This window comes from Pseudomonas sp. ADPe, from assembly GCF_014843515.1.
GTDB classification, from domain to species: domain Bacteria; phylum Pseudomonadota; class Gammaproteobacteria; order Pseudomonadales; family Pseudomonadaceae; genus Pseudomonas; species Pseudomonas citronellolis.
On record NZ_CP062122.1, the window covers coordinates 1356795 to 1814262 of the forward strand.

Here is a 457468-nt window from a genome sequence, read left to right on the forward strand (position 1 = left end):
GAGATGAGCGAAACCGCCAACATCCTGCACAACGCCACCGACCGCAGCCTGGTACTGATGGACGAAGTGGGCCGCGGCACCAGCACCTTCGACGGCCTGTCGCTGGCCTGGTCCGCCGCCGAGCACCTGGCGCACCTGCGCGCCTTCACCCTGTTCGCCACCCACTACTTCGAGCTGACCGTGCTGCCGGAAAGCGAACCGGTGGTGGCCAACGTGCACCTGAACGCCACCGAGCACAACGAGCGCATCGTCTTCCTGCACCACGTGCTGCCCGGCCCGGCGAGCCAGAGCTACGGCTTGGCGGTGGCGCAACTGGCCGGCGTGCCCGGCCCGGTGATCCTGCGCGCCCGCGAGCACCTGGCGCGCCTGGAAACCACCAGCCTGCCCCACGAGGCGCCGCGCCAGGAGGCCGGCCAGCCCGCCGCGCCGATGCAGAGCGACCTGTTCGCCAGCCTGCCGCACCCGCTGATCGACGAGCTTGCACGCCTCAAACCCGATGACCTGACACCGCGCCAGGCGCTCGATTTGTTATATGCATGGAAGACGCGAATCTGACGGACAGCGGAACAAGCTGCTAGAATCGCGCGCGCTTAGCCGCCCGCCTGAGGAGAGAATTAGAAAATGACCTTCGTCGTCACCGACAACTGCATCAAGTGCAAATACACCGACTGCGTGGAAGTCTGCCCGGTGGACTGCTTCTACGAAGGCCCGAACTTCCTGGTGATTCACCCGGATGAGTGCATCGACTGCGCCCTGTGCGAACCGGAATGCCCGGCACAGGCGATCTTCTCCGAGGACGAGGTCCCGGAGAACATGCAGGAGTTCATCGAGCTGAACAAGGATCTGGCCGAGGTCTGGCCGAACATCACCGAGAAGAAGGACCCGTTGCCGGATGCGGAAGAGTGGGACGGCGTCGCCGACAAGCTCAAGCACCTGGAGCGCTGATCGCTTCCTCCAAGCTCCAAGGCCCGCCTCGCGCGGGCCTTGTGCCATCTGTGACGGCACTTTTTCGCGGGCAAAAAAAGGGGCGGGATGGCCCGCCCTTTTTTCCCTACCCCATCATCCTGATGAATCGCATCCCGCGACATCCTGACCGGCATCCCTGTCGGCCTGCGTCATTCCCTGTACGCAAGAGTGATATTAGCTTTCCGTACAAAAGCGGCAAGCGGCTGCGGGTCGCACCCCGGTAGGGCCAGGATTAGCGCAGTCGAAAATAAAGCCCTTTAAATTCAATTGGTTATTTATAAAGACTGAAGAAAAGGGCCCCTTGCCGGCAAGCCGAATCGTCAAAGGCTCACAGCACGTGTAAGCGATGGCTTACAAAACCAAACTCAAAAACTGCTGTCTCGCCTGGTTCGAGCGGCCGGGGAGTCCGCTCCTACCGCACGAGCGAGCATGGCTTTTCGTAGTGCGTAGGATGGGCTGAGCTTGCGAAACCCATCGGGCCATGGTGATGGGTATCGCTTCGCTCAACCCATCCTACGGGGCTTTCCTGGAACTGTAGGAGCGGATCTCATCCGCGAATCGCGCCGATACGTCCGGCCATCGCGGACAAGGTCCGCTCCTACGGGGGAGGAATGCCGTGCTTCCCGGCTACCTGTATGTCCGCGATTGGATACACCGGCCACGCTGGACGCACCGGTGGCACGAACGGCCCCCTCTCCCTCTTGCGGGAGAGGGTTGGGGAGAGGGCGCTCTTGGAACCCGGCACAACAACCATCGGCAAACCCCATTCGCGGCAAGACCCGCTCCCACAATTGGCACAGGCGAAAAAAAGCCCGGCAACCAACGCTCCGGGCTCTTTCGTTGCGGGCGGCGCCTTACTGGAACAGCGCGTCGCTCGACAGGCCGTTCTTCTCGAGGATCTCCCGCAGACGCTTGAGCGCCTCGACCTGGATCTGCCGCACCCGCTCGCGGGTCAGGCCGATTTCCTGGCCGACCTCTTCCAGGGTGCTGCTTTCGTGGCCGCGCAGGCCGAAGCGGCGGATCACCACCTCGCGCTGCTTGTCGGTCAACTCGGACAGCCACTGGTCGATGCTCTGGCTCAGATCGTCATCCTGCAGCAGTTCGCAGGGGTCGGTGGGACGATCGTCGGTCAGGGTGTCGAGCAGCGTCTTGTCCGAATCCGGGCCGAGGGACACGTCCACCGAAGTCACCCGCTCGTTGAGGCCGAGCATGCGCTTGACCTCGTCGACCGGCTTCTCCAGCAGGTTGGCGATTTCCTCGGGGGACGGCTCGTGGTCCAGCTTGTGCGTCAGCTCGCGGGCCGCGCGCAGGTAGACGTTGAGTTCCTTGACCACGTGGATCGGCAGGCGGATGGTGCGGGTCTGGTTCATGATGGCCCGTTCGATGGTCTGGCGAATCCACCACGTCGCGTAGGTGGAGAAGCGGAAACCCCGTTCCGGATCGAACTTCTCCACCGCCCGGATCAACCCCAGGTTGCCTTCCTCGATCAAATCGAGCAGGGACAGGCCGCGGTTGACGTAGCGCCGGGCGATCTTCACCACCAGGCGCAGGTTGCTTTCGATCATGCGCCGACGCCCGGCGGGATCGCCCCTTTGCGCGAGCCGCGCGAAGTGGACCTCCTCCTCGGGAGTCAGCAGTGGGGAAAAACCGATTTCGTTGAGGTAGAGCTGCGTGGCATCCAGCGCCCGGCTGTAATCGATGTGCTTGTGCTGCTTCGATGACAGCGAACTGGCCTTGCCGGTGACCTGAAGTGAGACCTGCTCTTCGGCAAGTGACTCGTCGAATGTGATGGCGGGCTCCAGCAACAGCAGCTCGTCATCCACGTCAAACTCCGGCCCTTCTTTTTTGAGTGCCATGTCGTTATCCCTTGCTGAGTTCGACAACAAGCCCGGACGAATCCATATCCTTGGGACGTCCAAGCCCGCTCACCCACGCGGGATGCGGCGGTCGATCAACGAGGAGGCAGGTATTGCAAGGGGTCCACGGGTTTGCCCTGACGGCGAATCTCGAAGTGCAGCTTCACCCGGTCCGTGCCCGTGGAGCCCATCTCGGCAATGCTCTGCCCGACCTTGACCTGTTGCCCTTCCCGAACGAGCAGCCTGCGGTTGTGGCCGTAGGCACTCACGTAGGTATCGCTGTGCTTGATGATCACGAGTTCGCCGTAGCCCCGCAAACCACTACCGGCGTACACAACCGTGCCATTCGACGCAGCCAGGACAGGCTGGCCCAATTGCCCGGCTATATCAATCCCTTTATTCAAACTCCCGTTTGATGCAAAGCGGCCTATCAAAGTGCCACTGGTCGGCCACATCCAGCCCTCCACGCCCTTGCCGGAAGCCTGCGAAGGGGCAGTGCTGGCGGGGGGTGTCGAATTGCTGACGGTAGCCGCGGGAGCGGGCTTGGCCGGTGCCGGAGAACCGGCGGCGGGCTTGCCGACCACCACCGGCGCGACGGACGGTGTGATTTTGGCGACGACGGGCTGTGCCGACGCGCTGGAGCCGGCGCCGCCGAAACGAATGGCCTGCCCCGGGCGGATGGTGTAGGGCGGCGGGATGTTGTTGTGCGCGGCCAGGGCCTTCCAGTCCCAGCCGTAGCGGAAGGCGATCGAGTACAGGGTGTCGCCGCGGCGCACCACGTACTGCCCGCTGGTGGTCGCCGGCGTGCGATCGGCCTGGTTGCGGTCGACCACCTTGACCTTGCCCCCGGAGGAGGATGCGCAGGCCGCGAGCAGGGAACAGAATGCTGCCGCCAGCAGCATGCGCACGCCGCTCCGAATCCAGATCCATTGTTTCTGGGCCGCGATAGGGCTCACCCCTTCCCCCTTATCCATCGAATATGTGCCCGGCATCTCGCCGTTATGCTCCCCCTGGCTGCGCGACGGCGCTCCCGCCGCCGCTCAGCCCAGGGGGCCGTTGAGCAGGGGAACGAAGCGCACCGAATCCAGCACGCGCCGGTCGAATCCGTCGCCGGTGCGCTCGATCAGCATCAGTTGCTGCACTTCGCCGCTGCCCACCGGGATCACCAGGCGCCCGCCCGGCGCCAGCTGGTCGAGCAGCGCCTGCGGGACCTCGGCGGCTGCCGCGGTGACGATGATACCGTTGTACGGTGCCAGCGCCGACCAGCCTTCCCAGCCATCCCCCCAGCGAAAGACAACATTTCTCAGGTTTAGCTCCGCAAGGCGCTCCTTGGCGCGGTCCTGCAGGGCCTGAATCCGCTCGACGGAGAACACCCGCTCGACCAGTTGCGCCAGCACCGCGGTCTGGTAGCCGGAGCCGGTGCCGATCTCCAGCACCTTGTCCAGGGGGCCGGCGGCCAGCAGCAGCTCGGTCATCCGCGCCACCATGAAGGGTTGCGAGATGGTCTGATTGTGGCCGATGGGCAGCGCGGTGTCCTCGTAGGCGCGGTGCGACAGCGCCTCGTCGACGAACAGGTGGCGCGGCGTGCGGCGGATCACCTCGAGCACCCGGGCGTTGGACAGGCCTTCCTCGTACAGGCGCTGGATCAGCCGTTCGCGGGTGCGCTGGGAGGTCATGCCGATACCGCGGCGACTCAGTTCATCGGCCATGGTCCAGCCCTCCGATCCAGTCCTGCAGTCCATTGAACGCCTCGCGGAAGGTTCGGTCCAGTTGCAGCGGCGTGACCGAGACATAGCCCTGCATCACCGCATGGAAGTCAGTGCCCTCGCCGCCATCCTCGACATCGCCCGCCGCCGCGATCCAGTAGCCTTCGCGCCCGCGCGGGTTGACCACCTTGACCGGCGCCGCGGCGCGCTTGCGGTGGCCCAGGCGGGTCAGCTGCACGCCGCGGATGCGCTCCAGCGGCAGGTTCGGGATGTTGACGTTGAGCACCGTGCGCGGCGGCAGGTCGAGCTGCTCGTGCGCCAGCACCAGCAGGCGCGCGAAGTGCATCGCGGTATAGAGGTTGTCCGGCTGCCGCGAGAGCAGCGAGAAGGCGAACGCCGGCCGCTCCAGGAAGCGGCCCTCGATGGCGGCGGCCACGGTGCCGGAATAGAGCACGTCGTCGCCCAGGTTGGCGCCCAGGTTGATACCCGAGACGACCATGTCCGGCAAGGTGTCCAGCAGGCCGTTGAGGCCCAGGTGCACGCAGTCGGTCGGCGTACCGTCGACGCCGATGAATCCATTGCTCAGGCGCTGCGCGTGCAGCGGCCGGTCCAGGGTCAGCGAGCTGCTGGCGCCGCTGCGGTCCTGTTCGGGAGCGATCACCACGCATTCGGCATGTTCGCTCAGCGCGTCGTAAAGCGCGGCGATACCGGGTGCGTTCACCCCGTCGTCGTTGGCAATCAGTATGCGCATGGGTTTTCCGTCTGCCCTGCCGGTACCAGCTCGACCAGCTCGCGCACGACGACGGTGGCGAAGCAGCCTGCCGGCAGGACGAATTCCAGTTGCAGAATGTCAGGGGCCGGATAATGCCATGCCAGGGCCTGGATGGGGAGGCGCAGGATGCGCCGTTCGTGCGCCAGGTCAGCATTGCCCAGCCACTGGCAAAGCGCCACTTCGGCGTCGCCCACGGCATTTTCCAGCTCGCCGCTGGCGCCGCCGGCCGGCGAGGCGCCCTTGCCCCAGAGCGGCCCGGTGGGGTGCAGGTCGAGTTCGGCCAGGCGCGGATCGGCGCATTCCGCCTCGCCTGCCGGGAAGAAACTGCGGCTGTCGGTGAAGGCCAGCAGGTCGCCGACCTGGGCGCGGTTCCAGCTACCGTCCGTCACCCGCCGCGCCAGCACCTGGTTGAACAGGTAGCTGCGCCCGGCCGAGAGCAGGCGCGAGCGCAGGTTGCGCTGCTCCGGCAGGATGCCACGCTCGGCACAGCTGCGGGCGTCCACGACGTTACCGCCGTCGAAGCCGAAGCGCTGGCTGCCGAAATAGTTGGGCACGCCCGCGGCGGCGATACGTCGCAGCCGCTCGTCGAGCGTCTGGTGCTCGCCTTGCAGTTGCGTCAGGCGCAGGGTGAAGCCGTTGGCCGCATGGGCGCCACGCTGCAGCTTGCGCTGGTGGCGGGTGCGCTTGAGGATGCGCAGGCTGTCGTCCTCGGCCGCGGCCAGGTCGGGGTCGGCCTTGCCCGGCAGGTGCAGACTGAACCACTGGCGCGTCAGGGCCTGGCGATCCTTGAGCCCGGCATAGCTGATCAGCCGTTGCGACACCCCGGCCGCGCGGGCCAGGCGGCGCGCGGCCTCCTCGGTGTTCAGCCCGCGCTTCTCCACCCACAGCCAGAGGTGTTCGCCTTCGCCGGACAGCGGGATGTCCAGCACCTCGTCGACCTGGAAGTCCTCGGCCACCGCCTTGAGCACCGCCTGCCCGCAGGGTTCGCCATGGGCGCGCGGGCCCAGCAGTTCCAGCTCGGTCATGGGCGGGCCAGCAGGGCGACGGCGTGCACCGCAATGCCTTCCTCGCGCCCGGTGAAGCCGAGCTTCTCGGTGGTGGTGGCCTTGACGTTGACCTGGTCGAGGTCGACCTGCAGGTCCTCGGCGATGCTGCCGCGCATGGCCTCGATGTGCGGCGCCATCTTCGGCGCCTGGGCGATGATGGTGGCGTCGACGTTGCCGATCACGTAGCCCTTCCCGTGCACCAGGGCCACCACGTGGCGCAGCAGCGCGCGGCTGTCGGCGCCCTTGAAACGCGGATCGGTATCGGGGAAGTGCTTGCCGATGTCCCCCAGGGCGCAGGCGCCGAGCAGCGCGTCGCTCAGCGCGTGCAGCAGCACGTCGCCGTCGGAGTGGGCGATGAGCCCGAACTTGTGGGGGATGCGCACGCCGCCGAGGGTGATGAAGTCGCCCTCGCCGAAGCGGTGTACGTCGTAGCCATGGCCGATACGCATAGAAAAACGCCCTGAGTCAGTCAGGGCGTCGATTCTACCGGAAAGCCGCGACGCCTTCAGGACAGCGCCCGCGCGTGGTGGCGCAGGTGGTCGTCGATGAAGCTGGCGATGAAGTAGTAGCTGTGGTCGTAGCCCGGGTGCAGGCGCAGCTCCAGCGGGTGCCCCGCCGCTTCCGCCGCCTGGCGCAGGGCCTCGGGCTTGAGCTGGGTGGCGAGGAAGTCGTCGCGCTCGCCCTGGTCGACCAGGATCGGCAGGCGCTCGCTCGCGCCGGCCAGCAGTTCGCAGGCATCCCACTCGGCCCAGGCGCTGCGGTCTTCGCCCAGGTAGCGGCCGAAGGCCTTCTGCCCCCAGGGGCAGTCGCTGGGATGAGCGATGGGCGCGAAGGCCGACAGCGACTGGTAGCGCCCCGGATTGCGCAGCGCGCAGACCAGCGCGCCGTGGCCGCCCATGGAGTGCCCGGCGATGCCGCGGCGGCTGGAGACCGGGAAGTTGTCCTCGATCAGCGCCGGCAGCTCATGCACCACGTAGTCATGCATGCGGTAGTTGCGCGCCCAGGGCTCCTGGGTGGCGTTGAGGTAGAAGCCGGCGCCCAGGCCGAAATCCCAGGCGCCTTGCGGGTCGCCCGGCACGTCCGGGCCGCGCGGGCTGGTGTCCGGCGCCACTATCACCAGGCCCAGTTCGGCGGCCAGGCGCTGGGCGCCGGCCTTCTGCATGAAGTTCTCGTCGGTGCAGGTCAGCCCCGACAGCCAGTAGAGCACCGGCAGGCCGGCCTCGGGCTCGGCCTGGGGCGGCAGGTAGATGGCGAACACCATGTCGCAGCCGAGCGCCTGGGAACGGTGGCGGTAGCGCTGGTGCCAGCCGCCGAAGCTCTTGGTGCTGGAGACGATTTCCATAAAAAGCTCCGTGTAAAGACGAGGAAAGCGCTGGAGGCTGGACGAAAAAGCGCTGCGTATAGCCTTCAGCCTCCAGCGCTCCCATCGGATTTTCAGTAATGGATGACCAAGTGGATGCTCTTGCCTTCGTGCATCAGGTCGAAGGCCTCGACGATTTCCATAAAAAGCTCCGTGTAAGGACGAGGAAAGCGCTGGAGGCTGGACGAAAAAGCGCTACGTCTAGCCTTCAGCCTCCAGCGCTCTCGTCGGCTTTTCAGTAATGGATGACCGAGCGGATGCTCTTGCCTTCGTGCATCAGGTCGAAGGCCTCGTTGATCTTGTCCAGGCCCATGGTGTGGGTGATGAAGGTGTCCAGCGGGATCTCGCCCTTCTGCGCCTTCTCCACGTAGCTGGGCAGCTCGGTGCGGCCGCGCACGCCGCCGAACGCCGAACCGCGCCAGACGCGCCCGGTGACCAGCTGGAACGGCCGGGTGCTGATCTCCTGGCCGGCGCCGGCGACGCCGATGATGGTCGACTCGCCCCAGCCCTTGTGGCAGCACTCCAGCGCCGCGCGCATCAGTTGCACGTTGCCGACGCACTCGAAGGAGTAGTCCACGCCGCCGTCGGTCATCTCGACGATGACGTCCTGGATCGGCTTCTGGTGGTCCTTCGGATTGACGAAGTCGGTGGCGCCCAGCTCCTTGGCGATGTCGAACTTGGCCGGGTTGATGTCGACGGCGATGATCCGCGAGGCCTTGGCCATCTTGGCGCCGATGATCGCCGCAAGGCCAATGCCGCCCAGGCCGAAGATCGCCACGGTGGCGCCCTCTTCCACCTTGGCGGTGTTGAGCACGGCGCCGATGCCGGTGGTGACGCCGCAGCCGAGCAGGCAGACCTTCTCCAGCGGGGCGTCCTTGGGAATCTTGGCCAGGGAGATTTCCGGCAGCACGGTGTACTCGGAGAAGGTCGAGCAGCCCATGTAGTGGTAGATCGGCTGGCCGTTGTAGGAGAAGCGGCTGGTGCCGTCGGGCATCAGGCCCTTGCCCTGGGTGGCGCGCACGGCCTGGCAGAGATTGGTCTTGCCGGATTTGCAGAACTTGCACTCGCGGCATTCGGCGGTGTACAGCGGGATCACGTGGTCGCCGACCTGCAGCGAGGTCACGCCCTCGCCCACCGCTTCGACGATGCCGCCACCCTCGTGGCCGAGGATGCACGGGAAGACGCCTTCGGAATCCTCGCCGGACAGGGTGTAGGCGTCGGTGTGGCAGACCCCGGTGGCGACGATGCGTACCAGCACCTCGCCCTTCTTCGGCGGCGCCACGTCCACCTCGACCACCTGCAGCGGCTGGTTGGGGGCGAAGGCGACGGCGGCACGGGACTTGATCATCTCGGAACTCCTGGCGGGTTGATGCATGGGCCTCCGCCTTCTGGGCGAAAGCGGCCGGCGATGGATGCCGGCGGAAACCGGGTGGCCCGGCGAAAAACGCAGGGCACAGCCTTGGAAGTGTAGAAAAGTGCCTGGAAAGAAATAATCAGGCAATAATCAAAACTTTATTGCCATACAGGGACAATCCAGATGAATCGCTGGGAAGGCCTCGACGAATTCGTCGCGGTGGCGGAAACCGGGCAGTTCACCGCCGCCGCCGAACGCCTGGGCGTGTCCTCCTCCCACGTCAGCCGGCAGATCGCCCGCCTGGAGGAACGCCTGCAGACCCGTCTGCTCTACCGCAGCACCCGCCGCGTGTCGCTGAGCGAAGCCGGGCAGACCTTCCTGCAGCACTGCCAGCGCCTGCAGGACGCCCGCGACGAGGCGCTGCGCGCGGTCAGCGACCTCTCCGCCGAGCCCAAGGGCCTGCTGCGCATGACCTGCGCGGTGGCCTACGGCGAGCGCTTCGTGGTGCCGCTGGTGAACGCCTTCATGGCCGACTACCCGCAGCTGCGGGTGGACATCGAGCTGTCCAACCGCCAGCTCGACCTGCTCCACGAGGGTTTCGACCTGGCCATCCGCCTCGGCCGCCTGAGCGACTCGCGCCTGGTGGCCACGCGCCTGGCGCCGCGGCTGATGTACCTGTGCGCCACGCCCGGCTACCTGGAGCGCCGCGGCGCGCCGCGCTCGCCGGCGGAACTGGCGCAGCACAACTGCCTGGTGGGCAGCAGCGACATCTGGACCTTCCTCGAGGACAGCCGCGAGACGCAGCACCGCGTGCAGGGCAACTGGCGCTGCAACAGCGGCCAGGCGGTGCTCGACGCCGCGCTGCGCGGCTTCGGCCTGTGCCAGTTGCCGGACTACTACGTGCTGGAGCACCTGCGCAGCGGGCGGCTGGTTTCCCTGCTGGAGGAACACCAGCCGCCGAACACCGCGGTCTGGGCGCTGTACCCGCAGCAGCGGCACCTGTCGCCGAAGGTGCGGCAACTGGTGGACTTCCTCAAGGACGGCCTGCAGCGGACGCATCCGGGGTTGTCCTGAAACAGGGTGGTTTCCGGCAATTCGGTTAGAATTACCGGTTTACCACGCTACCCTGCCAAGGATGCCGCCATGTCCGCTCTTTCTGCCTTCCGCGAGCGCTACCTGCTGCGCTTCTGGTCACCGCTGCCGACCCTGGTCGCGCTCGGCGTCGCCTCTGCCTACTACTTCGCCCTGACCGGGACCTTCTGGGCCGTCACCGGGGAGTTCACCCGCTGGGGCGGCCACGTGCTGTCCTGGTTCGGCGTGCCGGTGCGGGACTGGAGCTACTTCAAGATCATCGGCCTGCAGGGCACGCCGCTGGACCGCATCGACGGCGTGATGATCATCGGCATGTTCCTCGGCGCGCTGTGCTGCGCGCTCTGGGCCGGCAACGTCAGCCTGCGCTGGCCGACCAGCCGGCGGCGCCTGCTGCAGGGCCTGGTGGGCGGCATCATCGCCGGCTTCGGCGCGCGCCTGGCCATGGGCTGCAACCTGGCGGCGTTCTTCACCGGCATCCCGATGTTCTCGGTGCATGCCTGGGCCTTCATGCTTTCCACCGTGATCGGCGCCTGGTTCGGCGTGAAGCTGAGCCTGCTGCCGTTCCTGCGCACGCCGCTGAAGGTCACCGGCAAGGCCGCCAGCCTGCCCGACGCGGCCAGCCTCGCCCGCCGCGCCAAGGTGCAGTGGCGCCTGGGCCTGGCGGTGCTGGTCGTGGCCGCGCTGTTCGCCGCCTGGCGCTTCGAGGTGTCGCTGGTGCTGGGCCTGGCCACCCTGTTCGGCCTGCTGTTCGGCGGCCTGATCGAACGCGCGCAGATCTGCTTCACCAGCGCCGCCCGCGACCTCTGGACCACCGGCCGGACCAAGGCCGCCTTCGGCATCCTGCTGGGCATGGCCGCGGCCTGCGTCGGCACCTTCGCGGCGATCCACCTGGGCGTGGCGCCGAAGACCTTCTGGATGGGCCCCAACGCGGTGATCGGCGGCGTGCTGTTCGGCATCGGCATCGTCCTCGCCGGCGGCTGCGAGACCGGCTGGATGTACCGCTCGATGGAAGGCCAGGTGCATTTCTGGGTGGTCGGCGTCGGCAACGTCATCGGCGGCACCCTGGTGGCGGTGTACTGGGATGCGCTGGGCAGTTCCCTGGCCCTGCCCTATCCCAAGCTCAACCTGCTGCAGATGTTCGGCCCCGGCGGCGGCCTGCTGCTGACCTTCGCCGGCCTTGCGCTGTGCATGCTGCTGGTGCAGCTGAACGCCAACCGTTTCACCCGTTCGAGGAAAACCGCCAATGAGCGCGAACAAGACGCCGACGCTGTCGCTTGACCTGCGCGGCGAGCACTGCCCGTACAACGCCATCGCCACCCTGGAAACCCTGGAGACGCTGAAGCCGGGCGACCTGCTGGAGGTGGTCACCGACTGCTCGCAGTCGGTGCACGGCATCCCCGAGGATACCAAGCGCCACGGCTACAACTGCCTGGCGGTGGAGCAGCATGGGGCGCTGTTCCGCTTCCTCATCGAGGTGCCGTTGCTGGGGTGAGCCCTGGCGATACCCATGCGGGCGGGGTTTCTCGTAGGAGCGAGCTTGCTCGCGAATGAGCCCGCAGCGGAGTCCGTTCGCGAGCAAGCTCGCTCCTACGAAAAGCGCCCACACCGCTCCTACGTTGTTTATTGGGTTCCCGCGTTCGCGGGAACCCAATAAACAATTGCTCCTACGCACAACCCCACCTTGTAGGAGCGCGCCCTGCGCGCGAAATCGCGGGCAAGGCCCGCCTAGGCCGAATCGCCACGGCCGGTATTGCGGCCGTGGCGGTGCAGGAAATCGTGGATGTGCCCGGGGAAGCGCGAACCGACCCAGGCGAACGCCAGGTACTTGAGCAGTTTGCCGGTGAAGATCGCCAGCAGCACGCCGGGATAGTGCAGCGGCACGTTGGACAGCACCACCAACGCCGGCGTCTGCGGCAGCGGCGAGATGGACACCAGGAACAGCGCCAGCAGGCCGTAGCGGCGGGTCCAGTCCATCACCTGCGCCCAGCTTGGGTCCTGCAGCAATTGCGGGAAATGGGCGTACAGGCTGGCCCAGCCCATGTGGTGCAGGACGATCACCAGCAGCAGCGCCCCCAGCGCGCTGCCCAGGGCGGCGCTCAGTGCTATGCCGCCCCAGCGCCGTGGCGCCACCAGGACCGCCGGCACCACCACGGAGGTGATCGGGTAGGCGGCGGTGCAGGTACCCAGCAGCGCCAGGCCCAGGCACAGCCAGGGCATGCGCCAGCCGTCGCCGGCCCAGCGCAGGATTCGGTGCAAATCGCCTTCGAGCCTGGGCAGGAACCTCGCAAGGCGCTTCATGGTTTCAGCGTTTTCCGAAAGTCCGTTGCAACCGCTGCAGGTCTTCCGGGGTGGTGACCTTGATGTTGTCGGCACGGCCCTCGACCATCTTCGGGGCGTTGCCGGCCCATTCCATCGCCGAGGCCTCGTCGGTGATCGCCGCGCCCGCCACCAGGGCATCGGCCAGGGCGCGGTGCAGGGCGCCCAGGTGGAACATCTGCGGCGTGTAGGCCTGCCAGACCACGCTGCGGTCGACGGTTTCCAGCACCCGGCCATCGGCGCCGACGCGCTTGAGCGTGTCCCGCGCCGGCACGCCGAGCAGACCGCCCACCGGGTCGTTGTCCAGTTCTCCGAGCAGCCGGTCGAGGTCGCCGCGGCTCAGGTTCGGTCGCGCCGCGTCGTGCACCAGCACCCAGTCGTCGCTGCCAGCGCCCTGTTCGTTGAGCAGCAGCAGGCCGTTGAGTACGGAGTCCGCGCGCTCGCGGCCGCCTTCGGCACGCAGGATGCGCGGGTCGGCGGCACAGGGCAGGTTCGGCCACCAGGGATCGTCAGGCGCCAGGCAGACCACCAGGCCCTTGAGCATGGGGTGGCCGAGGAAGCAGTCGAGGGTGTGTTCGAGAATGCTGCGGCCGGCGAGGTCGAGGTATTGCTTGGGGCGGTCGGCGCGCATCCGCGAACCGATGCCCGCGGCGGGGATCACGGCCCAGAAGGCCGGCAGGGAGATGTCGCGGAATTTCATTGCGCCAGCTGATAGAGGGTTTCCTTGTCCTTGACCATGCCGAGTTCGTGGCGGGCACGCTCCTCGACCGTCTCGGTGCCTTTCTTCAGTTCCGCCACCTCGGCCTCGAGGATGCGGTTGCGCTCGAGCAGACGCTGGTTCTCGCCCTGCTGGTCGGCGATCTGCTTCTCCAGCTCGCGCACTTGCGCCAGGCTGCCGTCCCCTACCCACAGGCGATACTGCAGGCCGGCGAGGCCCAGGAGCAGGACGAGGAACAGCCAGTAGGGGCTGCGCAGCTTACTCAGACGCAATTGTGGACTCCATGTGCGAAGGGGTGGCTCGCGCCACCCCTTCACCGTACCAGACTAGCCTCAGCCGCGGAATTCCGCGCGGCCACGGTACGGCGCCTTGGCGCCCAGCTGCTCTTCGATGCGCAGCAGCTGGTTGTACTTGGACACGCGGTCGGAGCGGCACAGCGAACCGGTCTTGATCTGGCCGGCGGCGGTGCCCACGGCCAGGTCGGCGATGGTGCTGTCCTCGGTTTCGCCGCTGCGGTGCGAGATCACCGCAGTGTAGCCGGCGGCCTTGGCCATCTGGATGGCTTCGAGGGTCTCGGTCAGCGAGCCGATCTGGTTGAACTTGATCAGGATGGAGTTGCCGATGCCCTTCTCGATGCCTTCCTTGAGGATCCTGGTGTTGGTCACGAACAGGTCGTCGCCGACCAGTTGCACCTTGCCGCCGATCTTGTCGGTGAGGACTTTCCAGCCGGCCCAGTCGGACTCGTCCATGCCGTCTTCGATGGAGATGATCGGGAAGCGCTCGGCCAGGCCGGCCAGGTAATCGGCGAAGCCGGCGGCGTCGAACACCTTGCCTTCGCCTTCGAGGTCGTACTTGCCGTCCTTGAAGAATTCGCTGGAAGCGCAGTCCAGGGCCAGGGTCACGTCGTCACCCAGCTTGTAGCCGGCGTTGGCCACAGCTTCGGCGATGGCGGCCAGGGCGTCTTCGTTGGAAGCCAGGTTCGGTGCGAAACCGCCTTCGTCGCCCACCGAGGTGCTCAGGCCACGGGCCTTCAGCACGGCCTTGAGGTGGTGGAAGATCTCGGCGCCCATGCGCAGCGCGTCGGCGAAGGTCTTGGCGCCTACCGGCTGGACCATGAACTCCTGGATGTCGACGTTGTTGTCGGCATGCTCGCCGCCGTTGATGATGTTCATCATCGGCACCGGCATGGAGTACACGCCCGGGGTGCCGTTCAGGTCGGCGATGTGCGCGTACAGCGGCACGCCCTTGGCCTGCGCGGCGGCCTTGGCGGCGGCCAGGGACACGGCCAGGATGGCGTTGGCGCCCAGCTTGGCCTTGTTGTCGGTGCCGTCGAGTTCGATCATCGCCTGGTCCAGCGCCCGCTGCTCGACCGGGTCCTTGCCCAGCAGCAGGTCGCGGATCGGGCCGTTGATGTTGGCCACGGCCTTCAGCACGCCCTTGCCCAGGTAACGGCTCTTGTCGCCATCGCGCAGTTCGAGTGCCTCGCGGGAACCGGTGGAAGCACCGGACGGGGCGCAGGCGCTGCCGACGATGCCGTTGTCCAGGATCACGTCCGCTTCAACGGTCGGGTTGCCGCGGGAGTCCAGGACCTCACGGCCCTTGATGTCGACGATCTTTGCCATTCTTGATAACACTCCGAAGATAGATAAACGGGGCGGCTGGTGAGACTTTAGAACCTGTTCAAGGTCTCGCCGAGCGCAGCTCAGGCAAGGCGGAAGCAAGCGAAAAAGCGCAGTTTACATAGAGTAAATGAGCATCTTTTCGATTGTTTCCAACGCAGCATGGGCAAGCGCAGGCAGACATTGTCAGGTTCTCAGGCGGTCTCGATGGTGGGGAAACTTTTCACCAGGTCGTCCAGCTGCTTGAGCTGGGACAGGAAAGGCTCGAGCTTGTTCAAGCGCAGGGCGCACGGGCCGTCGCACTTGGCATGCTCGGGGTCCGGGTGGGCCTCCAGGAACAGGCCGGCCAGGCCCTGGCTCATGCCGGCCTTGGCCAGGTCGGTGACCTGGGCGCGGCGGCCGCCGGCGGAATCGGCGCGGCCGCCCGGCATCTGCAGGGCGTGGGTCACGTCGAAGAACACCGGGTACTGGAACTGCTTCATGATGCCGAAGCCGAGCATGTCCACCACCAGGTTGTTGTAACCGAAGGAGGAGCCACGCTCGCAGAGGATCAGTTGGTCGTTACCGGCTTCCTCGCACTTGGTCAGGATGTGTTTCATCTCCTGGGGCGCGAGGAACTGGGCCTTCTTGATGTTGATCACCGCGCCGGTCCTGGCCATGGCCACGACCAGGTCGGTCTGCCGGGAGAGGAACGCCGGCAGTTGGATGATGTCGCAGACCTCGGCCACCGGGGCGGCCTGGAAGGGCTCGTGGACGTCGGTGATGACCGGCACCTTGAAGGTCTTCTTGATCTCTTCGAAGATCTTCAGCCCCTCTTCCATGCCCGGACCGCGGTACGAGTGCATGGACGAGCGGTTGGCCTTGTCGAAGCTGGCCTTGAACACGTAGGGGATGCCGAGCTTCTCGGTGACCCGCACGTATTCCTCGCAGACCTGCATGGCCAGGTCGCGCGACTCCAGCACGTTCATGCCGCCGAACAGCACGAAGGGCAGGTCGTTGCCGATCTGGATGTCGCCGACGCGGATGATCTTCTGGCTCATGCTCAGGCCTTCCCGGCTTGCTTCAGGGCGGCGTTGACGAAGCCGCTGAACAGCGGGTGTCCATCACGCGGGGTGGAGGTGAACTCCGGGTGGAACTGGCAGGCGACGAACCACGGATGGTCCGGGGACTCGACCACTTCCACCAGCGCGCCGTCGCCGGAGCGGCCGGAAATCTTCAGGCCGGCTTCCTGCAGTTGCGGCAGCAGGTTGTTGTTCACTTCGTAGCGGTGGCGGTGACGCTCGACGATCACGTCCTTGCCGTAGCAGTCGTGCACCAGGGTGCCGGCTTCGAGCTGGCATTCCTGGGCACCCAGGCGCATGGTGCCGCCCAGGTCGGAGGCCTCGGTGCGCACTTCGGTGGCGCCGGTGGAGTCCTGCCATTCGGTGATCAGGCCGACCACCGGGTGGCCGCTGGACTTGTCGAACTCGGTGGAGTTGGCGTCCTTCCAGCCCAGCACGTTGCGGGCGTATTCGATGACCGCCACCTGCATGCCCAGGCAGATGCCCAGGTAGGGGACCTTGTTCTCGCGGGCGTACTGCACGGCGGTGATCTTGCCTTCCACGCCGCGCAGGCCGAAGCCGCCCGGGACCAGGATGGCGTCGGCGCCGTCGAGCAGGCCGGTGCCCTGCTGCTCGATGTCCTCGGAGTCGATGTAGCGCAGGTTGACCTTGGTGCGGCTCTGGATGCCGGCGTGGGTCATGGCCTCGATCAGCGACTTGTAGGCGTCGAGCAGTTCCATGTACTTGCCGACCATGGCGATGGTGACTTCACGCTCGGGGTTGAGCTTGGCGTCGACCACGCGGTCCCACTCGGACAGGTCGGCCGGGCCGCACTCCAGGCCGAAGCGCTCGACGACGATGTCGTCCAGACCCTGGGCGTGCAGCACCGACGGGATGCGGTAGATGGTGTCGACGTCTTCCAGGGAGATGACCGCGCGCTCTTCGACGTTGGTGAACAGGGCGATCTTGCGGCGCGAGGAGACGTCCACCGGATGGTCGGAGCGGCAGACCAGCACGTCCGGCTGCAGGCCGATGGAGCGCAGCTCCTTGACCGAGTGCTGGGTCGGCTTGGTCTTGGTCTCGCCGGCGGTGGCGATGTACGGAACCAGGGTCAGGTGCATCAGCATGGCGCGGCGCGAGCCGATTTCCACGCGCAGCTGGCGGATCGCCTCGAGGAACGGCTGCGACTCGATGTCGCCGACGGTGCCGCCGACTTCCACCAGGGCCACGTCGGCATCGCCGGCGCCCTTGATGATGCGCCGCTTGATCTCGTCGGTGATGTGCGGGATCACCTGCACGGTGGCGCCCAGGTAGTCGCCGCGGCGCTCCTTGCGCAGCACGTCCATGTAGACGCGGCCGGTGGTGAAGTTGTTGTTCTGGGTCATGGTGGTGCGCACGAAGCGCTCGTAATGGCCCAGGTCGAGATCGGTCTCGGCGCCATCGTGGGTGACGAACACCTCACCGTGCTGGAACGGGCTCATGGTGCCCGGATCGACGTTGATGTAGGGGTCCAGCTTGAGCATCGTGATCTTCAAGCCACGCGCTTCCAGAATGGCAGCCAAGGAAGCCGAGGCGATGCCTTTCCCCAATGAAGAAACAACACCACCCGTGACGAAGATGTAGCGCGTCATGAAAAGCCCTGAATGTCAGCGTTTAGGCGGCTGGGCCGCCGGGGAAGCGAATGAATGGGCCGCGGCCCAAACCGCGGCGCATGCCGCGCTCAATAGCGAACTCCCGCCGATTCCGTGGGAATCGACGGGAGCGGTATAAGACGGGAGCGTAGTCTACCGGAAAGGCCCTTTCAGCTCAAACCCGGGTCATTCGTCGGGGCTGTCCAGCGCAGGCGCCAGCCCGTCTCGCCGGCCTGGCGCAGTGCCGGCAGGTTGGCCACGCCGAGCAGTTGCCCGCCGCGCCAGAGCAGCGGCAGCCGCGGCCGGACGAAGGCCGGCACGGCGCTTTCGTTGAGCAGCCGCTTGAGGTCGCGGTGGCCGCGCCGGGCCAGTTCCAGCTGCTCGCCGCCGCGCCGGCAGGTCACCCGCAGCGGCCCGACGGGCGGTGCACCTTCCAGGTGCAGAAGGCCATTGCCGGGCAGCGCCAGGGGCTGCGACGGGTCGTCCCAGGGCAGCTCGCACGCCGGCGCCTGCAACCAGGCGCCCGACAGCCACCAGAGCCGCCCGCCGCTGCGCTGCAGCTCGCCGCCGCCCAGGCGCCAGACCGGCGCGGCATCCCCGGCGGCATCGCGCAGGGCCTGCCAGCCGGCCCAGTGGGCGCTGTCCGGCATCGGCGTGAAGGGCGCCAGCCAGTGACGCAGGGCGTTGCGCTGGCGGCTTTCGCCAAGCGCCAGCAGCGGCGCCAGGGCCAGCGAGGGTACGTGCAGCCAGTCGAAGTCATTGCCGGGCCGCGCCGCCGCCAGGTCCTGCTGCGCCAGCTCGGCCAGCAGCGCCTCGGCCTCGGCCAGGTGCGCGGCGCTGCGGGCGATGTTATCCACAGCCCGCGGCCAGCGCTCGGCGAGCAGCGGCAGCACGCGCTGGCGCAGGTAGTTGCGGGCGAAAGCGGTGTCGGTGTTGGACGGGTCTTCGATCCAGCGCAGGCCATGCTCGCGGGCGTAGCTTTCGAGTTCGGCGCGGGGCACGTCCAGCAGCGGCCGCAGCAGCATGCCGGCCCCCAGCGGCCGGGCGGCGGGAATGCCAGCCAGGCCACGCACGCCGGCGCCGCGCAGCAGGCGGAACAGCAGGGTCTCGGCCTGGTCGTCGCGGTGCTGGGCGGCCAGCAGGCAGTCGTCCGTTTTCAGGTGTTTCGCAAAAGCCTCATAGCGTGCGCGGCGCGCGGCCTGCTCCAGGCTCGCGCCCGTCGGTACCGTTACCCGTTCGACCAGCAGAGGGACGCCCAACTCGCGGCAGAACGCCTCACAGTGCGCCGGCCAAGCGTCGGCCGCGGCCTGCAGGCCATGGTGGACATGGATGGCGGACAGAGGCGGCAGGGATTCGGTCCTGGCCAGCTGCGCCAGCAGGTGCAACAGCACGGAGGAATCCAACCCACCGGAGAAGCCTACCCGCCACGCCGGTGCCTGGCGCCAGGGGGCCAGGGCGGAGAGCAGGCGGGATGGTAGGGGCATAGAGGGGGCTGGAAGCTGGAAGCTGGAAGCTGGAAGCCGAAGAGCGTGAGGGAGGCGGGCTTTTCGCTCTTGCCTTCAGCTTCCAGCTTCCAGCCTCCCGCCGCCCTCAAGCGATCCCGTAGCTCATCAGCCGCTCGTAGCGGCGCGCCAGCAGTTCCTGGGTGCTCAGGCCCTTGAGCATGGCCAGTTGCGACTTCAGCGCGTTGCGGATGCTTTCCGCGGCAGCGGCCGGGTCGCGGTGGGCGCTGCCCAGCGGTTCGGGGATCACGGTGTCGACGATGCCCAGGTCCTTCAGGCGCGCCGCGGTGATGCCCATGGCTTCGGCGGCTTCCGGGGCCTTTTCGGCGGTGCGCCAGAGGATCGAGGCGCAGCCTTCCGGGGAGATCACCGCGTAGGTGGAGTACTGCAGCATGTTCAGGTTGTCGCAGACGCCGATGGCCAGGGCGCCGCCGGAGCCGCCCTCGCCGATGACGGTGGCGATGATCGGCGTCTTCAGGCGCGCCATCACGCGCAGGTTCCAGGCGATGGCCTCGCTCTGGCCACGCTCTTCGGCGTCGATGCCCGGGTAGGCGCCGGGGGTGTCGATGAAGGTCAGGATCGGCATCTTGAAGCGTTCGGCCATTTCCATCAGGCGGCAGGCCTTGCGGTAGCCTTCCGGACGCGGCATGCCGAAGTTGCGGCGCACCTTCTCGCGCACTTCGCGGCCCTTCTGGTGGCCGATGACCATCACCGGCTGCTCGTCCAGGCGGGCGACGCCGCCAACGATGGCGGCGTCGTCGGCGAAGTGGCGGTCGCCGTGCAGTTCTTCGAACTCGGTGAAGATGTGCTCGATGTAGTCCAGGGTGTAGGGCCGGCGCGGGTGGCGCGCGAGCTGGGCGATCTGCCAGCTGCTCAGGTTGCCGAAGATGTTCTCGGTCAGCGCGCGGCTCTTGTCTTCCAGGCGGGCGATTTCATCGCTGATGTTGATGGAGTTGTCGTTGCCGACCAGACGCAGCTCTTCGATCTTGGCTTGCATGTCGGCGATCGGCTGTTCGAAATCGAGGAAGTTCGGGTTCATGGGCTATCCGTCGTGCTGAATGGCGGCAGGGCCTGGTCCGTATGGCGCCCTACCTTACGGTATCGGGCGCCCAGGGTCGAGACTGGCGGGCGGGCGGCGTTCGGCCACCGGCCACGCTAGCGGTAGTTGAGGAAGACGTTGTCGCGTCCGAACTGGTCACGCAATGCCTGAATCAGCGCATCGGCCGGGTCGATGCGCCAGTCGTCGCCGAACTGCAGCAGGGCGCGGGCGTCGCTGGAACTGTAGTCGACGGTGACCGGGCAGTTGCCGCGATGGCGGCCGCACAGCTCGGCCAGCCAGCGCAGGCGGTCGCCCTTGAGCGCATCCGCGGCGACCTTCAGCCGCAGGCTCTCGGCCAGCGCGGTGCGCGCCTCCTCCAGGCCCATGACGCGCTTGGCGCGCAGGCGCAGGCCGCCGGAGAAGTCGTCCTGGCTGACCTCGCCCTCGATCACCACCATGGCGTCGGTCTGCAGCAGGCCCTGGTTGGCGGCGAAGGCCTCGGCGAACAGCGAGGCCTCGATGCGCCCGGAGCGGTCGTCGAGGGTGACGAAGCCCATCTTGTCGCCGCGCTTGTTCTTCATCACCCGCAGGTTGACGATTAGCCCGGCCACGGTCTGGGTATCGCGCGCCGGCTTGAGCTCGACGATGCGCTGGCGGGCGAAGCGGCGCACCTCGCCTTCGTACTCGTCGATCGGGTGGCCGGTGAGGTACAGGCCAAGGGTATCCTTCTCGCCTTTCAGGCGTTCCTTGAGGGTCAGCTCCTTGGCCTTGCGGTGGTTGGCGTAGACGTCGGCTTCCGGCTCGGCGAACAGCCCGCCGAACAGGTCCATGTGGCCGCTGTCGTGGCTGCGCGAGGTCTGCTCGGCGGCCTTGATGGCTTCCTCCATGGACGCCAGCAGCACCGCGCGGTTGCGGTCGATATCGGCCAGGTAGGCCTTGGGCTCTTCGTGGAAATACGGGCCCAGGCGGTCCAGCGCGCCGGCGCGGATCAGCGCATCGAGGGTGCGCTTGTTGATGCGCTTGAGGTCGATGCGGTCGCAGAAATCGAACAGGTCCTTGAACGGCCCGCCCTCGGCGCGGCATTCGGTGATGGCTTCCACCGGGCCTTCGCCGACACCCTTGATCGCGCCCAGGCCGTAGACGATCTGGTTGTCGTCGTCGACGGTGAAGCGGAACTCGGAGTTGTTCACGTCCGGGGCGACGATGCGCAGCTTCATGTGCCGGCATTCTTCGATCAGCGTCACCACCTTGTCGGTGTTCTGCATATCCGCGGTGAGTACCGCGGCCATGAAGGGCGCGGCCCAGTGCGTCTTCAGCCAGGCGGTCTGGTAGGACACCAGGCCGTAGGCGGCCGAGTGCGACTTGTTGAAGCCGTAGCCGGCGAACTTTTCCACCAGGTCGAAGATGTTGCCCGCCAGGTCCTTGTCGATGCCGTTGTTGGCGCAGCCTTCGATGAAGCCGCCGCGCTGCTTGGCCATCTCCTCGGGCTTCTTCTTGCCCATGGCGCGGCGCAGCATGTCCGCGCCGCCGAGGGTGTAGCCGGCCATCACCTGGGCGATCTGCATCACCTGTTCCTGGTACAGGATGATGCCGTAGGTGGGCTTGAGCACCGGCTCCAGGCCCGCATACTGGTAGTCCGGGTGCGGGTAGGAGATTTCCTCGCGGCCGTGCTTACGGTTGATGAAGTCGTCCACCATGCCCGACTGCAGCGGGCCGGGGCGGAACAGCGCCACCAGTGCGATCAGGTCTTCCAGACAGTCCGGCTTGAGCTTCTTGATCAGCTCCTTCATGCCGCGCGATTCCAGCTGGAACACCGCGGTGGTCTCGGCCTTCTGCAGCAGGTCGTAGGTCTTTTTGTCGTCCAGCGGGATGCGGTCGATGTCGACCAGGTTCTCGTCGCCGGCCTTGCGCTGGATGCGATGGATGATTTCCATCGCCCACTTGATGATGGTCAGGGTGCGCAGGCCGAGGAAGTCGAACTTCACCAGGCCGGCGGCTTCCACGTCGTCCTTGTCGAACTGGGTCACCAGGCCGCCGCCTTCTTCGTCGCAGGCGATGGGCGAGAAGTCGGTGAGCTTGGTCGGCGCGATCACCACGCCGCCGGCGTGCTTGCCGGTGCCGCGGGTGACGCCTTCCAGCTTCAGGGCCATGTCCCAGATTTCCTGGGCTTCCTCGTCGGACTTGAGGAAGTCGCGGAGCATTTCCTCCTGCTCGAAGGCCTTGTCCAGGGTCATGCCGACTTCGAAGGGGATCATCTTCGACAGCTTGTCGGCCAGGCCGTAGGACTTGCCCTGCACCCGCGCCACGTCGCGCACCACCGCCTTGGCGGCCATGGAGCCGAAGGTGATGATCTGGCTCACCGCGTTGCGCCCGTAGGCGTCGGCCACGTAGTCGATCACCCGGTCGCGGCCTTCCATGCAGAAGTCCACGTCGAAGTCGGGCATGGAGATACGTTCGGGGTTGAGGAAGCGTTCGAACAGCAGGTCGTAGGCCAGCGGGTCGAGGTCGGTGATCTTCAGCACGTAGGCAACCAGGCTGCCTGCGCCCGAGCCCCGGCCTGGCCCCACCGGCACGCCGTTGTTCTTGGCCCACTTGATGAAGTCCATCACGATCAGGAAGTAGCCGGGGAAGCCCATCTGGATGATGGTGCCCAACTCGAACTCCAGGCGGTCGACGTAGACCTGGCGCTTTTCCTCGTAGTTCGGCGTGTCCTTGGGCAGCAGCACCGCCAGGCGCTCCTCCAGCCCTTCGTAGGAGACATGGCGCAGGTAGTCGTTGATGTCCATGCCTTCGATGGGAATCGGGAAGTTGGGCAGGAAGTACTTGCCCAGCTGCACTTCGATGTTGCAGCGCTTGGCGATCTCGACGGTGTTTTCCAGGGCCTCGGGCAGGTCGCTGAACAGCTCGGCCATTTCCGCCGGCGATTTCAGGTACTGCTGGTCGGAGTAGTTGCGCGAGCGGCGCGGGTCGTCCAGGGCGCGGCCTTCGCCGATGCACACGCGGGTCTCGTGGGCCTCGAAGTCTTCCTGCTTGATGAAGCGCACGTCATTGGTGGCCACCAGCGGCGCGCCGCTGCGCTCGGCCAGCGCCACGGCGGCGTGCAGGTGCTCCTCGTCGTTGACCCGCGCGGTGCGCTGCACTTCCAGGTAGAAACGGTCGGGAAAGACTTCCATCCACTCGGCCAGCAGCGAATCGGCCAGCGCGTCCTCGCCGTCGAGCAGGGCATGGCCGATCTCCCCTTCCTTGGCCGCGGATAGCGCGATCAGGCCCTCGGCGGCCTCTTTCACCCAGTCGCGCTCGATGATGATCTCGCCGTTGCGCTGGCCTTCCTGCCAGCCGCGGGAGATCAGCTCGGTGAGGTTGCGGTAGCCCTTGGCGTTCATCACCAGCAGGCTCAGGCGGCTGAGCGGGCCGTCCTCGTCGCGGCTGGCCAGCCAGATGTCGGCGCCGCAGATCGGCTTGATGCCGGCGCCCATGGCGGTCTTGTAGAACTTCACCAGCGAGCACATGTTGCTCTGGTCGGTGATCGCCACCGCCGGCATGCCGGCGCCGGCCACTGCCTTGCACAACGGCTTGACCCTGACCAGGCCGTCGACCAGGGAGTACTCGGAGTGCAGACGCAGGTGGACGAAGGAGGCGGTCATGGTGGTCCTATGCAACGCGGAAACGATAAGCGGCCGATTGTACCGGCCCGCTCCGCAAAGCTACAGGCTTCAGATCGCCACTGCCGCCCTGCGGCGCTCAGAGGATGCCGGACGGGCTTTCCAGCAGCGCGCGCACCGGGGCGAAGGAGCGCCGGTGGATGGGCGTCGGGCCCAGGCGCTTGAGGGCGTCCAGGTGCACCGGGGTCGGGTAGCCCTTGTGCCCGCCGATGCCGTAGCCCGGGTAGAGGGCTTCCATTTCCTGCATCTCGCGGTCGCGGGAGACCTTGGCCAGGATGGAGGCGGCGGCGATGGCCGGCACCTTGGCATCGCCCTGCACCACCGGGGCCGCCGGCACCCCGAGTTTCGGGCAGCGGTTGCCGTCGATCAGCGCCAGTTTCGGGGTGACGCTCAGGCCCTCCACCGCGCGCTGCATAGCCAGCATGGTGGCGTGGAGGATGTTCAACTGGTCGATCTCCTCGACCTCGGCGCGGGCGATGAACCAGGCCAGGGCCTTCTCGCGGATCTCGTCGAACAGCGCCTCGCGGCGCGCCTCGCTGAGCTTCTTCGAGTCGTTCAGGCCGATGATCGGCCGCGCCGGGTCGAGGATCACCGCGGCGGTGACCACCGGGCCGCAGAGCGGGCCGCGGCCCACTTCGTCGACCCCGGCCACCAGTTCCTCGACCAAGTCGAAATCCAGGCCCATCTGCATCAGCGTTTCTCCACCAGGGCGAGCACCGCCTCGGCGGCCTGCGCGGACGCATCCTGGCGCAGGGCGCGGTGGATGGCGTCGAAGGATTCGGTCTGCGCGCTGCCGTCGTCCAGCAGCGGCAACAGGTGTTGCGCCAGGGCCTCGGGGGTCGCCGCGTCCTGGATCAGCTCGGGGGCCAGCAGGCGTCCGGCGAGCAGGTTCGGCAGCGAGATGTAGGGGCTCTTCACCAGGCGCTTGAGGATGGCATAGGTCAGCGGCGCGACCTTGTAGGCCACGACCATTGGCCGCTTGTACAGCAGCGCTTCGAGGGTCGCGGTGCCGGAGGCGATCAGTACCGCGTCACAGGCGGCCAGGGCCTCGTGGGACTGGCCGTCGAGCAGTTGCAGCGGCAGTTGGCGGCCCTGCAGCATCTGCTCCAGCTGCGCGCGCCGCTCGGGGCTGGCGCAGGGCAGCACGAAGCGCAGGCCCGGGCGCTGCTGCAGCAGGCGTTCGGCGGTATCCAGGAACAGCGCGCCGAGCTTGCCCACCTCGCCGCCGCGGCTGCCCGGCAGCAGCGCCACCACCTGGGCGTCGGCCGGCAGGCCGAGCTGCTCGCGCGCGGCGGCGCGGTCGGCTTCCAGGGGGATGGTGTTGGCCAGCGGATGGCCGACGAAGCGCACCGGCACGCCGTGCTCTTCGTAGAACTTCGCCTCGAAGGGGAACAGCGCCAGCATCAGGTCGCAGGCCTGCTTGATCTTCAGCACGCGCTTCTGCCGCCAGGCCCAGACCGAGGGGCTGACGTAGTGCACGGTGCGGATGCCGGCGCGGCGCAGTTGCAGCTCCAGCCCGAGGTTGAAGTCCGGCGCGTCGATGCCGATGAAGACGTCGGGGCGCGCGAGTATCAGGTTGCGGACCAGGTCCTTGCGCCGGCGCAGCAGCTCGCGCAGGCGGCCGAGGACCTCGACCAGGCCCATGACCGCCAGGCGCTCCATGGGGAATTCGGAAACCAGGCCCTGGGCCTGCATGCGCGCACCGCCCACGCCGATGAACTCGACCTCGGGGTGGCGTTCGCGCAGCGCCTGCATCAGGCCGGCGCCAAGGATGTCCCCCGAGGCCTCGCCCGCCACCAGGGCGACGCGCAGCTTGCCGGTGCCCGCAGCCATGGTCAGCGGGTGATGCCGCGGGTGGCGCTCTGGATGGAGTCGCAGAACACCGCGACTTCCGGGAACTGCGCGGCGGATTCGGCCAGCTCGGCGAGCGCCTCTTCCACTGTCAGGCCCTGGCGGTACACCACCTTGTAGGCCCGGCGCAGGGCGTGGATGGCCTCGGCGCTGAAGCCGCGGCGGCGCATGCCCTCGAAGTTCATGCTGCGCGCCTCGGCTGGGTTGCCGAAGACGGTCACGTAGGCCGGCACGTCCTTGCCGATGGCGGTGCCCATGCCGGAGAAGCTGTGGGCGCCGATGCGGCAGAACTGGTGCACCAGGGTGTAGCCGGAGAGGATCGCCCAGTCGTCCACGTGCACGTGGCCAGCCAGCGCGGTGTTGTTGACCAGGATGCAGTGGTTGCCGATCACGCTGTCATGGCCGACGTGGACGTAGGCCATGAACAGGTTGTGGTCGCCGATGGTGGTTTCCGAGCGGTCCTGGATGGTGCCGCGGTGGATGGTCACACCCTCGCGGATCACGTTGTGGTCGCCGATCACCAGGCGAGTCGGCTCGCCCTTGTACTTCAGGTCGGGAGTGTCCTCACCGACGCTGGAGAACTGGAAAATCCGGTTGTGTCTGCCGATCTTCGTGGGGCCCTTGAGCACCACGTGCGGACCGATCACCGTACCTTCGCCGATTTCCACATCCGGCCCGACGATGGACCAGGGGCCCACCTCTACGTCGTCGGCCAGCTTTGCCCGCGGATCGATGATGGCGCGAGGATCGATCAAACTCATAGTTTGCGTTCCGCACAGATGATTTCGGCCGAGCACACCGGCTTGTCATCGACGGTGGCGTGGCAGTCGAACTTCCAGATGCCGCGCTTCACGCTGATGAACTGGGCATGCAGGTTCAGCTGGTCGCCCGGCAGCACCGGCTGGCGGAAGCGCAGCTTGTCGGAGCCGACGAAGTAGTACAGGGTGCCGTCGGCCGGCTTCACATCGAGCATCTTGAAGCCGAGGATGCCGGCCGCCTGGGCCATGGCCTCGATGATCAGCACGCCGGGCATGATCGGGTGCTGCGGGAAGTGGCCATTGAAGAACGGCTCGTTGATGCTGACATTCTTGTAGGCGCGAATGCGCTTGCCTTCGATGTCCAGCTCTACCACCCGGTCCACCAGCAGGAAGGGGTAGCGATGAGGCAGGTATTCGCGAATCTCGTTGATGTCCATCATGTTCAGGGGAGCCTGTTCAGAAAAGGGAAACGCCAAAAAATGCGTGACTCACGCATCAGATGGAGTGTCTCCGCTCGGGGTCACGGCGGCCAGGCGCTTTTCCAGCTGTTGCAGACGACGGGCCATGTCGTCCAACTGGCGAATACGGGCAGCGCTCTTCTTCCATTCAGCGGCGGGCTGCATGGCCGTGCCGGATGAGTAGGCGCCCGGCTCGGTGATCGAGCGGGTGACCATGGTCATGCCGGTGACGAAGACGTTGTCGCAGATCTCGATGTGCCCGACCAGGCCGACGCCGCCGGCGAGCATGCAATGCCTGCCGATCTTGGCGCTGCCGGAAATCCCGCAGCAGCCGGCCATGGCGGTGTGATCGCCGATCTGCACGTTGTGCGCGATCATGATCTGGTTGTCCAGCTTGACGCCGTTGCCAACCAGGGTATCGGACAGCGCACCACGGTCGATGGTGGTGTTGGCGCCGATTTCGACGTCGTCGCCGATGGTGACGCCGCCGATCTGCGCGATCTTCTGCCAGGCGCCCTGCTGCTTGGCGAAGCCGAAGCCTTCGCCGCCGAGCACGGCGCCGGACTGGATGACCACGCGCTTGCCGATGCGCACGTCGTGGTAGAGGGTCACGCGCGGGGCCAGCCAGCCGCCGTCACCGATCACGCTGCGCGCACCGACGAAGCAGTGGGCGCCGAGGGTGACGCCGGCGCCGATCTGCGCGCCGGCCTCGATCACCACGTAGGGGCCGATGCTGGCCGTGGGATCGACGCTGGCGCTGGCATCGACCACCGCGGTGGGATGGATGCCGGCGGGCGCCCTGGGCTTGGGATCGAACTGGTGCGACAGCCCGGCGTAGGCCAGGTAGGGGTCGGGCACCACCAGCGCGTTGCCGGTGAAGCCTTCGGCGTCGGCGGCGGTGAGCAGCACCGCGCCGGCCCGGCTGTCGGCCAGGAACTTGCGGTACTGCGGGTTGGCCAGGAAGCTCAGTTGCTCCGGGCCGGCATCCTGCAGGGTAGCCAGGCCGTGGATGACCACGGCCGGGTCGCCACGCAGCTCCGCCTGGAGCTGAGCGGCCAGTTCGGCGAGGGTATGGGACCGCGGGCTCATCATCAGCGCAGCTGGTTCATCCGCTCGATGACCTGGCGGGTGATGTCGTACTGGGGTTTGACGTCGACCACCGCGCCGCGCTCGACCACCAGGTCGTAGCCGCCCTTCTTGATGGTTTCCTCGACGGCCTGGTCCAGCTTCGGCTTGAGCTTCTTGAGCATTTCGCGGTCGGCGGAGGCCTTGGCTTCGTTCAGCTCCTTGGACTGGAACTGGAAGTCGCGGGCCTTCTGCTTGAAGTCGTCCTCGGCCTTGTCGCGCTCGGACTTGGACAACTTGCTGCCGCCATTGACCAGCTTGTCCTGCAGGGCCTTGGCGTCGCTTTCCAGGGCGCGCAGCTTGCTCAGCTGCGGGCCGAATTTCTTCTCGGCATCGACGGCGTACTGCTTGGCCGCATCGGACTCGAGGAGCGCCATCTGGTAGTTGAGCACCGCGATCTTCATGTCGGCGAACGCGGGGCTCGCCATCAGGGCGGCGGTGATCAGGACGAACTGGGTCAACTTACGCACATTGCACTCCTGCACAAAGCTAGGTTGTCTATACAACAAGATGGCGAATCAGAAGGTCTGCCCCAGGGAGAACTGGAAGATCTGGGTTTCCGCGTTGTCCGGCTTCTTGATCGGGGTACCGAGGCTGAAGCTCAGCGGGCCAAGCGCGGTGATCCAGGTCAGACCGACACCCACGGACATGGCCATGTCGTTCAGCTTGATACCGTCGCAGCCCTGGGTGGTGGACAGCGGGCAGTCGGAATCGAACACGTTGCCCACGTCCCAGAACAGCACGGTACGCAGCTGGCTCTGGTCCTTGACGAAGGGCAGCGGGAACAGCAGTTCGGCGCCGCCGGTGATCATCACGTTACCACCGAAGGCCTGCGGATCCTGGTCCGGGTCGGTGTAGCGGCCCTTGGCATCCGGCCCAGCCGTCTCCTGCCCAGTGGAGGGGTCGATGACGCGGCTCGGAGTACTGCGCGGGCCGAGGGAGCTGTCCTTGAAGCCGCGCACCGAGTTGAAGCCGCCGGCGTAGTAGTTCTCGTAGAACGGCAGGCGCTCGGTGGAGCCGTAGCCGTCGCCGTAGCCCAGCTCGGTGTGGAAGCGCATGGTGTAGGTGTCGGACAGCGGCGCGAAGATCTGGCCGCGATAGTCCAGCTTGTAGAACGACAGGTCGCTGCCGGGGATGGTCGATTCCAGCACCAGGCTTTGCGAGTGGCCGCGGGTGGCCAGCACGCCCTTGTTCAGGGTGGACTCGGACCAGCCGATGGAGGCCTTGAAGTTGGTGAAGTTGTCGCCTTCCTTCTCGAGGAAGTCGAAGATCTCGTCGACGGTGTAGGCACCGGTGTCGATGGTGTCGCGCTGCACGGTCAGGCCGTAGGTCAGGCGCGAGGTCTCGCTGATCGGGTAGCCGATGCTGACGCCGGCGCCGAGGCTGTTCACCGAGTAGTCGGAGACGTCGACGTCGAGCTTGTCGTAGTCGGTCTTGCGGTAGAAGGCGTTGTAGCCCAGGCTCACGCCGTCGACGGTCCAGTAGGGGTCGACGAAGCCGAAGTTGTAGCGGGTCTGGTAGTCGGACTTGGTCAGGCCGATGCTGACCTTGTTGCCGGTACCCAGGAAGTTGTTCTGGCTGATCGAGCCGCCGAGGATCAGGCCGGCATCCTGGGCGAAGCCGATGCTGGCGGTAATGGAGCCGGAGGGCTGCTCTTCCACGCTGTAGTTGACGTCCACCTGGTCGTCGGTGCCCGGAACGGCCGGGGTCTCGACGTTGACCGTCTTGAAGTAGCCCAGGCGCTCCAGGCGCTGCTTGGACTGGTCGATCAGGTAGGTGCTGGCCCAGCCGCCTTCCATCTGGCGCATCTCGCGGCGCAGCACCTGGTCTTCGGTCTTGGTGTTGCCGCGGAAGTTGATGCGGTTGACGTAGGCGCGCTTGCCCGGGTCGACCACGTAGGTGATGGACACGGTCTTGTCGTCGTCATGGGCTTCCGGCACGCCGTTGACGTTGGCGAAGGTGTAGCCCTCGTTACCCAGGCGGCGGGTGATCAGGTCGGAGGTGGAGGTCATCACCTTGCGCGAGAACACCTGGCCCGGCTCGACCAGCATCAGCTTCTTGATTTCCTCTTCCGGCACCTTGAGGTCGCCGGTCAGCTTCACGTCGCGGACCTTGTACTTCTCGCCCTCGTTGATGTTGACGGTGATGTAGACGTGTTTCTTGTCCGGCGTGATGGACACCTGGGTGGAGGCGATGTCCATGTGGATGTAGCCGCGGTCCAGGTAGTAGGAGCGCAGGCGTTCCAGGTCGCCGGAGAGCTTCTCGCGGGAATACTTGTCGTCGTTCTTGAAGAAGGACAGCCAGTTGGTTTCCTTCAGCTCGAAGAGGCCGGTCAGGTCCTCGTCGGAGAACACGGTGTTGCCGACCACGTTGACGTGGGCGATGGCTGCGACCGTGCCTTCGTTGACGGTGATCTTCAGCGCCACGCGGTTGCGCGGCTGCGGAGTGACCTGGGTCTCGATGTTGGCCGAGTAGCGGCCCTGGGCCACGTACTGGCGCTGCAGCTCGTTGCGCACGCCTTCGAGAGTGGCGCGCTGGAAGATTTCGCCTTCGGCCAGGCCGGACTGCTTGAGGCCCTTCATCAGGTCTTCGGTGCTGATGGCCTTGTTGCCTTCGATCTCGATGCTGGAGATGGACGGGCGCTCGACCACGTCGATGACCAGTACGTTGCCATCGCGGCCGAGGTGGATATCCTGGAAGAAGCCGGTCTTGAACAGCGAGCGGGTCGCCTCGACCAGACGGCGGTCATCGATCTGGTCACCGACGTTCAGCGGCAGGGCGGCGAACACGCTACCCGCGGATACGCGCTGCAGGCCGTTGACGCGGATGTCGGAAACTGTGAAGGACTCTGCGTGAACCTGGGCGATCATCAACGCGGAAAGAGCCGCGGGTAACAGAAAGCGTTTCATGGAGTCCTTTTTTTTCCAACTGACAAATAAAGAATCTGCCGCGTGAGGCGGCAGATCCGAAACCCAATGGCAGCTACAGTCGACTCAGATCGTTGACCAGGGCCAGCAACATGACCCCAACGACCAGGCTGATGCCGATCTGCATCCCCCAAGCCTGGACCCGCTCTGACAATGGGCGGCCACGCACCCACTCGACCAGGTAGAACAACAGATGCCCGCCATCGAGGACGGGTATCGGCAACAGGTTGAGAACCCCCAAACTTATGCTCAGATAGGCGAGGAAATGCAGAAAATCCCCTACGCCGGACTGGGCCGAAGCGCCCGCCACTTTAGCAATGGTTATCGGCCCGCTCAAGTTTTTTACCGAGAGCTGGCCCAGCACCATTTTCTTTAGAGAATCCAGGGTTAGCAGACTCATCGACCAGGTTCGGGAGAGCGCTTCGCCCACCGCGGCGACCGGGCCGAAGCTGACTTCGCGGAGCATTTCCGCCGGCCACTGGCCACCGGCCACACCGGCCCCCAGGTAACCGGCACGGGCCTTGCCCTCACCTTTCGCCGCCAGTTTCAGGGTCAGCTCGCGCTCCTGGCCGTCGCGCAGCAGGGCGATGCTCACGGACTGCTCCGGACGGGCGCGCACCTTGTCGACCACCTGCTGCCAGTCGTCCACCGCCTGGCCGTCCACCCGCAGCAGCCGGTCGCCGATGGCCAGGCCCGCGGCCTTGCCGGGGCCCTGCGGGTCCAGTTCGGCGATCACCGGCGGCATGGCCGGGCGCCACGGCTGGATGCCCAGGCCGCCGATGGGATCGGGGTTGTCCGCGCTCTTCAGCCAGGCCTTGATCGGCAACTGGTGCAGGCTCTGCGCCGAGGAGCCCGGCTCGCGCACGCTGACGCTCAGCTCGCCGGTCTCGCCCAGGCGCCGCACCAGGCGCAGGTTGACCGCCGCCCAGCCGTCCACCGGCTCGCCATCCACCGCCAGCACTTCCTGGCCGGCGGCCAGGCCGCCCAGCGCCGCCGGGCTGTCGGGCACGATGGAGCCGATGACCGGGCGCACCTGCTGGGTGCCCAGCATGGCGAGGATCCAGAAGAACAGGATGGCCAGCAGGAAGTTGGCCACAGGGCCCGCCGCGACTATGGCGATGCGCTGGAATACCGTCTTGCGGTTGAAGGCCTGGTCGAGCTGGTCGAGGGGCACCTCGCCCTCGCGCTCGTCGAGCATCTTCACGTAGCCGCCCAGGGGAATGGCGGCCACCACGAATTCGGTGCCGTGGCGGTCGTGCCAGCGCACCAGGGGCGTGCCGAAGCCCACCGAGAAGCGCAGCACCCTGACCCCACAGCGGCGCGCCACCCAGAAGTGACCGAACTCGTGGAATGTCACCAGGACGCCAAGGGCGATGATCAGCCCGACGACCATGTAAAGTGCGCTCATCTCTACCTCCAGGGCTCAGGGCCTAGCGACCACGCCCATGCAACCAGGCCTGCGCGGCCTCGCGCGCACGGCGGTCGGCCTCCAGCACCACGTCGAGGCTTTCGACCGGCGTGGCGGCCTCGCGGTTCAGCACCTCGTCGATGATAACCGCGATCTCGGTGAAACGGATGCGCCGTTCGAGGAATACGGCCACCGCCACCTCGTTGGCGGCATTGAGCATCGCCGGCGCGCTGCCGCCCGCCTCGGCCGCCTGGCGCGCCAGGCGCAGGCAGGGGAAGCGCTGCTCGTCGGGGGCCTGGAAGTCCAGGCGGGCGATGCCGAACAGGTCCAGCGGCGACACCCCGGAGTCGATGCGCTCGGGCCAGGCCAGGGCGTGGGCGATGGGTGTGCGCATGTCGGGGTTGCCCAACTGGGCCAGCACCGAGCCATCCACGTAGTCGACCAGGGAATGGATCACGCTCTGCGGGTGGATCACCACCTCCACCTTCGACGGCGGGGCATCGAACAGCCAGCAGGCCTCGATCAGCTCCAGGCCCTTGTTCATCATGCTCGCCGAGTCGACGGAAATCTTCCGCCCCATGGACCAGTTAGGGTGGGCACAGGCCTGCTCCGGGGAAACTGCCGACAGTTGATCCAGCGGCGTCTCGCGGAACGGGCCGCCGGAGGCGGTCAGCAGGATGCGTCGCACGCCGACCTGGCCCAGGCCCCGGGCGTAGTCGCCAGGCATGCACTGGAAGATCGCATTGTGCTCGCTGTCGATCGGCAGCAGCACCGCGCCATGGGCCTGCACTTCGTGCATGAACAGGGCGCCGGACATCACCAGCGCCTCCTTGTTGGCCAGCAGCACGCGCTTGCCGGCCTGCACCGCCGCCAGGGTCGGCTTGAGGCCGGCGGCGCCGACGATGGCCGCCATGACCACATCCACGTCCGGATGGCCGGCGACTTCGCACAGCCCCGGCTCGCCCACCAGTACGCGAGTGGCCAGGCCTTCGGCCCGCAGGGCGCCCTGCAGATGGCGGGCCTGCTCGTCGCTGGCGACCACCGCGAAACGCGGCCGATGAACCAGGCACAGGGCCTCCAGCTCGGCGAGACGGGAATGCCCGGTGATGGCGAAGACGCTGTAGCGCTGCGGATGCCGCGCGAGGACGTCCAGGGTGCTCAGGCCGATGGAGCCGGTGGCCCCCAGCACGCAGACCTGCTGCGGCGCGCTCATGGCGTGCCCCAGCCGGTGGCCCAGAGCAGCACGGTGAAGACCGGGATGGCCGCGGTCAGGCTGTCGATGCGGTCGAGGACGCCGCCGTGGCCCGGCAGCAGGTTGCTGCTGTCCTTCAGGCCCGATTCGCGTTTGAACATGCTCTCGGTCAGGTCGCCGACCACCGACAGCGCCACCACCACGGCCGCGCAGGGCAGCGCCAGCAGCAGTTCGCGCACCGACCAGTCACGGTAGATGGCCACCGCGAAGGTGATCGCCAGGCTCAGCGCCAGGCCGCCGTAGAAGCCTTCCCAGCTCTTGCCGGGGCTGACCCGCGGCGCCAGCTTGCGCTTGCCGAAGGCCTTGCCGGAGAAATAGGCGCCGATGTCGGCGGCCCAGACCAGCACCATGACCGCGACTATCAGCCAGTTGGCCAGCGGCCACTGCTTGAGCATCACCAACCCCTGCCAGGCCGGCAGCAGGATCAGCAGGCCGATCAGCAGGCGGCGCCAGCGGCCGCCCCAGCTGGAGGCACTGTCCGGGTAGGTGAGCACCATCACGGTAGCCAGCAGCCACCAGAGCACCGCCAGCAACAGCACGGCCCCGGCCAGCTGCGGCAGCCAGTACAGCAGCAGCATCAGCAGCGCGACCACACCGGCATAGCCGACGCGGGCCGGCTGCTCGTTGTAGCCGGCCAGGCGCGCCCATTCCCAGGCGCCGAGGGTCACCACCAGGCCGATGAACAGCGCGAAGGCGAGGCCATCGAGGAGGAAGAAACCACCCAGCGCGATGGGCAGCAGCACCAGCGCCGTGATGATCCGTTGTTTCAGCATGACGGGGGGGCCTCGGCCTGCACCTGCTCGCTGGTCTTGCCGAAGCGACGCTGGCGGGTGGCATAGTCGGCCAGCGCTTCGCGCATCGCCGCGCTCTTGAAGTCCGGCCAGTAGAGATCGGAGAAGTACAGCTCGGCGTAGGCCAGCTGCCACAACAGGAAGTTGCTGATGCGGTGCTCGCCGCCGGTGCGGATGCACAGGTCCGGCAAGGGCTGGTCGCCGGTGGTCAGGCAACCCTGGATCAGCTCGGGGGTGATGTCGTCCGGCGCCAGGTGCCCGGCCTGCACTTCGCGGGCCAGGCGCTGGGCGGCCTGGGTGATGTCCCACTGGCCGCCGTAGTTGGCCGCCACCTGCAGCAGCAGCCCCTTGTTGCCGGCGGTGAGGTTCTCCGCTTCGCGCATGGCGGCCTGCAGCTCCGCGTGGAAGCGGCTGCGATCACCGATGATGCGCAGGCGGATGCCGTTCTCGTCGAGCTTGCGCACCTCGCGGCGCAGGGCCATGAGGAACAGCTCCATGAGCGCACCGACCTCGTCGACCGGGCGCTGCCAGTTCTCGCTGGAGAAGGCGAACAGCGTCAGGACCTCGACACCGGCCTCGGCGCAGGTCTTGACCACTGCACGCACCGCGCTGACGCCGGCCTTGTGCCCGGCAACGCCGGGCAGCAGGCGCTTCTTCGCCCAGCGGTTGTTGCCGTCCATGATGATGGCCACGTGACGTGGCACCGCGGCCACCTGCTTGGTCTTGTCCATGACTGCAACCTGGCCGTCAGACGGCCATCAGATCCGCTTCCTTGGCCTCGAGGGCCTTGTCGATCTCGGCGACGAACCTGTCGGTGAGCTTCTGCACCTCGTCCCCGGCGCGACGCTCTTCGTCCTCGCTGATTTCCTTTTCCTTCTGCAGGTCCTTGAGCTGGGCCAGGGCGTCGCGGCGGATGTTGCGCACGGAGACGCGGGCCTGCTCGGCCTCGGCGCGGGCCTGCTTGGTGAAGCCCTTGCGGGTTTCCTCGGTCAGGGCCGGCATGGGGACGCGGATGGTGGTGCCGGCGGTGGCCGGGTTCAGGCCCAGGTCGGAGGTCATGATGGCCTTCTCGACCGCCTGGATCATGCTCTTGTCGAACACGTTCAGGGCCAGGGTGCGGGAATCCTCGACGGTGACGTTGGCGACCTGGCGCAACGGGGTGTCGGAGCCGTAGTAGGACACCATGACGCTGTCCAGGATGCTCGGGTGCGCACGGCCGGTGCGGATCTTGGCGAAGGCGTGCCCCAGGGCCTCCAGGGTCTTGCCCATGCGCTCCTGCGCTTCCTTCTTGATCTCGTTGATCATGTCAATCCTCCTCGATCAGGGTGCCCTCGGCACCACCAACAACAATATTCAGCAGCGCGCCCGGCTTGTTCATGTTGAACACCCGCAGCGGCATTTTCTGGTCGCGGCACAGGCAGATGGCAGTCAGGTCCATCACGCCCAGCTTGCGGTCGAGCACTTCATCGTAGGTCAGGCGCTCGAACTTCTCGGCGTTCGGGTCCTTGAACGGATCGGCAGTGTACACACCATCGACCTTGGTCGCCTTCAGCACCACGTCGGCATCGATTTCGATGGCGCGCAGGCAGGCGGCCGAGTCGGTGGTGAAGAAGGGGTTGCCGGTACCGGCGGAGAAGATCACCACTTCGCCGCTGGCGAGGTGGCGCATGGCCTTGCGGCGGTCGTAGTGGTCGGTGACGCCGACCATGCTGATGGCCGACATGACGATGGCGGTGATGTTCGAGCGCTCCAGGGCGTCGCGCATGGCCAGGCCGTTCATCACGGTGGCCAGCATGCCCATGTGGTCGCCGGTGACGCGGTCCATGCCGGCCGCCGACAGGGCCGCGCCACGGAACAGGTTGCCGCCGCCGATGACCAGGCCGACCTGCACGCCGATGCCGACCAGTTGGCCGATCTCCAGGGCCATGCGGTCCAGGACCTTGGGGTCGATACCGAACTCTTCGCTGCCCATCAGGGCTTCGCCGCTCAGTTTTAGAAGAATGCGTTTATAGCGAGGTTGACGTGCGCTCAGCTGCTGAGCCATGACCTTTTTCTCCTGCGGCGATGTGGAATGCGTAGCGCCTGACCGGGCGCCTGTCGGGGAAGCCTGGCCCTACCAGGCTAGCAGCGCCGCGAACCGACGAACGGTGCGAAGCCGCGGAGACCGCCCCGAATGGTCTCCCCACTTTGACGAAGAGGCCGCACGCGCGAGCGGGCAGCCTCTTCCGGGGCGACGGTGGAAACCGTCTTATTGCTTGGATGCAGCTACTTGAGCAGCAACCTCGGCAGCGAAGTCGGCCTCGGCCTTCTCGATGCCCTCGCCCACTTCGAAGCGAACGAAGGAGACGATCTCGGCGCCGGCTTTCTTGGCCAGTTCACCGACCTTGACTTCCGGATCCTTGACGAACGGCTGCTCGACCAGGCTGGCTTCGGCGAGGAACTTGTTGATGCGGCCCTTGACCATGTTCTCGACGATGTTTTCCGGCTTGCCGGCGATCTTGTCGGCGTTCAGCGCCAGGAAGATTTCCTTTTCCTTGGCCACGGCTTCTTCGGAAACCTGCGACGGATCCAGGAACTGCGGGTTGCTGGCGGCGACGTGCATGGCGATGTCACGGGCCAGTTCGGCGTTGCCGCCTTTCAGGGTGACCAGTACGCCGATGCGGTGACCGTGCAGGTAGGCGCCGACCACGTCGCCTTCGGCGCGGGCCAGACGACGGATGTTGACGTTCTCGCCGCACTTGGCGACCAGAGCCTCACGGGCGGACTCCTGCTCGGCGATCAGCGGAGCGGCATCGCTCAGTTTCTGGGCGAAAGCCTTGTCCAGGCTGGCAGCGACGAAGTTCTTGAAGTCGTCCTGCAGGGCCAGGAAGTCGGTCTGCGAGTTGACTTCGATGATGGTGGCGGCCTTGGCGTCGTCGGCCACTTTCACCGCGATGGAGCCTTCGGCGGCGATGTTGCCGGCCTTCTTGGCAGCCTTGATGGCGCCCGAAGCGCGCATGTCGTCGATGGCCTTCTCGATGTCGCCTTCGGCGGCAACCAGGGCCTTCTTGCACTCCATCATGCCCTGGCCGGTGCGCTCGCGCAGTTCTTTAACCAGTGCTGCAGTGATCTCTGCCATTTGCAAATCCTCTTGAGTTGGTTCTCAAAACCAGATCGCCCGGCGGGCCGGGCGGAATTCGGGAGTGGCAAAAAGGGGGCCAGGCCCCCTTTTTGCGCACCGCTGGACGTCTGGACGTCCCGGAATCAGCCTTCGGCGGATTCGGCCGGCGCTTCTTCGACGAACTCGTCAGCACCGCCCTGGGCGTTCTGACGGCCGCGCAGTACGGCTTCGGCCATCGAACCCAGGTACAGCTGAACGGCGCGGATGGCGTCGTCGTTACCGGGGATGACGTAGTCGACGCCGTCCGGGCTGCTGTTGGTATCGACGATGCCGATGACCGGGATGCCCAGCTTGTTGGCTTCGGTGATGGCGATGCGCTCGTGGTCGACGTCGATCACGAACAGCGCGTCCGGCAGGCCGCCCATGTCCTTGATGCCGCCCAGGCTGCGATCCAGTTTTTCCAGATCACGGGTGCGCATCAGGGCTTCTTTCTTGGTCAGCTTGTCGAAGGTGCCGTCCTGCTGCTGGGTTTCCAGCTCGCGCAGGCGCTTGATCGACTGACGGATGGTCTTGTAGTTGGTGAGCATGCCGCCCAGCCAACGGTGGTCGACGTAAGGCATGCCGCAACGGGCGGCTTCTTCGCGAACGATCTTGCCGGCGGAACGCTTGGTGCCAACGAACAGGATCTTGTTCTTGCCCTGGGCCAGGCGCTCAACGAAGGTCAGGGCCTCGTTGAACAGCGGCAGGGTCTTTTCCAGGTTGATGATGTGGATCTTGTTGCGCGCGCCGAAAATGAACTTGCCCATTTTCGGGTTCCAGTAACGGGTCTGGTGGCCGAAGTGCACACCGGCCTTCAGCATATCGCGCATGTTGACTTGGGACATGATAGTTCCTCGATAAGTCGGGTTGGGCCTCCATGCATCCCAATGACCAACCCCCGAACGCGTCGCAGGGCACCCAGGTCATCGTGTCGATGCATGTGTGGGTTAGGCTTGAACAGGCCATAGCCTGCAAAAGCGGGGCGCTTTATATCACACAAAGCCGCTGGAGGCTAGAAGCTGGAAGCCGGACGACAGGCGATCGACGCACCGCCGCTCCAGCCTCCAGCCTCCAGCCTCCAGCCTCCAGCCTCCAGCCTCCAGCCTCCAGCCTCCAGCCTCCAGCCTCCATGGCAGCCTGCCGCCTGCGAAACTGTTACCATTACCTTTTTCCGCCCGCGTCCGAGAATTCTATGACCGTCACCATCAAGACGCCCGAAGACATCGAGAAAATGCGCATCGCCGGCCGCCTGGCCGCCGAGGTGCTGGAAATGATCGGCGAGCACGTCAAGCCCGGGGTCACCACCGACGAACTGGACCGCATCTGCCACGACTATATAGTCAACGTCCAGCAGGCCATCCCCGCGCCCCTGAACTACAAGGGCTTCCCCAAGTCCATCTGCACCTCGATCAACCACGTCGTCTGCCACGGCATCCCCAACGAGAAGCCGCTCAAGGAAGGCGACATCGTCAACATCGACATCACCGTCATCAAGGACGGCTACCACGGCGACACCAGCAAGATGTTCCTGGTGGGCAAGACCCCGGAGTGGGCCGACCGTCTGTGCCAGATCACCCAGGAATGCATGTACAAGGGCATTTCCGTGGTCAAGCCCGGCGCGCGCCTGGGCGATATCGGCGAGGTGATCCAGAAGTACGCCGAGAAGAACGGCTTCTCGGTGGTCCGCGAGTACTGCGGCCACGGCATCGGCAAGGTGTTCCACGAAGAGCCCCAGGTGCTGCACTACGGCCGCGCCGGCACCGGCCTGGAACTCAAGGAAGGGATGATCTTCACCATCGAGCCGATGATCAACCAGGGCCGCCCGGAAACCCGCCTGCTGGGCGACGGCTGGACCGCCATCACCAAGGACCGCAAGCTCTCCGCCCAGTGGGAGCACACCGTGCTGGTGACCGCCGACGGCTACGAGATCCTCACCCTGCGCAACGACGAGAGCTTCCCGCGCACCGGCGCGTAAGCGGCGTTTGCAATCTCGCCGACGGCTGGGTAGAACATGGAAATCCCGGCCCGGCACCCTCGCCGGGCCTGGCGCCACGTGCCCCAGGCCCGGACGATGACTTGCCCCTGCCCTCCCCCATCCCAGAATCAGGAAGGCCGCCATGCCGCAGGTGGATCCCGAGTTGTTCGACCCTGGGCAGTTCCAGGCGGAACTGGCCCTCAAATCCAGCCCCATCCCCGCCTTCAAGAAGGCCATCCGCCAGGCCAACGAGGTGCTGGACGCGCGCTTCAACGGCGGCCGTGACATCCGCCGGCTGATCGAGGACCGCGCCTGGTTCGTCGACCAGATCCTGCAGCAGGCCTGGCAGCGCTTCGCCTGGTGCGAGGACGCCGACATCGCCCTGGTGGCGGTGGGCGGCTACGGCCGCGGCGAGCTGCACCCGCACTCGGACATCGACATCCTGGTGCTGCTCGACAGCGAGGACCAGGAAGTCTTCCGCGAGCCCATCGAGGGCTTCCTCACCCTGCTCTGGGACATCGGCCTGGAAGTCGGCCAGAGCGTGCGCTCGGTGGCCGAATGCGCCGAGGAAGCGCGCGCCGACCTGACGGTGGTGACCAACCTGATGGAGTGCCGGACCATCTCCGGCCCCGACCACCTGCGCCAGCGCATGCTCGAAGCCACGGCCAGCAGCCAGATGTGGCCCAGCGGCCAGTTCTTCCTGGCCAAGCGCAAGGAACAGATTCACCGCCACACCAAATACAACGACACCGAATACAACCTGGAGCCCAACGTGAAGGGCTCGCCCGGCGGGCTGCGCGACATCCAGACCATCCTCTGGGTCGCCCGCCGCCACTTCGGCAGCCTCAACCTGCACGCGCTGGTCAAGGAAGGCTTTCTGGTGGAAAGCGAGTCCAGCGTGCTGGCCTCCTGCCAGGAATTCCTCTGGAAGGTCCGCTACGCCCTGCACATGCTCGCCGGGCGCGCCGAGGACCGCCTGCTGTTCGACCACCAGCGGCGCATCGCCGGGATGCTCGGCTACCAGGACAACGACGCCAAGCTGGCCGTCGAGCGCTTCATGCAGAAGTACTACCGGGTGGTGATGGCGGTCTCCGAGCTGAACGACCTGATCATGCAGCACTTCGAGGAAGTCATCCTGCGCGCCGGCGAAGGCGGCCAGGTGACGCCGCTGAACAGCCGCTTCCAGGTCCGCGACGGCTACCTGGAAGTGACCAACGCCAACGTCTTCAGGCGCACCCCCTTCGCCCTCCTGGAAATCTTCGTGCTGATGGCCCAGCATCCGGAGATCAAGGGCGTGCGCGCCGACACTATCCGCCTGCTGCGCGACAGCCGGCACCTGATCGACGACGACTTCCGCCACGACATCCGCAACACCAGCCTGTTCATCGAGCTGTTCAAGTGCCGCGAAGGCATCCATCGCAACCTGCGGCGGATGAACCGCTACGGCATCCTCGGCCGCTACCTGCCGGAGTTCGGCCTGATCATCGGGCAGATGCAGCACGACCTGTTCCACATCTATACGGTGGACGCCCACACCCTCAACCTGATCAAGCACCTGCGCAAGCTGCAGCGCCCGGACATGGCCGAGAAGTACCCGCTGGCCAGCAAGATCATGGAGCGCCTGCCCAAGCCCGAGCTGATCTACCTCGCCGGGCTCTACCACGACATCGCCAAGGGCCGTGGCGGCGACCATTCCGAGCTGGGCGCGGTGGACGCCGAGCTGTTCTGCCAGCGCCACCAGTTGCCGCAGTGGGACACCCAACTGGTCAGCTGGCTGGTGCAGAACCACCTGGTGATGTCTACCACCGCGCAGCGCAAGGACCTCTCCGACCCGCAGGTGATCTTCGACTTCGCCCAGTTGATGGGCGACCAGACGCGCCTGGACTACCTCTACGTACTCACCGTGGCCGACATCAACGCCACCAACCCGAGCCTGTGGAACTCCTGGCGCGCCAGCCTGCTGCGCCAGCTCTACACCGAGACCAAGCGCGCCCTGCGCCGTGGCCTGGAGAACCCGCTGGACCGCGAGGAGCAGATCCGCCAGACGCAGAGCGCGGCCATCGACATCCTGGTGCGCGACGGCATCGACCAGGACGACGCCGAGCAGCTCTGGAGCCAGCTGGGCGACGACTACTTCCTGCGCCACAGCGCCGCCGACGTGGCCTGGCATACCGAGGCCATCCTCCAGCACCCGGACGACGGCACGCCGCTGGTGCTGATCAAGGAAACCACCCAGCGCGAGTTCGAGGGCGGCACGCAGATCTTCATCTACGCCGCCGACCAGCACGACTTCTTCGCCGTGACCGTGGCGGCGATGGACCAGCTCAACCTGAACATCCAGGATGCGCGGATCATCACCTCCACCAGCCTGTTCACCCTCGACACCTACATAGTGCTCGACGCCGATGGCGGCTCGATCGGCGACAATCCCCAGCGCATCGCCGAAATCCGCCAGGGCCTGGTGGACGCGCTGAAGAACCCCGACGACTACCCGAACATCATCCAGCGCCGCGTGCCCCGGCAGCTCAAGCACTTCGCCTTCGCGCCGCTGGTGACCATTTCCACCGACGCCTCGCGCCAGGTCAGCGTGCTCGAGGTCATCGCCCCCGACCGCCCGGGCCTGCTGGCGCGCATCGGCGGGCTGTTCCTGGACTTCGACCTGTCGGTGCGCAACGCCAAGATCGCCACCCTCGGCGAGCGCGTGGAGGACGTGTTCTACGTCACCGACGCGCACAACCAGCCACTCTCTGACCCGGACCTGTGCAAGCGACTGCAGGCGGCCCTGGTCGAGCAGCTTTCACAGGCCAACGGCCAGGAAACCGTTCCGGTCCGCATCAGCATCTGACGAGCGATTCACATGAACCCAGACCTCGACCTGCTCCAGCCCTACCCCTTCGAGAAGCTCCGCGCCCTGCTCGCCGGCGCCCAGCCGCCGGCCGGGCTTGCGCACATCGCGCTGTCCATCGGCGAGCCCAAGCACCGCTCGCCGGAATTCGTCGCCAAGGCCCTGGCCGACAGCCTCGACCAACTGGCGGTGTACCCGACCACCCTGGGCCTGCCGGCGCTGCGCGAAACCATCGCCGCCTGGTGCGAGCGCCGCTTCGGCGTCCCCGCAGGCTGGCTGGACGCCGCCCGCCACGTGCTGCCGGTGAACGGCACTCGCGAGGCGCTGTTCGCCTTCACCCAGGCGGTGGTCGACCGCAGCAAGAACGGCCTGGTGATCAGCCCCAACCCCTTCTACCAGATCTACGAAGGCGCGGCCCTGCTGGCCGGCGCGCAGCCGCACTACCTGGCCTGCCGCGCCGGGAACGGCTTCAATCCGGACTTCGACGCGGTGCCGGCGGACGTCTGGCAGCGCTGCCAGATTCTTTTCCTCTGCTCCCCGGGCAACCCCACCGGCGCGCTTGTCCCCCTCGCCGAATTGAAGAAGCTGATCGCCCTGGCCGACGAGCACGACTTCCTGATCGCCGCCGACGAGTGCTACAGCGAGCTGTACTTCGACGAGCAGAACCCGCCGCCCGGCCTGCTCAGCGCCTGCGCCGAACTGGGCCGCTCGGACTTCAGGCGTTGCGTGGTGTTCCACAGCCTGTCCAAGCGCTCCAACCTGCCGGGCCTGCGCTCGGGCTTCGTCGCCGGCGACGCCGAGGTGCTGAAGAAATTCCTCCTGTACCGCACCTACCACGGCTGCGCCATGCCGGTGCAGACCCAACTGGCCAGCATCGCCGCCTGGCAGGACGAGGACCACGTGCGCGCCAACCGCGACCTGTACCGCGAGAAGTTCGCCGCGGTGCTGGACATCCTCGCCGGCGTGCTCGACGTGCAGCGCCCGGACGGCAGCTTCTACCTGTGGGCGAAGACGCCCATCGCCGACACCGAGTTCTGCCGCGGCCTGTTCGACCAGCAGCACGTCACCGTGGTGCCGGGCTCCTACCTGTCCCGCGAAGTGAACGGCGAGAACCCCGGCGCCAACCGCGTGCGCATGGCCCTGGTCGCCCCGCTGGCCGAATGCGTGGAAGCGGCCGAACGCATCAAGCGCTTCGTCCAGGCCAGCCCAGATCAAACCCGGAGCCGCCCGTAGCCAAGGCCAAACGGCGGATAACGCCGTAGGCGTTATCCGCCCTACGCCAAGCCCGCCGGCGACGTAGGGCGAATAACCGTTCGCGGTTATCCGCCGCTTCACCCAGACCAAAGCCCGCGCCCAGATCAACCTCGGAGCCGCCTGCAGCCAAGGCCAAACGGCGGATAACGCCGAACGTTATCCGCCCTACACCAGCCCCACCCACGACGTAGGGCGAATAACCGTTCGCGGTTATCCGCCGTTTCACCTGGGCCTCAGCCCGCGCCGCGGCCAACCTCGAAGCCGCCTGCAACCTGCCGCCGCCCTACACCCACCGCCCCGCCTTGCTGGTCAGCCAGGCCTCCTGGGAATCCAGGTCGCCGAGCACCTTGCGCATGGTCTCGTCGTCCACCAGGTTCTCCCGGCGCAGCTGGTACAGCTCCAGGCGCTGGGTGCGCAGCGCCTTGATGCGCAGGGCCTGGTCGGCCAGCTCCAGGCTGCGCGCCCGCTCCCGCGCCTCGGCGCTGTCCGGCGCCGGGTCGAGCTGCTGGCGGTACTCGGCCATCAGCCGCGCCTTCACCTCCGCCAGCCGCGCGGCCTCCTCGGCATCCACCTTCTCGCCGGCCGGCATCTCCTCCTTCTCCAGCATGCGGATGGCCGCCACCGCGGTGCGCCGCCATACCGAGCGGTACTCCAGTTCGGACTGGTCGTTGCTGGCCACCGGCAGGCCCCTGAGCAGGGCTGGCAGGCCCAGGGTGGCCGCCAGCAGCGACACCAGGATCACCCCGGCGGCGATGAAGATGATCAGGTCGCGCTGCGGGAAGGCCTCGCCGCTGCCCAGCAGCAGCGGCACCGACAGCACGCCGGCCAGGGTCACCGCCCCGCGCACCCCGCCCAGCGCCGAGATCGCCGACAGCCGCAGCACCGGCTCGCCGGGCTTGCCGCCCAGCTCGATGCCCCACCAGCGCTCGAAGCGCAGCGACAGCTTCCAGTAGCACCAGACCCAGGCGAAGCGCAGCAGGATCAGCACGGCATACACCGCCAGCACGTAGAACAGCAGCTGCGAGGAACGCCACAGGCTGTCGCCGGCGTGGTGCGTCACCGACTTGAGGATGTCCGGCAGTTGCAGGCCCAGCAGCAGGAACACCACGCCGTTGAAGGCGAACTCCAGCATCGACCAGACGCTGCGGTTGAGCACGCGGGTATGGGTCTGTCGCGGCAGCAGGTCGGTCCAGCTCTGCATCATGCCCGCCGCCACCGCCGCGAGAATGCCGGAGACGCCCAGCTCCTCGGCGACCATGTAGACGGCGAAGGGCAGCAACAGCATGAGCACCACGTGGGTGGCCGGGTCGTCCCAGCCGCGGCGGATCATCCAGGCGCGGATGCGCCCCAGCAGCCAGCTCAGCACCACGCCGCAGGCCAGGCCGCCAATCGCCACCAGGAGGAAGCTCAGGCTGGCGTCGAGCAGCGAGAAAGCGCCGGTCATGGCCGCGGCCACGGCGAACTTGAAGGCCACCAGGCCCGAGGCGTCGTTCATCAGCGCCTCGCCCTGCAGCACGTGCATCAGCCGCCGCGGCAGGCGGTTCTGGGCGATCGCCGATACCGCCAGGGCGTCGGTGGGCGACAGCACCGCGGCCAGGGCGAAGGCGGCGGCCCAGGGAATCTCGGGAATCAGCAGGTGGATGAAGGCGCCGCCACCGGCCACGGTGAACAGCACCAGGGCGAAGGCCATGGTCAGGATCGGCCAGCGCATCTGCCAGAACTCGCCCTTGGGCATGCGCCAGCCATCGGCGAACAACAGCGGCGGAATGAACAGGAACATGAACAGCTCCGGGTCCAGCGCCACGTGCAACCCCAGGCTGGGCCAGGCCAGGACCGCCCCCGAGGCGATCTGGATCAGCGGCAGCGGCAAGGGCAGCAGTTGCGCCAGCAGGCGCGTGCCCCCGACCACCAGCAGCAGGATGAGCACGGTATACACGGTTTGCATCGACGATCTCCCAGTCGCCAGTTCGCGGCGCCCCATTGGAACATCCAGAGACGCTCTCCATCAGCCCCCGGGCGAGCAATAGACTATTGCAATCGCAAAAGAATCGTCCCGCCCTCCCCGCCCCCGCAAGTTCACGGGAAAATGGCATAATCCCGCGCTTGCCAAAGGAACGACGAGGAGCGCCGCCCATGACCCAGCGGACCATCTACGGAATCAAGGCCTGCGACACCATGAAGAAAGCCCGCACCTGGCTTGAGGAACACGGCGTCGACTATGCCTTCCACGACTACAAGACTAGCGGAATAGACCGCGCGCACCTTGAGCAATGGTGTGCCGAGCATGGCTGGCAGACGGTCCTGAACCGCGCCGGCACCACCTTCCGCAAGCTCGACGAGGCGCAGAAAGCCGACCTCGACGAGTCCCGCGCGATCGAGCTGATGCTCGCCCAGCCGTCGATGATCAAGCGTCCGGTGCTGGACCTTGGCGACCGCACCCTGGTCGGCTTCAAGCCCGACGCCTACGCCGCCGCGCTGGCCTGACACTTTTTCACCGTTTTTTCGAGGAACCGCACATGTCCCAATCCCTGTTCAGCCTGGCCTTCGGCGTCGGCACCCAGAACCGCCAGGACGCCTGGCTGGAAGTCTTCTACGCGCAACCGCTGCTGAACCCGGCCGCCGAGCTGGTCGCCGCCGTCGCACCGATCCTCGGCTACGAGAACGGCAACCAGGCCATCGCCTTCAGCAACCAGCAGGCCTACCAGTTGGCCGACGCGCTGAAGACCATCGCCCCGGCCCAGGCCGCCCTGCTCAACCGCCTGGCCGAAAGCCAGAAGCCGCTGGTCGCCACCCTGCTGGCCGAAGACGCCGCCCCCGCCTCCACCCCCGAGGCCTACCTGAAGCTGCACCTGCTCTCGCACCGCCTGGTCAAGCCCCATGGCGTCAACCTGTCGGGCATCTTCCCGCTGCTGCCGAACGTGGCCTGGACCAACATCGGCGCCGTCGACCTGGCCGAGCTGGCCGAGCTGCAACTCGAAGCGCGCCTGAAGGGCAAGCTGCTGGAAGTCTTCTCGGTGGACAAGTTCCCGAAAATGACCGACTACGTGGTCCCGGCCGGCGTGCGCATCGCCGACACCGCCCGCGTGCGCCTGGGCGCCTACATCGGCGAAGGCACCACCGTGATGCACGAAGGCTTCGTCAACTTCAACGCCGGCACCGCCGGCCCGGGCATGATCGAAGGCCGCGTCTCCGCCGGCGTGTTCGTCGGCAAGGGTTCGGACCTGGGCGGCGGCTGCTCGACCATGGGCACCCTGTCCGGCGGCGGCAACATCGTCATCAGCGTCGGCGAAGGCTGCCTGATCGGCGCCAACGCCGGCATCGGCATCCCGCTGGGCGACCGCAACATCGTCGAAGCCGGCCTGTACGTCACCGCCGGCACCAAGGTGGCGCTGCTGGACGACCAGAACAACCTGGTCAAGGTGGTCAAGGGCCGCGACCTGGCCGGCCAGCCGGACCTGCTGTTCCGTCGCAACTCGCAGACCGGCGCGGTGGAATGCAAGACCAACAAGACCGCCATCGAGCTGAACGAAGCGCTGCACGCGCATAACTAAGTCAGAGCTGGAAGCTGGAAGCCAAAAGCCGGAAGCGGGCTGCACAAGGCACTTCCAGCTTCCAGCTTCCAGCTTCAGGCTTACAGCCATGCTTCTTTCCCCCTGGCGCTCCGCGTTCCCCGCCCTCGCCGCGCTGGCAGCCGAGGAGCAGACCTACCTCGACAGCGCCGCCACCGCGCAGAAGCCCCAGGCCATGCTCGACGCCCTGGCCGGCTACTACGCCAGCGGAGCGGCCAACGTCCATCGCGCCCAGCACCTGCCCGGCGAGCGCGCCACCCGCGCCTTCGAGGCGACGCGCACACGCCTGGCGCAATGGCTGGACGCCGGCAGCCCGGAACAGCTGGTGTTCACCCATGGCGCCACCGAGGCCCTGAACCTGCTGGCCTACGGCCTGGAGCCGCTGTTCGGCGAAGGCGACGAGATCGCCGTCAGCGCCCTGGAGCACCACGCCAACCTGCTGCCCTGGCAGCAACTGGCGCTGCGCCGCGGAGCGAAGCTGGTGGTGCTGCCGCTGGACGACCGCGGGGTCATCGACCTGGAGGCCGCCAGGCAGCTGATCGGCCCGCGCACCCGCCTGCTCGCCGTGAGCCAGTTGTCCAACGTGCTCGGCACCTGGCAGCCACTGCCGGAGCTGCTGGCCCTGGCCCGCGCGCAAGGCGCGCTGAGCGTGGTGGACGGCGCCCAGGGCGTGGTCCATGGCCGGCACAGCCTGTCCGCCCTGGGCTGCGACTTCTACGTGTTCTCCAGCCACAAGCTCTACGGCCCCGAGGGCCTGGGCCTGCTCTGGGGCCGCGCGGACGCGCTGGCGCGCCTGCGCCACTGGCAGTTCGGCGGCGAGATGGTGCAGAACGCCGATTACCAGAGCGCGCACTTCCGCCCGGCGCCGCTGGGCTTCGAAGCCGGCACCCCGGCCATAGGCGCGGTGATCGGCCTGGGCGCCAGCCTCGACTGGCTGGCTCGCCAGGACGCCGCGGAAATGGCCGCCCACGAGGCCCTGCTGCACGCACAGTTGCTGGCCGGGCTGCGCGCCCGCGACGGCGTGCGCCTGCTGGGCGAACCCCAGGCGGCGCTGGCCAGCTTCGTGGTGCGGGACGTGCACAGCGCCGACCTCGCCCACCTGCTCACCGAACAGGGCGTGGCGGTGCGCGCCGGACACCATTGCGCCATGCCGCTGCTCAAGCGCCTGGGCCTGCCCGGCGCCATCCGCGTATCCCTCGCCCTGTATAACGACGGCGCCGATCTGGAGCGCTTCTTCCGAGCCCTCGACGGCGCCCTGGAACTGCTACGATGAGCCTGCCCGAAGCCGCCCGCCAGGCACTGGAAGCCTTCGCCGGGCAAGCCTCCTGGGAACAGCGCGCGCGCCTGCTGATGCAATGGGGCGACAGGCTGGAGCCGCTGGACGAGTCGGAACGCAGCGAGGCCAACCGCATCCATGGCTGCGAAAGCCTGGTCTGGCTGGTGGCCGAACAGCGCGATGGCGCCTGGCACTTCCGCGCCACCAGCGACGCACGCCTGCTGCGCGGGCTGATCGCGCTGCTGCTGGTGCGAGTGCAGGGGTTGCCGGGGGAGGAACTGGCGCAACTGGACCTGAGGCAGTGGTTCAACGAACTGGGCCTGGGTCGTCAACTGTCCCCGTCACGCAGCAATGGCCTGAATGCGGTGCTCCAACGCATGCGCGAACTCATTTCGTAGGAGCGAGCTTGCTCGCGAACAACCGAGTCAAGCTCAACTCCGGAGCGATATCGAAGTCCGCCCCCCTCTCCCCAGCCCTCTCCCTGAAGGGAGAGGGAGCCGTATGGTGTGAAGCGCACTAACGGCGCTCACTGCTACTCCAATGTTGCCGGCAAACGCCGAGATATCCGCTGGCACGGACAGTCCCCTCTCCCTTCAGGGAGAGGGTTAGGGAGAGGGAGCGGAGTAACAGCAAACACCTCGATAACAGGTGAGCGCCGTTCGCGTTAAGAGGGATTTCCAGCCGCGCTACGCTCCGAAGGCCGCCGCGCCCCCGCCACCAACTTATCCACAGCCCTCGCCGCCGCAGCCATGCCAAAGGTGGCCGTAACCATCATCACCGCCCCGAATCCACCCGCGCAGTCCAGCTTCACCCCTTCCCCGACGAAGCCCTTGGCCTGGCACACGCTGCCGTCCGGCTTGGGGTAGCGCAGTTGCTCGGTGGAGAACACACAGGGCACGCTGTAATGCCGCCCCGGCGTGCGCGAGAAGTTGTAGTCGCGGCGCAGCAGCGAGCGCACCTTGGCCGCCAGCGGGTCGTTGAAGGTCTTGTTCAGGTCGGCCACCTGCACCTGCGTCGGGTCGACCTGGCCACCGGCGCCGCCGGTGGTGACGATCTGGATCTTGCGCCGCTTGCACCAGGCGATCAGCGCCGCCTTGGCCGGCACGCTGTCGATGCAGTCGATGACGAAGTCCATCTCCGTGGTGATGCAGTCGGCCATGCTCTCGCGGGTGACGAAGTCCGCCACCGCGTGGACCTTGCACGCCGGGTTGATGGCGCGGATGCGCTCGGCCATCACCGCCACCTTGGGCTTGCCCACGGCGCCTTCCAGGGCGTGGACCTGGCGGTTGGTGTTGGTCACGCAGACGTCGTCCAGGTCGAACAGGGAAATCTCGCCGACGCCGCTGCGCGCCAGCGCCTCGGCCGCCCAGGAGCCGACGCCGCCGATGCCGACCACCGCCACGTGGGCCGCGGCCAGGCGCTCCAGGCCCTGGGTGCCGTACAGGCGGGCGATGCCACCGAAACGCTGATCGTCCACTACCATCACAGTGTCTCCGCAAAAAACGCCCGGCATTCTATAGGAAGGCGGGCGCCAGGGCCGGCCGAATTGACGCCCGGCAAGGCCATAACCGGCCACCAGGGACATTCTATGCCGCCCCCGCGGCGCCGGACGGGAGCTATACACCCAAGGGGGTGCGGGGTAGGATGCGCGCCGACCCGTTCCCGGCCCCGAAACACCGACAGGAACCCGATCGCTCCATGCCATCACGCAAATTCGGCCTCAACCTGGTCGTGCTGGTCGCCCTGGCCGCCCTGCTCACCGGCGTCTGGGCCCTGTACAACCGCCCGGTGAGCGCGCCGGACTGGCCGGAAAGCATCTCCGGCTTCTCCTTCTCGCCCTTCCGCCTGGACCAGAGCCCGCAGAGCGGCCGCTTCCCCAGCGACGAGCAGATCCGCTCGGACCTGGAACTGGTCTCGCGGATGACCGAGAACATCCGCACCTACTCGACCAAGGGCAGCCTTTCCGACATCCCCTTCCTCGCCGAGGAGTACGGGATGCGCGTCAGCCTGGGCATCTGGATCAGCGCCGACGAGGCCGAGAACGAGGCGGAGATCGCCCGCGGCATCGAGATCGCCAACCGCTCGCGCAGCGTGGTGCGGGTGATAGTCGGCAACGAGGCGCTGTTCCGCCGCGAGGTCACCAAGGACCAGTTGATCGGCTACCTCGACCGCGTCCGCGCCGCGGTGAAGGTGCCGGTGACCACCGCCGAGCAGTGGCACATCTACGAGAAATACCCGGAGCTGGCCAAGCACGTCGACCTGATCGCCGCCCACGTGCTGCCCTACTGGGAGTTCGTGCCCATGCAGGACTCGGTGCAGTTCGTCCTCGACCGCGCCCGCGACCTGCGCCTGAAGTTTCCGAAAAAGCCGCTGTTGCTGGCCGAGGTCGGCTGGCCCAGCAACGGCCGCATGCGCGGCGGCGCCACCGCCACCCAGGCGGACCAGGCCATCTACCTGCGCGAACTGACCAACGCGCTGAACAAGAAGGGCTACAACTACTTCGTGGTCGAGGCCTTCGACCAGCCGTGGAAGTACACCGACGAAGGTTCGGTGGGCGCCTACTGGGGCGTGTTCAACGCCGCGCGCCAGCCCAAGTTCAACTTCCAGGGCCCGGTGGTGGCCATTCCCAAGTGGCGCGTGCTGGCCATCGCCTCGGTGGTGCTGGCGCTGCTCACCTTCACCCTGCTGCTGATCGACAGCAGCGCCCTGCGCCAGCGCGGGCGGACCTTCCTCGCCGTGGTCTCGTTCGTCTGCGCGTCCATCCTGGTGTGGATCGGCTACGACTACAGCCAGCAGTACAGCACCTGGTTCAGCATCACCGTCGGCGTGCTGCTGGGCATAGGCGCGCTGGGCGTGGTGATAGTGCTGTTCACCGAGGCCCACGAGCTGGCCGAGGCGGTATGGACGCGCAAGCGCCGCCGCCTGTTCCTGCCGGTCACCGAGGCCGACGCCTACCGGCCCAAGGTCTCCATCCACGTGCCCTGCTACAACGAGCCGCCGGAGATGCTCAAGGAGACGCTGAACGCCCTGGCCAGGCTCGACTACCCGGACTTCGAGGTCCTGGTGATCGACAACAACACCAAGGACCCGGCCGTGTGGGAGCCGGTGCAGGCCCACTGCGAACTGCTCGGCCCGCGCTTCCGCTTCTTCCACGTGGCGCCCCTGGCCGGCTTCAAGGGCGGCGCGCTGAACTACGCGCTGCAGTTCGTCGCGCCCGACGCCGAAGTCATCGCGGTGATCGACTCCGACTACTGCGTCGAGCCGGACTGGCTCAAGCACATGGTGCCGCATTTCGCCGACGCGCAGATCGCCGTGGTGCAGTCGCCGCAGGACTACCGCGACCAGCACGAGAGCGCCTTCAAGCGCCTGTGCTACGCCGAGTACAAGGGCTTCTTCCACATCGGCATGGTCACCCGCAACGACCGCGACGCGATCATCGAGCACGGCACCATGACCATGGTCCGTCGCCAGGTGCTGGACGAGCTGAAGTGGGCCGAATGGTGCATCACCGAAGACGCCGAGCTGGGCCTGCGGGTGTTCGAGCGCGGCCTCTCGGCGGCCTACTTCGAGCGCAGCTACGGCAAGGGCCTGATGCCCGACACCTTCATCGACTTCAAGAAGCAGCGCTTCCGCTGGGCCTACGGCGCCATCCAGATCATGAAGCGCCACACCGACGCCCTGCTGCGCGGCCGCGGCCCGGACGGCAGCAAGCTGACCGGCGGCCAGCGCTACCACTTCGTCGCCGGCTGGCTGCCGTGGATCGCCGACGGCATGAACATCTTCTTCACCCTCGGCGCGCTGCTCTGGTCGGCGGCGATGATCATCGTGCCCAAGCGCGTCGACCCGCCGCTGCTGATCTTCGCGATCCTGCCGCTGACGCTGTTCGCCTTCAAGGTCGGCAAGATCCTCTTCCTCTACCGGCGCACCGTGGGCGTGAACCTGCGCGACGCGCTGTTCGCCGCGCTGGCCGGGCTGTCGCTGTCGCACACCATCGCCAAGGCGGTGCTGTACGGCTTCGTCACCCGCTCCATCCCGTTCTTCCGCACGCCGAAGATGCGCTCCAGCCACGGCCTGCTGGTGGCCCTGGCGGAGGCCCGCGAGGAAGTCTTCATCATGCTCCTGCTGTGGGGCGCCGCCCTGGGCATCGTGCTGGTGCAGGGCGTGCCCAGCCCGGACCTGATGTTCTGGGTGGTGATGCTGCTGGTGCAGTCGCTGCCGTACCTGGCGGCGCTGATCATGGCCCTGCTCTCCTCGCTGCCGCGCCCGCGTGAGGAAGAAGCGCTGAGCGGGTCCGAGCAGGTGGGCTGAACGGCCAGGCTTTCGTAGGATGGGTTGAGCCTTGGCGATACCCATGCGGTCATGGCGATGGGTATCGCTTCGCTCAACGCCATCCTACGAAAAGCCATGCTCGCTCCTACGCCATCCCACGCACCGTGCTCCTTGTAGGAGCGCGCCCTGCGCGCGATATCGCGGGCAGGGCCCGCTCCTACAGTTGAGCTCGGAATGGCCCTGCTCTCCTCGCTGCCGCGCCCGCGCGAGGAAGACGCGCTGAGCGGGTCCGAGCAGGTGGGCTGAACGGCCAGGCGCTTTTCGTAGGATGGGTTGAGCCTTGGCGATACCCATGCGGTCATAGCGATGGGTATCGCTTCGCTCAACACCATCCTACGAAAAGCCATGCTCGCTCCTACGCCATCCCACGCACCGCGCGCCTTGTAGGAGCGCGCCCTGCGCGCGAAATCGCGGGCAGGGCCCGCTACAGTTGAGCTCGGAATGGCCCTGCTCTCCTCGCTGCCGCGCCCGCGCGAGGAAGAAGCGCTGAGCGGTTCCGAGCAGGTGGGCTGAACGGCCAGACGCTTTTCGTAGGATGGGTTGAGCCTTGGCGATACCCATGCGGTCATGGCGATGGGTATCGCTTCGCTCAACGCCATCCTACGAAAAGCCATGCTCGCTCCTATGCCATCCCACGCACCGCGCTCCTTGTAGGAGCGCGCCCTGCGCGCGAAATCGCGGGCAGGGCCCGCTACAGTTGAGCTCGGAATGGCCCTGCTCTCTTCGCTGCCGCGCCCGCGCGAGGAAGAGGCGCTGAGCGGCTCCGAGCAGGTGGGTTGAACGGCCAGGCTTTCGTAGGATGGGTTGAGCCTTGGCGATACCCATGCGGTCATGGCGATGGGTATCGCTTCGCTCAACGCCATCCTACGAAAAGCCATGCTCGCTCCTACGCCATCCCACGCACCGTGCTCCTTGTAGGAGCGCGCCCTGCGCGCGATATCGCGGGCAGGGCCCGCTCCTACAGTTGAGCTCGGAATGGCCCTGCTCTCCTCGCTGCCGCGCCCGCGCGAGGAAGACGCGCTGAGCGGGTCCGAGCAGGTGGGTTGAACGGCCAGGCTTTCGTAGGATGGGTTGAGCCTTGGCGATACCCATGCGGTCATGGCGATGGGTATCGCTTCGCTCAACACCATCCTACGAAAAGCCATGCTCGCTCCTACGCCATCCCACGCACCGCGCGCCTTGTAGGAGCGCGCCCTGCGCGCGAAATCGCGGGCAGGGCCCGCTACAGTTGAGCTCGGAATGGCCCTGCTCTCCTCGCTGCCGCGCCCGCGCGAGGAAGAAGCGCTGAGCGGTTCCGAGCAGGTGGGCTGAACGGCCAGACGCTTTTCGTAGGATGGGTTGAGCCTTGGCGATACCCATGCGGTCATGGCGATGGGTATCGCTTCGCTCAACGCCATCCTACGAAAAGCCATGCTCGCTCCTATGCCATCCCACGCACCGCGCTCCTTGTAGGAGCGCGCCCTGCGCGCGAAATCGCGGGCAGGGCCCGCTACAGTTGAGCTCGGAATGGCCCTGCTCTCTTCGCTGCCGCGCCCGCGCGAGGAAGAGGCGCTGAGCGGCTCCGAGCAGGTGGGTTGAACGGCCAGGCTTTCGTAGGATGGGTTGAGCCTTGGCGATACCCATGCGGTCATGGCGATGGGTATCGCTTCGCTCAACGCCATCCTACGAAAAGCCATGCTCGCTCCTACGCCATCCCACGCACCGCGCTCCTTGTAGGAGCGCGCCCTGCGCGCGAAATCGCGGGCAGGGCCCGCTCCTACAGTTGAGCTCGGAATGGCCCTGCTCTCTTCGCTGCCGCGCCCGCGTGAGGACGAAGCGCTGAGCGGGTCCGAGCAGGTGGGCTGAACGGCCAGGCGCTTTTCGTAGGATGGGTTGAGCCTTGGCGATACCCATGCGGTCATAGCGATGGGTATCGCTTCGCTCAACGCCATCCTACGAAAAGCCATGCTCACTCCTACGCCATCCCACGCACCGCGCTCCTTGTAGGAGCGCGCCCTGCGCGCGAAATCGCGGGCAGGGCCCGCTCCTACAGTTGAGCTCGGAGTCGGAGAGATCGTAGGAGCGAGCTTGCTCGCGAACGGACTCTTCGCCCCTACGCGCATCCTGCCAGGGAAACCGCTGCGACCAGACGACGCGCTGTCCCCGCGCTTTTGCTTTAAGATGTGCGCCTTTTCCGTTTCACCCTGGATGCCTTGCCCATGTCCCTGTCGCCGACCCTGGCCCTCGCCTGCGAGCTGATCCGCCGGCCCTCCGTCACCCCCGTCGATGCCGACTGCCAGCAGCTGATGATGCAGCGCCTGGCCGCCTGCGGCTTCGACCTGGAGCCGATGCGCATCGAAGAAGTGGACAACTTCTGGGCCCGCCGCGCCGGCCGTGATGGCGGCGCAGGCCCGGTGCTGTGCTTCGCTGGGCACACCGACGTGGTCCCCACCGGCCCCGCGCAGGCCTGGCAGCACCAGCCGTTCGACGCCCTGATCGACGCCAACGGCATGCTCTGCGGGCGCGGCGCGGCGGACATGAAGGGCAGCCTGGCGGCCATGATCATCGCCACCGAGCGCTTCGTCGCCGAGCACCCGGACCACCGCGGCAGCATCGCCTATCTGATCACCAGCGACGAGGAAGGCCCGGCGCAGCACGGCACCAAGGCCGTGGTCGAGCGCCTGCGCGCGCGCAACGAGCGCCTGGACTGGTGCATCGTCGGCGAGCCGTCGAGCACCGCCCTGGTCGGCGACGTGGTCAAGAACGGCCGCCGCGGCTCCCTCGGCGCCACCCTCAAGGTACGCGGCGTGCAGGGCCACGTGGCCTACCCGCACCTGGCGAAGAACCCCATCCACCTGGCCGCCCCGGCCCTGGCCGAGCTGGCCGCCGAGCACTGGGACGACGGCAACGCCTTCTTCCCGCCGACCAGCTTCCAGATCTCCAACATCAACGGCGGCACCGGCGCCACCAACGTCATCCCCGGCGAGCTGGTGGTGGTGTTCAACTTCCGCTTCTCCACCGAATCCACCCCGGAGGGGCTGCAGCAGCGCGTCGCCGCCATCCTCGACAAGCACGGCCTGGACTGGCACATCGACTGGGCGCTGTCCGGCCTGCCGTTCCTCACCGAGCCGGGCGAACTGCTCGACGCCGTGGCCGCCAGCATCCAGGCGGTGACCGGCCGGCAGACCACCCCCTCGACCTCCGGCGGCACCTCGGACGGGCGCTTCATCGCCACCCTGGGCACCCAGGTGGTCGAGCTGGGCCCGGTCAACGCCACCATCCACCAGGTCAACGAGCGGGTGCTGGCCAGCGACCTCGACCTGCTGAGCGAAATCTACTACCAGACCCTGGTGCGGCTGCTGGCATGAAAGACGTGAAGAAAGGCTTCTGCCTGGCCGCCACCCAACCCGACATCCCACCGCCGGCCCCCGCCGCCGAGCGGCGCTACGCCCTGCGCAGCTACCAGCTCAACCTGCGCCAGCGCAGCCTGCCGCTGCTCACCGTGCTGAGCCCGCTGCGCACGGAGCGCAAGGACTGATGCTCACCTGCCCGATCTGCCAGGCGCCGCTGGAACACCTCGACAACAGCGTGAAGTGCCCCGCCGGACACAGCTTCGACCGCGCGCGCCAGGGCTACCTGAACCTGCTGCCGGTGCAGCACAAGAAAAGCCGTGACCCGGGCGACAACGCCGCCATGGTCGAGGCTCGCCGCCAGTTCCTCGGCGCCGGCCACTATGCCCCGCTGGCCCGGCGCCTGGCGGAGCTTGCCGCCGAACGCGCACCGGCGCGCTGGCTCGACATCGGCTGCGGCGAGGGCTACTACACCGCCCAGCTCGCCGAGGCCCTGCCCGCCAGCGACGGCTACGCCCTGGACATCTCCCGCGAGGCGGTGAAAGCCGCCTGCCGCCGCGCCCCGCAGCTGACCTGGATGGTCGCCAGCATGGCCCGGGTGCCGCTGGCCGACGCCAGCTGCCAGTTGCTGGCCAGCGTGTTCAGCCCCATCGACTGGAACGAGGCGGCGCGCCTGCTGGCCCCCGGCGGCGGCGTGCTGCGCCTGGGCCCGGGCCGCGACCACCTGCTGGAACTGCGCCAGCGCCTGTACGACGAGGTGCGCGAGTACGTCGACGACAAGCACCTGGCCGACCTGCCGCCGAGCCTGGCCCTGGCCCATACGGAAAGCCTGAATTTCCGCCTGGCTTTGGACAGCCGCGAAGCCCGCGAAACCCTGCTGGCGATGACGCCCCACGGCTGGCGGGTCAACCCGCAGCGCCGCGAGCGCATCCTCGCCGAGCCCTTCGAGGTCACTGTGGCGGTGCGCTACGATTGGCTGGAACGCCAAAAACCCTGACGAGGACGCCCATGCGCCAACCGGATATCGAGATCTACCTGAAGGACGCCGACCAGGCCGCCGTCGGCGCCTGGCTGGCCGAGGCGCTGGGCCCCTGCAGCGAATGGCGGCGCCAGGGCGAGACCTTCAAGTGCCTGGCCGACAGCCCCAGCGGGATGATCCCGCTGACCTGGCTGCCGCAGGCGGTGGGCAAGTGGCACAGCCTGTTCATCGACAGCGACGCCACGCCCTGGGACGACGACCTGGCCTGCGCCAGGGCGGCCAATGCCGCGCTGGGCGTGGAGGTGCGCTGCGCACCGGGCAGCTGGAGCGAAGAACAGGGCGAGGAAGACGCCGACCGCTGGCTGAAGGTGACCGCCGAGGGCGTCGCCGAGATCACCTGGCGAACCGCCTGAAGCACGAAAACGACGCTGGCGCGATGCGCGGCGTCGTTGCTGAAGAGCCGGGCGCCAGGCGCCGGCTGGAAAACGAAGGCCCGTCTCGCGACGGGCCTTTGTCTTCGGGGGCTCAGAGCCTGTTTACGATCTCGCGAGCTAGAGCAGAACAAGGCGCAACGACCAACGGGAGTAACAGCCGAAGGCTGGCCCGAAGGGCGAGCGCAGCGAGTCAAACAGGCGAGGAAGCGCAGTTTAGCTAGCTAAATGAGCATTACTCGCCTGTTTTCAACGCAGTTATGCCGACGCGCAGCAGATCGTAAACGGGTTCTCAGACCTTGGAGACGTCTTCCGCCTGCAGGCCTTTCTGACCCTGGATCACCGAGAACTCCACTTTCTGGCCTTCGACCAGGGAGCGGTGACCTTCGCCACGAATGGCGCGGTAGTGGACGAAAACGTCCGGACCGCTGTCGCGTTGAATGAATCCATAACCCTTGGCGTCATTGAACCACTTGACGGTTCCGACCTCACGATCAGCCATTACCACACTCTCCAACTCGCTATTATTTTTGGGTGGCCCCCGGGAATGAGGACTGCAACGGCTCGACAGGCGGAGGGTTGTCCGCATTGACCGTCCAGGGCCTTAGCCGCTGGATGGGCAATTCGAATAACGCCCCAATGACGACCGCGCTCCCGAGTATATAAATCAAAAGTTACAGCTGGAAAGCACTTTTTCGCCTCAGTGCCAGCACCGTGGCCGATGCGGCCAAAGTGCCATTTTACGGGGCTTCCAGGGCCATTCTGGTGCACTTGGACGATGTAACGGAGTTGTAAGTTTTGTCATTGTCGGCGTGCTGTAGCGCACATTTCCGAACGCCCGTGGCGAAAGTTGCCGACCGGAACTTCGCCCGGCCGGCCTTTGAAATACCTCAAGGTTTCTTCGCGGTGAAATCCGCCAGGTACCTGGCCAGCGCCTCGTACTGGTTGGCTTCGATGCGGTAGGCCCAGCCCTGGCGCGCCTGGATCTGCCCGTCGGCGAACCCCTCGACGCGGTCCAGCAGCAGCCAGTTCTGCCCGCCCTGCTCCAGCACGCGCCCGCTCAGGCTGGCGCCATCGAGGGTCTTGAGCGCCAGGTCCAGCCGCGCCGGCCCCTTGAACTGCACCTGGTCCAGCGGCGCCGTTTCGCTGAAGGTCAGGGCGCCGAAGGGCGTGGCCATGCCGTTGGCGATGGACTCGTAGGCCAGCTTGGCGTCCCTGGGCAGCTGGCGTACCCGCAGGTTGGGCTCGCCGGCCTTGTCGCGGAACACCGTCAGGGTTTCCCCGCCGGGGTAGCTCACCGACACCTCGGCGATCTTCTCGAAAGGAATGCTGGTGATGCGCCGGTCCAGCCAGTCCAGTTCGTCGGGCGGCAGGCGCAGGTCCTTGTCGATCAGCCAGACCTGCTCGTCGCCGGGCTGGCGCACCAGGCGCCCGCCCTGCTGCGCGGCCTTGCCCACCAGCAGCTCCAGCGGCGCTCCGCCGCTGCGCTCCAGGCTCAGGCGCACGCCGGCGCCCTCGCCCTGGTCGGCGACGCCGAGCTGGGCGAAGTTGCCCGGCTCGCGGGTCTTGGCCTCGACCTTGCGCGCCTGCGCCAGGTCGTGCAGCAGGTCGCCGACCAGGCGCCCGGCCGCCGGGTAGCCGGCCTTGGCCGGCATCACCCAGCGACCGTCCTGGCGCGCCACGCGGATGTCCGGCTGGCCGGGGCGGCGCACTGTCACCGCGCTCACCTGCTGCGCGTCCAGGCCCGGGAAATAGCGCACCTCCGCCGGCGGCGCCAGGCGGGCCGGCTCGCGCTGCAGCCAGGCGAAGAGGCCGCCGAGCGCCACCACCAGGACCACCAGCAGGATCAGACTCTTGCGTTGCATGGCCGCCTCCTCAGGCCTGGCGCCGGCGGCGCCACCACCACAGGGCGAGCACGCCCAGGGTCAGCAGCAGCGGCACGGCGGCGATGTTGACGATCTTCAGGGTGCGGCCGAGGGACTCGATATCCGCGTTGAGCTGGAACTGCACGTCGCGCAGCTCCTTGCGGATGCGCACGCGCTCCTGGATGAACTGCTGCATCGCGCTCTGCTGCTCCGGCGTCAGCTCCAGGGCCTTGCCCGGGTCGGGATTCTGCAGCGCGGCGAGCTTCTGCTCGGTGTCGGCCAGGCGCTGCTTGAGCGCGTCGGCCTTCTCGCGGAAGCGCGTCTCGGCCTGGCGCTGCAGCTCGTCCACCACGGTGAACGGGCGGCTGAAGCGGCCGCGCGAGCGCACGCTGATCAGCGCGTCGGAGCCGGCCAGGTTGTCCAGCGCGTTGATCACGAAGCTGGCATTGTCGGCCCAGGGCTGCGGCACGCGCTGGCCGAAGAAGTCCTGCACCTGCACCCACATGCGGTCGGTGAGCAGGTCGGTGTCGGCCACGGCGATGACGTTGATGCTGTCAGCGCTCTTCAGGCCGTCCTTGCGGCCCTCGATGCCATTGGGGAAGGCGCTCTGCGCCGGGCCCTGGATGCGCGCGGCCATGACGTAGCGCTGGCCGGTGGGCTTGAGCTGGGCCATCAGCTCGCCTGGGTCGCGCAGGGTGGCGAAGCGCTGGGCGTCGAAGGGCATCGCCTGCGCCGAACTCTGGATCAGCGGGGTGAAGCGGGTCTTCGCGTCCTTGAGCGGTTCGAGGATGCCAGCGGTGGCCAGGGTCAGGTTCTCCAGCCCGGCGGTGGCCACGTCGTTGGCGTCCAGCGCCTTGGCGTCGAGGTTCAGCCAGGCCGGGTGGTGCGCCGCGCGCTGGCCCTGGCCCATGCTCACCGACATGGCGTAGCTGGCGTCGCCGAGCACCTTGCCCGGCAGCAGTTGCACGCCCCAGGCCTTGAACAGCGGTTCGAGGTCGGAGGCCTGGTCGCCGGGGCCATCCAGCGCGGCCATGGGCGAGGATTTGTCGGCCTCGCTGAAGGGATCGACGAAGGCCAGCAGCTTGCCGCCGCGCAGCACGAACTGGTCGATGGCGTAGAGCGTCTGCTGCGGCAGGTGCTTGGGGTGCACCAGCAGCAGCACGCTGACGTCGTCCGGGATGGCGTCGACGTCGGGCTTGAGGCTCTTCAGGTCGAACTGCTGGCGCACCTCGTCGAGCAGCATCCAGGGCGAGCTGGGTTGCTGCGTCTGCATGTCGAAGCCGCCGGTCATCTGCAGGGTGCTGAGCACGCCCACCACCGGCCGCTTGGGGTGCGCCAGGGCGTTGACCAGGCGGCTGAGGTCGTACTCCAGGAATTCCTCGTGGTCCGGCTGGAAGAACGGGATCACCTGGATGTTGTCCAGGGCGTCGGTGCCGGCCAGGCCGAAGTACAGGGTGTCGCCGCCCTGGTTCAGCGGCACCGCCTGCAGGCCGAACTCGGCGGCCTTGTCCTCCTCCTCGGAGAACGGCTGCGGGTCGATGATGTGCAGGCGGATCTTGCCGTCGGCCTCGCGCTCGTAGGCCTTGAGCAGTTCCTCCACGCGCTTGGCGTAGTTGCGCAGCGGGACCAGGTCCTTGCTGCCCTTGTCGGAGAAGAAGAAGTACAGGTTGATCGGCTCGCCGATGGAGCCCAGCACCTTCTTCGTGCCGTCGGAGATGGTGTAGAGCTTCTGCTGCGTCAGGTCCAGGCGCGCGCCGGTGAAGGCCAGCCCGGACACCAGGTTGAAAGCCAGGAACAGCAAGGCGATGACCAGCAGCCCGGCGGCGGAATACATCAATTTCTTCATGCGGGCTTCCTCAATCGGCTTTCTTCAGGTCGACCACCACCGCCGTGGCGGCGAGCCAGGCGACGATCAGGCTGGCGAAGAACAGCAGGTCGCGCAGGTCGATGACGCCCTTGCTAATCGCATCGAAGCGCGTCAGGAAGCTCATCGAGGCCACCGCATCCAGCAGCCACTGCGGCGCCCAGGCGTTGAAGGCGTCGAGCACCAGGGGGAAGCCGCTGACGATGAACACGAAGCACATCACCACGGCGAGGATGAAGGCGATCACCTGGTTCTTCGCCAGCGCCGACATGCACGAGCCGATGGCCAGGTAGCCGCCGGCCAGCAGCCAGCTGCCGAGGTAGCCGGCGAGGATGGCGCCGTTGTCCGGCTCGCCCAGGTAGTTGACCGTGAGCACCATGGGGAAAGTCAGCAGCAGCGCGATGCCGGCGAACACCCAGGCGGCGAGGAACTTGCCGGTAACCGCCTCGAAGCGGGTGATCGGCAGGGTCATCAGCAGCTCGATGGAGCCGGACTTGCGCTCCTCGGCCCACAGGCGCATGGCCAGCGCCGGAATGAGGAACAGGTAGAGCCAGGGATGGAAGTTGAAGAAGGCCGTCAGATCCGCCTGGTTACGCTCGTAGAAATTGCCCAGGTAGAAGGTGAAGACCCCGGACAGCACCAGGAAGATGACGATGAACACGTAGGCCAGCGGGGTGGCGAAGTAGCTCGCCAGCTCGCGCTTGAAGACCACCGGCAACTGCTTCATGCCGCCTCCCCCCTGGTCAGGCTGCGGAACACCTCGTCGAGGCGGCCGCGCTCCACGTCCAGCTCGCGGATGCGCCAGCCGCGCTCGGCGATCAGCGCATTCACCTGCGGGAAGATCACCTCGCCGGGCTTGGCCAGCAGTGTCAGGCTGTGCTCCAGCGGGTTCTCTTCCAGCGCCGCCACGCCCGGCAATGCGGCCAGGGCCGCGCGGTCCAGCTCGCCGTCGGCGACCAGGGTCACCGCCTGGTGGTAGCGCGAGCGGCTTTCCAGCTCGAAGGGCGTGCCGTCGGCCAGCAGGCGGCCGTTGGCGATCACCACGGCGCGGGTGCAGACCGCGGTGACCTCTTCGAGGATGTGGGTGGAGATGATGACGATGCGCTCGCGGGCCAGGCCGCGGATCAGCTCGCGGACCTGATGCTTCTGGTTCGGGTCCAAGCCGTCGGTGGGCTCGTCGAGGATCAGCACCCGCGGGTCGTGGAGGATCGCCTGGGCCACGCCGACGCGGCGCTTGAAGCCCTTGGAGAGGGTCTCGATGGACTGCTCGCGGACACTCTCCAGCTCCAGTTGCTCGACCACCCGCGCCACCCGCTCGCGCTTCTGCGCGCCGCGGTAGCCGCGGACCTCGGCGATGAACTCGAGGAAGCCGCGCACGCGCATGTCGCCGTAGCAGGGCGCGCCCTCGGGCAGGTAGCCGATCAGGCGCTGGGCCTGGAGGGTCTGCGTCTGGATGTCGAAGCCGTGGATGCTCGCGGTGCCCGAGGTGGGCGCGAGGAACCCGGTGAGCATCTTCATGGTGGTGGACTTGCCGGCGCCGTTGGGGCCGAGAAAGCCCAGGACTTCCCCCGGTTGCACACTGAACGACAGGTCGTCCACCGCGGTGTGCTGCGCGAATCGCTTCGTGAGTCTGCTTATTTCGATCATTTCTCTCACCGTTGCGCCAAGAGCCCGCCGCGAACTCGGAACACACGGGGCAGACGAGCTCCCACAAAATGCCGCCGGGAATATATGAACCGACGGACGGCAGTGCAAGGTGGAGACTGTGACGAAAAAGTACACTGCCGTGCATGAAAATTTATTTAGGAATGCGGTCCTATTCCTACATCGAAAGCAGCCGAGCGGAGGTCATAGCATGCTTCCAGGCTGCCGTCCCACCCTTTTGCCTGCCGTAGCGTTGCGGCACACTAGCGTCCGCTTGGTCGCCGCCGAGCCCCGTTCAACTGCCTGCGAGCCCGTATGCCCCGTTACCCGTTCCGCCGCTTCGGCTTTGGCGTCCTGCGCCGCCTGCTCTACCTCTGGGTGCGCTCGGAAACCATCAACCAGTCGTCCCTGAGCCTGAAGATCGACCGCAGCAAACCGGTGCTCTACGTGCTGCAGCAGCCTTCGGTGAGCGACCTGGCGGTAGTCGACACGGAGTGCCGCAAGGCCGGCTTGCCGCGCCCGGTGATGCCGGTGGCGGTGGGCAGCAGCGTCGAGCCGGCGGCCTTCTTCTACCTGACGCCGGAGCCCGACTGGCTCGGCCGCCAGGACAAGCGCGGCGCGCCGCCGGCGCTGATGCGCATGCTCGCGGCCATCGGCCAGAACGGCGTGGACGATGCGCAGATCGTCCCGGTCAGCGTGTTCTGGGGCCAGTCGCCGGACAGCGAGAAAAGCGCCTGGAAGCTGCTGTTCGCCGACAACTGGGCGGTGACCGGGCGCCTGCGCAAGCTGGCGCGCATCCTCATCCTCGGGCGCAAGACGCGGGTGCAGTTCTCCGCGCCCATCCACCTGCGCGAGCTGGTCGACCAGGGCAAGGGCCAGGAGCGCACCCAGCGCATGGTCCAGCGCATCCTGCGGGTGCACTTCCGCAACCAGAAGACCGCGGTCATCGGCCCGGACCTCTCGCACCGCCGCACCCTGGTCAAGGGCCTGTTGCGCGCGCCCCTGGTGCGTCAGGCCATCCAGGAAGAGGTCGAAACGCAGCACCTCTCCACGGAAAAGGCCGAGGCCCTGGCCCTGCGCTACGCCAACGAGATCGCCGCGGACGTGTCCTACCCGGTGATCCGCTTCCTCGAAGTCACCCTCACCTGGTTCTGGAACAAGCTCTACGAAGGCGTGCGGGTCAACCACATCGAGCGCGTGCAGGACGTCGCCCAGGGCCACGAGATCGTCTACGTGCCCTGCCACCGCAGCCACATAGACTACCTGCTGCTGTCCTACCTGCTGTTCCGCAACGGCCTGACGCCGCCGCACATCGCCGCCGGCATCAACCTCAACATGCCGGTGGTCGGCTCCATCCTGCGCCGCGGCGGGGCCTTCTTCATGCGCCGCAGCTTCAAGGGCAACCAGCTGTACACCGCAGTGTTCAACGAATACCTGCACACCCTGTTCAGCCGCGGCTTCTCCACCGAATACTTCGTTGAGGGCGGGCGCTCGCGCACCGGGCGCATGCTCCACCCGCGCACCGGCATGCTCGCCATCACCCTGCGCAGCTTCCTGCGCGACTCGCGCCGGCCGATCGTCTTCGTGCCGGTGTACATCGGCTACGAACGCGTTCTGGAAGGCCGCACCTACCTGGGCGAGCTGCGCGGCGCGGCGAAGAAGAAGGAATCCATCTTCGACCTGTTCAAGGTGGTGGGCGCGCTGCGCCAGCGCTTCGGCCAGGTGTGGGTGAACTTCGGCGAGCCGATCCACCTGGACAGCTTCCTCGAACAGCACGAGCCCGGCTGGCGCAAGCAGGAACTCGGCCCGGAATACCGCCCGGCCTGGCTGCCGGAAGCCACCAACCAACTGGCCCGCGAAGTGGCCCGTCACCTCAACGACGCGGCGGCGATCAACCCGGTCAACCTGGTGGCCCTGGCGCTGCTCTCCACCAGCCGCCTGGCCCTGGACGAACGCGCCCTGGAACGCGTGCTGGACCTGTACCTGGCGCTGCTGCGCAAGGTGCCCTACTCGCCCAGCGCCACCCTGCCCGACGGCGACGGCAAGGCGCTGATCGAATACGTGAAGAGCATGAACCTGCTCGCCGAACAGAAGGACGCCCTGGGCCGCATCCTCTACCTGGACGAGCAGAACGCCGTCCTCATGACCTACTACCGCAACAACGTCCTGCATGTATTCGCCCTGCCGGCGCTGATCGCCAGCTTCTTCCAGAGCAACGCGCGGATCAGCCGCGAACAGCTGCTCAACTACACCCGCGCGCTCTACCCCTTCCTGCAACAGGAACTGTTCATCCGCTGGGACCTGGAGCAGCTCGACGCCGTGGTCGACCAATGGCTGGCCGCGCTGGTGGAACAAAACCTGCTGAAACAGGACGGCGACGCCTACGTGCGCCCGGCGCCCAGCTCGCGCGAATACGTGCTGCTGACCCTGCTCGCCCGCGCCATCACCCAGACCCTGCAGCGCTTCTACATGGCCATCGCCCTGCTGCTCAACGCCGGGCAACGCCAGCTCAGCGCCGAGGAGCTGGAGAACCTGTGCACCGTCATGGCCCAGCGCCTGTCCATCCTCCACGGCCTGAACGCCCCGGAATTCTTCGACAAGACACTGTTCCGCAACTTCATCCAGGCCCTGCTCGACCAGCGCGTGCTGCGCAAGGATGAAGAAGGCAAGCTGAGCTACCACGAGAAACTGGGCGAAGTGGTCGAAGGCGCGGCCAAGCGTGTGCTGCCGGCGGAGATCCGGTTGTCGATTCGGCAGGTGGCGCTCGAACGCCCGTCCCAGGAAGAAACCCCAGCCTCCGCCCCCTGATCCCGCACGTATCCCTGGGGCCGGCAGACGACAAGCGGTCGGCCCCGTCAAACCCGCGTACTCATGGCAATTCGCCATTTTCAAAAGTTCGAAGCCCGTCACAGAAGGGCTGTGAGCCTTGACTCAGGGTGCCGTGGCTCTTACATTTCCCAGCTTTCATACATACACATCTGTAGGATCAAGGAACGTCCCCGTGTTCAAAAGGATATTGGTCGTCTGCGTCGGTAACATTTGCCGTAGTCCTACCGCAGAACATCTGCTGCGCCAGCGCCTGGCCGGCAGCGATATCCAGGTGAGCTCCGCCGGCCTCGGCGCCCTGGTCGACAAGCCCATCGAAAGCCACGCTCTCGCCATCCTCCAGCAACACGGCGAGCAGCCGCACGAACACCGTGCCCGCCAACTGACCTCCAGCCTGCTGCGCGAATCCGACCTCGTCCTGGTCATGGAAAAGCGCCACCTGCAAGGCGTCAGTCAGATCGCCCCGGAATCCCGCGGCAAGACCTTCCTGCTCGGCAAGTGGCAGGACGATCGAGAAATCCCCGACCCCTACCGCCAGAGCACAGCCGTGTTCGAACACGCCTACGCGCTGATCGAACAAGGCGTCGACGCCTGGGCCAAACGCATTCGCCCGACCCGCTAAGCCTCACTGACAAAGAAGTAAAAGAAGCCCCCATGCAACAGCAACCTGCGGTAGCCATTCACGACAAAGACGATGACGAGATCGACCTGCTCGGTCTGCTCGGCACCCTGATCGACCACAAATGGCTGATCGCCGGCATCACCGCGGGCTTCATGGCCGTGGGCGTTGCCTATGCGCTGCTGGCTACGCCGATCTACCGGTCGGATGCGATCGTGCAGGTGGAGCCGAAGAAGCCCAGCATTCCAGGTCTGTCGGATATGGGGGACTTGCTGGGGGCACAGTCGGAGGCTATTACCGAGATTCAACTGCTGACTTCGCGTTCGGTCATCGGCAAGGCAGTGGATAACCTCAAGCTGAATATCGTGGTGGAGCCGTCGCGCTTCCCGCTGATTGGTGGCTTCCTGGCTCGACATTTCCGGCCGGAAACTCCTGATGAAGTCGCGGCGCCTGTGTTCGGCCTGAGCCGTTTTGGTTGGGGCGGCGAAGAACTGAAGGTCTTCCAGCTCGATGTACCGACTGCTCTGCTGGAAAAGAATCTCACGCTGATCGCAGGAGAGAACGGTTCCTACACCCTGCTGGACGATGATGACAATGTTCTGGTCGAAGGCAAGGTGGGTGAAGCCTATGACCAGCACGGCGTGAAAATCCAGGTCGAATCCCTGCACGCCAATCCGGGCACCCATTTCGACGTAGTGCGTGAGCGCCGGCTGACCACCATCCTGCGCTACCAGGACAACCTGAACGTAGCCGAGACCGGCAAGGAATCCGGCATCATCAGCCTGTCGCTGGAAAACGATGAGCCGGCGCGCGCCCTGCAGGTACTGGACGAGATCAGCAAGCTCTATGTCCGCCAGAACGTTGAGCGCGCTTCTGCCGAGGCAGCTTCCAGCCTGGAATTCCTGCGTGGCCAATTGCCCGACGTACGTCGCGAACTGGAAAAGGCCGAAGACGCCCTGAGCGCGTACCAGACCAAGTCCAAATCTGCAGATATCAGCCTGGAAACCAAGGCCCTGCTCGACCAGATCGTGGCACTGGACACCAACATCTCCGAACTAAAGCTGCAGCAAGCGGAGATGGATCGCAAATTCACCCGCCAGCATCCGGCCTACCAAGCCCTGCAGACGCAGATCGGTGAATTGACTTCGAAGCAGAACGGCCTTACCCACAAGGTGGAAGGCCTGCCGGAAACCCAGCAGGAGCTGCTACGTCTGACTCGCGACGTTGAAGTCAGCACCGCCATTTACACCCAGTTGCTGAACAAGGCCCAAGAACTGGACGTGATGCGTGCAGGTGCAGTGGGTAACGTGCGCATCATTGACTCCGCGGATGTGGATATCACCAAACCGGTCAAGCCCAAGAAGGCCATGATTGTCCTGGTAGCCACGCTGCTAGGCCTGTTCTTTGCCGTTGGGCTGGTCCTGCTGCGCAAAGCACTGAACCGCGGCATCGAAACACCGGACGCCATTGAGCAACTCGGCCTGCCGGTATACGCCTCGATTCCCTATAGCGTTCTGCAGAAAGCAGAGGAAGATAAACGAGACAAGGGGCGTGGTCGCTCTGCCAAAGCTGCACCGCTGCTTGCCATCAGTCATCCCACAGACCTGGCCATCGAGTCCCTGCGCAGCCTGCGCACCAGCCTGCATTTCGCCATGCTGGAAGCCGGCAACAATCGCCTGATGATTTCCGGTCCCAGCCCGGCAGTGGGCAAGACCTTCGTTTCCTCCAACCTGGCAGCCGTCATCGCGCAAACCGGCCAGCGTGTACTGCTGGTAGACGTGGACATGCGCAAGGGCTATCTGCACAAGGTGCTCAATAGCGGGGAAGAGAATGGCCTGTCCGACATTCTGGTCAAGCGTTGCGACTTCAACACAGCCGTACGCGCCACCGAGATCGAGGGTTTCCACTTCATTCCGCGTGGCCAGATCCCGCCGAACCCTTCCGAACTGCTGATGCACCCCAACTTCACGGCCTTCCTAGAGGAAGCTAGCCGGCAGTTCGACCTGATAATCCTGGATACCCCACCGTTGCTGGCAGTGACCGACGCCGCCATCGTTGGCCGCCAATCCGGCACCAATCTGATCGTCACCCGCTTCGGCCTGAACCCGGCGCGGGAGATCGAATTGACCATCCGCCGCTTCGCGCAGAACGGCATCGAGCTGAAAGGCGCGATCTTCAACGGTGTGGAAAAACGCGCCTCGGCCTACTACGGCTATGGCGGCTACGGCTACTACCACTACGAATACAAATCGGACAAAGCCTGATCGAGGAGAGGCCAGAGAAGGCCTTATCCACATACCCGTCCGCATAAAGGACATTGGAACGCCGCAGGAGCAGTCAGTCCTGCAACGAGGGAATCATGCCGGACGCAACCGGAAAACGCTGGTATTTAATCCAATGTAAACCGCGCCAAGCTTCGCGTGCTCTAGAACATCTAGAGCGACAGGGATATGAATGCCTACTCCCATTATACTTCGTCGAGCGTCCACAAAAGGGAAAGCTTTGTCGTATTGAAGAGCCGTTATTTCCTGGATATTTATTTATTTTCCTAGATAAAGTTGAAGACAACTGGCTCCCTATTCGTTCAACTCGAGGAGTAAACCAGATTGTTTCTTTTGGTGGGATTCCAGCCCCTATACCAGAATATATCATTGAAGAACTTATTGCACTCCCACGCCCGACACTACCAGCATTAATAGAAGGCGACAGAGTCAAAATAGATATCCCTAATTTTAGAAGTTTAGATGCTATATTTATTTCAAAAGATGGCAATGAGAGAGCCCTCCTTCTATTGAGCATCTTAAATAGAGAGTTAGTAATTAGCATTTCAAGCAATTCACTTAAAAAATTAGACTCATAGCACTCAAGAAAATAAACTTCTCGCAACGACTAAGCTCTTTATTCAAAAAGGCAACTCTTCCGATACACAAGAGCCCCTGAAAGACCAAGCATAATCTACCTATTACACATTATTTTTCTGCCTGCGTCCTCAGGAGTTTGACCATAAATTCTGGGGCGGTAGCATTCTTTCAGAGCTGAGATTCTGATCATGATTGAAAATTTTTGGCAACTAATCTTGGCCAGTCTTTTTCCTGGGGCATGTCTTCTACTCCTCATACTCATAACCATTAGAATAAAAGATACATCGCTAAAAATAATTGCCCTTATATATACATACCCTGCAATTCATCTACTTTATCTAATGAATGGAGGGGAAGGAGTACGAATAGAAACAACAGGACTGAACTACTATTCCGACTATGTAGAAGAAGCCTTCTGGACATATATAGCCTCGAACGTTGTCTTTCTCTTCCCCCTTAGAACTTGCTTCAACAAAATCTACTATCCACGTTATAGAATAAAAGTAAGAGAATCCAGCTTCTGGATAATATTTTCTCTATATGCCATTTCAGCAGCAATAGCACACCCTTGGGTGATCCAAGCATCCGCAAGAAGAGAGCAATTTCTTTTAAGCAATGCCTTTGTAGCGCTTTACATTGCAACCTTTATAATACTTTGCATTAGCAGCTCAACCAAGAACAGCCCAACAAAAAAAACTCTCGTTGCTATCATCCCTCTTGTTCTAATACTTGCTGGCGAGCGCGTGAACAATATATTGATGCTAGCTGCTCTCTTTCTGATGCAAGGCCACATGCCTAAAGCAGCCATGTCCAATAAGCAAAAACTCGCCGCAACCATGGCTATTTTAGTAGCTATATCAGGGAGCATTATTGCAGGAGAGATTCGAGATGGAGCAGCCTCAGAATCGTATATCCTGAGTGCAGCCAAACTTTTAAACTATACCACCAGCATTGAATCCCTCCATGTTTATCTTTCAGGCTTTTGGTATATCAAGAACGAAGGAACAACACCCCTACCAATACTTAACATATTGTATTCCTTGATTCCTCTTCATCCCTTGGGGGGGGGCTGGCTCTCCTTATTTTTACGACAAGATAATCTCTGGAAAAATCAGTACTGTCGGTGGCGGGATGTTTATCACTGAAGGTCTATTAATCTTAGGACCTCTAGGCTGCATCATATGGGCCTTTATTCTTGGCAGTTTATTGAAAGCACTGTTTGAAGCAAAAAACAAAACACTCAACACTTTCTACCCGTTATTCTTCATACTTTCTTTCAGAATATTATGGTATGGCTGGATATATATTATACCTCCAGCATATATTCTGGCAGCACTAATTGGACTTATAAAACTCTCGAGCACATTAAAAAATTCCAAAAATGAAAATATTACATATAACTGAAGCATGGAAGGGTGGCATTTCAACCTACGTAAAAATGCTAATTGAACATCAAGTTCAATCCGGCCATAATGTTTATCTTGCTGTAAGCAGGGATGCTGAAGAACTTCCGAACTGCAATGTAATAAAATATACATCATCTAGAAGCGTTATAGGTGTTATTCGAGCCTCGCATGAAATATCTAGGATTTACAACTCATTAACTCCCGACATAATTCATGCGCATAGTACATTTTCCGGCATCTACGCAAGATTTAAAAAGAGTTCATTCAAGTTAATCTACACACCGCATGCTTGGAGTTTTTTAAAGAAAGACTCACCTTATATTAGCAGAAAAATCTACTCCTTAATCGAAAGAACATTAAGCCGTAGAACCTCAATAATAACTTGCATGTCCTTAGAGGAAATTGAGGAAGCTATAATCAGGGGTATACCTAAAGAAAAGTTAAGGCTGATATACACAGGAGTCCCTAAACTAGATATCACCTTAAATCCAGTCAGAACATCAGGAGCTATAAAAATTGGATTCTTTGGGAGGTTAGACTATCAAAAAGGATTTGATATACTTCTTTCTGCAGCAAAAAATCTAGCTCCACATATTCAGATTCATATATTTGGAGAAGCCGTTAGAGGAGGGGTGCCTTCTTCCCCTCATGACCGGTTTCAATATCATGGCTGGATTGAGCAAAAACAAGTATCTTCTGCCATGCAAGAGATGGATATAATTTTAATACCATCTAGATGGGAAGGATTTGCCCTCACGCCTCTTGAAGCAATGCGTGCAGGTCGTGGAGTAATAATATCAAAGAGCTCATCGTTACCCGAGACGGTAATCAGCGGTTTTAATGGAATCATTTTAGAGGACTTATCTCCACACACACTATCAAGCGTTTTAAACTCCTTAACGCGAGAAACCTGCCATAAGCTTTCTATAAATGCTAAAAAAGTCTTTGACGAAACGTTCACGGCCACTAAATTTCTTGAACAACTAGATGAAGCCTACAAATTCTAAAGTATATTTATTACATGCTTACAGCTCCAAAAACTCGGGAGATGGGCTTCTCGTTAAGCTCAGCTTAAAACAAATTAGAAATCTGGGGGTTACTGAGAAAATAAATATTGTATGCTTAGATCCAGAAAGCTTTAAAGGCTATATCAATACTCCAGGAGTAAGAATTCTCTCTCTTTTCCAATACATATCTGAGTCTATAGTCGACATTATAACTCGAAAAAACTCTATATCTTTCGGCGTAGGTGGTGGCTATTTGCGCTCTAGTGATGCCAAAGAGGGACTCAAAAGCCTTATAGCACACGGCACTCAAATATTCTTAGCTAATTTAAAGAATGGGAAGAGTTATTATCTACCACAAAGCGTAGGCCCCCTTAAAGGGATCCCGGGAAAACTAATAAGTCATCTAACAAAAAAAATAGACTTAATATTCTCACGCGATGACAAAACCATCACTGAACTATCTAGCCATAGGAATATAATTCGCTGCCCTGACTTGGTCGCCATAGAAATACTAGAAAACATAAATACAATTAAACCAAGACATCCAAATTGCACAGGGCTCATATTTAGAGACCTGCCCAGTTACAAGAAAAGTAAAACATACGAGAAGAGCCTAAAGGAAATTCTAAATAGAACAATCTCGCCGATTCTGCTTCTACAGTCTCATAGCCGAGGGAATAACGATGACAAATACTATAAAAGGACATTACCTGATTACACCGCTATCCCAGTCGTAAAACTAGCGGAAGACTTTTCTCCTTCAGTGATATCCGTAAGATTGCATGGCAGTTTAGAGTCAATACTTAGAGGAAGCCCCAGCATTCATCTTTCTTATGAACGCAAAGGCTTTTCTGCATATAAGGATCTAGGATTGGAAGAATATGTATTTGATTCAAAAAGCTTTTCAGCTCTAGAAGTTATCAAACTAAATAATTCCATACATGACAATAGTGAATTTTTTTGGCAGAAGATTAAATACAAAGCAACCTCATTTGAGAGCCCACTTAGGGTAATTAAGGTTAACTAGAATGGAAATTAGAAACCGTCAACTTACTATGATCATGGATGGAAATTTTTGTGAATACGACGGAAATATATTTTCTCCACATATGCACTATGATGCATTTGCAAAACGTTTTAGCGGTCATTTTGAGAAAGTTACCATTGTTGCTAGAGCGTTTCCTCATTCACAGCAGAATGGGCAGCTTGTAGCAAAGAAGAATGTCCAGTTTGAGAAACTACCTACTTTCCGCGGAGTTATCAAACTCCTGACTAAGCTACCAGTATTAGCCTTTAGCATTTGGAATGCAGCGAAGAATTCAGATATATTACTTTTAAGACTACCAGGCAATACGTCTATAATCGCGCTAATCTTTTGCATAATAATGGGAAAGAGATTTTCTATCGAAATTGTAGCTGAGCCACGTGATATCTATCTTCCTTCTCCCATTAGACAACCAATCAGATTCATCGCTAAATTTGTACATACCTATTTTACTAGATTAGCAGTTAAAAAAGCACAAACCGTAAGATATGTAACTTCTACGTTTTTACAGACATGCTATCCTGCGGATATTACAAAGTCCTTTGGCTTTAGTGATGTATATCTTCCAAGCCGCCCAGTTGTTAGCCTAGAACACAAGAATTGCGACGAATTAATCATCATTAATGTCGCAATGATGCACAATATTAGTAAGGGGCATCACACGCTTTTAGATGCACTTGAAATTATAAAAAATCGGAATATAAAATTCACATGCCATTTAGTCGGCGATGGGGTTCTTCGTACTAAGCTTAAAGCAGATGCGGAGGAACGTGGTATATCTGAAAATATACAATTCCATGGTTTTTCTACCTCTGTCTGGAAAATTCTCTCCACTGGAAACGTATTTGTTTTACCATCATATCAGGAAGGTCTTCCGCGCTCGATATTAGAAGCAATGCAATTGGGGCTCCCTTGCCTATCTACATATGTCGGCGGAATCCCTGAGATATTACCAAAAGAAGCACTTTTCAAAGCGGGTGACTCTTACCAGTTAGCTGACAAGCTGACTCGTATCTTTCAAGACAAGGACTTCTATTTAAAATTATCTAGTTTTTCGCTAGAAAAATCTCTCGAGTTCACTCCCTCCAGTATACAAAAAAAATATGATAGTTATCTCTATATTCTAAAAGAAACATCATGAGAAAAGTACAATTCTTATGGGCTATATTAGGAACCTTCATTCCGGCTGTTCTTAATTTTTCAAGTATCCTTATAGCGGCCGGAACGCCAGATAAGAACTTCGTTGGCATGGCGTTCACACTACTTGCCGGACTCTATATAGCAATTGATATAGGTAATTTTGGTACAACCCGCATGGTACTAATACCTGGGGTGAGGGAGAACATACCAATAATCAGGCGTTTAGATTTACTAAGCGCACTCATATCAGCCATAGCGTTTTCTTTGATATATATATTATTGAATATCACAAAAATAATTGATATGGAGATAAATTTAATATTAATTCTTCTTCCCCCTATATTTTATTCTTTGTCTCATTCATCAATTGGTATATTGCGAGTCACTGAGAAAAACCTAATAACCGCTACTATTCAGGTTACCTGCGCTTTATTACGTATTACCATCTCAATTCTACTTTTTTTACATGAAATTTCTTCAAAGAATTTCATAATAGGCCTTCTAATAATAGAGGGAATTTATGGAATTCTATTTTACTTTGCCTCATATAGAAAGCTACCTAAAGTCAATGAACCTCCGTCTTTAGAATTTTTACCACTAATAACAAGCTCTTGGGGGTCAAATATCCTCCAAACAATTACAAAACACATAGATCTAGTATTAATTTCGGCGATCGCGGGGCCTGCTACTTCCGCTCTTTACCGGCCACTCAAAAGTGTGGCTAACATAGCCCATAATTTATCTTACACACTTTCTTTAGTATTCTTCTCTAGCGAGAAAAAGGCTGCCGATAAACTCCTGACCAAGAAGAATATTTTTCTAACGCTTACTGCAGTCCCTTTAATATCTATAACTAGCTACCTGATAGCTACTTACGCTACAAAAATACTCCCTAGATTATTGAACAGCGAAACGCTAACAGGATTGGTCTTCTTTGGCACCTTAACCTGTTCACTAACATTTATAAACAGATTCCTACAAACCTATCTTTTTAGAAGACAAAAACTTCGATTTTTCACAACAACATCAGCGCTTGAATCAGGACTAACACTCTCTCTGCTAGCCATTTTAACTGGAAAATATCTTATTTATGGTGCAGCTATTTCACTTTCCCTCGCATCTCTCATGACGTCTATATTTTTATTTATCTTAGTGAAAAATATTGAAAAGGAAGGAGGTCTCTGATGCCAACAGTACTAGTTACAGGTGGTTCGGGGTACATTGGGAGCCATACGATAGTTGAGCTTTTAAATAACAACTATAATGTCATCACAATAGATAATCTGTGTAACAGCTCCTACCAATCCATTGAAAGAATAGAGAAAATATGTGGAAAGAAACCATATTTTGTCAAGGGTGACATTCTAGACGAGATGCTTCTAGATAATATTTTTAAAAGCCATGAAATATCGGCCGTAATTCATTTTGCTGGATTAAAATCAGTTAGCGAAAGCACAGAAAAACCATCTAATTACTACTTAAACAACGTATCAGGAACCATAGCACTTTGTCGTTCGATGGCTAAAGCAAATATCTACAGCCTTGTTTTCAGTTCCTCAGCAACCGTATATGGCCACCCAAAAATAGTTCCTGTGACAGAGAGCCACAGCGCAGACTCGCCAATTAATCCATACGGGCGAACTAAACTTATAGCCGAACTTTATCTAAAGGATCTAGCAAGCTCAGATGCAAGATGGCGTATTGCTAATCTTCGCTATTTCAACCCCGTTGGAGCCCACACAAGCGGACTAATAGGTGAAGATCCTTGTGGAGTTCCTAACAACCTTGTTCCATACATAAGTCAAGTTTGCATTGGAAAACTAGAAAAGCTTTCAATCTATGGGAATGATTATCCTACTCCTGATGGGACTGGCATACGAGACTATATTCATATAATGGACTTGGCAGACGGCCATCTGAAAGCATTAAACTTCATAGGCAACACCAATGGCTTTCATGTTTGGAATTTAGGAACAGGGAATGGATACTCTGTCCTTGATGTAGTAAAAGCATTTGAAATAGTGTCTGGATATAGAATTCCATTCACTATAAAGGATCGACGCCCCGGGGATATTGCTGAATGCTGGGCCGACACTTCAAAAGCTGCTAACGAATTAAAATGGAAAGCAAAGTATGATATTGAATGCATGATGCGTGACACTTGGAATTGGCAGCTAAAAAATCCTAAAGGCTATAGGCCATAGGCCGATTCTTAATAAAGAGCAGATTGTTATCAATGGAGCATGATAGCAAGGAAAACAAATGAACAATATTGATCGCGGAATTCTTCGTCCACATCAAGCTAGTATTTCCATACTACAAAGACTACTGGATATTTTTGTTATCCTTTCGGGCATGAGCTTTATTTCCGGCCGACATGGAGAAAAACTCAACAACGAGCAGATCATAACGTCACTATTGGTCATAATAATTTTCTACTTACTGAGTGATCTGGGACAGCTTTATGCTTCTTGGAGGGGAGAAAGAGTACATGAAGAAATTCGAAAAGTTAGCGGAACATGGACGATAAGTTTTTTATTTTATTTCCTATGCGAATATTTTTTCAAAGGAATTTCGTCATTAGATGATGAAGCACTGCTTAAATGGTTTGCTCTGGTTTTAGCTAGCCTTTGCGGATACCGATTAATTCTCCGAGCCATTCTTCATGCCCTACGTCGCAAAGGCTTTAATACAAGATCAGTTGCTATTGCGGGAGCCGGCTATCTTGGCCAGAGGCTAGCTGAAAATATAGCTGGTTCATCATGGATGGGATTGGACTTGCTAGGTTTTTTTGATGATAAACTTCGCGACCCAGTTCGATTGGTAAATAGCAAAGTCCGCGTATCAATTTCCGGCACTCTTGAGCAACTAGTTGAGCAAGCCCGCGCAGGCCAAATTGATCGTATATATATAACTCTACCAATGCGCAGTGAAGCACGAATCAAGTGGCTTGTAAACCAACTAAGCGATACTACTGTCTCCGTTTATATCGTACCAGACGTCTTCGTATTTGAGCTTTTGCATGCTCGCAGTCAAAATATAAACGGCATACCTACCATAAGCATATTCGACAGCCCAATGATAGGAGTTAATAGTATTATCAAGCGAGTGGAAGATATTCTACTATCCACCATAATTCTTAGCTTGATAGCAGCCCCAATGCTATTAATCTCTATAGCAGTAAAGTTCACATCACCAGGACCTATTTTCTTTCGACAAAAAAGATACGGTATTGATGGTCGCCCGATTGAAGTATGGAAGTTCCGTAGTATGCGGGTAATGGAAAATGGCACAGAGGTGATACAAGCAACTCGTGATGATTGCCGAATTACCTCCATTGGTGCATTTTTACGTCGCACCTCTCTTGATGAACTCCCCCAGTTTATTAATGTACTACTTGGCGATATGTCCATCGTGGGTCCCCGTCCTCATGCCGTGGCTCACAATGAACAATACCGCGGCCAGATCAACAGCTACATGCTGCGCCACAAGGTCAAGCCGGGGATCACCGGCTGGGCGCAGATCAATGGCTGGCGTGGCGAGACAGATACGCTGGACAAGATGCAGAAGCGCGTCGAGCACGACCTTGCCTATATCCACAATTGGTCCCTCTGGTGGGACCTGAAAATCGTTTTTCTCACGGTGTTTAAGGGATTCATCCACAAGAACGCCTATTGAGAGAACAGAAGGCTGAAGAGCTCTGGAGCTCGCCATCAACCAAACCGTGATTCTGACAAGCCAAAGGCTTGGCTGGATTTAACGTCTGCAATGGCACCGGGGCTTTTCTGCTTGCACTGGCCTCGTGCCAGCCTTAACCTTCCTTCTTTCTGAAGGAACGACCCCACAAGGAGTCTTAACGTGAAAAAACTGCTGACGTTCGCCGCGCTGGCGACCCTGAGCACGTCGCTGCTGGCGGCGGAAGCACCGGCCGACGCGCCGGCTTCTTCCGAGCCGCTGACCCTGTCCACCCCGGTTGCCGGTGGTGTCACCGTAGGTGGCGCCATCGGTATCGGTGCTGCCGTAGTGGCAGCTGGCGTCGCTGCTTCCAACAGCGGTGGCGGCGGTGGCCATGACGGCACTCCGGGTACTACCGGTACCACTGGCACCACTGGTACCACCGGCACTAACTGATATCAGTCTGTAGCCGCTGAACCCTGCCTCCACGTCATAGTGGCGGCAGGGTTCACCTCATTCCGTTTCCTATCAATTCCGTTCACGGCTCCCGGTCTTCAGGGTGTTGCCGTATCGGCTTGCTGCGTAGTTCCTTCCCATGATTCGCTCTTTATCCGTTGCCGTTGTCGCCGCTCTTTCGCTCCAGGGCTGCATGTTCGCCCCTGGCCAGAATATGGACACCAGCCGCATCGTTCGCGATGACTCCGCCGAGAGCAGCCGCGTCGAGCTGGTGCAGATCACCCCCAAGCTGCTGGCGGTGAACGCCGCGACGGAAACTGGGAGTCAGGTGCCGGCCGAGTTGTTGGCCTACCATCCACAGGACTACCGCATCGGGCCGACCGATGTCCTCTACATCACCGTCTGGGACCATCCGGAACTGACTGCGCCCTCCGGCCAGCAGCAGCAGATCGATGCCAACGGCCGTCTGGTTCGTCCTGACGGCACCCTGTTCTATCCCTATATCGGCACCGTCAAGGTCGCAGGCCGGACCATCGAGGAGGTGCGCTCGGAGATATCCAGCCGCCTGTCCCTGTATGTGGAAAGCCCACAAGTCGACCTGGCGATCATGCGTTTCTCCAGCCAGAAGGTGATCCTCAGCGGCGCCTTCGGCAAAGCCGGCCCGCAGGCCATTACCGCTACCCCGCTCAGCCTGATGGAAGCGGTCAGCACCGCAGGCGTGAACACCGGCTCCGCCGACCTCTCCAACATGGTCCTCAAGCGCGATGGCCGCGAGTACAAACTCAACCTGGACGCACTCAACGACCAGCAGCAGAGCCAGCTCTACAGCCTCTACCTGAAGGATGGCGACCAGATCTACTTGCCCTACAACGACCGCAAGAAGGTCTACCTGATGGGCGAGGTGAACAGCCCGCGCGCTATTACCTACAAGACCAAGTACCTGAACCTGGCCGATGCACTGGGCAGCGTCGGCGGCTTGAACCAGGCCAGTTCCAACGGCAAGGCCGTCTACGTGATTCGCGGCGTTGAAGACCTGGAGCGCGAACCTGCCAAGGTATTCCAACTGGACGCACAATCGCCCACAGCCTTCATCCTCGCCCAGCGCTTCAACCTTGAGCCGCAGGACGTGGTCTATGTCGGCCCTGCAGGCGTGACTCGTTGGAACCGCTTCATCAGTCAGTTGGTGCCGTCCACCACCATCCTTGGTACGGGTGCCAATATCAAAAGCGACCTGAACGACGACAACTAATCCGAGCTCAGGTCAACCGACGTGAAACTCCTCCAATTCGCCGCCCTGGCCGGGGCGGCCTTGTCGCTATCCGCCTGCAACCCTCTGATGCAGGCGTCGTGGGACACCTTGCGCGCCGCCACCCAGGGCCCGAAGCCGCTTGAGCTGACCCAGGCCCAGGTGGATGCGGTGCCCTATTACCAGATCAAGCTGCAAACCCAAGGTGGCGAAGCCGTAATGGCGCTGGTACGCCAGCAGGGCGACCTGCAGTTCTGGCTCGCCTCTACCCGTCAGGTACTGATGATGCGGGATGGCCTGGTGGTGCGCACCACCGGCTTCGGTGACAACCTCGCCGGCACGCGCCTTGGGGCCGACTCGCCCTTCCACACCGGCCTGCACAAGTTGGCGGATGGGCAGCGCAGCGAGCGCTGGATCGACCTGGCGAGCGGCTATCGCCTGGCGATTCCCGTACAGAGCAGTTTCCACAAGGTCGGCCTGGAGCGCGTGAGCATCCTCGAGCGCGACTACGACCTGCTTCGCGTCGATGAAGACATCCGCGCTCCCCTGCTGGGCTTCAGCGCCACGAACAAATACTGGGTCGACCCCAAGGACGGCTTCGTGATGCAGAGCCTGCAACAGGTCACGCCCGACCTGCAGGTTGCGATCACCCAGTTGCGTCCGTATCGGGGGGCAGGCAAATGAGCATTCGCCTTCTCGTCCTGGCCGCTCTGCTGCTGACCGGTCCGGCCATGGCCGGCGATTCCGTCGAAGTTCGCGGCGACGCTGCCAAGCCCGGCCCCGTGGGCATCACCGCGACGACTCGCCTTGGCGAGGTTTTCCGTACCGCCCAGGTCGATGCCGAGGGTTATTGGCTGGGCGCCGCGTGGCTGCAATCGAAGCTTGTGCCGGAGCAGAAACGCCTGAAGGCCGGCATCCTGTTCGATCTGTCCATGCTGCAACAGAAAGCCCTGCTGGACGACCAGCCAGCGCTTTCCACCCTCGCCAAGCGCCTCTATGACCAGGTGGCCAGCCTGCCGGTCAGCGGCCGACGCCAGCACCTGCTGGACCCTGTCGAGGTTGAAGTCACCCCGGCGCAGAACAGCCTGGTGTCGCCTGGCGACATTTTCATTTTCCCGGCCCGGCCGAGCGCGGTACGCGTGCTGGGCGCCGTGGCAGCCGACTGCTATTTCGCCCACGTGCCGATGCAGCAGGCACGCGACTATTCCGCGGCGTGTCCGTCGCTGCCGGAAGCCGATCCCGACTATGTCTATCTGATCCAGCCGGACGGCCAGGTCACTCGCCTCGGCATCGCCCTGTGGAATCTCCAGGAGGGCCTGCCCGCCGCCCCGGGTGCAACCATCCTGGTGCCGATCAAGGCGGCCGGGCCGGATAGCCCCGTCCCGCAGTTGAATGAAGAAATGGCCAGGTTCATCGCCACCCAACCGTTGTCCGAGGTGGCGCAATGAAGCTCCGCTATTCCCTCTGCCTGCTGCTGCCATGGACTATGGCCCATGCGGAGCCTTACCACAGCCGCAACGACTTCGGCGTGATGGGCTTGTTGCAGACACCGACCGCACGCATGGCCAAAGCTGGAGAGGTCGCCATCACGGCCAACCGCGTCGATCCCTATTCGCGCTACAGCTTCTCGCTGCAGCCCTTCGACTGGCTGGAAACCTCGTTCCGCTATACCTCCATCAGCAACCGCGACTACGGCCCGGAAAGCCTCAGCGGCGACCAGAGCTACAAGGACAAGGCGGTCGACGCCAAGCTCCGCCTGCTCCAGGAAAGCCGCTGGTTGCCGGAAGTGGCCCTGGGTGCGCAGGACATCGGTGGTACCGGCCTGTTCTCCAGCGAATACTTCGTTGGCAACAAACGCTTCGGCAACTTCGACCTCAGCCTGGGCGTAGCCTGGGGCTACCTGGGCAACCGGGGCGACTTCGACAACCCGCTGGGCTGGATCGACGACAAGTACGACACCCGCCCGGAAGCCACCGGCACCGGTGACTTCAGTACCAGCTCCTACTTCCGCGGTTCTCCGTCGCTGTTCGGTGGCGTGCTCTGGCAAACGCCCTGGGATCGCCTGTCGGTGAAACTGGAATACGACGGCAACGACTACAAGAGCGAGCCCCAGGACAACAACCAGGACCAAAGCTCCCCGATCAACCTCGGCTTCGTCTTCAAAGCCAGCGACTCGGTAGACCTGACCGCCGGCTGGGAACGTGGCAACACAGCCATGTTCGGCATCACCCTGCACACCAACTTCGCCACCCGCTCGGCGCCGGCCAAGACTTTCGACCCGCCGGCCGAACCACTGCCGGCCAAGGCGCCGGACCTGCATCCGGACCAGGTGGATTGGGCGAACGTGTCCAGGCGCCTGCAGAACAACGCCGGCTACAAAGTCGAGCGCATCGCCCAGCGCGACAAGGAAATCGTCGTCTACGGCGAGCAGACCCGCTACCTCTACCCGCCCAAGGCGGTGGGGCGCGCGGCGCGCATCCTCGACAACAGCGTGGATGACGACATCAAGTACTTCACCGTGGTGGACAAGCGCTACGACATGCCGGTCACCGAGACCAGCGTGCCGCGTGAGACCTTCCGCGAGGTGGTGAACAACGACCGCCCGCTGGACGACCTGCGCCGTGGCACCGAAAGCAACTGGCCGCTGCCGCACCAGGAGAAGGTGCTTTACACACAGAAGCCGGATCCGTTCAGCTACGGCCTCGGCCTGGGCTACAAGCAGAACGTCGGCGGCCCCGACGGCTTCCTGCTCTACCAGTTCACCGCGGATCTGAACGGCGAGTACCGCTTCACCCCGGACACCTGGTGGAGCGGTTCGCTCAGCGCCAACCTGCTGAACAACTTCGACAAGTTCAAGTACGACGCGCCGTCCAACCTGCCGCGCGTGCGCACCTACCTGCGCGAGTACTGGACCACCTCGGACGTGACCATGCCGACCTTCCAGTTGAACAAGGTCAAGCGCCTGGACGAGGACATGTACGGCATGGTCTACGGCGGCTACCTGGAGTCGATGTTCGCCGGCGTCGGTGGCGAGCTGCTGTATCGCCCGCTGGGCGAGCGCTGGGCCATCGGTGGCGACCTCAACTACGTACGCCAGCGCGATTTCGAGCAGGACTTCGGCCTGCGCGACTACAAGGTGCTCACCGGCCACGTCACCGGCTACCTGAAGACCGACTTCCAGGACGTACTGGCCGCGGTCAGCGTGGGCCGCTACCTGGCCCGCGACTGGGGCACCACCATCGACCTGTCGCGCGAGTTCAGCAACGGCGTGCGCTTCGGCGGCTGGGTGACGCTCACCACCGCCTCCAAGGAAGAGTACGGCGAAGGTAGCTTCGACAAGGGCATCTACGTGTCCATCCCCTTCGACGAGATCATGAGCAGCTCGACCATGCGCCGCGCCAACCTGGCCTGGGCCCCGCTGACCCGTGACGGTGGCGCCCGCCTGGGCCGCAGCTACTCGCTGTACACCCTCACCGACGGACGCAACGTCGATATGTTCGACGGCAGCTTCAGCAAGATCACCGAGTAAGCCCCCAGCCCCGCCGCAACGGCGGGGCTGCTTGCTGCAGATCAGCGAAACCTCCGCTTACAACCCCTCTCGCAACCTTTGCGCCTAAGCTGTGTCGGATGACGCCCGTTCTATCCGGAAGGAATCCGTCGATGAAGCTCACCGCCCTCCCCCTCCTGTTCATGACCGGCGTGCTTGCCGCCTGCGCTTCGAATTCGCCTTCGCAGAGCGCTTCGCTCAGTGGCGAGGTGTTCTACCTGCAGCGCATTGCGTTGCCGCCGGGAGCGCAGGTTTCGGTGAGCCTGCAGGATGTTTCCCTGGCCGATGCGCCGGCCGTGGAGCTGGCTTCGCAGACGCTGTCCGGCGGGCAGTAGGTGCCGGTGGCCTTCAAGCTCGATTACGACCCGCAGCGGGTCCAGCCCGGCCACAGCTATGCGGTCAGCGCGCGTATCGAGAATGCCGGCAAGCTACTGTTCATCAGCACCGAGCGCCACAGCGTCAAGCTCGACGGCAGCGATCCGCAGCCGCTGCGCATCCGCGTCGACGCGGTGCGCTGATCCGTCCTCCTGCGACCGGGTTCCGTTGCCGGCGCGGCCTCGCTAAGCTTGCCCCTTCTTCCTTCGCCGAAGCCCTCGGCGAAGGTTTCGCCCTGCCCCACAAGGAATCCCGATGCTGCGTTTCACCGCCCTGCTGGCCGGCGCCCTGCTGTCCGCCAATGCCTTCGCCCTGTCCCTCGCCAACCTCAGCCAGACCGACGCCAGTGGCGGCCTCAAGGATGCCCTGAGCCAGGGCGCGCAGATCGCGGTCAAGCAACTGGGCAAGCCTGGAGGCTTCACTAACGATCCGGCCGTGCGCATCGAGCTGCCGGGCAAGCTAGGCAAGGCCGCCAAGGTGATGAAGCAATTCGGCATGGGCGCCCAGGTCGACCAGTTGGAAGCCAGCATGAACCAGGCCGCCGAGGCCGCCGTGCCGCAGGCCCAGACGCTGCTGGTGGATGCGGTGAAGAAGATGACCGTGCAGGACGCCAAGGGCATCCTCGCCGGCGGCGACGATTCCGCCACCCAGTACCTGGAACGCAGCAGCCGCGAGCAGTTGCGCCAGCGCTTCCTGCCGATCGTCAAGCAGGCCACCGACAAGGTCGGCCTGGCTAAGCAGTACAACGCCTTCGCCAGCCAGGCCGCGGCTTTTGGCGTGGTCGATGCCAAGGATGCGAATGTCGAGGGCTATGTTACCGAGCAGGCGCTGGATGGGCTGTTCAAGGTGATCGCCCAGCAGGAGAAGGGGATTCGGGAGAATCCGGCGGGGGCGGCTACCAGTTTGGCCAAGAAGGTTTTTGGGGCGCTTTGAGGCCCACGGAACTCGTAGGAGCGAGCTTGCTCGCGAAGGGTGTTTTTCCGGTTACATCGTCGTATCAGGTGACTCCGCTCCCTCTCCCCAACCCTCTCCCTGAAGGGAGAGGGAGCTGTCCTGAGTAGCCTGGAAGGTAGGCGCCATCCTGCGGTGTTGTGGCTGCAAGTACCGTTCGCGAGCAAGCTCGCTCCTACAGGGTGGTCCCGGACCCTAGGGCGTATGACCGCGAACGGTCATACGCCCTACGCAGGTTCCTTCTTCACCCTGAACCAGGCCGCATACAGCGCCGGCAGGAACAGCAGCGTCAGCGCCGTGGCGACGATCAGCCCGCCCATGATGGCCACTGCCATGGGCCCGAAGAACGCGCTGCGCGACAGCGGGATCATCGCCAGCACCGCCGCCAGCGCGGTCAGCACTATGGGGCGGAAGCGCCGCACCGTGGCCTCGATGATGGCGTGCCAGCGGTCCAGGCCGTGGGCGATGTCCTGCTCGATCTGGTCCACCAGGATCACCGAGTTGCGCATGATCATCCCGGCCAGGGCGATGGTGCCGAGCATGGCGACGAAGCCGAAGGGCTTGTGGAACACCAGCAGGAACAGGGTCACGCCGATCAGCCCCAGGGGCGCGGTGAGGAACACCATGGCCATGCGCGAGAAGCTGCGCAGCTGGATCATCAGCAGCGTCATCACCACCACCAGGAACAGCGGGATGCCGGCGTTCACCGAGTTCTGCCCCTTGGCCGAATCCTCCACCGTGCCGCCCACTTCCAGCAGGTAGCCGTCCGGCAGCTCGGCGCGGATCGGCTCGAGGGTCGGGGAAATCTGCTTGACCAGGGTGGCCGGCAGCGAGTCGTCGTAGATGTCCGCGCGCACGGTCACCGTCGGCAGGCGGTTGCGCCGCCAGATGATGCCTTCCTCGAAGCCGTACTCCAGGGTCGCCACCTGCGACAGCGCCACGCTGCGGCCGTTGTTGGTGGGGATGGCCAGGCTCGGCAGCTGCGACAGGTCCTGGCGCTCGCGGGCGTCGCCGCGCAGGAGGATCTCGATCAGCTCGTTGTCCTCGCGGTAGTAGCTGACGGTGGAGCCGGTCAGCGAACTCTGCAGGAACTGCGAGACGTCCTGGGTGCTCACGCCCAGGGCGCGGGCGCGGTCCTGGTCGAGGTTGAGGCGGATGACCTTGCTCGGCTCCTCCCAGTCCAGGTGCACGTTCACCACATGGGGGTTCTCGCGCATCTTCGCCGCGACCTTGCGCGCCAGCTCACGCACTTGCTGGATGTGCTCGCCGGACACCCGGAACTGCACCGGGTAGCCCACCGGCGGACCGTTCTCCAGGCGGCTGATGCGGCTGCGCAGCGTGGGGAAGTCCTCGGCCATGCGCTGGATCAGCCACTGGCGCACCTCCTCGCGGCCCTTCAGGTCCTTGGCCAGCACCACGAACTGGGCGAAGCTCGCCGCCGGCAGCTGCTGGTCCAGCGGCAGGTAGAAGCGCGGCGAGCCGGTGCCGACGTAGGCCACGTAGTTCTCGATGCCCGGATGCTCGGCGAGCAGCTTCTCCAGGCGCTTGACCTGCTCGGCGGTGGCGGCCAGCGAGTCGCCCTCGGCCAGCTTCAGGTCCACCAGCAGCTCCAGGCGCACCGACGGCGGGAAGAACTGCTGCGGTATCAGGCGGAAGGCGGCGATGGAGCCGACGAAGGCCAGCAGGGTCAGGACGATCACCGTCTTGTTGTGGCGCACACACCACTCCACCAGGCGCCGGAAGTGCTGGTAGAAGCCCGTCGAGTAAGGGTCGTGGCCCTTGTCGCTGCCGCCGTGCTTCTCCGCATGGCGCTTGGCCAGGTCCGGCAGCAGCTTGGCGCCCAGGTAGGGCACGAACATCACCGCGGCCACCCAGGACACCAGCAGCGCGATGGTCACCACCTGGAACAGCGAGCGGGTGTATTCGCCGGTGCCCGACTGCGCGGTGGCGATCGGCAGGAAGCCGGCGGCGGTCACCAGGGTGCCGGTGAGCATCGGGAAGGCGGTGCTGGTCCAGGCGAAGCTGGCCGCCTTGAGGCGGTCGTAGCCCTGCTCCATCTTCACCGCCATCATCTCCACGGCGATGATGGCGTCGTCCACCAGCAAGCCCAGCGCCAGCACCAGCGCGCCGAGGGAAATCTTGTGCAGGCCGATGTCGAAGTAGCGCATGCAGACGAAGGTCATCGCCAGCACCAGCGGGATCGACAGCGCCACCACCAGGCCGGTGCGCAGGCCCAGGGAGAAGAAGCTCACCAGCAGCACGATGACCAGCGCCTCGGCCAGCACCCGGACGAACTCGCCCACGCCCTCACGCACGGCGGCCGGCTGGTCCGACACCTTGCGCAGCTCCATGCCCGCCGGCAGGTTCTGCTGCAGGCGGTGGAACTCGTTTTCCAGCGCCTTGCCCAGCACCAGGATGTCGCCGCCGTCCTTCATCGCCACGGCGATGCCGATGGCGTCCTCGCCCATGAAGCGCATGCGCGGCGCCGGCGGGTCGTTGAAGCCGCGGTGCACTTCGGCCACGTCGCCGATGCGGAAGGTGCGGTCGCCCACGCGGATGGGGAACTGGCGGATGTCTTCCACCGAATCGAAGCGCCCGGACACGCGCAGCTGCACACGGTCGGTGGCGGTCTCGAAGAAGCCGGTGGCGCTCACCGCGTTCTGCTCCTCCAGGGCCTTCTGCACCGCCGCCAGGGGCAGGCCGAGGGTGGCCAGCTTGGTGTTCGACAGGTCGATCCAGATCTTCTCGTCCTGCAGGCCGACCAGCTCGACCTTGCCGACGTCCTTGATGCGCTGCAGCTGCAGCTGGATGCGGTCGGCGTAGTCCTTCAGCACCGCGTAGTCGAAGCCCTTGCCGGACAGCGCGTAGATGTTGCCGAAGGTGGTGCCGAACTCATCGTTGAAGAACGGCCCCTGGATGCCCTGCGGCAGGGTGTAGCGGATGTCGCCGACCTTCTTGCGGATCTGGTACCACAGCTCGGGGATGTCCCTGGACTTGAAGTCCTCGCGGGCGACGAAGGTCACCTGCGACTCGCCCGGCCGCGAGAAGGAGATGATGCGGTCGTAGTCGCCGGTCTCCATCAGCTTCTTCTCGATGCGCTCGGTGACCTGGCGCGAAACCTCCTCGGCGGTGGCGCCGGGCCAGTTGGTCTTGACCACCATGGCCTTGAAGGTGAAGGGCGGGTCCTCGCTCTGGCCGAGCTTGGTGTAGGACAGCGCCCCGGCGATGCCCAGCAGCAGCATCAGGAAGAGTACGACCGCTCGGTTCTGCAGGGCCCAGGCAGAAAGGTTGAAGCGCATCCCGCGTCACTCCTTCGCCAGCAGTTTGACCGAACGGTTCTCGCGATCGACCGGGCGCACCTGCTGGCCTTCGCGCAAGACCTGGACGCCCGCGGCGACCACCCAGTCGTCGGGCTTCAGCCCTTCGAGCACCGGCACCCGGTCCTCGGTGTAGGGCCCGATGCGCACCGGCCGGCGGTGCAGGCTGGCATCCTTCGGGTCGACCACCCAGACGAACGGCTGGCCACCCTCGGCGCTCACCGCCGCCAGCGGCACGGCCAGGGGCACGGCGCCCTCGCTGTGGATGTACACGCGGGCGCTCTGGCCCAGTTCGGCCGGCACCTTGTCGTCGTCGAAGGCGACCCGCGCGGCGAAGGTGCGCGACTGCGGGTCGGCGGCCGGCGACAGCTCGCGGATATGCCCGCTGAAGCGCTTGTCCGGCTGCGACCAGAGCTCGACGCTGACGCCCTCGCCGATGCGGAAGCGCTCGATGGCGTGCTCGGGGAAGCTGATCAGCACTTCGCGGTCACCATCGGCAGCCAGGGTGAAGACCGTCTGCCCGGCGGCCACCACCTGCCCCACTTCGACGCGCCGCGCCGAGATCACCCCGTCCTGCGGAGCGCGCAACACGGCGTAGTCGGCCTGGTTGCGCGCCACGTCGTACTCGGCGCGCACCTGCTTCATGCGCGCCTCGCCGGCGCGGTAGGTGTTCTCGATGTTGTCGAACTGCGACTGGCTGACCAGCTTGCGCTCCAGCAGCACCTTGTAGCGCTGGTATTCCGAACGCACGGTCTGCAGGTTGGCCTCGGCGGCGGCGACCTGGGCGCGGTTGGCCTCCAGCTGCAGGCGCACGTCCTCGGGGTCCAGTTCGGCCAGCGGCTGGTCGCGGCGCACGCGCTCGCCGGTCTCCACCAGGCGCCTGGCCACCTTGCCGCCGATGCGGAACGCCAGCTCCGGCTCGTGGCGGGCGCGCACCTCGCCCGGATAGGCCTCGGTGACCGAACGCGCCAGCTGCGGCTGCACGACCATGGCCGGGCGCAGCGCCGGCTTGGCCGGCTCGCCGTTGCCGCAGGCGGCAAGGCTCAGGGAGAAGGCGAGAGGGACAGCGACGGACAAGGCATGGCGGAACATGATGTATGACCTTTCGCAAAACGCAGTTGAATTCTTATACTCGGCGGTATAGTAAGAATACAAAACCGACCAGTCCAGTATTTGAAGCGAAAATAAAATGTCCCAGCCTCCCATCCCCAACGGCCCCGGCCGCCCCAAGGACCCGGCCAAGCGCCAGGCGATCCTCGAAGCCGCCAAGGAGCTGTTCGTCCGCAACGGCTACGACGGCAGCAGCATGGAAGCCATCGCCGCCGAGGCCGGGGTTTCCAAGCTCACCGTGTACAGCCATTTCACCGACAAGGAGACGCTGTTCTGCGAGGCGGTGCAGGCCAAGTGCGCCGAGCAGGTGCCGGAGCTGTTCCACGAACCGCCGGCCGACGCGCCCACGCGCGAGCTGCTGCTGAACATCGCGCGCGGCTTCAACCGCCTGATCAACAGCCCCGAGGCCATCGCCCTGAGCCGCCTGATGATCGCCCAGGGCGGGCAGAACCCGGCGCTGTCGCAGATGTTCTTCGACGCTGGCCCGCAACGGGTGCTGGACCAGATGCAACGGCTGATCGCCCAGGCCCAGCGCAAGGGCGAACTGCGCGAGGGCGACGCGCGCAACGCCGCCGAGCACTTCCTGATGCTGGTGCAGGGCTGCCTGCACTTCCGCCTGCTGATCGGCTGCGTCGAGCGGCCGCCGGTGGAGGAGAGCGAAAGGCATGTGCAGGAGGTGGTGGAGTTGTTTTTGCGGGCTTATCGGCCGTGAGGCGTATGCCGTAGGCGCTTCTCCTGTAGGAGCGAGCTTGCTCGCGAAGGGGGTTCCCCGGTGGCTACGGTGTCTTGGCTCGGCTCCGCCCCTCTCCCTAACCCTCTCCCTGAAGGGAGAGGGGACCGTTCGGCATGCGCTGATGTTTCCGCGTTAGCCGGCTTGCAGTGAGTGGCCGGCTGACACCAAATCCTTTCTCGGCACGGACAAGCCCCCTCTCCCTTCAGGGCGGGGCGCGCAGCCGAGGGCTGGGGAGAGGGGACGGCGTTCATCTCGAACACTGCTGCTACCGGCTGGCACCGTTCGCGAGCAAGAGCTAGGCGCCCCCCTCGCTCCTACGAAAAGCCCTCCGCTCAGGGCTTGAGGGACTTCAACGGATAGATGTCATACCGGCTCGACTTCCCTTCCAGGCTGTAGCTCGGCTTGGCGCCCTCGATGATCGGCGCCTTGCGCGGGCGCTTGACCACCACGCGGTGGCTGGCCAGGGCCAGGGCCGCCTGGAGCAGCGCCGGGGCGTCCATGTCGTCGCCCACCAGGGGGCGGAACAGGCGCATTTCCTTTTTCACCAGGGCGCTCTTGTCGCGGTGCGGGAACATGGGGTCGAGGTAGATCACCTGGGGCGCCTCGCCCTGCCAGGCGCCCATCAGGTCGATGGCGTTGCCCTGGTGCAGTTGCATGCGCGCCACTATCGGCGCCACTTCCAGGTCGCGCACCGCGCGGGCCAGGCCGTCTTCCAGCAGGGCCGCGATCAGCGGTTGGCGCTCGATCAGTTGCATCTCGCAGCCCAGGGTGGCGAGGACGAAGGCGTCGCGGCCCAGGCCGGCGGTGGCGTCTAGCACATGTGGCCGCACACCCGGCTGCACACCCACCGCCTTGGCGATCATCTGTCCGCTGCCGCCGCCGAACTGGCGGCGGTGGGCGGCGGCGCCTTCGAGGAAGTCCACGCGCACCGGGCCCGGCGAATCCGGCCCCAACTGCAGCAGTTGCAGGCCCTGCTCACCCAGTTGCAGGGCGAAGTCCGCCGCGCCCTCCTCCGCCAGTTCCAGGCCCAGGCGCCGGGCCCATTGTCCGGCGGCTTCACGGTAGTGGGACTCCAGGGCCTGGACGATGATGCGGGGAGTGTCTGCGCTGGCGCTCATGCGGGTCGATCCGGTGCAAAAGCACCGATTCTACCGCAGGCCCCGGCTCAGCGCCGGAACAGCGCGTTGAGGCGGGCGAAGGGCATGCCTTCCTGGGTCGCCTCCAGGCGCCCGCCGGCCAGTTCGCTGGCGGCGTGGAAGAAGGCGCCGTAGGCTACCCGCGCCAGCGACGAGCCCAGGCTGACGCGCTTCACGCCCAGCCCGGCCAGGTCGCTCAGCGACAGTTGCAGGGCCGGCGAGCCGACCAGCACGTTCACCGGCCGCGGCGCCACCGCGCGAACCACCGCGTCGATCTGCTCGCGGGTGGTCAGGCCCGGCGCGTAGAGCACGTCGGCGCCGGCCTCGGCGAAGGCCACCAGGCGGCGGATGGTGTCGTCCAGGTCATCGCGGCCGTGCAGCAGGTTCTCCGCGCGGGCCGCCAGGGTGAAGGGGAATTCCAGCGAGTGCGCGGCCTGCACTGCCGCGCGCACGCGTTCCACCGCCAGTTCGAAGGGGTAGATGGGATCGTCCGGGCGGCCGGTCGCGTCCTCGATGGAGCCGCCGACCAGGCCGATGCTGGCGGCCAGGCGGATGGTCGCCACGCAGTCCTCGGGCGCGTCGCCGTAGCCGTTCTCCAGGTCGGCGGCCACCGGCAGCGGCGTCGCCTCGACGATGGCGCGGGCGTTGGCCAGGGCTTCCTCGCGGCTCACCTCGCCTTCGGCGTCGCAGCGGCCGAGGGCGAAGGCCAGGCCGGCGCTGGTGGTGGCCAGGGCCTCGAAGCCCAGGCCAGCGAGCATTTTCGCCGAGCCGGCGTCCCAGGGGTTGGGCAGGACGAACAGGCCGTCGCGCCGGTGCAGGGCCTGGAAGGCCAGGCCGCGTTCGTGTTGGGTGGTCATGGGGGCGCTCTCCGTGCGAATGGGAGCTTGCAGGTTAGCGCAACCGCGGCCTCAGAGCAGGCCCAGTTGCTCCACTTCCGGCTGCGGCAGCTGCAGCGCCGGCAGGCCCGGCAGACGCTCGGCCAGCAGGGCGTGGAAGCGCTGTGCCTGCTCGGCGGCGCGGTGGTTGTCCGGGGTGTGGAGGAACACGTGAGGCGTCAGGCCGTCCTCGATCCAGCCGGCCACCTTGTCCACCCAGGGCGTCAGGTAGGTCTGGTTGACGTCCAGGTCCGGCCCGCCGATGAAGCGCACCTGCGGGCTGTCGCTGAAGGCCGCCGGGCGCACCGGAATCCTCGGTTTCTTCGACTGCGCATGGCGCACCGCCGGGTCGTCGGACCGGCAGGCGAACAGCGCCCGCGAATCCAGGCAGATGCGCTCCACGCCGCGCTCGTGGAGCAGACGGTTGAGCAGCCGCTCCTCCTCGCCTTTGTCGAAGAACGCCGGGTGGCGCACTTCCACGGCGATGCGCCGGGCGCCGAACTCGTCCAGCCAGGCGGCCAGCTCGCCCAGGCGCTGCGGGCCGAAGCCGGCGGAAAGCTGCAGCCACAGCGGGCTCACCCGGCTGCCCAGCGGCGCCAGCAGGTCGAGGAAGTCGCGTGTGGCGCCGAACTGCTCGCGCAAATCGCCCTCGTGGCTGATGTCGCGGGGCAGCTTGGCGCAGAAGTGGAAGTCCGCCGGCATGGTCTGCGCCCAGCGCTGCAACGTGTCAGCGCTGGGCCGGGCGTAGAAGGTGGTGTTGCCCTCCACCGCGTTGAACACCTGGCTGTAGAAGCCCAGGGTGTCGGCCGGGCGCAGGTCGGCGGGGTAGAAGCTGCCGCGCCAGGCGGGCTCGTTCCACGACGGGCAGCCCAGGTAGTACGGCAGGCCCATCAGGCGTAGAGGTCGATGCCCAGCACTTCCGGGGCGTCGTAGCCGCCCAGCGGCAGGTTGGCCGTGCTGCTGTAGCTGGCCAGGGCCTGGGCCGCGCGGTTGCTGACCGGACGCTGGTAGGCCAAGACATCGCTGAGGACGATGGGCAGGCTGCCGCTGCCAGCGTTGCCTGGCTCCACGTAGCGCGTCTGCGCCTGCTGCTCCAGGCCCTGGCTGGCGGCCACCGAGGCCGGCTGCTCGCGACGCGCCTCGGCCTCGCGCATGACCTCGCGATAGGGCGTGACCGCGGTGCCGGGGCGGCTGCCGGAGTCGGGCGTGATGGAGTAGCTGGACAGGCCGTCGATGCGCATGTTCAGGGCTCAGCGGGTAAGGATTTCACTCTAGCGAGCGTCCAGGGGCTTGGCAATCGCCGGTCAGCCGGCCTTGGGCGTGGCCACGTTGTCGCGCAGGTAGACCGGCTGCGCCTGGTCCGCCGGCACGGCATCGCCGCGCTCCCAGGCGAACAGCGCCAGGTCCAGCAGGTCTCCGGCGTTAGGCAGCAGGCTGGCGTCCTCGGCCTGCACCTTCACCGCCAGGCGCTCGCGGTAGCCCCAGCCGGTGCCGGCGCCGAACCAGTCGCCCTCGGCATCGCGCGGCAGCGCCACCTTTTCCGGCGGCAGCACCGCCTCGGCGCCGGCCAGGCGCATCTCGCCCTGCTCCAGGCGGTAGCAACCCCAATAGACCTCGTCCATGCGCGCGTCGATGGCGGCCGCTACCTGGCTGGCGCCATGCTCGCGGTGGGCGCGCTGGGCCAGCACGGCGAGGTCGGAGATCGGCAGCACCGGCTTGTCCAGGGCGAAGGCCAGGCCCTGCACCACGCCGATGGCGATGCGCACGCCGGTGAAGGCGCCGGGGCCGCGGCCGAAGGCAATGGCGTCCACCGCGGCCAGGGCGATGCCGGCCTCGTCGAGCAGCTCCTGCACCATGGGCAGCAGGCGCTTGGCATGCAGCCGCGGGATCACCTCGTGGCGGCTGAAACGCCGGCCGTCGTGCAGCAGGGCGACGGAGCAGGCTTCGGTGGAGGTGTCCAGGGCCAGCAGGGTGGGCATCGGGGTTTTCCGGCAAGCTGAAAAAGGGCGGGCATTATAAACGCCAAAGGCCCGCAAGCGGGCCTCTGGTGCAGGTCGGGCGGCGACTCAGCTGAGCGCGGCCAGGACCTTGGCGGTAATCTGGTCCACCGAGCCGACGCCTTCGACGCGGCTGTACTTCGGGGTGCCTTCGACGGCGGCCAGCTTCTGGTAGAAGTCGACCAGCGGCTTGGTCTGGGTGTGGTAGACCGACAGGCGGTGGCGCACGGTCTCTTCGCGGTCGTCTTCACGCTGGATCAGGTCTTCGCCGGTGACGTCGTCCTTGCCGGCGACCTTCGGCGGGTTGTGCTCGACGTGGTACACGCGGCCGGAGGCCGGGTGCACGCGGCGGCCGGCCATGCGGCTGACGATCTCTTCGTCGTCAACGGCGATCTCGATCACGTGGTCGATGCTCACGCCGGCTTCCTTCATGGCCTCGGCCTGGGGAATGGTGCGCGGGAAACCGTCGAACAGGAAGCCGTTGGCGCAATCGGGCTGGGCGATGCGCTCCTTGACCAGGTTGATGATCAGGTCATCCGAAACCAGGCCGCCGGCATCCATCACGCTCTTGGCCTGCAGGCCCAGCTCGGTGCCGGCCTTGACCGCTGCGCGCAGCATGTCCCCGGTGGAGATCTGCGGAATGCTGAACTTCTCGGTGATGAAGCGGGCCTGAGTACCTTTGCCGGCACCGGGCGCCCCGAGCAGAATCACACGCATCGATATGCTCCTTAGTCTTGTTGAAAGCGAAATCCCGGATCTGCCTTATGGGGCCTATCTGAACATGCTTGAAATGGCGCAGGAATACGCCGAAAGGCTGATCAAGATACACAGCGCACCCTGAGCGCACAAGCCACCGGAAAGTCGTGGCCGGGGCCGCTCAACCGGTGTTGCGCAGCCCCGCGGCGATGCCCGCCACCGTCACCAGCAGGGCCTGTTCCAGACCGCCGCAGGCGTCGCCTTCGCAGCGTCTGGAACGGGCCAGCAGCTCCGCCTGGAGCAGGTGCAGCGGGTCCAGGTAGATGTTGCGCACGGCGATCGATTCGCGGGTTTCGGTGGCCTGCGCCAGCAGGCGCTGCTGGCCGGTCAGGCCGAGCACCACGCGCAGCGCCTGCGACAATAGGTCGCGTAAATGCACACCTAATGGTCGCAGTTCCGATTGCACCAGACGTTCGTCGTAGAGTTGGGCGATTTCGCCGTCGGCCTTGGCCAGGACCATCTCCAGCATGTCGATGCGCGCGCGGAAGAACGGCCACTGCTCGCGCATGCGCTGCAGCAGGGCGCCCTCGCCGCGGTCGATGGCGTTGAACAGCGCGGTCTCCCAGCCCAGCCAGGCCGGCAGCATCAGCCGCGTCTGCGTCCAGGCGAAGATCCACGGGATCGCCCGCAGGCTCTCGATGCCGCCCTGGCGGCGCTTGGCCGGGCGGCTGCCCAGGGGCAGGCGGCCGAGTTCCTGTTCCGGGGTGGCCTCGCGGAAGTAGTCGACGAACTGCGGCGTCTCGCGCACCACCTGGCGGTAGGCGGCCAGGGAATCGGCGGCCAGGCGCTGCATTTCCTCGCGCCAGGCCGGCTCCGGCGCCGGTGGCGGCAGCAGCGTGGCCTCCAGCACCGCGGCCAGGTAGAGGTCGAGGTTCTGCCGGGCGATGCCGGGCAGGCCGAACTTGAAGCGGATCATCTCGCCCTGTTCGGTGGTGCGGAAGCGCCCCGCCACCGAGCCCGGCGGCTGCGAGAGGATGGCCGCGTGGGCCGGGCCGCCGCCGCGCCCGACGGTGCCGCCGCGGCCGTGGAACAGCAGCAGCTCGACGCCGTGGGCGCGGCAGATGTCCACCAGCGCTTCCTGGGCGCGGTACTGCGCCCAGGCCGCGGCCAGGGTGCCGGCGTCCTTGGCCGAGTCGGAGTAGCCGATCATCACTTCCTGCGGCCCGGCCAGGGCTTCGCGGTAGGCGTCCAGGCCGAGCAGGCGGTCGATGCAGGGGCCGGCGTTGTCGAGGTCGTCGAGGGTTTCGAAGAGTGGCACCACGCGCAGCGGCCGGCGCAACCCGCATTCCTTGAGCAGCAGTTGCACCGCCAGCACGTCGGACGGCTGGCCGGCCATGGAGATGACGTAGGAACCCAGCGAGGCCGCCGGCGCGGCAGCCGCCACGCGGCAGGTGGCCAGGACTTCGGCGGTGTCGGCGCTGGCCTGGTAGTCCGCCGGCAGCAGCGGGCGATGGTTGCCCAGTTCCTCCAGGAGGAATTCCTGGCGCACCGCCTCGTCCCACTCCTGGTAGCGGCCCAGGCCCAGGTACTCGGTGATTTCGCTCAGGGCGGCGGCGTGGCGGCCGGAGTCCTGGCGGATGTCCAGGCGCGTCAGGAACAGGCCGAAGGTGGCGGCGCGGCGCAGGCTGTCGAGTAGCGCGCCGTCGGCGATCACGCCCATGCCGCAGGCGTGCAGCGAGCGGTGGCACAGCTCCAGCGGCGCCAGCAGCTCGCGGTTGTCCTGCAGCACCGCCTCGGGTGCAACCTCGTCTTCGCTCAGCGCGCGTTCGGCCCAGGCCCGCGTGGCGCGCAGGCGTTCGCGCAACTGCTTGAGCAGGGCGCGATAGGGTTCGGCCACCTCGCCGGTTTCCGCCAGCAGTTCCTCGCTGGCCTGCTGCATGGAGAGGTCGGCGGCCAGGCTGTCGACGTCGCGCAGGTAGAGGTCGGCGGCCATCCAGCGCGCCAGCAGCAGCACCTCGCGGGTGATGACGGCGGTGACGTTGGGGTTGCCGTCGCGGTCGCCGCCCATCCAGGAGGCGAAGCGGATGGGCGCGGCCTGCAGCGGCAGGCGCTGGCCGGTGCAGCTTTGCAGGGTCTCGTCGACGTGGCGGAGGAAGTCGGGCACGGCGTGCCAGAGGGAATGCTCGATCACCGCGAAGCCCCACTTGGCCTCGTCCACCGGCGTTGGCCGGGTGCGGCGGATCTCGTCGGTGTGCCAGGCCTCGGCCACCAGCCGGCGCAGGCGCGTGTCCACCTGCTCGCGCTCTTCGGGGAGCAGGTCGGTGTGGTCCTTGGCCGCCAGTTGCGCGGCCATGGCGTCGTATTTCTGGATCAGGGTGCGCCGCGCCACTTCGGTAGGGTGCGCGGTGAGCACCAGTTCGATGTCCAGCTGCGCCACCTGGCGCGCCAGCTCCGCCGGCTCCACGCCGGCCTTGCGCAGGCGCCCCAGCAGCTCGCCGAGCACGCGCTGCTCGAAGGGCTGCGGCTCCTTCGGCCCGCGGCGGCGGATGCGGTGGTACTGCTCGGCGATGTTGGCCAGGTTGAGGAACTGGTTGAAGGCCCGCGCCACCGGCAGCAGCTCGTCCTCGCCCAGGCCGTCGAGGGCCGCCGCCAGCTGCCGCGCGCCTTCGGCCGAACCACGCCGCGCCGCCTTGGCGCCCTGGCGGATCAGCTCGATCTTGTCGAGGAAGGCCTGGCCGTACTGGCTGCGGATGGTCTGCCCGAGCAGTTCGCCCAGCAGGTGCACGTCCTCGCGCAGGCGCGCGTCGATATCCGCCATGGGGGTTCTCCGTGTCTGGATTCTCTTACAGTGCCGCCTGGCGACACTCACTGACAAGCGTGCGACGAACGCCCGCGATCCTGCTCCGACAGCGTCTAGGCTAGATGTGATCCCGAAGGATTCGGGAAATTCTTCCCGGCGGCTCCAAAAGGGCCGTCTTCCCCGCCGGCCACGAGCCGGCCCATGAGGTGAACATGAAGATCCGCGATCTGGTACGCCATTGGGAACAGAACGCCAGGGGGCGCATGACCAGCCACAGCTACAGCATCCCGCTGGACGTGGAAACCGCCGCGCGCCTGGCCGCGCTGCACGACATGTACCCCAAGCGCAGCGTCGAAGAACTGCTCGGCGAACTGGTCGGCTCGGCCCTGGAAGAACTGGAGGCGAGCTTCCCCTACGTGAAGGGGCAGAAGGTGGTGGCGCTGGACGAACAGGGCGACCCGCTCTACGAGGACGTCGGCCCTACCCCGCGCTTCCTGCAGCTGTCGCGCAAGTACCTGCATGAGCTGACGGGGCACAAGGAAGAGCCGAGCCACAGCTGAGCGTAGGGCGCATAACGCCTATGGCGTTATCCGCCGTTTGGCCTTGGTCCCCGGCGCGCTTCGGGTTCGGTCACGGAGCGCCTGTTTCCGGGCACTCCGAGCCCCGTAGGATGGGTTGAGCGAAGCGATACCCACCACCGCATGGGTTTCGCAAGCTCAACCCATCCTACGAAACTACAGGGGAACGGTGTGGTTGGCACAGCGTAAGCGGATCTCATCCGCGAATCGCGCCGGGACGTCCGGTTATCGCGGACAAGGTCCGCTCCTACGCCCTCCGGCAAACACAAGACCCGTAGAATGGCGTTGAGCGAAGCGATACCCATCACCACGACCGCATGGGTTTCGCAAGCTCGACCCATCCTACGAAAAGCCTCGGCGCAACGTCGTAGGGCGAAGAGCATACGGCTCCGGATAACTTGCAGCTTATGGCTTGCGGCTTGCAGCTCCCCCGAAGGGGCCTACCAGCCCAGGGTTTCCTTGAGGAAGGGGATGGTCAGTTTGCGCTGGGCCTGCAGCGAGGCCTTGTCCAGTTCGTCCAGCAGGTCGAAGAGGAATTCCATGCTGCGCGCGCCGCGGGTGAGGATGAAGCGCCCGACTTCGTCGGTGAGGTGCAGGCCGCGGCGCGAGGCGCGCAGTTGCAGGGCGCGGAGTTTTTCCTCGTCGGTCAGCGGGTGCAGCTGGAAGATCAGCGAGAGGGTCAGCCGCGACTTCAGGTCGGGCAGCTTGACCGGCAATTCGCGCGGCGGCATTGAGGCCGCCAGCAGCAGACGCCGGCCAGCGTCGCGCAGGCGGTTGAACAGGTGGAACAGCGCCTCTTCCCACTCCGGCAGGCCGGCCAGGGCCTCGATGTCGTCGAGGCAGACCAGTTCCAGCTGTTCCAGATCGTCGAAGATCGCCGGGCCGTATTGCACCAGCTCGGCCATCGGCAGGTACACCGAGGTCTCGCCGTACTGCTCGAAGCGCAGGCAGGCCGCCTGCAGCAGGTGGCTGCGCCCCACGCCCTCGACGCCCCACAGGTAGATGAGGCTCTCCGCCCAGCCGGCGTCGCAGTCGCACAGCCGCTCGACATACCCCAGCGCCGCGGCGTTGGTGCCGGGGTAGAAGTTGGCGAAGGTGGCATCGTCGCGCAGACGGATGCCCAGGGGTAGCTGCATAGGTTGTTTCATGCCGGGCGGGGCTTTTCTTCGAAAACGCTTACAGTGAAGCCGTACGGATCAAAAGTGTAACCAAATCATCATTTTGGCGCATCCGAAAAGGCGCCGGAGGCGCAGCATACTGCGAATCCGGCGCCAGGCCCACCCGCGGCGTGACTACCAGCGGAAGCGCATGACGTTGCTCGGCGCCGCGGGCTGCGCCGGCAGCGGCTGGCCGTTGGCGTCCAGCGCCGGCTGGGCCGGCTCGGCCGGGGCCTCCTGCAGGTGCGCCAGGCCCAGCTGGGCGCGCAGTTGGTCGGGGCTGGCGTTGAGGCGGTATTGCAGGTTGTCGCCCTGGGCCAGGACCAGCTTCGCGCCCATCGGGTCGAGCAGCTTCTGCAGCTGGGCATAGCGTTCGAGGTTGGCGCCCTGCACCTGCAGGGTCAGGGCGCTGGCCGCGCCCGGCGCGCCGACGAAGCGCGGCGCCAGGCGCTGGCTGACCGCCAGCATCACGGCGTCGGCCAGGGCGTCCGGGCTGTCGCCCTGGGCCTGGCCCTGTTCGCGCGAGTCGCCCAGCCACAGGCGCCATTGCGCCTGCCACTTGCCGCCGTCTTCCTTGGCGTCGACCGCCAGCAGGCCGTCGGCGGAATAGCGCTCGGAGGCGGAGCGCAGCGCGTCGGGCTGCGCGGCGGTGATGTTCTGCGCGGTGCCCACGCCCTGCTCGGAGAGGTCGGCCATCGGCAGCAACAGCGGCAGGCCGCGGCGCTGGGCGGCGCGGTTGAGCGGTGCGGCGCCTTCCTGGCTGTCGCCCACCAGGCTGCTGCCGGCGGCGCTTTCGTTCAGCCACCAGGCCAGCAGGCTCGGACGGTTGGCGCCCCAGACCGGCAGGCCGGCCTGGCGCAGGGCGTTGTTCACCGAGGCGGGGTCGAAGTCCACCACCAGTGCCAGCGGCGGGCCGTTCTCGTAGCCGTACTGGCTGATCAGTTGCTGCGGGTCCTTGAAGTAGCCGGCCAGCGCGCCGCTCTGGGCGGCGCGGGCATCGCCGGTCAGGCGCAGCACCAGGGTCTGCAGCGCGCGGGACAGGCCGGCGCTGCGCTCGTCCGGCTGCTGCGAGGCCACCGGCTCGTGCACCTGGTAGAGGTTGCCCAGCGCGGCGGCGAAGGACGGCAGGCTGAGCAACGACAGGCAGAGGATCAACAGGCGGGCGGTAAATCGCATGACAGGCTCTCGACGAACGGAATAAGGAAGGGAACGGCACCTGGCAAGCCCTTCCGGAAGGCCTATACCTTAAACAGCCCTCCGGTCAGCGGCAACAGCGCGAGATGGCCGCTGCCGGGCAAGCCTGATAAAATCCCGCGCCTCCCGCGAGGTCGCCGCGAATCCTTCGCGCCGCGGCCGGCAGACGAATCACTCCTTTCTACAGGCCTGGATACATGAGCAGCAAGCAACCCTCGTTGAGCTACAAGGACGCCGGTGTGGACATCGACGCCGGCGAAGCCCTCGTCGAACGCATCAAAGGCGTCGCCAAGCGCACCGCGCGTCCTGAAGTCATGGGCGGCCTGGGCGGCTTCGGCGCGCTCTGCGAGATCCCGGCCGGCTACAAGCAGCCGGTGCTGGTTTCCGGCACCGACGGCGTCGGCACCAAGCTGCGCCTGGCGCTGAACCTGAACAAGCACGACAGCATCGGCCAGGACCTGGTCGCCATGTGCGTCAACGACCTGGTGGTCTGCGGCGCCGAGCCGCTGTTCTTCCTCGACTACTACGCCACCGGCAAGCTCAACGTCGACGTCGCCGCCACCGTGGTGACCGGCATCGGCGCCGGCTGCGAACTGGCCGGCTGCTCGCTGGTCGGCGGTGAAACCGCCGAGATGCCCGGCATGTACGAGGGCGAGGACTACGACCTGGCCGGCTTCTGCGTCGGCGTGGTGGAAAAGGCCGAGATCATCGACGGCTCGAAGGTGGTCGCCGGCGACGCCCTGGTCGCCCTGCCTTCCTCCGGCCCGCACTCCAACGGCTACTCGCTGATCCGCAAGATCATCGAAGTCTCCGGCGCCGACATCGAGGCCACCCAGCTCGACGGCAAGCCCCTGGCCGATCTGCTGATGGCGCCGACGCGCATCTACGTCAAGCCGCTGCTGCAGCTGATCGAGCAGACCGGCGCGGTCAAGGCCATGGCCCACATCACCGGCGGCGGCCTGCTGGACAACATCCCGCGCGTACTGCCGGACAACGCCCAGGCCGTGATCGACGTGGCCAGCTGGCAGCGCCCGGCGGTATTCGACTGGCTGCAGGAGAAGGGCAATGTCGACGAGCACGAGATGCACCGTGTGCTGAACTGCGGCGTGGGCATGGTCATCTGCGTCGCCCAGGACCAGGTCGAGGCCACCCTCGCCTCCCTGCGCGCCTCCGGCGAGCAGCCCTGGGTCATCGGCCGCATCGACGCCTGCGCAGCGGACGCCGAACGCGTGGTGCTGAACAACCTGAAAGGCCACTGATGTCCCGTCCTTGCAATGTCGTGGTGCTGATTTCCGGCTCCGGCAGCAATCTGCAAGCACTGATCGACAGCCTGGCCGACGGCGCCACGCCGGCAACCATCCGCGCGGTGATTTCCAACCGCGCGGACGCCTACGGCCTGCAGCGCGCCGCCGCCGCGGGCATCGCCACTGAGGTCCTGGACCACAAGGGCTTCGCCGACCGCGAAGCCTTCGACGCCGAGCTGATCCGCCGCATCGACGCCCACGCCCCGGACCTGGTGGTCCTGGCCGGCTTCATGCGCATCCTCAGCTCGGCCTTCGTGCGCCACTACCACGGCCGCCTGCTGAACATCCACCCCTCGCTGCTGCCCAAGTACAAGGGCCTGCACACCCACCAGCGGGCGCTGGAGGCCGGTGACGCCGAGCATGGCTGCTCGGTGCATTTCGTCACCGAGGAACTCGACGGTGGCCCTCTGGTCGTACAGGCGGCAATCCCGGTAGAGTCGCAAGACACGCCGGAGACGCTCGCCGCGCGGGTGCACGTGCAGGAGCACCTGATCTACCCGCTGGCCATGCGCTGGTTCGCCGAAGGCCGTTTGCGCCTGGGCGAGCGAGGCGCCATGCTGGATGGCCAGGCGTTGCCGGCCACCGGCTACCCGTTCCGAACCTAGGAGATTCGCGATGCGTAGAGTCCTGCTGTTCCTGATGGCCCTGCTGACGTTGCCGGCGTATGCCGCCTCGTTCCAGATCAAGCCGTTCGAGGCCAGCTACACCGCGGACTGGAAGCAGATGCCGCTGAGCGGGACCGCTTCCCGCAGCCTCAAGCAAGGCGACGGCGGCAACTGGGAACTCGACTTCCAGGCCTCCATGCTGCTCGCCAGCCTGAAGGAGAGCAGTTCCTTCAAGGTCGAAGGCGATACCTACCTGCCGCAGACCTACCACTGGGCCCGCGAGGGCCTGGGCAAGAACAAGTCCACCGATCTGCAGTTCGACTGGGCGCAGAAACAGGTCACCGGCAGCGACCGCGGCGACGCCGTGCGCCTGCCGCTGAACCGCGGCCAGCTCGACAAGTCCACCTACCAGCTGGTGCTGCAGCACGACGTCGCCGTCGGCAAGAAAAGCATGAGCTACCAGGTGATCGAGGGTACCGACACCGATACCTACGACTTCCGCGTGCTCGGCGAGGAGAAGGTCGCCACCCAGGCCGGCCAGATCGACGCCATCAAGGTCGAGCGCGTGCGCGACCCGACCAAGAGCAACCGCAAGACCGTCCTCTGGTTCGCCAAGGACTGGGACTACCTGCTGGTGCGCCTGTACCAGCAGGAGACCGACGGCAAGGAGTACCAGATCATGCTCAAGGACGGCACCGTCGACGGCAGGCAGGTCAAGGGCTCGTAACCTCGGGCAGCATGAAAAAAGCCGGGCATCCGCCCGGCTTTTTCGTTTCCGCAGTTGTCACCACATGAGGTCGTCGGGCACCACGTAGTCCTTGTACGGATCGTCCTCGTCCGGCTCGCCGCTGGGCTCGTTGAGCAGCACCACGCGGCGCTCGTCGCGCTCCTGGATGCGCAGCGCGGCATCGCGCGGGACTATCTCGTAGCGCCCGTCGTAGCTGACGATGGCCAGACTGCCACGGCTGAGCTTATCGCGGATCAGGGCGTTCACCGCGATGCGCTTGACCTTCTTGGCGTCGACGAAGTTGTAGTAGTCGTCGCCCTCCATCCTGGGCAGGCGGGTGCCTTCGATCAGTTGCTTGACCTGCGCGGCGCGAGCCTTCTTCTCGGCCTTCTCCTGCTGCTGGCGGTTCAGCTCCTGGTCGCGGGCCAGCTTTTCGGCCTGGGCCTGCAACGCGGCCTGGCGCTGGCTGTCGTCCTTCTCGGCCTGGCCCTTGTGCTCCAGGCGCTGCTGTTTCTGCTTCTGCTTGCTGGCCTGCTTGGCCTGCTTTTCGTTGACCAGCCCGGCTTTCAGCAACTGGTCACGCAATGACATGCTCATTGGCTAACGACTCTCCGACAGCCTGCGAATATGACGCAGGACAATTCTGACGTGGCGGAAAATTCAGCGGCGACGCGCGCTGAGGGTATAATCCTCGGGCCTGTGTCGGCGTTGCGCAAGTGGCCGGCCGTTTTTCAGCCAAACAGGGCGGACTCGCCATCCCATGATCAAGCTCCTCGTCCTCGCGATCCTCGCCATCTTCCTCATCGCCATTCTCTACGTGCACCTGCGCGGCAAGGTACGCCTGCCGTTCCTGCGCCAGGTGGTCAACCACTCGGCCTGGTTCGCCCCGTACAACTCGCTGATGTACCTGAACTCCAGCGTACCCTCCAAGCCCTACCTGGACCGTGAGCGCTTCCCGGAACTCGACAAGCTGCGCGACAACTGGCAGATGATCCGCGAAGAAGCCGAGCAGCTGTTCGACGAGGGCTACATCCGCGATGCCCTGAACAACAACGAGGCGGGCTTCGGCTCCTTCTTCAAGAAGGGCTGGACGCGCTTCTACCTGACCTGGTACGACGGCCCCCTGCCCTCCGCGCAGCGCCTGTGCCCGAAGACCGTGGAGCTGGTCAGCAGCATCCCCAACGTCAAGGGCGCGATGTTCACCCGCCTGCCGCCGAACAGCCACCTGAACAAGCACCGCGACCCCTACGCCGGCTCCCTGCGCTACCACCTGGGCCTGGCCACGCCGAACTCGGACAGTTGCCGCATCTTCGTCGACGGCCAACCCTACGCCTGGCGCGACGGCGAGGACGTGATGTTCGACGAGACCTTCGTGCACTGGGTGAAGAACGAGACGGACGAATCGCGCCTGATCCTCTTCTGCGACGTCGAGCGTCCGCTCAAGTCGCCGCTGCTGACGCGCATCAACCGCCGCGTCAGCGCCTTCCTCGGCCGCGCCACCGCGCCGCAGAACGTCGAGGGCGAGCGCGTCGGCGGGATCAACCAGGCCTACTCGGTGCTGATTCGTATCGGCAACGGCGTGGGTGGGCAGGTGAAGAAGTTCAAGCGCCGGTATCCCAAGGCCTACCGCATCGGTCGGCCGATTCTGGCGGTGCTGTTGCTGGTATTACTGATTCGCTGGATGTTCACGTAGGGCGCATAACGCCTATGGCGTTATCCGCCGTTTGACCTTGGTTACCAGCCCGCTCGGTGTCGAGCCTGGCGCGGGTCACGCATTCCCCCAGATCGACCGAGGCAGGGTCGATGAGGAAGGTGAGGCGGCGGATAACCGCGAACGGTTATTCGCCCTACGCTACTGGAAGCACCGGCGTAGGAGCGGACCTTGTCCGCGATTGGACTCCCCGGCCACGCCGGACGCCCCTGTGGCACGAACAGCCCCATTCGCGAGCAAGCTCGCTCCTACGAAAAGCAAAAAGCCCCGGCGAACTAACCACACCCCAGCGGATTCTTCTCCTCCCGCTTGGCCTCGCCCCAGAGCGCATCCAGCTCTTCCAGGCTGCATTCCTCGGCCTTGCGGCCCTGGTCGCGCAGGGTGGTCTCGATGTAGCGGAAGCGCCTTTCGAACTTGCCATTCGCCGCGCGCAGGGCGGTTTCCGGGTCGACTTTCAGGTGCCGGGCCAGGTTGACCACCACGAACAGCAGGTCGCCGATCTCCTCTGCCTGGGCTTCGGCGTCGCCGTCGGCCATGGCTTCCAGCACTTCGTCCAGCTCTTCGCGCAGCTTGTCCACCACCGGCAGGGCTTCCGGCCAGTCGAAGCCGACCTGGGCCGCGCGCTTCTGCAGCTTGGCCGCGCGGCTGAGGGCCGGCAGCGCCACCGGCACGTCGTCCAGCAGCGACAGTTGCACCGGCTCGGCGGCCTTGGCCGCGCGTTCCTCGGCCTTGAGTTCTTCCCAGCGCTGCTTCACCGCCGCTTCCGCCAGCTTCGCCGCGTCGGGCACGCCGTACAGGTCGCCGTCGGGGAACACATGGGGATGGCGGCGGACCAGCTTGGCGGTGATGCCGTGGACCACCGCGTCGAAGTCGAAGCGCTGCTCCTCGCGGGCCAGTTGGGCGTAGTAGACCACCTGGAACAACAGGTCGCCGGCCTCCTCGCGCAGGTGCTCGAAGTCGCCGCGCTCGATGGCGTCGGCGACCTCGTAGGCTTCCTCGATGGTGTAGGGGGCGATGCTCGCGTAGTCCTGCTTGAGGTCCCAGGGGCAGCCGTGCTGCGGGTCGCGCAGGCGCGCCATGAGGTACAGCAGGTCGTCGAGCTTATACATCCTTGCCACCCGCGCGGTCGCGCCGCGCCTCGATGATGTTGGGCAGTTGCGAGATGCGCGCCAGCAGGCGGCCCAGGGAATCCAGGCCGGGGATCTCGATGGTCAGGCGCATGGTCGCGGTGTTGTCGTCCTTGTCCGAGCGGGTGTTCACCGCCAGCACGTTGATGCGCTCGTTGAGCAGCACCTGGGACACGTCGCGCAGCAGGCCGGAACGGTCGTAGGCGCGGATGACGATGTCCACCGGGTAGGTCTGCACCGGCACCGGGCCCCAGCTCACCTGGATCATCCGCTCCGGCTCGCGGCCGGCCAGTTGCAGCACGGTGGCGCAATCCTGGCGGTGGATGGTGACGCCGCGGCCGAGGGTGATGTAGCCGACGATCGGGTCGCCCGGCAGTGGCTGGCAGCAACCGGCCATCTGCGTCAGCAGGTTGCCCACGCCCTGGATCTGGATGTCGCCGCGCTTGCCGTGGCCGACGCGGCTGGGCTTGCGCGGGATGAGTTCGAGCTGCTCGTTGCCACGCTCCGGTTCCACCAGGGCCTGGGCGTAGTTGACCACGTGGGCCAGGCGCAGGTCGCCGGCGCCGAGGGCCGCGAACAGGTCCTCGCCGGTCTTGTAGTTGGCCTTCTCGGCCAGCTTCTCGAAGTCCACCGGCGGCAGTGCCAGGCGCCCCAGTTCGCGTTCGAGCATGGCCTTGCCGGCGGCGACGTTCTGGTCGCGGGCCTGCAGCTTGAACCAGTGGACGATCTTCGCCCGCGCCCGCGAGGTGGTGACGTAGCCGAGGTTCTGGTTCAGCCAGTCGCGGCTCGGGCCGCTGTGCTTGCCGGTGATGATCTCCACCTGCTCGCCGGTCTGCAGGCTGTAGTTCAGCGGCACGATGCGCCCGTTGATCTTGGCGCCGCGGCAGTTGTGGCCCACCTCGGTGTGCACGCGGTAGGCGAAGTCCAGCGGCGTGGAGCCTTTGGGCAGGTCGATGGCGTGGCCGTCGGGGGTGAACACGTACACCCGGTCCGGCTCGATGTCCACGCGCAGCTGCTCGGCCAGGCCGCCGATGTCGCCCAGCTCCTCGTGCCACTCCAGGACCTGGCGCAGCCAGGAGATCTTCTCCTCGTAGTGGTTGGAGCCGGACTTGACGTCGGTGCCCTTGTAGCGCCAGTGCGCGCACACGCCCAGCTCGGCTTCCTCGTGCATGGCGTGGGTGCGGATCTGCACTTCCAGCACCTTGCCCTCGGGGCCGATCACCGCGGTGTGCAGCGAGCGGTAGCCGTTTTCCTTGGGGTTGGCGATGTAGTCGTCGAATTCCTTGGGAATGTGCCGCCACAGGGTGTGCACGATGCCCAGCGCGGTGTAGCAGTCGCGCATCTCCGGGACCAGCACGCGCACCGCGCGCACGTCGTAGATCTGGCTGAAGTCCAGGCCCTTGCGCTGCATCTTCCGCCAGATCGAGTAGATGTGCTTGGCGCGGCCGGACAGGTCGGCCTTGATGCCGGTGGCGGCCAGGGCGTCCTTGAGCTGCTGCATCACGGTGGCGATGTACTGCTCGCGGTCCAGGCGGCGCTCGTGCAGCAGCTTGGCGATCTGCTTGTACTGGTCGGGCTCCAGGTAGCGGAAGGACAGGTCCTCCAGCTCCCACTTGATGTGGCCGATGCCCAGGCGGTGCGCCAGCGGCGCATAGATGTCGAACACCTCGCGGGCGACGCGCATGCGCTTCTCCTCGTCGGCGTTCTTCACCGCGCGGATGGCGCAGGTGCGCTCGGCCAGCTTGATCAGCGCGACGCGCACGTCGTCGACCATGGCCACCAGCATCTTGCGCAGGTTCTCGATCTGCGCCTGGGTGCCGAGCACCATGGACTGCCGCGGGTTGAGGCTGGCGCTGATCGCCGCCATGCGCAGCACGCCCTCGATCAGCTTGGCCACCACCGGGCCGAAGCGCTGCTGCACTTCCTCCAGCTTGACCTTGCCCTCGCGGACGCCACGGTAGATCACCGCGGCCACCAGCGACTCCTGGTCCAGCTTGAGGTCGGCGAGGATCTCGGCGATCTCAAGGCCGGTCTGGAAGCTCGAAGTGCCATCGGCCCAGGCGGCTTCCACCTGGCTGACCGCCTTGTTCTCGGCCTCGCGGGCGAACTCGCAGGCCTCCAGCAGGACCTTGCGATCCAGCACCGGGACCAGGGTCTGGACGTGGTCCAGCCAGGCCTCGAGGTTGATGCTGCCGTCGGTGTTGACCGGCTGGTGCGCTCTCACCTGTACCATCTTGTCTACCCTTCCCCACGGTGTGCCGTGGCACACCGCTCGACTGCGCCGGCCTTTCTGGCGTGGGCCGGTCGGATTGCGCAGGTCGTCCTAACCTGCCTCGAACAGAGCCATCGCCTCCACATGCGCCGTCTGCGGGAACATGTCGAGGATTCCGGCACGCTTCAGGCGATAGCCCTGACGGGCCAGTTCGCCGGCGTCGCGCGCCAGGGTCGCCGGGTTGCAGGACACATAGAGTACCCGCTCGGCGCCCAGTTCACGCATGCCCCGTGCCATCTCGAGCGCGCCGTCACGCGGCGGGTCGAGCAGCACGGCGGAAAATCCCTTGGCCGCGTCCCCGGCGAACCAGCGCGCCGCGGACAGCGGCTGCGCCAGGTCGGCCTGGTGGAACACGGCGTTGTCCAGGCCATTGGCCCGGGCGTTGGCCGCGGCGCGCGCAACCATGCTTTGCACGCCTTCCACGCCCACCACGCAGGCGGCGCTTCGGGCCAGCGGCAGGGCGAAATTGCCCAGGCCACAGAACAGGTCTAGCACCCGTTCCGCCGGTGCGGGGGCCAACCAGTCCAGCGCCTGCGCGACCATGGCCACGTTGACCGGCTCGTTGACCTGGACGAAGTCCCCCGGCCGGTAGGCCAGGGTCAGGTCCCAGGCGTCCAGGCGGTAGCCCAGGCGCCCTTCGCCGTCGGCCGGCGTCGGTTCGCCGTCGCCCTGCAGCCACAGCTGCACATCCCGTGCCGAACAGAAGGCCCGGAGGCGTTCGAGGTCGGCGGCGGGCAGAGGTTCGGTGTGGCGCAGCAGCAAGGCGCAGGCGGTGCCGTGGAACAGCTCGACGTGGCCGATGGCCCGCGGCCGCTGGAACCCCTGCAGCAGCGCCGGCAACGCGCGGGCCAGCGCCTGCAGTTCGGGCACCAGCACCAGGCAGTCGTCGAAGGCGACGATGGCCTGGCTGGCGGCGGCGCGGAACCCCACCTCCAGGCGCTGGGCCTTGGCATCCCAGCGCACGGCGATGCGGGCCCGGCGGCGGTAGCCGAATTCGGGGCCGGCCAGGGGCGCTGCCCACGCTTCCGGGACGATGTCGCCGAAGCGCTGCAGCTGTTCGGCCAGGGTGCGCTGCTTGAGCGCCAATTGTCCGGCGTGGGGCAGGTGCTGCAGGGTGCAGCCACCGCACTTGCCGGCCACCGGGCAGGGCTCGGCGCGGCGCTCCGGCGCGGCGGCCAGGATGCGTTCGCCGCGGGCGTCCACCACCTGGCTGCGCGCGGCCAGCACGCGGGCCTCGACCTCTTCCCCGGGCAGCGCGCCGGCGACGAACCAGGTGCGCCCTTCCAGGTGCGCGATGCCGCGGCCGTCATGGGCCAGGCGCTCGATGCGCAGGCGCTGCTTCTTGCCCACCGGCACGCCGGCGTTGCGGGCGCCGCCGCTGGGCTGGAAGCGCAGGCCGCTTCTGTGCTTGGCCATGTCAGCTGGGGTCGTAGATTCCGGAGGACAGGTAGCGGTCGCCGCGGTCGCAGATGATCGCCACCAGCACCGCGTTCTCCAGTTCGCGGGACAGGCGCAGCATGGCCGCCACCGCACCGCCGGAGGACACACCGCAGAAAATGCCTTCCTCGCGGGCCAGGCGGCGCATCACGTCCTCGGCCTCGCTCTGGTGCATGTCCACCACGCGGTCGACGCGGCTGGCGTCGAAGATCTTCGGCAGGTATTCCTGCGGCCAGCGGCGGATGCCGGGGATGGACGAGCCTTCCATCGGCTGCAGGCCGACGATCTGCACCGCCGGGTTCTGCTCCTTGAGGTAGCGCGACACGCCCATGATGGTGCCGGTGGTGCCCATGGAGCTGACGAAGTGGGTTATCTCGCCGTTGGTCTGGCGCCAGATCTCCGGGCCGGTGCCCTGGTAGTGGGCCACCGGGTTGTCGCCGTTGGCGAACTGGTCCAGCACCTTGCCCTTGCCTTCGCGCTGCATCTGGTCGGCCAGGTCGCGGGCGCCTTCCATGCCCTGCTCCTTGCTCACCAGGATCAGCTCGGCGCCGTAGGCGGTCATGGCCGCCTTGCGTTCGGCGGTGGAGTTGTCCGGCATGATCAGGATCATGCGGTAGCCCTTGATCGCCGCGGCCATGGCCAGGGCGATGCCGGTGTTGCCGGAAGTGGCCTCGATTAGGGTGTCGCCGGGGTGGATGTCGCCACGCAGCTCCGCGCGGGTGATCATCGACAGCGCCGGGCGGTCCTTCACGGAGCCGGCCGGGTTGTTGCCTTCGAGTTTCACCAGCAGGGTGTTGGAGGTTTCCCCGGGCAGGCGCTGCAGGCGCACCAGCGGAGTATTGCCGATGCACTCGGCGATGGTGGGGTACTGCACGGTCATGGAGTCGCTCGTCGTCAGCAAGGCCAATCTGGATAGCGGCCTATGATACCGGTAAACCGCCGCCGGCCATATCGGCAAGCGCAGCGAGTGGCATCGGCGGCGGCATCCGCGCCTGCCTCGCCGCCCCGGATTCCTTGCTCGGAGACCGGAACATCCGCGTAGGAAATCTCCGCAATTAACATGCTGCCACAATGCGTTCCAGCCCCCATGAGCCGGGCGCTGCAGTGCGATTTCAGGCCTCTGCGGACATATGCAGTAACTTTCATGAAGATGAAAATGATTTGCGTTACCGACAGGCTCCGCCGCCATCACGAGCAGTCAGGAGTCTACCGATGTCCATTCCTCTTTCCCGCACTTCCCTGGCCGGCGCCATCGCCCTGGCCATGGCCGGCCAGGCCCAGGGCAACGACACCCTGAGCCTGGGCGACACCGTGGTCACCGCCGCCGGCTACGAACAGAAAGTCACCGAGGCGCCGGCCAGCATCAGCGTGCTGACCCGCGAGGAACTGCAAGAGAAGCGCTACAGCAACCTGGCCGAGGCCCTGGAAGACGTCGAAGGCGTCGACATCGGCCAGAGCACCGGCAAGACCGGCGGCCTGAACATCAGCATCCGCGGCCTGCCCAGCGACTACACCCTGGTGCTGATCGACGGCCGCCGGCAGAACAGCGCCGGCAACATCACCCCCAACGGCTTCGGCGAGACCTCCACCAGCTTCATGCCGCCGCTCTCGGCCATCGAGCGCATCGAGGTGATCCGCGGCCCCATGTCCACCCTCTACGGCTCCGACGCCATGGGCGGGGTGGTCAACATCATCACCCGCAAGGTGGCCCGCGAATGGGGCGCCAGCCTCAGCCTCGACCACACCGTCCAGGAACACCGCGACTACGGCGACAGCAGCGGCACCAGCCTCTACGCCAGCGGCCCGCTGGTGGCCGACCGGCTCGGCCTGAACCTGCGCGGCAGCTTCTTCGACCGCAGCGCCTCGGACCTGAGCTTCGACGACGGCGCCACCGTCAGCCGCCGCGGCGCCTCCCCGGTGGAAGGCCAGAACTACAACATCGGCAGCCGCCTGACCTTCACCCCCAACGCCGAGCACGACATCTCCCTGGACTTCGAGCGTGGCCGCCAGGCGTACAACAACGACGACTGCCAGTTGGGCACCCTCGACGGCAAGGCCGGCGGCAGCGCCACCGACGGTTGCAACCGCGACGCACCGACGCGCGCCAACGGCTACAAGGACGAACTGCGCTTCGAGCGCGACCAGTTCGCCCTCTCCCACACCGGCCGCCTGGGCTTCGGCACCCTGGACAGCAGCCTGACGCACAGCACCACCGAGACCATCGGGCGCACCATCCCCGGCACCGTCGGGCGGCCCTACAGCGGCTACCCGTCGATCGTCGGCGGCGACGACCGCACCCTCAAGTCCACCGACCTGGTGCTGGACAGCAAGCTGGTGATGCCCCTGGGCGAGGCGCACATGTTCACCCTCGGCGGCCAGTACTGGGACGCGAAGGTCGAGGACGGCATCGCCACCGAGGAATTCCAGCAGAGTTCCTGGGCGCTGTTCGCCGAGGACGAGTGGCGCCTGCGCCAGGACCTGGCGCTGACCCTCGGCGGCCGCTACGAGGACCACGAGGCCTTCGGCGGGCACTTCAGCCCGCGCGCCTACCTGGTGTGGAACACCACCGACAGCTGGACGCTCAAGGGCGGCGTCAGCCAGGGCTACAAGACGCCCACGCTGAACCAGCTGCACGACGGCATCAACGGTGTCAGCGGCCAGGGCCAGATCCTCACCATCGGCAGCCCCGACCTGGACCCGGAAACCAGCACCAACACCGAATTCGGCGTCTACTACGACAACCTCGCCGACTTCAACGCCAACCTCACGCTGTTCCACACCCGCTTCAAGGACAAGATCGACAGCGGCACCCCGATCCCCAACTGCAACTGGCCGGACGCGCCGAACCAGGCCGGCTGCATCGACATGGGCAGCAGCTTCCTGCAGGAGAACTTCGCCCAGCAGGTGAACATCGGCAAGGCCCGCACCCAGGGCGTGGAACTGGCTGGGCGCTGGGCTTTCGCCCCGGCCTTGAGCGCCTCGCTGAACTACACCTACACCGACAGCGAGCAGCTCAGCGGCGACGACAAGGGCGCCCCGCTGACCAACACCCCGCGACACATGGCCAACCTGCGCCTGGACTGGCAGGCCAGCGAGCGCCTGAAGCTCTGGCTGAAGGGCGAATACCACGGCGAGCGGGCGCGCTTCACCGCGCGCTACGCCAACCTCAACGCGACCAACCAGGCCATCGCCGACCAGTTGGGCGACCTCGACGCCTACCAGGTGTTCCACCTCGGCGGCTCGTTCAAGGCCACGCGCAACCTGACGCTGAACGCCACCCTGTACAACCTGTTCGACAAGGACTTCCTCGGCGGCGACTCCTACACCGCCGCCAACGGCACCACGGGCTGGGCCTCGCACTACATCCAGGGCAGCGCGGGGACCAGCGGCACCCTGGAGGAAGGGCGCCGGCTGTGGCTGTCGGCGGTGATGGAGTTCTGACGGCCGCTGGTCGCCTGGCGCCGCACGGCGTCAGGCGGCCGGCAGGCGCAGGTGCATGCGCAGGCCGGGGTTGCCGCGCTCGGCCCAGAGTTCGCCGCCCTGCAGGCGGATGGCGCTGCGGGCGATGCTCAGGCCCAGGCCGAAGCCCTCGCCGGAACGCGCCGCGGAAAGGCGGGTGAAGGGCAGGAAGATGCGTTCCAGGTCGGCGGCCTCCACCCCCGGCCCCCGGTCGGCCAGGCACAGGTGCCAGTAGTCGCCTTCGCGCTGGCCGAGCAGGCGGACGCAACCGCCCTCCGGGGAATGCCGGATGGCATTGCGCAGCAGGTTCTCCAAAGCCTGCGCCAGGCCATTGAGGTGGCCGCGGACGACGCAGTCCGCCGGCACCTCACAGTGGAAGCGCGAAGGCGCCCAGCCGGACTCGAAGCCGGCGTCCTCCACCAGCAGTTCCCACAACGGCAGGATGGCGACGTCCTCCAGCGGCAGGCGCGGCCGCTCGGTGTCCATCCAGGCCAGCTCCAGGGTGTTGGCCACCAGCCGCTGCATGACTTCCACCTCGCGCTCCAGGCGCAGGCGCAGCGGGTCCTCGGCCGCCGCGCTCTCGGCAGCGACGCGCAGGCGGCTGAGCGGCGTGCGCAGCTCGTGGGACAGGTCGCGCAGCAACTGGCGCTGGAACTCCACGTGGCCGCTCAGGCGCTGGGCCATGTGGTCGAAGGCGCGGCCCAGCTCGCCCAGCTCGTCGCGGCGGACGCTGACCTCGCGGGCGGCACCCGAGCCCAGGTCGTCGGCGCGCAGCGCGTTGGCGTGCTCGCGCAGGCGCGCCAGCGGGTGGATCAACTGGCGGTAGAGCAGCCCGCACAGCAGCAGCGCCAGCGCGGCGGGCACCACCCCATGGGTGAAGATGCGCGCCAGCGTGGAGTAGCCGGCGGGCTTGAAGCGTTGCGGCAGTTGCAGCACCAGGCGGCCGTCGGCGGGGTGCTCGGGGAAGGGAATGCCGATGTAGGGCAGGCTCCGGCTGCGGTTGCTAACCGGCCAGTCCAGGCCGCGCTGGAAGGTCAGGCGCGTGGCCTCCTCGATGCTCAGCGGCTGGCTGCCCAGGGGCTGCAGGCGGCCGTCCAGCGCCACCATCCAGGTCTGCTCGCTGGCCCGCATGCGTGCCAGCCAGTCGTCCACCGCGGCCTCGCCGCCGGCGTTCCAGGCCCGTTCCAGGTCGGCCGCGTAACCGCGGAGCACGGCCTGGGCCTGGGTATCGAGGAAATAGCCGCGGCGCTCGACCTGGCGGCCCCAGGTCCAGGACAGCCAGATCAGCACCAGGCAGAGCAGCACCACCGGCACCGCCAGGCGCCAGAACAGCGAATGGCGGCTGGGCAGTACCTGGCGGGCGCGCCGCTCACTCGGCACTAGCGAAAACATAGCCCTTGCCCCAGACCGCGCGCAGTTGATGGCGCGCATAACCGATGGACTGCAGCTTGCGGCGCAGGTGGCTGACGTGCATGTCCAGGCCGCGGTCGTGGGCGGTGTAGCCACGGTTCAGCACGTGCTGGTAGAGGAACGGCTTGCTCAGGGTTTCGTCGACGTTGCCGAGGAAGGTTTCCAGCAGGCGCTGCTCGGTGGCGGTGAGCGCCGCGGACTGACCTTCCCAGGCCACCTCGCAGGGTTCCTCGCTCAGCCGCAGCCCGGCGTCCGCGGGGCCGGCCGGCAGCAGGCTGCCGCGCTCCAGGGCGACGCGGCGGAGGATGGCGTCGATGCGCACGTTCAGCTCCGCCAGGCTGAAGGGCTTGGGCAGGTAGTCGTCGGCGCCCTGGGAGAAACCGGCGATGCGGTCCTGCTCGGCGCCCAGGGCGGACATCAGGATCACCGGCACGCGCTGCTCGCGGCGCAGCTGGCGCAGGGCCTCCAGGCCGCTGCAGCCGGGCAGCATGACGTCCAGCAGGACCAGGTCGAAGGCCTCGCTCAGCGCCTGGTCGAGCCCCTCGCGGCCGTCGCGGCACCAGGTCACGGCGAAGCCGCGCTGGCTCAGGTGGCTGTGCAGGTGGGCGCCCAGGGTAGGGTCGTCCTCGATGGTCAGCAGGCGGGGTTGGCTGGTGGCGGTCGGCGTCATGACAAACAAGACTTATTCGCGAACGACAAGTATTCATGACAGCGCCTGCCCAGGGCAAGCGCAGCCGTCCGGCGGTCAATGTTCGGGATTCCCGCCCGGCGACCCGCTAAACTGCCCCGAAACCGTTTGGGAGGACGCGCGTGTTCAAGGATCTCGGCATCAAGGGGCGGGTGCTGCTGCTCACCCTGCTGCCCACCAGCCTGCTGACGCTGGTGCTGGGCGGCTACTTCACCTGGGTGCAGCTGTCGGACATGCGCGTGCAACTGATCGAGCGCGGCCAGCTGATCGCCGAACAGCTCGCCCCGCTGTCGGCCTCCGCCCTGGACCACGGCGACCTGCCGCTGCTGGAGCGGATCGCCAACGAGGCCCTGGACCAGCCCGACGTGCGCGCGGTGACCTTCCTCAACCCCGAGCGCGTGCGCCTGGTGCATGCCGGGCCGAGCATCCTCACCCCCATGCCCAGCGGCGACGGCAGCCACCTGAGCCTGGTCAGCAGCCTGGATACCACGCACTTCCTGCTGCCGGTGCTGGGCCGCCACCGCAGCCTGTCCAGCACCCCGGAAGAGGACGCCAACCGCCTGCTCGGCTGGGTCGAGCTGGAACTCTCGCACCACGGCACCCTGCTGCGCGGCTACCGCAGCCTGTTCACCAGCCTGCTGCTGATCGTCACCGGCCTGGTGGTCACCGCCCTGCTCTCCCTGCGCATGAGCCGCGCCATCAGCGCGCCCCTGGGGCAGATCGCCCAGGGCGTCGCGCAGCTCAAGGAAGGCCGCCTGGAAACCCGCCTGCCGGCCCTGGGCAGCCACGAGCTGGACGAGCTGGCCGCGGGCATCAACCGCATGGCCGAGGCGCTGCAGAGCGCCCAGGAAGAGATGCAGCACAACATCGACCAGGCCACCGAGGACGTGCGGCAGAACCTGGAGACCATCGAGATCCAGAACATCGAACTGGACCTGGCGCGCAAGGAGGCCCTGGAGGCCAGCCGCATCAAGTCCGAGTTCCTGGCCAACATGAGCCACGAGATCCGCACCCCGCTCAACGGCATCATCGGCTTCACCAACCTGCTGCAGAAAAGCGACCTGACCGTGCGCCAGCAGGACTACCTGGGAACCATCCAGAAGTCCGCCGAGAGCCTGCTGGGGATCATCAGCGAGATTCTCGACTTCTCCAAGATCGAGGCCGGCAAGCTGATCCTCGAGAACATCCCGTTCAACCTCCGCGAGCTGGTCCAGGACACCCTCACCATCCTCGCCCCGGCCGCCCACGAGAAGCGCCTGGAGCTGGTCAGCCTGATCTACCGCGACACCCCGCTGAACCTGGTGGGCGACCCGCTGCGCCTGAAGCAGGTGCTGACCAACCTGGTGAGCAACGCCATCAAGTTCACCCACGAAGGCACCATCGCCGTGCGCGCCATGCTCGAGGACGAGAACGACGAGCGCGCGCAGCTGCGCATCAGCGTGCGCGACACCGGCATCGGCCTGACCAACGCCGACCTGCGCGCGCTGTTCCAGGCCTTCAGCCAGGCCGACAACTCGCTGTCGCGGCAGGCCGGCGGCACCGGCCTGGGGCTGGTGATCTCCAAGCGCCTGATCGAGCAGATGGGCGGCGAGATAGGCGTGGACAGCAGCTCCGGCGAGGGCTCGGAATTCTGGATCAGCCTGAGCCTGCCCAAGGCCCGCGAGGACAGCGACGACAACCTGCCGGCGCCGCCCAGCGGCCACCACGTGGCGCTCTGCGAACCCCATGAGCTGACCCGCGCCGCGCTGCACCACCAGCTGGAGGACTGCGGCCTGGAAGTGCACGAGTTCGAGGACCTCGACGCCCTGCGCGCGGCCCTGGACAAGCCCGCCGACGCCGGCAGCGCGCCGATCGGGCTGGCGATGCTCGGCGTCAACCTCGCCGACAGCCAGCCGGACGTGCTGCGCCAGACCATCCGCGACTTCGAGTTCAAGGGCTGCAAGACCCTGGTGCTCTGCCCCACCGTCGACCAGTCGCAGTACAACGCCGTGCTGCCCGAGGGCCAGGTGCAGAGCAAACCGGCCTGCACGCGCAAGCTGCAGCACGCTCTCGACCAGCTCCTGCACCTGCGCCCGGCGCGCCAGGACAAGCCCTCGCCGCGGGCCGAGCGCCAGGTGCCGCACCTGCTGTGCGTCGACGACAACCCGGCCAACCTGCTGCTGGTGCAGACGCTGCTTTGCGACCTGGGCGCGGAAGTCACCGCGGTGGACAACGGCCTGGCCGCGGTGGAAGCAGTGCAGCGCGAGCGCTTCGACCTGGTCTTCATGGACGTGCAGATGCCCGGCATGGACGGCCGCCAGGCCACCGAGGCGATCCGCCACTGGGAAGCCCAGCGCGAGGTCAGCCCGGTGCCCATCGTCGCCCTCACCGCCCACGCCCTGGCCAACGAGAAGCGCGCCCTGCTGCAGGGCGGCATGGACGACTACCTGACCAAGCCCATCGACGAGCGCCAACTGGCCCAGGTGGTGCTCAAGTGGACCGGCCTGGCCCTGGCCGGCCGCGGCGTGGCGGCCCAGGGCGCGCGCTTCGCCGCCGACGGCCTGGCCGTGCTCGACCCCGAGGAAGGCCTGCGCCTGGCCGCCGGCAAGGCCGACCTGGCCGCCGACATGCTGGCCATGCTGCTCGCCTCCCTGGCCGCCGATCGCCAGGCCATCCGCCTGGCCCGCGAGCGCAACGACCGCGCCACCCTGATCGAGCGCGTGCACCGCCTGCACGGCGCCACCCGCTACTGCGGCGTGCCGCAACTGCGCGGCGCCTGCCAGCGCGCGGAAACCCTGCTCAAGCAGAACGACCCGCAGTCCGGCGCCGCGCTGGAGGACCTGGACCACGCCATCGGCGAACTGACCCGCGCCACCGAAAGCCACACCGGGCAGCGCACGCCCCACGACACCCATTGAGGCCGGCCATGCGCATCATCCTGTTCAGCAGCCAGAACTACGACCGCGAGAGCTTCCTCGCCGCCAACCCCGGGCACGGCTTCGAACTGCACTTCCAGCAGAGCCCGCTGCGCCCGGACACCGCCGCCCTGGCCATGGGCTTCGAGGTGGTCTGCCCGTTCGTCAACGACGACCTCTCGCGGCCGGTGCTGGAGCAACTGGCGGCCGGCGGCACGCGGCTGATCGCCCTGCGCTCGGCCGGCTACAACCACGTCGACCTGGCCGCCGCCCACGCCCTGGGCCTGACCGTGGTGCGGGTGCCGGCCTACTCGCCGCACGCGGTGGCCGAGCACGCCGTGGGGCTGGTCCTGGCCCTGTGCCGGCACCTGCACCGCGCCTACAACCGCACCCGCGAAGGCGACTTCTCGCTGCACGGCCTGACCGGCTTCGACCTGCACGGCAAGACCGTCGGCGTGGTCGGCAGCGGCCAGATCGGCCAGGTGTTCGCGCAGATCATGCGTGGCTTCGGCTGCCAGGTGCTGGCCTACGATCCCTACCCCAACCCGGCCATCGAGGCCCTCGGCGGGCGTTTCGTCGGCCTTGACCAACTGCTGGCCGAGTCCGACATCATCAGCCTGCACTGCCCGCTCAACGACGCCACCCGCCACCTGGTCAACGCCGACAGCCTGCAGCGCATGAAGCGCGGCGCCATGCTGATCAACACCGGCCGCGGCGCGCTGGTGGACACCCCGGCGCTGATCGAGGCGCTCAAGAGCGGCCAACTGGGCTACCTGGGGCTGGACGTCTACGAGGAGGAAGCGGAAATCTTTTTCGCCGACCGCTCCGACCTGCCGCTGCAGGACGACGTGCTGGCGCGCCTGCTGACCTTTCCCAACGTGATCATTACTGCGCACCAGGCCTTCCTCACCCGCGAGGCGCTGGCGGCCATCGCCGGGACCACGCTGGACAACATCGGCGCCTGGCGCCAAGGTGCCCCTGTCAACCTCGTCGAACCCTGAGCCCCGGGGCCGTGGCCACGCCGCCACGGTCGCGAGTCCGGGCCACTTCCCCTACTATGGGCGGACTTTCGGAGGACCCATGGCTCAACACGATTTCCGCTACAACCTGCTCAACCCGCAACACACGCTGAACGAATGCCGCGCGCTCGGTCCGGGCCTCTACCAGGTCACCGGCAACGGTGGCTCGATCCAGAACGGCGACACCCTGCTGGTCAGCCTCAAGGGCAGCCGCGACCTGAGCATGACGCTGACGGTGGACAAGGTACGCCACCTGATCAACCCGCCGGGGCAATGGACCGCGGTGGCCAAGGGCCCGGTGTTCAAGGAACTGTCGATCCTCAACTGGCAGGTCAAGTGCGACGGCTGCGGGACCATGCTGGACTTCGAGTTCGCCGTCGACGCCAGCCTCGGCAAGCCCGCCCACACCCCCGCCGCCACCGCGCGCATCGCCGAACTGGGCTGGACGGTGGACGGCGACCGCCACCTCTGCCCCGCCTGCCAGGCCCGGGGGAACCCATGAACAAGACACTGACGACCCTGCTCGGCGCCCTGCTGCTAGCCGGCTGCGCTCAGCACCCGACGGAACCGGAAAGCGACCAGGCCTACCGCGTGGAATGGATCGGCAAGCGCCCGCTGGTGGGCCGCAGCCACGTCAGCCTGACCTTCGACGGCCAGGGCCGCGCCTTCGGCAACGCCGGCTGCAACCACTGGTTCGCCAGCTACCAGCTGGACGGCGAAACCCTGAGCTTCGGCCAGCCCGGCAGCACCCGGCGGATGTGCGCGCCGGCGCTGATGGAGCAGGAGCAGCGGTTCTTCCAGGCGCTGGGCGAAGTGCAGCGCTGGGAAATCACCGACAAGGGCGAACTGCGCCTGCTCTCGGCCGACAGCCGCGTGCTGCGGATGTGGCCGGAAGATTGAGGCGCCCAGCGGCTCTTCGTAGGATCGAGAGGGACGCCTAGTTCTTGCTCGCGAACGAGGCGTCCGGGGACTCTGTCGCCAGGCCTGAGAGCGCCCTTGCCGGCGCAATCGCGGATGAATCCGCTACGAGGGGAATGCCTACGCTGTTTTTTCTCAATGCCGGCCATGCACCCCGGGCACGTGCAGGTGCCCGGCCTCGGCGCAGGCTTCCGGCACCGCAGAGGGCTCGGCGGGCAGCTGCAGTTCGCGGAGGATGCCGCAGTCCTCGCTGTTGCCGCTGCCGCTGCAGCGAGCACGCAGATCCTGCAGTTGCTGGCGCAGCGACTGCAACTCGGCGATACGCACTTCCACGTGGTGCAGGTGCTCGTCGATCAGCCGGTTGGCGGTGCCGCAGTCGGACTCGGGGCGGTCGCGCAGGCCGAGGAGGATGCGGATTTCCTCCTGGGTCATGTCCAGCGAGCGGCAGTGGCGGATGAACGACAGCCGCTCGACGTGGGCGTTGTCGTATTGCCGGTAGTTGCCGCCGGTGCGCACCGGCTCCGGCAGCAGGCCCTCGCGCTCGTAGTAGCGGATGGTCTCCACCGGGCAGCCGGTCAGTTTCGCCAGTTCACCGATCTTCATCGCCCTTCCCTCCCGGAACCGCTTGACTCTGTAGTTGCTACAGGGTGTGCAATCGCAAGCATACCGTCAAATGGGAAACGACCTGATGACCGACGCCAACAGCCGCCAGCCTGGATGCGGGCCCTGCTGCCACGACCACGCCCCCGCCGCCGTCCATCGCCATGAACACGAGCATGGGCATGACCACCACCACGAGCGCCCGCGCCACGCCGAACCGGCGCTGGGCGCTACTGCGGCCGCCACCGGCGAGCTGCGCTGGAGCAGCCTGCGCATCGAGGCCATGGACTGCCCCACCGAGGAGCGCCTGCTGCGCGATGCCCTGGGCAAGCTGCCGGCGGTGGAGCAACTGGAGTTCAACCTGATGCAGCGCCTGCTCAAGGTGCAGCACCGCTTCGACAGCCTGGAGCCGCTGCAGAAGCTGGTCGCTTCCCTGGGCATGCAGGCCGAGGCCGTGGAAGACGGCCAACTGCTCACCAGCGCCCCAGGCAAGCACAAGCCCTGGTGGCCGCTGGCCCTGGCCGGGGTGCTGGCGCTGGCCGCGGAAGTCTGCGAATGGTTCGCCCTCGGCCCGCAGTGGCTGGTGGCCGGCCTGGCGCTGGCGGCCATCCTCGGCGCCGGCCTGCCGACCTACCGCAAGGGCTGGATCGCCCTGAAGAACCGCGACTTGAACATCAATGCGTTGATGAGCATCGCCGTGACCGGCGCCATGCTCATCGGCCAGTGGCCGGAAGCGGCCATGGTCGCGGTGCTGTTCGCCATCGCCGAGCTGATCGAGGCGCGCTCCCTGGAACGCGCGCGCAGCGCCATCCGCGGCCTGCTGCAACTGGCCCCGGAACAGGCCACGGTGCTGCGCGACGGGCAGTGGCGGGACGTGCCGGCCAAGTCGGTGGCCGTGGGCGAGCGCGTGCGTGTGCGCCCCGGAGAACGCATCGCCCTCGACGGCGAGGTGGTCGAGGGCCGCTCCAGCGTCAACCAGGCGCCCATCACCGGCGAGAGCCTGCCGGTGGAGAAACAGGCCGGCGAAGCCCTGTTCGCCGGCAGCATCAACGGCGAGGGCGCGCTGGAGTATGCGGTGAGCCGCGGCGCCGACGACAGCACCCTGGCGCGGATCATCCACGCCGTGGAAGAAGCCCAGGGCTCGCGGGCGCCGACGCAGCGCTTCGTCGACCAGTTCGCGCGCATCTATACGCCGGTGGTGATCCTCATCGCCATCGCCACCGCGCTCATCCCGCCGCTGGCCTTCGGCGGCGCCTGGCTCGACTGGGTGTACCGCGCCCTGGTGCTGCTGGTGATCGCCTGCCCCTGCGCGCTGGTGATCTCCACCCCGGTGACCATCGTCAGCGGCCTGTCGGCGGCGGCGCGCGCCGGCATCCTGATCAAGGGCGGGGTGTTCCTCGAACTGGGCCGCCAACTGCAATGGCTGGCCCTGGACAAGACTGGCACCCTCACCGAGGGCCGCCCGACGCAGACCGATTTCCACGGCCTGCGCGGCGACGAGGCGCGCGCCCGGGTCCTGGCCGCGAGCCTGGCGGCACGTTCCGACCACCCGGTATCCCAGGCCGTGGCCCGCGCCGCCGAGGCCGACGGCCTGGCGCTCTATGGCGTCGACGCGCTGGAGGCCATCCCCGGCCGCGGCGTGAAGGGCGTGGTCGACGGCCGCCTGCACCACCTGGGCAACCATCGCCTGGTGGAGGAACTGGGGCTGTGCTCGGCGGCGCTGGAAGCACGCCTCGACGCCCTGGAGCAACAGGGCAAGACCGTCATCGTGCTGCTCGACGACGAAGGCCCGCTGGCGCTGTTCGCCGTGGCCGACGCGGTCAAGCAGACCAGCCGCGAGGCCCTCGCCGAGCTGCACGGCCTGGGTGTGAAAACGCTGATGCTGACCGGCGACAACCCGCACACCGCGGCCGCCATCGCCGCCCAGGTGGGTATCGACCAGGCCCGCGGCAACCTGCTGCCCGAGGACAAGCTGCGCGAGGTCGAGCAGCACCAGGCCGGCGGCGCGCGGGTGGGCATGGTCGGCGACGGCATCAACGACGCCCCGGCCCTGGCCCGCGCTGACATCGGCTTCGCCATGGGCGCGGCGGGCACCGACACGGCCATCGAGACCGCCGGCGTGGCGCTGATGGACGACGACCTGCGCAAGCTGCCGCAGTTCATCCGCCTGTCGCACCGCACCCACGCCGTGCTGGTGCAGAACATCAGCCTGGCGCTGGGCATCAAGGCTGTGTTCCTGGCCCTCACCCTGGCTGGCCTGGGCACCCTGTGGATGGCGGTGTTCGCCGACATGGGCGCCAGCCTGCTGGTGGTGTTCAACGGCCTGCGCCTGCTCCGCCTGCGCTTCTGAAAGCCGCGCCGCAGACATGGCCGCCCCGCCGGGCGGCCATTTTTTTTGAACCCTCGGACAAGTCCTCAAGTCCCCAGTAGTACCTGGCCATCACGGGACAACGCCGCAGCGCAGGGCTGCGAACGGCCGGGCCGGGCACCGCCCGCTGAGAATCCGCGTTCCCCAGACGAGAGGACTCGAACAATGGAACTGAAAACACCCCAATCCCGCCTCGCCTTCCTGCGCACGGGCCTGCTGGCCGGCCTCGGCGCCCTGGCCCTGGCCGGCTGCGCCGGCAACCCGCCGAGCGAACAGATGGCGGTCACCGAATCGGCGGTGAACGCCGCGGTCAGCGCCGGCGGCCCGCAGTACGCGCCGCTGGAGATGAAGACCGCCCAGGACAAGCTCGCCCAGGCGCGCATCGCCCTCAACGACAAGGAATACGAGCAGGCCAGGCGCCTGGCCCAGCAGGCCGAATGGGACGCCCGCGTGGCCGAGCGCAAGTCGCAGGCGGTCAAGGCGCAGAACGCCGTCAAGGACGCCCAGCAGGGCGTGATGGAAATCCGCGAGGAAGGGCTGCAGAAGCTCCAGCAGCCACAGCAATAGGCGCCCTTCCCCATTCCCCCCTCCGGATCATTAAGGACGACAGCCATGCGTAAACTCATCGCCCTCCCCGCCCTCTCCAGCCTGGCGCTGCTGCTGGCCGCCTGCGCCCACGAGCCCAACGCCAACCTGGAGAAGGCCCGCAGCGACTACTCCGCCCTGCAGGCGCAACCCCAGGCCACCCAGCTCGCGGCCCTGGAAACCAAGGACGCCGGCGACTGGCTGGCCAAGGCCGACAAGGCCTACCGCGACGGCGAGAAGCAGCAGGACGTGGACCAATTGGCCTACCTGACGCAGCAGCGCATCAACCTGGCCAACCAGACCATCGCCCTGAAGAGCGCCGAAGGGCAGCTGCAGAACGCCTCGGCGCAGCGCACCCAGGCCCGCCTGGACGTGCGCACCCAGCAGCTCAAGGAGCTGCAGGCGAAGCAGACCCAGCGCGGCACCCTGGTGACCTTCGGCGACGTGCTCTTCGACCTCGACCGTGCCGACCTCAAGCCCGAGGCCAGCCACAACATCCAGCAACTGGCCAGCTACCTGCAGCAGAACCCCGAGCGCAAGGTGCTGGTCGAGGGCTACACCGACAGCAGCGGCTCGGCCGGCTACAACCAGGGCCTGTCCGAACGCCGCGCCGACTCGGTGCGCATGGCCCTGCTGGCCCAGGGCGTGGACCCGGCGCGGGTGACCACCCGCGGCTACGGCAAGGACTACCCGGTGGCGAGCAACGCCACATCCTCCGGCCGCGCGCAGAACCGCCGGGTGGAAGTGACCATCTCCAACGACGCCAAGCCGGTGGTGCCGCGGTCGTCGGTGAATAGCAATTACTGATGCGGCTATCCATGTAGGAGCGCGCCCTGCGCGCGATTTCGCGGGCAGGGCCCGCTCCTACAGGTTACTGTGCGACACCTATCCCACCGTAGGAGCGGACCTTGTCCGCGATAGCCGGGACCACCGGCGCGATTCGCGGATGAGATCCGCTCCTACGCCGCCCCACCCGCACCCTTCCCATGTAGGACGATTTCGCGGGCAGGGCCCGCTCCTACGAAGAGCACCTCGGCGCAGTCGGCGCCTAGGCGCCACCCCGCAGCAGGCGCCGGTAGAGTTCGGCCATGTCTTCGGCGAAAGGCACCAGCAACAGACGTTGCAGGCTGCTGCCGGCGGGGCGCTGGCGGCGCAGTTCGGTGATGGCGATGCTGGCCGCCGCTTCCAGGGGATAGCCGTAGATGCCGCAGCTGATCGCCGGGAAGGCTATGCCCTCCAACTCATACTGTTCGGCCAACGCCAGGCTGTTGCGGTAGCAGGCGGCGAGCAGGTCCGGCTCGCCGTGGCCGCCGCCGCGCCAGACCGGGCCTACCGTGTGGATGACGTGGGCGGCGGGCAGGCGGAAGCCAGGGGTGATCTTGGCCTCGCCGGTCCTGCAGCCGCCCAGGTTGCGGCAGTGGTTCGCCAGTTCCGGGCCGGCGGCGCGGTGGATGGCGCCGTCCACACCCCCGCCGCCGAGCAGCGAGCTGTTGGCGGCGTTGACGATGGCGTCGATGCGCAGGGTGGTGATGTCGCCCTGCCAGACGTGGATTTCGGGGTTGCTCATGGTCGCACCCTCCAGGTTGCTCCCAGACTGGCCCCGAAGCATGCCGTCAGCGGACTTCCTGCGGGGTTTCCTCGCCGGCGCAGCGCACGGCGTGCTTCTTGTTGTCCACCAGCACGCCGGAGAGGCCTTTCTGGGTGGTGTCGAACAGCACCAGCACGCCGTCGATGCATTGGGCGATCTGGTTGGCCGGCTCCAGCGAGAGTTTCACGTCCTGCCCGGGAATGCTCTTGAGCATGGTGAACTCGGCCAGCAGCAGGGCGTCCTGCTCCTTGGCGAAGTGCAGGTAGCCGTAGTACCAGAGCGTGCCCACGCTGACGATGATGCTGCCGATGGCGGTGAGGATGTACGGGATCATGTTGCGGTCGGTGCTGGTGGTCATGGCTTGCCCTGGGACTGGCTGGCCGGCTCGGCCGGCGGATCGGTGTTGGGGACTTCGGCCAGGCGGCGCAGGCCGCTGAAGTGCTGCGGGTCGTCGAGGAAGCGCAGCATCACTTCGCGCCAGGTCGGTTCGCCGAAGGTTTCCACGTGCCCGCCGCGGGTCAGCTGGAAGACTTTCGGCGGCCGCGCCGCCTTGTACAGGCTCAGGCCGTTGTCCAGGGGCACGATGGTATCGTCGATGCTGTGAAAGAACAGCACGGGTGCGCCAGAAAGTCGCGGCATGGCGCGTATCGCGCTGTCGCCATCGGGCACGAACCAGGACAGCGGAATCTGCAGCGGCCAGGTCAGCCAGGCAGTGCCCAGGGTGTAGCGGGCCACTTCGCGGTAGCTGGCGGGCACGCCGTCGAGCACCACGGCCTTGAGCTGCTTCACCCGCTCGGGATGCTGCGCCAGGTAGTGCACGCCCATGGCGCCGCCCAGGCTCTGGCCGAGCAGGATCAGCGGCTTGCCCTGGGCCTCGGGGGCCTTGTCCAGCCAGGCGAAGGCGGCGTCCATGTCCTGGTACACCGCCGGCAGGCTGGGCTCGCCCTGGGAATGGCCGTAGCCGCGGTAGTCGAGCATCAGCACCTGGTAGCCCTGTTCCGGCAGCCAGAAGGTGGCCCCCAGGTGCCAGGCCATGTTGCCGCCGTTGCCGTGCAGGTGCAGCACCGTGCCCTTGACCGGCACCCCGGGCTTGGCCGGCAGCCACCAGCCGGCGAGCTTGACGCCGTCGGCGGTGGTGAGGGTGACGTCGCGGTAGTCCAGCTTGGCCCGCGCCGGGGTGATGGCCACGTCGGGGCTGGGGTAGAACAGCAGCGAGCTGCAGCCGCCGAGCAGAAGCAGCAGGGACAGCGCGGCGGCCTTGAAGCGGTGGGTCATGGTCGGGTCATCCTTGGGGCCGGGATCGCTCCCACACCGGTAGCACGGAAGCGCTTTCGTAGGATGGGACGAGCGGAGCTATTCCCATCGATGGGTATCGCTTCGCTCAACGCCATCCTACGGGGCCTGAACGGGTCGGCATGGCGTCAGAGGATATTCGCGTAGTCCGCCTCGATGCGGTCCAGGCTCAGGTGGTTGAGGAAGTTGGAGAAGCACATCCAGGCCGACAGCGCGTTGAGGTCGCGGAACTGCGGCGGCAGGTACTTCGGCGGCACCACCAGGCCCTCGTCCACCAGTTGGCGCAGGGTGCGCATGTCTTCCAGGGTGGCCTTGCCGCAGAACAGCAGCGGGATCTGCTCCAGCTTGCCCTTGCGCACGGCGAGCTGGATGTAGTTGTAGATGAGGATGAAGCCCTTGAGGTACGACAGGTCCTTGGTGAACGGCAGCCCGCCGGGCGTGGAGCCGCGGAACACCCGGCTGGCGTTCTGGTAGCTGCTTTCCTGGCTGTAGCCCTGCTCGCGGTAGAAGTGGAACACCTCGAGGAAGTCGGCGCCCTCCTCCGCCATGTGGATGGCGCGGGTGCGATTGGTCAGCTTGCGCAGGCGCGTGGGGTAGGAGGCGAAGGCGATCACTTCCATGAGGATGGCCAGGCCCTCCTGGGTCACGGTGGAGGACGGCGGGCCCTTGGCCAGGAAGGTGCAGATCGGCTGGTTCTGCCCGTTCAGGGTGGTGCCCACGTGCACCAGGCCCTCGTGGACCTCCAGGGCGCGCACGTCGCGCTCGTTGAACATGGCGTCGGCGCGCACCTTGATGTAGTCGGCGCCGGCCGCGGCGTCGGCGACTATGCCGTCGGACTCGAACACGCGGATGGTGTCCTCGGCCTCGCCGAAGGTCTTGTTCAGGCGCTCCTGCAGCATGGCCACCGCTTCCTTGGCGGTGAGCGTCTTGGGTTCGTCCTTGAGGTCGCCGCGGTCGGCGATGTTGTTCAGGTAGTCCGAGAGCATCAGGCCGAGGTCGGCCAGGGTCGGGTCACCGGCGTGGAAGGCGTCGGAGGCCGAGCCGTAGAGTTCCTGGGAGATCAGCCCGAAGTCCTGGGTGCCGCGCGCCTCCAGCATGCGGATGACCATGCGGTACTCGCGGCACATGCGCCGCATGATCTGCCCCACCGGGTTGAACTGGCCGAGCTGGCGGGTGATGTCGCGCTCCAGGTTCTGGAATTCCTGCTTCTTGGCGTTGCCGTCGAAGGCCAGCGGGCGGCCGTCGTAGTAGCCGCGGTCGACCTTGGGCGCATGCTTGCCGCGGCCCTTGAGGAAGTCCGCGCGCACGCTGTCGTCCCACTTGATGGCGTCGAGCACGCGGATCGGCGTCTGCGCCTCCACCAGGCGGTCGGACAGGCCGCGGATGATCTGCTGGTACTCGCTGGGCGTGCTTTTCTTGCGCCGCGGGTTCATGGGCGTTCTCCCGGAGTCACTCGCTGGAAGCGTAGCGCTTCGTTGAAGACTTCGGCGTTGGCGGGCTCGTCCAGGTAGGCCAGGACGTCGCCCAGGGGGCTGGCCACCAGGGCGCCGGCGCCCTGCTCGCTGTCCACCTTCTGGCCCTGCAGGGTGCCCTTGGCCATGGCCTGGAGGATCTGCTCGACGTCCAGCGAGTAGACCACCAGCTCGTCCTTGTCGGTGATCTCGAAGCCGGCCAGCACGTAGTTGCCGCCCTGGCTCTTGGGCAGTTCGACGGACAGGTACCAGCGCTGGCCGTGGTGGACCACGGTGAAGGGCAGGTCCTCGGCGCTGTCGGTGTTGCCGCTGTCGTCGTAGTAGCTGAAGGCGCGGTACAGGCCCTCGCCGGTGCGGCTGATCTCGAGGAACTGTTCCTCGCCGTATTCGTCGATCCGCGACCACTGGCCGAGCAACTGCTTGGGCGCGGCCTCCTTCGCCGGGATCGGCTCCTTGAAGGTCACCAGGCAGCCGCCGAGCAGGAAGATGCTCAACAGCAGCAAGGCGCGCCAGGCTTTCATCGAAGTCTCCTCAGGGGCCGCGGGCGGCACGCCATATGGGGTCGTCGGCGGGCTTCAGAGGCCCAGCACCAGGTACAGGTAGCGGGTCAGGATGGCGCGCATTTCCACGGTGTCCAGGTGCTCCACGCCATCCAGCAGGCCCTGATACTCCATCTGCAGGATGATGGCCGTCAACACCTTGGCGTCCTGTTCCGGCTGCTGCGAGCCGAGCACCTCGAAGAAGTGCACCACGCCCAGGGAGAGGATGCGCCTGTGGCTCTGCGCCAGCTGTTCCAGGCGCGGGTTGAGCAGCGCCTCCTGGCGGAAGGCCTGCTCGGCCAGCAGGTGCTCGCGGCGCTCGGTGAGCTGCACGCGCACGTACTGGATGGCCAGCTCGGTGATGCGGTCGGCCAGCTCGCGGCGCGCCTCGGGGCTGCCGGTGAGGCCGGCGGCCAGGGCCTGCAGGTCACCCTCGACGCTGGCCCAGAAGGCCGACAGGGCTTCGGCGCTGCGTTCGACGAAGAGCGCGAAGGTGTCGGTGATGAGGTCGTCGATGTCCTTGAAGTAGTAGGTGGTGGCCGACAGCGGCACGTCCGCCTCGGCCGCCACCGCCCGATGCCGCACGGCCCGCACGCCCTCGCGGACGATGATGCGCATGGCCGCGTCGAGGATCGCCTGGCGGCGCTGCTCGCTGCCCTGGCGGGCGGCCTTGCGGCCCTGGTACTGGACACTCTCGGCCACCGCACTGGCGGCCTGGGCGGCGCTGTCTCTGGAAACTGCTCGGGGCACGGTCTTTCCTCCGCTCGCGGGCGATGGCGCATTGTTCGGGCTTTTGCTTGGGGAATCAATTGGTGGCCCGCTGGCGGATGGAAGGGCGGGCTTTGTAGGAGCGCTCGCGAATGCGTTACCCGGCAACTCCATTGTTGCGCCAACCTCCGTTCCCTCTCCCTAACCCTCTCCCTGAAGGGAGAGGGGACCGTTCGGTGTGCTTGGATGTTTTGGAGTCAGCCGGCAACACGGAGGGTTTCCAGCTGAAACCATTCCTTCTCTCGGCACGGACAAGCCCCCTCTCCCTTCAGGGCGGGGCGCGCAGCCGAGGGCTGGGGAGAGGGCGCTCCCAAACCCAGTGCCCAAATCCCCGGCAAGCACCGTTCGCGAGCAAGCTCGCTCCTACGAAGAGCCTTGCCCTCAGGCACGAAAAAGCCGCCCGAAGGCGGCTTCTCCATAGCTCCAGCGCTTACGCCTGCGGGCGCATGTGCGGGAACAGGATCACGTCGCGGATCGACGGCGAGTCGGTCAGCAGCATCACCAGGCGGTCGATGCCGATGCCTTCGCCGGCGGTGGGCGGCATGCCGTATTCCAGGGCGTTGATGAAGTCGGCGTCGTAGTGCATCGCCTCGTCGTCGCCGGCGTCCTTCTCCTTGACCTGCAGCATGAAGCGCTCGGCCTGGTCTTCGGCGTCGTTCAGCTCGGAGTAGGCGTTGGCGATCTCGCGGCCGCCGATGAACAGCTCGAAGCGGTCGGTGACGCTCGGGTCCCGGTCGTTGCGGCGGGCCAGCGGGGAGACTTCGAAGGGATACTGGGTGATGAAGTGCGGCTGTTCCAGCTTGTGCTCCACCAACTCCTCGAAAATCATCACCTGCAACTTGCCCAGGCCTTCGTGGCCGAGGACCTTGGCGCCGGCCTTCTTGGCGATCTCACGGGCCTTGTCGACATCCTGCAGGTCGGCCGCGGTGATGTCCGGGTTGTACTTGAGGATGGCGTCGAACACCGACAGGCGGGCGAACGGCTCGCCGAAGTGGAAGACCTTGTCGCCGTAGGGCACGTCGGTGGTGCCGAGCACCGCCTGGGCCAGCTCGCGGAACAGTTCCTCGGTCAGGTCCATGTTGTCTTCGTAGTCGGCGTAGGCCTGGTAGAACTCGAGCATGGTGAACTCGGGGTTGTGCCGGGTCGAGACGCCTTCGTTGCGGAAGTTGCGGTTGATCTCGAAGACCTTCTCGAAACCGCCGACCACCAGGCGCTTGAGGTACAGCTCCGGGGCGATGCGCAGGAACATGGCCATGTCCAGCGCGTTGTGGTGGGTGGCGAAGGGCTTGGCCGCGGCGCCGCCGGGGATGGTCTGCAGCATCGGGGTTTCCACTTCGAGGAAACCGCGCTCGGACAGGAAGCGGCGGATGTGGGCGATCACTTGGGAACGCACGCGGAAGGTGTGGCGGGTTTCCTCGTTGACGATCAGGTCGACGTAGCGCTGGCGGTAGCGCTGCTCGGTGTCGGTCAGGCCGTGGTGCTTGTCCGGCAGCGGGCGCAGCGACTTGGTCAGCAGGCGCACGCTGCTCATGTCGACGTACAGGTCGCCCTTGCCGGAGCGGGCCAGGGTGCCTTCGGCGCCGATGATGTCGCCCAGGTCCCAGGTCTTGATCTCGGCCAGGGTCTCTTCGGGCAGGGTCTTGCGGTTGACGTAGACCTGCAGGCGGTCGCTGCTGTCCTGCAGGACGATGAAGGCGCCACGGTTGAGCATGATGCGACCGGCGACCTTGACCGGGATGGCTGCGGCTTCCAGCTCTTCCTTGGTCTTGTCGGCGTACTGCTTCTGCAGGTCCGCGAAGTAGGCGTCGCGGCGGAAGTCGTTGGGGAAGGCGATGGCCTTGGCCTCGCGCACGGCGGCAAGCTTTTCCTTGCGCTGGGCGATCAGCTTGTTTTCTTCCTGTTGCAGCTCGTGCTGGTCGAGTTGTTGGTCGCTCATGGTCGTTCTATCTGCCTGGCGTCGATTCATTCAATTAGGGATAACAACTGTAGGAGCGAGCTTGCTCGCGAAGCTCTTCAGCGGGTTCGCGAGCAAGCTCGCTCCTACGGGGTGCGGTCTACAGGCCCTGTTTAAGGCTGGCTTCCAGGTATTCGTTGAGGTCGCCGTCGAGCACCTTGTCGCAATCGCTGCGTTCCACGCCGGTACGCAGGTCCTTGATGCGCGACTGGTCGAGCACGTAGGAACGGATCTGGTGGCCCCAGCCGATATCGGACTTGGTGTCTTCCAGAGCCTGCGAGGCGGCGGTGCGCTTCTGCATCTCCTGCTCGTACAACTTGGCCCGCAGCATTTTCATGGCGGTGTCCTTGTTGGCGTGCTGGGAGCGTTCGTTCTGGCACGCCACCACGGTGTTGGTCGGCACGTGGGTGATACGCACCGCGGAGTCGGTGGTGTTCACGTGCTGGCCGCCGGCGCCGGAGGAGCGGTAGGTGTCGATGCGCAGGTCCGCCGGGTTGATCTCGATCTCGATGTTGTCGTCGATCTCCGGCGAGACGAACACCGCGGTGAACGAGGTGTGGCGGCGGTTGCCGGAATCGAACGGGCTCTTGCGCACCAGGCGGTGCACGCCGATCTCGGTGCGCAGCCAGCCGAAGGCGTACTCGCCCTTGATGTGCACGGTGGCGCCCTTGATGCCGGCGACCTCGCCCTCGGACAGCTCGACGATCTCGGCGTCGAAGCCGTTCTTGTCGGCCCAGCGCAGGTACATGCGCAGCAGCATGTTGGCCCAGTCCTGGGCCTCGGTGCCGCCGGAGCCGGCCTGGATGTCCAGGTAGGCGTTGTTCGGGTCCATCTCGCCGCTGAACATGCGGCGGAATTCCAGCTTCTCGAGGATTTCGCGCAGGCGCTGGACTTCCGCTTCGACGTCGCCGACGGCGCCTTCGTCGTTCTCCTCGACCGCCATGTCGAGCAGGTCGCGGGAGTCGGCCAGGCCGCCGGTCAGCTCGTCGAGGGTCTCGACGATCTGCGCCAGCATGGCGCGCTCGCGGCCCAGGTTCTGGGCGTATTCGGGCTTGTTCCAGACCGCCGGGTCTTCCAGCTCGCGGTTTACTTCGATCAGACGATCATGTTTCAGATCGTAGTCAAAGATACCCCCGAATGGACTGGGTACGGTCGGAGAGGTCCTTGATGCTGTTGAGGATCGGTTGGATTTCCATGGCGGTCAGCACTCACGGGTAATGGCGTGGAAAAACCCGGAAGTATACCCGAGAAAGCCGCCCGTGGGCGGCTGTGCGTCAGCCGGTTGCGCCGCCGTCCACCCCCACCTGGTTGCGTCCGCCGTGCTTGGCGTTGTAGAGCGCGCGGTCGGCGTGTTCGATCAGCCGCAGGCAGCTTTCGCCTTGCCCCGGGGTGAGGGTCGCCACGCCGACGCTGACCGTCAGCACCGCGCCGGAATCCGGCTGCTCGTGGGCGATGCCCAGGGCCTGCACGGTCAGCCGCAGCTTTTCCGCCAGCAGCCGCGCGCCGCCCGGCGAGGTGCCCGGGAGGATGATGGCGAACTCCTCGCCGCCGTAGCGCGCCGGCAGGTCGGAGGAGCGCGCGCAGCTTTCGCGGATGGTCCCGGCCACGCGGCGCAGCGCCTCGTCGCCGGCGACGTGGCCGAAGGTGTCGTTGTAGGCCTTGAAGTGGTCGACGTCGATCAGCAGCAGCGACAGCTGGCTCTGCTCGCGCAGGGCGCGGCGCCATTCCATTTCCAGGTACTCGTCGAAGTGGCGGCGGTTGGACAGCCCGGTGAGGCCGTCGGAGTTCATCAGCCGCTGCAGCACCAGGTTGGTCTCCAGCAGCTTCTGCTGGCTCTCGCGCAGCGCACGGTAGGCCTCGTCGCGCTGCTGCAGGGCGAGGTAGGAGCGCGAGTGGTAGCGCACCCGTGCCACCAGCTCGATGGCGTCGGGCAGCTTGACCAGGTAGTCGTTGGCCCCGGCGGCGAAGGCGGCGCTCTTGACCTGCGGCTCCTCCTTGGTCGACAGGACGATGATCGGGATGTCGCGCGTCTGCGGGTGGCGGCGGTACTGGCGCACCAGCTCCAGGCCGTCGCTGTCGGGCATCACCAGGTCCTGCAGGATCACCGTCGGGCGGATCTGCAGGGCCTGCTCGATGGCCTGGGTGGCGTCGGAGCAGAAGTGGAAGTCGATGCCGCCGTCCTCGGCCAGGGCGCGGCGCACGGCCTCGCCGATCATGGCCTGGTCGTCGACCAGCAGGACCATGACCGCGGTGTCGTCCGGAGTGATCAAGGGGTTCTCGCTATGCTTGGGGTTCATCGTCGTCGTGGCGCCGCTGGCGCTGCCTCCGGAATGTCAGCCGTACAGTTCGCCCAGGCGCCGGGCGATGTCGCCCAGGGCTCGGATCTCGGTGGCGGCGCCGATCGCCGCGGCGGCCTTGGGCATGCCGTACACGGCGCTGCTGGCCTGGTCCTGGGCCAGGGTCAGGAAGCCGCGCTCGCGCATGTGCTTCAGGCCCTGGGCGCCGTCACGGCCCATGCCGGTGAGCAGCACGCCGGTGGCCTGGCCCACCCAGTTGTCGGCCACGCTGTCGAAGAACACGTCGATCGAGGGCCGGTAGATGTGCCCGCAGGGCTCGGCGGTGTAGGCCAGCTCGCCGTTGCGTTGCAGGCGGATGTGGTCGTTGGTGCCGGCCAGCAGCACGCAGCCGGGCTGCGGCACCTCGCCGTTGCGCGCCAGGCGCACCGGGATGCGCGCCTGGCTGGCCAGCCATTCGGCCATGCCGGCGGCGAACACTTCGTCCACGTGCTGCACCACCACCATGGCCGCGGAAAAGCTCGCCGGCAGCAGGCCCAGCAACTCGGCCAGGGCCGCCGGGCCACCGGCCGAGGCGCCCACGGCCACCAGGCGGCGGGCCTTGGCCGGGTTTTCGCGCACGGCGACCTCGCTGCGCGGCCGGCTGTTGCCCGGGGCCGACAGCCAGGCCAGGTTCTGCAGCTTGCGCAGCAGCGGGCGGGCCGCCTCCAGGGAGTCGCCGACGCCCAGCGCCGGGGTGTTCACCGCGTCCACCGCGCCGCAGCCCATGGCCTCGAACACCCGCGAGAGGTTCTGCTCCAGGTCCACGGTGACCACGATGATGGCGCAGGGCGAGGCGGCCATGATCCGCCGCGTGGCCTCCACACCGTCCATCACCGGCATCAACAGGTCCATCAGCACCACGTCGGGGGTCTGCGCGGCGCACATTTCCACTGCCTCGGCGCCGTTGCTGGCGACCCAGAGCACGCGGTGCGTAGGTTCGAAGGCCAAGGCCCGGCGCAGCGCTTCCACGGCCAGCGGCATGTCATTGACGATGCCAATCCTCATCTTAGGGTCGGCTCCCGTTTCGGCGCGAGCCGCGTTGCCGCGCAACCCGAAGGGACGGGCCGCATTTTGCGCAGCGCCGCGTTACTCGTCGTTCATTTGGAATAACCAAACCTCTCTCCTCGCGCCTTGCTCTGCGCAAAATGCGGCTCCGTCGCGGCCGCGCCGAAACGGGAGCCGACCCTACGCACCTCCAATTAGATCAACCACCGCATCCAGCAGGGCCTCGTCGTGGAAACTGGCCTTGGCCAAGTAGTAGTCGGCGCCGGCATCGAGCCCGCGGCGGCGGTCCTCCTCGCGGTCCTTGTAGGACACGACCATGACCGGCAGGGCTTGCAGGCGGGCGTCGCGGCGGATCAGCCCGACCAGTTCTATACCGTCCATGCGCGGCATGTCGATATCCGTGATGACCAGGTCGAAGCGCTCCGAACGCAGGGCGTTCCAACCGTCCATGCCATCCACCGCCACCGCCACGTCGTAGCCGCGGCCGGCCAGCAGCTTGCGCTCCAGTTCGCGCACGGTGAGCGAGTCGTCCACCACCAGCACGCGCTTGCGCAGCGCCGCGCCCTGGCGGTTGCCGGCGTCGATGCGTTCCAGGCGGCCGCTGGCCAGCAGCTTGTCCACCGAACGCAGCATGTCCTCGACGTCGAGGATCAGCACCGGCGTGCCGTCGTCCAGCACGGCGCCGGCGGAAACGTCCTGGACCTTGCCCAGGCGCGCGTCCAGCGGCATCACCACCAGGGTGCGTTCGCCGATGAAGCGCTCCACCGCCACGCCGTACAGGGTGTCGCGCTCGCGGATCAGCACCAGCGGGATGTCGCCCTCCGGCGCGCGGCCTTCCGGGCGCTGCAGCAACTGGTGCGCGGCCACCAGGCCGACGTGCCGGCCCTCGTGCCAGAACTGCTGGCGGCCCTCGATCTGCACGATCTCTTCCGGTGCCAGGCTGCGCATGCGCTCGATGTGCGCCAGGGGGAAGGCGTAGGCCTCGCCGCCGATTTCCACCACCAGGCTGCGCACCACCGAGAGGGTCAGCGGCACCTCGATGTGGAAGTGGCTGCCCTGCCCCGCCACCTGCTCCATGCGGATGCCGCCGCGCAGCTGGCGCACCATGTGCAGCACGGCGTCCAGGCCGACGCCGCGCCCGGACACCTCGGTGACCTGCTCGCGCAGGCTGAAGCCGGGCAGGAAGAGGAAGGCCAGCAGTTCCTCCTCGGACAGCCGCGCGACCGTCTCCCCGGTGGACAGGCCGCGACGCACTATGCCTTCGCGCAGGCGTTGCAGGTCGACGCCGGCGCCGTCGTCGCGCAGGTCGAGCACCAGCATGCCGGCGTGGTGCCGCGCCAGCAGGCGGATCAGTCCCTGCTCCGGCTTGCCGGCCCGGCGCCGCGCGTCCGGCGTCTCGATGCCGTGATCGACGGCGTTGCGCAGCAGGTGCGTCAGCGGCGCTTCGAGTTTTTCCAGGACCTCGCGGTCGACCTGGGTGGACACCCCGTCCACTTCCAGGCGCACCGACTTGCCCAGCTCGCGACCGAGGTCGCGGACCATGCGCGCCTGGCCGCCGAGCACGTCGGCGAAGGGCCGCATGCGGCAGGCCAGGGCGCTGTCGTAGAGAGTCTGGGCGCGCTGCGAGGTGGTCCAGGCGAACTCGTCCAGCTCGGCCATCTGCTCGCCCAGCAGTTGCTGGCACTCTCCGACCAGACGCCGGGCATCGGCGAGGAAGGCCTGGACCTGCGGGTCGAGGCTGGCGCCGGCGGCGTCGCGGGCGCCGTCGAGCAGGCGGCTGGCGGTGGCCTGCAGGCGCTTGAGGCGCTGCATGGAGGCCAGTTGCGGTTGCAGGCGCTGGGAGTCGACCAGGGCCTTGCTGGAAAGGTCGAGCAACTGGTTCAGGCGCTCGGCGGTGACGCGCAGCACCCGGCCGGTGCCCTCCTCGCCCTTTTTCTCGACTGCGGCGGGCGCCGGCTCGGCGGTTTCGGCCGGTGGCTCTGGCGGCGCAGCCGGCGGCGCTTCAGCGGCGACAGGTGCGGCGGGCTGCGCAGGCTCCGCGCCCAGCAGTGTCTCCAGGCGCTGCACCAGGCCGGGCACCGCCGCACGCGCCGCGGCGGCCTGTTCGGCCTGGACATCGGCGATGTGCAGCAGGATATCGGTGCCGGCCAGCAGAGCGTCTATGTGCTCCGCGCCCAGCAGCAGGCGGCCGTCCTGGGCGGCCACCAGGCACTCCTCCATGACATGGGCGACCTGCACGCCCTCGTCCAGGCCGACGATGCGCGCGGCGCCCTTGAGCGAATGCGCGGCGCGCATGCAGGCCTCCAGCTGCGCGGCCTGGCGCGGCTCGCGCTCCAGCGCCAGCAGGCCCTGGCCGAGCGCCTGGGCCTGGGCCTCGGCCTCCAGGCGGAAGAGTTCCAGCAGCGAGGCGTCCTTCATCTGCTCGGGGGTCATGCCAGACTCCGGGCGGCGGCGGCAAGCAAGGCCTGGTGGTCGAGCAGGCGCACGCTGCGCTCGCGCCACTTCAGCACGTCGTGGGTGAAACGGCTGCCGGCCGCCGCGGCGACGCGCGCCTGGCCCGGCGCCAGCGGGTGGATGCCGTCCACCTCGTCCACCGGCGCCAGGACCGGCCCGCTGTCGGTGGCCAGCACCAGCATGCGCGGCAGGCGGCGGCCCTCGTCCTCGCGCGGGGCGGAAGGCGGCAGGCCGAGCAGTTCGGCCAGCGACAGGCAGGCGACCAGCGCGCCGTGCACGTTGGCCACGCCCAGCACGACCGGCGAGCGCTGGTGCGGCAGCGAATGCACCGGGCAGTTCGGCGCCACCTCCGCCAGCGCCAGGGTGCGCAGGGCCAGCCATTCCTCGCCGAGGCGGAACAGCAGGTAGGCGTCGCCCGGCGGCGCCTGGTCCTCGACGCTGGCGGCCTGCTCGCCTTCGGCGCCCAGGGCGTAGCGGTCCAGCAGGCGCACGGCGACGGCGGCGTGGACCGGGCAGTTGCGGCAGTGGATGTGTTCGGCCAGCCGCGGGCAGGACTTGTCGCCGCGGATGCCGATGCGGTTCCAGCAGTCGTCCACCGCCTGTTCGGCGGCCTCCGGATGCAAGTGGTAGCGCTGCTCAGGCATCGCGCTTCACTCCTCGCGCGGCGCGCTCCTGCAGGCGCCGCGCGCCTTCCCGGTCGCCGCGGGCGGCCAGCAGGGCGGCCAGGTGCAGCAGGCTTTCCTGGTGGTCGGGCTGCAGGTACAGCGCCTTGCGGTAGTAGCCCTGGGCCTGTTCGTTGCGGCCCTCGGCATCGGCCAGCAGGCCGAGCCAGTAATAGGCCTGGGCCGACGGGCCGTGCTGGGCCAGGTAGGCCTCGCAGGCGGCGCGGGCCTGGGCCGTCTGGCCCAGGTTGGCCAGCCGGGCGATTTCCGCCAGGCCCTGTTCGGCACCGCTCGGCGGCGCTACCGCCGGCCTGGCGGGTGGCGGCGGAGGCGCGCGGCGCGGTGCCGGACGCGGCGCCACGGCGGGCGGCGGCGTGGTTTGCATGGTGGGGCGCGGCCTGGCCGCCGGCGCCTCGGGCTGCGCCGCCACGCGCAGGAAGGCGAAGGACTGCGGCACGCCCAGCGCGCGCAGCCCCGGGCGCGACGTCAGGCTGGCCTCGGCCGGGCCGATGAACAGCGCGCCGTCCTCGCGCACCAGGCGCAGCAGCACCTGCACGGCGCGTTCCTGGGTGTCGCGGTCGAAATAGATCAGCAGGTTGCGGCAGAACAGGAAGTCGTAGGGCGCCTCCTCGGCCAGCAGGCCGGGCGCCAGCAGGTTGCCGCGGCGCAGGCGCACGCGGCGGCGCACCCGTTCGTCGAGGCGGTAGTCGGGGCCCTCGGCGTGGAAGTAGCGGTCGCGGAAACCCAGTTCGCTGCCGCGGAACGAGTTGCGCCCGTACACGCCATGGGCCGCGCGCTCCAGCGAGGCCGGGCTGACGTCCAGGGCGTCGATCTGGAAGGCCGCTTCCGGCAGCCCCGCATCGAGCAGGGCCATGGCGATGGAGTACGGCTCCTCGCCGGTGGAACAGGGCAGGCTGAGCAGGCGCAGGGGTCGCGCGCCGGCCAGTTCCAGTTGCCGGCGCAGGGCCAGGCGGCCGAGGGCGGCGAAGGATTCGGGGTAGCGGAAGAACCAGGTCTCCGGGACTATCACCGCCTCGATCAGCGCCTGCTGCTCCTCGGCGGAGCCCTGCAGGCGCAGCCAGTAGGCCTCCAGGTCACCGCCGCTGCTACGGTTGGCGCACTGGCGCACGGCGCGGGCGATGACCGCCTCGCCCACCGACTCCGCGTCCAGGCCGATGCGCGCCTTGAGCAGTTGGCTGAAACGCGCGTCGCTCATGGCCGCTCACCCTGGGCCAGGAGCAGTTCGCGCACGTGCTCGGGCAGCAGTTCGTCCACCTGCACGCGCTGCAGCAGGCCCTCGGCGTCTTCCAGCACCGGCCCCAGGTAGCGCGCCTCGCCCGGCTCCAGGCCGTAGTCGCGGAAGGCCGCCGGGTCGCGGCGCAGGGTCTGGCTGGCCTGTTCCAGGATCAGCCCCAGACGCCGCTGCGGGCCGCTGCCGGCGAAACGGTAGTCCACCAGCACCAGGCGCGTGCTGGTGTGCCGCGGCGCCGGGCGGCCGCAGGCGATCTGGCTGAGGTCGAGCACCGGCAGCAGCTCGCCGCGGTGGACGAACAGCCCGGCCACCCAGGCCGGCGCCTCGGGCACCTGCTTGAAGCGCCGCAGCGGCAGGACCTCGACGATCTCGTGCACGTCCAGCGCGTAGCGGTCGGCGCCCAGGCGGAACTGCAGGTACAGCCGCCCGCCGGCCTCAGACCTTGAAGCGCGAGACGCCATTGCGCAGTCCATTGGCCACAAGGTTCAGCTCGTCGATGGCGAAACCGGCCTGGCGCAGCGACTCCACGGTCTGTCCGGTGGCCTCGCCCAGTTGCACCAGGGCCTGGTTGATCTGCTCGGCGCCAGTGGCCTGCGCCTGCATGCCTTCGTTGACCATCTGCACCCGCGGCGCCAGGGCCTGCACCTGGTGGATAATCTGCGACAGCTGCTCGCCGACCTGGCCGACCTCGGCGATGCCGCGGCGCACCTCCTCGGAGAACTTGTCCATGCCCATCACCCCGGCGGACACCGCCGACTGGATCTCGCGGACCATCTGCTCGATGTCGTAGGTGGCCACCGCGGTCTGGTCGGCCAGGCGGCGTACCTCGGTGGCCACCACGGCGAAGCCGCGGCCGTACTCGCCGGCCTTCTCCGCCTCGATGGCGGCGTTGAGCGAAAGCAGGTTGGTCTGGTCGGCGACCTTGACGATGGTGGTGACCACCTGGTTGATGTTGCCGGCGCGCTCGTTGAGGATCGCAAGCTTCGCGTTGACCAGCTCGGCGGCGCCCATCACCTGGTGCATGGTCTCTTCCATGCGGGCCAGGCCCAGCTGGCCGGAGCCGGCCAGGGTGGAAGTCTGTTCGGCGGCGCTGGAGACCTCGGTCATGGTGCGCACCAGGTCGCGCGAAGTGGCGGCTATCTCCCGCGAGGTGGCGCCGATCTCGGTGGTGGTGGCGGCGGTCTCGGTGGCGGTGGCCTGCTGCTGCTTGGAAGTAGCGGCGATCTCGGTGACCGAGGTGGTGACCTGGATGGCCGAGCGCTGCGCCTGCGCCACCAGGGCCTTGAGCTCCTCGGCCATGCCGTTGAAGCCGCTCTCGATCACCCCGAACTCGTCGTTGCGCTCCAGCGCCAGCCGCGCGGTGAGGTCGCCGCCGCTCATGGTCTCGAGGGTCTTCACCACCTTCTCCACCGGGCCGGTGATGGCGCGCATCAGCAGCAGGCCGAGGACGCCGGCGGCGACGATGGCCAGCAGCAGCGAGACCAGCATGGCGGCCTCGGCCAGCTCCACCTGGTGGACGATGGCGATGACCGCCGCATCGGCGATCTGCCGGTTCAGCGCGATCAGCTCGTTGAGCGTCTGCCGGCCCTTCTCCCAGGCCGGCAGCAGGTCGTGCAGCAGCGACTGGCGGGCGGCCTGGTGGTCCTTGTCGTAGAGGTCGAGCAGTTGCTCCAGTTGCGCCTGGAAGTCCAGCGCCTGCTGCTTGTAGCGGGCCAGCAGCTCGCGGTCGGCCGACGCGTGCACGGTGGCCTCGTAGGTGGCGATGCGCTGCAGCAGGGTCTCGTGCAGTTCGCGGAAGCCCTGGCGGCCGGCGGCGTCCAGCGGCTTGCCGTCGCCCAGGCCGACCAGGGCCTGGGTGCGCAGCATGGTGTCGGTCCAGGTGGTACGCACCGTGGTCAGCGCATAGGTGCCCGGCATGGCGTCGGTACTGACGCTGCGCGAGTCGCGCTCGACGGCGAGCAGGGCGATGTAGGAAACCACCACCATCAGCGACATGATCGCGATCACGACCGCGAAGCTGGCCAGGATACGTCGGCGGAGCGTCCAATTCTTCACAGTATTCCCCTGGTGATGATCGGCTGTCTGACAGGTAAAACCTGCAGACGAAGGCAGATTGGCGTCAGCCTTCTTTTCAGTTCTAGCGGAAAATGCCGCATATATTATCCGCACCGGCGAATTTTCGGCGTCATTATTCCGAAGGACTACTACCCGGCCATCCCCTCCCCCATCAGGCCGCGCGCAGGGGAATGAAGGCGCAGTCGTCGCTCAGCAGGGCGGCGATCATCGCCCCGGTTTCCTCCAGTTGGCGGGCCAGGTCGTCGCTGGAGACATGCAGCTGCCAATCCGCCGCGGAGCTGGCCGGCGTCTGCGCGCGCACCGCGTCCAGGGCCGCCAGGAAGGCCTTGCGCTGCGGCAGGTAGGCGGTGAAGCCGTCGCCCTTGAGCGCCGAGACGCTGATGCCCAGGCGCTCGCAGATGGCCGCCTTGGCGGCGATCTCCTCGCGGTCGGCCTGGCGCGAGCGCTCGACCAGCGCCGCCAGTTCGGTGTCCACCAGGCGTCCGCCGACGATCAGCTCCGGGCCCTCGTCCCAGACCTGCGGCGGGCAGTCCTTGGCCTCCGCGCGCAGCGGGATGTGCGGGTTGATCTCCATGGGGTAGATGCGGCACACCAGCGGCCGCCGCTCGTAGATGCCGCAGCGCATGTCGCTGCCCAGGTGGCGGCAGGCGCCCTGGTTGAAGGCGGCGAAGGTGATCGCCAGGTGCGCCTGGGTGCTGCCGCAGCGCACCGGCAGCGAGCGGCGCAGCACGTGCTCGCGCTGCCCCTCCGGCAGCCCGGCGCCGTCGTCCAGCACCGCCTCCAGCAGGACGATCAGGCTGCCGCCGTCGGCCACCCAGTCGCGGGATTCGTCGAGGGTCAGGGGTACGTGGTGGTCATGGCAGCACTTGCCGCAACCGTTGCAGGAAAAGCGCATGGGATTCGCTCCGTGGCCAGGGGATGACGGAAAACCGGCGTTTTCCGTGCCATGGCCGATGCGGAGCAGATTGTGTGCCAGGTGTTACATCCAGGTGCGGACTTAGCCCGGGTAGGCGAACACCAGCGCCTTGAGCGCCGCATTCTCATCGACGTCGGCGAATTCCGGCGGGTTGTCCAGGCGCTCGACGAAGGCCAATTCCGGCGCCTCGGCCGCCATGCCCTGGATGAGGAAGGCCGGGCTCACGGACGGATCGTTGACGCAGGCCAGCACCCGGCCGCCGGGCGCCAGCAGCTCGGGCAGGCGGCGCAGGATGCGCGGGTAGTCCTTGCCGAGGGCGAAGCTGCCCTTCTGGAACGACGGCGGGTCGATGATCACCAGGTCGTAGGGCCCGGACTTCTTCACCTTGCCCCAGGACTTGAACAGCTCGTGGCCGAGGAATTCCACCCGCGACAGGTCGTGGCCGTTCAGCCGGTGGTTGTCGCGCCCGCGGCTGAGCGCGGCGCGCGCCATGTCCAGGTTGACCACGTGCTCGGCGCCGCCGGCGATGGCCGCCACCGAGAAGCCGCAGGTGTAGGCGAACAGGTTGAGCACCCGCTGCCCGGCGGCCCGGGCCTGCACCCACTGGCGGCCCAGGCGCATGTCGAGGAACAGCCCGTTGTTCTGCTTGCGCCCCAGGTCCAGCAGGTAGCGCAGGCCGTTCTCGCTGACCACGCGCTCCTCCGGCACCTCGCCGAACAGGGCCTGCATGGCGCTGTCCGGGCGGTAGCGGTGCTGCAGCAGCAAGGCCTCGGCGCCGCTGGCGCGCCATTGCGGCGACTCGCACAGGCCCAGCAGCAGGCGCTCCAGCGCCGCCAGTTCATCTTCGCCCGGCTCGCGGAACAGCGACACCAGCAGCACGCTCTGCAGCCAGTCCGCGGTCACATGCTCCAGCCCCGGCCAGCGCCGGCCGCGGCCGTGGAACAGGCGGCGAACCTCGGCGGGCGGCGCCTCCAGAGCGGCCAGCAGCTGTTGCAGGAGTACGTCGAGGGCTTGTGCGTTCATGGCGTCGGGGCTGGAAAAAGGGGCGGCCATTCTGGACAGGATCGGCGCAAAAGAGAACCGCTGGGGGTGCATTGGCGATAGTGTTTCCCTGGTAGCTGTATCTCACAGAAACGCCCGGCAATCGCGGACGGAATCTCCTACGCAGCGCTAACCGTCGCGCCCCATGTAGGAGCGCGCCCTGCGCGCGATTCGCCGGCAGGGCACCGTCGTAGAAGCAACCGTCTTGCAGGCTGCGCCGAAGCGCCCTTCGTAGGATGGGTTGAGCTTGCGAAACCCATGCGGTCACGGTGATGGGTATCGCTTCGCTCAACACCATCCTACGAAAGCAACATCGGCGTAAGGGGTATAACCGTTCGCGGTTATACGCCGCCGTCGTGCCATCGGGGCGTCCGGCGTGGCGGGTGAATCCAATCGCGGACGGAGTCCGCTCCTACGCCCGTGCTTCCCTGCCACCGTAGGAGCGGCGGTCTTGCAGGCCGCGCCGAAGCGCTCTTCGTAGGATGGGTTGAGCTTGCGAAACCCATGCGGTGGCGCTGATGGGTATCGCTTCGCTCAACACCATCCTACGAAAGCAACATCGGCGTAGGGCGTATAACCGTTCACGGTTATACGCCGCCGTCGTGCCACCGGGACGTCCGGCGTGGCGGGTGAATCCAATCGCGGACGGAGTCCGCTCCTACACCCGTGCTTCCCTGCCACCGTAGGAGCGGCGGTCTTGCAGGCCGCGCCGAAGCGCTCTTCGTAGGATGGGTTGAGCTTGCGAAACCCATGCGGTTGCGGTGATGGGTATCGCTTTGCTCAACACCATCCTACGACGGTGTCTCTCCTGCACCTTGTAGCGGATTTATCCGCGATAATGAACGCCTGAAAGATTCTTCCCAGGGGTTACCGGTGGCAGCACAACACGGCTTCGTCCTCACCCGGCACTGGCGCGACACGCCCGCCGGCACCGAGGTGGAGTTCTGGCTGGCCACCGACGCCGGCCCGCGCCGGGTACGCCTGCCGCCGCAGACTTCGGTGGCCTTCCTCCCCGCCGCCCAGCGCGAGGCGGCGCAGCGCCTGCTGCAAGGCGAAACCGGCGTGGAGCTGCGCCCGCTGCAGCTGCGCGACTTCGAGCAACGCCCGGTGCTGGGCCTGTACTGCCGCCAGTACCGCCAGCTGATGGACCTGGACAAGCGCCTACGCGCGGCCGGCATCGAGGTGCTGGAAGCCGACATCCGCCCGCCGGAGCGCTACCTGATGGAGCGCTTCATCACCGCCCCGGTGAGCTTCGATGGCGAGGCCGATGCCGAGGGCGTGCTGTGCGAAGCCGTGCTCAAGCCGGCGCCGGACTACCGGCCGCAGCTGAAGCTGGTGTCCCTGGACATCGAGACCGACATCCACGGCAACCTCTATTCCATCGCCCTGGAAGGCTGCGGCCAGCGCCAGGTGTACATGCTCGGCCCAGCCAATGGCGACGCCAGCTGGCTGGACTTCGACCTGGCCTACCGCGACAGCCACGGCGAACTGCTGGAAAGCCTCAACCAGTGGCTGGCCGAGCACGATCCCGACGCCATCATCGGCTGGAACCTGGTGCAGTTCGACCTGCGCGTGCTGCGCGAGCACGCCCAGCGCCTGAAGATCCCCCTGCGCCTGGGCCGCGACGGAGACGAGATGCACTGGCGCCAGCACGGCAGCGGCAGCAACCACTACTTCGCCGCGGCCGCCGGGCGGCTGATCATCGACGGCATCGAGGCATTGCGTTCGGCCACCTGGAGCTTCCCCTCCTTCAGCCTGGAAAGCGTGGCGCAGACGCTGCTGGGCGAAGGCAAGGCGATCGACAACCCCTACGACCGCATGGCCGAGATCGACCGCAAGTTCGCCGAGGACAAGCCGGCCCTGGCACACTACAACCTCAAGGACTGCGAGCTGGTCACGCGCATCTTCGCCAAGACCGAACTGCTGCACTTCCTGCTCGAACGCGCCAGCGTCACCGGCCTGCCCGCCGACCGCAGCGGCGGCTCGGTGGCGGCCTTCACCCACCTGTACCTGCCGGCCATGCACCGCCTCGGCTTCGTCGCCCCCAACCTCGGCGGCAAGCCGCCGGAGGCCAGCCCCGGCGGCTTCGTCATGGACTCGCGCCCTGGGCTGTACGAATCGGTGCTGGTGCTGGACTACAAGAGCCTGTACCCGTCGATCATCCGCAGCTTCCTGATCGACCCGGTGGGCCTGGTGGAAGGCCTACGCCAGCCGGACGACGAGCACTCGGTGGAAGGCTTCCGCGGCGCCCGCTTCTCGCGCAGCCGGCACTGCCTGCCGGCCATCGTCGAACGTGTGTGGCAGGGCCGCGAGGCGGCCAAGCGCGAGGGCAACAAGCCGCTGTCCCAGGCGCTGAAGATCATCATGAACGCCTTCTACGGCGTGCTCGGCTCCAGCGGCTGCCGTTTCTTCGACCCGCGCCTGGCGTCGTCCATCACCATGCGCGGGCACCAGATCATGCGCCGCACCCGCGAGCTGATCGAGGCGCAGGGCCACCAGGTGATCTACGGCGACACCGACTCCACCTTCGTCTGGCTCGGCGGTGCCCACGCCGAGGCGGACGCCGAGCACATCGGCCGCGCCCTGGTGCAACGCATCAACCAATGGTGGAAGGAGCACCTGCGCGAAACCTACGACCTGGAAAGCGCCCTGGAGCTGCAGTACGAAACCCACTACCAGCGCTTCCTGATGCCCACGGTGCGCGGCGCCGAGGAAGGCAGCAAGAAGCGCTACGCCGGCCTGGTGCGGCGCGCCGACGGCAGCGAGGAAATGGTCTTCAAGGGCCTGGAAACGGTGCGCACCGACTGGTCGCCGCTGGCCCAGCGCTTCCAGCAGGAGCTGTACGAACGCATCTTCCGCCGCCAGCCCTACCAGGACTACGTGCGCGACTACGTGCGCCGCACCCTGGCCGGCGAGCTGGACGCCCTGCTGGTCTACCGCAAGCGCCTGCGCCGGCGCCTGGACGACTACGAACGCAACGTCCCGCCCCACGTGCGCGCAGCCCGTGCCGCCGACGACTACAACCAGAGCCAGGGCCGCCCGCGGCAATACCAGCACGGCGGCTGGATCAGCTACCTGATCACCACCGCCGGCCCCGAGCCCCTGGAAAACCGTAGCGCCCCCATCGACTACGAGCACTACCTGACGCGCCAGCTGCAACCGGTGGCCGACGCCATCCTGCCCTTCGTCGGCGACGACTTCGCACGACTGGTCGATCGGCAGATGGCGTTGTTCTGAACACGCCTGCCGGCGATGGCCCCGGCTGGACGTAGGGCGCATAACGCCTACGGCGTTATCCGCCGAATCGCGGACAGAGTCCGCTCCTACAGGTTGACACCAAACTTCCCACGCACGCCGAACAGCCCCCTCTCCCTTCAGGGAGAGGGTTGGGGAGAGGGGGCGGCGCCACCCCGAAACACAGTCGCCGCCGGAAGGCCCCGTTCGCGAGCAAGCTCGCTCCTACGAAGAGCCCCCGGCGGCGCCGTGATCAATCGGCATGGATGTCGTTGTGCCGCGTCTCGCGCAGGAACAGCAGCGAGCACACCAGGCTCACGCCGGTGATCAGCACCGGGTACCAGAGGCCGTAGAAGATGTTGCCGGTGTACACCACCAGGGCGAAGGAGATGGTCGGCAGCAGGCCGCCGAACCAGCCGTTGCCGATGTGGTACGGCAGCGACAGCGAGGTGTAGCGGATGCGCGTCGGGAACAGCTCGACCATCAGCGCCGCCAGCGGGCCGTAGCAGCAGGTGGCGATGAAGATCAGCGCCACGATGATGGCGATCACCATCGGCCGGTTCACCAGCGAGGCGTCGGCCTGGGTCGGGTAGCCGGCTTCCTTCACCGCGGCGCCCAGGGCGGCGGCGTCGAAGCCTTCGATGCGCTTCTCGCCCACGCTTACCACCAGCTCGCTGCCGGACGGCGCGGCCTGGGTGCTGTAGGGCACGCCGCCTTTCACCAGCAGGGTCTTGGCCTTGTCGCAGGGGCTGTCGAATTTGGCCTTGCCCACCGGGTCGAACTGGAAGGTGCAGGTGGCCGGGTCGGCCATCACCACCACCGGGGCCTGGCGCGAGGCCTGGTCGATCTGCGGGTTGGCGTAGTGGGTCAGGGCCTTGAACAGCGGGAAGTAGAACACCGTCGCCAGCAGCAGGCCGACCACCAGCACCGGCTTGCGCCCGACCTTGTCGGACACCCAGCCGGCCAGCACGAACAGCGGCGCGCCTATCACCAGGGAGATGATCAGCAGCACGTTGGACAGCCCCGGGTCGACCTTGAGCACCTGGGTGAGGAAGAACATCACGTAGAACTGCGCGGCGTAGAAGGTCACCGCCTGGCCGGCGTTGATGCTGAACAGGGCGATCAGCACGATCTTCAGGTTGCTCCAGCGGGTGAAGGACTCCTTCAGCGGCGACTTGCTGATCTTGCCCTCGGCCTTCATCTTCAGGAACGCTGGCGACTCCTGCATGGACAGGCGGATCCAGGTGGAAATGCCCAGCAGCACGATGGAAATCAGGAACGGCAGGCGCCAGCCCCAGGCCTCGAAGGCTTCGCCTGTGGCCTGGCGGCAGCCCCAGATCACCAGCAGCGACAACAGCAGGCCGGCGGTGGCGGTGCACTGGATCCAGCTGGTGTAGGCGCCGCGCTTGTTGGCCGGGGCGTGCTCGGCGACGTAGATGGCCGCGCCGCCGTATTCGCCGCCCAGGGCCAGGCCCTGCAGCAGGCGCAAGGCGATGAGGATGATGGGCGCGGCCACGCCGATGCTGGCGTAGGACGGCAGCAGGCCGACGCAGAAGGTCGACAGGCCCATCAGCAGGATGGTGGCGAGGAAGGTGTACTTGCGCCCGATCATGTCGCCCAGGCGGCCGAACACCAGGGCGCCGAAGGGCCGCACCAGGAAGCCGGCGGCGAAGGCCAGCAGGGCGAAGATGAAGGCGGTGGTGTCGTTGACGCCGGCGAAGAACTGCTTGCTGATGACCGCGGCCAGCGATCCGTAGAGGAAGAAGTCGTACCACTCGAACACGGTGCCGAGCGAGGAAGCGAAAATCACCTTGCGCTCTTCGCGGCTGCTGGAGCGCCCCCGCTCGAACGACTGGGGCTGTGCTAGATCGGTCATTACGGCTCTCCTGCCCCTCGTGGGGGCTCTTATTGTTGTTTCAGCCTCGACCGCCACGGCCCGGGGCCGCGCGACGCTGTCTGGTGTCGAACCTCGTGTCGTCCCGCCGGGGTGGCCGTCAGGACAGGGCCTTCTCCTCCCGGCCGCTGATAGGGATGACCTCCGCCTGCCGCGAGGGTTCGGCCAGGATCATCCGCGCCGCCTTCTCGGCGATCACCAGCACCGGCGAGCAGCTGTTGCCGGAAGTCAGGCTGGGCATGATCGAGGCGTCGGCGATGCGCAGGCCGGGGATGCCGTGCACGCGCAGCTGGCTGTCGACCACGGCATTCGGCCCGCTGCCCATGCGGCAGGTGCCGGCAGGGTGGAAGATGGTGGTGCCGATGTCCGCCGCGGCGCGGTGCAGGTCTTCCTCGCTGCGGAAGTCCGGGCCGGGCTTGTATTCCTCCGGGCGAAAGCGCGCCAGGGCAGGCGCGGCGGCGATGCGGCGGGTCAGGCGGATGGCGTCGGCGGCCACCTTGAGGTCTTCCGGGTGGCTCAGGTAGTTGGGCTGGATCAGCGGCTTGGCGCGCGGGTCGGTACTGCGGATGCGCACGCTGCCGCGGCTTTGCGGGCGCAGGTCGCATACCGAGGCGGTGAAGGCCGGGAAGGCGTGCAGCGGCTCGCCGAAGCGCTCCAGGGACAGCGGCTGCACGTGGTATTCGAGGTTGGCCGAGGCCTGGCCGGGGTCGGACTTGGCGAAGGCGCCCAGCTGGCTCGGCGCCATGGACAGCGGGCCGCTGCGCTTGAACAGGTACTCCAGGCCCATGCCGACCTTGCCCCAGGGCGTGGCGGCGATGCGGTTCAGCGTGCGGGTGCCCTGGATGCGGTAGATCAGCCGCAGCTGCAGGTGGTCCTGCAGGTTCTCGCCGACACCGGACAACTCGTGGCGCACGCCGATGCCCAGTTGCTCCAGCAAGGGCCGCGGGCCGATGCCCGAGCGCTGCAGCAGGGTTGGCGAGCCGATGGCGCCGGCGCACAGGATCACCTCGCGGCGCGCCCGCAGTTCGCGGCGGGCGCCCTGCCAGTCCACCACCAGGCCTTTGGCGCGGCCGTCTTCGAGGATCAGTTGCTGCGCCTCGACATTCGTCAGCACCAGCAGGTTCGGGCGCTGCTCGACCGGGCGCAGGAAGGCCTTGGAAGCATTCCAGCGCACGCCGCCACGCTGGTTCACCTGGAAGTAGCCGCAGCCTTCGTTGTCGCCGCCATTGAAGTCGTCCACCGAAGCGATGCCGGTCTGCGCCGCCGCCTCGCGGAAGGCATCGAGGATTTCCCAGGATAGCCGCTGCTGCTCCACACGCCATTCGCCGCCGCCATGGTGGATGGCGCTGTCGCCGGCGAAGTGGTCCTCCATGCCGAGGAACAGCGGCAGCAGGTCGTTCCAGCCCCAGCCGGGGTTGCCCTCGGCGGCCCAGCCGTCGTAGTCGCGGGCCTGGCCGCGCATGTAGATCATGCCGTTGATCGACGAGCAGCCGCCGAGCACGCGGCCGCGGGGGTACTTGATGGCGCGGCCGTTGAGGCCGGGCACCGCTTCGGTGTCGAAGCACCAGTCGGTGCGCGGGTTGCCGATGCAGTAGAGGTAGCCGACGGGGATGTGGATCCAGGGGTAGTTGTCCGGGCCGCCGGCTTCGATCAGCAGCACGCGGTTGGCCGGGTCGGCGGACAGGCGGTTGGCCAGCAGGCACCCGGCGGGGCCGGCCCCCACGATCAGGTAGTCGAAAGCGTCCAGTGCCTGGGGCATGGGCTGACCTCCAGTTGTTCTTATAGTTAGTCGTTCTTATCGATGCGTCGCTTGAGGCTAGCCGCTCATTCGCGATAAAAAAACGAACATTTCGAGTCAGCTGCTGATCGTTTTCTAACAACGGAGCCCGCCATGTTCGACTGGAACGACCTGCGCTACTTCCTCGAACTGCACCGCAGCGGCCGCCTGCTGGCCACCGCGCGCAAGCTGGGCACCACCCACGCCACCGTGGCCCGGCACATCGAGAACATCGAACGCGACCTGGGCACCCAGCTGTTCGCCCAGCACACCGGCGGCTACCAGCTGACCCCGGCGGGCCTGGCGCTGCTCAAGCACGCCGAGGCCATGGAGAACACCGCCCTGCTCGCCCAGGAGGAAATGAGCCAGAGCATCAGCCCGCTGGGCCAGGTGCGCCTGGGCGTGACCGAGGGCCTGGGCACCATGTTCCTCGCCCCGCGCCTGGGCGAGCTGATGCGCCAGTACCCGGGCCTTGAGCTGGAACTGGTGTCGGTGCCGCGCTTCGTCAGCATCACCAACCGCGAGGCAGACATCGCCATCACCTTGGAAAGGCCCAACGCCGACCTGGTGATCAGCCGTCGCCTGACGCGCTACCGCCTGAGCCTATTCGCCAGCCCCGCCTACCTGGAAAAGGCCCCGCCCCTGCGCGACCGCGACGACCTGTGCAAGCACCAGTGGATCGGCTACGTGGACGACCTGCTGTTCAGCCAGGAACTGATGTTCCACCACAGCTTCTGCCGCCACCCCCAGGTGGTGTTCCGCAGCACCAGCGTGGTGGCCCAGCAACAAGCCGCCCAGGCCGGCGTCGGCCTGGCCATCCTCCCGCAGTTCATGGGCCTGCACGACCCGCTGCTGGTACCGGTGCTGCCGGAGGAATTCATCGAGCGGGAGTACTGGATGTGTACGCGACGGGAGTTGCACCGGTCGGTGCGGCTGAGGTTGGTTTGGGATTTTCTGGTGGGGTTGTGTGAGCGGGAGCAAGAGGTGTTAATGGGGAGCAAGAACTTGGGAGCCTCTCGGCTATAGCACAACCCAAATCCCCATACATAAATCTCTAAAAACCGTTCTCAATGCACTCCCGAGATACACCTACCGATATCCATTGCGCCGTTGTACTCTATCGTTCGTCACAGCTTGCTCTGCCTTTAGCTTACTTACATCATCACGCAAAAAATTCAAGTTCCCCTTCACATCCCTGACATCTTCCTTAATAGAGTCTACATCCTTAGAAATAGAGACATTAGAAATCTTGATATCTACAAGCCTATCATCTTGAACAGAGACCCTCTGCTTTATCTCAACGATATCCTTACCCGCCATATCCAAGTCATACCTAAAAATAAAATAAGCTGACACTCCACCTGCGACCATCACTAAAAAACCTGCAATCAAACCGTACACCTCAAAGATATCCCTTAGCCTCTGAGCAATACTTTTTTCGGCAGGAACTCTCGCTGACGCCCTAACCTGAACAGTTCCACCACTCCCAACATCAACTTCAGTACTCTGGGGTGGTCGCTCCTCCCCCATACCATCTGTAGGAGCAGTTTCTGCAGAGTTAACAGGTAAGACCGCGCGCGAAACGCCACTTGGAATGAAACGTTTTCTACTCATTCACCAGCCCCAAGGTTTCTAGCCGTTCCTTCAACAGGCGTCGCTTTCCAGAAAACTCTTCATGAACACTCTTCAACTCACGAAGCGGGTTTAATTTCGCCGGATTATAGTACTTCTGAACATCTATATTTGCATTTGCCCGCCCTGAAAGCTTGAAATCCATATCTCTTTCAGAGTTATATATACTATAAATACAATTCCAAAAATCTGCAGTTTCAGGATTAAAATCCCCATGACTTGAGAGCACCCGCCTCTCTTCGAAGTGCAAATTAAATCTTGAACTATGGGAGCCACTAGCCACCGGAAGCTTAACTAGACCAGACATCAGCTTATCGCTAGAATTCTCTCCCTCGCCAAAAAGCAAAAACTCACCAACCACCCCAATTCGCCTTACAGCAGGAAACTTCATTACCTTATCCAAAATCTTCCAGAGAGCGCCAAACTCCTCTATTACCTTCCCCACTCCCAACGAACTAACCCCTGGACTCGAAGAGCTACGAGTATAGACAACCTGCGCCGTATCAATATGGAGAACATTCTTCATATCCTCCGTAAAAAATCCAACCTGATAGTTAGTTACATCACTACTACCGCCAACCCTTGTAAATAAGGGAAACTCTTTTCCCTGACCAGAATTTGCAGCAGAAACAACCGCATCAGTCAAAATACCAGAATTCGAAGATAAGCGAAAAACTCGCTCATTAAGCACCACCCCAACAACCACCTTGTTTAATATCATTAGTCCCTTCCAAATCAGAATTTTCCCCACACGGCACGATACTAACTCGTCACCTTCCTTCCGAGAAGAGCCTAACTTTAATTTCCGAACGACAACGCCGCACTTAACAAGAGGCCTATAGTTGACCTTATCAGCCTAAGCGTCTAAATTTCCGCTCGGTGCTGAACACACCTCTCGTAGCGGTTACATATCCATGCCCGAAAGCATGCGACCCAAGGTTATAGCCCTGCTATGGCCGGGTAGCGCGCAGCTATACAACACCCGAAAGGGGAAATCTGCGGGCCGTCTACGAGCGGTGTTCAAGTACCCGGCCACCCTCTCTGAACAAGGGGGTTTTGAACAAATCTCGTAGGAAATCACTATGTCCATGGACGCTTTCACTGCCTCTGTGCAGCCTTTCCCACCACCCCCCCTTCCCCTCATCCCCACCCACTTCTACCGCCATAAACGCCGCCTCCGTGCCCTGCTGATCGAAGGCCAGCCCTGGTTCGTCGTGCGCGACCTGAGCAAGTTGATGAATGCCTTTCTGCAGGATCGCCTGGCGCGCAATCTCGATCCGGATCAGTTACGCCACGCCATGCTGCGCAATGACAACGGCTTGGCCGAAGAGGTGGAATTGCTGAGCGAGTCCGCAGTGTATGCCGTGCTGATTCTTTTCCACCATCCGGAGAACCGTGGCATTCGCCAGTGGATCAGCAATTCGGTGGTGCCGAGCCTGCGAGATGCGGCTGCGCCGGCGCTGGGTGAGGTGCCGCAGCGGCGGTTGCTGCGTTGGGAGCAACAGCAGTTGAGCGTGCTGGATTGGCAGGGGCAGGTTTGGGTGCCGTTGCCGGAGTTGGCGCAGACGATGCGCTTGGGTTGAGGTCGGCGCCCCGTGGCTTGGGCTGCGGGGTGCTTTTGTAGGAGCGAGCTTGCTCGCGAAGGGAGTTTCCCGGTCATGTCGGTGCCAGGCATGAGAGCGCCCTCTCCCTAACCCTCTCCCTGAAGGGAGAGGGGACCGTTGGGCAGAGTTGGATGTCATGGTGTTAGCCGGCCACGATGGTGGTTCCGGCTGAAACCATCCTTCCCCACTGGCACGAACAAGCTCCCTCTCCCTTCAGGGAGAGGGCTGGGGAGAGGGGACGGACTCAACCGAACACACCAGAATCGACGGCGAGCTCGCTCCTACCAGCGCGGTATTGACGACTCAGGTCTCTGCACTCAGAGGTTGTGTTCCGCTGTCGCAGACGGATTCCAGTCCAACTCCCGGAGAAACTGCCTGACCTCACGCCGCGAGCGCAGGCGGATGATCCGCCGCCCCTGCCGGTGCGCATCCAGCAATTCCATCACCTTGGGGCGGCTGCGCTTGGGGTAGTTCCAGATCCAGTTCAGGAATGCCGGATCGGGCAATTGCTCAGGGCAGCCTTCGGCCATGTCCGGGCGGACTCGGCCGCGGTAGCGGAAGCCGCGCCAGAGGGCGCGCCACAGGCAGAGCAAGGGTGGCAGGTCGAGGAGGATCACGGTGTCGCAGGCGGCAAGGCGCTGCGCCAGGGTGCCAGAGTAGTTGCCGTCCATCACCCAGCGCTCGCCCAGGCAGAGCGCCTGTACGCGGGCCTGCCAGTCCGGTTTTTCCGGCTCTTGCCAGCCGGGCTGCCAGTACAGGGCGTCCATGTGGATGACCGGTAGCGCCAGGCGCTGGCCAAGGGTGGCGGACAAGGTGCTCTTGCCGCTGCCACCGGAGCCGATGATCAGGATTCTTTGCACAGAACTCTCCCTGTTGACCTGCTGTAGGGCGCGTATTGTGCTGCAACCCTGCCGTTGACGTTAAGTGAGTCCAGGCGAACTGCATCGCAGGCCGAACCGTGGCGCTCTTCGTAGGATGGGTGGAGCGAAGCGATACCCATCGCCGTGCCCGGCCGGGCGCCAGCACTGCTGGCGGGATCGCGGACGGAGTCCGCTCCTACAGGTCGCCGGGAAATACGGCATTCCTCTCCCCGTAGGAGCGGACCTTGTCCGCGATTGCCGGAGGTTTCGGCGCGGATCGCGGATAAGATCCGCTTACGCTACCCCACCCGCGCCATTCCCATGTAGGAGCGCGCCCTGCGCGCGAATCGCGGGCAGGGCCCGCTCCTACAGGATGCATGGGTTTGGTCGGGGGGGTTATTCGGCGCGGGCGTGTTCGACTTTGTCGGAGGCGGACCAGATGCGGTAGCGGACTTCGATGTCTTTCGGGGCGTAGATCACGATCGGCAGCTTGCTGTTGTAACGCAGCAGGAAGCCGTCGCCGACCACCGGTACGAAGTCCTTCTTGCTGGCACCTTGCGGGCAGGCCATCAGGGTGCTGGCCGGGCCGCCGACCTTGTCCAGGCGGTAGTAGGGGTAGCCCCAGCCTTCCAGGGTCTTTTCTTCCAGGCTGCCGCCCAGGCGTTGGCGGTTGCAGTCGACGGTGAGGGTCTTGCCGGCCAGGACTTCGACCTTGAAGTTTTCCTCATGGGCTTGCTGCGGCAGGTGGATGACCTGGCGCACAAAGCCGTCTTCGGCCTTGGGATAGGGCGCCACGTCTTCGAGTTTGGCAGCGTTGGCCAGGGTGGCGGTGGCGCTGAGCAGCAGCGCGGTGGAGAGGGTGAAACGGGTGAAGGGCATGACGCCTCCTTGCCGGTTGAAGGGCGAACGCATCGCGCAGGATGCGTTCGTCCGGATTGATTGCATCCCTTCGACCATGCGCCTGTGCGAATGCGCGGCCCGGGGCCGCGCGAAGTTGTTTCAGGCTACTTCACCGCCGGTCTTGGCCTGCTGTTCCAGGTGCGCCTGCAGCTCCGGGTCGAGCTGCAGCTGGTAGGCCAGTTCGTCCAGGTAGTTGCGTTCGCTTTCCTGCTGGTCGTCCACCAGCATCACGCTGGCCAGGTACATTTCCGCGGCCTTGCCCGGATCGCCTTGCGCGGCCTGGGCCACGTCGGCGGCTTCGAGGGGTTTCTGCACTTCGTTGTCGAGCCAGGCCTGCAGTTCCGGCTCGCCGGCGTGGCGGGAGATTTCCGCGTAGATCGCCTGCTTTTCCTTGTCGTCGATGCGGCCGTCGGCCTTGGCCGCGGCGATCAGGGCGATGAGGATGGCGTGGCTGTGGGCTTCGGCTTCGTCGCCGGAGAGCTGGTCGACGGTGGTCGGCGGCTGTTGCTGCGCGGCGGCCGCCTGTTGCTGCTGCCAGTTCTGGTAGGCCTGGAAGGCCATCATGCCCAGGGAGGCGAGCATGGCGTAGTTGACCCCGCCGCCGCTGGAGCGGCCCTGGCTGGCCGGGGCGCCGCCGCCGAGCATGCTGCCCAGCACGCCGCCGAGGCCGCCCAGGCCTCCGGCCGCTGCGCCGCCGGTGGCTCCGCCGAGCAGGCCGCCGAGCAACCCGCCAAGGCCTCCCAGGCCGCCTGCGCCGCCCTGTTGCGCCTGCGCGCCCTGGCCGGCCCGCAGCAGTTGTTCCAGCAGATCCGTGGTGTTCATGGCAGCGCCCTCGGCGTGGTTGCAGTCAGGCAACGATAGTCCCGGTGGCGGATTCCGCCAATGCCGTCCGGGACTATTCAGGGGCGCGCTGAGAATCAGGCCGGAAGTGCCTGCAGGGCCTTCTGCGCCTGGGCTTCCAGCTCGGCCTTGAGGCCCGGGTCGAGGCTCAGCTGGCGGGCCAGTTCGTCGAGGTAGGCGCGTTCCATGTAGTTCTCCTCGTCGACCATCAGCAGGCTGGCCAGGTACATCTCGGCGGCCATTTCCTCGCTCTGCGCGGCCCCCGCCACTTCCCGCGGGTCCAGCGGCTTGGCCAGTTCGCGGTCGAGCCAGCCCTGCAGCTCTAGGTCGCCGGTAAGCTTGGCGATCTCGCCGTCGATCAACTGGCGTTCGCGGGCGTCGATATGGCCATCGGCCTTGGCTGCCGCCACCAGGGCGCGGAGGATGGCGTGGCTGTGGGCCTCGGCTTCCACCGGCGGCAGACGGTCGACGGTCTGCGGTTCGCCGCGCGGCGCGCTGGCCTGCTGGCGCTGCCAGTTGCCGTAGGCCTTGTAGGCGATCACCCCGAGGGCGGCCAGGCCGCCGTAGGTGACGACCTTGCCGCCCATCTTCCGCGCCTTCTTGCTGCCCAGCAGCAGGCCCAGCGCGCCGGCGGCCAGGGCGCCGCCACCGGCGCCGGAGAGCAGGCTGCCGAGGTCTAGGCCGCCCTTGCCGGCGCCCTGCCCGGCCTGGGCTTGGCCGCCGGTCTGGGCGAGCCCCTTGTTCTGCAGGAGTTCCTGGCCGGATTTGAGCAGTTGGTCGAGCAGGCCACGGGTGTTCATGGCGGTCTCCTGGGTCGGTTGAGGGAAACCTCGACTCTAGCGCCCGCCCCCGTATGTGCGCAGGCGCAGAGTGCTTCGGGATATTGCTGGGCCGGGCGAATCGCGGGCAGGGCCCGCTCCTACAGGTGCAGGAGAACGTCGTCGTAGGATGGGTTGAGCGAAGCGATACCCATCACCGCGGCCCGATGGGTTTCGCAGGCTCAACCCATCCTACGAAAAGCACCTCGGCGCAGATGGCAAGACAGTTGCTCCTACAGGTGCAAGAGAATGCCGCCGTAGGATGGGTTGAGCGAAGCGATACCCGTTACCGCGGCCCGATGGGTTTCGCAAGCTCAACCCATCCTACGAAAAGCACCTCGGCGCAGACGGCAAGACAGTTGCTCCTACAGGTGCAAGAGAATGCCACCGTAGGATGGGTTGAGCGAAGCGATACCCATCACCGTGGCCCGATGGGTTTCGCAGGCTCAACCCATCCTACGAAGAGCGCCCAGCAGAGTGCGCGGCGAGCTTTCATTCGATTTAAAAGAATGCTCCTATAGATTTTCGATAAAGCACAAAAGCCATGGCCCGCCACCCATGATGACCCTGCGCCAGATCCGCCATTTCATCGCCGTCGCCGAGACCGGTTCGATCTCCGCCGCCGCCCAGGCGGTGTTCATTTCCCAGTCCACCCTGACCCTGGCCATCCAGCAACTGGAGGAGGAAATCGGCGTGCGCCTGTTCGAGCGCCACGCCAAGGGCATGACGCTCACCCACCAGGGCCACCAGTTCCTGCGCCAGGCGCACCTGATCCTGGCCACGGTGGAAAACGCCAAGCGCAGCCTGCAGCAGAGCACCGACAAGGTCGCCGGAAGCCTGACCATCGGCGTGACCAGCCTGGTCGCCGGCTACTACCTGGCCGACCTGATCACCCGCTTCCAGCGCGCCTACCCCAACGTGCAGACGCGCGTGGTGGAGGACGAGCGGCCTTATATAGAGCACCTGCTGGTGAGCGGCGAGATCGACGTCGGCGTGCTGATCCTCTCCAACCTGGAGGACCGCCACGCCCTGCAGACCGAGGTGCTCACCCACTCGCCGCACCGTCTCTGGCTGCCGGCCCAGCATCCGCTGCTGGAGCGCGACAGCATCGGCCTGGCGGACGTCGCCGGGGAGCCGCTGATCCAGCTCAACGCCGACGAGATGGGCCTGCACACCCAGCGCATCTGGTCGCGCGCCGGGCTGGTGCCGCAGGTGACGCTGCGCACCGCCTCGGTGGAGGCCGTGCGGAGCCTGGTGGCCGCCGGCCTCGGCCTGTCGATCCAGCCGGACATGACCTACCGCCCCTGGTCGCTCGAAGGCGACATCATCGAGGCGCGCCCGCTGGTGGACCTGGGCGAGCCGCTGGACGTCGGCCTGGCCTGGCGCCGCGGCACGGCGCGGCCGGCGCTGGTGGACCCGTTCCTCACCGTGGCCCGCGAGCAGCCCAACGCCAAGCGGCCTTCCATCTAGCAGCATTCGATTTAATCGAATGCCACTTTCAGTATTTAGAATTTGTCGACCTCAGGCCCGGAATCTAGTCTCTGGCTTCATACAGAAGGGCCGGGCAACCCACCGGAGCAGCCCATGGCCCCCGAAAACAAGACCGAGAAGAAAAGAGCCGCGAAGATGAACGCCCTGGCGAGCACCCCGACCCTGTACACCGAGCTGCTGATCGACGGTCAGCTGACGCCCGGCCAGGGCCTTGCCGAGGCGATCCTCAACCCCGCCAGCGGCGAAACCCTGGTCTCGGTCGCCGATGCTTCCCCCGAGCAGATCGAACAGGCCATCGACGCCGCCCAGCGCGCCTTCCCGGCCTGGTCGCGGACCACCCCGGCGCAGCGCTCCGCCGCGCTGCTGGCCATCGCCGACGCCATCGACAAGCGCGCCGACGCCCTCGCCCGCCTGGAGTCCCTGAACTGCGGCAAGCCGCTGCACCTGGCGCGGCAGGACGACATCCCCGCCACCGCCGACGTGTTCCGCTTCTTCGCCGGCGCCGTGCGCTGCCAGCAGGGCCAGCTGGCCGGCGAGTACGTGCCCGGGCACACCAGCATGGTGCGCCGCGACCCGGTGGGCGTGGTGGCCTCCATCGCGCCCTGGAACTACCCGCTGATGATGGCGGCGTGGAAGATCGCCCCGGCCCTGGCCGCCGGCAACACCCTGGTGTTCAAGCCTTCCGAGCACACCCCGCTGTCGATCCTGGCGCTGGCCCCGGCGCTGGCGGACATCCTCCCGCCGGGCGTGCTCAACATCGTCTGCGGCGGCGGCGAGAACGTCGGCAGCCACCTGGTCGGCCACCCGCGGGTGCGCATGGTCTCGCTGACCGGCGATATCGTCACCGGGCAGAAGATTCTCCAGGCCGCCGCGCGCACCCTGAAGCGCACCCACCTGGAGCTGGGCGGCAAGGCGCCGGTCATCGTCTGCAACGACGCCGATATCGAGGCGGTCGTCCAGGGCGTGCGCACCCACGGCTACTACAACGCCGGGCAGGACTGCACCGCCGCCTGCCGCATCTACGCCCAGGCCGGCATCCACGACCGCCTGGTGGCCGAGCTGGGCGAGGCGGTGGCGAGCATCCGCTTCGCCCGCAAGCGCGATCAGGACAACGAGATCGGCCCGCTGATCAGCGCCCGCCAGCGCGACCGCGTGGCCAGCTTCGTCGAACGCGCCCTGGGCCAGCCGCACATCGAGCGCGTGACCGGCGCCGCCGTGCACTCCGGCCCTGGCTTCTACTACCAGCCCACGCTGCTGGCCGGCTGCAAGCAGCAGGACGAGATCGTCCAGCGCGAGGTGTTCGGCCCGGTGGTCACGGTCACCCGCTTCGACCAGTTGGAGCAGGCGGTGGACTGGGCCAACGACTCCGAGTACGGCCTGGCCTCCTCGGTGTGGACGCAGAACCTGGACAAGGCCTTCCAGATCGCCAACCGCCTGCAATATGGCTGCACCTGGATCAACACCCATTTCATGCTCGCCAGCGAGATGCCCCACGGCGGCCTCAAGCGCTCGGGCTACGGCAAGGACCTATCCAGCGACTCGCTGCAGGACTACAGCGTGGTGCGCCACATCATGGCCCGCCACGGCGACCGCCTGGATTGAACGCCCCGGCGGGCCCGCCCGCCGGCACATAAGAAATGCCCCGGCGGTACGCCGCGCGAGGGCCGTTGCTCGATTGACACTGCCCCACCAATAGAGACAACAAACGAGGGAGACATCGCATGCGCAAGACAGCACTGTTCAGCGCCATCACCACCGCCCTGCTGGCCAGCGCCGGCGTACAGGCCGCCGACGCCATCAAGGCGGTCGGCGCCGGTGAAGGCCGCCTGGACATCATCGCCTGGCCGGGCTACATCGAACGCGGCCAATCCGACAAGGCCTACGACTGGGTCACCCAGTTCGAGAAGGACACCGGCTGCCAGGTCAACGTGAAGACCGCCGCCACCTCCGACGAGATGGTCAGCCTGATGGCCAAGGGCGGCTACGACCTGGTCACCGCCTCCGGCGACGCCTCGCTGCGGCTGATCTACGGCAAGCGCGTGCAGCCGATCGACCCCGGGCTGATCCCCAACTGGAAGAACGTCGACGCGCGCCTGAAGGACGCGCCCTGGTACACCGTCAACGGCAAGACCTACGGCACCCCGTACCAGTGGGGCCCGAACGTGCTGATGTACAACACCAAGGTCTTCCCCAAGGCGCCGGACAGCTGGAGCGTGGTGTTCCAGGCGCAGGACCTGCCCGACGGCAAGCCGAACAAGGGCCGCGTGCAGGCCTACGACGGCCCGATCTACATCGCCGACGCCGCGCTGTACCTGAAGAGCACCCAGCCGGAACTGGGCATCCAGGACCCGTACCAGCTGACCGAGGCGCAGTACGGCGCCGTGCTCGACCTGCTGCGCAAGCAGCATTCGCTGATCCACCGCTACTGGCACGACGCGACCGTGCAGATGAGCGACTTCAAGAACGAGGGCGTGGCCGCCTCCAGCTCCTGGCCGTACCAGGCCAACGCGCTGAAGGGCGAGAAGCAGCCGATCGCCACCGTGTTCCCGAAGGAAGGCGTCACCGGCTGGGCCGACACCACCATGTTGCACGCCGAGGCCGCGCACCCGAACTGCGCCTACAAGTGGATGAACTGGTCGCTGGAGCCCAAGGTGCAGGGCGACGTCGCCGCCTGGTTCGGCTCGGTGCCGGCCGCGCCGGAAGGCTGCAAGGCCAGCGAGCTGCTCGGCGCCGAAGGCTGCGCCACCAACGGCTTCGACCAGTTCGCCAGGATCGCCTTCTGGAAGACCCCGCAGGCCGAGGGCGGCAAGTTCGTCCCGTATAGCCGCTGGACCCAGGACTACATCGCGATCATGGGCGGCCGCTAAGCCAGCGCCACAGGGACATTCGTAGGATGGGTTGAGCTCCGCGAAACCCATCACCGCGGAGCGATGCCCCATCGATGGGTATCGCTTCGCTCAACCCATCCTACGTCCCGCTATCCCGACATCCGTTTCTGATTCACCCGATTTTTCCGGGCAGGGCCTTCGCACGCCGAATTCCTGCCCCTGGAGCGTGCCCCATGACCACCCCCGCTGTTCAATTCACCCAGGTCTCCCGCCAGTTCGGCGAGGTGAAAGCCGTCGACCGGGTATCCATCGACATCAAGGACGGCGAGTTCTTCTCCATGCTCGGCCCCTCGGGCTCGGGCAAGACCACCTGCCTGCGCCTGATCGCCGGTTTCGAACAGCCCTCCGCCGGCTCCATCCGCATCCATGGCGAGGAGGCCGCCGGCCTGCCGCCATACCAGCGCGACGTCAACACCGTGTTCCAGGACTACGCGCTGTTCCCGCACATGAACGTGCTGGAGAACGTCGCCTACGGCCTGAAGGTGAAAGGCGTGGGCAAGGCCGAACGCCTCAAGCGCGCCGAGGAAGCCCTGGGCATGGTCGCCCTCGGCGGCTACGGCAGCCGCAAGCCGGTGCAGCTCTCCGGCGGTCAGCGCCAGCGCGTAGCCCTGGCCCGCGCCCTGGTCAACCGCCCGCGGGTGCTGCTGCTGGACGAACCCCTGGGCGCGCTGGACCTGAAGCTGCGCGAGCAGATGCAGAGCGAGCTGAAGAAGCTGCAGCGCCAGCTGGGCATCACCTTCATCTTCGTCACCCACGACCAGAGCGAAGCGCTGTCGATGTCCGACCGCGTGGCGGTGTTCAACAAGGGCCGCATCGAGCAGGTCGACACCCCGCGCAACCTGTACATGCAACCGGCCACGCCCTTCGTCGCCGAGTTCGTCGGCACCTCCAACGTGCTGCGCGGCGACCTGGCCCAGAGCCTCACCGGCAACACCCAGCCGTTCTCCATCCGCCCCGAGCACATTCGCTTCGCCAACGGCGAACGCGGCGCCGGCGACCTGGAGATCAGCGGCCTGCTGCACGACATCCAGTACCAGGGCGCCGCCACCCGCTACGAAATCCGCCTGGACAACGGCCAGAACCTCTGCCTGAGCCAGGCCAACAGCCAGTGGGACGCCGCCGCCGTGGCCCACCAGCCGGGGCAGCGCGTCACTGCGCGCTGGGCGCGCGAGGCCATGGTGGCGCTGAACGAGGGCGCCTGAGATGGAACTGACGATGAACGCGCAGGCGCCCATGGCCGGCAACGGCCCGCTGCGCCGGCTGTCCAACCTGCTGTACCGCAAGCCGACGCTGTACCTTTCGCTGCTGCTGGTGCCGCCGCTGCTGTGGTTCGGCGCCATCTACCTGGGCTCGCTGCTGACCCTGATGTGGCAGGGCTTCTATACCTTCGACGACTTCACCATGACGGTGACGCCGGACCTGACCTGGGCCAACTTCGCCGCCCTGTTCACCCCGGCCAACTTCGACATCATCCAGCGCACCCTGACGATGGCGGTCGCGGTGTCCATCGCCAGCGGCGTGGTGGCCTTCCCCATCGCCTACTACATGGCGCGCTACACCAGCGGCAAGACCAAGGCCTTCTTCTACATCGCGGTGATGATGCCGATGTGGGCCAGCTACATCGTCAAGGCCTACGCCTGGACCCTGCTGCTGGCCAAGGGCGGCGTGGCCATGTGGTTCGTACACCACCTCGGCCTGCAATGGCTGCTGGACCTGCTGATGGACGTGCCCGGCGTGGGCGGCAACACCCTGTCCACCTCGAACCTGGGGCGCTTCCTGGTGTTCGTGTACATCTGGCTGCCGTTCATGATCCTGCCGATCCAGGCTTCCCTGGAGCGCCTGCCGCCGTCGCTGCTGCAAGCCAGCGCGGACCTGGGCGCGCACCCGCGGCAGACCTTCGCGCAGGTCATCCTGCCGTTGTCGATCCCGGGCATCGCCGCCGGCTCGATCTTCACCTTCAGCCTGACCCTCGGCGACTTCATCGTGCCGCAACTGGTGGGCCCGCCGGGCTACTTCATCGGCAGCATGGTCTATGCCCAGCAGGGCGCGATCGGCAACATGCCGATGGCCGCCGCCTTCACCCTGGTGCCGATCGTGCTGATCGCCGTGTACCTGTCCATCGTCAAACGCCTGGGGGCCTTCGATGCACTCTGACTCCTCATCTCAAGAGAAGGCTTCCTGGGGTCTGAAAGCCGCCGCCTGGGGCGGGCTGGTGTTCCTGCACTTCCCGATCCTGATCATCTTCATGTACGCCTTCAACACCGAAGACGCCGCGTTCAGCTTCCCGCCGCAGGGCTTCACCCTGCACTGGTTCAGCGTCGCCTTCGGCCGCCAGGACGTGCTGGAGTCGATCAGCCTGTCGCTGAAGATCGCCTGCATCGCCACCCTGATCGCCATGCTCCTGGGCACCCTGGCCGCGGCCGCGCTGTACCGCCGCGACTTCTTCGGCAAGGAAGGCATCTCGCTGATGCTGATCCTGCCCATCGCCCTGCCCGGCATCATCACCGGCATCGCGCTGCTCTCGGCGTTCAAGACGCTGGGCATCGAGCCGGGCTTCCTGACCATCGTCATCGGCCACGCGACCTTCTGCGTGGTGATCGTCTACAACAACGTGATCGCCCGTTTCCGCCGCACCTCCCACAGCCTGATCGAAGCCTCGATGGACCTGGGCGCCGACGGCTGGCAGACCTTCCGCTACGTGATCCTGCCGAACCTCGGCTCGGCCCTGCTGGCCGGCGGCATGCTGGCCTTCGCGCTGTCCTTCGACGAGATCATCGTCACCACCTTCACCGCCGGCCACGAGCGCACCCTGCCGATCTGGCTGCTCAACCAGCTGACGCGCCCGCGCGACGTGCCGGTGACCAACGTGGTGGCCATGCTGGTGATGCTGGTGACCATGCTGCCGATCCTCGGCGCCTACTACCTGACCAAGGGTGGCGAGGGCGTGGCGGGGAGTGGCAAGTGACTACGGTGCCGTGCGGCCCTCTCCCTAACCCTCTCCCTGAAGGGAGAGGGGACTTGATCGGAGCAGGAGGAAACCAAGGCCTCAGCCGGCACGTACGGCTCCCTCTCCCTTCGGAGCGGGGCGCGCAGCCAGGGCGGGGGGAGAGGGAAAAGCCCCCGCTCCGACATAACAGACCCCCTCAGGACTGCCGAAACCGGCGGCCCCACAAGAAAGACCAACGATTACGCCACAAGCTCCTGACCAAGAGGACTTCAAGAATGCAAACCAAACTGCTGATCAACGGCCAACTGGTCGCTGGCGAAGGCGAGAAGCTCGCCGTGCTCAACCCCTCCCAGGGCACCACCCTGGTGGAGATCGCCGAGGCCACCCCGGCCCAGGTCGACGCCGCCGTGCAGGCCGCCGACGCCGCCTTCGACGCCTGGTCGCAGACCGCGCCGAAGGACCGCTCGCTGCTGCTGCTGAAACTGGCCGACACCATCGACGCCCACGCCGAGGAACTGGCGCGCCTGGAATCCAACAACTGCGGCAAGCCCTACAGCGCCGCGCTGAACGACGAACTGCCGGCCATCGCCGACGTGTTCCGCTTCTTCGCCGGCGCCAGCCGCTGCCTGCAGGGTTCCGCCGCCGGCGAATACCTGCCCGGGCACACCTCGATGATCCGCCGCGACCCGATCGGCGTGGTGGCCTCCATCGCGCCCTGGAACTACCCGCTGATGATGGTCGCGTGGAAACTCGGCCCGGCCCTGGCCGCCGGCAACACCGTGGTGCTCAAGCCCTCCGAGCAGACGCCGCTGACCGCCCTGCGCCTGGCCGAGCTGATGGCCGACATCTTCCCCGCCGGCGTGGTCAACCTGGTCTTCGGCCGCGGCCCGAGCGTCGGCGAGCCGCTGACCACCCACCCGAAGGTGCGCATGGTCTCGCTGACCGGCTCGGTCGCCACCGGCAGCCGCATCATCGCCGGCACCGCCGACACCGTGAAGCGCATGCACATGGAACTGGGCGGCAAGGCCCCGGTGATCATCTTCGACGACGCCGACATCGACGCCGCCGTGGAAGGCATCCGCACCTTCGGCTTCTACAACGCCGGCCAGGACTGCACCGCCGCCTGCCGCATCTACGCGCAGAAGGGCATCTACGCCAAATTCGTGGAGAAACTGGGCGAAGCCGTCGCCAGCATCCGCTACGGCGAGCAGGACGACCCGGACACCGAACTGGGCCCGGTCATCACCGAGCAGCACCTGGAGCGCGTCATCGGCTTCGTCGAGCGTGCCCGCCAGCGGCCGCACATCGAGGTGGTCACCGGCGGCAAGCGCGCCGACCGCCCCGGCTTCTTCTTCGAGCCGACCGTGCTGGCCGGCGCCCGCCAGGACGACGAAGTGGTGCGCCGCGAGATCTTCGGCCCGGTGGTCTCGGTCACCGAGTTCGACGACGAGGCGCAGGCGCTGGCCTGGGCCAACGACTCCGACTACGGCCTGGCCAGCTCGGTGTGGACCAGCGACATCGGCCGCGCCCACCGCCTGGCGGCCCGCCTGCAGTACGGTTGCACCTGGGTCAACACTCACTTCATGCTGACCACCGAGATGCCCCATGGCGGCATGAAGCTTTCCGGCTACGGCAAGGACATGTCCATGTACGGGCTGGAGGACTACACCGCCGTTCGTCATGTGATGTTCAAGCACTGAGGCAAGTCGCCGGGCTCCCGCCTTCGCGGGGGCCCAGCGCCTTCCCCGCACCCAGGGCCACCCGGCCCACAACCCGCGGGCGCGCCCGCAACGGAGGCAAGCATGCGTCACCTCGTCAGAGCGTTCTACCTGCTGTCGCTGTTCACCCTCGCCGGCCTGGCCCAGGCTGGCAGCTCTTCATCCCAGGAAACACCAAAACAGATAATCGACGCCTACATGGCCGCGTGGAACGCCCACGACGCCGAGAAGGCCGCCGGCTACCTGGCCAAGGACGCGGAGTACTTCGACGTCACCGTCGGCACCCCGCAGAAGGGCCGCGAGGCCGCGCGGGACAACGTGATCAAGGTCTTCGTCGGCGCCGTGCCGGACCTGAAGTGGAAGATGAACGGCAAGCCCATCGTCGACAAGGACGGCATCGCCTTCCAGTGGACCTTCAGCGGCACCAACACCGGCGCCTGGGACGCGCAGACGCCGGCGACCAACAAGCCGCTGTCGTTCGACGGTGTGAGTTATGTGAAGGTCAAGGACGGCAAGATCGTCTACCAGGGGGATTACTACGACGCCCTTGGGTTGCATAAGCAGTTGGGGTGGTGAGGTTGGCCTGGGGCTGGAAGGTTTGCGCTAGCCCCACCAACCCTCTCCCCCCGCCCTGGCTGCGCGCCCCGCTCCGAAGGGAGAGGGAGCTATCCGTGCCTGCGGAAACGTGTGGTGCTAACCGGCGAGCATCGATGTTGCGCTTCAAACCATAAGGCCCCCTCTCCCTTCAGGGAGAGGGTTGGGGAGAGGGAGCGGAGTCAATCCATCACGCCAACATCGCAGGAATGCACGGTTCGCGAGCAAGCTCGCTCCTACGAAAATACGAAAAGCCCCCCGCCATCAAACCTCGATAATCACCTTCAACGCCTTGTTCTGCGCCGCCTTGCCGAAGGTCTCGTAGGCCTGGAGGATGTCGTCCAGGGCGAAGCGGTGGGTGATCAGCTGTTCGGGCTGCAGCTTGCCGGCCTGCACGCTCTTGAGCAGCATCGGCGTGGTCACCGCGTCCACCAGGCGGGTGCGCAGGGTGATGTTGTGCGACCACAGGCGCTCCAGGTGCAACTCCACCGGCACCCCGTGCACGCCCAGCACGGCAATGTCGCCGCCAGGTGCGATCAGCTCCTCGCACAGGCTGAAGGTGCTCGGCACGCCCACCGCTTCCACCGCGCTGTCCACGCCCAGGCCGTCGGTCAGCGCCTTCACCTTCTCCAGCAGTTGCGGGTCGCCGGCATTGAAGCAGTCGGTGGCGCCGAAGCCCTTCGCCACTTCCAGACGGTTGTCGTCCAGGTCGATCATGATGATCCGCGCCGGCGAGTAGAACTGCGCGGTGAGCAGCGCGGCCAGGCCCACCGGGCCGGCGCCGACGATGGCGATGTTGCCGCCAGGCTGCACGCGGCCGTTGAGCACGCCGCATTCGAAGCCCGTGGGGAGGATGTCGCTGAGCATCACCATGGCCTCCTCGTCCGCCTCGGCGGGCAGGTGGTAGAGGCTGGTGTCGGCGTGGGGGATGCGCACCTTCTCGGCCTGGGTGCCGTCGATCAGGTGGCCGAGGATCCAGCCGCCGGTGCGGCAGTGCGAGGTCATGCCCTTGCGGCAGAAGTCGCACTTGCCGCAGGCGCTGATGCAGGAGATCAGCACGCGGTCGCCGGGCTTGAACTGGCTGACCGCCGCGCCGACCTGCTCGACCACCCCGACGCCCTCGTGGCCGAGAATGCGGCCGGGTTTGCAGGCCGGCACGTCGCCCTTGATGATGTGCAGGTCGGTGCCGCAGAGCGTGGTGCGGACCAGGCGTACCACGGCGTCGCCGGGCGCCTGCAGTTCGGGGTCGGGGCGCTCTTCCAGGGCGATGTCGCCGACACCGCGGTAGACCAGGGCTTTCATGGCCGGGCTCCTTTCGGGGAATGGTCAGGACAGGCTAGTCCCGCCCCAGCGGCCAGGGCCTGATCCCGATCAAAGGCTCATTCGGCGCTGGGCAGCTCGGTGATGTGGATTTCCGTCAGCAGCGGCTCGGGCTTGAGCTGGCTGCGCTTGAGCAGCGGGCAGAAGCGCGCCAGGCTGCCGATCAGCTCCCACTGGGTTTCCAGGTCGCCGGCCAGTTGGGCGATGTCGTTCAGGGCGCGCTGGCCGACCTGCTGCAGGTGCGGGTCGGCGCTGCGGCCCAGCTCCAGGGAAAGCTGGCCGATCAGGGTGCTGAGGGCGGACATGTTGCGCGTCGCCAGGGCCAGGATGTTCGCCAGCAGGGCGATCTCCGATTCCGGCACGGCGGCGGGTGGGGTGCGTGCGTCCATGCGTGTACCAGTGGGAAGTGCGTCGTCCTGACGCGTTGCGGCGGAGCATAGCAGCAAAATGCCTGCATGCGATCCATTTCACATTCTGTTGTACGAAAGTGCTGGCGCGCCGCCCGACGGACGGCGCGCCATGGCCTCAGGCTTCGCCCAGGGGTTTGCGCATCGGCGTGCCGCGCTGGGCCGCGCGCAGGTACTGCGCCGGCCAGGGCACCTGTTGGCCGCCCAGCTCGTCGGCGGCGTTGAGCGGCCAGTAGGGCTCGCGCAGCAGCTCGCGGGCCAGCAGGATCAGGTCGGCCTGGCCGGTGCGCAGGATGTGCTCGGCCTGCACCGGCTCGGTGATCATGCCGACGGTGCTGCTGGCTATCTCGGCCTCCTTGCGCACGCGCTCGGCGAACTGCGTCTGGTAGCCCGGGCCCACCGGAATCTCGGCGTTCACCGCGGTGCCGCCGGAAGACACGTCGATCAGGTCGACGCCCAGGTCCTTCAGGCGCCGGGCCAGCGCCACCGTCTCGTCGGGGTTCCAGCCGTCCTCCACCCAGTCGGTGGCCGACAGGCGCACCAGCAGCGGTAGTTCTTCAGGCCACACCTCGCGCACCGCCTGGGTCACTTCCAGCAGGTAGCGGATGCGGTTCTCGAAACAGCCGCCGTACTGATCGCGGCGCTGGTTGGACAGCGGCGAGAGGAACTGGTGCAGCAGGTAGCCGTGGGCCGCGTGCACCTCCACCACCTTGAAGCCCGCCGCCAGGGCGCGCTCGGCGGAACGGACGAAGGCCTGAGTGACTTCGGCCATCTGCGCCTCGGTCAGCGCCGTGGGCGTGGTGTGCTTGGGGTCGAAGGCAATGGCCGACGGCGCAAACGGCACCCAGCCGCCCTCGGCCACCGGCATGCTCCCCGGCTTGCCCAGCCAGGGCGCGTAGGTGCTGGCCTTGCGCCCGGCGTGGGCCAGCTGGATGCCGGCCACAGCGCCCTGGGATTCGATGAAACGGGTGATGCGCCGCAGGGGCTCGACCTGCTCGTCCTTCCACAGGCCCAGGTCGCGGTCGGTGATGCGCCCCTCCGGAACCACCGCGGTGGCCTCCACCAGGACCAGGCCGGCGCCACCCACGGCGCGGCTGCCCAGGTGCACCAGGTGCCAGTCGTTGGCCAGGCCGTCCTCGGCCGAGTACTGGCACATGGGGGAAACGCCGATGCGGTTAGGCAAGGTCAGTTGGCGCAGGGTCAGGGGCTCGAACAGCTGGCTCATGGCTACACTCCCTCAGGTTCTTTCAACGAATGATCGACACTTCAACTGTAGACCGGGTTGGCCGGCCGACACGTCAATCGTTCGTCCACGAACCCCTGGGCCCTAAGCCAACAGCTCTGTCTCCAGGCCGTAGCGGCGCTGCGCATCGCGACGCAGCACGCCGCTGGCATGCAGCCGGCGCAAGGTCTGGCGCACGCAGTTGGGCGAGATGGGCGCGGCTTCGTCCAGCAGGCGCTGGTGCAGCGCCGACACGCTGTAGAAGCCGCCGGAACAGAGCACGTCCAGTACCTTCAGGCGCGGCAGGCTGCAACGCAGGCCGGCGCGTTCGAGCAGCTTGCGCGCCGGGCGCAGTTCGCGGCGCAGCGCCAGCGGCAGGACCTCGGGCCGGTCGTCGGCGGCCGCGTCGGGGAAGCGAGGGTGGAGGGTCACGAAAGAGTCCTTTTCCGGGCCGCCATTGCGGCTTTCTCTAATGAAGACGAACGAGCGGGGCAAAACCGGCAACCGGAGCGATGAAATAATTTATTGCAAACCCACTGGCCGATTTCTCCGTCTCATCCGTCCTTATCCATAGAATCCCCGGCCAATGGCGGGGCCCCGGCGGCATCGCCGCCTCCTCCACTGCGTGAAGCCTGAAGCCCCCATGTCCAAGAAATCCCGTGCCAGGAACTGGTTCCTGATCCACAGCTGGCTGGCCTTGCCCATCTGGTTCTTCGTCTTCCTGGTGTGCATCACCGGCACCCTGGCCACCGTCAGCCAGGAGATCGTCTGGCTGGCCAACCCGGCCATCCGCGCCAACGCGCCGCCCGGCGACGCCCAGCGCCTGGGCTACGACGCCCTGCTGGCCGCGGTCCGGCGCCAGCAGCCGCAGGCCCATGTGCAAGGCCTGCACGTGCCGAGCGAAAGGCACTTCGCCATAGAAGCCCAGGTCAGCTACCCGGACGCGCGCAACGCCACCCTCTACGTCAACCCGTACAGCGGCGCCATCCAGGGCGAGGCGCCGCTGTTCGACTTCCGCAACTTCACCCGCGCCCTGCACGGCTGGTGGCTGGTGCCCTTCAGCCACGGCTACAGCTGGGGCTGGTACCTGGTGACGCTGCTGGGCCTGCCGATGCTGGCCTCGCTGGTCACCGGGCTGGTGGTCTACAAGCGCTTCTGGCGCGGCTTCCTCGCCCCGCGCCTGCGCCTGAACCAGGGCGCGCGCATCTTCTGGGGCGACTTCCACCGCCTGACCGGCATCTGGTCGATCTGGTTCATCGCGGTGATCGCCGTCAGCGGCACCTGGTTCCTGGTCCAGGCGGTGCTCTACGACAACGCCATTTCCATCTCCAGCGAGGGCGTGCCGGCCATCATCCAGCCCGAGCAGGTGCCGCCGGGCGTCGACGGCGGGCCGCCGCCGCGCATCGGCCTGGACCAGGCGCTGGCCGTCGCGCAGCGCGAGATTCCCGGCTTCGAGCCGCGCTACCTGACGCTGCCGGGCGACGCCTTCGCGCCCATCGGCCTGCTCGGCCACGGCTGGTTCCCGCTGCTGTTCGAGCGCGCCAAGGTCAACCCCTACGACGGCAGCCTGGCCGCCACCCGGCGCCTGGGCGACCGCAGCGGCCTGGAGTTCTTCAGCGAATCCATGCGCCCGCTGCACGTGGGCGATTTCGGCGGGCTCTGGGTGAAACTGATCTGGTTCGCCTTCGGCCTGCTGCTCAGCCTGATGGTGCTCAGCGGCCTGCAGATCTGGAGCAAGCGCACCCTGCTGGCCACCGCCAAGCAGTTGAAGAAGCAACGCGCCCCGCAACGCACCGCGGCCCTCACGGAGTGAACGCCATGCCCGCCCGTCAATCTTCGCGCCAGCGCCGCCAGTGGCTGCGCTGGCGCTTCCACCTCAGCGCCCTGCTGGTGCTGATCCCCCTCGGCTACCTGCCGGCGTTCCTCCACGACGCCCGCGTCGACCGCGGCCTCACCGGCCTGGGCGAACGCGAGGTCGGCGAACTGCAGGTCGGCCCCTGGCACGCGCGCCTGGCCGAATGGGAAGTCGGCGACCCCGAGGACGAAGGCCGCGCCGGCCACCTCAAGGCCTTCACCCTGGCCTGGTGCCAGGGCTGCGAGCAGCGCATCCGCGCGGCCTACCTGCGCATCGGCCGGCCCTACAGCCTGAGCGCCCCCGGCGCGCTGCTCAGCGGCAGCCCGTACCAGCAGTTCACCGAGGTGGCGGTGCCGCCACGCGCCCGCGCCGACGACCAGCTGTGGCTGACCGTCGAAGCCTGGGACGGCAGCGTGCACCAGGCCAGCCTGCCCCTCGCCGAGGCCTCCCCGTCGCTGGTGGCCTGGCTCGACCGCCAAGGAGCATCCCAATGAAAGCCCTGCTTCCCCTCCTCCTGCTGGGCCTCACCCCAGTGGCCCTGGCCCACGCGCCCTTCCTCGAATGCAAGGCCCTGGACGCCGAGCGCATCCGCTGCCTGGGCGGCTTCAGCGACGGCAGCCAGGCGCAGGGCGTGAAGCTGCGGGTCCTCGGCCATGACGGCCAGACGCTGCTGGAAGAACGCCTGGGCGCCGACTCCAGCCTGACCTTCCAGCGCCCGGCGGTGCCCTACTTCGTGCTCTTCGACGTCGGCCCCGGCTACCGCGCCGAGGTCGACTCCCGCGACATCGCCGGTCCCTGAGGCGGCCGGCTCAGCCGCGGCGCAGCGCCCCTGGCGTGAGCCCCAGGTAGCGGCGCATCGCCGTGGTCAGGGCGCTCTGGCTGGAGAAACCGCACTCTTCCGCCACCCGCACCAGCGGCAGGTCGGTCTCGCGCAGCAGGCGCGCGGCGGCGTCCAGGCGCTGCTTGAGCAGGTACTGGTGCGGCGTCAGGCCGACGCTGTCCTTGAACTGGGCGTGGAAATGGCTGGGGCTCAGGCAGGCCACCTGGGCCAGTTCGGCCACCGTGATGCGCCGCGCCAGGTGGCTGCGGATGTGCCCGTCCAGGCGCTGCATGTCCAGCGGGCCGGTGGCCGGCCGGGGCGTCTCGCCGAACAGGCGCAGGTGTAGGGCGCGCAGCAGCACGCCGCCCAGCGCCCTGGCCAGCAGCGGGTCGCTGCCGTAGCGCGCCAGTTCCGCGCCGGCGTAGCTGAGCAGGTTCTGGAAGTCGGCATCCAGCGTCGGGTAGCGCGGTGCCTCGAACAGCCTTGCCAGCAGCTCGCGGTCCTCGTCCGCCACCCCTGGCGCCTGCAGGTCGAGGATCAGCATGCGGTTGTCGCCCGTGCCGGCGAAGGCGTGCCGGGCATCGCCCGGCACCAGGCAGGCGCGCATGCGGCAGACCTCGCCGCCGCGCCCGTCGACCTCGAACTCGGCGCGGCCGGCCAGGGCCATCACCAGTTGGTGATGTTCGTGGTCGTGGGCATGGGACTGCTCGGGCAGGCGAGCGAGACGTGCGTGCAACATCGGCAGGAGGCGTGCGTGGCTTTCCCGCACTCTAGCGAAGTTGCGCGGCCCTGCCCAGCCGCGCCGGTCAGCCGGCGTGGCGCCCGGCGTAGTCGCGGGCGAACTGCGCGGCGATGCGCCCGGAGCGCGAGCCACGGTGGGTGGCCCAACGGATCGCCTCGGCACGGCTGGCCTCGATGGCCTCCTCGCCCAGGCCGTGGGACTGCAGCCAGCGCGCCACCGCCTCCAGGTATTCGTCCTGGCTGAAGGCATAGAAGGAAATCCACAGGCCGAAACGCTCGGACAACGAGACCTTCTCTTCCACCGCCTCGCCCGGGTGCAGCTCGCCGTTCTCGCCGCGGGAGAAGGCCAGATTGTCGGCGGCGCGCTCGGCCAGCAGGTGGCGGCGGTTGGAGGTGGCGTAGATCAGCACGTTGCCGGCCTGCCCCGCCACCGAGCCGTCGAGCACCGTCTTCAGGCCCTTGTAGCCGGTCTCGCCGTCCTCGAAGGAGAGGTCGTCGCAGAACAGGATGAAGCGCTCCGGGCGCTGGCGGACCAGCTCGATGATCTGCGGCAGGTCGCCCAGGTGCTCCTTGTCCACCTCGATCAGGCGCAGGCCCTCGGCGTGGAAGGCGTGCAGGCAGGCCTTCACCAGCGAACTCTTGCCGGTGCCGCGGGCGCCGGTGAGCAGCACGTTGTTGGCCGGGCGGCCCTGCACGAACTGGCGGGTGTTGCGCTCGATCAGCGCCTTCTGCCGCTCGACGTTGCGCAGGTCGTCGAAGGCGATCAGCGCCGGCTCGCGCACCGGCGTCAGTTGCGCCTGGGCCACCCCGGCGTGGGGGCGGTATTCCCAGAGGTAGGCGATCACTTCCGGCTGCAGCGCCTGGGCCGGCTGCGGCGGCAGGTTGCGCTGCAGCAGGTCGGCGATGCGAGTGAGCTGTTCGGTGAGCGGTTGCAGGGCAGTGGCGAAATCGGACATGGGAAAAACCGGGCGCGAGGGGATTGGCGAGCATGCTAGTAACGGGCGAGACTGGCCGTCTAACGCAAAATGGGCGATGAAATGCGAGAAGCGGACATTCCTTCCATTCACGGCGACCAGCACGCCACCGGCCCGGTGACCGCCGTCGCCCTGGACTACGCCGACGGCCACCAGGTGCCCAGCCACAGCCACCAGCGCGCGCAACTGCTCTATGCGGTGCGCGGGGTGCTGGTGGTGGGCACTGCCGGCGGCCTCTGGGTGGTGCCGGACAACCGTGGCCTGTGGGTTCCCGCCGGCGTCGAGCACTGGACGCGGATGGTCGGCGAGGTGCGCGTGCGTACCCTCTACATCGAGCCGGACAGCGCGCCGCACCTGCCCACCGCGTGCACGGTGCTGGCCATCTCGCCGCTGCTGCGCGAGCTGATCCTGGCCGCCGTCGGCATCGCCGGCGAGGTTCCGGCGGACAGCCGCGACGGCCGCGTGCTGCGCCTGCTGCTCGACGAGCTGACCAGCGAGCCAGCGCTGCCCCTGCACCTGCCGCTGCCCAACGAGCCGCGCCTGCGCCGGCTGTGCCGGGACATGGGCCTGGACGCCGGGCTGGAGGACTGGGCCGCGCGGGCCAAGGTCGACGCCAAGACGGTGCGCCGCTGGTTCCTGCGCGACACCGGGCTGACCTTCGGCCAGTGGCGCCAGCAGGCCCGGCTGCTGCGCGCCCTGGAACTGCTGGGCAGCGGCGCCAGCGTGCTGGAGGCGGCGCTGGAGGTCGGCTACTCCACGCCCAGCGCCTTCAGCGCCATGTTCAGCCGCCAGTTCGGCCGCCCGCCCAGCGACTTCCTGCGCCCGCCGCGGGAAACCTCCGGCAACAGGCCGCGCTCGTCGGGGAATTGAAAGTCGCGGGCCGATTCCCCATCTAGACTGTCATGTTCAATCAGTCAGGTGCCTCATGAGCGACCAAGACGAGATTCACGATATCCACAGCGCCGAGGAGGTCACCGGGACCGGCCTGGTGCTGCCCGGCCAGAAGCTGCCGACCACCGTCTACGTCATCCCGATCCACAACCGCCCGTTCTTCCCCGCGCAGGTGCTGCCGGTGATCGTCAACGAGGAGCCCTGGGCGGAAACCCTGGAGCTGGTGGCCAAGACCGACCACCACAGCCTGGCGCTGTTCTTCATGGACAACCCGCCGGACGACCCGCGCCACTTCGACCCCGACAGCCTGCCCGAGCACGGCACCCTGGTGCGCGTGCACCACGCCAGCCGCGAAGGCGGCAAGCTGCAGTTCGTCGCCCAGGGCCTGTCGCGGGTGCGCATCCGCGGCTGGATCAAGCGCCACCGCCCGCCGTTCCTGGTCGAGGTGGACTACCCGCACACGCCCAGCGACTCCAGCGACGAGGTCAAGGCCTACGGCATGGCGCTGATCAACGCGATCAAGGAGCTGCTGCCGCTCAACCCGCTGTACAGCGAGGAGCTGAAGAACTACCTGAACCGCTTCAACCCCAACGACCCCTCGCCGCTGACCGATTTCGCCGCGGCCCTGACCACCGCGCCCGGCAACGAGCTGCAGGAGGTGCTGGACACGGTGCCGATGCTCAAGCGCATGGAGAAGGTCCTGCCGCTGCTGCGCAAGGAGGTGGAAGTCGCGCGCCTGCAGAAGGAGCTGTCGGCCGAGGTCAACCGCAAGATCGGCGAGCGCCAGCGCGAGTTCTTCCTCAAGGAGCAGCTCAAGACTATCCAGCAGGAGCTGGGCATCACCAAGGACGACAAGAGCGCCGACGCCGACGAGTTCCGCGCCCGCCTGGAAGGCAAGATCCTCCCCGAGCAGGCGAAGAAGCGCATCGACGAAGAGCTGAACAAACTGTCGATCCTGGAGACCGGCTCGCCGGAATACGCGGTCACCCGCAACTACCTGGACTGGGCCACCGCGGTGCCCTGGGGCGTGCTGGGCAAGGACAAGCTCAGCCTGCCCCACGCGCGCAAGGTGCTGGACAAGCACCACGCCGGCCTCGAAGACGTCAAGGACCGTATCCTCGAGTTCCTCGCCGTGGGCGCCTTCAAGGGCGAGATCGCCGGCTCCATCGTGCTGCTGGTGGGCCCGCCCGGGGTGGGCAAGACCAGCATCGGCAAGTCCATCGCCGAGAGCCTCGGCCGGCCGTTCTACCGCTTCAGCGTCGGCGGCATGCGCGACGAGGCGGAGATCAAGGGCCACCGCCGCACCTACATCGGCGCCCTGCCGGGCAAGCTGGTGCAGGCGCTGAAGGACGTCGAGGTGATGAACCCGGTGATCATGCTCGACGAGATCGACAAGCTCGGCGCCAGCTACCAGGGCGACCCGGCCTCGGCGCTGCTGGAGACGCTGGACCCGGAACAGAACGTGGAATTCCTCGACCACTACCTGGACCTGCGCCTGGACCTGTCCAAGGTACTGTTCGTCTGCACGGCCAACACCCTGGACTCCATCCCCGGGCCGCTGCTCGACCGCATGGAGGTCATCCGCCTGTCCGGCTACATCGCCGAGGAGAAGCTGGCCATCGCCAAGCGCCACCTGTGGCCCAAGCAGCTGGAAAAGGCCGGGGTGCCGAAGGAGCGGCTGTCGATCAACGACGCCGCCCTGCGCGCGGTGATCGAAGGCTACGCCCGCGAGGCCGGGGTGCGGCAGCTGGAGAAACAGCTCGGCAAGCTGGTGCGCAAGGCCGTGGTCAAGCTGCTGGAAGACCCCGAGGCCAAGCTGAAGATCGGCGCCAAGGACCTGGAGAGCTACCTCGGCATGCCGGTGTTCCGCACCGAGCAGCTGCTCTCCGGCATCGGCGTCATCACCGGCCTGGCCTGGACCAGCATGGGCGGCGCCACCCTGCCCATCGAGGCGACGCGCATCCATACGCTGAACCGCGGCTTCAAGCTGACCGGGCAACTGGGTGACGTGATGAAGGAGTCGGCGGAAATCGCCTACAGCTACATCACCGCCAACCTGAAGAAGTACGGCGGCGACGCCAACTTCTTCGACCAGGCCTTCGTCCACCTGCACGTGCCCGAGGGCGCCACGCCCAAGGACGGCCCCAGCGCCGGCGTCACCATGGCCAGCGCCCTGCTGTCCCTGGCGCGCAACCAGGCGCCGAAGAAGGGCGTGGCCATGACCGGCGAGCTGACCCTCACCGGCCAGGTGCTGCCCATCGGCGGGGTGCGCGAGAAGGTGATCGCGGCGCGCCGGCAGAAGATCCACGAACTGATCCTGCCCGAAGCCAACCGCGGCGACTTCGAGGAACTGCCGGACTACCTCAAGGAAGGCCTGACGGTGCACTTCGCCAAGCGCTACAGCGACGTGGCCAAGGTGCTGTTCCCGGCCTGAGGGCCAGCGCTGCGCCGGAACGCTCTTCGTAGGATGGGTTGAGCGAAGCGATACCCATCGGACACTGGTGATGGGTATCGCTTCGCTCAACACCATCCTACGGGGTGTTGTGTTTGCCGGAGGGTGTAGGACCTTGTCCGCGATCGCCGGAACTATCGGCGCGATTCGCGGATGAGATCCGCTCCTACGCCGCCCCACCTACACCATTCCCATGTAGGAGCGCGCCCTGCGCGCGAAATCGCGGGCAGGGCCCGCTACAGGTTGCCCCGAGGCACGGCATTCCCCCGTAGGAGCGGACCTTGTCCGCGATAGCCGGACGTCCCGGCGCGATTCGCGGATGAGATCCGCTCCTACGCCGCCCCACCTACACCATTCCCATGTAGGAGCGCGCCCTGCGCGCGAAATCGCGGGCAGGGCCCGCTCCTACAGGTTGCCCGAAGGTATGGCATTCCCCCGTAGCGGACCTTGTCCGCGATAGCCGGAGGTCCCGGCGCGATTCGCGGATGAGATCCGCTCCTACGCCGCCCCACCTACACCATTCCCATGTAGGAGCGCGCCCTGCGCGCGAATCGCGGGCAGGGCCCGCTCCTACAGGTTGCCCGAAGGCACGGCATTCCCCCGTAGGAGCGGACCTTGTCCGCGATAGCCGGAACTATCGGCGCAATTCGCGGATGAGATCCGCTCCTACGCCGCCCCACCTACACCATTCCCATGTAGGAGCGCGCCCTGCGCGCGAAATCGCGGGCAGGGCCCGCTCCTACAGGTTGCCCGAAGGCACGGCATTCCCCCGTAGGAGCGGACCTTGTCCGCGATAGCCGGAACTATCGGCGCAATTCGCGGATGAGATCCGCTCCTACGCCGCCCCACCTACACCATTCCCATGTAGGAGCGCGCCCTGCGCGCGAAATCGCGGGCAGGGCCCGCTACAGGTTGCCCCGAGGCACGGCATCCCCCCGTAGGAGCGGACCTTGTCCGCGATAGCCGGACATCCCGGCGCGATTCGCGGATGGGATCCGCTCCTACGCCGCCCCACCTACACCATTCCCATGTAGGAGCGCGCCCTGCGCGCGAAATCGCGGGCAGGGCCCGCAGGTTGCCCCGAGGCACGGCATTCCCCCGTAGGAGCGGACCTTGTCCGCGATCGCCGGCCATCCCGGCGCGAGCTGCAGGCTGACACGGCTCGCGCCTACGAAGAGCCTCTCACCCATGCCGTTCCTTGGGGACGTATGGCCCCACCGCGTCGGACCTTTGCGATATCCTCCCGCCTGTCCGGACCCAGCCCGAGGAGTCGTCATGCCGTCGCCCCGCCCCCTGCTCGCCCTGCCCCTGCTGTTGCTCGCCGCCTGCGCCAGCCAACCCAAGCCCGTGGTCAGCCTGGAAGACGACAAGCCCTGCAAGCCCCTGGAACTGCACCAGGGCCAGGAACTGGTGCTGATGCTGCCGAGCAACCCCACCACCGGTTTCCGCTGGGAAGTGCGCAACCCCGCCAGCCACGTGCTGGCCAGCCTGGGCCCGGAGGTCTACAACAATCCCGAGGACAGCGGCCTGGTCGGCAGCGCCGGCGAGTCCACCTGGCGCTTCCGCGTCACCGCCAGCGGCGAGGACCACCTGCAACTGGCCTACCGCCGCCCCTGGGAGGCCGACGTCGCCCCCGAGCGCACCTTCGACTGCGCGCTCAAGGCGTACTGAACGCGGCGCCAAATACCACCCGATCTGACGCCCGCGGCCTGGGGCGGCGGCGACGGCTGCGGCACAGTCGACGCACCCTGCTGCGGAGAATCGACAGATGCGCTGGCTGCTCCCCCTGGCCGTCCTCGCCGGCCTCGCCTACCTGCTCGGCATCGCCCTCGACCTGCCCTGGCTGCGCATGCTCTGCAAGCCGCTGCCGATCATCGCCCTGCTGGGCTGGGTGAGCCGCGAACCCGCCACCGCCTACCGCCGCTGGATAGCCCTGGGCCTGGCGCTGTCGCTGCTCGGCGACGTGCTGCTGGAGTGGCCGCTCAACGCCTTCGTACCCGGCCTGTGTGCCTTTCTCCTCGCCCACCTGGCCTACCTCGCCGCCTACCTGGGCGAGACACGGCGCCCCGCGCCATTGGCCCTGGCTTGCGCCGTGGTGCTGGGCGGCGGCCTGTTCCTGCTGCTCGACCGCCAGGGCCTGGGCCCGCTGCGCCTGCCCATCGCGGCGTACAGCCTGGTGATCGCCTGCATGCTCTGGCGCGCCCTGGCCCGGCTGCCGCAGGCCTCGCCCAGCGCTCGCCTGGCCGCCGCCGGCGCCCTGCTGTTCGTGATCTCCGACGGCATGATCGGCATCAACCGCTTCGTCTCGCCCTTCGCCGGTTCCGGCTACGCCATCATGCTCAGCTACTGGCTCGGCCAACTGGGCATCGCCGCCTCGGTTAGTGCGCGCCATACGCCTCTGCCATACTCGCAGGCGAACCCCCTCGCCTGAGGACGCCATGCTGCGCGCCACCCTCACCGCCCTGTGCTGCGCGGCAGCCCTGGGCGCCACCGCCGAGCCGCTGCGCCTGGGCGGCGACGACTGGTGCCCCTACCTGTGTCCGCAGACGCCGGAGAAACCCGGCTACCTGCTCGAAGGCCTGGGCCAGGCCCTGCCCGAGCCGCCGCAGTTCGAGAACCTGCCCTGGTCGCGGGCCCTGCAGATGGCCCGCGAAGGCCTGATCGACGGGGTGATCGGCGCCTACGCGGAGGAAAGCCAGGGGCTGCTGATCGGCCGCGAGCCCATCGCCTGGGCCGACATGCATTTCTACACCCGCGCCGACAGCGACTGGCGCTACCGCGACCCGGCCTCCCTCGACGGGCTCGCCGTCGGCCTGGCCCAGGGCTATTCCTACGGCGAGCAACTGGACGCCTGGCGCGACCGCAACCTGGACGACCACGAGCGGGTGCAGGTCCTCAGCGGCGAGCGCGTGCTCGAACGCAACCTGCAGAAGCTGCTGCTCGGCCGCGTCGACGTGGTGGTCGAGGACCGCCGCATCGTCGACCGCTACCTCCAGCGCCAGGGCCTCGGCGGGCAGGTCCGCAGCGCCGGCGAGCTGCCCAGCCCGCGGCCGATGTACGTGGCCCTGAGCCCACACCTGAAGAACGCCGACGCACGCCTGGCGCAGCTCGACGAGGGCCTGCGCAGGCTGCGCGAAGGCGACGCCTGGGCACCGCTGATGCGCGAGTACCTGGTCTCTGTCGACTGACACATTCGCCCTGTAGAAAAGTCCAGCAGGCGCTGCCGTCATCGTCTATAGATCAAATACCAGGGAGTATCGAATGGAGAGGTTTCATGCGTGCTGAAGTCCGTTTGCTGGGGATGCTTGGAACCTGTCTGATGCTTGGCGCGTGCGGCAGCCTGCTGCCCAGCGAACGCGCCGAGGTGCAGTCCCCCTTCATCGACTACCAGGACGCCGAGCACCGCTACGAACAGGTGGTGCCGGGCCGGACCACGCGCTCGCAACTGCTCAGCCTGGGCTTCGACCCGCTGACCCAGGGCAACGCCAAGATGCTCTCGTTCATCGACGTGCGCCTGCTCTTCGTGCAGCCGAACATCCCCATCGACTACCTGCCCGACGGCCTGGTGACCTGCCTGCAGGCCAAGGACCGCTGCATCGGCTATTCCTTCGACTTCAACAAGACCGACAGCCAGCGCATCGGCAGCTTCTGGGCCGACATGTTCAACTTCCGCAAGCGCCGCCAGGTCCAGGGCTGGTCGTTCCGCCCGGTGTTCGTGCTGATCGACGACGTGGTGGTGCACAAGGTCAGCAACGGCGAACCGAACATCCGCCGCGTGGAAGACAAGAAGAACCCCCTGGGCCCGCTGCAGGGCGCCGGCGAGTACTTCTCCGACAAGCTCAAGTGAGGCGCCGGGCTCGTCGCCCGGAGGTTGGGGCGCCCCGCCCGCTCGGCTACAATGCGCACCCCGGCGTCCGAGACTGGCGCCGGCCGTCCGCACCACCGTACCGAGGCCCCACCGCGTGAGCGAGTCTGACCGCATCTTCGCCCAACCCCAGGAACACGTCGCCGACTTCACCTTCAACGAGGACGTGGCGCGCGTCTTCCCGGACATGATCAAGCGCTCGGTGCCGGGCTACCCGACCATCGTCGAGAACATCGGCGTGCTCGGCGCGCGCTTCGCCCAGCCGCACAGCCTGATCTACGACCTGGGCTGCTCGCTGGGCGCGGTGACCCAGGCGCTGCGCCGCCACGTCAGGGCCGACGGCTGCCGGGTGCTGGGCGTGGACAACTCCGCCGCCATGCTGGCGCGCTGCCGCGAGTACCTCAGCGCCCAGGACGCCATGTACCAGGAACTGCTGCCGGCGGACCTGCTGGAGGCGGACATCCTGGCCATGGACTTCCAGAGCTGCTCGCTGGTGGCCATGAACTTCACCCTGCAGTTCATCGAGCCCGGCAAGCGCCTGGAGTTGCTGCAGCGCATCCGCCAGGCCCTGCGGCCCGGCGGCGCGCTCATCCTCTCGGAGAAGCTGCGCTTCAGCGACGACGCCGAGCAGGAGCTGCTGAACGAGCTGCACCTGGACTTCAAGCGAGCCAACGGCTACAGCGAGCTGGAGATCGCCCAGAAGCGCACCGCCATCGAGAACGTGATGCGCCCGGACACCCTGGACGAGCACCGCGAGCGCCTGGCCCGGGCCGGTTTCTCCAAGGTGGTGCCCTGGTTCCAGTGCCTGAACTTCGCCTCGCTGGTCGCCCTGCCATGATCGAACGCTTCGCCCTCGACGGCCTGCGCCGGGAACTGGCCGGCACGCCCCTGCAAGCCTGGAGCGAATCCCTCGCCGCGCAGCTCGCGGCCAAGGTGGCGGACGGCCACGGCGACCTGGAACGCTGGCTGGCCGCCGTCGACCAGTTGCCCGGACTGCGCGCCGAAAGCGTCGAGCTGGCCCGCTGCTTCGCTCTGGAAGGCGCCTGCGACGAGGCCACCCGAGCCGAACTGAAGACGGCCCTGCAAGGGCTGATCCCCTGGCGCAAGGGGCCCTTCGACGTGTTCGGCGTGCACATCGATACCGAGTGGCGTTCGGACTGGAAATGGGAGCGCGTCTCGCCGCACCTGGACCTGGCCGGCAAGCGCATCCTCGACGTCGGCTGCGGCAACGGCTACTACCAGTGGCGCATGCTCGGCGCCGGCGCCCGCAGCGTGGTGGGGGTGGACCCGAACTGGCTGTTCTTCTGCCAGTTCCTGGCCATGAAGCGCTACCTGCCGGAGCTGCCCGCCTGGCACCTGCCGCTCACCCTGGAGGAGCTGCCTTCGAGCCTGGAAGGCTTCGACACCCTGTTCTCCATGGGCGTGCTCTACCACCGCCGCTCGCCCATCGACCATCTCTACGCGCTCAAGGACTGCCTGCGCCGCGGCGGCGAACTGGTGCTGGAAACCCTGGTGGTGGAAGGCGACGTCACCACCGTGCTGGTGCCGGAGGACCGCTACGCGCAGATGCGCAACGTCTGGTTCCTGCCCTCGGTGGCGGCCCTGGAACTGTGGCTGCGCCGCGCCGGCTTCACGGATGTGCGCTGCGTCGACCAGAGCCGCACCACGGTGGAGGAACAGCGTTCCACCCAGTGGATGCGCTACCAGTCGCTGCCGGAATTCCTCGACCCGCACGACCCCAGCAGCACCCTCGAAGGCCTGCCGGCGCCGCTGCGCGCCACCCTGGTGGCGCGTAAGCCCTAGGCCTGCGCACGCGCCCTGCGCGCGAATCGCGGGCAGGGCCCGCTCCTACGGTTCCAGGAAGCACGGCTTTTCGTAGGATGGGTTGAGCTTGCGATACCCATGCGGTTGCGCTGATGGGTATCGCTTCGCTCAATGCCATCCTACGAAAAGCAGCCTCAGCGTAGGGCGTATAACCGTTCGCGGTTATACGCCGATACACCGCCGCCTCCGCCAACGCCGGAGGTTGCGCTGATGGGTATCGCTTCGCTCAACGCCATCCTACGAAAAGCAGCCTCGGCGTAGGGCGTATAACCGTTCGCGGTTATACGCCGATACATCGCCGCCTCCGCCAACGCCGGAGGTTGTGGTGATGGATATCGCTTCGCTCAACGCCATCCTACGAAAAGCAGCCTCGGCGTAGGGCGTATAACCGTTCGCGGTTATACGCCGATACACCGCGGCCTCCACCAACGCCGAGGCCGCGCCCGGCCCCCTAGGGCTCAGCGCTTGGCCGCCGCCACGATCAGCGCTTTCATCTCCGCCACCGCCTGCTTGAAGCCGACGAACAGCGCGTGGGCCACCAAAGCGTGGCCGATGTTCAGTTCGTTGATCCCGGCGATCGCCGCCACCGCCTCTACGTTGTGGTAGTGCAGCCCGTGGCCGGCGTTGACTATCAGCCCGTGGGACAGGCCGGCCTCCACGCCGTCGCGGATGCGCGCCAGCTCCAGCGCGGTTTCCGCCGCGCCGTGGGCGTCGGCGTAGCGTCCGGTGTGCAGTTCGATGGCCGGCGCGCCGACGCGGGCGGAGGCCTCGATCTGCCGCGGGTCGGCGTCGATGAACAGCGACACCTCGCAGCCGGCGGCGGCCAGGCGCTGCACCGCGGCGTGGATGCGCGCCTCCTGGCCGGCCACGTCCAGGCCGCCCTCGGTGGTCAGTTCCTGGCGGGTTTCCGGGACCAGGCAGACGTGGGCCGGGCGGATCGCCTCGGCGAAGGCCAGCATCTCCTCGGTCACGCCCATCTCGAAGTTCATGCGCGTCTGCAGCACCTCGGCGAGCACGCGCACGTCGCGGTCCTGGATGTGCCGGCGGTCCTCGCGCAGGTGCACGGTGATGCCGTCGGCGCCGGCTTCCTCGGCGTCCAGCGCCGCTTTCACCGGGTCCGGGTAGCGGGTGCCGCGGGCCTGGCGCAGGGTCGCGACATGATCGATGTTGACGCCGAGGAGGATGCGGTTGGCTTCAGTCACGGGGAGGTTCCTTGCGATTCATGAAGAGTTCGCGGCTGACCAGCGGTCGGCCGCCGAGGTGCGGCGCCAGGGCCTGGCGCATCAGGCGCTTGGCCGCGGCCAGGGCGCCGGGGGCGCTCCAGTCGGCCTCGGCCATGGCCAGCAGGTCGGCGCCGTGGAACAGGCCCGGCTGGAAGCCGCCCACCGGCTCCAGGCCGGCGTCGGGCAGCAGGCGGTAGAGGCCGCCGGGGACGATATCTTGTCCGACAATATCGCGATCGAGGGCGAAACCATAGCCCAGCTCGTCCAGCAGCCGCCATTCGAAGGCACGCAGCAAGGGCTCCAGCGGGCGCCCGGCGGCCAGCGCCGGCAGGGTCGCGCGGTAGTGCTCGAACAGCCCGGGATGGGCGACCTCGGCCGGCAGCACGCGAATCAGCAGTTCGTTGAGGTAGAGGCCGCTGAACAGCGCCTCGCCCACCAGCAGGTTGGGGATGCCGGCGGCTTCCAGGCGGCTGACGTTCTTCAGCTCGCCGCGGCCGCGAAACTCCGCCTCCAGCGGCACGAACGGCCGCGCCAGCGCCCCGGACTTGCCGCGCGCGCCGCGCAACACCGCGCGCAGGCGGCCTTCGGGGGTGAAGAAGTCCACCAGCGCGCTGGTTTCCTTGTACGGGCGGCTGTGCAGGATGAAGGTCGGCAGGGGAACGCTGACGAGGCTCATGCGCGGGTGCGGCCTTCAGGCGGCCCGTTGGAGCGGGCCGCGCGGGTGGGTGTCAGAGGTCGCCGTAGCCGAGCGAGCGCAGGGCGCGTTCGTCGTCGGACCAGCCGCCCTTCACCTTGACCCAGAGGTTGAGCATGACCTTGGAGTCGAACAGCACTTCCATGTCCTTGCGCGCGCTCTGGCCGATGCTTTTGATGCGCTCGCCCTTGTCGCCGATGATGATCTTCTTCTGCCCTTCGCGTTCCACCAGGATCAGCGCGTGGATGTGCAGCACGCGGCCTTCCTGCTTGAACTCCTCGATCTCCACGGTGATCTGGTAGGGCAGCTCGGCGCCGAGCTGGCGCATGATCTTCTCGCGCACCAGCTCGGCGGCGAGGAAGCGGCTGCTGCGGTCGGTGATCTGGTCTTCGGGGAAGAAGTGCTCGCTTTCCGGCAGGCGCTCGGCCACCAGTTTTTCCAGCAGGTCTAGGTTCTGCCCGTGCTGGGCGGAGATCGGCACCACTTCGGCCTTGGGCAGTTGCTCGGTGAGCCATTGCAGGTGCGGCAGCAGTTCGGCCTTGTCTTCCAGGCGGTCGACCTTGTTCACCGCGATCAGCACCGGGCAACTGACGTGCTGCACGCGGTCCAGGACCATCTGGTCCTCGTCGGTCCAGCGCAGGCGGTCGACGACGAAGATCACCACGTCGACGTCCTTCAGCGCGGCGCTGGCGGAGCGGTTCATGTAGCGATTCAGCGCCTTGTCGTTGTCCTTGTGCAGGCCGGGGGTGTCGACGTACACCGCCTGCACCGCGCCTTCGGTCTTGATGCCGAGCAGGGTGTGGCGGGTGGTCTGCGGCTTGCGCGAGGTGATGGCCAGCTTCTGCCCGAGGATGTGGTTGAGCAGCGTCGACTTGCCCACGTTGGGGCGGCCGACGATGGCGACGTAGCCGCAGCGGCTGATGTCGTCGTGTTGTTCAGTCATGGCCATTCTCCACGCCCAGGGCCACCAGCGCGGCGGCGGCGGCCACCTGCTCGGCGATGCGGCGGCTGCCGCCGTGCCCGTGGGTCTTGTCGTTCAGCAGGGCCACTTCGCACTCGACGAAGAAGGTCCGGCAATGCGGTTCGCCCTGGATGTCCACCACGTCGTAGCGCGGCAGCTCGCAGGCGCGCGACTGCAGGAACTCCTGCAGGCGCGTCTTGGGGTCCTTGTTGGTGTCCACCGGGGTCAGCTCGCGCAGTTGCGGGCCGAGCCAGGCGAGGATGCGCTCGCGCGCGGAATCCATGCCGGTGTCCAGGTAGATGGCGCCGATCAGCGCTTCCATGGCGTCGGCGAGGATCGACTCGCGGCGGAAACCGCCGCTCTTGAGCTCGCCCGAGCCCAGGCGCAGGTAGTCGCCCAGTTCGAAGCCACGGGCCAGCAGGGCCAGGGTCTCGCCCTTGACCAGCCGCGCGCGCAGGCGCGACAGCTGGCCCTCGCGGGCCTGCGGGAAGTGGCTGAACAGGGCTTCGCCGATGACGAAGTTGAGGATGGCGTCACCGAGGAACTCCAGGCGCTCGTTGTTGCGCCCGGCGAAGCTGCGATGGGTCAGGGCCAGGACCATCAGGTCCTGGTCCTTGAAGGTGTAGCCGAGCTTGCGCTCGAGTCGATCCAGGGTATTGCTCACGGCGTTCTTACACGGAATTCTTTGTCGAAGTGGACCACCAGGTCGAGGTTCTCGATCAGCGGCTCGCGTTTTTCATACTTCAGGTGCGCGCGGAACTCGTTGTTGTCCTGTTCCACGGTCAGCGCGTCCTCGAGCTTGAGGTCGCGGATGTTGTTGATGGTCAGCGCCTTGTCCACGTAAGAGTAGAACTCCGGGACGCTGCGCACATCCGCCGCCTTGTCGGTTTCCACCGATTTGATGGCCTTCTCGATGGCGTAGTAGTCGAGGTAGTGCGGAATGATCTTGAATGCGGTACTGGCCAGGAAGGCCACAATGGCCAGCACCACCAGCCAACCCAGCAACGACATCCCCTTCTGCGAACCTGCGTACTTCATGCTGACCTCATGTCGGTATGGTTCTCATCCCCCGCCACCGGCGGTTCCAAGTGCAAGCGGGGCAGACCCGCTCCCCGCGTGCCGCCCCGCCCTTCGTTCTAGCACCGACCGGCGGCCGGCGCTCGACGCATCTCACATTCAGTGAATCACGCCGACCCGCGAGAAGTTCGGCAGGTTGCGCAGTTTCGGGTCCGGCCAGCTCATCCACACGGCGAAGGCCTTGCCGACGATGTTGCGGTCCGGAACCATGCCCAGCAGCTCCTTCGGGATCTTCGGATCGTTCCAGTAGCGGCTGTCGTTGGAGTTGTCGCGGTTGTCGCCCATCATGAAGTAGTGCCCGGCGGGTACCGTCCACTCCTTGCCGGGCTCCACGCGGTAGCGCGTCATTTCCTTGCGGATCAGGTGCTCGGCCTCGCCCAGCTTCTCCTGGTAGAGGGTCACGCTGCCCAGGCTGCCCGGCTCCTCGCCGATCAGTTGCTCGGCCACCAGCTGGTCGTTGACGTACAGGCGCTTGTCGCTGGTGTAGCGGATGCGGTCGCCCGGCACGCCGACCACGCGCTTGATGTAGTTGATGTTCGGGTCGCTGGGGTAGCGGAACACCATGACGTCACCGCGCTGCGGGTCGCCGACCGGGATCACCTTGGCATCCAGCACCGGCAGGCGGATGCCGTAGGCGAACTTGTTGACCAGGATGAAGTCGCCGACCTCGAGGGTGGGCTTCATCGAGCCGGAGGGGATCTGGAACGGCTCGACCAGGAAGGACCGCAGCACCAGCACGATGAACAGCACCGGGAAGAAGGACTTGCCGTACTCGATCAGCACGGGTTCCTTGTTCAGCTTGTCCAGCACTTCCGGATCGGGCTCGGTGACCGAGCCCTGGTAGGCGGAGATGGCGGCCCGGCGGCGCGGTGCGAAAAGCACCAGGTCGACCAGGGCCAGGGCGCCGCACAGGGCGACGGCGATCACCAGCAACAGCGGGAAATTCAGCGTCATAGAATCTAACTGTCCACTTTGAGCACGGCGAGGAAGGCTTCCTGGGGAATCTCCACGCTACCGACCTGCTTCATCCTTTTCTTACCGGCCTTTTGCTTCTCCAGCAGCTTGCGCTTACGGCTCACGTCACCACCGTAGCACTTGGCCAGCACGTTCTTCCTGAGCGCCTTGACCGTCGAGCGGGCGATGATCTGCCCGCCGATGGCCGCCTGAATCGCGACGTCGAACATCTGACGCGGGATCAGTTCCTTCATCTTCTCCACCAGCTGGCGCCCCTTGTAGGGGGCGTTGTCGCGGTGGACGATCAGGGCGAGGGCGTCCACCTTCTCGCCGTTGATCAGCACGTCGAGACGGACCAGGTTGGCCGGCTCGAAGCGGTCGAAGCTGTAGTCCAGCGAGGCGTAGCCGCGGCTGGTCGACTTCAGACGGTCGAAGAAGTCCAGCACCACTTCGTTCATCGGCAGGTCGTAGATCACCTGGACCTGGCCGCTGAGGAAGTGCATGTCACGCTGCACACCGCGTTTCTCGATGCACAGGGTGATGACGTTGCCCAGGTGCTCCTGAGGCACAAGGATGGTGGCCCGGCAGATGGGCTCGCGCATCTCGTCGATGGACGAAAGGTCGGGCAGCTTGGACGGGTTGTCGACATAGAGGATGTCGCCGTTCTTCTGCACGATCTCGAAGATTACGGTGGGCGCCGTGGTGATCAGGTCCAGGTCGTATTCGCGCTCCAGGCGCTCCTGGATGATCTCCATGTGCAGCATGCCGAGGAAGCCGATGCGGAAGCCGAAGCCCAGGGCCTCGGAGCTTTCCGGCTCGTACTGCAGGGCGGCGTCGTTCAGCGTCAGCTTCTGCAGGGCTTCGCGGAAGTCCTCGAAGTCGTCGGAGCTGACCGGGAACAGGCCGGCGTAGACCTGCGGCTTGATGCGCTTGAAGCCGGGCAGCACGGCCACGTCGGGGGTGGTGCTGAGGGTCAGGGTGTCGCCCACGGGCGCGCCGTGGATGTCCTTGATGCCGGCGATGATGAAGCCCACTTCGCCGGCCTTGAGGTCCGGCGTCTCGGTGTGCTTGGGCGAGAACACGCCGACGCTGTCCACCTGGTGCAGCTTGCCGGTGGACTTCACCAGGATCTTGTCGCCCTTCTTGACGCGGCCGTGCTTGACGCGCACCAGCGAGACCACGCCCAGGTAGTTGTCGAACCAGGAGTCGATGATCAGCGCCTGCAGCGGCGCCTCGATCTCGCCCTCGGGCGCCGGGATGGTCTGCACCAGGCGTTCGAGCACCTCGTCCACGCCCATGCCGCTCTTCGCCGAGCAGGCCACGGCGTCGGTGGCGTCGATGCCGATGATGCTTTCGATCTCGTCCTTCACGCGGTCCGGGTCGGCCTGCGGCAGGTCCATCTTGTTCAGCACGGGCATGACTTCCAGGCCCTGCTCGATGGCGGTGTAGCAGTTGGCCACCGACTGCGCCTCGACGCCCTGGCCGGCGTCCACTACCAGCAGCGCGCCCTCGCAGGCGGCCAGGGAGCGGCTGACTTCGTAGGTGAAGTCGACGTGGCCGGGGGTGTCGATGAAGTTCAGCTGGTAGGTCTTACCGTCCTTGGCCTTGTAGTACAGGGTGACGCTGTGGGCCTTGATGGTGATGCCCCGCTCGCGCTCCAGGTCCATGGAGTCGAGGACCTGCGCTTCCATCTCGCGGTCGGACAGACCACCGCACATCTGGATGAAGCGGTCGGCCAGGGTCGACTTGCCATGGTCGATGTGGGCGATGATGGAGAAGTTGCGGATATGACTCAGGTCACTCACGGCTTGACACACTCGGAAGGCTGAAGGCGGCGATCCGCCGAAAAATAGCCGGGGAGTTTACCTGAATCCGCAGCCAGGCGTCACCCTGCGCCGCAGCGCTGCCGACGCCCAGCGGCCGCCATCCAGTACGTTCGTACGATGCGCCCGCATCCAACGTAGGATTTTCCCACCCCACCCAGGGCCCTAGTGTCCTCCGTGCAGCCGCACGCCGGCCAAGGCCCCCCCTCCCCACCGAGCACCTGCGCGCCTGGCCCTGGCGCGGCGGAGCGATTCGGCCGCGCCGCTCCATAACGCCAACAAGAACCAGGAAGCACTGCCATGCCCAGACGCCACCTCTTCGGCCCGAGTGCCCTCGTCCTGCTCGTGGCCCACGCCGCCGGCCTCGCCCTGCCCGCCCGCGCCGCGGACGGCGAGCAGCCCCTGTCGCTCGGGCAGAGCGAGGTGATCAGCAGCCTGCCGCTGCCCTCGCTGGGCGTTTCCCGCGACCGGATCGCCGCGCCGGTGCAGACCTTCAGCGGCGAGGACATGCAGAAAAGCCAGGCGCTCGACCTGGCCGACTACCTCAAGCGGCGCAGCGCCGGGGTCTACGTCAACGAGATCCAGAACAACCCGCTGCAGCCGGACATCAATTACCGCGGCTTCACCGCCTCGCCGCTGCTCGGCACGCCCCAGGGGCTGTCGCTGTACCTCGACGGCGTGCGCATGAACCAGCCGTTCGGCGACGTCGTCAGCTGGGACCTGATCCCCGACAACGCCATCGCCGGCGCACAACTGATGCCCGGCAGCAACCCGCTGTTCGGCCTCAACACCCTGGGCGGCGCGCTTTCGGTGCAGACAAAGAATGGCCGCGACAACCCCGGCGGCGCCGTCCAGGCCACCCTGGGCTCCTATGGGCGCAGGATCGGCGAGGCCGAATACGGCGGCAGCGAGGGGCAATGGGACTGGTTCTTCGCCGGCACCCATTTCGAGGAAGACGGCTGGCGCGACCACTCCGACTCCGACGCGCAGCAGCTGTTCGGCAAGCTCGGCTGGCAGGGCGAAGCCACCGACCTGAAGCTGACCTACAGCTTCGCCGACAGCGACCTCAACGGTAACGGCATGGTCCCCGAGAGCTTCCTGCGCCGCGACCGCGACAGCGTGTACACCTACCCGGACAACACGCAGAACACCGCCAACTTCCTCAACCTGCAGTGGAACCACGACTACAGCGACGACCTGAGCGCTTCCGGCAACCTCTACTACCGCCACATCAAGACCGACACCTTCAACGGCGACATCAACGACGAGTCCCTGCCCGAGGGCATCGGCGAAGCCGGGCAGAACATCCTCCCGACGGCCGGCAGCTACACCACCGCGGCGAACCTGGCGGCCTGCATCGCGCAGTTCGAGGCGGGCGGCGAGCCCGGCGAGAAATGCACCGGGATGATCAACCGCACCAGTACCACGCAGAGCAACATCGGCCTGTTCGAGCAGTTCTCGCTGCGCAACCGCCTGTTCGGCAAGGAAAACCTGCTGTCCCTGGGCGGCGGCTTCGACTACAGCCAGGTACGCTTCCGCCAGTCGGCCGAATACGGCGCGCTCACCGCCGACCGCGGCATCGTCGGTACCGGCGTGTACGCCGAAGCCGGCAACGCCTTCAACCTCGACGGCGAACTGGACGACCGCGCCGCGCGGCTGAAGGGCAACACCCGCACCTGGAGCCTCTACGGCAGCGACACCCTGAGCCTGGCCCCGACGCTGGATCTCACGCTGTCCGGGCGCTACAACGCCATCTCGGTGCGTAACCACGACCAACTGTCCCACTACGAACTCGACGGCGACGCCCTGGGCGATACCGTCGACGAGAACGCCTCGCTCAGCGGCAAGCACAGCTTCAACCGCTTCAACCCGGCCATCGGCCTGACCTTCCGCCCGACGCCCAGCCTGACCACCTACGTCGGCTACAGCGAAGGCAGCCGTGCCCCGACCACCATCGAACTGGGCTGCGCCAACCCCGAGTCGCCCTGCCGCCTGCCCAACTCCATGGCCGGCGATCCGCCGCTGGAACAGGTGGTGACGCGCACCTGGGAAGCCGGCCTGCGCGGCCTGATCGGCGACAACATGCAGTGGAACGCCGGGCTGTTCAGCGCGCGCAACAGCAACGACATCATGTTCGTGTCGTCCAGCACCAGCGGCAGCGGCTACTTCGCGAACTTCGGCGAAACCCGCCGGCGCGGCATCGAAACCGGCATTTCCGGGAACTGGGGCGACTGGGCGCTGGCCGCCGACTACACCTTCATCGACGCCACCTACCGCTCGGGCGAAACTTTCCTGGGCGAGGCCAACAGCAGCGCGGAGGACGGCAACATCAGCGTGAAGTCCGGCGACCGCATTCCGCTGATCCCGCGCAACATCCTCAAGCTGTCGGCCGACTACGCGGTGACCGAGCGCCTGAGCCTCGGCGCCGATGCCATCAGCGTCTCCGGCTCCTACGTGCGCGGCAACGAGAACAACGACCACCAGAGCGGCGGCCTGTACCAGGGCGGCGGCGAGATCGGCGGCTACACCGTGTTCAACCTCAACGGCGCCTACCAGCTCACCCCGGCCTGGCGCGTCTTCGCCCAGGTCAACAACCTGTTCGACCGTGAGTACGCCACGGCCGGCATGCTTGGCGCCAATCCGTTCGACGACAATGGCGTGATGCGTACCGATGGCGCTGCCGGCAATGGCACGGTCAATGGCAGGCGCAGCAATTCTGTGGGGGAGACATTCGTTGCTCCGGGGGCGCCGCGTACCGCCTGGCTGGGGGTGCGCTGGGCGTTCCGCTGAGCCGCGCTGAATGCGCCTAAGAAAAAACGCCGTTTCCTGAGGGGGAAACGGCGTTTTTCATTTGGCCTTCAGAGGTATTCCGGTGCGCCCGGAGGTTTCTGCGTGCGGCGTTATCCGCCGAATCGCGGACAGAGCCCGCTCCTACGCTTCCAGGAAGCACGGCTTTTCGTAGGATGGCGTTGAGCGAAGCGATACCCATCAGCGCAACCGCATGGGTTTCGCAAGCTCAACCCATCCTACGAAAAGCACCTCGACGCAGACAGTTGCTCCTACGGTTCAGGGAAGCACGCCGTAGGAGCGGGCTCCGTCCGCGGTTGGATTCATCGGCCACACCGGATGCCCCTGTGGCACGACCCTTTTCCGGCCTACCTATCCGCCAGTCATTCCCCCAGCTTGAAGGTGATGAAGCTGGCACGCCCCTGGCGCAGAACGCGCATGGACACCGACTTGCCCTTCGGCAGCGCCTTGGCGATGTCGGAGAAGGCCTTGGCGGAATCCACCGTGCGGTTGTTCAGGTGGGTGATGACGTCGCCCGGACGCAGGCCGATCATCGCCGCCGGGCCGTCCTGGACGTCCTTGATCACCACGCCGCCCTTGATGTCCAGCGACTTGCGCTGTTCGGCGGTGAGGTCGGCGACGGTCACGCCCATGCGGTTGCTGCTGCGCTCGGCGCCCTGCCCTTCGACGGCGGCGACTTCGTCGTCCTCGTCCGGCAGGTTGCCGATGGTCATGTTCAGGGTCTTGCGCGAACCATCGCGGAACACGTCCAGGGCCGCCTTGTCGCCCGGCTTCATGCCGCCGACCAGGTGCGGCAGGTCGGCCGACTCGTTGATGGTCTGGCCGTTCAGGCTGAGGATCACGTCGCCGACCTGCAGGCCGCCCTTGGCCGCCGGGCCGTCCTGCACCAGTTGGGCCACCAGGGCGCCGGCCGGCTTGTCCAGGCCGAGGGATTCGGCGAGGTCCTTGCTGACTTCCTGGATCACCACGCCCAGCCAGCCGCGGCTGACCTTGCCGCCTTTCTTCAACTGGTCGGCCACGTTCATGGCGACGTCGATCGGGATGGCGAAGGACAGGCCCATGAAGCCGCCGGAGCGGGTGAAGATCTGCGAGTTGATGCCGACCACCTCGCCCTGCAGGTTCAGCAGCGGGCCGCCGGAGTTGCCCGGGTTGATGGCCACGTCGGTCTGGATGAAGGGCACGTAGTTCTCGTTCGGCAGGCTGCGGCCCTTGGCGCTGACGATGCCGGCGGTCACCGAGTGGTCGAAGCCGAACGGCGAGCCGATGGCCAGCACCCACTCACCGACCTTGAGCTTGTCGGAATCGCCCAGCTTGAGGGTCGGCAGGCCCTTGGCCTCGATCTTCAGCAGGGCCACGTCGCTGCGCGGATCGGCGCCGATCAGCTTGGCCTTGTGCTCGCTGCGGTCGGACAGGCGCACGACGATCTCGTCGGCGTCGGCGACCACGTGGTTGTTGGTCAGGACGTAGCCATCATCGGAAATGATGAACCCCGAACCCAGGGATTGCGCCTCGCGCTGCGCCCCACGCGGCGGGCGTTGGCCACGCGGCATGCTGCGCTCGATGAAGTCGCGGAACATCGGCGGCAGGCCTTCCAGGTCGGGCATCTGAGCGCTGGCGACCTGGTCCGGCACCTTCTGGGTGGTACTGATGTTCACTACGGCCGGCGAAGCCTTCTCCACCAGCGGGGTGAAATCCGGCAATTCGGCGCGGGCGACCACCGACAGGCTCAAGGCCAGCAGGGCGACCATCGCGGCCATACTGCGTTTCAGGGTTTGCATGGACTACTGCTCCCGTATTCAAAGGGAAGTGGACTTAGGCGGGGCCCTCGGCCCCTGTGACCAGCGTGCGCAGCACAACCGGCTGCAACGCCGGGTCATCCGAATGGCGCCGGGCATGGCGCCGTACCCACAGCCAGGTCACGAGGAAACCCGCGAGGCCGGCCAGGATCAACCAGGGCTCGGCGAGGCCGGCGCACCACGCGAGCAGCGTAGCGGCGAACAGGCCGAGCAGGGGGAATAGATAGAACATCAGGGCGCATTTCAACAAGAGGTCCTCGCGTATGCCGAGCACCACCTCGTCACCCACCCCGAGCTGGAAAGCAGAAAGGGCGCGGACTTCGCCGCGCCCCGCAGAGGAGCCCAATTGCTGCAACAATCCCTGGCCGCATCCGGCCTTGGCGCTGCAGGCTGAGCAGGTGCCCTGGCGCAGCGTCTGGACCCGCACCGCTGCGGATTCGACGCCGATCACCCGCCCCCGCTCTTCGATCACTGCGCGGCGGCTCCCTGGGCGGGCGCCTGCGGACGCACCGACATGGCGATGCGTTCGGCGGTCCCGGTGGGAATCTCGCCGACAACGGTGACCATCATGCCGCCATCTTCGGTGTTGAGGCGTTTGGACACCACCGAGGTCGGGCCCAGCTGGGTGCGCGCGTCGTCGATCCTGGCGCCGTGCAGCGGCTCGATGAAGATCGAAAAACGCGCCAGGCCATCGCCGTAGTCCATGCTGACGACGCGGTCGTCCGATACCGGACTGCGGCGCTCATAGGTGTTGTTCAGGGTGAAACCCGGCGGCACCCATTCCGAGCGCCAGTTGCTGGCGACCGGGGCGTCCGGCTTGCCCGCGGGAACCGCCTGGCAGGCCTCGGAGGGCTGCAGGCCGCTGTCGTCCGGCGCCGCGGTGCTGAACTGGGTGAACTGCAGGCGTTCCAGCGGCTGACCCTTGTCGTTGAGCAGCAGCGACTTCAGCGGCAAGCCGGTTTCCTGGTCCAGGTGCAGCTCGAAGCCGTAGCGGTACTGGTCGCGGGGGATCAGCCCGATCACCGTGGCCGCGCGCCCGGCGATGCGGGACTGGCCGACCATGCGGATGTCGTACCAGGAAGCCAGGTCGTCCGAGACCAGCTTGCGCACCGGCCATAGCTGCCCGGCGCCCAGCTGCCCGGCCATGCCGCCGGCGATGCACTGGGTCACGCCATCGCGCTTGACCACTTCCTGGCGCGGGCCGTCCAGCTGCAGCCAGTGCTCGCGCACCGAGCCGTCGGGCTCGACCAGACGCCAGACCTCATGGGTGGAGAAGATGCCGTTGCGCTCGTAGACGAAGGTGCCCTGGAAGCTTTGTCGCTGCTGGCCCTCGGTCAGCCGCTTGACCCACGCCTGAACGTCGGCGGCCTGTACCGGCATTGCCAGCAGACCGCCCAGGAAGAACAACAGGAAGGTGGCGCGCATGACGCTCCTTAAAGGGGTTTCAGCGACTTTCCAGGCTGGCGGCTCGCGCGTAAGGCAGGGCGCTGTCGGCACCGTTCACCGCCGACTGCTGGGCATGCTGGCGGAGATATCCCGGAAGACGCTGTTCATGCCAGGTGGTGGGGCTGCCCGCGCCACCAGTGATGACCTGCGGTGCGTCCTCGTCCTGGCTGTAGCCGGCCAGTACCGCCGGGCCCTGCACCTGCGGCAGGGTGATCTGCGGCGTGGCGCCTTGCTGGGCCAGGCTCGGAGCAACGCTATCATTCTGATGGTATAGACGAACACCCGCCAGCACGGCCAGTGTCACCGATGCGGCGACCGCCACGCGCCCGACGTTGCGCCACGGATTGCGCCGCGGCTGTGCCGGGGCGGCCTCCTCGGCCAGCGCAGCCGATACCGCGGCGGCGATGTCCAGCTTGGGCAGCACCGGCTCGCGGTGCATCACCGACCGGGCCAGTTGATAGCGCGACCAGGCGGCACGCATTTCCGCGTCTTCACCGCAGGCTGCGAGTACCCGGCGCAGTTCGAGTTCGTCCGCTTCGTTATCCATCAGTGCGGACAGCGACTCCTGCAGGGCTTCACGACTCATGGCGTACCTCTCTTGGCTGTTCCGCCGTATTCAGGGCTGTTCATCATGCAGCAACGGCTGCAAGGCTTTGTCTATCGCTTCCCGCGCACGGAAGATCCGTGAGCGGACCGTACCCACCGGGCATTGCATCACGGTGGCGATATCCTCGTAGCTCAATCCCTCGAATTCGCGCAGGGTCAATGCCGTGCGCAGGTCCTCTGGCAGTTGCTGGATGGTGCGATGGACCGTTTCCTCGATCTCGTCCCGCAACATTGCCCGTTCCGGCGATTCGATGTCCTTCAGGGCGTGGTCGCCATCGAAGAACTCCGCATCCTCGGCTGTCACATCGCTGTCCGGTGGTCGCCGACCGCGCGCCACCAGGTGGTTCTTCGCGGTATTGATGGCGATCCGGTACAACCAGGTATAGAAGGCACTGTCACCGCGGAAGTTGCCCAAGGCGCGATACGCCTTGATGAAAGCCTCCTGCGCAACGTCCTGGGCTTCCTGGGCGTCGTGCACGAACCGCACGATCAACCCGAGGATCTTGTGCTGGTATTTCAGCACCAGCAGATCGAAAGCCCGTTTGTCTCCGCGCTGTACCCGTTCAACCAGTTGCTGATCCTGTTCCTGGGTTAGCATGCATGCTCCTCAACAAGCCCGGAGGAGCTGCGAGCACCCTGCAGAATCGCTCTGCCAAGATAGACTCGGATGTCTTGCAAAAGTTCTCCCCTCCAAGCGTACGCCGCACAGTTTTTTTGTCGCTTCACCGCGACCCGGCCGGACCCATTGTCCAAGCCCTTGAAAATCCACTGCAATCGGCGAACAACCACAGCCTTCTCGCGCGTCGGGAACCCCGTTGCAAGAAGGTTTCGGACATTCACCGTTAGAACCAGAAAGACTGAAATAGTTCCACCTGCCGCCCCTGGCGCATGAACGCGGGGCTTGCGCCAGAAATACGGCGGCAGGCACAAGGCCGCTATTGTGCCGATCCCCCCTTCTATATACTAGGCCGCCACCAATCGGAATCCGGGCATGAGCGAGCACTTTCATCACGACGTCCTTGTGATCGGCAGCGGGGCCGCGGGCCTCAGCCTGGCCCTGACATTGCCGCAGCACCTGCGCATCGCCGTGCTGAGCAAGGGGGAACTGTCCCAGGGCTCGACCTTCTGGGCCCAGGGCGGGGTCGCCGCGGTGCTGGACGACACCGACACCGTCGAGTCCCACGTGCAGGACACCCTGGACGCCGGCGCCGGCCTGTGCCGGGAAGACGCCGTGCGCTTCACCGTCGAGCACAGCCGCGAGGCCATCCAGTGGCTGATCGACCAGGGCGTGCCCTTCACCCGCGACAGCGAGGCGGGCCGCGAGGACAACGGCTTCGAATTCCACCTCACCCGCGAGGGCGGCCACAGCCACCGGCGCATCATCCATGCCGCCGACGCCACCGGCGCGGCCATCTTCAACACCCTGCTGGAACAGGCCCGGCAGCGCCCGAACATCGAGTTGCTGGCGCAGCGCGTGGCGGTCGACCTGATCACCGAACGCAAGCTCGGCCTGCCCGGCCAGCGCTGCCTCGGCGCCTACGTGCTGAACCGCGACAGCGGCGAGGTGGACACCTTCTCGGCGCGCTTCACCGTGCTCGCCTGCGGCGGCGCCAGCAAGGTCTACCTCTATACCAGCAACCCGGACGGCAACTCCGGCGACGGCATCGCCATGGCCTGGCGCGCCGGCTGCCGCGTCGGCAACCTGGAATTCAACCAGTTCCACCCCACCTGCCTGTACCACCCGCAGGCCAAGAGCTTCCTCATCACCGAGGCGCTGCGCGGCGAAGGCGCCTACCTGCGCCTGCCCAACGGCGAGCGCTTCATGAAGCGCTTCGACCCGCGGGCCGAACTGGCCCCGCGGGACATAGTCGCGCGCGCCATCGACCACGAGATGAAGCGCCTGGGCGTGGACTGCGTGTACCTGGACATCAGCCACAAGCCGGCCGAGTTCATCAAGGAACACTTCCCCACGGTGTACGAGCGCTGCCTGACCTTCGGCATCGACATTACCCGCGAGCCCATCCCGGTGGTGCCGGCCGCCCACTACACCTGCGGCGGCGTGCTGGTGGACGAGCACGGCCACACCGACGTGCCGCACCTCTACGCCATCGGCGAGACCAGCTTCACCGGCCTGCACGGCGCCAACCGCATGGCCAGCAACTCGCTGCTGGAGTGCTTCGTCTACGCCCGCTCCGCCGCCGCCGACATCCAGGCGCGCCTGGAAAGCACCCCGGCCACCCCGGCCCTGCCGAGCTGGGACGCAAGCCAGGTCACCGACTCGGACGAGGACGTGATCATCGCGCACAACTGGGACGAACTGCGGCGCTTCATGTGGGACTACGTCGGCATCGTGCGCACCACCAAGCGCCTGCAGCGCGCCCAACACCGCGTGCAGATGCTGCTCAGCGAGATCGACGAGTTCTACAGCAACTACAAGGTCAGCCGCGACCTGATCGAATTGCGCAACCTCGCCGTGGTCGCCGACCTGATCATCCGCTCGGCCATGCAGCGCCACGAAAGCCGCGGCCTGCACTACACCCTGGACTACCCGGGGCTACTGCCCGAGGCGCGCGACACCATCCTCAGCCCCCGCTAGCCCGCCCCGCCCGCCACCGCGGGCGGCCTGCGCAACGGCCAACCGGCAGCCCCGACAGCAAAGCGAGACCGCCATGAAACCGACCGACCGCCAGCGCGCCATCCTCGACCTCGTTCGCCACCGCGACACCAGCGTGGAAGAACTGGGCGCCGCCCTGGGCGTTTCGGAGGCCACTGTGCGCCGCGACCTCAGCCTGCTGGCCCAACAGCGGCGGCTGGTGCGGACCCACGGCGGCGCCACCGCGCTGATCGGCACCCACGAGCCGGAAGCCAGCCTGGAGGAGCGCAACGCCAGCCACCGCGAGGAAAAGGTGGCCATCGCCCGGGCCGCGGCCGCGCACATCCGCGAGGGCGACAGCATCTTCCTCGACAGCGGCACCACCTGCGCGGCGCTGGCGGCGCATCTGCGCACGTTGCAGAACCTGCACGTCATCACCAACAACCTGCTGGCGCTCACCGCGCTGGCCAATGCCCCGGGCGTGCGGATCACCCTGATCGGCGGCGATCTGCGCAGCACCGGCATGAGCACCTTCGGCCCGCTGGCGGAACTGTCGCTGAGCCGGCTGAGCTTCGACCGCGCCTTCCTCGGCGCCGACGGCGTCGTCGCCGGGTTCGGCCTCTGCGAAGCCAGCGCCCAGCAGGCCTACCTCAAGGAATGCGTGATCAGGCGGGCGGCCGAGGTGTACATACTGGCCGACGCCGAGAAGCTGGGCCGCGCGCGCCAGCAGCACTGGACGCCGCTGGAGCGGGAATGGCGCCTGATCACCTCGACGCCGGACGAAAGAACGCTCGAACCCTTCCGCCAGTTGCCCATGGCCACCGTCGAACTGGCGCCGGCCAGCCCCTCCGCCCGCTGAAGCCCGCCCCTTCTCGCACCCCGCCCAGCCCTCCAGCCGCCACCCTCCGCGACCTGCCAGCCATCCTCTACTGATCGAAATGCGCAAGCTCATGATTGACTTGCGCAGGACTTGTCCTTTAAATCGCATCCTTATGATCGAATCAATCATAAAAATGAGCGATTCGATCAAATTCCCCTACAACAAGTCGAACAAGAACGAACAGGTACCTGCCCATGATCCAGATCCCGATCAAGCGCACGATCGAGCGTATTCCCGGCGGCATGATGATCGTCCCGCTGCTGCTCGGTTCGCTGGTGGCCACCTTCGCGCCGGACACGCCGAAATTCTTCGGCTCCTTCACCAATGCCCTGTTCACCGGCGCGCTGCCCATACTCGCGGTGTTCTACGTCTGCATGGGCGCGAGCATCAACGTCCGCACCACGCCCTACCTGCTGAAGAAAGGCGGCGCGCTGTTCGCGACCAAGGTCGGCACGGCGATGCTCCTCGGCATCCTGCTCGGCCAGTTCCTGGGGGAACAACCCATCTCGGCCGGGTTCTTCGCCGGCCTGTCCACGCTGGCCGTGGTGGCGGCGATGAACGACACCAACGGCGGCCTGTACATGGCACTGATGGGCCAATACGGCCGCCCCGAGGACGTCGGCGCCTATTCGGTGATGTCCCTGGAGTCCGGCCCCTTCCTGACCATGCTCACCCTGGGCGTCGCCGGGCTCTCGGCCTTCCCCTGGCCGACCTTGCTGGGGGCGATACTGCCGCTGCTGCTGGGCATCCTCATCGGCAACCTGGACCGTGAAATGCGCGAATTCCTCGGCAAGGCGGTGCCGGTGCTGATCCCCTTCTTCGCCCTCGCCCTGGGCGCCAGCCTGGACCTGCACAAGGTCTGGCAGGCCGGCGTGCTCGGCCTTCTGATGGGCGTGGCGGTGGTGGTGCTGACCGGCATCCCGCTGTACTTCGCCGACCGCCTGACCGGCGGCACTGGCGTCGCCGGCGCCGCGGCGGCTACCACGGCGGGCAATGCCGCGGCCGTGCCGGCCCTGGTCGCCGCCGCCAACCCGGTCTACGCCCCGGCCGCCGCCAGCGCCACCATGCTGGTCGCCTCCTGCGTGGTGGTCACCGCCATCCTCACGCCCGTGCTGGTCTCCACCCTGGCCAAGCGCGTCAGACAGCGGGCCGAAAGCGCCGGGCAGCGCGACTCGATGGCGCCGGAGTCGCCTCGATGAACATGCTGATCATCGCCGACGACCTGTCCGGCGCGGCGGACTGTGCCGTGGGCTTCGCCAGCCGCGGCTGGCGAAGCCTGGTGATGCTCGACGCCCGGCCGACGCAGGCGCAGGTCGAGGTCATCGCCGTGGACACCGACAGCCGCCGCCTTGATGCGGCACAGGCCGCGCAGCGCAGCGTCGCGGCCTTCCATGCCCTGGCCAGGCCGGGCCAGCGGCTGTACAAGAAGATCGACTCGACCCTGCGCGGCAACTGGGCCGCGGAAGTCGCCGCGCTGCATCCCTTGGCGGGCCTGGCGCTGGTCGCCCCCGCCTTTCCGGAAATGGGCCGCACGGTGCGCGACGGCCAGGTGCTGGTGCACGGCGCGCCGCTGGAAAGCACCGACACCTGGCGCCTGGAACATGCCGATGCGCCGGCCGACATGGCCAGGATGCTCGGCGCCGCCGGGCTGCGCGTCGAACACTGCGCGCTGGAACAGCTGCGCCAGTCGGCGGCGCAAGTGGCCCGGATCATCCAGTCGGCCATGGAGCGCGGCGTCCAGGCCCTGATCTTCGACGCCGAGACGGCCGAGGACCTGCGCCTGCTGGCACGGGAAACGGCGGAGGCGGAACTCCGGGCGTTCTGGGTCGGCTCCGGGGGCCTGGCAAGGCAGATAACCGAAGCGCCTGCGCCCTCCTCTTCGCAGGCAATCCCCGCCGAGGCCGGGCATCCCCCATCGCAGCTGTCGACCGTAGTGCTGGCCGGCAGCCTTTCCGCCATCGCCGACCGGCAATGCGAGGAACTCCAGCGGCGCAGCGACATCCGCCAGCTCAGCCTGCCGCCGGCCGTGCTGCGCCAGGGCAGCGAGCATGCCGACTGGCCGGACTGGCAGGCGCAGGTGGGCGCGCTGCTCGAACAAGGCCGCGACCTGCTGCTGCGCATCGGCCGCGACGAACGCCCCGATCCCGCCGAGGGCGCCCTGCTTTCGGCCAATCTCGCCGCCCTGCTCAAGCCGCATTTCCATCGGGTCGGCGGCCTGGTCGCCACCGGCGGCGAAACCGCGCGGGCGATGCTCGGCGCGGTCGGCATCGACGGCCTGCAACTGGTCGGCGAGATCGAGGCCGGCAGCGTCCTCAGCCATCCCCTGGCCCCGGCGGGCGGCCACCGGCCCGGCATCGTCACCAAGGCCGGCGCCTTCGGCAGCCCCGAAGCCCTCTATCGCGCGTGGCGCCACCTGCGCGACGCGCAACAGTCCCCCTCCTGAATTCAGAGTGCCCCACCCATGAACGACTATCTTCCCGTAATCGGCATCACCATGGGCGACGCCGCCGGCGTCGGACCGGAGATCATCGTCAAGAGCCTGGCCAGCGTCGGGCTCCACCGATTCTGCCGCCCCCTGGTGATCGGCGATGCGCAGCGCCTGGAGAAGGCCGACCGGCTGCTCGGCGGGCTGGCCCGGGTACGGCGCATCGAGGATGCCGACGACGCCCGCTTCGAGCCGGGCGTGATCGACTGCATCGACCTCGGGCTCATCCCCGACGACCTGCCCTTCGGCGTGCTCTCCCCCGTGGCGGGGGATGCGGCCTACCAGTACGTCGCCCGCGCGGTGGACCTGGCCAAGGCCGGGAAGATCGACGCCATCTGCACCGCCCCGCTGAACAAGGAGGCCCTGCACGCCGGCGGCCACAAGTTTCCCGGCCACACCGAGCTGCTCGCCCACCTGACCAACGTCGACGAGGTCTCGATGATGCTGGTGGCCCCCAAGCTGCGCGTCATCCACGTCACCACCCACATCGGCATCATCGACGCCATACGCCGCATCGAGCCCGGCCTGGTGCAGCGCACCATCGAACGCGGCCACGAGACCCTGGTGCGCTCCGGCATCCCGCAGCCGCGCATCGGCGTCTGCGGCATCAACCCGCACGCCGGGGAAAACGGTCTGTTCGGCTACGGCGAAGAGGAAGAAAAGATCATCCCCGCCGTCAGCCTGCTGCAGGCGCGGGGCCTGGACGTCACCGGCCCGCTGCCGGCCGACACCCTGTTCTACCGCGCCGGCCGCGGCGACTTCGACCTGGTGGTGGCCATGTACCACGACCAGGGGCACGGCCCGGTGAAGGTCCTCGGGCTGGAAGCCGGGGTGAACGTCACGGTCGGCCTGGACGTGGTGCGCACCTCGGTGGACCACGGGACCGCCTTCGACATCGCCGGCAAGGGCATCGCCGACGAACGCAGCCTGCTGGAGGCGCTACGCCAGGGCGCGGAGCTGGCGAACAGGCCGCGCTGAAGCTACTGCGGCGCCGCCCATCTTCCCCGACTGAAGCGCAGCCGCACGCGCAGACGGCGGTGGGCCTGCGCCGCCAGGCTGTCGGCCGGCAGGCACAGGCCGCGGCTCAGGCGCTGGCCCGGCAGGCGGAAGCGCAGCACGATCAGCGCCGGCAGCGCGAGGCTGTCGGCGCGCAGTTGCACCGCCTGCCAGCCGTCGGCCGGGCTCCACAGCTGCCAGCCGTCGGCGTCGTGGCGTAAAGCGCGGTAGGCGTGGCGGCTGCGCAGCAGGACCTGGCGCGGCAGCACCCACAGGGCATGGATCAGGCAGAGCAGCAGGCCGGCGACCTGCCAGAAGGCGGGAATGGCGGCCAGATACAGCGCCGCCACGGCGAGCGCCTGGCTCGCCAGGTAGGCCGCCAGCAGCCGCTCGGACGGCCGCCAGTGGCACTCGAAAGGCTCACTTCGGTTGGACACGGTCCAGGATCATGCGCACGATGTGGCGCAGGTCGGCGTCTTCCGGCTCGCCGCGCTGCATGAACCAGCCGAACATGTCCTGGTCCTCGCATTCCAGCAGCATACGGAAGCGCGCCTGGTTCTCGGCGTCCAGGCCCGGGTAGACCTCCTGCACGAAGGGCACCAGCAGCACGTCCAGCTCCAGCATGCCGCGGCGGCTGTGCCAGAAGAGTCGTTTCAGTTCGGTTTCGTCGGTCATCTGCGGGTCCTCGGCGCTACATCGGAAACCCCACGGTGCGGCGCCTGCCGGATTCCGTGAAGCGAGCGGCATTATACGCATGCCCTCGCCTGGCGGCACCCGCTGACAAGCGCAGGCCCCGGCTCTATGATGGAAAGCCTAACTTTCTTCCAGCGACCCGCAATGGCCGATTCCGCGTTCTACACCGCCCTGACCCACGAAGGAGTCCTCGCCGTCCGTGGCGCGGACGCCGCCAAGTTCCTGCAGGGGCAGTTGACCTGCAACCTCAACTACCTCGATGCCACGACTTCCAGCCTGGGCGGCCGCTGCACGCCCAAGGGGCGCATGACCTCCAGCTTCCGCATCGTCGCCGAGGGCGACGGCTACCTGCTGGCGCTGGCCGCCGAGCTGCTGGAAGGGCAACTGGCCGACCTGAAGAAGTACGCCGTGTTCTCCAAGGCCAGCCTGAGCGACGACAGCGCCGCCTGGCTCCGCTTCGGCCTGAGCGGCGGCGACGCCGTGCTCGCCGGTCTCGGCCTGGAACCGCCCGCCGAGGCCGACCGCGTGGCGCGCAACGGTGATTTGCTGGCCATCGGCCTGGGCCATGGCCGCGCCGAACTCTGGGTGCCGGCGGCCCGCGCCGGCGAAGTGCGCGAGGCGCTCGACGCCGGCCTGGACGAAGGCACCCTCAACGACTGGCTGCTGGGCCAGGTGCGCGCCGGCGTCGGCCAGGTCTTCGGCGCCACCCGCGAGCTGTTCATCCCGCAGATGATCAACCTGCAGGCGGTCGGCGGCGTGAGCTTCAAGAAGGGCTGCTACACCGGCCAGGAAATCGTCGCGCGCATGCAGTACCTCGGCCGCCTCAAGCGCCGCCTGCACCGCCTGGCGCTGGACGCCGCCGAGCTGCCCGAGCCGGGCGCCGCGCTGTTCTCGCCGGTGCACGGCAGCAGCGTCGGCGAAGTGGTGCTGGCCGCCCGCGCCGCCGAAGGCATCGAGCTGCTGGCGGTGCTGCAGGACGACGCCGTGGCCGACGGCCGCGTGCGCCTCGGCCAGGCCGAGGACGGCCCGGCCCTGCGCCTGCTGACGCTGCCCTACGTTCTCGACAGCGACCGCGAAATCCAGCGCTGACCGAATCGCCTGCCGGGTGGGGAGCCCGGCGTCCCTCAAGGAACTGCCATGAGCAAGCTTGCCGAAAAAGTACAACAGGAACTGCTGCGGGCCATCGACAACGACGAACTGGTGCTGCCCACCCTGCCCGAGGTGGCGCTGCGGGTCCGCGAGGCGGCGGAGGACCCGGACGTCAGCATCCATGACCTGGCCCGGGTGATCGGCAACGACGCCGCGCTCACCGCGCGCATCATCAAGGTGGTGAACAGCCCGCTGCTGCGCACCAACAAGGAAATCACCGACCTGCAGATGGCCATCGGCCGCCTGGGCATCAACTACACCAGCAACCTGGCCACGGGCCTGGCCATGGAGCAGATGTTCCAGGCCACCTCCGACGTGGTCGACCGCAAGATGCGCGAGGTGTGGAACAAGAGCGTCGAGGTCGCCGGCATCTGCCACGCGCTGTGCCGCCACTACACCCGGCTGATGCCCGACCAGGCGACCCTCGCCGGCCTGGTGCACCAGATCGGCGTGCTGCCGATCCTCACCTACGCCGAGGAGAACAGCGAACTGCTGGCCGACTCCATCAGCCTCAACCACGTGATCGAGCGCATCCACCCGGTCATCGGCGACCGCATCCTCAAGGCCTGGGAATTCCCCGCGCCCATCGCCGAAGTGCCCGGCCACTACCTGGACTTCACCCGCGACTCCGCCAAGGCCGACTACGTGGACATCGTCCAGGTCGCCACCCTGCAGAGCTACCTGGGCAGCCAGCATCCCTTCACCGAAATGGACTGGAGCGACATCCCGTCCTTCGCCAAGCTGGGCATCGACCCGCAGGCCAACCTCAACGAGGACGAGGACCTGTCGGCCGCCATGGAGGCGGCGATGGGGATGTTGCAGTAGGCTGCCGGTCCGGCATTGGCGCGGGCTCTTCGGAGGAGCGAGCTTGCTCGCGAATAGCGTTCTACCGGAAAGGTTTGGTGTCGCTCCGAAGAGCGCCCTCTCCCTAACCCTCTCCCTGAAGGGAGAGGGGACCGTTCGGAGTGGGCTGGTTTTACCGAGTTAGCCGGCAATCACGGTGGTTTCCGGCTGAAGCCATGCCTGTTCTCGGCACGGACAAGCCCCCTCTCCCTTCAGGGAGAGGGCTGGGGAGAGGGAGCGGAGTCAATCCAAACACCGAAGCCCGCCGGCAAGCGCTGTTCGCGAGCAAGAACCAGGCGTCCCCCTCGCTCCTACGAAAAGCGCCTAGCCGCCCCTCGCCTCTTCCAGCGGAAAACTCACCCGCACCAACAACCCACCCAACTCACCATGGGCCAGCTCGATACGAGCCCGGTGCGCAGCACAGATCTCCCCGACGATCGCCAACCCCAGCCCGGTGCCCTCCTGGCGCTTGCGGTAGAAGCGGCCGAAGACCTTGTCGCGCTCCTCCGCCGGGATGCCCGGGCCGTCGTCCTCGATCTCCAGCACGGCCGGCGACTCGACGCGGATCACCACGTTGCCGGCGGCATGGGCCAGGGCGTTGGCCACCAGGTTGTCGAGCAGTTCGTGGAGCAGCGTCGGGTCGCCCTTGATCCACACCGGCCGCTCGGCCTCCAGGGCCAGGGCCACGCCGCGCGCGTGGGCCAGCGGCGCCAGCACCATGCCCTGCTCGCGGGCCAGGGCGCCCAGTTCGATGGCCTCGCCGCCGCCCTCGGCGATGGCCCGGGCGCCGCTTTCCACCCGTGCCAGGGACAGCAACTGGTTGGCCAGCCCGGTGACGCGGTCGGTGTACTGCACCGCTTCCTCCAGCGTCTCGCGCCAGCGTTGCGGATCCTGCTCGCGCAGGCCCAGCTCCAGCCGCGCCTTGAGCGCCGCCAACGGCGTGCGCAGTTCGTGGGAGGCTTCGGCGATGAACTGCGACTGGCGCTCGAACAGGCTGCGCAGGCGCACGGTGAAATGGTTCAGCGCCGCCACCAGCGGGCGCAGTTCGCGCTGTACCGCCACCGGCGGCAGGGGCCGCAGGTCGTCCGCCTGGCGCTCCTCCACCGCCGCGCGCAGGCGGTCGAGCGGGCGCAGGCCGGCGCTCACCGCGTACCAGACCATGACCAGCGCGGCCAGCGCCGACAGCGCCAGGTTGAGCAGGGTGTCGGTGAGCAACTCGCGGGCCAGGCGCTCGCGGGCGCCGAGGGTCTCGGCCACGCGGATTTCCGCCATGCCGTTGACCGTCGGCTGGCTGACCGGCTGCAGCAGGCTGACCACGCGCACGCCCTGGCCCTGGTATTCGCTGTCGTAGAAGCGCGCCAGCGCCGGGTAGTCGTCGGTGCGCGGCGTTCCCGGCGGCGGCGCCGGCAGGTTCTCGTAGCCGGAGATGGACTGCCCGCGGGTGTCGATCACTTGGTAGAAGATGCGCCCGGCGCTGTCGTAGGCGAAGCTGTCCAGGGCCACGTAGGGCACGTTGGCGCGCAGGCTGCCGTCGCTGTCGTAGAGGCCGTCGGCGATGTCCCGCGCCGAGGCCAGCAGGGTGCGGTCGTAGGCGATGTCCGAGGCGTGGCGGGCACGCTGGTAGGTGGCCAGGCTGCCCAGCAGGAGCAGCACCAGCAGCAACCCGCCCAGGCGCCACAGCAGGCGCCAGCGCAGGCTGCCGGAACCGGGCAGGGCCAGGCGCCGGAGCACCTCAGGCATCCACGGCCTCGAGCAGGTAGCCCAGGCCGCGGAAGGTGACGATGCGCACCGCGTCGCCTTCCAGCTTCTTGCGCAGGCGATGCACGTAGATTTCGATGGCGTCGGCGCTGGCATCCTGGTCCAGGCCGAACACCTGGGCGGCCAGCTGTTCCTTGCTCAGCACCCGCCCGGGGCGGGCGATCAGCGCTTCCAGCACGGCCTGCTCGCGGGAGGTCAGGGTCAGCGCCTCGCCGGCCAGGCTGAAGCGCCGCGCGCCCAGGTCGTAGACCAGCTCGCCGCAACGCTGCTGCTGTTCGCCGCCGAGCACGCTGCGCCGCAGCAGGGCCTTCACCCGCGCTTCCAGTTCGCTCAGCTCGAAGGGCTTGGCCAGGTAATCGTCGGCGCCGAGGTTGAGGCCATGGACGCGGTCCTTGACCTCGCCGCGGGCGGTCAGCATCAGTACCGGCAGGGTCTTGCCGCGGCCGCGCAGGCGCGCCAGCACTTCGAAGCCGTCCAGGCGCGGCAGGCCGACGTCGAGAATGGCCAGGGCGTATTCCTCGCTGGCCAGGGCCAGGTCGGCGGCCACCCCGTCGCGCAGCAGGTCGACCGTCCAGCCCGCGCCCTTGAGCGCCTGCTGCACGCTGTCGCCCAGTTGCGGATGGTCTTCGACCAGAAGGATGCGCACGGCGGTATTCCTCGCTCGGATGTGGACAGGTGCACGCAGTTTACCCGCCCACGGGCGCCTGTGAACGGCTGAAAGCCTGGTGAAAGGCAGCGGCGCTAGGATCGCCCGTCAGACGACGCAGATCGTCCCAAAATCGGCTGGCGGCGTGGCGCCATCCACACAAGAACAAGAAATGGAGTCCACCGATGCTGACTGTCCAGCACCCGGCCCGTGGGGCCAATCCCGTCCTGTTCCGTGTTCTCCCCGCCGGTTTCGGCGCGGCCCTGGCCCTCGGCGGCCTGGCCGGGGAAGCCGAGGCTTCCGGCTTCATCGAAGACAGCAGCCTGAAGCTGCAGACGCAGAACATCTACTTCAACCGCGACTTCCGCGACGGCGCCGGCCAGTCCAAGCGCGAGGAGTGGGCGCAAGGTTTCATCCTCGACTTCCAGTCCGGCTACACCGACGGCACCGTCGGCGTCGGCCTCGACGCCCTGGGCATGCTCGGCCTCAAGCTCGACTCCAGCCCCGACCGCACCGGCAGCGGCCTGCTGCCCACCCACGACGACGGCCGCGCCGCGGACGAGTACAGCAAGCTCGGGCTGACCGCCAAGTTCAAGGTCTCGCAGACCGAACTCAAGCTCGGCAGCCTGATCCCCGACCTGCCCACCCTGCAGCCCAACGACAGCCGCCTGTTTCCGCAGATATTCGAGGGCGGCCTGCTGGAGTCCCGCGACCTGCCCGGCCTGACCTTCACCGGCGGGCGCCTGGAAAAGGCCATCGACCGCGACTCCACCGATGCCCAGGACCTGGCACTGAACAACAAGAACAAGCGCTTCACCGGCAGCGTCGCCGGCGAGCACTACGACCTGGCCGGCGGCGACTACAAGTTCGACGAGCACTTCACCGGCCGCTACCACTATGCCGAGCTGGACGAGGTGTACCGCCAGCACTTCGTCGGCCTGCTCAGCAGCCACAAGCTGGGCGACGGCAAGCTGACCACCGACTGGCGCCTGGCGATCAGCGACGACGACGGCGCCGCCCGCGGCGGCAGGATCGACAACCGCGCCTTCAACGCCATGCTCGGCTACGCCATCGGCGCCAACAAGTTCAGTGTCGGCTGGCAGCAGATGGACGGCGACAGCGCCTTCCCCTACATCGACGGCAGCAACCCCTACCTGGTGAACTTCGTCCAGGTCGGCGACTTCGCCGAGACCAGGGAACGCTCCTGGCAGCTGCGCCACGACTTCGACTTCGCCGTGTTCGGCCTGCCCGGCCTGACCCTGATGAACCGCTACCTCAAGGGCGACAACGCCGAGATCAACGGGCGCGCCGGCGAAGGCCGCGAGTGGGAACGCGACACCGACCTCAAGTACGTGGTGCAGAGCGGCCCGCTGAAGGACTTCGGCGTGCGCCTGCGCAACGCCACCTACCGTTCCAACTTCGCCCGCAACGCCGACGAAACCCGCGTCTACCTCACCTATTCCCTGGCGATCTGGTAAACAACAACAAGAAGAGGCCCCGATGATGACCAAGCTCCGCACCCTCCCCCTGCTTCTCGCCGCCGGCGCGCTGTTCACCGCCGCCGTCGCCCACGCCGAGCCCAAGCGCCCGGAATGCATCGCCCCGGCCGCCCCCGGCGGCGGTTTCGACCTGACCTGCAAGCTGGCGCAGAGCGCCCTGCTGGACGAGAAGCTGCTGAGCAGCCCGATGCGCGTCACCTACATGCCCGGCGGCGTCGGCGCGGTGGCCTACAACGCCGTGGTCGCCCAGCGCCCGGCCGACGGCAACAGCATCACCGCCTTCTCCAGCGGCTCGCTGCTGAACCTGGCCCAGGGCAAGTTCGGCCGCTACGACGAGAACGCGGTGAAGTGGCTGGCGGCCATCGGCACCAGCTACGGCGCCATCGCCGTGCGCGACGACTCGCCCTACAAGAACCTCGCCGACCTGGTGGCCGCGCTCAAGGCCGACCCGGGCAAGGTGGTGATCGGCTCCGGCGGCACCGTCGGCAGCCAGGACTGGATGCAGACCGCGCTGATCGCCAAGGCCGCCGGCATCGATCCGAAGCGGCTGCGCTACGTCGCCCTGGAAGGCGGCGGCGAGATCGCCACGGCGCTGCTGGGCGGGCACATCCAGGTGGGCAGCACCGACATCTCCGACTCCATGCCGCACATCCGCGCCGGCAAGATGCGCCTGCTCGCGGTGTTCGCCGAGGAGCGCCTGCAGGACGAGGGCATGGCCGACATTCCCACCGCCAGGGAGCAGGGCTTCGACATCGTCTGGCCGGTGGTGCGCGGCTTCTACGTCGGGCCCAAGGTCAGCGACGAGGACTACCAGTTCTGGAAGGCCTCGTTCGACAAGCTGCTGGCCTCGGAGGACTTCGCCAAGCTGCGCGACCAGCGCGAGCTGTTCCCCTTCGCCATGACCGGGCCCGAGCTGGACAGCTACGTCAAGCAGCAGGTCGCCCGCTATCGGCAGATGGCCCATGACTTCGGCCTGATCCAGTAAGCCGCGAGGTTCCCGACATGCACGCCCCCCACTCGCTGCCGCAGCGGCTGTTCGCCGGTGCCTGGCTGCTGGCCTGCCTCGGCCTGGCCACCGTGGCCTGGAACTACCAGGCGCCCTTTTCCTACGAACCGGTGGGCCCGCGCGCCTACCCGCTGCTGTGCCTGGCGCTGATGGCGATCGGCCTGGCCTGGCTGATCCTGCGCCCCGCCCCGGCCCGCCACGACGACGAGCAGCCGCTGGAAGGCGCGCTGCTGCGCAAGGTGGTGGCGTGCATCGGCCTGCTGCTGGTCTACGCCGGGCTCTTCGAGCCGCTGGGCTTCATCCTCGCCAGCGCCCTGGTGGGCAGCTTCATCGCCCTGCTCTATGGCGGCAAGCCGGCCGTCAGCGTGCTCACCTGCACGCTGCTGAGCATCGGCCTGTACCTGCTCTTCGACCGCACCCTGGACGTCCCGCTGCCGCGCGGCGTGCTCGATTTCCTGCCCTTCTGAGGACACCGTCATGGATACCCTGAGCTATCTCGGGCAGGGCTTCGGCGTCGCCCTGAGCCCCTACAACCTCGTCACCGCGCTGATCGGCACGCTGATCGGCACCGTGGTCGGCCTGCTCCCGGGCCTGGGCCCGATCAACGGCGTGGCCCTGCTGATCCCGGTGGCCTTCGCCCTCGGCCTGCCGCCGGAGTCGGCGCTGATCCTGCTGGCCGCGGTGTACCTGGGCTGCGAATACGGCGGGCGGATTTCCTCGATCCTGCTGAACATCCCCGGCGAGGCCTCCACCGTGATGACCACCCTGGACGGCTACCCCATGGCGCGCAACGGCCTGGCCGGCGTGGCCTTGTCGCTGTCGGCCTGGAGCTCGTTCATCGGCGCCTTCATCGCCACCTGCGGCATGGTGCTGTTCGCCCCGCTGCTGGCGAAATGGGCGATCGCCTTCGGCCCGGCGGAATACTTCGTGCTGATGGTCTTCGCCATAGTCGCGCTCGGCGGCCTGGCCGGCGACCGCCCGCTGAAGACGCTGCTGGCGGCGCTGCTCGGGCTGTTCCTGTCCAGCGTGGGCATCGACGCCAACAGCGGCGTGTACCGCTTCACCTTCGAGAGCATCCACGTCGCCGACGGCATCCAGTTCGTGGTGCTGGTGCTGGGCCTGTTCTCGGTCAGCGAGATCCTCCTGCTGCTGGAGAAGACCCACCACGGGCACAAGGCCGTGGAAGCCAGCGGGCGCATGCTGTTCAACCTCAAGGAGGCGGCCTCGGTGTTCGTCGTCAACCTGCGCTGCGGCCTGCTCGGCTTCGTCATGGGCGTGCTGCCCGGCGCCGGCGCCACCCTGGCCAGCGCCGTGGCCTACATGACCGAGAAGCGCTACGCCGGCGCCAGCGGCAAGTTCGGCCAGGGCGACATGCGCGGCCTGGCCGCCCCGGAAACCGCCATCGGCGCTTCCGCCTGCGGCGCCCTGGTGCCGATGCTGACCCTCGGCGTGCCCGGCTCGGGCACCACCGCGGTGATGATCGGCGCGCTCAGCCTGTACAACATCACCCCCGGCCCGCTGCTGTTCCAGGAGCAGCCGACCATCGTCTGGGGCCTGATCGCCTCGCTGTTCATCGCCAACCTGATGCTGATCATCCTCAACGTGCCGATGGTGCGGGTGTTCACCCGCATCCTCTCGGTGCCGAACTGGGCGCTGGTGCCGGGCATCGCGATCATCACTGCCATCGGCGTGTACGCCGTGCATGCCACCACCTTCGACCTGTTCCTGATGGTCGGCATCGGCATCCTCGGCTACATCCTGCGCAAGCTCGACTTCCCACTCTCGCCGCTGCTGCTGGGCTTCATCCTCGGCGGGCTGATGGAGCAGAACCTGCGCCGCGCGCTGTCGATCTCCAACGGCGAGCTGGGCATCCTCTGGTCCAGCCCCATCGCCATCGGCACCTGGGCCCTGGTGGCGGCGATGCTCGGCCTGCCGCTGTACCGCGCCTGGCGCCGCCGCCTGGCCCGGCGCAACGCGGCGCTGGCCGGCGCCTGAGAAAGACCAACCACGCTCGCCGCGTTCTCTCCTGCGGCGATTTCAGACCCGCCTTGCGCGGGTCTCTTTTTGCCTGAAGTGGGCGCTCGTAAAACCCTGCGAAGCGATACCCATCGGCCGGCGAGCTCAGCGTGGCGCCAGGTGCACCACCATCAACTGCACGCTCTCGTTGCCGCGGTATTCGTTGACGTCCAGCTTGTAGGCCACTTCCGCCCAGCGCACCGTCGGGTTCGGCCAGACCTCGCGGTCGACGTTGAAGGCGATGCCGTCCAGCTGCAGCGAACCGCACTCGGTCTTGAGCACCAGCTTCAGGTGGCGCTCGCCGACGATGCGCTGCTGGACGATCTGGAACACCCCGTGGAACAGCGGCTCGGGGAAGTGCTGGCCCCAGGGGCCGGCCTGGCGCAGGGCGCGGGCCAGTTCCAGGTGGAACTCGGTCAGGCTCAGCTGGCCGTCGGAGAGGATGCGCCCGGTGAGGTCGTCCTCGCTGAGCTGGCGGCGCACCTCGGCGTCGAAGGCCGCGGCGAAGGCGCCGAAGTGCCCTTGCGGCAGCGACAGGCCGGCGGCCATGGCATGCCCGCCGAACTTGCTGATCAGCCCCGGGTGGCGCGCGGCCACGGCGTCCAGCGCATCGCGGATGTGCAGGCCCGGCACCGAGCGCGCCGAACCCTTGAGGCTGCCGTCGCCGGCGTCGGCGAAGGCGATGGTCGGGCGGTGGTAGCGCTCCTTCAGGCGCGAGGCGAGGATGCCGATCACGCCCTGGTGCCAGTCCGGGTCGAACAGGCACAGGCCGAAGGGCATTTCCTCCACCGGCAGCTCCTTGAGCTGGGCCAGGGCCTCGCGCTGCATGCCCTGCTCGATGGCCTTGCGGTCCTGGTTGAGCTGGTCGAGCTGCACCGCCATGTCGCGGGCCAGGGCCTCGTCCTCGCAGAGCAGGCATTCGATGCCCAGGGACATGTCGTCCAGGCGCCCGGCGGCGTTCAGCCGCGGGCCGAGAATGAAACCCAGGTCGGTGGAAGTGATGCGCCGGGCATCACGCCCGGCCACTTCCAGCAACGCGCGCAGGCCCGGGCGGGCGCGGCCGGCGCGGATGCGCGCCAGGCCCTGGTGCACCAGGATGCGGTTGTTGGCGTCCAGCGGCACCACGTCGGCGACGCTGCCCAGGGCCACCAGGTCGAGCAGCTCGGCCAGGTTAGGCTCCGGCGTGCCGCTGCGGGCGAACCAGTCCAGCTCGCGCAGGCGCGCGCGCAGGGCGAGCATCACGTAGAAGATCACGCCGACCCCGGCCATGGCCTTGCTGGGGAATTCGCAGCCCGGCTGGTTGGGGTTGACGATGGCGTCCGCCGCCGGCAGCTCAGGGCCCGGCAGGTGGTGGTCGGTGACCAGCACGCGCAGCCCGGCGGCCTTGGCCGCGGCCACGCCGTCGATGCTGGAGATGCCGTTGTCCACGGTGACCAACAGCTCCGGGCGTTTCTCCAGGGCGACCGCGACTATCTCCGGGGTCAGGCCGTAGCCGTATTCGAAGCGGTTCGGCACCAGGTAGTCGACCCAGGCCGCGCCGAGCAGGCGCAGGGCCAGCACGCCGACGCTGCTGGCGGTGGCGCCGTCGGCATCGAAGTCACCGACGTAGAGGATGCGCTGGCGCTTCTCCAGGGCATCTACAAGTAACTCGACAGCGGCGTCGATGCCCTTGAGCTGGCGGTACGGGATCAGCCGCGCCAGGCCCTTGTCCAGCTCCTCGGCGGACTTCACGCCACGGGCGGCGTAGAGGCGGGTCAGCAGTGGCGGCAGGTCGCCGAGGTCGGGCAGGGTTTCCGGCAACGGGCGGGGGTCGATGCGCATCAGAGCTTTCCAATCCTTCCATTTCAGCCTGACCTTGCGCCTTGCGAGCTAGAGCACGGCTAGGCGAAAACAGGCACGGGCGCGGAGTTTACCGAGTGTAAATGAGCAAGCCCGGGCCTGTTTTCAACGCAGCCGGGCCGACGCGCAGCTAGCGCAACTCAGCGTTCGCCCATCAGCCATTCGAGTTGCAGTTCATGCTGGCCGTTCTCATCGGTGACGAAGATCGTCCCCTCGCTGATCATCACGGTCCAGTTGATCGAGCGCGGCAGGTCGCGGGCCAGCTCCTCCAGCGGTTCCTGGGGCACGGCGGCGACATTCAGGTTCTTCAGGTGGCGCACGCCGTCGAGGACCTTGGTGGTCCATACGCGCAGGTTGCCGTAGGCCAGCAGCGAGAGCTTCTCGCAGCGCCGCGAGCACCACACCAGGCGCTCGCTGTCCGGCTGGCCGACCTCGATCCAGTGCAGGATACGGTCGTCCAGGCTCTTCTCCCACAGCGACGGTTCCTCGACGTCCGACAGGCCGCGGCCGAAGGCCAGTTGCTCGTTGTACCAAAGCACGAAGGCGATCAGGCGGACCGCCAGGCGCTCCTCGGTTTCCGAGGGGTGGCGGGCGACGGTGAAGCGCAGCGTCTCGTAGACGCCGCGGTCCAGGTCGGTGAGGCTGATGTCGGCCTTGTAGGGGGTGGCGGAGAGGGCCATGGTCTATCCCAGCGATGCGAAGGCGGCAAGTCTACCCCGATTGCGCCGGCCCTGCCGCCCCCGTCGCGCTCAGCGGTGGCCGCGGCCCTCGCGCCCCGGCCTGGGGGCCGACAGCTCGATACGGTTGCGGCCCTTGGCCTTGGCCAGGTACAGCGCCTGGTCGGCCAGCGACAGCAGTCGCGCCAGCTCGTAGCCGCCCTCCTCGCTGGTGGCCACGCCGATGCTGACGCTGAGCAGGCCATCCGCGACGAACGGCACCTCGGCGAACTCCCGGCGGATGCGTTCGGCCACCTGGCAGGCGGCTTCGGTGCCGGCGCCGATCAGCAGGCAGGCGAACTCCTCGCCGCCGATGCGCCCGAACACGTCCTGGCGGCGCATGCGCGAGGCGGTGATGCGGCTGAATTCCTGCAGGGCGCGGTCGCCCACCGGGTGGCCGTAGGCGTCGTTGAGGCGCTTGAAGTTGTCCAGGTCGCAGACCAGCAGCGCCACCGGCTCGCCACGCTCGGCGCACAGGCGCAGCAGGCGCTCGCCGGAATCCATGAAGGCGCGGCGGTTGCCGATGCCGGTCAGGGGGTCGCTCAGGGCCGCCGAACGGAACTTCAGCTCGGCGCGGTCCTTGACCATGGTCAGGGTGGTGAAGGCCAGGCCGACGGCGACCATCATGGTCTCGAACACCAGCAGGGTGAACAGGGTGGTGTAGGTGCCGGCGGGCACCACCGGCACCTCGCCGCGGTCGACGAAGATGCGCAGGGTGTAGAAGCCGGCGTGGAACAGCAACAGGGCCAGGGTCGGCCGCAGCGGCACTTCCAGGCGCTGGCGGCTGCGCCACAGCTCGGCGGCGGCGAGCAGGCAGTAGACCACGGTCAGCGCCGAGTGGACCTGGATGCGCAAGACCATCGACTGCAGGAAGACCGGCCACAGACACAGCAGCAGCCAGAGCACGGCCCCCGCGGCCACGCCGGGCCAGTAGGGCGCGCGCCCGGCGAACACCCGCATGCTGGTCCACAGCAGCGCGCAGGAAAGCGCCACCACCATGTTGCCGGCGACGATGGCCAGCGTCTCCAGGCCGAAGCTGCGCAGGGCGATGAGGAAGGTGGACAGCGCCCCGAGCAGGAGCATGGCGGCCATGTAGCCGAGGGTCGGCTCGCGGCGCCCGCCGTACCAGGCGAAGAACATCAGCACGCCGACCAGGGCGAGGATGTACAGGTCCACCAGCAGCAGGGTGGGCAGGCTCAGCGACATGCGCCCTCCTTCGGCATCCCGTGCGCAGGCGACGTAGGGTCGACGGAAGGAGGAAGATCAACGGCGCCCATGAGCGGATACCCGGCCGGCCTGAAAAGGGTGTGGGAATGCTCCCTACTCTACGCGTCCGGCGTCGATCGCGGAACGCCTTCACAACCGATCGGTCAGCTTTGCCCGCGCCGCCGCCCCGGCCATGGCTTGCGGCGGGCCGGCGACGGCCCTAGAGTCGCCCCACTGCCCGACTGACGGAAACCTTCGATGAACGCCACCGCCAAACCCCTCGCCGGCCTCAAGGTCGTGGAACTCGGCACCCTGATCGCCGGCCCCTTCGCCGCGCGCCTGTGCGCGGAGTTCGGCGCCGAAGTGACCAAAATCGAGTCGCCCGACGGCGGCGACCCGCTGCGCAAGTGGCGCAAGCTCTACGAGGGCACCTCGCTGTGGTGGTTCGTGCAGGCGCGCAACAAGCGCTCGCTGACCCTCAACCTCAAGCAGGAAGCCGGCCGCGAGGTGCTGAAGAAGCTGCTGGCCGAGGCCGACATCCTCATCGAGAACTTCCGCCCCGGCGTGCTGGAGAAGCTCGGCCTGGGCTGGGACGTGCTCCACGCGCTGAACCCCAGGCTGGTGATGGTGCGCCTGTCCGGCTTCGGCCAGAGCGGCCCCTACAAGGACCAGCCGGGCTTCGGCGCGGTGGGCGAATCCATGGGCGGGCTGCGCTACATCACCGGCTTCGAGGACCGTCCGCCGGTGCGCACCGGCATCTCCATCGGCGACTCCATCGCCGCCCTGTGGGGCGTCATAGGCGCGCTCATGGCGCTGCGCCACCGCGAGGTCAACGGCGGCCAGGGCCAGGTGGTGGACGTGGCGCTGTACGAAGCGGTGTTCGCCATGATGGAGTCCATGGTCCCGGAGTTCGACGTGTTCGGCTTCATCCGCGAGCGCAGCGGCAACATCATGCCCGGCATCACCCCGTCCTCGGTGCACACCACTGCCGACGGCAAGCACGTGCAGATCGCCGCCAACGGCGACGCCATCTTCCGCCGCTTCATGCTCGCCATCGGCCGCCAGGACCTGGCCGACGACCCGCAACTGGCCGGCAACGACGGCCGCGATGCGCGGCGCGACGAACTGTACGGGGTGATCGACCGCTGGGCCCGCTCGCTGCCGCAGGAAGAGGTGCTGAAGGTGCTGAACGAGGCCGAGGTGCCGGCCAGCCGCATCTATTCCGCCGAGGACATGTTCGCCGATCCGCAATTCCTCGCCCGCGAGATGTTCCTCTCGGCGAAGCTGCCGGACGGCAAGCCCTTCAAGATGCCCGGCATAGTGCCCAAGCTCTCGGAAACCCCCGGCTCGGCCGAATGGATAGGCCCGAAGCTGGGCGAGCACAACGATGCGATCCTGGCGGAGCTGGGCTACGACGCAGAACAGATCGCCGCGTTGCGGCGGGATGGGGCTGTTTGATAGCGGTGAGCACGCTCTTGTAGGAGCGAGCTTGCTCGCAAACTGGAGTCACCTGCGACTTCGACGCCATGGCTTGGCTCCGTCCCCTCTCCCTAACCCTCGGCTGCGCGCCCCGCCCTGAAGGGAGAGGGGACCGTTGGGCAGAAACGGCTGTTCTGGAGTTAGCCGGCAGCACCGAAGGTTTCCGGCTGAAACCATTCCTCCTCTCGGCACGGACCAGCCCCCTCTCCCTTCAGGGAGAGGGTTGGGGAGAGGGCGCTCTTCAGGTCAAGCGCCGAGATTGCCGGCGAAGCCCCATTCGCGAGCAAGCTCGCTCCTACGAAAAGAACGGAATCACCCGGCTGATCCACGCGGGAAAATCCACTACCTGATCCTTTCGGCGCCCATTCCGGGCGCTCCGCAGAGGAGAAGGCTCCATGGAGATGAACCAGCACTGCCTGGACACGCTGCGCAAGCTGGCCCAGGGCATCGACCCGCGCAGCGGCCTGCCGCTTCCCGAGCAGAATGCCTGCCAGGCGCCGGAGGTGATCCGCGCCCTGTTCCAGGCCATCCAGGCCCTCGAAGCCCAGGGCAAGGTGCGCCCGCCGCCGGAGCAGGCCGGCAAGCCCTGGAGCGAGGAAGAGGAACAGGCCCTGCTGCGGCGCTTCGACGAGGGCGAGCCGATCACCGCCATCGCCCGCGCTCACAGTCGCACCACCGGGGCCATCCGCGCCCGCCTGGCGCAGTGCGGGCGCCTGTAGAAACGCGAATGCTGCCGCCCCGCACCGGGGCGGCGGCATTCGCGATGGAACCGGCGGGCTCAGGTGTCGTAGCTGAGCACCTGGGCGGCGCGCTGGCGCAGTGCCAGGATGACGTCGTTGCAGATCCGCCCCTCCTGGACCGCCAGGTCGCGGCTGATGGCTTCCAGCGCCTCCTGGCAATTGCGCTCGTCGGCCAGTTGTTCGCCACTGAGGACGCGACGCAGGACGACCTCGCCTTCGGAAGTGCTCAGGCTCAGCACCCGGCCACCGTCCGGACGCGCGGGTCCGAGATCGTGGGCGTACTGGCTGAAGATGGCTGCGAGCAGGGGCTCGAGTCGGTCCATGGGGTTCTCCTGGGATACAACGGATACGTCAGCAAAAGACCTCTATCTGAAGGAAAAAGTTCAATAACCTCAGATATTTGCCCCGCAAACGAAAAAGCCCGCCAAGGTGGCGGGCTCTTCCTGCGGCCGGTTTAGAGCGGCTTGCCGCGGTTGCCGTGGGCGCTGACGAAAGCCTGGACCTTGGCCAGTTCGTTGGGCAGCACGGTGCAGCGTTCCTCGCGCTGGAACAGGTCGGCCAGGTGCGCCGGCAGCGCCGGGGCCGCCTCGATGCCGGCCTTCTCCACCGCTTCCGGGAACTTCACCGGGTGTGCGGTGCCCAGGGTGACCATGGGGATGGCCAGGCTGCGGCGGCATTCGCGGGCGGCGTGCACGCCGATGGCGGTGTGCGGGTCGAGCAGTTCGCCGCACTCGGCGTAGACCTCGGCGATGGTCTGGCAGGTCTGCTCGTCGTCCACTGCCAGCGAATCGAACAGGCGGCGCGCCTCGGTCCAGCGGTCATCCTCGACGGACAGCTTGCCGGTGGCCTTGAAGCCGTCCATCAGCTCGGCGATGGCCTTGCCGTTGCGGCCGTGCAGGTCGAACAGCAGGCGCTCGAAGTTGGACGAGACCATGATGTCCATGGACGGCGACAGCGATGCGTGCAGGGTGTCCTTGTCGTAACGGTTGCCGGACATGAAGCGGTGCAGGATGTCGTTGCGGTTGGTCGCCACGATCAGTTGGCTGACCGGCAGGCCCATGTTGCGCGCCAGGTAGCCGGCGAAGATGTCGCCGAAGTTGCCGGTGGGCACCGAGAAGGCCACCGAACGGGCCGGCGCGCCGAGCTGGATGGCGGCATGGAAGTAGTAGACGATCTGGGCCATGATCCGCGCCCAGTTGATCGAGTTGACCGCCACCAGGCGGGTGCCTTTCAGGAAGCCCTGGTCGGCGAAGCTGGCCTTGACCATCTCCTGGCAGTCGTCGAAGTTGCCTTCGATGGCGATGTTGTGGATGTTTTCGCCGAGGATGGTCGTCATCTGCCGGCGCTGCACCTCGGACACGCGGTTGTGCGGGTGCATGATGAAGATGTCGACGTTCTCGCAGGCCTTGCAGCCTTCGATGGCCGCCGAGCCGGTGTCGCCGGAGGTGGCGCCCATGATCACCACGCGCTCGCCGCGCTTGGTCAGCACGTGGTCGAGCAGGCGGCCGAGCAGTTGCAGGGCGAAGTCCTTGAAGGCCAGGGTCGGGCCGTGGAACAGCTCCAGCACCCACTCGTTGCCGTTCAGCTGGCGCAGCGGCGCCACGGCGTTGTGGGCGAAGACGCCGTAGGTCTCCTCGAGGATCTTCTTGAAGTCGGCGTCCGAGATGCTGCCGGCGACGAACGGGCGCATCACCCGGAAGGCCAGTTCGTGGTACGGCAGGCCGGCCCAGGAGGCGATCTCCTCGACGGTGAAGCGCGGCAGGTTTTCCGGCACGTACAGGCCGCCGTCGCTGGCCAGGCCGGCCAGCAGCACGTCTTCGAAGTTCAGCGCGGGCGCCTGGCCGCGGGTACTGATGTAGCGCATGTTAGAAACCTTTCTTGAAAACCGATAAAAGCGCTGGAGGCTTGAGGCTGGACGTAGAAGCCTTCTCGTCCAGCCTTCAGCCTATAGCCTTACGCGAGCTGCTCTACACGAATGCGTACGACATTGCCGACCACGTCATCCAGCGCTTCCAGCGCGGCGATGGCTTCGATGATGCGGGACTCGAGCACGCGGTGGGTAACCAGAATCATCGGCACCAGACCGTCATGCTCTTCGACTTCCATCTGCATGATCGATTCGATGTTGATGCCGCGCTCGGAGAGGATGGTCGCCACCTGGGCCAGTACGCCCGGGTGGTCCTTGGCCTGGATGCGCAGGTAGTAGGCGCTTTCGCAGGCTTCGATCGGCAGGATCGGGTGGTCGGAGAGCGAGTCCGGCTGGAAGGCCAGGTGCGGCACGCGGTTCTCCGGGTCGGTGGTGAGCACGCGGACCACGTCGACCAGATCGGCGACCACCGAGGATGCTGTGGGCTCCATGCCGGCGCCGGCGCCGTAGAACAGCGTGGAACCGGCGGCGTCGCCGTTGACCATGACCGCGTTCATCACGCCGTTCACATTGGCGATCAGGCGGTCGGCCGGGATCAGCGTCGGGTGCACGCGCAGCTCGATGCCGGCGTCGGTGCGGCGGGCCACGCCCAGGTGCTTGATGCGGTAGCCCAGGGCCTCGGCGTAGTTCACGTCGGCGGTGGTCAGCTTGGTGATGCCCTCGGTGTAGGCCTTGTCGAACTGCAGCGGGATGCCGAAGGCGATGGACGCCAGGATGGTCAGCTTGTGCGCGGCGTCGATGCCCTCGACGTCGAAGGTCGGGTCCGCTTCGGCGTAGCCCAGCGCCTGGGCTTCCTTGAGCACGTCGGCGAAGGCGCGGCCTTTCTCGCGCATCTCGGTGAGGATGAAGTTGCCGGTGCCGTTGATGATGCCGGCCAGCCAGTTGATGCGGTTGGCCGCCAGGCCCTCGCGGATCGCCTTGATCACCGGGATGCCGCCGGCCACCGCGGCCTCGAAGGCGACGATCACGCCCTTCTCGCGGGCCTTGGCGAAGATCTCGTTGCCGTGCACGGCGATCAGCGCCTTGTTCGCGGTGACCACGTGCTTGCCGTTCTCGATGGCCTTGAGCACCAGCTCGTGGGCCAGGGTGTAGCCACCGATCAGCTCGATGACCACGTCGATTTCCGGGTTGTTCGCCACGTCGAAAATGTCGGCAGTGATGGGGGTGCTGCCGGTTTCGCATTTCGGATTGGGACGACGGGCGGCAATCTGCGCAACCTCGATACCACGCCCGGCGCGGCGGGCAATCTCCTCGGCGTTGCGTTTGAGTACATTGAAGGTACCGCCACCGACGGTCCCCAACCCACAGATTCCCACTTTCACCGGTTTCACGCTGAAACTCCCCATCATCGCGGCAAACGGGGTACGTCCCGGCCCTCGGCGCATGTGCGGCGAGGGCGGGGACGTACCGTACGAAGGCCGGGCGAACGCCCGGCCTCATGGTTAAAGGAACCGCACATTACGAAGCGGCTCCCTATTAGTCAAATCAGGCGCAGGGCCCGATTCACTTGGTGTCCAGCACCAGCTTGGCGATTTCGCCGGCGCTCTGGTAACCCGGCAGCATCTGGCCGCTTTCGAGGATGATCGCCGGGGTGCCCTGCACGCCGACCATCTGGCCCAGCTGGAACTGCTTGTCCACCGGGTTGGGGCACTGCGCGGCCTTGATTTCCTTGCCGTGGAACATCTCGGTCATGGCCGCCGCGCGGTCCTTGGAGCACCACACCGCCTGCAGTTGCTGGTCACCCGGGGACTTCGGCCCCTGGCGCGGGAAGGCCAGGTAGCGCACCTCGATGCCGCGCTTGTTCAGCTCCGGCACCTCGGCGTGCAGCTTCTGGCAGTAGGGGCAGGTGGTGTCGGTGAACACGGTGATGTGCGCCTTGGCCTTGCCCTGGGCGGGGAACACCACCATGTCGCTGGCCGGCAGCGCATTGATGGTCTTGGCCACGCCGGCCGCCTCGGCGACCTCGGTGATGTTGGTGGCCGCGCCGTCCTTCACCTGGTAGATGTTGCCCTGCACCACGAAGTTGCCGTCGACGCTGGCGTAGAGCACCCGGCCGCCCTTGAGCTGGACCTGGTACAGGCCCTGCACGGGGCTGGCGCTGATGGTTTCGATGGGCAGGTCGGGCTGCAGCGACTGCAGGGTCTTGCGGATGGTCTGGTCGGGCTCGGCGGCCAGGACGAGGGTGCTGGCGAGGCCCAGGGCCGCGGCAGCCAGGAAACGGGACAGACGCATGGAAAACTCCTGTGGATGAACCTCGCAGCCTACCACAGCAGAGCCTGCGGACCGAACCGCGAGCTTGTAGCACGAGGCTTCAGGGCGCGCCGTTGGTCGATCAGGTCAAGCGGCGGATAACGCGAACGGTTATTCGCCCTACACCAGACAGGCCTATCTTGCCGGCTGCGCCGAGGCGCGCCTCAACGGATGGGTTGAGCCTTGGCGAAACCCATGCGGTCGTGGTGATGGGTATCGCTTCGCTCAACCCATCCTACGGGGTGTCCGGCCCATCGCGGACGGAGTCCGCTCCTACGCTCAGCCACGCGGGTGGTGCTGGGCGTGCAGCTCCTGCAGGCGCGCGCGGGCGATGTGGGTGTAGATCTGCGTGGTCGACAGGTCGCTGTGGCCCAGCAGCATCTGCACCACACGCAGGTCGGCGCCATGGTTGAGCAGGTGGGTGGCGAAGGCGTGGCGCAGGGTGTGCGGCGACAGCGACTTGCCGATGCCGGCGACCTTGGCGTGGTGCTTGATGCGGTGCCAGAAGGTCTGGCGGGTCATCTGTTCGCCGCGCAGGCTGGGGAAGAGCACGTCGCTGGGGCGGCCGCCGAGCAGGTCGTCGCGGGCGTTGCGCAGGTAGCGTTCGAGCCAGACGATGGCTTCCTCGCCCAGTGGCACCAGGCGCTCCTTGCTGCCCTTGCCGAACACCCGCACCACACCCTGGCGCAGGTTGAGCTGCTCCAGTGTCAGGCCGACCAGCTCGCTGACGCGCAGGCCGCAGGCGTAGAGCACCTCCAGCATGGCGCGGTCGCGCAGGCCCAGCGGGTCCTCGGTCTCCGGCGCGGCCAGCAGCGCTTCCACGTCGGCCTCGGACAGCGACTTGGGCAGCGGCTTGCCCAGCTGCGGCAGTTCCACCTGCAGGGTCGGGTCCTCGGCGATGAGCCCCTCGCGCAGGCAGTAACGGTAGAAACCGCGCACGCCGGAGAGGAAGCGCGCGGTGGAGCGGGCCTTGTAGCCCTGGGCCAGGCGCCAGGCCAGGTGGTCGAGGATCGCCTCGCGGCCGGCGCGCTCCAGGCTCACGCCCTGCTCCCCCAGCCAGCCGTTGAACAGCGCCAGGTCGCTGCCGTAGGCCAGGCGGGTGTTGTCGGCAAGGCCCTTTTCCAGCCAGAGGGCGTCGAGGAAGCGGTCGATCAGCGGGTGCGCAACGGGATTCACGGCGGTTTTCGGATTCTAAAGCGGACGGGGCGCGGCTAGTCTTCCACAGGCGGGCCGTCCGCGGCCAGCCATCCCCTCGTCAAGGAACCCTCTGCATGGATGAAACCCGAGTTCTGCTTTCCCTCGGCGGCATCGGCGCCGGCGCCCTGCTCTGCCAGTGGCTGGCCTGGCGCCTGCGCCTGCCGGCGATCCTCTTCCTGCTGCTGTCCGGCATCCTCGCCGGGCCCCTGCTCGGCCTGCTCGACCCGCAGGCGCTGTTCGGCCCGCTGCTGTTCCCCCTGGTCTCGCTGTCGGTGGCGCTGATCCTCTTCGAGGGCAGCCTCACCCTGCACTTCAGCGAGTGGCGCGAGATCGGCAAGGTGGTGCAGCGCATGGTCACCTGGGGCGCGCTGCTGACCTGGGGCGTGATCGCCCTGGCGGTGCACTGGCTGCTGGACTTCAGCTGGGAGATGGCACTGCTGTTCGGCACCCTCACCCTGGTCACCGGCCCCACGGTGATAGTGCCGATGCTGCGGGTGGTGCGGCCGAAGGCGGCCATCGCCAACATCCTGCGCTGGGAGGGCATCGTCATCGACCCCATAGGCGCGCTGCTGGCGGTGGTGGTCTACAGCTTCATCGCCGCCAGCGACACCGGCAGCGGCTGGCGCCACAGCCTTGGCGCCTTCGCCGGGGTGATCGCCTGCGGCAGCGCCTTCGGCATCCTCGGCGGCCTGGCCCTGGGCCAGGTGCTGCGCCGCCAGTGGCTGCCGGACTACCTGCACAACCTGGCCGCGCTGTCGGCGGTGCTGGGCATCTTCATCGGCGCCAACCTCACGGTGCACGAGTCCGGCCTGCTGGCGGTGACGCTGATGGGCATGTGCCTGGCCAACATGAAGGGCGTGGACGTGCGGCAGATCCTGCACTTCAAGGAGAACCTCAGCGTGCTGCTGATCTCCGGCCTGTTCATCGTCCTCGCCGCGCGCCTGGACCTGTCCGCCCTGCTCGGCCTGGGCCCGGCGGCGCTGCTGGTGCTGGCGCTGATCCAGTTCGTCGCCCGCCCGCTGAACGTGCTGGTGAGCAGCGCCGGCTCGTCGCTGAACTGGCGCGAACGGGCGCTGCTGGCCTGGATAGCACCGCGCGGGATAGTCGCGGCGGCGGTCTCGGCGATCTTCGCCATCCGCCTGCAGGAGGCCGGCCACGAGCAGGCCCAGTTGCTGGTGCCGCTGACCTTCCTGGTGATCATCGGCACCGTGGTCCTGCAAAGCGCCACCGCGCGGCCCCTGGCGCGCCTGCTGAAAGTGGCGGAGCCGGCGCCCAGCGGCTTCCTCATCGTCGGCGCCAACCCGGTGGCGCGGGCCATAGGCGCGGCGCTGAAGAACGCCGGCAGCCGCGTGCTGCTCACCGACTCCAGCTGGGAGAACATCCGCGCCGCGCGCATGGACAACCTGCCCACCTACTTCGGCAACCCCACCTCACAGCATGCCGAGGCGCACCTGGACCTGGTCGGCCTCGGCCACCTGCTGGCCCTGTCGCCCTCCGGCGAGCTGAACACCCTGGCCTGCATGCGCTTCCGCCACGAGTTCGGCGCGCGCCTCTTCAGCCTGACCAGCGGCCAGGAGAGCCGGCGCACCGACAAGCACCGCGCCAGCGACCAGCACCGCGGGCACAACCTGAGCCCGCGCGAGCTGAGCTACCCGCAGTTCGCCGGCCTGCTGTCCCGCGGCGCCGAGGTGCGCAGCACCCTGCTCAGCGAGAGCTTCGGCTGGGAGCAGTACCAGGCGCTGTACGGCAACGCCGCCACACTGCTGTTCGCCCGCGATCCGTCGGGCTGGATGCACGTGGCCAGCAGCACCCGGCCGCTGAACCCCGCGGAAGGCTGGCTGGTGATAGCGCTGATCGAGGAAGGCGCCCACGCGGCCGGCAAGGAGGACGACCGGCAGTCGGAATGAGCCGGGATCGGCTGGCGAATCGTCCGTCAGCCTATCCTAAGATGGGTGACAGGGCGGGGTGCCGGAGACAATGATTGCACCACGCCATCATTCTTTCAGCTCCACGGTCCACAACCATGCCCAACACCCAGAATTCCCGCCTCGGCCAGATTCTCGTCAGCAAGGGCCTGATCAGCGCCGCCCAACTGGACCAGGCGATCCAGCTGCAATTGCGCAACGGCCTGCGCCTGGGGGAAACCCTGATCGCCCAGGGCTGGGTCAGCGAACGCCAGGTCAAGCGGGCGCTGAAGAAGCAGAACAACCTGCGCCTGGCCGCCACCCTGGTGGCGGCCCTGCTCGGGCCCTTCCAGCTGGCCAGCGCGGACATCCAGCGCCAACAGGCCCCGGCGATCAGCCAGAGCCACCAGCAGCGCGGGCTGAAGCCGCTGAGCGACAGCGAAATGAGCGGCATCAATGCCCAGGGCTTCGACGAAACCCTGCAGAGCCTGTTCGTCAGCGCCGAGGCCGGCGACGGCGTGGGCACCATGAAGCAACTGGCGCGCCTGGTGCTGCCGGTGGTGGACAGCCTGCAGGCCGAAACCTCGATGAAGGACGTGGTCTACGACACCGAGCACATGGCCTCCAGCCTCAACCCCGACGGCTCGATCAGCCTGCGCCTGCCCAGCTCCATCGGCGAGATGCGCTTCGACAACATCCGCGTCGCCGGCGCCCCGCAGAGCCAGAGCATGGGCAGCCTGAGCCTGCAGGACATCGACCTGTCCCAGGCTTCGCTGCACGTCAGCATGCGGCCCTGAGGAAGCCGGGAAGCAGGGAGTCATCCTGCTGGTCTGATCGCGGACGGAGTCCGCTCCTACGTTGCAGGCGAACATGGCTTTTCATAGGAGCGAGCTTGCTCGCGAACCGCATGGCACCGCGTTTGTTCGCGAGCAAGAACTAGGCGTCCCCCTCGATCCTACGAAGAGCACCTACGCCGTCGTTCTCGGCAGCGGCATTTCGGGCCAACGGCGGATAACCGCGAACGGTTATGCGCCCTACGGTTCCGGAGGCACAGTTGTAGGAGCGCGCCCTGCGCGCGAAATCGCGGGCAGGGCCCGCTACAGGCGTCCCCGGCAAATCGCAGGCATGAAAAAAGCAGCCCGAGGGCTGCTTTTTTCCGGATCGACTGGGAGTCGTGGACTCAGACCAGTTTTTCCTTGATGCGCGCTGCCTTGCCGGACAGTTCGCGGAGGTAGTACAGCTTGGCCTTGCGCACGTCGCCGCGACGCTTGACGCTGACGCTGTCGACCAGCGGGCTGTAGGTCTGGAAGGTACGCTCTACGCCTACGCCGTTGGAGATCTTGCGAACGGTGAACGCGCTGTTCAGGCCGCGGTTACGCTTGCCGATCACGACGCCTTCGAAGGCCTGCAGACGCTGACGGTCGCCTTCCTTCACTTTCACCTGGACGATTACGGTGTCGCCGGGGGCGAACGCCGGAATCTCTTTGTTCATCTGTTCAGCTTCGATCTGCTGAATGATCTTGTTGGTCATCTCAGTGCTCCTAAGACAAGCGCTTGGCGCTCGCCATCGATACGTTAACTATCGTCCCGCTGGCGGATGTATTCCTCCAGCAGCTTCTTCTCTTCTCCAGAAAGCGAGCGGCAATCCAGAAGATCGGCACGTCGTTCCCAGGTCCTTCCAAGGGACTGCTGCAAACGCCAGCGCCGGATGTGTTCGTGGTTGCCGCTTAGCAGCACCTCGGGAACACGTTTGTCTGCGTACACCTCGGGTCGGGTGTAGTGCGGACAGTCGAGCAGGCCGTCGGTGAACGAGTCCTCCTCGGCGGAGTCCACGTGGCCCAATGCACCGGGCAACAACCGTGTGACCGCGTCGATCAGCACCATGGCCGGAAGCTCACCCCCGGACAGGACATAATCGCCAATCGACCATTCCTCATCCACGTGCTCTTCGATGAAGCGCTCGTCGATGCCTTCGTAACGCCCGGCTATGAGGATCAACCGCTCCTCGTTCGCCAGTTCCTTCACGGCCGCCTGCGTCAGTTTGCGGCCCTGCGGCGACAGGTAGATCACCTTCGCCGGTCCGCCTGCGGCTTGCCGGGCATCGCCCAGTGCGCCTTCCAGCGGCTTGATCTTCATCACCATGCCCGGACCACCGCCGAAGGGCCGGTCGTCCACCGTCTGGTGACGGTCATCAGTGTTGTTGCGTGGGTTGAAACACTCGAGCCGGATCAGCTCCTGTTTCACCGCACGGCTGGTGATGCCGTAGTCACTGATGGCGCGGAACATCTCCGGAAAGATGCTGATGACTCCGATCCACATGGGTTGAAACTCCTACCCTGCGGGTCAGAAATCCGCGTCCCAGTCCACCCTGATCTCGCCAGCCGCCAGGTCCACCGATTGCACGCATTGCTCCGTATAGGGCAACAGGCGCTCGCGGTCATCCAGGCTGCCCGCACAGGGCTTGACCACCATCACGTCGTTGGCGCCGGTCTCCAGCATGTGGTCGAGTATCCCGAACAGTTGCCCGTTCGTGTCGATCACCTTGAGACCTTCCAACTGGCTCCAGTAGAACTCGCCGTCGTCCAGCTCCGGGAGCTCGCTGCGCGGTACCAGGATCTCGAAATCCGCATAGGTGCGGGCGACTTCGCGATCGTCCAGTCCCTTCAGCTTCGCCACCAGGACATTGCCCTGCACGCGGCCACTGACCAGTTCAGCCTGTCGAACCTCGGTGCCACGCTTGAGCGTCCAGCGCCGGTAGTCCAGCAGGTTGTCCAACGGGTCGGTAAAGGAATACACCTTCACCTCGCCACGAATGCCATGCACGGAAACTATCTTGCCGAGTACGATCATTTCCTCGGCGGCAGGCATCGTGTTCATCGACTTCAGGCAGCCTTGGCGGCGTCCTTGAGCAGTTGAGCGACGCGCTCGGACGGTTGAGCGCCTTGGCTCAGCCAGTAGTTGACGCGCTCCTGGTTGACCGAGAGCTTGACTTCGGCGCCAGTGGCGACGGGGTTGAAGAAGCCGACGCGCTCGACGAAACGGCCGTCACGAGCGTTGCGGCTGTTGGTCACGGTCAGGTGATAGAACGGGCGCTTCTTGGAGCCGCCACGAGCCAGACGAATGGTTACCATGCGTACGTTGTTCCTATGGTTTGCTTGCAAAAAAGAAATGCAGCCCTCGGGCAAGGAGCCCGAAAGGCCGCATATTCTATGAGCTAAAGCCCCGCGCCGCAAGCCGCAGCACGTCGGCCCGCCAGCCAGGCGGGCCTGCGGGTCACATCTTCGGCATGCCGCCGGGGAACATGCTCCCCATGCCGCGCATCATCTTGGCCATGCCGCCCTTGGCGGTGACCTTCTTCATCATCTTCTGCATCTGCTTGTGCTGCTTGATGAGGCGGCCGACGTCCTGCACCTGGGTGCCCGAACCCATGGCGATGCGGCGCTTGCGCGAGCCGCTGATCACTTCCGGGTCGCGGCGCTCGGCGGGGGTCATGGAGTTGATGATCGCCTCCATCTGCTTGAACTGCTTCTCCGCCGCGCCCTGGGCGTTGCCCATCTGCGCCAGGTTGACGCCGCCGAGCATCGGCAGCTTGTCCATCAGGCTGCCCAGGCCGCCCATGTTCTTCATCTGCTGCAGCTGGTCGCGGAAGTCTTCGAGGTCGAAGCCCTTGCCCTTCTTGATCTTCTTCGCGAGCTTCTCGGCCTTCTCGCGGTCCATGTTCTGCTCGGCCTGCTCGATCAGGCTGAGCACGTCGCCCATGCCGAGGATGCGCGAGGCCACGCGGTCCGGGTGGAAGGGGTCGAGGGCTTCGCTCTTCTCGCCCATGCCGAGGAACTTGATCGGCTTGCCGGTGATGGCGCGCACCGACAGCGCGGCGCCGCCGCGGGCGTCGCCGTCGACCTTGGTCAGCACCACGCCGGTCAGCGGCAGGGCGTCGTTGAAGGCCTTGGCGGTGTTGGCGGCGTCCTGGCCGGTCATGGCGTCGACCACGAACAGGGTTTCCACCGGCTGGATCGCCGCGTGGACCTGCTTGATCTCGTCCATCATCTGGCTGTCGACGTGCAGGCGACCGGCGGTATCCACGATCACCACGTCGATGAACTTCAGCTTCGCCTCGCGGATCGCCGCCTCGGCGATGGCCACCGGCTTCTGGCTGGTGTCCGAGGGGAAGAAGGTCACGCCGATGTCGTTGGCCAGGGTTTCCAGCTGCTTGATCGCCGCCGGGCGGTAGACGTCCGCCGAAACCACCAGCACCGACTTCTTCTTGCGCTCCTTGAGGAAGCGCGCCAGCTTGCCGGCGGTGGTGGTCTTGCCCGCGCCCTGCAGGCCGGCCATGAGGATGACCGCCGGCGGCGCGGCGTTGAGCGCCAGGTCCTCGTTGGCCGCGCCCATCAGCTCGACCAGTTCGGCCTGCACGATCTTCACGAAGGCCTGGCCCGGGGTCAGGCTCTTGGACACCTCGGTGCCGACCGCGCGCTCCTTGATGCGGTTGACGAAGTCCTTGACCACCGGCAGGGCCACGTCGGCCTCGAGCAGGGCCATCCGCACTTCGCGGAGCGTATCCTTGATGTTGTCCTCGGTCAGCTTGGCTTTGCCGGTGACCTGGCGCAGCGTTTGCGAGAGGCGGTCTGTAAGGTTTTCGAACATGCGCGTTCCTATCGGGCCGGGAGCGGCCGGGGTGGGCGTGGCAGCAAGCGCGGGATTATAACCAACTGCGAAGGCCACAGACACCGCCGATGATCCCGCCGCAGCGAGAAAGCGAAGCGTTCCCGGCTGCTTTCTAGGCATGGCCGTTCTGTGCCAAACTCGGCACCTTTCGAAGGATTCGCCCAAGACGCTATGCACCCTCTGCTGCCCAGCCTGCTCGCCGCCCTCCTCTACCTGGGCGCCACGGCCTACCACGGTGTCTGCCTGGCGCGCCGCGCCGCGCCGAACAAACCCCTGCTGCTGGTGCTCGGCCTGGCCGCGCTGGTCGCCCAGTGCCTGGGCCTGACCCCGCAACTGCTGACCGACGCCGGGCTGGTGCTGGACTTCTTCAACGCCGCCAACCTGATCGCCGCGGCGGTGATCGCCCTGACCCTGCTGGCCTGCCTGCGCATCCCGGTGGAGAACCTGCTGCTGTTCCTCTTCCCGCTGGGCATGCTGACCGCCGCGCTGTCGGTGCTGGTGCCCCACGGCACCCTGGAGCCGATCAACGAGCAGCCGGGCATCCTCGCGCACATCCTGCTCTCGGTGCTGGCCTACGGCCTGCTCACCATCGCGGTGTTCCAGGCCCTGCTGCTGCTGGTGCAGGACCATCGCCTGAAGCACAAGCACCCGGCCGGGCTGATCCGCAACTTCCCGCCGCTGCAGACCATGGAAAGCCTGCTGTTCGGCTTCCTCTGGGGCGGCTGGGTGCTGCTCTCGCTGTCGCTGGTGTCCGGCTGGCTGTTCCTCGACAACCTGTTCACCCAGCACCTGGCGCACAAGACCATCCTCTCCTGTTTCGCCTGGGTGGTCTTCGCCGTGCTGCTGTGGGGCCGCCACCAGCTCGGCTGGCGCGGGCACAAGGCGATCCGCTGGACCCTGGCCGGCTTCTGCCTGTTGATGCTGGCCTACTTCGGCAGCAAGCTGGTCAAGGAATTCATCCTGCACATCTGAGCCCGGCGGCGCCTGGGCGCCACGGAACGCTGAGGGCACCCGACGCATGGGCGACATCCATCCCGGCTACCTGATCGGCCTGCTGGTCTTCCTGCTGCTGTGCTCGGCGTTCTTCTCCAGCGTCGAGACCGGCGTGCTCAGCCTGGACCGCTACCGCCTGCGCCACCAGGCCAAGCAGGGCAACCGCGCGGCGCGGCGCACCAGCTGGCTGCTGCTGCGCACCGACCGCCTGCTGGGCACCATCCTCATCGGCAACAACCTGGTCAACGTCATCGCCTCGTCCCTGGCCACCCTGCTGGCCCTGCGCCTGTGGGGCGACTTCGCGGTGGCGCCCACGGCCCTGGCGCTGACTCTGGTGCTGCTGATCTTCGGCGAGATCACCCCCAAGACCTACGCCACCCTGCGCCCGGAACGCGTGGCCTTCCCCGCCAGCCTGCCGCTGCTGTGGCTGCAGCGCCTGTTCAGCCCGCTGCTGTGGCTGATGAACGGGGTGAGCAACGGCATCCTCCGGCTATGCGGCCTGGACCCGGCGCAGCGCCGCAGCCGGCCGCTGAACAACGACGAGCTGCGCAGCGTGGTCAGCGAATCCAGCGAGAAGCTCAGCGCCAACCGCCAGGACATGCTGCTGAGCATCCTCGACCTGGAAAAGATCACCGTGAACGACCTCATGGTGCCGCGCAACGAGGTGCAGGGCATCGACCTGGACGACGACGTGGAAAGCATCATCGGCCAGCTGCGCAACACCACCCACACGCGCCTGCCGGTGTTCCGCAACGACATCAACCAGGTCGAGGGCATCGTCCACATGCGTCAGATCGCCCGCCTGCTGACGCACAACCAACTGACCAAGGACAGCCTGCGCGCCGCCTGCCTGGAGCCCTACTTCATTCCCGAGAGCACGCCGCTGTCGACCCAGCTGATCAACTTCCAGAAGCAGAAGCGGCGCATCGGCATCGTCGTCGACGAGTATGGCGAGGTGATCGGCATCATCACCCTGGAAGACATCCTCGAGGAGATCGTCGGCGAGTTCAGCAACGCCGACGCCCTGCGCAACCCGGACATCCACCCCCAGGCCGACGGCACCTACGTGATCGACGGCTCGGCGAATATCCGCGAGCTCAACCGCGCCCTCGGCTGGCAGTTGCCCAGCGAGGGCCCGAAGACCCTCAACGGCCTGGTCACCGAGGCCCTGGAGCAGATCCCCGACTGCCCGGTGTGCCTGCGCATCGGCCCCTACCGCCTGGAAATCCTGCAGTCCGGCGAGAACCGCGTGAAGAGCGTGCGCGTCTGGCTCACCGGGCGCGCCGCCGCGCCGGCGCCGGGCAGCGCCGACGGGCTTGCCTGAGCGGCCGGCCCGCGCCCTATAATCGCCCCCTGCTTACCCAGCATCCCGCGCCAGGGCCCGCGCTACCCGCGCAACGCCCGGCGCCAGTCGCCCGCCCGAGCCCGGCCCCGTGCCTGCGCCCGGCGAAGCACCCGGCCTCGCCCCGACCCGCCGCGAGGTTCCCGTTCCTGCCCCTACCCGGGTGGCGCTTCCCGCCTCGCGCACGGGCATTGCCTCCATCGCCGCCGGACACGCCCGCAGAGCTGTGCCGGCCATGACTGACAGGGATATCCCATGACCACCGCCAGCCTTGCCGCTGCCGCCGAACAGCAACCCGCCAACTCCACCGCGCGGGTCGCGGTCGCCAGCTTCATCGGCACCGCCATCGAGTTCTACGACTTCTACGTCTACGCCACCGCCGCCGCCCTGGTGATCGGCCCGGTGTTCTTCCCGCAGACCTCGGGCACCGCGCAGATGCTCAGCGCCTTCATCACCTTCGGCATCGCCTTCCTCGCCCGGCCGCTGGGCTCGGCGCTGTTCGGCCACTTCGGCGACCGCGTCGGGCGCAAGTCGACGCTGGTCGCCTCGCTGTTGCTGATGGGCCTGTCCACCACCCTGATCGGCCTGCTGCCGGGCTATGACAGCATCGGCGCCTGGGCCCCGGCGCTGCTCTGCCTGCTGCGCTTCGGCCAGGGCCTGGGGCTGGGCGGGGAATGGGGCGGCGCCGCGCTGCTGGCCACGGAGAACGCGCCCAGGCACCGCCGCGCCTGGTTCGGCATGTTCCCGCAGATGGGCCCGTCGATCGGCTTCCTCGCCGCCAACGGCCTGTTCCTCGGCCTGGCCATGACCCTCAGCGAGGAGCAGTTCCGCGCCTGGGGCTGGCGCATTCCCTTCATCCTCAGCGCGCTGCTGGTGATCGTCGGCCTCTACGTGCGCCTGAAACTGTCGGAAACCCCGGTGTTCGCCAAGGCCATGGAACGCCAGGAGCGCTCCAGCCTGCCGATCGCCGAGCTGTTCGCCCAGCACTGGCGCCCGGTGCTGCTGGGCGCGCTGGCCATGGTGGTGTGCTATGCGCTCTTCTATATCTCCACGGTGTTCTCGCTGAGCTACGGGGTGACCAGCCTGGGCTACAGCCGCGAACAGTTCCTCGGCCTGCTGTGCTTCGCCGTGCTGTTCATGGCCGCGGCCACGCCCATCTCCGCCTGGCTGAGCGACCGCTACGGGCGCCGCCCGGTGCTGATCGTCGGCTGCATCGCCGCCATCCTCTCCGGCTTCACCATGCAGCCGCTGCTGAGCCAGGGCTCGTCGGTGGAAGTGGCAGCCTTCCTGGCCCTGGAGCTGTTCCTCATGGGCGTGACCTTCGCCCCCATGGGCGCCCTGCTGCCGGAACTCTTCCCCACCCGCGTGCGCTACACCGGCGCCTCGGCGGCCTACAACCTGGGCGGCATCCTCGGCGCCTCGGTAGCGCCCTACATCGCCCAGAAGCTGGTGGGCATGGGCGGGCTGAGCTGGGTCGGCGGCTACGTGTCGGTGGCGGCGGCGCTGAGCCTGATCGCGGTGCTGTGCCTGCATGAGACGCGGGAGCGGGAGCTCTGAGCGGCGCCGATCTCCTGTAGGAGCGCGCCCTGCGCGCGAATCGCGGGCAGGGCCCGCTCCTACAAGAGCAGGGGAAGCGCCGTGTTTCCTGGATACGTAGCGGATCTCATCCGCGAATCGCGCCGATACGTCCGGCCATCGCGGACAAGGTCCGCTCCTACGGGGCATGGTGTGGCGGGGCGCAGGGGCAACTGTCTTGCGCCGAGGTGTTCTTCGTAGGATGGGTTGAGCTTGCGAAACCCATGCGGTTGCGGCGATGGGTATCGCTTCGCTCAACGCCATCCTACGAAAAGCCGTGCTTCCTGGAACCGCATCCGCGATCCGGCCTCAGCCGCGCTCCACGGCCACCAGCCACTGGGCCAGGTGCTCGCCCCACACCTGGTAGCCCAGCGCCGACGGGTGATAGCCATCGATGGCGAGATACTGCGGCTGCATCTCCAGCCCCACCGCGCAGTATCCAGCGCCTAGCGCCGTAGCCAATTCCCGCAACTGGCCATCCAGCAACGCAGCGCGCCAGCCCAGCAACTGCCGCAGCAGCCAGGGCAAGGCGCGGAAATGCCGTAGCGGCGGCACCGCCGTGCACACCACTCGCGCGCCATCGGCCTGGAAATGCCCGATCAGCCGGGCGATGGCCGCCCGCCAGCGCTCGCCGGAACTGAAATGGGTGGTGTCGTTGACGCCGAAGACCAGGGTCACCAGGTCATATCGCCCCTCGGCCAGCGGCAGCAGGCGCTCGCAGGCCTCGGACGCGGTAATGCCGTTCTCCCCCAGCGCCCGCCAGGCCACCGGCCGTTGCAGGCGCGCCGCCAGGGCCGTGGCCAGGCGCCCGGCCAGGGCGAAGTCCAGGCAGGAGGCACCGACGCCGGCGACGGTCGACTCGCCCAGCAACAGCAGCCTCAACGGCTCGCCGGGAAATGTGGCGCCGGCCAGTCCCTCGCTGGAACCGGCCGCCGGCGCCAGGCGCAAAGCCGTGCGCCGGGTGCGCACGGCCATCGGCAGGGCCAGCGGCAACAGCGGCAGCGCCGCCGCCCACCAGGCCAGCCCCGCCAGGCGGTTCACAGCTCGATGACCACCGCCTCGGCCGAACGGGTGGCCTTGGCCCGCGCTTCCTCGATGGATTCGGCGCGCGCCAGGGCCACGCCCATGCGCCGCTGGCCGGAGACTTCCGGCTTGCCGAACAGGCGCAGGGCGCTGTCCGCCTCGGTCAGCGCGGCGCCCAGGTTGCCGAAGCTGACCTGCTGCGACTCGCCGTCCACCAGGATCACCGCCGAGGCCGAGGGCCCGAACTGGCGGATCGCCGGAATCGGCAGGCCGAGGATGGCCCGCGCGTGCAGGGCGAACTCGGAGAGGTCCTGGGAGATCAGGGTGACCAGGCCGGTGTCGTGGGGGCGCGGCGAGACTTCGCTGAACCACACCTGGTCGCCCTTGACGAACAACTCCACGCCGAACAGGCCGCGGCCGCCCAATGCCTCGGTGACCGCCTTGGCCACGCGCTCGGACTCGGCCAGGGCCTTCGGGCTCATGGCCTGGGGCTGCCAGGATTCGTGGTAGTCGCCCTTGACCTGGCGGTGGCCGATGGGCGCGCAGAAGGTGGTGCCGCCGACGTGGCGCACGGTGAGCAGGGTGATTTCGTAGTCGAAGTCGATGAAGCCTTCGACGATCACCCGGCCCTTGCCGGCGCGGCCACCTTCCTGGGCGTAGTCCCAGGCGGCCTTGAGCTCGGCGTCGGACTTGAGCACGCTCTGGCCCTTGCCCGAGGAACTCATGATCGGCTTGACCACGCAGGGGTAGCCCACCGCTGCGGCACCGGCGACGTAGTCCTCGTATGTGTCGGCGAAGTGGTACGGCGAGGTGGGCAGGCCCAGTTCCTCGGCGGCCAGGCGGCGGATGCCCTCGCGGTTCATGGTCAGCTGCGCGGCGCGGGCGGTGGGCACCACGGTGTAGCCCTCGGCCTCCAGCTCCACCAGGGTGGCGGTGGCGATGGCCTCGATTTCCGGGACTATGTAGTGCGGCTTCTCCTGCTCGATCACCGCGCGCAGGGCGGCGCCATCGAGCATGCTCAGCACGTGGCTGCGGTGCGCCACCTGCATGGCCGGGGCGTTGGCGTAGCGGTCGCAGGCGATCACTTCGCAGCCCAGGCGTTGCAGTTCGATCACCACTTCCTTGCCCAGCTCGCCGGAGCCACAGAGCAGTACGCGGGTCGCCGTGGGCGACAGGGGGGTTCCAATACGGGGCATTGCGTGCAACCTCGGGAAGGGGATGTTCTGTCGGCGCGCTAGAGCAGCACGCCCTGTTCGCGGGCGCGCTCATGGCACAGGCGCAGCACCTCGCGGCGCTCGTCGTTGTCCATGCGGCCCCAGCGGGTGATTTCGTCGGCCGTGCGCTGGCAGCCTATGCACAGGTCCTGATCGTCCAGGGTGCAGACGTAGACGCAGGGCGAGGCCACCGGGCGTTCCTGGCTCATTCTTCCTGCCCGGCCAGGTCGCGGGCGTAGCGCTGGGCGTTGTGCACGTAGTGGGCGGCGCTGGCTTCGAGCATCTTCTTCTGCTGCTCGCTCAGCTCGCGCACCACCTTGCCGGGCGAGCCCATGACCAGGGAGCCGTCGGGAATCACCTTGCCCTCGGGGATCAGCGAATTGGCGCCGATGATGCAGTACTTGCCGATCTTCGCGCCGTTGAGCACCACGGCGTTGATGCCGATCAGGCTGTAGTCGTCCACCGTGCAGCCGTGCAGCATGACGTTGTGGCCGATGGTCACGCCCTTGCCGATGTTCAGCGGGAAGCCCATGTCGGTGTGCATCACGGTGCCGTCCTGGACGTTGCTGTTCTCGCCGATGTGGATCAGCTCGTTGTCGCCACGCAGCACGGCGTTGAACCAGACGCTGGCGCCGGCGTCCAGGCGCACCTTGCCGATCACCGCGGCGTTCGGGGCGATCCAGCTGTCGGGGTGGGTTTCGACTCGGGCGTCGCCCAGGCGGTATTTCATCGGTGGCTCCTCAGGCATCTCGTTGTTGTACGCGCCGCTCAGCTGAGCTTGATGAATTGTGGCGGCGCTTGGTGCAGGTCGATGCGGTCATCGAACAGCAGGTTGACCAGTTCGACGACCATGATCGCCGACAGGCCCCAGATCTTGTATTCGCCGAAGCGGTAGCTGGGCACGTACCAGCTGCGCCCGAAGTAGTCGATGCGGTGGGTCATTTCCCGCGGGTCGCCGCGGAAGAACTCCAGCGGCACCTTGAACACCGCGGCGATCTCGCCGTCGTTGGGGGTGTACTCGACGAAGTCGGGAACGAAACCGACGAACGGCGTCACCTTGATGCCATGGCGCGAGACCAGGGTGCTCAGCGGCCCGACCACCTCCACCAGGCTCGGCGGCAGGGCGATCTCCTCCTCGGCCTCGCGCAGGGCGGTGTGGATCAGGTCGACGTCCTCGGGGTCGCGGCGCCCGCCGGGGAAGGCCACCTCGCCGCTGTGGGTGGACAACCCGGTGGCGCGCAGGGTCAGCACCAGCTCCTCGCTGGGGGTGATGGGCAGCAGCACCGCCGCTTCGGGGAAGCGCTGCTCGCTGTTCAGGTCCTGGGGGGTGTGCGCCGTGATGCGCCGGCGCAGCTCGTCCAGCATGCGGACATCCTGCGTGTAAGCCATTCTCTCAATTGTGGAATCATGGCATGAAAGGCTGCCTCGCCCAAGCCCCACCCCCTTGCTGCGCGGGCCTTCCGGCGAGCAAGATGGCTGTATCGATTCCCAGGGAAAGTGCATGAAATTCTGCAGTCAGTGCGGCGCCAGCGTGAGCCTGCGCATCCCCAGCGGCGACAACCGGCCGCGCTACATCTGCGACCAGTGCCATACGGTGCATTACCAGAACCCGCGCATCGTCGCCGGCTGCCTGCCGGTGTGGGAGGGGCGCATCCTCCTGTGCCGCCGCGCCATCGCCCCGCGCCAGGGCTTCTGGACGCTGCCGGCGGGCTTCATGGAGAACGGCGAGACCCTCGAGCAGGCCGCCGCCCGCGAGACGCTGGAGGAGGCCTGCGCCCGCGTGCGCCAGTTGCAGCTCTATACCCTGTTCGACCTGCCGCACATCAGCCAGGTGTACATGTTCTTCCGCGCCGAGCTAGCCGACCTGGATTTCGCCGCCGGCGAGGAAAGCCTGGAGGTGGGCCTGTTCGAGGAATCGGCGATTCCCTGGTCGGAGCTGGCTTTCCCCACCGTGGGCCGTACCTTAGAATGCTACTTCAGCGACCGGCAGAGGCAGGACTTCCCGGTGCGCAACGAGGCCATTGCACCCATGCCGGGCCACTACAAGAAGACCTGAACACTTTGCAGGGCCGTGCATCGCGGCGCTTTATCGAACATCCGGGGGATAGTCTTTCCATGCGCTGGCTGCTTGCCTTTCTGTGCCTGACCTTTGCCGCTCTATCGCAGGCCAATGCGACGCCGACCCTGGAAGGCCGCATCGACAAGGTGCTGGTGCTCAAGTCCGAGCACAAGCTGCACCTCTTGAGCAACGGCAAGATTCTCAAGAGCTACCGCATCTCCCTGGGCAAGAGCCCGCGCGGCACCAAGCTGGCCGAGGGCGACAACCGCACGCCGGAGGGCTTCTACTGGATCGACTGGCGCAAGACCAGCGACAAGTTCAACCTCTCCATGCACATCTCCTACCCCAACGCCCGCGACGTGGTGCGCGCCCGCGAGAAGGGCCTGTCGCCCGGCGGCATGATCATGATCCACGGCACCCCGCTGAGCGACGAGTACCCGGAGTGGTACTTCTCCACCCTGGACTGGACCAACGGCTGCATCGCCATGACCAACCCGGACATGCAGGAGGTCTGGAGCCTGGTCAAGGACGGCACGCTGATCGAGATCCGCCCCTGACGGTGGAACGAAAAAGGCGCCCTCGGGCGCCTTTTTCATTTTGCGGTGGCTAGAAGACCATGTCCGACAATCGCCACACCTCGAAGGCCGGCGTCTCGTAGGGGTGCGCGGCCTTCAGCGCCTTGACCGAGTCGTGGATCAACTCGTCGGCCACCACCATCTCCACCTTCCATTCGGCCACCTGCTCGACGAGGCCGGCCGAGCCGAGGAAGGGGTTGCTGCCCTGCAGCGGGCGGAACTGGCCCTGGCCGAGCACCTGCCAGCAGCAGCTGTCGTAGGCACCGATGCGTCCTGCACCTGCGGCGAACACCGCTTTCTTCACCGTCTCCAGGTGAGTCTCGGGAACATAGAAGCAGAGTTTGTACATCGGACGCTCCGTGGCGGAAAACGGGACCGGGTGGGGAGTCGAGGAGCGAATGCTGCCATAGGTGATGGCATTTTGCCTTCAATGACTCAGCGGTCATGCTCGGCAAATATCGACAGCGCGATTGCCTTCACGTTCTGAGGGGAAATTCCCAAGATTCGTAAAACGTGATGGAGTCCAGATTCAGTCGGCATCACTTTCCGATAAAGCGCCGCCAGCGCCCAGCCCAACCTTTGGCGGGGCCCCGATTCGCCACATTTGAATGCTCGTAGGAGCAACTGTCTTGCCGGCAGCGCCGAGGCGCTCTTCGTAGGATGGGTTGAGCTTGCGATACCCATGCGGTTGCGCTGATGGGTATCGCTTCGCTCAACACCATCCTACGAAAAGCCATGCTCGCTCATACGGAGCCACCTGTAGGAGCAGGCCCTGCCTGCGATTCGCGCGCAGGGCGCGCTCCTACAGGAGGTCGGGTTCGCGAGCCCGCAACGAAAAAGGGGAAGGCCGAAGCCTTCCCCTTTTCCTGCTGCGTCAGATGCGGCCTCAGCCCACCCAGACGCGGGCGTTGCGGAACATGCGCATCCAGCCGCCGTCTTCCTGCCACTCGTCCGGGCGCCAGGAGTTCTGCACCGCGCGGAACACCCGCTCCGGGTGCGGCATCATGATGGTCACGCGGCCGTCGCGGCTGGTCAGGCCGGTGATCCCGCGGGGCGAGCCGTTGGGGTTGGCCGGGTAGGTCTCGGTGACCTTGCCGTGGTTGTCGACGAAGCGCAGCGCCACACAGCCGGACAGGTCCGACTCGAGCAGGGCTTCCTCGCTCTCGAACTCCGCATGGCCTTCGCCGTGGGCGATGGCGATGGGCAGGCGCGAACCGGCCATGCCCTGCAGGAAGATCGACTGCGACTCCTGCACCTGGACCATGGCCACACGCGCTTCGAACTGCTCGGAGCGGTTGCGCACGAAGTGCGGCCAGAATTCGGTGCCGGGGATCAGCTCGTGCAGGTTGGACATCATCTGGCAACCGTTGCACACGCCCAGGGCGAAGCTGTCCTTGCGCTCGAAGAAGGCCTGGAAGCCGTCGCGGGCGCGGGCGTTGAACAGGATCGACTTGGCCCAGCCCTCACCGGCGCCGAGCACGTCGCCGTAGGAGAAGCCACCGCAGGCCACCAGGCCCTTGAAGTCTTCCAGGCTGACGCGGCCGGCGAGGATGTCGCTCATGTGCACGTCCACCGCAGCGAAGCCGGCGCGGTCGAAGGCCGCGGCCATTTCCACCTGGCCGTTGACGCCCTGCTCGCGGAGGATCGCCACTTGCGGACGCACGCCCTTCTTGATGTAGGGCGCGGCGATGTCGTCGTTGACGTCGAAGCTGAGCTTGGCGGACAGGCCGGGATTGTCCTCGGCCAGCAGGCCGTCGAACTCCTGGTCGGCGCACTCGGCGTTGTCGCGCAGGCGCTGGATCTGGTAGCTGGTTTCGCTCCAGATACGCTGCAGCAGGCGGCGCTCGGCGCTGTACACCGGCTCGCCGTTGAAGCCCAGCTCGATGGCGTCGCCGTTGACCGGCTGGCCGATCACCGCCACGCAGTCGCCCAGGCCAGCGGCGCTGAACTGCGCCAGCACTTCCGGGGTGGCCGCTTCGCGGACCTGGATGACCGCGCCCAGCTCCTCGCTGAACAGCGCGGCGCCGAGTTCCTCGCGGCTGGAGGCCAGGTCGTCGAGGCGCAGGGACAGGCCGCAGTGGCCGGCGAAGGCCATTTCCAGCACGCAGGCCAGCAGGCCGCCGTCGGAACGGTCGTGGTAGGCCAGCAGGTGGCCGTCGGCGTTGAGGCCCTGGATCACCGCGAAGAAGGCCTTGAGGTCCTCGGCGTCGTCGACATCCGGGGCTTGCTGGCCGATCTTGCCGTAGGTCTGCGCCAGGATCGAGCCGCCCAGGCGGTTCTTGCCGCGGCCGAGGTCGATCAGGATCAGGTCGGTCTCGCCCTTGTCCAGGCGCAGTTGCGGGGTGAGCGTCTTGCGCACGTCGCCGACCGGGGCGAAGCCGGAGATGATCAGCGACATGGGCGCGGTGACGCTCTTCTCCACGCCCGCGTCCTGCCAGCGGGTCTTCATGGACATGGAGTCCTTGCCCACCGGGATGGTGATGCCCAGCGCCGGGCACAGCTCCATGCCCACCGCCTTGACGGTGTCGTACAGGCGCGCGTCCTCGCCCGGGTGGCCGGCGGCGGCCATCCAGTTGGCCGACAGCTTGATGTCGGAGATCGCGCCGATGCGGGCGGCGGCCAGGTTGGTGATGGTCTCGCCGATGGCCATGCGGCCCGAAGCCGGGGCGTCGAGCAGGGCCAGCGGGGTGCGCTCGCCCATGGCCATGGCTTCGCCGGTGTAGACGTCGAAGCTGGTGGCGGTGACGGCGCAGTCGGCCACCGGCACCTGCCAGGGGCCGACGAACTGGTCGCGGGCCACCAGGCCGGTGATGGTGCGGTCGCCGATGGTGATCAGGAAGCTCTTGCTGGCCACGGCCGGGTGGCGCAGCACGCGCTCGGTGGCCTCGCCCAGGTCCAGGGCGGCGGCGCTGAAGTCATCGCCGATCTCGGCTTCGCGGGCGACCGAGCGGTGCATGCGCGGCGGCTTGCCGAGCAGCACGTCGAGCGGCATGTCCACCGGCTTGTTGCCGAAATGGCTGTCGGCGACGGTCAGGTGCTTCTCCTCGGTGGCTTCGCCGACCACGGCGAACGGGCAGCGCTCGCGCTCGCAGATGGCCTTGAAGGTCTCGAAGTCGGCTGCGTCGACGGACAGGACGTAGCGCTCCTGGGACTCGTTGCACCAGATTTCCAGCGGGCTCATGCCCGGCTCGTCGTTGGGCACCGCGCGCAGTTCGAAGCGGCCGCCGCGGCCGCCGTCGTTGATCAGTTCCGGCAGGGCGTTGGAGATGCCGCCGGCGCCGACGTCGTGGATGAACTTGATCGGGTTGTTGGCGCCCAGCTGCCAGCAGCGGTCGATGACCTCCTGGCAGCGGCGTTCCATTTCCGGGTTCTCGCGCTGCACCGAGGCGAAGTCCAGGTCGGCGGCGGAAGCGCCGGTGGCCATGGAGGAAGCCGCGCCGCCGCCCAGGCCGATGAGCATGGCCGGGCCGCCGAGCACGATGAGCTTGGCGCCGACGCTGATCTCGCCCTTCTGCACGTGGTCTTCGCGGATGTTGCCCAGGCCGCCGGCGATCATGATCGGCTTGTGGTAGCCGCGCACTTCCTCGCCGCGCGGGGTCGCCACGGCCTGCTCGAAGGTGCGGAAGTAGCCGGTCAGGTTGGGGCGGCCGAATTCGTTGTTGAACGCGGCGCCGCCCAGCGGGCCTTCGATCATGATGTCCAGCGCGGTGACGATGCGCTCGGGCTTGCCGTAGGGCACTTCCCAAGGCTGCTCGAAACCGGGGATGTTCAGGTTGGAGACGGTGAAGCCGACCAGGCCGGCCTTGGGCTTGGCGCCGCGGCCGGTGGCGCCCTCGTCGCGGATCTCGCCGCCGGAGCCGGTGGAGGCGCCGGGGAACGGGGCGATGGCGGTCGGGTGGTTGTGCGTCTCGACCTTCATCAGGATGTGCACCGGCTCTTCGCTGGCGCCGTACTGGCGGGTCTCGGGGTTGGGGTAGAAGCGCCCGGCGACCGAGCCCACCATCACCGCGGCGTTGTCCTTGTACGCGGACAGCACGCCTTCGCGGTGCATTTCATAGGTGTTCTTGATCATGCCGAACAGGCTCTTGTCCTGGGCCTGGCCGTCGATGTCCCAACTGGCGTTGAAGATCTTGTGGCGGCAGTGCTCGGAGTTGGCCTGGGCGAACATCATCAGCTCGACGTCGTGCGGGTTGCGGCCCAGCTCGACGAAGCTCTTCACCAGGTAGTCGATCTCGTCTTCGGCCAGGGCCAGGCCCAGCTCCAGGTTGGCCTTCTCCAGCGCGGCGCGGCCGCCGCCGAGGATGTCGACCACGGTCAGCGGCTTGGGCTGGGCGTGGCTGAACAGGCCGGCGGCCTCTTCCATCTGGTTCAGCACCAGTTGCGTCATGCGGTCGTGCAGGCGCGCGGCGACTTGCGCGGCGTCGGCCTCGGACAGCTCGCCGGCGACGTAGTAGGCGATGCCGCGCTCGATGCGCTCGAGCTTCGCCAGGCCGCAGTTGTGGGCGATGTCGGTGGCCTTGCTGGACCACGGCGAGATGGTGCCGAAGCGCGGCACCACCAGGAACAGGCGGCCCTTGGGCTCCTGCACCGGCACGCTCGGGCCGTACTTGAGCAGCCGTCCGAGCACCTGTTCCTCATCGGCGGTCAGCACGCCACTGACCTCGGCGAAATGCGCAAACTCGGCGTACAGCCCGGTGACAGCGGGTACCTGCCGGGTCAGCAGGTCGAGCAGTTTGCCGTGGCGGAAGGCGGAAAGGGCGGGAGCGCCGCGCAGGATCAGCATTGTCGGAACAGCCTCTGGAGACAGGGGAATTCGCAGGGCCGGGAGGGCCGGCCCGCAGAGGCCGTGCATTCTACCGTAAAGCATGCCCCGGCGGCACCTGCAGCTCGGCCGACGGCAAGGGCTTTCTGCCATTGGGCGGGGGAGCGCCGCCATTCATCTTCGAACGCTTTCGAGCGGGCTCGCCGCACGCCCGCTCCAGGCGCGCCCCGGGCCCCCGGCCGGCGTCTGGCACGGCCCCTGAAACGAAGCCGCTAGCAGAGATGCCCCGAGCTGTCCAGATATTGGGCTCCGCGACCTTGGCGTATACTGCGCCGATGTTTGCCCTGAACCCGTCCCGCGTGCGCTCCGCCGTATGGATCCTGGCGACCTGTATCTTTCTGCTGCTCTCCGGCTGTAGCGAGGCGAAAGCCCCCACGGCCCTGGAGCGGGTACAGAAGGACGGAGTGCTGCGGGTGATAACCCGCAACAGCCCGGCCACCTACTTCCAGGATCGCAACGGCGAGACCGGCTTCGAATACGAGCTGGCCAAGCGCTTCGCCGATCACCTGGGGGTGAAGCTGCAGATGGAGACCGCCGACAACCTCGACGACCTCTACAGCAAGCTCGGCCAATCCGGCGGCCCCGACCTGGCCGCCGCCGGCCTCACCCCCGGCGGCGAGCGGGAGACCTCCGTACGCTTCTCGCACTCCTACCTGGACGTCACTCCCCAGGTCGTCTACCGCAATGGCGACCCGCGCCCTACCCGCCCTGACGACCTGGTCGGCAAGCGCATCGTGGTGCTCAAGGGCAGCAGCCACGCCACGCAGTTGGCCGAGCTGAAGAAGAAATACCCGAAGCTGGAGTACAAGGAATCCGATGCCGACGAGATGGTCGACCTGCTGCGCATGGTGGACGTCGGCGACATCGACCTGACGCTGATCGACTCCAACGAGCTGGCGATGAACCAGGTCTACTTCCCCAACGTGCGCGTGGCCTTCGACTTCGGCGACGCCCGCGGCCTGGCCTGGGCCTTGCCCGGCGGGACGGACGACAGCCTGTACGCCGAGGTCAACAAGTTCCTCGACAAGGTCAAGCAGGACGGCACCCTGCAGCACCTGAAGGACCGCTACTACGGCCACGTCGACGTGCTCGGCTACGTCGGCGCCTACACCTTCGCCCAGCACCTGCAGCAGCGCCTGCCGCGCTACGAAACGCACTTCAAGCAGATCGCCCAGACGCTGAAGATGGACTGGCGCCTGCTCGCCGCCATCGGCTACCAGGAATCCATGTGGCAGCCCGACGCCACCTCCAAGACCGGCGTGCGCGGCCTGATGATGCTGACCAACCGCACCGCCCAGGCCATGGGCGTATCCAACCGCCTCGACGCCAAGCAGAGCATCCAGGGCGGCGGCAAGTACTTCGACCAGATCCGCGACGAGCTGCCGGACAGCATCAAGGAGCCGGACCGCAGCTGGTTCGCCCTGGCCTCCTACAACATCGGCAGCGCCCACCTCGACGACGCCCGCAAGCTGGCCCAGCAGGAAGGCCTGAACCCGGACAAGTGGCTGGACGTGAAGAAGATGCTGCCGCGCCTGTCGCAGAAGCAGTGGTTCCGCAAGACCCGCTACGGCTACGCCCGCGGCGGCGAGACCGTGCATTTCGTGCAGAACGTGCGGCGCTACTACGACATCCTCACCTGGGTGACCCAGCCGCAACTCGAGGGCGGCCAACTGGCCGAAAGCGGCCTGCACCTGCCCGGGGTGAACAAGACCCGCCCCAGCGAAGAGCCCGACGAGAAGCTCTGAAGCGCAGAGCATCTGCGGACGGAGTCCGCCACGAGGAAACTCCATGCCCCACGACAACTGTAGGAGCGGGCCCTGCCCGCGATTTCGCGCGCAGGGCGCGCTCCTACATGGGAATGGCGCGAGTGGGGGCAGCGCGTAGGAGCGGCTCTCATCCGCGAATCGCGCCGGAGCCTCCGGCAAACACAACACCCGTAGGATGGTGTTGAGCGAAGCGATACCCATCACCATGATCCGATGGGTATCGCAAGCTCAACCCACCCTACGAAAAGCGCCTCGGCGCGCCGCCGGCAAGACGGTCTTCAGGAATGCACTATCGCAGGAGCGGACTCCGTCCGCGATTCGCGTAGGACGCCGCGCCCTATCCCTTGCGCCGCGCCTTAAAGAAGGCCGACAACATCGCACTGCACTCCTCCGCCAGCACCCCGCCCTCCACCAGCACCTTGTGGTTGAGGAAATCCTGGGCAAAGAACTCCCCCCGGCTGACCACCACCCCCGACTTGGGCTCGGTGGCGGCATAGACCAGGCGCTGGATGCGCGCGTGCACCAGCAGGCCGGCGCACATGCTGCAGGGCTCCAGGGTGACATAGAGGGTGCTGCCGGGCAGGCGGTAGTTGCCGGCCGCCGCCGCGGCTTCGCGGATGGCGACCATCTCGGCGTGAGCGCTGGGGTCGTGGGCGGTGATCGGCTGGTTGAAGCCACGGCCGACGACCTGGCCCTCCAGCACCAGCACCGCGCCCACCGGCACCTCGCCCAGGGCCGCGCCCTGCTCGGCCAGGGCCATGGCCTCGCGCATGAATTCGCGGTCGCGGCTGCGGTCGATCACCGGGGCCAGCCCCTTCACCGTCGGGTGGCCCTTGCTGTTGGTCAGCCGCACCAGGCGTCACCCACGGCGATGGTGCCCATCAGGCCGGTCTCCATATGGTCGATGACGTGGCAGTGGAACATCCACAGGCCGGGGTTGTCCGCCACCAGCGCCACCTTCGCACTCTCGTTCTTGCCCAGCAGGTAGGTATCACTGTAGTACGGGATGATATTGCGGCGGTTGGACGCCAGCACCTTGAAGGTCATGCCGTGCAGGTGGATCGGGTGCTGGTACTGCGTCAGGTTGCGCAGGGTGAAGATGTAGCTCTTGCCCAGCTCCAGCTTGGCCAGCGGCGGCGCGTTGTGCTTGTGCTCCTCGCCGCCCTGCCAGGCCACGCCGTTGATCTGCCACAGCGACGGGGTCGCCTGGCCCTTGGAGTAGTCGGTCATGGCGCCCACCCACTCGAACTTGAAGTCGATGGTCTCGGCCTTGTCCAGGTCCGGCTCGCTCACCGGGTTGTGCGGCAGCGCCGGCGGCCATTCGGCGGAACCACCCTGCAGCGGCGCCACGCCGCGCACCGTGCCCAGGCGCACCACGCCGTCGCGCAGGGACAGCTCCTGGCCCTCGGCCGGGCCGCGGATGGCCAGCTCCAGGCGCATGCCCGGGCCGATCCAGTACTGCTCGTCGAGGTCCCGCGGCTCCACCGGGTGGCCGTCGATGGCGTAGATCTTCGCCTCGCTGCCCGGCAGGTTGAGCCGGTAGGTCACGGTGTTGTCGATGTTGAGGATGCGCACGCGGGTCACCTGGCCGGCGGGCAGCTCGATCACCGGCACGTGCTCGCCGTTGATGGTCGACAGGCTGCCGCGGGTGCCCTCGCGGGCGGCCTCGCGCGGCACGCTGAAGGCAGTGAAGGCGCCCTGCTCGTCCACGTGCCAGGTCTTCAGGCAGAGGATTTTCTCGTGGCTGAAGCCGCTGGGCTCGCGCTCGTCGATGATCAGCGGGCCGACCAGGCCGCGGCCCAACTGCTCGCTGCTCATCAGGTGCGGGTGGTACCAGTAGCTGCCGGCGTCGGGGGTCTTGAACAGGTAGACGAAGCTCTGCCCCGGCTGCACCGGCGGCTGCGAGATGTAGGGCACGCCGTCCATCTCGATGGGCAGGCGGATGCCGTGCCAGTGGATGGTGGTCGGCTGGTCCAGTTTGTTGGTGAAGCGCACGCGCAGCCAGTCGCCCTGGCGGGCGCGGATCTCGAAGCCGGGGAAGCGGTTGCCGTAGAGCAGCGCCGGGGTCTTGTGCCCGGGCACCAGCTCCAGGTCCATGGGCGCGGCGATCAGTTCGTAGTCGTGCTCCGCGGTCACCTGCGGGCGTGCCAGCCAAAGGCGCGCGCCGCCGACGCCGAGGCCGACCACGGCGAGGCCGGCGATGCCACCCAGTACCTGTCTGCGGGTAAAGCTCATGTCTCCCCCAACCCCTGCGGGTATCTCGCAAATGCAAGATTTTCTCATTTTCCCGGTGGCAAGGCGAGCGCGAAGGCGCTGCGCGATGTCGCATCCCGGGCAACCGCAGCAAATGCCTGACAGACATGGACAGCGGCGCCACGGAAGGCTATCTGGATAACTTCGCTTCCACGGCGGCACACCGCCATTGATGACAAGAGAGACGAGGCATGAGCCAGAAACTGAAGGTGGAACGCAAGGGCCATGTGCTCTGCATCGGGCTGAACCGCCCGGAAAAGTACAACGCCATGGACGTGGAGCTGTATCTGGCGCTGGCCGACGCCTACGGTGAACTGCAAGGCGACGACGAACTGCGCTGCGGCCTGCTCTACGGCGAGGGCCAGCACTTCTGCGCCGGCCTGGAGCTGGACAAGTGGGGCCCGCAGTTCGCCAGCGGCCGCTTCCCCGAACTGCCTCCAGGCGCCTGCGACCCCTTCGGCCTGGACCCGGCGCGGCGGGTGGCCAAGCCGATCGTGGTCGCCGCCCGCGGCGTCTGCTTCACCGCCGCCCTGGAACTGATGCTGGCCGCCGACGTGCGCGTCGCCGCGGAAGATGCCCGCTTCGGCCAGATCGAAGTCAAGCGCGGCATCTATGCCGTGGGCGGCGCGACCATCCGCTTCGTGCAGAACATCGGCTGGGGCAACACCATGCGCTACCTGCTCACCGGCGACGAATTCGACGCCCGGGAAGCCCAGCGCATGGGCCTGGTGCAGGAAGTGACGGCCCCCGGCGAGGAATTCGCCGCAGCCCTGGCCATCGCCGAACGCATCGCCCGCCAGGCCCCGCTGGGCGTGCGCGCCACCCTGGCCAGCGCCCGCCTGGCCCTGGCCGAAGGCGAGACGGAAGCTGCCCGCCGCCTGCTGCCGGACCTGCAACCGCTGATGAACAGCGAGGACGTCAAGGAAGGCGTCGCCTCCTTCCTCGAACGCCGCGAAGCGAATTTCGTCGGCCGCTGAAACGACGACGGGGCGGCGTGGATGACCACGACCGCCCCGTCTTCCGGCTACCGGCGCCGCTCAGCTGCGCCGGGTCGCTGGGATCACTCCCACTCGATGGTCGCCGGCGGCTTGCTCGACACGTCGTAGGTGACGCGGGAGATGCCTTCGATCTCGTTGATGATGCGGTTGCTGACCTTCTCCAGCAGCTCGTAGGGCAGGTGCGCCCAGCGTGCGGTCATGAAGTCGATGGTTTCCACCGCGCGCAGGGCCACGACCCAGGCGTAGCGGCGGCCGTCGCCGACCACGCCGACGGATTTCACCGGCTGGAACACCACGAAGGCCTGGCTGGTCTTGTGGTACCAGTCGAAGTTGCGCAGCTCTTCGATGAAGATGTGGTCGGCGTGGCGCAGCAGGTCGGCGTATTCCTTCTTCACTTCGCCTAGGATGCGCACGCCCAGGCCCGGGCCGGGGAACGGGTGGCGGTAGACCATGTCGTAGGGCAGGCCCAGTTCCAGGCCGATCTTGCGCACTTCGTCCTTGAACAGTTCGCGCAGCGGCTCGACCAGTTCGAACTGCATGTCTTCGGGCAGGCCGCCGACGTTGTGGTGCGACTTGATCACGTGGGCCTTGCCGGTCTTAGCGCCGGCCGACTCGATCACGTCGGGGTAGATGGTGCCCTGGGCGAGGAACTTCACGTCCTGCAGCTTGGTGGCTTCCTCATCGAAGACCTCGATGAAGGTGCGGCCGATGATCTTGCGCTTCTCTTCCGGGTCGGCGACGCCGGCCAGGCGGCCGAGGAACTTGTCTTCGGCGTTGGCGCGGATCACCTTGACGCCCATGTTCTCGGCGAACATGGCCATCACCTGGTCGCCCTCGTGCAGGCGCAGCAGGCCGTTGTCGACGAACACGCAGGTCAGCTGGTCGCCGATGGCCTTGTGCAGCAGGGCCGCGACCACCGAGGAGTCGACGCCGCCGGACAGGCCCAGCAGCACCTTGGCGTTGCCTACCTGGGCGCGCACGGTGGCGATGGCGTCGTTGACGATGTTCGACGGCGTCCACAGGGCTTCGCAGCCGCAGATATCCAGCACGAAGCGCGAGAGGATGCGGCCGCCCTGCTTGGTGTGAGTCACTTCCGGGTGGAACTGCACGCCGTAGTAGCCGCGGGCGTCGTCGGCCATGGCGGCGATCGGGCAGCTCGGGGTGCTGGCGAGGATGTGGAAGCCCTCGGGGATGTCGGTGACCTTGTCGCCGTGGCTCATCCACACGTCGAGGCCGAGCACGCCGTCTTCATCGACGTGGTCCTCGATGCCGTCCAGCAGGCGCGCCTTGCCGACCACGTCGACGCGGGCGTAGCCGAACTCGCGCAGGTCCGAACCCTGCACCTTGCCGCCCAGCTGCTCGGCCATGGTCTGCATGCCGTAGCAGATGCCGAACAGCGGTACGTTGAGGTCGAACACCGCCTTGGGCGCGCGCGGGCTGTCCAGCTCGTGCACCGACTCCGGGCCGCCGGCCAGGATGATGCCGCGCGGGGCGAAGGCGCGGATGTCGTCGTCGCTCATGTCGAACGGGTGGATTTCGCAGTACACGCCGATCTCGCGCACGCGGCGGGCGATCAGCTGGGTGTACTGGGAACCGAAGTCGAGGATCAGGATCCGGTGAGCGTGAATGTCTTGGGACATGGGCTTTCCTTCGGAATAGCTGGAAGCTGAAAGCCAGAAGCTGGAAGCAGAGACCGGAATTCAACTTCCAGCTTCTGGCTTCCAGCTTCCAGCGCCAATTCGATTGCGACCCGATCAACCTACACGGTAGTTCGGGGCCTCTTTGGTGATCTGCACGTCATGCACGTGGGATTCGGCCATGCCGGCGCCGGTGATGCGCACGAACTGCGGCCGGGTGCGCATGTCCTGGATGTCGGCGCTGCCGGTGTAGCCCATGGCGGCGCGCAGGCCACCCATCAGCTGGTGGACGATGGCGGTCAGTTGGCCCTTGTACGGGACGCGGCCTTCGATGCCCTCGGGGACCAGCTTCTCGGCGCCGGCGGAGGCGTCCTGGAAGTAGCGGTCGGAGGAACCGGTGGCGCCGGCCATCGCACCCAGGGAGCCCATGCCGCGGTAGGACTTGTAGGAACGGCCCTGGAACAGCTCGATCTCGCCCGGGGCCTCTTCGGTGCCGGCGAACATGGAGCCCATCATCACGCAGTAGGCGCCAGCCACCATGGCCTTGGCCAGGTCGCCGGAGAAGCGGATGCCGCCGTCGGCGATCAGCGGGACGCCGGTGCCTTCGAGGGCGGCGGCGACGTTGGCGATGGCCGAGATCTGCGGCACGCCGACGCCGGCGACGATGCGGGTGGTGCAGATGGAGCCCGGGCCGATGCCGACCTTGACCGCGTCGGCGCCGGCGTCGGCCAGGGCCTTGGCGGCTTCGCCGGTGGCGATGTTGCCGCCGATCACCTGGACCTGCGGGAAGGTTTCCTTCACCCAGCGCACGCGGTCGATCACGCCCTTGGAGTGGCCGTGGGCGGTGTCCACCACCACTACGTCCACGCCGGCGGCGACCAGCGCGGCGACGCGCTCGGCGGTATCGGCGCCGGTGCCGACGGCGGCGCCGACGCGCAGGCGGCCCTGCTCGTCCTTGGAGGCCAGCGGGTAGGTCTTGGCCTTCTCGATGTCACGGAAGGTGACCAGGCCGGTGAGGCGGAACTGTTCGTCGACCACCAGCATCTTCTCGATGCGGTTCTCGTACAGCTTGGCCTTGATCTCTTCCAGGGCGGTGCCTTCGCGGGCGGTGATCAGCTTGTCCTTGGGCGTCATGATCGCCGCCACGCTGTCGCCGACGTTCGGCTTCACGCGCAGGTCGCGGCCGGTGACGATGCCCACCAGCTCACCCTCTTCCACCACCGGGAAGCCGGAGAAGCCGTACTCGCGGGCGATCTGCAGCAGCTCGATGATCTTGGTCGAGGGGGTCACGGTGACCGGGTCGCGAACGATGGCGGTCTCGTGCTTCTTGACCTTGCGCACCTCAGCAGCCTGCTGCTCGATGCCCATGTTCTTGTGGATGATGCCGATACCGCCTTCCTGCGCCATGGCAATCGCCAGGCGGGATTCGGTCACGGTATCCATGGCGGCGGACACCAGCGGGATGTTCAGTTCGATGCCCCGGGTCAGGCGAGTCTTCAGACTCACGTCCTTGGGCAGGACCTCGGAGTAACCGGGGATGAGGAGGACGTCGTCGAACGTCAGGGCTTCTTGGCTGATGCGCAGCATGGCGAGGGCTCCCACACGGGAAAATGGAAGCGCGGCATTATACCCCAGCTTCACGCTCGGGCTCAACGCGCCCGACCGCTGGATTCGCGGGTTTCGCGCTGGCCCTCGGCAAGGCCCCGGGCTTATCATCCAGCGCCATGTTCAATGACCCTTTCCAACGGCTGGGCCTCGACCGCGAGGTGCTGACCGTCAGCCAGCTCAACCAGCGCGCCCGCCAGCTCCTGGAGGACGTGTTCCCGCAGGTGTGGGTGGAAGGCGAGATCTCCAACCTCGCCCGCCCCGCCTCCGGGCACATCTATTTCACTCTGAAGGACGGCAACGCCCAGGTGCGCTGCGCGCTGTTCCGCCAGCACGCCCTGCGCGTGCGCCAGGCCCTGCGCGACGGCCTGGCGGTCAAGGTGCGCGGCAAGGTCTCGCTGTTCGAGGGCCGCGGCGACTACCAGCTGATCGCCGACGCCGTCGAACCGGCCGGCGACGGCGCCCTGCGCCTGGCCTTCGAGGCGCTGAAGCAGAAACTCGCCGCCGAGGGCCTGTTCGCCGCCGAGCGCAAGCGGCCGCTGCCGGCCCATCCGCGGCGCATCGGCATCGTCAGCTCGCCCACCGGCGCGGTGATCCGCGACATCATCAGCGTGTTCCGCCGCCGCGCGCCCCAGGTCGAGCTGACCCTGGTGCCCACCGCGGTGCAGGGCCGCGAGGCCACCGCGCAGATCGTCCGCGCCCTGAAGCTGGCCGATGCGCGCGGCTTCGACGCCATCATCCTGGCCCGCGGCGGCGGCTCGCTGGAAGACCTCTGGTGCTTCAACGAGGAAGTCGTGGCCCGCGCCATCGCCGCCTGCGCCACGCCGGTGGTCAGCGCCGTGGGACACGAGACCGACGTTTCCATCAGCGATTTCGTCGCCGACGTCCGCGCGCCCACGCCCTCGGCCGCCGCCGAGCTGCTGGCGCCGCACGCCGGCGACCTGCAGCAGCGCCTGGACGGCCTGCGCCGCCGGTTGATCCTGCGCATCCAGGACCGCCTGACCCGCGAGCGCCTGCGCCTGGAAGGCACCGCCCGGCGCCTGCGCCACCCCGGCGAGCGCCTGCGCCAGCAGGCCCAGCGCCTGGACGACCTGGACATGCGCCTGCGCCGCGCCTTCGAGCGCCAGCTGCAGGTACGCCAGGAACGCATCGGCCGCCTGCAGACGCGCCTGCAGGCACAGCACCCGGGCCGCGCCCTGGCGCTGCTGCGGCAGAAGCTCGACAGCCTGGCCGCGCGCCTGCCCCACGCCACCCGGGCGATCCTCCGCGAACGCCGCCAGCGCCTCGACGGCCTGGCCCAGAGCCTGCACATCGTCAGCCCGCTGGCGACCCTCGGGCGCGGCTACAGCATCCTCCTCGACGAACGCGGCCAGGCCATCCGCCGCGCCGCCCAGGCCCAGCCCGGCCAGCGCCTGACCGCGAAACTGGGTGAAGGCCAACTGGAAGTGCGGGTGGAAGACAACCACCAGGCCCCGGTCACCCTCTCGCTGCTGGACTGACCTGGGCCTTGGCTGTGACATGCGCCGGAAGCACGGCTCTTTGTAGGATGGTGTTGAGCGAAGCGATACCCATCACCCCGACCGCATGGGTTTCGCAGGCTCAACCCATCCTACGAAGAGCCCCCCAGCGCAAGACAGCCCGTAGGATGGCGTTGAGCGGAGCGATACCCATCACCCCGGCGCAGCCGGCAAGACAGTTGCTCCTACAGGGACTGACGAATAACCGCCAACGGTTACACCGCCGGGGTTCGCGCCATGTAGACTGCCGGCTTTACCGGATTTACGGAAAGCCCATGTTCCGCGTCTTCTGCCTGCTGTTCGCCACCCTTCTCGCCCTGCCCTCCCATGCCGAGGGTTTCATCAGCCGTACCCTGAACAAGCCGGTGCCCGGCGGCGTCGCCGTGGTCCAGCTGGGCAGCGCGGGGCCGGCGCCGAGCGCCAGCTACCAGGGCAAGCCGGTGCTGGTGGTGCGCGAGGAAGGCCGCGACTGGATCGCCGTGGTCGGCATCCCGCTCAGCGTCAAGCCGGGCCAGCAACAACTGCAGGTGAAGCAGGCCGGCGCCAGCCGCAGGCTGCCGTTCCAGGTCGGCAGCAAACACTATCGCGAGCAGCGCATCACCCTGAAGAACACCCGCCAGGTCAACCCGCTGCCCGAGGACCTCAAGCGCATCAACCGCGAGCTGGCCGAGCAGACCGCCGCCTACCGCAGCTTCAGCCCCGGTACGCCGAGCAACCTGGTGCTGGACAAGCCGGTGAACGGCCCGCTCTCCAGCCCCTTCGGCCTGCGCCGTTTCTTCAATGGCGAGGAACGCAACCCGCACTCCGGGCTGGACTTCGCGGTGCCCGCCGGCACGCCGATCAAGGCCCCGGCGGCGGGAAAGGTGATCCTGATCGGCAACTACTTCTTCAACGGCAACACCGTGTTCGTCGACCATGGCCAGGGCTTCATCAGCATGTTCTGCCATATGTCGAAGATCGACGTGAAGCTCGGCGACCAGGTACCGCGCGGCGGCGTGGTCGGCCGCGTCGGCGCCACCGGCCGGGCCACCGGGCCGCACATGCACTGGAACGTCAGCCTCAACGATACCCGCGTCGACCCGGCGATCTTCATCGGCGCCTTCAAGCCCTGAGGTTCATTCTGCGCGGCTGGGCAAGCGCTCCAGGCGGTAGAGCTCGCCGATCAGGCAGGGCTCGGGGATGCCGCTCGAGTCATACGAGAGGATGCGGTCGAGCCTGGTCACCGCTCCCACCGTGCTGCCGATGTTCAGGCGGTTGCTGAACGACAGGTTGTCGCACGGCGAGGAGAAGGCCACCAGGTAGCGCCGGCCGGGCGCGTGGCCGAGGACGATGTGGCCCTTGTCGAGGTATTCCCAGCCCTGGGTTTCCCACACCGGGATCGACTTGACCATCTCGCCCTGGCGGTAGCCGAGGCGTTCCAGGTGCTGGTCGAGGGGCAACGGGTCGTTGCGCAGCCCGGACTGGCTGCAGGCGGCCAGCAGAACGGCAGCCGCCAGCATGGCGGCGCTGCGGACATTGCGCATGCTCACCTCCCGGCCACGACGGGTGGCCACTCTCGAGCCGAAACCGGCCCGGCTCCATTTTCCCACCCAGGGGAAAGGCCGGCGCGCGGCCGGCCGGACGGTCAGTTCATCTTCATCCCGGGCATGTCGTGACCCGACATATCGTGGCCAGACATGCCGTGCTCACCGGCCTCGGGTGCCTGTTTCTGCACCTGCACCTCGACCTTGAGGTCGCCGGCCTGCTGGAAGTGCAGCGTCAGCGGGAAGCGCTCGCCGTCGGCCAGCGGCTTCTTCAGGCCGAGCAGCATCAGGTGGTAATGGCCCGGGGCGAAGGTGACGGTGCCGCCGGCGGGGATGTCCACGCCGTCGACCTTCTGCATCTTCATCATGCCGTCCTTCATCTGGTGCTCGTGGACCTCGGCGCTGGCCGCGCGCTCGGTGTCGGCGCCGAGCAGGCGGTCGGCCGCCTTGCCGTGGTTGTGCACGACGAAATAGGCCGCGCCGTTCTCCGAGTTGGCCGGCAGCAGCAGCGACCAGGGGTGTTCGACGTCGAGGTCGCCGACCTTGTATTCGTGGGCCAGCAGCGGGGTGGAGAAGGACAGCATGGCCGCCAGGGCCAGGAGGGTCTTGCGCATGTTGGAAACTCCTAACGATCTCATGGGCCGCCCGTCGAGCGGGCGGCTTCGCCGGGGGCACGGCCAGCATAGCCGCTTCGCGCCCCCACTCAAGCCGGCGACCGCGGTCGCCGGGGCTCAGAAGCTGAAGTCCACCTTGGTCCAGAGCGTGCGGCCCGGTTCGCGGATCGCCTGGGGATCGTTCGCCGGGTAGCCGAAGCCGGCGTTGCCGGCGAGGTTCAGGTGCTCGGCGTAGTCCTTGTCGAACAGGTTGTCGACGCCGGTGCTGACCTTGAAGTGCTTGTTCACGCGGTACGCGGCGTTGAGCGAGAAGACGCCGAAGCCGGCGCTTTCGTCGAAGTCCTTGCCGACCACGTTGCCCTGCCCCTCGGCCACCCGCCCCTGCTTCGCCACCAGGCGCCAGAGGGCGCCGGCGCTCCAGTCGCCCTGCTCGTAGGTCAGGCCCAGGCGGGTTTCCAGCGGCGGCATCTGCGGCAGCGCGCGGTCGTCGCTGGTGTTCTTGCCCCAGGCGTAGGCCAGGGTGGCGTCGGTCTTCCAGTTCGGCGCCAGTTGGTAGGCCGCGCCCAGTTCACCGCCCATGATGCGTGCGTCGACGTTGGTCGCCTGGGACGTTGCCCCCATCATGCCGCCGCTGGTGTAGGTGAACAGGATGTAGTCGCGGATCTCGCCGACGTAGCCCGAAGCCCAGGCCTTGAGCTTCTCGCCCTCGTACTGAGCGCCGAAGTCGAGCTGGGTGGTCTTCTCCGGCTTGATGGCGTCGAAGGCGTTGGCCGAACCGGCCGGCCCCATGTTCGGAGAAAACAGCTCCCAATAGTCGGGGAAGCGCTGCACGTGGCCGAGGCCGGCGTAGAGCGTGGTGGGCGAGTCGGCCAGGTCGTGCTCGTAGCGCAGGAAGCCGCTGGGCAGGGTGTCGGCGCGGGTATCGTCGGCCGTGGGGTTGGGCCGCGTCATCATTCCCGAGCCGGTGGTCTGCCGGTAGTCCTTGGCCGAGGCGCGGTCCAGCCGCGCACCGCCGATCACCCGGTCGCGCTCGGCAGCGTACCAGGTCAGCTCGGCGAAGGCGCCGTAGTTGTGGAAGGTCGCATCCTTGTTCCACGGCACCTCGTCGTAGGCGCCGATGCCCATGGCGCTGCGCTGGCGGTGCTCGCTGCTCTGGGCGTCGACGCCGGAGATCAGCTTGAAGTCGTCCCAGCGCCAGGTGGCCGCCAGGCGCCCGCCGAGGGTGCGGCGGTCGACGTTGGAGGCCATGGGCCCGGCCATCATGCCGGTGCCCGAGGGCGTGCGCAGGCTGTAGTTGTCCATCACGTGGTCGGCGTAGTTGTAGTAGACCTGCGCCTCCAGCTTGTCGAGCACGCCGCCGAGGTTGGACTTCTCGAAGCGCAGGCCCAGGCTCTCGCGCTTGAACTGCGAGCCATCCATGCCGCGCCCGGCGTAGCGCGCCTCGCCGTCGCCCTTGCCGGCGGTCAGCTCGACCAGGGTGTCGGCGTCCGGCGTCCAGCCCAGGGCGACGTCGCCGTTCCACTTGTTCCAGCGCGAGGGCACGGTGTTGCCGCCGCCGTCCTCGTAGTCGTCGGACTGCGAGCGGTTGCCGGTGAAGCGCAGGTAGCCCTCGGGACCGCCGGCGGCAGCATCCAGCACGCGGTCGAAGCGGCCGTTGGAGCCGGCCACCAGGCTGCCGTTTATCCGCGTGCCCAGCTCGCCGAAGCGCTCCGGATCGCGGTCGAAGCGGATGGTCCCGGCCGAGGCGCCAGGGCCCCAGATCACGGTTTCCGGGCCCTTGACCACGGTGAGCCGATCGTAGGTCTCCGGCGATATATAGGAAGTGGGCGCGTCCATCCGCGCCGGGCAGGCGCCGAGCATCACGCCGCCGTTGGTGAGGATGTTCAGCCGCGAGCCGAACATGCCGCGCAGCACCGGGTCGCCGTTGCTGCCGCCGTTGCGGATGGCGGAGAAGCCGGGGATGGTCTTCAGGTAGTCGGCGCCGTCGCTGGCCGGGATCGGCTGGCGCGCCTGCTTCGGGTCGGTGACCACGGTCAGCGGCGAGCTCTGCGCCACCGCGGTGATGACGCTGGGTTGCAGTTCGATGGCGTGGTGGCCGGCGTGCGGGTCGTCGGCCTCGTCGGCGCGAACGGAAGGGCTCAGGCCGACGATGCCGCCGAGGGCGGTGAGTGCGCAAAGGGTGCGTAGGCGTGCCGGGCGAACGCGCCCGCGCAGGAAGAGTCTGGACATGCGAAATTCCATGATCATGACGATGTTCTTCTGGCCAGGCACGGCGGACGCGCGTGGAGGAAGACTCCTCTGCGCGATGGCGCTTGCGCTGGCTACGGCGAAAGAAAGGTCAGGCGCTCATGGACGGCGGCGCGCGCGAACGGGCGCCGGGGAAGATCGGCGAAGGCGGGATGGATTGTTCGATGACGACCTGGGGCGCCGGGGCGGCCCCGGGCAGGTCGGCGGAGAGCGCCAGGCGCGGGGTTTCCAGCGCCGGGCTGTGGAGCAGCAGGCCGCAGTAGCCGCACTTCTCCATGAAGTGGTCGGCGGAGAAGCCCTGCTGCGCGGCATCGGAGCCGTGGTGGCCGCCGCGCATCTGTTCGGAGCAGGCCATGTCTTCCATGCCGGCCATGGCCGGCATGGGGTGGTCCATGGGCATGGACTGCGACAGCAGCGGGCCGAGGTGGATCATCAGCATGGCGAAGAGCGCCAGCCAGATGCCCGTGCCTTGTCCTGTGCCTCGCCGTCTGCGACCTGTCACTGGAAGTCCCCGAATCGATTGGCGGCGTTTTACCCTGCCGGGCCGATGGGCGCAATTCGCCGATGGCTCAATGCCGTGCGGCATGGAGACGCATCAGGGAGTAAAGCAGAAAAAGCGCTTCGCAATTCCTTGCGCAATAAAGCGAATACAGAAGCAGAAAATCTCGTTTATTTTTATAACCCGATGATGGCTACCAATTTTTCCACAATGCTTGCCATCCACCCCCAAAGCGCACTAGGGTGGTCGTCATGAAAACCGCACACACCCTCATCCTGCTTCGCCAACACGCCTGCCTGCGCCTGGTCAGCCCGCGACTGCGTGGCTGAATCCGTTTCCCGGCTTCACCTCTTCATCTTTCTACCGCGCAGGGCCGCCGCTGGCCCGGAAGAACAAGGATTCCGCCCATGACCATGCTCAAAGACCCGTCGAAGAAATACCGTCCCTTCACCCCGATCACCCTGCCCGACCGCACCTGGCCGGACAAGATCATCGACAAGGCGCCGATCTGGCTGAGCACCGACCTGCGCGACGGCAACCAGTCGCTGATCGAGCCGATGGACGCCGAGAAGAAGATGCGCTTCTTCAAGTGCCTGGTGCAGGTGGGCCTGAAGGAAATCGAAGTGGGCTTCCCGTCCGCCTCGCAGACCGACTTCGACTTCGTCCGCGAGCTGATCGAGGGCGGCCACATTCCCGATGACGTCACCATCCAGGTGCTGACCCAGGCCCGCGACGACCTCATCGAGCGTACCTTCGAATCCCTGAAGGGCGCCAAGCGCGCCATCGTGCACTACTACAACGCCTGCGCGCCGAGCTTCCGCAAGATCGTCTTCAACCAGGACAAGGAAGGCGTCAAGCAGATCGCCATCGCCGCCGGCAAGACCATCAAGCGCCTGGCCGCCGCCGCGCCGGAAACCCAGTGGGGCTTCGAGTATTCCCCCGAGGTGTTCAGCTCCACCGAGACCGACTTCGCCGTCGAGGTGTGCAACGCGGTGATCGACGTGTTCCAGCCGACCCCGGCCAACCGCCTGATCCTCAACCTGCCGGCCACCGTCGAGTGCGCCACGCCGAACAACTACGCCGACCAGATCGAGTGGTTCGGCCGCCACATCGATAAGCGCGACAGCGTGATCATCAGCCTGCACACCCACAACGACCGAGGCACCGGCGTGGCCGCCTCGGAGCTGGCGCTGATGGCCGGCGCCGACCGCGTGGAAGGCTGCCTGTTCGGCAACGGCGAGCGCACCGGCAACCTCTGCCTGGTGACCATGGCGCTGAACATGTACACCCAGGGCGTCAACCCGGGGCTGGACTTCTCCGACATCGACGCCGTGCGCAAGGTGGTGGAAGAGTGCAACCAGATTCCGGTGCACCCGCGCCACCCCTACGTCGGCGACCTGGTCCACACCGCCTTCTCCGGCTCCCACCAGGACGCCATCCGCAAGGGCTTCGCCCAGCAGAAGGACGACGCCGTGTGGGAAGTGCCCTACCTGCCGATCGACCCGGCCGACATCGGCCGCAGCTACGAGGCGGTCATCCGCGTCAACAGCCAGTCGGGCAAGGGCGGCATCACCTTCCTGCTCGAACAGGAATACGGCATCAGCCTGCCGCGCCGCATGCAGATCGAGTTCAGCCAGGTGGTGCAGAACGAGACCGACCGTCTCGGCCTGGAAATGACCGCCGAGCAGATCTACAACCTGCTGCAGAGCGAGTACCTGCAAGCCGTCTCGCCGTTCGGCCTGAAGAACTACCGCCTGCAGGAAGAGAACGGCATCTGCGCCATCGACATCGACGTGACCCACAAGGGCGAGCAGCACCGCTGGCACGGCAAGGGCAAGGGCACCCTGGAAGCCCTGGTCGCCGCGCTGCCGGTGGAAGTCGAGATCATGGACTACAACGAGCACGCCATCGGCGCCGGCACCAACGCCCGCGCAGCAGCCTACATCGAGCTGCGCGTCGAAGGCGGCCGCTCGCTGCACGGCATCGGCATCGACGAGAACATCACCACCGCCAGCTTCCGCGCCCTGTTCAGCGCGCTGAACCGCGCCGTGACCCTGGGCCAGGCGAAAGCCGCCTGAACCCGCCGGTGATGTGAAAAAGGGGCCTTCGGGCCCCTTTCTCATCTTCTCGGTCAGGCATCGATTCGTAGGATGGGTTGAGCTTGCGATAGCCATCGGACCCTGGTGATGGGTATCGCTTCGCTCAACCCATCCTACGGGGTGTGGTGTTTGCCGGAGGCGTAGGCGGACCTTGTCCGCGATGACCGGACGTCCCGGCGCGGATCGCGGATGAGATCCGCTCCTGCGCTGCCCCACCCGCGCCATTCCCCTGTAGGAGCGCGCCCTGCGCGCGATTCGCGGGCAGGCCCGCTACAACCCGCCGGGAGGCACGGCGCTTTCCGTAGGATGGGTTGAGCTTGCGATACCCACCGGACCCTGGTGATGGGTATCGCTTCGCTCAACCCATCCTACGGGGTGTGGTGTTTGCCGGAGGCGTAGGCGGACCTTGTCCGCGATGACCGGACGTCCCGGCGCGGATCGCGGATGAGATCCGCTCCTGCGCTGCCCCACCCGCGCCATTCCCCTGTAGGAGCGCGCCCTGCGCGCGATTCGCGGGCAGGGCCCGCTACAACCCGCCAGGAGACATGGCGCTTCCCGTAGGATGGGTTGAGCTTGCGATACCCACCGGCCCCTGGTGATGGGTATCGCTTCGCTCAACCCATCCTACGGGGTGTGGTGTTTGCCGGAGGCGTAGGAGCGGACCTTGTCCGCGATGACCGGACGTCCCGGCGCGGATCGCGGATGTGCCTCAGGCGTTCTCCAGCGTTTTCGCTTGTAACTTTCTCCGCAGCACGCTTGCCGGGCTACCACCGCTCGGGAGGCAGGCGCCGGGTGTGGAAGATGCGCAGGATCTGCAGCTTCCCGTCACGAACGCGATAGGGGATCAGGTAAGGGTGGCCAGGCATGGGCCATTCGCGGGTGCCGGGTACGCGTCCCTCGCGCCCCATCGCGGGGTGGAGGGCCAGTTGTGCGATGTCGTCGAACACCGCAGCGACGAAGTCGCGTGCGGCGGCCGGATTGTGCTGGGCGAGATAGGCGGCTTCGTCGTCGAGGTTCTGCAGCGCTTTGCGCAGCCACTCAACCTGCATTGCGCGTCCACTTGTGCAGTACCGCATCGACTTCCGCCTCGCTGGCGAAATCACCGGCATCGGCCTCTACGATGGCCTGCTGGATTTCGCCGATCTGCCAGGCTTCCCGGGCGAGGTATTCGTCCAGTGCCTGGGCGGCGAGGAAGTTCTTGCTGCGGCCGGTCGCCTGGGCAAGCCTCGCGAGGGTATCGGACTGATCGTCCGACAGACGCAGGGACATCACGGGCATGGGGCACCTCGGTTGTAATATGTATCGCTACAACATACTACAACACACTACAGGCCACTCGAACTACCGATCGCCCGGAAGCGCCCACCGGCCAGCCAGGGGAATGCTATTCGTCGTCGCCGCTGGCGCTCACCGCGCCCAGGCAACGCAGGCGGTGCTCGCTGCCGTCGGATTGCAGCGTCCAGCTGTCGTCGCTGGCCTCGTACTGGGCTTCCATCACCTCGTTGTAGGTGAACTGCCAGCGCCGCTTGTCGCGGCCGTCGACCACCTCCACGCGCAGCACCACGTCTTCGCTGGCGAAGGGCTGGCCGGCTTCGGCGGCGATCTCGGCGCGGTCCAGCAGGTCTTCGTCGAGGCTGAACTCCCAGGCGTGCAGGCCGTCCAGTTCGAGCATGTCGGTCAGTTCGAGCTGGTCCAGCAGGTAGAGGGTTTCTTCGGACATTTTTCGTATTCCCGGTGAGACAGGCCGCCATCATAGAGCAAAGCCCCGCCGGCGGCCCTCCCCGCCTAGTCGGCCAGCGCCGCCAGCACGCCGCGCAGGCGCTCGACGGTGGCCGCCGAGCAGGGCTGCATGGGCTCGCGCAGCTCGTCGGCGATCAGCCCCTGCAAGGCCAGGGCGGCCTTCAGCGGCGCCGGGTTGGGCTCGGCGAAGGCGGCCTGCATCCACGGCAGCAGGCGCAGGAAGGTGCCCCGCGCACCGGCCAGGTCGCCCGCCTCCGCCTGGCGCTGCATGCGCACGTAGAGGTCGGCGCGCACGTGGGCGGACGCGGAGATGGCCCCGGCGCCGCCCAGGCACAGGTTGGCGAAGATCTGCAGGTCCTCGCCGGCCAGCACTTCGACGTCGCCGTCGGCGATCAGCGCCAGGGTGGTCTCGAAGTCGCCGCTGCAGTCCTTGACCGCAGCGATGCGCGGGTGGCGGACGATGCGCCGCAGGGGCTCGCGCTCGATGCGCACGCCGGTGCGATAGGGGATGTCGTAGAGCACCACGGGCACGCTGGCGGCGTCGGCCACTGCCTGGAAGAACGCCTCCAGGCCTTGCTGCGACGGGCGGATGTAGTAAGGCGCCGGCACCAGCAGACCAGCCACGGGGCGGCGCTGGATTTCCTGCTGGAAGGCCAGCAGCTCGCGCAGGTTGTTGCCGGCCAGGCCCATGATCACCTGCTGCGGCGGCACCCACTGCAGCACGGCGTCGAGCACCGCCAGCTGCTCCTCATGGCTGAGCGCGGCTGCCTCGCCGGTGGTGCCGCAGACCACGAAGCCGGCGACGCCGTCCTCCAGCAACCTGCCCACCAGGCCGCGCAGGGCGGCGAAGTCGATTTCCCCGGCACGCAAGGGCGTGGCCAGGGCCACCCAGATCCCACGAAACGTAGACATGCGAAAACTCCTTGTGGCTGACCGTGTGGTCGCCGTCAGGGAGGGTGCGGGATGCAAGCGGGGGAAGATCGACCTGGCGCCTGGTTGTCCTGTCAGCCCATCTGACGGGACAGCGCGCCCCGGTCAAATGAGCGACTGTTTCTTCGATTTCTTGGCAACGGCGACGCACGCGCAGGCCGGGGCGAAGGAGCCCGGGAGCGGCAGCGAGTGGTCGGAGTTGGCGAACATGGGAAGTCCGTTGCGCGAATCAGGCACCGAATATGCTCAACGTCGGACTTGGCTGTCAACCTTCTCCTAGGGTCTATGCTGGTTCAACCACACCGCAGTATGGAGAAGTGACAGGTGAACTCTCGCGAACTGGGCCACTCCGGGCTGGCCATTCCGCCGCTGGTGTTCGGCGGCAACGTCTTCGGCTGGAGCGCCGACGAGGCGACTTCCTTCCGCCTGCTCGACGCCCTGCTGGACGCCGGGCTGAACTGCATCGACACCGCCGACGTTTACTCGCGCTGGGTGCCCGGGCACAAGGGCGGCGAGTCCGAGGCCATCATCGGCAAGTGGATGAAGCAGCGCGGCAACCGCGACAGGGTGATCATCGCCACCAAGGTCGGCATGGACATGGGCAACGGCCACAAGGGCCTCTCCGCGGCCTACATCGAACAGGCCGTGGAGCACTCGCTGCAGCGCCTGCAGACCGACTACATTGACCTCTACCAATCCCACTGCGACGACACCCACACTTCCCTGGAGGAAACCCTCGGCGCCTACGCCGAGCTGGTGAAGAAGGGCAAGGTGCGCGTCATCGGCGCCTCCAACTACGACGGCCGGCGCCTGCGCGAGGCACGCGAGGTGGCCGAGCACCTGCACCTGCCCAGCTACCAGAGCCTGCAGCCGAACTACAACCTCTACGACCGCGCCGACTACGAGACGCGCCTGGAACCGACGGTGCGCGAACTGGGCATCGGCGTCATCCCCTACTACGGCCTGGCCGGCGGCTTCCTCAGCGGCAAGTACCGCAGCGAAGCCGACCTGGACAAGAGCCCGGCGCGGGCGGACAAGGTCAAGGGCTACCTGAACGAGCGCGGCGTGACCATCCTCGTGGCCCTGGACGAAGTGGCCGAGGAATACGACGCCACCCCGGCCCAGGTGGCCCTGGCCTGGCTGATCGCCCGCCCGGGCATCACCGCGCCCATCGCCAGCGCCTCCAACCTGGAGCAGTTGCCGGACCTGGTCGCGGCGACGCGGCTGCAACTGAGCCAGGAGGATATCCACCGGCTGGATGCGGCGAGCGCCTATTGAGGCGCCCGCCGGGTGGCCGCGGAGACTTGCCGCGGCCTCCCATGGCCCCGTACTCTCTGCTGCGCGTCTCCCCCGACAAGAAGAAAAACGGAGCAGAGAATGCTGTCCACGCCGCAACGCCTCTGGCAGGTTCTGAAGTCCAACCCGCAACGCGAAGAATCGCTCCTGACGGAAACCGCCGACATCGCGGTGCCAGACGACCGCGGCCTGTTCGTCATCGGCGCGGCGCGCAGCGGCACCACCGTCTTCCAGAACGCCCTGAACAGCTCGCCGGAGATATTCCTCCTCGGCGAACCGGCGTTGCAGGACGACCCGGGCACCCCGGACTTCGCCGCGCGCTACAACGCCATGCACAGGTCCTGGGGCAACCAGGAGAACAAGAGCAGCTTCTGCCCGCCGCTGTTCGACCAGGACGCCCCCTGGCACCGCTACCTGGCCCGGCTAGCCCGGCACTACCGCTACGTCGGCAGCAAGATCGTGGTCAATCCCCACGAGGCCGCGCGCACCTGCCAGCAACTGTTCGAATTCCATTGCCGGCATTTCTACCGTTCGCACTACGTCTTCACCTTCCGCAACCCCATCGACGTGCTCATGTCGACCCGCGGCCTGGCCGAGCTGAACGGCGACGAGGCAGCCGGCTACGACACGGTGCTCAAGAGCTTCCTGCAGGTGATGGCGCTGTACATCCGCTTCCTGCGCAACCTGCCTTCGGTCAGGGCGGTGTTCCACGAGGACCTCGGCGAGGCGGTGCTGCGCGACACCGGCGCATGGCTGGGCGTCGACCTGGGCGAGGCCGCCGGCTACTACGACAACGCCCGGGTCAGGCGCTACAGCCTGGAGCAGGTGCCGGAGCACGCCCGCGCCCTGGCGGAAGAGGTCATCGCCGCCTACGAGGAACTGCGCGGGCAGGTCGCCGGCGGCATGCGCCTGGTGCAATTGGAGCAGAATTCCAACCACATCGATCCGGCGCACTTCACGCCGCTGGGCAACCTGCATCGGCGTATCGAGGGGGTGCTGGCGGCGTCCTGACGGTTCGAATCGCGGACGGAGCCCGCTCCTACAGGGGCGCAAGGCATGGCATTTCGCCTGTAGGAGCAACTGTCTTGCGGGCCGCACCGGGACGCTCTTCGTAGGATGGGTTGAGCTTGCGAAACCCATGCGGTTGCGCTGATGGGTATCGCTTCGCTCAACACCATCCTACGAAAAGCCATGCTCGCTCATGCGCTAGGAGCGAGCTTGCTCGCGAATGGTGATTACCGGCGACAACCGTGTTGTGGGTTACGCCGCACCCTCTCCCGCAAGCGGGAGAGAGGGCTGTCCGGCATGGGCACAAGGTTCGGCATCAACCTGTAGGAGCGCGCCCTGCGCGCGATTCGCGGGCAGGGCCCGCTCCTACAGGGAGGCACGGAGCAGGCCCCGCGATTGCGTCGACAGGGACGGCGTGCAGTCGAGCGGGGCGATGGGTATCGCTTCGCTCAACACCATCCTACGAAAAGCGTGCCCACAGCCGTCAGGGCTCGATGACGAAGTGGTCGGCGTCGAGGTAGGCCGGGAAGCGTTCGCGGTAGGCGGCCAGCGCCTGGGCCGAGAGGCTGGCGTGGAACACGCCGTCGCCGTTAGCCGCTTCCAGCAGCGCTTCGCCCTGGAAGTCCAGCACCTGGCTGTCGCCGGCATAGGCGTGGCCCTTGCCGTCCTCGCCGACGCGGTTCACCGCCGCCACGTAGCACAGGTTCTCGATGGCCCGCGCCGGCAGCAGACGGTTCCAGTGCAACCGGCGGGCGGCCGGCCAGTTGGCGGTGTAGAGCAGCAAGTCGGTGTCCTGGGCGTCGCGGCTCCAGGCCGGGAAGCGCAGGTCGTAGCAGACCAGCGGGCGCACCCGCCAGCCCTTCCACTCCAGCAGCACCTGGCGCTCGCCCGGCGTGTAGTGCTTGTGCTCGCCGGCCATGCGGAACAGGTGGCGCTTGTCGTAGTGGAGGATCTCGCCGTCCGGGCGGGCCCAGAGCAGGCGGTTGCGGTGGCTGCCGTCGGCGGCGCGGACGATCACGCTGCCGGTCACCACGGCGTCCATGCGCGCGGCCTGGTGGCGCAGCCAGGCGTAGGTCTCGCCCTCCTCCGCCTCGGCCAGGGCCTCGGAGTCCATGGAGAAGCCGGTGGTGAACATCTCCGGGAGGATGACGATGTCGGTGCCGCGGGCCTGTTCCAGCAGCGCGTCGAAGTGCGCGCGGTTGGCCGGCGCGTCGTGCCAGGCCAGGGTGGTCTGCACCAGGGCCAGGTTGAGGTCGGGCAGTTGGCTCAGATCGCGCATAGCTTGTCCGCCGCCTGGCGCAGCGTCTCCTCTTTCTTGGCGAAGCAGAAGCGCACCAGGCGCATGTCCGCCGGGGCCTGCTGGTAGAACACCGAGACCGGGATGGCCGCCACGCCGTGTTCGCGGGTCAGCCACTCAGCCATGGCGACGTCGTCCAGGTCCGGGCGGATCGCCGAGTAGTCGACCACCTGGAAGTAGGTGCCGGCGGCGCGCTGGAAGCTGAAGCGCGAACCGCTCAGCAGGTCGCAGAACAGGTCGCGCTTGGCCTGGTAGAAGCCCGGCAGCTCGCGCAGGTGCTCGGGGTGCGCGGCCATGAAGTCGGCCAGCGCCCACTGCAGCGGGGTGACGCCGCAGAAGTTCACGTACTGGTGGATCTTGCGCATCTCCGCCGACAAAGCCTGCGGCGCCACCACGTAGCCGGTCTTCCAGCCGGTGACGTGGTAGGTCTTGCCGAAGGAGCTGACAACGAAGGCGCGGGCATAGAGTTCGTCATGGGCCAGCACGCTGGCGTGCTGCACGCCGTCGTAGATCAGGTGCTCGTAGACTTCGTCGCTGATGACGTAGATCTCGCGCTCGCGGATCAGCGCCGCCAGGCGGTCCAGGTCGGCGCGGTCGATCAGCGCGCCGCTGGGGTTGTGCGGGCTGTTGAGGAAGATCAGGCGGGTGCGCGGGGTGATGGCGTCGGCCAGGCGCTGCCAGTCGATGCGGAAGGCCGGCAGGTTCAGCGGCACGTGCACGCAGCGGCCGCCGGCCAGTTCCACCGAGGGTTCGTAGCTGTCGTAGCAGGGGTCGAGGACGATGGCCTCGTCGCCGGGGCGGATCAGCGCCTGCACGGCGCAGAAGATCGCCTCGGTGGCGCCGGGGGTGATGGTCACTTCGGCGTCGGCGCTGACGTTGCGCCCGTAGAAGGCGGCGACCTTGGCCGCCACCTGCTCGCGCAGCGCCGGCAGGCCGGTCATCGGGCAGTACTGGTTGTGCCCGGCCATGACGTGGCGGGCCACCGCCTCGCGCAAGGCGGCGGGGCCGTCGAAGTCGGGGAAACCCTGGGACAGGTTGAGCGCGCCACACTCGGCGGCGAGCTGCGACATGCGGGTGAAGATGGTGGTGCCGACGTTGGGCAGTTTGCTGGTGAGCATGGCGAAGGACTGCAGGCGAAGGGGGTTGCCTAGCTTAAAGCTGGAAGCTGGAAGCTGGAAGCTGGAAGCGCCCTACTTCCGGCTTCCAGCTTCAGGCTTGCGGCTAGCGCTTCTTGTCTTTCTTTTTCTTTTCGGCCTTCTTGTGGTGCGACATCAGCCGGCGCTTCTTGTTGACCTGGCGCTCGGTGAGCTGGGTCTTCTTGCCTTCGAAGGGGTTCTCGCCGCCTTTGTACTCGATGCGGATCGGCGTGCCGACCAGCTTGAGCACGCGCCGGTAGGTCTTCTCCAGGTAGCGGGTGTAGGCCTTGGGCACCGCTTCGGTCTGGTTGCCGTGGACCACGATCAGCGGCGGGTTGGCACCGCCCAGGTGGGCGTAGCGCAGCTTGATGCGGCGGCCGTTGACCATCGGCGGCTGGTGCGTCTGCACCGCATCCTCGAGGATCTGCGTCAGCTTGCTGGTGGGCCAGCGGGTGACGGCGGAGCGGAACGACTCCTGCACCGACTTGTACAGGTGGCCCACGCCGGTGCCGTGCAGCGCCGAGATGAAGTGGATGTCGGCGAAGTCGACGAACAGCAGGCGGCGCTCCAGTTCGGTCTTGACGTAGTCACGCTCGCCCGACTCCATGCCGTCCCACTTGTTCAGCGCGATGACCAGCGCGCGGCCGGTCTCCAGCACGAAGCCGAGCAGGTTGAGGTCGTGCTCGACCACGCCCTCGCGGGCGTCCATCACGAAGATCACCACGTTGGCGTCCTGGATGGCCTGGAGGGTCTTCACCACCGAGAACTTCTCCACCGCCTCGAAGATCTTGCCGCGGCGGCGCACGCCGGCGGTGTCGATCAGGGTGTACTTCTCTTCGTTGCGCTCGAACGGGATGTAGATGCTGTCGCGGGTGGTGCCGGCCTGGTCGTAGACGATCACCCGCTCCTCGCCGAGCATGCGGTTGACCAGGGTCGACTTGCCGACGTTGGGGCGGCCGATGATGGCGATCTTGATGCCGTCCTTCTCGCTCGGGCCGGGAATGCGCTTGGCTTCCTCGCCCTCGGCAACTTCTTCCAGCTCGTCCGGCAGGTCGTTGTCTTCCGGCGCCTCGGGCTCGGGCTGGAACATCTCGCCCAGGGCCGTCTGCAGCATGTGGGTGATGCCGCGGCCGTGGGCGGCGGCGATGGTCAGGGCGTCGCCCAGGCCCAGCGGGCTGAATTCGGCGCGGGCGATGTCCGGATCGACGGTGTCGATCTTGTTGGCCACCAGGTAACTGCGCTTGTTCCGCTTGCGCAGGTGCTCGGCGATCATCTCGTCGGCGGCGGTCAGGCCCGCGCGCGCGTCGACCATGAACAGCACCGCATCGGCTTCCTCGATCGCCTGCATCGACTGCTCGGCCATCTTGGCGTCGATGCCTTCCTCGTCACCGGTGATGCCGCCGGTATCGATGACGATGAATTTCTTGCCCTGCCACTTGGCCTCGCCGTACTGGCGGTCGCGGGTCAGGCCGGCGTACTCGGCGACGATGGCGTCGCGAGTCTTGGTCAGGCGGTTGAACAGGGTGGACTTGCCGACGTTGGGGCGGCCCACCAGGGCGATTACGGGAACCATGCGGCTCTCCAGGAAATTTCAGGAATTCGTAAAAAACACGCCGGCCGCTGTCGTCATCCAACAGCGGCCGGCAGGTAGAACATAGCTTAGCGAATGGTGAAGGCGACCAGCTTTCCGCTGTTGCCATACACGTACATCCACCGGTCGACCACCAGCGGGCGCACGCGCACGCCGTCGCCGTCGACCTTCTCGCGGCCGACGAAGCGGCCGTCCACCTGGCTCAGCAGGTGCACGTAGCCCTCCAGGTCGCCCACCACCACGTTGCTGGAGAACACCGCCGGGGCCGACAGCTGGCGGCGCGCCAGGGCGTCGTTGCTCCACAGCGAGGACGAGCTGCGGCCGTCCAGGGCTTCCACGGTGCCGCTGGCATCGCTGACGTAGACGCTGCCGATGCCCTCGGCGACGCCGGCGTAGCTGGAGGCCTCGCGCTGCCAGATCACCCGGCCGCTGGCCAGGTCGAGGGCGGCGGCGCGGCCCTGGTAGCTGGCCACGTAGATCACGTTGTCGACCAGGGTCAGGCCGCCGTCGATGTCCACCACGCGGTCCAGCTCGGAACGGCCCTGGGGCACGGCGACGCGGGTTTCCCAGATCGGCAGGCCACGCTGCACGTCCACCGCCACCACCTTGCCGCTGGCCAGGCCGGCGATGGCCATGCGCCCGGCGATGATGGGGGCGCCGGTGCCGCGCAGGGTCAGCACGGGCACGGTGTTCTCGTACACCCAGCGCTGGTTGCCGGTGCTGGCGTCGAGGGCGATCAGCTTGTCGTCCTGGGTCTGCACGATCACCACGTCGCCGTCGGTGGCCGGCGCCGCCAGCACTTCGCTGGGCACGCGGGTACGCCACTTCTGCTCACCGTTGGCGGCGTTCAGGGCGATGACGTCGCCCTTCAGGGTGCCGACCAGCACCAGGCCGCCACCGACGCCGACACCACCGGAGATCGGCAGGTCGAGGTCCTGTTTCCAGAGCACATCGCCGTTCTCGCGCTGCATGGCCATGACGCGGCCTTCGGCGGATGCGGCATAGATGCTGGAGCCGTCCACGGCCGGCTGCAGCAGTTCGTAGAGGTCGCCCTGGCCGTCACCGACCGAGCGGCTCCACTGCTTGTCCAGGCGCACCTCTTCCTTGAAGTCGGTGAGTTCCGCAGGCGGCAGTTCCTTCTTGCTGTTGCTGCTGCAACCGACCGCGAGCAGGGTCAGCGCCAGCAGCGCCGCATGTTTCCAGCGCAGCATCTCAGGCACCTCCCTTGGCGAGGTCGTCGAGTTTCACCTGCAGGGCGCCGGCGGCGGCCTCTTCGGGCAGGGCGGCCTTGGCCTTCTCGTAGGCGCTGCGGGCGTCGTCGGTGCGCTTGAGCTGCACCAGCAGGTCGCCCTTGAGTTCTTCACGGCTGGAGACGTAGGCCTTGTCGGCGTCGCCTTCGAGCAGCTTCAGGCCGTCCTCGGCCTTGCCCTGGGCGGCCAGGACACGGGCCAGGCGCTGGCGGGCCAATTCGCCGAGGGTGGCGTCAACCGGCTTGTCGACCACGGCCTTCAGCTCGCTGGCGGCATCGTCCAGCTTGCCGGCGTCCACCGCCACCTTGGCGACGAACAGGCGGCCGTACTGGGCGTAGTGGGTACCGCCGTACTCGCTGGTCAGCTTGTTGGCCAGCTCGGCGACGCGCGCGGTGTCCGGCTGGCCGGAGGGCGTCAGCGAGGCTTCGACCAGTTGCTGGTAGAGGATGGAGGCGTTCTGCGCCTGGTTGGCCTGGTACTTCTTCCAGGCCTGCCAGCCGAACACCACCACCAGCGCCAGGGCGGCCCCGGTGAGCAGGGGCATGCCGTTGCGCTGCCACCAGTCCTTGAGATCCGCCAGTTGTTCTTCTTCGGTACGCGTGGTCACCCCAATACTCCTAATCCGCTCGATTCTCAGGCCCGCTGGATGCAGGCTGCCAGGTGCTCGGGCAGAGCCTCCCAGGCTATGTTCTGTTGCTCACCCTCGCTACGCAGGGGCTTGAAACCTACCACGCGCGCAGCCAGTTCGTCGTCACCCAGGATCAGGGCGAATTGGGCGCCGCTCTTGTCGGCCTTCTTGAACTGGCTCTTGAAGCTGCCGGCGCCGGCGTTGAGCAGCAGGCGGATGCCGGGGACGGCATCGCGCAGCTTCTCGGCCAGGCCCAGGGCGGCCAGTTCGGCCGGCTCGCCGAAGGCGCAGACGTAGACGTCGGCCGGGCGCTTCAGCTCGGCGGGCACCACGCCCAGGGTCTCCAGCAGCAGCACCAGGCGTTCCACGCCCATGGCGAAACCCACGCCCGGCGTCGGCTTGCCGCCGAACTGGCTGACCAGGCCGTCGTAGCGGCCCCCGCCGCAGACGGTGCCCTGGGCGCCGAGCTTGTCGGTGACCCATTCGAAGGCGGTGCGGCAGTAGTAGTCCAGGCCGCGCACCAGCTTCTGGTTGATCTCGTAGCGCAGGCCGACCGCGTCCAGGCGGGCCTTCAGGCCCTCGAAGTGGGCGATCGACTCTTCGTCCAGGTAGTCGTGCAGGGTCGGCGCGCCGACCAGCAGCGCCTGGGTGCTTTCCACCTTGCTGTCGAGGATGCGCAGCGGGTTGGTGGTCATGCGCCGCTGGCTGTCTTCGTCGAGCTGCTCGAAGCGTTCCTGCAGGTAGGCCACCAGCGCTTCGCGGTAGCGCGCGCGGGCCTCGCTGGAGCCCAGGGTGTTGAGCTGCAGGGTCACGGCGTCGGCCATGCCCAGCTTCTGCCACAGGCGCCAGGTGAGGATGATCAGCTCGGCGTCGATGTCCGGCCCCGGCAGGTTGAAGACTTCCACGCCGATCTGGTGGAACTGGCGGTAGCGGCCCTTCTGCGGCTTCTCGTAGCGGAACATGGGCCCGGTGTACCAGAGCTTCTGCACCTGGCCGCCGCCGGTCAGGCCGTGCTCGAGCATGGCCCGCACGGTGCCCGCGGTGCCTTCGGGGCGCAGCGTCAGCGACTCCTCGTTGCGGTCGAGGAAGGTGTACATCTCCTTGTCGACCACGTCGGTGCCTTCGCCGATGCCGCGGGCGAAGAGCTCGGTGAACTCCATGATCGGCAGGCGGATCTCGCTGTAGCCGTATTCTTCCAGCAGGCCGGCGAAGGTGTTTTCCAGGTAGCGCCATACCGGGGTCTGGTCCGGCAGGATGTCGTTCATGCCACGAATGGCTTGCAGGGACTTGCTCACATGTTGTCCTTGTTGCGGTCAGCCGCGCACGATCAGGGCGGCGTCGGCTTCGGCCTTGGCGGCCGCTTTTTCGCGGATCAGCCGTTCCAGCTCATCCACCAGGTTTTCGTTCTGCAGCTTCTGCGCCGGCTTGCCGTCGATGTAGACGAGGTTGTTCGGCGTGCCGCCGGTGAGGCCGATGTGGGCCTCCTTGGCCTCGCCCGGGCCGTTGACCACGCAGCCGATCACGGCCACGTCCATCGGCACCAGCAGGTCTTCGAGGCGGCCTTCCAGCTCGTTCATGGTCTTGACCACGTCGAAGTTCTGCCGCGAGCAGCTCGGGCAGGCGATGAAGTTGATGCCGCGCGAGCGCAGGTGCAGGGATTTGAGGATGTCGAAACCGACCTTGATCTCTTCCACCGGGTCGGCGGCCAGGGAGATGCGGATGGTGTCGCCGATGCCCTCGGCCAGCAGCATGCCCAGGCCCACCGCGGACTTCACGGTGCCCGAGCGCAGGCCGCCGGCCTCGGTGATGCCCAGGTGCAGCGGCTGCTCGATTTCCTTGGCCAGCAGGCGGTAGGCCGCCACGGCCATGAACACGTCGGAGGCCTTCACGCTGACCTTGAAGTTCTGGAAATCCAGGCGCTGGAGATGCTCGACGTGGCGCATGGCCGATTCCAGCAGGGCCTCGGGGGTCGGCTCGCCGTATTTCTTCTGCAGGTCCTTCTCCAGCGAACCGGCGTTGACGCCGATGCGGATCGGGATGTTCTTGTCGCGGGCCGCGTCCACCACCGCCTTGACGCGGTCCTCGCGGCCGATGTTGCCGGGGTTGATGCGCAGGCAGTCGACGCCCAGCTCGGCCACGCGCAGGGCGATCTTGTAGTCGAAGTGGATGTCGGCCACCAGCGGCACGCGGACCTGCTGCTTGATCTTGCCGAAGGCCTCGGCCGCGTCCATGTCCGGCACCGAGACGCGCACGATGTCCGCGCCGGCGTCTTCCAGGCGGCGGATCTGCGCGACTGTGGCGGCCACGTCCAGCGTATCGGTGTTGGTCATGCTCTGTACGGCGATGGGCGCGTCACCGCCCACCGGCACCGAGCCGACCCAGATCTTGCGGGACTGGCGGCGTTTGATCGGAGAAGCGCAATGCATCTTTAGTTACCACCCAACTTCATGCGTGCCGTCTCGCCGCGGGAATAGGGCGAAACGTCGACCGGCTGGCCGTTGTAGCTGACCTGGGCGCCGCGGGCGAAGCCCAGGCGCAGCTCCAGGGGAACCTTGGCGGCGACTTCCATGGAGTCGCCCTTGCGCTTGAGCGCGCTGACCAGGACCTTGCCGTCGGCGTCGGTGACCTGGGTCCAGCAGTCGGCGATGAACTGCACCTTGACCACGCCCTGGCCGGCCGAAGCCACCACCGGAGCGGCAGCCGGGGCAGCAGGTTCGGCTGCGGGCGCGGCCGGAACCGCCGGGGCGGCAGGAGCGGCCGGAGTCGCAGGCACGGCGGCGGTGTTGGCGGCCGGCGCGGCGGGAGCAGCCGGCGCTGCGGGGGCGGCCACCTGGGGCGCGGTCTCGGCCGGGTTGGCCGGGGCCTCGGCGTTCTGTTCGGGCTCGGCGGCGCCGCTGTCGCCAGCCGGTTCGCTCGGCGCGCTGGCCTTGTCCTCGGCGACGGCCTGGTCTTCGGGCTCGTCGAGGCTGTGCACTTCGGTGGTGCCGTCGGCGCTCTCGACCTCGACGTGCTCCAGGTTCAGGCCGCTGTTCTCGGCGAGGTTGCGCCCGGCGCGCTCCTGCCACCAGAAGTAGCCGAAGCCCACCAGCAGGGCCAGCAGCAGCAGGCTGAACAGGCGCAGCAGGTTGCGCGACAGGCGCATCGGCTCGGCCACCCGGCCGAGGCTCTGCACGTTGCTACCGGTGGCGTCGGTGCCGGTGTACTGGTCGAAGGCGCTGACCATCTGCGCCTGGTCCATGCCCAGCAGCTTGGCGTAGGCGCGCACGTAGCCGCGGGCGAAGGTGTGGCCCGGCAGCTTGTCGAAATTGCCCAGTTCCAGCTGGCGCAGGGAGTTCTCGGTGAGGTTCAGTTGACCGGCCACCTGCGAGGTCGACCAGCCCCGGCTCTCGCGCGCCTGGCGCAAGGCCTCACCCGGATTGGCGCGGCTCGTGCTGGCGACTTCTGGCTGCGACGTCTTCATCATTTCTCTGCCTGGTATGCCTGGTATTCGGGGGATGCGGGATACAGGCGCTTGAGCTGCAGGCCGTAGCTGGCGGCGGTGTCCTTGTCGTCAAAGACCCTGGCCAGCCGCACGCCCAGCAGCAGGCTCTTGGCGTTCTGCTGTCCCTGCTTCAGGTATTCGTTGTAGTAGTCGCGCGCCGGCACGTACTGGCGATCGTCGTAGGACAGCTGCGACATTTCCAGCAAGGCGCTGGGTTGCCGGCGGTTCAGGCGCAGGGCCTTTTCGAAGTACTGCTTGGCCTGCTCGCGCTGCTTCAGCTGGAGGCTGACCAGGCCGAGGTTCTCGAAGACCCGCGAGCGCTCCGGGTAGAGGCTGTCCTCGGCGGCCTTCTGGAAGGCATTGGTGGCCTCGTCGTAGCGCTTCTGTTCGTACAGGAAGCTGCCATAGTTGTTCCAGATGCGCGCATCCGAGCGCGAGGACAACGCCTTGCGGTATTCCTGCTCGGCCAGCTTGGGCTCCATCTCCTGCTGGTAGACCAGGGCCAGCGCGGCGTGGGCGTCGGCGCTCGAGGAGTCCAGCTCCAGGGCCTGGCGCAGCGGCACCTTGGCCTGCTCGGTATTGCCGTTCTGCAGGTAGCCGATGGCCAGCTGGATGTAGGCGTCGCGGGCCTCTTCACGGCCCTTGGCGGTGCTCAGGGGATCCTGCTTCCCAGACGTCACGCAACCCGCCAGCAGGCTGGCCAGGAACACGAACAGCGCGGCGCGCAAGGTCATCGGAATCCTCCCTCGAGATCAGTTTCGATTGGCGGGCGCCTTCTCGGCGTCGGCCGCCAGCTGGCGTACGGCGATGTAGCGTTCGCTGCGGCGGGTACGGTCCATCACCTGGCCGACCAGTTGGCCGCAGGCGGCGTCGATGTCGTCGCCGCGGGTGGTGCGCACGGTGACGTTGAAGCCGCCCTTGTGCAGCATGTCCTGGAAACGGCGGATCGAGTTGTTGCTCGGCCGCTCGTAACCGGAATGGGGGAACGGATTAAACGGAATCAGGTTGATCTTGCAAGGAATTTCCTTGAGCAATGCGATCATCTGCTCAGCGTGCTCGGGCTGGTCGTTGACGTCCTTGAGCAGGGTGTACTCGACGGTCAGCACGCGTTCCTTGCCCAGGCGGCCGATGTAGCGCTGGCAGGCATCCAGCAGCACCGCCAGGGGATACTTCTTGTTGATCGGCACCAGCTGGTTGCGCAGCTCGTCGTTGGGCGCGTGCAGCGACAGCGCCAGGGACACGTCGGTGACTTCGCCGAGCTTGTCGATCATCGGCACCACGCCGGAGGTGGACAGCGTCACCTTGCGCTTGGAGATGCCGTAGCCGAAGTCCTCCATCATGATGCTCATGGCGGTGACGACGTTGTCGAAGTTCAGCAGCGGCTCGCCCATGCCCATCATCACCACGTTGGTGATGGCGCGGTCGATCTTGCCGGGCACGGTGCCGAAGGATTTGTTGGCGAGCCACACCTGGCCGATGATCTCGGCGGAGGTCAGGTCGCTGTTGAAGCCCTGCTTGCCGGTGGAGCAGAAGCTGCAATCCAGGGCGCAGCCGGCCTGGGACGACACGCACAGGGTGCCGCGGCCGTTCTGCGGGATGTACACGGTCTCGACGCAGCTGCCGGACGCCACGCGCACCACCCACTTGCGGGTGCCGTCGCTGGAGATGTCCTGGCTGACCACTTCGGGGCCGCGGATCTCGGCACAGGCCTTGAGCTTTTCGCGCAAGGCCTTGCCGACATTGGTCATGGCGTCGAAGTCCTCGGCGCCAAAGTGGTGAATCCATTGCATCACCTGGCCGGCGCGGAAGCGCTTTTCACCGATGGACTCGAAGAATTCCTCGAGCTGGGGCTTGGTCATGCCCAGCAGGTTGGCCTTTGCAGCGGTATCAGTCATGGATTCACCCTCGCCCATTCGCCTGGATCAGCGAATGCGCTCGCACACCTCGGTGCTGGAGAAGAAGTAGGCGATCTCGCGGGCAGCCGAAGCTTCCGAGTCGGAACCGTGAACGGCGTTCTCGTCGATGGAAACGGCGAAATCGGCGCGGATGGTGCCGGCGTCGGCTTTCTTCGGATCGGTGGCGCCCATCAGCTCACGGTTCTTGGCGATGGCGTCTTCGCCTTCCAGAACCTGCAGGACGACCGGGCCGGAGGTCATGAAGGCGACCAGGTCCTTGAAGAAGGGGCGCTCTTTGTGCTCGGCGTAGAAGCCGCCGGCTTCGCGCTCGGACAGCTGGACCATCTTGGAAGCGACGACGCGCAGACCGGCCTTCTCGAAGCGGGTCAGGATTTCGCCGATGACGTTCTTGGCGACGGCGTCGGGCTTGATGATGGAGAAGGTACGTTGCAGGGCCATTTGGGATAACTCCGAAAAGCAAGGTTGGTAATGCCGAGAAGCCCCTGGGACGAGCCCAGGAGCTTCTGTGATTCAGGGTGAGCCGCGCGACAGCGGCAGCCTCTGGCTGGCACGCGCGGGGCCGGTACGCACGCAGCGCTCCGGCGGTATCGACAGGCACCGCGGGGAACCTGAGCGAACACCTAAAGATAAAACCCGCGAATTATACGCGGGTTCGGGGAAAAGCATAAGGGCGGCTGGAAGCTGGAAGCTAGAAGCTAGAAGCTAGAAGCTAGAAGCTAGAAGCTAGAAGCTAGAAGCTAGAAGCTAGAAGCTAGAAGCTAGAAGCTAGAAGCTAGAAGCTAGAAGCTAGAAGCTAGAAGCTAGAAGCTAGAAGCTAGAAGCTAGAAGCTAGAAGCTAGAAGCTAGAAGCTAGAAAGCGTGGCGCCTTTCACTTCCGGCTTCAAGCTTCCGGCTTCCAGCTTCCAGCTTCCAGCCCACCTATTCCGCCTCTTCGATCCAGGCGCCCTGGATGGCTTCCAGGACCTTCTCGCCGCCGCGCGACGGGTCGTCGCTGAATTCCGGCAGGCCGACCACCCAGTTGTGCAGGTCGACGAAGTTGACGTAGCGCGGGTCCACGTCGGGATGGCTATCGGCCAGCTGGATGGCAATTTCCAGCACATCGGTCCATTTCAGGCTCATGTCCGCTCCCTCAATGACCTTCGGAAACCTGGTTGATGGTGTATTTCGGAATCTCCACCACCAGGTCCTCATCCGCCACCACCGCCTGGCACGACAGGCGCGAATCCGGCTCCAGGCCCCAGGCCTTGTCCAGCATGTCGTCTTCCAGCTCGTCGGACGGTTCCATGGAGTTGAAGCCCTCGCGCACGATCACGTGACAGGTGGTGCAGGCGCAGGACATCTCGCAGGCGTGCTCGATATCGATGCCGTTGCGCAGCGCAGCCTTGAGGATGGTCTCGCCCGGCTGGGCCTCGACCACCGCGCCCTCCGGGCAATGCTCGGGGTGGGGCAGAAATACGATCTGCGGCATCTTCGCTTATTCCTCGATTTCGTTGAGCCGGCGACCGGCCAGGGCGGCCTTGACGGAAGCGTCCATCCGTCGCGCGGCGAAGGCGTCGGTCACCTGGGACAGACGCTTGATCTGTTGCTCGATGGCGGCGGTATCGCTACCGGCGGCCAGTTCGCGCAGGGTATCCATGCTGGCCTCGATGGCCAGCCGCTCGTCGGCGTCCAGCAGGCGCTCGCCATCGGCGTCCAGCGCCGAGCGCACGGCTTCGAGCAGGCGCTGGGCCTCGACCTGCTGCTCGCGCAGCGCGCGGGCGTTCATGTCGTCGCCGGCATACTGGAAGGAGTCCTGCAGCATGCGGGCGATCTCGCCGTCGGTCAGGCCGTAGGACGGCTTGACCTGGATGCTCGCCTCGACGCCGGAACTCATCTCGCGGGCGGACACCGCCAGCAGGCCGTCGGCGTCCACCTGGAAGCTGACGCGAATCTTCGCCGCGCCGGCCACCATCGGCGGGATGCCGCGCAGCTCGAAGCGCGCCAGGGAGCGGCAGTCCTTGACCAACTCGCGCTCGCCCTGCAGCACGTGGATCATCATGGCCGTCTGGCCATCCTTGTAGGTGGTGAATTCCTGGGCGCGGGCCACCGGGATGGTGGTGTTGCGCGGAATCACCTTCTCCATCAGCCCGCCCATGGTCTCGAGGCCCAGGGACAGCGGGATGACGTCCAGCAACAGCAGCTCTTCGCCGCGCTTGTTGCCGGCCAGGGCGTCGGCCTGGATGGCGGCGCCGATGGCCACCACCTGGTCGGGGTCGATGTCCACCAGCGGTTCGCGGCCGAACAGCTCGCCCACCGCCTGGCGCACACGCGGCACGCGGGTGGAGCCGCCGACCATGACCACGGCGCCGATGTCCTCCAGCTCGATGCCGGAGTCGCGCACGGCGCGGCGGCAGGCCTTGAGGCTGCGGGCGACGAAGGGTTCGATCAGGGCGTCCAGCTGGCTGCGGTCCAGCTTGCCGCGCCAGTCGCCATAGGCGACCTCGACGCTTTCGTTGAGGGTCAGGGCTTCCTTCGCCGCGCAGGCGGCCTGCAGCAACTGGCGCTGGCTGCCCGGGTCGAGGTCGTCGGAAACGCCGGCCTGCTGGATGATCCAACCGGCGATGGCATGGTCGAAGTCGTCGCCGCCCAGGGCGCTGTCGCCACCGGTGGCCAGGACCTCGAAGACGCCGCGGGTCAGGCGCAGGATGGAAATGTCGAAGGTGCCGCCGCCCAGGTCATAGATGGCCACCACGCCCTCGGCGTTCTTGTCCAGGCCGTAGGCGACCGCCGCGGCGGTGGGCTCGTTGAGCAGGCGCAGCACGTGCAGGCCGGCCAGGCGCGCGGCGTCCTTGGTGGCCTGGCGCTGGGCGTCGTCGAAATACGCCGGCACCGTGATCACCGCGCCGACCAGTTCGCCACCCAGGGTGGCTTCGGCGCGCTGGCGCAGGCTGCGGAGGATTTCCGCGGAGACCTCGACCGGGCTCTTCGGGCCCTGCACGGTCTCGATGAAGGGCATGTGCGACTCGCCCTGGGTGAAGCGGTAGGGCAACTGGCCACCGAGCTGCTTCACATCCTCCAGGCCACGGCCCATCAGGCGCTTGACCGAGATGATGGAGTTCAGCGGGTCGGCGGAGGCGCCGCGCCTGACCGACTCGCCGACCTCGACGCGGTCGGCCAGGTAGCGCACCGCCGAGGGCAGGATCAGGCGCCCCTCGGCATCGGCCAGGGGTGCGGCGACGCCGCTGCGCACGGCGGCGACCAGGGAATTGGTGGTGCCCAGGTCGATGCCCACGGCCAGCCGGCGCTGGTGCGGCTGAGGGGTTTGTCCGGGCTCGGCGATCTGCAATAGGACCATGCGGCTTCTAATCAGGCGTAACGGGCGCGGCACGGGCCGCGCGGATTAATCGTCGAGTCGCTCTTCGAGCTGGCGCACTTCCTGCGCCAGCTTGTCGAGAAACTGCATGCGGCGCACCAGGCGCTCGGCTTGCTCGCGGCGCGCGGCGTCGTCCCAGCAATCGGCGAAGCTGTCCTCCAGCTGCTGCTGGGCGGCCTTCAGGCGGCGCTTGAAGGCGGCTACGCCATCCAGGTCGGCGCTGTCCTGCAGGTCTTCCAGCTCCTCGCGCAACTGCATCTGCTGCAGGAGGAACTCCGGGTCCTGCACCGTCGCTTCCAGCGGCAGCGCCTGGCCACGCAGGGACAGCAGGTACAGCGCCCGGCGCGGCGCGCTTTTCAGCGTCTGGTAGGCGTCGTTCAGCTCGGCGGCGCGTTCCAGCGCCACGCGCTGCTCGCGCTCGGAAGCATCGGCGAAACGGTCCGGGTGGACGCTACGGACCAGCTCACGGTAACGCTGGCCGAGGGCATCCAGATCGAGGCGGAAAGCCGGCTGCAGGTCGAAGAGCGCGAAGTGGCAAGGACTACCCACGCCGGCCTCAGACGTTGAAGCTTTCGCCGCAGCCACACTCGCCACGAACGTTCGGGTTGTTGAACTTGAAGCCCTCGTTGAGGCCTTCCTTGGTGAAGTCCAACTCGGTGCCGTCGAGGTAGACCAGGCTCTTCGGGTCGATGATGACCTTCACGCCGTGGCTCTCGTAGACCAGGTCCTCGGGCGCCAGCTCATCGACGAACTCGAGCACGTAGGCCAGCCCGGAACACCCGGTGGTGCGCACGCCAAGACGAATGCCCTCGCCCTTGCCGCGCCCCTCGAGGGAGCGCTGGACATGCTTGGCGGCGGCTTCGGTCATGCTGATGGCCATGGGAACTCCTTACTCAACTGAGCGGTTAGAGCAGACCCTTCTTCTGCTTGTAGTCGCGCACGGCCGCCTTGATGGCGTCCTCGGCGAGCACCGAGCAGTGGATCTTCACCGGCGGCAGGGCCAGCTCTTCGGCGATGGTGGTGTTCTTGATGGATTCGGCCTCGTCCAGGGTCTTGCCCTTCATCCACTCGGTGGCGAGGGAGCTGGAGGCGATGGCCGAACCGCAGCCGTAGGTCTTGAACTTGGCGTCTTCGATCACGCCCTGCTCGTTGACCTTGATCTGCAGGCGCATCACGTCGCCGCAGGCCGGCGCGCCGACCATGCCGGTGCCGACATCGGGATCCTCGGCGTCGAGCTTGCCGACGTTGCGCGGGTTTTCGTAGTGGTCGATGACCTTGTCACTGTATGCCATGGCTAATCCTCACTCTCTATGGGGCGGGTCAGTGGGCCTGCCATTCGACCTTGGACAGGTCGACGCCCTCTTTGAACATGTCCCACAGCGGCGAGAGCTCGCGCAGCTTGGAAACGGCTTGCCCCACGATACCGGCGGCGTAATCGACCTCTTCCTCGGTGGTGAAGCGGCCGAAGGTGAAACGGATGGAACTGTGCGCCAGCTCGTCGTTGCGGCCCAGGGCGCGCAGCACGTAGGACGGCTCCAGGGAGGCGGAGGTGCAGGCCGAACCGGAAGAGACCGCGAGGTCCTTCAGGGCCATGATCAGCGACTCGCCTTCCACGTAGTTGAAGCTCAGGTTCAGGTTGTGCGGCACGCGCTGGGTCAGGCTGCCGTTGACGTAGAGCTCTTCCAGGCCTTCGAGCTTGGCGAAGAAGCGGTCGCGCAGGGCGCGGATGCGCTCGTTCTCGGCGTGCATTTCTTCCTTGGCGATGCGGAAGGCCTCGCCCATGCCGACGATCTGGTGGGTGGCCAGGGTGCCCGAGCGCATGCCGCGCTCGTGGCCGCCGCCGTGCATCTGGGCTTCCAGGCGCACGCGCGGCTTGCGGCGCACGTACAGGGCGCCGATGCCCTTGGGACCGTAGGTCTTGTGGGCGGAGAAGGACATCAGGTCGACCTTGAGCTTGTCCAGGTCGATGTCGACCTTGCCGGTGGACTGCGCGGCGTCGACATGGAACAGGATGCCGCGCGAGCGGGTCAGCTCGCCGATGGCGGCGATGTCGTTGATGGTGCCGATCTCGTTGTTCACGTGCATGATCGAGACCAGGATGGTGTCGTCACGCAGCGCCGCCTCGACCATGGCCGGGGTGATCAGGCCTTCCTCGGTGGGGTCGAGGTAGGTCACTTCGAAGCCTTCGCGCTCCAGCTGGCGGGTGGTGTCCAGCACCGCCTTGTGCTCGATCTTCGAGGTGACGATGTGCTTGCCCTTGCTGCCGTAGAAGTGCGCCACGCCCTTGATGGCGAGGTTGTCGGACTCGGTCGCGCCGGAGGTCCAGACGATCTCGCGGGGGTCGGCATTGACCAGCTCGGCGACCTGGCGGCGGGCGTTCTCCACGGCTTCCTCGGCCTTCCAGCCGAACACGTGGGAGCGCGAGGCGGGGTTGCCGAAGTTGCCGTCCACCAGCAGGCAGTCAGCCATCTTCTGAGCGACGCGCGGATCCACCGGGGTGGTGGCGGAGTAGTCGAGGTAGATCGGCAATTTCATCAGGTAACTCCTACAGGCTGGCGCGCGCTCAATCGATGGCGGACGCTTCAATCTTATCGAGGCTCGGCCGTTTGCCGGTGCCTCCGCAACGACGCTCATCCTGCCGCTGCGCGACTTCCTGGACTTCACGGCGCTCGACCAGGTCGGCGAGGCTGATGCCGCTGAGGAATTCGTGGATCTGCTGGCTGAGGTCGCACCAAAGGTGGTGGGTCAGGCAGGTGTCGCCGGAGTGGCAATCCCCCTGCCCCTGGCAGCGCGTGGCGTCGACCGATTCGTTGACCGCATCGATCACCTGGGCGACGTGGATGCCGGCCATGTCGCGGGACAGCTGGTAGCCGCCGCCGGGACCGCGCACGCTGGTCACCAGGTTGCCACGGCGCAACTTGGCGAACAGCTGTTCGAGATAGGACAGGGATATGCCCTGGCGCTCGGAAATGTCCGCCAGGGAAACCGGACCACGCTGGGCATGCAACGCCAGGTCGAGCATGGCGGTTACGGCATAGCGGCCTTTGGTGGTCAGACGCATGGGACATTCCCGAATGGATCACTGGACTGGCGAAAGGATGCCATTTCCGAGTATTTGAGTCAACTATAAGACCTATCAAATTACTCGGGATTAGCCAGCGAAGGGCGGCATAATGTAGCAGGAAATCGTTAGCGACGCATCAATGCGCCGCCTTGCCCTCTTCATCCTTGACGCCGGCGAAGTCCTCTTCACGCAGCTCTGGCAGTTTTTTCGCACAGTAGTCGCTACCCAGGGCCGTCAGCGCCTGGCACATGCCCTCCAGCCGGCCGTCGACCGCCTGCAGGTGGTCGAGCAGCTGACCGATGGCGCGGGCCACCGGGTCGGGCATGTCCTGGCTGACGCCGTAGGCGTCGAAACCGAGCTTCTCGGCCATGGCCTGGCGCTTGGCCTGCTGCTCGGCATCGTCCTTCATGATGATGCGCCCGGGAATGCCGACCACGGTGGCGCCCGGCGGCACTTCCTTGGTGACCACGGCGTTGGAGCCCACTTTCGCCCCGGCGCCGACCGTGAACGGGCCGAGCACCTTGGCGCCGGCGCCGACCACCACGCCGTCGGCCAGGGTCGGGTGGCGCTTGCCCTTGTTCCAGCTGGTGCCGCCGAGGGTCACGCCCTGGTAGAGGGTGACGTCGTCACCGATCTCGGCGGTCTCGCCGATGACGATGCCCATGCCGTGGTCGATGAAGAAGCGCCGACCGATCCTAGCGCCGGGGTGGATCTCGATGCCGGTCATCCAGCGGCCGAAGTTGGACACCAGGCGCGCCAGCCACTTCCAGCCGGAAGTCCACAGCAGGTGCGCCAGGCGGTGCAGCCACACGGCGTGCAGGCCCGGGTAGCAGGTGAGTACCTCGAAGGCATTGCGCGCTGCCGGGTCGCGATGGAATACGCTCTGGATATCTTCGCGCACACGCTCAAACATCATCTTCACTCCGCTTGCAGGCCGCGCCCTGCGCGGCCTTCTGTGTTTCGGTGAGGATACCCCGGAGGATATTCATCTCCAGCTTGCTGACCCCGGCGCGGCCGTACAGGCGGCGCAGGCGCGACATCAGGTGCCGCGGCTTCTGCGGGTCGAGGAAGCCGATGTCGACCAGGGTGGACTCCAGGTGCGAATAGAAGCGCTCCAGCTCGTCGGCGGTCACCGGCAGGCTGTTGAGCATGGCGGTGGTCTCCAGCTTCTCCTGCTTGGTCGGCTGGCCTTCGGCGGCCAGCCAGGCCATGCGCACCTCGTAGGCGAGCACCTGGACCGCCGTCGCCAGGTTCAGCGAGCTGAACTCGGGGTTGGCGGGAATGTGCACGTGGAACTGACATCGCTGCAATTCTTCGTTGGTCAAACCCGCGTACTCGCGGCCGAACACCAGGGCCACCTCGCCGCCCTGCTGGGCGTGCTGCAGGCTGGTGGTCGCGCACTCGCGGGGGTCGAGCAGCGGCCAGGGGATGCGCCGGTCACGGGCGCTGGTGCCGAGCACCAGGCTGCAGCCCACCAGGGCGTCTTCCAGGCTCGACACCACCTGGGCGGCGTCGAGGATGTCGGTCGCCCCGGAGGCGCGGGCCACCGCCTCGCCGCTGGGGAAGTCCATGGGGTCGACCAGCACCAGGCGCGACAGGCCCATGTTCTTCATGGCCCGGGCGGTACCGCCGATATTGCCGGGATGACTGGTGTTCACCAGCACCACGCGAATTCTGTCGAGCAACCGAAGCTCTCCACACAAGCAGATACGAAAAGGAACGGAATCCTACCGCAGCGCTCGGTCTTGCGCCACGCAAGCGACAGGCCGCCCTATGAGCGCCACGGTTTTCTGGTACAATGTTCGGCTTTCTTTAACATCATCCAGGTGACCTCTCCATGCAGCCCATGCTGAACATCGCCCTGCGCGCGGCCCGCAGCGCCGGTGAACTGATCTTCCGCTCCATCGAACGCCTGGACACCCTCTCGGTCAACGAAAAAGACGCCAAGGACTACGTCACCGAAGTCGATCGCGCCGCCGAACTCAGCATCGTCACCGCCCTGCGCAAGGCCTACCCGAACCACGGCATCATGGGCGAGGAAGGCGGCTACCTCGAGGGCAGCGGCGAAGGCGCCGACTACCTGTGGATCATCGACCCGCTGGACGGCACCACCAACTTCATCCATGGCGTCCCGCACTTCGCCGTCAGCATCGCCTGCAAGTACAAGGGCCGCCTGGAGCACGCCGTGGTCCTCGACCCGGTGCGCCAGGAAGAGTTCACCGCCAGCCGCGGCCGCGGCGCCGCGCTGAACGGCCGCCGCCTGCGGGTGAGCAACCGCAAGAGCCTGGAAGGCGCCCTGCTGGGCACCGGCTTCCCGTTCCGCGACAGCCAGCTGGACCACCTGGACGCCTACCTGGGCATGTTCCGTAGCCTGGTCGGCCAGACCGCCGGCATCCGCCGCGCCGGCGCCGCCAGCCTGGACCTGGCCTACGTCGCGGCCGGTCGCTTCGACGCCTTCTGGGAATTCGGCCTGTCCGAATGGGACATGGCCGCGGGCGCGCTGCTGGTGCAGGAAGCCGGCGGCCTGGTGAGCGACTTCACCGGCAGCCACGAATTCCTCGAGAAGGGTCACATCGTCGCCGGCAACACCAAGTGCTTCAAGGCGCTGCTGACCAGCATCCAGCCGCACCTGCCGCCGTCGTTCAAGCGCTGAGCATCAGCGGAATGAAAGAGCCCGGCCATGTGCCGGGCTTTTTTGTTCGGCAAGCTCAACTCCCCTCCGAAAGCACCTCGGCGCAGCCCCCTGCAGGAGCGGACCTTGTCCGCGATAGCCGGAGGCATCGGCGCGATTCGCGGATAAGATCCGCTACGCCGCCCCACCCACGCCATTCCCATGTAGGAGCGCGCCCTGCGCGCGAAATCGCGGGCAGGGCCCGCTCCTACAGGTTACCGGGAAGCATGGTATTCCTCCTCTCCCGTAGGAGCGGAGCTTGTCCGCGATAGCCGGAGGCATCGGCGCGATTCGCGGATAAGATCCGCTACGCCGCCCCACCCACGCCATTCCCATGTAGGAGCGCGCCCTGCGCGCGAAATCGCGGGCAGGGCCCGCTCCTACAGGTTTCCGGGGAGCATGGTATTCCTCCTCTCCCGTAGGAGCGGACCTTGTCCGCGATAGCCGGACGTCCCGGCGCGGATCGCGGATGAGATCCTACGAAGAGCTTCTGCCGGAAACGAAGAAGGCGCCCCGCGGGGCGCCTTCTCGTGCTTCGATGCTTACTGCTGGCTAAGGATCAGCCGGCCGCTCTTGTCCACCGGGATCTGGCTGCCCGGGTCGCGGTCCATGCGCACCTGGCCGGCCTTGCCGTCGAGCATGTACTTGACGTCGTAGCCCACCACTTTCTCGCTGGTGTCGTTCACGGTGCTGCAGCGGGTTTCGGTGGTGGTGTAGGTGTCACGCTCCTGCATGCCTTCCTGCACCTTGTTGCCGGCGTAGCCGCCGCCGACCGCACCGGCCACGGTGGCGATCTTCTTGCCATTGCCGCCGCCGATCTGGTTGCCCAGCAGGCCGCCGGCGATGGCGCCGATGGCGGTGCCGACGATCTGGTGCTGGTCCTTGACCGGGCGCTGGTGGGTGACCGCCACGTCCTTGCAGACCTGGCGCGGTGTCTTGATGGTCTCCTTGACCGGCTGGACGGCGACCACCTCGGCATACTCGGGGCCGCGGTCCACCAGGCTGTACGTGGCCACCGCTCCACCTGCCGTAACGCCGACTGCGCCCAACACGGTACCGATGAGCAACGACTTGTTCACATAGACCTCCTGGCTTTCCTTTCATATGGGCACTTGCCCTTGTCCTTGCCTTGGAGCAGGGAATCCTTAGGAAAGTTCCGACATTCCTTCGCGATGCGCCATTGCATGCCGACACACGGCCGGATCGCGCACAAAGAAAAACTCCCGCCGGAGCGGGAGTTTCGAGGAGCGGCGGGACAGCCTCAGGGGCGGTCGTCGACTTCCTTGGCCTGCGGCGGGATCAGGTCCTCGGCCGAGAGCTTCAGCCAGATCAGCACCACGTCGGCGATGTAGATCGACGAGTAGGTGCCGGCCAGCACGCCGACGAACAGCGCGATGGAGAAGCCGAACAGGTTGTCGCCGGCGAAGAACAGCAGCGCGGCGATGGCCAGCAGGGTGGAGATCGAGGTGGCCAGGGTCCGCAGCAGGGTCTGGCTGGTCGAGATGTTGATGTTCTCGATCAGGCTCGCCTTGCGCAGCACGCGGAAGTTCTCGCGCACCCGGTCGAAGATCACGATGGTGTCGTTCAGCGAGTAGCCCACCACCGCCAGCACCGCGGCGAGCACGGTGAGGTCGAAGGTGATCTGGAAGAACGACAGCACGCCCATCACGATGATGGCGTCGTGGATCAGCGAGAGAATGGCGCCCACGGCGAACTTCCACTGGAAGCGGAAGCCGACGTAGATGAGGATGCCGCCCAGGGCCAGGAGCATGCCCAGGCCGCCCTGGTCGCGCAGTTCCTCGCCGACCTGCGGGCCGACGTATTCCACGCGCTTGAGGCTCGCCGGGTTCTGGGTATCGGCCTGCTGCAGCGCCGCGGCGACCTTCTTGCCCAGCTCCGGGTCTTCGCTGGGCATGCGCACCAGCACGTCCCTGGTGTCGCCGAAGCTCTGCACCACGGCCTCGGCGTAGCCGGCCTTGACCAGCTCGTCGCGGACCTTGCCCAGGTCGGCCGGCTGCTGGTAGTTCAGCTCGATGAGGGTGCCACCGGTGAAGTCCAGGCCGAAGTTGATGCCCTTGGTGATCCAGCTGCCGAGGGCGATCAGGGTGAGGACCAGGGTGGCGGCGAACGCGATGTTGCGCACGCCCATGAAGTTGATGGTACCGATCTTGATATTCATCTCATGATCCCCCTTAGATCCACAGCTTCTTGAAGTCACGCCCGCCGAAGATCAGGTTGACCATTGCGCGGGTGACCATGATGGCCGTGAACATCGAGGTGAGAATGCCCAGCGACATGGTCACGGCGAAGCCCTTCACCGGGCCGGTGCCCATGGCGTAGAGGATGCCGCCGACCAGCAGCGAGGTCAGGTTGGCGTCGACGATGGCGGTGAAGGCGCGGTTGAAGCCTTCGTGGATGGCGCGCTGCACCGACATGCCGCCGGCCAGCTCCTCGCGTATCCGCGAGAAGATCAGCACGTTGGCGTCCACCGCCATGCCCATGGTCAGCACGATACCGGCGATGCCCGGCAGCGTCAGGGTCGCGCCGAGGATCGACATCAGCGCCACCAGCAGGACCATGTTGAAGGCCAGGGCGACGGTGGCGATCACGCCGAAGAAGCGGTAGATGACGATGATGAACAGCGACACGAACACCATGCCCCACAGCGAGGCGTCGATACCCTTGGCGATGTTGTCCGCACCCAGGCTCGGGCCGATGGTGCGTTCCTCGGCGAAGTACATCGGCGCGGCCAGGCCGCCGGCGCGCAGCAGCAGGGCCAGTTCCGAGGACTCGCCCGGGCCGTCGAGGCCGGTGATGCGGAACTGGTTGCCCAGGGCCGACTGGATGGTCGCCAGGCTGATGATCTTCTTCTCTTCCTTGAAGGCCGGGACGGCGACTTCCTGCTCGACGCCGTCGACCACCTGTTTGGCATAGCGGGTGATCGGCTTCTGCTCGATGAACACCACCGCCATGCTGCGGCCGACGTTGTTGCGGGTGGCGCGGTTCATCAGCTCGCCGCCGTGGCCGTCGAGGCGGATGTTCACCTGCGGGCGGCCGTTCTCGTCGAAGCTGGCGCTGGCGTCGGTGACCTGGTCGCCGGTGATGATCACGCTGCGCTCCAGGGCCACCGGCGGACGGCGCGGCTCGCGGAATTCGAAGGTCTCGGTGGCCGACTTGATGGCGTCGGGCTCGGCGGCCAGGCGGAACTCCAGGTTGGCGGTCTTGCCGAGGATGCGCTTGGCTTCGGCGGTGTCCTGCACGCCCGGCAGCTCGACCACGATGCGGTTGGCGCCCTGGCGCTGCACCAGCGGCTCGGACACGCCCAGCTCGTTGACGCGGTTGCGCACGGTGGTGAGGTTCTGCTTGATCGAGTATTCGCGGATCTCGGCGAGCTTGGCCGCGGTCATGGCCAGGCGCAGCACCTGCATGCCGTTGCGCGAATCCTGGGTCACCTCGAAGTCGCGATAGTCCTTGGCGATCAGCGCCTTGGCCTTGTCCAGCGATTCGTCGTCGGTGAAGCCCAGCTGGATGGCGCGGTCCTGCACCGGCAGGCTGCGGTAGCGCAGGCGCTCCTTGCGCAGGGCGCTCTTGATCTCGCTCTCGTAGACGTTCAGGCGGGCGTCGACGGCCTTGTCCATGTCCACTTCGAGGAGGAAGTGCACGCCGCCGGAAAGGTCGAGGCCCAGCTTCATCGGGTGGGCGGCGATGCTGCGCAGCCAGTTCGGGGTGGTCTGCGCCAGGTTCAGGGCGACCACGTAGTCGTCGCCCAGGGCGCGACGCACGATGTCCTTGGCGGGAAGCTGGTCTTCCTGCTTGACCAGGCGGATCAGGCCGCTGTTCTTGCCGAGGCTGCCCGCCTTGACGGCGATGCCCGCGTCGGTCAGCGCCTTGCTGGCCTTGTCGATGTCGGCCTGGGTGATCTGCAGCGCGCTGCTGGCGCCGCTGACCTGCACGGCCGGATCGTCCGGGTAGAGGTTGGGTGCGGAATAGATGAAGCCGACGGCAAGCACCGCCAGGATCAGCAGGTATTTCCACAGGGGATATTTGTTGAGCATTGATACCGCCCGTTATGACGCGGGGCGCTTCATGCGCCCCGTCTATTGGTTTTCTTTGCCTGGAACTCAGATGGCCTTGAGCGTGCCTTTCGGCAGGGTCGCGGCGATGGCGCCCTTCTGGAACTTCAGCTCGACGTTGTCGGCGACCTCGACGACCACGAAGTCCTCGGCGACTTTCAGTACCTTGCCGGCGATACCCGCGGAAGTGACGACTTCGTCACCCTTCTGCAGGCTGGACAGGAGGTTCTTGTGCTCCTTGTTACGCTTGGCCTGCGGACGCCAGATCATCAGGTAGAAGATGACCAGGAAGCCGACCAGGAAGACCCACTCAAAACCAGTGCCCATCGGGCCTGCGGCGGCCGCGGGAGCAGCGGCGTCGGCGTAGGCGGCGGGAATCAGAAAGCTCATCGGATACTCCTGTCTCTATATTCTTTTGGAAAATCGGGATCAATCGCCCAACGGCGGCGTCGGAAGGCCGCGTTTGGCATAGAAGGCGTCGACAAAGGCGGCCAATGTACCCTGTTGGATTGCCTCGCGCAAACCAGCCATAAGCCGCTGATAATGCCGCAAGTTATGGATGGTATTGAGCATGCTGCCGAGCATTTCCCCGCACTTGTCCAGGTGATAGAGGTAGGCGCGGGAGAAGTGCTTGCAGGTGTAGCAATCGCAGGTCGCATCCAGCGGCGACTCGTCGTGCTTGTGCACGGCGTTGCGGATCTTGATCACCCCGGTATCGACGAACAGATGGCCGTTGCGCGCGTTGCGCGTGGGCATCACGCAGTCGAACATGTCAACGCCGCGGCGCACACCTTCCACGAGGTCTTCGGGTTTGCCCACCCCCATCAGGTAACGGGGTTTGTCGGCCGGCATGCGCGGCGGCAGGAAGTCCAGCACGCGGATCATCTCTTCCTTGGGCTCGCCCACCGACAGGCCGCCGATGGCCAGGCCGTCGAAGCCGATCTCCTGCAGGCCCTCCAGCGAGCGCATGCGCAGTTCCTCGTGCATGCCGCCCTGGACGATGCCGAACAGCGCCGAGGGGCTGTCGCCATGGGCGATCTTCGAGCGCTTGGCCCAGCGCAGCGACAGCTCCATGGAACGCTTGGCCACGTCGAACTCGGCCGGGTACGGGGTGCACTCGTCGAAGATCATCACGATGTCCGAACCCAGCGCGCGCTGCACCGCCATGGACTCCTCGGGGCCCATGAAGACCTTGGCGCCGTCCACCGGCGAGGCGAAGTACACGCCCTCTTCCTTGATCTTGCGCAGCGCACCCAGGCTGAACACCTGGAAGCCGCCGGAATCAGTGAGGATCGGCCCCTGCCACTGCATGAAGTCGTGCAGGTCGCCGTGCTTGCGGATCACCTCGGTGCCCGGGCGCAGCCACAGGTGGAAGGTGTTGCCGAGGATGATCTGCGCGCCTATGCCCTCGATGTCGCGCGGCAACATGCCCTTGACCGTGCCATAGGTGCCCACCGGCATGAACGCCGGGGTCTCGACCACTCCGCGGGGGAAGCTCAGGCGGCCGCGCCGGGCCTTGCCGTCGGTGGCCAGCAGTTCGAACTTCATGAAACTCATGGATCAGTCCTCGGGCCCGCGCGGCGCGGGGTTGCGGGTGATGAACATGGCATCGCCGTAGCTGAAGAAACGGTATTCGTGCTCCACCGCCGCGGCGTAGGCGGCCATGGTCTGCGGGTAGCCGGCGAAGGCCGAGACCAGCATCAGCAAGGTCGACTCGGGCAGGTGGAAGTTGGTCACCAGGGCATCGACCACATGGAAGGGCCGGCCCGGGTAGAGAAAGATGTCGGTGTCGCCGCTGAAGGGCTTGAGCTGGCCGTCGCGGGCCGCGCTCTCCAGCGAACGCACGCTGGTGGTGCCGACGGCGATCACCCGGCCGCCACGGGCGCGGCAGGCGGCCACGGCGTCGACCACGTCCTGGCCGACCTCCAGCCACTCGCTGTGCATGTGGTGGTCTTCGATCTTCTCCACGCGCACCGGCTGGAAGGTGCCGGCGCCGACGTGCAGGGTGACGAAGGCGGTGTCCACGCCCTTCTCGCGGATGGCCGCCAGCAGCCCTTCATCGAAGTGCAGCCCGGCGGTGGGCGCGGCCACGGCGCCGGCGCGCTCGGCGTAGACGGTCTGGTAGCGCTCGCGGTCGGCGGCTTCGTCGGGCCTGTCTATATAGGGCGGCAGCGGCATGTGCCCGACGCGCTCCAGCAGCGGCAGCACGTCTTCGGCGAAGCCCAGTTCGAACAGCGCGTCGTGGCGCTGCAGCATCTGCGCCTCGGCGCCACCGTCGATGAGGATCTTCGAACCCGGCTTGGGCGACTTGCTCGAACGCACGTGAGCCAGCACGCGGCGGCTGTCCAGCACGCGCTCGACGAGGATCTCCAGCTTGCCGCCGGACTCCTTCTGGCCGAACAGCCGCGCCGGGATCACCCGGGTGTTGTTGAACACCATCAGGTCGCCCGGCCGCAGGTATTCCAGCAGGTCGGCGAAGTGACGGTGGCTGAGGGCGCCGCTCGGCCCGTCCAGCACCAGCAGGCGGCTGGCGCGACGTTCGGCGAGCGGATGGCGGGCGATCAGGGCCTCGGGCAGATCGAAATGGAAGTCGGCGACGCGCATGGGGTATATCTCGAAGGGCCGGACATATTACTGGAATTGCGATGGCATCGCCACGCGGGTGGATTGACCGGTACCGAGGGCCTCCCTATACTGCCGCGCCATTGCCTCGGTGGCGGAATGGTAGACGCGGCGGATTCAAAATCCGTTTCTGGCGACAGAGTGAGAGTTCGAGTCTCTCCCGGGGCACCAAATAGAGCCTGCAAGATATTGATCTTGTAGGCTTTTTTGTTTCTTGTGGCGTAATTTTGGCGTAATAAGACTAGCACTCAACAGAATGCATTGCGCCGAGGATGGCTCTCGGCCGCGCCCAAGCAGGAGGCGTTGATGGGTTCCGAGGTTACTCGCGTTCGTGAGCGAAAGAAGAGTCGCCAGCTTATAGAAGAGCTGTACAGTGACTCGATGAACGTATACATCGTTCATTATTCGTGTGAGTCCTTTTACGAGAACTCCACCGGCGGATCCACCCGCGTTACCTCCATCGCCATCAGAAATCTCAAGACCGCTCAGACCAAGTCATGGTCAATCCACAAGGCGGCCGAACTTGAGAAATGCCTAGACTCCATCCCCGAAAACTTTCCGCGCCTTGAGCGAATGATGCTAGACGGATATTTCGAGTTCCTTCGCTCTCATAGCAACTGCTACTTCATCCACTGGAACATGCGGGATGAAAACTATGGGTTCTATGCCCTGGAGCATCGCTATAGAGTTCTCGGCGGAACCCCCTTTGAGCTGCAGGACAATCGCAAAGTCGATCTCGCGCGCGAGCTCGTGACCCTCTACGGGCGCCAATACGCTCCGCACACATCTGAGTCTGGCCGGAAAGGCCGTATTTTCAGCATCGTTGAAATCAACCGGATGACCGACAACGACGCGCTGACTGGGAAGCAAGAAGCCGACGCTTTCGTCGATGGGGAGTATCTAAAACTCCATCAGTCCACACTACGGAAACTAGACATTTTCTCAAACATCTTCGAGCGCACCCACGACAAAACGCTCAAGACCACAGCCAGTTGGATGGACATCTACGGCATCTCGCCGGCCTACCTCGTCGAACAGATCAAAAGCCATTGGCTTGTGACTTCCTTTCTTCTTGGCGCAGGGGTCCTCTATGCTGTCGTTAAGTACTGGGAATCGATAGCCGCAATCTGGAAGGCCCTACACTCCAATTGACCGGGCTCGCGGACGGCTGAGTCAGCCAGACCGACTTCGATGCTTATCGGGTCAGCACGGACGTCGGCAATACCCGGAACCAGGGCGCAGAGCTGATCACCCCCTGGGGCGCGAAGTGCAGAACGGCTAGGATCGGTAAACCGCCACACCCTTGCCTATGGGCTTCCATTCCTATTGCGGCGAGCTTGGTCGGAGCATGATGAACGCCTCGACCTGCTGGCCACCCTTCGGCTCTGCCGGCACCAACGTACATGCCGGCCAACCTGGTGGCCCGGGAACATCGATGAGCACGCCGAGGAGTGGTATTCCCAAACTCCGTGCGCGCCGGCCTTGTTGATCACGCGATCCAACTGCAGGATGGAAAAGCCGTCCTCTTTGCGGATGATAAGCATGGCGAAATCCTAATGAATGGGGTCGGCGTTTTAGCTACGATAGAGGATCACGCGCCGCTCGCCATGCGCAACTTCTCACTCATGGACAGAGAAAAAGATGAAGCTTCCAATTGCTATCGCCTGCACCGCCTATGTGGCGACCTTCGCAGTAAGCGCCGCGCCTGCTAACTGTGGCGGACTCAGGACATCCTCGCTCTCGATACTAACCTCAGCCTGTAAGTACGAGATGGCTAAAACAAGGCCATTGTCTCGCTCTGGCAATTGCGCCCAATTGCAAGATGAGGCCTACCGGGTTGCCGCCGAGATCCAGGAGAAAGGCCTCAACTGCAGCGGGCAAGATTTGCGTGATACGCAGACTAACTTGCGCCAAGCATCAGATGCTGTGGACGCAGCCATCAGCCATGGCTTCGAGCCATAACTCACGCTGCAAAGAAACATCGACGGCATGCTACTGGCAGGCTTGCACCGCAGCCCGGAGCTGCGCCTCGTAGCCAAGGTGCTGCTGCCGCTCTGCCAGCAACGCCCTCACCTTCACCTGCAGGCTGTCCCCCTTCTGCAAGCTTGCCGTGGCCCAGGCCGGCTCCTACACCGCAGGCGCCCGGCACGGAACAGCCACAGGCACCTCCACGCGCATCGTGCGCGGCTCGGCATCCTGCCGGCCAGCGCATCCCGCCAGCGCAAACACCGCCCCCAACACCATCACGCACTTCATAGCCACAGCTCCTTGTCGATGAGCTCGACGGCCACCTGCGCCGGATCGCCGGCGATGTGCTCCTGCTGCAGGCGCTGCGCGGCGGCGAAGTGCTGGCCGGCCTGCTGCTGGGCATCTGCCACCGCCTGAGCGGCCTTCGCCTGCCGCTGCTGAGCTTGGTTGGTCAGGTCGCCGAGCTTGGCGCCCTGCTCCTGGGCCAGTGCCTCGAGGTTACCCCGGGCGGCGCAGCAGGCAACCAGGTACTGGCTGGCCCGGTCGATCTGCGGCCGGTAGTGTCCGGCGGCCAGCCACACGCCCAGGCCGGCACCGCCGGCGACCAGCAGCAGCGAGGCCAGCACTAGGGCTGCAGGCTTCGCGAGTAGGCCGGTCATGCCACCACCCCGCCCGCTGCACGGTATTGCTGCACTAGGTCCTCGATGCAGTGCTCGCGCTAGCCGTACCCTGCGCCCGGCAGGCTGGCCCAAATGTTCGAGCACTTCGCGATAGCCTCGCGCACGCGCCCAGCCTGGATGTTACCCAGCGCCCCGCGCTCGCGGATCTGCTGGATAGCTACACGGTACTGACTCTCCGGACTGAAATCCTTGAGCTGCAGCAGGTCGCGGTACGGCTTCCATCAGCGGAATAGCAGTTGGTAGCGGCCGACGGCCGTAGACTTCAGGCCCAGGTCGTTCACGGTCACCAGGAGTTCGGGTGGCCGGCGTAGTTGTTGAAGGTATTCGGCGAGTCGACGCTGCCCACCACCACGTCGTAGCCGCCGTCCTTGGTGTAGCGGCTGGTCCGGGTGCCTTCGCTCCAGGCCAGCATGTCGAGGAAGGCACAGACGTTCTTGCCGCCGGCATTACCGGCACTGATTCGGGACATGGTTTTCCTCCGGACATGAAAAAGCCCGCTCAAGGCGGACTGTTTTAGCGATGTTTGTCTCGTACTTCTAACAAGAACCAGTAGCAATAAATTCAAACTCAACAATCTCAAATTGATATCGAAAATAAAAAATCAGAAGACGAAAAAGCTCTATAACTCAGCAGGCAGTTCCCAAAAAATCGAGTTGAAGGAGCACGTCATGACAGACGAAGAAATGATGGACAAGGAAATTGCAGATTACTTCAACGCACCAGCCGGAGGGATTCGCCCGCAGTTAGCACCAGTTGTCTGCGCTAATCGCGATTTGATTATTGGCTTCCTCACCGCAATCATAGATGTTCTGCCGAACCCGCTTGCTCGGGCTGGCGCACGCTATATCTTGAAGTTTGCGAAAGGCTGGATGGATTTGGAGTGCGGTAAAAAATAAGCATGCCGCCGCCCGCCAACGCATTATCCGGCGGGCGGCACTTCTGCGTCTCACACCTCCAAGTCGTACTGCGGCAAATCAGGGGCTGGACCAGTGACCTGGCCGTCGACCAGGAAGGCGTTCTGGCCCGCGGCCACCGAGGTGCCCCGGGCGAGCACACGGGCTCCGGTGCGCAACTCCACCACGCTGGTACCGGCGGCGGTGTCGACACTGACCACCTCGTCCACCGTGCGGGAGCCGCCCGGCAGCAGGTCGATGAATTTCTTCCAGGGATTCACCGTGGCCATCAGCTGCTGCTCCCGTAGTGTCGCTCGATCCGCAGCATCTGCCACACCCTGCTGGCCCCAGCGCCGTCAGCGGTGATGTCGACGCCGAGGCACAGGCCGCGCCAGGTGGCATCCGAGTCGCGGAACTCGACGATCATGCCCGGCTGAACTAGCCCGGGGGTGTTGCCGCCGCCTGCGAATAGCGGGATTCGCCGCGTCTCGATGGCCTGGCTGCCGCCCTTCGACAGTTCGCAGATGCCGCGAGCGCGCGCCACGTCGGTGTCGATCATCCAGTCCTCCATGACGTCCGCCGCCGGCTCGTCGCCAGCCGTGCCAGCCCGACGCACCTGCACGTTCCCCCCGTAGTTGGTCCCGTTGACGTAGACGAAATTCCACTCCGGCTGCGGGCTCCACCCGCTACCCCACTCGGCGACGATCTCCGCCGGCACGATGCAGTCGGGAATGGCGCTCCCCCAGTACCAGGTCGCCTCGCGGTAGCGCGGCAGGATGGTGAAGGCGTCACCGGCCAGGGCCGGGCGCACGATGCCGCCGGCCACCTCGGCCAGGCGGTGGATCACCTCCATGGCCGTCATTTCCGTGTAGCTGAAGGCCTCGGCCGGCAGCGTCCAGTCCGGCGGCCCCATCGACATCGTGTCCCAACTGGCGGTGAAGCCGGTGAATTGCAGTTGGTCGTCGACGATGTTGCAGGCGTTCCCGGGGCACCATCCAGATTCCCAGCGAATCTCGGAACACCAGAAGAACCGGCCATCGAGCCGGTTTTTTGTTGCCTGCCCTTCCCCGCCCTTCCCTCTGCAAGCCCCTTCGGGCTCCGCCATGCCGCGTCGCGCCCCGCGAACGGGGCGGCGGCTCCAGCCCATGCCCCGCCTCTTCGCCAATCGCCGGTTTTTTTACTACTCTGCTCGGCAACCCGAGGTGTCCGCATGGCGAACATACTGCTTGCATGCATTGAACCCCTGTTCAGCGCCGGTGCCAGCTCCGCCCTGAAAGACCAGGCGCATGAGGTTCCCACCTGTGTGTTCAACGGGGCCGCCGCGATAGCCGCGCTGCGGAGCACTGCGCCGGACCTGCTGGTGCTCGACTTCATGCTTCCGGATACCAACGGCACCGAAGTCCTGCAGTGGCTGCGGCAAAGCAGACGCAACCTCCCCGTGCTGGTCCTGGGAAACGACTACCAGCCCCATTTCATCGATCTCGCCCGCCAATACGGGGCAGCCGGGTACCTGTCCAGGTCCGAGCCGCCCGAGCAGTTGCTTCTCGCGGTTCGGACGCTGCTCAGTGGCCGGACCTTCTTTCCGCGCCATGCCTTCGAGGATGTGTCGCGGCGCCCGGGCGACCGCCAGGAGAGCCGGCTGCTGGCCACCCTGTCACCCCGCGAGCTGACCGTGATGAAGCAACTGGCGCAGGGCAACCCGATCAAGTCCATCGCCGCCACGATGAAGCTGAGCCCCAGCGCCGTCAGCACCTACAAGACGCGCCTGTTCCAGAAGCTGGACCTGCACTCGAACGCGGACCTGCTGGCGTTCGCCTGGCGGCATGGCGTCGCCCCCGCCGCGGGCCTGGGGAAAATGCATTTCGCCAGCGGGCAAGGCTCGCGCCTGCAGGAATTCATCGAAATGCTGCCTTTCCCGACGGCACTGCGCGCGCGGGACGGGGCCCTGCTGCTGTGCAACCAGGGCTTCGCCGACCTGCATGGTCTTTCCCGGCAGGCGTGTCTGGGCATGGAGATCGCCCCCAACGGCATCGTAGGGGAACAACTCACCGAGCAGGTGCGTCGTGGCTATCTCAAGGCCGTGGCCGACGCCAGATCCTTCGTGTCGGATTTCGTGGCCCACTTCCCCCAGGGCCCCCGCACCGTGCGGGTCTGGGGCGTGCCCCACCGGGACGAAAGCGGCCAGGTGCTCGGCATGCTGTGCGCGATCGTGGATGTCAGCGACTTCGACAGCGAAGTGGCACAACTGACGCAAGCGCAGCAGCGAATGCTCTCCCTGCGGCAGCTGCGCACCCATTTTTTCATCGCCGAATGCAAGCGCTTCGAAGAGCAGCTATCGATCCTGGAAGAGCAACTGGCCGACCTGGCGAAAAGCACCCCGGAGGCGGCTTCGCTGCGAAACCCCGTCGGCATGCTCAAGCGACATACCGAGCTGCTGCTGGAACTGGCCGAACTGGACCAGGGCAACAGGGTTCCGCTACCGGAGACCTGCGACCTGAGCGCGCTCACCAACCAGGCGCTCGAGACCTTCGCCAGGCGCTACGCCGCCAGCGTGACGCTCTCGCTGCCGCAAACGGCGACATGTGCCTGGATGGACGCCGAACTGTACGGCGAACTGTTGGCGACGGCCCTGGCCTTCGTCAGCGCGGAGTCCTCGGCGAACCTGCATGTGGAAGCACGGCAGGAATACCGCGGCCACGGCGAATCCGTCTGGCGGATCGACGTGAACACGCCGGATGCCGGCCTCCCCTTCGACAGGTTCGACGCCCATCTCGGCCTGGCCAGGCGCCTGGCCCCCCTGATACGGGCCTCGCTGACGTTTTCCGGCTTGCCCTTGCGGCTGCCCTGCGTCATCGAACTGCAGTTGCTCTCCGGCCCTGAACCGCCTTTCGGTCCGCCGCCCTCGCCGTCGACGTAGCGCAATCGCTACAACGATCCCGGCGCATCACGACAGCCACACGAAGCCTTCGGCCATAGCCTGCCCCCATCGTTTTCTTGGGAGCAGACATCATGTTCGGATTCAGCGCTCATAGCCTTCGAACGAACGCCAGAGGCCGCGGCCGGCGTGGCCGCCCCTCGCAAGCCACCTGGCTGCTCATCGCCCTGGCCTGCTGGCTGTTCGCCGCAATGGTCAACGCCAGCGAAAGCCAGCAGCTTCTGGGCACCGCCCATGCGGCCTATCTCGCCGGCGATTTCCAGGGCGCCGACCGCCTCCTCGACAAACTCCTGGCCAAGGGCACCAGCAGCGGACGGCTCGAAATGGAACTGGCCCTGGTCGACGACGCCCTGGGCAGGCCGCAGCAGGCACGGCGCCACTACGACCGGCTGGGCCGCTCCGTCTGGAGCGACCTGGTCGCCCTGCCTTCTGCCGCCAACCTGGCCGCCCTGGGGCGCTACCGCGACGCCGACCGCGCCTTCGCGCAAATCGCCTCGAAGGGCGCGAACGCCGATGAGAAGGCCTATGCGCAGCTCTGGCGGCTATGGCTGGTCACGCGCGACAACGCCTCCTCCAGGCGCGCCCGCGACACGGCGTTCAAGCGCCTGCTCGCCGCAGTGCGGCCCGACGACGCGGCGCAGCACGCGCTGGTCGAGCTGTATCGCGGCAAGGCCGACTCCGCCAGTGTTTTCGCGGCGATCGACCGGATGCCGCTGACGCTGCCGCAACGCCGGGCCCTGATCGCCGAAGCCACCCTCTTCGCCGGCGGCTACCTGCAAGGCATGCGTAACGACGCTGCCGCTGCCCGATGGCTCTACCAGGTGGAGCTGGGGCTACCGCCGGTGGCCTGTCCGGAGCGCCCGCTGATTGCCCAGGCGGCACGCGCCCTTCCCCCTCTCCCCACCTCGAACGCCCGCTGATCCCGGATCAGGGGCCTCTCACCATTTGCGGGGAGCTCCCCGCAAGGAGTTTCTCATGAACAAGTCATTCCGACTGGTCTGGAGTGCGGCGCGCCGCGCCTGGGTAGTCGCCAGCGAATTCGCCAGAAACCACGGCAAGCACCGCAACCGCGGCCTGGCCGGCGCAGTGGGCCTGCTTTCCTCCGCCTGCCTGGCGCTGTTCGGCATTCCTGCCGGGGCGGTCACCGAAGCCGAGATCGAGGGCGACGACAAGGCCAGCGCCAGCCAGGTGGTCCAGCCGCGCGCCGAGGTGCGCCTGGGCGCCATGCTCACCAGCGTGCAGGAAGGCACCGGCGCCAGTGCGTCAGGTGTAAACAGCACGGCCCTGGGCGACTACGCCACGGCATCGGCAAGCCACGCCACCGCCGTCGGCCCGTGGGCGGCCGCCTATGGCGACAACAGCGTGGCGCTTGGACGAAATACCGAGGCCAAGGGCGACAGCAGCCTGGCCATCGGCCGCAACGCCGCCACCAGCCAGGCCAGCAGCACCGCCCTGGGCGCGTACTCCTCGGCATCGGGCCTGGCCAGCACGGCGATCGGCAAGGGAGCCAGCGCCCAGGGCGAGCACAGCACCGCGCTGGGCCTGGATTCGCAGGCGGCCGGCGCCAATGGCCTGGCCCTGGGGGCCTGGGCTGGCGCCAACCATGCCAACTCGGTAGCCCTGGGTGCCGGCTCGGCGACCGACAGGAACGATAGCGTCTCCATCGGCAACGCCAACCTCGACCGCCAGTTGACCCATGTAGCCGACGGCACCCAGGCCAACGACGCCATCAACCTTTCCCAGCTGGAGACGCTGCGCCAGCAAGGCGAAGCAGCGCTGCAGTCGGTTTCCGACTGGCTCAGCGACGTCTATGAAAGCGGGACGAAGTATTTCCAGGCGAACTCCGACAAGGCGATGGCCCAGGCCAACGGCCAGGACAGCGTAGCCATCGGCCCCGAGGCCGTGGCTTCGGGCAGCGACAGCATCGCCATGGGCAGCGCCGCCCAAGCCAGCGGCGCGAACGCCACTGCGGTGGGTGTCTCCGCCGACGCGGCGGGCGAACACGCCCTCGCCCTCGGGGCCTGGAGCCAGGCCACGCAACTGCGCAGCACCGCCGTGGGCGGTAGCGCCGAAGCCACCGCACAGGACAGCACCGCGCTCGGCGCCGAAGCCGAAGCCGCCGCCTTGGCCAGCACTGCCGTGGGCACCTGGTCCAAGGCCAGCGGCGTCGGCAGCGTGGCCATCGGCAAGGAAGCCCTGGCCTCCCAGGGCGATGCCAGCGCCCTGGGCATCGCGGCCCAGGCCACCGGCGACGGGGCGACCGCAGTTGGCGCAAGAACCGCAGCCAGCGGCGAAAACGCCACTGCGCTGGGCAAGCTGGCCAGCGCCACCGCCGGCGGCTCGACCGCGCTCGGCACGCAAAGCTCCGCCAGCGGCGCGAACGCCACTGCGGTGGGTGTCTCCGCCGACGCGGCGGGCGAACGCGCCCTCGCCCTCGGGGCCTGGAGCCAAGCCACGCAACTGCGCAGCACCGCCGTGGGCGGTAGCGCCGAAGCCACCGCACAGGACAGCACCGCGCTCGGCGCCGAAGCCGAAGCCGCCGCCTTGGCCAGCACTGCCGTGGGCACCTGGTCCAAGGCCAGCGGTATCGGCAGCGTGGCTCTCGGCAAGGAAGCCGTGGCGTCGCATCAGGGCAGCGTCGCACTGGGCCTGAACTCCGCCACAGGAGCGGACAACGAGGTCTCGGTCGGCAACGCCGACCTGCAGCGCCGCATCGCCAACGTGGCCGAGGGCACCCAGGCCACCGACGCGGTCAACCTCTCGCAACTCCAGCACCTGGGCGAAGAAGCGGCCGACGCCATTGGCGACGTAGCGGACTGGCTGGGCGACGTTTACCAGCGCGGTACACGCTACTTCCGCGCCAACTCCGAGCTCCCGGACGCCAACGCCAGCGGCGAGAACGCCATTGCCATAGGCCCGCAGTCCGAATCCAGCGGCAGCAACGCCATCGCCATGGGCACGGCGGCGCTGGCCAGCGGCGAGAACGCGCTGGCAGCCGGCAACCAGGCCCACGCATCCGGCCAGCACGCGACGGCCGTTGGCGTCAGGGCGGATGCCCTCGGCGATCGCGCCACCGCGCTGGGCGGCTGGAGCCAGGCCACCGGTGAGCGCAGCACCGCGCTGGGCAGCAGTGCCGAAGCCACCGCCAGCGACGCGCTGGCAGTGGGTGTCGATGCCGAAGCGAGCGCGAACTCCGCCACCGCCGTCGGCAACTGGGCGATGGCCCATGGCGTTGGCGCCACCGCGCTCGGCAAGGAGGCCCGGGCCAGCACCCATGGCAGCACGGCGATAGGCCTGCAGGCCCAGGCGACGGGCAGCAGCGCCACCTCCGTCGGCGGCTGGTCCAGCGCCAGCGGCGCCGGCGCCAGCGCCCTGGGTGTGCAGGCGCAGGCCAGCGGTGAAAAGAGCTCCGCACTGGGTACCAGCGCGCAGGCCAGCGGTCAGCAAAGCACCGCCGTCGGCGCCTGGAGCCAGGCCACCGGCGGGCACAGCGTGGCCTTGGGCAACAGCGCCGAAGCCACGGCGCAAAGCGCCACCGCCCTGGGCGCCGAAGCCGAGGCGGCGGCCCTCGCCAGCACGGCGGCCGGCGCCTGGTCCCGCGCTCTGGGCGTGGGCAGCACGGCCCTCGGCAAGGAAGCCCTGGCCTCCACCGACGGCAGCACCGCCCTGGGCATCGCCTCGGCGGCGACAGGCCAGGCCGCCAACGCCATCGGCGGCTGGTCCGTGGCCAGCGGCGAGCACTCCATGGCGCTGGGCACCGCCAGCCGCGCCGAACACGCCCGCAGCGTGGCCCTGGGCCATGGCTCGGTAACCGATGCCGACGACAGCGTTTCGGTGGGCAACCAGGATCTCAAGCGGCGGATCACCAACGTCGCCGCGGGTAGCGACGACACCGACGCCGTGAACGTCTCCCAACTCAACGCCACCCGCGACGAAGTGAGCGAACTGCGCGGTGACGCCCTGCTCTGGGACGACTCCCTGGGCGCCTTCAGCGCCATGCATGGCAGCGCCGGCGCAACCAGCCGCTCGCGCATCACCAATGTCGAGGAAGGCCGGATCGCCGCGGACTCCAGCGACGTGGTGGTCGGCTCGCAGCTGTACCGCACCGACACCCGCGTCAGCGCCCTGGAGGACGGGATCAACCAGACCGGCGTGTCACGCTACTTCCGCGCCAATTCGGAAAAGGCCGATGCCTCTGCGGCCGGCGCGGACTCCATCGCAGTCGGACCGGCCGCCTCGGCCACCGGCACCTCGTCCATGGCTCTGGGCGACGCCGCCCAGGCGAGCGGCGAGCGCAGCATGGCCGCCGGCGCCGGCGCCTCCGCCAGCGCGGCGGACGCCACGGCAGTGGGCAGCGCCGCACAAGCCAGCGGCGAGCGCAGTACCGCCATCGGCAGCGGCGCCAATGCCACCGCCAGCAACGCCGTGGCCCTGGGCGCGGACTCCCTGGCCGATCGCGACAACAGCGTTTCCGTGGGCAGCCAGGGCAACGAGCGGCAGATCACCAATGTCGCCCGCGGCACCGCCGGCACCGACGCGGTCAACGTCGACCAGCTCACGGACGCCGTCAACACCTCGGCCGGCGCCCTGAACGACAGCGTGGCGCAGGTGGACCAGCGGGTCAGCGATGTCCATAACCATGTGACCAACCTGCAGAACGGCACCGACGGCATGTTCCAGAGCAACAACAGCTCTGCGCTGAGCAAGCCGCAGGCTGTCGGCCAGGATGCGATCGCCGGCGGCGCCGGCGCCCAGGCCAGCGGCAGGAACAGCGCGGCGATCGGCACCAGGGCCCAGGCGAGCGCCGAGCACAGCACCGCGCTGGGCGAAAGCGCCCACGCCAAGGCCTCCAACTCGGTGGCCCTGGGCGCCAACTCGGTGGCCGACAGGGCGAACACGGTATCCGTCGGCAGCGCGACCAACGCCCGGCAGATCACCAATGTGGCCGCCGGCACCCAGGCCACCGACGCCGTCAACCTCGGTCAGTTGAACAGCGGCATCAGCGGCGCCAAGGCCTACACCGACGCCAGCTACCACGCCCTGCGCAAGGACATGAACGAACTGGACGACGAACTCAGTGCCGGCATCGCCGGGGCCATGGCCATGGCCAGCCTGCCCCAGCCCCATGCGCCGGGGGCGAGCATGACCTCCGCCGGCCTGGGCAACTTCCGTGGCGAGCAGGCGCTGGCGGTCGGCGTGTCGCACATCACCAAGGACGGCAAGTGGGTCACCAAGCTCCAGGGAAGCGCGGACAGCGATGGCGACGTCGGCGTCTCGGTAGGCGTTGGCTACCAGTGGGATTGACTCAGTGTGACGGGGGCGCGTCCGCGCGCCCCCGCAGGTGGAAGCCATGTTTCTCGATCCGAAGAATATCCACAGCTCTCTGATGACGACCGCCTACAACAACGACATGGCGGCCGAGCTTCTCGCCGACTACCTGAAGGGGCTGCCTGTCGCCAACCCACTCTCGCAACACCTGATCGAAGGTGTGGTGGAGGCGTTGAAGGAGACATCCCTGCACATGGAGGAAATCGCCGCACTCATAGCCACCGGCAAGCTGGCCATTTCCAGCAGCCGCTGAACAGGCCATACATTCGCCGCTCGCAACAGCGGCGCCTTTCAAGGGTTCGCTGCCACCTGTGGGCAGCGAACCCTTCGCCATGAGGGAAGCACCGGGATGGGGCTCGGACAAAACGGCATGCGCCGCGACTGGTTCGAGCATGCGGCATTGCGTACCATGCGCGCCCTCTATCCGCACCACCCGCGGCCGGCACCACCGGCCCTGACCTCAGGAACGCCATGAAACCCGCCCGTCTGCGCGCCGACATCCTGGCCGGCCTCACCACGTCCTTCGCCCTGGTGCCCGAGTGCATCGCCTTCGCCCTGGTGGCGCATCTCAACCCGCTTATGGGCCTGTACGGCGCCTTCTTCATCTGCACCCTCACCGCCCTGTTCGGCGGCCGGCCGGGCATGGTTTCCGGGGCCGCCGGCTCCATGGCCGTGGTGATAGTGGCGCTGGTGGTGCAGCACGGCGTGCAGTACCTGCTGGCCACCGTGCTGCTGGGCGGCCTGGTGATGATCGCCTTCGGCCTGCTGCGCCTGGGCAAGCTGGTGCGCATGGTGCCGCACCCGGTGATGCTGGGCTTCGTCAACGGCCTGGCGATCGTCATCGCCCTGGCCCAGCTGGAGCACTTCAAGACCGGCGGGGCCTGGCTCGGCGGCGCGCCGCTGTACCTGATGCTGGGCCTGGTGGCGCTGACCATGGCCATCGTCTACCTGCTGCCGAAGCTGACCCGCGCGGTGCCGCCGGCGCTGGTGGCGATCCTCGGCGTCGGCCTGCTGGTGTTCCTGCTCGGCCTGCCCACGCGCACCCTCGGCGACATGGCGCACATCGCCGGCGGCCTGCCCGCCTTCGCCCTGCCGCAGGTGCCGTGGAACCTGGAGACGCTGCGGATCATTGCGCCCTACGCCATCCTCATGGCGCTGGTCGGCCTGCTGGAAACCCTGCTGACCTTCAACCTCACCGACGAAATCACCCGGAGCCGCGGCTACCCGGACCGCGAGTGCGTGGCCCTGGGCGCGGCCAACATGGTCTCCGGGGCGTTCGGCGGCATGGGCGGCTGCGCCATGATCGGCCAGACCATGATCAACCTCGGCTCCGGCGGCCGCGGGCGGGTTTCCGGGGTGGTCGCCGGGGTGATGATCCTGCTCTTCGTGCTGTTCCTCTCCCCGCTGATCGAGCGCATCCCGCTGGCGGCGCTGGTCGGGGTGATGTTCGTGGTGGCCCAGCAGACCTTCGCCTGGGCCTCGCTGCGGGTGCTGAACAAGGTGCCGGCGAGCGACGTGCTGGTGATCGTCGTGGTGACCGTCATCACCGTGTTCACCGACCTGGCCACCGCCGTGCTCTGCGGCATCGTCGCCGCCGCCCTGGACTTCGCCTGGAAGCACGCCCGCGAACTCTACGCCGACAGCCACCTGGAGGCCGACGGCAGCAAGCTCTACCGCCTCCACGGCACGCTGTTCTTCGCCTCCACCACGCCCTTCCTGGAGCAGTTCGACCCGGCCGGCGACCCGCCGCAGGTCACCCTGGACTGCCGCCACCTGAGCTTCGTCGACTACTCGGCCATCGCCGCGCTGAAGACTCTGCGCGAGCGCTACGCCAGGGCCGGCAAGCACCTGCGCGTGGTGCACCTGTCCGAGCGCTGCAAGCAGTTGCTCAAACGCGCCGGGGTGCAGCACGGCTGATTCGGACGTTCATCCGAAAATGACCGGCAGCGCTGGCGCGCCGGGAACCCTGTGGAATAATGCCGCCCCTTTTTTGACTAGGAGGTCCACATGGTCACTCACTTCCTGATTGGCACCAGCCAGGCCGCCTGCGGCCGCAGCGACCCGAACGTGGCGGGCTCGCAGGACGTCGCGCAGGTCAGCTGCAAGACCTGCCGCCGCACCAACGCCTTCACCCAGGCGCAGGAAGCCGCGGGCAGCGCGCCCGCCGTCCCGAAGCCTGCGCCGGCTGCGGCGCCGAAGAGCAAGCAGCCCGCCCGCGCCCCGGCACCGGCGCAATCCGGCCGCGACGCCGCCCGGCAAGCCTGGCAGGCGCGCCTGAGCGCCCTGTCCGGCAAGACCCGCCTGCCCCGCGGCAACCGCCGCGCCCAAGCTTACGTCTGATCGCCGCTGCGCTGCCGACGGTGCCCGCTGGGCGCCGTCGGTATGGGCTCGGCATACGCAGTTCAGTCCACCACCGTCCTAGACGCCCGCGCGGACGCGGCGCTCCAGTTCGGCGACGAACTCCGCCAGCGGCATCGGCTTGCCGAACAGGTAGCCCTGCAGGCAGGGCACGCCGCGGGCCGCCAGGTAGTCGCGCTGCGCCGGCGTCTCGATGCCTTCGGCGATGACCTGCAGGTCCAGGCGGTCGCAGAGGTCGAGGATGCTGTCGAGGATGTGCCGGGAGCGGCTGTCGTCGTCGACGGTGGCGACGAAGCTCTTGTCGATCTTCAGGGCATCCACGCGGAAGCGGCGCAGGTAGGCCAGGCTGGAATGGCCGGTGCCGAAGTCGTCTATCGCCAGGGTCACGCCCAGGTCGCGCAGGCAGCCGAGCAGGTCGTCGGTGGGGGTGTCGATCAGTTCGCGCTCGGTCAGCTCCAGCATCAGTTGCACCGAACCCACCGGGAAGGCGCCGAGGAAGTCCAGGCAATCGGTCAACAGGCTGCTGCTGCGGCAATTCACGGCGCTGACGTTGACGCCCAGGTGGAAACCCTCGCCCAGCAGGTGCGCGTGCTTCGGCAGTTGCGCCGCCAACTGCTGCAACAGCGCGCGGGTCATGGGCACGATCAGGCCGCTCTGCTCGGCCAGGGGGATGAAGATGTCCGGGCTGACCAGCCCCGCGCGGGGGTGGCGCCAGCGCATCAGCACCTCGGCGCCGATCCAGCGGCCGCTGGCGGCGTCCACCAGCGGCTGGAGGAAGGGCACGAATTCGCCGGCGTACATGGCCCGCTCGATCTCGCGAGCAGGCGTCGCCGCGCGCCCCAGCATCCAGTGGCAACCGAGGCCGAACAGCCCGCCAAGCACCGCCAGCATGGCGAACAGCGGCCAGTAGTCGTCGCGCATCACACCCCACTGGGCGCCGGCCGGGAAGCCGCCGACCACCTGGTAGGGAAAGCGCGTCGAGGCCTGGCGCGTTTCGGCCAGGGGGAAGGCGTCGGGCGCGCCCTCGTGCACCTCGCCCGCCTCGTCCATCCAGCGCGGGCCGACCTGGACCAGCAGTTCGCTGCGCTGGTCCACCAGTTGCAGGACGTTGCTCAGGTAGCGCCCGTCCACCGCCGCCAGCACGGCGGCGGGGCCTTCGGCCAGGCGGTACACGATCAGCGCGAAGTCCGGCGTCACCGCATTGCCGGGCAACAGGTTGAGGCGCCCGTCGACGAAATCGGCCGTGTTCACCGCTTCGTCGACGTTGCCGAACAGCGAGCTGCAGAACACCCGGTCGTCACGCACCAGGTTGACGGTGCGTACGAAGGGCACGGTGGCGACCTGCTCGCGCAGCACCAGCTCGGCCACGGAGCAGGGCCCTTCGGCGTAGGCGATGGTGGCCCGCGCCGAGCCGGCGGCGTTGCCGAGCATGATGTCGATCAGATGCAGCGCCTCGCTCGAGGCGAGCCCCGCTTCGCGCTGGAGGCTGACCAGGGTCTGCCAATAGATGATGCCCCCGCCCAGCAGCAGCGGCAGCAGGGCGACCAGCAGGGAAACGCACAGGCGCCAGAGCAGGCGCCGGACTTTGCTCGATCCAGGCATCCGTGTCATCCCGGGCGCCGCCGCTGTCATCGGGCTCGGCGAGCAGCCTGAGCGGGCGCCTGAAACCAGCGTAGATCATTCCGCCTGCGGCACCCTGGCCTCGGTGGCGATCGGCCAAAGGTCGTATAATCCCCGCCCTCGTCCCTGCTCCGAGCGCCGAACGACGCCATGCCCAAAGCCCGACTCCAGCCGGAGGGGAACTTCCCCCCCGCGCCCCTGCTGCGCCGCTTCGCGGCCATGTTCTACGACTTCCTGCTCTGCGTGGCCCTGCTGATGGTGGTCACCCTGCTCTACCAGCAGGTGCTGCTGCGCCTGCTCCTGGGCGGCGAAAAGCTCCGGCAGCTCGCCGACCAGGGCGCTCTGGTCGGCGACCCGCTGCTGTCCAGCCTGCTGTTCATCAGCCTGTTCGCCTTTTTCGCCAAGTTCTGGACGCACAAGGGCCAGACCCTCGGCATGCAGGTCTGGGGCGTGCGCGTGCAGAACGCCGACGGCACGCCGATCAGCCTGATGCAAGCGCTGCTGCGCTTCATGATCGCCATCGGTTCCTGGGCCTGCGGCGGGCTGGGCTTCCTGTGGATGCTCTGGGACAAGGACAAGCGCACCTGGCACGACCGCTATTCGGAGAGCGTGGTGATCCAGATTCCCAAGGCGGTGCGCAAGGCGACGCAGGGGCTGGGGTGAGGCTGGGGCGTTTTTTGTAGGAGCGAGCTTGCTCGCGCAGGGGGTTTGCCGGGGGCGTAGGTGTTGGGGTTAAGAGCGCCCTCTCCCCAACCCTCTCCCTGAAGGGAGAGGGGGCTGTTCGGAGTGAGTGGGAAGTTCGGAGTCATCCTGAAACGCCTAACCTCACCCCGTCATTCCCGCAAACGCGGGAACCCAGTGACTGCGGGGTTCGCGAGCAAGCTCGCTCCTACGAAAAGCAAAAGCCAAAGCGCGTTTGCTCTGGCTTTTGGTCTTCCAGAGAAACATCCGCGCACTCCGAAACGCCCCTTCAGAAGGCCGAGCGAAACCGGCGCTCAGGAGGTCATGCGACATGGATGTCGCGAGAGCCCCGATGGGCTACAGGGACGTACCCTCGGGGCGGGCCTCCGTGGCGGGGGAGTTCGCGAGGGTAGCCCGGCTCCATCGGGCCCGTATGTCGGGGCAAGCCTTTTTGGTTCCTTTTGTGGCGTTTGACAAAAGGGACTCGCCCGAGGGGGCGAAACAAGACGGTCGGGCAGACTCGGAGCGGCGCAGAAACACCCAAGCCAAGGCAGCTGGGTTCCCGCGTTCGCGGGAATGACGGGGGGATAGATGGGCGTGCCAGCCATGTAGGACCCGCAGGCCGCGCCGAATCACCGGCCCGGCCAGCCCCGGGATATCACCCCGCCCGCTTGAGCAACCACGCCCCCAGCAGCGCACAGATCGCCGCCGGCAGCAACACCGCCAACAGCGGCGGGAAGTTGAATACCTGGCTCGACGGCCCCAGCAGGTCCTGGGCGATGCGGAAGGTGAAGCCCACCAGCACCCCGGTGAACACCCGCTGGCCGAGGGTCACGCTGCGCAGCGGGCCGAAGATGAAGGAGATGGCCATCAGCACCAGGGCCGCGGTCACCGCCGGCTGCAGCACCTTGGTCCAGAACGCCAGCCAGTAGCGGTTGGTGCTCAGGCCCTGGTCCTTGAGGTAGTGGATGTATTCCCACAGGCCGCTGATGGACAGGGCCTCGGGCTCCATCACCACGGTGCTGAGCAGTTGCGGGCTGAGCTGGATGTTCCAGGCCTCCGACGGCGCACTGACCACTTCGCTGCGCTTCTCCTGCGGGTGCAGCAGCGTGGTGCTCACCTCTTCCAGCGTCCACTGGCCGTCGCGGAACACCGCGCGCTTGGCGAAGCTGGCGCTCTTGAGCACGTGGCCCTCGGCGAAGTCGTAGCGCGTCACGCCCAGCAGGGTGCCGTCGGCCTGCACCACGTTGATGTGGATGAATTCCTGGCCCTGGCGGTGCCACAGGCCGTTGCGCGAGCTGACCGCGCCGCCGCTGCTCTGCGCCAGGGCGCGGTCGCTCTGGGCCTGGGTCTCGGTGTAGGGCACCACGTACTCGCCGATCAGGATGCCGGCGAACATCAGCACCAGCATCGGCTTCATCACCGCCCAGACGATGCGCTGCAGCGACACCCCGGCGGCGCGCATGATGGTCAGCTCGCTGTTGCTGGCCAGGGTGCCCAGGCCCACCAGGCAGCCGATCAGCGCGGCCATCGGGAGCATGTCGTAGGCGCGGCTGGGCGCGGTGAGCAGCACGTATTTCAGGGCCACGCCCAGGGTGTAGTTCTCGTCCAGGGCACCGAGCTGATCGATGAAGGCGAACAGCAGGGCCAGGCCGAGGATCACCCCCAGCACGGCGAGGATGGCGACGAAAATGGTGATGCCGATGTAGCGGTCGAGCTTACGCATGCTTGCGCTCCTTCACGGAGCGTGCGCGCGAGGCCGCCCATTTCAGACTCAGCGGTTCCCAGAAGGCCAGCAGCAGGCCGATGGCCAGGAAGATCGCATGCACCCACCACAGCCCCAGGGCCATGGGGATCTTGCCCTTGTCGAGCATGCCGCGGGCGGCGATCAGCAGCGCCAGGTAGGCCATGTACAGCAGCACCGCCGGCAGCAGCTTGAGGAAGCGGCCCTGGCGCGGGTTGACCTTGGACAGCGGCACCGCCAGCAGGGTGACGATGAACACCAGCAGCGGGATGGAGAAGCGCCACTGCAGCTCCGAGCGCATGCGCGGCTCCTTGCTGGCGAACAGGTCGCTGGTGGGGATGGCGTCGCGGTCGTCGATCTCGCTGCTCACCTCCGGCTTGGGCAGCAGCACGCCGTAGGTGTCGTACCTGATGGCGCGGTAGTCGGCCTGGCCGGGCACGCCGTCGTAGCGGAAGCCGTCCTTGAGGATCAGGTAGCGGCTGCCGTCGGGGTGGATCTGCTGCTCGCCGCTGGTCGCCACCAGCACCGCGAGGCCGCGGTCCTGGCCGTTGCGCGGCGGGTTCTTGTCGGAGATGAACACCCCGCCCAGCTCGGTGCGGTCGTTGCTCAGCTGCTCGGTGTAGGTCACCCGCGAGCCGTCGCGCATCGACTGGAAGCGGCCCGGCGCCAGGGTGTCGAACTCGGTCATGGCGTCCTGCTTGTTCAGGATCAGCTGCATCTGGGCGATGCCCTGGGGCGCCAGGGACAGGCTCAGCCAGGCCACCAGCAGGGCGATCAGCGCCGCCGGCGCCATGCTGTAGGCCAGCAGGCGCTGCTGGCTCATGCCGGTGGCGGTGAGCACCGTCATCTCGCTTTCCAGGTACAGCCGGCCATAGGCCAGCAGGATGCCGAGGAACAGCCCCAGGGGCAGGATCAGCTGGAGGAAGCCGGGCAGGCGCACGCCCATGATCATGAACAGCGAGCCGGGGTCCAGCATGCCCTGGGCGGCCTGCGCCAGGTACTTGATGAAGCGGCCGCTCATGATGATCACCAGCAGCACGGCGCTCACCGCGCTCATGGTGACCAACACTTCACGGGACAGGTAACGGAAGACAATCAAACCGGGCACTCCAGGGTTGTCACGCTCGGGCGGCTACGCTCAAACTAGCCGCCGTGAGGCACTGCCGGCCCGCATTGCAGCGGGCCGGTGAAAAATACGCGGCATTATCCTGCGATTCGCCGGGCCTGTCACTGCGCAGACACCGGGACGGGTCGCCGACCACCCGCCACTTCGACCCTTCGCTCCGGGGACACCTTGTCATGGAATTCCTTGTAAAAAGCGTCAGTCCGCAAACCCTGAAGACCGCCACCCTGGTGCTCGCCGTCGGCGAAGGCCGCAAGCTCGGCACCGTGGCCCAGGCCGTGGACGCCGCCAGCGGCGGCGCCATCGCCGCCCTGCTCAAGCGCGGCGACCTGGCCGGCAAGGTCGGCCAGACCTTACTCCTGCAAGCTTTGCCCAACCTTAAGGCCGAACGCGTGCTGCTGGTGGGCGCGGGCAAGGAGCGCGAACTCTCCGACCGCCAATACCGCAAACTGGTTTCCTCGGTGCTGGCCAGCCTGAAGAGCCTGGGCGGCGGCGACGCCGTGCTGGCCCTGGGCGACCTGGCGGTCAAGGGCCGCGACGCCCACGGCAAGGCGCGCCTGCTGGTGGAGACGCTGGCCGATGGCCTGTACGTGTTCGACCGCTTCAAGAGCCAGAAGGCCGACGCGCCCAAGCTGAAGAAGATCACCCTGCTGGCCGACAAGGCCGACGCCCCCGCCGTCGAGCAGGGCGCCAGGCAGGCCCAGGCCATCGCCAACGGCATGGCCCTGACCCGCGACCTCGGCAACCTGCCGCCGAACCTCTGCCACCCCAGCTTCCTGGCCGACGAGGCCAAGGCCCTGGCCAAGGCGCACAAGAACCTCAAGGTCGAGGTGCTGGACGAGAAGAAACTCCGCGAGCTGGGCATGGGCGCCTTCCTCGCCGTGGCCCAGGGCAGCGAGCAGCCGCCGCGGCTGATCGTGCTGCAGTACAACGGCGGCAAGAAGGACGAGGCGCCCTACGCGCTGGTGGGCAAGGGCATCACCTTCGACACCGGCGGCATCAGCCTCAAGCCCGGCCTGGGCATGGACGAGATGAAGTTCGACATGTGCGGCGCCGCCAGCGTCTTCGGCACCTTCCGCGCGGTGCTCGAGCTGCAGCTGCCGATCAACCTGGTGGGCCTGCTGGCCTGCGCCGAGAACATGCCCAGCGGCCGCGCCACCCGCCCCGGCGACATCGTCACCACCATGAGCGGGCAGACCGTGGAAATCCTCAACACCGACGCCGAAGGCCGCCTGGTGCTGTGCGACACCCTGACCTACGCCGAGCGCTTCAAGCCGCAGGCGGTGGTGGACATCGCCACCCTCACCGGCGCCTGCATCGTCGCCCTGGGCGCCAACACCTCGGGCCTGATGGGCAACAACGACGCCCTGGTGCGCCAGTTGCTCAAGGCCGGCGAGCACGCCGACGACCGCGCCTGGCAACTGCCGCTGTTCGACGAGTACCAGGAACAGCTGGACAGCCCCTTCGCCGACATCGCCAACATCGGCGGGCCGAAGGCCGGCACCATCACCGCCGGCTGCTTCCTCTCGCGCTTCGCCAAGAAGTACCACTGGGCGCACCTGGACATCGCCGGCACTGCCTGGATCAGCGGCGGCAAGGACAAGGGCGCCACCGGCCGCCCGGTGCCGCTGCTCACCCAGTACCTGCTGGACCGCGTGAAGTAATGGCAAAGCGCAATCGTTCGATGGGATCGCCGGCATGACGCGGGTCGACTTCTACGTCATCCCCAGCGCCGATCCCGACGCGCGCCTGACCATCGCCTGCCGCCTGGCCGACAAGGCCTGGCGGCAGGGCATGCGGGTGTACCTGCTGTGCGCCGACGAAACTCAGCGCGAAGCCCTGGACGCGCGCCTGTGGAGCTTCCGCAAGGAAGCCTTCGTGCCGCACAACGCCGCCGAGGAAGACGCCCAGGCCCCGGTCACCCTGGGCCTGGGCGAGCCGCCGGCGGGCCGCCGCGACCTGCTGATCAACCTGACGCTGGCGGTGCCGGCCTTCGCCGGCGAGTTCTCGCGCATCGCCGAACTGGTGGTGGAGGAGCCGGCCATCCGCCAGGCGGCGCGGGAGAATTTCCGCTTCTACCGCGAGCAGGGCTATCCTTTGCAGGACCATCGCCTGCCGCGCCTCTGACGCTCTACCGGAAAAATGGACAGCCGCAAGCCACCGCAAGACCCCGACCACCTGCTCGACGACCTGGAGTCGATCCACGACCTGCTCGGCGAGCCGGATGGCGAACCGCCCCTGCTCACCGAATCCTTCGAGCCGGACAACATCCCGCTGCTCTCCGACGTGGTCCAGGCCTCGCCGCGGCCGGCCCCGGCCGAGGAAGAGCCCGAGGACGACCTGCCCCCGGCGGGCCACAACCGCGAACAGGCCCGCCTGGACAGCGAACTGCGCGCCGCCGCGCAACTGATCCTGCAGGACGTGATCGACGACTTCGTGCCGCAGATCGAAGCCGAACTGCAGCGCCGCCTGGAAGCGCGCCTGCAAAGGCTGCTGGCCCAACGCAAGCCCTGACGCCGGCCCTGCCGGCGCGATCGCGGATGAGATCCGCTCCTACGGGTCACCTCACACCACGCCCATTGTAGGAGCGCGCCCTGCGCGCGAATCGCGGGCAGGGCCCGCTCCTACAGGTTGACACCGGCCCTCCCGCACACGCCGAACGGCCCCCTCTCCCTCCGGGAGAGGGCTGGGATGAGGGCAACGGGGCCACCTCCGTAACTCCATCCTGCCCATTGTAGGAGCGCGCCCTGCGCGCGATTTCGCGGGCAGGGCCCGCTCCTACAGGTTGACACCGGACCTCCCGCCCACGCCGAACGGCCCCCTCCAGCCCCCTGATCGCCGGTGGCCGCCGCCCCTCGGCAGCCGTTATACTCTCCGGTTTTCCGTCTAGCCGCTAACAGGGTCCCGCCGCGCTCATGGACAAGACCTACCAGCCCCACGCCATCGAATCCCACTGGTACCCCACCTGGGAGCAGAACAACTACTTCGCCCCGCAGGGTTCCGGCGAGCCGTACACCATCATGATCCCGCCGCCGAACGTCACCGGCAGCCTGCACATGGGCCACGGCTTCAACAACGCCATCATGGACGCGCTGATCCGCTACCGCCGCATGCAGGGCCGCAACACCCTGTGGCAGCCGGGCACCGACCACGCCGGCATCGCCACCCAGATGGTGGTGGAGCGCCAGTTGGCCGCCCAGGGCATCGCGCGCCACGACCTCGGCCGCGAGAAGTTCCTGGAGAAGGTCTGGGAGTGGAAGGAACAGTCCGGCGGCACCATCACTCGGCAGATCCGCCGCCTGGGCTCCTCGGTGGACTGGTCGCGCGAGCGCTTCACCATGGACGACGGCCTGTCCAACGCGGTGAAGGAAGCCTTCGTCCGCCTGTTCGACGACGGCCTGATCTACCGCGGCAAGCGCCTGGTCAACTGGGACACCAAGTTCCACACCGCCATTTCCGACCTGGAAGTGGAGAACCACGACGAGAAGGGCCACCTCTGGCACCTGCGCTACCCCCTGGCCGACGGCCACAAGACCGCCGACGGCAAGGACCACCTGGTGGTCGCCACCACCCGCCCGGAAACCCTGCTCGGCGACAGCGCGGTCGCCGTGCACCCGGAGGACGAGCGCTACCAGGCCCTGATCGGCACCTTCGTCGAGCTGCCGCTGGTGGGCCGGCGCATCCCGATCATCGCCGACGACTACGTCGACCGCGAGTTCGGCACCGGCTGCGTGAAGATCACCCCGGCCCACGACTTCAACGACTACGAAGTCGGCAAGCGCCACGACCTGCCGCTGATCAACATCTTCGACAAGGACGCCGCCGTCCTCGCCACCGCCCAGGTGTTCAAGCTCGACGGCAGCGTCAACCCGGATGTCGACGCCAGCCTGCCGGCCGCCTACGCCGGCCTGGACCGCTTCGTCGCGCGCAAGCAGATCGTCGCCGACTTCGAGGCCAGGGGCCTGCTGGAGAAGATCGACGACCACGCGCTGAAAGTGCCCAAGGGCGACCGCTCCGGCACCGTCATCGAGCCCTGGCTGACCGACCAGTGGTACGTCTCCACCAAGCCGCTGGCCGAACCCGCCATCGCCGCCGTGGAAGACGGCCGCATCCAGTTCGTGCCCAAGCAGTACGAGAACATGTACTTCAGCTGGATGCGCGACATCCAGGACTGGTGCATCAGCCGCCAGCTGTGGTGGGGCCACCGCATCCCGGCCTGGTACGACGAGGCCGGCAACGTCTACGTCGGCCGCGACGAGGCCGAAGTGCGCGCCAAGCACAACCTCGGCGACGCCAAGCTGCGCCAGGACGAGGACGTGCTGGACACCTGGTTCAGCTCGGGCCTGTGGACCTTCTCCACCCTCGGCTGGCCGGAACAGACCGAATACCTGAAGACCTTCCACCCCACCGACGTGCTGGTGACCGGCTTCGACATCATCTTCTTCTGGGTGGCGCGCATGATCATGCTGACCATGCACCTCATCAAGAACGAGGACGGCACCCCGCAGATCCCGTTCAAGACCGTGTACGTCCACGGCCTGGTGCGCGACGGCCAGGGCCAGAAGATGTCCAAGTCCAAGGGCAACGTGCTCGACCCGCTGGACATCGTCGACGGCATCAGCCTCGACGCGCTGCTGGAAAAACGCACCAGCGGCATGATGCAGCCCAAGCTCGCCGAGAAGATCGCCAAGCAGACCCGCGCCGAGTTCCCCGAAGGCATCGCCAGCTACGGCACCGACGCCCTGCGCTTCACCTTCTGCTCGCTGGCCTCCACCGGCCGCGACATCAAGTTCGACATGGGCCGCGTCGAGGGCTACCGCAACTTCTGCAACAAGCTGTGGAACGCCGCCAACTTCGTCATCGAGAACACCGATGGCCGGGACACCGGCGTGAACGGCGAGCCGGTCGAGCTGTCCGCGGTGGACCGCTGGATCATCTCCGCCCTGCAGCGCACCGAGCAGGAAGTCGCCCGCCAGCTCGACGCCTTCCGCTTCGACCTGGCCACCCAGGCCCTCTACGAGTTCGTCTGGGACGAGTACTGCGCCTGGTACCTGGAACTGGTCAAGCCGGTGCTGTGGGACGAGAACGCGCCCATCGAGCGCCAGCGCGGCACCCGCCGCACCCTGGTGCGCGTGCTGGAGACCGCGCTGCGCCTGGCGCACCCGTTCATGCCCTTCATCACCGAGGAAATCTGGCAGCGCATCAAGGCCTCCGCCGGCAAGAGCGGCGACACGCTGATGCTGCAACCCTGGCCGGTGGCCGACGAGGCGAAGATCGACGCCGCCGCCGAAGGCGACATCGAGTGGGTCAAGCAGCTGATGCTGGGTATCCGCCAGATCCGCGGCGAGATGAACATCTCCATGGCCAAGCGCATCGACCTGGTGCTGAACAACGCCTCCCCCGAAGACCACCGCCGCCTGGCCGACAACGAGCCGCTGCTGATGAAGCTGGCCAAGCTGGAGTCGGTGCGCGTGCTCGACGAAGGCGAGGAGCCGCCGATGTCGGCCACCGCGCTGGTGGGCGAGCTGCAAGTGCTGGTGCCCATGGCCGGGCTGATCGACAAGGCCGCCGAACTGGCGCGCCTGGACAAGGAAATCCAGCGTCTGGAAGGCGAGGTCAAGCGCGTGGGCGGCAAGCTGGCCAACGAAGGCTTCGTCGCCAAGGCCCCGGCCGAAGTGATCGAGAAGGAACGCGCCAAGCTCGCCGAAGCCGAGCAGGCGGTGACCAACCTGATCCAGCAGCGCGAGAAGATCGCCAGCCTGTAACAGGCGTCATCCACAAGGCCCGCGAATGCGGGCCTTGTGCTTTTCGCTTGTGCTACCTTCTGGCGTATCCCCGGAGCCCGGCCACCGCCATGAACCGCACCAACGCCCTGAACCTGCTGCAAAGCTGCAAGCCCGAGCTGGCCGAGCGCTTCGGCGTGGTCCGGCTCGCCCTGTTCGGCTCCACCGTGCGCGATGCCGCAGGCCCCGACAGCGACGTGGACATCCTGGTGGCCTTCGACGGCCCCGCCACCTCCGAGCGCTACTTCGGCGTGCAGTTCTACCTCGAGGACCTGCTGGGCAGCAGCGTCGACCTGGTCACCGAAAAGGCCCTGCGCCCCGAACTGCGGCCCTTCATCGAGGCGGAGGCGGTGAATGTCTGAGGCGTCCGGACGAGTCTGGCACTTCTACGTCGACGACATGATCACCTGCGCGGAGAAAGTCCTGAGCTATGTCCGCGATAGCCGGAGGCTCCGACGCGATTCGCGGATGAATCCGCTCCTACGCTGCCCCACCTGCGCCATTCCCCTGTAGGAGCGCGCCCTGCGCGCGAATCGCGGGCAGGGCCCGCTCCTACAGTTGTCGTGAGGCATGGAGTTTCCTCGTAGGAGCGGACCTTGTCCGCGATAGCCCAAGCTACTGGCGCAATTCGCGGATGAGATCTCCTACGCCGCCCCACCTGCGCCATTCCCCTGTAGGAGCGCGCCCTGCGCGCGATTCGCGGGCAGGGCCCGCTCCTACAGTTGTCGTGAGGCATGGAGTTTCCTCGTAGGAGCGGACCTTGTCCGCGATGAACCAAGCCACCGGCGCGATTCGCGGATGAGATCCTACGCTGCCCCACCTGCGCCATTCCCCTGTAGGAGCGCGCCCTGCGCGCGATTCGCGGGCAGGGCCCGCTCCTACAGGTACAGGAGAAATGCCGTCGTAGGATCTCATCCGCGATTGCGCCGGCAGGGCCGGCGTTCGGTCCATCGCGTGCGGAGTCCTACCATACCGGCGGGCCCGGCTTCTCGTAGGAAGAGCCTCTGTCCCTCAGAACACCGTGCCAACCGGGTAGACGTAGGCATTCACGTCATAGAAGGGCGTGCGCTGGTAGAACCATTCCAGCCGCGCATGCGGGTCCTTGGCGAAGGCCTTGTCCTCCTTCAGCTTTTTCTCGAACTCGGCCTTCAGCTGCGGGTCCTCGGCGAGCATCTTGCGCGCCATCGGCTCCATCACGTACTCCTCCGGCTCTTCCGCGGACACCAGCGTCGAGTTGAAGAAGCCCCAGGACCAGAAGGAATCCGGGCTCTCGGCGGTCAGCAGGTTGATCGCCAGCACACCCAGCGGCTGGTCGGTGTCGATCACCACCGAGCCTGCCGGGAAGGTCTGCAGGCGCTGGAACGGCTTGCCGGTTCCGCTGACCAGCAGGTGCCCCTCGTAGCCGGGGATTTCGTTGGCCGCCGCGCGGTCCGGTTCGAAGCCGCCGGCCAGCTTGATGTCGTCCATGCGGTACAGGGTGACCTCGATGGCGGTCGGCTGCTCCAGGGTCTTCATGCGGATGCCGTGGGCCTTGAGCCGGGCGATGACCTCGCTCCACTGCACCGGCACCACGTACTGTTTCGGCCGCTTGACCACCAGGTCGGGCACCGAGTTGTCGCTGATCGGCACCTGCAAGGTCTTCGGCTTGTTGCTCCAGACAATGGTCCTGGCGCCAGTGATGGGCGATTGCTCGTAGCGGTAGTCGCCGACGACGAAGGGCGTGTGCTGCTCCTTGCCCGGCTTCCAGGTGAGGATCACCTCCTTCTGCGCCTCCAGGCGCTCGCGGTCCTTGGCGATGGCGGCCTTGAGCGAGTCGGCGTGGTCGCCGATCACCCGGAACATCGCCTTGAGCATCACGTAGTTGCCCAGCACCTGGGTTTCGTAGGGATGCAGCGCGTGCTGCTCGATGAGGATCGAGGGCACGTTGCGGATGTCGCCGTACTGGTTGGAGAAGCGCGCCAGGTCCGTGCGGTAGGGGTAGTAGCCCTTGGCCGGGTCCTGGTTGTCGTTGAGGCTGATGCACTCGTGCACCACGTGGCCGTCGCCCTCCAGCTCCTTGTACACCGGGCCGCGCATGACCTTGTCCATCCACTGGCTGGACGCCGGCGACCAGCCGTTGCCGTTGTGGCAGTAGGAGCTGTCGTAGGGGTACATGGCGCCGTCGGTGGAGTGGGTGTCGGCGAAGAAGCTCAGGTCGTACTGGTTGAACACCCAGGCGACGTTGCGGATTTCCGCGCTGTCGAGCTTGGTGAAGTCGCGGTTGAGGTTGAGATTCTGGCCGTTGACGCGCCAGCCGGTGACCTCCGGGCCGTTCTGGTTGATGCGCCCGTAGGGGCTGCGGCGTAGATCGCCGTCGACGTTCACGGTGGGGATGAAGAGGATGTTGACCTTCTCCAGCAGCCCGGCCAGTGGCTTGGCCCCGGCGGTCATGTCGCGCAGCAGCATGAACATGGCGTCCTTGCCGTTGGCCTCGCCGGGGTGGATCTCGGCCTCGACGAAGAGCGTCGGCTTGCCCGAGCCGTTCAGCCCGGCCGGCGATTTGTCGGCCTCGGTGGACGCGGTCACCAGCAGCATCGGCTCGCCGCTGGCGCTCTTTTCCGGCAGCTCGCTCAGCTGCAACCTGCCGCCGGACGCATCGGCCAACTTCTTCAGGTACTCGCGGGTCTGCTGGTAGTCGCTGGTCTGCCGGAAGCCGCTGGACTCGGCCAGGGTGATCAGCGGATCGTCGGGCTTGGCCAGGTAGCGGGTGCTGGCCAGCTTCTGCTCGAACATCGGCGGCAGGATGCGCTGCCTGGCGGCCGCCGGGTAGCCGCTGTCGTCGACGTAGCCGGGCGCCTGGGGCAGTGCGGCCAGGGCCGGCAGGCTGCCGCTCAGCAGCAGCGCGGCGTACAGCGGGTGGAATCCTCGATGGCGCATGGTGGGCCTCCTTTCGCGGTGAGCCATGGCCCCGAGAACCTTAGACCATGATCCGCGCGGCCGAAGGGGCCGGTTGTCGCAGACGTCATTCCGGGGTGGAATGACTACCCGAAGAAAGCTCGCTTGGCGCGGCGCAGGCTTTGGGCCGAAGATCGACGCGCCAGCGCGGCCCGGAAAGCCGCCGTCCCGACTTCCACAGGAGCCCGCACCATGTCCGACCTCCCCGCCCGCAATGGCGGCCAGATCCTCGTCGAAGCCCTGCTGCGCAACGCGGTGGACACCGTCTACTGCATCCCCGGCGAAAGCTACCTGCCGGTGCTCGATGCCCTGCACGACGCGCGTTCGATCCGCACCATCGTCACCCGCCACGAAGGCGCCGCCTCGAACATGGCCGACGCCTACGGCAAGCTCACCGGGCGCCCGGGCATCTGCTTCGTCACCCGCGGGCCGGGCGCCACCCACGCGGCCAACGGCGTGCACACGGCGAAACAGGACTCCACGCCGATGATCCTCTTCGTCGGCCAGGTGGAAAGCGCCTTCAAGGGCCGCGAGGCGTTCCAGGAGGTGGACTACCGGCAGATGTTCGGCGGCCTGGCCAAGTGGGCCACGGAGATCGACGACATCCAGCGCATTCCCGAGGTGGTCGCCCGGGCCTTCGCCGTGGCCCAGTCCGGCCGCCCCGGCCCGGTGGTGGTCGCCCTGCCGGAGGAAGTGCTGTTCGGCACCGCGCAGGTGGCGGATGCGCCCGCCCCGCGCATTGCGCAGGTCGCCCCGCCGCTGGCCGCGCTGGAGGAATTGCGCAGCCTGCTCGCCCGCGCCCGCAAGCCGCTGCTGGTGATCGGCGGCACCGGCTGGGACGAGGCCGGGCGCCGCGCCCTGCAACGCTTCGCCCGGGCCAACGAACTGCCGGTGGTGGCCTCGTTCCGCCGCCAGGACCTGTACGACAACCGCGACGAGCAGTACGTCGGCCAGCTCGGCTTCGGCGCCTCGCCCAAGCTCGCTGCGCGGGTGCGGGAGGCCGACCTGCTGCTGGTGCTCGGCTCGCGCCTGAGCGAGACGCCCAGCGCCGGCTACACCCTGGTGCGCAGCCCGAAACCCGAGCAGACGCTGATCCACGTCCACCCCGACGCCAGCGAGCTGGGCCGCGTCTACCAGGCCGACCTGCCGATCCAGGCCAGCCTGCCGGCCATGGCCGCCGCCCTCGACGCCCTGGCGCCCCTGGAAAACCGCCCCTGGGCCGAGTGGACCGCCGAGGCCCGCGCCGACTACCTGGCCTACTCCACCCCGCCGGCCAGCCCCGCCGAACTGCAGGGCGTGGACCTGGCCGCGGTGGTCGGCCACCTCGCCGAAACCCTTCCCGAGGACGCGGTGATCAGCAACGGCGCCGGCAACTACGCCGTCTGGGTGCACCGCTTCTACCGCTACCGCGCCGCCCGCAGCCAACTGGCGCCCACCAACGGCGCCATGGGCTACGGCTTCCCCGCCGCCATCGCCGCCAAGCTGCGCGAGCCGCAGCGCGAGGTGGTGTGCTTCGCCGGCGACGGCTGCTTCATGATGTACCCGCAGGAACTGGCCACCGCCGTGCAGTTCGGCGCCGCGCTGATCGTCATCGTGGTCAACAACGGCATGCTCGGCACCATCCGCATGCACCAGGAGCGCGAGTATCCGGGGCGCGTCTCGGCCACCGAACTGCACAACCCGGACTTCGTCGCCCTGGCCCGGGCCTTCGGCGCCCACGGCGAACTGGTCGAGCGCACCGAGGACTTCGCCGCCGCCTTCCAGCGCGCCCGGGCCTGCGGCAAGCCGGCGCTGATCGAGCTGCGCACCGACCCACGGCAGATCACCCCGGTGGCGCGGCTTTCCTGAAAACCGCCGAAGGCTTCGCTAAGCTGCATCGGATCAAGGCATTGCGCCCGTCGCCCGGGCACAATGCCCGCCGATTCGCCGGCTAAGGAAGCGCATGAATCCGCAACTGCTCTGGGTCCTGTTCCTGCTCGCCACCGCGGTGGCGCTGTTCGTCGTCAACCGGCCGCGCATGGACGTGGTCGCCCTGCTGGCCATGGTCGCCCTGCCGCTGAGCGGCGTGCTCAGCGTGCAGGAAGCCCTGGCCGGCTTCGCCGACCCCAGCGTGGTGCTGATCGCCGCGCTCTTCATCATCGGCGAGGGCCTGGTGCGCACCGGCGTGGCCTACCGCATCGGCGAGTGGCTGACGCACAAGGCCGGCAGCGACGAGACGCGCCTGCTGGTGCTGCTGATGCTGGCGGTGGCCGGGCTGGGCTCGGTGATGAGTTCCACCGGCGTGGTGGCGATCTTCATTCCGGTGGTGCTCAGCGTCGCCGGGCGCCTGAACGTCTCGCCGGCGCGGCTGATGATGCCGCTGAGCTTCGCCGGGCTGATCAGCGGCATGCTCACCCTGGTGGCCACGCCGCCGAACATGGTGGTGCACAGCGAACTGGTGCGCGAGGGCGAGCCGGGCTTCGGCTTCTTCAGTTTCACCCCCATCGGCCTGGTGATCCTGGTCCTGGGCGTGGCCTACATGCTGGTGGCCCGGCGCTGGCTCGGCGACAACCACGACGGCCCCGGCAACGCCGCGCAACGCCGCTCGCTGCGCGACCTGATCCGCGACTACCAGTTGGCCGGGCGCGAACGCCGGCTGCGCATCCGCCCCGACTCCACGCTGGCCGGCATGACCCTCGGCGACGTCCAGCTGCGCACCGAGCGCGGCACCAACGTGATCGCCATCGAGCGCCTGGCGCGCTTCCGCCTGAAGATCCTCAGCCCCGGCGCCGACGTGGTGCTGCAGGTCGGCGACGTGCTGCTGGTGGACATCTACCAGCCGGGCATCGACCTGCTCGCCCTCTACCACGAATACGGCCTGGAGCCGCTAAGCCTGCACGGCGACTACTTCACCGAGCGCGCCCACGAGGTGGGCATGGCCGAGGTGACGCTGCCGCCGGAGTCCGCGCTGCTGGGCAAGAGCATCCTGCAGCTGGGCTTTCGCAGCCAGTACGGGCTCAATGTGGTGGGCCTGCGGCGCAACCGCGAAGCCGTGGTCGACGGCCTGCTGGACGCCAAGCTGAAGGTCGGCGACACCCTGCTGGTGGTGGGCGCCTGGAAGGACATCCGCCAGCTCCAGGGCCAGGGCCGCGACTTCCTGGTGCTGAGCCTGCCGGCCGAGGTGGACGAGGCCGCGCCGGCGGCCAGCCAGGCGCCCCACGCGCTGCTGAGCCTGGGGGTGATGGTGCTGCTGATGGTCAGCGGCCTGGTGCCCAATGTGCTGGCCGCGCTGATCGCCTGCCTGCTGATGGGCGCCTTCCGCTGCATCGACATGGACAGCGCCTACCGCGCCATCCACTGGCAGAGCCTGGTGCTGATCGTCGGCATGCTGCCCTTCGCCCTGGCCCTGCAGAAGACCGGCGGCATCGACCTGGCGGTGCAGGCCCTGGTGGCGGCCCTGGGCGGCGCCGGGCCCTACCTGATCCTCGCCAGCCTGTTCCTGCTCACCGCGCTGATCGGCCTGTTCATCTCCAACACCGCCACCGCCGTGCTCATGGCACCGGTGGCCATCGCCACCGCCAGGGCCCTGGGCGCCCAGCCGGAACCCTTCGCCATGATAGTGGCGCTGGCCGCCTCGGCGGCCTTCATGACGCCCATCTCCTCGCCGGTGAACACCCTGGTGCTGGGTCCCGGGCACTACCGCTTCGGCGACTTCGTCAGGGTCGGCGTGCCCTTCACCCTGCTGGTGATGATCGTCAGCGTGTTGCTGGTACCCTGGCTGCTGCCGCTGCATTGACCGAACAAGGAAAGCCCATGGAAGTGAGCAAGACCAAGAGCAGTTTCTACCGCCGCCTGTACGTCGCCTGGCTGGTGCACAGCGGCCAGGCCAGCAGCGTGCCGGCGCTGATGGAAGCCACCGGCATGCCCCGGCGCACCGCCCAGGACACCCTGGCGGCGCTGGCCGACCTGGACATCGACTGCGTGTTCGAACAGCACGCCGGCGAGCGCAACAACGCCGGGCACTACCGCATCCGCGACTGGGGCGCCATCGACCCGCGCTGGATCGAGGCGAACCTGGGCAAGATCAAGGCGATCCTCGAATATCCCTGAATCCGCCTTGTAGGAGCGGACCTTGTCCGCGATAGCCGGACATATCGGCTCGGTTCGCGGATGAGATCCGCTCCTACGCCGCCCCACCCACGCCATTCCCCTGTAGGAGCGCGCCCTGCGCGCGAATCGCGGGCAGGGCCCGCTCCTACAGGTTGCCTGGAGACATGGCATTCCTAGCCGTAGCGGACCTTGTCCGCGATAGCCGGACGTCCCGGCGCAGTTCGCGGATGAGATCCGCTCCTACGCCGCCCCACCCACACCATTCCCCTGTAGGAGCGCGCCCTGCGCGCGAATCGCGGGCAGGGCCCGCTACGTTTCCAGGAAAGCACGGTCGTAGGAGCAACTTGCGCCGAGGTGCTTTTTGTAGGATGGGTTGAGCTTGCGATACCCATGCTGCCGGGGGTGATGGGTATCGCTCCGCTCAACGCCATCCTACGAAAAGCCGTGCTTCCTGGAACCGTAGGACCTTGTCCGCGATAGCCGGACGTCCCGGCGCGGTTCGCGGATGAGATCCGCTCCTACGAGAAGCAGAAGGCGCGCTTCTGTGGGAAAATCGCCCTCCGCTCCCCTGCCCTGCCGCCCGCCATGCCCAAGCCGCCGAAACGCCCCGCCAAGCCGCAACCGCTGCGCGATCCCGCCGCGAAGAAGCCCGACCTGCTGCACCCGCGCAACCGCCACCAGGGGCGCTACGACTTTCCCAGCCTGATCGCCGCCAGCCCCGAGTTGGGCGACTACGTGATCACCAACCCCTACGGCAAGCCCAGCATCGACTTCGCCGACCCGCAGGCGGTGCGGGTGTTCAACCGCGCGCTGCTCAAGGCGCAGTACGGCATCGGCCACTGGGAAATCCCCGCCGACTTCCTCTGCCCGCCGATCCCCGGCCGCGCCGACTATGTGCACTACCTGGCCGACCTGCTGGCCGAGGACAATAAAGGCTGCGTGCCGCGCGGGCCCGGCGTGCGGGTGCTGGACATCGGCGTCGGGGCCAACTGCATCTACCCGCTGATCGGCCACCGCGACTATGGCTGGCGCTTCCTCGGCGCCGACATCGAACCCGCCGCCCTGGCCTCGGCGCGCAACATAGTGCTGGGCAACCCGGGCCTGGCCGAGGCCATCGAGCTGCGCCAACAGAGCGAGCCGCAGCACATCTTCCACGACCTGCTGCACGCCGACGAACGCTTCCACGCCAGCCTGTGCAACCCGCCGTTCCACGCCTCCCCCGAAGAGGCCCGCGCCGGCAGCCGGCGCAAGTGGAAGAACCTCGGCAAGCTCGACCCCTCGCGCAAGCTGCCGCTGCTGAACTTCGGCGGGCAGAGCAACGAGCTGTGGTGCGAGGGCGGCGAGATCGCCTTCCTCAAGCGCATGGCCAGCGAAAGCCGCGAAGTGGCGCAGCAGGTGCAGTGGTTCAGCTCGCTGGTGTCCAAGGCCGGCAACCTCGACGACTTCCGCCGCGCCCTGAAGAAAGCCGGCGCGCTGCAGGTGCGCACCCTGGACATGGCCCAGGGGCAGAAGCAGAGCCGCTTCGTCGCCTGGACCTTCCACGACGCCGAGGCGCGCGCCGCCTGGTACCGCTGACTAGCGGATGAACTCGCGGCTGACGGCGCGGAAGGTCTCGCTGCCGGCGCGCTCCAGCCATTCGAAGGCGACCATCTCGCGGTTGACGATCACCGCGCCGGCCTGGCGCATGCGCTCCAGGGCCAGGACCTTGTCCTCCGGGCGCCGCGAGCCGACCGCCTCGGCCACCACATAGACCTCGCGGTCCTCGGCCAGCAGGCCGAGCACGCTCTGCAGCACGCAGACGTGGGCCTCGGTGCCGCACACCACGAACTGCCGGCGCTCGCCGCCGGGCAGTTGCAGCAGACCAGGGTCGGCCACCGCGGAGAAGGCGATCTTCTCCAGGATGGCCGCGGCCGGCAGGTGCTCGCGCAACTGCGCCAGGGTCGGGCCCAGGCCCTTGCTGTACTGCTCGGTGGCCAGCACCGGCACGCCCAGGCGCTGCGCCACGGCCAGCAGCCAGGCGCTGTGCTGCAGCAGCGCCTCGGCGTCGTGGATGGCGGGGAACAGGCGTTCCTGGATGTCGATGAGGAGGAGGGTCGAGGTGGGGGCGTGGAGCAGCATGGGGAGTCTCCTGGGGTAGCGTTCTTCTTTTTCGGCTTGCTGTGTGGGGGTGTCAACCGGGAAAGCAGGTCGACACAAATGCAGGGAAGAGAATGAGCGAAGGTGAAGCGCTGGAGCGGCGTCAAGTCCGCTCCCTCTCCCCAGCCCTCGGCTGCGCGCCCCGCCCTGAAGGGAGAGGGGGCTTGTCCGTGCCGAGAGAAGGCTTGGTTTCAGCCGGCAGTCTCTGTGCTAGCCGGCTGACTCCAAAACATCAGCGTCTGCCCAACGGTCCCCTCTCCCTTCAGGGAGAGGGTTAGGGAGAGGGCAAGCGGGGTCGCAGCACACACTGTCGCCCACCTCCACATCAAAGAAAAAGGCCCCTGCAAAAGGGGCCCTCCTCTCTTCAGCGATACCCCCTCAATGCCCCGTCACATCCCCGCGGCGGCTGGTCTCGAAGAGGAACCAGGTGCGCTGCTCGGTCTCGTCGATCCAGTTCTCGATGAGGCTGGCGGTGGCGATGTCGTGGTACTCGTCGCACAGATCGTGGACTTCGCGCATGTAGGCGGTCAGCGACTTGTTGTCCTCCTGCAGCTCGGCCAGCATGTCCAGCGGCTGGACGAACTCGGCGTCGTTGTCGGCGATGCGCTTCAGGCGGCCGATGTGGCCGATGGAGCGGATGGTGTTGCCGCCGATCTTGCGCACGCGCTCGGCGATCGGGTCGGTCATGGCGAAGATTTCGGTGGCCTGGTCGTCCAGCAGCAGGTGGTAGTCGCGGAAGTGCGGACCGCTCACGTGCCAGTGGAAGTTCTTGGTCTTCAGATACAGGGCGAAGACGTCGGCCAGCAGGCGGCTCAAGGCCGCGCTGAGGTCGCGGGTGGCGTCCCTGGACAGGTCCGACGGGGTGGCCAGGGCCGGGGCGCGGCGCGGTGCCGGCTTGGCCGCGGCCGCGGGCTTGGCGGCAGCTGCCGGTTTGGCGGCGGGTTTCTTCGCTGCCGGCTTCTTCGCCGCGGCAGGTTTCGCAGCAGCGGGTTTGGCCGCAGCCGGCTTGCTGGCAGCGGTCTTGGGTGCAGCGGGTTTCTTCGCAGTGGCTGCGGTTTTCTTCATCTCGATCACCTCAAGGGGTCTTGTGGATGCCGCCCCTGTGCGTGCCGAAACTGGCGGTCCGGGACGAGCCTGACGCACTCCCTGCGTTATTCCTCTCACGGCCAAGAGTGCGCTCTTGAGCCTACCTCGCCGCGCTTCGATTGCAAGTCGTCGCGCCGCCAACGTGCGGCGCAATGACGCCGGGCAAGGCTCAGGATTGCACGGCGAAGCACGCGTCGAGGCGGCTGTACCCCATACCGACACCTTTGTGCACCTTGAGTTGCACGGGGATGCGTTCCTTGAGCGCCTCGACGTGGCTGATCACGCCGATGCTCTTGCCGCTGGCGTTGAGGCTGTCGAGGGCGTCCAGCGCCACCTCCAGGGTCTCGCCGTCGAGGGTGCCGAAGCCTTCGTCGAGGAACAGCGAATCGATGCTGGTCTTGTGGCTGACCAGGTCGGACAGCGCCAGGGCCAGCGCCAGGCTGACCAGGAAGCTCTCGCCGCCGGAAAGGGTGCGGCAGTCGCGGGCGACGTCGCCCTGCCAGGTGTCCACCACCTCCAGTTCCAGCTCGCCGTCGCCGCGCCGCGCCAGTTGGTAGCGGCCGTGCAGGCGCTGCAGTTGCCGGTTGGCCAGGTGCACCAGGTGGTCGAGGGTCAGGCCCTGGGCAAAGCGCCGGTACTTGGCGCCATCGGCGGAACCGATCAGGCCGTTCAGGCGCTGCCAGAGATCGTGGTGCGCCTCCTGCGCGGCGATCTCGGCGAACAGCGCCTGCTGGCTGGCACGGCGCGCGTCGTCGCCCTGCAGTTGCGCGCGCACTTCGCCCTGGCGCTGGCCCAGTTCGCGCAGCTGGGTGGCGAGGGCCTGCAACTGCTCGTCGAGGGCCGGTAGCTCCAGTTCGCCCAGCGGTTGCGCGCGCAGTTGGCGCTCGGCTTCCTCGGCGGCGACGCGCAACGCCACGGCTTCGGTCAGCGCGGTGTCCAGGCGCGTCTTGAGTTCGCCCAGGCGCTGGCGCTCGCCATCCTCCAGCAGCGCGGCGAGGAAGGCCGCCAGGTCGGCGAACGGGCTTTCTTCCAAAGCCTGCTGCCAGGTGCGCTCGCATTCAGCCAGAGTCGTGCGCGCCTGCTCCAGGTGCGCGGCGAGGCTCTGCTCGCGGCCGAGCAGCGCATCGGCCTGGCGCTGCGCCGCCTGCAGGGCCGCCTCCGCCGCTTGCAGGGCCTGTTGCGGCTGCGCCCCGGGCGCCAGTTCCGGCAATGCCTGCTCGCCACTGGCGCTCCAGCGTTCGCGCCACTGCCCGGCCTGGGCTTCGGCTTCCTGCAGCAAGCGCCGGGCTTCGCGCTCGGCCTCCTGCAGTTGCTGGTCCCGTTGCTGGGCCTGCTGCCAGGCGCACCATTCGCCTTCGCGTTCGGCCAGCCAGGCTGCGCCTTGTTCGGGCAAGGCGGCGGCGAAACCGTCGAGGCTGGCCAGCAGTTCGGCGGCCTGGCGTTCGGCCTGGGCTTGCAGCTGTTCCAGGCGTTGCTGTTGTTCCGCCTGGCGCTGCTGTGCGTTGTCCAGGTCACGACGCAGCAGGGCCTCCTGCTGCAGCGCGGCCGCATGGCTGCGCTCGGCGTGCTCGCGGGCACTCGCGGCCTGCTGCAACTCGCCCTTGAGCGCATCGAGCGCCGCCAGGCGTTCCTGAAGGTCAGCCAGGGCCTGTTCCTGGGCCTGGCGGATCGCGGCCAGGCCGGCGGCATCCTCGATGGCGAGGTTCTGTTCGGCCGACTGGCGCTGCCATTGGGCATCGAGCTGGTGCAGTTGTTCGCGCAGTTGCTCCAGCTGCTGCCGGGCCTGTGCTGCCTGGGCCGTCACGTCGGAGAGTTCGTCGCGCAGCGCCACGCCGTCGCTTTCCAGAGCGGCCAGGGCCGCGCGGCATTCGTCGAGGGCGCGGCGTGTCTGAGATACGTCCAGCGCCTGGTAGCTGGCGATGGCCGGGTGCTCGTGGGAGCCGCACAAGGGGCAGGCTTCGCCGGGCTGCAGTTGCACGCGGTAGGCCTCCAGGGCCTGGATGCGCTGCTCCTGCTCCAGCAGCTTCTCCTTGTCGGCGACCTGCTGCTTCAGCGCCTTGTAGCGCTCGCGCAGTTCGGCGATTGCGGCTTCCTTCTGCGCCTGGCGTTGCTGCAGCGAATCGAGCTGGGGTTGCAGGCGGGCAGCCTGCGCGTTGGCCTGCTCGCGGCTCTGCGCCAGCTGTTGCAGGCGGTCCAGCGCCCTGCCCTGTTGCTGCAACTGCTGCCAGCGCTCGCGCAGGGCGCTTTCGCCGGCGCCTTGCAGCAGGGCCTGCAAGCGCGCCTGTTGCTGCGCCTCGGCCTGGCGCGCCGCGTCCAGCGCCTGCCCGGCGTCGGCCAGGGCCTGGCCCTGGGCGGTGAGTTGGCCGTGCAAGGATTGGATGGCGGAGGCTTCCTGCTCCAGGCGCGCGCGGGCGCCCTGCAGTTCGCCGCCGAGCTGTTCGCGCTGGGCGAATTGCGCACGCCAGCCCCCCAGCAGTTCGCCCAGGCGGGCGCGTTGCGGGTGCGCGGCGAGCTGCGCCTGTACTTCGCGGCGCTGCGTTGCGAGTTCATCGATGGCGAGCTGGCGCTGCCCCGCCCACTGCGCGCTGTACTGGCTGGCCTGCCACAGGCTGCGCACGGCCTGCTCCGCGCAGTCCCGTTGCTGGCGTTGCAGGTCCGCCAGGCCGGTTTCGTCCCGCTCCAGCGCCTGGCGCGCCTGTTGCCAGGCCCCATGCAGCGGCTGCAGGCGCGCCGCCGGCTCGCTGGCGGCCAGGCGCTGCAGGTCGGGGGCCGCCTGGAGCAGGGCATCGCGCGCCTGCTGCTCGCGCGCGGCGGCCTGCTGGTGCTGTTGTTCGGCGCGGGAAAGGTCCTCGCGCCAGCGGCGCTGGGCCTGCAATTCGGCCTGACGCTGGAGCAGCGGGGCTTCCTCGGCCAGCAGGCGTTCGGCCTCGGCCCGCAGTTCGCCGCGCTGTTCCTCGCTGAGCAGCTCCATGCCTTCGGCACGGCTCTTCAGCAATTCCAGATCGTTCTGCGCCGCCTTGCTGCGCTCGTACACGCGCTGGGAAATCAGCCCGTAGATCTCGGTGCCGGTGAGTTCTTCCAGCAATGCCGCGCGGTCATTGGCGCTGGCTTCGAGGAAGGCGGCGAAACCGCCCTGGGCCAGCAGCATGGACTTGGTGAAGCGGCCGAAGTCGAGGCCGGTGAGCTGCTCGGTCTGGCGCAGCTTATCGTTGATCTTGTCGGTGAGGATTTCCCCCTCGCCGCCGGCGGCCTCGATGCGCGCCAGTTCCACCTTGGGCGCCTGCAGCGCGCCGTCGACCTTGTCGCGGGCCCGGCGCTGGCTCCAGAAGGCGCGGTAGCGGCGGCCCCTGACCTCGAACTCGACCTCGGCGAGGCAGTCGGCGGTGTGCCGCGTCATCAGCTCGTTGCCGCTCTGCGACAGCGTGTGCATGCGCGGCGTGCGGTGGTACAGGGCCAGGCAGATGGCGTCCAGCAGGGTGGTCTTGCCGGCGCCGGTAGGCCCGGTGATGGCGAACAGGCCGTTGCCGGCGAAGGGCTCGGCGGCGAAGTCGATCTTCCACTCGCCCTTGAGCGAGTTGAGGTTCTTCAGGCGCAGGCTGAGGATGCGCATCAGGCTTGCTCCTCCTGCAGTTCGGCGACCACCTGGCGGTACAGCCCGGCCAGTTCCTGGCGCAGCGGCGGCGCCAGGTCCTCGGCGTCCATGCGTTGTTCGAAGACGTCCTCGGCGGAGAGTTCGTCGAGGGTCTCGCGCGCCTCGCCGAACAGCCCCACCTGCTGGCTACCACGTTCACGGCGGGTGCGCAGCACTTCCACCGGCAGTTCCTCGCAGAGCTTCTCCAGGCGCGCCTGCAGGTCGTTCAGGTAGTCGTCGCTGCGCACCAGCACTTCCACCCACACCGGGCGTTCCGGGGTGCCCAGGCTGGCGGCTTCGGCCAGCGCCGCGGGCAGGCTGTCGAGGTCGCCGGCCAGCGACTGCAGGGGCTGGAAGCAGGGCACGGCCAGCGGCGTCACCGCGCGCAGGCCGCTTTCATCGAGGTCCACCAGCAGCACTTCCTTGGCCTGCCGCGCCTCGTCGAAGCTCAGGGCGATGGGCGAGCCGCAGTAGCGGATGTGCTCCAGGCCGCCGACCTTCTGCGGCCGGTGGATGTGCCCCAGGGCGATGTAGTCCGCCGCCGGGAAGGCGCTGGTGGGGAAGGCCTCCAGGCTGCCGACGTAGATTTCCCGCACCGACTCGCTGGCGCTGGCGCCGACCGTGGTCAGGTGCCCGGTGGCGACTATCGGCAGCTTGCCACCGAGTTCGGCACGCTTGGCCTCGGCCAGGGCGAACAGCGCCTGGTAGTGCGCCTGGATGCCCTGCTGCAAAGCCAGCTGCTTGTCCTGGGCGCTCTGCCCGGCCTGGCTGGCCAGCAGGTCGCGCGGGCGCAGGAAGGGAATGGCGCAGAGCACCGCGCCCGGCGTGCCGTCGCGTTGCGGCAGCACCAGCAACTGCCGGTCGAGGTCGGCGCCGGCGGCGGCGATCACCCGCGTGCCGAGCACCGCCAGCAGCTCGCGGGATTCCTCCAGCATCGCCACCGAGTCGTGGTTGCCGCCCAGCACCACCAGGCTGGCGCCGGTCTCGCGCAGTTCGACGATGAAGCGGTTGTACTGCTCGCGGGCGTAGCTGGGCGGCGCGCCGGTGTCGAACACGTCGCCGGCGATGATCACCGCGTCCACCGCGTGCTCGCGCACCCGCTCCACCAGCCAGCGGCAGAAGGCGCGGTGTTCGGCCTCGCGGCTCTTGCCCATGAAGTGCTGGCCGAGGTGCCAGTCGGAAGTGTGGAGGATGCGCATGCGCCTGCTGTCCCGCTGTCTGATCCAGCCGGCGATGATACCCGCTTCCGGGGTGCGCCCGCGCCAGGCTGGCTATCCTGAAGGAACGCCGGCCGGGAATCAGACCATGCAACGCCTGCTCAACATGCTCCGCGACCTCGCCATCCTGGTGCGCGCCAACCTGTGGATAGTGCCCGTGCTGGCCGCCCTGGTGGCCGCGGTCTTCTACTTCGTCGCGCCGCCGCCGCCGATGAGCGCCACCCTCGCCACCGGCGCCCCCGACGGCGGCTACGCGGCCTTCGGCGAAAAGCTGCGGGCCGAGCTGGCCGAGCAGGGCTTCGAGCTGAAGCTGGTGCCCAGCGCCGGCTCGCGGCAGAACATGGACCTGCTGCTGGACGAGCACAGCGGCGTGGACATCGCCCTGGTGCAGAGCGGCCAGGAACGCCAGCTCGCCGCCGGGCAACGGCAGCGCCTGCAAACCCTCGGCGCCATGTTCCAGGAGCCGCTGTGGCTGTTCCAGCGCCACGACGTGCACATCGACCGCATCGCCGACCTGCTGCCCCTGCGCGTGGCCCTGGGCAGCCGTGGCAGCGGCACCGAGGCGATCACCTCGGCCATCCTCCAGGCCAACGGCATCGGCGACGAACAGCACCCCGCCGGCTGGCAGGCCAGCGGCGGCGACAGCGCCGCCGACGCGCTGCTGGCCGGCAGCCTGGACGCCGCCTTCTTCGTCGGCCCGGCGGACAACCCGCTGATCCAGCGCCTGGCCGCCAGCGAGCAGTTGCTGCTGGCCGGCTTCCGCCGCGCCGACGCCTACGAGGCGCGCCTGCGCTTCCTCAAGCGCCTGGAGGTGGGCGAAGGCCTGCTGAACCTGGAACACAACGTGCCGCACCGCAACCTGACCACCCTGTCGCCGGTGGCCACCCTGGTGATCAAGGACCGTTTCCACCCGGCGCTGACGCCGCTGATCCTCCAGGCCGCGCGCCAGGCGATGCGCCAGGGCAGCCTGCTCGACGCCCCCGGCGCCTTCCCCGCCGCCGAGCCGCGCACCCTGCGCCTGAACGAGGACGCCGAGCGCTACTACAAGAGCGGCCTGCCGCTGCTGCAGCGCTTCCTGCCGTTCCGCATCGCCTCCCTGGCCGACCGCTACATCATCCTGCTGATCCCCTTCATCGCCATCCTCATCCCGCTGTTCAAGTCCATCGGCCCGCTGTACCGCTGGCGCATCCGCGCGCGCATCTACCGCTGGTACCGCTACCTGCGGGAAATCGACCGGCGCCTGGACGAAAACACCGGCAGCGCGGAACTCAGCCGCGAGATCGAGCGCCTGGAGAGCCTGGAGGCCGAGCTGTCGCGGGTGGAGGTGCCGCTGTCGTACTACAACGAGCTGTACGAGCTGCACCTGCACCTGAACTACGTGATCCGCCGCCTGCGCCAGCTGCGCCGCAACCGCCGCGAGCGCGACGGCGAGGCGCCGCTGGACAAGGCCGGGTGAGCGTGGCGCGTCGCGCTCGGGTAAACTGGCGGCTTTGCCACCATCGTCCAGAGCCGAGCCCGAGATGCCGATTCGTCACGCCATCGTCCACCTGATCGACAAGAAGCCCGACGGCAACCCCGCCACGCTGCACGCGCGCGACGCCGAACTGGGCGACTCCCAGGCCATCGAGAACCTCATGGCCGACCTCAACGAAAGCTACAACGCCAAGCCGAACAAGGCCTGGGGCCTGTTCCAGGAGGAGTCCGGCGCCTACCCGTTCAGCGGCTGGCTGGCCGAGTACCTGGACGGCGGCAAGGACTTCGTCGCCTTCAGCCGCCAGGCCGTGGAGCACCTGAAGAGCCTGATGGAGGAATCCAACCTCTCCACCGGCGGCCACGTGCTGTTCTGCCACTACCAGCAGGGCATGACCGACTACCTGAGCATCGCCCTGCTGCACCACAGCGAAGGCGTGGCGGTGACCGAGAACCTGGAAGTGGCGCCCTCGCGCCACCTTGACCTGGGCCAGTTGCACATGGCGGCGCGGATCAACTGCTCGGAATGGCGCAACAACAAGGCCTCCAAGCAGTACATCTCGTTCATCAAGGGCAAGGGCGGCAAGAAGGTCTCGGACTACTTCCGCGACTTCATCGGCTGCCAGGAAGGCGTCGACGCGCCCAGCGAGACGCGCACCCTGCTCAAGGCCTTCAGCGACTACGTGGAAAGCGAGGACCTGCCCGAAGAGCAGGCCCGCGAGAAGACCGACACCCTGGTCGACTACGCCACCAGCCAGGCGCGCCTGGGCGAGCCGATGGCCCTGGACGCGCTCTCCGAGCTGATGGACGACCAGGCGCCGCGCGCCTTCTACGACTACATCCGCAACAAGGACTACGGCCTGGCCCCGGAAATCCCCGCGGACAAGCGCACCCTCAACCAGTTCCGCCGCTTCACCGGCCGCGCCGAGGGCCTGTCGATCAGCTTCGAGGCGCACCTGCTGGGCAGCAAGGTGGAGTACGACGAAGAGCGCGACATGCTGATCATCCGTGGGCTGCCGACGCAGTTGCACGACCAGCTCAAGCGGCGCAAATAACCGCGAATCGCGGTCGGAGTCCGCTCCTACGTGTCCAGGAAGCACGGTCGTAGGAGCAACTGTCTTGCGCCGAGGTGCTTTTCGTAGGATGGGTTGAGCTTGCGATACCCATGCTGCCGGAGTGATGGGTATCGCTCCGCTCAACGCCATCCTACGAAAAGCCGTGCTTCCTGGAACCGTAGGGCCTTGTCCGCGATAGCCGGACATTCCGGCGCGATTCGCGGATGAGATCCGCTCCTACGCCCCCCACCCACGCCATTCCCCGTAGGGCGCATAACGCCTACGGCGTTATCCGCCGTTGTCCCGGCTGTAGGAGCGGGCCCTGCCCGCGATTCGCGCCCAGGGCGCGCTCCTACAAGGGAATGGCGTGAAGGGAATGGCGTGGCTGGCGCTTTTCGGGCCAAAGGCCAAGGGCCCAAGGGCCCAAGGGCCGTGACTCCTGCGTTTCAGCGCGCCTCGACGGCGAACCCCAGCCGCGGGAAATGCACATGCACCACCCCGGCGCGCGGGTCCTCGCGGCGCAGGATCAGTTCCTCGCTGCCCACGTGCAGCAGTTCCCCCTCCACCGGATCGACGCCGTAGTCGGTCGCCGCGATGGCCACCCGCTGGCCGACCCGCAGGCCGTTGGCGTCGCTGAACGGCTCGTCCGGCAGCGCCGCCGGCTGGCTGTCGCGGGCCACGGCGATGGCTTCCTCGCCGCTCATCTCGCTGTGCGCGCCATGGCCGAAGCCGAGCACCCGGCCCAGCCAGGCCACCACCGACGGGTAGGCGTCCACCAGCGGCGAGGTCACCGGAGTGGCCTTGACGAACCAGAGCACGTGGGCGACGGCGAAGTCCGCCACGGACGGCTCGCCGAACAGGAAGTCGCCCTCCTCCCGCGCCAGTTGCTGCTCCAGCCGCGCCATGAACACCGGCCATTGCTGCCGCGCCTGCTCGGCCGGCAGGCGCGCGGCGCTGCCGCCGCTGAACAGCTGGCTGCGGTCGGCGACGAAGGCCTTGAGGAACTCCGGCGGCAGCTTGCCGAAGCGCACGGCGATGGACTCGGGCTGGAACACCAGGCTCACGCCATGCTGGAACAGCACCGAATCGGCCCAGGCGGCGAAGGCGGCGACGCTGAACTCCTGGCCCTCGGGGAACAGCGCCGGGGTGGCCTTCTCCTGCTCCAGGCGGCGGGCGATCAGCGCGGTGTCGCAGTAGACATCGGCCCCCACCTGCAGCACAGGCGTCTTGCGGTAGCCGCCGGTGAGCGCCAGCAGGTCGGGCTTGGGCATGATCGGCGGGATCAGCACCGAGCGCCACGACAGCTGCTTGAAGCCCAGCAGCAGGCGGGCCTTCTCGGCGAAGGGGGAAGTCGGGTAGTGGTGAAGGATCAGCTCGGACATGCGGGGCTCCGTTGGCCGGCGTTGAGGGCCTTCCAGCTTACCCCGCCGCGGCGCGCGGTCCTACCCGGTCGAAGCTATGGACGGCCATCCGCCGCGCTGATGGCCAGGACCGCGCCGGCCAGCGCCAGGCGCTCCTTGGCCGGCTTGCCCAGGGCCTTGATCGCCCGCTCGCGGCGCAGCGCCTCGCCCTTGCCGGCGCAGGCCTCGACGTATACCAGCGCCTGCGCCGGGCTGGAATGGAAGAAGCGCGCGCCACGCCCGCTGCAGTGCGCCTCGAAGCGCCGCTGCGGGTCGTCGCTGATGCCGCAGTAGAGCGCGCCGTTGGCGGCGCGCACCAGGTAGACGAACCAGGGCTTGGGCTCGGCCTGGGTCATGTCCAGACCCGCTGCTGCATGCGTTCGCAGTAGCCGACCAGGCGCTCGTATTCGCGCGCCATGTGGTTGAGGGGGGTTTCCAGGGTGCACAGAACCAGGTTGGCGAGTATCCCGTAGGCCGCGGCATCGGCGCTGCAGGGCTGGGCGCCGCCGAAGTACGGCAGGTCGCCGAGCATGCCGTCGAGGGCGTCGAGGTCCTGGCGGGCGAAGCTCAGCAGTTCCTCGCGGCTGTGGGCAGTCAGGCCGCGGCCGCGCATCTCGCCGCGGATCTTGCGGCGCACCAGCGCGCCGACCACCGGCCGCAGCGGCGCCGGGATGCCGCGCAGCAGCACCGGGGCGACCTGGCGCCAGCCGTCCTCCTCCAGCCAGCGGAAGTACACCAGCAGCGGCGCCAGGTGCTCGTCGCACAGCCGCGTGATCGACACCGCCCAGCCACGCCCGCGGGCATCGAGGCCGGCGTCCAGGTCCAGGGCGAAGCGCTGCTGGAGGTCGTGGATGATGATCTCGGTGTCGGCGACGGTCTGCCCCTCGACCTTGACGAAGGGCAGCTTGCCCTTGGGCCCCTTGCGCGGGTCCGTCACGTGCTGCACCTGGTATTCCAGCCCGGACAGGCGCAGGAAAGTCTCCAGCTTCAGGCAGAAGGGGCTGACGTTGGGCACATTGAAGGCCGGGGGGAACTGGAACAGGGTGATCATGGCGAGGCTTCCTGCGCGGGCTCGCCTGGTATTTAAGCGCATGCCAGGCGCCGCGGCGAGCCCTGTCGGAGTGCTATCAGACATGACAGGGTTCGCCGGGTGGCTCGGGTGCCGCCTCCGTAACGGTTCTGAAACCCGTCATTCCTGCGAACGGAGGGCGTATGAGCGTTCGCGGTTATCCGCCGTTGGTCGTGCCACCGGGGCGTCCGGCGTGGCCGGGGAATCCAATCGCGGACAGAGTCCGCTCCTACGCCGCCCAACCCACGCCATTCCAATGTAGGAGCGCGCCCTGCGCGCGAAATCGCGGGCAGGGCCCGCTCCTACACCTTCCAGCAAATATGACACCCCGTAGGATGGGTTGAGCTTGCGAAACCCATGCGGTGACGCTGATGGGTATCGCTTCGCTCAACCCATCCTACGAAGAGCCATGCTCGCTCATGCCATAGGAGCGGACTCCGCCCTGCGATGAAACCGGAACACCCCGCCCTGCCTCAGCTGAACCACTCCATGGCCGTGCGCCAGACACACACGCCGACGAAATACGCCGAAGCCACGAACCACAACCACAGCAACCAGGTCTGGTCCACCGGCTGCTGCAGGATCAGCAACGCGCTACTGAACATCCAGACGAAGGTCACCGCAATATTCAGCGGCATGAACTGGCGCACCCGGAAGGGGTGCAGGAACTTCATCCGCGTCAGCGTCAGCCCCGCCAGCACCAGCACCGTGACCAGGCTCACCCAGGGCCCGGGCCCGAGGACGAAGAAATACACCGCCACCACGTTCCAGGCCGCCGGGAAGCCGACGAAGTAGTTGTCCTTGCTCTTCATGTTCACGTTGCAGAAGCAGAACAGCGAGGACACCAGGATGACGCCGACGATCGCCAGCTCGCTGTGCACCGGCAGCGGCACGTAGCGGTAGATGAAGATCGCCGGGATGAACACGTAGGTGAGGTAGTCGATCACCAGGTCCAGGGTGGAGCCGTCGAAGTGCGGCAATACCGCCTTGACGTCGAACTTGCGCGCCAGGGTGCCGTCCAGGCCGTCCACCAGCAGGGCCGCGCCCAGCCACAACAGGCAGGCCTGCGGGCGGTTGTCGACCAGCGCGAGCAGCGCCAGCAGGGCCAGGATGACGCCGCTGGCCGTCACCGCGTGGGCGCTCCAGGCCTTGGCTTTGCTCAGGTTCAACGGAGTGAGGGTCAGGTTCACGGCGCTTCTCTTCAGTCAGGCGGCAGTGCGAGCTATTTCAACGTATAGCCCATCCGTGGGTTTCCACAGGATGCTCCTGGGTATCGGAACACCGATCCGACGGCCGAGTTCAGCCGGCCGGCCTTGGTGGGCGTGGAAAAGGCCAGGATACGCCGAAGCGCACCCGCAGCGCCAAGGGCGCTGACGAGCGTAGGACGGCTTTGCGACGGCTTTCGGACGCCAGGGATGCGGCGCGGCCCGCGGGGGCCGCGCCGCGCGGGCTCAGTGGATGATCTGGCTGAGGAACAGCTTGGTGCGGTCGGATTGCGGGTTGTCGAAGAACTGGTCCGGCGGCGCCTGTTCGACGATCTCGCCCTTGTCCATGAAGATCACCCGGTTCGCCACGGTGCGGGCGAAGCCCATCTCGTGGGTCACGCAGAGCATGGTCATGCCGCTCTGGGCCAGGCCGATCATGGTATCCAGCACCTCCTTGACCATTTCCGGGTCGAGCGCCGAGGTGGGTTCGTCGAACAGCATGATCTTCGGCTTCATGCACAGCGCCCGGGCGATGGCCACGCGCTGCTGCTGGCCGCCGGAGAGCTGCCCGGGGAACTTGCTCGCCTGCTCGGGGATGCGCACCCGCTCCAGGTAGTGCATGGCCACTTCCTCGGCCTCGCGCTTGGGCATCTTGCGCACCCACATCGGCGCCAGGATGCAGTTCTGCAGCACGGTCAGGTGCGGGAACAGGTTGAAGTGCTGGAACACCATGCCGACCTCGCTGCGGATCGCCTCGATCTGCTTGAGGTCGTTGGTCAGCTCGGTGCCGTCGACGATGATGCTGCCCTGCTGGTGCTCCTCCAGGCGGTTGATGCAGCGGATGGTGGTGGACTTGCCCGAACCGGACGGGCCGCAGAGGACGATGCGTTCGCCCTGGCGCACGGTGAGGTTGATGTCCTTGAGCACGTGGAACTGGCCGTACCACTTGTTCACGCCCTTCATCTCGATCATCACGTGATCGCCGATGGCCGGGACGGTCTTGTTGCTGGCTTCAGACATGATGACGAACTCCTAACGCTTGTGGCCGGTGTCCAGCTTGCGCTCCAGGTGCATGGAGTAGCGGGACATGCCGAAACAGAAGACCCAGTAGACCAGCGCGGCGAACACGTAGCCCTCGGTGGACATGCCCAGCCAGGCCGGGTCCGCGGTGGCGCGCTTGATGCTATTCAGGAAGTCGAACAGGCCGATGATGATCACCAGGCTGGTGTCCTTGAACAGCGCGATGAAGGTGTTGACGATGCCGGGGATCACCAGCTTCAGGGCCTGGGGCAGGATCACCAGGCCCATCATCCGCCAGTAGCCCAGGCCCATGGCCGCGGCCGCCTCGTACTGGCCCTTGGGAATGGCCTGCATGCCGCCGCGGACCACCTCGGCGATGTAGGCGGCTTCGAACAGCACCACCATCACCATGGCGCGCAGCAGCTTGTCCAGGTTCATGCCCTCGGGCAGGAACAGCGGCAGCATCACCGAGGACATGAACAGCACGGTGATCAGCGGCACGCCGCGCCAGAACTCGATGGTGGTGACGCACAGGACCTTGATCGCCGGCATCTTCGAGCGCCGCCCCAGGGCCAGCAGGATGCCCAGCGGCAGCGCCCCAGCGATGCCCACGGCGGCGATCACCACGGTCAGCATCAGGCCGCCCCATTGGCTGGTGGGCACGTTGTCCAGGCCGAGGAAGCCGCCGTGCAGCAGCCAGTAGGACACCAGCGGCAGCGCCAGCAGGTAGGCCAGGCCGTACTTGAGCTTGTGCTGGAACTGGCGCAGGAACAGCGGCGCGGCGCCGACCACCACCAGCAGCACGTTGAGGTCCACCCGCCAGCGCAGCGCCTCGGGGTAGAAGCCGTACATGTACTGGCCGATGCGGGTGCTGATGAACACCCAGCAGGCCCCCTCGCGGCTGCAGTCGGCGCGGCTCTCGCCGACCCAGTCGGCCTTGAACACAGCCCATTCCAGCAGCGGCGGGACGATCAGCCAGATGACGTACAGCCCGACCAGGGTCAGCAGGGTGTTGATCCAGCTCGAGAACAGGTTGGCGCGCAGCCAGCCGATGACCCCGACGCTGAGCGCCGGCGGCGGCAGATCGGGCTTGAAGGTATGGTTTGCCATGGCGTCCCCCTAGCGTTCGATCAGCGCGATGCGCTTGTTGTACCAGTTCATCAGCAGCGAAATGCTCAGGCTGATGGCCAGGTACACGCTCATGGTGATGGCCATGGTCTCGATGGCCTGGCCGGTCTGGTTGAGCACGGTGCCGGCGAACAGCGAGACCATGTCCGGGTAGCCGATGCCGGCGGCCAGCGAGGAGTTCTTCGCCAGGTTCAGGTACTGGCTGGTCAAAGGCGGCACTATCACCCGCAGCGCCTGCGGGATGATGATCAGCCGCAGCGTCTGCCCCGGGCGCAGGCCCAGGGAGCCGGCGGCCTCGGTCTGGCCGTGGCTGACCGCCTGGATGCCGGCGCGCACCGTCTCGCCGATGAAGGCGGCGGTGTAGATCGACAGCGCCAGGACGATGGACACCAGCTCCGGGATCACCACCCAGCCGCCGCGGAAGTTGAAGCCCTGCAGCACCGGCACGTCCCAGTGCACCGGCACGCCGGCCACCAGGATGGTCAGCGCCGGCAGCACGATCAGCGTGGCCAGGCCCGTGAGGAACACCGGGAAGGTCTTGCCGGTGGCGTGGCGGCGCACCTTGGCCCAGCGCCAGAGCACGGCCCAGGCGACGATGGCCAGGAGAACGGCGATGAGGAACGCCGGCAGCGCCTCGGTGGCCACCGGCGCCGGCATCTGCATGCCGCGGTTGTTGAAGAACAGCAGGCCGCCGACGCTCAGGCTCTGCCGCGGCCCGGGCAGTTGCGCGAGCACGGCGAAGTACCAGAAGAAGATCTGCAGCAGCGGCGGGATGTTGCGGAAGGTCTCGATGTACACCGTGGCGATCTTGCGCACCAGCCAGTTCGGCGACAGCCTGGCCACGCCGAGGATGAAGCCGATGATGGTCGCCAGGACGATGCCGATCACGGTCACCAGCAGGGTGTTGAGCAGGCCGACGAAGAACACCCGCCCGTAGGTGTCGGACTCGCTGTAGTCGATCAGGTGCTGGGAGATGCCGAAGCCGGCGCTGTTGCCCAGGAAGCCGAAGCCGGACTGGATGCCGCGGTGGGCGAGGTTGGTCTGGGTGTTGTCGAAGAGGAACCAGCCGAACGCCACCACGGCGACGACGGCGATGATCTGGAAGGCCCAGGCGCGCACGGCCGGGTCGCTGAGCGACAGGCCGCGCGGGCGCCGGGCTTTGACGGAGTTCTGCATGTAAGCCCTCTCGCAGGCCGCCCCGGCGGGCACGGGGCTACGCCCGTGACCGCGCGGGGGACCTCACGTCACGTCGTTCGAAACAGGGCCCGCGCCCAGGATCCGGGCGCGGGCTGTGGGAGGTCAGCGCACCGGCGGTGCGTACTGCAGACCACCCTTGTTCCACAGGGCATTGAGGCCGCGCTTGATCTTCAGCTCGCTGCCTTCGCCGACGTTGCGCTCGAAGATTTCGGCGTAGTTGCCGACCTGCTTGACGATCTGCACCGCCCAGTCCTTCGGCAGCTTCAGGTCCTTGCCGTAGTCGCCCTCGGCGCCCAGCAGGCGGTTGATGTCGGGGTTCTTCGAGGACTTGGCCATCTGCTCGACGTTCTTCGAGTCGATCCCCAGCTCCTCGGCGTTGAGCATGGCGAACAGCGTCCAGCGGACGATGTCGAACCATTCCTCGTCGCCCTGGCGCACGGCCGGGCCGAGGGGCTCCTTGGAGATCACTTCCGGCAGCACCACGTAGTCGTCCGGCTTGGCCAGCTTGATGCGCTGCGCGTAGAGCTGCGACTGGTCGGAGGTGAGCACGTCGCAACGCCCGGATTCCAGCGACTTGGCGCTTTCGTCGGAGGTGTCGTAGGTGATCGGGGTGTACTTGAGGTTGTTCGAGCGGAAGTAGTCGGACAGGTTCAGCTCGGTGGTGGTGCCGGCCTGGATGCACACGGTGGCGCCGTCCAGCTCCTTGGCGCTGCTCACGCCGAGCTTCTTGTTCACCAGGAAGCCCTGGCCGTCGTAGTAGGTCACGCCGGCGAAGTTCAGGCCCATGGCGCTGTCGCGGGAACTGGTCCAGGTGGTGTTGCGCGAGAGCACGTCGATCTCGCCGGACTGCAGCGCGGTGAAGCGCTCCTTGGCGGTCAGCGGAGTGAACTTGACCTTGCTGGCGTCACCGAAGACCGCGGCGGCGATGCCATGGCAGACATCGACGTCGATGCCCTTGTAGACCCCCTTGGAATCGGCATAGGAGAAGCCCGGCAGGCCGTCGCTGATGCCGCACTGCACGAAGCCCTTCTTCTTCACCGCGTCCAGGGTGGCGCCGGCCTGGGCCAGGCCGCTGAGCCCGAGGACGCTCAGAGCGGTCAGCACCGCCAGTGTGGATTTCACCATCTTCATCGATCACCTCCAGTTTGCTTTTATTCGTGTTGGAGTCCCGGCCCACTCGCCCTTGTGAGGCGCCGCACGGTCTGCTCCGGACCTTGCATCGAAGTGGAAACCTTAGGTCAGTCTAGCCGGCTCTGCGGATACGTCCGCTTCGCCGCCCAGGCTGCCCCGCTCGCGGATGACGCGAGCCGGACGTATTGCGGGGGCCGCCCTCACCTTGGCGGCCTGTTCAATGGGCTGCCCGCCCCGCCGACGGCACTGGTTTCCGGATGGGGGTCGGATAGAGTGTTACGCCGGCGGGACGGATCGCAGCCTGGTGCCTGAGTTAGCAAGGGCCGTACCAGAATGCCTCCCGCCCCTCGTTTCGGCGAAGGTCAAGTCGATAAGTTATGGCAAAGCGACATCCTTTTCGCAGATTCGCCGATCCTTTTTCCGGTGTGCGCGCCTTTGCGGCGCACATGCCCCATCCTGGAGCCCCCAATGAGCCAACCCCTGCTACTCGAACCCACCCAGCCGGCCGACTCGTGCGTCATTTGGTTGCACGGCCTGGGCGCCGACCGTTACGACTTCGAGCCGGTGGCGCGCATGCTGCAGAAGGTTTTGCCGCGCACCCGCTTCATCCTGCCCCAGGCGCCCACCCGCCCGGTGACGGTGTTCAACGGCATGCCGGCGCCCAGCTGGTACGACATCAAGGCCATGGCGCCGGCCCGGGCCATCGACGAGGCGCAGCTGGACGCCTCGGCCGACGCGGTGGTCGCGCTGATCGAGGGCCAGTTGGCCGAGGGCATCGCGCAGCGGCGCATCGTCCTGGCCGGCTTCTCCCAGGGCGGCGCGGTGGTGCTGCACACCGGCTACCTGCGCTGGCCGGGCGAGCTGGGCGGGGTCATGGCGCTGTCCACCTATGGCCCGACCTTCGACGACGACCTGCAACTACCCGAGGCCAAGAAGCAGCAGCCGGCGCTGTGCCTGCACGGCACCTACGACGACGTGGTGGCGCCCGCCATGGGCCGCGCTGCCTACGACTTCCTCCAGCGGCAGGGCGTCGCCGTGCAGTGGCGCGACTACCCCATGGCCCACGAAGTCAGCAACCAGGAGATCGCCGACATCGCCGTCTGGCTGCGCGAGCGCCTGTGACGGCGCATTGCGGGCCTCTCGCGGGATAGTCGTCAGGCTGGGCCGACCGCTGGTCGGTCCACCACGCCAGCGAATTGCCAGTACGCAAAAGTCATTAATACTGAAGTTCCCGAAGGACGAACCAGACTACGGAGAGTCGTCGTGCCCCTCAGCGGAACCTGTCGAAAGCCCCATCAGCCATGAAGCCGACACAGTGGCAGCAGGATATCCAGCAGTTGCGCCACCTGCGGCTGTTCCAGAACGTCGCCGGGACCGCCTTGCAGCGGCTGCTCAAGGAATTCCGCGCGCTGGAGCTGGAGGCCGGCGAGGTCCTGCTTTCGCCCTTCAACCGCAACCACTTCCTCTACCTGGTGCTCGAAGGGCAGCTCAAGGTCTACCTCGGCTCCCTGGACAATTCCCCGGTGTCCACCCTGGGCAGCGGCGACTGCGCCGGGGAAATCAGCTTCATCGACCATGACCACCCGTCGGCCTATGTGGTGGCCACCGAGGCCACCCGCGTGCTGCGCCTGCACCGCGAGGCGCTGCTGAGCCTGTTCGAGCACTCCCCGCAATTGATGCAGAACCTGCTGGAGATGCTCTGCGCGCGGGTGCGCCAGGGCAACCGGATCATCCTCAACACCGAGCAGAACGCCAACATCGACACCCTCACCGGGCTGTTCAACCGGCGCTGGCTGGAGCACGTCTACGAGCGCGAGAGCACCCGCTGCGCGTTCAACGAGCAGCCGCTGGCGATGCTCATGCTGGATGTCGACCACTTCAAGGATTACAACGACCGCCACGGCCACCTGGCCGGCGACTACGCCCTCTGCCTGGTGGCCCACACCCTGCGCAGCCAGCTGCGGCCCAAGGACAGCATGGCGCGCTTCGGCGGCGAGGAATTCGTCATCCTGCTGCCGGAAGTGAGCCTGGACGAGGCCCGCGCCATCGGCGAGCGCCTGCGCATGAGCCTGGAGCAGATCGACTCCTTCTATTCCCCGCTGGGCGCCCTGCCCGGCGTCACCGTGTCCCTCGGCGTGGCCGAGATGCACCTGCAGGAGAGCCTGCAGGGCCTGCTGCGGCGCGCCGACGAGGCCCTGTACCGGGCCAAGCAGCACGGCCGCAACCGCCTCTGCGGCTGATCCACGGCAGGCTTTGGCCGACGCCCCCAACGCACGGATTTCGCCTGGCTGGCAACTTGCTTTACACTGACGGCCGTTCAATCCTTAACCACTACGAGATCACCGTGCTCAAGGCACTCAAGAAAATCTTCGGCAAGGGCGAGGGCGAGCAGCCCGCCGCAACGCCCACCCCAGCCCCCTCCTCCCCCGCAGCCGCCAGCCAGGACGGCGAACAGCGCCCGCGCAAGCCGCGCGCTCCCCGCCCCGAAGGCGAACGCAACGACAAGCCGCCGCGCCCGCCCAAGGGCGACAAGCCGCGCGGCGAACGCCAGGACCGCGGCGGCGACCGCCCGGAGAAGGCCGAGCGCACCGACAAGCCGCCGCGCGAAAAAACCGAGAAGACCGAGCGCCCGCGCCGCGAGCGCAAGCCCAAGGCGCAGGTGGTGGACAACTGGAAGCTGGAAGACTTCGTGGTCGAGCCGGCCGAAGGCAAGACGCGCTTCCACGACTTCAACCTCGACCCGCGGCTGATGCACGCCATCCACGACCTCGGCTTCCCCTACTGCACGCCGATCCAGGCGCAGGTGCTGGGCTTCACCCTCAGGGGCCAGGACGCCATCGGCCGCGCCCAGACCGGCACCGGCAAGACCGCCGCCTTCCTCATCTCGATCATCACCCAGCTGCTGCAGACGCCGCCGCCCAAGGAACGCTACATGGGCGAGCCGCGCGCGCTGATCATCGCGCCGACCCGCGAGCTGGTGGTGCAGATCGCCAAGGACGCCGTGGGCCTGGCCAAGTACACCGGGCTGAACGTCATGAGCTTCGTCGGCGGCATGGACTTCGACAAGCAGCTCAAGACCCTCGAATCGCGCTACTGCGACATCCTCGTGGCCACCCCCGGCCGCCTGCTGGACTTCAACCAGCGCGGCGAGGTGCACCTGGACATGGTCGAGGTGATGGTGCTGGACGAGGCCGACCGCATGCTCGACATGGGCTTCATCCCCCAGGTCCGCCAGATCATCCGCCAGACCCCGTACAAGGGCGAGCGCCAGACCCTGCTGTTCTCCGCCACCTTCACCGACGACGTGATGAACCTGGCCAAGCAGTGGACCGTGGACCCGGCCATCGTCGAGATCGAGCCGGAGAACGTCGCCAGCGACACCGTCGAGCAGCACGTCTACGCCGTGGCCGGCAGCGACAAGTACAAGCTGCTGTACAACCTGATCGCGCAGAACGACTGGACCCGCGTGATGGTCTTCGCCAACCGCAAGGATGAGGTCCGCCGCATCGAGGAACGCCTGACCAAGGACGGCATCAGCGCCGCGCAGATGTCCGGCGACGTGCCGCAGCACAAGCGCATCAAGGTCCTGGAAGGCTTCCGCGAAGGCAAGATCCGCGTGCTGGTGGCCACCGACGTGGCCGGCCGCGGCATCCACGTCGAAGCCATCAGCCACGTGATCAACTTCACCCTGCCGGAAGACCCGGACGACTACGTGCACCGCATCGGCCGTACCGGCCGCGCCGGCAGCACCGGCACCTCGATCAGCTTCGCCGGCGAGGACGATGCCTTCGCCCTGCCGCCGATCGAAGAGCTGCTGGGCCGCAAGATCACCTGCGAGATGCCGCCCGCCGAGCTGCTCAAGCCGGTGCCGCGCAAGCACTGATCCAGGCGCGAAACGGAAAAAGGCGAAGCCACGGGCTTCGCCTTTTTCGTTTCCGCCGGCGTTACGCCCGGTGACGCCAGGCGAGCGCGGTGACGCACCGGCGCGGTGCGCAACGCCCCATTCGTCCCGCCGGGTCCGCCGGGACGACGCCACCCCTCTCCCCACCAAACAATGGCACCCGGCCATCGTCCTGCCTGGGCCCGGGGCTGATAGCCGAGCAGATAAACGAACGGCCTGATCGATTTTGTTTACGTTCGTAAATAAATTTGCACGCTTCTTGCAGAATTTTTTACGACGCCCTTCAGAACAAGCCTTCGGAATCCCGCCCATGCCCTTGCGCGCCAAGCTCGCCCTCAGTTTCCTGCTCATCGGCCTCATCCCGGTGCTGGTCATGGCCATGGTGGTCTACCACCAGGCCAGCCGCGCCCTCGAAGAACAGAGCCTGAACGCCCTGGAGGCGGTGGCCAGCATCAAGCAGCGGCAGCTGATGGACGCCTGGCAGGCGCGCCACGACCAGCTCAGCAGCCTGGCCGGCAACCTCGGCGCCAACTACGCGGGGCTGGAGAGCGAGGCGCTGGTCACCACCGCCAACTACGACCGCCCGGTGTTCGAGAACTTCACCAAGACCTTCGGCTACCGCGAGCTGCGCCTGGTGGCCAGCGACGGCAGCGTGGTCTTCAGCCTGGGCCGCGGCGCCGACTACCAGCAGAACATGAACGCCCCGCAATGGCGCGACACTCCCTTCGGGCGCTTCGTCCGCGGCGCCCTGGGCAGCGGCAAGGCGAGCATCAGCGACCTGGAGCCGGCCCTGGACGACAAGCAGCCGGTGCAATGGCTGGCCGCGCCGATCAAGGACCACGACAAGCTGCAACTGCTGCTGGTGCTGGAACTGCCGCTGAAGGCGATCAACGACGTGATGCAGAGCCGCCAGGGCCTGGGCGAGGCCGGCGAGACCTACCTGGTGGGCAGCGACGGGCGCCTGCGTTCGGACTCGGCGCGTTTCGCCGACCACCGCGTGCGCCGCGCCGGCGACGCGCCCGCCGCCCTCCCCGGCCAGGCCAGCGAAAAGGCCCTGGCCGGCGAGCAGGGGCGCCTGACCGAGCCCGGCCTGAGCGGCGCGACGGCGCTGAAGTCCTTCGTGCCGCTGAACCTCGACGGCCTGCACTGGGCGCTGGTGGCGGAAATGGACCAGGACCAGGCCTTCGCCCCGGTACGCAAGCTGATGTGGCAGATGCTGGTGCTGGGCCTGCTGACCCTCGCCGGCGTGGCCGCCGGCACCTGGCTGGTCAGCCGCAGCGTGATGCGCCCGCTGGGCGGCGAACCGGCGAGCATGGCGGCCCTGGCCCAGCGCCTGGCCAACGGCGAGCTGAAGCTGGCCGGCGGCGCCGATGCCGGCAGCGGCCTGATGCAGGCCCTGCACGAAATGGCCGCGGCCTGGCGCCAGGTGGTCGAGCGCCTGCGCCAGGCCAGCGAGGCGGTGGGCGACGCCAGCGGCGACATCCTCAACGCCGCCGGGCGCACCAGCAGCCACCTGGACCAACAGCAGGAAGCCCTGGAAATGGTGGTCAGCGCCGTCGACCAGATGGCCGCCACCGTGCAGGAAATCGCCGGCAGCGCCAGCCGCAGCGCCGACGGCAGCGCCGCCGCGCGCGAGGCCTTCGTCACCATGCAAGGCACCCTGCAACGCATGATCGGCCGCCAGGACCAGCTGCTCGCCGGCCTGCGCGACGCCGACCGGGTGGTGCAGGCCCTGGCCGGCGACAGCCAGCAGATCAACTCGGTGCTGGAGGTGATCCGCTCGATCGCCGAGCAGACCAACCTGCTGGCCCTGAACGCCGCCATCGAAGCCGCCCGCGCCGGCGACGCCGGCCGCGGCTTCGCCGTGGTCGCGGATGAAGTGCGCAGCCTGGCCCAGCGCACCCGCAGCGCCACCGACGAGATCGTCACCATAGTCGGCACCCTCGGCGACTCCTCCACCCAGGCCCAGGCCAGCATGGGCGGCGCCAGCGAACAGGCGCGCACCCTGGAGCACGACACCCAGGCGGTGCTGGACTCCCTCGGCGCCCTCGACGAATCCCTGCAGGGCGTGCACGCCATGGCTTTCCAGATCGCCGCGGCGGCCGAACAGCAGGCGGCCACCACCCAGGAAGTGAACCAGCACATGCACCGCCTGAGCGACATGACCGCGGAAAACCGCAAGACCGCCGCGCACACCCGCGACTGTGGCGAGCACCTGCGCAAGGTGGCCGGGAGCCAGGAGGCGTTGGTGGCGCAGTTTCAGCTCTAGCACTCACCGGAAACGTCGGCGGCTTGGTTCAACGCCTTTCCCTCTCCCTAACCCTCTCCCTGAAGGGAGAGGGGACCGTTGGGCAGAACTGGGTGTTCTGGAGTTAGCCGGCAACACCGAAGGTTTCCGGCTGAAACCATTCGTTCTCTCGGCACGGACAAGCCCCCTCTCCCTTCAGGGAGAGGGCTGGGGAGAGGGAGCGGACTCAACCCGAAACACAGCCGCCGCCGGCAAGCACCATTCGCGAGCAAGCTCGCTCCTACAGGCTGACGCCGCCCTTCCCCGCCAGAGCCCTCCATCCTTGCCGCCCCCACCCCCAAAATTCCAGAATGGAAAAATCATCCATCCCGGAGCCCCGGCATGCCCATCACCCTTCCCCCGCCCGCTGCCACCCGCCTGACGCAGAGACGCCCATGACCGAGGTCGACTTCCTGATCATCGGCGCCGGTATCGCCGGCGCTTCCACCGGCTACTTCCTCGCTCCCCACGGCAAGGTCGCCGTGCTCGAACGCGAATCCCACGCCGGCTACCACTCCACCGGCCGCTCGGCGGCGCTGTATACCGTGGCCTACGGCACGCCCCAGGTACGCGCCCTGACCGCCGCCAGCCGGGCCTTCTTCGACGCCCCGCCGGAAGGCTTCGCCGAGCACCCGATCCTCAGCCCGCGCGGCGAGTTGATCGTGGACTTCGCCGGCGACGCCGAGGAACTGCGCCGCCAGTTCGACAGCGCCCGCGCCAACGTGCCGGAGATGCGCCTGCTGGACGCCGACGAGGCCTGCGCCATGGTCCCGGTGCTGCGCCGCGACAAGGTCCACGGCGCGATGTACGACCCCAGCGCCGCCGACATCGACACCGACGCCCTGCTGCAGGGCTACCTGCGCGGCATCCGCCGCAACGGCGGCAGCGTGCAGTTCGACAGCGAGGTGCTCGCCGCGGCCTATATCGACGGCCAGTGGGAAGTGCGCACGGGCCAGCAGAGCTACCGCGCCCCCGTGCTGGTCAACGCCGCCGGCGCCTGGTGCGACAAGCTGGCCGAACTCGCCGGCGTCGCCCCGCTGGGGCTGCAGCCCAAGCGCCGCGCGGCCTTCCTCTTCGCGCCGGGCGAAGACGTGGACAGCCATGCCTGGCCGGTGCTGGTGAGCCTGGACGAGTCCTTCTACTTCAAGCCCGACGCCGGCCTGCTGCTCGGCTCGCCGGCCAACGCCGACGCGGTGGAGCCCCACGACGTGCAGCCCGAGGAACTGGACATCGCCCTGGGCATCCACCGCATCGAGGAGCACACCACGCTCAGCATTCGCCGCCCCAGCCACACCTGGGCCGGGCTGCGCTCGTTCTTCGCCGACGGCGAGCTGGTGTCCGGCTACGACCCGCAGGCGCCCGCTTTCTACTGGGTGGCCGGCCAGGGCGGCTATGGCATCCAGACCTCGGCGGCCATGGGCCAGGCCAGCGCTGCGCTGATCCGCGCCGACGAGTTGCCCGAGGTGCTGGTGCGCCATGGGCTGAGTGCGGACGGGTTGGCTCCGGCGCGGCTCAAGCCAAGGTCAAACGGCGGATAACCGCGAACGGTTATCCGCCCTACGCCACACCAGCCGTGGCACTCCCCTGCACGCGATTCGCGGGCAGGGCCCGCTCCTACAGGTTGACGCCGAACTTCCCGCCGACGCCGAACGGCTCCCTCTCCCTCTGGGAGAGGGCTGGGGTGAGGGCAACGGAGCCAGCCCGCCCCCTCCGTACCCCCCTCCCCATTGTAGGAGCGCGCCCTGCGCGCGATTCGCGGGCAGGGCCCGCTCCTACAGGTTGACGCCGAACTTCTCACCCACGCCGAACGGCCCCCTCTCCCTCTGGGAGAGGGTTGGGGTGAGGGAGCGGAGCCAGCCTGGCACACACAGCCGCCGGCAAGCACCGTTCGCGAGCACGCGAAGACAGCCCCTTCCGCGTGACCATGTCCGCGCACACCGGACGTTTCCCACCGTCCGGCGCGCCCATCCCGAATGGCCCGCCTTCGCGGTGGCCGGGAGAATGCGGGTCGGCCCATCCCGGGCCGATCCCTTTCCTGCTTGCGAGAAACAGCCATGAACGATCTGAAAGTACTCAACGAAAACGAAATCGACCAGGTAGCCGGCGGCTTCCTCTTCGGCATGCTGGGCGACCTGTTCGGCACTTCCGGCTCGCAGTCCGGCGGCCTGCTGGGCGGTGTGTTCAACGTGCTGCAGAACCTGCCGATCGTCGGTGGCCTGTTCGGCCTGGTCAACAGCATCTTCGGCGGCCTGTTCGGCGGCGGCTCCTCCAGCAACCCGCGCTGAACGCCAAGCGGCGGATAACGCCGCCGCACTCTCTTTCGCCCCGGGCGGACTACCCCCTACGAGGGATGTCAGTGCCCCGGCGCTGGCCTAGTCTGACTTGCAACGACAGCCATATGGAGGGACCGCCAGACGAGATGATCTGCCTTTCCAACCACGGTTATCCGGCGCAGACATGCGCCCAGGCCCCAGCGAACCGCTCATTTCGCCGGGGCCTTTTCTTTGGGGACGGGAAAGCACGACCGTAGGATGGGTTGAGCTTGCGATACCCATCTGGCCGGGGTGATGGATATCGCTTCGCTCAACCCATCCTACGAAGGGGCGTTCTTTAGATCAGCCGCCGCTGAGGTTCATGAAGCGCAGCACCTGCACATCGCCACCGGTGCTGAATTCGTGGCGGGCGGGCTTGCGTTGCAGGGCGGCGTGCAGGGCGTCGAGGATCGGCGCGTCGTCCAGCGGGTAGCGGCGCAGCAGGCCGCGCAGGTCCACGGAGTGCTCGTGGCCCAGGCACAGCAGCAGGCGGCCTTCGGCGGTGAGGCGCAGGCGGTTGCAGGTGGCGCAGAAGTTGTGCGAGTGCGGCGAGATGAAGCCTATGCGCGTGCGCGGGTGCTGCGCCAGGCGCACGTAGCGCGCCGGGCCGCCGCTGTGTTCGGCGCTGTCCAGCAGTTCGAAGCGTTCGGCGATCAGCGCGCGCACCTCGTCGCTGGAGCAGAAGCTCTCCTCGCGGTCGCGGCCGACCTGGCCCAGGGGCATTTCCTCGATGAAGCTGATGTCTAGTTCGTTGGCGATGGCGTAGTCCACCAGCGCCGGCACCTCGTCGGCGTTGCGGCCCTTCATTACCACGCAGTTGAGCTTGATGCCGCTGAAGCCTACCTCCCGCGCCGCGTCTATGCCGCGCAGCACCTGGTCGAGGCGGCCGGTGCGGGTGATGGCCTGGAAGCGTTGCGGGTCCAGGGTGTCGAGGCTGATGTTCAGGCGCGTCAGGCCGGCGGCGCGCAGGTCGCCGGCCAGGCGGACGAGCTGCGAGCCGTTGCTGGTCATGCACAGCTCGCGCAGGCCGGGCAGCGCGGCCAGGCGTTCGCACAGGCCGACGATGCCGGGGCGCACCAGCGGCTCGCCGCCGGTGAGGCGCAGCTTGCGCACGCCGCGTTCGACGAACAGCCGGGCGACGCGCTCGATCTCTTCCAGGGTCAGCACCTGCTGGCGTGGCAGGAAGCGCATGTTCTCGGCCATGCAGTAGACGCAGCGGAAGTCGCAGCGGTCGGTCACCGACAGGCGCAGGTAGTCGATCTTGCGGCCCTGGCCGTCGATCCAGTCGGACATGTGGGTGCTCCGGTTGATGCGTTGGCGAAGGCGGACGATCCGGCCCTCTCCCCAACCCTCTCCCTGAAGGGAGAGGGGGCTGTCCTCTGCCGTGCGGCGCTCACTGCACCAGCGGCGAGTCCGCGGCGTCGAAGGCGAAGCCTTCGATGTGCGCCTCGCCGGCCAGCACGGCGATGTACTGGCTGACCGCGCGCTGCAGCACCTGGGCGCGCAGGTAGGCGGCGATGCGCGGGCGGGCTTCGGCGAAGGGCAACGGTTCGCCGCCTTCGCGCGCCAGCAGTTCGACCACGTGCAGGCCGTAGCGGCTTTCCAGGGGCTGGGCCAGCAGGCCGGGGGTTTCCCGCAGCAGGCGTTTCTCGAATTCGGGCACGGTCTGGCCCGGCTCGATCCAGCCCAGGTCGCCGCCTTCGTCCTTCGACGGGCAGGCGGAGAAGCGCATGGCCTTTTCGGTGAAGCGCTCGGGGTGTTGGCGCAGCTCTTCCAGCAGGGCCAGGGCCTGTTCGCGGGCCTTGGCGCGGCCTTCCAGGTCGTCCGGGGCGCAGGCCAGCAGGATGTGCCGCAGGCTCATGCGCCAGGGGCTGGTCAGGCGGCCAGGGTTGGCCTCGTACCATTGCCGGCAGCTGGCTTCGTCAGCCTCGGGTGTGCCGACGTCACGGTCGACCAGGGCGCGGATGCGGGCTTCCTCGGGCGCCTCGCCCTCCTCCGCCTCGGCGCTGATGCCCAGCGCGTCGGCGCGCTGCAGCAGCAGCTGGCGCACCACCAGCGCGCGGCAGGCGGCGTGCAGCGCCTCGGCGTGGCTGGTGGCCGGGTGGTACTGGAGTTCGCGGGCCAGTTCGTCGGCGTCGATGGCGATGCCGTTGACCGCCAGCTTCGGCAGCTCGACGTGTTCGACGCGGTTTTCGTAGTGGGAGCAGCTCATGGGGTTCACCTTCGGGCGGCGGATAACCGCGAACGGTTATCCGCCCAGTGGGTTGGCGCGATGGATCAGGCCGCGCGGCTCTTCTGGCGGACCACCTGGTAGCGGCGGCCCAGGTACCACACCGGGGCGCTGACGATGTGCACCAGGCGGGTGAAGGGGAAGAGTACGAACAGCGTCAGGCCGAGCGTCACGTGCAGCTTGTAGACCAGCGACACCGGGGCGATGGCCTCGGCCGCGGCCAGCGGCTGCAGGGTGACCACCGACTGTGCCCAGTCGGCCAGCATGACCATCACCGAGCCGTCCAGGTGGTGGGTGGAGGCGACGATGGTGGACAGGCCGAGGATCAGTTGGGCGTAGAGCACCAGCAGGATCATCAGGTCCGAGGCGTTGCCGGTGGCGCGCACCCGGGCGTCGGTCAGGCGGCGCAGGATCAGCCCGGTCAGGCCGATGAAGCAGAGCACGCCGAAGAAGCCGCCGGAGACCATGGCCAGCAATTGCTTGTGCTCGGTGCTGATCAGGTGCTCGTAGACCGCGTGCGGCGTCAGCAGGCCGACGAAGTGGCCGGCGAGGATGAACAGCACGCCCACGTGGAACAGGTTGCTGTACACGCGCATGCCCTTCTTGCTCAGCATCTGGCTGGAGCCGGCCTTCCAGGTGTATTGCGACAGGTCGAAGCGCGCCCAGCTGCCCACCAGGCAGATGAACAGGGCGACGTAGGGGTAGACCCCGAACAGCAGGGTATTGAACGACATGATCAGGCTCCTTGGCTGGCCACCCGGCGCGGCGGCACCGGCTGGGCGACCCATTGCAGGGGTTGTTCGAGGGCGCTGGAGGGCTGCCGCGGGTTCGACGGGCAGCCGGCGGCGGGTTCGCCGAAGCTCACCTGGGTTTCCTCCCAGGCCTTGTCCAGCGCCTCCAGGCTGTCGTCGCGAGCCTCCTGCTCGCAGTCGCGGTGCAGCCCGGCCAGGTCCGGGCGCTCGCCGGAGAGTTCCAGCAGGCCGTGGAACACCGCCGCGTAGGCGCTGCCGCGCTCGTCCAGGCGCGTCGCCAGCAGGGCGAGGATGTGCGCCACCTCGGCCAGGCCGACGCGCGCGCCCTCGGCGTCCTGCAGGGCGAGGAACTCCAGGTACAGCGGCAGGTAGTCCGGCAGCTCGTTGACGTGGATGGCCAGGCCCGCGGCGTTGTAGCGGTGCAGCAGGTCGACCATGGCCTGGCCGCGGTCGCGGCTCTCGCCGTGGACGTGCTCGAAGAGCAGCAGCGAGACCGAGCGGCCGCGTTCGAACAGGCCGTCGTAGCGCGCCTGCACGTCCAGCAGGTCGCCCTGGCAGAGTTCGTTGAGCAGCGCGGCGAGGCCGTCGCGCTGCGCCTCGGGCAGGTCGCTGGTGCGGATCAGCGCGTGCAGCGCCAGGCTTTCCTCGCGCACTTCCGGGCGCGGGTAGTCCAGCAGCAGCGCGCAGAGCTTGAGCAGTTGGCTATGGCTTTCCAGGGAGATAGTCATGGCCTTCACTCCTGGATCTGCACGGTCTGGATGACGTTGCGGCGGTCCACCGGCTTGCCGCCGAACAGGTTCACGCCGGAGTTGCCCGAGCAACCGCTGCCGAAGCTGAAGCCGCAGCCCGAGCGCTCGGCGAAGGCGTCGGAAAGCGCCTCCTCGCGGTGCGCGGTGGGGATGACGAAGCGGTCCTCGTAGTTGGCGATGGCCAGGTAGCGGTACATCTCTTCCACCTGTTGCACCGACAGCCCGACCTTGGCCAGCACGTCCAGGTCCTGCTTGCCTTCCACCTGCTCGGCGCGCTTGTAGGCGCGCATCGCCAGCAGGCGCTTGAGGGCGCGCAGCACCGGCGCGGTGTCGCCGGCGGTGAGCAGGTTGGCCAGGTACTGCACGGGGATGCGCAGCGATTCGACGTCCGGGATCACCCCGTCGCTGCCGATGTGGCCCTCGGCGGCGGCGTTCTGGATCGGCGACAGCGGCGGCACGTACCAGACCATCGGCAGCGTGCGGTATTCCGGGTGCAGCGGCAGGGCCAGCTGCCAGTCCATGGCCAGCTTGTACACCGGCGACTTCTGCGCCGACTCGATGACGCTGTCCGGCACGCCGTCCTTGCGCGCCTGTTCGATCACTTTCGGGTCGAAGGGGTCGAGGAAGATTTCCAGCTGCTTCTGGTACAGCTCGCGCTCGTCGGCGCAGCTGGCCACTTCATGGATGCGGTCGGCGTCGTAGAGCAGCACGCCGAGGTAGCGGATGCGCCCCACGCAGGTTTCCGAGCACACGGTGGGCTGGCCGGCCTCGATGCGCGGGTAGCAGAAGATGCACTTCTCGGACTTGCCGCTCTTCCAGTTGAAGTAGATTTTCTTGTACGGGCAGCCGCTGATGCACATGCGCCAGCCGCGGCACTTGTCCTGGTCGATGAGGACGATGCCGTCCTCCTCGCGCTTGTAGATCGCCCCGCTCGGGCAGGACGCCACGCACGCCGGGTTCAGGCAGTGCTCGCACAGGCGCGGCAGGTACATCATGAAGGTGTTCTCGTACTCGCCGTAGATGTCCGCCTGGACCTGGTCGAAGTTCTTGTCCTTGCGCCGCTTGGCGAACTCGGTGCCGAGGATTTCCTCCCAGTTCGGGCCCCATTCGATCTTCTGCATGCGCTGCCCGCTGATCAGCGAGCGCGGCCGCGCCACCGGCTGGTGCTGCGCCTTGGGCGCGGTGTGCAGGTGCTGGTAGTCGAAGTCGAAGGGTTCGTAGTAGTCGTCGATCTCCGGCAGGTCGGGGTTGGCGAAGATGTTCGCCAGCACCCGGAACTTGCCGCCGATGCGCGGGACGATGGAGCCGTCGGCGTTGCGCACCCAGCCGCCCTTCCACTTCTGCTGGTTCTCCCACTCCTTCGGGTAGCCGATGCCGGGCTTGGTCTCGACGTTGTTGAACCAGGCGTATTCCATGCCTTCGCGGCTGGTCCAGACGTTCTTGCAGGTGATGGAGCAGGTGTGGCAGCCGATGCATTTGTCGAGGTTCAGCACCATGCCGACTTGCGAACGAATTTTCATGGCGTCTCTCCTCAAATGTCCCGGGGCAGCGGCTGCGGCAGGGCGTCGCCGCCCAGGCCGCCATGTTCCGGCTCGTCGAGCCAGTCGACCTTGTTCATCTTGCGCACCACCACGAACTCGTCGCGGTTGCAGCCCACGGTGCCGTAGTAGTTGAAGCCCCAGGCCTGCTGGGCGTAGCCGCCGATCATGTGGGTGGGCTTGAGCACCACGCGGGTCACCGAGTTGTGGTGGCCGCCGCGGGTCTTGGTGGTCTCGCTGCCGGGCACGTTCACGATGCGTTCCTGGGCGTGGTACATCAGCACCATGCCGTCCTTCACCCGCTGGCTGACCACCGCGCGGCAGGTGGCGGCGCCGTTGGCGTTGAAGACTTCGACCCAGTCGTTGTCCTCGATGCCGGCGCGCTTGGCGTCATGCTCGCTGAGCCAGATGATCGGCCCGCCGCGCGACAGGGTGAGCATCAGCAGGTTGTCGCTGTAGGTGGAGTGGATGCCCCATTTCTGGTGCGGGGTGATCCAGTTCAGGGTGATCTCCGGGTTGCCGTTGGGCTTCTTGTTGAACAGCTTGTCGGTGCTGCGGGTGTTGACCGGCGGCCGGTAGCTGACGAAGCCTTCGCCGAAGGCCTGCATCCACGGGTGGTCCTGGTAGAACTGCTGGCGGCCGGTGATGGTGCGCCACGGGATCAGCTCGTGGACGTTGGTGTAGCAGGCGTTGTAGCTCACGTGCTCGTCTTCCAGGCCCGACCAGGTGGGGCTGGAGATGATCTTGCGCGGCTGCGCCTGGATGTCGCGGAAGCGGATCTTCTCCTCTTCCTTGGGCAGCGCCAGGTGCTCGTGCTCGCGCCCGGTGATCTTGGCCAGCGCGTTCCACGCCTTGACCGCCACCTGGCCGTTGGTTTCCGGGGCCAGGGCGAGGATCACCTCGGCGGCGTCGATGGCGCTCTCGATGCGCGGCCGACCCTGGCTGACGCCCGGCTCCAGCACGCGGTGGTTGAGATCGCCCACCAGTTTCACTTCCTTCTCGGTGTTCCAGCCGATGCCCTTGCCGCCGTTGCCCAGCTTGTCCAGCAGCGGGCCGAGGGAGGTGAACTTCTTGTAGGTGTTCGGGTAGTCGCGCTCGACCACATGCAGGGTGGGCATGGTTTTGCCCGGCAGCGCTTCGCACTCGCCTTTCTTCCAGTCACTGCCGCCGAAGGGCTGGGCCAGTTCGTTGGCGGTGTCGTGCAGCAGCGGCACGGTGACCAGGTCCTGCTCCACACCCAGGTGGCCGACGGCGACCTCGGAGAACTTCTTCGCGATGGCCTTGTAGATCTCCCAGTCGCTCTTGGCCTCCCAGGCCGGGTCGATGGCGGCCGACAGCGGGTGGATGAAGGGGTGCATGTCGGAGGTGTTGAGGTCGTCCTTCTCGTACCAGGTGGCCGTCGGCAGGACGATGTCCGAGTACATGCAGGTGGAGGACATGCGGAAGTCCAGGGTGGTGACCAGGTCGACCTTGCCTTCGGCGCCCTGCTCCACCCAGTCCACCTCGGTGGGACGCGGGCCGCCGGCCTTGCCGAGGTCCTCGTTCATCACGCCGTTCTTGGCGCCCAGCAGGTACTTGAGCATGTACTCGTGGCCCTTGCCCGAGCTGCCCAGCAGGTTGGAGCGCCAGATGAACATGTTGCGCGGGAAGTTCTGCGCGTCGTCCGGCTTCTCGCTGGCGAAGCGCAGGTTGCCGGCCTTGAGCTCTCGCACCACGTAGTCCTGCACCGGCAGCCCGGCGCGCTCGGCGTCGGCGGCGATGCGCAGCGGGTTGCGGTCCAGCTGCGGCGCGGAGGGCAGCCAGCCCATGCGCTCGGCGCGGATGTTGTAGTCCACCGCGTGCTCGGGGAACTGCTTGCTGTCGGCCAGGGGCGAGAGCACTTCGTGCATCGACAGCTTTTCATGGCGCCACTGCGAGCTGTGCAGGTAGAAGAAGCTGGTGCCGTTCATCTGCCGCGGCGGACGGCTCCAGTCGGTGCCGAAGGCCAGCGGTACCCAGCCGGTCTGCGGGCGCAGCTTCTCCTGGCCGACGTAGTGGGCCCAGCCGCCGCCGCTCTGGCCGATGCAGCCGCACATCATCAGCATGTTGATGACCGCGCGGTAGTTCATGTCCATGTGGTACCAGTGGTTCATCGCCGCGCCGATGATGACCATGGCCTTGCCGTGGGTCTTGTCGGCGCTGTCGGCGAACTCGCGGGCCACCTGGATGGCGCGGGCGGCCGGCACACCGGTGATGCGCTCCTGCCAGGCCGGGGTGTAGGGGGTGTCGGCGTCGTCGAAGCCGTTGGCCACGTTGGCGCCGCCCAGGCCGCGGTCGACGCTGTAGTTGGCCATCTGCAGGTCGTAGACGGTGGCCACGCGCAGGGTCTTGCCGTCGGCGCCCTGGATGTCGCGGAAGGGCACGCGGCGCAGCAGCACCTCGTCGTTGTCCACGCCCTTGAAGTGCGGGTGCAGCTGGCCGGCGAAGTACGGGAAGCCCACCTCGCAGGCCTGTTCCGGGCCGTCGATCAGGCTCAGGCTCAGGCGCGTCTCGCGGCCCTGGCCGCCTTCCTTCTCCTCGATGTTCCACTTGCCCGACTCGCCCCACCGGTAGCCGATGGCGCCGGTGGGCGAGACCAGCTCGCCGCTGGTTTCATCGAAGGCGATGGTCTTCCACTCGGGGTTGTTGTCCTGGCCCAGCTGGCCGTCGAGGTCGGCGGCGCGCAGGTAGCGGGTCGGCTTGAAGGCGCCCTCGCCGTGCGGCTCCAGCAGCACCAGCATGGGCATGTCGGTGTACTGCCGGCAGTAGTCGACGAAGTAGGCGCGCGGCTTGTCGAGGTGGAATTCCTTGAGGATGACGTGACCGAAGGCCATGCCCAGCGCGGCGTCGGTGCCCTGCTTGGGGTTGAGCCAGAGGTCGGTGAGCTTGGCCACCTCGGAGTAGTCCGGGGTCACGGACACGGTCTTGGTGCCCTTGTAGCGCACCTCGGTGAAGAAGTGCGCGTCGGGGGTGCGCGTCTGCGGCACGTTGGAGCCCCAGGCGATGATGTAGCTGGAGTTGTACCAGTCGGCCGACTCCGGCACGTCGGTCTGCTCGCCCCAGATCTGCGGGCTGGCCGGCGGCAGGTCGCAGTACCAGTCGTAGAAGCTCAGGCATACCCCGCCGATCAGCGACAGGTAGCGGGCGCCGGCGGCGTAGCTGACCATGGACATGGCCGGGATCGGCGAGAAGCCGATGACGCGGTCGGGGCCGTAGGTCTTCACGGTGTAGACGTTGGCCGCGGCGATGATCTCGGTGACCTCGTCCCAGCTGGAGCGCACGAAGCCGCCCAGGCCGCGCTCGCTCTTGTAGCTTTTCGCCTTGGCGGCGTCCTCGACGATGCTCGCCCAGGCGTCCACCGCGTCCTTGTGCGCGGCGCGCGCCTCGCGCCACAGCTTGAGCAGCGGCTTGCGCACCTTGGGGTACTTCAGGCGGTTGGCGCTGTAGATGTACCAGGAGTAGCTGGCCCCGCGCGGGCAGCCGCGCGGCTCGTGGTTGGGCAGGTCCGGGCGGGTGCGCGGGTAGTCGGTCTGCTGGGTCTCCCAGGTGATCAGACCGTTCTTCACGTAGATCTTCCAGGAGCAGGAACCGGTGCAGTTCACCCCGTGGGTGGAGCGCACGATCTTGTCGTGCTGCCAGCGCTGGCGGTAGCCGTTCTCCCAGGCGCGGCTCTCGTTGGAGACCTCGCCATGGCCGTCGGCGAATTCGCCCTGTTTCTTCTTGAAGAACTGCAGGCGGTCGAGCAGGTAACTCATCTGTATCTCCTAACCCGGTCTACGCCGGGCGTTCAAACGCTAATCAGGCTCGCGAAACGGGGCTCAGCAGGGGCTTTCCGCACCCTTGCGCGCATACCACCACCAGGTCGCGACTATGCAGCTGAGGTAGTAGGCGACGAACACGTAGAGGGCGCCCTCGGCGCTGCCGGTCATGTGCAGCGAAGTGCCGAAGGCCTTGGGGATGAAGAAGCCGCCGAAGGCGCCGATGGCGGCGGAGAAGCCGATCACCGCGGCCGACTCCATGCTGGCGTTCCGGGCCGCCTCGGCCTCGCTGTAGCCGCCGCGCTTGAAGCGCGCGGCCCACTCGTTGCGGAAGATCACCGGGATCATGCGGAAGGTGGAGCCGTTGCCGATGCCGGCGAAGAAGAACAGGCCGATGAAGGCGCCGAGGAAGCCGAAGAAGCTGCCCGCGCCACCGTCGCCGGGAAGGAAGGCGATCACCGCGAACACCCCGGCGATCATCGCCGCGTAGTTCCACAGGGTGATGCGCGCGCCGCCGAACTTGTCCGCCAGCCAGCCGCCCAGGGGCCGGCTCAGGGCGCCCACCAGCGGGCCGAGGAAGGCGTACTGCAGCGGGTTGATGTCCGGGAACTGCGTCTTGCTGAGCATGGCGAAGCCGGCCGAGAAGCCGATGAAGCTGCCGAAGGTGGCCACGTACAGCCAGCACATCAGCCAGTTGTGCTTGCGCTTGAAGATCACCGACTGCTCGCTGAACGAGGCCTTGGCGTCGGCGATGTCGTTCATCCCGAACCAGGCGGCGACGGCCACCACGGCGATGAACGGCACCCAGATCCAGCCGGCGTTCTGCAGCCACAGGCGGCCGCCGTCGGAAAGCTGCTGCGGCTCGCCGCCGAAGCTGCCGAACAGGCCGCCGGCCACCGCCAGGGGCACGGCGAACTGCATCACCGAGACGCCCAGGTTGCCCAGCCCGGCGTTCAGGCCCAGGGCCGTGCCCTGCTGGCTCTTGGGATAGAAGAAGCTGATGTTGGACATGCTGGAGGCGAAGTTGCCGCCGCCGAAGCCGCACAGCAGGGCGATGGTGGCGAACACCCAGTAGGGCGTCTGCGGATCCTGCACGGCGAAGCCCAGCCAGATGCACGGGATCAGCAGCGAGGCGGTGGACAGCGCGGTCCAGCGGCGACCGCCGAACACCGGCACCATGAAGGAGTAGAACACCCGCAGGGTGGCGCCGGAGATCGACGGCAGCGCGGCCAGCATGAACAGCTGGTCGTTGCTGAAGGCGAAGCCCACGGCGTTCAGGCGCACGGTGACGGTGCTCCAGATCATCCACACGGAGAAGGCCAGCAGCAGAGCCGGGATGGAGATCCACAGGTTGCGCGTGGCGATGCGCTTGCCGGACTGCGCCCAGAACTGCGAGTCCTCGGGGCGCCAGTCGACCAGCAGGGGCCCCCGCGCGGCTTTGAGTTGGGAATTGGCGATCATGCCCATGTCGGCACTCCGTCAGGATTGGCTGGAAGTCAGAGGGGAAAGGTCGACGTCGGCCGTCTGGGCCCGGCCGTCGAGGCGGCGCTGCTGCTTGATCGCGTAGTGCATCCAGACCATGCAGACGATGGTCAGGCCGAACAGCAGCATGAAGCAGGAGGAACGCACGCCGATGTGGTCGGCGGCGTAGCCGAACAGGATGGGCAGGCAGAAGCCGCCGAGGCCGCCGATGACGCCGACCATGCCGCCGACGGTGCCCATGTTCTGCGGGTAGTAGTCGTGGATGATGCGGTACACGCTGGCCTTGCCGAAGCCCTGGGCGATGCCGACCACGAACACCAGGAAGGTGAACAGCCAGACGTTCAGGCCCACGCCCAGGCTGAGGTCGCCCTGGATGCCGTGGATGGTCATGGTGGTCTGCGGGTAGGACAGGAAGAACAGGCACACCAGGCATACCCAGAACACGCCCCAGTTCACCGCGCGGGCGCCGTAGCTGTCGCTGAACCAGCCGCCCAGGGCGCGGATCAGGCCCGACGGCAGGGTGAACAGCATGGTGATGAAGGACGCGGTCTTCAGGTCCAGGCCGTACTCGGCGATGTAGTACTTGGGCAGCCACAGGGCCAGGGCGACGAAGCCGCCGAAGACGAAGAAGTAGTACAGGCCGAAGCGCCACACCCGCAGCTCGGCAAGCGGCGCCAGCTGCTTGGCCAGGGTCGGCCGGGCGCGGCTGGCGTCGGCCTCGCCGCCCTTGGCGTGGGCCGGGTCGTTCCAGGTGCAGAACCAGAACAGCGCCGCGGTCACCAGCATGGCCACCGAGTACACCTGCGGCACCATGCGCCAGCCGAAGGCGACCACGATCAGCGGCGCCACAAGGTTGGTGATGGCTGCGCCCGCGTTACCGGCGCCGAAGATGCCCATGGCGGTGCCCTGGCGCTCCTTCTCGAACCAGGCAGAGGTGTAGGCGATGCCCACCGCGAAGGAGCCGCCGGCCAGGCCGACGAACAGGCCCAGCACCAGGTACTGCCAGTACTGCGTGGCGAAGGCCAGGCCGTAGATGGGGATGGCCACCAGCAGCATGTGGATGAAGAACACGATGCGCCCGCCGAAGCGGTCGGTGATCAACCCCAGGGGCAGGCGCACCAGCGAACCGGTGAGGATCGGCAGCGCCACCAGCAGGCCGAACTGCGCCTCGGACAGGCCCAGTTCCGCCTTGATGCGGATACCGATGATCGAGAACATCGTCCAGACCGCGAAATTCACGGCGAACGCCAGTGTGCTCATGCCGAGCACGGAGTACTGTTTCTGTCGATGCGATGCCATGGCCAACACTCATTCGTCGATGCCGTTGGCCGCACGTTAGGCAGAGCCCATTCGGCGTCCGTTGACCGCGATCAATGAGCCCGGGGCCGTTTCATGGGCAGATGTGCGCCGCTACCTACAAATGGGTATCGTCGAAATGCATGCACAACACTTTGATTTAAAAGGTTTTTTCAATGAATACAGGCACTCGTTCGGAGCCTGATGCGGCCGAGCGGTTCTTTGGAGGTATGGCCCCCGCCAGCCGCCAGACCCTGCGCCGCTCCATCGTCCTGCGCTTCGGCTGCTACCTCACCCTGCTGGTGTCCCTGGCCCTGGCCGGCATGTTCAGCGCCCTGCTGTTCGCCGACTACTCGCACCAGGACGCGGCGGTGATCAACCAGGCCGGCTCGCTGCGCATGCTCAGCTACCGCCTGGCCCTGGAACCCTCGGCGGAAGGCCGCCAGGCGCTGCGCCGGACCCTCGGCGAACGCCTGGAAAGCAGCGAGATCGCGCGCCTGCTGCAACGCGCCGACGCCGACGACCCGCTGCGCCACCAGCACCAGCTACTGCGCCTGGAACTGGCCAGCCTGGACGTCGCCCAGACCCCGGCCCTGGCCACCCTCGACACCCTGGTCGGGCACATCGACGCCTTCGTCGGCACCCTGCAGCGCAACGCCGAGCAGCGCTCGCAGATGCTCAGCACGGTGCAGGGCCTGTGCCTGTTCCTCAGCCTGCTGGTGGTGTTCGTCAGCCTCTACGACCTCAGCTACCACGTGGTCGGCCCGCTGCGCGAGCTGACGCAGACCGCCCGCCGCCTGGGCCGCGGCCAGTTGGAGGCGCGCGTCAGCTACAGCGGCGAGGACGAGCTGAGCCAGCTGGGCGAGCGCTTCAACCAGATGGCCGAGGAGCTGCAGGGCATCTACGGCGAGCTGGAAGCGCGGGTGGCGGACAAGACCCGTGCCCTCTCCCACAGCCACCAGCGCCTGGAACTGCTCTACGCCAGCGCCCGCCGCCTCGGCCAGGACCCCTACGACGAGCGCAGCCTGCGGCCGCTGCTGGGCCAGCTGGAGCAGGTGCTGCAAGCTGGCAAGGTGACCCTCTGCCTGAACAAGGACGGCGTCGAGCGCGCCTACAACTCGCTGACCCCCAGCGGCGCCATCGCCGACTTCTGCCTGCAGGGCGACTGCGGCACCTGCCGCACCCGGGCCGACAGCTGTGGCGAGGGCGGTGGCCTGCAACCACTGCTGATGTTCCCCCTGGCCAGCGGCGAACACCGTTTCGGCGAGCTGTTCGTGGAAGCCAGCGGGCGCCTGGAAGATTGGCAGGCGCAATGCATCGCGGCCTTCTGCGACAACATCGCCCGCACCTTCGCCCTGACCCTGCAGCAGGAGCAGGAAAGCCGCCTGGCGCTGTTCGCCGAGCGCAGCACCATCGCCCGCGAGCTGCACGACTCGCTGGCGCAGTCGCTGTCGTACCTGAAGATCCAGGTCAGCCGCCTGGGCACCCTGCTCAAGCGCGAAGCGCCGGCGCAGAAGATCGACGAGACACTGGACGAGCTGCGCGAGGGCCTCAACAGCGCCTACCGCCAGCTGCGCGAGCTGCTCACCACCTTCCGCCTGAGCCTGGAGCGCTCCAGCCTGGCGGTGGCGCTGGAGGATACGGTGCGCGAGTTCGCCGAGCGCGGCGAACTGACCATCGAGCTGGACAACCGCCTGGCGCACATCCCGCTCAACCCCAACGACGAAATCCACCTGCTGCAGATCGTCCGCGAGGCGCTGTCCAACGTGGTCCGCCATGCCCACGCCGACTGCGCGCGGGTGGTGCTGGCCGAGGACGAGGACGGCCAGGTGCTGGTCAGCATCGAGGACGATGGCGTGGGCCTTGACCCAACGCAGAACCGCAACGGCCACTATGGGCTTAGTATCATGCGCGAACGCAGCCAGACCCTCGGCGCCGACTTCCACATCGCCCCGCGCGAGCCGCGCGGCACCCGCGTCAGCCTGAGCTTCCAGCCACACCCCCTGTCCCAACGTCAGCGCGAGGAGTCCACCCCATGACCGCCAGCCCCACCGACGATCGAGCCCGCATCCTGCTGGTGGACGACCACCCGATGATGCGCCGCGGGGTGATCCAGCTGCTGGAGTTCGAGGACGATCTCAGCGTGGTCGGCGAGGCCGGCAGCGGCGAGGAAGCCCTGCGCCTGGCCGCCGAGCTGGACCCGGACATGATCCTGCTGGACCTCAACATGAAGGGCATGAACGGCCTGGAAACCCTGCGCGCGCTGCGCGAGAACGGGGTGGACGCGCGCATCGTGGTGTTCACCGTGTCCGACGACCGCGGCGACGTGATCAGCGTGCTGCGCGCCGGCGCCGACGGCTACCTGCTCAAGGACATGGAGCCCGAGCGCCTACTGGAGCACATCCGCCAGGCCGCCACCGGCCAGCTCAGCGTCAGCCCGCAACTGACCCAGGTGCTGGCCCAGGCCCTGCGCGGCGACGAGCACCCCAAGCGCCTGGAAGACCTGACCGACCGCGAACGGCAGATCCTCCGCCAGCTCGCCCAAGGCTTCAGCAACAAGATGATCGCCCGCAAGCTGGACATCACCGAAGGCACGGTGAAAGTCCACGTCAAGCGCGTGCTGCACAAACTGGGCATGCGCTCGCGGGTGGAAGCGGCGGTATGGGCGGTGGAGAACCGCCTGGGTTGAAAACCAGGACCGGACCGGCGCGATTCGCGGATAAGATCCGCTACGCAACCCCGTCTACGCCATTCCTCTGTAGGAGCGCGCCCTGCGCGCGAATCGCGGGCAGGGCCCGCTCCTACAATTGGCGTATAACCGCGAACGGTTATACGCCCTACGCTCCCGGGAAGCACGGTCGTAGGAGCAACTGTCTTGCGCCGAGGTGCTCTTCGTAGGATGGGTTGAGCTTGCGATACCCATGCTGCCGTGGTGATGGGTATCGCTTCGCTCAACGCCATCCTACGAAAAGCCGTGCTTCCTGGCACCGTAGGACCTTGTCCGCGATGGCCGGAACCACCGGCGCGATTCGCGGATAAGATCCGCCTACGCCACCCCACCCACGCCACTCCCTTGTAGGAGCGCGCCCTGCGCGCGAATCGCGGGCAGGGCCCGCTCCTACAGGTTACCGGGAGGTACGGTATTCCTCCTCCGTAGGAGCGGACCTTGTCCGCGATAACCGGACATACCGGCGCAATCCGGGGCTCCATGTAAAACCCTCATACCTCCACAGGAGTAGCCGTCAGCACGAATTGACGCAGGTCATGTCGCCGCGCCTGGCCGCCGCCGGACACTGCGCACTCACTGCGCGGAGGTCGCCATGCACCCGAAGTCCCAGTTGCCCCTCGTGTATTCCTGTTCCGGCTGTTCCAACCTGGCCCAGCTGGCCAATGACCTGGCCCTGCGCCTGGACCGCGACGGCCTGGCGGAGATGTCCTGCATCGCCGGCGTCGGCGGCGACGTGCCGCCGCTGGTGAAGAAGGCCTGCTCCGGCCGGCCGATCCTCGCCCTGGACGGCTGCCACCTGCACTGCGTGCGCGGCTGCCTGGCGCGCCATGGGGTGATCCCGGCGCACGCGCTCACCCTCACCGACTACGGGCTGCGCAAGCGCTACGGCGAAAGCAGTTCGCTCGACGATTTCGAGATGCTCTACGAGGAACTGCAGTTCCTCCTGCTCAGCAGCGCCTGAGCGCCGCCTCAGGCCTGCTGCGCCTGCACGCTGCGGGCGGCGCGCTGCAGGCCGCTCCACAGCCAGGGCGGCAGGCTGTCGGGGTCGAGGCTGTCGATCAGGTTCTTCAGCGCCAGGCCCAGTTCGGTGTCGCCCTCGATCACCAGGCGGCGACGGAAGAACAGGGTGTCGGGGTCCTCCTGGCGCCCGGCCAGCAGCAGGAAGTCGCGCCAGCCGCCGCGGATGGTCACGCTGGGCACCGGGCCTTCCGCCAGGTGCAGGCCGTTGCGGCCGCGGGTGAGGTTCCAGCCCAGGCCCAGGTCGCTCACCTCCAGGCGCAGCCAGTGGCCCTCCAGCAGGTCGAAGTCCCCAGCCGCCAGGGGCGCGGCGAACAGGCGGTTGGCGGCGCGTTGCAGCACCGCCCGCTGCAGCGGCGCGGGCACCCGCGCGGCCAGCGGCAACAGGCGTTCGGCGGCGCGCAGGGCGCCGGTTTCGAGATTCAGCACAGGTTCACCTCATCGCTGCGCAGCATGCCGGGGCGGCCATGCCAGTAACCGTTGCAACCTTCCACCGCCAGCGGCGGCGCGGCGCCGCGGCGCACCCGGTCGAAGGCCTGGACCACTTCCACCATGCCCTGCGCCCGCGGGCTCAGGCGCAGCAGGTCGGCGCCGCAGTCGCGCAGCGAGGCGTAGTCGGCCAGCAGGTTGCCCGGCTCGCCGGACATCGTCTGGATACCGTTGAGGGTGAACAGCGGCGCGCCTTCCTGGCTGAGCATCGACATCCCCTCCGGGTAGTTCTGGCAGCAGAACTGGCAGTCGTCCTTGGGCCGGTTCTCCGCGCGGGCGGTGAAGCAGCGCGCGGAGTACGCCAGGGGCAGGTGGCCGTAGGCGAACACCTCGGTTTCCAGGTCCTCCAGGCCCAGCTCCCGGGCCTGCTCCAGCACCGCCAGCACCTGCTCGCCGGAGCATTCCACCGGCGGCACCCAGCGGCGCAGGCCGCAGCCGTGCAGTTCGGCCAGGGCATGGCCGTTGTACAGGTTCAGCGCCGGGCCGCCGACGAATTCGACGCCCAGGCCATGCAGTATCTGCACCGCGCCCATGTCGTTGGTCTCCACCCGCAGCTCGCCGTTGCCGCACAGCCGGCGCAGCGCCGACAGCTCGGAGGCCGCCTCGATCAGCGCCAGCCCCGAGAGGAGGATTTCCGCCCCGCTCTGCTGCGCCAGCTCGCGGCCCAGGCCCAGCCAGTCGTCCAGCGACAGGGCGCGGCGCTTGGAGCACACGGTCTCGCCGAGGTAGATGGCGTCCAGCGGCTGTTCGGCCATCTGCGCGTAGAAGTCCAGGAGTGTCCGGCGGTCCCAGTAGAACAGCACCGGCCCCAGGCTGAGTTTCATCAGGCTTTCCCTCACTGCCAGGAACGATGGTAGGCGCCCAGGGTGGTCTGGTGGCCTTCGGAAAGTTTCTCCAGCGCGGCCTGCCACTGCGCCTGCGGCTGGTAGCGCTCCGGCGCGCGGCGCCAGCTGTCCAGCGCCTGGCGCCAGACGCGGGTGACCTGCTCGACGTAGGCCGGGCTGCGCTGGCGGCCCTCGATCTTCACCGCCGCCACGCCGATCTGCGCCAGCTGCGGGATGAGGTCGATGGTGTTGAGGCTGGTGGGCTCCTCCAGGGCGTGGAAGCGCTGGCCGTCGACCACGAAGCGGCCCTTGCAGAGGGTCGGGTAGCCGGCCGGCTCGCCCGGCGCGTAGCGGTCGATCAGCACTTCGTTCAGGCGCGAGGTCAGCCCTTCGGGCTCCTCGCTCCAGCGCACCGCCTTGGCCGGCGAGCAGACGCCGCAGAGGTTCGGCGACTCGCCGGTGACGTAGGAGGACAGGTGGCAGCGCCCCTCGGCCATGATGCACAGGCTGCCGAAGGCGAAGACTTCCACCGGCACCGGGCTGTTCGCCGCCACCTGGCGCACCTGGGCCAGCGACAGCACACGCGGCAGCACGGCGCGGCGGATGCCGTAGCGCTCGTGGTAGAAGGCCAGCGCCGCGACGTTGGTCGCCGAGCCCTGCACCGACAGGTGCAGCGCCAGGTCCGGGTGGCGCCGCGCGGCGTAGCCGAGCACCGCGCAGTCGGCGGCGATCAGCGCGTCCACGCCCAGTTCGGCGGCGTGGTCCACGGCCCGCTGCCAGCGCGGCCAGCCGGCGGCGCCGGGATAGGTGTTGACCGCCAGGTAGAGCTGCCGGCCGGCCGCGCGGATCAGCCCCAGGCCCTCCTGCAGCTGGCGGTCGTCGAGGTTCAGCCCGGCGAAGTGGCGGGCGTTGGTGTCGTCGCGGAAACCCACGTAGATGGCGTCGGCGCCTTCGCGCAGCGCCGACTTGAGGGCGGGCAGGCTGCCCGCCGGACATACCAGTTGCATGCTTCCCCCTTGCATGGAACGGCCGCCGCGCCTCGGCGAGGCCAGCGGCCAGGGCTGACGTCAGCCGTACAGTTCGCTGAACGGCAGGTAGGCCACGGGCTCGCCGGCGGCGAGGGTGCGCCCCGCCTCCACCACCGCCAGGCCGTCGGCCCAGCTGGCGGCCAGCAGCATGGCCGAGCCCTGCTGCGGATGGATTTCCACCCGGCTGACGCCGCTGGCGTCGGTGGCCAGGCGCGCCCGCAGGTACTGGCGGCGCTTGTTCGGCTGCGGCCAGGCGAAGGCCGCCGGCAGGTTCAGCGGCGCCAGCGCGGTCTCGGCCAGCCCCTGGGCGCGGCGCAGGAAGGGCCGCGCCGCCACCAGGGCGGTGACCAGCGCCGCCGCCGGGTTGCCCGGCAGGCCCAGCCAGGGCTTGCCGGCCACGCTGCCGAAGGCCAGCGGCTTGCCCGGCTGCATCGCCAGGCGCCATAGGTGCAGTTCGCCGAGGGCGCCGACCGCCTGCTTGAGATGGTCGCGCTCGCCCACCGAGACGCCGCCACTGCTGATCAGCACGTCGCATTCGGCGGCGGCCAGTTCCAGGGCGTCGCGGCTGGCGGCCAGGGTGTCGACCAGCACTTCGTATTCCTGTACGTCCAGGCCCCATTGGCGCAGCAGGGCGCCGAGGCTGAAGCGGTTGGCGTTGTAGATCTGCCCCGGCGCCAGCGCCTGACCGGGCTCGCGCAGCTCGTCGCCGCTGCTCAGCAGGCACACGCGCAGGCGCCGGTACACCGGCACCCGGGCCTGGCCCACGGCGGCCAGCAGGCCCAGTTCCTGGGGCCGCAGGCGGAGTCCGGCACGCAACAGCGGCGCGCCCTGGCGCAGTTCCTCGCCACGGCGGCGCACATGGCTGCCCAGCGTGACCGCCGGCAACCACACGCGGTCGCCCTCGGCCCGGCAATCCTCCTGGGCCACCACACTGTCGGCCCCCGGCGGCAAGGGCGCGCCGGTGAAGATGCGTACAGCGCAACCCGCCGGCAACGCCTGGTCGCCCGCCTCGCCGGCGGCGATGCAGCCGGCCAGCGCCAGGCTGCCGCCGCCCGCCGGCACGTCGGCCGCGCGCAGGGCGTAGCCGTCCATCGCGCTGTTGTCCCAGTGCGGCAGGTCGCAGGGGGCTTCCAGGTCGCTGGCCAGCACCCGGCCGAGGGCATCGGCCAGGGCCACGGACTCCACCGCTGGCGGCGCCGGGGCGCGCGCCAGCAGCTCGGCCAGGGCCTCGTCCACCGGTTTCAGGCCGTGGCCGTCACAGCCGCAGCCGCTCATGACCGGCTGCCGCAGGCACAGGCGCCGCCGCCGCAGCCGCCCTCGGGCCTGGGCGGGGTCTTCAGGTGCGGCACGAAGTTGCATGGCCGGGTGCGGCTGTCCAGCTGCGCGGCGAGGATTTCCCGCCAGGCGGTGCGGCAGGCGCCGGGCGAGCCGGGCAGGCAGCAGACCAGGGTGCCGTTGGTGACGCCGGCCAGGGCCCGCGACTGGATGCTGGAGGTGCCGATCTCGCCCAGGGAGACCTGGCGGAAGAGTTCGCCGAAGCCCTCGACGCGCCGCTCCAGCAGCGGCTCGACGGCCTGCGGGGTGTTGTCGCGGGCGGTGAAGCCGGTGCCGCCGGTGACCAGCCCGACCTGGATGCGTGGGTCGGCGATCCAGGCGCAGACCACCGCGCGGATCTGGTGGATGTCGTCCACCACCAGGCGCCGCTCGGCCAGCACGTGGCCAGCCTCGCGCAGGGCGTCGGCCAGGGTCTGGCCGGAATCGTCGGTTTGCAGGGTGCGGGTGTCGCTGACGGTCAGCACGGCGATCTGCAGGCTCTGGAAGTCCTGCGTGGCCAGGTGGCTCATGGCTGCCTCCGGGGAAGGATGAGACTGCGGCCAGCCTGCGCCTCGGCGGCTGGCCTGCCCATTCCTCGGAAGAGGTAGCGCGACTATTTGTCCCAGCGCTGCGCCGCGGCCTGGTCGCTGCAGCGGCCTTCCACCCAGCGTGGGCCTTCGGCGGTGTCTTCCTTCTTCCAGAAGGGCGCGCGGGTCTTGAGGTAGTCCATGACGAAGTTGCAGGCGTCGAACGCCGCCTGGCGGTGGGCGCTGGCGGTGCCGACGAAGACGATGGGCTCGCCCGGCTCCAGGCGGCCGATGCGGTGGAGGATCTCCAGGCGCAGCAGCGGCCAGCGCTCCCGGGCCTGCCCGGCGATCTTCTCCAGGGCCCTCTCGGTCATGCCCGGGTAGTGTTCGAGGAACATGCCGCCGACCTCGCGGCCGTCGTTGAAGTCACGCACGTAGCCGACGAAGCCGACCACCGCGCCGATGCCGACGTTGGCGGCATGCAGCGCGTTGACCTCGGCGCCGGGGTCGAAGGGGCTTTCCTGGACGCGCACGGCCATGGCCTCAGCCTCCGGTGACGGTGGGGAAGAAGGCCACCTCGTCGCCATCGGCGAGGGGCTCGTCGAGGGCGCACAACTCCTGGTTGCGCGCGCACATCAGGTTCTGCTCGGCCAGCACCTGCCAGGCGCCGCCGCGTTGCAGCAGGTGCTCGCGCAGGCCGTCGACGCTGGCGAAGGCCTCGCTCCAGCCCAGCTGCTCGCCGTCCAGGCCGAGGGCCTCGCGGTAACGGGCGAAGTATTGCACGCGGATCATCGGCCCTCCTCCGCACGGTAGTGGCCGCTCTTGCCGCCGAGCTTCTCCAGCAGGCGCACGCCCTCGATGGTCATGCCCTTGTCCACGGCCTTGCACATGTCGTAGATGGTCAGCGCAGCGACGCTGGCGGCGGTCAGCGCTTCCATCTCCACGCCGGTCTGCCCGGCCAGCTTGCAGCGCGCCTCGATGCGCACGGCGTCCTCGCCGTCGGCCTGCAGCTCGACCTTGACGCTGGTGAGCAGCAGCGGGTGGCACAGCGGGATGAGCTCGTGGGTGCGCTTGGCCGCCTGGATGCCGGCGATGCGCGCCACGGCGAAGACGTCGCCCTTGGGGTGGCCGCCGTCCTGGATCAGGCGCAGGGTTTCCGGGCGCATGCGCACCCGCGCTTCGGCCACGGCTTCACGGGAGGTCACCGCCTTGTCGGTGACGTCGACCATGTTGGCGCGGCCCTGGGAATCGAGATGGGTCAGCAAGGAAGGTCTCCGGGTAGAACGAGCGATGGCAACCAGTGTACGCCCTGGACGGGCCGTGGGGGGCCTGGCGAGAGGTGAAAAAGGAGGGGGGATTGTATACAAAAAGAGGTAGGGCGGGTCCAGGTCGGACGCTGGAATGGTGGCGGAGTCCGTCACCCTCACCCCAACCCTCTCCCAGAGGGAGAGGGGGCCGTTCGGCGTGGACGGAAAGTGTAGTGGTCAACTAATTCCGGACACCTCGATAGGTGGTTTCGACGCCATCGCCCGCTCGTAAACGGTCGGTGGCAGATATCCCAGTTTCGAGTGCAGCCGCTCGTTGTTGTAAAACCCAACGATGTATTCCACGATGTCACGTATCGCTTCTGCGTGATTGGCGTAGTCGCGGCGCCATACCCGCTCCATTTTCAAACTCAGAAAAAAGCGTTCCATCACTGAGTTGTCCCAGCAGTTACCTTTACGGCTCATGCTTTGCTGCATGTCATTTCGCGCCAGCAACGCTCTGTAGCTTGCGCTGGCGTACTGGCTACCGCGATCCGAGTGGGCGATCAGGCCAGGTGGCGGTTGACGCTGAGCAATTGCCAGCTGCATTGCACTACACACCAGCTCGGCAGGCATGTTCGGGGCCATGGACCAACCCACGATCTTGCGTGAGAACAAATCCAATACCACAGCCAGGTACAGCCAGCCGCTGCGGGTCCGGATGTAGGTAATGTCCGCTACCCAGGCCTTGTTTACCGCCTCAGGCTCGAATTGACGATTCAGTACATTGTCGGCAACTGGCAGGTCGTGCTTGCTATCGGTCGTGTGCACAAACTTACGCTTCCAAGCCGAACGCAGGCCGTTGGCACGCATCAAGCGACGAATTTTATAAACGCCGATTTCCATACCCTTGGCGCGCAACGCTTTACGTAACGGACGGCTCCCATAGCAGCCGCCACTCGCATCAAACGACGCTTTGAGCTGCACGGTCACGGGGCAAACCGATGCTGGCGTGTCGGCACGCCTGTTTGCCTCGTAGAACCCCGATCGGCTGACCCCCAGCAGCCGACAGACATACGCCACCGAATAAGCCTTCTGTTGCAGCTGCCGAACCAGGCGATACGTTACTTCAGCTCGCGGGCAAAGAAGGCGGTGGCTTTTTTTAATACATCGTTATCCATCTTGAGCTGGCGGTTTTCCTGCTCCAGCTGCCGGATTCGCTGCTGTTCGGATGTTAGTGGTTTACCGATCCCGGGCTGACCCAATTGCTCAGCCTCGTACTGCTGAACCCAGCGCCGGACGGCTGTCTCACCAATATTCAGATCGCGACAGACCTGCGGAGCGGTCAGCCCCTGGTCCTTGATCATCTTCACGACTTGCAGCTTGAAGCTGTCGTCGAATGTCCTGCGTTTGGTGGTCATGAAAAACTCCTCGATAGATGCATTTTCCACCTATCGAGGTGTCCGGGGAAATTAGACCACTACAAAGTTCGGCCTCAACCTGTAGGAGCGAGCTTGCTCGCGAACAGGAGCTGCCGGCTGACTGCATGGCCCCCCGTTCTGCCCAACGGTCCCCTCTCCCGCTTGCGGGGGAGGGTTAGGGAGGGGGTGCGGAGTTCAGGCCGAGCGCTGGAGCAGCGGCGAAGTCCGTAACCCTCTCCCCAGCCCTCTCCCTGAAGGGAGAGGGGGCCGTCCGTGCCGGCTGGGAGAGCGGCTTTAGCCGGAAATTACGGTGGGGCCGGCTGACTGCATGGCCCCCCGTTCTGCCCAACGGTCCCCTCTCCCGCTTGCGGGGGAGGGTTAGGGAGGGGGTGCGGAGTCCAGGCCAAACGCTGGAGCAGCGGCGAAGTCCGTAACCCTCTCCCCAGCCCTCTCCCTGAAGGGAGAGGGGGCCGTCCGTGCCGGCTGGGAGAGCGGCTTTAGCCGGAAATTACGGTGGGGCCGGCTGACTGCGTGGCCGCCCGTTCTGCCCAACGGTCCCCTCTCCCGCTTGCGGGGGAGGGTTAGGGAGGGGGTGCGGAGTCCAGGCCAAACGCTGGAGCAGCGGCGAAGTCCGTAACCCTCTCCCCAGCCCTCTCCCTGAAGGGAGAGGGGGCCGTCCGTGCCGGCTGGGAGAGCGGCTTTAGCCGGAAATTACGGTGGGGCCGGCTGACTGCATGGCCGCCCGTTCTACCCACACGGTCCCCTCTCCCGCTTGCGGGGGAGGGTTAGGGTGGGGGGGCGAGTTCAGGCCGAGCGCTGGAGCAGCGGCGAAGTCCGTAACCCTCTCCCCAGCCCTCTCCCTGAAGGGAGAGGGGGCCGTCCGTGCCGGCTGGGAGAGCGGCTTTAGCCGGAAATTACGGTGGGGCCGGCTGACTGCATGGCCTCCCGTTCTGCCCAACGGTCCCCTCTCCCGCTTGCGGGGGAGGGTTAGGGAGGGGGTGCGGAGTCCAGGCCAAACGCTGGCGTGGCGGCGAAGTCTGTAACCCTCTCCCCAGCCCTCTCCCTGAAGGGAGAGGGGGTTGTCCGTGCATCGGGGAAGACTCGCGTACGCCGGCCAGCCCAGCAGGAGCCTGGCCGGTTCCGCGTTTACAGATGTGCCTCGGCGAACTCCGCCAGCACCGAGCGCGGTACCCCTTGCAGGGTCACGTGCACGCCGTGGGGGAAGTCCTTGAAGCGTTCGGTCAGGTAGGTCAGGCCGGAGCTGGTGGCCGACAGGTAGGGGGTGTCGATCTGCGCCAGGTTGCCCAGGCAGATCACCTTCGAACCGTTGCCCGCGCGGGTGATGATGGTCTTCATCTGGTGCGGGGTGAGGTTCTGGCACTCGTCGATGAGGATCAGGCTCTGCTGGAAGCTGCGGCCGCGGATGTAGTTCAGCGATTTGAACTGCAACGGCACCTTGCTGAGGATGTAGTCGACGCTGCCGTGGGTGCATTCGTCGTCCGAATGCAGGGCTTCGAGGTTGTCGGTGATGGCCCCCAGCCAGGGCTCCATCTTCTCGGCCTCGGTGCCAGGCAGGAAGCCGATGTCCTCGTCCAGGCCCTGCACGCTGCGGGTGGCGATGATGCGCCGGTAGCGCTTGGTGACCATGGTCTGCTCGATGGCCGCGGCCAGCGCCAGGATGGTCTTGCCCGAGCCCGCGGCGCCGGACAGGTTGACCAGGTGGATGTCCGGGTCGAGCAGCGCGTACAGCGCCAGCGACTGGTACAGGTCGCGCGGGCGCAGGCCCCAGGCTTCCTGGTGCAGCAGCGGCTCCTGGTGCAGGTCGAGGATCAGCAACTCGTCCTGCTGGATGCCCTTGATCCAGCCGACGAAGCCCTGCTCGTCGACGATGAACTCGTTGATGTGCACCGCCGGCAGGTTGTCGGTGAGCTGCACGCGGTGCCAGGTGCGGCCGTGGTCCTGGCGCGTCTCCACCTTGCTGACGCGGTCCCAGAACGAGCCGTTCAGCGAGTGGTAGCCGCGCGGCAGCAGGGCCACGTCGTCGATCAGCTGGTCGGTGTGGTAGTCCTCCGCCGCCACCCCGCAGGCGCGCGCCTTCAGGCGCATGTTGATGTCCTTGGTGACCAGCACCACCCGGCGGCTGCTGTTGCGGCTCTGCAGCTCGACCAACTGGTTGATGATCTTGTTGTCGTTGAGGTGCTCCGGCAGCCAGGTGATCGGCTCGGCGCGCTTGCTCATGAGGATCGACAGGCTGCCGCAGGGGCCGCTCTTGCCACGCTGGATGGGAACGCCGTCCTCCACCTGCTCCGGGCTCGCCTCACCCAGCACCTGGTCGATCAGGCGGATGGCCTGGCGGCATTCGGCGGCGACGGAGTGCTTGCCGGTCTTGAGCTTGTCGAGTTCTTCCAGCACCGTCATCGGGATGGCGACGTGGTGTTCCTGGAAGTTGAGCAGGGCGTTGGGATCGTGGATCAGAACGTTGGTGTCGAGGACGTAGAAGATCGGCTGGGTGGTGCTGGAACGTCCGTGGTCATCCATACGCGTGTCACCTCATTCTGGGGGCGTTACGACGGAATGCCGTGACAGCGCTCCGCCGTGCGGTGAGACGCCGGCTCTCGATGCCGGGGCTCGAGAGAGGTGCAAGCAAGGGACGGGCCGGGGCCGCCACCTGTCTGCAGGGTTCGGCGGTCTACGGCTCCAGAAATACAGGAAAAATTGTGACGGTAGAAAGTCTTTTTCCTTATCAGGCGAATTTTTTTCGCCGGCTGACGAAATACCTTGGCGCGGCTGCGTTACGGCGCTAATTTTATTAATCCGATCATCGGCTTATCCGCGCCCGACGGTCTTCCTGCGCCCCTCCTCATTGGCCCCGCCTATCGTCCCCATGGGTGGAGCCGGCCCCGGCAACTCCCTACAATCGCCCGACGCTTCGAGGAGACCGCACGATGCTGATGGTGATTTCCCCCGCCAAGACCCTGGACTACGAGACCCCGCCGGTCACCGACCGCCACACCCTGCCGCTGCACCTGGACGATGCCCAGGAGCTGATCGGCGTGCTGCGCGAGATGACCCCGGCGCAGATCGGCAGCCTGATGAGCCTGTCGGACAAGCTCGCCGGCCTGAACGCCGCGCGCTACGCCAGCTGGTACCCCGACTTCAGCCCGGCCAACGCCAAGCAGGCGCTGCTGGCCTTCAAGGGCGATGTCTACACCGGCCTTGCCGCCGAGGACTTCGACGCCGCCGACTTCGACTTCGCCCAGCTCCACCTGCGCATGCTTTCCGGCCTTTATGGCGTGCTGCGGCCGCTGGACCTGATGCAGCCCTACCGCCTGGAGATGGGCACCAAACTGGCCAACGCCCGCGGCGCCAACCTCTATGAGTTCTGGGGCGAGCGCATCAGCGCCTGGCTGAATCAAGACCTCGCCGAGCAGGGCGACGCCGTGCTGCTCAACCTGGCCTCCAACGAATACTTCGGCGCGGTGAAGCGCAAGGCGCTGGACGCCCGCATCATCGACACCGAATTCAAGGACCTGAAGAACGGCCAGTACAAGATCATCAGCTTCTACGCCAAGAAGGCCCGCGGCCTGATGGCGCGCTACGTGATCAAGGAGCGCCTGACCGACCCCGAGGGCCTGAAGGACTTCGACTACGCCGGCTACCGCTTCACCGCCGAGGAGTCCTCCGCCGACCGCCTGGTGTTCCTGCGCGACCACCCCGACGCCTGACCTGCCCCCGAAAAGTGGCGGCCAAACGGCCGTCACGCCCCCTCCCCCGCTACCGTCGATCCCCCTCCAGCCCCCATGTGCCGCCGAATTACCCACACGGCGAAAATGGTCAAGACTACCGTTCGTCGGCAACAGCCAAGACATTGAAAAAATTTTTCTCGCTCCCGCGCGCCATCACCACGGCAGAAAAGCGCCTTTTTTGCCATCGCGCATGTAATCCATTGGCCATTAAAAGCACCCCGCCATTACATGCAATTCACGATTGCAAGTTGCACGAAATACCTTGAAACACCCTCCCCGGCATCCTGAACGGCAGCTGAACGAAGTGTAAAACGGCTGAATCAGCGCGGAACTTTTTCCAATCCTTGCATTTTGCAAGTCCGCCAAAAACGACAGTCGTGTTTCAGCTTGATATCAAAAGCGCCTTATTTGATGGCGATTGGATATTTAATTCCGACCACTCCTCAGGATGGGTGGCAGGAACTATCGAGCGGCCTCGAACATCCTACTTCCGCAACGCCCATCATGGGTTTGTTGCCCATAACCAGGTTTTTCGAAAACGCATCGAGCGCTGCTCGAGGGACTCGTTCAACCTGAATAATTTCAATGCGTTATGAAATTAATGCAGAACTCCAAAGCAAACTTTAGTGCATCAGAAGAGTGCAATTAGTTCTAACTTTGCAATCACCCTGAAACATTAAAGTGCATGCCGCGGAACTCTGCCCGAATTGAGTGCAGAAAATTCGAGTCACTCACGGACTGCCTGAAGCGGCGCGCCTGACAGGGGCGCCGCAGCAAAAGGGAATTGGCCAGAAGGCCAACTTTTAACAGCTCGACAAAGCAGAGGTGAATACGATGCGTATCAGCATCTTTGGTCTTGGCTACGTCGGTGCAGTATGCGCCGGTTGCCTGTCCGCCCGTGGTCACGAAGTGATCGGCGTGGACGTTTCCACCACCAAGATCGACCTGATCAACCGCGGCAAGTCGCCCATCGTCGAACCGGGGCTGGAGCCCCTGCTGGAACAGGGCATCCGCACCTCGCGGCTGTCGGGCACCACCGACTTCAAGCAGGCGGTGCTGGATAGCGACGTCTCCTTCATCTGCGTCGGCACCCCGAGCAAGAAGAACGGCGACCTGGACCTGGGCTACATCGAGAGCGTCTGCCGCGAGATCGGCTACGCCATCCGCGAGAAGGCCGGCCGCCACACCGTGGTGGTGCGCAGCACCGTGCTGCCGGGCACCGTGAAGAACGTGGTGATCCCGATCATCGAGGACTGCTCGGGCAAGAAGGCCGGCGTCGACTTCGGCGTGGGCACCAACCCCGAGTTCCTGCGCGAGAGCACCGCGATCAAGGACTACGACTTCCCGCCGATGACCGTCATCGGCGAGCTGGACGCGCAGACCGGCGACCTGCTGGAGGAAATCTACCGCGAGCTGGACGCGCCGATCATCCGCAAGTCCATCGAGGTCGCGGAGATGATCAAGTACACCTGCAACGTCTGGCACGCCGCCAAGGTCACCTTCGCCAACGAGATCGGCAACATCGCCAAGGCCGTCGGCGTCGATGGCCGCGAGGTGATGGACGTGGTCTGCCAGGACCGCAAGCTGAACCTGTCGCGCTACTACATGAAGCCCGGCTTCGCCTTCGGCGGCTCCTGCCTGCCCAAGGACGTGCGCGCTCTCACCTACCGCGCCGGCCAGCTGGACGTCGAGCACCCGATGATCGGCTCGATCATGCGCAGCAACGCCTACCAGGTGCAGAAGGCCTTCGAGATCATCACCGCCCACGGCAGCCGCAAGGTCGGCCTGCTCGGCCTGTCGTTCAAGTCCGGCACCGACGACCTGCGCGAGAGCCCGCTGGTGGAACTGGCCGAGATGCTCATCGGCAAGGGCTACGAGCTGCAGATCTTCGACCGCAACGTCGAGTACGCCCGCGTTCACGGCGCGAACAAGGAGTACATCGAGTCGAAGATCCCCCACGTCTCTTCGCTGCTGGTCTCCGACCTCGACCAGGTGGTGAAGACCTCCGACGTGCTGGTGCTGGGCAACGGCGACGAGCTGTTCGTCGACGTGGTGAACCAGGCGCCGCAGGGCAAGAAGGTGGTCGACCTGATCGGCTTCATGTCCCACGGCTCCGACGAGCGCGCCGAAGGCATCTGCTGGTAAGCGCCGCCGGCTCTTCGCAGGAGCGAGCCTGCTCGCGAACGCTCTTCCCGGCGGTACCGGTGCCGGGGCGGTTCGCGAGCAAGCTCGCTCCTACGGGAGCCCACCTGTTCCCACGAAGCCAAGACGCGACTGACGGACCTGACCATGGACGCATACAAACGAGCCCTCGGCGAAGCCACCGGCTGGCTGGCCTTCCTCTGCCTGCTGATGGGCCTGGCGCTGATCGTGCCCCCCACGGTGTTCGACCCCAATGCCCGCGACTTCCTGCTGATCATCGGCGCGGTGGGCATCTGGCGCTACTCCATGGGCGGCCTGCACTTCCTGCGCGGCATGCTCTTCCTCCACGTCGTCTACCCGCACTACAAGCGGCGCCTGCGCAAGCTCGGCAAGGCGGCGGACCCGTCCCACGTCTACCTGATGGTCACCAGCTTCCGCATCGACGCCATGACCACCTCCATGGTCTACCGCTCGGTGATCCAGGAGGCCATCGCCTGCGGCTACCCGACCACCGTGGTCTGCTCCATCGTCGAGATGTCCGACGAGGTGCTGATCAAGCAGCAGTGGCAGAAGCTCAACCCGCCCGCCCACGTGAAGCTGGACTTCGTGCGCATTCCCGGCACCGGCAAGCGCGACGGCCTGGCCCACGGCTTCCGCGCCATCTCCCGGCACATGCCCGACGAAGGCTCGGTGGTGGCGGTGATCGACGGCGACACCGTGCTCGAACCCGGCGTGGTCCAGGCCACGGTGCGCTGGTTCAAGCTGTTCCCCCAGGTCGGCGGCCTGACCACCAACGAATTCTGCGAGGTGCAGGGCGGCTACGTGATGAGCCAGTGGCACAAGCTGCGCTTCGCCCAGCGCCACATCAACATGTGCTCCATGGCCCTGTCCAAGCGCGTGCTGACCATGACCGGGCGCATGTCGGTGTTCCGCGCCGCGGTGGTCACCGACCCCGACTTCATCGCCGACGTCGAGGCCGACCACCTGGACCACTGGCGCCTGGGGCGCTTCCAGTTCCTCACCGGCGACGACAAGTCCAGCTGGTACAGCCTGATGCGCCTGGGCTACGACACCTTCTACGTACCGGACGCGGCCATCAACACCGTCGAGCACCCGCCGGAGAAGAGCTTCGTCAAGGCCAGCCGCAAGCTGATGTTCCGCTGGTACGGCAACAACCTGCGGCAGAACTCCCGCGCCCTGGCCCTGGGCCCGCAGCGCCTGGGCTGGTTCACCACGGTGGTGCTGTTCGACCAGCGCCTGTCCATGTGGACCTGCCTGCTGGGCCTGGTGGCGGCGATCATCGCCAGCATCAAGTACAGCATCACCTTCCTGCTGGTGTACCTGCTGTGGATCGGCATCACCCGCCTGATCCTCACCCTGCTGCTGTCGCTGTCCGGCCACCCGATCGGCCCGGCCTACCCGCTGATCCTCTATTACAACCAGATCGTCGGCGCCCTGGTGAAGATCTACGTGTTCTTCCGCCTCGACCAGCAGTCCTGGACGCGCCAGAGCACCAAGCTCGACCGCGGCCTGAACAGCTACCAGCGCTGGTTCAACACCTGGTCCTCGCGCGCCATGACCTTCTCTGCCGCCAGTGTGTTCGTCGCCGTACTCCTGACGATCGTATGACCCCTTGAGCAACCGGCCCGCGGCCGATCCGACCCGTTTCGAACATAGGACCGACTTCATGAATACCGCCGTCAACGTCAACGTCGTGCACGAATCCGAAGCCCAGCGCCAGCACGCGCGGGTCAAGCTGCCCGCGCGCATCCGCTACATCGGCGCCAACCGCGAGGGCGTCGACGCAAGGCTCTTGGACCTTTCCGCCGGCGGCTTCGCCTTCACTGCCAGCGGCGCGCCGATCCAGGTCGGCGACATCCACAAGGGCAAGCTGCTGTTCCAGATCGACAGCATCAGCTTCGCCCTGGAAGTGGAGTTCCAGGTGCGCTCCTTCGACCCGGACAGCCGCCGCACCGGCTGCGAGTTCCAGCACCTGAAGCCGCGCGAGGTCGCCGCCCTGCGCTACCTGATCACCGCGTACCTGGCCGGCGAGGTGGTCAGCGTCGGCGACATGCTCAACACCCTGCAGCGCGAGAACTTCACCAAGGCCCGCAAGCACGGCGGCGCCGGCGGCGGCATGGGCTTCTTCGGGCGCATCCGCGCGGTGACACTGAGCACCGCCATCTTCGTGGTCGGCGTCGGCGCCTTCGCCTTCATCCTCAACCAGCTGTACAACCTGTACTTCGTCACCCATGCCGACTCCGGCGTGGTCAACATCCCCGCCCAGCAGATCACCATGCCCCGCGAGGGCACCGTCGACAGCCTGGTGCAGATGGACGCCGAAGTGGCCAAGGGCGCGCCCATCGCCACCTTCTCCACCAGCCTGCTGGACCTGCTCAAGGGCAACCTGTCCGACGAGCAGCTCAACCCCGGCAACATCGAGAAGCTCTTCGGCCACCAGCTCAAGGGCACCCTCACCAGCCCCTGCGACTGCCGGGTGATCGAGCAGCGCGTCGCCAACGGCCAGTACGCCAACAAGGGCGACGTGATCTTCACCCTGGCCCCGCGCGACGCCAGCGCCACCGTCGAGGCACGCTTCGCCTACCGCAACGCCGCCGAACTCTCGCCGGGCACCCTGGTGCACTTCCAGGTCGCCGGCGACAGCGAAGTGCGCAGCGGCCGCATCCTGCGCACCGCGCCGGTGGACGGCGACCTGTCGTCGGAGATCCGCGCGCAGATCCAGCCCGAGCAGCCGCTGGACAGCCAGCTCGCCGGGCGCCCGGCGGAAGTCAGCATCGGCGGCCTGCCCGGCCGCACCCTGCTGAACAAGGCCATGGCCATGGCCACCGCGCGCTGAGGACCCAAGCATGAACGCCATCGCCCACCATCCGCTGCGCGGCGCCGCCCTGGCCCTGGCCATCGGCCTGGCCGCCGGCTGCGCCGGCCTGCCGGACCAGCGCCTGGCCGACGAAGCCATGGCCCGCGGCGACATCGCCACCGCCCAGGCCAACTACCAGGCCCTGGCCACCCTCGGCTACACCGACGCGCAGATCGGCCTGGCCGACATGCAGGCCGCCAGCGGCGACAGCGCGGCCCAGGCCCGCGCCGAGAAGCTCTACCGCGACGCCGCCGAGACCTCGCCGCGGGCCCGCGCGCGCCTGGGCAAGTGGCTGGCGGCCAAGCCCGGCGCGACCGACGCCGAGCACCGCGAGGCCGAGCAGTTGCTCAACCGCGCCTTCAACGAGGGCGAGGACAGCGCCCTGGTGCCGCTGATCGTGCTCTACCTACAGTACCCGCAGGCCTGGCCGGGCGTGAACCCGCAGCAGCGCATCGACCAGTGGCGCGCCCAGGGCCTGCCCCAGGCCGACCTGGCGCAGATCATCCTGTACCGCACCCAGGGCACCTACAACCAGCACCTGGGCGAGATCGAGCAGGTCTGCCAGCGCTGGCTGACGCGCATGGACGTGTGCTGGATGGAGCTGGCCACCGTCTACCAGGTGCAGGGCGACGCGGACAAGCAGAAGGCCCACCTCGACCGCCTGCGCGCCGCGCACAAGGCCGGCCGGGTACCGCCCGAGCGGGTGGAATCGGTGGCCCAGGTGCTGGCCGACGCCGACCTCGGCAAGCCCGACCCGCAGACCGCCCAGGCCCTGCTCAACGAACTGGCGCCGAGCTACCCCGCGGCCTGGGTCGACCTCGCCAAGCTGCAGTACGACTACCCCGAGCTGGGCGACGTCGAGCAGATGCTCGACTACCTGAAGAAGGCCCAGGACGCCGCCCAGCCGCGCGCCGAGCTGCTGCTCGGGCGCCTGTACTACGACGGCAAGTGGATGCCCCAGGACCCGCAGAAGGCCGAGCAGCACCTGCTCAAGGCCGCCGCCAGCGAACCCCAGGCGCACTACTACCTGGGGCAGATCTACCGCCGCGGCTTCCTCGGCAAGGTCTACCCGCAGAAGGCCGCCGACCACCTGCTGATCGCCGCCCGCGCAGGCCAGGCCAGCGCCGACATGGCCCTGGCCCAGCTCTGGTCGCAAGGCCGCGGCGTACAGCCCAATCGCGTCAACGCCTACGTCTTCGGCACCCTGGCGCAGCGCCAGCAGATACCCCAGGCCGGCGACCTGATGAGCGAACTGCAACCACAGCTGCAGCCGGCCGAACTGAGCCAGGCGCAGCAGCTGCTCAAGCGCGAGGAACAGGCCCGCGGCGCCAACTGGCAGGCCACCGTCAGCCTCATGCAGAACGAACAGGAACAAGAAAGCCTATGAAGCGCCCCGACCCGACCTCCGCCCCGCTGTTCCAACCGATCCGCCTGGCCCGCGCCATCCGCCGCGCCCGGCTGTTCCCGGCGATGCTCGGCGCCGGCATGAGCCTGGCCGGCACCCTGTTCGCCGCCGGCGCCTGGGCCGACGACACGCCGCCGAAGAACTACGGCATCGACATCAAGATCACCGCCGAGTCCGAGGACGACCGCGACCTGGGCACCGCCCACGGCGGCGACCTCAACGGCATCGGCATCGACCTGCGGCCCTGGGCCTTCGGCCAGTGGGGCCAGTGGAGCGCCTACGTGATGGGCCAGGCGGTGGCCGCCACCGACACCATCCAGACCGACACCCTGCAGTCCGACGAAGTCGACGCCAGCGGCCGCGACAGCGGCGACAACAAGCGCGAGCCGGACGACGCCTACCTCGCCCTGCGCGAATTCTGGGTGGACTACGCCGGCCTCACCCAGTACCCCGGCGAGCACCTGCGCTTCGGCCGCCAGCGCCTGCGCGACGACAGCGGCATGTGGCAGGACACCAACATCGAGGCGCTGAACTGGACCTTCGACACCACTCTGCTGCGCGCCCACCTGGGCGCCGCCCAGCGCTTCTCCGAGTACCGCACCGACATCACCGACCTGGCGCCGGAAGACGAGGACCGCACCCACGTCTTCGGCGACATTTCCACGCAGTGGGCGCCGCACCACTGGGTGGGCCTGCGCCTGCACCACAGCGATGACAGCGGCAATCTGCCGGATGCGGGCGAGACCATCGACTCGCTGGACAAGCGCTCCACCGGCGACCTCACCTGGGTCGGCATCGAGGCCAACGGCGACGGCTACAACTACCGCTCGCAGATGCCGCTGAACTACTGGGCCAGCGCCACCTGGCTGAGCGGCAACCGCGACCGCCTGACCAGCGCCGCGGTGGACGGCGAGCGCGTGGCCACCGGCAAGCAGAGCGGCGACGTCAACGCCTACGGCATCGACCTGGGCCTGCGCTGGAACATCGACGAGCAGTGGCGCGCCGGCGTCGGCTACGCCCGCGGCAGCGGCGGCGGCCACGACGGCGAGGACCAGTACGAACAGACCGGCCTGCAGAGCAACCGCTCCAACTTCACCGGCACCCGCGCCCGCGTGCACCGCTTCGGCGAGGCCTTCCGCGGCGAACTCTCCAACCTGCAGGACGCCACCCTGTTCGGCGCCTGGCAGTTGCGCGACGACTACGACGCCAGCGTGGTGTACCACAAGTTCTGGCGCGTGGACGGCGACTCGGACATCGGCAACAGCGGCATCACCGCGCCCCTGGAGAACAACTCCAAGGACATCGGCCAGGAAGTCGACCTGGTGGTCACCAAGTACTTCAAGCAGGGCCTGCTGCCCGCCTCGATGAGCCAGTACATCGACGAGCCCTCGGCCCTGGTGCGCTTCCGCGGCGGCGTCTTCAAGCCCGGCGACGCCTACGGCAGCCACGTCGACTCGACGATGCACCACGCCTTCGTCGATTTCATCTGGCGCTTCTGAGGATCAGGGCGATGCGAGCTGGCAGTCACTGGTTCCCCGCGTTCGCGGGGATGACGGAAAACCCCTCCCGCGTGCGAACGGGCACGGGGAGCGCGGGGGTTCGCATCCCCCGCCCGGCGACCGTCACTCCCGCGCACGCGGGGGCCCAGCGCCTTCCGGCTCCACGCCCACAGGGAGAACCCACCATGAACCGCCATCCGCTACCCCTGGCCGCCCTGCTGCTCGGCGGCCTGCTGGTCGCCACGGGCCCCGCCTGGGCCTCGACCCCGGCGGCCAACGCCAAGGACGCCGACGCCAGCGAGCAGCCCTCGCCGGCCAACCAGCCCGGCCACGTCCAGGGCCTCAAGGAAACCGGCAACTACACGGTCACCGCGCTGCCCGAGGGCCCGCTGCACCTGGCCCCGCCGAAGCTGCCCGACCTCTCCGGCTACACCGCCGAGGCGGTGGCGAAGAAGATCGTGCGCAAGCCCGGCGGCAAGGCCGTGGTGCAGCGCATGGTGCAACAGCAGCCGCTGAAGGAATTCACCGGCGGGCAGAACCGCCTGGCCGAGTGGGTCAAGCGCCAGCGGCAGATGCCCCAGGCCATCTTCATCGAGGGCGGCTACGTCAACCTCGCGCAGCTGGCCGGCAAGCTCGGCAAGGCGCTGGAGCAGGTCGAGCCCGGCGTGTTCGTCGCCCGCCTGCCCATCGTGGTCAGCCAGGGCGCGACCCTGGAGATCGACGGCAAGGTCAGGGAACTGCGCCTGTCCCAGGACCGCGGCGCCTTCCTGGTCAACGACGGCAAGCTGTTCGTGCGCGATACCAAGGTCACCGCCTGGAACGAAGCCCGCGGCGAGCCGGCCTGGTTCAAGAGCCCCAACGAGTTCCGCCCGTTCCTGGTGTCCTGGGGCGGCGCCGAGGCCTACCTGGTGAACAGCACCTTCACCAGTTTCGGCTACAACGCCTCCAAGGCCTACGGCATCTCCATCTCGCAGTACAGCCCGGGCATGGACAAGACCATGAAGCGTCCGCGGCCCAAGGGCTGGGTGATCGGCTCGACCTTCGTCGACAACTGGTACGGCTTCTACTGCTACGAGGCCGACGACCTGGTGGTGCGCGGCAACACCTACCGCGACAACGTCATCTACGGCATCGACCCGCACGACCGCTCGCACCGCCTGATCATCGCCGAGAACACCGTGTACGGGACGAAGAAGAAGCACGGCATCATCGTCTCGCGCGAGGTCAACGACAGCTGGATCTTCCGCAACAAGACCTACGACAACCACCTCTCCGGGATCGTCCTGGACCGTAATTCCGAGCGCAACCTGGTGGCCTACAACGAGGTGTACCGCAACCACTCCGACGGCATCACCCTGTACGAGAGCGGCGACAACCTGATCTACGGCAACCAGGTGCTGGGCAACCGGCGCCACGGCATCCGCATCCGCAACAGCGTGAACATCCGCCTGTACGAGAACCTCGCCGCCGGCAACAAGCTGATCGGCGTGTACGGGCACATCAAGGACCTGTCCAACACCGACCGCAACATCGACCTCGACCCCTTCGACACCAAGGTGTCGCTCATCGTGGTCGGCGGCAAGCTGGTGGGCAACGGCTCAGGTCCCTTGTCGGTGGATTCGCCGCTGTCGCTGGAACTCTACAAGGTGGCCATGCTCGGCCCGACCAAATCCTCGGGCATCAGCTTCAACGGCGTGCTCGGCGAGAAGCAGGACCAGATCCTCGACCTGCTCGTGCGCCAGCAGCGCGCCGTGCTGATCGACCCCGTGGAAAGCCAGGCCGAACTGCAGAATTGAGGACCCGTACCATGACCATCCGCCCCCATCGTCTGCTGCGCCTGTCGACTCTGGCCGCCGGCCTGCTGCTGGCCCACGGTATTCTTGCTGCGGGCGCCGCCGACGCCGGCGCGCCGACCTACAGCGCCCTGCCCGCCGCCGGCCTGTGCCCGGCCGCGGCCGACGACAAGGCCTACAACACCAAGTACCTGGGCTTCTTCACCCACCTGGTGCCGGCCCAGGAAGACTGGCTGTTCCGCACCACCTACGACCTGCGCACCGACTTCGGCACCACGCCCGAGGGCTGGCGCGAACTCAAGGCGCTGCGTGAGGCGCTGGAGCGCCGCGGCGTCGAGCTGATGGTGGTCTACCAGCCCACCCGCGGGCTGATCAACCGCGAGAAGCTCAGCCCCGAGGAGAAGGCCTCGTTCGACTACGAACTGGCGAAGAAGAACTACCTGGCGACCATCGCCAAGTTCCGCGAGGCCGGCATCTACACCCCGGACTTCTCGCCGCTGTTCGACGAGAAGGAAGCCCACCCCTACTACTTCAAGGGCGACCACCACTGGACGCCCTACGGCGCCATGCGCAGCGCCAAGATCGCCGCCGAGACGCTGAAGCAGATGCCCGCCTATGCGGACATCCCGAAGAAGGAATTCGAAAGCAAGCGCGTGGGCCTGCTGTCCAAGCTCGGCACCTTCCACAAGGCCGCCGCGCAACTGTGCGGCAGCAGCTACGCGCCACAGTACGTCGACCGCTTCGAGACCGAGCCGGTGGGCGACAGCGGCGGCGGCGACCTGTTCGGCGACGGCGGCGACCCGCAGGTGGCGGTGGTCGGCACCTCCAACAGCGGCCCGGCGTACAACTTCGTCGGCTTCCTGGAGCAGTACGGCAAGGTCGACATCCTCAACAACGCCGTCTCCGGCGGCGGCTTCGACAGCTCGCTGCTGGCCTACCTGACCAGCAAGGAGTTCCACGACAAGCCGCCGAAGATCCTGGTCTGGGAATTCGCCACCCACTACGACATGGCGCAGAAGAGCTTCTACCGCCAGGCCATGCCCCTGGTGGCCAACGGCTGCGCCGAGCAGAAGGCCGTGCTCAGCCGCAAGGTCAAGCTGCACGCCGGGCGCAACGAGGTGCTGCTCAACAGCGCGGCGCTGCCGATCCGCAGCGGCAGCTACACCGCCGACGTCACCTACAGCGACCCGGGCATCCACGAGCTGAAGAACACCGTCTGGTACATGAACGGCCGCCGCGAGCAGCTGAAGATCGAGCAGTCCAAGGCCGTCGACACCGGCGGGCGCTACGTCTTCGAACTGCGCAACGACGAGGACTGGCCGGACCAGCAGTTCCTCTCCCTGGAGATCGAGGCGCCGGACGACATGCCGGCCGGCCTCGAGGTCGAGGCGAAGCTGTGCCAGACCCCGCAGATCAAGGCCACCGCCAGTACCGTGGCCGGGAGGTAATCCATGTCCATCCAGCGACTTTCCCGCAACAAGGGCCTGCGCCTGCTGTGGCCGGCCATGGCCCTGAGCAGCCTCGCCGCCCTCTACGGGCAGAGCAGCCAGGCCGCCGACCTGGTGCCGCCGCCGGGCTACTTCGCCGCGGTCGGCGAGCGCAAGGGCGACGCCGACAGCTGCCCGGCAGTGCCCACGCCCTACACCGGCTCGCTGCAGTTCACCAGCAAGTACGAGGGCTCCGACTCGGCGCGCGCCACCCTCAACATGGCCGCCGAAGGCAAGTTCCGCGCGCAGATCAAGGACATCACCGACATGGAGCGCGGCACCACCAAGCTGATCACCCAGTACATGCGCAGCGGCCACAAGGGCGACCTGGACTGCGCGCTGAACTGGCTGACCACCTGGGCCCGAGCCGATGCGCTGGAAAGCGGCGACTTCAACCACACCGGCAAGTCCATGCGCAAATGGGCCCTGGGCAGCCTGTCCTCGTCCTACCTGCGCCTGAAGTTCTCCAGCAGCCGCCCGCTGGCGGCCTACCCGCAGCAGGCGGCGCAGATCGAGCAGTGGTTCGGCAAGCTCGGCACCCAGGTGGTCAGCGACTGGAGCAACCTGCCACTGAAGAAGATCAACAACCACAGCTACTGGGCCGCCTGGTCGGTGATGTCCACCGCCGTGGTGACCAACCGCCGCGACCTGTTCGACTGGTCGGTGCGCGAATTCAAGGTGGCGGCCAGCCAGGTCGACGCCCAGGGCTACCTGCCCAACGAACTCAAGCGCCGCCAGCGCGCCCTGTCCTACCACAACTACAGCCTGCCGCCGCTGGCGATGATCGCCGCCTTCGCCCAGGTCAACGGCGTGGACCTGCGCCAGGAAAACAACGGCGCCCTGCAACGCCTGGCCGAAAGGGTGATGCAGGGGGTGGACGACCAGCAGGACTTCGACCGCCGGGCCGGCAACGACCAGGACATGAGCGACCTGAAGGAAAACAGCAAGTTCGCCTGGCTGGAGCCCTACTGCGCGCTCTACAGCTGCGCGCCGAAGACCCAGGACTGGCGCAGGAAGATGGAGCCGTTCAACAGCTTCCGCCTCGGCGGGGATGTGACGAAGGTGTTCAACCGCGGCAACGGCGGGAGCTGATGCGCTCAATGGGAGTGGGGTGCAGGCCGGCACGTGCCGGCTGACACAACGGTTTCCACCTGCACCGAACAGTCCCCTCTCCCTTCAGGGAGAGGGTTAGGGAGAGGGCAAGAACCTCCCCGCAACACCGAAACACCCGGCTGAACCCCGCAACGAAGACGGGCCCAGCCACCCCCGACCCAAGCGCAATAAAGACGCCGGGCGGGCGCACCACCTTAGCGACAAAACGGGGAGGAACTGGCGGGTGACACCGGCCTTTTCCTTGCGCGCCATACGGCGCCGGAAGGGCTGGAGCCACCCTGGGTACGAAGCTCCAGAGCGAGACGGGCAATGGTCTTTTCTTCCAACGTGTTCCTGTTCCTGTTCCTGCCGATCTTCCTCGGCCTGTACTACCTGAGCGGGAACCGCTACCGCAACCTGCTGTTGCTGGTGGCCAGCTACGTCTTCTACGCCTGGTGGCGGGTGGACTTCCTCGCCCTGTTTGCCGGCGTGACCCTGTTCAACTACTGGATCGGCCTGCGCATCGGTGCCGCCGGCGTGCGCACCCTGGCGGCCAAACGCTGGCTGATCCTCGGCGTGGTGGTCGACCTGGCCGTGCTGGGCTACTTCAAGTACGCCAACTTCGGCGTCGACAGCCTCAACCAGATCATCACCTCGTTCGGCATGCAGCCCTTCGTGCTGACGCACATCCTGCTGCCCATCGGCATCAGCTTCTACACCTTCGAGTCGATCAGCTACATCATCGACGTGTACCGCGGCGACACCCCGGCCACGCGCAACCTCATCGACTTCGCGGCCTTCGTGGCGATCTTCCCGCACCTGATCGCCGGCCCGGTGCTGCGCTTCCGCGACCTGGTGGACCAGTTCAACCACCGCACCCACACCCTGGACAAGTTCGCCGAAGGCTGCACCCGCTTCATGCAGGGCTTCGTCAAGAAGGTGTTCATCGCCGACACCCTGGCGGCCCTGGCCGACCACTGCTTCGCCCTGCAGGACCCGACCACCGGCGACGCCTGGCTGGGCGCCCTGGCCTACACCGCGCAGCTGTACTTCGACTTCTCCGGCTACAGCGACATGGCCATCGGCCTGGGCCTGATGATGGGCTTCCGCTTCATGGAGAACTTCAACCAGCCCTACATCAGCCAGTCCATCACCGAGTTCTGGCGGCGCTGGCACATCAGCCTGTCCACCTGGCTGCGCGACTACCTGTACATCAGCCTGGGCGGCAACCGCGGCACTACCTTCCAGACCTACCGCAACCTGATCCTGACCATGCTGCTGGGCGGCCTGTGGCACGGCGCCAACGTCACCTACATCATCTGGGGCGCCTGGCACGGCGTATGGCTGGCCATCGAGCGCGCCCTGGGCGTGAACGCCGCGCCGCGGGTGCTCAACCCGCTCAAGTGGGCCTTCACTTTCCTGCTGGTGATCATCGGCTGGGTGATCTTCCGCGCCGAGAACCTGCACGTGGCCTGGCGCATGTACGAAGCCATGTTCAGCTTCGGCGACTGGAGCCTGTCCGAGCAGAGCCGCGCCAGCCTCACCGGCCTGCAGGTCGGCACCCTGGTGGTGGCCTACGTGGTGCTGGCCGTCTTCGGCCTGCGCCAGTTCTACAACCAGCCGCTGCAGAGCAAGGCGCCCAAGGCCGCGGCCAAGACCGACGACGTCGCCGCCGACGGCCCGGCCAGCGCCCAGCCGCGCAGCCCGCAGGATGCCGAGAACGACCCGGCGGCCATCGCCTACTCGCGCAGCGGCGCGGCGGTGTACCGCCCGCACTGGCTCACCCAGCTGCCCGTGCTGGCCACCCGCGTGGCCCTGCTGGCGCTGTTCGCCGCCTCGGTGCTGAAGCTCTCGGCGCAGAGCTACTCGCCCTTCCTCTACTTCCAGTTCTGAGCGAGGCCGGACCATGCAACCGACTCCTTACGTTTCCAAGATCAGCAAACCCCTGCAATACGCCTACGTCGCCGCCTTCGGCGGGATACTGCTGGGCCTGGCCGGCTGGTCGCTGAAGGCCTTCCCCAGCTTCGCCGCCGCCGAGGGCACCACGGTGCTCAATGGCAAGCTGGCCCACGCCTTCGAAGGCCACTACGACGACCAGTTCCCCATCAAGCGCCTGGGCACCAACCTCTGGGCCGCGCTGGACTACGCCCTGTTCGACGAAGGCCGCCCGGGCGTGGTGATCGGCAAGGACGGCTGGCTGTACACCGACGAGGAATTCAAGCCGGCGCCCAGCCTGACCCAGCTGGACGACAACTGGGCCCTGGTGCGCGGCGTGCAGCAGGAGCTGGAGCGCCGCGGCGTGAAGCTGGTGCTGGCGATCATCCCGGCCAAGGCGCGCATCTACCCCGAGTACATCGGCAAGGAACAGCCGGCCCAGTTGCACGTCGGCCTCTACGACGAATTCCTGCAGCGCGCGCGCCAGGCCGGCATGGCCGCGCCCAAGCTGCTGGACACCCTGGAGCAGGCCAAGAACAACGGCCAGGTGTTCCTGCGCACCGACACCCACTGGACGCCGCTGGGCGCCGAGGCCGTGGCCCAGCGCCTGGCCCAGAGCATCCGCGAGGGGCAGAACCTCGACCTGCCGCAGCAGACCTTCATCACCGACGCCAGCAAGGCCACGCCACACAAGGGCGACCTGCTGACCTTCCTGCCCCTGGACCCGCTGTTCAGCGACCTGCTACCGGCGCCGGACCAGCTGCAGGCGCGCCAGACCCACCCGGCCGAGGACAACGCCGCGGCCGGCGGCGACCTGTTCGGCGACAGCGCCGAGCCGCAGGTGGCCCTGGTGGGCACCAGCTACAGCGCCAACCCCCACTGGAACTTCGCCGGCGCGCTCAAGCAGGCGCTGTCCACCGACCTGATCAACTACGCCAAGGAAGGCAAGGGCCCCCTCGAACCCATGCTCGAACTGCTCAAGGACCCGGGCTTCCAGCAGAAGCCGCCGCGCCTGCTGGTGTGGGAATTCCCCGAACGCTACCTGCCGATGCACAGCGACCTCAGCCAGTTCGATGCCGACTGGCTGGCCCAGCTGCGCGCGGCCGGCAACCGTGACGAACGCCTGGCGGCCAACCCGCCGGGCCTGACCGCGGCGCACTGAGCGCCACGCCAAGGGCGCCAGCGCGCCCCATGAAAAAGTGAAGACGGAGGTACACCCCATGACTCGTTCCAAGACCCTCGGCTGGAAATCCCCCGCCCTGGCACTGGCCCTGGGCCTGGCCGCCTTCGGCGCCCACGCCGGCGAAGCCGCGCTCTACGGCCCGCAGGCGCCCAAGGGTTCGGCCTTCGTGCGGGCCTACAACGCCGGCAACAGCGAACTCTCGGTGAGCGTCGGCAACGCCCAGCTCAACGACGTATCGCCCCTGGGCTCCAGCGACTTCAAGTTCCTCCCGCCAGGCAACTACACCGCCAAGGTCGGCAGCCAGAGCCTGCCGGTGAAGCTCGACCCGGACGCCTACTACACCCTGGTCAGCCAGCCCGGCGGCCAGCCCAAGCTGGTGCCCGAGCCGCCCTTCAAGAACAAGCAGAAGGCCCTGGTGCGGGTGCAGAACCTCAGCGGCCAGGCGCTGACCCTGAAGACCGCCGACGGCAAGACCGAAGTGGTCGGCAACGTCGCCCCGCAAAGCCACGGCGACCGCGAGATCAACCCGGTGAAGGTGAACCTGGCGCTGTTCGAGGGCGGCAAGAAGGTCAGCGACCTCAAGCCCGTCACCCTGGAACGCGGCGAGGTGGTGTGCCTGTACGTCACCGGCGAGGGCGGCAAGCTGTCGCCGGTGTGGGTCAAGCGGCCGGTGAAGGCGGATTGAGGCTCACTCCATGACACCCCGGCGCGAAGCCCTAGCCCTCTCCCCCCGCCCTCTCCCTGAAGGGAGAGGGAGCTATCCGTGCAAGCGGAAAGCTCCGCGCAAGCCGGCGAGCGAGGTGGCGCCCCTTCACGCCGAACAACCCCCTCTCCCTTCAGGGAGAGGGCTGGGGAGAGGGGCTCTTAACGCCCCCCACACCAAATCACCAAAAAGAACACCACAAAAAGACCGGCCACACCGGCAGAAAAAAACCAGCGAGCTGCCAAGACGGCCCGCACGGAGAGGTCACCCGAAACGGTAACGGCGCCCGGCGCCCCACAGAACGCATGAACGCTTTAAGGAGAAACCCCACATGATTCCCGTCATTCTTTCCGGTGGTAGCGGCTCGCGACTCTGGCCCCTTTCCCGCAAGCTGTATCCCAAGCAGTTCCTGGCCCTGGCCGGCGAGCACACGCTGTTCCAGCAGACCCTCGAGCGCCTGGCCTTCGAAGGCATGGAGCCGCCGCTGGTGGTGAGCAACAAGGAACACCGCTTCATCCTCCAGGAACAGCTGGAACAACTGAAGCTCAAGACCCAGGGCATCCTGCTCGAACCCTTCGGCCGCAACACCGCCCCGGCCGTGGCCATCGCCGCCATGAAGCTGGTCGCCGAGGGCCGCGACGAACTGCTGCTGGTGCTGCCGGCCGACCACGTGCTGGAAGACCCGCGCGCCTTCCAGCGCGCCCTGGCCCTGGCCACCGTGGCTGCCGAGAAGGGCGAGATGGTGCTCTTCGGCGTGCCCGCCAGCCGCCCGGAAACCGGCTACGGCTACATCCGCGCCAACGCCGACGACAAACTGCCCGGCGGCGTCGCGCGGGTCGAGCGCTTCATCGAGAAACCCGACGAGGCCCGCGCCCGCCAGTTCGTCGAGGAAGGCGGGCACTACTGGAACAGCGGCATGTTCCTGTTCCGCGCCAGCCGCTTCCTGGAAGAACTCAAGCGCCACGACGCCGACATCTACGACACCTGCCTGCTGGCCCTGGAGCGCAGCCAGCACGAGGGCGAGGTGGTCAACATCGACCCGGCCACCTTCGAGTGCTGCCCGGACAACTCCATCGACTACGCGGTGATGGAAAAGACCCAGCGCGCCTGCGTGGTGCCCCTGGCCGCCGGCTGGAACGACGTCGGCAGCTGGTCGTCGATCTGGGAAGTGCACGACAAGGACGCCAACGGCAACGTCACCAAGGGCGACGTGCTGGTGCACGACAGCCGCAACTGCCTGGTGCACGGCAACGGCAAGCTGGTCTCGGTGGTCGGCCTGGACGACATCGTGGTAGTGGAAACCAAGGACGCCATGATGATCGCCCACCGCGACCGCGTGCAGGACGTGAAGAAGGTGGTCAACGAACTGGACGCCGCCGGCCGCAGCGAAACCCAGAACCACTGCGCCGTGTACCGCCCCTGGGGCAGCTACGACTCGGTGGACATGGGCGGCCGCTTCCAGGTCAAGCACATCACCGTCAAGCCCGGCGCGCAGCTTTCGCTGCAGATGCACCACCACCGCGCCGAGCACTGGATCGTGGTCTCCGGCACCGCCCAGGTGACCTGCGACGACAAAGTGTTCCTGCTCACCGAGAACCAGTCCACCTACATCCCCATCGCCTCGGTGCACCGCCTGGCCAACCCCGGCAAGATCCCGCTGGAGATCATCGAAGTGCAGTCCGGCAGCTACCTGGGCGAAGACGACATCGAACGTCTGGAGGATGTCTACGGTCGAACCGAAGAGAGCGGCATCCGCGCACAGGTAGCCGCTCGCTAGTTGAAGGACGGCGTCTCCCCCATCGATGCCAATCACCCCCAGGCCTTGTGCCTGGGGGTTTTTCTTTCTCTGCGGAATGATGAGGGGCTTTCATTTCACACCGCTGAGTTTGAGCAGGCCTACACCCATGAGCAACCAGACCGACCCTGTGGCGCAGGACCACCAGCCTATGCGGATCAAGCGTGCGATGGCCGGTGGAAACGCCTGGATGTCCCTGGCATCCACTTGTCCGCGGCGGATGAAGAACCTTGGCCAGAGCACCAGGCCGGCGACGTTGAGAATACGCAAGTAACGCAGCTTGAAGCTGGCATCCGACCAGGATTGAAGCGAACGCTGGAGACCCGGGCTGTGGGCGAAAGCCGCGGCGATGGTGTCGTAGTGGCGATAGGTGAGAAAGAAAAAGATCGCAACACCGAGCAAGCCGATGATGAAGGGCGACAACATGAACGCGAATGCCCACCAGCTTTTCCAGAACGTAATCATGGCGTCCCGCTGCCGTAAAGATATTCCCCCATCCACTCGCCACCAGCTTCTCCCACCTTGCCACCTAGATAGCTTCCAGCACCAATGAGCACCAGACCACAGGCAACGGCTCCAACGCCTCCCGATGCAAACCCAACGGCAGCGCAAATAATCCCGGACGGTGCTCCTGCAACGCTTCCCAAGAACGCACCACCGGCTATTCCCCCAACAAAACTCCCCGTCTCGGTAAATCGCACCTTCTTGCAGGTCTCGGTTTCTCCACCCCGACAGACTTCCTGTACTTTCAGCGCAGACGCCGTACCCCCCAACCCGATGCCGATATAGCCGCCGTACTTCAGATACCGTGCCGCCTTGGCCACCTCCTCGATATGTGTGGCATAGCCAGGAATCTGCCCCGGCGCGCCGGAGCGGCTCCAGTGGTGGACCAGGCTGCGGGTGGAAATGCCCAGGTCGCGGCGTAGCAGAGGGTGGTGGCCGAGGTTGAGTTGCTTGTTCATGAAGGTGGCCTTGAGCTGGGAGTCCAGGTGGCTGAGCAGTTGGCGGCGGCTGACGAAGAAGTTATGGCTGCGCAGGTGGCCGTGGGTGGCGAATTCGGTCTGGTGCAGGTATTCGATGTCGCGCAGGGTTTCGCCGATCTGCCGCAGGCCCTTGTCCAGTACGTCCTTGGTCAGCCCCAGCGAGGTGCCGGCGGCGCCGAGGATGTTGGCGATCTCGGCCTGGTGCCTGACCATGAAATCCGCTTCCTCCTCGCTCAGCGGTTCCAGGGCCGTGCGTACTTGAGCGGCGGCGGCCATCAGCTCGGCTTCTTCGCGCAGGCAGGCGGTGGGGTTGAGCAGGTCGCCGATCACGAAGATTTCCCCTGCCTTGAAACCCTGGGCATGAGTGGGGTTGAGCGCCTTGAGGCGGCTGATGAGGTAGGAATGGGTCTTTTCGGGGAAGAGGTGCGCCAGCAACTGCTCGAAACTCATGCTGCGCTGCATGATATGGAAGCCGGGCTCCAGCTTGGCCGGGCGCTTGAGCAGGCCGGGAGCTGGCCGGTCGACCTCGGGTACGCGTTCGGGCTTGGGCTCCCAGGCCACGAAGGAGGCGCCGCCGTTGTCCTGGCGGCGCCTGGGTGGTTCGGTGAAGCGGCTCCAGCCCTTGTCCGGTGCCCAACTGCGATCGGTGTGCCAGTCGCTGGAAGGCTTCCAGTCGGGCTCTGGGGCCCAACTGCGGTCGAAAGGATAGGCGGCTGCTCGGGGATCGTCCGCGCTCATGCTTGCTGTCCTGCTTGGCCGGGGTAAGCGGCCAAGCTAGGCAATCGCGGCACGCCTGAATGTCAGGCGCCCTGGACCGACGGCTGAATCAGGCGTATGAAGTCTCGCAAAGCGCCGCGGCGCCCCCTCGCAACCTTGATCCAGGCCACCACCCGCCGCCGCAAACCCGCACCACCTTGACTCAGGCGCGCGCCTCGGCGGCAACAGCTGGAACGACTGCCTGCCCCTGCCGCCGTTGCGCCTGGGCTACCGCGCGAGCACCCTGAAATTCCGCGCCGAACGCATCGACGGGCGCTTCGGTGACTGAGCTGCCTGGCCAACCCCGGCAAAATCCCGCTGGAAATCATCGAAGTGCAGTCCGGCAGCTACCTGGGCGAAGACGACATCGAACGTCTGGAAGACGTCTACGGTCGAACCGAAGAGAGCGGCATCCGCGCACAGGTAGCCGCTCGCTAGTTGAAGGACGGCGTCTCCCCCATCGATGCCAATCGCCCCCAGGCCTTGTGCCTGGGGGTTTTTCTTTGTGCGCGGGGAATGGCGTGGGTGGGGCGGCGGGGAGCGCATAACGCCAACGGTTCCCGGGGAGCACGGTCGTAGCGGACCTTGTCCGCGATAACCGGACATACCGGCACGATTCGCGGATGAGATCCGCTACGCAACCCCACCCACGTCATTCCCCTGTAGCGCGCCCTGCGCGCGAATCGCGGGCAGGGCCCGCTCCTACAGGTTGCCTGGAGACATGGCATTCCTAACCGTAGGACCTTGTCCGCGATAGCCGGGCGTATCGGCGCGGATCGCGGATAGGATCCGCTCCTACGCCGCCCCACCCACGTCATTCCCATGTAGGAGCGCGCCCTGCGCGCGAAATCGCGGGCAGGGCCCGCTCCTACAGGTTGCCGGGGAGCACGGTATTCCTCCTCCCCCGTAGGAGCGGACCTTGTCCGCGATAGCTGGACGTCCCGGCGCGGATCGCGGACAGGACCCGCTACGCCGCCCCACCCGCGCCATTCCCCTGTAGGAGCGCGCCCTGCGCGCGAATCGCGGGCAGGGCCCGCGCCTACAGGTATCAGCCTTCGAGCAGTTCCACGCTCTCCGGCGCGCGGCGCATCAGTACGCGGCCGTGGCGGATGGAATACAGCGCCTTGGTCTGCTGGCGCACCGCTTCGTAGTCGCTGTCCACGCCCAGCACCAGCAGGTTGGCCGGGCGGCCGGCGGCGATGCCGTAGCGCTCGCCCAGGTTCAGCGCGCGGGCGCTGTTGTCGGTGACCAGGTCGAGGCTGCGCTGCAGGTCCTCGAAGCCCATCATGTGGCAGATGTGCAGGCCGGCGTCGAGCACGCGCAGGATGTTGCCGTTGCCCAGCGGGTACCACGGGTCCTTGATCGAATCCTGGCCGAAGCACACGTTCATCCCGGCGCGGTCGATCTCGGCCACGCGGGTCACGCCGCGGCGTTTCGGGAAGCTGTCGAAGCGGCCCTGCAGGTGGATGCTCTCGGTCGGGCAGGAGACGAAGCTGATGCCCGAACGCTTGAGCAGGCGGAACAGCTTCGAGCAATAGGCATTGTCGTAGGAGCCCATGGCCGTGGTATGGCTGGCAGTGACGCGCGCCCCCATGCCGCGCACCCGCGCCTCTTCGGCCAGCACTTCGAGGAAGCGCGAATTGGGGTCGTCGGTCTCGTCGCAGTGCACGTCCACCAGGCAGCCGCTGCGCTCGGCCAGGTCCATGAGGAACTTGATCGAACTGACGCCCTGCTCGCGGGTGTTCTCGAAATGCGGGATGCCGCCGACCACGTCCGCGCCCAGGCGGATCGCCTCTTCCATCAGCCCGCGGCCGCCCTCGTAGGACTCGATGCCCTCCTGCGGGAAGGCGACGATCTGCAGGTCCACCAGGTGCTTCGCCTCCTCCTTCACCTCCAGCATGGCCTTGAGCGCGGCTAGCGTGGGATCGGTGACGTCCACGTGGGTGCGCACGTGCTGGATGCCGTGGGCGGCCAGCATGCGGATGGTGGTGTGGGCGCGGGCCTTGGTGTCTTCGTGCGTGATGGTTTCCTTGCGCTGCGCCCAGCGCTCGATGCCCTCGAACAGGGTGCCGCTCATGTTCCATTGCGGCTCGCCGGCGGTGAGGGTGGCGTCGAGGTGGATATGCGGCTCCACCAGCGGCGCGATCACCAGTTGCCCGGCGGCGTCGAGGTCATCACCGGTGGCGGCGACGCTGGCCGCCTGGGGCAGCACCTCGGCGATGCGCTCGCCCGCGCAGCGGATGGTGAACAGGCCTTCCTGCTTGCGCAGCTTGGCGTTGACGATCTTCATTGGGTTGGCTCCTCAGGCTGGGCGCTGCGCGGATGCCGAATGCGCAGCGCCATGAATGGGTTCAGGCGCGCGGCTCCGCCACGCCGGCGCGGGCGCGGGCGATCTCGCCAAGCACCACGTAGCAGGCCGCCGAGGCGCCGATGCCCACCAGCGGCGCTATCCACGGCGAAGCGTAGGCCAGCGCCGCGCCCACGGCGTAGGACACCAGGCCGGCGACGTTGAACGCCGGGATGTGCGGGCCGACCAGCGCCGGGTAGTTGCCGCGGTGGCGGTGCCAGAAGTCGGCCATGATCACCCCGCCCAGCGGCGGGATGATCGAGCCCAGCAGCACCAGGAAGGGAATCAGCCACTCGTACATGCCGCCGATGGCCAGGACGATGCCCACGCCCGCGGCGAGCAGCGTCATGCTGCGCCGGCGTTCGCTGCGCACCAGGTGGCAGGCCGCGGCGGAGACGTTGTAGATGGTCGGGCCCTGGATGGTCCACAGGTTCAGGCAGAGCATGATCACCGCGGCGAACGACAGGCCCTGCAGGACCATGACTTCGACGATGTCGGCGTTCTGGTAGACGATGGCGCACCAGGCCCCGGCGACGATCATCAGGCCGTTGCCGACGAGGAAGCTGATGACGCTGGCGGCCACGGCGATGCGCCCGCTGCGCGCCATGCGCGTCCAGTTGGTGGCCTGGGTGGCGCCGCTGGCGAAGGTGCCGAAGACCATGGTCACGGCGGCCGAGAAAGTCATGCCGGTGCTCGGCTGCACCGCCAGCAGCCCGGCCCAGCCGCCGGCCTGGTGGGTGGCGATGACCATGGAGGCCACCAGCAGGATGAACATCAGCGGCACCGACACCCGCGAGAGCAGGTCCAGGCCCTTGAAGCCGATGATCGCGGTGATGCTGAAGCCCAGGCCGAACAGCACCATCAGCGGAATGGTCAGCCAGCCCGGCAGGGCCAGCATCTTCACCAGCACGATGGCCACGGTGGCGGTGCCCCAGGCGTACCAGCCCAGTTCGGCGAAACCGAGAAGGAAGTCCGACAGCTTGCTGCCGCGCTCGCCGAAGCAGAAGCGCCCCATGAGCACGGTGTTCAGCCCGCTGCGCGAGGCGATCAGGCCCAGGGCGGCGGCGTAGACGGCCAGCAGCGTGTTGCCGACGACGGCGACCCAGAGCATGTCGACGAAGTCGAAGGCCATGCCGATCTTGCCGCCGGCGAACATGGTGCCGGTAAAGAAGGTGAAGCTGAACAGGACCATGGCGATGGGCAGCAGCCCTTTGCGCCCTTCCCTGGGCGTGGCGCTCAGGGGGAATTCACTGGGGGAACTCATGGATGTCTCCGCGAGGTGGGTTGGATGTCTGTCGGCCTGGAGCAAGGAGCGGGCCGGAAAAGCCGACGGGGAACGACGCGGAAACCTTTGAGCATGACGAACATCGATGAATGTTCAGAATGCACACTTCCCAGGGGAAATATGCCGCCGCGTGCCTGCTCAAATGTGCATTATGCGGATTCCGCAGATGCAGCGCAGCGTCCGACGCACCAGATTCGCGCACAATCTTGACCCAGGTCGTGGCCATCCGTCGAAGTCGTTGCAGAAGCGACGGATTTGCTAGGCTGCTGCCCAGGCCCATCCCGGACGCATCCATGTTCTTCGGCATCCTCCTCATCGTCACCTGGATCATCCTGCTGCTGCGCTACCCCGCCCGCGCGCTGCCGATCTCGGCCGCGGCCCTGGTCGGCCTGGGCCTGGTGGTGGCCCTGGCGATCTGGCAGGACAGCCTCGACCAGCGCCGCCTGGAGCGCCTGGAACTGCGCATCCGCTACGCGCCGACGCTGTGCCCGGCCGACCGCCCGCTGCGCGTCGACCTGAAGAACGGCAGCGACGCGCCGCTGCTGGAACTGCGCTGGAAGGTCGCCGCCTACCGCCCCGGCGACACCACCGACCTCGCCGAGAACCTCTACGAAGCGCCGCGCTACCGCGGCCCCGGCGCGCTGCTCGGCGGCGACGCCTGGAGCGACTGCCTGCCGCTGCCGGCGCTGCGCCCGGGCTACCGCGCCAGCACCCTGGAGTTCCGCGCCGAGCGCATCGAAGGGCGCTTCGGCGACTGAGTTCACCCGCGCGGCGCAATCGGCTAGGGTAGGCGCCGAACACCCACGCGCCCACGCCAAGGAAAGCCGCCATGCCCCAACCCGTCGTCCTCATCACCGGCTGCTCCAGCGGCATCGGCCGCGCCCTGGCCGAGGCCTTCCAGGGCGCCGGCTACAGCGTCTGGGCCACCGCCCGGCGCGACGAAGACGTGGCCACCCTGGGCCAGGCCGGTTTCCGCGGCGTGCGACTGGACGTGGACGACGGCGCCGCCATCGCCCGCCTGGCCGAGCAGCTGCAGCGCGAGGCCGGCGGCCTGGACGTGCTGGTCAACAACGCCGGCTACGGCGCCATGGGCCCGCTGCTGGACGGCGGCGCCGAAGCCCTGCGCCGGCAGTTCGAGACCAATGTCTTCGCCGTGGTCGAGCTGACCCGCGCCTGCTTCGGGCTGCTGCGCGAACGCCGTGGGCTGGTGGTGAACATCGGCAGCGTCTCCGGGGTGCTGGTCACCCCCTTCGCCGGCGCCTACTGCGCCTCCAAGGCCGCGCTGCACGCGCTCAACGAGGCGCTGCGCCTGGAGCTCGCGCCCTTCGGCATCGGGGTGCTGGAAGTGCAGCCCGGCGCCATCGCCTCCAGCTTCGGCGCCAACGCCGGGCGCACCTGGCAGGAGTTGGTGGACGACCGCTCGCCCTGGTGGCCGCTGCGCGAGTTCATCCGCGCCCGCGCCGGCGCCTCCCAGGACAAACCCACCCCGGCCGCCGAACTGGCCCGCCAGTTGCTCGCCGCCGTGCAGCGCCAGCCACGCCCGCGCCTGCTGCGCGTCGGCCACGGCAGCCGCGCCCTGCCGCTGCTGGCGCGCTGGCTGCCCACCGGCCTGCTGGACAAGGCCCTGAAGAAACGCTTCGGCCTGGACGGGAGCCTCTAGCCATGCCCATCCGCACCCGCTACTACGCCCTCGCCGGCATCCTCGTCGCCATCGTCCTCAACGTGCTGCTGCGCACCCTGCTGCGCTACGGCCTGGTGCCGGTGAACCTGCTGGTGGCGCTGGCCATCGGCGCCGGCATGGCATTCTTCTTCGCCCGCCGCGTGGGGCGCCTGCCCAGCGTCGGCGAGCGCTGGCGCCTGCTCGGCTTCTACGCCGCCGGCCTGGCCCTGCTGTACCTGGCGCTGGTGGCCCTGGCCGCCTGGCGCAACCCACCGAGCCACGCCGCGCTGCTGCTGTACCTGGTGAATTACCTGGTCTACCCGCTGGCCGCCTGGTGGTTCTTCCGCCCGCCGGTGCAGGCGCGCTTCCTGCCCCGCTGATCGCCGCGGGGCGTCTTCACGCTTTTTTCACGATCTTTTCATCCGGGCTTTATCGCCCGCCGCCTACTGTCTGCGCTCCGCCAGCCAGGAGGCCCCCATGCGCCCCGCCCTGCCCTTTTCCGTCCTGCGCCATTGTCTGCTCGCCCTCGCCCTGGTCACCGCAGCGGCCCACGCCGACGAGCGCCCCACCGCCTGGGCGCAGCCGGTGGACAAGTCGTTCAACCTCTATCGCATGTCGCCCAGCCTCTACCGCAGCGCCCTGCCCGACGGCCAGGACCTGCCGCTGCTGCAGCAGCTCGGCGTACACACGGTGCTGAGCTTCATCAAGGACGACGACAAGGCCTGGACCGGCGCCGCACCGCTGCAGATCCTCAGCTTCCCGACCCACGCCGACCGCGTCGACGACGCCGACGTCATCCGCGTGCTCAACCTGCTGCAGGCCGCCCAGCAGCAGGGCCCGGTGCTGATGCACTGCAAGCACGGCAGCGACCGCACCGGGCTGTTCTCCGCCATGTACCGCACGGTGGTCCAGGGCTGGAGCAAGGAAGACGCGCTCAAGGAAATGCGCGAGGGCGGCTTCGGCAGCGCCGACGACATGGCCGACGCCATCCACTACGTGCAGAACGCCGACGTCGACGCCATCCGCCAGGCCATGGCCGAGGGGCGCTGCAGCCCCAGCCCGTTCAGCCTGTGCCACCTGCGCGGTCTGGTGGAGGTGCCGGTGGCCCCGGCGCCGGAGAGCGTCGCCCAGGCCCGCCCGGCCAGCTGAAAGCATTCACCCGCCTGCCCGCGGTGCGCTAGGCTGGGGCTTTTCCCCCGCGACAGGCTTGCCATGACCTCCCCACGCTTCAGCGCCGTCACCCACACCCGCCTCATCGATCACGCCGGCCTGGATGACTTCTGCGCCGGCTACGACGGCTTCCTCCTCGACCTCTGGGGCGTGCTGATCGACGGCGCCGAGGCGTTCCCCGGCGCCCTCGCCTGGCTCCGCCGCCGCGCCGCCGAGGGCCGCCCGGTGTGGTTCCTCAGCAACGCCTCGCGCAGCGTCGTGGAAATGGCCGACACCCTGGAAAGCCTGGGCGTGCCGCGGGAGCTGTACGCGGGCATCACCACCTCCGGGCAGTTGGCCATCGACGCCATCGAGCACGACGCCCAGCTGCAGCGCGGCGGCATCTGCATCGCCGGCGTGGCCGACGCCCTGGGCACCTGGCCTGCGCACATCCGCGAGCGCTTCGGCACGGATATCCACAAGGCCACGCTGATCCTCGGCGTCGGCAGCTTCCCCCAGGACGAGCTGGAGGCGCGTTTCGAACCACTGCGCCAGGGCCTGGACCTGCCCTTCCTCTGCGCCAACCCGGACCGCGTGGTGGTCTCCGCCGGGCGCACGGTGTTCGGCGCCGGCCGCCTGGCCGAAGCCTTCGCCGAGGAAGGCGGCCAGGTGCGCTGGTTCGGCAAGCCGGACCCGGCGGCCTTCCGCATCGCCGAGCGGCAGCTGCAGGCGCGCGGGGCGCAGAACATCCTGTTCGTCGGCGACTCCCTGGTGACCGACGTGCCCGGCGCCCTGGCCGCGCGCATCGACACCCTCTGGCTGGCCGCCACCGGCATCCACCGCCAGGCCCTGGGCGTGCCCTTCAACGGCGAGCTGGACGCCGACAAGGTGCAGGCGCTGCTCGACGGCTACGCAGTCCGACCGCACTTCGCGGCGCCCGGGTTGGTCTGAAGTCAGGACGACAGCCGCGGGAAACCGCCCCATGCACGAACTCCTCGACCTGCTGCAATGGCCGGCGATGCTGGTCACGGTACTGGCCGCCTGGCTGGTCGGCTCCCGCGAGCGCCGGCGGCGCAAGCTCGGCTTCTGGACCTTCCTGGCCAGCAACGCCCTGTGGATAGCCTGGGGCCTGCCGGCCAAGGCCTACGCTCTGGTGCTGCTGCAACTGTGCCTGGCGGCGATGAACATCCGCGGCAGCTACAAGAACCGGCGCAAGGGGCGCGATGCCTGAGCTCCGGGTTCGAATCCGCAGCGGCCGGGGGCCAAGGTCAAACGGCGGATAACGCCGTAGGCGTTATCCGCCCTACGCAACACCCAGCCATGGCGTAGGGCGTATAACCGTTCGCGGTTATCCGCCGATACACCCAAGCCCATGCCGGGCTCCACGGTCAGGGTCGGAGCCCCGTAGGATGGGTCGAGCGAAGCGATACCCATCGCCATGGCCACAGCGAGATCCGCTCCCGCGGGCAGGCACGGCTTCTCGTAGGAGCGAGCAAGAGCGCTTCGGGGCTCACCAACCCTTGAGCTGGTCCCAGCGCCAGTTGCGGAACTGGTAGATCAGCGTGCCCAGCAGGCCGTAGGCGGCGGCCATGCCCAGCAGCACCAGGATGCGGTCGGAAACCGCCGAGAGCGGCAGGTTCATCTGGTTCATCTCCACCACCGCGCGGATCGCCCAGGTGGAGGGGATGCCGTTGGCCAGCCACTGCACCCACTGCGGCATGGCCTGGGGCGGCCAGGTGAAGCCGGCCATGTAGAACAGCGGCAGGGTGATGAAGGTCATGGTCAGGTACACCGCCTCTTCCGAGGGCAGCAGCTCGGCGAGGAATTCGCTCAGGGCGATCACCGCCAGCAGGAAGGGCAGCACCAGGCCCATGAGCATGAAGAACGAGGCGGTCTGCCGGTAGCCCATGATCCACGGCCAGATCACGTAGAAGAGCATGGCCAGCACCGTCCAGATCAGCAACTGCGCAGCGTAGCGGCCGAAGCGCGTGGACGGCGGCTGGCGCAGCGAGCGCGGGGTGCCGCCGCGCAGGTTGAGGTTCACCCGGGTGCAGGACAGCAGCAGGCTGTGCTGCAGGATCAGCGTCACCAGCCCCGGCAGGACGATGGCGGCGAAGCTGGTGCCGGGGTTGAACAGGTCGGTCAGTTGGCCCACCACCGGGCTCAGCAGCACCTCGGCCTGGCTCGCGCTGAAGCCGTTGTGCAGCAGCAGGTGGGCGTTGTAGCGCAGCGTCAGCTCGTTGTAGGTGGCGCTGATGTCCTGCTGGATCTGCCCGTTGGCCATGCGGTTGGTGGCGTCGCCGAAGATCGGCACGCTCACCGCCTCGCCGCGCAGCACGCGCTTTTCGAAGTCCACCGGGAGGATGACGATGCCGAACAGCCGGCGCCAGGCCAGGTCGTGCTGCGCCGTGGGCAGCTCGCTGTAGCTGCGCACGGCGATCTTGGGCGCGGCGTCGAGCAGGCGGATCAGCTCGCGGGAGGCGGCGCTGTGGTCCATGTCGATCACCGCCACCGGCAGGTCGTCCATGGTGCGGTGGGCGTAGGGCAAGGTGGTCAGCGCCACCGACAGCACGGTCAGCAGCCACAGCGGTTTGCCCAGCATGTTCTTCAGGGTCTGCCTGAGGACGCTCCAGAAGTTCTCCATGGCGCCTCCTCAGGCCGGGCTCAAATCGAGGCGCCGGCGCAGGCGCAGCTTGGCGATCATGTAGGCCAGCAGCGGGTAGACCAGCAGCCGGCAGCAGGCGTACAGCCCGGATTCCGGCGGGGCCTGGCGCAGGAACTGGTCGAACAGGCCGTGCAGGGTGTGCGTCAGCGGCTCGGCCAGGCTGATGAAGCGGGCGATCTCGGGCATCGCCAGGTCCGGCAGCAGCACCCCGGAATAGGTCTGCGCCACGCCGATCAGCAGGCCGATCAGCGAGTAGGCGCTGAAGCGGTTGGCGGTGAAGATGAACAGCACCAGGCCGACGCTCTGCGCGGCCATCACGTAGCACACGGTGATCGCCAGCATCCACAGCGGGCTGCCGTTGATCTTCGCGCCGTTGAGCGTCACCAGCAGGAACAGCTCCAGCATCAGCAGCGCGCTGAACAGCAGGGTGTAAGGCGCCAGCTTGCCCAGCAGGCGCACGCCCAGCGCCCGGGCGCGCAGGATGTGCGGCGAGGAGGCGCGCAGCTCCGGGGCCTCGCGGGCCAGCACGTGGACGGTGGCGACGATCACGAACAGCTGCAGCAGGTGCACGATGGCGGCGAACTGCTGGTAGTAGATGTAGTTGCCGCTGGCGTTGAACAGGCTCTCGTAGGCCACGCTGATGCTCGCCAGCTTCGGCAGCGGGGCGCCCGCGCCGGCGGCCAGGTAGGGGCGCAGGTCCTGGTTGACGCCGGCGACCAGGCCGCTGAAGTCCTGGGTGGAATAGAAGCCGGCGGAATAGAACAGCGAGTTGTAGTAGAGCACCGCGCGCGGCTGGCGCCCGGCCAGGGCGTCGGCCTCGAAGTCGCGGGGGATGTACAGCAGCGCATAGTCGTCGGCCGCGCGCAGGCGCCGCAGGCCTTCCTGCAGGCCGCCGCCGAGCACCTCGACCTGGGCGTGGGAACCGGCGTCCAGCTCGCGCACCACGCGCCGCGACAGGTGGCTGTGGTTGGCGTCGACCACCGCCACCGGCATGTCCAGCAGGGTGCCGGCCTGGTAGATGCCGCTGATCAGGGTGAACAGCAGCAGCGGCCACAGCCAGCCGAGCCAGTGGATGGTCCAGCTGCGCACGGCGATGCGCGTCTCGGTGTTGAACGCCTGGGCGAAGCGCTGCAGGTTGCGCCTTATTGCTGCCATTGCCACAGCGCGCTCATCCCCGGACGCAGGCCCGGCACCGCTTGCAGCGGGTACAGGCGGACCTCGAAGGTCTTCAGGTCGAAGTCGCCGGTGGCGCGGGTGGCGCGCTTGGTGGCGAAGTCGCCCAGCGGGGCGATGTAGCGCACCTCGGTGTCCACCTCGGCGTCTCCCAGCGCCGGGATGCGCAGCTTCACCTTGTCGCCCTTGCGCACCTTGGCGAGGATGTCCTCGCGCAGGTTGAACACCAGGTAGCTGTCGGACAGCCGCACCAGGGTCAGCAGCGGGCTGTAGGCGTTGATCAGCTCGCCCTCCTCCGCCGGGATGGGCCCAACCTCGCCGTCCACCGGGGCGAGCACGGCCAGATCGTCGGTCTGCGCCTGCAGTTCGGCGATCTGCGCGTCGGCGCGGCGCACCGCGGCCTGCAGCGCCTGGCGCACTTCCTCGCGGTCGCCGCGCTGGCCCTGGTCGAGGTTGGCCTGGGCCTCGGCCACCTGGTTGCGCGCCACGTCGCGGGCGCGCCGGGTGGTGTCGAGCTGGGCCTGGGAGACGAAGCCGCGGCCGGCCAGTTCCTCGTTGCGCTGGAAGTCCAGCTCGGCGTTGCGCAGCTCGGCCTGGGCCTGCTGCAGGCTGGCCTGGAGGGCGCGCAGGGTTTCCTCGCGGGTGCCGTGCAGGGATTCGTCGAGCTGCGCCTGGGCCTGGCTGCGCCCGGCGCGCAGGGAATCCAGCTGGGCCTGCAGCTCCGGGCTGCTCAGGCTTATCAACAGCTGGCCCTTCTGCACGTCGTCGCCACGCCGCACATGCAGCGTCTCGACGCGGCCCTTGGCCTTGGAGGCGACTATGACTTCGGTGGCGTCCGCCTCGCCTTGCAGCAGCAAGGGCTGGGTGTGCAGACGCAGGTACAGGGTGATGGAGATGATTATCAGGAGCAGCAGGGGTGCGAACAGCTTCCAGCCCTTCATCGTGCGGGTCTTCCCTCGGCGGCGCGAATTATTCCGATGTTAGTGCATCGCGGCCGCCAAGGGGGCCATTGCTGCTCGAAGCGCCGTCAGCGCTCGTCGTCCTGCAGCAGCGCCTGCTCGCCCTTGCCCGAGGGCGCCGAGGGGAAGCGCGAGGAGGCGTAGCGCACCACCAGGATGGCCAGGGCCAGCAGCAACAGGGCCACCGAGACCAGGATGATGCCGTCGTCGGGCACGTGGTTGTGCTGGATGTCGGCGATCATCAGGCGCGTCAGCGCGGTCATCGCCACGTAGATCAGGAAGCGCACCGGCATGTGGTTGGTCTTGAAGTAGATGCCGACCATGGCGCCCAGTTCGAGGTAGATGAACAGCAGCAGGATGTCGTCGATGCTCGCGTGGCCCTTCTCGAACATCTCGACGAAGGCCACCGCCGCCGACCAGAACACGGTGCCGCCGATGGCGAACAGCGCCAGGTAGTGGAAGCCCTCCACCAGCAGGTTGCCCAGCGACTCGGCCATTCCGTGCATCTGTTGGCGCATGCGTTCGGCCCATTGCAGTTTCATCCGTCGACTCCCGGTTCGATAAAGCGATTGTTGGCTTGGTACGTGCAAGACACACGCCATTGACCCTGGGCAGCAATAGCCTGCCGAGGCTGCGGCAATATGAATGCGAACTTTGCTGACGCCTTCCAGTCCATGAAGGGTCACGCCACCACGCAGGCAGGATCGAAGATGGAAAGCCCCTTCCAGGTACTCACCGATGCATTCCAGGCCCAGTTCCGGGTCAATTTCAGCCTCGAACGGCCGGACGGCAGCATCGTGCTGACGCTTTCCACCGAAGCCGGCGTGGCGGCCAAGCGGCTCATCCGCAACGCCCAGCTGCAGGACGCCGAACAGCTGCAACGCCTGATCCAGAGCATCCGCTTCGGCATCGCCATCGAGCAGGGCGACAGCGCCCCGCGCCTGCTGGCGGACATGACCGCCGGCCGCGCCCTGCGCATCGCCTCCTGAGCCTTCCCCCGCGCGCCCGGCCAGCATGCCGGGCGCCGCCGCCGCGCGCCATCCACCAGCCCCGCGCCAACTTGTCGCATGCCCTGCCATGGCCCCGCGTGCCCCGAAGCGGTTCGCCGGCCATACTGGCCTTCTGCGATTTCCCTCTTCCCAGGGGTCGGGCGATTGCCTTATGCTTAACTGTATAAATAAACAGTATTTACTCCCCCAGACAGCAAGAAGGCATACGAGGTGATGAATGGCCGTCGAAGTGGTGTACCGCAGCAGCCGCGATCCGGAGCGCCTGTTCATGGATAAGGCAGAAGCCGACCGGCACGACAAGATGCTCGAACTGGCGGAGAACCTCGCCGCCGTCCTGCACAAGGCGGTGCCCTCGCTGAACGAGGAGCAGGTGGAGGAAGTGGGCATCTTCATGGCCCGCCACCGCGACACCTTCGCCCGCGCCTTCAAGAACCAGCCCGACGCCCTTGGCGAGTTGTTCGCGGAAGGGGAATGAGCACCGGGGGGCTCTGCGGGACAGGTCCCGTGCTTCCCGGCTACCTGTAAGAGCGCGCCCTACTCGCGAAATCGCGCGCAAGGTGCGCTCCTACAGAGGAATGGCGCCTTCCGGCAGCTATGGTGTTTCGGGGTGACTCCGCACCCTCTCCCCAGCCCTCTCCCTGAAGGGAGAGGGGGCTTGTCCGTGCCGAGAGGAGGAATGGTTTCAGCCGGTAATTTCTGTGCTAGCCGGCTAACGCCGAAACATCAACATCTGCCCAACGGTCCCCTCTCCCTTCAGGGAGAGGGTTAGGGAGAGGGAAAGGCGCTTCCCTCATGCAGCAGCGTCCCAGGGAAACTCCATTCGCGACCCAATAGCCCCCGCTGCAGCCTGTCATCCCCCATGCCCGTAGAGAATCCGCTCTGCAAGCATGTCCGCCACCCGCGCCGGCGAGCGGTGGTCGGCCTGGGCGTGGGCGAACACCTCGGTGAGGCGGTTGCCGATCTGCGCCAGGTGCGCGGTGATCGCCGGCAGCTCCTGGCCCTGATGCTGCAGGGCGACGTAGATCAGCCCGCCGGAATTGATCACGTAGTCCGGCGCATAGAGGATGCCGCGGGCTTCCAGCTCGTCGGCCACGTCCGGGTGCGCCAGCTGGTTGTTCGCCGCGCCGGCCACCACCGCGCAGCGCAACTGCGCCACCACCGGCGAGCTGAGCACCCCGCCCAGGCCGCAGGGCGCGAGAATGTCGCAGGGCGTGGTCAGCAGCGCCTCGTTGGCGATGGGCTGGGCGCCGAACTGGTCGACCGCCAGTTGCACCTTGCCCGGGTCCAGGTCGCTGACCAGCAGTTCGGCGCCGGCGGCGTGCAGGTGTTCGCACAGGGCGTAGCCCACGTGGCCCAGCCCCTGCACGGCGATGCGCAGGTCCTCCAGGTCGTCGCTGCCCAGGCGCGCCTGGGCGCTGGCGCGGATGCCGGCGAATACGCCCAATGCCGTGTGCGGCGAGGGATCGCCGCCGCGGGTGGTGCTGGTGACGTGCTCGGTGTGCTGGGCGATGCAGTCCATGTCGGCGCTGGAGGTGCCGCTGTCCACCGCGGTGACGTAGGCCCCGCCGAGGCTTTCGATGAAGCGGCCGAAGGCCTCGAACAACGCGCCGCGGTTATCTACATGGGGCGCGCGCAGGATCACCGCCTTGCCGCCGCCCTGGCGCAGGCCGGCCAGGGCGGCCTTGTAGCTCATGCCCTGGGCCAGGCGCGCAGCGTCGCGCAGGGCCGCCTCGTCGTTGGGATAAGGCAGGTAGCGGCAGCCGCCCAGGGCCGGGCCCAGGCGGGTGCTGTGGATGGCGATGACAGCCCGCAGCCCGGTGGCCGGGTCGTAGGCGAGGTGCAGTTTCTCTAGCCGGGTGGCTTCCATCATGTCGAACATGGCGGCGCTCCCTTGCTGGCGCGTGAGGGTCGGCCGGCGGCGCCTGCCGCGGCCGGCCCCTTCAGTATAGGCAGAGGCGCCGCGGGCCAGCGGCGGCGCCGACGACCAGCCACGGCGGCTCTGGACGGCGCCCCGGCGCTGCGGGTAAAACGCAGTATCAGCCGGAGAACGCCATGGACCCGCGCCAAGCCTGCCTCGCCTGCCTAGCCCAGGAGCCACCAGCGCTGTTCGAGGCGGCCCTGTGGATAGCCGCCGAGCACGAACCGCACCTGCCGCCCGAGCAGGCCCTGCGCGTGCTCGACGATCTGCAGCGGCAACTGCAGGCGACGCTGCCCGTGGCCGCCGGCGACATCGAGCAGGCCCAACTGCTGCTGCGCCGGCTGAACGAGCTGGGCTTCGCCGAGGACGACGACGTGCCCCTGCTGGCCCGCGCCGCCCTGCTGCCCCAGGTGCTGCAGCGCCGCCGCGGGCAACCGTTGTCGCTGGCGCTGATCGCCCTGGAGCTGGCGCGCCGCCAGGGCATCGCCCTGCAGGGGGTGAACTTCCCCGCGCGCTTCCTGCTGCGCGTGCCCGGCGCCGACCACCTGCTCGACCCCGCCACCGGCCGCCGCCTCTACCCCCGCGACTGCCGCGACCTGCTGGCCCGCCACCTGGGCCCGAACGTGGAGCTGAGCGCCGCCTTCCTGCGCAACGCCGAGCCGCGCGAGATGCTCCAGCGCCTTTCGCGCAACCTGCGCCAGCTGCACCAGGCCGCCGGCGACCACCTGGCGGCCCTGAAGGACGCCCAGCGCGTACTGGAACTGGGCGCCGCCAGCGCCGCCGACCACCTGGCCCGCGCCGACCTCTACCACCAGCTGGAATGCCCCCAGGCCGAACGCTACGACCTGGAGCGCGCCCTGCTGCTCAGCGACGACCCGGCCGAGCAACTGCGCCTGGGCCAGCGCATCGAGGCGATCGCGGTGCAGAAGAAGGCGTTGCATTGAGAAAACGAGCGCCCGAAAAGGTTGTCAGTTGACAACCCACATGTTCTTTCCTAGGCTGGAGAAGTCAATGCCTCGCAAGAAGCATCCCGACAAGGAAGTGGAAAAGGCGCTGCAATATGCGGAAAGCGCAGGCTGGACGATCATCGAGGGCGGCGGCCATGCCTGGGGCAAGTTGCGCTGCCCCTTCAACTCCAACGATTGCCGCTGCGGCATTCATTGCACGACGAGCATCTGGAGCACGCCCAAAAACCCCGGCAACCATGCCAGGCAGGTCCGCCGGGTGGTGGACAACTGCAGCGGCGGGATGACGGAAACAGCGAAAGAGGCCGAATCGGCAACAGATTCTTCCGAGACCTGAAGCGATGGATTTCGAATTCACCCTCAAGTTCAAGATCGACGCACAGACCGACGAGCAGTTCGACGAGATCGTCGAGCGCCTGGGGGCCGAAGGTTGCACCGACGCGCTCGTGGGCACGGGCATCCCAGGCCTGCTCGGCCTGGACTTCATCCGTGAAGCGAGCAGCGCAGAAGTCGCCATCGTTTCCGCCATCAAGGATGTGCAGCGGGCCATCCCGGGCGCCTCGCTGGTGGAGGTCTCCCCCGACTACGTGGGCCTGAGCGATGTCGCCAGCAAGCTCAGCGTTTCCCGGCAATACATGCTCAAGCTCAGGAACAAGTACCAGGGCACTTTCCCGGTCCCGGCCCATGGCGGCTCGACGCTCATCTGGCACCTGGCCGACATACTCAAGTTCCTTTCCAGCAGCAGCATCATGCGCATCGCCCCGGAAGAAATCGAACTGGCCACCGTGGCCGAGGCCATCAACGCCGCGCTGCTCGCCAACAAGGTTTTCGGCAGGCAGGCGTTGAGCCACGGTCTGCCGGGCTCCCTCGACCTCTAGCCCGAGATAACGGCGGATAACGCTTCGCGTTATTCGCCCTACGACATTTGGGCGTACCAGCGCGATGGGTATCGCTTCGCTCCACCCATCCTACGAAAACACGCCTGAGCCCCCCTACCCTCCGGCATACACGACGCCCCGTAGGATGGCGTTGAGCGAAGCGATACCCATCAGGGCAACCGCATGGGTTTCGCAAGCTCAACCCATCCTACGAAAAGCACCTCGGCTCAGCCGGCAAGGGCCTCCAGGGCATCAGGCCTTGAGCAGCCCCAGCTCCTTGGCCCGGGCCACGGCCTGGGTGCGGCGTTCGACGCCGAGCTTGCCGTTGATGCGCCGGGCGTGGGTTTTCACGGTGTGCAGGGAGATGAACAGGCGCTCGCCGATCTCCAGGTTGGAGCAGCCGCGGGCGATCAGTTCCAGCACCGACAGTTCGCGCAGGCTGAGCAGCGGCGCCGGGCGTTCGCCGGCCTGTTCGGCCAAGCGTTCCGGCAGGCGCTGGCGGGCGTCTTCCAGTATCGCTTCCAGGCCGTGGCGGCGGGCCAGTTCCAGGCCTTCCTGCCAGCAGTCGCGGGCCTGTTCGTCGGCGCCGGCGGCGGCATGGGCCAGCGCCAGCCCCAGCAGGACCTCGCAGACCAGGGCCATGCGCCCCTGCCGCTGCATTTCCGCCAGCAGGTTCGACAAGCGCTCCAGCGCCCGTTGCGCCTGGCCGTCCTGGATATCCGCCATGGCCAGCTGGCATTCCACCCGCAGCAGCAGGTCGACCGCCGAGGCCGGCGCGCTGCGGCCTTCCTCGCGGTAGCGGCCGAGCACCCGGGTGAAGATTTCCCGGGCCTGGGCGGTCCGCCCCTGGCGCAGGCCGAGGGTGCCGCCGGCCAGCAGCAGCGGGCCGCGGTAGACCGCCTCGGGGATGTGCTGCAGCTGCATCTGCCGCTCGGCTTCGAGCAGGCGGTTGAAGGCCACGTCGAACTGGCCCTGGCGCGCGTCGAGCATCGCCAGGCCGATGTAGCCGTACAGGGCGCAGGGGTCGAGGTTGCGCTGCGCACCGCGCAGGCCGTCCTGCATCAACTGGCGCGCCTCGGCCGGGCGGCCCTGGTGGTAGCACGCCCAGCCCAGGCGCAACTGCGCGCGGCAGGCCACCGGGCAGCCGCTCTGGTGCCGTTCGGCCAGGGTGTCGAGCATGCGCCGCAGCAGGGCTTCGGCGCGCGGCAGCTCGCCGCGCTGGGCCAGCAGGTAGGCGTGGTCGATCTCCAGGTAGGCCTCGAAGATGGCGCTGCCGCGGGCGCGGGCCAGCTTCAGGGCATCGCGGTTGAGCAGGCGGGCCTCGTCCAGGCGGCCGTCGATCAGCGCCAGTTGGCTGAGCGCGGACAGGCTGATCAGGCGCTGCGCCCAGGCTTCGTCCGGCAGGTCGTCCAGGGCGGCCTGCAGCAGCGGCGCGGCCTCGCGGCGGCCACGGGCGTGGGCGAGCATGCCGGCCAGGCCCAGCCACTGTGCCACCAGCGCCCGTTGGCGCGCCTCGCCGGGCAGCGGCAGGAAGCGCGAGAAGGCCTGCAGCTGCGTCTCGACTTCGTCCAGGCGCCCGCCGAAAAGCAGCGCCCAGGCGTTGAGGATCAGCAGGCGCGGCGTGCTCGCCAGCAGCTCTTGCGGCAGTTCCTCGCGCAAGCGCAGCACCCGCGCCACGTTGTGCCCTTGCAGCAGTTGTTCTTCGGTCAGGCGCTGCAGCAGGCTGGCGGCGACGTCGGGTTGCTCGGCGCGCAATGAGTGTTCGAAGGCGGCGTGGATGTCGCCCTGCTGGTTGTACCACTGGCAGGCCCGGCGGTGCAGGCTGTAGGGCGAGCCGTGGCCCATGTCGGCGAGTTCGTCGGCCAGCAGCGGCGGCAGGCGGTACCAGGCGCCGGCGCCCTCCTCGCGCTGCAGGCCGACGCCGCGTTCGAGCAGGGCTTCGAGAACGCCGGGCTGCTCCTCGAAGAGGTATTCGGCCAGGGAGGTGCAGCAGCGGGCGAGCCGCGCCAGGTCGCAGAGCACCTCCGCCAGCGGCGCCGGCAGGGCGTCGAGGATTTCCCGCTGCAGGTATTCGCGCAGCAGCGGCCGGCCGGCCTCGGCCAGTTGCCCCGGCGAGGGCGTGCCCACCTCGGCCGGCCAGCCGAGCAGGCGCAGGCGGATGCCGGCGCACCAGCCGTCGGTCTGCTCCAGCAGCGCCAGGCGCAGTTCCTCCGGCCAGTCGCGGCCGTTGCGCAGCAGGAAGGCTTCCAGCTCGGCGGCGTCGAAGCCCAGTTCCGCCGCGCCCAGCTCCAGCAGTTCGCCCTCCAGCAGCAGGCGCGCCAGGTTGCACGCCGGGCGCCGCCGGCTGGCCAGCCACCAGGACACCCAGGGCGAAGCCTGGGCCAGCAGGCGGTCGAGGCAGGCGTCCAGCGCGGCATCGGGTTCGCGGGGGTAGTCGTCGAGCATGATCCACAGCGGCTCGCTACAGTCGCGCAGGCGGCCGAGCACTTCGACCTCGCCGACCGGCCCCAGGCCCAGGGCCTCGCCCAGGCGCCGGCACAGGGCCGCGGCGTCGAGGGCCTCGCCGCCCAGCGCCAGCCAGGCGACGCGGGTGCCCGCCGGCGCGGCGCGGGCGCACTCGCCCAGCAGCACGGTCTTGCCGTGCCCCAGGGGCGCGAGCAGCAGGCGCAGGCGGTGTTCCTCGTGCAGCAGGGCCTGGCGCAGGCGTGCGCGCGGCAGATGCTGCGGTGGCAGGCGGGGCAGCGAAGCGAGGGTGGCGACAGCGTCGATCATGGGCGGGGTCCGACCGATTCTGACGTTCGAGACTAGTCAGCAGTCGGGCCCCAGGGAAGGGCTATCAGCCGGATGTATGTAGCGACATATCACCCTTTGGCATTACAGGAAGGTACATGGCCGGCGGCAACCCCCGCCGCCGGCCATGGCCCGGCTCAGCGCACGCCTTCGTTGCGCAGCGCCGCCGGGGTGTAGTCGGCCATGCTGGCCTTGATGCCGAAGCGGTAGCCGCTCTTCTCTTCGTTGAACAGGCCCAGGGCCAGGTAGCGGCCGGCGATCACGTCGTAGATCACCTCCGGCACGTAGCCGCCGGCCTGGTGCACGTAGTTGAACATCTGGTGGCCTTCGGAAACGCGCCACAGCTGGCCGCGGCCGTCGTAGTGGTCGACTTCGGCGATCTGCCAGCTGTCCTCGTCGATGTACATGTGGCGCTTGGCGTAGATGTGCCGCTCGCCCGGCTTCACGGTGCCCACCACTTCCCACACGCGGTGCAGCTCGTAGCGCGTCAGGTCCTGGTTGAGGTGGCCGGCCTTGACGATGTCGTCGTACTTGTAGGTCGGCAGGCCCAGCTTGTAGCTGTTGTAGGGGATGTACAGCTCCTTCTTGCCCACCAGTTTCCAGTCGTAACGGTCCGGCGCGCCGGAGAACATGTCGAAGTTGTCCGAGGTGCGCAGGCCGTCGGCGGCGGTGCCGGGGCCGTCGTAGGCCACCTGCGGGGCGCGCCGCACGCGGCGTTGGCCGGCGTTGTAGATCCACGCCAGGCGCGGTTCCCTGACCTGGTCGAGGGTCTCGTGCACCAGCAGCACGTTACCGGCCAGGCGCGCCGGCGCCGTTACCGACTGCTTGAAGTACAGCAGGATGTTACTGACCTTGGCGAGGTCCACGTCGCCCATGTTCTGCGGGAAGGCCACGGTCTCCTCGAAGCGGATCGGCGTGTAGCTGCCGTTGGTCTGCGGGGTGACCTGGACCACGGTGCGCGCCAGGTTGCCGCCGCGGTAGCGGGTGATGTGGTTCCACAGCACCTCGACGCCGTTCTTCGGCAGCGGGAAGGCGTAGTAGCGGCTCTTGTCGAAGTTGGCCAGGCCGTTGCCGTCGTTGATCGGCTGCACGTTCAGCGCGCTGGTCTTGACCGCCTGGTAGATCTCCGCCGGCTGCGAGAAGGTGCGGTGGGTCTTGTACACCGGGATGCGGTAGGTATCCGGGTAGCGCTTGAACAGCGCCACCTGGCCGTCGGTGAGCTTGTCCCGGTACTGGTCGACGTTCTGCGCGGTGATGGTGAACAGCGGCTTCTCGCCGGCGAAGGGGTCGCTGAGGAAGCCGCGGGCGTCCTCGCTGCCGGCGCTCTTGTCGATGCCGCCGGTCCAGGCCGGGATGCTGCCGTCGGCGTTGCCTTCCTTCTGCGCGCCCATGGGCGTGAGGCTGGTGCCGAGCTTGGCCGCCTCGTCCGCGGACACCGCCGCCATCACGGCGCCGGAGAGCAGGCTCAGGACCAGGGCGCCGCATTGCAGGATTCGTATCTTGTTCATCTTTCCTGTCCTTGACTGACCGATCAGAAGTTCACACCGAAGCTGACGGCGATGAAGTCGCGATCGTTGATCGGGTTGTAATCGCCACCGAAGAAATCGGTATAGCTGATGCTGGCGGTATAGGTGTTCTGGTAGTCCGCATCCAGGCCGACGCTGACCGCCTTGGCGCCTTCGCTGAAGTTCGGGCCGTAGCCGTGCACGTCGTGGGACCAGGCCAGGTTCGGCTTGAAGTTGATGCCGGCGATGACGTTGGGATAGTCGAGGATGCCGCGCACGCGGTAGCCCCAGCTGCTGCTGGTGTAGAAGCCCTTGTTGTTGCACTCGCCGGGATTGGCGGTGTTCAGCAGGCCCTGGCACAGGGAGTTGTTGGGCAGCTCGCCGATGCCCCAGATGGAGTCGCGGCCGAAGCGCAGCTCGCTGTCGTCGATGCCGCTGATGTGGTTGTAGCCCACCTCGCCGACCACGGTCAGGCGTTCGGCGGCCAGCACCTGGTCGAAGAACTGCGTCACCGTCACCTGGGCCTGGGTCACCGGCTTGCGTACGTAGCCGTGGATCACCTCACCGGCGGTGGGGGTGGCGGCGCCGCTGGCATAGATGGGGTTGCCGAACAGCGTGGTCGGGTAGAGCGCGGCCACGGTCAGGTCGGTGCTGTTGAGCTGCAGCGGCATGTTCGGCCGGTAGCTGACCTCGCCGGCTACCGAGGTGCCGCCGATGTTGGTCTGGAAGCTCAGGCCGTAGAGGCGGATGTCCTCCGGGTACTCGATCAGGTACTGCGCGCTGGCCTCGCCGGTGGCGGCGTTGGCGGTGGCCAGGCCTTGTCCGGCGATGGTGCTGAAGACCGGGTTGCGGCTGTGGTAGTTCATCACGTAGGCGCCGAACTCGGTGTCGTTCAGCTCCGCCGCGTACCAGCGCAGGGCCAGGCCCCACTGGCCGCCGTCGCGGGCGGTGTTGTCGCCGGAGCGCGCCAGGTAGCGGTAGCCGCTGGCCGGGTCGGTGTCGAAGTCGCTGCCGGCGAAGACCAGGCGGTTGCAGCCGTTGGCCGCCACGTCGGTGGTGGAGAAGAAGGTGCCGCAGTTGTCCACCACCGTCTTCTCCCACTTCAACTGGTAGAAGCCCTCGGCGGTGAGGCTGTCGGTCAGGCCCTGGGACATGTAGAACATGCTCACCGGGATCAGGCCTTCCTTGATCTCCGCGCCGGGGCGGCGGAAGGCGGCGACGTCGACCGGGTTGATGCTGTTGATGGAGTTCTGGATGAAGGTGCTCTCGCCCCAGCTCACCACCTGCTTGCCCAGGCGCACGGTGCCGGGCAGGTCGCCGATGCTGTACTTGTGGTAGATGAAGGCGTCCAGCAGTTCGGCGCCGGAGGAGCGCGCCCCCATGCTGCGGCCCTGGTCGCTGATGTCGTACAGCTCGCGGTGCTCGTCCTTCAGCTCGAAGTCGTACCAGTACTTGCCGCGGACGAAGACGCCGGTGTCGCCGTACTTCAGCTCCAGGTCGTGGATGCCCTTGAAGATCTTCGAGAAGGTCTCGCCCTTCTTGAAGTTCAGGCGGCCGTCGTCGGAGGTCTGCGACGAGGCGCGGCCGCCGTTGCGGGCCCCCACGTATTCCGAATCGGCGTCGCGCAGCCCCCAGCTGGCCCCCACGGACAGCGTCGAATCCAGCTGCCCCTCGATTTCCCCGATGTTGAACGAGACGGCCCCGGCCTGGGTGGCGCAACCCAGGGCTACAGCAGCGGCCAGCAGTTTCGGTTGGAACGATGCGCGCCTTGTTTTTGTTGTCATTCGGCACTCCTGACGGTGTCTAGGCGGCTACACGCTACTCAGCCGGCCCGGTCGCGACCAAGCGCACCAAGGAGGTATTTGCACTGTCAGCCGAAAGAGTGAATCCCCCCTCTGCGACGGCCCCGGGCGGCCACCATTGACGCCGGGCATGGCCCATCATGCAGTACCTGGATGATAGCGGGGCCTCCCCCCTACCCGAGCGCGCCGCTCTGCGGCATCCTGTGCGCCATGCAAGCGACCCACCCGACCCCGGCCGACAGCCACCTCACCCCGAGCACCCGCGACGTGGTGCAGCGCTACCACGACAGCTGGAAGCGCCGCGACCTGGACGCGGCGCTGGCGCTCTACCACCCCGAGGTGGAATACAACGACTACTTCCAGAACCGCCGCATGGGCCTGGCGGACCTGCGCGAGTACGTCACCCAGACCATGCCCAGCCGCCCGGACGAGTTCCTCGACCACATCGACCGCATCCGCGTCGACGGCGACACGGCCTTCATCCAGTACCGCACCGCCATCACCCTCAGCGGGCGCCTGGCGGTGTTCCACTCCAGCGAAGCCATCAGCGTGCGCGACGGACTGATCTGGCGCATCAACGAATACGCCACCCTGGTCCGCGAGGACGCCCCGGGCGCCGCACGCGCCTCCGGCGACAGCCGCCCGCCGGCCAGCCGCCTGGGCCTGTCGCCGCGCCAGCTCAGCCAGTTGGCCGCGGACCTGGAGGAATACTTCCACAAGGCCCAGCCGTACCTGGCGCCGGACCTGGACCTGTCCCAGGTGGCCGGCGCCACCGGCTACACGCGCAACCAGATTTCCTACCTGCTCAACCAGGTGATGGGCCTGAGCTTCTACCAGTACGTCAACCAGAAGCGCCTGCAGCACCTGCTGGAGCAACTGCGCCCGGCCACCTCGGCGCGCATCGACGAGCTGGCCTTCTCCGCCGGCTTCAACTCGCTGTCGGCCTTCTACCGCTGCTTCCGCCAGCAGACCGGGCTGTCGCCGCGGGAATACCTCAAGCGGATGGAAAACCCGTAATGCCGAGGCGCTCTTCGTAGGATGGGTTGAGCTTGCGAAACCCATGCGGTCGCGGTGATGGGTATCGCTTCGCTCAACCCATCCTACGACGGCGTTTCTGCTGCACCTCGTAGGAGCGGACCTTGTCCGCGATAGCCGAACATATCGGCGCGTTTCGCGGATGAGATCCGCTCCTACAATTGCCGTCAGCCGGCTTTTCCCCGCGTACCCGCGCGCACGACAGGAATGCCGGGCGCTTCTAGGCTTGCGCACATTCCCCATCACCCTTCTGCCCGGAGTCGCCCCTATGTCGGCATGGCGCCATATCAGCCTGTGGATGAACCAACTGGACGACGACTTCATCGCCCGCCCGGCCCTGGAAGGCGCCCTGGAGGTCGACGTGGCCATCGTCGGCGCCGGCTACACCGGGCTGTGGACGGCCTATTACCTGAAGACCCGCGCGCCGCAATTGAAGGTCGCCATCCTCGAGGCCGAGACCGCCGGCTTCGGCGCCTCCGGGCGCAACGGCGGCTGGCTGATGGGCGCGCTGCTGGGCGAGGACCGCCTGGTGGGCCGCATGCCCGAGCCGCGCCGCCGCGAGACCTGGGACCTGCTGCACGGCATCCCCGACGAGGTGGCCAGGGTGCTGGAACGCGAAGGCATCGACTGCGACTACCGCAAGGGCGGCGTGCTCTATTGCGCGGCGCGCTACCCGGAGCAGGAACGCCGCCTGCGCCAGTACCTGGCCGACCTGCGCCACGAGGGCCTGGGCGAGGACGACTACCGCTGGCTGTCGAAGGCCGAGCTGGACGGGCAGCTGCGCATCCCCAGCGCCCTGGGCGCGCTCTACACCCCGCACTGCGCCACCATCGACCCGGCCAAGCTGGCCCGCGGCCTGGCCACGGTGGTGGAACGCCTGGGCGTGCAACTGTTCGAGAAGAGCCGCGTCAGCCACTGGCAGCCCGGCCTGCTGCGCACCGACAAGGGCAGCGTGAAGGCCCACTGGATAGTGCCGGCGGTGGAAGGCTACGCCGCCGCCCTGCCGCCCCTGGGCAACTACCAGCTGCCGGTGCAGAGCCTACTGGTGGCCACCGAGCCGCTGCCCGAGTCGGTATGGGCGGAGATCGGCCTGGAGCACGGCCAGGCCTTCAGCGAATTCAGCCGCCAGGTCACCTACGGCCAGCGCACCCGGGACAACCGCCTGGCCTTCGGCGCCCGCGGCGGCTACCGCTTCGGCGGCAAGCTGCGCAGCGATTTCAGCCTCGATGACGACGAGGTCGGCCTGCGCCGCTACCTGTTCGGCGAGCTGTTCCCGCAGCTCAAGGACGTGAAGATCACCCACACCTGGGGCGGCAACCTGGGCATGTCGCGGCGCTTCCACCCGCACATGCTGGTCGACCGCCGCAACGGCATAGCCCTGTCCGGCGGCTACGGCGGCGAGGGCGTGGGCGCCACCAACCTGGGCGGGCGCACCCTGGCCGACCTGATCCTCGGCAACGACAGCCTGGAGACCCGGCAGAACTGGGTAATCCACGACCGCGCCATGACCGACGCCCTGCGCGCCTGGGAACCCGAGCCGTGCCGCTGGCTGGGCTACAACGCGATCATCCGCAGCTTCGTCCACGAGGACGAGGTGCTGGCCAACCCCAACACCCCGGCCTGGCGCCGGCAGCTGGCGGAAAGACTCGCCGCCGGCATGGAAGGCCTGATGACCTGGAAGGTCGGCTGAAGCCGGCCGCCCCCTTTGCACCGACAACCCACTGGAGCCCCGATGAAGATCACCCACCTCAAGGACACCCCCAACGCGCCCCTGGGCGAAGCCAGCCCGGTCGGCGTGCCGCTGGGCGAGCCGGTCTCGCACACCCGCACGGCCGAAGTGGAACGCCCCGACCAGGTCGACACCGGCATCTGGGAATGCACCCCGGGCCGCTGGCGCCGGCAGATCGTCGAGCAGGAGTTCTGCCACTTCATCAGCGGCCGCGGCACCTTCACCCCGGACGACGGCGAGCCCATCGCCTTCCAGGCCGGCGACGCCTTCCTGCTGCCGCAGAACAGCCTGGGGGTGTGGGACATCCAGGAGACGGTGCGCAAGACTTACGTGATCATCAAGCGCTGAGGCGCTCTTCGTAGGATGGGTTGAGCTTGCGATACCCATCAGGCCATGGCGATGGGTATCGCTTCGCTCAACACCATCCTACGACGGGGTTCGTCCTGCCATGTAGGAAGCGAGCTTGCTCGCGAATGGAGTTTCCCTGGGACGCCGCTGCATGAGGGAAGCGCCTTTCCCTCTCCCTAACCCTCGGCTGCGCGCCCCGCCCTGAAGGGAGAGGGGACCGTTGGGCAGATGCTGATATCTCGGCGTTAGCCGGCTAGCACAATGATTACCGGCTGAAACCATTCCTCCTCTCGGCACGGACAAGCCCCCTCTCCCTTCAGGGCGGGGCGCGCAGCCGAGGGCTGGGGAGAGGGGACGGAGTCAACCCGAAACACTGCAATCACCGGGAAACTCCATTCGCGAGCAAGCTCGCTCCTACGAAAAGCAACCCTGCCCCTCAGAACTTCCCATGCCGCCCCTCCCCCCGCGCGAAGCGCTGCGCCCCGGCCTGGGTCTCGCCGCTGAGAATCACCATCAGCCCACCCTGGAATTCATTCGCCATGGCCACGTCGAACGACTGGTTCCACTGCGCATAGACGCTGTCGCGGTCCGCCAGCATGCAGGCCTGGGGGAAGTCGGCGATCTGCCGGGCCAGGTCCTCGGCGGCGGCGCGGGCCTCGCCCTTGGCCACCACGCGGTTGGCCAGGCCCATGCCCAGGGCTTCCTGGGCGGCGACCGGGCGGCCGGTGAGGATCAGGTCCAGCGCCCGGCCCTGGCCGATGATGCGCGGCAGGCGCACGGTGCCGCCGTCGATCAGCGGCACGCCGAAGCGCCGGCAGAACACCCCGCACACCGCGTCCTCGGCCATCACCCGCAGGTCGGCCAGCAGCGCCAGCTCCAGGCCGCCGGCCACGGCGTAGCCCTCGATGGCGGCGATCAGCGGCTTGTTCAGGTGCATGCGGCTGGGGCCCATGGGGGCGTCGCCTTCCATTTCCAGGCGGTTGCGCCGCTCGCTGCCCTCGGCCACCGCGGCGAGGTCCGCGCCGGCGCAGAAGGTGCCGCCGGCGCCGGTGAGCACCGCCACCTTCGCCTGCTCGTCGGCCTCGAAGGCGCGCAGGGCCTCGGCCAGGGCGTCGGCGGTGGGCCGGTCGACCGCGTTGCGCGCCGCGGGACGGTCGATGATCAGGGTGGTTACCGGGCCGTTGTGCTCGACGATCACGCTCATGCTGGACTCCAGGCTGACGGAAAGGACGAAGGCCGGCTTGCGCCGGCCTTCCACCTTACTGCGTCACGGCGCGCGGAGCAGCACCCTGGCCGTTCCGCCCGTCAGGCTGGCCGCTTCAGCCGACGTATTTCTGCAGGTTGGCCATCATCTCGCGCAGGGCCTCGACGTTGTCCGCCGGGTGCACGGCGTTCTCGAAGCTGCTGATCTGCTGCCAGTGCGCCGCCACGTCCTCGGCGTCGAAGCCTTCGCGCGGGTCGAAGCCGAAGCCCAGGCTGCGCTCCCAGCGCACCTTGCCCATCCAGCCGCCGCCCACTTCATACAGGCCGGAGGTGTCCTGGCAGGCCTCGCTGCCCAGGTAGACCACCAGCGGGCTGACCAACTCGGGCTTGAGCTGCTCGAACACCTGCGGCGGGATCAGCCCCTCGGTCATGCGGGTGCCGCCGGTGGGGGCGATGGCGTTGACCAGGATGTTGCTCTTGCGGCCTTCCAGGGCCAGGGTGCGGGTCAGGCCGTAGAGGCCGAGCTTGGCCATGCCGTAGTTGCTCTGCCCGAAGTTGCCGTAGATGCCCGAGGTGGAGGCGGTGAAGATCACCCGCCCGTAGCCCTGCTCGCGCATCAGCGGCCAGGCGGCGCGGGTCACTTTGTAGGCGCCCTCGACGTGGACCTTGTAGACCAGGTCCCAGTCGGCGTCTTCCATCTTGTGGAAGGTCTTGTCGCGCAGGATGCCGGCGTTGTTCACCACCACGTCGACGCGGCCGAAGGCTTCCACGGCCTCGCGCACGATGTTCTCGCCGTCGGTCACCGAATCGTGGTTGGCGATGGCGGTGCCGCCGGCGGCGCGAATCTCCGCCACCACGCGGTCGGCGGCCGAAGCGTTGGCGCCCTCGCCATGGGTGCTGCCGCCCAGGTCATTCACCACCACCTTGGCGCCATGTTTGGCGAACAGCAGGGCGTGGGCACGGCCAAGGCCGCCGCCGGCGCCGGTGACGATCACGACCTTGTCGTCGAAACGAACGGCATCACTCATGGTTGGTACTCCCAGGCAGGTTGATGGCTACGGAGTGTCAAACAGACGTTTGACGGTCACAACCAAGACGCCGGGCCTGAATATGCCGCGATAAGGTCCGGGGATGATGCCGGCGGCCCCTTCAGGCCGCCGGCTGCACCTGCCCCGCCAGGCGCGCGCGGAACGCCAGGTAGTGCGCCAGCACCTGCTCCGGCGCCTCGGTCTGCGGGTAGTGGCCGATGCCGTCGAGCATCACCGTGTCCGGCCGCGGGATCAGCTGGCGGTAGCGCTCGACCATGTGCGCGCCGGAGATCGGGTCCACGGGCCCGTCGATCAGCCGCAGCGGCACGGAGGTGCGCTGCATGGCGCCCACCCAGCGCTCGCGGTGTTCGCGGCGGTCGAGGATGTAGTGGATCAGCCGGTGCATCACCTTCGGCCCGTCGTTGCAGGCGATCAGGCTCCAGAACGCGTCCAGCTCCTCCTCGCTCGGCCGGGTGCGCGGGCCGAACACCTTGGCGAAGTTGACGGCCAGCTTGCCACGGTCGAAGAAGCGTCCGAAGAAGCCGCCCAGCGGGCTGAGCAGCAGTTTCTGCGAGAGCACCGGGCGGTGCGTCTCGGGGAACAGCCCGCCGTTGAGGAACACCAGCGAAGCCAGTTGGATGCGCCCTTCCAGGTGCCGCGCCAGCAGCTCCTGGCCGACGCTGTTGCCGTAGTCGTGGACCAGCAGGTGCACGGGCTCGCGCACCGCCAGATGCTCCAGCAGCGCCTGTTGCAGGTCGGCCTGTTCATGGATGCGGTAGGCGTGGTTGCGCGGCTTGGCAGAATCGCCGAAGCCGAGCATGTCGCCGGCGATCACCCGGTAGCGCCCGGCCAGCGGCTGCCACAGCTTGTTCCAGTCCCAGGAGGCGCTGGGGAAGCCGTGGATCAGCAGCAGCGGCTCGCCCTCGCCGGCCTCCCAGTAGCGGATGGCGTGGCCGTTGAAGTCGAAGGTGCGCCCCTGCGCGCGCCAGTCGCGCAGGGGGATGGCGATGCCGGCCATCAGTCGCGGTAGCCGGGGTTCTGCAGGTCGAGCTTGCGCAGCAGCGCCGGCCAGGCCAGGCCCCCGCCCATGCCCTGGGAGGTCTTCATCACCCCGGCGACCATCGCCCGGGCGCCGTCGAGGATCTGCTGCGGGATGCGGATCAGCTCGCCGCCGCCGCTCTGCGCCATCACCTGCGCCTCGCAGGCGCGCTGCAGGGTGAACATGCCGAGGAAGGCGTCGGCCACGGTGCCGAAGGCGGTGAGCAGGCCGTGGTTGGGCAGGATCATGAAGTGCTTGTCGCCCAGGTCGGCCTGCAGGCGGGCCTTCTCGTCGTGGTTCAGGGCCACGCCCTCGTAGCCGTGGTAGGCCAGGCTGGAGAGCACGAACAGCGACTGCTGCGACAACGGCAGCAGGCCGTTCTTCTGCGCCGACACGGCGATGCCGGCGGGGGTGTGGATGTGCAGCACGCAACCGACGTCGTGGCGCACCTCGTGCACGGCGCTGTGGATGGTGTAGCCGGCGGGGTTGATGTCGTAGGGGCTGTCCATCAGCTTCTTGCCGGCCAGGTCCACCTTCACCAGGCTGGAGGCGGTGATCTCGTGGAACATCATGCCGTAGGGGTTGATGAGGAAGTCCTCGGTGCCCGGGACCTTGGCCGAGATGTGGGTGAAGATCAGGTCGTCCCAGCCGTACAGGGCGATCAGCCGGTAGCAGGCGGCGAGGTCGACGCGGGTCTGCCATTCGGCCTCGGAGACCTGGTCTTTCACGGAAGGTGCGGGAGCGGCGGCGTTCATGGGGCGGTCCTCATCGTTGTTGTTGTTCGATGGGGCCAGTCTAGTCAGGCGAAGGCGGCGGGACTGTCGGGGGTCTGACAGTCCTCTCCTACAACTGCGGCAAACACCACGCCCCGTAGGATGGGTTGAGCGAAGCGATACCCATCACCGCGACCGCATGGGTTTCGCAAGCTCAACCCATCCTACGAAAGGCACCTCGGCGCGGCTCGCTCCTACAGTACCAGCGCGACGGCGGGCGCCAGCAGCAGGTTGAACAGCCCGGTGAGGACCATCAGCAGCCCCGCCGTGGAGCCCTCCTCGCCGCCGAACTCGTAGGCCCGGCTGGTACCCGCGCCGTGGGCGCCGACGCCCAGCAGCGCGCCGCGGGCGAGGGTCGAGCGCAGCGGCAGCAGCTTCATCAGCAGGCCGCCGGCCAGGGCGCCGAACACCCCGGTGATCATCACGAAGGCGGCGGTCAGCTCCGGCACGCCGCCCAGGTCGTGGGACATCTCCATGGCCAGCGGCGTGGTGATCGAACGCGGCACCAGCGACAGCGCCACCTGGCCGTCCAGCGCCAGGGCGTTGGCCAGCATCCAGGAACTGCCGATGGCCACTGCGGAGCCGGCGCACATGCCCACCAGCAGCGCCGGCCAGTGCCGCGCCAGCAGCGCGCGCTGCTGCCAGATGGGTACGGCGAAGGCCACGGTGGCCGGGCCGAGCAGCGCCACCAGCCAGTTGGTGTCGCGCGAGTAGTCGGCGTAATGGGCGTGCAGCGGGATGGCCACGGCGAACAGCAGCACCGGGACGAACACGATGGGCGCGAAGCCGTACCAGCGCACGCGCTTGTACAACTGGCGGCTGAACAGGTAGCCGCCGAGGGTCAGGGCCAGCCAGAACAGGGCTTGCTTATCGAGACTCATGGCGCGACCTCCAGCGGTACATGCCCTCTACCGACAGCGCGGTGACCAGCATCACCAGCAGCGTGCTGCACATGATCACCAGCAATATCTTCCAGCCCTCGCTGCGCAGCAGCGGGCCATAGTCCAGCAGGCTCATCAGCGCGGGGATGAAGAACAGCAGCATCTCCGCCAGCAGCAGCCCGGCGCCGCCCTGCAGCAGGGCCGGGCGGATCGCCCCGCTGGCGAACAGCGCCAGCAGCAGGCCGAGCCCCACCACCCCGCCGGGCAGCGGCAGGCCGGTGGCTTGCGCCAGCCAGCCGCCGAACCACCAGAAGGCGATGAGGACGGCGAGTTCGAAGCCCAGTCGGGCGATGCGGCGGATCATTTCGGGTGCCTGCGTGGCGGTGTGCTGTGGATGGCGCTCAGGTTAAGCCCGGGGCTACTATCCCCAAAGCGAATTGTTCGAATCGAGGCCATTCCAAAATGGAATTCAAGCAACTGCGCAGCTTCGTCGAAGTGGTGCGCCAGGGCAGCTTCACCCAGGCCGCGCAGCGCCTGCACGCCAGCCAGTCGGCCATCAGCAAGCAGGTGGCCCAGCTGGAGCAGAGCCTGCACGTGCAGCTGCTGGAGCGCAGCGGCCCCCACGTGCGCCTGACCGCCGCCGGCGAAGTGGCGCTGCGCCGCGCCGAGGACATGCTGCGCCTGCGCCGCGAACTGCTGATCGAACTGGACGACCTCAGCCAGATGCGCCGCGGCGAACTGCGCCTGGGCCTGCCGCTGCTGGGCGCCGACGCCCTGTTCGCCTGGCGCTTCGCCGAATACCGCAAGCGCTACCCGCACATCCAGGTGCACCTGGTGGAAGGCGGCAGCAAGAGCCTGGAACAGGCGCTGCACGCCGGCGAACTGGAGCTGGCCGGCGCGCTCACGCCGAACGACCCGGCCTTCGACTGGCAGCCGTTCTGCAACGAGCCGCTGGACGCCCTGCTGCCGGCCGAGCACCCGCTGGCCGGGCGCGAAAGCATCGCCCTGGCCGAACTGGCCGACACGCCTTTCCTGCTCTACCAGCAGAGCTTCACCCTCAACGACCGCCTGCTGCGCGCCTGCCGCGAGGCCGGCTTCGAACCCCGCGAGGGCGGGCGCAGCGGCCAGGCCGACTTCCTCGGCGCGCTGGTGGCCGCCGGGCAAGGCGTGGTGCTGCTGCCGCGGGCGGTGGCGCAGGAAGTGGAACGGCCGGGGGTGGCGCGGGTGCTGCTGAGCGAGCCGGACCTGCGCTGGGACATCTGCTTCATCTGGCGCCGCGACGCCTACCTGTCCCACGCGGCCAAGGCGTGGCTGGCGCTGCTGGAGGAGTTTCCGCTGCATCCCATCGGCTGAGCGGGCATCGCGGACGGAGTCCGCTCCTACGGTTCCAGGAAGCACGGTTTTTCGTAGGATAGCGTTGAGCGAAGCGATACCCATCAGCGCAACCGCATGGGTTTCGCAAGCTCAACCCATCCTACGAAGAGCACCTCGGCGCAAGACAGTTGCTCCTACGTTGCAGGCGAGCACAGCTTCTCGTAGGAGCAGGCCCTGCCTGCGATTCGCGCGCAGGGCGCGCTCCTACAGGTGGGGCCCGCTGCAGGTCGTGCGTCAACCCTTCAACGCAGCGATGAACTCGGCGATCCAGGGCTCGGCGTCGGTCTCCGGGGTGACCGTCTCGCTGGCGTCCAGGCGCAGCATCGGCAGCACCTCGCGCAGGCCCAGTTCGGCGTACAGCTCGCGCACCTGCTCGCCGCCGCCGCAGTAGGTGTCGCCGTAGCTGGAGTCGCCCAGGCCGATCACCGCGCCGGGCAGGCCGCGCCAGTTCGGCAGGCGGTCGCGCAGGGCGTAGTACAGCGGCTGGATGTTGTCCGGCAGCTCGCCCAGGCCGGTGGTCGAGGTGACCGTCAGGAAGGCGTCGGGCGCGGCTTCGATCAGCGCGTCCAGGGTGGCGCGCGGCTCGAACCAGGTCTCCAGGCCCGCGGCCTCCAGCAGGCGCCTGGCATGGCGCGCGACCTCTTCGGCGGTGCCGTAGACCGACCCGGACAGAATGGCGACTTTCATGGAAACTCCCGGTTCATGCGACAAACGCCCATTATGCCGCAAGCCGGCCACGGGTGTTCGCCGGCGCCGCCGGGCTGGTATAGTTTTTTCCCACCGCGCCGCTCGGATATGCCTCCGCCGGCGGTTTTCCACCAGCCACGAGGCTCGCATGAGCGCATCCCCGGCCCCCATCCTGATCACCGGCGCCAGCCAGCGCGTCGGCCTGCACTGCGCGCTGCGCCTGCTCGACGCGGGCCAGCCGGTGATCGTCAGCTACCGCAGCGACAAGCCCGGGCTGCAGCAACTGCGCGAGCGCGGCGCGACCTGCCTGTACGGCGACTTCGCCGACGAGGCCGGCATCCTCGCCTTCATCGACGAACTCAAGGCGCACACCGACAGCCTGCGCGCCATCGTCCACAACGCCTCGGCATGGCTCGCCGAAACGCCCGGCCACGAGGCCGAGGCCTTCCGCGCGCTGTTCAGCGTGCACATGCTCGCCCCCTACCTGATCAACCTGCACTGCGCGCCGCTGCTGGAGCGCTCGCAGCCGGCCGACATCATCCACGTCAGCGACGACGTGGTGCGCAAGGGCAGCGCCAAGCACGTCGCCTATTGCGCCACCAAGGCCGGGCTGGACAGCCTGACGCTGTCCTTCGCCGCGCGCCTGGCGCCGAAGATCAAGGTCAACACCATCGCCCCGGCGCTGGTCATGTTCAACGCCGGGGACGACGCCGACTACCGCGCGCGCACCCTGGCGAAATCCGCCCTGGGCATCGAGCCCGGGCCGGACGTCGTCTACCAGGCCATCCGCTACCTGCTGGACACCCCCTACGTCACCGGCACCACCTTGACCGTCAACGGCGGCCGGCACCTCAAATGACCGCCCGGCGTGGCGCGAGGAACCCTGCAATGACCGATTCCCTGTCCGCGAACTACCGCGAGATACTCCTGGGCCTGGGCGAGAACCCCGAGCGCGAGGGCCTGCTCGACACCCCCAAGCGCGCCGCCAAGGCCATGCGCTACCTGTGCCACGGCTACGAGCTGAGCCTGGAAGAGGTGGTCAACGGCGCGCTGTTCGCCTCGGATAACGACGAGATGGTGATCGTTCGCGACATCGAGCTGTATTCGCTGTGCGAACACCACCTGCTGCCCTTCATCGGCAAGGCCCATGTGGCGTACATTCCCACCGGACGGGTGCTGGGCCTGTCGAAGGTGGCGCGCATCGTCGACATGTTCGCCCGCCGCCTACAGATCCAGGAGAACCTGACGCGGCAGATCGCCGAGGCGGTGGAGCGCATCACCGGCGCTGCCGGCGTGGCGGTGGTGATCGAGGCCCAGCACATGTGCATGATGATGCGCGGGGTGGAGAAGCAGAACTCGCAGATGTTCACCTCGGTGATGCTCGGCGCCTTCCGCGACTCCAGCAACACCCGCCAGGAATTCCTGCAACTGATCGGACGGAGCAAGTGAAATGACGCAATTGCAGCCGGGCATGGCGCGGATCCGCGTGAAGGATCTGCGCGTGCGCACCTACATCGGCATCAAGGAAGAGGAAATCCTCAACAAGCAGGACGTGCTGATCAACCTGACCATCCTCTACCCCTCGCAGGAGGCGGTGCAGGTCAACGACATCGAGCACGCGCTGAACTACCGCACCATCACCAAGGCGATCATCGCCCATGTCGAGGAGAACCGCTTCGCCCTGCTGGAGCGCCTGACCCAGGAAATCCTCGACCTGGTCATGGCCCACCCGGCGGTGCGCTACGCCGAGGTGGAAGTGGACAAGCCCCACGCCCTGCGCTTCGCCGAATCGGTGTCGATCGCCCTCGCCGCGCAGCGCTGAGCCGCGCGGCGCCGCCTGGCCAACGGCCATTGCTGGCGCCCGCCCCCACTCTTATCATCTGCGCAGCCCCGAAGAGCCCCGACGTCCCACGACGACGCGCCACGCGAGAGCCCGACCCATGAGCAAGCCCGAACACAGCATCCTCGACCTCAGCCAGGAACAACGCACGGAACTGGAAGCCGCGGCGTTCCGCACCCTGGTGCAGCACCTGCGCAACCGCAAGGACGTGCAGAACATCGACCTGATGAACCTCGCCGGCTTCTGCCGCAACTGCCTGTCCAAGTGGTACAAGGCCGCAGCCGACGACATGGGCCTGGAGCTGAGCCCGGAACAGGCCCGCGAGGAGATCTACGGCATGCCTTACGCCGAATGGAAGGCGAAATACCAGAAGGAGGCCTCGCCCGAGCAGCAGGCCGCCTTCGACACCGCCAAGAAACACTGACGAGCCCGCCTTGATGACCCTCACCGATTTCCGCGCGCGCCTGCGCAGCGAGCAGCACCTGTTCACCGATACCCTGGCGTTCATCGCCGAGCACTACAGCTACAGCCCCAGCGCCTTCAGCAACGGCCCGGTGGAGAACCCGGCCGGGCAGAACGAGGGGTCCTGCAAGACGCTCGGCTTCGCCATCCTCGAGGGGCTGAGCCTGGAGGAAACCTTGCTGGCCTTCGGTGAGCATTACCGCGCGGTGCGTGATACGCCCGAGGGTACTGATCACGCCAATATCCGGGCGTTGCAGAATACCGGCCTGGCCGGCGTGCGTTTCGAACGCCAGCCGTTGTCGCGGCGGGGCTGAGGCCCCGGATACAGAAAAGCCCCGCTGATGCGGTAATGCTGTTCACTTAAGAAAGGATGCCGTTTCTCTGCCTGGGGGAAACGGTATTTTTCATTTGGGGTTATGGCCTGGCTCGCGAAGCTTGCCCCACTCCGGCCTTAAGCTCGTCATTGCCGCGAACAATACTTGCGCTGGCCCGAAGGGGAATAACCCAGTTGCCTTGGCTTGGGTGTTTCTGCGCCGCACCGAGTCTGCCCGACCGTCTTGTTTCGCCCCCTCGGGCGAGTCCCTTTTGTCAAACGCCACAAAAGGAACCAAAAAGGCTTGCCCCGCATACGGGCCCGATGGAGCCGGGCTACCCTCGCGAATTCCCCCGCCACGGAGGCCCGCCCCGAGGGTACGTCCCTGTAGCCCATCGGGGCTCTCGCGACATCCATGTCGCATGACCTCCTGAGCGCCGGTTTCGCTCGGCCTACTGAAGGGGCGTTCCGGTGCGCTCGGATGTTTCTCTGGAAGTCTCAAGAGCAAAAGCCAGAGCGAATGCGCTTTTGCTTTTCGTAGGAGCGAGCTTGCTCGCGAACCCAGGGTTCGCGTTCTCGGGAATGACGAGAGGAGGTAGGCGTTCCGGGATGACGCCGAACTCCCCGCACGCTCCGAACAGCCCCCTCTCCCTTTGGGAGAGGGCTGGGGTGAGGGAGCGAAGCCAGGCTGGCGCACCTTCGCTGAACCACCACATATCGCTTAAGTGAACAGCATTACCGCGATGCGGGGCTTTTTCTTGGGGCGCACAGGAGGGCCTGGGGCTCATTGGTCAACGGTCTGTGCCGAAACGCTTTTCGTAGGATGGGTTGAGCGAAGCGATACCCATCACCGCCACCGCATGGGTTTCGCAGGCTCAACCCATCCTACGAAGAGCACCTCGGTGCAGCCGGCAAGACAGTTGCTCCTACGGTTCCAGGAAAGCTCGGGCCTCCCCCTCCCAAAAAGGAAAAAGCCCCGACCAGCGGGGCTCCGTCCTGCACGCCGGCTCTTGGGGCCGTTACAGCGAATCCAGGTAGCGCTCCACGTCCAGCGCCGCCATGCAGCCGGCGCCGGCCGAGGTGATGGCCTGGCGGTAGACGTGGTCGGCCACATCACCCGCGGCGAACACGCCGGGGATGCTGGTAGCAGTGGCGTTGCCATCACGGCCGCCGTTGACCACCAGGTAGCCGTCCTTCAGCTGCAGCTGGTTCTCGAACAGCGAGGTGTTCGGCGTATGCCCGATGGCCACGAACAGCCCGTCCACCTTCAATTCCTCGGCGCTGCCATCATTGTTGCGCAGACGCACACCGGTAACGCCCATGTCGTCACCCAGCACCTCTTCCACCCGGGCGTTCAGCTTCAGGGCGATTTTCCCTTCGGCTATACGGGCGCGCAGCTTGTCCTGCAGGATCTTCTCGGCGCGGAAGGTCTCGCGGCGGTGCACCAGGGTCACCTTGCTGGCGATGTTGGCCAGATACAGCGCCTCTTCCACCGCCGTGTTGCCGCCACCGACCACCGCCACTTCGCGGTTGCGGTAGAAGAAGCCGTCGCAGGTGGCGCAGGCGGAGACGCCCTTGCCCATGAACGCCTCTTCCGAAGGCAGGCCCAGGTAGCGGGCGCTGGCGCCGGTGGCGATGATCAACGCGTCGGCCGTGTAGGTGCCGCTGTCGCCCTTGAGCACCAGGGGCTTGCCGGCCAGGTCCACGGCGTTGATGTGGTCGAAGACGATCTCGGTCTCGAAGCGCTCGGCGTGCTCCTGCATGCGCTGCATCAGCGCGGGCCCGGTGAGGCCGTGGGGGTCGCCGGGCCAGTTGTCCACCTCGGTGGTGGTGGTCAGTTGGCCGCCGGCCTGCAGGCCGGTGATCAGCAGCGGCCTGAGGTTGGCGCGGGCGGCATAGACGGCGGCCGAGTAACCGGCGGGGCCGGAGCCCAGGATGATGACGCGGGCGTGACGAACTTCAGGCATGACTGACTCCTCGTCGAACAAGAAAAGGGAGCTGCCAAGGTACCTGGGGGAAGGCTGGGAGGAGCGGCAGCTCCCGCTAAACGCACAGATCGCGAGGAAGGCAGGGCCGTCAGGAGCGGGCGGCGCTGCCGTGGAGTCATCCACGGCCTGAAGTCTGTCAGACGTTTCCCAATACCACCTTGAGATAAGTCAGGGACATCCCGCTTCGCCGGCCGCCAGTTCGCGACTGGAGATTGCCGCGCAGCGTATAGCCCGCGCGGGCCCAGGCGAAATGCCCAATCTCAATGCCTCCGATAGAGCCCCCCTATCTCCCGCGGCGGGCCAACTAGACTCAGGAGGTCGCCCCTCTCCACCCGCCACCTGCGTGCCCGGCATGACCCTGAGAAACCGCCTGCTCCTACTGTTCCTGCCGCTGCTCGCCCTCATCCTGCTGGGCATCTGGCAGCTGTCGGAACACATCCTCCTCGCACGCTTCGACCGCAACGACCGCCAGCGCCTGTACGACGAGGTGCGCGTGCTCGACAACCGCCTGGCCTTCGAGAAGAAGCGCCACCTGGACCTGCTGCGCAGCTATGCCTGGTGGGATGCCAGCTACCGCTTCGTGGCGCACCCCACGCCAGGGTTCGTACGGGAGAACCTGGACATCGACATGCTCGGCAACCTGGGCTTCGACTTCGCGCTCTACCTCGACCGCCAGGGCCGCGTCGTCGCCCAGCGCTGGGAGGAGGCGCGGCTCACAGCGCCCCAGGCGATAACCGGCGCGCCCAGCCCCGAGCGGCTGCGCCAGGCCCTGCTGCGCAGCGCCCTGGACCTGGGCGTGCTGGACCTGCAGGGCGACCCGTCGCGCAGCCTGGCGCAATGGCTGCTGGTGGACGGCACCCCGCTACTGCTGCTCAGCCAGCCGATCAGCGACAACCTGGGCCAGGCCGAGCCGGTCGGCGCCATCGTTGCCGGCTACCTGCTCGACCAGCGCCGGGTGAACGCCCTGCAGGAGCAGATGGACGCGCGCCTGCAGGTGCAAGCCGGGGTGACGCCCGGCGACGGCTGGCGCGCCCTGCACGTGCCGGGGCGCAACGGCGGCGCGTTGCTGAGCCCGCGGCGGGTGCTGGACGCCGACACCCAGCAGGCCACCCTGCTGTTCCTCGATTCCGCCGACACGCCGCAGTTCAGCCTGGCCATCAACAAGTCGCGGGTCGCCTACCGGCAGGGCCAGGAGGCCATCCGCCTGTTCCTCGGCATGACCTTGCTGATCACCCTCGCCGGCCTGCTGCTGGCCTACCTGGTCCTGGAGTTCTGGGTGATCCGCCGCGTGCAGCGGCTCAACCGCGGGGTGGCGAACATCGGCGCCGACACCGCCGGCCCCGCCCGCCTGGCCGACATGGGCCGCGACGAAGTCGGCCAGTTGGCCTGCGAGGTCAACCAGATGCTCGAACGCCTGGAACGCAGCGAAGCCCGCGACCGCGCCATCCTCGACAGCATCCGCGATGGCTATTTCGAAATGGACGACAGCGGCGTGGTGCTCACGGTGAACGCCGCCTTCTGCCGCCTGCTCGGCTACGCCGCCGAGGAAGTGGAAGGCCACTCCTACCGGGAGCTGCTCGACGAACAGGACGTGGCGCGCGCCCGCGGGCTCTACCAGCAGGTGCGCGACGGCGAGCAGGAAACCACCTTCGCCGCGCCCTTCAAGCGCCGCGACGGCCAGCGCATGGTCTTCGAGACGAAGGTCTCGCCGATCGTCGACGCCCAGGGGCAGTTCTGCGGTTTCCGCGGCATCCTCCGCGACATCAGCCTGCAGGTGGCCTACCAGCAGCGCCTGCTGGACCTCGCCTACCGCGACGCGCTGACCGGCCTGGGCAACCGCAAGGCCTTCGGCGAACAGCTGCCCCTGGCCCTGCAGCGCTGCGCCGAAGGCACCGGCCTGGCCCTGCTGTACATCGACCTGGACCACTTCAAGCCGGTCAACGACCGCTACGGCCACGCCGCCGGCGACGCCGTGCTGGTCGCCGTGGGCGAGCGCCTGCGCGGCAACCTGCGCCAGCCGGACATGGCCTTCCGCCTGGGCGGCGACGAGTTCGCCGTGATCCTGGAAGGCGTCGACTGCAGCACCGCTGAAGCCCTGGCCGGGCGCCTGCTGGCCTGCCTCAACCAGGACTACCACGCCGGCGAGCAGCGCCTGGAATTCCTCTCCGCCAGCATCGGCATCGCCCTCTACCCGGCCGACGCCGGCGACACCGATGGCCTGCTCCAGGCCGCCGACAGCGCCATGTACCGCGCCAAGCAGCAGCGCAACCACTACAGCCGCTACCGCGCCTGAACTCCACACAACAGGCAAAACAGACGGCTCGCGGCCCCGCGCCGGCCCTGCTAAGGTCGCAAGCTGGTTTCCTACGGAGATGTTCCATGCCCACCCTGAGCGGCCCGCAATACCTCGGCGAAGGCCTGAAACTCATGATGCGCCCGGGGCTGCGCCTGTTCGTGCTGCTGCCCCTGACGGTCAACCTGCTGCTGTTCGTCGGCCTGATAGGCTTCGCGGTGAACCAGTTCAGCCACTGGGTCGACTGGCTGATGCCCAGCCTGCCGCAGTGGCTGGACTTCCTGCAGTACATCCTCTGGCCGCTGTTCGTCCTGCTGGTGCTGCTGATCCTGTTCTTCAGCTTCACGCTGGTGGCCAACCTGATCGCCTCGCCGTTCAACGGCTTCCTCGCCGAGAAGGTCGAGGTGGTGGTGCGCGGCCAGGACGACTTCCCGGCCTTCAGTTGGGCCGAACTGGCGGCCATGGTGCCGCGCACCGTCGCCCGCGAACTGCGCAAGCTCGGCTACTTCCTGCCGCGGGCCATCGCCCTGTTCGTCCTCAGCCTGATCCCCGGTCTGAACATCATCGCCGCCCCGCTATGGCTGGTGTTCGGCGTGTGGATGATGGCCGTGCAGTACATCGACTACCCGGCGGACAACCACAAGCTCGGCTGGAACGAAATGCTCGCCTGGCTGCGCAGCAAGCGCTGGGCCTGCATGGGCTTCGGCGGCATCACCTACCTGGCGCTGCTGATCCCGCTGGTCAACCTGGTCGCCATGCCCGCCGCCGTGGCCGGCGCGGTGCTGTTCTGGGTGCGCGAAGACGGCGACAAGGCGCTGGCCAGGCGCTGAGCCGGGCTTCCCCCACGCCGCCGCCATACCCGACAGCCCGTAGGATGGCGTTGAGCGCAGCGATACCCATCGCCACGGCCCGATGGGTTTCGCAAGCTCAACCCATCCTACGAAAAGCACCTCGGCGCAACCGCTCACGGACGGTTGCGCCTAATCCCATCGACAAACACGACGCCCCGTAGGATGGCGTTGAGCGAAGCGATACCCATCGCCACGGCCACGGCGTTATCCGCCGAATCGGGGGGCCTTCCCGCTTCACGCCGTGAAACGCAGCGCCGCGGTCAGGTCGCCCATGGGCTGCTGGCCGCGGGCGCGCATGGCGTCGTCGCGCAGTTTCAGGCCGTCGAGCTTCTCCAGGTCGAACACCCGGGTGATCAGGCGCAGGATCGAGCCGGTGTCGTAGACGGTGTGGTCCACCGTGCCGTGGCGGGCGAAGGGCGAGACCACCAGCGCCGGGATGCGTGAGCCGGGGCCCCAGCGGTCGCCCCTGGGCGGCGCCACGTGGTCCCACCAGCCGCCGTTCTCGTCCACCGTGATGACGATCACCATGTTCTGCCACTGCGGGCTTTCCATCAGGTGCTTCACCGCGCGCACGATGTGCCGGTCGCCGCTGGCCACGTCGGCGTAGCCGGCGTGCATGTTGAGGTTGCCCTGGGGCTTGTAGAAGCTCACCGCCGGCAGCTTGCCGGCGCGGGCGTCGGCGAAGAAGCGATTGCTCGACGGGTCGTCGCCCAGGCCGCCGTCGCGCAGGCGTTTCGCGCGTTCCTCCGGGTGTTCCGGGCCCTGCTGGACGAAGTAGTTGAAGGGCTGGTGGTGGTACTGGAAGTTGGGAATCTTCGGGATGCCGGCGGAGTTCCTGTACTGCTCGAGGGTGGCTTCCCAGGCGCCGGCGTACCAGGCCCAGTCCACGCCCTTCCTGCTCAGCTTGTCGCCGATGTGCTCGTGGCGCTGCGGCACCATCACGTTGGGCTGGTCCGGCAGCGCGTAGTCCGGGCGCTTGGGGTCGCGCTGCACGGTCGGCCAGTAGGGCGGCAGCATGGTGTTCACGCCATAGCCGTCAGGGGTCAGGGCGCTGGGGCCGAACTTCGGTGCGCCGCCAGCGACGCTGGCGGGCGAGTCGTCCAGCGGTTTCAGCCGTGGGTCGGCGGGGTTGTCGCTCATCAGTTGGGCGATCTGCGTGCGGGCCGGCGAGTTCTGCACGTCCGGGTACACCGGCGGGGTCGCCGCCACCAGGTACTGGTGGTTGAGGAAGGAGCCGCCGAAGGCGCCCTGGAAGAAGTTGTCGCACAGCACGAAGTCCCGGGCCAGGTCCCACAGGCGCAGGCTGTACGGGCTCTGCGCGTAGTAGCCCATGGGCAGCGCGCCGGAGTCGGCCCAGGCGACGAACATATCGTTGCGCCCGCCGTTGATCTGCATCTGGTTCTGGTAGAACACGTGCCACAGGTCGCGGGTCACCAGGCCCAGGGGCAGATCCTCGCCCTGCGGGCCCTTGAGCGCGAAGGGCGCGTTGGGCAAGTTCTGCTGGTACTGCACGCCCTCGGCGTAGTTCACGCCTTCCAGGCTCTGGCCGACCTGCAGCACGCCGCCGTACACCGGCGGCAGCTTGTCCAGCAGGCGGCCGTCGCGGTCGCGCTGCTGGTAGTCGGCCGGCTGCAGCGACGACAGCGGTTTCTCCACGCCGGGGAAGTCGCCGAACAGGTTGTTGAAGCTGCGGTTCTCGGCGTAGATCACCACGATGTTCTGCACCTGCTCGCGCAGCGCCCGGTCCAGCTCGGCGCCCTCCAGTTCGCGCACGGCCTCGGCGGCCTGCGCCGTGCCCTCGCCCACCAGGCCGGCCAGCGCGGCGCCGGCGCCCAGGGCCGCGGCGCCGCCGAGGAAGCGGCGGCGGCCGGCGTCCGCCAGTGGCTGGGCATCGTCCTGCCCGGGATTCTGATCGCGCTTGTCGCTCATCGATGGCTCCCCCATGTCGGAAATCGCGGCACTCTAGCAGTCCCATGTGACAGGCGGACGAAGGCTCTATGACAGGCCTTTCCAAAAGCCTTGCGAGAATCCCCTGAATCCCCCGTCACATTTGTGCAACCCGGGCGTCACACGAGCTACACCGGCCGGGCGGAGACTGCCGTTCATGAGCACGACTCCCCTGCGCATCGCGCTGATCAGCGAAACCTTCCCGCCGGAAATCAACGGCGTGGCCAACACCCTCGGGCGCCTCGCCGCCGGGCTGCTGCAGCTCGGCCACCGGGTGCAGGTGGTGCGCCCGCGGCAGCACGTCGACGACGGCCGCCACAGCGACGACGAGCTGCTGCTCACCCGCGGCTGGCCGCTGCCCGGCTACCCCGGCCTGCAATGGGGCCAGTCGTGCCTGCACAAGCTGCTGCGGCACTGGCGGCGGCTGCGCCCGGACGTGCTCTACATCGCCACCGAGGGCCCGCTCGGGCTGGCCGCCCTGCGCGCCGCGCGGCGCCTGCGGATTCCCGCGCTGAGCGGCTTCCACACCAATTTCCAGCAGTACAGCGCGCACTACGGCCTGGGCCCGCTGACACGCCTGGTGACGGCCTACCTGCGCTGGTTCCACAACCGCACCCTGCGCACCCTGGTGCCCAGCGCCAGCCAGGCGCTGGAGCTGGAGCGCCGCGGCTTCGCCCACCTCGCCCAGCTGGCGCGCGGCGTGGATGGCCAGCTGTTCCAGCCCGGCCGCCGCGACGATGCCTTGCGCCGCGAGTGGGGCCTGGGCGAGCAGGACATCGCCGTGCTGCACGTCGGCCGCCTGGCCGCGGAGAAGAACCTCGGCCTGCTCGGCCGCGCTTTCAATCAACTGCGCGCCGCCCACCCGCAGCTGAAGCTGCGCCTGGTGATCGTCGGCGACGGCCCGCAGCGCGCGCAGCTCGCCCGCGACCTGCCGGACGCGATCTTCTGCGGCCTGCAACGCGGCGAGGAACTGGCCCGGCACTACGCCAGCGGCGACCTGTTCCTCTTCCCCAGCCTGTCGGAGACCTTCGGCAACGTGGTGCTGGAGGCGCTGGCCTCGGGCCTGGCGGTGGTCGCCTACGACCAGGCCGCCGCGGCCCAGCACATCCGCCACGGCCACGACGGCGCGCTGGCGATACCCGGCGACGAGGCCGATTTCATCGATGCCGCCAGTTGGCTGCTGGAAGACCGCGAGCACCTGCGCCGGGTGCGCCTGAACGCACGCCGGCACGCCGGCCGCCTGGAATGGCGCAGCATCGTCGAACGCTTCGAGGGCTACCTGCTGGAGGCCATACGCCAGCCGCTGCCGGCGCCGGCCAACGGCACCGGCGCGCTGGGCGCCGATACCGTGCGCAAGTGATCAGGCGAAGGGCTTGGGCTCGGCGGCGAACGACAGGCTCATGGCCCCGGCGCCGAGGTTGATGCCCCCGGTCGGGCTGAGCATGCCCAGGTGCATGGCGATGCCGCGCTTGCCGCAGGCCTGCTCCAGCGCCTCGAAGCCCGGCAGGTCGCGCAGCGCCGAAGGGTCGCCGGCGTAGCTCAGGCCGACGTGCGGGGCCAGCAGTTCGCCGGCCTCCACCCGCGCGCGGGCGAAGTTGAGCAGGCGCTCGGCGGACTTCTCGTAGTTCGGCGACACCGACACCGGCTTGTCCTCGCCCTGCACCAGGCTCAGCACCGGCTTCATGTCGAGCATCGAGCCGATGCCGAGGAAGGCGCCGCGCAGGCGGTCGCCAATGCTGCTGCGGTCGCCCTTCTGGAAACCGCGGCGACGCACGTGGCCCAGGTCGTTGGCGACCAGGAAGGTGTTCATCTGCTGGCTCAGCTGCTCCAGGCGCGTGCGGATGGCGTTGGGGTGCTGGTCCTCGCCGAGCAGGCGCGCGCCTTCGGCGGCCAGCACCGCCAGGCCGGCGAACACCGTCTGGCTGTCCACCACGCGCAGCGCGAAGGGGCCGTTGATGCCGGCCGCGGCGCGTTTCTCGCGGTAGTTCTGCAGCAGGCCGAAGGAGGCCTGGGTGGCGTTGTCGAAGATCGGACTGCGCGCACTGCTGACGGTCAGGCAGATGACGTAGTCGAAGTCGGTGACCAGCTGTTCCAGGAACCAGGCCTGGGTTTCCACGGCGGTCAGCGGTTCGCTGCCGTCTTCCGGGGCGACCTTGGGCAGGTCCTCGGCGTAGAAGCGCAGGGTGGTGTCGGGGTCGCGATCGTCGATGATGCGCCGCTGGCCCACCCGGATACCGATGGGCAGGACGCGGATGTTGTTGGCAGCGAGGAATTCGGGGGGCAGGTCGCAGGTCGCATCCACCACCAGGCCGATCCGCATGGCTTAGCTCCTTTGGCCGTGTGCCGGCCTATTGTTGTGTGTTAGCCGCCCTACAATGCCTGTTTCCGACCTTCAAGTCAGCAGATCGGAAGGCCTACTTCGGAAAAGATTTGTAAATTTGGCGGAAATGGCCTTAGGAAAAGGACAAAAGAAACCGCCCGGGGAAGTGCCCCGGGCGGTCTTGTCGGTCCGCGGCGATCAGGCCAGGGACATCAGCGCATCGCGGCTGAACGGCTTGATGTCGGCCAGGCGGCCGTCGCGCACCTTCAACGCCCAGTCCGGGTCCACCAGCAGCGCGCGGCCCACCGCCACCAGGTCGAACTCCTGCTTGCCCAGGCGCTCCAGCAGGCCCTCGATGCCCGAAGGCTGGGCCACTTCGTCGGTCTTGCCGAAGAAGGCCAGGAACTCACTGCCGTCCAGGCCGACGTTGCCCACGGTGATGGTCGGCTTGCCGGTGAGCTGGCGCGTCCAGCCGGCCAGGTTGAGGTCCGAGCCTTCGAACTCGGGAATCCAGAAGCGGCGGGTCGAGCAGTGGAAGATGTCCACGCCGGCCTCGGACAGCGGCTTGAGGAACGCCGCCAGTTCTTCCGGGGTCTGCACCAGGCGCGCGGCGTAGTCCTGCTGCTTCCACTGCGAGAAGCGGAAGATGATCGGGTAGTCCGGGCCCACCGCCTCGCGCACGGCGCGGATCAGCTCGATGGCGAAGCGCGAGCGGTTGGCCAGGCTGCCGCCGTATTCGTCGGTGCGCTTGTTGCTGCCGTCCCAGAAGAACTGGTCGATCAGGTAGCCGTGGGCGCCGTGGATCTCCACGCCGTCCATGCCGATGGCCTTGGCGTCGCGGGCGGCCTGGGCGAAGGCGGCGATGACGTCCTGGATGTCTTCCCTGGTCATTTCATGGACCAGCACCTGGCCGTCCTTGACCTTGCCGCTGGGGCCGTAGCCGGGGACGCTGGCGTCCGGCTCCACGCCCAGGCGGCGCACGGAACCCACGTGCCACAGCTGCGGGACGATCTTGCCGCCTTCGGCGTGCACCGCGTCGACCACCTGCTTCCAGCCGGCCAGGGCGTCCTCGCCGTAGAAGCGCGGCACGTTCGGATAGCCGTTGGCGGCCTTGTGGCCGACGGTGGTGCCTTCGGTGACGATCAGGCCGACGCCGGCGGCGGCGCGGCGGCGGTAATACTCCACCACCTGGGCGTGGGGCACGCCGCCCGGGCTGAAGTTGCGGGTCATCGGGGCCATGACCACGCGGGTCGGCAGCTCCAGGTTGCCGAGGCGGAAGGGCTGGAACAGGCTCTCTACGGATGCGCTCACGAAGGTTCTCCAGGGGCGGCCGGGCGGCCCGTCCCGTCAGTGGGTTGCATGATGTTCAGGCCGCCAGCACCCGCTCCAGGCGGGCGATGAAGGCTTCCATGGGTTGCAGCGAGCCGCTCGCCTTCAGCCGCCCCAGCACGCCCTGCCAGGCGTTGGCGATGAAGTTGGCGAGGTTCTCGCAGTCCTCGTCCGCGGCCAGCTCGCCGGCGCGCTGCGCCTCGGCCAGGCAGTCGCGGAGGATGTCGGCGCCGCGCTGGAGGATGGCGTCGACCTGGGCGCCGATGGCCGGCGACAGTTCGGCCATCTCGAAGCTGAGGCTGCCGATGAAGCAGTGGTACTCGGCCTTCTCCTGGCGGGCGAAGTGCGCCAGCAGCTCGGCGTAGTAGCCGAGGATGCGCGCGCGCGGGCCCAGCGCCGGGTTGCCCAGGGCCTCGGCGTAGCGCTGCAGGCGCGAGCCGTAGATGTGCTCCAGGGCCTGCAGGGCGAAGTCTTCCTTGCTCTCGAAGTAGTGGTAGAAGGAGCCCTTGGGAATGCCCGCGGCCTGGACGATGTCCTGCACCCCGGTGCCGTGGTAGCCGCAGCGGGTCATGACCGCCGAGCCCTTGGCCAGGATGAGGTCGCGCTTGTCGAGTCGGATGCTGGTGTTCATGGGGCGCAGGATATGACCGGTCGTCTCGCCCTGCCCAGCACTATTGATGGCGGTGATTCTGTGCCACAGGCAGCGGCTTCAGTGCCAGCTGACGTGCCGCTCCAGCGCGAAGCGCAGGCGCACCTCGTCGAAGCCCTCCATGGGAGGGCTGGCATGGATGAGGGAAATGCCGGCAGGATTGGCGCAAGCGCCCTCTCCTGCCGGTGCGCGGGCTCAGCCCAGGGCCTTCTCGATGGCCTGCACCAGGGCCGCGTCGTCCGGCGCGGTGCGCGGGCTGAAGCGCGCCAGCACGCGGCCGTCGGGGGCGAGCAGGAACTTCTCGAAGTTCCAGGTGATGTCGCCGGGGAACTCGGCGCCCTCGCCCGCCAGCAGGCGGTACAGCGGATGGCGCTCGGGGCCGTTGACCTCGAGCTTGGCCGACATCGGGAAGCTGACGCCGTAGTTCAGCGAGCAGAACGACTGGATGTCCGCCTCGCTGCCCGGCTCCTGGCCGGCGAACTGGTTGCAGGGCAGGCCCAGGACCACGAAGCCGCGGTCGCGGTATTGCTGGTAGAGCTTCTCCAGCCCGGCGTACTGCGGGGTCAGACCACACCTGGAGGCGACGTTCACCACCAGCACCACCTTGCCCTTCAATGGGGAGAGCGGCAGATCCTGGCCATCCAGGCCACGCAGAGTCAGATCGTGAAAAGCGCTCATTGGAGTACTCCTTGAATGAAATAGGCACACGAAGTGCCGTGCGCCCGGCCGGACAAGTCGTCCACGCGGCGCATCCCAGTCGGTTCGGGAAAAAGGCCCAGCGTCCGTGCATGCGAAAGGCGCCCTCAGGCGCCTTTCACGGGTACAAGCTTAGCAGCTCCGACCGGGTGTCACCGGGCCATCAATCGGCCCGACGAAACACCTCAGTGGTGGTGGCCGCCCTCGCCATGGATGTGGCCGTGGGCGACTTCTTCCTCGGAAGCTTCGCGCACGTTGACCACCTTGACCTTGAAGTTCAGGCGCTGGCCGGCCAGCGGGTGGTTGCCGTCGACGGTGACGTCGTCGCCGTCGATGTCGCGGATGGTGACGATCTGCATGCCGCCGTCCGGAGCGGAAGCGTGGAATTGCATGCCGACCTGCAGCTCGTCGACGCCTTCGAACATCTCGCGGCTCAGGGTGGCGACCAGCTCGGCGCTGTATTCGCCGTAGGCTTCGCCCGGCTCGATGGCTACGTCCAGCTCGTCGCCGACCTGCTTGCCTTCCAGGGCCTTCTCCAGACCGGAGATGATGTTGCCGGCACCATGCAGGTACACCAGCGGAGCGCCGCCGGCGGAACTGTCGATGACCTCACCTGCGTCGTTGGTCAGGGTATAGTCGATGGAAACCGCCTTGTTGGCTGCGATCTGCATGGGGAAGAACCTTTCGGAAAAAGAAGTTGAGCGGACAAGTCTACGCCGGGCCGGGGATGAAAGCGACCCGAAGGCGGACGGATGGCCCGTGCGCGAGCCGCCGCGCCTGCTTGACTTCCATCAGGACGAGGACGGCCACTGGGTGGCAGTGTTGTCCTGCGGCCACACCCAGCACCTGCGCCACCAGCCGCCCTGGCAGTCGCGCCCCTGGGTGCTGGACGCAAAGGCCCGCGCGGCGCTGATCGGCCGGCCCTTCGCCTGCGGCTGGTGCGCCCGGGCAACCCACTCCGACGACAAGGACTGAGACGAGCATGGCGGCACGCAACATCCTGGTAATCAACTGCGGCAGTTCCTCGATCAAGTTCGCCCTGGCCGGCGAGGACCGCGAGGGCTTCGTCCTGCACGGCCTGGCCGAGCGCCTGGGCGAGCCCGGCGCGGTGCTCGGCTGGGTGCGCGGCGGCCAGCGCGACAGCCTGGAACTGGGCGACGGCGCCGGCCACGAAGTCGCCCTGGCGCGCCTGCTGCCGCTGGTGGAGCAGGCCGTGAAGGGCCCGCTGCACGCCATCGGCCACCGCGTGGTGCACGGCGGCGAGCGCTTCACCCAGGCCTGCCGGATCGACGCCGAGGTGCTCCAGGCGATCCGCGACACCGTGCCCCTGGCGCCGCTGCACAACCCGGCCAACCTGCTGGGCATCGAAGCGGCCATGGCGCTTTATCCACAGCTGCCCCACGTCGCCGTGTTCGACACCGCCTTCCACCAGAGCCTGCCGCCGCGCGCCTACCGCTACGCCCTGCCGGAGCCGCTGTACCGCGAGCAGCACGTGCGCCGCTACGGCTTCCACGGCACCAGCCACCGCTACGTCAGCCACCGCGCCGCCGAGATCAGCGGCCTGGCCCTGGGCGACAGCTACTGGATATCCGCGCACCTGGGCAACGGCAGCTCCACCTGCGCCATCGCCGAGGGCCAGAGCCGCGACACCAGCATGGGCCTGACGCCCCTGGAAGGCCTGGTGATGGGCACCCGCAGCGGCGACGTCGACCCCAACCTGCACAGCCACCTGGCGCGCACCCTGGGCTGGAGCCTGGAGAAGATCGACCACATGCTCAACCACGACAGCGGCCTGCTCGGGCTGTCCGGCCTGTCCAACGACATGCGCACCCTGGAGCACGCCCGCGAGCAGGGTCATGCCAACGCGGCGCTGGCCATCGAGGTGTTCTGCTACCGCCTGGCCAAGTCCCTGGCGGCCATGACCTGCGCCCTGCCGCGCCTGGACGGGCTGATCTTCACCGGCGGCATCGGCGAGAACTCGCCCCTGGTGCGCAACCTCACGGTGCAGCACCTGCACGTGATGAACCTGCAGCTCGACGGCGAGGCCAATGCCCGCTGCGTGCGCGGCGTCGAGGGGCCGATCCACGCCCTGGGCCATCCGCGGGTGCTGGTGATCCCGACCAACGAGGAACGCCAGATCGCCCTCGACACCCTGGCCGTGCTCGGCTGAAGATTGCCTCCCCGGCCCCACAAGGGCCGCAGCGAACCCGAACGGCTTAAGGAGCCCGGATGCATACCTTCTTCATCGCCCCGACCGGCTTTGGCGTCGGCCTCACTTCCATCAGCCTCGGGCTGATCCGCGCCCTGCAGCGCGCCGGCCTGAAGGTCGGCTTCTACAAACCCATCGCCCAGCCGCAGCCCGGCGACGACGGCCCGGAGCGCTCCAGCGAACTGGTAGCCCGCACCCACGGCCTCAAGCCGCCCACCCCGCTGCCCCTGGGCAAGGTCGAGCGGATGCTCGGCGACGGCCTGCTGGACGACCTGCTCGAAGGCATCATCCACGAGTACCGGGCCGCCGCCGAAGGCCAGGACGTGATGATCATCGAGGGCATGGTCCCCACCCGCCACGTCAGCTACGCCGCGCGCATCAACTTCCACCTGGCCAAGAGCACCGACGCCGAGGTCATCCTGGTCTCGGCGCCGGAGAACGAGACGCTCAACGAGCTGTGCGACCGCCTGGAGATCCAGGCCCAGCTGTTCGGCGGCGCCCACGACCCGAAGCTGCTCGGGGTGATCCTCAACAAGGTCCGCGACGTCGACGAGGAAGGCCGCCCGCTGGAAGGCGAGGCCGCCGCCCAGCGCTTCGCCTCGCGCCTGAGCGAGCACTCGGCGCTGATGCGCGGCGGCGAGTTCCGCCTGCTCGGCTGCATCCCCTGGCAGGACGACCTCAACGCCCCGCGCACCCGCGACGTGGCCGACCTGCTCAACGCCAGCGTGCTCAACGCCGGCGACTACGAGCAGCGCCGGGTGCAGAAGATCATCCTCTGCGCGCCCTCGGCGCCGAACACCGTGCACCTGCTCAAGCCCGGCGTGCTGGTGGTGGTGCCGGGCGACCGCGACGACATCATCCTCGCCGCCTGCCTGGCGGCGATGAACGGCGTGCCCCTGGCCGGCCTGCTGCTGTGCAGCGGCCTGGCGCCGGACGCGCGGATCATGGAGCTGTGCCGCAGCGCCCTGCAGAGCGGCCTGCCGGTGCTGACGGTGAACACCGGCTCCTACGACACCGCCGGCGACCTCACGCGGATGAACAAGGAAATCCCCATCGACGACCGCGAGCGCGCCGAGCACGTCACCGAGTACGTCGCCGGGCACATCGACTTCGAATGGCTGCGCGAGCGCTGCGGCGCGCCCCACGAGCCGCGCCTGTCGCCGCCGGTGTTCCGCTACCAGTTGACGCAGCGCGCCGCCCGCGCCGGCAAGCGCATCGTCCTGCCCGAGGGCAGCGAGCCGCGCACCGTGCAGGCGGCGGTGATCTGCCACGCCCGCGGCATCGCCCGCTGCGTGCTGCTGGCCAAGCCCGACGACGTCCAGGCGGTGGCGCAGATGCTCGGCATCGCCCTGCCGGCGGACCTGGAGGTCATCGACCCGGACTTAGTGCGCAGCCGCTACGTCGAGCCCATGGTGACGCTGCGCAAGGGCAAGAACCTCAACGCGCCCATGGCCGAGCAGCAGCTGGAAGACAACGTGGTGCTGGGCACCATGATGCTCGCCCTGGAAGAGGTGGACGGCCTGGTCTCCGGCGCCATCCACACCACCGCCAACACCATCCGCCCGGCGCTGCAGTTGATCAAGACCGCGCCGGGCTACAACCTGGTGTCCTCGGTGTTCTTCATGCTGCTGCCCGACCAGGTGGTGGTCTACGGCGACTGCGCGGTGAATCCCGATCCTTCGGCCAGTGACCTGGCGGAGATCGCCCTGCAGAGTGCCGACTCGGCGCAGGCCTTCGGCATCGTCCCGCGGGTGGCGATGATCAGCTACTCCACGGGGGACTCGGGAACCGGCGCGGATGTCGAGAAAGTGCGGGAAGCGACACGCATCGCGCAGGAAAAACGCCCCGATCTGTTGATCGACGGGCCCTTGCAGTATGATGCCGCCGCCGTCGCCGGCGTCGGCCGCCAGAAGGCCCCCGACAGCCCGGTGGCCGGCCGCGCCACGGTGTACGTGTTCCCCGACCTGAACACCGGGAACACCACCTACAAGGCGGTGCAGCGCAGCGCCGACTGCATCAGCATCGGCCCCATGCTGCAAGGCTTGCGCAAGCCGGTGAACGACCTGTCGCGCGGCGCCCTGGTGGAAGACATCGTCTACACCATCGCGCTCACCGCGATCCAGGCCGACACGCAACAGACCTGACTCCAAGGAGGGCCGCCCGCGGGCGGCCCAGGCCAACGCCGGCACAGGAAGGTGCCACCCGAAACGACGGGGCCGGAACCCCGACCACGCGCCGCCGCCGAGCGTCGCCCATGTACAAGGAACATCCATGCTCAACTTCCTTCCCCATGCCCTGCGCGGCTCGCTCGCCGGCCTGCTGCTGATCCTCAGCACCCTGTGCTGGTGCGTCCCGCTGTTCGGCATGACGCTGTTCAAGCTGCTGCTGCCCTTCGCCCCGGCCCAGGCGGTTTGCCGGCGGATCATGGGGCTGATCGCCGAAGGCTGGATCAGTTGCAACAAGGGCTGGATGAACCTGGTGCAGCGCACCGGCTGGAACGTCCAGGGCCTGGAAGGCCTGGAGTACGACCATTCCTACCTGGTCACCAGCAACCACCAGAGCTGGGTCGACATCCTCGTCCTGCAGTACCAGCTCAACCGGCGCATCCCGCTGCTGCGCTTCTTCCTCAAGCAGCAGCTGATCTGGGTGCCCGTCATCGGCCTGTGCTGGTGGGCGCTGGATTTCCCCTTCATGAAGCGCTACAGCAAGGCCTACCTGGCGAAACACCCGGAGAAGCAGGGCCAGGACCTGGCCACCACCCGCAAGGCCTGCGCCAAGTTCAAGCGCATCCCGGTGGCCATCTTCAACTTCCTCGAAGGCACCCGCTTCACCCGCGCCAAGCACGACGAGCAGGGCTCGCCGTTCCAGCACCTGCTCAAGCCCAAGGCCGGCGGCATCGCCTTCGTCCTCGACGCCATGGGCGAGCAGCTGCGCACCCTGGTCAACGTGACCATCCACTACCCCGACGGCAGCCCGACCTTCTGGTGCCTGCTGTCCGGGCGCCTGAAGCGCGTGGTGGTGCGCTTCGAGGAGCTGGAGATCCCGCGGCAGTTCATCGGCAAGAGCTACGACCAGGATGCGGATTACCGGGCGGAGTTCCAGCGCTGGGTGAACCAGCTGTGGGAGCGCAAGGATCAGGTGCTGGCGCAGTTGCACCGGGAGTATCCGGCTGGGGCTTGAGGGGGGCGCTTTTCGGGTGGGGCCGCATACGCCGAGGCGCTTTTCGTAGGATGGGTTGAGCTTGCGATACCCATCGGACCCTGGTGATGGGTATCGCTTCGCTCAACCCATCCTACGGGGCTTGGCGCGGGTTGTGGTGAAGGTGAAACGGCGGATAACCGCGAACGGTTATCCGCCCTACGTCACGGTCAAGCCTGGCGTAGGGCGCCGACCACGCCGGACGCCCCGGTGGCACGACCAATACCCCTGTCCCAACAAAAAGCCCGCCAACCGGCGGGCTTTCTTCATCCAGGCAACGCTTACTGATACTGCTGCTGGCCACCCTGCGGCGCGGTGCCCTGGGCGCCCGGCAGGGCCTTCAGGTTCACCTCGACGCGACGGTTCTGCGCACGACCATCAGCAGTGGAGTTACTGGCAATCGGCTGGTCCGGCCCCATGCCGCGGGTGCTCACGCGGGTGCCGTCGACGCCTTGCGAAGTCAGGTAGGTCGCCACGCTCTGCGCCCGGCGCTGCGACAGGTCCATGTTGTGCTGGCGGCTGCCGGTGCTGTCGGTGTAGCCGACGATCTCGATGCTGTTCTGGTTGAACTGCTTGAAGGAGTTCGCCAGGTTGTTCAGCGGCGCGTAGAAGGACGGAGCGATGTTCGCCGAATCGGTGGCGAAGGTGATGTTGCCCGGCATGATCAGCTTGATGTCATCGCCCTGGCGCTGCACCTGCACGCCGGTGCCCTGCATCTGCTGGCGCAGCTGGGCTTCCTGCTTGTCGGCGTAGTAGCCGTAGCCGGCGCCGGCCATGCCGGCCACCGCGGCGCCGATCAGCGCGCCCTTGCCGCGGTTGTCGTGGTTGATCGCCGCGCCGGCCACGGCGCCGGCCAGCGCGCCCAGGCCGCCGTACTTGGCGGTCTTGCTCACGCCGCCCTCCTGGGGGACCTGGGTGTTGGGGTCATAGGGATTCTGCGAGGCGCAACCAGCCATGAGAGCGAAGGCGGTGACGGCCGCGACCATGGACAGACGACGTGCGGTGAACATGAAGGAGGACTCCTTGAAAGCGATACGCCCTTTCCCGGGCGGCAGGTTAGAGCTTGGAACGTGCAAAAGATTCCACAACAACCTTAAGCACGAATGAACGGATTCTCGCGCATTTCATCGCCCAGGCGCGTGTCCGGGCCGTGGCCGGTAACCACGGTGGCCTCCTCGTCCAGGCTGTACAGGCGCTGTTTGATCGAGCGCTCGATGGTGGCGTAGTCGCCGCCCCACAGGTCGGTGCGGCCGATGCCGCGGCGGAACAGGGTGTCGCCGGCGATCAGCAGCCTGGCGCCGGGGAACCAGAAGCTCATCGAGCCCGGCGTGTGCCCCGGGGTATGCAGCGCCACGCCGCAGCCGCAGGCCAGTTCCTCGTCGTCCTGCAGCCACTGGTCCGGCGACGGCACCGGCTTGTAGGGCACGCCGAACATGCGGCACTGCATCTCCAGGTTGTCCCAGAGGAACTGGTCGCCCTGGTGCAGGTGCAGGGTGGCGCCGGTCTTCTCCTTCATCTGCCCGGAGGCGAGGAAGTGATCCAGGTGCGCATGGGTGTGGATGATGCTGACGACCTTGAGGCCCAGGGCGTCGAGGCGCTGCAGGATCAGCTCGTGGTCGCCACCCGGGTCGACCACGATGGCCTTCTTCGTCACGGGGTCGCCGATGATGGTGCAGTTGCACTGCAGGGGGCCGACGGGGAAGGTTTCGCGGATCAGCGCGGGCTGGGCGGCGTCCATGGGGTATTTCCTGGCAGGTTTCGACAAACGCCAAGGGTGACGGCAAAGCCGCTGCGCTTCAACTCCCCCGTGTTCAGTCGGCGCGGTAGTCGGTGGGCAGCTTGCCGGTCCACTTGCGGAACGCCCGGCGGAAGTTCGACGGGTCGTTGAAGCCCAGCAGCAGGGCGATCTCGTACAGCGGCAGGTGGGTGGTGGTGAGGTATTGCAGGGCCAGGCGCTTGCGCACGTCGTCCAGCACCTGCTGGTAGGTGGTGCCCAGGCTGGACAGGTGCCGGCGCAGGCTGCGGCCGCTGGTGTGCAGCTCGCGGGCGGCGGTGTCCAGGTCGGGGAACTCGCCGGGGCGCGCCAGCAGCAGGCGGCGGATGCGGGTGAGCAGGCCTTCCTGCACGTCCAGGCTGGCCAGCAGCGCCTCGCACTGCTGCTCGCACATCTGCACCGTGGCCGGGTTGGCCAGGGCCATGGGGCGGTTGAGGTATTCCCGCGGCAGGCTGATGAAGTGGAACGGCTGGTCGAAGGCCGCCGCCACGCCGAACACCTCGGTGTAGCGCTCGGCGTAGGGCGGCGCGGGGAAGGCGAAGCCGACCTCCACGCCCTGCAACGGCTCGCCGACCAGGAAGCGGGCGATGGTGTACAGGCTGGTCATCAGGCCCTCGCCGGCGAAGCGCTGCATGGGCCCCAAGGGGATCGACTCGCTGGCGCGCAGCTGCGAGCGATCCTGCTCCTCGACGCGCTCCAGGTCGTAGGCCAGGCCCAGCACGCGGTAGTACTTGAGGGCGAAGTCGATGGCCTTTTCCAGGTTGGCGCTGGACAGCACCGCGTAGCCGAGGATGCCGTGGGTGGAGACGTTCAGGCGCTGGCCCAGCAGCAGGCCGAAGGCCGGCTCGCCGCAGTTGGCCAGGGCGGCGCCGGCGAGCAGGTTGAAGTCGACGAAGGACAGGCGCCCGGCCGGGCTTTGCAGCACCTCAGGGCGCACCCGGGCCAGTTCGAACAGGCGCTGGCGCGGCACGCCGAGCTCCTCGGCGAGGTCGAGCAGGGCCTGGGCGTAGGCCACGGGAACCAGTTCGGCGGTGAAGTTGAGCGGTTGCTTCATGGGCTTCTTCTTGTTCTGACCGCTGGCCGGATATGACCGGAAAGTTGGCAGAAGATAACCTTGTGAGCCTTCCCCCGCAAGCCCAAGATCGGTGTCATGGAAACCCACAACAATGGAGCCGTCATGGCCAGCACGACCCCCGCAGGACTGGAAATCAAGCCACGGCACATGGACTTCGAGCTGCCCGATCCGCTGCCGCGCCACTGGCACGGCGGGGACGCCTTCAAGTCGCACCTGTTCGACGCCATGTCGGTGCTGTTCCCCGACGGCGAGCGCTTCTTCATCGACTCGGTGCGCAACTTCCGCGAGCAGATCGCCGACCCGCTGCTCAAGGAGCAGATCCGCGGCTTCATCGGCCAGGAAGGCCACCACAGCCGCGAACACCTGGTGTACAGCCAGCGCCTGAAGGACCAGGGCTACGACATCACGCGCATCGAGAAACTGGCCCAGGCGCGCATCCGCTACACCCAGAAGAAGTTCAGCACCCGCCGCCAACTGGCGGCCACCGCGGCGCTGGAGCACATCACCGCGATCATGGCCAACGGCCTGCTCACCAACCCGCGCACTCTGGAGGGCGCCGAGCCGGTGATGCAACGCCTGTGGCGCTGGCACGCGCTGGAGGAAACCGAGCACAAGGCGGTGGCCTTCGACGTCTACAACCAGGTCTGCGGCAGCCGCCGCCTGCTGCGCCGGGCGATGGTGATGGCGACCTTCTTCTTCGTCCTCGACACCTTCCGCGGCCTGGTGCACATGCTCAAGCGCGACGGCCTGCTGTGGAACTGGCGCGTCTGGCGCGACGGCCTGAAATGGAGCTGGGGCAAGGACGGCGTGTTCCGCCCGCTGCTGCGCGAATACCGCGACTTCTTCCGCAAGGACTTCCACCCGTGGCAGCACGACAACCTCGACCTGCTGTACCAGGTGCGCAAGGAATACGATCCGCAGCCGATGGCGCATGCGGGCTGATTCCGGCTTTCCCACAACGCCCCGCCTCGTCGGGGCGTTGGTGTTACGGCTTTTCGTAGGATGGCGTTGAGCGAAGCGATACCCATCACCATGGCCCGATGGGTTTCGCAAGCTCAACCCATCCTACGAAAAGCGCCTCGGCGCAGCCTGCGCCTATGTCCGCACGAGAGGCGTTTCCCCTGCACAACGAAAAAGCCCCGGCGAACCGGTAATGCTGTTCACTTAAGCGATATGTGGTGGTTCAGCGAAGGTGCGCCAGCCTGGCTTCGCTCCCTCACCCCAGCCCTCTCCCAAAGGGAGAGGGGGCTGTTCGGAGCGTGCGGGGAGTTCGGCGTCATCCCGGAACGCCTGCCTCCTCTCGTCATTCCCGAGAACGCGAACCCTGGGTTCGCGAGCAAGCTCGCTCCTACGAAAAGCCAAAGCGCATTCGCTCTGGCTTTTGGGCTTCCAGAGAAATACCCGAGCGCACCGGAACGCCCCTTCAGAAGGCCGAACGAAACCCGCGCTCAGGAGGTCATGCGACATGGATGTCGCGAGAGCCCCGATGGGCTACAGGGACGTACCCTCGGGGCGGGCCTCCGTGGCGGGGGAATTCGCGAGGGTAGCCCGGCTCCATCGGGCCCGTATGTCGGGGCAAGCCTTTTTGGTTCCTTTTGTGGCGTTTGACAAAAGGGACTCGCCCGAGGGGGCGAAACAAGACGGTCGGGCAGACTCGGTGCGGCGCAGAAACACCCAAGCCAAGGCAACTGGGTTATTCCCCTTCAGTATTGTTCGCGGCAATGACGAGGTTAAGGCCGGAGTGGGGCAAGCTTCGCGAGCCAAGCCATAACCCCAAATGAAAAATACCGTTTCCCCCAGGCAGAGAAACGGCATCCTTTCTTAAGTGAACAGCATTACCGGCGAACCGGGGCTTTTTCATCGCAGGCCCGATCAGGCATGCAGAAAGCGCAACGCATCCGCCGCCGTCTGCTGCGGAATCTCCTCCATGGGAATGTGGCCCACCCCGGGATAAGTCTTCACCTGGATGCCCGGCAGGTCGCGCTGCCACAGCGGCACGTGCTTCGGCGAAATCCAGCGGTCGCGCTCGCCCCACATCAGCAGCGTCGGCGCCTTGAGCTGCGCCACCCGCGCCGGGGTGCCCGGCAGTTCCTCGCGGTTGGCCTTCACCAGCACGCGGAAGATGTCGATCATGGCGCGGCGGTTGCCCGGGCGGCGGCTGATGTCGTAGTAGCGATCGACCACCCCGGGCTGGATGCGCTGCGGGTTGCCGTAGACCTCCCTGATCCCCTGAGCCACCAGGGCCCGCGGCATCCAGGCCGGCATCAGCAGGCCGGCGCCGGGCAGCGCGGCGCTGGCGATCATCAGCGGCACCTTCTGCATGTGGTAGCCGGCCGGGTCGATCAGGATCAGCCGCTCCACCCTGTGCGGCTGGGCCAGGGCGTAGTTCCAGGCGATGTAGCCGCCCAGGGAGTTGCCGGCGATGGACACCTTGTCCAGCCCCAGGCGTTCGAGGAACAGGCCGAACACCTTTACCAGGCGCTCGCCGCTGTAGTCGCGGTCGCGGCCGCCGCCGGTGAGGCCGAAGCCGGGCACGTCGAGGCGGACGATGCGGAAGTGCCGGCCCATCTCCGCCACCCAGCCGTCCCAGGTGTGCAGCGACGCCATCACCCCGTGCACCAGCACCAGCACCGGCTTGTCGCGGCCGCCCTCGTCGCGGTAGTGGATCGGGAAGCCGTCCACCTCGATGAAGCGCGAACCGGCCTCGCTCGGGGCGTAGCGGTCGATCAGGGCTTCCAGCGGCAGGGCGCCGAAGCCCAGGCGGGCGAAGCCGGCCGCCAGCGGCGGTTGCAGGCTGTAGGTTGCGGACATGGGGCACTCCGGTGCGCGTTGTTGTCGATGCCCGATCAGAGCACAGCGCCCCACCGCGTTGCGCCCAACCTAGGTAGTGCGCTTGCAGAGGCTGTCGACCAGCAGGTCGCCGAGCACCCGCTTGACCTCTTCCAGGTCGGGCCGCACGGCGCCGCCGAGCAGTTCGTGGGAGGCCGCCTCCAGGGCCCAGAGCAGCGCCTGGTAGGTCAGGGGCGCATGCTTGACGCCCTCGCCGACGAAACGTTCCTCCAGCAGCGCCTGCAACTCGTGCAGCGCCTGGCGGCGGTGCGCGGCCAGGGGTGAGTCGGAGCGTAACGCTTCCTCGTGCATCAGGCGGATGATCGGCCCCACCGCCTGGTGGTAGTCGAAGAAACGCGCGACCATGGCGCGCAGCCAGGCCTCGCTGCTGCCGGTGGCGGTGCGCATCTCGCGGAAGCGCATCAGCAGCAGCTGCACGGCGGTGCGGTAGATGCCCTCGAGCACGTCGAGCTTGCCGTCGAAGTACTTGTAGAAGGTGCGTCGCGAGACGCCGGCCGCCGCCAGCAGGTCGTTCACCGTGGTCTCGGCCAGGCCCTTGGCGACGAACACCGGGATGCTCGCCAGCTGGATGTTGGCGCGCTGCAGGTGGTTGACCAGCGGCCCCTCGCCGCTGCCCTCCTGGCGCGCCAGGGCGCCGTAGCCGCCGAGGTCCTCGAACACCGCCAGCACCGCGCCGGATTCCTGGATCGTCATGCCCCCTCCACCCAACCAAGGCGCGGGGTGACGCCGGCCCCGCCCGTCGCTAACCTAGGCCGACCGCTCCCGCGCAAGGAAAGCCCGTTCGTGCCGACCCTAACACGCCGCCTGCTGTGGCCGCTGGCCATCCTTTTGCTGGTCGTCTGCCGCCCCGCCGCAGCCGCCGGCAACGAGCTGTTCTACCTCGGCCAGCGCATCCCGGACATCCAGCGCACCTGGACCAGCGAGGACTACCAGCAACTGATCGACGCGCTGAAGAAGATCGAGGAAACCCAGGCCAACAGCCTGCCGCGGCGCAGCGGCGAATTTACCGGGCCGATCTACCAGCGCATGGTCAGCGAGGAGAACTTCCGCCCGCAGATGAACATCTACGCGCCGCTGGAGCTGCGCCAGAACGAGGCGCGCGAGGTGCTGTTCAAGCTCAAGGAGCTGATGCGCCTGTACTTCGACTTCCGCGCCGCCAAGCAGCCCTACGGCGCAGAAGCCCTGGGCCTGATGAGCTATTCGCTGCGCGAGCAGGCCATCCTGTTCAACCTGACGGTGGAATTCTGGATGACCCTGGCGCAGAGCGAGCAGCGCAACCCGGTGCGCCTGAAGGGCATGCAGGAAGCCAAGGCCGCGGCGGCGATGCTGACCAGCAGCGCCCTGGACTACCTGGACCTGACCGCCCAGTTCGAGCGCCAGGACCTGGTGCTGTACAGCGCCGAACTGGCCAAGCAGTTGCCGGAGCTGTTCATCCACCTGCCCGGCGAAACCCGCGGCCAGCTGCTGGCGCGGGTGCAGGCGTTCGCCGACAAGCATCCCTACCCGGAAGTGCGGGAGAACATGCGCGACCTGCTGCCGGTGCTGCAGGGCATCCAGGCCGACGTGCAGCGCCAGTTGGCCAAGCCGGCGAAGGGCGCGCCGGCGCCGAAGGCGCTGGATTTGAGTCCGCCGAAGGAATAAATAGCGCGGATCGCAGCTCTTCGTAGGAGCGAGCTTGCTCTCGAATGTGTTCTGCCGTTGGCTTCGGTGCTGGCCTTGAAGAGCGCCCTCTCCCTAACCCTCTCCCTGAAGGGAGAGGGGACCGTTCGGCGTGGTCTGGTTTTCCCGAGTCAGCCGGCAGGCGCGGTGGTTTCCGGCTAAAACTATTCCTTCTCTCGGCACGGTCTAGCCCCCTCTCCCTTCAGGGAGAGGGCTGGGGAGAGGGAACGGAGTCGATCCGAAACACAGCTGCTGCCGGTAAATCCCGTTCGCGAGCAAGCTCGCTCCTACGAAGAGCCAAGCAACCAAGCTAACGCAACAACCCCAACACCTTCGCCCGCGCCACCGCCTGGGTGCGCCTTTCCACCCCAAGCTTGTCATTGATGTGCCGCGCATGGCTCTTCACGGTATGCAGCGAGATGAACAGGCGCTCGCTGATTTCCTGGTTGGACAGGCCCTGGGCGATCAGTTCCAGCACCGCCAGCTCGCGGCCGCTGAGGCCGTCGGCGAGGGTGGCCGGGCGTTCCGCCTGGGCCGGCAGGCGTTGCAGCAGCAGGCGTTGCAATGGACAGGGCGCGCGCTGCTCCAGTTGCTCGCGCAGCCAGTCCGGCTCCTGGGCCAGCAGCTCCTGCAAGGGCAGCAGCGCCCCGCCGACGGCGCCTTGCAGGCAGGCGTCCAGCGCTTCGCGGGCCTCGCGTTCGCGGCCTTGCTGCAACAGCAGGCCAGCCAGTTGCGCCTGGGCCAGGCGCGCCGGCATCTGCGCCCCGGCCGGCTGAGCCGCG

The 457468-nt window shown here is 67.1% G+C and carries 403 protein-coding genes, 1 tRNA gene and 6 pseudogenes (2 of these 410 only partly in view); 175 read left to right on the top strand and 235 right to left on the bottom strand.

The window, feature by feature from the left end; translation table 11 throughout:
* Positions 1-555 carry the end of a DNA mismatch repair protein MutS gene (mutS, locus tag IG194_RS06190; protein ID WP_192353644.1) on the top strand. The gene continues 2019 nt to the left of window position 1, outside the view, so the window shows 555 of its 2574 coding nt (coding positions 2020-2574); its start codon lies off the left edge, out of view; it ends in the stop codon at positions 553-555.
* A 66-nt stretch (positions 556-621) separates the two neighbouring features.
* Positions 622-945: a ferredoxin FdxA gene (gene fdxA / locus IG194_RS06195; protein ID WP_009616706.1), complete on the top strand. Its 324-nt coding sequence runs from the start codon at positions 622-624 to the stop codon at positions 943-945.
* A gap of 875 nt (positions 946-1820) precedes the next feature.
* Here fdxA and rpoS read toward each other — a convergent pair.
* The 8 genes from rpoS to IG194_RS06235 all read right to left on the bottom strand — a co-directional run bounded on the left by rpoS (position 1821) and on the right by IG194_RS06235 (position 9054).
* Positions 1821-2822 (bottom strand): RNA polymerase sigma factor RpoS, encoded by a 1002-nt coding sequence (gene rpoS / locus IG194_RS06200; protein ID WP_009616703.1) that lies wholly within the window; start codon positions 2820-2822, stop codon positions 1821-1823.
* A 95-nt stretch (positions 2823-2917) separates the two neighbouring features.
* Entirely contained in the window at positions 2918-3796 is an 879-nt protein-coding gene (locus IG194_RS06205; RefSeq protein ID WP_058490913.1) for a peptidoglycan DD-metalloendopeptidase family protein, read from the bottom strand.
* A gap of 66 nt (positions 3797-3862) precedes the next feature.
* A complete protein-coding gene (locus IG194_RS06210) occupies positions 3863-4498 on the bottom strand; it encodes a protein-L-isoaspartate(D-aspartate) O-methyltransferase (protein ID WP_099049128.1) in 636 nt (211 codons plus the stop codon).
* Positions 4499-4520: 22 nt separating this feature from the next.
* Positions 4521-5279: a 5'/3'-nucleotidase SurE gene (surE, locus tag IG194_RS06215; RefSeq protein ID WP_058490914.1), complete on the bottom strand. Its 759-nt coding sequence runs from the start codon at positions 5277-5279 to the stop codon at positions 4521-4523.
* Positions 5267-6325, bottom strand: coding sequence for a tRNA pseudouridine(13) synthase TruD (gene truD / locus IG194_RS06220; protein ID WP_058490916.1), 1059 nt, complete (start codon positions 6323-6325; stop codon positions 5267-5269). Before truD ends, surE begins: the two co-directional genes overlap by 13 nt.
* Positions 6322-6795 carry a 2-C-methyl-D-erythritol 2,4-cyclodiphosphate synthase gene (gene ispF, locus IG194_RS06225; RefSeq protein WP_043271160.1) on the bottom strand — a complete coding sequence of 158 codons (474 nt, stop codon included), beginning with the start codon at positions 6793-6795 and terminating at the stop codon, positions 6322-6324. The genes truD and ispF overlap by 4 nt, the downstream gene beginning before the upstream one ends.
* 56 nt (positions 6796-6851) lie before the next feature.
* The gene (gene fghA / locus IG194_RS06230) at positions 6852-7688 is read right to left on the bottom strand and encodes an S-formylglutathione hydrolase (RefSeq protein WP_058490918.1); all 837 of its coding nucleotides are present in this window, start codon (positions 7686-7688) and stop codon (positions 6852-6854) included.
* A 253-nt stretch (positions 7689-7941) separates the two neighbouring features.
* A complete protein-coding gene (locus IG194_RS06235; protein ID WP_058490920.1) occupies positions 7942-9054 on the bottom strand; it encodes an S-(hydroxymethyl)glutathione dehydrogenase/class III alcohol dehydrogenase in 1113 nt (370 codons plus the stop codon).
* A gap of 189 nt (positions 9055-9243) precedes the next feature.
* Between IG194_RS06235 and IG194_RS06240 the strand changes: the two genes are divergently transcribed.
* From IG194_RS06240 to yedF, 3 genes are all read left to right on the top strand, one after another.
* On the top strand, positions 9244-10134 hold the full coding sequence (locus IG194_RS06240; protein WP_058490922.1) for a LysR substrate-binding domain-containing protein: 891 nt from the start codon (positions 9244-9246) through the stop codon (positions 10132-10134).
* Between the two features lie 69 nt (positions 10135-10203).
* Positions 10204-11430, top strand: coding sequence for a selenium metabolism membrane protein YedE/FdhT (gene yedE / locus IG194_RS06245; protein WP_058490924.1), 1227 nt, complete (start codon positions 10204-10206; stop codon positions 11428-11430).
* Positions 11396-11644 (top strand): sulfurtransferase-like selenium metabolism protein YedF, encoded by a 249-nt coding sequence (gene yedF / locus IG194_RS06250; RefSeq protein ID WP_009616683.1) that lies wholly within the window; start codon positions 11396-11398, stop codon positions 11642-11644. The genes yedE and yedF overlap by 35 nt, the downstream gene beginning before the upstream one ends.
* Positions 11645-11877: 233 nt before the next feature.
* Here the strand turns inward: yedF and IG194_RS06255 are convergent, their stop codons facing one another.
* The 24 genes from IG194_RS06255 to rpsB form a co-directional block, all read right to left on the bottom strand.
* Positions 11878-12408, bottom strand: coding sequence for a hypothetical protein (locus IG194_RS06255; protein ID WP_052267865.1), 531 nt, complete (start codon positions 12406-12408; stop codon positions 11878-11880).
* 46 nt (positions 12409-12454) lie between these two features.
* Positions 12455-13168 (bottom strand): 2-C-methyl-D-erythritol 4-phosphate cytidylyltransferase, encoded by a 714-nt coding sequence (ispD, locus tag IG194_RS06260; RefSeq protein WP_043317818.1) that lies wholly within the window; start codon positions 13166-13168, stop codon positions 12455-12457.
* A complete protein-coding gene (ftsB, locus tag IG194_RS06265; protein ID WP_024128518.1) occupies positions 13165-13443 on the bottom strand; it encodes a cell division protein FtsB in 279 nt (92 codons plus the stop codon). The genes ispD and ftsB overlap by 4 nt, the downstream gene beginning before the upstream one ends.
* 75 nt (positions 13444-13518) lie before the next feature.
* The gene (gene eno, locus IG194_RS06270) at positions 13519-14808 is read right to left on the bottom strand and encodes a phosphopyruvate hydratase (RefSeq protein WP_043317821.1); all 1290 of its coding nucleotides are present in this window, start codon (positions 14806-14808) and stop codon (positions 13519-13521) included.
* A 191-nt stretch (positions 14809-14999) separates the two neighbouring features.
* Complete coding sequence (gene kdsA / locus IG194_RS06275) at positions 15000-15845, bottom strand: 3-deoxy-8-phosphooctulonate synthase (protein ID WP_009616675.1); 846 nt, start codon at positions 15843-15845, stop codon at positions 15000-15002.
* Positions 15846-15847: 2 nt separating this feature from the next.
* Positions 15848-17476 (bottom strand): CTP synthase, encoded by a 1629-nt coding sequence (locus IG194_RS06280; RefSeq protein WP_009616672.1) that lies wholly within the window; start codon positions 17474-17476, stop codon positions 15848-15850.
* Positions 17477-17646: 170 nt separating this feature from the next.
* Complete coding sequence (tilS, locus tag IG194_RS06285) at positions 17647-18960, bottom strand: tRNA lysidine(34) synthetase TilS (protein WP_058490926.1); 1314 nt, start codon at positions 18958-18960, stop codon at positions 17647-17649.
* 106 nt (positions 18961-19066) lie between these two features.
* Complete coding sequence (gene accA, locus IG194_RS06290; protein ID WP_009616669.1) at positions 19067-20017, bottom strand: acetyl-CoA carboxylase carboxyl transferase subunit alpha; 951 nt, start codon at positions 20015-20017, stop codon at positions 19067-19069.
* Positions 20018-20133: 116 nt separating this feature from the next.
* A complete protein-coding gene (dnaE, locus tag IG194_RS06295) occupies positions 20134-23661 on the bottom strand; it encodes a DNA polymerase III subunit alpha (RefSeq protein WP_009616667.1) in 3528 nt (1175 codons plus the stop codon).
* Positions 23662-23758: 97 nt separating this feature from the next.
* Entirely contained in the window at positions 23759-24370 is a 612-nt protein-coding gene (rnhB, locus tag IG194_RS06300) for a ribonuclease HII (protein ID WP_058490928.1), read from the bottom strand.
* Positions 24370-25512, bottom strand: coding sequence for a lipid-A-disaccharide synthase (lpxB, locus tag IG194_RS06305; protein WP_058490929.1), 1143 nt, complete (start codon positions 25510-25512; stop codon positions 24370-24372). Before lpxB ends, rnhB begins: the two co-directional genes overlap by 1 nt.
* 2 nt (positions 25513-25514) lie before the next feature.
* Positions 25515-26291 carry an acyl-ACP--UDP-N-acetylglucosamine O-acyltransferase gene (lpxA, locus tag IG194_RS06310; protein ID WP_009616654.1) on the bottom strand — a complete coding sequence of 259 codons (777 nt, stop codon included), beginning with the start codon at positions 26289-26291 and terminating at the stop codon, positions 25515-25517.
* The gene (gene fabZ, locus IG194_RS06315) at positions 26288-26728 is read right to left on the bottom strand and encodes a 3-hydroxyacyl-ACP dehydratase FabZ (RefSeq protein ID WP_009616653.1); all 441 of its coding nucleotides are present in this window, start codon (positions 26726-26728) and stop codon (positions 26288-26290) included. The genes lpxA and fabZ overlap by 4 nt, the downstream gene beginning before the upstream one ends.
* 48 nt (positions 26729-26776) lie before the next feature.
* Positions 26777-27838, bottom strand: a complete 1062-nt coding sequence (lpxD, locus tag IG194_RS06320) for a UDP-3-O-(3-hydroxymyristoyl)glucosamine N-acyltransferase (RefSeq protein WP_043319444.1) — start codon at positions 27836-27838, stop codon at positions 26777-26779.
* On the bottom strand, positions 27838-28341 hold the full coding sequence (locus IG194_RS06325) for an OmpH family outer membrane protein (RefSeq protein ID WP_009616651.1): 504 nt from the start codon (positions 28339-28341) through the stop codon (positions 27838-27840). Before IG194_RS06325 ends, lpxD begins: the two co-directional genes overlap by 1 nt.
* Positions 28342-28389: 48 nt before the next feature.
* Positions 28390-30780 (bottom strand): outer membrane protein assembly factor BamA, encoded by a 2391-nt coding sequence (bamA, locus tag IG194_RS06330; protein WP_058490930.1) that lies wholly within the window; start codon positions 30778-30780, stop codon positions 28390-28392.
* 73 nt (positions 30781-30853) lie between these two features.
* Complete coding sequence (gene rseP / locus IG194_RS06335; RefSeq protein WP_043271186.1) at positions 30854-32206, bottom strand: RIP metalloprotease RseP; 1353 nt, start codon at positions 32204-32206, stop codon at positions 30854-30856.
* A gap of 22 nt (positions 32207-32228) precedes the next feature.
* A complete protein-coding gene (ispC, locus tag IG194_RS06340; RefSeq protein ID WP_058490931.1) occupies positions 32229-33419 on the bottom strand; it encodes a 1-deoxy-D-xylulose-5-phosphate reductoisomerase in 1191 nt (396 codons plus the stop codon).
* Complete coding sequence (locus IG194_RS06345) at positions 33416-34231, bottom strand: phosphatidate cytidylyltransferase (protein WP_058490932.1); 816 nt, start codon at positions 34229-34231, stop codon at positions 33416-33418. Before IG194_RS06345 ends, ispC begins: the two co-directional genes overlap by 4 nt.
* A complete protein-coding gene (locus tag IG194_RS06350) occupies positions 34225-34980 on the bottom strand; it encodes an isoprenyl transferase (protein ID WP_009616639.1) in 756 nt (251 codons plus the stop codon). The genes IG194_RS06345 and IG194_RS06350 overlap by 7 nt, the downstream gene beginning before the upstream one ends.
* 16 nt (positions 34981-34996) lie before the next feature.
* A complete protein-coding gene (frr, locus tag IG194_RS06355) occupies positions 34997-35554 on the bottom strand; it encodes a ribosome recycling factor (RefSeq protein WP_043271194.1) in 558 nt (185 codons plus the stop codon).
* Between the two features lies 1 nt (position 35555).
* Positions 35556-36293, bottom strand: a complete 738-nt coding sequence (pyrH, locus tag IG194_RS06360) for a UMP kinase (RefSeq protein ID WP_009616635.1) — start codon at positions 36291-36293, stop codon at positions 35556-35558.
* Positions 36294-36497: 204 nt separating this feature from the next.
* Positions 36498-37367 carry a translation elongation factor Ts gene (gene tsf, locus IG194_RS06365; RefSeq protein WP_043271196.1) on the bottom strand — a complete coding sequence of 290 codons (870 nt, stop codon included), beginning with the start codon at positions 37365-37367 and terminating at the stop codon, positions 36498-36500.
* A gap of 125 nt (positions 37368-37492) precedes the next feature.
* The gene (gene rpsB, locus IG194_RS06370; protein WP_009616632.1) at positions 37493-38233 is read right to left on the bottom strand and encodes a 30S ribosomal protein S2; all 741 of its coding nucleotides are present in this window, start codon (positions 38231-38233) and stop codon (positions 37493-37495) included.
* 347 nt (positions 38234-38580) lie between these two features.
* Here rpsB and map point away from each other — a divergent pair, with 347 nt between their 5' ends.
* From map to dapC, 3 genes are all read left to right on the top strand, one after another.
* A complete protein-coding gene (gene map / locus IG194_RS06375; RefSeq protein WP_043319431.1) occupies positions 38581-39363 on the top strand; it encodes a type I methionyl aminopeptidase in 783 nt (260 codons plus the stop codon).
* 142 nt (positions 39364-39505) lie between these two features.
* Entirely contained in the window at positions 39506-42208 is a 2703-nt protein-coding gene (locus IG194_RS06380; RefSeq protein WP_058490933.1) for a [protein-PII] uridylyltransferase, read from the top strand.
* A 12-nt stretch (positions 42209-42220) separates the two neighbouring features.
* Complete coding sequence (gene dapC / locus IG194_RS06385) at positions 42221-43441, top strand: succinyldiaminopimelate transaminase (RefSeq protein ID WP_058490935.1); 1221 nt, start codon at positions 42221-42223, stop codon at positions 43439-43441.
* Positions 43442-43745: 304 nt separating this feature from the next.
* Here dapC and IG194_RS06390 read toward each other — a convergent pair whose 3' ends face one another.
* Positions 43746-45407: a Na+/H+ antiporter gene (locus tag IG194_RS06390; RefSeq protein WP_058490937.1), complete on the bottom strand. Its 1662-nt coding sequence runs from the start codon at positions 45405-45407 to the stop codon at positions 43746-43748.
* A 188-nt stretch (positions 45408-45595) separates the two neighbouring features.
* Between IG194_RS06390 and IG194_RS06395 the strand changes: the two genes are divergently transcribed.
* From IG194_RS06395 to IG194_RS06410, 4 genes are all read left to right on the top strand, one after another.
* Positions 45596-45946, top strand: coding sequence for an ArsC family reductase (locus tag IG194_RS06395; protein ID WP_009616622.1), 351 nt, complete (start codon positions 45596-45598; stop codon positions 45944-45946).
* A 32-nt stretch (positions 45947-45978) separates the two neighbouring features.
* Positions 45979-47013, top strand: a complete 1035-nt coding sequence (gene dapD / locus IG194_RS06400) for a 2,3,4,5-tetrahydropyridine-2,6-dicarboxylate N-succinyltransferase (protein ID WP_043271206.1) — start codon at positions 45979-45981, stop codon at positions 47011-47013.
* An 88-nt stretch (positions 47014-47101) separates the two neighbouring features.
* Positions 47102-48304, top strand: coding sequence for an aminotransferase class V-fold PLP-dependent enzyme (locus tag IG194_RS06405; RefSeq protein WP_058490939.1), 1203 nt, complete (start codon positions 47102-47104; stop codon positions 48302-48304).
* Positions 48301-48705: a SufE family protein gene (locus tag IG194_RS06410; protein ID WP_058490941.1), complete on the top strand. Its 405-nt coding sequence runs from the start codon at positions 48301-48303 to the stop codon at positions 48703-48705. Before IG194_RS06405 ends, IG194_RS06410 begins: the two co-directional genes overlap by 4 nt.
* Positions 48706-48971: 266 nt before the next feature.
* Here IG194_RS06410 and tcdA read toward each other — a convergent pair whose 3' ends face one another.
* Positions 48972-49790, bottom strand: coding sequence for a tRNA cyclic N6-threonylcarbamoyladenosine(37) synthase TcdA (tcdA, locus tag IG194_RS06415; RefSeq protein WP_043319422.1), 819 nt, complete (start codon positions 49788-49790; stop codon positions 48972-48974).
* Between the two features lie 215 nt (positions 49791-50005).
* Between tcdA and IG194_RS06420 the strand changes: the two genes are divergently transcribed.
* The 5 genes from IG194_RS06420 (at position 50006) to IG194_RS06440 (ending at position 57357) form a co-directional block, all read left to right on the top strand.
* Positions 50006-52615, top strand: a complete 2610-nt coding sequence (locus tag IG194_RS06420; RefSeq protein WP_058490943.1) for a glycosyltransferase — start codon at positions 50006-50008, stop codon at positions 52613-52615.
* A gap of 2219 nt (positions 52616-54834) precedes the next feature.
* Positions 54835-55983, top strand: coding sequence for a succinyl-diaminopimelate desuccinylase (gene dapE / locus IG194_RS06425; RefSeq protein WP_058490945.1), 1149 nt, complete (start codon positions 54835-54837; stop codon positions 55981-55983).
* Positions 55980-56153 (top strand): hypothetical protein, encoded by a 174-nt coding sequence (locus tag IG194_RS06430; RefSeq protein ID WP_167361010.1) that lies wholly within the window; start codon positions 55980-55982, stop codon positions 56151-56153. The genes dapE and IG194_RS06430 overlap by 4 nt, the downstream gene beginning before the upstream one ends.
* Complete coding sequence (locus IG194_RS06435) at positions 56153-56962, top strand: putative RNA methyltransferase (protein ID WP_058490947.1); 810 nt, start codon at positions 56153-56155, stop codon at positions 56960-56962. Before IG194_RS06430 ends, IG194_RS06435 begins: the two co-directional genes overlap by 1 nt.
* Before the next feature lie 11 nt (positions 56963-56973).
* Positions 56974-57357, top strand: a complete 384-nt coding sequence (locus IG194_RS06440; RefSeq protein ID WP_058490950.1) for a hypothetical protein — start codon at positions 56974-56976, stop codon at positions 57355-57357.
* 310 nt (positions 57358-57667) lie between these two features.
* Here IG194_RS06440 and IG194_RS06445 read toward each other — a convergent pair whose 3' ends face one another.
* The 5 genes from IG194_RS06445 to IG194_RS06465 form a co-directional block, all read right to left on the bottom strand.
* Entirely contained in the window at positions 57668-57877 is a 210-nt protein-coding gene (locus IG194_RS06445; protein ID WP_003082372.1) for a cold-shock protein, read from the bottom strand.
* Between the two features lie 388 nt (positions 57878-58265).
* Positions 58266-59240: a DUF4340 domain-containing protein gene (locus tag IG194_RS06450; RefSeq protein ID WP_058490952.1), complete on the bottom strand. Its 975-nt coding sequence runs from the start codon at positions 59238-59240 to the stop codon at positions 58266-58268.
* Between the two features lie 10 nt (positions 59241-59250).
* Entirely contained in the window at positions 59251-61086 is a 1836-nt protein-coding gene (locus tag IG194_RS06455; RefSeq protein WP_058490954.1) for a GldG family protein, read from the bottom strand.
* Positions 61087-61096: 10 nt separating this feature from the next.
* Positions 61097-61831 (bottom strand): ABC transporter permease subunit, encoded by a 735-nt coding sequence (locus tag IG194_RS06460; protein ID WP_009616584.1) that lies wholly within the window; start codon positions 61829-61831, stop codon positions 61097-61099.
* Positions 61828-62751, bottom strand: a complete 924-nt coding sequence (locus tag IG194_RS06465; RefSeq protein WP_043271228.1) for an ABC transporter ATP-binding protein — start codon at positions 62749-62751, stop codon at positions 61828-61830. Before IG194_RS06465 ends, IG194_RS06460 begins: the two co-directional genes overlap by 4 nt.
* A gap of 312 nt (positions 62752-63063) precedes the next feature.
* On the opposite strand from IG194_RS06465, the gene plsB reads away from it, so the two are divergent.
* The 18 genes and pseudogenes from plsB to IG194_RS06555 all read left to right on the top strand — a co-directional run bounded on the left by plsB (position 63064) and on the right by IG194_RS06555 (position 83884).
* The gene (gene plsB / locus IG194_RS06470) at positions 63064-65556 is read left to right on the top strand and encodes a glycerol-3-phosphate 1-O-acyltransferase PlsB (RefSeq protein WP_058490956.1); all 2493 of its coding nucleotides are present in this window, start codon (positions 63064-63066) and stop codon (positions 65554-65556) included.
* Between the two features lie 193 nt (positions 65557-65749).
* Entirely contained in the window at positions 65750-66196 is a 447-nt protein-coding gene (locus IG194_RS06475; RefSeq protein ID WP_009616581.1) for a low molecular weight protein-tyrosine-phosphatase, read from the top strand.
* A gap of 32 nt (positions 66197-66228) precedes the next feature.
* Positions 66229-68457, top strand: coding sequence for a polysaccharide biosynthesis tyrosine autokinase (locus IG194_RS06480; RefSeq protein WP_058490958.1), 2229 nt, complete (start codon positions 66229-66231; stop codon positions 68455-68457).
* 95 nt (positions 68458-68552) lie between these two features.
* Positions 68553-69053, top strand: coding sequence for a transcription/translation regulatory transformer protein RfaH (gene rfaH, locus IG194_RS06485; RefSeq protein ID WP_064987562.1), 501 nt, complete (start codon positions 68553-68555; stop codon positions 69051-69053).
* 189 nt (positions 69054-69242) lie between these two features.
* Positions 69243-70199 (top strand): hypothetical protein, encoded by a 957-nt coding sequence (locus IG194_RS06490; RefSeq protein ID WP_192353645.1) that lies wholly within the window; start codon positions 69243-69245, stop codon positions 70197-70199.
* Between the two features lie 236 nt (positions 70200-70435).
* Positions 70436-71467: a glycosyltransferase gene (locus IG194_RS06495; protein ID WP_064987561.1), complete on the top strand. Its 1032-nt coding sequence runs from the start codon at positions 70436-70438 to the stop codon at positions 71465-71467.
* Positions 71448-72494, top strand: a complete 1047-nt coding sequence (locus IG194_RS06500) for a polysaccharide pyruvyl transferase family protein (protein WP_082996244.1) — start codon at positions 71448-71450, stop codon at positions 72492-72494. The genes IG194_RS06495 and IG194_RS06500 overlap by 20 nt, the downstream gene beginning before the upstream one ends.
* Before the next feature lies 1 nt (position 72495).
* Positions 72496-73653, top strand: a complete 1158-nt coding sequence (locus IG194_RS06505) for a glycosyltransferase (protein WP_082996243.1) — start codon at positions 72496-72498, stop codon at positions 73651-73653.
* Complete coding sequence (locus IG194_RS06510) at positions 73650-74837, top strand: hypothetical protein (protein ID WP_141679733.1); 1188 nt, start codon at positions 73650-73652, stop codon at positions 74835-74837. Before IG194_RS06505 ends, IG194_RS06510 begins: the two co-directional genes overlap by 4 nt.
* Complete coding sequence (galE, locus tag IG194_RS06515; protein WP_058490960.1) at positions 74837-75856, top strand: UDP-glucose 4-epimerase GalE; 1020 nt, start codon at positions 74837-74839, stop codon at positions 75854-75856. The genes IG194_RS06510 and galE overlap by 1 nt, the downstream gene beginning before the upstream one ends.
* Positions 75857-75914: 58 nt before the next feature.
* Positions 75915-77330 (top strand): undecaprenyl-phosphate glucose phosphotransferase, encoded by a 1416-nt coding sequence (locus tag IG194_RS06520; RefSeq protein ID WP_058490967.1) that lies wholly within the window; start codon positions 75915-75917, stop codon positions 77328-77330.
* 180 nt (positions 77331-77510) lie between these two features.
* Positions 77511-77783, top strand: a complete 273-nt coding sequence (locus IG194_RS06525; RefSeq protein ID WP_074985241.1) for a hypothetical protein — start codon at positions 77511-77513, stop codon at positions 77781-77783.
* 139 nt (positions 77784-77922) lie between these two features.
* Entirely contained in the window at positions 77923-79032 is a 1110-nt protein-coding gene (locus tag IG194_RS06530) for a polysaccharide biosynthesis/export family protein (RefSeq protein WP_176707151.1), read from the top strand.
* 21 nt (positions 79033-79053) lie between these two features.
* Positions 79054-79713, top strand: a complete 660-nt coding sequence (locus IG194_RS06535) for a YjbF family lipoprotein (protein WP_058490969.1) — start codon at positions 79054-79056, stop codon at positions 79711-79713.
* The gene (locus IG194_RS06540) at positions 79710-80477 is read left to right on the top strand and encodes a capsule biosynthesis GfcC family protein (protein ID WP_058490972.1); all 768 of its coding nucleotides are present in this window, start codon (positions 79710-79712) and stop codon (positions 80475-80477) included. The genes IG194_RS06535 and IG194_RS06540 overlap by 4 nt, the downstream gene beginning before the upstream one ends.
* Positions 80474-82558: a YjbH domain-containing protein gene (locus IG194_RS06545; RefSeq protein WP_058490974.1), complete on the top strand. Its 2085-nt coding sequence runs from the start codon at positions 80474-80476 to the stop codon at positions 82556-82558. Before IG194_RS06540 ends, IG194_RS06545 begins: the two co-directional genes overlap by 4 nt.
* A 131-nt stretch (positions 82559-82689) precedes the next feature.
* A pseudogene (locus IG194_RS06550) lies at positions 82690-83094 on the top strand (YbaY family lipoprotein).
* A 112-nt stretch (positions 83095-83206) separates the two neighbouring features.
* On the top strand, positions 83207-83884 hold the full coding sequence (locus IG194_RS06555) for a DUF4197 domain-containing protein (RefSeq protein ID WP_009616557.1): 678 nt from the start codon (positions 83207-83209) through the stop codon (positions 83882-83884).
* Positions 83885-84129: 245 nt separating this feature from the next.
* Here IG194_RS06555 and IG194_RS06560 read toward each other — a convergent pair whose 3' ends face one another.
* Both IG194_RS06560 and IG194_RS06565 read right to left on the bottom strand, forming a co-directional pair.
* The gene (locus IG194_RS06560; RefSeq protein WP_058487246.1) at positions 84130-87201 is read right to left on the bottom strand and encodes an efflux RND transporter permease subunit; all 3072 of its coding nucleotides are present in this window, start codon (positions 87199-87201) and stop codon (positions 84130-84132) included.
* A 6-nt stretch (positions 87202-87207) separates the two neighbouring features.
* Positions 87208-88311: an efflux RND transporter periplasmic adaptor subunit gene (locus tag IG194_RS06565; protein WP_058487247.1), complete on the bottom strand. Its 1104-nt coding sequence runs from the start codon at positions 88309-88311 to the stop codon at positions 87208-87210.
* A 97-nt stretch (positions 88312-88408) separates the two neighbouring features.
* On the opposite strand from IG194_RS06565, the gene IG194_RS06570 reads away from it, so the two are divergent.
* The gene (locus IG194_RS06570; protein WP_058487248.1) at positions 88409-89041 is read left to right on the top strand and encodes a TetR/AcrR family transcriptional regulator; all 633 of its coding nucleotides are present in this window, start codon (positions 88409-88411) and stop codon (positions 89039-89041) included.
* 353 nt (positions 89042-89394) lie between these two features.
* Here the strand turns inward: IG194_RS06570 and IG194_RS06575 are convergent, their stop codons facing one another.
* The 7 genes from IG194_RS06575 to ppc form a co-directional block, all read right to left on the bottom strand.
* Positions 89395-90180: a class I SAM-dependent methyltransferase gene (locus IG194_RS06575; protein WP_058487249.1), complete on the bottom strand. Its 786-nt coding sequence runs from the start codon at positions 90178-90180 to the stop codon at positions 89395-89397.
* Positions 90181-90227: 47 nt separating this feature from the next.
* On the bottom strand, positions 90228-91055 hold the full coding sequence (locus IG194_RS06580; protein WP_058487250.1) for an isocitrate lyase/PEP mutase family protein: 828 nt from the start codon (positions 91053-91055) through the stop codon (positions 90228-90230).
* Between the two features lie 51 nt (positions 91056-91106).
* Positions 91107-91967, bottom strand: coding sequence for a DUF72 domain-containing protein (locus tag IG194_RS06585; protein WP_141679732.1), 861 nt, complete (start codon positions 91965-91967; stop codon positions 91107-91109).
* A complete protein-coding gene (locus IG194_RS06590) occupies positions 91964-92314 on the bottom strand; it encodes a hypothetical protein (protein ID WP_009616550.1) in 351 nt (116 codons plus the stop codon). The genes IG194_RS06585 and IG194_RS06590 overlap by 4 nt, the downstream gene beginning before the upstream one ends.
* 63 nt (positions 92315-92377) lie before the next feature.
* The gene (tsaB, locus tag IG194_RS06595) at positions 92378-93052 is read right to left on the bottom strand and encodes a tRNA (adenosine(37)-N6)-threonylcarbamoyltransferase complex dimerization subunit type 1 TsaB (protein WP_058487252.1); all 675 of its coding nucleotides are present in this window, start codon (positions 93050-93052) and stop codon (positions 92378-92380) included.
* An 87-nt stretch (positions 93053-93139) separates the two neighbouring features.
* Positions 93140-93787: an adenylate kinase gene (gene adk / locus IG194_RS06600; RefSeq protein WP_009616548.1), complete on the bottom strand. Its 648-nt coding sequence runs from the start codon at positions 93785-93787 to the stop codon at positions 93140-93142.
* Between the two features lie 160 nt (positions 93788-93947).
* Entirely contained in the window at positions 93948-96584 is a 2637-nt protein-coding gene (ppc, locus tag IG194_RS06605) for a phosphoenolpyruvate carboxylase (protein ID WP_058487253.1), read from the bottom strand.
* Between the two features lie 194 nt (positions 96585-96778).
* On the opposite strand from ppc, the gene IG194_RS06610 reads away from it, so the two are divergent.
* On the top strand, positions 96779-97126 hold the full coding sequence (locus IG194_RS06610; protein WP_009616546.1) for a hypothetical protein: 348 nt from the start codon (positions 96779-96781) through the stop codon (positions 97124-97126).
* Between the two features lie 458 nt (positions 97127-97584).
* On the opposite strand, the gene hda is transcribed toward IG194_RS06610, so the two are convergent.
* Positions 97585-98292 carry a DnaA regulatory inactivator Hda gene (gene hda, locus IG194_RS06615; RefSeq protein WP_009616904.1) on the bottom strand — a complete coding sequence of 236 codons (708 nt, stop codon included), beginning with the start codon at positions 98290-98292 and terminating at the stop codon, positions 97585-97587.
* Positions 98293-98436: 144 nt separating this feature from the next.
* The gene (locus IG194_RS06620) at positions 98437-99477 is read right to left on the bottom strand and encodes a DUF2066 domain-containing protein (protein WP_058487254.1); all 1041 of its coding nucleotides are present in this window, start codon (positions 99475-99477) and stop codon (positions 98437-98439) included.
* A gap of 215 nt (positions 99478-99692) precedes the next feature.
* Between IG194_RS06620 and purM the strand changes: the two genes are divergently transcribed.
* From purM to IG194_RS06635, 3 genes are read left to right on the top strand one after another with little or no spacing between them, the layout of a single operon-like run.
* Entirely contained in the window at positions 99693-100754 is a 1062-nt protein-coding gene (gene purM, locus IG194_RS06625) for a phosphoribosylformylglycinamidine cyclo-ligase (protein WP_043271266.1), read from the top strand.
* Entirely contained in the window at positions 100754-101404 is a 651-nt protein-coding gene (purN, locus tag IG194_RS06630) for a phosphoribosylglycinamide formyltransferase (protein WP_009616901.1), read from the top strand. Before purM ends, purN begins: the two co-directional genes overlap by 1 nt.
* A gap of 10 nt (positions 101405-101414) precedes the next feature.
* Positions 101415-102131, top strand: coding sequence for a DUF3108 domain-containing protein (locus IG194_RS06635; RefSeq protein WP_009616899.1), 717 nt, complete (start codon positions 101415-101417; stop codon positions 102129-102131).
* 57 nt (positions 102132-102188) lie between these two features.
* On the opposite strand, the gene IG194_RS06640 is transcribed toward IG194_RS06635, so the two are convergent.
* Positions 102189-102728 carry a DUF2058 domain-containing protein gene (locus tag IG194_RS06640; protein WP_043271268.1) on the bottom strand — a complete coding sequence of 180 codons (540 nt, stop codon included), beginning with the start codon at positions 102726-102728 and terminating at the stop codon, positions 102189-102191.
* 163 nt (positions 102729-102891) lie between these two features.
* On the opposite strand from IG194_RS06640, the gene IG194_RS06645 reads away from it, so the two are divergent.
* Complete coding sequence (locus IG194_RS06645) at positions 102892-103824, top strand: aspartyl/asparaginyl beta-hydroxylase domain-containing protein (protein ID WP_043317760.1); 933 nt, start codon at positions 102892-102894, stop codon at positions 103822-103824.
* A gap of 293 nt (positions 103825-104117) precedes the next feature.
* Here the strand turns inward: IG194_RS06645 and mazG are convergent, their stop codons facing one another.
* From mazG to cysM, 4 genes are all read right to left on the bottom strand, one after another.
* Entirely contained in the window at positions 104118-104951 is an 834-nt protein-coding gene (gene mazG, locus IG194_RS06650; protein WP_058072446.1) for a nucleoside triphosphate pyrophosphohydrolase, read from the bottom strand.
* Positions 104944-107202, bottom strand: coding sequence for a GTP diphosphokinase (gene relA, locus IG194_RS06655; RefSeq protein WP_058072445.1), 2259 nt, complete (start codon positions 107200-107202; stop codon positions 104944-104946). The genes mazG and relA overlap by 8 nt, the downstream gene beginning before the upstream one ends.
* Positions 107203-107292: 90 nt before the next feature.
* Positions 107293-108657, bottom strand: coding sequence for a 23S rRNA (uracil(1939)-C(5))-methyltransferase RlmD (gene rlmD, locus IG194_RS06660; RefSeq protein ID WP_058487255.1), 1365 nt, complete (start codon positions 108655-108657; stop codon positions 107293-107295).
* A 1-nt stretch (position 108658) separates the two neighbouring features.
* Entirely contained in the window at positions 108659-109558 is a 900-nt protein-coding gene (gene cysM, locus IG194_RS06665) for a cysteine synthase CysM (protein WP_058487256.1), read from the bottom strand.
* 332 nt (positions 109559-109890) lie between these two features.
* Between cysM and IG194_RS06670 the strand changes: the two genes are divergently transcribed.
* Positions 109891-112119: a TonB-dependent receptor domain-containing protein gene (locus tag IG194_RS06670; RefSeq protein WP_043271276.1), complete on the top strand. Its 2229-nt coding sequence runs from the start codon at positions 109891-109893 to the stop codon at positions 112117-112119.
* Between the two features lie 30 nt (positions 112120-112149).
* Here IG194_RS06670 and IG194_RS06675 read toward each other — a convergent pair whose 3' ends face one another.
* The gene (locus tag IG194_RS06675; protein ID WP_058487257.1) at positions 112150-113529 is read right to left on the bottom strand and encodes a sensor histidine kinase; all 1380 of its coding nucleotides are present in this window, start codon (positions 113527-113529) and stop codon (positions 112150-112152) included.
* Positions 113507-114217 carry a response regulator transcription factor gene (locus IG194_RS06680; RefSeq protein ID WP_009616884.1) on the bottom strand — a complete coding sequence of 237 codons (711 nt, stop codon included), beginning with the start codon at positions 114215-114217 and terminating at the stop codon, positions 113507-113509. Before IG194_RS06680 ends, IG194_RS06675 begins: the two co-directional genes overlap by 23 nt.
* A gap of 140 nt (positions 114218-114357) precedes the next feature.
* Here IG194_RS06680 and IG194_RS06685 point away from each other — a divergent pair, with 140 nt between their 5' ends.
* The 4 genes from IG194_RS06685 to IG194_RS06700 all read left to right on the top strand — a co-directional run bounded on the left by IG194_RS06685 (position 114358) and on the right by IG194_RS06700 (position 119048).
* Positions 114358-117132 carry a response regulator gene (locus IG194_RS06685; protein ID WP_058487258.1) on the top strand — a complete coding sequence of 925 codons (2775 nt, stop codon included), beginning with the start codon at positions 114358-114360 and terminating at the stop codon, positions 117130-117132.
* A gap of 8 nt (positions 117133-117140) precedes the next feature.
* The gene (locus IG194_RS06690) at positions 117141-118130 is read left to right on the top strand and encodes a 2-hydroxyacid dehydrogenase (RefSeq protein ID WP_058072441.1); all 990 of its coding nucleotides are present in this window, start codon (positions 117141-117143) and stop codon (positions 118128-118130) included.
* Positions 118131-118209: 79 nt separating this feature from the next.
* Positions 118210-118650, top strand: a complete 441-nt coding sequence (locus IG194_RS06695) for a hypothetical protein (RefSeq protein ID WP_058487259.1) — start codon at positions 118210-118212, stop codon at positions 118648-118650.
* The gene (locus IG194_RS06700) at positions 118647-119048 is read left to right on the top strand and encodes an META domain-containing protein (protein ID WP_009616877.1); all 402 of its coding nucleotides are present in this window, start codon (positions 118647-118649) and stop codon (positions 119046-119048) included. Before IG194_RS06695 ends, IG194_RS06700 begins: the two co-directional genes overlap by 4 nt.
* A 153-nt stretch (positions 119049-119201) precedes the next feature.
* Here the strand turns inward: IG194_RS06700 and cadR are convergent, their stop codons facing one another.
* Positions 119202-119669: a Cd(II)/Pb(II)-responsive transcriptional regulator gene (gene cadR, locus IG194_RS06705; protein ID WP_058487260.1), complete on the bottom strand. Its 468-nt coding sequence runs from the start codon at positions 119667-119669 to the stop codon at positions 119202-119204.
* Positions 119670-119754: 85 nt separating this feature from the next.
* Between cadR and IG194_RS06710 the strand changes: the two genes are divergently transcribed.
* The 3 genes from IG194_RS06710 (at position 119755) to IG194_RS06720 (ending at position 123426) form a co-directional block, all read left to right on the top strand.
* Positions 119755-122016 (top strand): heavy metal translocating P-type ATPase, encoded by a 2262-nt coding sequence (locus IG194_RS06710; protein WP_058489648.1) that lies wholly within the window; start codon positions 119755-119757, stop codon positions 122014-122016.
* Between the two features lie 183 nt (positions 122017-122199).
* Positions 122200-122601: a DUF4398 domain-containing protein gene (locus IG194_RS06715; RefSeq protein WP_058487261.1), complete on the top strand. Its 402-nt coding sequence runs from the start codon at positions 122200-122202 to the stop codon at positions 122599-122601.
* A 45-nt stretch (positions 122602-122646) separates the two neighbouring features.
* A complete protein-coding gene (locus tag IG194_RS06720) occupies positions 122647-123426 on the top strand; it encodes an OmpA family protein (RefSeq protein WP_058487262.1) in 780 nt (259 codons plus the stop codon).
* 241 nt (positions 123427-123667) lie between these two features.
* On the opposite strand, the gene IG194_RS06725 is transcribed toward IG194_RS06720, so the two are convergent.
* The 17 genes from IG194_RS06725 to IG194_RS06805 all read right to left on the bottom strand — a co-directional run bounded on the left by IG194_RS06725 (position 123668) and on the right by IG194_RS06805 (position 141957).
* Positions 123668-124186, bottom strand: coding sequence for an O-acetyl-ADP-ribose deacetylase (locus IG194_RS06725; RefSeq protein ID WP_058487263.1), 519 nt, complete (start codon positions 124184-124186; stop codon positions 123668-123670).
* A 46-nt stretch (positions 124187-124232) separates the two neighbouring features.
* Complete coding sequence (locus IG194_RS06730; protein WP_009616537.1) at positions 124233-124565, bottom strand: hypothetical protein; 333 nt, start codon at positions 124563-124565, stop codon at positions 124233-124235.
* Positions 124562-125482, bottom strand: coding sequence for an alpha/beta hydrolase (locus tag IG194_RS06735; protein ID WP_058487264.1), 921 nt, complete (start codon positions 125480-125482; stop codon positions 124562-124564). The genes IG194_RS06730 and IG194_RS06735 overlap by 4 nt, the downstream gene beginning before the upstream one ends.
* A 146-nt stretch (positions 125483-125628) precedes the next feature.
* Positions 125629-126933, bottom strand: a complete 1305-nt coding sequence (locus tag IG194_RS06740) for a flavohemoglobin expression-modulating QEGLA motif protein (RefSeq protein WP_043271293.1) — start codon at positions 126931-126933, stop codon at positions 125629-125631.
* A complete protein-coding gene (locus tag IG194_RS06745) occupies positions 126930-127493 on the bottom strand; it encodes a hypothetical protein (RefSeq protein ID WP_009616534.1) in 564 nt (187 codons plus the stop codon). The genes IG194_RS06740 and IG194_RS06745 overlap by 4 nt, the downstream gene beginning before the upstream one ends.
* Before the next feature lie 54 nt (positions 127494-127547).
* Positions 127548-128261, bottom strand: a complete 714-nt coding sequence (locus IG194_RS06750) for a TetR/AcrR family transcriptional regulator (RefSeq protein WP_009616533.1) — start codon at positions 128259-128261, stop codon at positions 127548-127550.
* A 448-nt stretch (positions 128262-128709) separates the two neighbouring features.
* The gene (lysS, locus tag IG194_RS06755; RefSeq protein WP_058487265.1) at positions 128710-130215 is read right to left on the bottom strand and encodes a lysine--tRNA ligase; all 1506 of its coding nucleotides are present in this window, start codon (positions 130213-130215) and stop codon (positions 128710-128712) included.
* A 118-nt stretch (positions 130216-130333) separates the two neighbouring features.
* A protein-coding gene (gene prfB / locus IG194_RS06760; RefSeq protein WP_099049077.1) for a peptide chain release factor 2 occupies positions 130334-131429 on the bottom strand; the annotation gives its coding sequence in 2 pieces (ribosomal slippage) (positions 130334-131356 and positions 131358-131429; 1095 coding nt in all).
* Positions 131430-131507: 78 nt separating this feature from the next.
* Positions 131508-132530, bottom strand: a complete 1023-nt coding sequence (locus IG194_RS06765; RefSeq protein ID WP_058487266.1) for a response regulator — start codon at positions 132528-132530, stop codon at positions 131508-131510.
* 36 nt (positions 132531-132566) lie between these two features.
* Positions 132567-133574: a chemotaxis response regulator protein-glutamate methylesterase gene (locus IG194_RS06770; protein WP_058073167.1), complete on the bottom strand. Its 1008-nt coding sequence runs from the start codon at positions 133572-133574 to the stop codon at positions 132567-132569.
* Positions 133575-133754: 180 nt separating this feature from the next.
* Entirely contained in the window at positions 133755-136007 is a 2253-nt protein-coding gene (locus IG194_RS06775) for a hybrid sensor histidine kinase/response regulator (protein ID WP_058487267.1), read from the bottom strand.
* Positions 136004-136672 (bottom strand): chemotaxis protein CheW, encoded by a 669-nt coding sequence (locus tag IG194_RS06780; RefSeq protein WP_058487268.1) that lies wholly within the window; start codon positions 136670-136672, stop codon positions 136004-136006. Before IG194_RS06780 ends, IG194_RS06775 begins: the two co-directional genes overlap by 4 nt.
* Positions 136665-137906: a CheR family methyltransferase gene (locus tag IG194_RS06785; RefSeq protein WP_064987560.1), complete on the bottom strand. Its 1242-nt coding sequence runs from the start codon at positions 137904-137906 to the stop codon at positions 136665-136667. The genes IG194_RS06780 and IG194_RS06785 overlap by 8 nt, the downstream gene beginning before the upstream one ends.
* Positions 137903-138403, bottom strand: coding sequence for a chemotaxis protein CheW (locus tag IG194_RS06790; RefSeq protein ID WP_009616521.1), 501 nt, complete (start codon positions 138401-138403; stop codon positions 137903-137905). The genes IG194_RS06785 and IG194_RS06790 overlap by 4 nt, the downstream gene beginning before the upstream one ends.
* A complete protein-coding gene (locus IG194_RS06795; RefSeq protein ID WP_058487270.1) occupies positions 138378-139997 on the bottom strand; it encodes a methyl-accepting chemotaxis protein in 1620 nt (539 codons plus the stop codon). Before IG194_RS06795 ends, IG194_RS06790 begins: the two co-directional genes overlap by 26 nt.
* Positions 139998-140169: 172 nt before the next feature.
* Entirely contained in the window at positions 140170-140913 is a 744-nt protein-coding gene (locus IG194_RS06800) for a YkgJ family cysteine cluster protein (RefSeq protein WP_009616519.1), read from the bottom strand.
* Between the two features lie 102 nt (positions 140914-141015).
* Positions 141016-141957, bottom strand: a complete 942-nt coding sequence (locus IG194_RS06805) for a class I SAM-dependent methyltransferase (protein WP_058487271.1) — start codon at positions 141955-141957, stop codon at positions 141016-141018.
* Between the two features lie 891 nt (positions 141958-142848).
* On the opposite strand from IG194_RS06805, the gene IG194_RS06810 reads away from it, so the two are divergent.
* Complete coding sequence (locus IG194_RS06810; protein ID WP_058487272.1) at positions 142849-145212, top strand: DNA polymerase II; 2364 nt, start codon at positions 142849-142851, stop codon at positions 145210-145212.
* 250 nt (positions 145213-145462) lie between these two features.
* Here IG194_RS06810 and IG194_RS06815 read toward each other — a convergent pair whose 3' ends face one another.
* Positions 145463-147085, bottom strand: coding sequence for an MFS transporter (locus IG194_RS06815; RefSeq protein WP_058487273.1), 1623 nt, complete (start codon positions 147083-147085; stop codon positions 145463-145465).
* Between the two features lie 118 nt (positions 147086-147203).
* The gene (locus tag IG194_RS06820) at positions 147204-148862 is read right to left on the bottom strand and encodes a GMC family oxidoreductase (RefSeq protein WP_058487274.1); all 1659 of its coding nucleotides are present in this window, start codon (positions 148860-148862) and stop codon (positions 147204-147206) included.
* 132 nt (positions 148863-148994) lie between these two features.
* Here IG194_RS06820 and IG194_RS06825 point away from each other — a divergent pair, with 132 nt between their 5' ends.
* On the top strand, positions 148995-149906 hold the full coding sequence (locus IG194_RS06825) for a LysR family transcriptional regulator (RefSeq protein ID WP_058487275.1): 912 nt from the start codon (positions 148995-148997) through the stop codon (positions 149904-149906).
* Between the two features lie 63 nt (positions 149907-149969).
* Here IG194_RS06825 and IG194_RS06830 read toward each other — a convergent pair whose 3' ends face one another.
* Entirely contained in the window at positions 149970-150494 is a 525-nt protein-coding gene (locus tag IG194_RS06830; RefSeq protein ID WP_141679731.1) for a hypothetical protein, read from the bottom strand.
* Positions 150487-151233: a hypothetical protein gene (locus IG194_RS06835; protein WP_141679730.1), complete on the bottom strand. Its 747-nt coding sequence runs from the start codon at positions 151231-151233 to the stop codon at positions 150487-150489. The genes IG194_RS06830 and IG194_RS06835 overlap by 8 nt, the downstream gene beginning before the upstream one ends.
* Positions 151234-151594: 361 nt before the next feature.
* Here IG194_RS06835 and IG194_RS06840 point away from each other — a divergent pair, with 361 nt between their 5' ends.
* On the top strand, positions 151595-152095 hold the full coding sequence (locus IG194_RS06840) for a Bro-N domain-containing protein (RefSeq protein ID WP_058487276.1): 501 nt from the start codon (positions 151595-151597) through the stop codon (positions 152093-152095).
* Between the two features lie 338 nt (positions 152096-152433).
* On the opposite strand, the gene IG194_RS06845 is transcribed toward IG194_RS06840, so the two are convergent.
* The 4 genes from IG194_RS06845 to IG194_RS06860 form a co-directional block, all read right to left on the bottom strand.
* Positions 152434-152976 carry a topology modulation protein gene (locus IG194_RS06845; protein ID WP_058487277.1) on the bottom strand — a complete coding sequence of 181 codons (543 nt, stop codon included), beginning with the start codon at positions 152974-152976 and terminating at the stop codon, positions 152434-152436.
* 396 nt (positions 152977-153372) lie between these two features.
* Complete coding sequence (gene eco / locus IG194_RS06850) at positions 153373-153855, bottom strand: serine protease inhibitor ecotin (protein WP_058487278.1); 483 nt, start codon at positions 153853-153855, stop codon at positions 153373-153375.
* Positions 153856-153975: 120 nt separating this feature from the next.
* Entirely contained in the window at positions 153976-154698 is a 723-nt protein-coding gene (locus tag IG194_RS06855) for a DUF533 domain-containing protein (protein WP_058487279.1), read from the bottom strand.
* Positions 154699-154793: 95 nt separating this feature from the next.
* A complete protein-coding gene (locus IG194_RS06860) occupies positions 154794-155516 on the bottom strand; it encodes a tellurite resistance TerB family protein (protein WP_058487280.1) in 723 nt (240 codons plus the stop codon).
* A 576-nt stretch (positions 155517-156092) separates the two neighbouring features.
* On the opposite strand from IG194_RS06860, the gene IG194_RS06865 reads away from it, so the two are divergent.
* The 8 genes from IG194_RS06865 (at position 156093) to IG194_RS06900 (ending at position 165154) form a co-directional block, all read left to right on the top strand.
* Entirely contained in the window at positions 156093-157004 is a 912-nt protein-coding gene (locus tag IG194_RS06865; RefSeq protein WP_009616507.1) for a LysR family transcriptional regulator, read from the top strand.
* Positions 157005-157118: 114 nt separating this feature from the next.
* Complete coding sequence (locus tag IG194_RS06870) at positions 157119-158627, top strand: gamma-aminobutyraldehyde dehydrogenase (RefSeq protein ID WP_082996241.1); 1509 nt, start codon at positions 157119-157121, stop codon at positions 158625-158627.
* Between the two features lie 119 nt (positions 158628-158746).
* Positions 158747-159892 carry a putative ABC transporter substrate-binding protein YdcS gene (gene ydcS, locus IG194_RS06875; RefSeq protein ID WP_058487281.1) on the top strand — a complete coding sequence of 382 codons (1146 nt, stop codon included), beginning with the start codon at positions 158747-158749 and terminating at the stop codon, positions 159890-159892.
* A 194-nt stretch (positions 159893-160086) separates the two neighbouring features.
* Positions 160087-161115, top strand: coding sequence for an ABC transporter ATP-binding protein (locus IG194_RS06880; protein WP_058487282.1), 1029 nt, complete (start codon positions 160087-160089; stop codon positions 161113-161115).
* Between the two features lies 1 nt (position 161116).
* Positions 161117-162067 (top strand): ABC transporter permease, encoded by a 951-nt coding sequence (locus IG194_RS06885; protein ID WP_058487283.1) that lies wholly within the window; start codon positions 161117-161119, stop codon positions 162065-162067.
* Positions 162057-162878, top strand: coding sequence for an ABC transporter permease (locus IG194_RS06890; RefSeq protein ID WP_043314960.1), 822 nt, complete (start codon positions 162057-162059; stop codon positions 162876-162878). The genes IG194_RS06885 and IG194_RS06890 overlap by 11 nt, the downstream gene beginning before the upstream one ends.
* 257 nt (positions 162879-163135) lie before the next feature.
* Positions 163136-164560: a gamma-aminobutyraldehyde dehydrogenase gene (locus tag IG194_RS06895; protein ID WP_058487284.1), complete on the top strand. Its 1425-nt coding sequence runs from the start codon at positions 163136-163138 to the stop codon at positions 164558-164560.
* 102 nt (positions 164561-164662) lie between these two features.
* A complete protein-coding gene (locus IG194_RS06900; RefSeq protein ID WP_058487285.1) occupies positions 164663-165154 on the top strand; it encodes an ester cyclase in 492 nt (163 codons plus the stop codon).
* A gap of 282 nt (positions 165155-165436) precedes the next feature.
* On the opposite strand, the gene IG194_RS06905 is transcribed toward IG194_RS06900, so the two are convergent.
* The 4 genes from IG194_RS06905 to IG194_RS06920 all read right to left on the bottom strand — a co-directional run bounded on the left by IG194_RS06905 (position 165437) and on the right by IG194_RS06920 (position 168553).
* Positions 165437-166474: a zinc-dependent alcohol dehydrogenase family protein gene (locus IG194_RS06905; protein ID WP_058487286.1), complete on the bottom strand. Its 1038-nt coding sequence runs from the start codon at positions 166472-166474 to the stop codon at positions 165437-165439.
* 77 nt (positions 166475-166551) lie between these two features.
* Positions 166552-166881, bottom strand: a complete 330-nt coding sequence (locus tag IG194_RS06910; RefSeq protein ID WP_058487287.1) for a hypothetical protein — start codon at positions 166879-166881, stop codon at positions 166552-166554.
* A 136-nt stretch (positions 166882-167017) separates the two neighbouring features.
* The gene (locus tag IG194_RS06915; protein WP_043314956.1) at positions 167018-168124 is read right to left on the bottom strand and encodes an NADH:flavin oxidoreductase/NADH oxidase; all 1107 of its coding nucleotides are present in this window, start codon (positions 168122-168124) and stop codon (positions 167018-167020) included.
* Positions 168125-168226: 102 nt separating this feature from the next.
* Positions 168227-168553: a ferric uptake regulator family protein gene (locus IG194_RS06920; RefSeq protein WP_225617182.1), complete on the bottom strand. Its 327-nt coding sequence runs from the start codon at positions 168551-168553 to the stop codon at positions 168227-168229.
* Positions 168554-168764: 211 nt separating this feature from the next.
* On the opposite strand from IG194_RS06920, the gene IG194_RS06925 reads away from it, so the two are divergent.
* The 3 genes from IG194_RS06925 to IG194_RS06935 are packed head-to-tail and all read left to right on the top strand — an operon-like array spanning position 168765 to position 170775.
* On the top strand, positions 168765-169934 hold the full coding sequence (locus IG194_RS06925; protein WP_058487288.1) for a PepSY-associated TM helix domain-containing protein: 1170 nt from the start codon (positions 168765-168767) through the stop codon (positions 169932-169934).
* Positions 169935-169939: 5 nt separating this feature from the next.
* Complete coding sequence (locus IG194_RS06930) at positions 169940-170470, top strand: hypothetical protein (protein WP_058487289.1); 531 nt, start codon at positions 169940-169942, stop codon at positions 170468-170470.
* Positions 170467-170775, top strand: a complete 309-nt coding sequence (locus tag IG194_RS06935; protein WP_043314953.1) for a hypothetical protein — start codon at positions 170467-170469, stop codon at positions 170773-170775. Before IG194_RS06930 ends, IG194_RS06935 begins: the two co-directional genes overlap by 4 nt.
* A 10-nt stretch (positions 170776-170785) precedes the next feature.
* Here IG194_RS06935 and IG194_RS06940 read toward each other — a convergent pair whose 3' ends face one another.
* Both IG194_RS06940 and IG194_RS06945 read right to left on the bottom strand, forming a co-directional pair.
* On the bottom strand, positions 170786-171535 hold the full coding sequence (locus IG194_RS06940; protein ID WP_058487290.1) for an AraC family transcriptional regulator: 750 nt from the start codon (positions 171533-171535) through the stop codon (positions 170786-170788).
* Between the two features lie 67 nt (positions 171536-171602).
* On the bottom strand, positions 171603-172493 hold the full coding sequence (locus tag IG194_RS06945) for an ATP-binding protein (RefSeq protein WP_058487291.1): 891 nt from the start codon (positions 172491-172493) through the stop codon (positions 171603-171605).
* Between the two features lie 81 nt (positions 172494-172574).
* Between IG194_RS06945 and IG194_RS06950 the strand changes: the two genes are divergently transcribed.
* The 8 genes from IG194_RS06950 (at position 172575) to cmoB (ending at position 181522) form a co-directional block, all read left to right on the top strand.
* Positions 172575-173381, top strand: a complete 807-nt coding sequence (locus IG194_RS06950; RefSeq protein ID WP_009616474.1) for an AraC family transcriptional regulator — start codon at positions 172575-172577, stop codon at positions 173379-173381.
* Positions 173382-173436: 55 nt separating this feature from the next.
* On the top strand, positions 173437-175836 hold the full coding sequence (lon, locus tag IG194_RS06955) for an endopeptidase La (RefSeq protein ID WP_058487292.1): 2400 nt from the start codon (positions 173437-173439) through the stop codon (positions 175834-175836).
* Between the two features lie 1293 nt (positions 175837-177129).
* Complete coding sequence (locus IG194_RS06960) at positions 177130-177525, top strand: protease inhibitor I42 family protein (protein ID WP_043271366.1); 396 nt, start codon at positions 177130-177132, stop codon at positions 177523-177525.
* A gap of 97 nt (positions 177526-177622) precedes the next feature.
* On the top strand, positions 177623-178285 hold the full coding sequence (locus IG194_RS06965) for a lysoplasmalogenase (RefSeq protein ID WP_058487293.1): 663 nt from the start codon (positions 177623-177625) through the stop codon (positions 178283-178285).
* Between the two features lie 7 nt (positions 178286-178292).
* A complete protein-coding gene (locus IG194_RS06970) occupies positions 178293-179042 on the top strand; it encodes a substrate-binding periplasmic protein (RefSeq protein ID WP_058487294.1) in 750 nt (249 codons plus the stop codon).
* Between the two features lie 86 nt (positions 179043-179128).
* Complete coding sequence (locus IG194_RS06975; RefSeq protein WP_009616464.1) at positions 179129-179701, top strand: hypothetical protein; 573 nt, start codon at positions 179129-179131, stop codon at positions 179699-179701.
* Between the two features lie 115 nt (positions 179702-179816).
* Positions 179817-180557, top strand: coding sequence for a carboxy-S-adenosyl-L-methionine synthase CmoA (gene cmoA, locus IG194_RS06980; RefSeq protein WP_058487295.1), 741 nt, complete (start codon positions 179817-179819; stop codon positions 180555-180557).
* Positions 180554-181522, top strand: a complete 969-nt coding sequence (gene cmoB / locus IG194_RS06985; RefSeq protein ID WP_058487296.1) for a tRNA 5-methoxyuridine(34)/uridine 5-oxyacetic acid(34) synthase CmoB — start codon at positions 180554-180556, stop codon at positions 181520-181522. The genes cmoA and cmoB overlap by 4 nt, the downstream gene beginning before the upstream one ends.
* 479 nt (positions 181523-182001) lie before the next feature.
* Here the strand turns inward: cmoB and pdxJ are convergent, their stop codons facing one another.
* The 7 genes from pdxJ to lepA all read right to left on the bottom strand — a co-directional run bounded on the left by pdxJ (position 182002) and on the right by lepA (position 188257).
* A complete protein-coding gene (gene pdxJ, locus IG194_RS06990; RefSeq protein ID WP_009616458.1) occupies positions 182002-182745 on the bottom strand; it encodes a pyridoxine 5'-phosphate synthase in 744 nt (247 codons plus the stop codon).
* Positions 182738-183442 (bottom strand): DNA repair protein RecO, encoded by a 705-nt coding sequence (recO, locus tag IG194_RS06995; RefSeq protein ID WP_058487297.1) that lies wholly within the window; start codon positions 183440-183442, stop codon positions 182738-182740. The genes pdxJ and recO overlap by 8 nt, the downstream gene beginning before the upstream one ends.
* A 52-nt stretch (positions 183443-183494) precedes the next feature.
* A complete protein-coding gene (gene era, locus IG194_RS07000) occupies positions 183495-184403 on the bottom strand; it encodes a GTPase Era (protein WP_058487298.1) in 909 nt (302 codons plus the stop codon).
* Entirely contained in the window at positions 184396-185085 is a 690-nt protein-coding gene (gene rnc, locus IG194_RS07005) for a ribonuclease III (RefSeq protein WP_009616452.1), read from the bottom strand. The genes era and rnc overlap by 8 nt, the downstream gene beginning before the upstream one ends.
* Positions 185082-185459 (bottom strand): DUF4845 domain-containing protein, encoded by a 378-nt coding sequence (locus IG194_RS07010; RefSeq protein WP_009616451.1) that lies wholly within the window; start codon positions 185457-185459, stop codon positions 185082-185084. The genes rnc and IG194_RS07010 overlap by 4 nt, the downstream gene beginning before the upstream one ends.
* A 138-nt stretch (positions 185460-185597) precedes the next feature.
* Positions 185598-186452, bottom strand: coding sequence for a signal peptidase I (gene lepB / locus IG194_RS07015; RefSeq protein WP_009616449.1), 855 nt, complete (start codon positions 186450-186452; stop codon positions 185598-185600).
* Positions 186453-186457: 5 nt separating this feature from the next.
* Positions 186458-188257: a translation elongation factor 4 gene (gene lepA / locus IG194_RS07020; RefSeq protein WP_009616447.1), complete on the bottom strand. Its 1800-nt coding sequence runs from the start codon at positions 188255-188257 to the stop codon at positions 186458-186460.
* A gap of 318 nt (positions 188258-188575) precedes the next feature.
* Between lepA and IG194_RS07025 the strand changes: the two genes are divergently transcribed.
* A complete protein-coding gene (locus IG194_RS07025; RefSeq protein WP_058487299.1) occupies positions 188576-191065 on the top strand; it encodes a TonB-dependent receptor in 2490 nt (829 codons plus the stop codon).
* A 380-nt stretch (positions 191066-191445) separates the two neighbouring features.
* On the opposite strand, the gene IG194_RS07030 is transcribed toward IG194_RS07025, so the two are convergent.
* Genes IG194_RS07030 through rpoE form a run of 5 tightly spaced genes read right to left on the bottom strand, consistent with a single transcriptional unit; the run spans position 191446 to position 195529 of the window.
* On the bottom strand, positions 191446-192861 hold the full coding sequence (locus IG194_RS07030) for a DegQ family serine endoprotease (RefSeq protein ID WP_009616442.1): 1416 nt from the start codon (positions 192859-192861) through the stop codon (positions 191446-191448).
* 34 nt (positions 192862-192895) lie between these two features.
* A complete protein-coding gene (locus IG194_RS07035) occupies positions 192896-193351 on the bottom strand; it encodes a SoxR reducing system RseC family protein (RefSeq protein WP_058487300.1) in 456 nt (151 codons plus the stop codon).
* A complete protein-coding gene (locus tag IG194_RS07040; protein WP_058487301.1) occupies positions 193348-194304 on the bottom strand; it encodes a MucB/RseB C-terminal domain-containing protein in 957 nt (318 codons plus the stop codon). Before IG194_RS07040 ends, IG194_RS07035 begins: the two co-directional genes overlap by 4 nt.
* Before the next feature lie 19 nt (positions 194305-194323).
* Positions 194324-194911: a sigma-E factor negative regulatory protein gene (locus IG194_RS07045; protein WP_043271382.1), complete on the bottom strand. Its 588-nt coding sequence runs from the start codon at positions 194909-194911 to the stop codon at positions 194324-194326.
* A gap of 30 nt (positions 194912-194941) precedes the next feature.
* Positions 194942-195529 carry an RNA polymerase sigma factor RpoE gene (gene rpoE, locus IG194_RS07050; protein ID WP_009616435.1) on the bottom strand — a complete coding sequence of 196 codons (588 nt, stop codon included), beginning with the start codon at positions 195527-195529 and terminating at the stop codon, positions 194942-194944.
* A gap of 393 nt (positions 195530-195922) precedes the next feature.
* Between rpoE and nadB the strand changes: the two genes are divergently transcribed.
* The 5 genes from nadB to pdxA all read left to right on the top strand — a co-directional run bounded on the left by nadB (position 195923) and on the right by pdxA (position 201867).
* Positions 195923-197527, top strand: a complete 1605-nt coding sequence (gene nadB / locus IG194_RS07055; RefSeq protein WP_009616433.1) for an L-aspartate oxidase — start codon at positions 195923-195925, stop codon at positions 197525-197527.
* 73 nt (positions 197528-197600) lie between these two features.
* A complete protein-coding gene (locus tag IG194_RS07060) occupies positions 197601-198383 on the top strand; it encodes a DeoR/GlpR family DNA-binding transcription regulator (protein ID WP_009616431.1) in 783 nt (260 codons plus the stop codon).
* 215 nt (positions 198384-198598) lie between these two features.
* Positions 198599-199603 carry a 2-keto-3-deoxygluconate permease gene (locus IG194_RS07065; protein ID WP_043314938.1) on the top strand — a complete coding sequence of 335 codons (1005 nt, stop codon included), beginning with the start codon at positions 198599-198601 and terminating at the stop codon, positions 199601-199603.
* The gene (locus IG194_RS07070) at positions 199600-200847 is read left to right on the top strand and encodes a four-carbon acid sugar kinase family protein (protein WP_058487302.1); all 1248 of its coding nucleotides are present in this window, start codon (positions 199600-199602) and stop codon (positions 200845-200847) included. Before IG194_RS07065 ends, IG194_RS07070 begins: the two co-directional genes overlap by 4 nt.
* A gap of 18 nt (positions 200848-200865) precedes the next feature.
* Entirely contained in the window at positions 200866-201867 is a 1002-nt protein-coding gene (pdxA, locus tag IG194_RS07075) for a 4-hydroxythreonine-4-phosphate dehydrogenase PdxA (protein WP_058487303.1), read from the top strand.
* A gap of 2 nt (positions 201868-201869) precedes the next feature.
* On the opposite strand, the gene IG194_RS07080 is transcribed toward pdxA, so the two are convergent.
* Both IG194_RS07080 and IG194_RS07085 read right to left on the bottom strand, forming a co-directional pair.
* Positions 201870-202322 carry a protein YgfX gene (locus IG194_RS07080; RefSeq protein WP_058487304.1) on the bottom strand — a complete coding sequence of 151 codons (453 nt, stop codon included), beginning with the start codon at positions 202320-202322 and terminating at the stop codon, positions 201870-201872.
* Positions 202306-202560 carry a succinate dehydrogenase assembly factor 2 gene (locus IG194_RS07085; protein ID WP_009616418.1) on the bottom strand — a complete coding sequence of 85 codons (255 nt, stop codon included), beginning with the start codon at positions 202558-202560 and terminating at the stop codon, positions 202306-202308. Before IG194_RS07085 ends, IG194_RS07080 begins: the two co-directional genes overlap by 17 nt.
* Positions 202561-202722: 162 nt before the next feature.
* Here IG194_RS07085 and IG194_RS07090 point away from each other — a divergent pair, with 162 nt between their 5' ends.
* The gene (locus IG194_RS07090) at positions 202723-203667 is read left to right on the top strand and encodes a YgfZ/GcvT domain-containing protein (RefSeq protein ID WP_058487305.1); all 945 of its coding nucleotides are present in this window, start codon (positions 202723-202725) and stop codon (positions 203665-203667) included.
* A 48-nt stretch (positions 203668-203715) separates the two neighbouring features.
* Complete coding sequence (locus IG194_RS07095; protein ID WP_009616407.1) at positions 203716-204552, top strand: HDOD domain-containing protein; 837 nt, start codon at positions 203716-203718, stop codon at positions 204550-204552.
* Positions 204553-204894: 342 nt separating this feature from the next.
* Here IG194_RS07095 and IG194_RS07100 read toward each other — a convergent pair whose 3' ends face one another.
* On the bottom strand, positions 204895-206310 hold the full coding sequence (locus tag IG194_RS07100) for a sensor histidine kinase (protein ID WP_058487306.1): 1416 nt from the start codon (positions 206308-206310) through the stop codon (positions 204895-204897).
* Positions 206303-206974, bottom strand: a complete 672-nt coding sequence (locus IG194_RS07105; protein WP_009616396.1) for a response regulator — start codon at positions 206972-206974, stop codon at positions 206303-206305. Before IG194_RS07105 ends, IG194_RS07100 begins: the two co-directional genes overlap by 8 nt.
* 185 nt (positions 206975-207159) lie before the next feature.
* Here IG194_RS07105 and IG194_RS07110 point away from each other — a divergent pair, with 185 nt between their 5' ends.
* The 4 genes from IG194_RS07110 to IG194_RS07125 are packed head-to-tail and all read left to right on the top strand — an operon-like array spanning position 207160 to position 211474.
* Complete coding sequence (locus tag IG194_RS07110; protein WP_058487307.1) at positions 207160-208452, top strand: OprD family porin; 1293 nt, start codon at positions 207160-207162, stop codon at positions 208450-208452.
* A gap of 22 nt (positions 208453-208474) precedes the next feature.
* Entirely contained in the window at positions 208475-209458 is a 984-nt protein-coding gene (locus IG194_RS07115) for a Bug family tripartite tricarboxylate transporter substrate binding protein (RefSeq protein WP_058487308.1), read from the top strand.
* Between the two features lie 17 nt (positions 209459-209475).
* Positions 209476-209946, top strand: coding sequence for a tripartite tricarboxylate transporter TctB family protein (locus IG194_RS07120; RefSeq protein WP_058487309.1), 471 nt, complete (start codon positions 209476-209478; stop codon positions 209944-209946).
* A 10-nt stretch (positions 209947-209956) separates the two neighbouring features.
* Positions 209957-211474 carry a tripartite tricarboxylate transporter permease gene (locus IG194_RS07125; RefSeq protein ID WP_043271401.1) on the top strand — a complete coding sequence of 506 codons (1518 nt, stop codon included), beginning with the start codon at positions 209957-209959 and terminating at the stop codon, positions 211472-211474.
* A gap of 126 nt (positions 211475-211600) precedes the next feature.
* Here IG194_RS07125 and recJ read toward each other — a convergent pair whose 3' ends face one another.
* The 3 genes from recJ to IG194_RS07140 all read right to left on the bottom strand — a co-directional run bounded on the left by recJ (position 211601) and on the right by IG194_RS07140 (position 215256).
* Complete coding sequence (gene recJ / locus IG194_RS07130) at positions 211601-213316, bottom strand: single-stranded-DNA-specific exonuclease RecJ (protein ID WP_043314930.1); 1716 nt, start codon at positions 213314-213316, stop codon at positions 211601-211603.
* A 158-nt stretch (positions 213317-213474) separates the two neighbouring features.
* On the bottom strand, positions 213475-214014 hold the full coding sequence (locus IG194_RS07135) for a YaeQ family protein (protein WP_009616386.1): 540 nt from the start codon (positions 214012-214014) through the stop codon (positions 213475-213477).
* Positions 214015-214083: 69 nt separating this feature from the next.
* Entirely contained in the window at positions 214084-215256 is a 1173-nt protein-coding gene (locus tag IG194_RS07140; RefSeq protein ID WP_043271405.1) for a sensor domain-containing diguanylate cyclase, read from the bottom strand.
* Between the two features lie 258 nt (positions 215257-215514).
* Between IG194_RS07140 and IG194_RS07145 the strand changes: the two genes are divergently transcribed.
* A complete protein-coding gene (locus tag IG194_RS07145) occupies positions 215515-216714 on the top strand; it encodes a CaiB/BaiF CoA transferase family protein (RefSeq protein WP_058487310.1) in 1200 nt (399 codons plus the stop codon).
* Between the two features lie 416 nt (positions 216715-217130).
* Positions 217131-217454, top strand: coding sequence for a hypothetical protein (locus IG194_RS07150; protein WP_058487311.1), 324 nt, complete (start codon positions 217131-217133; stop codon positions 217452-217454).
* A gap of 59 nt (positions 217455-217513) precedes the next feature.
* Here IG194_RS07150 and IG194_RS07155 read toward each other — a convergent pair whose 3' ends face one another.
* The 5 genes from IG194_RS07155 to xerD all read right to left on the bottom strand — a co-directional run bounded on the left by IG194_RS07155 (position 217514) and on the right by xerD (position 222828).
* Positions 217514-217798: a DUF3509 domain-containing protein gene (locus tag IG194_RS07155; protein WP_009616381.1), complete on the bottom strand. Its 285-nt coding sequence runs from the start codon at positions 217796-217798 to the stop codon at positions 217514-217516.
* A gap of 131 nt (positions 217799-217929) precedes the next feature.
* Complete coding sequence (thrC, locus tag IG194_RS07160) at positions 217930-219339, bottom strand: threonine synthase (protein WP_009616379.1); 1410 nt, start codon at positions 219337-219339, stop codon at positions 217930-217932.
* Between the two features lie 89 nt (positions 219340-219428).
* Positions 219429-220733: a homoserine dehydrogenase gene (locus IG194_RS07165; protein WP_024128495.1), complete on the bottom strand. Its 1305-nt coding sequence runs from the start codon at positions 220731-220733 to the stop codon at positions 219429-219431.
* 172 nt (positions 220734-220905) lie between these two features.
* Complete coding sequence (locus tag IG194_RS07170) at positions 220906-221634, bottom strand: DsbC family protein (protein WP_009616374.1); 729 nt, start codon at positions 221632-221634, stop codon at positions 220906-220908.
* Positions 221635-221931: 297 nt separating this feature from the next.
* Positions 221932-222828 (bottom strand): site-specific tyrosine recombinase XerD, encoded by an 897-nt coding sequence (gene xerD / locus IG194_RS07175; RefSeq protein ID WP_009616372.1) that lies wholly within the window; start codon positions 222826-222828, stop codon positions 221932-221934.
* Between the two features lie 95 nt (positions 222829-222923).
* On the opposite strand from xerD, the gene IG194_RS07180 reads away from it, so the two are divergent.
* Complete coding sequence (locus IG194_RS07180; RefSeq protein WP_058487312.1) at positions 222924-224756, top strand: cation:proton antiporter; 1833 nt, start codon at positions 222924-222926, stop codon at positions 224754-224756.
* Positions 224757-224872: 116 nt separating this feature from the next.
* The gene (locus tag IG194_RS07185) at positions 224873-225550 is read left to right on the top strand and encodes a hypothetical protein (protein ID WP_009616368.1); all 678 of its coding nucleotides are present in this window, start codon (positions 224873-224875) and stop codon (positions 225548-225550) included.
* Between the two features lie 383 nt (positions 225551-225933).
* Here the strand turns inward: IG194_RS07185 and rplS are convergent, their stop codons facing one another.
* From rplS to ffh, 5 genes are all read right to left on the bottom strand, one after another.
* On the bottom strand, positions 225934-226284 hold the full coding sequence (gene rplS, locus IG194_RS07190) for a 50S ribosomal protein L19 (RefSeq protein WP_009616363.1): 351 nt from the start codon (positions 226282-226284) through the stop codon (positions 225934-225936).
* Between the two features lie 44 nt (positions 226285-226328).
* A complete protein-coding gene (gene trmD, locus IG194_RS07195) occupies positions 226329-227072 on the bottom strand; it encodes a tRNA (guanosine(37)-N1)-methyltransferase TrmD (protein WP_009616361.1) in 744 nt (247 codons plus the stop codon).
* Between the two features lie 24 nt (positions 227073-227096).
* Entirely contained in the window at positions 227097-227630 is a 534-nt protein-coding gene (gene rimM / locus IG194_RS07200) for a ribosome maturation factor RimM (RefSeq protein WP_009616348.1), read from the bottom strand.
* Between the two features lie 5 nt (positions 227631-227635).
* Entirely contained in the window at positions 227636-227884 is a 249-nt protein-coding gene (gene rpsP / locus IG194_RS07205) for a 30S ribosomal protein S16 (protein ID WP_009616346.1), read from the bottom strand.
* 142 nt (positions 227885-228026) lie between these two features.
* The gene (gene ffh / locus IG194_RS07210) at positions 228027-229400 is read right to left on the bottom strand and encodes a signal recognition particle protein (RefSeq protein WP_009616344.1); all 1374 of its coding nucleotides are present in this window, start codon (positions 229398-229400) and stop codon (positions 228027-228029) included.
* Between the two features lie 192 nt (positions 229401-229592).
* Between ffh and IG194_RS07215 the strand changes: the two genes are divergently transcribed.
* The 3 genes from IG194_RS07215 (at position 229593) to IG194_RS07225 (ending at position 233313) form a co-directional block, all read left to right on the top strand.
* A complete protein-coding gene (locus IG194_RS07215) occupies positions 229593-230393 on the top strand; it encodes an inner membrane protein YpjD (protein WP_009616342.1) in 801 nt (266 codons plus the stop codon).
* Positions 230394-230439: 46 nt separating this feature from the next.
* Complete coding sequence (locus IG194_RS07220; RefSeq protein ID WP_043271416.1) at positions 230440-231738, top strand: HlyC/CorC family transporter; 1299 nt, start codon at positions 230440-230442, stop codon at positions 231736-231738.
* 273 nt (positions 231739-232011) lie between these two features.
* Complete coding sequence (locus tag IG194_RS07225) at positions 232012-233313, top strand: MFS transporter (protein ID WP_058487313.1); 1302 nt, start codon at positions 232012-232014, stop codon at positions 233311-233313.
* Positions 233314-233640: 327 nt separating this feature from the next.
* Here the strand turns inward: IG194_RS07225 and IG194_RS07230 are convergent, their stop codons facing one another.
* The 5 genes from IG194_RS07230 to IG194_RS07250 are packed head-to-tail and all read right to left on the bottom strand — an operon-like array spanning position 233641 to position 236933.
* Positions 233641-234372 (bottom strand): SGNH/GDSL hydrolase family protein, encoded by a 732-nt coding sequence (locus IG194_RS07230; protein ID WP_058487314.1) that lies wholly within the window; start codon positions 234370-234372, stop codon positions 233641-233643.
* Positions 234369-235550: a formate-dependent phosphoribosylglycinamide formyltransferase gene (gene purT / locus IG194_RS07235; protein WP_058487315.1), complete on the bottom strand. Its 1182-nt coding sequence runs from the start codon at positions 235548-235550 to the stop codon at positions 234369-234371. The genes IG194_RS07230 and purT overlap by 4 nt, the downstream gene beginning before the upstream one ends.
* Positions 235551-235588: 38 nt before the next feature.
* On the bottom strand, positions 235589-235777 hold the full coding sequence (locus IG194_RS07240) for a DUF1289 domain-containing protein (RefSeq protein WP_009616323.1): 189 nt from the start codon (positions 235775-235777) through the stop codon (positions 235589-235591).
* Positions 235774-236298 carry a gamma carbonic anhydrase family protein gene (locus tag IG194_RS07245; protein WP_043271421.1) on the bottom strand — a complete coding sequence of 175 codons (525 nt, stop codon included), beginning with the start codon at positions 236296-236298 and terminating at the stop codon, positions 235774-235776. The genes IG194_RS07240 and IG194_RS07245 overlap by 4 nt, the downstream gene beginning before the upstream one ends.
* 38 nt (positions 236299-236336) lie before the next feature.
* Positions 236337-236933 (bottom strand): CoA pyrophosphatase, encoded by a 597-nt coding sequence (locus IG194_RS07250; RefSeq protein ID WP_009616320.1) that lies wholly within the window; start codon positions 236931-236933, stop codon positions 236337-236339.
* 136 nt (positions 236934-237069) lie between these two features.
* Here IG194_RS07250 and IG194_RS07255 point away from each other — a divergent pair, with 136 nt between their 5' ends.
* Positions 237070-237624 (top strand): NUDIX hydrolase, encoded by a 555-nt coding sequence (locus IG194_RS07255; RefSeq protein WP_009616318.1) that lies wholly within the window; start codon positions 237070-237072, stop codon positions 237622-237624.
* A gap of 59 nt (positions 237625-237683) precedes the next feature.
* Positions 237684-238184: a L,D-transpeptidase family protein gene (locus IG194_RS07260; RefSeq protein WP_009616312.1), complete on the top strand. Its 501-nt coding sequence runs from the start codon at positions 237684-237686 to the stop codon at positions 238182-238184.
* A gap of 49 nt (positions 238185-238233) precedes the next feature.
* On the opposite strand, the gene IG194_RS07265 is transcribed toward IG194_RS07260, so the two are convergent.
* Complete coding sequence (locus tag IG194_RS07265) at positions 238234-238551, bottom strand: YqfO family protein (protein ID WP_043271426.1); 318 nt, start codon at positions 238549-238551, stop codon at positions 238234-238236.
* A 537-nt stretch (positions 238552-239088) separates the two neighbouring features.
* Complete coding sequence (purL, locus tag IG194_RS07270) at positions 239089-242985, bottom strand: phosphoribosylformylglycinamidine synthase (RefSeq protein ID WP_058487316.1); 3897 nt, start codon at positions 242983-242985, stop codon at positions 239089-239091.
* 314 nt (positions 242986-243299) lie between these two features.
* Between purL and mltF the strand changes: the two genes are divergently transcribed.
* Positions 243300-244769, top strand: coding sequence for a membrane-bound lytic murein transglycosylase MltF (mltF, locus tag IG194_RS07275; protein WP_058487317.1), 1470 nt, complete (start codon positions 243300-243302; stop codon positions 244767-244769).
* 358 nt (positions 244770-245127) lie between these two features.
* Here the strand turns inward: mltF and tadA are convergent, their stop codons facing one another.
* A complete protein-coding gene (gene tadA, locus IG194_RS07280; protein ID WP_082936847.1) occupies positions 245128-245646 on the bottom strand; it encodes a tRNA adenosine(34) deaminase TadA in 519 nt (172 codons plus the stop codon).
* Positions 245634-247025, bottom strand: coding sequence for a multicopper oxidase family protein (locus tag IG194_RS07285; protein WP_058487318.1), 1392 nt, complete (start codon positions 247023-247025; stop codon positions 245634-245636). Before IG194_RS07285 ends, tadA begins: the two co-directional genes overlap by 13 nt.
* Positions 247026-247234: 209 nt before the next feature.
* Between IG194_RS07285 and IG194_RS07290 the strand changes: the two genes are divergently transcribed.
* Positions 247235-248020 (top strand): crotonase/enoyl-CoA hydratase family protein, encoded by a 786-nt coding sequence (locus tag IG194_RS07290; protein WP_058487319.1) that lies wholly within the window; start codon positions 247235-247237, stop codon positions 248018-248020.
* Positions 248021-248103: 83 nt separating this feature from the next.
* Here the strand turns inward: IG194_RS07290 and guaA are convergent, their stop codons facing one another.
* Both guaA and guaB read right to left on the bottom strand, forming a co-directional pair.
* A complete protein-coding gene (guaA, locus tag IG194_RS07295; RefSeq protein ID WP_058487320.1) occupies positions 248104-249681 on the bottom strand; it encodes a glutamine-hydrolyzing GMP synthase in 1578 nt (525 codons plus the stop codon).
* A gap of 114 nt (positions 249682-249795) precedes the next feature.
* A complete protein-coding gene (gene guaB, locus IG194_RS07300; RefSeq protein ID WP_009616195.1) occupies positions 249796-251265 on the bottom strand; it encodes an IMP dehydrogenase in 1470 nt (489 codons plus the stop codon).
* A gap of 137 nt (positions 251266-251402) precedes the next feature.
* Between guaB and xseA the strand changes: the two genes are divergently transcribed.
* Together xseA and IG194_RS07310 are read left to right on the top strand one after the other, a co-directional pair.
* Positions 251403-252782, top strand: coding sequence for an exodeoxyribonuclease VII large subunit (gene xseA, locus IG194_RS07305; protein WP_009616194.1), 1380 nt, complete (start codon positions 251403-251405; stop codon positions 252780-252782).
* Between the two features lie 293 nt (positions 252783-253075).
* Positions 253076-253912, top strand: a complete 837-nt coding sequence (locus IG194_RS07310; RefSeq protein WP_058487321.1) for a M23 family metallopeptidase — start codon at positions 253076-253078, stop codon at positions 253910-253912.
* A gap of 3 nt (positions 253913-253915) precedes the next feature.
* Here IG194_RS07310 and IG194_RS07315 read toward each other — a convergent pair whose 3' ends face one another.
* The 4 genes from IG194_RS07315 to IG194_RS07330 form a co-directional block, all read right to left on the bottom strand.
* Positions 253916-254323 (bottom strand): DUF6491 family protein, encoded by a 408-nt coding sequence (locus IG194_RS07315; protein ID WP_058487322.1) that lies wholly within the window; start codon positions 254321-254323, stop codon positions 253916-253918.
* A 101-nt stretch (positions 254324-254424) separates the two neighbouring features.
* Complete coding sequence (locus IG194_RS07320) at positions 254425-254937, bottom strand: copper chaperone PCu(A)C (RefSeq protein WP_058487323.1); 513 nt, start codon at positions 254935-254937, stop codon at positions 254425-254427.
* A 117-nt stretch (positions 254938-255054) separates the two neighbouring features.
* Positions 255055-257166, bottom strand: a complete 2112-nt coding sequence (locus IG194_RS07325; protein ID WP_141679729.1) for a TonB-dependent copper receptor — start codon at positions 257164-257166, stop codon at positions 255055-255057.
* Positions 257167-257275: 109 nt separating this feature from the next.
* Positions 257276-257686: a DUF2946 domain-containing protein gene (locus IG194_RS07330; RefSeq protein WP_225617183.1), complete on the bottom strand. Its 411-nt coding sequence runs from the start codon at positions 257684-257686 to the stop codon at positions 257276-257278.
* A gap of 404 nt (positions 257687-258090) precedes the next feature.
* On the opposite strand from IG194_RS07330, the gene leuA reads away from it, so the two are divergent.
* Positions 258091-259761 carry a 2-isopropylmalate synthase gene (gene leuA / locus IG194_RS07335; protein WP_009616188.1) on the top strand — a complete coding sequence of 557 codons (1671 nt, stop codon included), beginning with the start codon at positions 258091-258093 and terminating at the stop codon, positions 259759-259761.
* A 785-nt stretch (positions 259762-260546) separates the two neighbouring features.
* Here leuA and IG194_RS07340 read toward each other — a convergent pair.
* The 4 genes from IG194_RS07340 to dapA form a co-directional block, all read right to left on the bottom strand.
* Positions 260547-260831 carry a type II toxin-antitoxin system RelE/ParE family toxin gene (locus IG194_RS07340; protein WP_009616187.1) on the bottom strand — a complete coding sequence of 95 codons (285 nt, stop codon included), beginning with the start codon at positions 260829-260831 and terminating at the stop codon, positions 260547-260549.
* A complete protein-coding gene (locus tag IG194_RS07345; RefSeq protein ID WP_058487325.1) occupies positions 260821-261060 on the bottom strand; it encodes a CopG family ribbon-helix-helix protein in 240 nt (79 codons plus the stop codon). Before IG194_RS07345 ends, IG194_RS07340 begins: the two co-directional genes overlap by 11 nt.
* Positions 261061-261166: 106 nt before the next feature.
* Positions 261167-261502, bottom strand: coding sequence for a DUF5629 family protein (locus tag IG194_RS07350; RefSeq protein ID WP_009616185.1), 336 nt, complete (start codon positions 261500-261502; stop codon positions 261167-261169).
* A 65-nt stretch (positions 261503-261567) separates the two neighbouring features.
* Positions 261568-262434: a 4-hydroxy-tetrahydrodipicolinate synthase gene (dapA, locus tag IG194_RS07355; protein WP_058487326.1), complete on the bottom strand. Its 867-nt coding sequence runs from the start codon at positions 262432-262434 to the stop codon at positions 261568-261570.
* Between the two features lie 342 nt (positions 262435-262776).
* Here dapA and IG194_RS07360 point away from each other — a divergent pair, with 342 nt between their 5' ends.
* Positions 262777-263730: an aldo/keto reductase gene (locus tag IG194_RS07360; RefSeq protein ID WP_043271448.1), complete on the top strand. Its 954-nt coding sequence runs from the start codon at positions 262777-262779 to the stop codon at positions 263728-263730.
* 99 nt (positions 263731-263829) lie between these two features.
* Positions 263830-264759 carry a sulfotransferase gene (locus IG194_RS07365; protein WP_058487327.1) on the top strand — a complete coding sequence of 310 codons (930 nt, stop codon included), beginning with the start codon at positions 263830-263832 and terminating at the stop codon, positions 264757-264759.
* A gap of 481 nt (positions 264760-265240) precedes the next feature.
* Here the strand turns inward: IG194_RS07365 and IG194_RS07370 are convergent, their stop codons facing one another.
* From IG194_RS07370 to trmJ, 21 genes are all read right to left on the bottom strand, one after another.
* A complete protein-coding gene (locus tag IG194_RS07370; protein ID WP_058487328.1) occupies positions 265241-266035 on the bottom strand; it encodes an amidohydrolase in 795 nt (264 codons plus the stop codon).
* Positions 266023-267171, bottom strand: coding sequence for a pyridoxal phosphate-dependent aminotransferase (locus IG194_RS07375; RefSeq protein ID WP_058487329.1), 1149 nt, complete (start codon positions 267169-267171; stop codon positions 266023-266025). The genes IG194_RS07370 and IG194_RS07375 overlap by 13 nt, the downstream gene beginning before the upstream one ends.
* Before the next feature lie 103 nt (positions 267172-267274).
* Positions 267275-268762, bottom strand: coding sequence for a ribosome biogenesis GTPase Der (gene der / locus IG194_RS07380; protein ID WP_009616178.1), 1488 nt, complete (start codon positions 268760-268762; stop codon positions 267275-267277).
* Between the two features lie 86 nt (positions 268763-268848).
* Complete coding sequence (gene bamB / locus IG194_RS07385; protein ID WP_099049079.1) at positions 268849-269991, bottom strand: outer membrane protein assembly factor BamB; 1143 nt, start codon at positions 269989-269991, stop codon at positions 268849-268851.
* A gap of 1 nt (position 269992) precedes the next feature.
* Positions 269993-270637: a YfgM family protein gene (locus IG194_RS07390; RefSeq protein ID WP_009616176.1), complete on the bottom strand. Its 645-nt coding sequence runs from the start codon at positions 270635-270637 to the stop codon at positions 269993-269995.
* A gap of 26 nt (positions 270638-270663) precedes the next feature.
* Positions 270664-271953 carry a histidine--tRNA ligase gene (gene hisS / locus IG194_RS07395; RefSeq protein WP_058487331.1) on the bottom strand — a complete coding sequence of 430 codons (1290 nt, stop codon included), beginning with the start codon at positions 271951-271953 and terminating at the stop codon, positions 270664-270666.
* A gap of 18 nt (positions 271954-271971) precedes the next feature.
* Positions 271972-273084, bottom strand: a complete 1113-nt coding sequence (gene ispG / locus IG194_RS07400; RefSeq protein WP_009616174.1) for a flavodoxin-dependent (E)-4-hydroxy-3-methylbut-2-enyl-diphosphate synthase — start codon at positions 273082-273084, stop codon at positions 271972-271974.
* A 2-nt stretch (positions 273085-273086) separates the two neighbouring features.
* Positions 273087-274121 (bottom strand): helix-turn-helix domain-containing protein, encoded by a 1035-nt coding sequence (locus IG194_RS07405; protein WP_009616173.1) that lies wholly within the window; start codon positions 274119-274121, stop codon positions 273087-273089.
* Positions 274118-274873: a type IV pilus biogenesis/stability protein PilW gene (gene pilW / locus IG194_RS07410; protein ID WP_058487332.1), complete on the bottom strand. Its 756-nt coding sequence runs from the start codon at positions 274871-274873 to the stop codon at positions 274118-274120. The genes IG194_RS07405 and pilW overlap by 4 nt, the downstream gene beginning before the upstream one ends.
* An 18-nt stretch (positions 274874-274891) precedes the next feature.
* Positions 274892-276034 (bottom strand): 23S rRNA (adenine(2503)-C(2))-methyltransferase RlmN, encoded by a 1143-nt coding sequence (gene rlmN / locus IG194_RS07415; protein ID WP_009616171.1) that lies wholly within the window; start codon positions 276032-276034, stop codon positions 274892-274894.
* Between the two features lie 27 nt (positions 276035-276061).
* On the bottom strand, positions 276062-276493 hold the full coding sequence (gene ndk, locus IG194_RS07420; RefSeq protein WP_009616170.1) for a nucleoside-diphosphate kinase: 432 nt from the start codon (positions 276491-276493) through the stop codon (positions 276062-276064).
* Between the two features lie 480 nt (positions 276494-276973).
* Entirely contained in the window at positions 276974-277174 is a 201-nt protein-coding gene (iscX, locus tag IG194_RS07425) for a Fe-S cluster assembly protein IscX (RefSeq protein ID WP_009616169.1), read from the bottom strand.
* Positions 277175-277184: 10 nt separating this feature from the next.
* Positions 277185-277523, bottom strand: a complete 339-nt coding sequence (gene fdx / locus IG194_RS07430; RefSeq protein WP_009616168.1) for an ISC system 2Fe-2S type ferredoxin — start codon at positions 277521-277523, stop codon at positions 277185-277187.
* A gap of 6 nt (positions 277524-277529) precedes the next feature.
* A complete protein-coding gene (gene hscA, locus IG194_RS07435) occupies positions 277530-279389 on the bottom strand; it encodes a Fe-S protein assembly chaperone HscA (protein ID WP_058487333.1) in 1860 nt (619 codons plus the stop codon).
* Positions 279390-279434: 45 nt separating this feature from the next.
* Entirely contained in the window at positions 279435-279956 is a 522-nt protein-coding gene (hscB, locus tag IG194_RS07440; RefSeq protein WP_043273029.1) for a co-chaperone HscB, read from the bottom strand.
* A gap of 7 nt (positions 279957-279963) precedes the next feature.
* Complete coding sequence (iscA, locus tag IG194_RS07445; RefSeq protein WP_009616165.1) at positions 279964-280287, bottom strand: iron-sulfur cluster assembly protein IscA; 324 nt, start codon at positions 280285-280287, stop codon at positions 279964-279966.
* Between the two features lie 25 nt (positions 280288-280312).
* On the bottom strand, positions 280313-280699 hold the full coding sequence (gene iscU, locus IG194_RS07450; RefSeq protein ID WP_009616164.1) for a Fe-S cluster assembly scaffold IscU: 387 nt from the start codon (positions 280697-280699) through the stop codon (positions 280313-280315).
* Between the two features lie 28 nt (positions 280700-280727).
* On the bottom strand, positions 280728-281942 hold the full coding sequence (locus tag IG194_RS07455; RefSeq protein ID WP_009616163.1) for an IscS subfamily cysteine desulfurase: 1215 nt from the start codon (positions 281940-281942) through the stop codon (positions 280728-280730).
* Positions 281943-281970: 28 nt separating this feature from the next.
* Positions 281971-282468 (bottom strand): Fe-S cluster assembly transcriptional regulator IscR, encoded by a 498-nt coding sequence (gene iscR, locus IG194_RS07460; RefSeq protein WP_009616162.1) that lies wholly within the window; start codon positions 282466-282468, stop codon positions 281971-281973.
* Between the two features lie 139 nt (positions 282469-282607).
* A complete protein-coding gene (gene cysE, locus IG194_RS07465) occupies positions 282608-283384 on the bottom strand; it encodes a serine O-acetyltransferase (RefSeq protein WP_009616161.1) in 777 nt (258 codons plus the stop codon).
* Positions 283377-284156: a tRNA (cytosine(32)/uridine(32)-2'-O)-methyltransferase TrmJ gene (trmJ, locus tag IG194_RS07470; RefSeq protein WP_058487334.1), complete on the bottom strand. Its 780-nt coding sequence runs from the start codon at positions 284154-284156 to the stop codon at positions 283377-283379. Before trmJ ends, cysE begins: the two co-directional genes overlap by 8 nt.
* A gap of 152 nt (positions 284157-284308) precedes the next feature.
* Here trmJ and suhB point away from each other — a divergent pair, with 152 nt between their 5' ends.
* Entirely contained in the window at positions 284309-285124 is an 816-nt protein-coding gene (gene suhB / locus IG194_RS07475; protein WP_009616159.1) for an inositol-phosphate phosphatase, read from the top strand.
* 560 nt (positions 285125-285684) lie between these two features.
* Here suhB and IG194_RS07480 read toward each other — a convergent pair.
* The 6 genes from IG194_RS07480 to queA form a co-directional block, all read right to left on the bottom strand.
* Positions 285685-286221: a glycine zipper 2TM domain-containing protein gene (locus IG194_RS07480; protein ID WP_009616158.1), complete on the bottom strand. Its 537-nt coding sequence runs from the start codon at positions 286219-286221 to the stop codon at positions 285685-285687.
* 182 nt (positions 286222-286403) lie between these two features.
* Complete coding sequence (secF, locus tag IG194_RS07485) at positions 286404-287321, bottom strand: protein translocase subunit SecF (RefSeq protein WP_009616157.1); 918 nt, start codon at positions 287319-287321, stop codon at positions 286404-286406.
* Positions 287322-287334: 13 nt separating this feature from the next.
* Entirely contained in the window at positions 287335-289197 is a 1863-nt protein-coding gene (gene secD / locus IG194_RS07490) for a protein translocase subunit SecD (RefSeq protein WP_009616156.1), read from the bottom strand.
* Positions 289198-289263: 66 nt separating this feature from the next.
* Positions 289264-289605 carry a preprotein translocase subunit YajC gene (gene yajC, locus IG194_RS07495; protein ID WP_009616155.1) on the bottom strand — a complete coding sequence of 114 codons (342 nt, stop codon included), beginning with the start codon at positions 289603-289605 and terminating at the stop codon, positions 289264-289266.
* 39 nt (positions 289606-289644) lie between these two features.
* Positions 289645-290763: a tRNA guanosine(34) transglycosylase Tgt gene (tgt, locus tag IG194_RS07500; RefSeq protein WP_024128478.1), complete on the bottom strand. Its 1119-nt coding sequence runs from the start codon at positions 290761-290763 to the stop codon at positions 289645-289647.
* 12 nt (positions 290764-290775) lie between these two features.
* Positions 290776-291819 carry a tRNA preQ1(34) S-adenosylmethionine ribosyltransferase-isomerase QueA gene (gene queA / locus IG194_RS07505; protein WP_009616153.1) on the bottom strand — a complete coding sequence of 348 codons (1044 nt, stop codon included), beginning with the start codon at positions 291817-291819 and terminating at the stop codon, positions 290776-290778.
* A gap of 103 nt (positions 291820-291922) precedes the next feature.
* Here queA and IG194_RS07510 point away from each other — a divergent pair.
* The 3 genes from IG194_RS07510 to IG194_RS07520 all read left to right on the top strand — a co-directional run bounded on the left by IG194_RS07510 (position 291923) and on the right by IG194_RS07520 (position 293799).
* Positions 291923-292008 (top strand) — tRNA-Leu (locus tag IG194_RS07510).
* A gap of 135 nt (positions 292009-292143) precedes the next feature.
* Positions 292144-292989, top strand: a complete 846-nt coding sequence (locus IG194_RS07515) for a hypothetical protein (protein WP_058487335.1) — start codon at positions 292144-292146, stop codon at positions 292987-292989.
* 489 nt (positions 292990-293478) lie between these two features.
* Positions 293479-293799 carry a hypothetical protein gene (locus tag IG194_RS07520; RefSeq protein ID WP_160329387.1) on the top strand — a complete coding sequence of 107 codons (321 nt, stop codon included), beginning with the start codon at positions 293479-293481 and terminating at the stop codon, positions 293797-293799.
* A 30-nt stretch (positions 293800-293829) separates the two neighbouring features.
* On the opposite strand, the pseudogene IG194_RS32705 reads toward IG194_RS07520, so the two are convergent.
* The 3 genes and pseudogenes from IG194_RS32705 to IG194_RS07530 all read right to left on the bottom strand — a co-directional run bounded on the left by IG194_RS32705 (position 293830) and on the right by IG194_RS07530 (position 294954).
* Positions 293830-294093, bottom strand: a pseudogene (locus IG194_RS32705) (hypothetical protein).
* The gene (locus IG194_RS07525; protein ID WP_058487336.1) at positions 294090-294464 is read right to left on the bottom strand and encodes a hypothetical protein; all 375 of its coding nucleotides are present in this window, start codon (positions 294462-294464) and stop codon (positions 294090-294092) included. The pseudogene IG194_RS32705 and the gene IG194_RS07525 overlap by 4 nt, the downstream one beginning before the upstream one ends.
* Positions 294461-294954, bottom strand: a pseudogene (locus tag IG194_RS07530) (lysozyme). Before IG194_RS07530 ends, IG194_RS07525 begins: the two are co-directional and overlap by 4 nt.
* 199 nt (positions 294955-295153) lie before the next feature.
* Between IG194_RS07530 and IG194_RS07535 the strand changes: the two are divergent.
* Positions 295154-295381: a hypothetical protein gene (locus tag IG194_RS07535; protein ID WP_058487337.1), complete on the top strand. Its 228-nt coding sequence runs from the start codon at positions 295154-295156 to the stop codon at positions 295379-295381.
* A 50-nt stretch (positions 295382-295431) separates the two neighbouring features.
* Here IG194_RS07535 and IG194_RS07540 read toward each other — a convergent pair whose 3' ends face one another.
* Together IG194_RS07540 and IG194_RS07545 are read right to left on the bottom strand one after the other, a co-directional pair.
* Positions 295432-295668, bottom strand: a complete 237-nt coding sequence (locus tag IG194_RS07540) for a hypothetical protein (RefSeq protein WP_058487338.1) — start codon at positions 295666-295668, stop codon at positions 295432-295434.
* Positions 295668-296525 (bottom strand): hypothetical protein, encoded by an 858-nt coding sequence (locus tag IG194_RS07545; RefSeq protein ID WP_225617184.1) that lies wholly within the window; start codon positions 296523-296525, stop codon positions 295668-295670. Before IG194_RS07545 ends, IG194_RS07540 begins: the two co-directional genes overlap by 1 nt.
* A gap of 63 nt (positions 296526-296588) precedes the next feature.
* Between IG194_RS07545 and IG194_RS07550 the strand changes: the two genes are divergently transcribed.
* From IG194_RS07550 to IG194_RS07575, 6 genes are all read left to right on the top strand, one after another.
* On the top strand, positions 296589-298295 hold the full coding sequence (locus IG194_RS07550) for a LuxR C-terminal-related transcriptional regulator (RefSeq protein WP_058487339.1): 1707 nt from the start codon (positions 296589-296591) through the stop codon (positions 298293-298295).
* A gap of 92 nt (positions 298296-298387) precedes the next feature.
* The gene (locus IG194_RS07555) at positions 298388-299233 is read left to right on the top strand and encodes a hypothetical protein (protein WP_009616151.1); all 846 of its coding nucleotides are present in this window, start codon (positions 298388-298390) and stop codon (positions 299231-299233) included.
* A gap of 55 nt (positions 299234-299288) precedes the next feature.
* Entirely contained in the window at positions 299289-303617 is a 4329-nt protein-coding gene (locus IG194_RS07560; RefSeq protein ID WP_058487340.1) for a YadA-like family protein, read from the top strand.
* Positions 303618-303663: 46 nt separating this feature from the next.
* A complete protein-coding gene (locus IG194_RS07565) occupies positions 303664-303894 on the top strand; it encodes a hypothetical protein (protein WP_009616149.1) in 231 nt (76 codons plus the stop codon).
* A gap of 218 nt (positions 303895-304112) precedes the next feature.
* Complete coding sequence (locus tag IG194_RS07570; protein ID WP_058487341.1) at positions 304113-305558, top strand: SulP family inorganic anion transporter; 1446 nt, start codon at positions 304113-304115, stop codon at positions 305556-305558.
* 90 nt (positions 305559-305648) lie between these two features.
* Entirely contained in the window at positions 305649-305981 is a 333-nt protein-coding gene (locus tag IG194_RS07575) for a hypothetical protein (RefSeq protein WP_058487342.1), read from the top strand.
* A gap of 78 nt (positions 305982-306059) precedes the next feature.
* Here the strand turns inward: IG194_RS07575 and IG194_RS07580 are convergent, their stop codons facing one another.
* Positions 306060-307601 (bottom strand): cyclic diguanylate phosphodiesterase, encoded by a 1542-nt coding sequence (locus tag IG194_RS07580; protein WP_058072970.1) that lies wholly within the window; start codon positions 307599-307601, stop codon positions 306060-306062.
* A 168-nt stretch (positions 307602-307769) separates the two neighbouring features.
* Here IG194_RS07580 and IG194_RS07585 point away from each other — a divergent pair, with 168 nt between their 5' ends.
* The gene (locus IG194_RS07585) at positions 307770-308282 is read left to right on the top strand and encodes an RDD family protein (protein WP_058072971.1); all 513 of its coding nucleotides are present in this window, start codon (positions 307770-307772) and stop codon (positions 308280-308282) included.
* Positions 308283-308958: 676 nt separating this feature from the next.
* Here the strand turns inward: IG194_RS07585 and lptG are convergent.
* Both lptG and lptF read right to left on the bottom strand, forming a co-directional pair.
* Positions 308959-310026: an LPS export ABC transporter permease LptG gene (lptG, locus tag IG194_RS07590; RefSeq protein WP_009616143.1), complete on the bottom strand. Its 1068-nt coding sequence runs from the start codon at positions 310024-310026 to the stop codon at positions 308959-308961.
* Positions 310019-311143: an LPS export ABC transporter permease LptF gene (gene lptF / locus IG194_RS07595; protein WP_058073225.1), complete on the bottom strand. Its 1125-nt coding sequence runs from the start codon at positions 311141-311143 to the stop codon at positions 310019-310021. The genes lptG and lptF overlap by 8 nt, the downstream gene beginning before the upstream one ends.
* A 200-nt stretch (positions 311144-311343) precedes the next feature.
* On the opposite strand from lptF, the gene IG194_RS07600 reads away from it, so the two are divergent.
* From IG194_RS07600 to IG194_RS07620, 5 genes are all read left to right on the top strand, one after another.
* Positions 311344-312831, top strand: a complete 1488-nt coding sequence (locus IG194_RS07600) for a leucyl aminopeptidase (RefSeq protein ID WP_058073224.1) — start codon at positions 311344-311346, stop codon at positions 312829-312831.
* Positions 312832-312865: 34 nt separating this feature from the next.
* Entirely contained in the window at positions 312866-313294 is a 429-nt protein-coding gene (locus IG194_RS07605; protein ID WP_009616140.1) for a DNA polymerase III subunit chi, read from the top strand.
* A gap of 15 nt (positions 313295-313309) precedes the next feature.
* Positions 313310-313681 carry a hypothetical protein gene (locus tag IG194_RS07610; RefSeq protein WP_009616139.1) on the top strand — a complete coding sequence of 124 codons (372 nt, stop codon included), beginning with the start codon at positions 313310-313312 and terminating at the stop codon, positions 313679-313681.
* A 401-nt stretch (positions 313682-314082) separates the two neighbouring features.
* Complete coding sequence (locus tag IG194_RS07615; protein ID WP_058487343.1) at positions 314083-316932, top strand: valine--tRNA ligase; 2850 nt, start codon at positions 314083-314085, stop codon at positions 316930-316932.
* Between the two features lie 89 nt (positions 316933-317021).
* Complete coding sequence (locus IG194_RS07620; RefSeq protein WP_058072554.1) at positions 317022-317312, top strand: nucleotidyltransferase family protein; 291 nt, start codon at positions 317022-317024, stop codon at positions 317310-317312.
* 649 nt (positions 317313-317961) lie between these two features.
* On the opposite strand, the gene IG194_RS07625 is transcribed toward IG194_RS07620, so the two are convergent.
* A complete protein-coding gene (locus IG194_RS07625) occupies positions 317962-319866 on the bottom strand; it encodes a M14 family metallopeptidase (RefSeq protein WP_058487344.1) in 1905 nt (634 codons plus the stop codon).
* Positions 319867-320076: 210 nt separating this feature from the next.
* Here IG194_RS07625 and IG194_RS07630 point away from each other — a divergent pair, with 210 nt between their 5' ends.
* The 4 genes from IG194_RS07630 (at position 320077) to rlmF (ending at position 325548) form a co-directional block, all read left to right on the top strand.
* Entirely contained in the window at positions 320077-321732 is a 1656-nt protein-coding gene (locus tag IG194_RS07630) for a thiamine pyrophosphate-binding protein (RefSeq protein ID WP_058487345.1), read from the top strand.
* Positions 321733-321826: 94 nt separating this feature from the next.
* Positions 321827-323659 carry an SLC13 family permease gene (locus IG194_RS07635; RefSeq protein ID WP_058487346.1) on the top strand — a complete coding sequence of 611 codons (1833 nt, stop codon included), beginning with the start codon at positions 321827-321829 and terminating at the stop codon, positions 323657-323659.
* A 17-nt stretch (positions 323660-323676) separates the two neighbouring features.
* A complete protein-coding gene (locus tag IG194_RS07640; protein WP_058487347.1) occupies positions 323677-323973 on the top strand; it encodes a winged helix-turn-helix domain-containing protein in 297 nt (98 codons plus the stop codon).
* A 585-nt stretch (positions 323974-324558) separates the two neighbouring features.
* Positions 324559-325548, top strand: a complete 990-nt coding sequence (gene rlmF, locus IG194_RS07645) for a 23S rRNA (adenine(1618)-N(6))-methyltransferase RlmF (protein ID WP_058487348.1) — start codon at positions 324559-324561, stop codon at positions 325546-325548.
* Here the strand turns inward: rlmF and IG194_RS07650 are convergent, their stop codons facing one another.
* The 4 genes from IG194_RS07650 to sbcD all read right to left on the bottom strand — a co-directional run bounded on the left by IG194_RS07650 (position 325549) and on the right by sbcD (position 332025).
* The gene (locus IG194_RS07650) at positions 325549-326091 is read right to left on the bottom strand and encodes a hydrolase (protein WP_058487349.1); all 543 of its coding nucleotides are present in this window, start codon (positions 326089-326091) and stop codon (positions 325549-325551) included.
* A 396-nt stretch (positions 326092-326487) separates the two neighbouring features.
* The gene (locus tag IG194_RS07655) at positions 326488-326979 is read right to left on the bottom strand and encodes a Dps family protein (RefSeq protein ID WP_043273370.1); all 492 of its coding nucleotides are present in this window, start codon (positions 326977-326979) and stop codon (positions 326488-326490) included.
* 385 nt (positions 326980-327364) lie between these two features.
* A complete protein-coding gene (locus IG194_RS07660) occupies positions 327365-330805 on the bottom strand; it encodes an AAA family ATPase (protein WP_058487350.1) in 3441 nt (1146 codons plus the stop codon).
* Positions 330805-332025 (bottom strand): exonuclease subunit SbcD, encoded by a 1221-nt coding sequence (gene sbcD, locus IG194_RS07665; protein WP_058487351.1) that lies wholly within the window; start codon positions 332023-332025, stop codon positions 330805-330807. Before sbcD ends, IG194_RS07660 begins: the two co-directional genes overlap by 1 nt.
* 106 nt (positions 332026-332131) lie before the next feature.
* Between sbcD and IG194_RS07670 the strand changes: the two genes are divergently transcribed.
* The gene (locus tag IG194_RS07670; protein ID WP_058487352.1) at positions 332132-333499 is read left to right on the top strand and encodes a TAXI family TRAP transporter solute-binding subunit; all 1368 of its coding nucleotides are present in this window, start codon (positions 332132-332134) and stop codon (positions 333497-333499) included.
* A 64-nt stretch (positions 333500-333563) separates the two neighbouring features.
* Positions 333564-334568 carry a nucleoid-associated protein YejK gene (yejK, locus tag IG194_RS07675; RefSeq protein ID WP_058487353.1) on the top strand — a complete coding sequence of 335 codons (1005 nt, stop codon included), beginning with the start codon at positions 333564-333566 and terminating at the stop codon, positions 334566-334568.
* Positions 334569-335014: 446 nt separating this feature from the next.
* Here yejK and IG194_RS07680 read toward each other — a convergent pair whose 3' ends face one another.
* The 8 genes from IG194_RS07680 to IG194_RS07715 form a co-directional block, all read right to left on the bottom strand.
* Entirely contained in the window at positions 335015-335950 is a 936-nt protein-coding gene (locus IG194_RS07680; RefSeq protein WP_058487354.1) for a glutathione S-transferase family protein, read from the bottom strand.
* Positions 335951-336024: 74 nt separating this feature from the next.
* Positions 336025-336324 (bottom strand): GIY-YIG nuclease family protein, encoded by a 300-nt coding sequence (locus IG194_RS07685; RefSeq protein WP_058487355.1) that lies wholly within the window; start codon positions 336322-336324, stop codon positions 336025-336027.
* The gene (locus tag IG194_RS07690) at positions 336321-337019 is read right to left on the bottom strand and encodes a glutathione S-transferase C-terminal domain-containing protein (protein ID WP_009616122.1); all 699 of its coding nucleotides are present in this window, start codon (positions 337017-337019) and stop codon (positions 336321-336323) included. Before IG194_RS07690 ends, IG194_RS07685 begins: the two co-directional genes overlap by 4 nt.
* Before the next feature lie 491 nt (positions 337020-337510).
* On the bottom strand, positions 337511-338227 hold the full coding sequence (gene pcsA / locus IG194_RS07695; RefSeq protein ID WP_134163382.1) for a phosphatidylcholine synthase: 717 nt from the start codon (positions 338225-338227) through the stop codon (positions 337511-337513).
* A gap of 261 nt (positions 338228-338488) precedes the next feature.
* On the bottom strand, positions 338489-339262 hold the full coding sequence (locus IG194_RS07700; RefSeq protein WP_009616120.1) for an amino acid ABC transporter ATP-binding protein: 774 nt from the start codon (positions 339260-339262) through the stop codon (positions 338489-338491).
* A 12-nt stretch (positions 339263-339274) separates the two neighbouring features.
* The gene (locus tag IG194_RS07705; protein WP_043313461.1) at positions 339275-340372 is read right to left on the bottom strand and encodes an amino acid ABC transporter permease; all 1098 of its coding nucleotides are present in this window, start codon (positions 340370-340372) and stop codon (positions 339275-339277) included.
* Positions 340373-340381: 9 nt separating this feature from the next.
* Positions 340382-341566 (bottom strand): amino acid ABC transporter permease, encoded by a 1185-nt coding sequence (locus IG194_RS07710; protein ID WP_009616118.1) that lies wholly within the window; start codon positions 341564-341566, stop codon positions 340382-340384.
* A gap of 123 nt (positions 341567-341689) precedes the next feature.
* Entirely contained in the window at positions 341690-342718 is a 1029-nt protein-coding gene (locus IG194_RS07715; protein WP_058487356.1) for an amino acid ABC transporter substrate-binding protein, read from the bottom strand.
* Between the two features lie 468 nt (positions 342719-343186).
* Here IG194_RS07715 and IG194_RS07720 point away from each other — a divergent pair, with 468 nt between their 5' ends.
* The 6 genes and pseudogenes from IG194_RS07720 to IG194_RS07745 all read left to right on the top strand — a co-directional run bounded on the left by IG194_RS07720 (position 343187) and on the right by IG194_RS07745 (position 351191).
* A complete protein-coding gene (locus IG194_RS07720; protein WP_058487357.1) occupies positions 343187-343840 on the top strand; it encodes an alpha/beta hydrolase in 654 nt (217 codons plus the stop codon).
* Between the two features lie 179 nt (positions 343841-344019).
* On the top strand, positions 344020-344958 hold the full coding sequence (locus IG194_RS07725; RefSeq protein ID WP_058487358.1) for a GGDEF domain-containing protein: 939 nt from the start codon (positions 344020-344022) through the stop codon (positions 344956-344958).
* 104 nt (positions 344959-345062) lie between these two features.
* The gene (gene rhlB, locus IG194_RS07730; RefSeq protein ID WP_009616114.1) at positions 345063-346601 is read left to right on the top strand and encodes an ATP-dependent RNA helicase RhlB; all 1539 of its coding nucleotides are present in this window, start codon (positions 345063-345065) and stop codon (positions 346599-346601) included.
* A 1780-nt stretch (positions 346602-348381) separates the two neighbouring features.
* Positions 348382-348888: pseudogene (locus tag IG194_RS33275) on the top strand (methyl-accepting chemotaxis protein); the annotation flags it as partial.
* A gap of 413 nt (positions 348889-349301) precedes the next feature.
* Complete coding sequence (locus IG194_RS07740; RefSeq protein WP_058487360.1) at positions 349302-350444, top strand: NAD(P)/FAD-dependent oxidoreductase; 1143 nt, start codon at positions 349302-349304, stop codon at positions 350442-350444.
* Between the two features lie 516 nt (positions 350445-350960).
* A complete protein-coding gene (locus tag IG194_RS07745) occupies positions 350961-351191 on the top strand; it encodes a hypothetical protein (protein WP_009616111.1) in 231 nt (76 codons plus the stop codon).
* A gap of 330 nt (positions 351192-351521) precedes the next feature.
* Here IG194_RS07745 and moaA read toward each other — a convergent pair whose 3' ends face one another.
* The 8 genes from moaA to IG194_RS07785 all read right to left on the bottom strand — a co-directional run bounded on the left by moaA (position 351522) and on the right by IG194_RS07785 (position 363044).
* A complete protein-coding gene (gene moaA / locus IG194_RS07750) occupies positions 351522-352511 on the bottom strand; it encodes a GTP 3',8-cyclase MoaA (protein ID WP_058072767.1) in 990 nt (329 codons plus the stop codon).
* A 100-nt stretch (positions 352512-352611) separates the two neighbouring features.
* Positions 352612-353430: a peptidylprolyl isomerase gene (locus IG194_RS07755; protein ID WP_043273088.1), complete on the bottom strand. Its 819-nt coding sequence runs from the start codon at positions 353428-353430 to the stop codon at positions 352612-352614.
* 65 nt (positions 353431-353495) lie between these two features.
* Positions 353496-354182, bottom strand: coding sequence for a respiratory nitrate reductase subunit gamma (narI, locus tag IG194_RS07760; protein WP_058072768.1), 687 nt, complete (start codon positions 354180-354182; stop codon positions 353496-353498).
* A gap of 2 nt (positions 354183-354184) precedes the next feature.
* Positions 354185-354916 (bottom strand): nitrate reductase molybdenum cofactor assembly chaperone, encoded by a 732-nt coding sequence (gene narJ / locus IG194_RS07765; RefSeq protein WP_141679736.1) that lies wholly within the window; start codon positions 354914-354916, stop codon positions 354185-354187.
* A 17-nt stretch (positions 354917-354933) separates the two neighbouring features.
* Positions 354934-356469, bottom strand: a complete 1536-nt coding sequence (gene narH, locus IG194_RS07770) for a nitrate reductase subunit beta (RefSeq protein WP_043273090.1) — start codon at positions 356467-356469, stop codon at positions 354934-354936.
* 11 nt (positions 356470-356480) lie between these two features.
* Positions 356481-360260 carry a nitrate reductase subunit alpha gene (locus IG194_RS07775; RefSeq protein ID WP_058487361.1) on the bottom strand — a complete coding sequence of 1260 codons (3780 nt, stop codon included), beginning with the start codon at positions 360258-360260 and terminating at the stop codon, positions 356481-356483.
* A gap of 63 nt (positions 360261-360323) precedes the next feature.
* Positions 360324-361730 carry a NarK family nitrate/nitrite MFS transporter gene (locus tag IG194_RS07780; RefSeq protein WP_051879269.1) on the bottom strand — a complete coding sequence of 469 codons (1407 nt, stop codon included), beginning with the start codon at positions 361728-361730 and terminating at the stop codon, positions 360324-360326.
* A gap of 12 nt (positions 361731-361742) precedes the next feature.
* Positions 361743-363044 carry a nitrate/nitrite transporter gene (locus IG194_RS07785; RefSeq protein ID WP_009616103.1) on the bottom strand — a complete coding sequence of 434 codons (1302 nt, stop codon included), beginning with the start codon at positions 363042-363044 and terminating at the stop codon, positions 361743-361745.
* Between the two features lie 173 nt (positions 363045-363217).
* Here IG194_RS07785 and IG194_RS07790 point away from each other — a divergent pair, with 173 nt between their 5' ends.
* The 3 genes from IG194_RS07790 (at position 363218) to IG194_RS07800 (ending at position 366730) form a co-directional block, all read left to right on the top strand.
* Complete coding sequence (locus IG194_RS07790; RefSeq protein ID WP_058487362.1) at positions 363218-365080, top strand: histidine kinase; 1863 nt, start codon at positions 363218-363220, stop codon at positions 365078-365080.
* On the top strand, positions 365077-365730 hold the full coding sequence (narL, locus tag IG194_RS07795; RefSeq protein WP_009616101.1) for a two-component system response regulator NarL: 654 nt from the start codon (positions 365077-365079) through the stop codon (positions 365728-365730). The genes IG194_RS07790 and narL overlap by 4 nt, the downstream gene beginning before the upstream one ends.
* Positions 365731-366361: 631 nt before the next feature.
* A complete protein-coding gene (locus IG194_RS07800; protein ID WP_009616100.1) occupies positions 366362-366730 on the top strand; it encodes a putative zinc-binding protein in 369 nt (122 codons plus the stop codon).
* An 8-nt stretch (positions 366731-366738) separates the two neighbouring features.
* On the opposite strand, the gene ubiT is transcribed toward IG194_RS07800, so the two are convergent.
* The 10 genes from ubiT to IG194_RS07850 all read right to left on the bottom strand — a co-directional run bounded on the left by ubiT (position 366739) and on the right by IG194_RS07850 (position 376171).
* Complete coding sequence (gene ubiT, locus IG194_RS07805; RefSeq protein ID WP_058487363.1) at positions 366739-367215, bottom strand: ubiquinone anaerobic biosynthesis accessory factor UbiT; 477 nt, start codon at positions 367213-367215, stop codon at positions 366739-366741.
* Positions 367209-368099, bottom strand: a complete 891-nt coding sequence (locus tag IG194_RS07810; RefSeq protein ID WP_058487364.1) for a U32 family peptidase — start codon at positions 368097-368099, stop codon at positions 367209-367211. Before IG194_RS07810 ends, ubiT begins: the two co-directional genes overlap by 7 nt.
* A gap of 11 nt (positions 368100-368110) precedes the next feature.
* Positions 368111-369106, bottom strand: coding sequence for a ubiquinone anaerobic biosynthesis protein UbiU (gene ubiU / locus IG194_RS07815; protein ID WP_043273102.1), 996 nt, complete (start codon positions 369104-369106; stop codon positions 368111-368113).
* Positions 369107-369166: 60 nt separating this feature from the next.
* Entirely contained in the window at positions 369167-370402 is a 1236-nt protein-coding gene (glp, locus tag IG194_RS07820; protein ID WP_058487365.1) for a gephyrin-like molybdotransferase Glp, read from the bottom strand.
* Entirely contained in the window at positions 370399-370971 is a 573-nt protein-coding gene (gene moaB / locus IG194_RS07825) for a molybdenum cofactor biosynthesis protein B (RefSeq protein WP_058487366.1), read from the bottom strand. The genes glp and moaB overlap by 4 nt, the downstream gene beginning before the upstream one ends.
* Before the next feature lie 83 nt (positions 370972-371054).
* Positions 371055-371507, bottom strand: a complete 453-nt coding sequence (gene moaE / locus IG194_RS07830; RefSeq protein ID WP_009616094.1) for a molybdopterin synthase catalytic subunit MoaE — start codon at positions 371505-371507, stop codon at positions 371055-371057.
* A gap of 4 nt (positions 371508-371511) precedes the next feature.
* Entirely contained in the window at positions 371512-371760 is a 249-nt protein-coding gene (locus IG194_RS07835; protein WP_009616093.1) for a MoaD/ThiS family protein, read from the bottom strand.
* Complete coding sequence (gene moaC / locus IG194_RS07840) at positions 371757-372233, bottom strand: cyclic pyranopterin monophosphate synthase MoaC (protein WP_009616092.1); 477 nt, start codon at positions 372231-372233, stop codon at positions 371757-371759. The genes IG194_RS07835 and moaC overlap by 4 nt, the downstream gene beginning before the upstream one ends.
* Before the next feature lie 219 nt (positions 372234-372452).
* Positions 372453-373633, bottom strand: a protein-coding gene (locus IG194_RS07845) for an IS3 family transposase (RefSeq protein WP_197674156.1) whose coding sequence is annotated in 2 segments (ribosomal slippage) — positions 372453-373378 and positions 373378-373633 — 1182 coding nt in all. Because the reading frame shifts where the segments join, the coding sequence is not laid out codon by codon here.
* Between the two features lie 1146 nt (positions 373634-374779).
* The gene (locus tag IG194_RS07850; protein ID WP_009616091.1) at positions 374780-376171 is read right to left on the bottom strand and encodes a PhoH family protein; all 1392 of its coding nucleotides are present in this window, start codon (positions 376169-376171) and stop codon (positions 374780-374782) included.
* A gap of 407 nt (positions 376172-376578) precedes the next feature.
* On the opposite strand from IG194_RS07850, the gene yaaA reads away from it, so the two are divergent.
* The 13 genes from yaaA (at position 376579) to IG194_RS07915 (ending at position 395273) form a co-directional block, all read left to right on the top strand.
* The gene (gene yaaA, locus IG194_RS07855) at positions 376579-377358 is read left to right on the top strand and encodes a peroxide stress protein YaaA (protein WP_058487367.1); all 780 of its coding nucleotides are present in this window, start codon (positions 376579-376581) and stop codon (positions 377356-377358) included.
* An 855-nt stretch (positions 377359-378213) separates the two neighbouring features.
* On the top strand, positions 378214-379524 hold the full coding sequence (algD, locus tag IG194_RS07860) for a GDP-mannose 6-dehydrogenase (RefSeq protein ID WP_043312658.1): 1311 nt from the start codon (positions 378214-378216) through the stop codon (positions 379522-379524).
* Between the two features lie 144 nt (positions 379525-379668).
* A complete protein-coding gene (alg8, locus tag IG194_RS07865; RefSeq protein WP_009616088.1) occupies positions 379669-381150 on the top strand; it encodes a mannuronan synthase in 1482 nt (493 codons plus the stop codon).
* 58 nt (positions 381151-381208) lie between these two features.
* The gene (locus IG194_RS07870; RefSeq protein WP_009616087.1) at positions 381209-382378 is read left to right on the top strand and encodes an alginate biosynthesis protein Alg44; all 1170 of its coding nucleotides are present in this window, start codon (positions 381209-381211) and stop codon (positions 382376-382378) included.
* A 10-nt stretch (positions 382379-382388) separates the two neighbouring features.
* Positions 382389-383786 carry an alginate biosynthesis TPR repeat lipoprotein AlgK gene (gene algK, locus IG194_RS07875; RefSeq protein ID WP_058487368.1) on the top strand — a complete coding sequence of 466 codons (1398 nt, stop codon included), beginning with the start codon at positions 382389-382391 and terminating at the stop codon, positions 383784-383786.
* A gap of 83 nt (positions 383787-383869) precedes the next feature.
* Positions 383870-385303: an alginate export family protein gene (locus tag IG194_RS07880; protein WP_058489653.1), complete on the top strand. Its 1434-nt coding sequence runs from the start codon at positions 383870-383872 to the stop codon at positions 385301-385303.
* Positions 385304-385488: 185 nt separating this feature from the next.
* Positions 385489-387099 carry a mannuronan 5-epimerase AlgG gene (gene algG / locus IG194_RS07885; protein ID WP_058487369.1) on the top strand — a complete coding sequence of 537 codons (1611 nt, stop codon included), beginning with the start codon at positions 385489-385491 and terminating at the stop codon, positions 387097-387099.
* An 11-nt stretch (positions 387100-387110) separates the two neighbouring features.
* Positions 387111-388544 carry an alginate O-acetyltransferase gene (locus IG194_RS07890; protein ID WP_043273116.1) on the top strand — a complete coding sequence of 478 codons (1434 nt, stop codon included), beginning with the start codon at positions 387111-387113 and terminating at the stop codon, positions 388542-388544.
* A 57-nt stretch (positions 388545-388601) separates the two neighbouring features.
* Complete coding sequence (locus IG194_RS07895) at positions 388602-389675, top strand: mannuronate-specific alginate lyase (protein ID WP_141679865.1); 1074 nt, start codon at positions 388602-388604, stop codon at positions 389673-389675.
* Positions 389676-390005: 330 nt separating this feature from the next.
* Positions 390006-391568, top strand: coding sequence for an MBOAT family O-acyltransferase (locus IG194_RS07900; RefSeq protein WP_058487371.1), 1563 nt, complete (start codon positions 390006-390008; stop codon positions 391566-391568).
* A gap of 13 nt (positions 391569-391581) precedes the next feature.
* Positions 391582-392772 (top strand): alginate O-acetyltransferase, encoded by a 1191-nt coding sequence (locus tag IG194_RS07905; RefSeq protein WP_082996395.1) that lies wholly within the window; start codon positions 391582-391584, stop codon positions 392770-392772.
* Positions 392773-392830: 58 nt separating this feature from the next.
* The gene (gene algF, locus IG194_RS07910) at positions 392831-393478 is read left to right on the top strand and encodes an alginate O-acetyltransferase AlgF (protein WP_043273119.1); all 648 of its coding nucleotides are present in this window, start codon (positions 392831-392833) and stop codon (positions 393476-393478) included.
* Positions 393479-393827: 349 nt separating this feature from the next.
* Positions 393828-395273: a mannose-1-phosphate guanylyltransferase/mannose-6-phosphate isomerase gene (locus IG194_RS07915; protein WP_009616078.1), complete on the top strand. Its 1446-nt coding sequence runs from the start codon at positions 393828-393830 to the stop codon at positions 395271-395273.
* A gap of 90 nt (positions 395274-395363) precedes the next feature.
* Here IG194_RS07915 and IG194_RS07920 read toward each other — a convergent pair whose 3' ends face one another.
* On the bottom strand, positions 395364-395756 hold the full coding sequence (locus tag IG194_RS07920; protein ID WP_058072976.1) for a hypothetical protein: 393 nt from the start codon (positions 395754-395756) through the stop codon (positions 395364-395366).
* Positions 395753-397012: a hypothetical protein gene (locus IG194_RS07925; RefSeq protein WP_058487372.1), complete on the bottom strand. Its 1260-nt coding sequence runs from the start codon at positions 397010-397012 to the stop codon at positions 395753-395755. Before IG194_RS07925 ends, IG194_RS07920 begins: the two co-directional genes overlap by 4 nt.
* Positions 397013-397199: 187 nt before the next feature.
* Between IG194_RS07925 and IG194_RS07930 the strand changes: the two are divergent.
* Positions 397200-397319: pseudogene (locus IG194_RS07930) on the top strand (multidrug transporter); the annotation flags it as partial.
* 5 nt (positions 397320-397324) lie between these two features.
* A pseudogene (locus tag IG194_RS07935) lies at positions 397325-397468 on the top strand (hypothetical protein); the annotation flags it as partial.
* Between the two features lie 610 nt (positions 397469-398078).
* Here the strand turns inward: IG194_RS07935 and codA are convergent.
* Both codA and codB read right to left on the bottom strand, forming a co-directional pair.
* Positions 398079-399320, bottom strand: a complete 1242-nt coding sequence (codA, locus tag IG194_RS07940; protein WP_058487374.1) for a cytosine deaminase — start codon at positions 399318-399320, stop codon at positions 398079-398081.
* A gap of 61 nt (positions 399321-399381) precedes the next feature.
* Positions 399382-400641, bottom strand: a complete 1260-nt coding sequence (gene codB, locus IG194_RS07945) for a cytosine permease (RefSeq protein WP_058487375.1) — start codon at positions 400639-400641, stop codon at positions 399382-399384.
* Positions 400642-400955: 314 nt separating this feature from the next.
* Between codB and IG194_RS07950 the strand changes: the two genes are divergently transcribed.
* The 6 genes from IG194_RS07950 to IG194_RS07975 all read left to right on the top strand — a co-directional run bounded on the left by IG194_RS07950 (position 400956) and on the right by IG194_RS07975 (position 404702).
* A complete protein-coding gene (locus tag IG194_RS07950) occupies positions 400956-401420 on the top strand; it encodes a hypothetical protein (RefSeq protein ID WP_009616075.1) in 465 nt (154 codons plus the stop codon).
* 71 nt (positions 401421-401491) lie between these two features.
* On the top strand, positions 401492-402322 hold the full coding sequence (locus IG194_RS07955) for an SDR family oxidoreductase (protein WP_058487376.1): 831 nt from the start codon (positions 401492-401494) through the stop codon (positions 402320-402322).
* A 2-nt stretch (positions 402323-402324) separates the two neighbouring features.
* A complete protein-coding gene (locus IG194_RS07960) occupies positions 402325-402702 on the top strand; it encodes a hypothetical protein (protein ID WP_058072763.1) in 378 nt (125 codons plus the stop codon).
* Between the two features lie 97 nt (positions 402703-402799).
* Positions 402800-403471 carry a tyrosine-protein phosphatase gene (locus IG194_RS07965; RefSeq protein ID WP_058487377.1) on the top strand — a complete coding sequence of 224 codons (672 nt, stop codon included), beginning with the start codon at positions 402800-402802 and terminating at the stop codon, positions 403469-403471.
* A 63-nt stretch (positions 403472-403534) separates the two neighbouring features.
* Positions 403535-404422, top strand: a complete 888-nt coding sequence (locus tag IG194_RS07970) for a TIGR01459 family HAD-type hydrolase (protein WP_058487378.1) — start codon at positions 403535-403537, stop codon at positions 404420-404422.
* Positions 404423-404453: 31 nt separating this feature from the next.
* Positions 404454-404702, top strand: coding sequence for a hypothetical protein (locus tag IG194_RS07975; protein ID WP_009616070.1), 249 nt, complete (start codon positions 404454-404456; stop codon positions 404700-404702).
* A 279-nt stretch (positions 404703-404981) separates the two neighbouring features.
* Here IG194_RS07975 and IG194_RS07980 read toward each other — a convergent pair whose 3' ends face one another.
* The 4 genes from IG194_RS07980 to IG194_RS07995 all read right to left on the bottom strand — a co-directional run bounded on the left by IG194_RS07980 (position 404982) and on the right by IG194_RS07995 (position 408810).
* A complete protein-coding gene (locus tag IG194_RS07980; protein WP_043312643.1) occupies positions 404982-406115 on the bottom strand; it encodes an ABC transporter permease in 1134 nt (377 codons plus the stop codon).
* Between the two features lie 9 nt (positions 406116-406124).
* Entirely contained in the window at positions 406125-407297 is a 1173-nt protein-coding gene (locus tag IG194_RS07985) for an ABC transporter permease (protein ID WP_058487379.1), read from the bottom strand.
* The gene (locus IG194_RS07990) at positions 407279-408250 is read right to left on the bottom strand and encodes an HlyD family secretion protein (RefSeq protein ID WP_058487380.1); all 972 of its coding nucleotides are present in this window, start codon (positions 408248-408250) and stop codon (positions 407279-407281) included. The genes IG194_RS07985 and IG194_RS07990 overlap by 19 nt, the downstream gene beginning before the upstream one ends.
* A gap of 86 nt (positions 408251-408336) precedes the next feature.
* Positions 408337-408810 (bottom strand): phosphate-starvation-inducible protein PsiE, encoded by a 474-nt coding sequence (locus tag IG194_RS07995; RefSeq protein WP_009616066.1) that lies wholly within the window; start codon positions 408808-408810, stop codon positions 408337-408339.
* A 168-nt stretch (positions 408811-408978) separates the two neighbouring features.
* Between IG194_RS07995 and IG194_RS08000 the strand changes: the two genes are divergently transcribed.
* Positions 408979-409257: a DUF3509 domain-containing protein gene (locus tag IG194_RS08000; RefSeq protein WP_024128466.1), complete on the top strand. Its 279-nt coding sequence runs from the start codon at positions 408979-408981 to the stop codon at positions 409255-409257.
* A 238-nt stretch (positions 409258-409495) separates the two neighbouring features.
* Complete coding sequence (locus tag IG194_RS08005) at positions 409496-409753, top strand: YebG family protein (protein ID WP_009616064.1); 258 nt, start codon at positions 409496-409498, stop codon at positions 409751-409753.
* A gap of 375 nt (positions 409754-410128) precedes the next feature.
* On the opposite strand, the gene IG194_RS08010 is transcribed toward IG194_RS08005, so the two are convergent.
* On the bottom strand, positions 410129-411157 hold the full coding sequence (locus IG194_RS08010; protein WP_009616063.1) for a Glu/Leu/Phe/Val dehydrogenase family protein: 1029 nt from the start codon (positions 411155-411157) through the stop codon (positions 410129-410131).
* A 173-nt stretch (positions 411158-411330) separates the two neighbouring features.
* Between IG194_RS08010 and IG194_RS08015 the strand changes: the two genes are divergently transcribed.
* The 3 genes from IG194_RS08015 to IG194_RS08025 all read left to right on the top strand — a co-directional run bounded on the left by IG194_RS08015 (position 411331) and on the right by IG194_RS08025 (position 413039).
* The gene (locus IG194_RS08015; RefSeq protein ID WP_009616062.1) at positions 411331-412140 is read left to right on the top strand and encodes a SirB1 family protein; all 810 of its coding nucleotides are present in this window, start codon (positions 411331-411333) and stop codon (positions 412138-412140) included.
* 67 nt (positions 412141-412207) lie between these two features.
* Positions 412208-412498: a hypothetical protein gene (locus IG194_RS08020; protein WP_043273381.1), complete on the top strand. Its 291-nt coding sequence runs from the start codon at positions 412208-412210 to the stop codon at positions 412496-412498.
* 4 nt (positions 412499-412502) lie between these two features.
* Positions 412503-413039 carry a helix-turn-helix transcriptional regulator gene (locus IG194_RS08025; RefSeq protein ID WP_043273136.1) on the top strand — a complete coding sequence of 179 codons (537 nt, stop codon included), beginning with the start codon at positions 412503-412505 and terminating at the stop codon, positions 413037-413039.
* A 252-nt stretch (positions 413040-413291) separates the two neighbouring features.
* On the opposite strand, the gene IG194_RS08030 is transcribed toward IG194_RS08025, so the two are convergent.
* The 3 genes from IG194_RS08030 to IG194_RS08040 all read right to left on the bottom strand — a co-directional run bounded on the left by IG194_RS08030 (position 413292) and on the right by IG194_RS08040 (position 419118).
* Positions 413292-415811, bottom strand: a complete 2520-nt coding sequence (locus tag IG194_RS08030) for a LuxR C-terminal-related transcriptional regulator (RefSeq protein ID WP_058487381.1) — start codon at positions 415809-415811, stop codon at positions 413292-413294.
* Between the two features lie 155 nt (positions 415812-415966).
* On the bottom strand, positions 415967-417337 hold the full coding sequence (locus IG194_RS08035) for a DUF1329 domain-containing protein (protein WP_058487382.1): 1371 nt from the start codon (positions 417335-417337) through the stop codon (positions 415967-415969).
* Positions 417338-417360: 23 nt separating this feature from the next.
* A complete protein-coding gene (locus IG194_RS08040; protein ID WP_058487383.1) occupies positions 417361-419118 on the bottom strand; it encodes a DUF1302 domain-containing protein in 1758 nt (585 codons plus the stop codon).
* A 228-nt stretch (positions 419119-419346) separates the two neighbouring features.
* Between IG194_RS08040 and IG194_RS08045 the strand changes: the two genes are divergently transcribed.
* The 3 genes from IG194_RS08045 (at position 419347) to IG194_RS08055 (ending at position 422248) form a co-directional block, all read left to right on the top strand.
* On the top strand, positions 419347-420153 hold the full coding sequence (locus IG194_RS08045) for an AraC family transcriptional regulator (protein WP_043273144.1): 807 nt from the start codon (positions 419347-419349) through the stop codon (positions 420151-420153).
* Positions 420154-420439: 286 nt separating this feature from the next.
* The gene (locus tag IG194_RS08050; RefSeq protein ID WP_058487384.1) at positions 420440-421861 is read left to right on the top strand and encodes an NAD(P)/FAD-dependent oxidoreductase; all 1422 of its coding nucleotides are present in this window, start codon (positions 420440-420442) and stop codon (positions 421859-421861) included.
* 42 nt (positions 421862-421903) lie between these two features.
* On the top strand, positions 421904-422248 hold the full coding sequence (locus IG194_RS08055) for a cupin domain-containing protein (RefSeq protein ID WP_058487385.1): 345 nt from the start codon (positions 421904-421906) through the stop codon (positions 422246-422248).
* A gap of 436 nt (positions 422249-422684) precedes the next feature.
* On the opposite strand, the gene IG194_RS08060 is transcribed toward IG194_RS08055, so the two are convergent.
* The 6 genes from IG194_RS08060 to IG194_RS08085 form a co-directional block, all read right to left on the bottom strand.
* A complete protein-coding gene (locus IG194_RS08060) occupies positions 422685-423452 on the bottom strand; it encodes a crotonase/enoyl-CoA hydratase family protein (RefSeq protein ID WP_043273383.1) in 768 nt (255 codons plus the stop codon).
* A gap of 115 nt (positions 423453-423567) precedes the next feature.
* Positions 423568-424479, bottom strand: a complete 912-nt coding sequence (locus tag IG194_RS08065) for an SDR family oxidoreductase (RefSeq protein WP_009616054.1) — start codon at positions 424477-424479, stop codon at positions 423568-423570.
* A 121-nt stretch (positions 424480-424600) separates the two neighbouring features.
* Positions 424601-425497: an alpha/beta fold hydrolase gene (locus tag IG194_RS08070; protein WP_058487386.1), complete on the bottom strand. Its 897-nt coding sequence runs from the start codon at positions 425495-425497 to the stop codon at positions 424601-424603.
* The gene (locus IG194_RS08075) at positions 425497-426273 is read right to left on the bottom strand and encodes a class II aldolase/adducin family protein (RefSeq protein WP_043273147.1); all 777 of its coding nucleotides are present in this window, start codon (positions 426271-426273) and stop codon (positions 425497-425499) included. Before IG194_RS08075 ends, IG194_RS08070 begins: the two co-directional genes overlap by 1 nt.
* Positions 426274-426485: 212 nt before the next feature.
* Positions 426486-427172 (bottom strand): LrgB family protein, encoded by a 687-nt coding sequence (locus tag IG194_RS08080; protein ID WP_058487387.1) that lies wholly within the window; start codon positions 427170-427172, stop codon positions 426486-426488.
* The gene (locus IG194_RS08085) at positions 427159-427536 is read right to left on the bottom strand and encodes a CidA/LrgA family protein (RefSeq protein ID WP_009616050.1); all 378 of its coding nucleotides are present in this window, start codon (positions 427534-427536) and stop codon (positions 427159-427161) included. The genes IG194_RS08080 and IG194_RS08085 overlap by 14 nt, the downstream gene beginning before the upstream one ends.
* Positions 427537-427634: 98 nt before the next feature.
* Here IG194_RS08085 and IG194_RS08090 point away from each other — a divergent pair, with 98 nt between their 5' ends.
* On the top strand, positions 427635-428525 hold the full coding sequence (locus IG194_RS08090; protein ID WP_058487388.1) for a LysR family transcriptional regulator: 891 nt from the start codon (positions 427635-427637) through the stop codon (positions 428523-428525).
* A gap of 255 nt (positions 428526-428780) precedes the next feature.
* Here the strand turns inward: IG194_RS08090 and IG194_RS08095 are convergent, their stop codons facing one another.
* A complete protein-coding gene (locus IG194_RS08095) occupies positions 428781-429233 on the bottom strand; it encodes a flavodoxin (protein WP_009616048.1) in 453 nt (150 codons plus the stop codon).
* 148 nt (positions 429234-429381) lie between these two features.
* Here IG194_RS08095 and folM point away from each other — a divergent pair, with 148 nt between their 5' ends.
* The 5 genes from folM (at position 429382) to IG194_RS08120 (ending at position 431849) form a co-directional block, all read left to right on the top strand.
* Entirely contained in the window at positions 429382-430092 is a 711-nt protein-coding gene (gene folM, locus IG194_RS08100) for a dihydromonapterin reductase (protein WP_058487389.1), read from the top strand.
* Positions 430093-430121: 29 nt separating this feature from the next.
* Positions 430122-430682, top strand: coding sequence for a GTP cyclohydrolase I FolE (gene folE / locus IG194_RS08105; protein ID WP_009616046.1), 561 nt, complete (start codon positions 430122-430124; stop codon positions 430680-430682).
* Position 430683: 1 nt separating this feature from the next.
* Positions 430684-431055 carry a dihydroneopterin triphosphate 2'-epimerase gene (folX, locus tag IG194_RS08110; protein ID WP_009616045.1) on the top strand — a complete coding sequence of 124 codons (372 nt, stop codon included), beginning with the start codon at positions 430684-430686 and terminating at the stop codon, positions 431053-431055.
* A 118-nt stretch (positions 431056-431173) separates the two neighbouring features.
* Positions 431174-431497: a DUF1244 domain-containing protein gene (locus IG194_RS08115; RefSeq protein ID WP_009616044.1), complete on the top strand. Its 324-nt coding sequence runs from the start codon at positions 431174-431176 to the stop codon at positions 431495-431497.
* Between the two features lie 13 nt (positions 431498-431510).
* Positions 431511-431849 carry a HopJ type III effector protein gene (locus tag IG194_RS08120; RefSeq protein ID WP_009616043.1) on the top strand — a complete coding sequence of 113 codons (339 nt, stop codon included), beginning with the start codon at positions 431511-431513 and terminating at the stop codon, positions 431847-431849.
* 1018 nt (positions 431850-432867) lie between these two features.
* Here the strand turns inward: IG194_RS08120 and trxB are convergent.
* Positions 432868-433815 (bottom strand): thioredoxin-disulfide reductase, encoded by a 948-nt coding sequence (gene trxB / locus IG194_RS08125; protein WP_058487390.1) that lies wholly within the window; start codon positions 433813-433815, stop codon positions 432868-432870.
* Positions 433816-434188: 373 nt separating this feature from the next.
* Here trxB and IG194_RS08130 point away from each other — a divergent pair, with 373 nt between their 5' ends.
* Together IG194_RS08130 and cysZ are read left to right on the top strand one after the other, a co-directional pair.
* On the top strand, positions 434189-436129 hold the full coding sequence (locus IG194_RS08130) for a diguanylate cyclase domain-containing protein (protein WP_058489655.1): 1941 nt from the start codon (positions 434189-434191) through the stop codon (positions 436127-436129).
* 86 nt (positions 436130-436215) lie between these two features.
* Positions 436216-436959: a sulfate transporter CysZ gene (cysZ, locus tag IG194_RS08135; protein WP_058487391.1), complete on the top strand. Its 744-nt coding sequence runs from the start codon at positions 436216-436218 to the stop codon at positions 436957-436959.
* Positions 436960-437214: 255 nt separating this feature from the next.
* On the opposite strand, the gene IG194_RS08140 is transcribed toward cysZ, so the two are convergent.
* Positions 437215-438909, bottom strand: coding sequence for an acid phosphatase (locus tag IG194_RS08140; protein WP_058487392.1), 1695 nt, complete (start codon positions 438907-438909; stop codon positions 437215-437217).
* Positions 438910-439084: 175 nt separating this feature from the next.
* Between IG194_RS08140 and IG194_RS08145 the strand changes: the two genes are divergently transcribed.
* Positions 439085-440287, top strand: a complete 1203-nt coding sequence (locus IG194_RS08145) for a glycosyltransferase family 4 protein (RefSeq protein WP_058487393.1) — start codon at positions 439085-439087, stop codon at positions 440285-440287.
* On the opposite strand, the gene IG194_RS08150 is transcribed toward IG194_RS08145, so the two are convergent.
* The 5 genes from IG194_RS08150 to slyD form a co-directional block, all read right to left on the bottom strand.
* A complete protein-coding gene (locus IG194_RS08150; RefSeq protein ID WP_058487394.1) occupies positions 440288-441247 on the bottom strand; it encodes a DegV family protein in 960 nt (319 codons plus the stop codon). It abuts the gene before it with no gap.
* Between the two features lie 198 nt (positions 441248-441445).
* Positions 441446-442558: an NADH:flavin oxidoreductase gene (locus tag IG194_RS08155; RefSeq protein WP_058487395.1), complete on the bottom strand. Its 1113-nt coding sequence runs from the start codon at positions 442556-442558 to the stop codon at positions 441446-441448.
* Positions 442559-442613: 55 nt separating this feature from the next.
* Positions 442614-443207, bottom strand: a complete 594-nt coding sequence (locus tag IG194_RS08160; protein ID WP_009616035.1) for a TetR/AcrR family transcriptional regulator — start codon at positions 443205-443207, stop codon at positions 442614-442616.
* A 213-nt stretch (positions 443208-443420) separates the two neighbouring features.
* Positions 443421-443903 carry a glutathione peroxidase gene (locus tag IG194_RS08165; protein ID WP_009616034.1) on the bottom strand — a complete coding sequence of 161 codons (483 nt, stop codon included), beginning with the start codon at positions 443901-443903 and terminating at the stop codon, positions 443421-443423.
* 203 nt (positions 443904-444106) lie between these two features.
* A complete protein-coding gene (gene slyD, locus IG194_RS08170; protein ID WP_009616033.1) occupies positions 444107-444592 on the bottom strand; it encodes a peptidylprolyl isomerase in 486 nt (161 codons plus the stop codon).
* On the opposite strand from slyD, the gene IG194_RS08175 reads away from it, so the two are divergent.
* The 4 genes from IG194_RS08175 (at position 444561) to IG194_RS08190 (ending at position 449310) form a co-directional block, all read left to right on the top strand.
* Complete coding sequence (locus IG194_RS08175) at positions 444561-444896, top strand: DUF3565 domain-containing protein (RefSeq protein ID WP_081884745.1); 336 nt, start codon at positions 444561-444563, stop codon at positions 444894-444896. The genes slyD and IG194_RS08175 overlap by 32 nt on opposite strands.
* A gap of 7 nt (positions 444897-444903) precedes the next feature.
* Positions 444904-446091 (top strand): acetate kinase, encoded by a 1188-nt coding sequence (locus tag IG194_RS08180; protein WP_058487396.1) that lies wholly within the window; start codon positions 444904-444906, stop codon positions 446089-446091.
* Between the two features lie 59 nt (positions 446092-446150).
* Positions 446151-448274, top strand: a complete 2124-nt coding sequence (gene pta / locus IG194_RS08185) for a phosphate acetyltransferase (RefSeq protein WP_043312677.1) — start codon at positions 446151-446153, stop codon at positions 448272-448274.
* A 127-nt stretch (positions 448275-448401) separates the two neighbouring features.
* Positions 448402-449310 (top strand): acyltransferase, encoded by a 909-nt coding sequence (locus IG194_RS08190; RefSeq protein ID WP_058487397.1) that lies wholly within the window; start codon positions 448402-448404, stop codon positions 449308-449310.
* Positions 449311-449609: 299 nt separating this feature from the next.
* On the opposite strand, the gene IG194_RS08195 is transcribed toward IG194_RS08190, so the two are convergent.
* The 3 genes from IG194_RS08195 to IG194_RS08205 form a co-directional block, all read right to left on the bottom strand.
* Complete coding sequence (locus IG194_RS08195) at positions 449610-450338, bottom strand: OmpA family protein (RefSeq protein ID WP_009616028.1); 729 nt, start codon at positions 450336-450338, stop codon at positions 449610-449612.
* An 83-nt stretch (positions 450339-450421) separates the two neighbouring features.
* Positions 450422-451066: an MBL fold metallo-hydrolase gene (locus IG194_RS08200; protein ID WP_009616027.1), complete on the bottom strand. Its 645-nt coding sequence runs from the start codon at positions 451064-451066 to the stop codon at positions 450422-450424.
* Positions 451067-451139: 73 nt separating this feature from the next.
* A complete protein-coding gene (locus tag IG194_RS08205; RefSeq protein ID WP_043312672.1) occupies positions 451140-452156 on the bottom strand; it encodes an AraC family transcriptional regulator in 1017 nt (338 codons plus the stop codon).
* Positions 452157-452279: 123 nt separating this feature from the next.
* Here IG194_RS08205 and IG194_RS08210 point away from each other — a divergent pair, with 123 nt between their 5' ends.
* Positions 452280-453119, top strand: a complete 840-nt coding sequence (locus tag IG194_RS08210; protein WP_043312670.1) for a metal-dependent hydrolase — start codon at positions 452280-452282, stop codon at positions 453117-453119.
* Between the two features lie 930 nt (positions 453120-454049).
* On the opposite strand, the gene IG194_RS08215 is transcribed toward IG194_RS08210, so the two are convergent.
* Complete coding sequence (locus IG194_RS08215; RefSeq protein ID WP_058487398.1) at positions 454050-454988, bottom strand: alpha/beta fold hydrolase; 939 nt, start codon at positions 454986-454988, stop codon at positions 454050-454052.
* 69 nt (positions 454989-455057) lie between these two features.
* A complete protein-coding gene (locus IG194_RS08220; protein WP_058487399.1) occupies positions 455058-455720 on the bottom strand; it encodes a TetR/AcrR family transcriptional regulator in 663 nt (220 codons plus the stop codon).
* 90 nt (positions 455721-455810) lie between these two features.
* Between IG194_RS08220 and IG194_RS08225 the strand changes: the two genes are divergently transcribed.
* Positions 455811-456668 carry a hypothetical protein gene (locus IG194_RS08225; RefSeq protein ID WP_058487400.1) on the top strand — a complete coding sequence of 286 codons (858 nt, stop codon included), beginning with the start codon at positions 455811-455813 and terminating at the stop codon, positions 456666-456668.
* A 328-nt stretch (positions 456669-456996) separates the two neighbouring features.
* On the opposite strand, the gene IG194_RS08230 is transcribed toward IG194_RS08225, so the two are convergent.
* A protein-coding gene (locus IG194_RS08230) for a LuxR C-terminal-related transcriptional regulator (protein ID WP_058487401.1) crosses the window boundary here: on the bottom strand, positions 456997-457468 show its final stretch. It continues 2255 nt past the right edge of the window; the window shows 472 of its 2727 coding nt (coding positions 2256-2727); the start codon falls outside the window, past its right edge; it ends in the stop codon at positions 456997-456999.

Bases quoted from the DNA above. Each gene is read 5' to 3' on its own strand.
- IG194_RS07350 (WP_009616185.1), bottom strand. From the start codon at position 261,502: ATGTCCGAAGAAACCCTCTACCTGCTGGACCAGCTCGAACTGACCGAC.
- alg8 (WP_009616088.1), top strand. From the start codon at position 379,669: ATGGACGCATACAAACGAGCCCTCGGCGAAGCCACCGGCTGGCTGGCC.
- IG194_RS06460 (WP_009616584.1), bottom strand. From the start codon at position 61,831: ATGAAGCAGTTGCCGGTGGTCTTCAAGCGCGAGCTGGCGAGCTACTTC.
- IG194_RS07245 (WP_043271421.1), bottom strand. From the start codon at position 236,298: ATGAAATACCGCCTGGGCGACGCCCGAGTCGAAACCCACCCCGACAGC.
- ispF (WP_043271160.1), bottom strand. From the start codon at position 6,795: ATGCGTATCGGCCATGGCTACGACGTACACCGCTTCGGCGAGGGCGAC.
- fdxA (WP_009616706.1), top strand. From the start codon at position 622: ATGACCTTCGTCGTCACCGACAACTGCATCAAGTGCAAATACACCGAC.
- IG194_RS07255 (WP_009616318.1), top strand. From the start codon at position 237,070: ATGAAATTCTGCAGTCAGTGCGGCGCCAGCGTGAGCCTGCGCATCCCC.
- relA (WP_058072445.1), bottom strand. From the start codon at position 107,202: ATGGTACAGGTGAGAGCGCACCAGCCGGTCAACACCGACGGCAGCATC.
- IG194_RS06730 (WP_009616537.1), bottom strand. From the start codon at position 124,565: ATGACCACCAGCACCGACCGCAACATGATCCCGTACATCCTCACCGCC.
- IG194_RS08120 (WP_009616043.1), top strand. From the start codon at position 431,511: ATGACCCTCACCGATTTCCGCGCGCGCCTGCGCAGCGAGCAGCACCTG.
- IG194_RS06520 (WP_058490967.1), top strand. From the start codon at position 75,915: ATGAACAATATTGATCGCGGAATTCTTCGTCCACATCAAGCTAGTATT.
- IG194_RS06865 (WP_009616507.1), top strand. From the start codon at position 156,093: ATGATGACCCTGCGCCAGATCCGCCATTTCATCGCCGTCGCCGAGACC.
- IG194_RS07570 (WP_058487341.1), top strand. From the start codon at position 304,113: ATGAAACCCGCCCGTCTGCGCGCCGACATCCTGGCCGGCCTCACCACG.
- IG194_RS07040 (WP_058487301.1), bottom strand. From the start codon at position 194,304: ATGCGCGCCACCTTCCTGTTGTTCTTCCTGGGCGGTCTGCTGGCAATG.
- IG194_RS07670 (WP_058487352.1), top strand. From the start codon at position 332,132: ATGCAACGCCTGCTCAACATGCTCCGCGACCTCGCCATCCTGGTGCGC.
- IG194_RS06710 (WP_058489648.1), top strand. From the start codon at position 119,755: ATGACCGACGCCAACAGCCGCCAGCCTGGATGCGGGCCCTGCTGCCAC.
- accA (WP_009616669.1), bottom strand. From the start codon at position 20,017: ATGAACCCGAACTTCCTCGATTTCGAACAGCCGATCGCCGACATGCAA.
- IG194_RS07755 (WP_043273088.1), bottom strand. From the start codon at position 353,430: ATGAGCTGCTCCCACTACGAAAACCGCGTCGAACACGTCGAGCTGCCG.
- IG194_RS07535 (WP_058487337.1), top strand. From the start codon at position 295,154: ATGACAGACGAAGAAATGATGGACAAGGAAATTGCAGATTACTTCAAC.
- IG194_RS07620 (WP_058072554.1), top strand. From the start codon at position 317,022: ATGAACCGCACCAACGCCCTGAACCTGCTGCAAAGCTGCAAGCCCGAG.
- IG194_RS06690 (WP_058072441.1), top strand. From the start codon at position 117,141: ATGCGCATCATCCTGTTCAGCAGCCAGAACTACGACCGCGAGAGCTTC.
- IG194_RS08140 (WP_058487392.1), bottom strand. From the start codon at position 438,909: ATGAGCGACAAGCGCGATCAGAATCCCGGGCAGGACGATGCCCAGCCA.
- IG194_RS07955 (WP_058487376.1), top strand. From the start codon at position 401,492: ATGCCCCAACCCGTCGTCCTCATCACCGGCTGCTCCAGCGGCATCGGC.
- IG194_RS08055 (WP_058487385.1), top strand. From the start codon at position 421,904: ATGAAGATCACCCACCTCAAGGACACCCCCAACGCGCCCCTGGGCGAA.
- IG194_RS06890 (WP_043314960.1), top strand. From the start codon at position 162,057: ATGCACTCTGACTCCTCATCTCAAGAGAAGGCTTCCTGGGGTCTGAAA.
- kdsA (WP_009616675.1), bottom strand. From the start codon at position 15,845: ATGAGCCAGAAGATCATCCGCGTCGGCGACATCCAGATCGGCAACGAC.
- hda (WP_009616904.1), bottom strand. From the start codon at position 98,292: ATGAAACAACCTATGCAGCTACCCCTGGGCATCCGTCTGCGCGACGAT.
- IG194_RS06925 (WP_058487288.1), top strand. From the start codon at position 168,765: ATGTCCAAGAAATCCCGTGCCAGGAACTGGTTCCTGATCCACAGCTGG.
- algG (WP_058487369.1), top strand. From the start codon at position 385,489: ATGAACCGCCATCCGCTACCCCTGGCCGCCCTGCTGCTCGGCGGCCTG.
- rlmF (WP_058487348.1), top strand. From the start codon at position 324,559: ATGCCCAAGCCGCCGAAACGCCCCGCCAAGCCGCAACCGCTGCGCGAT.
- lepB (WP_009616449.1), bottom strand. From the start codon at position 186,452: ATGACGCTGAATTTCCCGCTGTTGCTGGTGATCGCCGTCGCCCTGTGC.
- IG194_RS08025 (WP_043273136.1), top strand. From the start codon at position 412,503: ATGGATTTCGAATTCACCCTCAAGTTCAAGATCGACGCACAGACCGAC.
- surE (WP_058490914.1), bottom strand. From the start codon at position 5,279: ATGCGCATACTGATTGCCAACGACGACGGGGTGAACGCACCCGGTATC.
- recO (WP_058487297.1), bottom strand. From the start codon at position 183,442: ATGAGCCTCGTCAGCGTTCCCCTGCCGACCTTCATCCTGCACAGCCGC.
- IG194_RS06490 (WP_192353645.1), top strand. From the start codon at position 69,243: ATGATTGAAAATTTTTGGCAACTAATCTTGGCCAGTCTTTTTCCTGGG.
- IG194_RS07455 (WP_009616163.1), bottom strand. From the start codon at position 281,942: ATGAAATTGCCGATCTACCTCGACTACTCCGCCACCACCCCGGTGGAT.
- IG194_RS07550 (WP_058487339.1), top strand. From the start codon at position 296,589: ATGGCGAACATACTGCTTGCATGCATTGAACCCCTGTTCAGCGCCGGT.
- IG194_RS07995 (WP_009616066.1), bottom strand. From the start codon at position 408,810: ATGAAACTGCAATGGGCCGAACGCATGCGCCAACAGATGCACGGAATG.
- IG194_RS06280 (WP_009616672.1), bottom strand. From the start codon at position 17,476: ATGACGCGCTACATCTTCGTCACGGGTGGTGTTGTTTCTTCATTGGGG.
- ubiU (WP_043273102.1), bottom strand. From the start codon at position 369,106: ATGCAACTGGTATGTCCGGCGGGCAGCCTGCCCGCCCTCAAGTCGGCG.
- dnaE (WP_009616667.1), bottom strand. From the start codon at position 23,661: ATGACCGCCTCCTTCGTCCACCTGCGTCTGCACTCCGAGTACTCCCTG.
- trxB (WP_058487390.1), bottom strand. From the start codon at position 433,815: ATGCCTGAAGTTCGTCACGCCCGCGTCATCATCCTGGGCTCCGGCCCC.
- IG194_RS07225 (WP_058487313.1), top strand. From the start codon at position 232,012: ATGACCACCGCCAGCCTTGCCGCTGCCGCCGAACAGCAACCCGCCAAC.
- IG194_RS07085 (WP_009616418.1), bottom strand. From the start codon at position 202,560: ATGACCGACGAAACCGAACTGAAACGACTCTTCTGGCACAGCCGCCGC.
- IG194_RS06350 (WP_009616639.1), bottom strand. From the start codon at position 34,980: ATGGACAAGACCAAGCAGGTGGCCGCGGTGCCACGTCACGTGGCCATC.
- pdxA (WP_058487303.1), top strand. From the start codon at position 200,866: ATGAACGACTATCTTCCCGTAATCGGCATCACCATGGGCGACGCCGCC.
- IG194_RS07070 (WP_058487302.1), top strand. From the start codon at position 199,600: ATGAACATGCTGATCATCGCCGACGACCTGTCCGGCGCGGCGGACTGT.
- IG194_RS06635 (WP_009616899.1), top strand. From the start codon at position 101,415: ATGCGTAGAGTCCTGCTGTTCCTGATGGCCCTGCTGACGTTGCCGGCG.
- folE (WP_009616046.1), top strand. From the start codon at position 430,122: ATGACCGATTCCCTGTCCGCGAACTACCGCGAGATACTCCTGGGCCTG.
- slyD (WP_009616033.1), bottom strand. From the start codon at position 444,592: ATGCAGATCGCAGCCAACAAGGCGGTTTCCATCGACTATACCCTGACC.
- IG194_RS07540 (WP_058487338.1), bottom strand. From the start codon at position 295,668: ATGGCCACGGTGAATCCCTGGAAGAAATTCATCGACCTGCTGCCGGGC.
- IG194_RS06725 (WP_058487263.1), bottom strand. From the start codon at position 124,186: ATGAGCAACCCCGAAATCCACGTCTGGCAGGGCGACATCACCACCCTG.
- lpxA (WP_009616654.1), bottom strand. From the start codon at position 26,291: ATGAGTTTGATCGATCCTCGCGCCATCATCGATCCGCGGGCAAAGCTG.
- IG194_RS07990 (WP_058487380.1), bottom strand. From the start codon at position 408,250: ATGAAGGGCTGGAAGCTGTTCGCACCCCTGCTGCTCCTGATAATCATC.
- iscA (WP_009616165.1), bottom strand. From the start codon at position 280,287: ATGGCCATCAGCATGACCGAAGCCGCCGCCAAGCATGTCCAGCGCTCC.
- algD (WP_043312658.1), top strand. From the start codon at position 378,214: ATGCGTATCAGCATCTTTGGTCTTGGCTACGTCGGTGCAGTATGCGCC.
- cmoB (WP_058487296.1), top strand. From the start codon at position 180,554: ATGATCGAACGCTTCGCCCTCGACGGCCTGCGCCGGGAACTGGCCGGC.
- IG194_RS06680 (WP_009616884.1), bottom strand. From the start codon at position 114,217: ATGACGCCGACCGCCACCAGCCAACCCCGCCTGCTGACCATCGAGGAC.
- IG194_RS07345 (WP_058487325.1), bottom strand. From the start codon at position 261,060: ATGCCCGTGATGTCCCTGCGTCTGTCGGACGATCAGTCCGATACCCTC.
- IG194_RS07585 (WP_058072971.1), top strand. From the start codon at position 307,770: ATGCCCAAAGCCCGACTCCAGCCGGAGGGGAACTTCCCCCCCGCGCCC.
- codA (WP_058487374.1), bottom strand. From the start codon at position 399,320: ATGAAGATCGTCAACGCCAAGCTGCGCAAGCAGGAAGGCCTGTTCACC.
- secD (WP_009616156.1), bottom strand. From the start codon at position 289,197: ATGCTCAACAAATATCCCCTGTGGAAATACCTGCTGATCCTGGCGGTG.
- IG194_RS06540 (WP_058490972.1), top strand. From the start codon at position 79,710: ATGAGCATTCGCCTTCTCGTCCTGGCCGCTCTGCTGCTGACCGGTCCG.
- rpoE (WP_009616435.1), bottom strand. From the start codon at position 195,529: ATGCTAACCCAGGAACAGGATCAGCAACTGGTTGAACGGGTACAGCGC.
- IG194_RS06805 (WP_058487271.1), bottom strand. From the start codon at position 141,957: ATGAACGCACAAGCCCTCGACGTACTCCTGCAACAGCTGCTGGCCGCT.
- moaA (WP_058072767.1), bottom strand. From the start codon at position 352,511: ATGTCCGACTGGATCGACGGCCAGGGCCGCAAGATCGACTACCTGCGC.
- IG194_RS08205 (WP_043312672.1), bottom strand. From the start codon at position 452,156: ATGAAGCAACCGCTCAACTTCACCGCCGAACTGGTTCCCGTGGCCTAC.
- IG194_RS06440 (WP_058490950.1), top strand. From the start codon at position 56,974: ATGCGCCAACCGGATATCGAGATCTACCTGAAGGACGCCGACCAGGCC.
- IG194_RS07905 (WP_082996395.1), top strand. From the start codon at position 391,582: ATGCAACCGACTCCTTACGTTTCCAAGATCAGCAAACCCCTGCAATAC.
- IG194_RS08130 (WP_058489655.1), top strand. From the start codon at position 434,189: ATGACCCTGAGAAACCGCCTGCTCCTACTGTTCCTGCCGCTGCTCGCC.
- IG194_RS08010 (WP_009616063.1), bottom strand. From the start codon at position 411,157: ATGTTCGACATGATGGAAGCCACCCGGCTAGAGAAACTGCACCTCGCC.
- IG194_RS06645 (WP_043317760.1), top strand. From the start codon at position 102,892: ATGATCAAGCTCCTCGTCCTCGCGATCCTCGCCATCTTCCTCATCGCC.
- IG194_RS07870 (WP_009616087.1), top strand. From the start codon at position 381,209: ATGAATACCGCCGTCAACGTCAACGTCGTGCACGAATCCGAAGCCCAG.
- IG194_RS06910 (WP_058487287.1), bottom strand. From the start codon at position 166,881: ATGGACGCACGCACCCCACCCGCCGCCGTGCCGGAATCGGAGATCGCC.
- IG194_RS07785 (WP_009616103.1), bottom strand. From the start codon at position 363,044: ATGGCATCGCATCGACAGAAACAGTACTCCGTGCTCGGCATGAGCACA.
- algK (WP_058487368.1), top strand. From the start codon at position 382,389: ATGAACGCCATCGCCCACCATCCGCTGCGCGGCGCCGCCCTGGCCCTG.
- IG194_RS07370 (WP_058487328.1), bottom strand. From the start codon at position 266,035: ATGCGCGATCTGAGCCAACTGCCCGACCTCAACCTGGCCCTGGTGCAG.
- IG194_RS06785 (WP_064987560.1), bottom strand. From the start codon at position 137,906: ATGAGCGACGCGCGTTTCAGCCAACTGCTCAAGGCGCGCATCGGCCTG.
- mltF (WP_058487317.1), top strand. From the start codon at position 243,300: ATGTTTGCCCTGAACCCGTCCCGCGTGCGCTCCGCCGTATGGATCCTG.
- tilS (WP_058490926.1), bottom strand. From the start codon at position 18,960: ATGCCCCTACCATCCCGCCTGCTCTCCGCCCTGGCCCCCTGGCGCCAG.
- IG194_RS07880 (WP_058489653.1), top strand. From the start codon at position 383,870: ATGCTCGGCGCCGGCATGAGCCTGGCCGGCACCCTGTTCGCCGCCGGC.
- lptG (WP_009616143.1), bottom strand. From the start codon at position 310,026: ATGCGTAAGCTCGACCGCTACATCGGCATCACCATTTTCGTCGCCATC.
- fabZ (WP_009616653.1), bottom strand. From the start codon at position 26,728: ATGATGGACATCAACGAGATTCGCGAATACCTGCCTCATCGCTACCCC.
- bamB (WP_099049079.1), bottom strand. From the start codon at position 269,991: ATGCTGCGCTGGAAACATGCGGCGCTGCTGGCGCTGACCCTGCTCGCG.
- rlmD (WP_058487255.1), bottom strand. From the start codon at position 108,657: ATGGCCAAGCACAGAAGCGGCCTGCGCTTCCAGCCCAGCGGCGGCGCC.
- IG194_RS06770 (WP_058073167.1), bottom strand. From the start codon at position 133,574: ATGAGGATTGGCATCGTCAATGACATGCCGCTGGCCGTGGAAGCGCTG.
- IG194_RS07950 (WP_009616075.1), top strand. From the start codon at position 400,956: ATGTTCTTCGGCATCCTCCTCATCGTCACCTGGATCATCCTGCTGCTG.
- IG194_RS08200 (WP_009616027.1), bottom strand. From the start codon at position 451,066: ATGGACGCCGCCCAGCCCGCGCTGATCCGCGAAACCTTCCCCGTCGGC.
- ydcS (WP_058487281.1), top strand. From the start codon at position 158,747: ATGCGCAAGACAGCACTGTTCAGCGCCATCACCACCGCCCTGCTGGCC.
- IG194_RS08115 (WP_009616044.1), top strand. From the start codon at position 431,174: ATGAGCAAGCCCGAACACAGCATCCTCGACCTCAGCCAGGAACAACGC.
- IG194_RS06825 (WP_058487275.1), top strand. From the start codon at position 148,995: ATGTTCGACTGGAACGACCTGCGCTACTTCCTCGAACTGCACCGCAGC.
- IG194_RS06945 (WP_058487291.1), bottom strand. From the start codon at position 172,493: ATGTCCGATTTCGCCACTGCCCTGCAACCGCTCACCGAACAGCTCACT.
- yajC (WP_009616155.1), bottom strand. From the start codon at position 289,605: ATGAGCTTTCTGATTCCCGCCGCCTACGCCGACGCCGCTGCTCCCGCG.
- IG194_RS08215 (WP_058487398.1), bottom strand. From the start codon at position 454,988: ATGTCCGCAACCTACAGCCTGCAACCGCCGCTGGCGGCCGGCTTCGCC.
- IG194_RS06740 (WP_043271293.1), bottom strand. From the start codon at position 126,933: ATGAACCCGCGGCGCAAGAAAAGCACGCCCAGCGAGTACCAGCAGATC.
- leuA (WP_009616188.1), top strand. From the start codon at position 258,091: ATGACCATGCTCAAAGACCCGTCGAAGAAATACCGTCCCTTCACCCCG.
- IG194_RS07120 (WP_058487309.1), top strand. From the start codon at position 209,476: ATGCACGCCCCCCACTCGCTGCCGCAGCGGCTGTTCGCCGGTGCCTGG.
- codB (WP_058487375.1), bottom strand. From the start codon at position 400,641: ATGAGTTCCCCCAGTGAATTCCCCCTGAGCGCCACGCCCAGGGAAGGG.
- IG194_RS08220 (WP_058487399.1), bottom strand. From the start codon at position 455,720: ATGACGATCCAGGAATCCGGCGCGGTGCTGGCGGTGTTCGAGGACCTC.
- IG194_RS06965 (WP_058487293.1), top strand. From the start codon at position 177,623: ATGCGCTGGCTGCTCCCCCTGGCCGTCCTCGCCGGCCTCGCCTACCTG.
- der (WP_009616178.1), bottom strand. From the start codon at position 268,762: ATGGTTCCCGTAATCGCCCTGGTGGGCCGCCCCAACGTCGGCAAGTCC.
- IG194_RS06430 (WP_167361010.1), top strand. From the start codon at position 55,980: ATGAAAGACGTGAAGAAAGGCTTCTGCCTGGCCGCCACCCAACCCGAC.
- IG194_RS06505 (WP_082996243.1), top strand. From the start codon at position 72,496: ATGGAAATTAGAAACCGTCAACTTACTATGATCATGGATGGAAATTTT.
- eco (WP_058487278.1), bottom strand. From the start codon at position 153,855: ATGCCCTTCACCCGTTTCACCCTCTCCACCGCGCTGCTGCTCAGCGCC.
- IG194_RS06695 (WP_058487259.1), top strand. From the start codon at position 118,210: ATGGCTCAACACGATTTCCGCTACAACCTGCTCAACCCGCAACACACG.
- IG194_RS06905 (WP_058487286.1), bottom strand. From the start codon at position 166,474: ATGAAAGCCCTGGTCTACCGCGGTGTCGGCGACATCGCCCTGGAAGAG.
- ffh (WP_009616344.1), bottom strand. From the start codon at position 229,400: ATGTTCGAAAACCTTACAGACCGCCTCTCGCAAACGCTGCGCCAGGTC.
- rpsP (WP_009616346.1), bottom strand. From the start codon at position 227,884: ATGGTAACCATTCGTCTGGCTCGTGGCGGCTCCAAGAAGCGCCCGTTC.
- IG194_RS07260 (WP_009616312.1), top strand. From the start codon at position 237,684: ATGCGCTGGCTGCTTGCCTTTCTGTGCCTGACCTTTGCCGCTCTATCG.
- IG194_RS07375 (WP_058487329.1), bottom strand. From the start codon at position 267,171: ATGCTCACCAGCAAACTGCCCAACGTCGGCACCACCATCTTCACCCGC.
- yaaA (WP_058487367.1), top strand. From the start codon at position 376,579: ATGCTGATGGTGATTTCCCCCGCCAAGACCCTGGACTACGAGACCCCG.
- IG194_RS06745 (WP_009616534.1), bottom strand. From the start codon at position 127,493: ATGAAAGCCTGGCGCGCCTTGCTGCTGTTGAGCATCTTCCTGCTCGGC.
- IG194_RS06390 (WP_058490937.1), bottom strand. From the start codon at position 45,407: ATGCAAACCGTGTATACCGTGCTCATCCTGCTGCTGGTGGTCGGGGGC.
- IG194_RS08030 (WP_058487381.1), bottom strand. From the start codon at position 415,811: ATGATCGACGCTGTCGCCACCCTCGCTTCGCTGCCCCGCCTGCCACCG.
- IG194_RS08210 (WP_043312670.1), top strand. From the start codon at position 452,280: ATGGCCAGCACGACCCCCGCAGGACTGGAAATCAAGCCACGGCACATG.
- IG194_RS06930 (WP_058487289.1), top strand. From the start codon at position 169,940: ATGCCCGCCCGTCAATCTTCGCGCCAGCGCCGCCAGTGGCTGCGCTGG.
- IG194_RS08190 (WP_058487397.1), top strand. From the start codon at position 448,402: ATGCTCAACTTCCTTCCCCATGCCCTGCGCGGCTCGCTCGCCGGCCTG.
- IG194_RS07180 (WP_058487312.1), top strand. From the start codon at position 222,924: ATGGATGAAACCCGAGTTCTGCTTTCCCTCGGCGGCATCGGCGCCGGC.
- IG194_RS07025 (WP_058487299.1), top strand. From the start codon at position 188,576: ATGCCCAGACGCCACCTCTTCGGCCCGAGTGCCCTCGTCCTGCTCGTG.
- IG194_RS07705 (WP_043313461.1), bottom strand. From the start codon at position 340,372: ATGGCAAACCATACCTTCAAGCCCGATCTGCCGCCGCCGGCGCTCAGC.
- dapA (WP_058487326.1), bottom strand. From the start codon at position 262,434: ATGTCTACGTTTCGTGGGATCTGGGTGGCCCTGGCCACGCCCTTGCGT.
- IG194_RS07810 (WP_058487364.1), bottom strand. From the start codon at position 368,099: ATGAAACTCAGCCTGGGGCCGGTGCTGTTCTACTGGGACCGCCGGACA.
- rnhB (WP_058490928.1), bottom strand. From the start codon at position 24,370: ATGCAGATGGGCCTGGATTTCGACTTGGTCGAGGAACTGGTGGCCGGG.
- tcdA (WP_043319422.1), bottom strand. From the start codon at position 49,790: ATGGTAGTGGACGATCAGCGTTTCGGTGGCATCGCCCGCCTGTACGGC.
- cadR (WP_058487260.1), bottom strand. From the start codon at position 119,669: ATGAAGATCGGTGAACTGGCGAAACTGACCGGCTGCCCGGTGGAGACC.
- IG194_RS06620 (WP_058487254.1), bottom strand. From the start codon at position 99,477: ATGCGATTTACCGCCCGCCTGTTGATCCTCTGCCTGTCGTTGCTCAGC.
- IG194_RS08005 (WP_009616064.1), top strand. From the start codon at position 409,496: ATGGCCGTCGAAGTGGTGTACCGCAGCAGCCGCGATCCGGAGCGCCTG.
- lpxB (WP_058490929.1), bottom strand. From the start codon at position 25,512: ATGGCTGCGGGCACCGGCAAGCTGCGCGTCGCCCTGGTGGCGGGCGAG.
- dapD (WP_043271206.1), top strand. From the start codon at position 45,979: ATGTCCCAATCCCTGTTCAGCCTGGCCTTCGGCGTCGGCACCCAGAAC.
- purL (WP_058487316.1), bottom strand. From the start codon at position 242,985: ATGCTGATCCTGCGCGGCGCTCCCGCCCTTTCCGCCTTCCGCCACGGC.
- IG194_RS06575 (WP_058487249.1), bottom strand. From the start codon at position 90,180: ATGAGCGCCAGCGCAGACACTCCCCGCATCATCGTCCAGGCCCTGGAG.
- IG194_RS07625 (WP_058487344.1), bottom strand. From the start codon at position 319,866: ATGCGCCATCGAGGATTCCACCCGCTGTACGCCGCGCTGCTGCTGAGC.
- IG194_RS08090 (WP_058487388.1), top strand. From the start codon at position 427,635: ATGGAATTCAAGCAACTGCGCAGCTTCGTCGAAGTGGTGCGCCAGGGC.
- IG194_RS06450 (WP_058490952.1), bottom strand. From the start codon at position 59,240: ATGCAACGCAAGAGTCTGATCCTGCTGGTGGTCCTGGTGGTGGCGCTC.
- pilW (WP_058487332.1), bottom strand. From the start codon at position 274,873: ATGACCTTGCGCGCCGCGCTGTTCGTGTTCCTGGCCAGCCTGCTGGCG.
- IG194_RS07780 (WP_051879269.1), bottom strand. From the start codon at position 361,730: ATGGGCATGATCGCCAATTCCCAACTCAAAGCCGCGCGGGGGCCCCTG.
- plsB (WP_058490956.1), top strand. From the start codon at position 63,064: ATGCCCCGTTACCCGTTCCGCCGCTTCGGCTTTGGCGTCCTGCGCCGC.
- IG194_RS06555 (WP_009616557.1), top strand. From the start codon at position 83,207: ATGCTGCGTTTCACCGCCCTGCTGGCCGGCGCCCTGCTGTCCGCCAAT.
- IG194_RS07240 (WP_009616323.1), bottom strand. From the start codon at position 235,777: ATGAGCCAGGAACGCCCGGTGGCCTCGCCCTGCGTCTACGTCTGCACC.
- IG194_RS06530 (WP_176707151.1), top strand. From the start codon at position 77,923: ATGATTCGCTCTTTATCCGTTGCCGTTGTCGCCGCTCTTTCGCTCCAG.
- IG194_RS06410 (WP_058490941.1), top strand. From the start codon at position 48,301: ATGAGCCTGCCCGAAGCCGCCCGCCAGGCACTGGAAGCCTTCGCCGGG.
- IG194_RS06580 (WP_058487250.1), bottom strand. From the start codon at position 91,055: ATGACCACCCAACACGAACGCGGCCTGGCCTTCCAGGCCCTGCACCGG.
- purN (WP_009616901.1), top strand. From the start codon at position 100,754: ATGTCCCGTCCTTGCAATGTCGTGGTGCTGATTTCCGGCTCCGGCAGC.
- IG194_RS07310 (WP_058487321.1), top strand. From the start codon at position 253,076: ATGTTCCGCGTCTTCTGCCTGCTGTTCGCCACCCTTCTCGCCCTGCCC.
- moaE (WP_009616094.1), bottom strand. From the start codon at position 371,507: ATGGCCGTGCGCGTCCAGGAAAGCCCCTTCGACCCCGGCGCCGAGGTC.
- IG194_RS07850 (WP_009616091.1), bottom strand. From the start codon at position 376,171: ATGGATGACCACGGACGTTCCAGCACCACCCAGCCGATCTTCTACGTC.
- IG194_RS06830 (WP_141679731.1), bottom strand. From the start codon at position 150,494: ATGAGTAGAAAACGTTTCATTCCAAGTGGCGTTTCGCGCGCGGTCTTA.
- IG194_RS07340 (WP_009616187.1), bottom strand. From the start codon at position 260,831: ATGCAGGTTGAGTGGCTGCGCAAAGCGCTGCAGAACCTCGACGACGAA.
- iscR (WP_009616162.1), bottom strand. From the start codon at position 282,468: ATGCGTCTGACCACCAAAGGCCGCTATGCCGTAACCGCCATGCTCGAC.
- era (WP_058487298.1), bottom strand. From the start codon at position 184,403: ATGACTGAACAACACGACGACATCAGCCGCTGCGGCTACGTCGCCATC.
- IG194_RS06870 (WP_082996241.1), top strand. From the start codon at position 157,119: ATGGCCCCCGAAAACAAGACCGAGAAGAAAAGAGCCGCGAAGATGAAC.
- IG194_RS07135 (WP_009616386.1), bottom strand. From the start codon at position 214,014: ATGGCCCTCTCCGCCACCCCCTACAAGGCCGACATCAGCCTCACCGAC.
- rpoS (WP_009616703.1), bottom strand. From the start codon at position 2,822: ATGGCACTCAAAAAAGAAGGGCCGGAGTTTGACGTGGATGACGAGCTG.
- frr (WP_043271194.1), bottom strand. From the start codon at position 35,554: ATGATCAACGAGATCAAGAAGGAAGCGCAGGAGCGCATGGGCAAGACC.
- IG194_RS06800 (WP_009616519.1), bottom strand. From the start codon at position 140,913: ATGCGCTTTTCCTGCAACGGTTGCGGCAAGTGCTGCCATGACCACCAC.
- lpxD (WP_043319444.1), bottom strand. From the start codon at position 27,838: ATGATGAGCCCGCGGTCCCATACCCTCGCCGAACTGGCCGCTCAGCTC.
- IG194_RS07365 (WP_058487327.1), top strand. From the start codon at position 263,830: ATGCTGTCCACGCCGCAACGCCTCTGGCAGGTTCTGAAGTCCAACCCG.
- IG194_RS07630 (WP_058487345.1), top strand. From the start codon at position 320,077: ATGTCCGACCTCCCCGCCCGCAATGGCGGCCAGATCCTCGTCGAAGCC.
- tsaB (WP_058487252.1), bottom strand. From the start codon at position 93,052: ATGCCCACCCTGCTGGCCCTGGACACCTCCACCGAAGCCTGCTCCGTC.
- IG194_RS08065 (WP_009616054.1), bottom strand. From the start codon at position 424,479: ATGAGTGATGCCGTTCGTTTCGACGACAAGGTCGTGATCGTCACCGGC.
- folX (WP_009616045.1), top strand. From the start codon at position 430,684: ATGACGCAATTGCAGCCGGGCATGGCGCGGATCCGCGTGAAGGATCTG.
- IG194_RS07685 (WP_058487355.1), bottom strand. From the start codon at position 336,324: ATGACCCAGGCCGAGCCCAAGCCCTGGTTCGTCTACCTGGTGCGCGCC.
- xseA (WP_009616194.1), top strand. From the start codon at position 251,403: ATGTTCAATGACCCTTTCCAACGGCTGGGCCTCGACCGCGAGGTGCTG.
- IG194_RS07800 (WP_009616100.1), top strand. From the start codon at position 366,362: ATGCACCCGAAGTCCCAGTTGCCCCTCGTGTATTCCTGTTCCGGCTGT.
- IG194_RS07405 (WP_009616173.1), bottom strand. From the start codon at position 274,121: ATGATGAAGACGTCGCAGCCAGAAGTCGCCAGCACGAGCCGCGCCAAT.
- IG194_RS07095 (WP_009616407.1), top strand. From the start codon at position 203,716: ATGAGCAAGCTTGCCGAAAAAGTACAACAGGAACTGCTGCGGGCCATC.
- IG194_RS08070 (WP_058487386.1), bottom strand. From the start codon at position 425,497: ATGGCCGGCATCGCCATCCCCCTGCGCGACTGGCGCGCGCAGGGGCGC.
- recJ (WP_043314930.1), bottom strand. From the start codon at position 213,316: ATGCGCATCGACCCCCGCCCGTTGCCGGAAACCCTGCCCGACCTCGGC.
- folM (WP_058487389.1), top strand. From the start codon at position 429,382: ATGAGCGCATCCCCGGCCCCCATCCTGATCACCGGCGCCAGCCAGCGC.
- IG194_RS07925 (WP_058487372.1), bottom strand. From the start codon at position 397,012: ATGAGCGCGGACGATCCCCGAGCAGCCGCCTATCCTTTCGACCGCAGT.
- ndk (WP_009616170.1), bottom strand. From the start codon at position 276,493: ATGGCCCTGCAACGTACCTTCTCCATCATCAAGCCCGACGCCGTCGCC.
- IG194_RS08040 (WP_058487383.1), bottom strand. From the start codon at position 419,118: ATGACAACAAAAACAAGGCGCGCATCGTTCCAACCGAAACTGCTGGCC.
- rpsB (WP_009616632.1), bottom strand. From the start codon at position 38,233: ATGTCCCAAGTCAACATGCGCGATATGCTGAAGGCCGGTGTGCACTTC.
- IG194_RS07555 (WP_009616151.1), top strand. From the start codon at position 298,388: ATGTTCGGATTCAGCGCTCATAGCCTTCGAACGAACGCCAGAGGCCGC.
- IG194_RS06900 (WP_058487285.1), top strand. From the start codon at position 164,663: ATGCGTCACCTCGTCAGAGCGTTCTACCTGCTGTCGCTGTTCACCCTC.
- IG194_RS07140 (WP_043271405.1), bottom strand. From the start codon at position 215,256: ATGTCGCTGAGCCTGCCCACCCTGCTGCTGGTGGACCTGTACATCCTC.
- IG194_RS08150 (WP_058487394.1), bottom strand. From the start codon at position 441,247: ATGCGGATCGGCCTGGTGGTGGATGCGACCTGCGACCTGCCCCCCGAA.
- IG194_RS06565 (WP_058487247.1), bottom strand. From the start codon at position 88,311: ATGTTCCGCCATGCCTTGTCCGTCGCTGTCCCTCTCGCCTTCTCCCTG.
- IG194_RS07290 (WP_058487319.1), top strand. From the start codon at position 247,235: ATGAGCCAGAAACTGAAGGTGGAACGCAAGGGCCATGTGCTCTGCATC.
- IG194_RS07635 (WP_058487346.1), top strand. From the start codon at position 321,827: ATGAATCCGCAACTGCTCTGGGTCCTGTTCCTGCTCGCCACCGCGGTG.
- IG194_RS08085 (WP_009616050.1), bottom strand. From the start codon at position 427,536: ATGATCCGCCGCATCGCCCGACTGGGCTTCGAACTCGCCGTCCTCATC.
- IG194_RS07065 (WP_043314938.1), top strand. From the start codon at position 198,599: ATGATCCAGATCCCGATCAAGCGCACGATCGAGCGTATTCCCGGCGGC.
- truD (WP_058490916.1), bottom strand. From the start codon at position 6,325: ATGACCGAGCTGGAACTGCTGGGCCCGCGCGCCCATGGCGAACCCTGC.
- rimM (WP_009616348.1), bottom strand. From the start codon at position 227,630: ATGAACACGATGCCTGCCGCCGAGGAAATGATCGTACTCGGCAAGATA.
- secF (WP_009616157.1), bottom strand. From the start codon at position 287,321: ATGAATATCAAGATCGGTACCATCAACTTCATGGGCGTGCGCAACATC.
- IG194_RS07790 (WP_058487362.1), top strand. From the start codon at position 363,218: ATGAATACAGGCACTCGTTCGGAGCCTGATGCGGCCGAGCGGTTCTTT.
- IG194_RS06960 (WP_043271366.1), top strand. From the start codon at position 177,130: ATGCCGTCGCCCCGCCCCCTGCTCGCCCTGCCCCTGCTGTTGCTCGCC.
- IG194_RS07710 (WP_009616118.1), bottom strand. From the start codon at position 341,566: ATGCAGAACTCCGTCAAAGCCCGGCGCCCGCGCGGCCTGTCGCTCAGC.
- IG194_RS06820 (WP_058487274.1), bottom strand. From the start codon at position 148,862: ATGCCCCAGGCACTGGACGCTTTCGACTACCTGATCGTGGGGGCCGGC.
- bamA (WP_058490930.1), bottom strand. From the start codon at position 30,780: ATGAAACGCTTTCTGTTACCCGCGGCTCTTTCCGCGTTGATGATCGCC.
- hscA (WP_058487333.1), bottom strand. From the start codon at position 279,389: ATGGTCCTATTGCAGATCGCCGAGCCCGGACAAACCCCTCAGCCGCAC.
- IG194_RS06455 (WP_058490954.1), bottom strand. From the start codon at position 61,086: ATGAAGAAATTGATGTATTCCGCCGCCGGGCTGCTGGTCATCGCCTTG.
- moaB (WP_058487366.1), bottom strand. From the start codon at position 370,971: ATGAGCCACCTGGCCACGCAGGACTTCCAGAGCCTGCAGATCGCCGTG.
- map (WP_043319431.1), top strand. From the start codon at position 38,581: ATGACCGTCACCATCAAGACGCCCGAAGACATCGAGAAAATGCGCATC.
- IG194_RS07740 (WP_058487360.1), top strand. From the start codon at position 349,302: ATGACCGAGGTCGACTTCCTGATCATCGGCGCCGGTATCGCCGGCGCT.
- IG194_RS07970 (WP_058487378.1), top strand. From the start codon at position 403,535: ATGACCTCCCCACGCTTCAGCGCCGTCACCCACACCCGCCTCATCGAT.
- IG194_RS08075 (WP_043273147.1), bottom strand. From the start codon at position 426,273: ATGAACGCCGCCGCTCCCGCACCTTCCGTGAAAGACCAGGTCTCCGAG.
- IG194_RS06675 (WP_058487257.1), bottom strand. From the start codon at position 113,529: ATGTTTTCGCTAGTGCCGAGTGAGCGGCGCGCCCGCCAGGTACTGCCC.
- IG194_RS06235 (WP_058490920.1), bottom strand. From the start codon at position 9,054: ATGATCAAGTCCCGTGCCGCCGTCGCCTTCGCCCCCAACCAGCCGCTG.
- queA (WP_009616153.1), bottom strand. From the start codon at position 291,819: ATGCGCGTCGCCGACTTCCATTTCGATCTGCCCGAGGCCCTGATCGCC.
- fdx (WP_009616168.1), bottom strand. From the start codon at position 277,523: ATGCCGCAGATCGTATTTCTGCCCCACCCCGAGCATTGCCCGGAGGGC.
- IG194_RS07170 (WP_009616374.1), bottom strand. From the start codon at position 221,634: ATGCGTCTGTCCCGTTTCCTGGCTGCCGCGGCCCTGGGCCTCGCCAGC.
- IG194_RS06775 (WP_058487267.1), bottom strand. From the start codon at position 136,007: ATGACCCCCGAGCAGATGAAGGACGCCTCGCTGCTGGAACTCTTCCGC.
- IG194_RS07220 (WP_043271416.1), top strand. From the start codon at position 230,440: ATGGGCGACATCCATCCCGGCTACCTGATCGGCCTGCTGGTCTTCCTG.
- IG194_RS07060 (WP_009616431.1), top strand. From the start codon at position 197,601: ATGAAACCGACCGACCGCCAGCGCGCCATCCTCGACCTCGTTCGCCAC.
- cysE (WP_009616161.1), bottom strand. From the start codon at position 283,384: ATGTTTGAGCGTGTGCGCGAAGATATCCAGAGCGTATTCCATCGCGAC.
- IG194_RS07560 (WP_058487340.1), top strand. From the start codon at position 299,289: ATGAACAAGTCATTCCGACTGGTCTGGAGTGCGGCGCGCCGCGCCTGG.
- IG194_RS07775 (WP_058487361.1), bottom strand. From the start codon at position 360,260: ATGAGTTACCTGCTCGACCGCCTGCAGTTCTTCAAGAAGAAACAGGGC.
- dapC (WP_058490935.1), top strand. From the start codon at position 42,221: ATGAACCCAGACCTCGACCTGCTCCAGCCCTACCCCTTCGAGAAGCTC.
- IG194_RS07725 (WP_058487358.1), top strand. From the start codon at position 344,020: ATGAAGCCGACACAGTGGCAGCAGGATATCCAGCAGTTGCGCCACCTG.
- IG194_RS08050 (WP_058487384.1), top strand. From the start codon at position 420,440: ATGTCGGCATGGCGCCATATCAGCCTGTGGATGAACCAACTGGACGAC.
- tgt (WP_024128478.1), bottom strand. From the start codon at position 290,763: ATGAAGTTCGAACTGCTGGCCACCGACGGCAAGGCCCGGCGCGGCCGC.
- yedF (WP_009616683.1), top strand. From the start codon at position 11,396: ATGAGCGCGAACAAGACGCCGACGCTGTCGCTTGACCTGCGCGGCGAG.
- IG194_RS07720 (WP_058487357.1), top strand. From the start codon at position 343,187: ATGAGCCAACCCCTGCTACTCGAACCCACCCAGCCGGCCGACTCGTGC.
- rplS (WP_009616363.1), bottom strand. From the start codon at position 226,284: ATGACCAACAAGATCATTCAGCAGATCGAAGCTGAACAGATGAACAAA.
- IG194_RS06765 (WP_058487266.1), bottom strand. From the start codon at position 132,530: ATGAACCCCAAGCATAGCGAGAACCCCTTGATCACTCCGGACGACACC.
- narH (WP_043273090.1), bottom strand. From the start codon at position 356,469: ATGAAAATTCGTTCGCAAGTCGGCATGGTGCTGAACCTCGACAAATGC.
- IG194_RS07100 (WP_058487306.1), bottom strand. From the start codon at position 206,310: ATGCCTGAGGTGCTCCGGCGCCTGGCCCTGCCCGGTTCCGGCAGCCTG.
- IG194_RS07640 (WP_058487347.1), top strand. From the start codon at position 323,677: ATGGAAGTGAGCAAGACCAAGAGCAGTTTCTACCGCCGCCTGTACGTC.
- ispG (WP_009616174.1), bottom strand. From the start codon at position 273,084: ATGCATTGCGCTTCTCCGATCAAACGCCGCCAGTCCCGCAAGATCTGG.
- IG194_RS08060 (WP_043273383.1), bottom strand. From the start codon at position 423,452: ATGAGCGTGATCGTCGAGCACAACGGCCCGGTAACCACCCTGATCATC.
- IG194_RS07250 (WP_009616320.1), bottom strand. From the start codon at position 236,933: ATGCTGGACGAGCTGCGCCGGCGCATCACGGCGCACACCCCCCAGGAC.
- IG194_RS06940 (WP_058487290.1), bottom strand. From the start codon at position 171,535: ATGTTGCACGCACGTCTCGCTCGCCTGCCCGAGCAGTCCCATGCCCAC.
- dapE (WP_058490945.1), top strand. From the start codon at position 54,835: ATGTCCCTGTCGCCGACCCTGGCCCTCGCCTGCGAGCTGATCCGCCGG.
- IG194_RS07520 (WP_160329387.1), top strand. From the start codon at position 293,479: ATGAAGCTTCCAATTGCTATCGCCTGCACCGCCTATGTGGCGACCTTC.
- IG194_RS06560 (WP_058487246.1), bottom strand. From the start codon at position 87,201: ATGCGCTTCAACCTTTCTGCCTGGGCCCTGCAGAACCGAGCGGTCGTA.
- IG194_RS06815 (WP_058487273.1), bottom strand. From the start codon at position 147,085: ATGACCGATCTAGCACAGCCCCAGTCGTTCGAGCGGGGGCGCTCCAGC.
- IG194_RS07565 (WP_009616149.1), top strand. From the start codon at position 303,664: ATGTTTCTCGATCCGAAGAATATCCACAGCTCTCTGATGACGACCGCC.
- IG194_RS08175 (WP_081884745.1), top strand. From the start codon at position 444,561: ATGGAAACCGCCTTGTTGGCTGCGATCTGCATGGGGAAGAACCTTTCG.
- cysM (WP_058487256.1), bottom strand. From the start codon at position 109,558: ATGACCGTGCAGTACCCCACCATCGCCGAGTGCATCGGCAATACTCCG.
- IG194_RS07915 (WP_009616078.1), top strand. From the start codon at position 393,828: ATGATTCCCGTCATTCTTTCCGGTGGTAGCGGCTCGCGACTCTGGCCC.
- IG194_RS06840 (WP_058487276.1), top strand. From the start codon at position 151,595: ATGTCCATGGACGCTTTCACTGCCTCTGTGCAGCCTTTCCCACCACCC.
- IG194_RS07605 (WP_009616140.1), top strand. From the start codon at position 312,866: ATGACGCGGGTCGACTTCTACGTCATCCCCAGCGCCGATCCCGACGCG.
- IG194_RS07215 (WP_009616342.1), top strand. From the start codon at position 229,593: ATGCACCCTCTGCTGCCCAGCCTGCTCGCCGCCCTCCTCTACCTGGGC.
- IG194_RS08020 (WP_043273381.1), top strand. From the start codon at position 412,208: ATGCCTCGCAAGAAGCATCCCGACAAGGAAGTGGAAAAGGCGCTGCAA.
- IG194_RS07700 (WP_009616120.1), bottom strand. From the start codon at position 339,262: ATGTCTGAAGCCAGCAACAAGACCGTCCCGGCCATCGGCGATCACGTG.
- IG194_RS06915 (WP_043314956.1), bottom strand. From the start codon at position 168,124: ATGAGCCAGCTGTTCGAGCCCCTGACCCTGCGCCAACTGACCTTGCCT.
- IG194_RS07890 (WP_043273116.1), top strand. From the start codon at position 387,111: ATGACCATCCGCCCCCATCGTCTGCTGCGCCTGTCGACTCTGGCCGCC.
- IG194_RS06420 (WP_058490943.1), top strand. From the start codon at position 50,006: ATGCCATCACGCAAATTCGGCCTCAACCTGGTCGTGCTGGTCGCCCTG.
- IG194_RS06380 (WP_058490933.1), top strand. From the start codon at position 39,506: ATGCCGCAGGTGGATCCCGAGTTGTTCGACCCTGGGCAGTTCCAGGCG.
- lon (WP_058487292.1), top strand. From the start codon at position 173,437: ATGAGCGACCAAGACGAGATTCACGATATCCACAGCGCCGAGGAGGTC.
- thrC (WP_009616379.1), bottom strand. From the start codon at position 219,339: ATGCGCTACATCAGTACCCGCGGCCAGGCGCCCGCGCTGAACTTCGAA.
- IG194_RS06715 (WP_058487261.1), top strand. From the start codon at position 122,200: ATGGAACTGAAAACACCCCAATCCCGCCTCGCCTTCCTGCGCACGGGC.
- IG194_RS06510 (WP_141679733.1), top strand. From the start codon at position 73,650: ATGAGAAAAGTACAATTCTTATGGGCTATATTAGGAACCTTCATTCCG.
- IG194_RS07125 (WP_043271401.1), top strand. From the start codon at position 209,957: ATGGATACCCTGAGCTATCTCGGGCAGGGCTTCGGCGTCGCCCTGAGC.
- yedE (WP_058490924.1), top strand. From the start codon at position 10,204: ATGTCCGCTCTTTCTGCCTTCCGCGAGCGCTACCTGCTGCGCTTCTGG.
- IG194_RS07920 (WP_058072976.1), bottom strand. From the start codon at position 395,756: ATGATTACGTTCTGGAAAAGCTGGTGGGCATTCGCGTTCATGTTGTCG.
- IG194_RS07650 (WP_058487349.1), bottom strand. From the start codon at position 326,091: ATGCTGCTCCACGCCCCCACCTCGACCCTCCTCCTCATCGACATCCAG.
- IG194_RS08180 (WP_058487396.1), top strand. From the start codon at position 444,904: ATGGCGGCACGCAACATCCTGGTAATCAACTGCGGCAGTTCCTCGATC.
- IG194_RS06205 (WP_058490913.1), bottom strand. From the start codon at position 3,796: ATGGATAAGGGGGAAGGGGTGAGCCCTATCGCGGCCCAGAAACAATGG.
- IG194_RS06835 (WP_141679730.1), bottom strand. From the start codon at position 151,233: ATGATATTAAACAAGGTGGTTGTTGGGGTGGTGCTTAATGAGCGAGTT.
- narL (WP_009616101.1), top strand. From the start codon at position 365,077: ATGACCGCCAGCCCCACCGACGATCGAGCCCGCATCCTGCTGGTGGAC.
- IG194_RS06495 (WP_064987561.1), top strand. From the start codon at position 70,436: ATGAAAATATTACATATAACTGAAGCATGGAAGGGTGGCATTTCAACC.
- IG194_RS07285 (WP_058487318.1), bottom strand. From the start codon at position 247,025: ATGAGCTTTACCCGCAGACAGGTACTGGGTGGCATCGCCGGCCTCGCC.
- sbcD (WP_058487351.1), bottom strand. From the start codon at position 332,025: ATGCGCATCCTCCACACTTCCGACTGGCACCTCGGCCAGCACTTCATG.
- IG194_RS06210 (WP_099049128.1), bottom strand. From the start codon at position 4,498: ATGACCTCCCAGCGCACCCGCGAACGGCTGATCCAGCGCCTGTACGAG.
- IG194_RS06465 (WP_043271228.1), bottom strand. From the start codon at position 62,751: ATGATCGAAATAAGCAGACTCACGAAGCGATTCGCGCAGCACACCGCG.
- IG194_RS07525 (WP_058487336.1), bottom strand. From the start codon at position 294,464: ATGACCGGCCTACTCGCGAAGCCTGCAGCCCTAGTGCTGGCCTCGCTG.
- IG194_RS06345 (WP_058490932.1), bottom strand. From the start codon at position 34,231: ATGCTGAAACAACGGATCATCACGGCGCTGGTGCTGCTGCCCATCGCG.
- IG194_RS08000 (WP_024128466.1), top strand. From the start codon at position 408,979: ATGGAAAGCCCCTTCCAGGTACTCACCGATGCATTCCAGGCCCAGTTC.
- IG194_RS07715 (WP_058487356.1), bottom strand. From the start codon at position 342,718: ATGAAGATGGTGAAATCCACACTGGCGGTGCTGACCGCTCTGAGCGTC.
- IG194_RS06950 (WP_009616474.1), top strand. From the start codon at position 172,575: ATGCGAGAAGCGGACATTCCTTCCATTCACGGCGACCAGCACGCCACC.
- IG194_RS07745 (WP_009616111.1), top strand. From the start codon at position 350,961: ATGAACGATCTGAAAGTACTCAACGAAAACGAAATCGACCAGGTAGCC.
- IG194_RS07660 (WP_058487350.1), bottom strand. From the start codon at position 330,805: ATGCGCATCCTCAGCCTGCGCCTGAAGAACCTCAACTCGCTCAAGGGC.
- eno (WP_043317821.1), bottom strand. From the start codon at position 14,808: ATGGCAAAGATCGTCGACATCAAGGGCCGTGAGGTCCTGGACTCCCGC.
- fghA (WP_058490918.1), bottom strand. From the start codon at position 7,688: ATGGAAATCGTCTCCAGCACCAAGAGCTTCGGCGGCTGGCACCAGCGC.
- IG194_RS08145 (WP_058487393.1), top strand. From the start codon at position 439,085: ATGAGCACGACTCCCCTGCGCATCGCGCTGATCAGCGAAACCTTCCCG.
- IG194_RS06610 (WP_009616546.1), top strand. From the start codon at position 96,779: ATGAAGATCCGCGATCTGGTACGCCATTGGGAACAGAACGCCAGGGGG.
- rseP (WP_043271186.1), bottom strand. From the start codon at position 32,206: ATGAGCGCACTTTACATGGTCGTCGGGCTGATCATCGCCCTTGGCGTC.
- rlmN (WP_009616171.1), bottom strand. From the start codon at position 276,034: ATGACTGATACCGCTGCAAAGGCCAACCTGCTGGGCATGACCAAGCCC.
- purT (WP_058487315.1), bottom strand. From the start codon at position 235,550: ATGCCCCGTATTGGAACCCCCCTGTCGCCCACGGCGACCCGCGTACTG.
- IG194_RS07325 (WP_141679729.1), bottom strand. From the start codon at position 257,166: ATGTCCAGACTCTTCCTGCGCGGGCGCGTTCGCCCGGCACGCCTACGC.
- IG194_RS06855 (WP_058487279.1), bottom strand. From the start codon at position 154,698: ATGAACACCACGGATCTGCTGGAACAACTGCTGCGGGCCGGCCAGGGC.
- IG194_RS07980 (WP_043312643.1), bottom strand. From the start codon at position 406,115: ATGGAGAACTTCTGGAGCGTCCTCAGGCAGACCCTGAAGAACATGCTG.
- IG194_RS06240 (WP_058490922.1), top strand. From the start codon at position 9,244: ATGAATCGCTGGGAAGGCCTCGACGAATTCGTCGCGGTGGCGGAAACC.
- IG194_RS06860 (WP_058487280.1), bottom strand. From the start codon at position 155,516: ATGAACACCCGTGGCCTGCTCGACCAACTGCTCAAATCCGGCCAGGAA.
- algF (WP_043273119.1), top strand. From the start codon at position 392,831: ATGACTCGTTCCAAGACCCTCGGCTGGAAATCCCCCGCCCTGGCACTG.
- IG194_RS06735 (WP_058487264.1), bottom strand. From the start codon at position 125,482: ATGACCCACCGCTTCAAGGCCGCCGCGCTGTCCCTGCTGCTTCTGCTC.
- guaA (WP_058487320.1), bottom strand. From the start codon at position 249,681: ATGTCCCAAGACATTCACGCTCACCGGATCCTGATCCTCGACTTCGGT.
- yejK (WP_058487353.1), top strand. From the start codon at position 333,564: ATGCCGATTCGTCACGCCATCGTCCACCTGATCGACAAGAAGCCCGAC.
- IG194_RS07145 (WP_058487310.1), top strand. From the start codon at position 215,515: ATGAACGCCACCGCCAAACCCCTCGCCGGCCTCAAGGTCGTGGAACTC.
- IG194_RS07900 (WP_058487371.1), top strand. From the start codon at position 390,006: ATGGTCTTTTCTTCCAACGTGTTCCTGTTCCTGTTCCTGCCGATCTTC.
- ppc (WP_058487253.1), bottom strand. From the start codon at position 96,584: ATGGCGGATATCGACGCGCGCCTGCGCGAGGACGTGCACCTGCTGGGC.
- IG194_RS08160 (WP_009616035.1), bottom strand. From the start codon at position 443,207: ATGAACACCAGCATCCGACTCGACAAGCGCGACCTCATCCTGGCCAAG.
- ispD (WP_043317818.1), bottom strand. From the start codon at position 13,168: ATGAAATTCCGCGACATCTCCCTGCCGGCCTTCTGGGCCGTGATCCCC.
- IG194_RS07680 (WP_058487354.1), bottom strand. From the start codon at position 335,950: ATGTCCGAGCTGATCCTTCACCACTACCCGACTTCCCCCTTCGCCGAG.
- IG194_RS06405 (WP_058490939.1), top strand. From the start codon at position 47,102: ATGCTTCTTTCCCCCTGGCGCTCCGCGTTCCCCGCCCTCGCCGCGCTG.
- IG194_RS06780 (WP_058487268.1), bottom strand. From the start codon at position 136,672: ATGCCTGAGCAGCGCTACCACTTGCATCCGGAGGCCGCCGAACAGGCG.
- IG194_RS06880 (WP_058487282.1), top strand. From the start codon at position 160,087: ATGACCACCCCCGCTGTTCAATTCACCCAGGTCTCCCGCCAGTTCGGC.
- IG194_RS07115 (WP_058487308.1), top strand. From the start codon at position 208,475: ATGATGACCAAGCTCCGCACCCTCCCCCTGCTTCTCGCCGCCGGCGCG.
- IG194_RS06895 (WP_058487284.1), top strand. From the start codon at position 163,136: ATGCAAACCAAACTGCTGATCAACGGCCAACTGGTCGCTGGCGAAGGC.
- IG194_RS06885 (WP_058487283.1), top strand. From the start codon at position 161,117: ATGGAACTGACGATGAACGCGCAGGCGCCCATGGCCGGCAACGGCCCG.
- pta (WP_043312677.1), top strand. From the start codon at position 446,151: ATGCATACCTTCTTCATCGCCCCGACCGGCTTTGGCGTCGGCCTCACT.
- mazG (WP_058072446.1), bottom strand. From the start codon at position 104,951: ATGTATAAGCTCGACGACCTGCTGTACCTCATGGCGCGCCTGCGCGAC.
- IG194_RS07610 (WP_009616139.1), top strand. From the start codon at position 313,310: ATGGACAGCCGCAAGCCACCGCAAGACCCCGACCACCTGCTCGACGAC.
- IG194_RS06670 (WP_043271276.1), top strand. From the start codon at position 109,891: ATGTCCATTCCTCTTTCCCGCACTTCCCTGGCCGGCGCCATCGCCCTG.
- tsf (WP_043271196.1), bottom strand. From the start codon at position 37,367: ATGGCAGAGATCACTGCAGCACTGGTTAAAGAACTGCGCGAGCGCACC.
- IG194_RS06480 (WP_058490958.1), top strand. From the start codon at position 66,229: ATGCAACAGCAACCTGCGGTAGCCATTCACGACAAAGACGATGACGAG.
- IG194_RS08195 (WP_009616028.1), bottom strand. From the start codon at position 450,338: ATGTTCACCGCACGTCGTCTGTCCATGGTCGCGGCCGTCACCGCCTTC.
- IG194_RS06700 (WP_009616877.1), top strand. From the start codon at position 118,647: ATGAACAAGACACTGACGACCCTGCTCGGCGCCCTGCTGCTAGCCGGC.
- IG194_RS07090 (WP_058487305.1), top strand. From the start codon at position 202,723: ATGGCCGATTCCGCGTTCTACACCGCCCTGACCCACGAAGGAGTCCTC.
- IG194_RS06590 (WP_009616550.1), bottom strand. From the start codon at position 92,314: ATGCGCATCGACGGCCTGTCCAGCTACTCCATCACGCCCGACTCCGGC.
- IG194_RS07545 (WP_225617184.1), bottom strand. From the start codon at position 296,525: ATGGGCTGGAGCCGCCGCCCCGTTCGCGGGGCGCGACGCGGCATGGCG.
- IG194_RS07575 (WP_058487342.1), top strand. From the start codon at position 305,649: ATGGTCACTCACTTCCTGATTGGCACCAGCCAGGCCGCCTGCGGCCGC.
- IG194_RS06640 (WP_043271268.1), bottom strand. From the start codon at position 102,728: ATGAGCATGTCATTGCGTGACCAGTTGCTGAAAGCCGGGCTGGTCAAC.
- IG194_RS07965 (WP_058487377.1), top strand. From the start codon at position 402,800: ATGCGCCCCGCCCTGCCCTTTTCCGTCCTGCGCCATTGTCTGCTCGCC.
- IG194_RS08015 (WP_009616062.1), top strand. From the start codon at position 411,331: ATGGACCCGCGCCAAGCCTGCCTCGCCTGCCTAGCCCAGGAGCCACCA.
- IG194_RS06975 (WP_009616464.1), top strand. From the start codon at position 179,129: ATGCGTGCTGAAGTCCGTTTGCTGGGGATGCTTGGAACCTGTCTGATG.
- IG194_RS07615 (WP_058487343.1), top strand. From the start codon at position 314,083: ATGGACAAGACCTACCAGCCCCACGCCATCGAATCCCACTGGTACCCC.
- rfaH (WP_064987562.1), top strand. From the start codon at position 68,553: ATGCCGGACGCAACCGGAAAACGCTGGTATTTAATCCAATGTAAACCG.
- suhB (WP_009616159.1), top strand. From the start codon at position 284,309: ATGCAGCCCATGCTGAACATCGCCCTGCGCGCGGCCCGCAGCGCCGGT.
- IG194_RS08095 (WP_009616048.1), bottom strand. From the start codon at position 429,233: ATGAAAGTCGCCATTCTGTCCGGGTCGGTCTACGGCACCGCCGAAGAG.
- IG194_RS07030 (WP_009616442.1), bottom strand. From the start codon at position 192,861: ATGCAAACCCTGAAACGCAGTATGGCCGCGATGGTCGCCCTGCTGGCC.
- ispC (WP_058490931.1), bottom strand. From the start codon at position 33,419: ATGAGCGCGCCGCAGCAGGTCTGCGTGCTGGGGGCCACCGGCTCCATC.
- iscX (WP_009616169.1), bottom strand. From the start codon at position 277,174: ATGAGCCTGAAATGGACCGATGTGCTGGAAATTGCCATCCAGCTGGCC.
- IG194_RS07975 (WP_009616070.1), top strand. From the start codon at position 404,454: ATGCACGAACTCCTCGACCTGCTGCAATGGCCGGCGATGCTGGTCACG.
- IG194_RS06970 (WP_058487294.1), top strand. From the start codon at position 178,293: ATGCTGCGCGCCACCCTCACCGCCCTGTGCTGCGCGGCAGCCCTGGGC.
- IG194_RS06790 (WP_009616521.1), bottom strand. From the start codon at position 138,403: ATGGCGTCTCGCGCTTCAAGGTCTGAGGCCGGCGGGCGGCTGTACCTG.
- IG194_RS06445 (WP_003082372.1), bottom strand. From the start codon at position 57,877: ATGGCTGATCGTGAGGTCGGAACCGTCAAGTGGTTCAATGACGCCAAG.
- IG194_RS07315 (WP_058487322.1), bottom strand. From the start codon at position 254,323: ATGCGCAATGTCCGCAGCGCCGCCATGCTGGCGGCTGCCGTTCTGCTG.
- IG194_RS06720 (WP_058487262.1), top strand. From the start codon at position 122,647: ATGCGTAAACTCATCGCCCTCCCCGCCCTCTCCAGCCTGGCGCTGCTG.
- IG194_RS06935 (WP_043314953.1), top strand. From the start codon at position 170,467: ATGAAAGCCCTGCTTCCCCTCCTCCTGCTGGGCCTCACCCCAGTGGCC.
- IG194_RS08045 (WP_043273144.1), top strand. From the start codon at position 419,347: ATGCAAGCGACCCACCCGACCCCGGCCGACAGCCACCTCACCCCGAGC.
- IG194_RS06500 (WP_082996244.1), top strand. From the start codon at position 71,448: ATGAAGCCTACAAATTCTAAAGTATATTTATTACATGCTTACAGCTCC.
- IG194_RS08165 (WP_009616034.1), bottom strand. From the start codon at position 443,903: ATGAGCGCTTTTCACGATCTGACTCTGCGTGGCCTGGATGGCCAGGAT.
- adk (WP_009616548.1), bottom strand. From the start codon at position 93,787: ATGCGTGTGATTCTGCTCGGGGCGCCCGGTGCCGGCAAAGGTACTCAG.
- IG194_RS07960 (WP_058072763.1), top strand. From the start codon at position 402,325: ATGCCCATCCGCACCCGCTACTACGCCCTCGCCGGCATCCTCGTCGCC.
- IG194_RS07150 (WP_058487311.1), top strand. From the start codon at position 217,131: ATGGAGATGAACCAGCACTGCCTGGACACGCTGCGCAAGCTGGCCCAG.
- IG194_RS06545 (WP_058490974.1), top strand. From the start codon at position 80,474: ATGAAGCTCCGCTATTCCCTCTGCCTGCTGCTGCCATGGACTATGGCC.
- IG194_RS07010 (WP_009616451.1), bottom strand. From the start codon at position 185,459: ATGAAGTACGCAGGTTCGCAGAAGGGGATGTCGTTGCTGGGTTGGCTG.
- trmD (WP_009616361.1), bottom strand. From the start codon at position 227,072: ATGTGGATCGGAGTCATCAGCATCTTTCCGGAGATGTTCCGCGCCATC.
- IG194_RS07895 (WP_141679865.1), top strand. From the start codon at position 388,602: ATGGCCCTGAGCAGCCTCGCCGCCCTCTACGGGCAGAGCAGCCAGGCC.
- pyrH (WP_009616635.1), bottom strand. From the start codon at position 36,293: ATGGCTCAGCAGCTGAGCGCACGTCAACCTCGCTATAAACGCATTCTT.
- lysS (WP_058487265.1), bottom strand. From the start codon at position 130,215: ATGAGCGACCAACAACTCGACCAGCACGAGCTGCAACAGGAAGAAAAC.
- galE (WP_058490960.1), top strand. From the start codon at position 74,837: ATGCCAACAGTACTAGTTACAGGTGGTTCGGGGTACATTGGGAGCCAT.
- IG194_RS07690 (WP_009616122.1), bottom strand. From the start codon at position 337,019: ATGATCACCCTGTTCCAGTTCCCCCCGGCCTTCAATGTGCCCAACGTC.
- IG194_RS06435 (WP_058490947.1), top strand. From the start codon at position 56,153: ATGCTCACCTGCCCGATCTGCCAGGCGCCGCTGGAACACCTCGACAAC.
- IG194_RS07155 (WP_009616381.1), bottom strand. From the start codon at position 217,798: ATGGACCGACTCGAGCCCCTGCTCGCAGCCATCTTCAGCCAGTACGCC.
- IG194_RS07835 (WP_009616093.1), bottom strand. From the start codon at position 371,760: ATGATCCGCGTGCAATACTTCGCCCGTTACCGCGAGGCCCTCGGCCTG.
- guaB (WP_009616195.1), bottom strand. From the start codon at position 251,265: ATGCTGCGCATCAGCCAAGAAGCCCTGACGTTCGACGACGTCCTCCTC.
- narI (WP_058072768.1), bottom strand. From the start codon at position 354,182: ATGTCGTTCAATACCCTGCTGTTCGGGGTCTACCCCTACGTCGCCCTG.
- IG194_RS07320 (WP_058487323.1), bottom strand. From the start codon at position 254,937: ATGCGCAAGACCCTCCTGGCCCTGGCGGCCATGCTGTCCTTCTCCACC.
- IG194_RS07580 (WP_058072970.1), bottom strand. From the start codon at position 307,601: ATGCCTGGATCGAGCAAAGTCCGGCGCCTGCTCTGGCGCCTGTGCGTT.
- cysZ (WP_058487391.1), top strand. From the start codon at position 436,216: ATGCCCACCCTGAGCGGCCCGCAATACCTCGGCGAAGGCCTGAAACTC.
- IG194_RS07110 (WP_058487307.1), top strand. From the start codon at position 207,160: ATGCTGACTGTCCAGCACCCGGCCCGTGGGGCCAATCCCGTCCTGTTC.
- IG194_RS07600 (WP_058073224.1), top strand. From the start codon at position 311,344: ATGGAATTCCTTGTAAAAAGCGTCAGTCCGCAAACCCTGAAGACCGCC.
- IG194_RS08080 (WP_058487387.1), bottom strand. From the start codon at position 427,172: ATGAGTCTCGATAAGCAAGCCCTGTTCTGGCTGGCCCTGACCCTCGGC.
- iscU (WP_009616164.1), bottom strand. From the start codon at position 280,699: ATGGCATACAGTGACAAGGTCATCGACCACTACGAAAACCCGCGCAAC.
- IG194_RS07185 (WP_009616368.1), top strand. From the start codon at position 224,873: ATGCCCAACACCCAGAATTCCCGCCTCGGCCAGATTCTCGTCAGCAAG.
- IG194_RS07045 (WP_043271382.1), bottom strand. From the start codon at position 194,911: ATGAGTCGTGAAGCCCTGCAGGAGTCGCTGTCCGCACTGATGGATAAC.
- IG194_RS08035 (WP_058487382.1), bottom strand. From the start codon at position 417,337: ATGAACAAGATACGAATCCTGCAATGCGGCGCCCTGGTCCTGAGCCTG.
- IG194_RS06570 (WP_058487248.1), top strand. From the start codon at position 88,409: ATGTCCCAGCCTCCCATCCCCAACGGCCCCGGCCGCCCCAAGGACCCG.
- glp (WP_058487365.1), bottom strand. From the start codon at position 370,402: ATGAGCGGCTGCGGCTGTGACGGCCACGGCCTGAAACCGGTGGACGAG.
- purM (WP_043271266.1), top strand. From the start codon at position 99,693: ATGAGCAGCAAGCAACCCTCGTTGAGCTACAAGGACGCCGGTGTGGAC.
- IG194_RS07265 (WP_043271426.1), bottom strand. From the start codon at position 238,551: ATGTACAAACTCTGCTTCTATGTTCCCGAGACTCACCTGGAGACGGTG.
- IG194_RS07515 (WP_058487335.1), top strand. From the start codon at position 292,144: ATGGGTTCCGAGGTTACTCGCGTTCGTGAGCGAAAGAAGAGTCGCCAG.
- IG194_RS06395 (WP_009616622.1), top strand. From the start codon at position 45,596: ATGACCCAGCGGACCATCTACGGAATCAAGGCCTGCGACACCATGAAG.
- nadB (WP_009616433.1), top strand. From the start codon at position 195,923: ATGAGCGAGCACTTTCATCACGACGTCCTTGTGATCGGCAGCGGGGCC.